General features: G+C 68.1%; 392 protein-coding genes, 4 tRNA genes, 1 other RNA gene and 6 pseudogenes (1 of these 403 only partly in view). 213 read left to right on the forward strand and 190 right to left on the reverse strand.

From position 1 onward, the window contains the following. The 6 genes from ACM6LU_RS06800 to ACM6LU_RS06825 all read left to right on the forward strand — a co-directional run. Nucleotides 1–468 carry the 3' portion of a DUF6802 family protein gene (locus tag ACM6LU_RS06800; protein WP_414936677.1) on the forward strand. 252 nt of this gene lie to the left of the window's left edge, so 468 of the gene's 720 nt are visible here — the last part of the coding sequence; its start codon lies beyond the left edge, outside the window; the stop codon is at nucleotides 466–468. 395 nt (nucleotides 469–863) lie between these two features. After that, nucleotides 864–2,687 (forward strand): phosphoenolpyruvate carboxykinase (GTP), encoded by a 1,824-nt coding sequence (locus ACM6LU_RS06805; protein ID WP_414936678.1) that lies wholly within the window; start codon nucleotides 864–866, stop codon nucleotides 2,685–2,687. A gap of 85 nt (nucleotides 2,688–2,772) precedes the next feature. Continuing rightward, on the forward strand, nucleotides 2,773–3,645 hold the full coding sequence (locus tag ACM6LU_RS06810; protein ID WP_414936679.1) for a TIGR03621 family F420-dependent LLM class oxidoreductase: 873 nt from the start codon (nucleotides 2,773–2,775) through the stop codon (nucleotides 3,643–3,645). Beyond that, on the forward strand, nucleotides 3,642–4,247 hold the full coding sequence (locus ACM6LU_RS06815; protein WP_414936680.1) for an ABC transporter ATP-binding protein: 606 nt from the start codon (nucleotides 3,642–3,644) through the stop codon (nucleotides 4,245–4,247). Before ACM6LU_RS06810 ends, ACM6LU_RS06815 begins: the two co-directional genes overlap by 4 nt. Continuing rightward, on the forward strand, nucleotides 4,241–5,488 hold the full coding sequence (locus ACM6LU_RS06820) for a DUF6297 family protein (RefSeq protein WP_414936681.1): 1,248 nt from the start codon (nucleotides 4,241–4,243) through the stop codon (nucleotides 5,486–5,488). The genes ACM6LU_RS06815 and ACM6LU_RS06820 overlap by 7 nt, the downstream gene beginning before the upstream one ends. Before the next feature lie 76 nt (nucleotides 5,489–5,564). After that, nucleotides 5,565–6,140 carry an EndoU domain-containing protein gene (locus ACM6LU_RS06825; RefSeq protein WP_414936682.1) on the forward strand — a complete coding sequence of 192 codons (576 nt, stop codon included), beginning with the start codon at nucleotides 5,565–5,567 and terminating at the stop codon, nucleotides 6,138–6,140. Here ACM6LU_RS06825 and ACM6LU_RS06830 read toward each other — a convergent pair. Together ACM6LU_RS06830 and ACM6LU_RS06835 are read right to left on the reverse strand one after the other, a co-directional pair. Then, nucleotides 6,137–6,412: a helix-turn-helix domain-containing protein gene (locus ACM6LU_RS06830; protein ID WP_414936683.1), complete on the reverse strand. Its 276-nt coding sequence runs from the start codon at nucleotides 6,410–6,412 to the stop codon at nucleotides 6,137–6,139. The two genes, ACM6LU_RS06825 and ACM6LU_RS06830, sit on opposite strands and share 4 nt — an antisense overlap. A 154-nt stretch (nucleotides 6,413–6,566) precedes the next feature. Then, entirely contained in the window at nucleotides 6,567–8,183 is a 1,617-nt protein-coding gene (locus ACM6LU_RS06835) for an alpha/beta hydrolase (protein ID WP_414936684.1), read from the reverse strand. A 195-nt stretch (nucleotides 8,184–8,378) separates the two neighbouring features. Between ACM6LU_RS06835 and ACM6LU_RS06840 the strand changes: the two genes are divergently transcribed. After that, entirely contained in the window at nucleotides 8,379–8,657 is a 279-nt protein-coding gene (locus ACM6LU_RS06840) for a DUF3311 domain-containing protein (protein ID WP_414936685.1), read from the forward strand. After that, nucleotides 8,654–10,297: a monocarboxylate uptake permease MctP gene (mctP, locus tag ACM6LU_RS06845; RefSeq protein ID WP_414936686.1), complete on the forward strand. Its 1,644-nt coding sequence runs from the start codon at nucleotides 8,654–8,656 to the stop codon at nucleotides 10,295–10,297. Before ACM6LU_RS06840 ends, mctP begins: the two co-directional genes overlap by 4 nt. 3 nt (nucleotides 10,298–10,300) lie before the next feature. Here the strand turns inward: mctP and ACM6LU_RS06850 are convergent, their stop codons facing one another. The 5 genes from ACM6LU_RS06850 to ACM6LU_RS06870 form a co-directional block, all read right to left on the reverse strand. Then, nucleotides 10,301–10,426 carry a hypothetical protein gene (locus ACM6LU_RS06850; protein ID WP_414936687.1) on the reverse strand — a complete coding sequence of 42 codons (126 nt, stop codon included), beginning with the start codon at nucleotides 10,424–10,426 and terminating at the stop codon, nucleotides 10,301–10,303. Nucleotide 10,427: 1 nt separating this feature from the next. After that, nucleotides 10,428–11,351, reverse strand: coding sequence for a bifunctional helix-turn-helix transcriptional regulator/GNAT family N-acetyltransferase (locus tag ACM6LU_RS06855; RefSeq protein WP_414936688.1), 924 nt, complete (start codon nucleotides 11,349–11,351; stop codon nucleotides 10,428–10,430). A gap of 234 nt (nucleotides 11,352–11,585) precedes the next feature. Continuing rightward, nucleotides 11,586–11,735: a hypothetical protein gene (locus tag ACM6LU_RS06860; protein WP_005155873.1), complete on the reverse strand. Its 150-nt coding sequence runs from the start codon at nucleotides 11,733–11,735 to the stop codon at nucleotides 11,586–11,588. Nucleotides 11,736–12,020: 285 nt separating this feature from the next. After that, nucleotides 12,021–13,211 (reverse strand): AAA family ATPase, encoded by a 1,191-nt coding sequence (locus ACM6LU_RS06865; protein WP_414936689.1) that lies wholly within the window; start codon nucleotides 13,209–13,211, stop codon nucleotides 12,021–12,023. Between the two features lie 112 nt (nucleotides 13,212–13,323). Continuing rightward, on the reverse strand, nucleotides 13,324–14,085 hold the full coding sequence (locus ACM6LU_RS06870; RefSeq protein ID WP_414936690.1) for a MerR family transcriptional regulator: 762 nt from the start codon (nucleotides 14,083–14,085) through the stop codon (nucleotides 13,324–13,326). Between the two features lie 71 nt (nucleotides 14,086–14,156). Between ACM6LU_RS06870 and ACM6LU_RS06875 the strand changes: the two genes are divergently transcribed. Continuing rightward, nucleotides 14,157–15,188, forward strand: a complete 1,032-nt coding sequence (locus ACM6LU_RS06875) for a glycerophosphodiester phosphodiesterase family protein (RefSeq protein WP_414936691.1) — start codon at nucleotides 14,157–14,159, stop codon at nucleotides 15,186–15,188. A gap of 131 nt (nucleotides 15,189–15,319) precedes the next feature. Beyond that, entirely contained in the window at nucleotides 15,320–15,826 is a 507-nt protein-coding gene (locus ACM6LU_RS06880) for a DoxX family membrane protein (RefSeq protein ID WP_414936692.1), read from the forward strand. A gap of 78 nt (nucleotides 15,827–15,904) precedes the next feature. Here ACM6LU_RS06880 and ACM6LU_RS06885 read toward each other — a convergent pair whose 3' ends face one another. From ACM6LU_RS06885 to ACM6LU_RS06900, 4 genes are all read right to left on the reverse strand, one after another. After that, complete coding sequence (locus ACM6LU_RS06885; protein ID WP_414936693.1) at nucleotides 15,905–16,276, reverse strand: YciI family protein; 372 nt, start codon at nucleotides 16,274–16,276, stop codon at nucleotides 15,905–15,907. Nucleotides 16,277–16,374: 98 nt separating this feature from the next. Continuing rightward, nucleotides 16,375–17,178: an ABC transporter permease gene (locus tag ACM6LU_RS06890; RefSeq protein ID WP_414936694.1), complete on the reverse strand. Its 804-nt coding sequence runs from the start codon at nucleotides 17,176–17,178 to the stop codon at nucleotides 16,375–16,377. Further along, on the reverse strand, nucleotides 17,175–18,128 hold the full coding sequence (locus ACM6LU_RS06895; protein ID WP_414936695.1) for an ATP-binding cassette domain-containing protein: 954 nt from the start codon (nucleotides 18,126–18,128) through the stop codon (nucleotides 17,175–17,177). The genes ACM6LU_RS06890 and ACM6LU_RS06895 overlap by 4 nt, the downstream gene beginning before the upstream one ends. 70 nt (nucleotides 18,129–18,198) lie before the next feature. After that, nucleotides 18,199–19,488, reverse strand: coding sequence for an acetyl-CoA C-acetyltransferase (locus ACM6LU_RS06900; RefSeq protein ID WP_414936696.1), 1,290 nt, complete (start codon nucleotides 19,486–19,488; stop codon nucleotides 18,199–18,201). A 92-nt stretch (nucleotides 19,489–19,580) separates the two neighbouring features. On the opposite strand from ACM6LU_RS06900, the gene ACM6LU_RS06905 reads away from it, so the two are divergent. Together ACM6LU_RS06905 and ACM6LU_RS06910 are read left to right on the forward strand one after the other, a co-directional pair. Then, nucleotides 19,581–20,915 (forward strand): 3-oxoacyl-ACP reductase, encoded by a 1,335-nt coding sequence (locus tag ACM6LU_RS06905; protein ID WP_414936697.1) that lies wholly within the window; start codon nucleotides 19,581–19,583, stop codon nucleotides 20,913–20,915. A gap of 2 nt (nucleotides 20,916–20,917) precedes the next feature. Next, nucleotides 20,918–21,763 carry a MaoC/PaaZ C-terminal domain-containing protein gene (locus tag ACM6LU_RS06910; protein WP_414936698.1) on the forward strand — a complete coding sequence of 282 codons (846 nt, stop codon included), beginning with the start codon at nucleotides 20,918–20,920 and terminating at the stop codon, nucleotides 21,761–21,763. Here ACM6LU_RS06910 and ACM6LU_RS06915 read toward each other — a convergent pair. Further along, nucleotides 21,746–22,411 carry a TetR/AcrR family transcriptional regulator gene (locus ACM6LU_RS06915; protein ID WP_414936699.1) on the reverse strand — a complete coding sequence of 222 codons (666 nt, stop codon included), beginning with the start codon at nucleotides 22,409–22,411 and terminating at the stop codon, nucleotides 21,746–21,748. The two genes, ACM6LU_RS06910 and ACM6LU_RS06915, sit on opposite strands and share 18 nt — an antisense overlap. A gap of 128 nt (nucleotides 22,412–22,539) precedes the next feature. Here ACM6LU_RS06915 and ACM6LU_RS06920 point away from each other — a divergent pair, with 128 nt between their 5' ends. Together ACM6LU_RS06920 and ACM6LU_RS06925 are read left to right on the forward strand one after the other, a co-directional pair. Beyond that, nucleotides 22,540–23,175 (forward strand): SCP2 sterol-binding domain-containing protein, encoded by a 636-nt coding sequence (locus ACM6LU_RS06920; RefSeq protein ID WP_414936700.1) that lies wholly within the window; start codon nucleotides 22,540–22,542, stop codon nucleotides 23,173–23,175. 68 nt (nucleotides 23,176–23,243) lie between these two features. Next, nucleotides 23,244–23,852 (forward strand): SCP2 sterol-binding domain-containing protein, encoded by a 609-nt coding sequence (locus ACM6LU_RS06925; RefSeq protein WP_414937110.1) that lies wholly within the window; start codon nucleotides 23,244–23,246, stop codon nucleotides 23,850–23,852. A 116-nt stretch (nucleotides 23,853–23,968) separates the two neighbouring features. On the opposite strand, the gene ACM6LU_RS06930 is transcribed toward ACM6LU_RS06925, so the two are convergent. From ACM6LU_RS06930 to pdhA, 6 genes are all read right to left on the reverse strand, one after another. Continuing rightward, nucleotides 23,969–24,451, reverse strand: a complete 483-nt coding sequence (locus ACM6LU_RS06930; RefSeq protein ID WP_414936701.1) for an FxsA family protein — start codon at nucleotides 24,449–24,451, stop codon at nucleotides 23,969–23,971. Nucleotides 24,452–24,877: 426 nt separating this feature from the next. Next, nucleotides 24,878–26,827: an ABC transporter ATP-binding protein gene (locus ACM6LU_RS06935; protein ID WP_414937111.1), complete on the reverse strand. Its 1,950-nt coding sequence runs from the start codon at nucleotides 26,825–26,827 to the stop codon at nucleotides 24,878–24,880. Between the two features lie 23 nt (nucleotides 26,828–26,850). Next, nucleotides 26,851–27,426 carry a TetR/AcrR family transcriptional regulator gene (locus ACM6LU_RS06940; protein WP_414937112.1) on the reverse strand — a complete coding sequence of 192 codons (576 nt, stop codon included), beginning with the start codon at nucleotides 27,424–27,426 and terminating at the stop codon, nucleotides 26,851–26,853. A gap of 157 nt (nucleotides 27,427–27,583) precedes the next feature. After that, nucleotides 27,584–28,915: a dihydrolipoamide acetyltransferase family protein gene (locus ACM6LU_RS06945; protein ID WP_414936702.1), complete on the reverse strand. Its 1,332-nt coding sequence runs from the start codon at nucleotides 28,913–28,915 to the stop codon at nucleotides 27,584–27,586. Nucleotides 28,916–28,931: 16 nt separating this feature from the next. Next, on the reverse strand, nucleotides 28,932–29,924 hold the full coding sequence (locus tag ACM6LU_RS06950; RefSeq protein ID WP_414936703.1) for an alpha-ketoacid dehydrogenase subunit beta: 993 nt from the start codon (nucleotides 29,922–29,924) through the stop codon (nucleotides 28,932–28,934). A gap of 1 nt (nucleotide 29,925) precedes the next feature. Continuing rightward, a complete protein-coding gene (pdhA, locus tag ACM6LU_RS06955; RefSeq protein ID WP_414936704.1) occupies nucleotides 29,926–31,131 on the reverse strand; it encodes a pyruvate dehydrogenase (acetyl-transferring) E1 component subunit alpha in 1,206 nt (401 codons plus the stop codon). Nucleotides 31,132–31,504: 373 nt separating this feature from the next. Between pdhA and ACM6LU_RS06960 the strand changes: the two genes are divergently transcribed. Together ACM6LU_RS06960 and ACM6LU_RS06965 are read left to right on the forward strand one after the other, a co-directional pair. Then, on the forward strand, nucleotides 31,505–32,917 hold the full coding sequence (locus ACM6LU_RS06960; protein ID WP_414937113.1) for a M20/M25/M40 family metallo-hydrolase: 1,413 nt from the start codon (nucleotides 31,505–31,507) through the stop codon (nucleotides 32,915–32,917). A gap of 83 nt (nucleotides 32,918–33,000) precedes the next feature. Continuing rightward, nucleotides 33,001–33,858 (forward strand): alpha/beta fold hydrolase, encoded by an 858-nt coding sequence (locus ACM6LU_RS06965; RefSeq protein WP_414936705.1) that lies wholly within the window; start codon nucleotides 33,001–33,003, stop codon nucleotides 33,856–33,858. A gap of 20 nt (nucleotides 33,859–33,878) precedes the next feature. Here ACM6LU_RS06965 and ACM6LU_RS06970 read toward each other — a convergent pair. The 4 genes and pseudogenes from ACM6LU_RS06970 to ACM6LU_RS06985 form a co-directional block, all read right to left on the reverse strand. Next, nucleotides 33,879–34,130, reverse strand: a pseudogene (locus ACM6LU_RS06970) (ABC transporter substrate-binding protein); the annotation flags it as partial. Nucleotides 34,131–34,185: 55 nt separating this feature from the next. Then, nucleotides 34,186–35,028 (reverse strand): transglutaminase family protein, encoded by an 843-nt coding sequence (locus ACM6LU_RS06975; protein ID WP_414936706.1) that lies wholly within the window; start codon nucleotides 35,026–35,028, stop codon nucleotides 34,186–34,188. Then, nucleotides 35,025–35,972 carry an alpha-E domain-containing protein gene (locus ACM6LU_RS06980; RefSeq protein WP_414936707.1) on the reverse strand — a complete coding sequence of 316 codons (948 nt, stop codon included), beginning with the start codon at nucleotides 35,970–35,972 and terminating at the stop codon, nucleotides 35,025–35,027. The genes ACM6LU_RS06975 and ACM6LU_RS06980 overlap by 4 nt, the downstream gene beginning before the upstream one ends. A 1-nt stretch (nucleotide 35,973) precedes the next feature. Further along, nucleotides 35,974–37,659 (reverse strand): circularly permuted type 2 ATP-grasp protein, encoded by a 1,686-nt coding sequence (locus tag ACM6LU_RS06985; RefSeq protein ID WP_414936708.1) that lies wholly within the window; start codon nucleotides 37,657–37,659, stop codon nucleotides 35,974–35,976. 148 nt (nucleotides 37,660–37,807) lie between these two features. On the opposite strand from ACM6LU_RS06985, the gene ACM6LU_RS06990 reads away from it, so the two are divergent. From ACM6LU_RS06990 to ACM6LU_RS07000, 3 genes are all read left to right on the forward strand, one after another. Continuing rightward, nucleotides 37,808–38,623, forward strand: coding sequence for a basic amino acid ABC transporter substrate-binding protein (locus ACM6LU_RS06990; RefSeq protein ID WP_414936709.1), 816 nt, complete (start codon nucleotides 37,808–37,810; stop codon nucleotides 38,621–38,623). A gap of 70 nt (nucleotides 38,624–38,693) precedes the next feature. Continuing rightward, nucleotides 38,694–39,497 carry an amino acid ABC transporter permease gene (locus tag ACM6LU_RS06995; RefSeq protein ID WP_414936710.1) on the forward strand — a complete coding sequence of 268 codons (804 nt, stop codon included), beginning with the start codon at nucleotides 38,694–38,696 and terminating at the stop codon, nucleotides 39,495–39,497. After that, nucleotides 39,494–40,261, forward strand: coding sequence for an amino acid ABC transporter ATP-binding protein (locus ACM6LU_RS07000; RefSeq protein WP_414936711.1), 768 nt, complete (start codon nucleotides 39,494–39,496; stop codon nucleotides 40,259–40,261). Before ACM6LU_RS06995 ends, ACM6LU_RS07000 begins: the two co-directional genes overlap by 4 nt. Here ACM6LU_RS07000 and ACM6LU_RS07005 read toward each other — a convergent pair. The 4 genes from ACM6LU_RS07005 to ACM6LU_RS07020 are packed head-to-tail and all read right to left on the reverse strand — an operon-like array spanning nucleotide 40,258 to nucleotide 43,324. After that, complete coding sequence (locus tag ACM6LU_RS07005) at nucleotides 40,258–41,001, reverse strand: ESX secretion-associated protein EspG (protein WP_414936712.1); 744 nt, start codon at nucleotides 40,999–41,001, stop codon at nucleotides 40,258–40,260. The genes ACM6LU_RS07000 and ACM6LU_RS07005 overlap by 4 nt on opposite strands. A 2-nt stretch (nucleotides 41,002–41,003) precedes the next feature. Continuing rightward, nucleotides 41,004–42,206, reverse strand: a complete 1,203-nt coding sequence (locus tag ACM6LU_RS07010) for a hypothetical protein (RefSeq protein WP_414936713.1) — start codon at nucleotides 42,204–42,206, stop codon at nucleotides 41,004–41,006. Then, on the reverse strand, nucleotides 42,203–42,820 hold the full coding sequence (locus tag ACM6LU_RS07015) for a DUF3558 domain-containing protein (protein WP_414936714.1): 618 nt from the start codon (nucleotides 42,818–42,820) through the stop codon (nucleotides 42,203–42,205). The genes ACM6LU_RS07010 and ACM6LU_RS07015 overlap by 4 nt, the downstream gene beginning before the upstream one ends. Next, nucleotides 42,821–43,324: a hypothetical protein gene (locus ACM6LU_RS07020; protein ID WP_414936715.1), complete on the reverse strand. Its 504-nt coding sequence runs from the start codon at nucleotides 43,322–43,324 to the stop codon at nucleotides 42,821–42,823. A 308-nt stretch (nucleotides 43,325–43,632) separates the two neighbouring features. Here ACM6LU_RS07020 and ACM6LU_RS07025 point away from each other — a divergent pair, with 308 nt between their 5' ends. Both ACM6LU_RS07025 and ACM6LU_RS07030 read left to right on the forward strand, forming a co-directional pair. Further along, a complete protein-coding gene (locus ACM6LU_RS07025; RefSeq protein ID WP_414936716.1) occupies nucleotides 43,633–45,978 on the forward strand; it encodes an oxidoreductase in 2,346 nt (781 codons plus the stop codon). 35 nt (nucleotides 45,979–46,013) lie between these two features. Then, nucleotides 46,014–46,478 (forward strand): SRPBCC family protein, encoded by a 465-nt coding sequence (locus tag ACM6LU_RS07030; RefSeq protein ID WP_414936717.1) that lies wholly within the window; start codon nucleotides 46,014–46,016, stop codon nucleotides 46,476–46,478. Between the two features lie 98 nt (nucleotides 46,479–46,576). Here the strand turns inward: ACM6LU_RS07030 and ACM6LU_RS07035 are convergent, their stop codons facing one another. Continuing rightward, on the reverse strand, nucleotides 46,577–47,146 hold the full coding sequence (locus ACM6LU_RS07035) for a hypothetical protein (RefSeq protein WP_414936718.1): 570 nt from the start codon (nucleotides 47,144–47,146) through the stop codon (nucleotides 46,577–46,579). Between the two features lie 189 nt (nucleotides 47,147–47,335). On the opposite strand from ACM6LU_RS07035, the gene ACM6LU_RS07040 reads away from it, so the two are divergent. Genes ACM6LU_RS07040 through ACM6LU_RS07050 form a run of 3 tightly spaced genes read left to right on the forward strand, consistent with a single transcriptional unit; the run spans nucleotide 47,336 to nucleotide 51,356 of the window. Next, on the forward strand, nucleotides 47,336–49,144 hold the full coding sequence (locus ACM6LU_RS07040; protein ID WP_414937114.1) for an NHL domain-containing thioredoxin family protein: 1,809 nt from the start codon (nucleotides 47,336–47,338) through the stop codon (nucleotides 49,142–49,144). A gap of 40 nt (nucleotides 49,145–49,184) precedes the next feature. After that, a complete protein-coding gene (locus ACM6LU_RS07045) occupies nucleotides 49,185–49,478 on the forward strand; it encodes a GroES family chaperonin (RefSeq protein WP_101611429.1) in 294 nt (97 codons plus the stop codon). A gap of 30 nt (nucleotides 49,479–49,508) precedes the next feature. Beyond that, entirely contained in the window at nucleotides 49,509–51,356 is a 1,848-nt protein-coding gene (locus ACM6LU_RS07050) for a VanW family protein (protein WP_414936719.1), read from the forward strand. Nucleotides 51,357–51,359: 3 nt separating this feature from the next. On the opposite strand, the gene ACM6LU_RS07055 is transcribed toward ACM6LU_RS07050, so the two are convergent. Next, nucleotides 51,360–51,827, reverse strand: coding sequence for a MarR family winged helix-turn-helix transcriptional regulator (locus tag ACM6LU_RS07055; RefSeq protein WP_414936720.1), 468 nt, complete (start codon nucleotides 51,825–51,827; stop codon nucleotides 51,360–51,362). A gap of 80 nt (nucleotides 51,828–51,907) precedes the next feature. Here ACM6LU_RS07055 and ACM6LU_RS07060 point away from each other — a divergent pair, with 80 nt between their 5' ends. After that, nucleotides 51,908–52,372: an ester cyclase gene (locus ACM6LU_RS07060; protein ID WP_414936721.1), complete on the forward strand. Its 465-nt coding sequence runs from the start codon at nucleotides 51,908–51,910 to the stop codon at nucleotides 52,370–52,372. 3 nt (nucleotides 52,373–52,375) lie between these two features. Here ACM6LU_RS07060 and ACM6LU_RS07065 read toward each other — a convergent pair whose 3' ends face one another. From ACM6LU_RS07065 to mug, 6 genes are all read right to left on the reverse strand, one after another. Beyond that, nucleotides 52,376–53,092 carry a leucine-rich repeat domain-containing protein gene (locus ACM6LU_RS07065; protein ID WP_414936722.1) on the reverse strand — a complete coding sequence of 239 codons (717 nt, stop codon included), beginning with the start codon at nucleotides 53,090–53,092 and terminating at the stop codon, nucleotides 52,376–52,378. 21 nt (nucleotides 53,093–53,113) lie between these two features. Then, nucleotides 53,114–53,410 carry a GlsB/YeaQ/YmgE family stress response membrane protein gene (locus ACM6LU_RS07070; protein ID WP_414936723.1) on the reverse strand — a complete coding sequence of 99 codons (297 nt, stop codon included), beginning with the start codon at nucleotides 53,408–53,410 and terminating at the stop codon, nucleotides 53,114–53,116. 74 nt (nucleotides 53,411–53,484) lie between these two features. Continuing rightward, nucleotides 53,485–53,760, reverse strand: a complete 276-nt coding sequence (locus ACM6LU_RS07075) for a GlsB/YeaQ/YmgE family stress response membrane protein (RefSeq protein ID WP_414936724.1) — start codon at nucleotides 53,758–53,760, stop codon at nucleotides 53,485–53,487. A gap of 126 nt (nucleotides 53,761–53,886) precedes the next feature. Further along, nucleotides 53,887–55,731 (reverse strand): acyl-CoA dehydrogenase, encoded by a 1,845-nt coding sequence (locus ACM6LU_RS07080; protein WP_414936725.1) that lies wholly within the window; start codon nucleotides 55,729–55,731, stop codon nucleotides 53,887–53,889. A gap of 139 nt (nucleotides 55,732–55,870) precedes the next feature. Then, nucleotides 55,871–56,671 carry a response regulator transcription factor gene (locus ACM6LU_RS07085; protein ID WP_414936726.1) on the reverse strand — a complete coding sequence of 267 codons (801 nt, stop codon included), beginning with the start codon at nucleotides 56,669–56,671 and terminating at the stop codon, nucleotides 55,871–55,873. Nucleotides 56,672–56,952: 281 nt separating this feature from the next. After that, nucleotides 56,953–57,504: a G/U mismatch-specific DNA glycosylase gene (mug, locus tag ACM6LU_RS07090; RefSeq protein ID WP_414936727.1), complete on the reverse strand. Its 552-nt coding sequence runs from the start codon at nucleotides 57,502–57,504 to the stop codon at nucleotides 56,953–56,955. Between the two features lie 40 nt (nucleotides 57,505–57,544). On the opposite strand from mug, the gene ACM6LU_RS07095 reads away from it, so the two are divergent. After that, complete coding sequence (locus tag ACM6LU_RS07095) at nucleotides 57,545–58,186, forward strand: class I SAM-dependent methyltransferase (protein WP_414936728.1); 642 nt, start codon at nucleotides 57,545–57,547, stop codon at nucleotides 58,184–58,186. A gap of 98 nt (nucleotides 58,187–58,284) precedes the next feature. Then, nucleotides 58,285–58,455: a hypothetical protein gene (locus ACM6LU_RS07100; RefSeq protein WP_414936729.1), complete on the forward strand. Its 171-nt coding sequence runs from the start codon at nucleotides 58,285–58,287 to the stop codon at nucleotides 58,453–58,455. Here the strand turns inward: ACM6LU_RS07100 and ACM6LU_RS07105 are convergent. Further along, complete coding sequence (locus ACM6LU_RS07105; RefSeq protein ID WP_414936730.1) at nucleotides 58,402–59,088, reverse strand: VanZ family protein; 687 nt, start codon at nucleotides 59,086–59,088, stop codon at nucleotides 58,402–58,404. The two genes, ACM6LU_RS07100 and ACM6LU_RS07105, sit on opposite strands and share 54 nt — an antisense overlap. Before the next feature lie 150 nt (nucleotides 59,089–59,238). On the opposite strand from ACM6LU_RS07105, the gene ACM6LU_RS07110 reads away from it, so the two are divergent. Then, on the forward strand, nucleotides 59,239–59,727 hold the full coding sequence (locus tag ACM6LU_RS07110) for a GNAT family N-acetyltransferase (RefSeq protein ID WP_414936731.1): 489 nt from the start codon (nucleotides 59,239–59,241) through the stop codon (nucleotides 59,725–59,727). Here ACM6LU_RS07110 and ACM6LU_RS07115 read toward each other — a convergent pair. Further along, nucleotides 59,705–59,902 carry a hypothetical protein gene (locus tag ACM6LU_RS07115; protein WP_414936732.1) on the reverse strand — a complete coding sequence of 66 codons (198 nt, stop codon included), beginning with the start codon at nucleotides 59,900–59,902 and terminating at the stop codon, nucleotides 59,705–59,707. The genes ACM6LU_RS07110 and ACM6LU_RS07115 overlap by 23 nt on opposite strands. A 201-nt stretch (nucleotides 59,903–60,103) precedes the next feature. Here ACM6LU_RS07115 and ACM6LU_RS07120 point away from each other — a divergent pair, with 201 nt between their 5' ends. After that, nucleotides 60,104–61,777 carry a bifunctional metallophosphatase/5'-nucleotidase gene (locus ACM6LU_RS07120; protein ID WP_414937115.1) on the forward strand — a complete coding sequence of 558 codons (1,674 nt, stop codon included), beginning with the start codon at nucleotides 60,104–60,106 and terminating at the stop codon, nucleotides 61,775–61,777. 42 nt (nucleotides 61,778–61,819) lie between these two features. After that, nucleotides 61,820–62,158, forward strand: a complete 339-nt coding sequence (locus ACM6LU_RS07125) for an MmcQ/YjbR family DNA-binding protein (RefSeq protein ID WP_414936733.1) — start codon at nucleotides 61,820–61,822, stop codon at nucleotides 62,156–62,158. Here the strand turns inward: ACM6LU_RS07125 and ACM6LU_RS07130 are convergent. Continuing rightward, nucleotides 62,155–62,682, reverse strand: coding sequence for a GNAT family N-acetyltransferase (locus ACM6LU_RS07130; protein WP_414936734.1), 528 nt, complete (start codon nucleotides 62,680–62,682; stop codon nucleotides 62,155–62,157). The genes ACM6LU_RS07125 and ACM6LU_RS07130 overlap by 4 nt on opposite strands. A gap of 204 nt (nucleotides 62,683–62,886) precedes the next feature. On the opposite strand from ACM6LU_RS07130, the gene ACM6LU_RS07135 reads away from it, so the two are divergent. Together ACM6LU_RS07135 and ACM6LU_RS07140 are read left to right on the forward strand one after the other, a co-directional pair. Beyond that, nucleotides 62,887–63,288 (forward strand): DUF4279 domain-containing protein, encoded by a 402-nt coding sequence (locus ACM6LU_RS07135; RefSeq protein WP_414936735.1) that lies wholly within the window; start codon nucleotides 62,887–62,889, stop codon nucleotides 63,286–63,288. Between the two features lie 85 nt (nucleotides 63,289–63,373). Beyond that, nucleotides 63,374–64,027, forward strand: coding sequence for a hypothetical protein (locus ACM6LU_RS07140; protein ID WP_414936736.1), 654 nt, complete (start codon nucleotides 63,374–63,376; stop codon nucleotides 64,025–64,027). Between the two features lie 3 nt (nucleotides 64,028–64,030). Here the strand turns inward: ACM6LU_RS07140 and ACM6LU_RS07145 are convergent, their stop codons facing one another. After that, nucleotides 64,031–64,519 carry a GNAT family N-acetyltransferase gene (locus ACM6LU_RS07145; protein ID WP_414936737.1) on the reverse strand — a complete coding sequence of 163 codons (489 nt, stop codon included), beginning with the start codon at nucleotides 64,517–64,519 and terminating at the stop codon, nucleotides 64,031–64,033. Nucleotides 64,520–64,594: 75 nt separating this feature from the next. Here ACM6LU_RS07145 and ACM6LU_RS07150 point away from each other — a divergent pair, with 75 nt between their 5' ends. Continuing rightward, nucleotides 64,595–64,738 carry a hypothetical protein gene (locus ACM6LU_RS07150; protein WP_414936738.1) on the forward strand — a complete coding sequence of 48 codons (144 nt, stop codon included), beginning with the start codon at nucleotides 64,595–64,597 and terminating at the stop codon, nucleotides 64,736–64,738. Between the two features lie 244 nt (nucleotides 64,739–64,982). Here ACM6LU_RS07150 and ACM6LU_RS07155 read toward each other — a convergent pair whose 3' ends face one another. Next, nucleotides 64,983–65,501, reverse strand: coding sequence for a hypothetical protein (locus ACM6LU_RS07155; RefSeq protein WP_414937116.1), 519 nt, complete (start codon nucleotides 65,499–65,501; stop codon nucleotides 64,983–64,985). 579 nt (nucleotides 65,502–66,080) lie between these two features. Here ACM6LU_RS07155 and ACM6LU_RS07160 point away from each other — a divergent pair. Further along, nucleotides 66,081–66,275 carry a hypothetical protein gene (locus tag ACM6LU_RS07160; RefSeq protein ID WP_414936739.1) on the forward strand — a complete coding sequence of 65 codons (195 nt, stop codon included), beginning with the start codon at nucleotides 66,081–66,083 and terminating at the stop codon, nucleotides 66,273–66,275. Between the two features lie 19 nt (nucleotides 66,276–66,294). Here the strand turns inward: ACM6LU_RS07160 and ACM6LU_RS07165 are convergent. After that, nucleotides 66,295–66,365: transfer RNA gene (locus ACM6LU_RS07165), tRNA-Gly, on the reverse strand. A gap of 110 nt (nucleotides 66,366–66,475) precedes the next feature. Here ACM6LU_RS07165 and ACM6LU_RS07170 point away from each other — a divergent pair. The 4 genes from ACM6LU_RS07170 to ACM6LU_RS07185 all read left to right on the forward strand — a co-directional run bounded on the left by ACM6LU_RS07170 (nucleotide 66,476) and on the right by ACM6LU_RS07185 (nucleotide 69,454). Next, on the forward strand, nucleotides 66,476–67,681 hold the full coding sequence (locus tag ACM6LU_RS07170) for an oxygenase MpaB family protein (protein WP_414936740.1): 1,206 nt from the start codon (nucleotides 66,476–66,478) through the stop codon (nucleotides 67,679–67,681). Nucleotides 67,682–67,694: 13 nt separating this feature from the next. Continuing rightward, nucleotides 67,695–68,276, forward strand: coding sequence for a dCTP deaminase (gene dcd, locus ACM6LU_RS07175; protein ID WP_016338162.1), 582 nt, complete (start codon nucleotides 67,695–67,697; stop codon nucleotides 68,274–68,276). Between the two features lie 59 nt (nucleotides 68,277–68,335). Beyond that, on the forward strand, nucleotides 68,336–68,476 hold the full coding sequence (locus ACM6LU_RS07180; protein ID WP_414936741.1) for a hypothetical protein: 141 nt from the start codon (nucleotides 68,336–68,338) through the stop codon (nucleotides 68,474–68,476). A gap of 285 nt (nucleotides 68,477–68,761) precedes the next feature. Next, a complete protein-coding gene (locus ACM6LU_RS07185) occupies nucleotides 68,762–69,454 on the forward strand; it encodes a CAP domain-containing protein (RefSeq protein WP_414937117.1) in 693 nt (230 codons plus the stop codon). Here ACM6LU_RS07185 and ACM6LU_RS07190 read toward each other — a convergent pair. From ACM6LU_RS07190 to ACM6LU_RS07200, 3 genes are all read right to left on the reverse strand, one after another. Further along, the gene (locus ACM6LU_RS07190) at nucleotides 69,448–70,443 is read right to left on the reverse strand and encodes a cation diffusion facilitator family transporter (protein ID WP_414936742.1); all 996 of its coding nucleotides are present in this window, start codon (nucleotides 70,441–70,443) and stop codon (nucleotides 69,448–69,450) included. The genes ACM6LU_RS07185 and ACM6LU_RS07190 overlap by 7 nt on opposite strands. 30 nt (nucleotides 70,444–70,473) lie before the next feature. Then, the gene (locus ACM6LU_RS07195) at nucleotides 70,474–70,986 is read right to left on the reverse strand and encodes a DUF742 domain-containing protein (RefSeq protein ID WP_414937118.1); all 513 of its coding nucleotides are present in this window, start codon (nucleotides 70,984–70,986) and stop codon (nucleotides 70,474–70,476) included. 208 nt (nucleotides 70,987–71,194) lie between these two features. Then, the gene (locus tag ACM6LU_RS07200; RefSeq protein ID WP_414936743.1) at nucleotides 71,195–73,477 is read right to left on the reverse strand and encodes a (Fe-S)-binding protein; all 2,283 of its coding nucleotides are present in this window, start codon (nucleotides 73,475–73,477) and stop codon (nucleotides 71,195–71,197) included. A gap of 152 nt (nucleotides 73,478–73,629) precedes the next feature. Here ACM6LU_RS07200 and ACM6LU_RS07205 point away from each other — a divergent pair, with 152 nt between their 5' ends. From ACM6LU_RS07205 to ACM6LU_RS07215, 3 genes are read left to right on the forward strand one after another with little or no spacing between them, the layout of a single operon-like run. Further along, on the forward strand, nucleotides 73,630–73,956 hold the full coding sequence (locus ACM6LU_RS07205; protein WP_414936744.1) for a DMT family transporter: 327 nt from the start codon (nucleotides 73,630–73,632) through the stop codon (nucleotides 73,954–73,956). Next, entirely contained in the window at nucleotides 73,957–74,517 is a 561-nt protein-coding gene (locus ACM6LU_RS07210) for a TetR/AcrR family transcriptional regulator (protein ID WP_020632424.1), read from the forward strand. Nucleotides 74,518–74,539: 22 nt separating this feature from the next. Continuing rightward, nucleotides 74,540–74,974 (forward strand): GNAT family N-acetyltransferase, encoded by a 435-nt coding sequence (locus tag ACM6LU_RS07215; protein ID WP_414936745.1) that lies wholly within the window; start codon nucleotides 74,540–74,542, stop codon nucleotides 74,972–74,974. Nucleotides 74,975–75,060: 86 nt separating this feature from the next. Here the strand turns inward: ACM6LU_RS07215 and ACM6LU_RS07220 are convergent, their stop codons facing one another. After that, the gene (locus tag ACM6LU_RS07220) at nucleotides 75,061–75,600 is read right to left on the reverse strand and encodes a YbhB/YbcL family Raf kinase inhibitor-like protein (RefSeq protein WP_414936746.1); all 540 of its coding nucleotides are present in this window, start codon (nucleotides 75,598–75,600) and stop codon (nucleotides 75,061–75,063) included. Nucleotides 75,601–75,761: 161 nt separating this feature from the next. On the opposite strand from ACM6LU_RS07220, the gene ACM6LU_RS07225 reads away from it, so the two are divergent. The 7 genes from ACM6LU_RS07225 to ACM6LU_RS07255 all read left to right on the forward strand — a co-directional run bounded on the left by ACM6LU_RS07225 (nucleotide 75,762) and on the right by ACM6LU_RS07255 (nucleotide 83,116). Beyond that, a complete protein-coding gene (locus ACM6LU_RS07225) occupies nucleotides 75,762–76,529 on the forward strand; it encodes a DUF4097 family beta strand repeat-containing protein (protein ID WP_414936747.1) in 768 nt (255 codons plus the stop codon). A 28-nt stretch (nucleotides 76,530–76,557) separates the two neighbouring features. Beyond that, complete coding sequence (locus ACM6LU_RS07230; protein WP_414936748.1) at nucleotides 76,558–77,229, forward strand: hypothetical protein; 672 nt, start codon at nucleotides 76,558–76,560, stop codon at nucleotides 77,227–77,229. After that, complete coding sequence (locus ACM6LU_RS07235) at nucleotides 77,226–78,650, forward strand: alpha/beta hydrolase (protein ID WP_414936749.1); 1,425 nt, start codon at nucleotides 77,226–77,228, stop codon at nucleotides 78,648–78,650. The genes ACM6LU_RS07230 and ACM6LU_RS07235 overlap by 4 nt, the downstream gene beginning before the upstream one ends. A gap of 166 nt (nucleotides 78,651–78,816) precedes the next feature. Beyond that, complete coding sequence (gene dnaK, locus ACM6LU_RS07240) at nucleotides 78,817–80,700, forward strand: molecular chaperone DnaK (protein ID WP_414936750.1); 1,884 nt, start codon at nucleotides 78,817–78,819, stop codon at nucleotides 80,698–80,700. Next, nucleotides 80,697–81,467, forward strand: coding sequence for a nucleotide exchange factor GrpE (gene grpE / locus ACM6LU_RS07245; RefSeq protein ID WP_414936751.1), 771 nt, complete (start codon nucleotides 80,697–80,699; stop codon nucleotides 81,465–81,467). Before dnaK ends, grpE begins: the two co-directional genes overlap by 4 nt. A gap of 33 nt (nucleotides 81,468–81,500) precedes the next feature. After that, nucleotides 81,501–82,679, forward strand: a complete 1,179-nt coding sequence (dnaJ, locus tag ACM6LU_RS07250) for a molecular chaperone DnaJ (protein WP_414936752.1) — start codon at nucleotides 81,501–81,503, stop codon at nucleotides 82,677–82,679. 5 nt (nucleotides 82,680–82,684) lie between these two features. Beyond that, nucleotides 82,685–83,116: a heat shock protein transcriptional repressor HspR gene (locus ACM6LU_RS07255; RefSeq protein WP_414937119.1), complete on the forward strand. Its 432-nt coding sequence runs from the start codon at nucleotides 82,685–82,687 to the stop codon at nucleotides 83,114–83,116. Between the two features lie 45 nt (nucleotides 83,117–83,161). Here ACM6LU_RS07255 and ACM6LU_RS07260 read toward each other — a convergent pair whose 3' ends face one another. The 4 genes from ACM6LU_RS07260 to ACM6LU_RS07275 form a co-directional block, all read right to left on the reverse strand. Then, nucleotides 83,162–83,776: a DUF305 domain-containing protein gene (locus tag ACM6LU_RS07260; RefSeq protein ID WP_414936753.1), complete on the reverse strand. Its 615-nt coding sequence runs from the start codon at nucleotides 83,774–83,776 to the stop codon at nucleotides 83,162–83,164. Next, complete coding sequence (locus ACM6LU_RS07265) at nucleotides 83,761–84,516, reverse strand: lytic polysaccharide monooxygenase (RefSeq protein WP_414936754.1); 756 nt, start codon at nucleotides 84,514–84,516, stop codon at nucleotides 83,761–83,763. The genes ACM6LU_RS07260 and ACM6LU_RS07265 overlap by 16 nt, the downstream gene beginning before the upstream one ends. A 158-nt stretch (nucleotides 84,517–84,674) precedes the next feature. Further along, the gene (locus ACM6LU_RS07270) at nucleotides 84,675–85,775 is read right to left on the reverse strand and encodes a globin domain-containing protein (protein ID WP_414937120.1); all 1,101 of its coding nucleotides are present in this window, start codon (nucleotides 85,773–85,775) and stop codon (nucleotides 84,675–84,677) included. A gap of 456 nt (nucleotides 85,776–86,231) precedes the next feature. Further along, nucleotides 86,232–87,437: a globin domain-containing protein gene (locus ACM6LU_RS07275; RefSeq protein WP_414936755.1), complete on the reverse strand. Its 1,206-nt coding sequence runs from the start codon at nucleotides 87,435–87,437 to the stop codon at nucleotides 86,232–86,234. Between the two features lie 269 nt (nucleotides 87,438–87,706). On the opposite strand from ACM6LU_RS07275, the gene ACM6LU_RS07280 reads away from it, so the two are divergent. The 4 genes from ACM6LU_RS07280 to ACM6LU_RS07295 all read left to right on the forward strand — a co-directional run bounded on the left by ACM6LU_RS07280 (nucleotide 87,707) and on the right by ACM6LU_RS07295 (nucleotide 93,024). Further along, on the forward strand, nucleotides 87,707–88,171 hold the full coding sequence (locus ACM6LU_RS07280) for a MarR family winged helix-turn-helix transcriptional regulator (protein ID WP_414936756.1): 465 nt from the start codon (nucleotides 87,707–87,709) through the stop codon (nucleotides 88,169–88,171). A 75-nt stretch (nucleotides 88,172–88,246) separates the two neighbouring features. Next, nucleotides 88,247–89,446 (forward strand): MFS transporter, encoded by a 1,200-nt coding sequence (locus ACM6LU_RS07285; protein ID WP_414936757.1) that lies wholly within the window; start codon nucleotides 88,247–88,249, stop codon nucleotides 89,444–89,446. A gap of 73 nt (nucleotides 89,447–89,519) precedes the next feature. Then, complete coding sequence (clpB, locus tag ACM6LU_RS07290) at nucleotides 89,520–92,117, forward strand: ATP-dependent chaperone ClpB (RefSeq protein ID WP_414936758.1); 2,598 nt, start codon at nucleotides 89,520–89,522, stop codon at nucleotides 92,115–92,117. A gap of 196 nt (nucleotides 92,118–92,313) precedes the next feature. Then, the gene (locus ACM6LU_RS07295; RefSeq protein WP_414936759.1) at nucleotides 92,314–93,024 is read left to right on the forward strand and encodes a hypothetical protein; all 711 of its coding nucleotides are present in this window, start codon (nucleotides 92,314–92,316) and stop codon (nucleotides 93,022–93,024) included. Between the two features lie 21 nt (nucleotides 93,025–93,045). Here ACM6LU_RS07295 and ACM6LU_RS07300 read toward each other — a convergent pair whose 3' ends face one another. Continuing rightward, entirely contained in the window at nucleotides 93,046–94,179 is a 1,134-nt protein-coding gene (locus ACM6LU_RS07300; protein ID WP_414936760.1) for a hypothetical protein, read from the reverse strand. Nucleotides 94,180–94,271: 92 nt separating this feature from the next. On the opposite strand from ACM6LU_RS07300, the gene ACM6LU_RS07305 reads away from it, so the two are divergent. The 7 genes from ACM6LU_RS07305 (at nucleotide 94,272) to ACM6LU_RS07335 (ending at nucleotide 100,806) form a co-directional block, all read left to right on the forward strand. Beyond that, the gene (locus tag ACM6LU_RS07305) at nucleotides 94,272–95,039 is read left to right on the forward strand and encodes an SDR family NAD(P)-dependent oxidoreductase (protein WP_414936761.1); all 768 of its coding nucleotides are present in this window, start codon (nucleotides 94,272–94,274) and stop codon (nucleotides 95,037–95,039) included. A gap of 89 nt (nucleotides 95,040–95,128) precedes the next feature. Beyond that, nucleotides 95,129–95,623, forward strand: a complete 495-nt coding sequence (locus tag ACM6LU_RS07310) for a PepSY domain-containing protein (RefSeq protein WP_414936762.1) — start codon at nucleotides 95,129–95,131, stop codon at nucleotides 95,621–95,623. 84 nt (nucleotides 95,624–95,707) lie between these two features. Then, complete coding sequence (locus ACM6LU_RS07315) at nucleotides 95,708–96,466, forward strand: ABC transporter ATP-binding protein (protein ID WP_414936763.1); 759 nt, start codon at nucleotides 95,708–95,710, stop codon at nucleotides 96,464–96,466. Continuing rightward, a complete protein-coding gene (locus tag ACM6LU_RS07320; protein WP_414936764.1) occupies nucleotides 96,466–99,003 on the forward strand; it encodes an ABC transporter permease in 2,538 nt (845 codons plus the stop codon). Before ACM6LU_RS07315 ends, ACM6LU_RS07320 begins: the two co-directional genes overlap by 1 nt. A 58-nt stretch (nucleotides 99,004–99,061) precedes the next feature. Continuing rightward, complete coding sequence (pyrE, locus tag ACM6LU_RS07325) at nucleotides 99,062–99,625, forward strand: orotate phosphoribosyltransferase (RefSeq protein WP_414936765.1); 564 nt, start codon at nucleotides 99,062–99,064, stop codon at nucleotides 99,623–99,625. 120 nt (nucleotides 99,626–99,745) lie between these two features. Next, nucleotides 99,746–100,138 (forward strand): DUF2784 domain-containing protein, encoded by a 393-nt coding sequence (locus ACM6LU_RS07330; protein WP_414936766.1) that lies wholly within the window; start codon nucleotides 99,746–99,748, stop codon nucleotides 100,136–100,138. 14 nt (nucleotides 100,139–100,152) lie between these two features. Continuing rightward, nucleotides 100,153–100,806 carry a TrmH family RNA methyltransferase gene (locus ACM6LU_RS07335; protein WP_414936767.1) on the forward strand — a complete coding sequence of 218 codons (654 nt, stop codon included), beginning with the start codon at nucleotides 100,153–100,155 and terminating at the stop codon, nucleotides 100,804–100,806. Between the two features lie 70 nt (nucleotides 100,807–100,876). Here the strand turns inward: ACM6LU_RS07335 and ACM6LU_RS07340 are convergent, their stop codons facing one another. Continuing rightward, complete coding sequence (locus ACM6LU_RS07340; protein WP_414936768.1) at nucleotides 100,877–103,012, reverse strand: molybdopterin oxidoreductase family protein; 2,136 nt, start codon at nucleotides 103,010–103,012, stop codon at nucleotides 100,877–100,879. Between the two features lie 72 nt (nucleotides 103,013–103,084). On the opposite strand from ACM6LU_RS07340, the gene ACM6LU_RS07345 reads away from it, so the two are divergent. Further along, nucleotides 103,085–104,104: a glycoside hydrolase family 76 protein gene (locus tag ACM6LU_RS07345; protein ID WP_414936769.1), complete on the forward strand. Its 1,020-nt coding sequence runs from the start codon at nucleotides 103,085–103,087 to the stop codon at nucleotides 104,102–104,104. A gap of 21 nt (nucleotides 104,105–104,125) precedes the next feature. On the opposite strand, the gene ACM6LU_RS07350 is transcribed toward ACM6LU_RS07345, so the two are convergent. The 3 genes from ACM6LU_RS07350 to ACM6LU_RS07360 form a co-directional block, all read right to left on the reverse strand. Beyond that, a complete protein-coding gene (locus ACM6LU_RS07350) occupies nucleotides 104,126–104,659 on the reverse strand; it encodes a GNAT family N-acetyltransferase (protein ID WP_414936770.1) in 534 nt (177 codons plus the stop codon). Between the two features lie 86 nt (nucleotides 104,660–104,745). Then, a complete protein-coding gene (locus ACM6LU_RS07355) occupies nucleotides 104,746–105,615 on the reverse strand; it encodes a LacI family DNA-binding transcriptional regulator (protein ID WP_414936771.1) in 870 nt (289 codons plus the stop codon). An 88-nt stretch (nucleotides 105,616–105,703) separates the two neighbouring features. After that, nucleotides 105,704–106,738, reverse strand: a complete 1,035-nt coding sequence (locus ACM6LU_RS07360) for a LacI family DNA-binding transcriptional regulator (protein ID WP_414936772.1) — start codon at nucleotides 106,736–106,738, stop codon at nucleotides 105,704–105,706. Nucleotides 106,739–106,864: 126 nt separating this feature from the next. Between ACM6LU_RS07360 and ACM6LU_RS07365 the strand changes: the two genes are divergently transcribed. The 7 genes from ACM6LU_RS07365 (at nucleotide 106,865) to ACM6LU_RS07395 (ending at nucleotide 112,546) form a co-directional block, all read left to right on the forward strand. Continuing rightward, nucleotides 106,865–107,881 carry a substrate-binding domain-containing protein gene (locus ACM6LU_RS07365; RefSeq protein WP_414936773.1) on the forward strand — a complete coding sequence of 339 codons (1,017 nt, stop codon included), beginning with the start codon at nucleotides 106,865–106,867 and terminating at the stop codon, nucleotides 107,879–107,881. Next, the gene (locus ACM6LU_RS07370) at nucleotides 107,878–108,867 is read left to right on the forward strand and encodes an ABC transporter permease (RefSeq protein WP_414936774.1); all 990 of its coding nucleotides are present in this window, start codon (nucleotides 107,878–107,880) and stop codon (nucleotides 108,865–108,867) included. Before ACM6LU_RS07365 ends, ACM6LU_RS07370 begins: the two co-directional genes overlap by 4 nt. After that, nucleotides 108,864–109,685, forward strand: coding sequence for an ATP-binding cassette domain-containing protein (locus tag ACM6LU_RS07375; RefSeq protein ID WP_414936775.1), 822 nt, complete (start codon nucleotides 108,864–108,866; stop codon nucleotides 109,683–109,685). The genes ACM6LU_RS07370 and ACM6LU_RS07375 overlap by 4 nt, the downstream gene beginning before the upstream one ends. Next, on the forward strand, nucleotides 109,685–110,560 hold the full coding sequence (locus tag ACM6LU_RS07380; RefSeq protein WP_414936776.1) for a PfkB family carbohydrate kinase: 876 nt from the start codon (nucleotides 109,685–109,687) through the stop codon (nucleotides 110,558–110,560). Before ACM6LU_RS07375 ends, ACM6LU_RS07380 begins: the two co-directional genes overlap by 1 nt. Next, nucleotides 110,557–111,204 carry a nucleoside/nucleotide kinase family protein gene (locus ACM6LU_RS07385; RefSeq protein WP_414936777.1) on the forward strand — a complete coding sequence of 216 codons (648 nt, stop codon included), beginning with the start codon at nucleotides 110,557–110,559 and terminating at the stop codon, nucleotides 111,202–111,204. Before ACM6LU_RS07380 ends, ACM6LU_RS07385 begins: the two co-directional genes overlap by 4 nt. Continuing rightward, nucleotides 111,201–111,947: an SDR family oxidoreductase gene (locus ACM6LU_RS07390; RefSeq protein ID WP_414936778.1), complete on the forward strand. Its 747-nt coding sequence runs from the start codon at nucleotides 111,201–111,203 to the stop codon at nucleotides 111,945–111,947. The genes ACM6LU_RS07385 and ACM6LU_RS07390 overlap by 4 nt, the downstream gene beginning before the upstream one ends. A gap of 185 nt (nucleotides 111,948–112,132) precedes the next feature. Continuing rightward, on the forward strand, nucleotides 112,133–112,546 hold the full coding sequence (locus ACM6LU_RS07395; protein WP_414936779.1) for a VOC family protein: 414 nt from the start codon (nucleotides 112,133–112,135) through the stop codon (nucleotides 112,544–112,546). An 8-nt stretch (nucleotides 112,547–112,554) separates the two neighbouring features. Here the strand turns inward: ACM6LU_RS07395 and ACM6LU_RS07400 are convergent, their stop codons facing one another. The 4 genes from ACM6LU_RS07400 to ACM6LU_RS07415 all read right to left on the reverse strand — a co-directional run bounded on the left by ACM6LU_RS07400 (nucleotide 112,555) and on the right by ACM6LU_RS07415 (nucleotide 117,224). Then, on the reverse strand, nucleotides 112,555–113,226 hold the full coding sequence (locus ACM6LU_RS07400) for a DedA family protein (RefSeq protein WP_414936780.1): 672 nt from the start codon (nucleotides 113,224–113,226) through the stop codon (nucleotides 112,555–112,557). 150 nt (nucleotides 113,227–113,376) lie between these two features. Further along, nucleotides 113,377–115,665 (reverse strand): MFS transporter, encoded by a 2,289-nt coding sequence (locus tag ACM6LU_RS07405; RefSeq protein ID WP_414936781.1) that lies wholly within the window; start codon nucleotides 115,663–115,665, stop codon nucleotides 113,377–113,379. Nucleotide 115,666: 1 nt separating this feature from the next. Further along, entirely contained in the window at nucleotides 115,667–116,185 is a 519-nt protein-coding gene (locus ACM6LU_RS07410; protein WP_414936782.1) for a MarR family winged helix-turn-helix transcriptional regulator, read from the reverse strand. A 511-nt stretch (nucleotides 116,186–116,696) separates the two neighbouring features. Continuing rightward, nucleotides 116,697–117,224 (reverse strand): TetR/AcrR family transcriptional regulator, encoded by a 528-nt coding sequence (locus ACM6LU_RS07415; protein ID WP_414936783.1) that lies wholly within the window; start codon nucleotides 117,222–117,224, stop codon nucleotides 116,697–116,699. A 91-nt stretch (nucleotides 117,225–117,315) separates the two neighbouring features. Here ACM6LU_RS07415 and ACM6LU_RS07420 point away from each other — a divergent pair, with 91 nt between their 5' ends. Beyond that, nucleotides 117,316–118,800, forward strand: a complete 1,485-nt coding sequence (locus ACM6LU_RS07420) for an MFS transporter (protein ID WP_414936784.1) — start codon at nucleotides 117,316–117,318, stop codon at nucleotides 118,798–118,800. A 19-nt stretch (nucleotides 118,801–118,819) separates the two neighbouring features. Then, complete coding sequence (locus ACM6LU_RS07425; protein ID WP_414936785.1) at nucleotides 118,820–120,208, forward strand: FAD-binding oxidoreductase; 1,389 nt, start codon at nucleotides 118,820–118,822, stop codon at nucleotides 120,206–120,208. Between the two features lie 8 nt (nucleotides 120,209–120,216). On the opposite strand, the gene ACM6LU_RS07430 is transcribed toward ACM6LU_RS07425, so the two are convergent. The 4 genes from ACM6LU_RS07430 to ACM6LU_RS07445 all read right to left on the reverse strand — a co-directional run bounded on the left by ACM6LU_RS07430 (nucleotide 120,217) and on the right by ACM6LU_RS07445 (nucleotide 123,273). Next, entirely contained in the window at nucleotides 120,217–120,930 is a 714-nt protein-coding gene (locus tag ACM6LU_RS07430) for a DedA family protein (RefSeq protein ID WP_414936786.1), read from the reverse strand. Nucleotides 120,931–120,984: 54 nt separating this feature from the next. Then, a complete protein-coding gene (locus ACM6LU_RS07435) occupies nucleotides 120,985–121,386 on the reverse strand; it encodes a hypothetical protein (protein WP_414936787.1) in 402 nt (133 codons plus the stop codon). A gap of 17 nt (nucleotides 121,387–121,403) precedes the next feature. After that, entirely contained in the window at nucleotides 121,404–122,606 is a 1,203-nt protein-coding gene (gene nagA / locus ACM6LU_RS07440; RefSeq protein ID WP_414937121.1) for an N-acetylglucosamine-6-phosphate deacetylase, read from the reverse strand. Between the two features lie 91 nt (nucleotides 122,607–122,697). Then, nucleotides 122,698–123,273 (reverse strand): SigE family RNA polymerase sigma factor, encoded by a 576-nt coding sequence (locus tag ACM6LU_RS07445; RefSeq protein ID WP_101611345.1) that lies wholly within the window; start codon nucleotides 123,271–123,273, stop codon nucleotides 122,698–122,700. 164 nt (nucleotides 123,274–123,437) lie between these two features. Here ACM6LU_RS07445 and ACM6LU_RS07450 point away from each other — a divergent pair, with 164 nt between their 5' ends. Further along, a complete protein-coding gene (locus tag ACM6LU_RS07450) occupies nucleotides 123,438–123,722 on the forward strand; it encodes a YciI family protein (RefSeq protein ID WP_414936788.1) in 285 nt (94 codons plus the stop codon). Between the two features lie 4 nt (nucleotides 123,723–123,726). Here the strand turns inward: ACM6LU_RS07450 and ACM6LU_RS07455 are convergent, their stop codons facing one another. The 6 genes from ACM6LU_RS07455 to ACM6LU_RS07480 all read right to left on the reverse strand — a co-directional run bounded on the left by ACM6LU_RS07455 (nucleotide 123,727) and on the right by ACM6LU_RS07480 (nucleotide 129,578). Further along, complete coding sequence (locus ACM6LU_RS07455; protein ID WP_414936789.1) at nucleotides 123,727–124,722, reverse strand: PDR/VanB family oxidoreductase; 996 nt, start codon at nucleotides 124,720–124,722, stop codon at nucleotides 123,727–123,729. Beyond that, nucleotides 124,719–125,597, reverse strand: coding sequence for a metal-dependent hydrolase (locus ACM6LU_RS07460; RefSeq protein ID WP_414936790.1), 879 nt, complete (start codon nucleotides 125,595–125,597; stop codon nucleotides 124,719–124,721). Before ACM6LU_RS07460 ends, ACM6LU_RS07455 begins: the two co-directional genes overlap by 4 nt. Further along, on the reverse strand, nucleotides 125,594–127,066 hold the full coding sequence (locus tag ACM6LU_RS07465; protein ID WP_414936791.1) for a flavin-containing monooxygenase: 1,473 nt from the start codon (nucleotides 127,064–127,066) through the stop codon (nucleotides 125,594–125,596). Before ACM6LU_RS07465 ends, ACM6LU_RS07460 begins: the two co-directional genes overlap by 4 nt. 80 nt (nucleotides 127,067–127,146) lie before the next feature. Then, nucleotides 127,147–127,620 carry a pyridoxamine 5'-phosphate oxidase family protein gene (locus ACM6LU_RS07470; protein WP_414936792.1) on the reverse strand — a complete coding sequence of 158 codons (474 nt, stop codon included), beginning with the start codon at nucleotides 127,618–127,620 and terminating at the stop codon, nucleotides 127,147–127,149. A 6-nt stretch (nucleotides 127,621–127,626) separates the two neighbouring features. Further along, complete coding sequence (locus tag ACM6LU_RS07475; RefSeq protein ID WP_414936793.1) at nucleotides 127,627–128,517, reverse strand: SDR family oxidoreductase; 891 nt, start codon at nucleotides 128,515–128,517, stop codon at nucleotides 127,627–127,629. A 149-nt stretch (nucleotides 128,518–128,666) separates the two neighbouring features. After that, nucleotides 128,667–129,578 carry an aldo/keto reductase gene (locus ACM6LU_RS07480; protein WP_414936794.1) on the reverse strand — a complete coding sequence of 304 codons (912 nt, stop codon included), beginning with the start codon at nucleotides 129,576–129,578 and terminating at the stop codon, nucleotides 128,667–128,669. Nucleotides 129,579–129,628: 50 nt separating this feature from the next. Here ACM6LU_RS07480 and ACM6LU_RS07485 point away from each other — a divergent pair, with 50 nt between their 5' ends. Both ACM6LU_RS07485 and fbaA read left to right on the forward strand, forming a co-directional pair. Further along, on the forward strand, nucleotides 129,629–130,450 hold the full coding sequence (locus tag ACM6LU_RS07485) for an LLM class F420-dependent oxidoreductase (protein WP_414936795.1): 822 nt from the start codon (nucleotides 129,629–129,631) through the stop codon (nucleotides 130,448–130,450). 83 nt (nucleotides 130,451–130,533) lie between these two features. Further along, nucleotides 130,534–131,565 carry a class II fructose-bisphosphate aldolase gene (gene fbaA / locus ACM6LU_RS07490; protein WP_414936796.1) on the forward strand — a complete coding sequence of 344 codons (1,032 nt, stop codon included), beginning with the start codon at nucleotides 130,534–130,536 and terminating at the stop codon, nucleotides 131,563–131,565. Nucleotides 131,566–131,833: 268 nt separating this feature from the next. On the opposite strand, the gene ACM6LU_RS07495 is transcribed toward fbaA, so the two are convergent. Beyond that, the gene (locus ACM6LU_RS07495; RefSeq protein ID WP_414936797.1) at nucleotides 131,834–133,051 is read right to left on the reverse strand and encodes a hypothetical protein; all 1,218 of its coding nucleotides are present in this window, start codon (nucleotides 133,049–133,051) and stop codon (nucleotides 131,834–131,836) included. A 276-nt stretch (nucleotides 133,052–133,327) separates the two neighbouring features. On the opposite strand from ACM6LU_RS07495, the gene ACM6LU_RS07500 reads away from it, so the two are divergent. Beyond that, a complete protein-coding gene (locus tag ACM6LU_RS07500) occupies nucleotides 133,328–133,735 on the forward strand; it encodes a DUF3151 domain-containing protein (protein ID WP_414936798.1) in 408 nt (135 codons plus the stop codon). Between the two features lie 66 nt (nucleotides 133,736–133,801). On the opposite strand, the gene ACM6LU_RS07505 is transcribed toward ACM6LU_RS07500, so the two are convergent. Further along, a complete protein-coding gene (locus ACM6LU_RS07505; protein WP_414936799.1) occupies nucleotides 133,802–135,028 on the reverse strand; it encodes a lipase family protein in 1,227 nt (408 codons plus the stop codon). Nucleotides 135,029–135,162: 134 nt separating this feature from the next. On the opposite strand from ACM6LU_RS07505, the gene ACM6LU_RS07510 reads away from it, so the two are divergent. Continuing rightward, nucleotides 135,163–135,744: a TetR/AcrR family transcriptional regulator gene (locus tag ACM6LU_RS07510; protein WP_414937122.1), complete on the forward strand. Its 582-nt coding sequence runs from the start codon at nucleotides 135,163–135,165 to the stop codon at nucleotides 135,742–135,744. On the opposite strand, the gene ACM6LU_RS07515 is transcribed toward ACM6LU_RS07510, so the two are convergent. Then, nucleotides 135,741–137,060: a GGDEF domain-containing protein gene (locus tag ACM6LU_RS07515; protein WP_414936800.1), complete on the reverse strand. Its 1,320-nt coding sequence runs from the start codon at nucleotides 137,058–137,060 to the stop codon at nucleotides 135,741–135,743. The two genes, ACM6LU_RS07510 and ACM6LU_RS07515, sit on opposite strands and share 4 nt — an antisense overlap. Before the next feature lie 202 nt (nucleotides 137,061–137,262). Continuing rightward, nucleotides 137,263–138,516 carry an MFS transporter gene (locus ACM6LU_RS07520; protein WP_414936801.1) on the reverse strand — a complete coding sequence of 418 codons (1,254 nt, stop codon included), beginning with the start codon at nucleotides 138,514–138,516 and terminating at the stop codon, nucleotides 137,263–137,265. A 494-nt stretch (nucleotides 138,517–139,010) separates the two neighbouring features. Here ACM6LU_RS07520 and ACM6LU_RS07525 point away from each other — a divergent pair. Further along, nucleotides 139,011–139,337: pseudogene (locus ACM6LU_RS07525) on the forward strand (adenylate cyclase); the annotation flags it as partial. 461 nt (nucleotides 139,338–139,798) lie between these two features. Here the strand turns inward: ACM6LU_RS07525 and ACM6LU_RS07530 are convergent. Then, nucleotides 139,799–140,437 (reverse strand): HNH endonuclease family protein, encoded by a 639-nt coding sequence (locus ACM6LU_RS07530; RefSeq protein ID WP_414936802.1) that lies wholly within the window; start codon nucleotides 140,435–140,437, stop codon nucleotides 139,799–139,801. A gap of 187 nt (nucleotides 140,438–140,624) precedes the next feature. Next, nucleotides 140,625–141,305, reverse strand: coding sequence for a hypothetical protein (locus ACM6LU_RS07535; protein WP_414936803.1), 681 nt, complete (start codon nucleotides 141,303–141,305; stop codon nucleotides 140,625–140,627). A gap of 54 nt (nucleotides 141,306–141,359) precedes the next feature. Between ACM6LU_RS07535 and ACM6LU_RS07540 the strand changes: the two genes are divergently transcribed. Continuing rightward, a complete protein-coding gene (locus tag ACM6LU_RS07540) occupies nucleotides 141,360–142,646 on the forward strand; it encodes an adenylosuccinate synthase (RefSeq protein WP_414936804.1) in 1,287 nt (428 codons plus the stop codon). A gap of 138 nt (nucleotides 142,647–142,784) precedes the next feature. Here the strand turns inward: ACM6LU_RS07540 and ACM6LU_RS07545 are convergent, their stop codons facing one another. Beyond that, nucleotides 142,785–143,135, reverse strand: a complete 351-nt coding sequence (locus ACM6LU_RS07545) for a hypothetical protein (protein WP_414936805.1) — start codon at nucleotides 143,133–143,135, stop codon at nucleotides 142,785–142,787. Nucleotides 143,136–143,452: 317 nt separating this feature from the next. On the opposite strand from ACM6LU_RS07545, the gene ACM6LU_RS07550 reads away from it, so the two are divergent. Then, the gene (locus ACM6LU_RS07550) at nucleotides 143,453–144,673 is read left to right on the forward strand and encodes an MFS transporter (RefSeq protein ID WP_414936806.1); all 1,221 of its coding nucleotides are present in this window, start codon (nucleotides 143,453–143,455) and stop codon (nucleotides 144,671–144,673) included. Here the strand turns inward: ACM6LU_RS07550 and ACM6LU_RS07555 are convergent. Next, entirely contained in the window at nucleotides 144,657–146,195 is a 1,539-nt protein-coding gene (locus ACM6LU_RS07555; protein WP_414936807.1) for an amino acid permease, read from the reverse strand. The two genes, ACM6LU_RS07550 and ACM6LU_RS07555, sit on opposite strands and share 17 nt — an antisense overlap. Nucleotides 146,196–146,365: 170 nt before the next feature. After that, on the reverse strand, nucleotides 146,366–147,484 hold the full coding sequence (locus tag ACM6LU_RS07560) for a glycerophosphodiester phosphodiesterase (protein WP_414936808.1): 1,119 nt from the start codon (nucleotides 147,482–147,484) through the stop codon (nucleotides 146,366–146,368). Between the two features lie 318 nt (nucleotides 147,485–147,802). On the opposite strand from ACM6LU_RS07560, the gene purD reads away from it, so the two are divergent. The 7 genes from purD (at nucleotide 147,803) to ACM6LU_RS07595 (ending at nucleotide 154,550) form a co-directional block, all read left to right on the forward strand. Then, complete coding sequence (gene purD, locus ACM6LU_RS07565; protein ID WP_414936809.1) at nucleotides 147,803–149,065, forward strand: phosphoribosylamine--glycine ligase; 1,263 nt, start codon at nucleotides 147,803–147,805, stop codon at nucleotides 149,063–149,065. Nucleotides 149,066–149,215: 150 nt separating this feature from the next. Next, the gene (locus ACM6LU_RS07570; protein ID WP_409496450.1) at nucleotides 149,216–149,602 is read left to right on the forward strand and encodes a hypothetical protein; all 387 of its coding nucleotides are present in this window, start codon (nucleotides 149,216–149,218) and stop codon (nucleotides 149,600–149,602) included. After that, nucleotides 149,553–150,194: a DUF3558 domain-containing protein gene (locus tag ACM6LU_RS07575; RefSeq protein WP_414936810.1), complete on the forward strand. Its 642-nt coding sequence runs from the start codon at nucleotides 149,553–149,555 to the stop codon at nucleotides 150,192–150,194. Before ACM6LU_RS07570 ends, ACM6LU_RS07575 begins: the two co-directional genes overlap by 50 nt. A 10-nt stretch (nucleotides 150,195–150,204) precedes the next feature. Continuing rightward, nucleotides 150,205–151,884: a hypothetical protein gene (locus ACM6LU_RS07580; protein WP_414936811.1), complete on the forward strand. Its 1,680-nt coding sequence runs from the start codon at nucleotides 150,205–150,207 to the stop codon at nucleotides 151,882–151,884. A gap of 4 nt (nucleotides 151,885–151,888) precedes the next feature. Continuing rightward, nucleotides 151,889–152,659 carry an ESX secretion-associated protein EspG gene (locus tag ACM6LU_RS07585; protein WP_414936812.1) on the forward strand — a complete coding sequence of 257 codons (771 nt, stop codon included), beginning with the start codon at nucleotides 151,889–151,891 and terminating at the stop codon, nucleotides 152,657–152,659. Between the two features lie 409 nt (nucleotides 152,660–153,068). Then, nucleotides 153,069–153,386: a hypothetical protein gene (locus tag ACM6LU_RS07590; protein WP_414936813.1), complete on the forward strand. Its 318-nt coding sequence runs from the start codon at nucleotides 153,069–153,071 to the stop codon at nucleotides 153,384–153,386. Between the two features lie 45 nt (nucleotides 153,387–153,431). After that, on the forward strand, nucleotides 153,432–154,550 hold the full coding sequence (locus ACM6LU_RS07595; protein ID WP_414936814.1) for a transglycosylase SLT domain-containing protein: 1,119 nt from the start codon (nucleotides 153,432–153,434) through the stop codon (nucleotides 154,548–154,550). Nucleotides 154,551–154,805: 255 nt separating this feature from the next. Here ACM6LU_RS07595 and ACM6LU_RS07600 read toward each other — a convergent pair whose 3' ends face one another. Then, nucleotides 154,806–155,990, reverse strand: coding sequence for an FAD-dependent monooxygenase (locus ACM6LU_RS07600; protein ID WP_414936815.1), 1,185 nt, complete (start codon nucleotides 155,988–155,990; stop codon nucleotides 154,806–154,808). A gap of 159 nt (nucleotides 155,991–156,149) precedes the next feature. Between ACM6LU_RS07600 and ACM6LU_RS07605 the strand changes: the two genes are divergently transcribed. The 3 genes from ACM6LU_RS07605 to ACM6LU_RS07615 all read left to right on the forward strand — a co-directional run bounded on the left by ACM6LU_RS07605 (nucleotide 156,150) and on the right by ACM6LU_RS07615 (nucleotide 158,517). Then, entirely contained in the window at nucleotides 156,150–157,052 is a 903-nt protein-coding gene (locus ACM6LU_RS07605) for a TetR/AcrR family transcriptional regulator C-terminal domain-containing protein (protein ID WP_414936816.1), read from the forward strand. 9 nt (nucleotides 157,053–157,061) lie between these two features. Continuing rightward, nucleotides 157,062–158,249 (forward strand): pyridoxal phosphate-dependent aminotransferase, encoded by a 1,188-nt coding sequence (locus tag ACM6LU_RS07610; RefSeq protein WP_414936817.1) that lies wholly within the window; start codon nucleotides 157,062–157,064, stop codon nucleotides 158,247–158,249. Nucleotides 158,250–158,334: 85 nt separating this feature from the next. Further along, nucleotides 158,335–158,517 carry a hypothetical protein gene (locus ACM6LU_RS07615; RefSeq protein WP_414936818.1) on the forward strand — a complete coding sequence of 61 codons (183 nt, stop codon included), beginning with the start codon at nucleotides 158,335–158,337 and terminating at the stop codon, nucleotides 158,515–158,517. A 4-nt stretch (nucleotides 158,518–158,521) separates the two neighbouring features. Here ACM6LU_RS07615 and ACM6LU_RS07620 read toward each other — a convergent pair whose 3' ends face one another. The 3 genes from ACM6LU_RS07620 to ACM6LU_RS07630 form a co-directional block, all read right to left on the reverse strand. Then, the gene (locus ACM6LU_RS07620) at nucleotides 158,522–159,349 is read right to left on the reverse strand and encodes an SAM-dependent methyltransferase (RefSeq protein WP_414936819.1); all 828 of its coding nucleotides are present in this window, start codon (nucleotides 159,347–159,349) and stop codon (nucleotides 158,522–158,524) included. 103 nt (nucleotides 159,350–159,452) lie between these two features. Next, nucleotides 159,453–160,031: an HAD family hydrolase gene (locus ACM6LU_RS07625; protein WP_414936820.1), complete on the reverse strand. Its 579-nt coding sequence runs from the start codon at nucleotides 160,029–160,031 to the stop codon at nucleotides 159,453–159,455. A gap of 3 nt (nucleotides 160,032–160,034) precedes the next feature. Continuing rightward, nucleotides 160,035–161,051 carry a threonine aldolase family protein gene (locus ACM6LU_RS07630; RefSeq protein WP_414936821.1) on the reverse strand — a complete coding sequence of 339 codons (1,017 nt, stop codon included), beginning with the start codon at nucleotides 161,049–161,051 and terminating at the stop codon, nucleotides 160,035–160,037. A 134-nt stretch (nucleotides 161,052–161,185) separates the two neighbouring features. Between ACM6LU_RS07630 and ACM6LU_RS07635 the strand changes: the two genes are divergently transcribed. From ACM6LU_RS07635 to ACM6LU_RS07680, 10 genes are all read left to right on the forward strand, one after another. After that, nucleotides 161,186–161,704 (forward strand): SigE family RNA polymerase sigma factor, encoded by a 519-nt coding sequence (locus ACM6LU_RS07635; RefSeq protein ID WP_414936822.1) that lies wholly within the window; start codon nucleotides 161,186–161,188, stop codon nucleotides 161,702–161,704. Beyond that, the gene (locus ACM6LU_RS07640) at nucleotides 161,691–162,395 is read left to right on the forward strand and encodes a hypothetical protein (protein ID WP_414936823.1); all 705 of its coding nucleotides are present in this window, start codon (nucleotides 161,691–161,693) and stop codon (nucleotides 162,393–162,395) included. Before ACM6LU_RS07635 ends, ACM6LU_RS07640 begins: the two co-directional genes overlap by 14 nt. A gap of 24 nt (nucleotides 162,396–162,419) precedes the next feature. Continuing rightward, nucleotides 162,420–163,013, forward strand: a complete 594-nt coding sequence (locus ACM6LU_RS07645) for a TetR/AcrR family transcriptional regulator (protein ID WP_414936824.1) — start codon at nucleotides 162,420–162,422, stop codon at nucleotides 163,011–163,013. A 127-nt stretch (nucleotides 163,014–163,140) separates the two neighbouring features. Beyond that, nucleotides 163,141–164,571, forward strand: a complete 1,431-nt coding sequence (gene purB, locus ACM6LU_RS07650; RefSeq protein WP_414936825.1) for an adenylosuccinate lyase — start codon at nucleotides 163,141–163,143, stop codon at nucleotides 164,569–164,571. A 240-nt stretch (nucleotides 164,572–164,811) separates the two neighbouring features. Continuing rightward, nucleotides 164,812–165,636 (forward strand): substrate-binding periplasmic protein, encoded by an 825-nt coding sequence (locus tag ACM6LU_RS07655; protein WP_414936826.1) that lies wholly within the window; start codon nucleotides 164,812–164,814, stop codon nucleotides 165,634–165,636. Nucleotides 165,637–165,641: 5 nt separating this feature from the next. Further along, entirely contained in the window at nucleotides 165,642–166,415 is a 774-nt protein-coding gene (locus tag ACM6LU_RS07660) for an ABC transporter substrate-binding protein (RefSeq protein ID WP_414936827.1), read from the forward strand. An 8-nt stretch (nucleotides 166,416–166,423) separates the two neighbouring features. After that, nucleotides 166,424–167,206, forward strand: coding sequence for an ABC transporter substrate-binding protein (locus tag ACM6LU_RS07665; RefSeq protein ID WP_414936828.1), 783 nt, complete (start codon nucleotides 166,424–166,426; stop codon nucleotides 167,204–167,206). Continuing rightward, the gene (locus ACM6LU_RS07670; RefSeq protein ID WP_414936829.1) at nucleotides 167,207–167,965 is read left to right on the forward strand and encodes an amino acid ABC transporter permease; all 759 of its coding nucleotides are present in this window, start codon (nucleotides 167,207–167,209) and stop codon (nucleotides 167,963–167,965) included. Continuing rightward, nucleotides 167,962–168,702: an amino acid ABC transporter ATP-binding protein gene (locus ACM6LU_RS07675; protein WP_414936830.1), complete on the forward strand. Its 741-nt coding sequence runs from the start codon at nucleotides 167,962–167,964 to the stop codon at nucleotides 168,700–168,702. Before ACM6LU_RS07670 ends, ACM6LU_RS07675 begins: the two co-directional genes overlap by 4 nt. A 26-nt stretch (nucleotides 168,703–168,728) precedes the next feature. Continuing rightward, nucleotides 168,729–169,616 carry an MOSC domain-containing protein gene (locus ACM6LU_RS07680; RefSeq protein ID WP_414936831.1) on the forward strand — a complete coding sequence of 296 codons (888 nt, stop codon included), beginning with the start codon at nucleotides 168,729–168,731 and terminating at the stop codon, nucleotides 169,614–169,616. Here ACM6LU_RS07680 and ACM6LU_RS07685 read toward each other — a convergent pair. After that, nucleotides 169,499–170,305 (reverse strand): SAM hydrolase/SAM-dependent halogenase family protein, encoded by an 807-nt coding sequence (locus ACM6LU_RS07685; protein WP_414936832.1) that lies wholly within the window; start codon nucleotides 170,303–170,305, stop codon nucleotides 169,499–169,501. The two genes, ACM6LU_RS07680 and ACM6LU_RS07685, sit on opposite strands and share 118 nt — an antisense overlap. Before the next feature lie 35 nt (nucleotides 170,306–170,340). On the opposite strand from ACM6LU_RS07685, the gene ACM6LU_RS07690 reads away from it, so the two are divergent. Both ACM6LU_RS07690 and ACM6LU_RS07695 read left to right on the forward strand, forming a co-directional pair. Further along, nucleotides 170,341–171,222: a phosphoribosylaminoimidazolesuccinocarboxamide synthase gene (locus ACM6LU_RS07690; protein ID WP_414936833.1), complete on the forward strand. Its 882-nt coding sequence runs from the start codon at nucleotides 170,341–170,343 to the stop codon at nucleotides 171,220–171,222. Between the two features lie 59 nt (nucleotides 171,223–171,281). Continuing rightward, nucleotides 171,282–172,025, forward strand: coding sequence for a DUF2334 domain-containing protein (locus ACM6LU_RS07695; RefSeq protein WP_414936834.1), 744 nt, complete (start codon nucleotides 171,282–171,284; stop codon nucleotides 172,023–172,025). On the opposite strand, the gene ACM6LU_RS07700 is transcribed toward ACM6LU_RS07695, so the two are convergent. Continuing rightward, nucleotides 172,026–172,661 (reverse strand): MBL fold metallo-hydrolase, encoded by a 636-nt coding sequence (locus tag ACM6LU_RS07700; RefSeq protein ID WP_414936835.1) that lies wholly within the window; start codon nucleotides 172,659–172,661, stop codon nucleotides 172,026–172,028. It lies immediately after the preceding gene. A gap of 33 nt (nucleotides 172,662–172,694) precedes the next feature. After that, complete coding sequence (locus tag ACM6LU_RS07705) at nucleotides 172,695–173,639, reverse strand: DUF5937 family protein (RefSeq protein ID WP_414936836.1); 945 nt, start codon at nucleotides 173,637–173,639, stop codon at nucleotides 172,695–172,697. A gap of 60 nt (nucleotides 173,640–173,699) precedes the next feature. On the opposite strand from ACM6LU_RS07705, the gene ACM6LU_RS07710 reads away from it, so the two are divergent. After that, nucleotides 173,700–174,842 carry an MFS transporter gene (locus tag ACM6LU_RS07710; RefSeq protein ID WP_414936837.1) on the forward strand — a complete coding sequence of 381 codons (1,143 nt, stop codon included), beginning with the start codon at nucleotides 173,700–173,702 and terminating at the stop codon, nucleotides 174,840–174,842. Between the two features lie 33 nt (nucleotides 174,843–174,875). Beyond that, nucleotides 174,876–176,378: an aldehyde dehydrogenase family protein gene (locus ACM6LU_RS07715; protein WP_414936838.1), complete on the forward strand. Its 1,503-nt coding sequence runs from the start codon at nucleotides 174,876–174,878 to the stop codon at nucleotides 176,376–176,378. A gap of 86 nt (nucleotides 176,379–176,464) precedes the next feature. Here the strand turns inward: ACM6LU_RS07715 and ACM6LU_RS07720 are convergent, their stop codons facing one another. Together ACM6LU_RS07720 and ACM6LU_RS07725 are read right to left on the reverse strand one after the other, a co-directional pair. Further along, nucleotides 176,465–178,045: a GMC family oxidoreductase gene (locus ACM6LU_RS07720; protein WP_414936839.1), complete on the reverse strand. Its 1,581-nt coding sequence runs from the start codon at nucleotides 178,043–178,045 to the stop codon at nucleotides 176,465–176,467. A gap of 106 nt (nucleotides 178,046–178,151) precedes the next feature. After that, a complete protein-coding gene (locus ACM6LU_RS07725; RefSeq protein ID WP_414936840.1) occupies nucleotides 178,152–178,925 on the reverse strand; it encodes a hypothetical protein in 774 nt (257 codons plus the stop codon). Nucleotides 178,926–178,991: 66 nt separating this feature from the next. On the opposite strand from ACM6LU_RS07725, the gene purS reads away from it, so the two are divergent. Both purS and purQ read left to right on the forward strand, forming a co-directional pair. After that, nucleotides 178,992–179,231 carry a phosphoribosylformylglycinamidine synthase subunit PurS gene (purS, locus tag ACM6LU_RS07730; protein WP_414936841.1) on the forward strand — a complete coding sequence of 80 codons (240 nt, stop codon included), beginning with the start codon at nucleotides 178,992–178,994 and terminating at the stop codon, nucleotides 179,229–179,231. Beyond that, nucleotides 179,228–179,905, forward strand: coding sequence for a phosphoribosylformylglycinamidine synthase subunit PurQ (purQ, locus tag ACM6LU_RS07735; protein WP_414936842.1), 678 nt, complete (start codon nucleotides 179,228–179,230; stop codon nucleotides 179,903–179,905). Before purS ends, purQ begins: the two co-directional genes overlap by 4 nt. Nucleotides 179,906–179,967: 62 nt before the next feature. Here the strand turns inward: purQ and ACM6LU_RS07740 are convergent, their stop codons facing one another. Continuing rightward, complete coding sequence (locus ACM6LU_RS07740) at nucleotides 179,968–181,695, reverse strand: ABC transporter ATP-binding protein (RefSeq protein ID WP_414936843.1); 1,728 nt, start codon at nucleotides 181,693–181,695, stop codon at nucleotides 179,968–179,970. A 47-nt stretch (nucleotides 181,696–181,742) separates the two neighbouring features. Beyond that, nucleotides 181,743–183,368, reverse strand: coding sequence for an ABC transporter ATP-binding protein (locus ACM6LU_RS07745; protein ID WP_414936844.1), 1,626 nt, complete (start codon nucleotides 183,366–183,368; stop codon nucleotides 181,743–181,745). Between the two features lie 145 nt (nucleotides 183,369–183,513). On the opposite strand from ACM6LU_RS07745, the gene purL reads away from it, so the two are divergent. After that, nucleotides 183,514–185,838: a phosphoribosylformylglycinamidine synthase subunit PurL gene (purL, locus tag ACM6LU_RS07750; protein WP_414936845.1), complete on the forward strand. Its 2,325-nt coding sequence runs from the start codon at nucleotides 183,514–183,516 to the stop codon at nucleotides 185,836–185,838. A gap of 77 nt (nucleotides 185,839–185,915) precedes the next feature. Here purL and ACM6LU_RS07755 read toward each other — a convergent pair whose 3' ends face one another. The 6 genes from ACM6LU_RS07755 to ACM6LU_RS07780 all read right to left on the reverse strand — a co-directional run bounded on the left by ACM6LU_RS07755 (nucleotide 185,916) and on the right by ACM6LU_RS07780 (nucleotide 191,460). Next, nucleotides 185,916–186,761, reverse strand: a complete 846-nt coding sequence (locus tag ACM6LU_RS07755) for a hypothetical protein (RefSeq protein WP_414936846.1) — start codon at nucleotides 186,759–186,761, stop codon at nucleotides 185,916–185,918. Next, nucleotides 186,758–187,867, reverse strand: a complete 1,110-nt coding sequence (locus tag ACM6LU_RS07760) for a pentapeptide repeat-containing protein (protein WP_414936847.1) — start codon at nucleotides 187,865–187,867, stop codon at nucleotides 186,758–186,760. The genes ACM6LU_RS07755 and ACM6LU_RS07760 overlap by 4 nt, the downstream gene beginning before the upstream one ends. Before the next feature lie 4 nt (nucleotides 187,868–187,871). Then, nucleotides 187,872–188,717 carry a Twin-arginine translocation protein TatA gene (locus ACM6LU_RS07765; RefSeq protein ID WP_414936848.1) on the reverse strand — a complete coding sequence of 282 codons (846 nt, stop codon included), beginning with the start codon at nucleotides 188,715–188,717 and terminating at the stop codon, nucleotides 187,872–187,874. Nucleotides 188,718–188,881: 164 nt separating this feature from the next. Continuing rightward, the gene (locus ACM6LU_RS07770) at nucleotides 188,882–189,727 is read right to left on the reverse strand and encodes a lysozyme (protein WP_414936849.1); all 846 of its coding nucleotides are present in this window, start codon (nucleotides 189,725–189,727) and stop codon (nucleotides 188,882–188,884) included. Nucleotides 189,728–189,898: 171 nt separating this feature from the next. Beyond that, nucleotides 189,899–190,729 carry a lysozyme gene (locus tag ACM6LU_RS07775; RefSeq protein WP_414936850.1) on the reverse strand — a complete coding sequence of 277 codons (831 nt, stop codon included), beginning with the start codon at nucleotides 190,727–190,729 and terminating at the stop codon, nucleotides 189,899–189,901. 104 nt (nucleotides 190,730–190,833) lie between these two features. Next, nucleotides 190,834–191,460, reverse strand: a complete 627-nt coding sequence (locus ACM6LU_RS07780; RefSeq protein ID WP_414937123.1) for a type VII secretion system-associated protein — start codon at nucleotides 191,458–191,460, stop codon at nucleotides 190,834–190,836. Between the two features lie 53 nt (nucleotides 191,461–191,513). On the opposite strand from ACM6LU_RS07780, the gene ACM6LU_RS07785 reads away from it, so the two are divergent. Next, nucleotides 191,514–191,894: a sterol carrier family protein gene (locus ACM6LU_RS07785; RefSeq protein ID WP_414936851.1), complete on the forward strand. Its 381-nt coding sequence runs from the start codon at nucleotides 191,514–191,516 to the stop codon at nucleotides 191,892–191,894. Nucleotides 191,895–191,981: 87 nt separating this feature from the next. On the opposite strand, the gene ACM6LU_RS07790 is transcribed toward ACM6LU_RS07785, so the two are convergent. Then, nucleotides 191,982–192,779 carry an SAM-dependent methyltransferase gene (locus ACM6LU_RS07790; RefSeq protein ID WP_414936852.1) on the reverse strand — a complete coding sequence of 266 codons (798 nt, stop codon included), beginning with the start codon at nucleotides 192,777–192,779 and terminating at the stop codon, nucleotides 191,982–191,984. Nucleotides 192,780–192,982: 203 nt separating this feature from the next. Here ACM6LU_RS07790 and ACM6LU_RS07795 point away from each other — a divergent pair, with 203 nt between their 5' ends. The 6 genes from ACM6LU_RS07795 (at nucleotide 192,983) to arfB (ending at nucleotide 198,167) form a co-directional block, all read left to right on the forward strand. Further along, a complete protein-coding gene (locus tag ACM6LU_RS07795; protein ID WP_414936853.1) occupies nucleotides 192,983–193,861 on the forward strand; it encodes a helix-turn-helix domain-containing protein in 879 nt (292 codons plus the stop codon). Between the two features lie 282 nt (nucleotides 193,862–194,143). Then, nucleotides 194,144–194,383: a DUF397 domain-containing protein gene (locus ACM6LU_RS07800; protein WP_414936854.1), complete on the forward strand. Its 240-nt coding sequence runs from the start codon at nucleotides 194,144–194,146 to the stop codon at nucleotides 194,381–194,383. Further along, on the forward strand, nucleotides 194,367–194,768 hold the full coding sequence (locus ACM6LU_RS07805; protein ID WP_414936855.1) for a hypothetical protein: 402 nt from the start codon (nucleotides 194,367–194,369) through the stop codon (nucleotides 194,766–194,768). Before ACM6LU_RS07800 ends, ACM6LU_RS07805 begins: the two co-directional genes overlap by 17 nt. A gap of 280 nt (nucleotides 194,769–195,048) precedes the next feature. Beyond that, nucleotides 195,049–196,587 carry an amidophosphoribosyltransferase gene (purF, locus tag ACM6LU_RS07810; RefSeq protein WP_414936856.1) on the forward strand — a complete coding sequence of 513 codons (1,539 nt, stop codon included), beginning with the start codon at nucleotides 195,049–195,051 and terminating at the stop codon, nucleotides 196,585–196,587. 30 nt (nucleotides 196,588–196,617) lie between these two features. Further along, nucleotides 196,618–197,688 (forward strand): phosphoribosylformylglycinamidine cyclo-ligase, encoded by a 1,071-nt coding sequence (gene purM / locus ACM6LU_RS07815; protein WP_414936857.1) that lies wholly within the window; start codon nucleotides 196,618–196,620, stop codon nucleotides 197,686–197,688. A 47-nt stretch (nucleotides 197,689–197,735) separates the two neighbouring features. Further along, nucleotides 197,736–198,167 (forward strand): alternative ribosome rescue aminoacyl-tRNA hydrolase ArfB, encoded by a 432-nt coding sequence (gene arfB, locus ACM6LU_RS07820; protein WP_414936858.1) that lies wholly within the window; start codon nucleotides 197,736–197,738, stop codon nucleotides 198,165–198,167. A 22-nt stretch (nucleotides 198,168–198,189) separates the two neighbouring features. Here arfB and ACM6LU_RS07825 read toward each other — a convergent pair whose 3' ends face one another. The 5 genes from ACM6LU_RS07825 to ACM6LU_RS07845 all read right to left on the reverse strand — a co-directional run bounded on the left by ACM6LU_RS07825 (nucleotide 198,190) and on the right by ACM6LU_RS07845 (nucleotide 202,792). After that, nucleotides 198,190–198,978, reverse strand: coding sequence for a GNAT family N-acetyltransferase (locus tag ACM6LU_RS07825; protein ID WP_414936859.1), 789 nt, complete (start codon nucleotides 198,976–198,978; stop codon nucleotides 198,190–198,192). A 652-nt stretch (nucleotides 198,979–199,630) separates the two neighbouring features. Further along, nucleotides 199,631–200,530, reverse strand: a complete 900-nt coding sequence (locus ACM6LU_RS07830; protein WP_414936860.1) for a Gfo/Idh/MocA family protein — start codon at nucleotides 200,528–200,530, stop codon at nucleotides 199,631–199,633. A gap of 97 nt (nucleotides 200,531–200,627) precedes the next feature. Next, the gene (locus ACM6LU_RS07835) at nucleotides 200,628–201,581 is read right to left on the reverse strand and encodes an alpha/beta fold hydrolase (RefSeq protein ID WP_414936861.1); all 954 of its coding nucleotides are present in this window, start codon (nucleotides 201,579–201,581) and stop codon (nucleotides 200,628–200,630) included. 76 nt (nucleotides 201,582–201,657) lie between these two features. Further along, entirely contained in the window at nucleotides 201,658–202,518 is an 861-nt protein-coding gene (locus ACM6LU_RS07840) for a 3-hydroxybutyryl-CoA dehydrogenase (RefSeq protein ID WP_414936862.1), read from the reverse strand. A gap of 88 nt (nucleotides 202,519–202,606) precedes the next feature. Beyond that, nucleotides 202,607–202,792 carry a DUF3073 domain-containing protein gene (locus ACM6LU_RS07845; RefSeq protein ID WP_076156206.1) on the reverse strand — a complete coding sequence of 62 codons (186 nt, stop codon included), beginning with the start codon at nucleotides 202,790–202,792 and terminating at the stop codon, nucleotides 202,607–202,609. Nucleotides 202,793–202,999: 207 nt separating this feature from the next. On the opposite strand from ACM6LU_RS07845, the gene ACM6LU_RS07850 reads away from it, so the two are divergent. Next, nucleotides 203,000–203,899 (forward strand): hypothetical protein, encoded by a 900-nt coding sequence (locus ACM6LU_RS07850; protein WP_414936863.1) that lies wholly within the window; start codon nucleotides 203,000–203,002, stop codon nucleotides 203,897–203,899. Here ACM6LU_RS07850 and ACM6LU_RS07855 read toward each other — a convergent pair. The 3 genes and pseudogenes from ACM6LU_RS07855 to ACM6LU_RS07865 form a co-directional block, all read right to left on the reverse strand. Continuing rightward, a pseudogene (locus ACM6LU_RS07855) lies at nucleotides 203,896–204,844 on the reverse strand (asparaginase). The gene ACM6LU_RS07850 and the pseudogene ACM6LU_RS07855 overlap by 4 nt on opposite strands. After that, entirely contained in the window at nucleotides 204,841–205,404 is a 564-nt protein-coding gene (locus ACM6LU_RS07860; RefSeq protein WP_414936864.1) for an aerial mycelium formation protein, read from the reverse strand. Before ACM6LU_RS07860 ends, ACM6LU_RS07855 begins: the two are co-directional and overlap by 4 nt. A gap of 499 nt (nucleotides 205,405–205,903) precedes the next feature. Further along, the gene (locus tag ACM6LU_RS07865) at nucleotides 205,904–207,034 is read right to left on the reverse strand and encodes a YgfZ/GcvT domain-containing protein (protein ID WP_414936865.1); all 1,131 of its coding nucleotides are present in this window, start codon (nucleotides 207,032–207,034) and stop codon (nucleotides 205,904–205,906) included. Between the two features lie 30 nt (nucleotides 207,035–207,064). Here ACM6LU_RS07865 and ACM6LU_RS07870 point away from each other — a divergent pair, with 30 nt between their 5' ends. Then, the gene (locus ACM6LU_RS07870; RefSeq protein WP_414936866.1) at nucleotides 207,065–207,919 is read left to right on the forward strand and encodes an aminodeoxychorismate lyase; all 855 of its coding nucleotides are present in this window, start codon (nucleotides 207,065–207,067) and stop codon (nucleotides 207,917–207,919) included. Between the two features lie 60 nt (nucleotides 207,920–207,979). On the opposite strand, the gene ACM6LU_RS07875 is transcribed toward ACM6LU_RS07870, so the two are convergent. The 9 genes from ACM6LU_RS07875 to ACM6LU_RS07915 form a co-directional block, all read right to left on the reverse strand. After that, on the reverse strand, nucleotides 207,980–208,393 hold the full coding sequence (locus ACM6LU_RS07875; protein ID WP_414936867.1) for a hypothetical protein: 414 nt from the start codon (nucleotides 208,391–208,393) through the stop codon (nucleotides 207,980–207,982). Beyond that, complete coding sequence (locus ACM6LU_RS07880) at nucleotides 208,381–209,256, reverse strand: biotin-dependent carboxyltransferase family protein (RefSeq protein ID WP_414936868.1); 876 nt, start codon at nucleotides 209,254–209,256, stop codon at nucleotides 208,381–208,383. Before ACM6LU_RS07880 ends, ACM6LU_RS07875 begins: the two co-directional genes overlap by 13 nt. Beyond that, nucleotides 209,253–209,864, reverse strand: a complete 612-nt coding sequence (gene pxpB, locus ACM6LU_RS07885) for a 5-oxoprolinase subunit PxpB (RefSeq protein WP_414936869.1) — start codon at nucleotides 209,862–209,864, stop codon at nucleotides 209,253–209,255. The genes ACM6LU_RS07880 and pxpB overlap by 4 nt, the downstream gene beginning before the upstream one ends. Before the next feature lie 9 nt (nucleotides 209,865–209,873). After that, a complete protein-coding gene (locus ACM6LU_RS07890; protein ID WP_414936870.1) occupies nucleotides 209,874–210,497 on the reverse strand; it encodes an FABP family protein in 624 nt (207 codons plus the stop codon). A 304-nt stretch (nucleotides 210,498–210,801) separates the two neighbouring features. Continuing rightward, nucleotides 210,802–211,113, reverse strand: a complete 312-nt coding sequence (locus ACM6LU_RS07895; RefSeq protein WP_414936871.1) for a DUF1416 domain-containing protein — start codon at nucleotides 211,111–211,113, stop codon at nucleotides 210,802–210,804. Then, nucleotides 211,113–211,949, reverse strand: a complete 837-nt coding sequence (locus ACM6LU_RS07900; RefSeq protein ID WP_414936872.1) for a sulfurtransferase — start codon at nucleotides 211,947–211,949, stop codon at nucleotides 211,113–211,115. Before ACM6LU_RS07900 ends, ACM6LU_RS07895 begins: the two co-directional genes overlap by 1 nt. 23 nt (nucleotides 211,950–211,972) lie before the next feature. Beyond that, nucleotides 211,973–212,407, reverse strand: coding sequence for a DUF4395 domain-containing protein (locus tag ACM6LU_RS07905; RefSeq protein ID WP_414936873.1), 435 nt, complete (start codon nucleotides 212,405–212,407; stop codon nucleotides 211,973–211,975). A 233-nt stretch (nucleotides 212,408–212,640) separates the two neighbouring features. Then, nucleotides 212,641–213,060 (reverse strand): TlpA family protein disulfide reductase, encoded by a 420-nt coding sequence (locus ACM6LU_RS07910; RefSeq protein ID WP_414936874.1) that lies wholly within the window; start codon nucleotides 213,058–213,060, stop codon nucleotides 212,641–212,643. Nucleotides 213,061–213,099: 39 nt separating this feature from the next. Further along, nucleotides 213,100–213,996: a DUF2993 domain-containing protein gene (locus ACM6LU_RS07915; protein WP_414936875.1), complete on the reverse strand. Its 897-nt coding sequence runs from the start codon at nucleotides 213,994–213,996 to the stop codon at nucleotides 213,100–213,102. A gap of 143 nt (nucleotides 213,997–214,139) precedes the next feature. On the opposite strand from ACM6LU_RS07915, the gene ACM6LU_RS07920 reads away from it, so the two are divergent. The 6 genes from ACM6LU_RS07920 (at nucleotide 214,140) to pstB (ending at nucleotide 220,029) form a co-directional block, all read left to right on the forward strand. Then, nucleotides 214,140–214,895 (forward strand): winged helix-turn-helix transcriptional regulator, encoded by a 756-nt coding sequence (locus ACM6LU_RS07920; protein ID WP_414936876.1) that lies wholly within the window; start codon nucleotides 214,140–214,142, stop codon nucleotides 214,893–214,895. 66 nt (nucleotides 214,896–214,961) lie between these two features. Further along, the gene (gene mshD, locus ACM6LU_RS07925) at nucleotides 214,962–215,837 is read left to right on the forward strand and encodes a mycothiol synthase (RefSeq protein ID WP_414936877.1); all 876 of its coding nucleotides are present in this window, start codon (nucleotides 214,962–214,964) and stop codon (nucleotides 215,835–215,837) included. 229 nt (nucleotides 215,838–216,066) lie between these two features. Next, the gene (gene pstS / locus ACM6LU_RS07930) at nucleotides 216,067–217,194 is read left to right on the forward strand and encodes a phosphate ABC transporter substrate-binding protein PstS (RefSeq protein WP_414936878.1); all 1,128 of its coding nucleotides are present in this window, start codon (nucleotides 216,067–216,069) and stop codon (nucleotides 217,192–217,194) included. A gap of 210 nt (nucleotides 217,195–217,404) precedes the next feature. After that, the gene (gene pstC, locus ACM6LU_RS07935; RefSeq protein ID WP_409496639.1) at nucleotides 217,405–218,322 is read left to right on the forward strand and encodes a phosphate ABC transporter permease subunit PstC; all 918 of its coding nucleotides are present in this window, start codon (nucleotides 217,405–217,407) and stop codon (nucleotides 218,320–218,322) included. A gap of 2 nt (nucleotides 218,323–218,324) precedes the next feature. Beyond that, a complete protein-coding gene (gene pstA / locus ACM6LU_RS07940) occupies nucleotides 218,325–219,242 on the forward strand; it encodes a phosphate ABC transporter permease PstA (protein WP_414936879.1) in 918 nt (305 codons plus the stop codon). A 10-nt stretch (nucleotides 219,243–219,252) separates the two neighbouring features. Next, entirely contained in the window at nucleotides 219,253–220,029 is a 777-nt protein-coding gene (gene pstB, locus ACM6LU_RS07945; protein ID WP_414936880.1) for a phosphate ABC transporter ATP-binding protein PstB, read from the forward strand. Between the two features lie 538 nt (nucleotides 220,030–220,567). Here pstB and phoU read toward each other — a convergent pair. From phoU to dusB, 6 genes are all read right to left on the reverse strand, one after another. Beyond that, entirely contained in the window at nucleotides 220,568–221,230 is a 663-nt protein-coding gene (gene phoU / locus ACM6LU_RS07950) for a phosphate signaling complex protein PhoU (protein WP_414936881.1), read from the reverse strand. A gap of 92 nt (nucleotides 221,231–221,322) precedes the next feature. Beyond that, nucleotides 221,323–222,732 carry an LCP family protein gene (locus tag ACM6LU_RS07955; protein ID WP_414937124.1) on the reverse strand — a complete coding sequence of 470 codons (1,410 nt, stop codon included), beginning with the start codon at nucleotides 222,730–222,732 and terminating at the stop codon, nucleotides 221,323–221,325. 853 nt (nucleotides 222,733–223,585) lie between these two features. Continuing rightward, the gene (locus ACM6LU_RS07960) at nucleotides 223,586–224,287 is read right to left on the reverse strand and encodes a GGDEF domain-containing protein (RefSeq protein WP_414937125.1); all 702 of its coding nucleotides are present in this window, start codon (nucleotides 224,285–224,287) and stop codon (nucleotides 223,586–223,588) included. An 80-nt stretch (nucleotides 224,288–224,367) separates the two neighbouring features. After that, a complete protein-coding gene (gene idi, locus ACM6LU_RS07965) occupies nucleotides 224,368–224,964 on the reverse strand; it encodes an isopentenyl-diphosphate Delta-isomerase (protein ID WP_414936882.1) in 597 nt (198 codons plus the stop codon). Between the two features lie 58 nt (nucleotides 224,965–225,022). After that, nucleotides 225,023–225,856, reverse strand: coding sequence for an alpha/beta fold hydrolase (locus tag ACM6LU_RS07970; protein ID WP_414936883.1), 834 nt, complete (start codon nucleotides 225,854–225,856; stop codon nucleotides 225,023–225,025). Between the two features lie 27 nt (nucleotides 225,857–225,883). Further along, on the reverse strand, nucleotides 225,884–227,029 hold the full coding sequence (gene dusB, locus ACM6LU_RS07975) for a tRNA dihydrouridine synthase DusB (protein ID WP_414936884.1): 1,146 nt from the start codon (nucleotides 227,027–227,029) through the stop codon (nucleotides 225,884–225,886). Nucleotides 227,030–227,346: 317 nt separating this feature from the next. Between dusB and ACM6LU_RS07980 the strand changes: the two genes are divergently transcribed. The 4 genes from ACM6LU_RS07980 (at nucleotide 227,347) to ACM6LU_RS07995 (ending at nucleotide 231,368) form a co-directional block, all read left to right on the forward strand. Next, nucleotides 227,347–227,922 carry a hypothetical protein gene (locus ACM6LU_RS07980; RefSeq protein ID WP_414936885.1) on the forward strand — a complete coding sequence of 192 codons (576 nt, stop codon included), beginning with the start codon at nucleotides 227,347–227,349 and terminating at the stop codon, nucleotides 227,920–227,922. A 193-nt stretch (nucleotides 227,923–228,115) separates the two neighbouring features. Continuing rightward, nucleotides 228,116–228,883 (forward strand): polyprenyl diphosphate synthase, encoded by a 768-nt coding sequence (gene uppS / locus ACM6LU_RS07985; protein ID WP_414936886.1) that lies wholly within the window; start codon nucleotides 228,116–228,118, stop codon nucleotides 228,881–228,883. 75 nt (nucleotides 228,884–228,958) lie between these two features. Further along, nucleotides 228,959–230,923 (forward strand): DUF2339 domain-containing protein, encoded by a 1,965-nt coding sequence (locus ACM6LU_RS07990; protein ID WP_414936887.1) that lies wholly within the window; start codon nucleotides 228,959–228,961, stop codon nucleotides 230,921–230,923. Between the two features lie 43 nt (nucleotides 230,924–230,966). Further along, on the forward strand, nucleotides 230,967–231,368 hold the full coding sequence (locus ACM6LU_RS07995) for a TIGR03667 family PPOX class F420-dependent oxidoreductase (RefSeq protein WP_414936888.1): 402 nt from the start codon (nucleotides 230,967–230,969) through the stop codon (nucleotides 231,366–231,368). 88 nt (nucleotides 231,369–231,456) lie between these two features. Here the strand turns inward: ACM6LU_RS07995 and ACM6LU_RS08000 are convergent, their stop codons facing one another. Further along, nucleotides 231,457–232,008, reverse strand: coding sequence for a superoxide dismutase (locus ACM6LU_RS08000; protein ID WP_414936889.1), 552 nt, complete (start codon nucleotides 232,006–232,008; stop codon nucleotides 231,457–231,459). A 138-nt stretch (nucleotides 232,009–232,146) separates the two neighbouring features. Between ACM6LU_RS08000 and ACM6LU_RS08005 the strand changes: the two genes are divergently transcribed. Together ACM6LU_RS08005 and ACM6LU_RS08010 are read left to right on the forward strand one after the other, a co-directional pair. Continuing rightward, the gene (locus ACM6LU_RS08005; RefSeq protein ID WP_414936890.1) at nucleotides 232,147–233,109 is read left to right on the forward strand and encodes a DMT family transporter; all 963 of its coding nucleotides are present in this window, start codon (nucleotides 232,147–232,149) and stop codon (nucleotides 233,107–233,109) included. Continuing rightward, nucleotides 233,054–233,521 (forward strand): DUF6328 family protein, encoded by a 468-nt coding sequence (locus ACM6LU_RS08010; protein ID WP_414936891.1) that lies wholly within the window; start codon nucleotides 233,054–233,056, stop codon nucleotides 233,519–233,521. The genes ACM6LU_RS08005 and ACM6LU_RS08010 overlap by 56 nt, the downstream gene beginning before the upstream one ends. Before the next feature lie 66 nt (nucleotides 233,522–233,587). On the opposite strand, the gene ACM6LU_RS08015 is transcribed toward ACM6LU_RS08010, so the two are convergent. Further along, the gene (locus ACM6LU_RS08015; protein WP_414936892.1) at nucleotides 233,588–234,133 is read right to left on the reverse strand and encodes a hypothetical protein; all 546 of its coding nucleotides are present in this window, start codon (nucleotides 234,131–234,133) and stop codon (nucleotides 233,588–233,590) included. Nucleotides 234,134–234,210: 77 nt separating this feature from the next. Here ACM6LU_RS08015 and ACM6LU_RS08020 point away from each other — a divergent pair, with 77 nt between their 5' ends. Together ACM6LU_RS08020 and helR are read left to right on the forward strand one after the other, a co-directional pair. Then, nucleotides 234,211–236,025, forward strand: a complete 1,815-nt coding sequence (locus ACM6LU_RS08020; RefSeq protein ID WP_414936893.1) for a LamG-like jellyroll fold domain-containing protein — start codon at nucleotides 234,211–234,213, stop codon at nucleotides 236,023–236,025. A 177-nt stretch (nucleotides 236,026–236,202) separates the two neighbouring features. After that, nucleotides 236,203–238,404 (forward strand): RNA polymerase recycling motor ATPase HelR, encoded by a 2,202-nt coding sequence (gene helR / locus ACM6LU_RS08025; RefSeq protein ID WP_414936894.1) that lies wholly within the window; start codon nucleotides 236,203–236,205, stop codon nucleotides 238,402–238,404. An 85-nt stretch (nucleotides 238,405–238,489) separates the two neighbouring features. Here helR and ACM6LU_RS08030 read toward each other — a convergent pair whose 3' ends face one another. The 7 genes and pseudogenes from ACM6LU_RS08030 to ACM6LU_RS08060 form a co-directional block, all read right to left on the reverse strand. After that, entirely contained in the window at nucleotides 238,490–238,984 is a 495-nt protein-coding gene (locus tag ACM6LU_RS08030) for an Lrp/AsnC family transcriptional regulator (protein WP_414936895.1), read from the reverse strand. Nucleotides 238,985–239,153: 169 nt separating this feature from the next. Then, entirely contained in the window at nucleotides 239,154–240,497 is a 1,344-nt protein-coding gene (gene lysA, locus ACM6LU_RS08035) for a diaminopimelate decarboxylase (RefSeq protein ID WP_414936896.1), read from the reverse strand. Between the two features lie 231 nt (nucleotides 240,498–240,728). Beyond that, on the reverse strand, nucleotides 240,729–240,908 hold the full coding sequence (locus ACM6LU_RS08040) for an RGCVC family protein (protein WP_414936897.1): 180 nt from the start codon (nucleotides 240,906–240,908) through the stop codon (nucleotides 240,729–240,731). Next, on the reverse strand, nucleotides 240,905–241,933 hold the full coding sequence (locus ACM6LU_RS08045; protein WP_414936898.1) for a fatty acid desaturase family protein: 1,029 nt from the start codon (nucleotides 241,931–241,933) through the stop codon (nucleotides 240,905–240,907). Before ACM6LU_RS08045 ends, ACM6LU_RS08040 begins: the two co-directional genes overlap by 4 nt. Before the next feature lie 463 nt (nucleotides 241,934–242,396). Then, a pseudogene (locus ACM6LU_RS08050) lies at nucleotides 242,397–243,139 on the reverse strand (dihydrodipicolinate synthase family protein); the annotation flags it as partial. 292 nt (nucleotides 243,140–243,431) lie between these two features. After that, complete coding sequence (locus tag ACM6LU_RS08055) at nucleotides 243,432–243,902, reverse strand: heme-degrading domain-containing protein (protein WP_414936899.1); 471 nt, start codon at nucleotides 243,900–243,902, stop codon at nucleotides 243,432–243,434. Nucleotides 243,903–243,935: 33 nt separating this feature from the next. Next, the gene (locus tag ACM6LU_RS08060) at nucleotides 243,936–245,165 is read right to left on the reverse strand and encodes a M20 metallopeptidase family protein (RefSeq protein WP_414936900.1); all 1,230 of its coding nucleotides are present in this window, start codon (nucleotides 245,163–245,165) and stop codon (nucleotides 243,936–243,938) included. A 76-nt stretch (nucleotides 245,166–245,241) separates the two neighbouring features. Here ACM6LU_RS08060 and ACM6LU_RS08065 point away from each other — a divergent pair, with 76 nt between their 5' ends. The 3 genes from ACM6LU_RS08065 (at nucleotide 245,242) to ACM6LU_RS08075 (ending at nucleotide 246,492) form a co-directional block, all read left to right on the forward strand. Continuing rightward, entirely contained in the window at nucleotides 245,242–245,724 is a 483-nt protein-coding gene (locus tag ACM6LU_RS08065; RefSeq protein WP_414936901.1) for a tRNA adenosine deaminase-associated protein, read from the forward strand. A 35-nt stretch (nucleotides 245,725–245,759) separates the two neighbouring features. After that, the gene (locus tag ACM6LU_RS08070) at nucleotides 245,760–246,200 is read left to right on the forward strand and encodes a nucleoside deaminase (RefSeq protein WP_414937126.1); all 441 of its coding nucleotides are present in this window, start codon (nucleotides 245,760–245,762) and stop codon (nucleotides 246,198–246,200) included. 85 nt (nucleotides 246,201–246,285) lie between these two features. Then, complete coding sequence (locus ACM6LU_RS08075) at nucleotides 246,286–246,492, forward strand: CsbD family protein (protein ID WP_414936902.1); 207 nt, start codon at nucleotides 246,286–246,288, stop codon at nucleotides 246,490–246,492. 47 nt (nucleotides 246,493–246,539) lie between these two features. Here the strand turns inward: ACM6LU_RS08075 and ACM6LU_RS08080 are convergent. After that, a tRNA-Ser gene (locus ACM6LU_RS08080) sits at nucleotides 246,540–246,627 on the reverse strand. Between the two features lie 42 nt (nucleotides 246,628–246,669). Then, nucleotides 246,670–247,224 (reverse strand): DUF305 domain-containing protein, encoded by a 555-nt coding sequence (locus tag ACM6LU_RS08085; RefSeq protein ID WP_414936903.1) that lies wholly within the window; start codon nucleotides 247,222–247,224, stop codon nucleotides 246,670–246,672. A 93-nt stretch (nucleotides 247,225–247,317) separates the two neighbouring features. On the opposite strand from ACM6LU_RS08085, the gene ACM6LU_RS08090 reads away from it, so the two are divergent. Next, complete coding sequence (locus ACM6LU_RS08090) at nucleotides 247,318–247,764, forward strand: limonene-1,2-epoxide hydrolase family protein (protein WP_414936904.1); 447 nt, start codon at nucleotides 247,318–247,320, stop codon at nucleotides 247,762–247,764. 274 nt (nucleotides 247,765–248,038) lie between these two features. Here the strand turns inward: ACM6LU_RS08090 and ACM6LU_RS08095 are convergent, their stop codons facing one another. From ACM6LU_RS08095 to ACM6LU_RS08110, 4 genes and pseudogenes are all read right to left on the reverse strand, one after another. Beyond that, nucleotides 248,039–248,209 (reverse strand): hypothetical protein, encoded by a 171-nt coding sequence (locus ACM6LU_RS08095; protein ID WP_414936905.1) that lies wholly within the window; start codon nucleotides 248,207–248,209, stop codon nucleotides 248,039–248,041. A gap of 125 nt (nucleotides 248,210–248,334) precedes the next feature. Further along, nucleotides 248,335–248,484, reverse strand: coding sequence for a hypothetical protein (locus ACM6LU_RS08100; protein WP_414936906.1), 150 nt, complete (start codon nucleotides 248,482–248,484; stop codon nucleotides 248,335–248,337). 109 nt (nucleotides 248,485–248,593) lie between these two features. Next, a complete protein-coding gene (locus ACM6LU_RS08105; RefSeq protein WP_414936907.1) occupies nucleotides 248,594–249,214 on the reverse strand; it encodes a BNR-4 repeat-containing protein in 621 nt (206 codons plus the stop codon). A gap of 61 nt (nucleotides 249,215–249,275) precedes the next feature. Beyond that, nucleotides 249,276–249,569: pseudogene (locus ACM6LU_RS08110) on the reverse strand (hypothetical protein); the annotation flags it as partial. 238 nt (nucleotides 249,570–249,807) lie between these two features. Here ACM6LU_RS08110 and ACM6LU_RS08115 point away from each other — a divergent pair. Next, complete coding sequence (locus ACM6LU_RS08115) at nucleotides 249,808–252,249, forward strand: endonuclease/exonuclease/phosphatase family protein (RefSeq protein WP_414936908.1); 2,442 nt, start codon at nucleotides 249,808–249,810, stop codon at nucleotides 252,247–252,249. A gap of 85 nt (nucleotides 252,250–252,334) precedes the next feature. Here ACM6LU_RS08115 and ACM6LU_RS08120 read toward each other — a convergent pair whose 3' ends face one another. From ACM6LU_RS08120 to ACM6LU_RS08145, 6 genes are all read right to left on the reverse strand, one after another. Next, nucleotides 252,335–252,706 (reverse strand): hypothetical protein, encoded by a 372-nt coding sequence (locus ACM6LU_RS08120; protein WP_414936909.1) that lies wholly within the window; start codon nucleotides 252,704–252,706, stop codon nucleotides 252,335–252,337. Next, nucleotides 252,699–255,440 carry an FtsK/SpoIIIE domain-containing protein gene (locus tag ACM6LU_RS08125; protein WP_414936911.1) on the reverse strand — a complete coding sequence of 914 codons (2,742 nt, stop codon included), beginning with the start codon at nucleotides 255,438–255,440 and terminating at the stop codon, nucleotides 252,699–252,701. Before ACM6LU_RS08125 ends, ACM6LU_RS08120 begins: the two co-directional genes overlap by 8 nt. A 15-nt stretch (nucleotides 255,441–255,455) precedes the next feature. Beyond that, nucleotides 255,456–255,701, reverse strand: coding sequence for a hypothetical protein (locus tag ACM6LU_RS08130; protein WP_414936912.1), 246 nt, complete (start codon nucleotides 255,699–255,701; stop codon nucleotides 255,456–255,458). Between the two features lie 3 nt (nucleotides 255,702–255,704). Further along, complete coding sequence (locus tag ACM6LU_RS08135) at nucleotides 255,705–255,965, reverse strand: hypothetical protein (RefSeq protein WP_076156138.1); 261 nt, start codon at nucleotides 255,963–255,965, stop codon at nucleotides 255,705–255,707. A 137-nt stretch (nucleotides 255,966–256,102) separates the two neighbouring features. Continuing rightward, nucleotides 256,103–256,190: transfer RNA gene (locus ACM6LU_RS08140), tRNA-Ser, on the reverse strand. A 71-nt stretch (nucleotides 256,191–256,261) separates the two neighbouring features. Then, nucleotides 256,262–257,008 carry a PP2C family protein-serine/threonine phosphatase gene (locus ACM6LU_RS08145; protein WP_414936913.1) on the reverse strand — a complete coding sequence of 249 codons (747 nt, stop codon included), beginning with the start codon at nucleotides 257,006–257,008 and terminating at the stop codon, nucleotides 256,262–256,264. Nucleotides 257,009–257,084: 76 nt separating this feature from the next. On the opposite strand from ACM6LU_RS08145, the gene ACM6LU_RS08150 reads away from it, so the two are divergent. The 5 genes from ACM6LU_RS08150 to ACM6LU_RS08170 all read left to right on the forward strand — a co-directional run bounded on the left by ACM6LU_RS08150 (nucleotide 257,085) and on the right by ACM6LU_RS08170 (nucleotide 264,360). Beyond that, on the forward strand, nucleotides 257,085–258,746 hold the full coding sequence (locus ACM6LU_RS08150) for an N-6 DNA methylase (protein WP_414936914.1): 1,662 nt from the start codon (nucleotides 257,085–257,087) through the stop codon (nucleotides 258,744–258,746). Continuing rightward, on the forward strand, nucleotides 258,747–259,631 hold the full coding sequence (locus tag ACM6LU_RS08155) for a serine/threonine-protein kinase (RefSeq protein WP_414936915.1): 885 nt from the start codon (nucleotides 258,747–258,749) through the stop codon (nucleotides 259,629–259,631). Between the two features lie 118 nt (nucleotides 259,632–259,749). Continuing rightward, a complete protein-coding gene (locus ACM6LU_RS08160; protein WP_414936916.1) occupies nucleotides 259,750–260,403 on the forward strand; it encodes a L,D-transpeptidase in 654 nt (217 codons plus the stop codon). Nucleotides 260,404–260,625: 222 nt separating this feature from the next. Continuing rightward, nucleotides 260,626–261,450: a hypothetical protein gene (locus tag ACM6LU_RS08165; protein ID WP_414936917.1), complete on the forward strand. Its 825-nt coding sequence runs from the start codon at nucleotides 260,626–260,628 to the stop codon at nucleotides 261,448–261,450. A gap of 87 nt (nucleotides 261,451–261,537) precedes the next feature. After that, nucleotides 261,538–264,360, forward strand: coding sequence for a PQQ-dependent sugar dehydrogenase (locus ACM6LU_RS08170; RefSeq protein ID WP_414936918.1), 2,823 nt, complete (start codon nucleotides 261,538–261,540; stop codon nucleotides 264,358–264,360). A 63-nt stretch (nucleotides 264,361–264,423) separates the two neighbouring features. Here the strand turns inward: ACM6LU_RS08170 and ACM6LU_RS08175 are convergent, their stop codons facing one another. After that, nucleotides 264,424–265,947 (reverse strand): 3-hydroxyacyl-CoA dehydrogenase, encoded by a 1,524-nt coding sequence (locus ACM6LU_RS08175; RefSeq protein ID WP_414936919.1) that lies wholly within the window; start codon nucleotides 265,945–265,947, stop codon nucleotides 264,424–264,426. 169 nt (nucleotides 265,948–266,116) lie between these two features. Here ACM6LU_RS08175 and ACM6LU_RS08180 point away from each other — a divergent pair, with 169 nt between their 5' ends. After that, a complete protein-coding gene (locus ACM6LU_RS08180) occupies nucleotides 266,117–266,311 on the forward strand; it encodes a hypothetical protein (RefSeq protein WP_414936920.1) in 195 nt (64 codons plus the stop codon). Between the two features lie 9 nt (nucleotides 266,312–266,320). After that, nucleotides 266,321–266,944, forward strand: coding sequence for a TetR/AcrR family transcriptional regulator (locus tag ACM6LU_RS08185; RefSeq protein WP_414936921.1), 624 nt, complete (start codon nucleotides 266,321–266,323; stop codon nucleotides 266,942–266,944). Here the strand turns inward: ACM6LU_RS08185 and ACM6LU_RS08190 are convergent. Then, nucleotides 266,928–267,617 (reverse strand): TetR/AcrR family transcriptional regulator, encoded by a 690-nt coding sequence (locus tag ACM6LU_RS08190; protein ID WP_414936922.1) that lies wholly within the window; start codon nucleotides 267,615–267,617, stop codon nucleotides 266,928–266,930. The genes ACM6LU_RS08185 and ACM6LU_RS08190 overlap by 17 nt on opposite strands. 117 nt (nucleotides 267,618–267,734) lie before the next feature. Between ACM6LU_RS08190 and ACM6LU_RS08195 the strand changes: the two genes are divergently transcribed. Next, nucleotides 267,735–267,896, forward strand: coding sequence for a hypothetical protein (locus ACM6LU_RS08195; RefSeq protein WP_414936923.1), 162 nt, complete (start codon nucleotides 267,735–267,737; stop codon nucleotides 267,894–267,896). A 46-nt stretch (nucleotides 267,897–267,942) separates the two neighbouring features. On the opposite strand, the gene ACM6LU_RS08200 is transcribed toward ACM6LU_RS08195, so the two are convergent. From ACM6LU_RS08200 to ACM6LU_RS08215, 4 genes are read right to left on the reverse strand one after another with little or no spacing between them, the layout of a single operon-like run. Further along, a complete protein-coding gene (locus ACM6LU_RS08200) occupies nucleotides 267,943–268,149 on the reverse strand; it encodes a hypothetical protein (protein ID WP_414936924.1) in 207 nt (68 codons plus the stop codon). Continuing rightward, entirely contained in the window at nucleotides 268,146–268,292 is a 147-nt protein-coding gene (locus tag ACM6LU_RS08205; protein ID WP_414936925.1) for a hypothetical protein, read from the reverse strand. The genes ACM6LU_RS08200 and ACM6LU_RS08205 overlap by 4 nt, the downstream gene beginning before the upstream one ends. Beyond that, nucleotides 268,282–268,938 (reverse strand): response regulator, encoded by a 657-nt coding sequence (locus ACM6LU_RS08210; protein WP_414936926.1) that lies wholly within the window; start codon nucleotides 268,936–268,938, stop codon nucleotides 268,282–268,284. The genes ACM6LU_RS08205 and ACM6LU_RS08210 overlap by 11 nt, the downstream gene beginning before the upstream one ends. Next, nucleotides 268,935–270,101: a sensor histidine kinase gene (locus tag ACM6LU_RS08215; protein ID WP_414936927.1), complete on the reverse strand. Its 1,167-nt coding sequence runs from the start codon at nucleotides 270,099–270,101 to the stop codon at nucleotides 268,935–268,937. Before ACM6LU_RS08215 ends, ACM6LU_RS08210 begins: the two co-directional genes overlap by 4 nt. A gap of 141 nt (nucleotides 270,102–270,242) precedes the next feature. Here ACM6LU_RS08215 and ACM6LU_RS08220 point away from each other — a divergent pair, with 141 nt between their 5' ends. Further along, nucleotides 270,243–270,497, forward strand: coding sequence for a hypothetical protein (locus ACM6LU_RS08220; RefSeq protein ID WP_414936928.1), 255 nt, complete (start codon nucleotides 270,243–270,245; stop codon nucleotides 270,495–270,497). Here ACM6LU_RS08220 and ACM6LU_RS08225 read toward each other — a convergent pair. Then, nucleotides 270,491–271,030: a hypothetical protein gene (locus ACM6LU_RS08225; RefSeq protein WP_414936929.1), complete on the reverse strand. Its 540-nt coding sequence runs from the start codon at nucleotides 271,028–271,030 to the stop codon at nucleotides 270,491–270,493. The two genes, ACM6LU_RS08220 and ACM6LU_RS08225, sit on opposite strands and share 7 nt — an antisense overlap. 433 nt (nucleotides 271,031–271,463) lie before the next feature. Between ACM6LU_RS08225 and ACM6LU_RS08230 the strand changes: the two genes are divergently transcribed. Both ACM6LU_RS08230 and ACM6LU_RS08235 read left to right on the forward strand, forming a co-directional pair. Continuing rightward, nucleotides 271,464–272,213, forward strand: coding sequence for a response regulator transcription factor (locus tag ACM6LU_RS08230; RefSeq protein WP_414936930.1), 750 nt, complete (start codon nucleotides 271,464–271,466; stop codon nucleotides 272,211–272,213). Beyond that, nucleotides 272,191–273,663: a sensor histidine kinase gene (locus tag ACM6LU_RS08235; protein ID WP_414936931.1), complete on the forward strand. Its 1,473-nt coding sequence runs from the start codon at nucleotides 272,191–272,193 to the stop codon at nucleotides 273,661–273,663. Before ACM6LU_RS08230 ends, ACM6LU_RS08235 begins: the two co-directional genes overlap by 23 nt. Before the next feature lies 1 nt (nucleotide 273,664). On the opposite strand, the gene ACM6LU_RS08240 is transcribed toward ACM6LU_RS08235, so the two are convergent. Next, nucleotides 273,665–274,555 (reverse strand): serine/threonine dehydratase, encoded by an 891-nt coding sequence (locus ACM6LU_RS08240; protein WP_414936932.1) that lies wholly within the window; start codon nucleotides 274,553–274,555, stop codon nucleotides 273,665–273,667. Between the two features lie 46 nt (nucleotides 274,556–274,601). On the opposite strand from ACM6LU_RS08240, the gene ffs reads away from it, so the two are divergent. Next, nucleotides 274,602–274,696: signal recognition particle sRNA small type (ffs, locus tag ACM6LU_RS08245), an RNA gene on the forward strand. Between the two features lie 130 nt (nucleotides 274,697–274,826). On the opposite strand, the gene ACM6LU_RS08250 is transcribed toward ffs, so the two are convergent. Next, a complete protein-coding gene (locus ACM6LU_RS08250; protein ID WP_414936933.1) occupies nucleotides 274,827–275,660 on the reverse strand; it encodes a spermidine synthase in 834 nt (277 codons plus the stop codon). Between the two features lie 82 nt (nucleotides 275,661–275,742). Between ACM6LU_RS08250 and ACM6LU_RS08255 the strand changes: the two genes are divergently transcribed. Further along, a complete protein-coding gene (locus ACM6LU_RS08255) occupies nucleotides 275,743–277,800 on the forward strand; it encodes a DNA polymerase III subunit gamma and tau (RefSeq protein WP_414936934.1) in 2,058 nt (685 codons plus the stop codon). Between the two features lie 60 nt (nucleotides 277,801–277,860). Here the strand turns inward: ACM6LU_RS08255 and ACM6LU_RS08260 are convergent, their stop codons facing one another. Beyond that, nucleotides 277,861–278,712: an N-acetylmuramoyl-L-alanine amidase gene (locus ACM6LU_RS08260; protein ID WP_414936935.1), complete on the reverse strand. Its 852-nt coding sequence runs from the start codon at nucleotides 278,710–278,712 to the stop codon at nucleotides 277,861–277,863. Nucleotides 278,713–278,780: 68 nt separating this feature from the next. On the opposite strand from ACM6LU_RS08260, the gene ACM6LU_RS08265 reads away from it, so the two are divergent. Both ACM6LU_RS08265 and recR read left to right on the forward strand, forming a co-directional pair. After that, nucleotides 278,781–279,137: a YbaB/EbfC family nucleoid-associated protein gene (locus ACM6LU_RS08265; RefSeq protein WP_414936936.1), complete on the forward strand. Its 357-nt coding sequence runs from the start codon at nucleotides 278,781–278,783 to the stop codon at nucleotides 279,135–279,137. A gap of 1 nt (nucleotide 279,138) precedes the next feature. Beyond that, nucleotides 279,139–279,735, forward strand: coding sequence for a recombination mediator RecR (recR, locus tag ACM6LU_RS08270; RefSeq protein ID WP_409495296.1), 597 nt, complete (start codon nucleotides 279,139–279,141; stop codon nucleotides 279,733–279,735). A gap of 83 nt (nucleotides 279,736–279,818) precedes the next feature. On the opposite strand, the gene ACM6LU_RS08275 is transcribed toward recR, so the two are convergent. Then, nucleotides 279,819–280,931, reverse strand: a complete 1,113-nt coding sequence (locus tag ACM6LU_RS08275; RefSeq protein ID WP_414936937.1) for a UDP-N-acetylglucosamine 2-epimerase — start codon at nucleotides 280,929–280,931, stop codon at nucleotides 279,819–279,821. Nucleotides 280,932–280,992: 61 nt separating this feature from the next. On the opposite strand from ACM6LU_RS08275, the gene ACM6LU_RS08280 reads away from it, so the two are divergent. The 12 genes from ACM6LU_RS08280 (at nucleotide 280,993) to ACM6LU_RS08335 (ending at nucleotide 294,062) form a co-directional block, all read left to right on the forward strand. Then, entirely contained in the window at nucleotides 280,993–282,009 is a 1,017-nt protein-coding gene (locus ACM6LU_RS08280; RefSeq protein ID WP_414936938.1) for a glycosyltransferase family 2 protein, read from the forward strand. Beyond that, a complete protein-coding gene (locus ACM6LU_RS08285) occupies nucleotides 282,006–283,301 on the forward strand; it encodes a hypothetical protein (RefSeq protein WP_414936939.1) in 1,296 nt (431 codons plus the stop codon). Before ACM6LU_RS08280 ends, ACM6LU_RS08285 begins: the two co-directional genes overlap by 4 nt. A gap of 72 nt (nucleotides 283,302–283,373) precedes the next feature. Further along, nucleotides 283,374–285,347 (forward strand): DUF6541 family protein, encoded by a 1,974-nt coding sequence (locus tag ACM6LU_RS08290; protein WP_414936940.1) that lies wholly within the window; start codon nucleotides 283,374–283,376, stop codon nucleotides 285,345–285,347. Nucleotides 285,348–285,406: 59 nt separating this feature from the next. Beyond that, the gene (locus tag ACM6LU_RS08295) at nucleotides 285,407–286,108 is read left to right on the forward strand and encodes a glycosyltransferase family 2 protein (protein ID WP_414937127.1); all 702 of its coding nucleotides are present in this window, start codon (nucleotides 285,407–285,409) and stop codon (nucleotides 286,106–286,108) included. Between the two features lie 12 nt (nucleotides 286,109–286,120). Further along, nucleotides 286,121–286,558, forward strand: a complete 438-nt coding sequence (locus ACM6LU_RS08300; protein ID WP_414936941.1) for a DUF2304 domain-containing protein — start codon at nucleotides 286,121–286,123, stop codon at nucleotides 286,556–286,558. A 44-nt stretch (nucleotides 286,559–286,602) separates the two neighbouring features. Continuing rightward, nucleotides 286,603–287,103, forward strand: a complete 501-nt coding sequence (locus tag ACM6LU_RS08305) for a uridine kinase family protein (RefSeq protein WP_414937128.1) — start codon at nucleotides 286,603–286,605, stop codon at nucleotides 287,101–287,103. Between the two features lie 496 nt (nucleotides 287,104–287,599). Then, the gene (locus ACM6LU_RS08310) at nucleotides 287,600–289,141 is read left to right on the forward strand and encodes an ABC transporter substrate-binding protein (RefSeq protein ID WP_414937129.1); all 1,542 of its coding nucleotides are present in this window, start codon (nucleotides 287,600–287,602) and stop codon (nucleotides 289,139–289,141) included. A gap of 87 nt (nucleotides 289,142–289,228) precedes the next feature. After that, nucleotides 289,229–290,230 (forward strand): ABC transporter permease, encoded by a 1,002-nt coding sequence (locus ACM6LU_RS08315; RefSeq protein ID WP_414936942.1) that lies wholly within the window; start codon nucleotides 289,229–289,231, stop codon nucleotides 290,228–290,230. Beyond that, entirely contained in the window at nucleotides 290,227–291,162 is a 936-nt protein-coding gene (locus ACM6LU_RS08320) for an ABC transporter permease (RefSeq protein WP_414936943.1), read from the forward strand. Before ACM6LU_RS08315 ends, ACM6LU_RS08320 begins: the two co-directional genes overlap by 4 nt. A gap of 6 nt (nucleotides 291,163–291,168) precedes the next feature. Continuing rightward, the gene (locus ACM6LU_RS08325; protein ID WP_414936944.1) at nucleotides 291,169–292,164 is read left to right on the forward strand and encodes an ABC transporter ATP-binding protein; all 996 of its coding nucleotides are present in this window, start codon (nucleotides 291,169–291,171) and stop codon (nucleotides 292,162–292,164) included. After that, the gene (locus ACM6LU_RS08330; RefSeq protein ID WP_414936945.1) at nucleotides 292,161–293,279 is read left to right on the forward strand and encodes an ABC transporter ATP-binding protein; all 1,119 of its coding nucleotides are present in this window, start codon (nucleotides 292,161–292,163) and stop codon (nucleotides 293,277–293,279) included. The genes ACM6LU_RS08325 and ACM6LU_RS08330 overlap by 4 nt, the downstream gene beginning before the upstream one ends. Before the next feature lie 141 nt (nucleotides 293,280–293,420). Then, the gene (locus ACM6LU_RS08335) at nucleotides 293,421–294,062 is read left to right on the forward strand and encodes an SDR family oxidoreductase (protein ID WP_414936946.1); all 642 of its coding nucleotides are present in this window, start codon (nucleotides 293,421–293,423) and stop codon (nucleotides 294,060–294,062) included. Here the strand turns inward: ACM6LU_RS08335 and ACM6LU_RS08340 are convergent. Further along, the gene (locus ACM6LU_RS08340; protein WP_414936947.1) at nucleotides 294,055–294,618 is read right to left on the reverse strand and encodes a CGNR zinc finger domain-containing protein; all 564 of its coding nucleotides are present in this window, start codon (nucleotides 294,616–294,618) and stop codon (nucleotides 294,055–294,057) included. The two genes, ACM6LU_RS08335 and ACM6LU_RS08340, sit on opposite strands and share 8 nt — an antisense overlap. 314 nt (nucleotides 294,619–294,932) lie before the next feature. On the opposite strand from ACM6LU_RS08340, the gene erm reads away from it, so the two are divergent. Beyond that, nucleotides 294,933–295,736 (forward strand): 23S ribosomal RNA methyltransferase Erm, encoded by an 804-nt coding sequence (gene erm / locus ACM6LU_RS08345; RefSeq protein ID WP_414936948.1) that lies wholly within the window; start codon nucleotides 294,933–294,935, stop codon nucleotides 295,734–295,736. On the opposite strand, the gene ACM6LU_RS08350 is transcribed toward erm, so the two are convergent. Continuing rightward, a complete protein-coding gene (locus ACM6LU_RS08350) occupies nucleotides 295,639–296,562 on the reverse strand; it encodes an EamA family transporter (protein WP_414936949.1) in 924 nt (307 codons plus the stop codon). The genes erm and ACM6LU_RS08350 overlap by 98 nt on opposite strands. Before the next feature lie 87 nt (nucleotides 296,563–296,649). Here ACM6LU_RS08350 and ACM6LU_RS08355 point away from each other — a divergent pair, with 87 nt between their 5' ends. Further along, nucleotides 296,650–297,588 carry a LysR family transcriptional regulator gene (locus ACM6LU_RS08355; protein WP_414936950.1) on the forward strand — a complete coding sequence of 313 codons (939 nt, stop codon included), beginning with the start codon at nucleotides 296,650–296,652 and terminating at the stop codon, nucleotides 297,586–297,588. Here ACM6LU_RS08355 and ACM6LU_RS08360 read toward each other — a convergent pair. Continuing rightward, nucleotides 297,545–298,150 (reverse strand): TetR/AcrR family transcriptional regulator, encoded by a 606-nt coding sequence (locus ACM6LU_RS08360; protein WP_414936951.1) that lies wholly within the window; start codon nucleotides 298,148–298,150, stop codon nucleotides 297,545–297,547. The two genes, ACM6LU_RS08355 and ACM6LU_RS08360, sit on opposite strands and share 44 nt — an antisense overlap. 58 nt (nucleotides 298,151–298,208) lie before the next feature. Here ACM6LU_RS08360 and ACM6LU_RS08365 point away from each other — a divergent pair, with 58 nt between their 5' ends. Next, nucleotides 298,209–298,865 carry a peroxiredoxin-like family protein gene (locus ACM6LU_RS08365; RefSeq protein WP_414936952.1) on the forward strand — a complete coding sequence of 219 codons (657 nt, stop codon included), beginning with the start codon at nucleotides 298,209–298,211 and terminating at the stop codon, nucleotides 298,863–298,865. 310 nt (nucleotides 298,866–299,175) lie between these two features. Here the strand turns inward: ACM6LU_RS08365 and leuA are convergent, their stop codons facing one another. Further along, the gene (gene leuA, locus ACM6LU_RS08370) at nucleotides 299,176–300,933 is read right to left on the reverse strand and encodes a 2-isopropylmalate synthase (RefSeq protein ID WP_414936953.1); all 1,758 of its coding nucleotides are present in this window, start codon (nucleotides 300,931–300,933) and stop codon (nucleotides 299,176–299,178) included. A gap of 244 nt (nucleotides 300,934–301,177) precedes the next feature. On the opposite strand from leuA, the gene ACM6LU_RS08375 reads away from it, so the two are divergent. Further along, a complete protein-coding gene (locus ACM6LU_RS08375; protein ID WP_414936954.1) occupies nucleotides 301,178–301,543 on the forward strand; it encodes a hypothetical protein in 366 nt (121 codons plus the stop codon). Nucleotides 301,544–301,559: 16 nt separating this feature from the next. On the opposite strand, the gene ACM6LU_RS08380 is transcribed toward ACM6LU_RS08375, so the two are convergent. Then, complete coding sequence (locus ACM6LU_RS08380; RefSeq protein WP_414936955.1) at nucleotides 301,560–301,805, reverse strand: hypothetical protein; 246 nt, start codon at nucleotides 301,803–301,805, stop codon at nucleotides 301,560–301,562. 146 nt (nucleotides 301,806–301,951) lie between these two features. Next, complete coding sequence (locus ACM6LU_RS08385; protein ID WP_414936956.1) at nucleotides 301,952–302,791, reverse strand: helix-turn-helix transcriptional regulator; 840 nt, start codon at nucleotides 302,789–302,791, stop codon at nucleotides 301,952–301,954. 103 nt (nucleotides 302,792–302,894) lie between these two features. Between ACM6LU_RS08385 and ACM6LU_RS08390 the strand changes: the two genes are divergently transcribed. Then, entirely contained in the window at nucleotides 302,895–304,364 is a 1,470-nt protein-coding gene (locus ACM6LU_RS08390) for an MFS transporter (protein WP_414936957.1), read from the forward strand. Here ACM6LU_RS08390 and ACM6LU_RS08395 read toward each other — a convergent pair. Beyond that, the gene (locus tag ACM6LU_RS08395; RefSeq protein WP_414936958.1) at nucleotides 304,325–304,921 is read right to left on the reverse strand and encodes a nitroreductase family protein; all 597 of its coding nucleotides are present in this window, start codon (nucleotides 304,919–304,921) and stop codon (nucleotides 304,325–304,327) included. The genes ACM6LU_RS08390 and ACM6LU_RS08395 overlap by 40 nt on opposite strands. Before the next feature lie 280 nt (nucleotides 304,922–305,201). Between ACM6LU_RS08395 and ACM6LU_RS08400 the strand changes: the two genes are divergently transcribed. After that, nucleotides 305,202–306,467, forward strand: a complete 1,266-nt coding sequence (locus ACM6LU_RS08400; protein WP_093932313.1) for an aspartate kinase — start codon at nucleotides 305,202–305,204, stop codon at nucleotides 306,465–306,467. After that, on the forward strand, nucleotides 306,467–307,507 hold the full coding sequence (locus ACM6LU_RS08405) for an aspartate-semialdehyde dehydrogenase (protein ID WP_414936959.1): 1,041 nt from the start codon (nucleotides 306,467–306,469) through the stop codon (nucleotides 307,505–307,507). The genes ACM6LU_RS08400 and ACM6LU_RS08405 overlap by 1 nt, the downstream gene beginning before the upstream one ends. Before the next feature lie 86 nt (nucleotides 307,508–307,593). Here the strand turns inward: ACM6LU_RS08405 and ACM6LU_RS08410 are convergent, their stop codons facing one another. After that, nucleotides 307,594–307,749, reverse strand: a complete 156-nt coding sequence (locus tag ACM6LU_RS08410) for a hypothetical protein (protein WP_414936960.1) — start codon at nucleotides 307,747–307,749, stop codon at nucleotides 307,594–307,596. Between the two features lie 115 nt (nucleotides 307,750–307,864). Here ACM6LU_RS08410 and ACM6LU_RS08415 point away from each other — a divergent pair, with 115 nt between their 5' ends. Both ACM6LU_RS08415 and ACM6LU_RS08420 read left to right on the forward strand, forming a co-directional pair. Continuing rightward, nucleotides 307,865–309,055 (forward strand): RtcB family protein, encoded by a 1,191-nt coding sequence (locus tag ACM6LU_RS08415; RefSeq protein ID WP_414936961.1) that lies wholly within the window; start codon nucleotides 307,865–307,867, stop codon nucleotides 309,053–309,055. A 60-nt stretch (nucleotides 309,056–309,115) separates the two neighbouring features. Then, nucleotides 309,116–309,487, forward strand: a complete 372-nt coding sequence (locus ACM6LU_RS08420; RefSeq protein ID WP_414936962.1) for a hypothetical protein — start codon at nucleotides 309,116–309,118, stop codon at nucleotides 309,485–309,487. Nucleotides 309,488–309,555: 68 nt separating this feature from the next. Here ACM6LU_RS08420 and ACM6LU_RS08425 read toward each other — a convergent pair whose 3' ends face one another. Continuing rightward, nucleotides 309,556–310,701: an MFS transporter gene (locus tag ACM6LU_RS08425; protein WP_414937130.1), complete on the reverse strand. Its 1,146-nt coding sequence runs from the start codon at nucleotides 310,699–310,701 to the stop codon at nucleotides 309,556–309,558. Nucleotides 310,702–310,896: 195 nt separating this feature from the next. Between ACM6LU_RS08425 and ACM6LU_RS08430 the strand changes: the two genes are divergently transcribed. Then, the gene (locus ACM6LU_RS08430) at nucleotides 310,897–312,339 is read left to right on the forward strand and encodes a catalase (RefSeq protein ID WP_414936963.1); all 1,443 of its coding nucleotides are present in this window, start codon (nucleotides 310,897–310,899) and stop codon (nucleotides 312,337–312,339) included. A gap of 188 nt (nucleotides 312,340–312,527) precedes the next feature. Continuing rightward, nucleotides 312,528–312,770 (forward strand): hypothetical protein, encoded by a 243-nt coding sequence (locus tag ACM6LU_RS08435; protein WP_414937137.1) that lies wholly within the window; start codon nucleotides 312,528–312,530, stop codon nucleotides 312,768–312,770. Nucleotides 312,771–313,104: 334 nt separating this feature from the next. Here the strand turns inward: ACM6LU_RS08435 and ACM6LU_RS08440 are convergent, their stop codons facing one another. Continuing rightward, the gene (locus ACM6LU_RS08440; protein ID WP_414936964.1) at nucleotides 313,105–314,151 is read right to left on the reverse strand and encodes an alpha/beta hydrolase; all 1,047 of its coding nucleotides are present in this window, start codon (nucleotides 314,149–314,151) and stop codon (nucleotides 313,105–313,107) included. A gap of 148 nt (nucleotides 314,152–314,299) precedes the next feature. Between ACM6LU_RS08440 and ACM6LU_RS08445 the strand changes: the two genes are divergently transcribed. The 6 genes from ACM6LU_RS08445 to ACM6LU_RS08470 all read left to right on the forward strand — a co-directional run bounded on the left by ACM6LU_RS08445 (nucleotide 314,300) and on the right by ACM6LU_RS08470 (nucleotide 318,312). Beyond that, a complete protein-coding gene (locus ACM6LU_RS08445; RefSeq protein WP_414936965.1) occupies nucleotides 314,300–314,875 on the forward strand; it encodes an NADPH-dependent FMN reductase in 576 nt (191 codons plus the stop codon). A gap of 137 nt (nucleotides 314,876–315,012) precedes the next feature. After that, nucleotides 315,013–315,435 (forward strand): organic hydroperoxide resistance protein, encoded by a 423-nt coding sequence (locus tag ACM6LU_RS08450; RefSeq protein WP_414936966.1) that lies wholly within the window; start codon nucleotides 315,013–315,015, stop codon nucleotides 315,433–315,435. 58 nt (nucleotides 315,436–315,493) lie between these two features. After that, entirely contained in the window at nucleotides 315,494–315,970 is a 477-nt protein-coding gene (locus ACM6LU_RS08455) for a Dps family protein (RefSeq protein ID WP_414936967.1), read from the forward strand. Nucleotides 315,971–316,042: 72 nt separating this feature from the next. Next, nucleotides 316,043–317,428 carry a glutamate decarboxylase gene (locus ACM6LU_RS08460; protein ID WP_414936968.1) on the forward strand — a complete coding sequence of 462 codons (1,386 nt, stop codon included), beginning with the start codon at nucleotides 316,043–316,045 and terminating at the stop codon, nucleotides 317,426–317,428. Between the two features lie 62 nt (nucleotides 317,429–317,490). Further along, nucleotides 317,491–318,117, forward strand: coding sequence for a TIGR03085 family metal-binding protein (locus ACM6LU_RS08465; protein WP_414936969.1), 627 nt, complete (start codon nucleotides 317,491–317,493; stop codon nucleotides 318,115–318,117). 9 nt (nucleotides 318,118–318,126) lie between these two features. Further along, complete coding sequence (locus ACM6LU_RS08470; RefSeq protein WP_414936970.1) at nucleotides 318,127–318,312, forward strand: 2-hydroxymuconate tautomerase; 186 nt, start codon at nucleotides 318,127–318,129, stop codon at nucleotides 318,310–318,312. A gap of 215 nt (nucleotides 318,313–318,527) precedes the next feature. Here the strand turns inward: ACM6LU_RS08470 and ACM6LU_RS08475 are convergent, their stop codons facing one another. Next, nucleotides 318,528–320,372, reverse strand: a complete 1,845-nt coding sequence (locus tag ACM6LU_RS08475) for a prolyl oligopeptidase family serine peptidase (RefSeq protein WP_414936971.1) — start codon at nucleotides 320,370–320,372, stop codon at nucleotides 318,528–318,530. 39 nt (nucleotides 320,373–320,411) lie between these two features. On the opposite strand from ACM6LU_RS08475, the gene ACM6LU_RS08480 reads away from it, so the two are divergent. After that, nucleotides 320,412–321,104, forward strand: coding sequence for a methyltransferase domain-containing protein (locus ACM6LU_RS08480; protein ID WP_414936972.1), 693 nt, complete (start codon nucleotides 320,412–320,414; stop codon nucleotides 321,102–321,104). 503 nt (nucleotides 321,105–321,607) lie between these two features. On the opposite strand, the gene ACM6LU_RS08485 is transcribed toward ACM6LU_RS08480, so the two are convergent. The 3 genes from ACM6LU_RS08485 to ACM6LU_RS08495 all read right to left on the reverse strand — a co-directional run bounded on the left by ACM6LU_RS08485 (nucleotide 321,608) and on the right by ACM6LU_RS08495 (nucleotide 325,090). Beyond that, a tRNA-Pro gene (locus ACM6LU_RS08485) sits at nucleotides 321,608–321,681 on the reverse strand. Between the two features lie 28 nt (nucleotides 321,682–321,709). After that, on the reverse strand, nucleotides 321,710–322,690 hold the full coding sequence (locus ACM6LU_RS08490; protein ID WP_414936973.1) for a metallophosphoesterase: 981 nt from the start codon (nucleotides 322,688–322,690) through the stop codon (nucleotides 321,710–321,712). Nucleotides 322,691–322,921: 231 nt separating this feature from the next. Beyond that, complete coding sequence (locus tag ACM6LU_RS08495) at nucleotides 322,922–325,090, reverse strand: transglycosylase domain-containing protein (RefSeq protein WP_414936974.1); 2,169 nt, start codon at nucleotides 325,088–325,090, stop codon at nucleotides 322,922–322,924. 349 nt (nucleotides 325,091–325,439) lie between these two features. Between ACM6LU_RS08495 and ACM6LU_RS08500 the strand changes: the two genes are divergently transcribed. Continuing rightward, nucleotides 325,440–325,757 (forward strand): WhiB family transcriptional regulator, encoded by a 318-nt coding sequence (locus tag ACM6LU_RS08500; protein ID WP_414936975.1) that lies wholly within the window; start codon nucleotides 325,440–325,442, stop codon nucleotides 325,755–325,757. Nucleotides 325,758–325,820: 63 nt separating this feature from the next. On the opposite strand, the gene ACM6LU_RS08505 is transcribed toward ACM6LU_RS08500, so the two are convergent. From ACM6LU_RS08505 to ACM6LU_RS08520, 4 genes are all read right to left on the reverse strand, one after another. Further along, nucleotides 325,821–326,951 (reverse strand): ArsA family ATPase, encoded by a 1,131-nt coding sequence (locus ACM6LU_RS08505; RefSeq protein ID WP_414936976.1) that lies wholly within the window; start codon nucleotides 326,949–326,951, stop codon nucleotides 325,821–325,823. Beyond that, nucleotides 326,951–327,955, reverse strand: coding sequence for an ArsA-related P-loop ATPase (locus ACM6LU_RS08510; protein ID WP_414936977.1), 1,005 nt, complete (start codon nucleotides 327,953–327,955; stop codon nucleotides 326,951–326,953). The genes ACM6LU_RS08505 and ACM6LU_RS08510 overlap by 1 nt, the downstream gene beginning before the upstream one ends. Nucleotides 327,956–327,977: 22 nt before the next feature. Then, nucleotides 327,978–328,226, reverse strand: coding sequence for a hypothetical protein (locus ACM6LU_RS08515; RefSeq protein WP_414936978.1), 249 nt, complete (start codon nucleotides 328,224–328,226; stop codon nucleotides 327,978–327,980). A gap of 93 nt (nucleotides 328,227–328,319) precedes the next feature. Further along, nucleotides 328,320–329,264 (reverse strand): esterase/lipase family protein, encoded by a 945-nt coding sequence (locus ACM6LU_RS08520; protein WP_414936979.1) that lies wholly within the window; start codon nucleotides 329,262–329,264, stop codon nucleotides 328,320–328,322. Nucleotides 329,265–329,393: 129 nt separating this feature from the next. Between ACM6LU_RS08520 and ACM6LU_RS08525 the strand changes: the two genes are divergently transcribed. The 7 genes from ACM6LU_RS08525 to ACM6LU_RS08555 all read left to right on the forward strand — a co-directional run bounded on the left by ACM6LU_RS08525 (nucleotide 329,394) and on the right by ACM6LU_RS08555 (nucleotide 333,753). Next, nucleotides 329,394–329,555 carry a hypothetical protein gene (locus ACM6LU_RS08525; protein WP_414936981.1) on the forward strand — a complete coding sequence of 54 codons (162 nt, stop codon included), beginning with the start codon at nucleotides 329,394–329,396 and terminating at the stop codon, nucleotides 329,553–329,555. 12 nt (nucleotides 329,556–329,567) lie between these two features. After that, entirely contained in the window at nucleotides 329,568–330,023 is a 456-nt protein-coding gene (locus ACM6LU_RS08530) for a RidA family protein (protein ID WP_414936982.1), read from the forward strand. Then, a complete protein-coding gene (locus tag ACM6LU_RS08535) occupies nucleotides 330,023–330,652 on the forward strand; it encodes a hypothetical protein (RefSeq protein ID WP_414936983.1) in 630 nt (209 codons plus the stop codon). Before ACM6LU_RS08530 ends, ACM6LU_RS08535 begins: the two co-directional genes overlap by 1 nt. Before the next feature lie 38 nt (nucleotides 330,653–330,690). Next, nucleotides 330,691–331,839 carry a hypothetical protein gene (locus ACM6LU_RS08540; protein ID WP_414936984.1) on the forward strand — a complete coding sequence of 383 codons (1,149 nt, stop codon included), beginning with the start codon at nucleotides 330,691–330,693 and terminating at the stop codon, nucleotides 331,837–331,839. Between the two features lie 86 nt (nucleotides 331,840–331,925). Continuing rightward, entirely contained in the window at nucleotides 331,926–332,738 is an 813-nt protein-coding gene (locus ACM6LU_RS08545) for an NUDIX hydrolase (RefSeq protein WP_414936985.1), read from the forward strand. Then, a complete protein-coding gene (locus ACM6LU_RS08550) occupies nucleotides 332,735–333,505 on the forward strand; it encodes an MBL fold metallo-hydrolase (protein ID WP_414936986.1) in 771 nt (256 codons plus the stop codon). The genes ACM6LU_RS08545 and ACM6LU_RS08550 overlap by 4 nt, the downstream gene beginning before the upstream one ends. Continuing rightward, nucleotides 333,502–333,753 carry a glutaredoxin domain-containing protein gene (locus ACM6LU_RS08555; RefSeq protein ID WP_414936987.1) on the forward strand — a complete coding sequence of 84 codons (252 nt, stop codon included), beginning with the start codon at nucleotides 333,502–333,504 and terminating at the stop codon, nucleotides 333,751–333,753. Before ACM6LU_RS08550 ends, ACM6LU_RS08555 begins: the two co-directional genes overlap by 4 nt. Before the next feature lie 194 nt (nucleotides 333,754–333,947). On the opposite strand, the gene dnaN is transcribed toward ACM6LU_RS08555, so the two are convergent. The 4 genes from dnaN to ACM6LU_RS08575 form a co-directional block, all read right to left on the reverse strand. After that, nucleotides 333,948–335,012, reverse strand: coding sequence for a DNA polymerase III subunit beta (gene dnaN, locus ACM6LU_RS08560; RefSeq protein WP_414936988.1), 1,065 nt, complete (start codon nucleotides 335,010–335,012; stop codon nucleotides 333,948–333,950). A 9-nt stretch (nucleotides 335,013–335,021) separates the two neighbouring features. Next, nucleotides 335,022–336,284 carry an MFS transporter gene (locus tag ACM6LU_RS08565; protein WP_414937131.1) on the reverse strand — a complete coding sequence of 421 codons (1,263 nt, stop codon included), beginning with the start codon at nucleotides 336,282–336,284 and terminating at the stop codon, nucleotides 335,022–335,024. A gap of 475 nt (nucleotides 336,285–336,759) precedes the next feature. Further along, entirely contained in the window at nucleotides 336,760–337,434 is a 675-nt protein-coding gene (locus ACM6LU_RS08570; protein ID WP_003081747.1) for a Crp/Fnr family transcriptional regulator, read from the reverse strand. Nucleotides 337,435–337,592: 158 nt separating this feature from the next. Next, a complete protein-coding gene (locus ACM6LU_RS08575) occupies nucleotides 337,593–337,844 on the reverse strand; it encodes a hypothetical protein (RefSeq protein ID WP_005166943.1) in 252 nt (83 codons plus the stop codon). Nucleotides 337,845–338,082: 238 nt separating this feature from the next. Here ACM6LU_RS08575 and nth point away from each other — a divergent pair, with 238 nt between their 5' ends. From nth to ACM6LU_RS08595, 4 genes are read left to right on the forward strand one after another with little or no spacing between them, the layout of a single operon-like run. Then, a complete protein-coding gene (nth, locus tag ACM6LU_RS08580; protein ID WP_414937132.1) occupies nucleotides 338,083–338,766 on the forward strand; it encodes an endonuclease III in 684 nt (227 codons plus the stop codon). After that, the gene (locus ACM6LU_RS08585) at nucleotides 338,763–339,359 is read left to right on the forward strand and encodes a TlpA family protein disulfide reductase (RefSeq protein WP_414936989.1); all 597 of its coding nucleotides are present in this window, start codon (nucleotides 338,763–338,765) and stop codon (nucleotides 339,357–339,359) included. Before nth ends, ACM6LU_RS08585 begins: the two co-directional genes overlap by 4 nt. Continuing rightward, the gene (locus ACM6LU_RS08590; RefSeq protein ID WP_414936990.1) at nucleotides 339,356–340,063 is read left to right on the forward strand and encodes an NUDIX hydrolase; all 708 of its coding nucleotides are present in this window, start codon (nucleotides 339,356–339,358) and stop codon (nucleotides 340,061–340,063) included. The genes ACM6LU_RS08585 and ACM6LU_RS08590 overlap by 4 nt, the downstream gene beginning before the upstream one ends. Nucleotides 340,064–340,069: 6 nt before the next feature. Further along, nucleotides 340,070–341,254, forward strand: coding sequence for a MarP family serine protease (locus ACM6LU_RS08595; protein WP_414936991.1), 1,185 nt, complete (start codon nucleotides 340,070–340,072; stop codon nucleotides 341,252–341,254). 148 nt (nucleotides 341,255–341,402) lie between these two features. Here the strand turns inward: ACM6LU_RS08595 and ACM6LU_RS08600 are convergent, their stop codons facing one another. The 4 genes from ACM6LU_RS08600 to nhaA form a co-directional block, all read right to left on the reverse strand. Continuing rightward, entirely contained in the window at nucleotides 341,403–341,819 is a 417-nt protein-coding gene (locus ACM6LU_RS08600) for a DUF1992 domain-containing protein (protein WP_414936992.1), read from the reverse strand. After that, nucleotides 341,816–342,739 (reverse strand): alpha/beta fold hydrolase, encoded by a 924-nt coding sequence (locus ACM6LU_RS08605; protein ID WP_414936993.1) that lies wholly within the window; start codon nucleotides 342,737–342,739, stop codon nucleotides 341,816–341,818. The genes ACM6LU_RS08600 and ACM6LU_RS08605 overlap by 4 nt, the downstream gene beginning before the upstream one ends. Before the next feature lie 11 nt (nucleotides 342,740–342,750). Then, a complete protein-coding gene (locus ACM6LU_RS08610) occupies nucleotides 342,751–343,239 on the reverse strand; it encodes a phage holin family protein (protein ID WP_414936994.1) in 489 nt (162 codons plus the stop codon). Nucleotides 343,240–343,412: 173 nt separating this feature from the next. Further along, entirely contained in the window at nucleotides 343,413–344,615 is a 1,203-nt protein-coding gene (nhaA, locus tag ACM6LU_RS08615; protein WP_414936995.1) for a Na+/H+ antiporter NhaA, read from the reverse strand. Between the two features lie 207 nt (nucleotides 344,616–344,822). On the opposite strand from nhaA, the gene ACM6LU_RS08620 reads away from it, so the two are divergent. After that, on the forward strand, nucleotides 344,823–346,283 hold the full coding sequence (locus ACM6LU_RS08620) for a peptide MFS transporter (RefSeq protein WP_414936996.1): 1,461 nt from the start codon (nucleotides 344,823–344,825) through the stop codon (nucleotides 346,281–346,283). A gap of 97 nt (nucleotides 346,284–346,380) precedes the next feature. On the opposite strand, the gene ACM6LU_RS08625 is transcribed toward ACM6LU_RS08620, so the two are convergent. After that, on the reverse strand, nucleotides 346,381–347,100 hold the full coding sequence (locus ACM6LU_RS08625; RefSeq protein ID WP_414936997.1) for a VIT family protein: 720 nt from the start codon (nucleotides 347,098–347,100) through the stop codon (nucleotides 346,381–346,383). Nucleotides 347,101–347,185: 85 nt separating this feature from the next. Between ACM6LU_RS08625 and ACM6LU_RS08630 the strand changes: the two genes are divergently transcribed. Next, complete coding sequence (locus tag ACM6LU_RS08630; RefSeq protein WP_414936998.1) at nucleotides 347,186–347,524, forward strand: hypothetical protein; 339 nt, start codon at nucleotides 347,186–347,188, stop codon at nucleotides 347,522–347,524. A 38-nt stretch (nucleotides 347,525–347,562) separates the two neighbouring features. On the opposite strand, the gene ACM6LU_RS08635 is transcribed toward ACM6LU_RS08630, so the two are convergent. Continuing rightward, a complete protein-coding gene (locus ACM6LU_RS08635; RefSeq protein WP_414936999.1) occupies nucleotides 347,563–348,243 on the reverse strand; it encodes a DUF2848 domain-containing protein in 681 nt (226 codons plus the stop codon). A gap of 108 nt (nucleotides 348,244–348,351) precedes the next feature. Here ACM6LU_RS08635 and ACM6LU_RS08640 point away from each other — a divergent pair, with 108 nt between their 5' ends. Together ACM6LU_RS08640 and ACM6LU_RS08645 are read left to right on the forward strand one after the other, a co-directional pair. Beyond that, nucleotides 348,352–349,656 carry an MFS transporter gene (locus ACM6LU_RS08640; protein ID WP_414937000.1) on the forward strand — a complete coding sequence of 435 codons (1,305 nt, stop codon included), beginning with the start codon at nucleotides 348,352–348,354 and terminating at the stop codon, nucleotides 349,654–349,656. Beyond that, complete coding sequence (locus ACM6LU_RS08645; RefSeq protein ID WP_414937001.1) at nucleotides 349,653–349,988, forward strand: cupin domain-containing protein; 336 nt, start codon at nucleotides 349,653–349,655, stop codon at nucleotides 349,986–349,988. Before ACM6LU_RS08640 ends, ACM6LU_RS08645 begins: the two co-directional genes overlap by 4 nt. 56 nt (nucleotides 349,989–350,044) lie before the next feature. On the opposite strand, the gene ACM6LU_RS08650 is transcribed toward ACM6LU_RS08645, so the two are convergent. The 3 genes from ACM6LU_RS08650 to ACM6LU_RS08660 all read right to left on the reverse strand — a co-directional run bounded on the left by ACM6LU_RS08650 (nucleotide 350,045) and on the right by ACM6LU_RS08660 (nucleotide 353,478). Continuing rightward, nucleotides 350,045–350,545, reverse strand: coding sequence for a DUF6319 family protein (locus tag ACM6LU_RS08650; RefSeq protein ID WP_414937002.1), 501 nt, complete (start codon nucleotides 350,543–350,545; stop codon nucleotides 350,045–350,047). Between the two features lie 282 nt (nucleotides 350,546–350,827). Beyond that, nucleotides 350,828–352,798, reverse strand: a complete 1,971-nt coding sequence (gene acs, locus ACM6LU_RS08655) for an acetate--CoA ligase (protein ID WP_414937003.1) — start codon at nucleotides 352,796–352,798, stop codon at nucleotides 350,828–350,830. 101 nt (nucleotides 352,799–352,899) lie between these two features. Further along, a complete protein-coding gene (locus tag ACM6LU_RS08660; protein WP_414937004.1) occupies nucleotides 352,900–353,478 on the reverse strand; it encodes a GNAT family N-acetyltransferase in 579 nt (192 codons plus the stop codon). Between the two features lie 114 nt (nucleotides 353,479–353,592). On the opposite strand from ACM6LU_RS08660, the gene ACM6LU_RS08665 reads away from it, so the two are divergent. The 5 genes from ACM6LU_RS08665 (at nucleotide 353,593) to ACM6LU_RS08685 (ending at nucleotide 358,906) form a co-directional block, all read left to right on the forward strand. Then, on the forward strand, nucleotides 353,593–354,090 hold the full coding sequence (locus ACM6LU_RS08665; RefSeq protein ID WP_414937005.1) for a phosphoribosyltransferase: 498 nt from the start codon (nucleotides 353,593–353,595) through the stop codon (nucleotides 354,088–354,090). After that, a complete protein-coding gene (locus ACM6LU_RS08670; RefSeq protein ID WP_414937006.1) occupies nucleotides 354,087–354,818 on the forward strand; it encodes an oxidoreductase in 732 nt (243 codons plus the stop codon). The genes ACM6LU_RS08665 and ACM6LU_RS08670 overlap by 4 nt, the downstream gene beginning before the upstream one ends. A gap of 157 nt (nucleotides 354,819–354,975) precedes the next feature. Further along, nucleotides 354,976–355,734: a 3-hydroxybutyrate dehydrogenase gene (locus ACM6LU_RS08675; RefSeq protein ID WP_414937007.1), complete on the forward strand. Its 759-nt coding sequence runs from the start codon at nucleotides 354,976–354,978 to the stop codon at nucleotides 355,732–355,734. A 23-nt stretch (nucleotides 355,735–355,757) separates the two neighbouring features. Further along, nucleotides 355,758–357,074 (forward strand): MFS transporter, encoded by a 1,317-nt coding sequence (locus tag ACM6LU_RS08680; protein WP_414937008.1) that lies wholly within the window; start codon nucleotides 355,758–355,760, stop codon nucleotides 357,072–357,074. Continuing rightward, a complete protein-coding gene (locus ACM6LU_RS08685) occupies nucleotides 357,071–358,906 on the forward strand; it encodes a helix-turn-helix domain-containing protein (protein ID WP_414937009.1) in 1,836 nt (611 codons plus the stop codon). Before ACM6LU_RS08680 ends, ACM6LU_RS08685 begins: the two co-directional genes overlap by 4 nt. Here ACM6LU_RS08685 and ACM6LU_RS08690 read toward each other — a convergent pair. Beyond that, nucleotides 358,884–359,469: pseudogene (locus tag ACM6LU_RS08690) on the reverse strand (nitroreductase family protein). The gene ACM6LU_RS08685 and the pseudogene ACM6LU_RS08690 sit on opposite strands and share 23 nt — an antisense overlap. Nucleotides 359,470–359,935: 466 nt before the next feature. Here ACM6LU_RS08690 and ACM6LU_RS08695 point away from each other — a divergent pair. Continuing rightward, nucleotides 359,936–360,178 (forward strand): hypothetical protein, encoded by a 243-nt coding sequence (locus tag ACM6LU_RS08695; RefSeq protein ID WP_414937010.1) that lies wholly within the window; start codon nucleotides 359,936–359,938, stop codon nucleotides 360,176–360,178. On the opposite strand, the gene ACM6LU_RS08700 is transcribed toward ACM6LU_RS08695, so the two are convergent. Next, the gene (locus ACM6LU_RS08700; protein ID WP_414937011.1) at nucleotides 360,155–360,460 is read right to left on the reverse strand and encodes an ArsR/SmtB family transcription factor; all 306 of its coding nucleotides are present in this window, start codon (nucleotides 360,458–360,460) and stop codon (nucleotides 360,155–360,157) included. The genes ACM6LU_RS08695 and ACM6LU_RS08700 overlap by 24 nt on opposite strands. 51 nt (nucleotides 360,461–360,511) lie before the next feature. On the opposite strand from ACM6LU_RS08700, the gene ACM6LU_RS08705 reads away from it, so the two are divergent. After that, entirely contained in the window at nucleotides 360,512–361,681 is a 1,170-nt protein-coding gene (locus ACM6LU_RS08705; protein WP_414937012.1) for an MFS transporter, read from the forward strand. A 543-nt stretch (nucleotides 361,682–362,224) separates the two neighbouring features. Here the strand turns inward: ACM6LU_RS08705 and ACM6LU_RS08710 are convergent. From ACM6LU_RS08710 to ACM6LU_RS08735, 6 genes are all read right to left on the reverse strand, one after another. Further along, nucleotides 362,225–363,154 (reverse strand): N-acetylmuramic acid 6-phosphate etherase, encoded by a 930-nt coding sequence (locus tag ACM6LU_RS08710; RefSeq protein ID WP_414937133.1) that lies wholly within the window; start codon nucleotides 363,152–363,154, stop codon nucleotides 362,225–362,227. Between the two features lie 17 nt (nucleotides 363,155–363,171). Then, nucleotides 363,172–364,170, reverse strand: a complete 999-nt coding sequence (locus ACM6LU_RS08715; RefSeq protein WP_414937013.1) for a MurR/RpiR family transcriptional regulator — start codon at nucleotides 364,168–364,170, stop codon at nucleotides 363,172–363,174. Between the two features lie 209 nt (nucleotides 364,171–364,379). Further along, nucleotides 364,380–366,155 carry a serine hydrolase gene (locus ACM6LU_RS08720; protein ID WP_414937014.1) on the reverse strand — a complete coding sequence of 592 codons (1,776 nt, stop codon included), beginning with the start codon at nucleotides 366,153–366,155 and terminating at the stop codon, nucleotides 364,380–364,382. A gap of 11 nt (nucleotides 366,156–366,166) precedes the next feature. Then, entirely contained in the window at nucleotides 366,167–367,447 is a 1,281-nt protein-coding gene (locus tag ACM6LU_RS08725) for an exo-beta-N-acetylmuramidase NamZ domain-containing protein (protein ID WP_414937015.1), read from the reverse strand. Continuing rightward, the gene (locus ACM6LU_RS08730) at nucleotides 367,444–369,249 is read right to left on the reverse strand and encodes a glycoside hydrolase family 3 protein (RefSeq protein ID WP_414937016.1); all 1,806 of its coding nucleotides are present in this window, start codon (nucleotides 369,247–369,249) and stop codon (nucleotides 367,444–367,446) included. Before ACM6LU_RS08730 ends, ACM6LU_RS08725 begins: the two co-directional genes overlap by 4 nt. A 576-nt stretch (nucleotides 369,250–369,825) precedes the next feature. Continuing rightward, nucleotides 369,826–370,623, reverse strand: a complete 798-nt coding sequence (locus ACM6LU_RS08735) for an HAD family hydrolase (protein ID WP_414937017.1) — start codon at nucleotides 370,621–370,623, stop codon at nucleotides 369,826–369,828. Between the two features lie 591 nt (nucleotides 370,624–371,214). Between ACM6LU_RS08735 and ssd the strand changes: the two genes are divergently transcribed. From ssd to ACM6LU_RS08775, 8 genes are all read left to right on the forward strand, one after another. Next, nucleotides 371,215–372,288: a septum site-determining protein Ssd gene (gene ssd / locus ACM6LU_RS08740; RefSeq protein WP_414937018.1), complete on the forward strand. Its 1,074-nt coding sequence runs from the start codon at nucleotides 371,215–371,217 to the stop codon at nucleotides 372,286–372,288. Continuing rightward, entirely contained in the window at nucleotides 372,285–373,427 is a 1,143-nt protein-coding gene (locus ACM6LU_RS08745) for a TadA family conjugal transfer-associated ATPase (protein ID WP_414937019.1), read from the forward strand. The genes ssd and ACM6LU_RS08745 overlap by 4 nt, the downstream gene beginning before the upstream one ends. Next, nucleotides 373,424–374,164: a type II secretion system F family protein gene (locus ACM6LU_RS08750; RefSeq protein WP_414937020.1), complete on the forward strand. Its 741-nt coding sequence runs from the start codon at nucleotides 373,424–373,426 to the stop codon at nucleotides 374,162–374,164. Before ACM6LU_RS08745 ends, ACM6LU_RS08750 begins: the two co-directional genes overlap by 4 nt. Next, entirely contained in the window at nucleotides 374,158–374,736 is a 579-nt protein-coding gene (locus ACM6LU_RS08755; protein ID WP_414937021.1) for a type II secretion system F family protein, read from the forward strand. Before ACM6LU_RS08750 ends, ACM6LU_RS08755 begins: the two co-directional genes overlap by 7 nt. A 15-nt stretch (nucleotides 374,737–374,751) precedes the next feature. After that, nucleotides 374,752–374,925 (forward strand): DUF4244 domain-containing protein, encoded by a 174-nt coding sequence (locus tag ACM6LU_RS08760; RefSeq protein ID WP_414937022.1) that lies wholly within the window; start codon nucleotides 374,752–374,754, stop codon nucleotides 374,923–374,925. After that, entirely contained in the window at nucleotides 374,925–375,269 is a 345-nt protein-coding gene (locus tag ACM6LU_RS08765; protein ID WP_414937023.1) for a TadE family type IV pilus minor pilin, read from the forward strand. The genes ACM6LU_RS08760 and ACM6LU_RS08765 overlap by 1 nt, the downstream gene beginning before the upstream one ends. Next, nucleotides 375,266–375,622, forward strand: coding sequence for an Rv3654c family TadE-like protein (locus ACM6LU_RS08770; protein ID WP_414937024.1), 357 nt, complete (start codon nucleotides 375,266–375,268; stop codon nucleotides 375,620–375,622). Before ACM6LU_RS08765 ends, ACM6LU_RS08770 begins: the two co-directional genes overlap by 4 nt. Before the next feature lie 406 nt (nucleotides 375,623–376,028). Next, entirely contained in the window at nucleotides 376,029–376,655 is a 627-nt protein-coding gene (locus tag ACM6LU_RS08775; RefSeq protein ID WP_414937025.1) for a bifunctional DNA primase/polymerase, read from the forward strand. Between the two features lie 28 nt (nucleotides 376,656–376,683). On the opposite strand, the gene ACM6LU_RS08780 is transcribed toward ACM6LU_RS08775, so the two are convergent. Then, entirely contained in the window at nucleotides 376,684–379,167 is a 2,484-nt protein-coding gene (locus ACM6LU_RS08780) for a DEAD/DEAH box helicase (protein WP_414937026.1), read from the reverse strand. Nucleotides 379,168–379,485: 318 nt separating this feature from the next. Between ACM6LU_RS08780 and ACM6LU_RS08785 the strand changes: the two genes are divergently transcribed. The 4 genes from ACM6LU_RS08785 (at nucleotide 379,486) to ACM6LU_RS08800 (ending at nucleotide 383,731) form a co-directional block, all read left to right on the forward strand. Further along, complete coding sequence (locus ACM6LU_RS08785) at nucleotides 379,486–381,747, forward strand: sodium-translocating pyrophosphatase (RefSeq protein WP_414937027.1); 2,262 nt, start codon at nucleotides 379,486–379,488, stop codon at nucleotides 381,745–381,747. A 120-nt stretch (nucleotides 381,748–381,867) separates the two neighbouring features. Further along, nucleotides 381,868–382,410, forward strand: coding sequence for a hypothetical protein (locus ACM6LU_RS08790; protein WP_414937028.1), 543 nt, complete (start codon nucleotides 381,868–381,870; stop codon nucleotides 382,408–382,410). 90 nt (nucleotides 382,411–382,500) lie between these two features. After that, nucleotides 382,501–383,085, forward strand: coding sequence for a hypothetical protein (locus tag ACM6LU_RS08795; protein WP_414937029.1), 585 nt, complete (start codon nucleotides 382,501–382,503; stop codon nucleotides 383,083–383,085). Between the two features lie 52 nt (nucleotides 383,086–383,137). Continuing rightward, the gene (locus ACM6LU_RS08800) at nucleotides 383,138–383,731 is read left to right on the forward strand and encodes a hypothetical protein (protein WP_414937030.1); all 594 of its coding nucleotides are present in this window, start codon (nucleotides 383,138–383,140) and stop codon (nucleotides 383,729–383,731) included. Between the two features lie 80 nt (nucleotides 383,732–383,811). Here ACM6LU_RS08800 and ACM6LU_RS08805 read toward each other — a convergent pair whose 3' ends face one another. Beyond that, the gene (locus ACM6LU_RS08805; protein ID WP_414937031.1) at nucleotides 383,812–384,624 is read right to left on the reverse strand and encodes a S1 family peptidase; all 813 of its coding nucleotides are present in this window, start codon (nucleotides 384,622–384,624) and stop codon (nucleotides 383,812–383,814) included. 268 nt (nucleotides 384,625–384,892) lie between these two features. Between ACM6LU_RS08805 and topA the strand changes: the two genes are divergently transcribed. Beyond that, nucleotides 384,893–387,775 carry a type I DNA topoisomerase gene (gene topA, locus ACM6LU_RS08810; protein WP_414937032.1) on the forward strand — a complete coding sequence of 961 codons (2,883 nt, stop codon included), beginning with the start codon at nucleotides 384,893–384,895 and terminating at the stop codon, nucleotides 387,773–387,775. Nucleotides 387,776–387,968 lie beyond the last annotated feature (193 nt).

Raw genomic sequence — 387,968 nt, forward strand, 5'->3', positions numbered from 1 at the left:
GACGAAGCTTCCGGAGCCTGGGTCGAAGCGGGCGACAACGACGACAGCGGCAGCGACGCGGGCACCAGCGGCAGCATGCGCGCCGACATGCCCAGCGGCGACGTCGAGGTCGGCCCGCCGACGATCGACACCAATGGTGACGGGACCCCGGACACCGTCGTCGTCCAGACCGAGGATGGCCGCACGATCGCCTTCACCGACAAGGACGGCGACGGCAACGCGGACATCGCGGTCGAGACGGACGCTTCGGGAAACTCGAAGACCTACGAGCACACCGGCCCCGGGCAGTGGACCGAATCCGGCAGCGGCGTGGTCAACGAGGACATCGGCTCGGCCTTCGTGAGCACTCCGGTGGCCACTGAAGGCGACCCCGCGGGCGACGCGGCCTGGGGCGGCGCGGGCACCGAGAAACTCGAAGGAGTGGCGAAGATCGATTCCGCCACCGGCCAGTGGATCAGTCCCAACTAAAGCCCAGAATGGACTAAACCAAGAGAAGAGTGGTCCAGTCCATTCTTTCAGGCGAATCGATGTAATTCTGGTCACAAAACGGCCCGGTACGAGACCTCGTACCGGGTTTCTCCTGTCCGGTTCGCCTGTTCGTTGTGCCGTCGATCACCGGAAGAATTTCTGCGTATGGCCCATTCCGGTGATACTGAATCGATTCCCTTATCGTTCTTGTGAGAGAACCGACAGGTCAGCTCTCGGTTACCCGCCGGTCATCCGGCTACTCTCGGGGAATCCCAAAACCCGCACACCGGTCTTCCCGCCGGTGTGCGAAGCCATTCGGTCGCCGGCACTGGAGCCCGCATCGGAACAGCGTCGTTCCCGATGTGGGCTTCTGCCGTCGGAAGTCAGGAGTAGAGATGACCGCAGTCGCCATCCCCGGACTGGAAAATGCGCCGACGACGCACAGCGGCGTGCTGTCCTGGGTCCGGGAGGTCGCCGAACTGACCACTCCGGACCGCGTGGTGTGGGTCGACGGGTCCGACGAAGAGGCCGCTCGGATCAACGCCGAGCTGGTCTCCGCCGGCACGTTCGTGCAGCTCGACGCGAAACCCGATTCGTACTGGGCCGCCTCCGACCCGAATGACGTCGCCCGCGTCGAAGAGCGCACCTTCATCTGTTCGGCCGACGAAGCCGACGCCGGTCCCACCAACAACTGGATGGACCCGGCCGAGATGAAGGCCACGATGACCGAGCTGTACCGCGGGTGCATGCGCGGTCGCACGATGTACGTGATCCCCTTCTGCATGGGTCCCCTCGGAGCCGAGGACCCCAAGCTCGGCGTCGAGATCACCGACTTCGCCTACGTCGTCGCCTCCATGCGCGTGATGACCCGCGCCGGCAAGGCCGCGCTGGACAAGTTCGTCACCGAGGACGGCACCGAGCGCGAGTTCGTCCCGGCACTGCACTCCGTGGGCGCCCCGCTGGAGCCGGGCCAGAAGGACGTTTCCTGGCCGTGCAACACCACCAAGTACATCTCGCACTTCCCCGAGAGCCGGGAGATCTGGAGCTACGGCTCCGGCTACGGCGGCAACTCGCTGCTCGGCAAGAAGTGCTACTCGCTGCGCATCGGCTCGGTCATCGCCCGTGACGAGGGCTGGCTGGCCGAGCACATGCTGATCCTCAAGCTGATCTCGCCGGAGAACAAGGTCCACTACGTCGCGGCGGCGTTCCCGAGCGCCTGCGGCAAGACCAACCTCGCCATGCTGCAGCCGACCATCCCCGGCTGGCGTGCCGAGACCCTCGGCGACGACATCGCGTGGATGCGGTTCGGCGAGGACGGCCGCCTGTACGCGGTGAACCCCGAGTTCGGCTTCTTCGGCGTCGCGCCGGGCACCGACTGGCACACCAACCCCAACGCGATGCGCACCATCGAAAAGGGCAACACGGTCTACACGAACGTCGCGCTCACCGACGACGGCGACATCTGGTGGGAGGGCATGGGCGAGAAGCCCGAGCACGCCACCTCCTGGAAGAAGCAGGACTGGACGCCGGAGTCGGAAGAGAAGGCCGCGCACCCGAACTCGCGCTACTGCACGCCGATGTCGCAGTGCCCGATCCTCGCGCCAGAGTGGGACGACCCGAAGGGCGTGCCGATCTCGGCGATCCTGTTCGGCGGCCGTCGCAAGACCACGGTCCCGCTGGTGAACGAGGCCCGCGACTGGCAGCACGGCGTATTCATGGGCGCCACCATGTCTTCGGAGACCACCGCGGCCGCCGCCGGCGCGGTCGGCAACGTGCGCCGCGACCCGATGGCCATGCTGCCGTTCCTCGGCTACCACGCCGGTGACTACTTCAAGCACTGGCTGGACCTCGGCAAGAACGCCGACGCCGACAAGCTGCCGAAGATCTTCTACGTCAACTGGTTCCGCCGTGGCGACGACGGCCGCTTCCTGTGGCCGGGATTCGGCGAGAACTCGCGGATCCTGAAGTGGGTCATCGACCGCGTCGAGGGCAAGGGCAACGCGAACGAGACCCCGGTCGGCTTCGTGCCGAACGCCGAGGACCTCGACACCGACGGCCTCAAGGAGCCGCTGGCCGACATCCAGGCCGCGCTGGACGTCTCGGCCGACGAGTGGCGCCAGGAACTGCCCCTGATCCAGGAGTGGTTCGACAAGATCGGCGACAAGGTCCCGTCTTCGCTGCGTGACGAACTGGACGCGCTGAAGCAGCGTCTCGGCTGATCACCTGAACGGGTCGAAGGCCTCATCCTCATGGTCATTCCTGAGGATGAGGCCTTCTTCTGTCGCTCTTGGGTACCGTGGCCGCATGGTCAAATTCGGCGTCAACATGGTCGTCCCGGAGACGCGTGGGGCGTGGGTCGACAAGTGCCGCAAGGCCGAGGACCTCGGTTTCGACGTCATCGGCGCGGCCGACCACCTCGGGATGGCACCGCCCTTCCCGGCGCTCGTGCTCGCCGCCGAGGTGACGAACCGCGTGCGGCTCAACACCTTCGTCATCAACACCGCTTTCTACAACCCGGTGCTGCTCGCCCGTGACGTGACCGGCACGGACCGGTTCACCGAGGGCAGGCTGGAACTCGGCCTGGGGGCCGGTTATGTGAAAGCCGAATTCGGAGCGGCGGGTATGGAGTTCCCCCGCGCCGGAAAGCGCGTCGACCACCTCGAGCACACCATCAAAGAGCTCAAACGGCTCTACGCGGACGAAAACCACAAACCGCGGGCCGTGCAGAAACCGGGCCCGCCGCTGATGATCGCCGGCCGCGGCGACAGGCTGCTGACCCTCGCCGCCGAACACGCCGACATCATCGGGTTCCCCGGCACGGCAGCCGTTCCCGACGGCGGCGCTCTCGTTCCCGACGACGCCGCCGGAATCGAAGAACGGGTGACCTTCGTCCGCGGAAAACTGAACGGCCGCGAAGCCGAATTCAATATCCTCCCGCATTTCGTCTCCGTGGTCGAAGACCGGCGGACGGGTCTGGAAGATCTCGGCGAACTGCTGGAGGGCGCGCTCTCCGTCGACCAGCTCGCCGAACTGCCGACAGCTCTGGTCGGTACCCACGAACAGATCGCCGAACAGATCCTGGCGCATCGCGAGCGGTTCGGCTTCACCTATTTCACCGTGCTGGAGCACAACATGGCCGCGCTCGCACCGGTGATCGAGTTGTTGCGCGGCCGATGATCGACGTACGCGGGCTCGGCGTCCAGGCCGGGGAAAACAGTTTGTTCGACGGCCTCGATTTCGAGGTCGAAGCGGGTGAATGCGCGGTGATCTTCGGCCCGAACGGGGTCGGGAAATCGACCCTGCTGAGGTGCCTCTACGGAACGCAGACGCCGCAGCGGGGCCGGGTCGTCGTCGCTGGTGTGAAACCCGACGAGCGGAACCTCTCCTTCCGCCGCAAGGTCTCCGTCCTGTTCGACGATTCCGATTTCTTCGCCGAACTGACTCCCCTCCAGCATCTCGAACTGCTGGAGGGCTCGTTCGGAGCCGATCTCGGCGATTTCGACGCGCTGCTGGCGGACGCGGGTCTTTCCGAGCGGGCCAAGGTCACCGCGGGCAAGTTCTCCGCCGGGCAGCGCCGCCGCCTGCTGCTCCTCGGCGCGACGGCGCGGCCGCACGACGTCCTGCTGCTCGACGAACCCGAACGGGCGCTCGACGTCGCCGGGAAGGAATGGCTGACGTCGTTGATCGCGCGTTCGACCAAGGCCGGGGCCGCGGTCGTCGTGGCCACGCACCATCCTCCGCTGCTCGAAGCGGCCGACTCGACCCTCGAGTTGTGGTGAGCACGAAAGCCCCCACGCACGTCCCGGGGCGTCAGCGATTCGGCGGGCTGCTCAACGGGGACTACCAGACTTTTCTGGCACTGTTCGGTTTCGGCGTGCTGTTCACGGCTTTCGAAAACCTTCCGAAGCTGCGATCGCTCCTTTTCGGACAGTCCGTTGTGGACTTCTCGGCGGTGTTCGGTCTGTTGATCGTGCTGTGCGCGATCTTCTGGCGCGCCCTGTTGCGCCGCGGCTTCGTCTGGGCCGAACCGGCGACGCTGACGTGGGTGGACTTCGCCGGCATCGACAGGCGCCGCGTCGTGGTGAAGCGGATGTGGACGCTTTGGCTCGGGCTGGTCGTGGTGGTCGGCTACACCGGCGCGCTCGTCACCGCGATCGGCGGCGGGTCGAGGGACGTGTGGATCGCGATGTCGGCGCTGACCGCCTTCGGGGCGATCCTGGCCGCCGTCACCGCTCGCCGGACGGCGATCCGCGGGGAGACGGCGGCGCCGGTCGTGCTCGCGATGGCCGGTCTGGCGGTCGCGACCGCCGGGCTCGGCCCGATGGCGGTCGAGGTGCTGGCCGGTGCGCTGTTCGTCGTGGCGGTGGCGGTGGCCTTCGGCGGCGAGCCGGTGGCCGGTGTGGGGCGCCAGGAACTCGTCGACGGCTGGAACGCGCGGCTCCTGCGGGCGATGGCCGCGGTCTTCATGGATCCGATGCTGCTGATCCCGGAATCGCGGCCGGTGCCGTGGCTGTCGCTGCGGCGGCCGACGACGCTGCGGCTCGCGTGGGCCGGGGTGCTCGGCCGGTCGCGCTACGCGGCGGCGAGTGCGGTGATCGCGTGCCTGGTCGGGGTCGGGCACCTGGCGTTCCCGGCCGTCCCGGTGGCACCGCTGTTCGCTCTCGGCGCGTACGCGGCGCTCGTGCCGTTCGTCGGCGGGCTCGGCGAACTGTGGCGCAACCCCGGCCGCAGGCGGTGGCTCGGCGCGTCCGACTGGGAGTTGCGGCTGGTCAACGGCCTGGTGACCGCCGTGCTCGGTCTCGGGTGGGGGGTATTGCTCGGCCTGGTGACGCTGACCCTCGGGGTGACCCCGGGCTGGCCGGTGTGGCTCGCGGTCCCGCTCGCCGTCGCCGCCGCGCTGCGGACGGCGACCCGGCCGCCGATGGACTACGACGTCAGCGGTGGGGCCGCCGGGGTACAGGCCTTGCGAGGCGTCGACGTGCTGGTCGTCGGATCCGTGCTGCTGTCCACGCTCGCCTGAAGTCACCCGATCCCGCTTTCGGATCATTCGAATACTCCGAACGCGGGTTACCCTCGATGCGACGAAAGGAGCACGAGTGGGCGGCGGGCACGCACCGGGTAAGGGGCGGCGGGCAACCAGCGAGTTCCCCGCGGGCTGGACCGACGAGCAGATCATCGCGGTCGTCAAGGACATCGCGAACGATCCGAGCGAACCCCGCCGCAGACAGTTCAACGGTCGGTGGCGCTGCGCGGGTGAGCGGTACGGCGTCCACGTGATCGTGCTGGTCGAGGACAACGGCAACGTCAGAACCGGCTATCCGGTGGCGGGCCCCGGCGTGGTCCGCAATCCCGATACCGCGGCCGACCCGGCGAACCCGACCGTCGCCGACCTCGCCGCGGGCCGCATCAGCTTCTTCGGCGAGAGCCTGCTCGACCAGATCGCCGACCGCATCGCGCCGGACATCCTGGCCTTTTATCGCACCCTGCACTGGTCGGGTGAGTGGGAGGAACTGGCCGACGTCCTCATCGCGCACGCGGTGAACGAGAACCTGCGGCTCACTGTGGACGAGTTCGCCACCCTGGAAAGCCTGCTGAACAGCTTCGACCTGCCGATCGACGGCTTCCTCTACCTGAACGACCGGGCCCACACCCTGGCCACCCTGCGTCCTTAACTCGCTTCGGCGACCTCTACGGAGCTGTCCTCAGTGGCGGCCCGAAGCGCGTCCAGCGGCAGCCCGACGGCGTCCGCGATCGCCGCCACCGTGAAGAAGGCGGGTGTCGGGATCCGGCCGGTCTCGATCTTGCGGAGCGTCTCCACCGAGATCCCGGCCTCCGCGGCGACCTCGACCATGCTCCGCGACGCCGACGCGCGGGCGTCTCGGAGCGCCAGCCCCAGCCGCTCGCCACGTTCGCGTTCCTCGTTCGTCAACGGCACTCGCACCATGGACCCGATACTAATACCGGTCGTGCGCGGCCAGGCAAGTACACGAAGGCCCCCTTCCGGTAACCAGGCGCAAGGAAGGGGGCCTTCATGTACTAGCGGTCCGAGTTACCCACAGCCTGTGGGCAACTCTGTGCACAGGTAATCCCTAGTGGCTTCAGCCGCCCGCGGGCACCGGAAGTGGGAGGCCGGGGAGGCTCTGGTCGTTCGGCACCTTGCCGTCGACGAGGAAGTCCTCCACGACCTTGTCCACACCCGCGTTGCCGCCGGCGTAGATGCCGTGGTCACCCTCGCCGGTCACGGTGATCATCCGCGAGTTGGCGAACGCGCGGTGCGCACGGGTCGCACCTTCGATCGGGGTCGCCGGGTCGTGCACCGACTGGACGATCAGCACCGGCGGGACGCCGCGGCCGTCGAGCTTCGGCAGGTCGACCGGCTTGTTCTTCCAGAAGATGCACGGCTGGATCAGCCAGCCGGCGCCGAGCAGCGGCAGATCGCGGTCGATCAGCTTCTGCGACTGACGGATGACGCTCTGCCGATTGCCGGTCCACGGGCCCTCGTTGCAGGGGATCGTCCAGAAGCTGGCGTTGTAGGAGTCGCCGTCGGTGGGGACGAACAGCGGCTGCGGGCCGATGACGCCGTCGCCGTCCACGGTCTCCGCCTTGACCTTCTGCGCGGCCGAGGCCTTCTGCTGCTGGGTGCCGGTGCCCTCGGTCAGCGTCTTCAGGTTGACCAGGTAGTCGGCCAGCGCCGGGAAGTTACGCTTCGAGTAGAGGTACGACGCGATGGTCGAGTCGAGGGCGTTGGCCGAAACCGGGACGCCGTCCACCTCGACGGGGTTCTGCGTCAGCGCGAAACGGACCTTCTCGTAGCTCTGGCGAGCGGCCTCACCGTTCTTGCCGAAGTTGTAGACCTTGTTGTACTTGCCGATCCACGGCAAAAAGTCCTGACGCCAGCGGCGCTCGAAGCCGAGCGGCTGTCCGTCGAACGAGTTCTGCCAGGTGGTGGTGAACTCGGTCGACGAGTCGAGCAGGAACTTGCCGGTGCGGGTGGGGAACTGCTGCGCGTAGTGCGCGCCCATCCAGGTGCCCGCCGAGTAACCGACCCAGTTGATCTTGTCGCGGCCAAGGAGGACGCGCAGCAGGTCGATGTCGCGGATGGTCTGGGCGGTGTTGATGAGCGGGCCCAGCTCGCCGGACTTCACCTGGCAGGAGTTCGCCGCGTACTTGGTGGCGTCCAGGATCAGGTTGAGGTTCGCCCGGCTGCGGTCGTGCGGGTCGAGGTCGGAGCCGGTGCCGATCGCGTTTCCGCAGGTGATGTTGGTGCTCTTGCCGGTGCCGCGCGGGTCGAGACCGATGATCTCCTGGTTCGCGCGCAGCTTCGTCTGGTTGCGCAGACGGGCCGGGAAGTTGCGGCCCGGAGCGCCGGGGCCACCCGGGTTCGTGATGACGCTGGCCGTCGCTTTGCCGCTGGTGGCGGCGAGGCGGCTGACGGCGATCGTCAGGTCGATGTTCTCGTTCGACTTGTACCAGTTACGCGGTGCGCGGTAGGTCGCGCACTCGATGTTCTCGGCCCCCGGAGGCGGTGCGGACGGCAGTTCGTTCGCCGTGCACTTGTGCCAGTCCAGCTTCTGGCTCGCGTACTGCGCCGGAATGTTGGTGGAGTTCAGAGGCGGCTGCTTGGCCGCCTCCGGTCCTGCGAACGCAGGAGTGAACCCGGCCAGCATGGTGCCGGCGACTGCCGGGATCACCACCGCATAGCGGAGTTTCTTCATCCGATGCCCCTTTGATCTTGCGTGCGAAAATCTTGTTCGCGACTTGCGGCTATTGATATCCGGCGGGGCGCGGGACGGCAACCGTCCTTCGTCGTATGAGGCGTCGCGGATCAAATCGATATCGGGGGCCGGGGCATGGATCGACTAGGGTCATCGGGTCAATCCGCCGGTTTCGGGAGTGTTAGGTGAGGTCCGATGGCGTCAGGTAAGGCAGACGGGAAGGTGCGGGGTTTCCAGTTCAGCCCCTGGAACCTCCTGCTGATCATCCCGTTGCTGGTGCTGATCACGTCCTTGTTCAACACGGACGGCCCTCGGTTGTTCGGGATGCCGTTCTTCTACTGGTTCCAATTCGTGTTCGTCGCCGTCGGCGTTCTGTGCACCGGGATCGTCTACGCGATGACCAGGGACAGGCCGACCAGTGACCGTCCCGACCGGCTGTCCGTGGACGAACTCGACGAGGGGGACGTCAAGTGAGCAACATCCAGTGGCCGGAGCTGATCATCTTCACGGTCCTCTTCGCGGTGGTCACGGTCCTCGGCTTCGTCGCGTCCCGCTGGAAGGCGGGCAACACCCTCGACCATCTGGACGAATGGGGCCTCGGCGGCCGCAAGTTCGGGTCGTGGATCACCTGGTTCCTGCTCGGCGGTGACCTCTACACGGCCTATACCTTCGTGGCCGTGCCCGCGCTGATGTTCAGTGCCGGCGCGATGGGCATGTTCGCGCTGCCGTACACGATCGTCGTCTATCCGATCGTGCTGATGCCCGCGCTGCGCATGTGGTCGGTCTCCCGCGTTCGCGGCTACGTGACGCCCGCCGACTTCGTCCGCGGCCGGTTCGGTTCGCCGACACTCGCGCTGCTGATCGCGATCACCGGGATCATCGCGACGATGCCGTACATCGCGCTGCAACTCGTCGGCCTCGAAGCGGTGCTGCGGACCATGGGCATCAACGGCTCCGGCATCGTCGGGCACCTGCCGCTGCTGGTCGCCTTCATCATCCTGGCGGTCTACACCTACCAGTCCGGCCTGCGCGCGCCCGCGCTGATCGCTTTCGTCAAGGACATCTTGATCTACCTCGTGATCATCGTGGCGATCATCTACCTGCCCTCGAAGCTCGGCGGCTGGTCGGCGATCTTCGACGCGGCCGACGCGAAGTTCGACAAGACGCCTTCGCCGTCGGACGGCATCCTGCTCAACGCCAACAACCAGCTGCAGTACGCCACGCTGGCGCTCGGTTCGGCGCTCGCGCTGTTCCTTTACCCGCACTCGCTCACCAGCGTGCTCGCCTCGCGCGGCCGCAGCGTGATCAAGCGGAACATGGTCGCGCTTCCGGCGTACTCGCTGGTCCTCGGCCTGCTGGCGCTGCTCGGTTACGTGGCGATCAGTGCCTCCGTCTCCCCGATCACCAACAACGCCACCGGTAAACCCGACACGAACACCGTCGTCCCGGTGCTGTTCGACTCGCAGTTCTCGTCGTGGTTCGCGGGTATCGCGTTCGCGGCGATCGGTATCGGCGCGCTGGTGCCCGCGGCGATCATGTCGATCGCGGCGGCCAACCTGTGGACCCGCAACATCTACAAGGAGTACATCAAGAAGAACGCGACGCCGGGCCAGGAGGCGAAGCAGGCCAAGCTCGCTTCGCTGATCGTGAAGTTCGGCGCGGTGGCGTTCATCCTGTTCATCGATCCGCAGTTCTCGATCGACCTGCAGCTCATCGGCGGGGTGCTGATCCTGCAGACGCTGCCGGCGGTGGCGATCTCGCTGTACACGCGCTGGTTCCATCGCTGGGGCCTGATCGCGGGCTGGATCGTCGGCATCGGGTGGGGCCTGATCATGCTCTACGACATCCCGAACGCGGCGAGCGGCAAAGCCCATTTCGGTGGTTCGGCGCTGGCGCTGGACAAGCTGTCGATCTTCGGCTGGCACCCGTTCGGTGGCTCGCAGCTGCAGATCTACGTCGGGTTCGTGGCACTGGCGGCGAATCTGCTGGTCGCGGTGATCTTCACGGTGGTCGCGCGGCAGATGAAGGTCTTCAACGGCACGGACGACACCGCGGCCGAGGACTACCACGCCGACGAACACGACAAGGATCTCCGCGAAATCGGCGTCCACTAGATCTCAGGTGAGCGAAGGGGCCGCGTCCTGCCGGGACGCGGCCCTTTTCGTCGTCGCGGTCGCCACCAGATAGAGGACGAGACCGTTCAGCAGGTGCCAGACGAAGTGTGTCCCGGCAGCGGCGAACACTTCACAGCTCCAACCGCCAGGTCTGCCCGGTCAGTTCGTAGCCGAAGCCGGGGATCGTCTCTTCGCTCACCAGCTCGAAGCCGGCCTTCCGGTAGATCGCCCTCGCCGCGACCAGCAGCGAGACCGTCCAGAGCTCCATCGCCCGGTAGCCGGACGCCCTGGCGAACTCGACGCACTCGGCGACCAGGCGTTTCCCGACACCGCGTCCTCGTGCGGCCGGTTCGAGGAACAGCATCCGCAGTTTTGCGGTGGTGCCGTCTTCGGCGGGCATACAGAAGACGCTGCCGACGCGCTCCCCGTCGAGTTCGGCGATCCAACCGGCTTGGCGGGGCTCGCCGCGTTTGTCGACGTAGTCCGCGACGACGCGGGCGACGAGGGCTTCGAACCGTTCGTCCCAGCCGTACTCGCGGGAGTGGAGGGCGCCGTGCCGTTGGACCACCCAGCCGAAGTCACCCGGTCGTGGTGGGCGAAGGACCAGCGTGGGGTCCGGAGCACGCTCGCCGACCAGCGACGTGATCGTGTCCATCGCCCCGAGCAGGCGCTGCTGCTCGTCGTCGGCGAACCGGCCGAGCAGTGAGCCGATCCGGTCCACCGATCGCGCGTCGAGGACGTCGAACGCGTTCCGGCCGGTCTCGGTGAGCCGGATGACCTGGCGCCGGGCGTCTTCGTCGCTGCGCTCGCGCGTGAGGAGGCCGCGGTCTTCGAGCCTGCCGAGCAGCCTGCTCGCGTAGCCAGCGTCGAGGTCGAGACGTTTGCGCAGGTCGGTGACCTGGGTCGGGTCCTGTTGCGCGAGTTCGAAGATGACCCTGGCTTCGCTCAGGGAGTACTCGGAGTCGGCCGGTCCTTCGTCGAGGATGCCGATCACGCCGGTGTACAGGCGGTTGAAGGCCCGGACGGTCGCCACCCGGTCCGGTGGAACATTCATTTGACCACCCCAACTGATTCGTTGACGAAGTCAAAGATTACTCCACGAACTGGTGAAGGCAAGAACTTTTCCGGATCCGGACAGATGGAAACCCCGTGATGCTGCCAGGTCGGGGGTCCGCCAGCATCACGGGGTCGTAATGGGTATCGACGCGGCGTTCCGCGTCGTTACACCTCGCACATCATGTGTCGTAGGTCACTCGAATGGACGACATCTACAACGGTTGTTGTCAGGTCAGCGCATGTGCGTGTGGTGCGCCTGGGAGATAGCGATGAGTTCCTGACGAACGGTCGCGGTGGCCGCGGTGTCGATCGCCCGGTTCAGGGCCCGGCGAGTGCGAGCCTCGGCGCGACGGGCACGGAGCTTGGCGGCGATGTTGTTCATCGGTTTGAGTCATCCCCTTGAGGGTCTTGAGTCTTGGTGGCTGTGTCTCTAGTATGCACTCTTTTTCACAAGGAATCCAACGATTATCCGGTGACTTGGCACACCTGCCGATGAATCGTCGGTAACCAGAGGGAAAATCCGGAGAGATTTGGTGGCACCGGTCACATCTTGATAACGCAAAGTGCCTCTGGCGTTCGCGGGATTTAGCGGAAGAAGACACGACGAAACCGGTGGTAGGGGTCTCTACCGCTTTCTAGCGGCCACGCTATAAAGCCCCAGAGAGCACTAGTCCCGGCCGAGCAGGTAGTGGCCGAAGTGCGGAACGGTGAACGCGATGTGCCCGCGCTCGGCCGAGTACACGAGGCCCTTCTTCATCAGGCTGTCCCGCGCCGGAGACAGAGACGAAGGCTTCCGCCCCAGGTAAACGGCAACATCGGCGGTGCCTGCAGCCTCGTCGCGGCCCTGCGTCAGCTCGGCCATCGCGAGCAGGTACTCGCGTTCGGCAGGCGTCGCGCGCTCGTAGCGGGAGCCGAAGAAGCCGACCGCCAGTTCCGATTCGGCCTCCGGGGCCGCGACCTGGACGTCCTTCACCGTGATCGGATCGGCCGGGGCGGCGTCCCAGGCGGCCTTGCCGTACGCCTGGATGAAGTACGGGTAACCGCCGGACGCGTCGAACAACGCGTCCAACGCTTCAGGTTCGATCCCCGCGTCCTCGCGTTCGATGGGCGCCATCACCGCGAGATCGGCGTCTTCGCGCTCCAGCCTGTCGATGCGCGCGTAGCGGAAGAGGCGCTCCGAGTACGACTTCGACGCCGAAAGCACGGCAGGCACGTGCGGGAGACCAGCGCCGACCACGACCAACGGCGCTCCGGACTGCGAGAGTTCGTGGCAGGCGGCGCAGAGCGCGGAGACATCCTCGGGCAGCAGGTCCTGGATCTCGTCGATCAGCAGCGCGACGCCGGTGCCGACGTCCGCGGCCAGTTCGGCGACCTCGGTGAACAGCTCGACCAGGTCGATCTCGATGTCTCCGGAATCGGCCCGGCCCTGTGCGGCGGGCACGTCGATACCGGGCTGCCAGCGATCGCGGAGCTTGGCGTCCGGTTTGTTTGCGCGTAGCGCGAACGCCTTGAGCACGCCGAGCACCTGCTCGACCCGGTCCGGCGCCCGGTGGCGCACGGCGAGGTCGCGGATCGCACGGTGCAACGCGGCCGAAAGCGGTCGCCGGAGTTCGATGTCGGGGCGGGCTTCGATCTTGCCCGCGCCCCAGCCGTGCTTGATCGCCTTGGAACGCAGCTCGCCCAGCAGCACGGTCTTCCCCACGCCACGCAGGCCGGTCAGCATCAGGCTGCGCTCCGGTCTCCCGCGCGCGACCCGTTCGAGGACGACCTCGAAGGCTTGGAGCTCACGCATGCGACCGGCCAGCTCGGGCGGTCGTTGACCGGCGCCCGGCGCGAAGGGGTTGCGGATGGGATCCACTCTCGCACGCTATCGGCGTTTCTAGCGTGGGTCCGATATTCCGCCATAGAGGGGTAGGCGTGTCGCGGCGGGTTACTCCGAGTGGACGGGTCTGCAGCCCCGTCGCTCGTTCTCAGTCACTCAGGTTGCGCTCGGCGTAGAACTTCATCGCGTCACGGATGTACTCCGCGGTACCCGAGCCGTGCTTCTCGTCGTATTGCCCATAGCGCGGGTCGTCGACGTAAAGCTGTCCGAGACCGGCGAAGTAGCTCTTCGAGACGGTACGCACGGCCGGCCGAAGCCACTCGTGCAGCCGCCGCGTGATCGCCTGAGCCTCGTCACCGTCGGCGGGCAGGCCCTTGGTGTGAGCCTCCCCGAAGGCTACCGCGATGTCCTTCTGTTCCTGCTGGTGCGCCTTCTTGTCCTCGGCGCTCAGCGACTTCCACCACCGATCACCCTGCTTGTAGGCGTCGGCACCCCAGCGTTCGGTGACCTCCTTCTCGTATTTCGTGTGGTCGAAGCCGTCGAACACTTCCGCTGCCATCAGCTGTTCACCTCTCTCTGTCTTCTTCAAGGTCGTCCTGACCGATTCGATCTGCCGTCCGAGCCGCTGTCGCTCCTGCTCCAGCCACTTCAGGTGCGTGCGTAGCGCCGCCGTCGTGTCCTGCTCCCCTTCGAGCACCTCGCTGATTGCGGGCAGGCTCAGCCCGAGTTCGCGAAGCAGCAGGATCCGTTGCAGCCGCACCAGCGCGTCCTGGTCGTAGTAGCGGTATCCGTTGTTCCCCACCCGGCTCGGTTCGAGCAGCCCGATGTCGCCGTAGTGGCGCAGCGTGCGGCTCGTGGTCCCGGCCGAGCGGGCGATGTCCTGGATCGACCACTCCTTCTCGATCGGCATGTCCACGAAGGTAGAGGTTGACGTTGCGTCAAAGTCAATCGAAGTTCATCCGACGGTGGCATGGTTCATTCATGAAGACATTCGCGCTGGTCATCGCCGCTGCGCTGACCCTGACCACGGCCGGGGTCGCCGACGCGCATCCGCGTCGCACCTTCGACGTCCAGGCCCATCGCGGCGGGCTCGGCCTCACTGTCGAGAGCACACTCGCGTCGTTCGGCAAGGCGATGGAGCTGGGGGTGACCACACTCGAACTCGACATCCAGATCACCAGGGACGGTCGCGAGGTGATCACCCACGACCGCAAGACGACATCCGCGAAGTGCCGCGACACCGCGCCCGCGACGCCCGGCGACCCGGCGTACCCGTACGTCGGGAAGTACGTGAAGGATCTGACGTTCGCGCAGGTCCGCACGCTGGACTGCGGGTCGATCCGGCAGCCCGCGCACCCCGGTCAGACCTTGTCCCCCGGCGCCAAGATGCCGACGCTCGCCGAGTTGTTCCAGCTCGCCCGTGACCACCGCGCGTGGGGGATCAAGTTCAACATCGAGACCAAGGTCGAGGCCGCCGCTCCGCAGGAGACGGCGCCGCGCGAGCGGTTCGTCCACCGGGCGGTGCGCGAGATCCTGTTCTCCGGGTTCGCGCACAACGTCACGATCCAGAGCTTCGACTGGGGCTCGCTGATGCTGCTGCGCAAGGTAGCGCCGTGGATCCCGGCGGTCGCGCTGACCCAGCCGGAGTTCCTCCAGGTCGGGCAGCCGGGCAAGTCGCCGTGGCTCGGCGGGCTCGACATCGACGATTTCGGTGGCAGCCCCGTCCGCGCGGTGAAGTCGTTCGGCGCGAGCGCGCTCTCGCCGGTGCACGGCAACCCGCAGGGCGGCAAGATCGGCGACCCCGACTACCGGCCGTTCACGACGAAGGCACTGGTCCGCGAGGCGCACCGCGCCGGGATCAAGGTCGTGCCCTGGACGATCAACGACCCCGCCACCATGCACAAACTCATCGACGACGGTGTCGACGGCATCATCACCGACTATCCGGACCGACTGCGGGAGGTCGCGGCCGACCGCGGCTTCAAGTTGCCGCGGGCGTATCCGGCCCGCTAGCGGAATCTATGGCTTTCTAGCTTGAGAGAAATATTCGAAGATACTCCGTTAGCGCGGTTCGGCTCCCCTTCGGACGGGAAGTCTGGGGATAGGTTTGCTTTCCCCGGGTTCGATCAAGAAAGGCAACGACCGTGATTCTCCGCCGCGTCGCACGTCCGCTCCTCGCCGCGATCTTCATCTCCGGCGGGATCGGTGCGCTGAGGGACACCCAGGGCCACGCGAAGGCCGCGGAGCCGTTCCTCACCGGGTCTTTCGACAAGCTGGAGGGCTTGGTGCCGGAAGCGGTGCCGCGCGACCCCGCCACTCTGGTCCGCATCGACGCGGCGGTGAAGGTCGGTGCCGGTGTCGCGCTCGCCGCAGGCAAGGCGCCCCGGCTGGCCTCGCTGCTGCTGCTCGGCAGTCTGGTCCCGACCACGCTGGCCACGCACCGGTTCTGGGAGATCAAGGAGCCGGCCGAGCGCCAGCAGCAGCAGATCCAGTTCATCAAGAACGCCGGCCTCGCCGGTGGTCTTCTGCTGGCCGCCGCCGACACCGCCGGCAAGCCGTCGCTCGGCTGGCGTGCCCGCCGGGCCGCGTCCAAGACGGAGAAGCACGCCGAAAAGCTCGCGAAGCGCGCCGAGAAGGCCATCACCAAGTAGCCCCGGACGTTAGGAAAGGTCCGTTCATAACAGGATTTGTTGTGAACGGACCTTCCTGACACTCTCGGGCCCGTGGGCTCACTCGGTGAAGGCGGCGATGTCCTCTGCCTCGACCACCGTCCGGACCTCGACCTCGATCTCGTCGAACAGGGCCGCGTAGGTCTCCGCGAAAGCGACGGCCTCGGCCAGGTCTTCGGCGTTGATCAGCGCGAAGCCGCCGATGACCTCCTTGGCCTCGGTGAACGGGCCGTCGGTCGCGGTGATCTTGCCGCCGCGCCCCTTGCGGACCCGCGCGCCCCGCTCGGAAGGGTGCACGCCCTCCGCCGTGATCAGGATGCCCTTCTTGAACGAGTCCTCGATGAAGGCGCCCATCTGCTCGACGAACTCTTTGCTGGGGTTCCAGGCTTCCGGGGCGTTCTCGTCCAGCCGGTGCATCATCAGAAACCGCATCGCTGCTCCTCAGTGTCTTGACGGGGCCTTGTCTACCCCGCCTTCACCAGCGCGTCGAGCGGCTCGACGGCGGTTCGACATTTCCGCCTTGAAGTTTTCTAGCGGCTCGCGACCTTCTTGTACTGGGCCGTCGCCAGCGGCGCGAAGATCGCGATGATGGCGATGCAGCACAGAATCGCGTACAGCGACGCGTTCTCGGCGGGCCAGCCCGTCGGTGCCGCGCCGAAGCGGTTGCCGAACAGGTCACGCGCCGAGTTGATCACCGCGGTGAACGGGTTCCAGTCGGCGATCGCCTTCAGCACGCCCGGCAGCTTGTCCGCCGGGACGAACGCCGTCGAGATGAAGCTCAGCGGGAACATCCACATCAGCCCGGCGCTCTGCGCCACCTCGACACTGCGCGCGACGAGCCCGATCCACGCGCCGACCCAGGACAGCGCCCAGGCGAACATCAGCATCACCAGGTAGCCGAGCACCGCGTCGAGGAAGCTGCCGCGGATCCGCCAGCCGACCAGCAGCCCGCACAGCGACATGACGATCAGCGCGACCACGCTGATCACCAGGTCGGACGTCGTCCGGCCGAAGATCACCGCGAGGCGGGAGATCGGCAGTGAACGGAACCTGTCGATGATGCCCTTCTGCAGGTCGTTCGCGAACCCGATCACGGTGAACGCCGAGTTGAACGCGACCGTCTGCGCGAAGATGCCGGCGATCAGGAACTCGCGGTAGGCGAGCCCACCCGCTTCCCCGCCGATCGCGTCGCCGAAGACGTACGCGAACAGCAGCACGAACATGATCGGCTGCAGCGTCGCCGCCATCAGCCAGTCCGGGTTGCGCTGGACGTTCTTCAGGTTCCGCCAGGTGATCACGCCACCGTCGGAAAAGGCCTTGGCGACCGTGCTCACTTCTTTTCCCCCTCGTCCGTGGCGTGTCCTGTCAGCGAAAGGAAGACGTCGTCGAGCGTCGGCCGGTGCAGCGCGACGTCCAAGACGGCGACACCGTGCGCGTCCAGCCGCCGCAGCGCCTCGATCAGCGCCTTCGGCCCGCCCTCGACCAGGACGTCGACCTTGCGGGTGTGCTCGTCGACCGACGGTGTCCCCGAACCGACTTCGGTCAGCACCTGTGTCGTCATGGCGAGGTCGCCCGTGTTCGCGACGACCAGTTCCAGCCGTTCGCCGCCGATCTCCTGCTTGAGTTCGTCGGCCGTGCCGCGCGCGATGACCTTTCCCTTGTCGATCACCACGATCGAGTCGGCGAGCTGGTCGGCCTCCTCCAGGTACTGCGTGGTCAGCAGGACCGTGGTGCCGTCGGCGACCAGTTCCTTGATGACCTCCCAGGTGTCGATCCGGCCGCGTGGATCGAGCCCGGTGGTCGGTTCGTCGAGGATCACCACGGTCGGCTCGGCGACCAGCGCCCCCGCGAGGTCGAGCCGTCGCCGCATACCGCCGGAGTACGTCTTGGCGGGGCGGTCCGCCGCGTCCTCCAGCCGGAACCGCGCGAGCAGTTCGCGCGCCCTGGACTTCGCCGCGGCTTTCTTGCTCCCGTACAACCTGCCGACCATGTACAGGTTCTCGAACCCGGTGAGGTTCTCGTCCACTGCGGCGTACTGGCCTGACAACCCGATCGACCGCCGGACGGCGTCGGGCTGGGCCAGCACGTCATGCCCGGCCACCTCCGCTTCGCCCGAATCCGGGCGAAGCAGTGTGGTCAGGATTCGGACCGTCGTCGTCTTTCCGGCGCCGTTCGGCCCCAGCAGGCCCAGCACCTTGCCCGTCGGGATCGACAGATCGACCCCGTCGAGCGCCTTGGTGGCCCCGTAGGTTTTGACCAGCGCTTTCGCTTGAACTGCGAACATGCGGACAAACTAGACCCCGGCACCGACAAAGGCACCGGGTTTTTCCGCCGATCCGCTCCAGGCGAACGGATTACTTTTCGAGGATCGCGGTGATGCCCTGGCCGCCCGCCGCGCAGATCGAGATGAGTCCGCGGCCGGACCCCTTCTCGTTCAACAGTTTCGCGAGGGTGGCGACGATACGGCCGCCGGTCGCGGCGAACGGGTGCCCGGCCGCCAGCGACGAGCCGTTGACGTTCAGCTTCGCTCGATCGATGGAGCCGAGCGGCTCGTCGAGGCCGAGCTTCTCCTTGGCGAACGCCGGGTCCTCCCACGCCTTGAGGGTGGCGAGCACCTGCGAGGCGAAGGCCTCGTGGATCTCGTAGAAGTCGAAGTCCTGCAAGGTGAGTCCGGCGCGGTCGAGCATCCGCGGGACGGCGTACGCGGGCGCCATCAAAAGGCCTTCGTCACCATGGACGTAGTCGACGGCCGCGGTCTGCGAGAACGTCAGATACGCCAGCACCGGCAGCTTCCTGGCCCTCGCCCACTGCTCGGTCGCGAGCAGGACGGTCGACGCGCCGTCGGACAGCGGCGTCGAGTTGCCCGCGGTCATCGTGCCGTCGGCGCCGCCGAACGCGGGCTTCAGCTTCGCGAGCTTCTCGACGCTGGAGCCCGGGCGCAGGTTCTGGTCGCGGGCGAGCTTGAGGAACGGGGTCACCAGGTCGTCGAAGAAGCCGTTGTCGTAGGCGGCGCCGAGACGCTGGTGGCTGGTCGCGGCGAGCTCGTCCTGCGCCTCACGCGTGATCTCCCAGACCTTCGCGGTCAGCGCGGCGTGCTCGCCCATGGACAGGCCGGTGCGCGGCTCGGAGTTGCGCGGGATCTCGGGGACGATGTGGCCGGGACGCAGCTTCGCGGCGAGCTTGAGCCGTTCGGGAAGCGTCTTCGCGGCGTTGAGCTGCACGAGGATCTGGCGCAGGTCGTCGTTGACCGCCAGCGGCGCGTCGGACGTGGTGTCGACGCCGCCCGCGATGGCCGAGTCGATCTGGCCGAGGGCGATCTTGTTGGCGACGTTGACGATCGCCTGCAGGCCGGTACCGCAGGCCATCTGCACGTCGGACGCCGGAGTGGCGGGGTTCAGCTTGCTGCCGAGCACGCTTTCGCGGGCCAGGTTGAAGTCACGGGCGTGCTTGAGCACCGCTCCGGCGGCGACCTCGCCGATCACCTCGTCCTGCAGGGAGAAGCGGCTGACCAGGCCGTCGAGGGCGGCCGTGAACATGTCCTGGTTCGACGCTTTCGCGTACGGACCGTTCGAGCGGGCGAAGGGGATCCGGTTGCCGCCGATGATCGCGACCTTGCGCACGGGTGCCGTCCTTTTCGTGGCCATTTTTTCCACTCCTCCGTAGGCTCTCTCACACTGTAACCTACTAGCGAGTAGGTTAGAATACGACGTGATGCAAACTGCACGGGAGGCACGTAATGGCTGACAGGTACCAGCAGTTCACGAAATCCCCGGTGGGGAAGTTCGTGGTGCCGAAGCTCGGCCTGCCGAACCCCGCGACGCTTCGCCGGTACAAGCCCGGTCAGCCTGCCCTTGAAGGTCTCGCACTTCTCGGCGCCGCGCCGGGCGGCCGCCTCGCAAAGGTGATCGAGGCGCAGCTGCACCGCGCCGGCATCGACGTCATCTCGACAGCGGCCGACAAGCACGCCGCGCTCGTCTTCGACGCGACAGGCGTGAAGGACCCGAAGCAGCTTCGTGAGGTCTACTCCTTCTTCCACCCCGTGATCCGCAGCGTCGGTTCGTCGGGCCGCGTCGTCGTCCTCGGAACGCCGCCGGAGCTGGCCGAAGGACACGAGCGGATCGCCCAGCGCGCGCTCGAAGGCTTCGTTCGCTCCGTCGCTAAGGAACTGAAGCGCGGCGCGACCGCTCAGCTCGTGTACGTCGCCGAAGGGGCCGAAGAGGCCACCGAGTCCACGCTCCGATTCCTGCTGTCGTCTAAGTCCGCCTTCGTCGACGCCCAAGTCATCCGCGTCGGCACGGAGACCAAGACCGCGTCGGCCCCGGCCGACTGGGCCAAGCCCTTGGAGGGCAAGGTCGCGCTGGTCACCGGTGCTTCTCGCGGTATCGGTGCCGCCATCGCCGAGGTACTGGGCCGCGACGGCGCCCACGTCGTCGCACTCGACATCCCCGCGCAGGGCGCGGACCTGTCCAAGGTGGCCAACAAGGTCCGCGGCTCGGCGCTGCAGCTGGACATCACCGCCGCCGACGCGCCGGAGAAGCTGGCCGAGTACCTGACCACCCGGCACGGCGGCGTCGACATCGTCGTGCACAACGCCGGCATCACGCGCGACAAGACGCTGGGCAACATGACCGAAGGCGGCTGGGACTCGGTCATCGCGGTCAACCTCGCGTCGCAGCTCGCGGTGAACGAGAAGCTCCTGTCCGGCAAGGTGCTCCACGAGAACGGCCGGATCGTCGGCGTCTCCTCGATCGCCGGGATCGCGGGCAACGTCGGCCAGACCAACTACGCCACCAGCAAGGCGGGCGTCATCGGCATGGTGAACGTCGGCGCGCCGAAGCTCGCGGAGTACGGCGGCACGATCAACGCCGTCGCGCCGGGCTTCATCGAGACCAAGATGACCGCCGCGGTGCCGCTGTTCATCCGCGAGGCGGGGCGCCGGCTGTCCAGCCTCGGCCAGGGCGGGCTCCCGGTCGACGTCGCCGAGGCCATCGCCTGGTACGCGAACCCGGCGTCGGCCGCGGTCAACGGCAACGTGGTCCGCGTCTGCGGCCAGGCACTGCTGGGGGCGTGATCATGGCGGTCAAGGAACTTCGCGATTCGCCGAGCCTGTCTTCGCTGTACCCCAAGGCGTTGCTCGGTTCGCTGCGCAAGAGCGGCGGGAGCACGCTGCCGGGGACCGAGTTCGTCCGCCAGGGCGTCGTCGTCGACCCGGCGCACCTCGCCGCGTACAACCAGGTGTGCGGTTTCCGGCTGGACGACGTCCTGCCCGCGACGTATCCGCACATCCTGGCGTTCCCGCTGCAGATGGCGCTGATGACCGAGCCCGACTTCCCGTTCCCGTTGCTGGGCATGGTGCACGTCGAGAACCGGATCACCCAGCACCGCCCGCTGCGGCTCGAAGAGTCGTTCACCCTGCGTGTGCGCGCCGAAGATCTGCGGCCGCACGAGAAGGGCAAGCAGTTCGACGTGATCAGCGAGTTGCTCGTCGGCGACAGTCCTGTATGGACGGACGTCAGCACCTACCTGCGCCGTGGTGGCGGCAGCGGCGAGAAGACCTCGCGCGGCCAGCTCTCACAGCCGTCGCCCAACGCGATCTGGCAGGTGCCCGGCGACATCGGACGCCGCTACGCCGAGGTCTCCGGCGACCGCAACCCGATCCACCTGCACCCGATCACCGCGAAGGCGTTCGGATTCCCGTCGGCCATCGCGCACGGCATGTGGACCAAGGCGCACGCGCTGGCGGCGTTCGAAGGCAGGCTGCCGGAGGCGTTCACGGTCGACGTCAAGTTCAAGCAGCCGGTGCTGTTGCCTGCGAAGGCGGCGCTCACCACCTGGAGTGAAGGCGGTGGCTGGGCCTTCGAACTCTGGAACGCGCGCAAGCCGAAGCCGCACTTGGAGGGATCAGTCGTCGCTCTCTGACGGCTTCCAGACATCGCCCTCGACGAGGTCGTTGAACCCGAGCCAGACGAGGTTCATCAGCCACGAGGCGAGTACGCCGTCGGAGACATCGGGGTGGTCGAGCGCCCAGTCGGCCAGCGACTCGGCCGCCCCGACCAGCGCGGCGGACAGCCCGGCGCCGGAGAACTCGGCCTGCTCGCCGAGGCCCTTGCGGGTGCCGGCGGAGACGACCAGCGCGGCGACCAGTTCGATCGCGCGGGTGCGCATGGCGGTGATCTCCGCGGCGAAGGCGCCGCCGACGGTCATGGCCTGGCGGTGCAGCACCGTCCAGGACTCGCGGTAGTCGGCGACGAACCGGTAGAACGCGCGAAGCCCGTGCCAAAGCTGCATGTCGGGTGGCAGATCGGGCTTGATGCCGTCCTGCACCGCCTCGAGCAGGCGAGTGGCCTCGCGGCGGATGCACGCGCCGAAAAGGTCTTCCTTGGACCCGAGGTAGGTGTAGATCATCGGCTTGGACACGCCGGCGACCTCGGAGATCTCGTCCATCGACGCGGAGTGATAGCCGTAGCGCGAGAACACCGAGACCGCTGCGTCCAGGATCTGGCGTTCCCGCACCGCTCTCGGCAGCCTTTTGGCGCGTTCGGCGGGACGCGGTACTTCCTCGGACACTCAGGACCTCCCCTTAGTTCGCGTGAGACGCTACCGGGCTACCTCCGGCAAGGGTGATTTCGGCACGCTTGCCCACCTACCTACTGGCGGGTAGCCTTACGTCTTGGTAGGTGGAGCTGGAGGGAAAGATGACCGAGATCGTGGGGCTGACCGGCCGCGCGCTGGTCGACGCGCTGGACCGGATCGAGCCGGATTCGGCCGAGGCGCACGCTCTCGACGTCAACGAGGTCGCGGGTGCCATCGACCCGAAGGATCTCGGCAAGGACGACGTCCGGCGGCTGCTGGCCGCGCTCGGGCGGCTCGCGGAGTCCGCGCCCGCGTTCGACCTCCGCAAGGTCGACCCTGCCCGGTTCGCGAACCTCGTCGCCCGCGCCTCGCGCACGCAACTGGAGAGCGTCGTCGCCGAGCGGCCGCTCCGGGAACGCGTGCTGCGGGAGATCTTCGACCGCATGGGTGCCCACATCCGGCAGGACCGGGCGAAGACCCTGCACGCCGTCGTCCACTGGCGGCTTTCCGGCGGCATCGGCGAAGGCGGGTACGACCGCTACGAGACGGTGATTTCCCACGGTGAGTGCACGGTCGGCCGGGACATGAAGGAGAAGCCGAGGGTGACGATCACGATCGCGCCCGTCGATTTCTTCCGGCTCATCACCCATCAGGCGACACCCGCTGTGCTATTCGTCACCGGAAAGATCAAAGTAAAAGGTGACCTGGCCTTCGCGGCGGGCCTGATCGGTTTCTTCGACCTTCCGAAGCCTTCCTGAGCCCGGCCGAGCAGATACACTTCCGTGCCGTGCCCCGAAATTCTCCGAACCGGCGCAGGCGGGACAAGGTGCGCTTTTCCCGCCCGTTACGGCTGCACAAGACGCGCACCGGCGGTGAGCACGTCGTCAACGCCTTCGCGGAGAAGCTGGAGCTCGCCAAACTGAGCCCCGAGCAGTTCGTGCAGGTGCTGGAAACCCTGCATATGCTGGGCGAAGCCGGCGCGGGTATCGAGTTGAGCTCACTGGAGACCGAGGTGCTGGTCGACATCGTTCAGCGGGCGTCACGGGAGCAGCTCAAGGCGATCTCCGATCACCCGGAACTGCGTTCGGCGTTCCTCGACGAGATTTTCCGCAGAATGTCGGACCATTTCGTTCCCGAACGCGCGCGGCATGTCGTGTTCGTCGTCGCATGGCGTTTTACCGAAGGTGACGGAGAAGACGGTTTCGATCGGTTTCAAACAGTCATCGAAGACGGTGTCTGCGTTTCCAGCATTGATCTCGCGCGCTCGCCGGACACCACCATCACGCTGTCCGTCGACGACTTCATCCGGATGGCCACCGGCAACGCGGCCGTGGCGGCGATGTTCGTGACCGGCAAGGTGAAGGTGAAGGGCGAGTACGCGCCTGCCGTCCGGTTCAGCGGCTATTTCGACATCCCGAAGCCGAACGCGACCTGAAGGGGCCCTTCACCGCATGCGATGCGGTGAAGGACGCTTTCGTGGCTTGGGATGCGGGGAAAGTCCCCTTCAGCCCAGCTTCGCCGCTAGCAGCGTAGTGGCGAAGCTGAGGGGACTCAGCCCTCGACGATGCGGCCTTCGATCACCGGCGGTTGCTTCTTGGCGGCTTCGGCGGGAGGCGTGTCCATGACGACCTCGCTGTCCACCACCATCACCGGTCCACGCGCGTGGTTGGCGTACTTGACCGCCCGGCGCTGCATCCGCTTCTGCCAGACCTTGCGCGCGACACTCCGCGTCGGCGGCAGGATGAGCAGCAGTCCGAAGACGTCGCTCACGAAACCGGGCAGCAGGATCAGCAGACCGCCGAGGGCGATCAGCATCCCGTCGGTGAGTTCCTTCTCCGCGTCGGCCGGTCGGCCGAGGCGCGCGGACTCGGCGAACGCCCGGAAAGCGCGCCCGCCTTCGCGGCGCGCGAGCCACGACCCGATGAACGCACCGGCGAAGAGCAGGGCGATCGTGCCGAGCACGCCAACGGCCGAGCCCACCGCCCACACGGCGGCGATCTCGGCGACGACATAGAGCAGGAACGCGACAGCCATACTTGGACAACGTACGGCTTGCCCGTTTTGCTCCCAACCCCCGATACGGTGGTCGGTCGGGTGGACTTGGCTAAGGCATGGAGACCCTCGTGTACTCGGTGGGATGACCGCGGCGGCGGCAAGCGGACGCTGAACTCACCGTCGTCGCCGGTCTGGGCGGTGTCGTGCTGCTCGTGGTGAGCCTGCGCAAGCAGCGAGTCGCCGTGAGCTATGAAGGGGTTATCTTCCGGGGGCCGGTGACGCGGTTCGCAAAACGGCTCCTGTTCGGCGAGTTCACCGACTGGCGGGCGGGCTTCACCTTCTCGCGATACGAAGTCGCCCATCGTCGCCCCCACTTTCAAAGGAGAGTATGGGCTGGTGCTTTTTACTGCGCCGGAGCAAGGTTGAGGGCGTGAGTTTCGCCCTCGACCCCGATCCGGTCGAAGGTCAGCTGACGGCCTCGTCGAGATAGGCGGCGGCCTGCAAGGTGAACAGGTCGGCATAGCCCGCCTTCGCCGCCATCAGCTCGTCGTGCGTGCCGTATTCGGCGACCTTTCCGTGCTCGAGCAACAGAATCCGCTCCGCCTGCCGGACGGTGGAGAACCGGTGCGAGATGTACAGCGTCGTGCGTCCCTCCGAAAGCTCCCTCAGTCGCGAGAAGAGATCATGCTCCGCCTGGGCGTCCAGGGCGGACGTCGGTTCGTCGAGGATCAGGATCGGCGCTTCCCGCAGGAACGCCCTCGCCAGCGCGATCTTCTGCCACTCGCCGCCGGAAAGGCTGACACCCTGGTCGAACCAGCGGCCGAGCGGACTGTCGTACCCGCTGGGCAGGCGCTCGATCCGCTCGTCGGCCCCGGCTCGTTTGGCGGACTTCTCGATGCGCTCGCGGTCGACGAGGTGCGTCAGATCGCCGAGTCCGATGTTCTCGGACGCGGTGCCCTGGTAGGTCACGTAGTCCTGGAACATCGCGCTGACCCGTTTCCGCAGTTCCACCGGGTCGTATTCGCGGATGTCGACACTGTCGAGCAGGATCCGGCCGCCCGTCGGGTCGTACAGCCGGCACAGCAGTTTGAACAGCGTCGACTTCCCGGCGCCGTTGCGGCCGACGACGGCGACCGTTTCGCCAGGCAGGATCTCGAAGCTCACGCCGTCGAGCGCGGGTTCTGGTGCGCCGGGGTAGGTGAAGGACACTTCCTCGAACTCGATGTGTCCTTCCACAGTGGATGGAAGGGCGCGGGGTTCCGGCGGCGCGACGATCTCCGGTTTCGTGCCGAGGAAGCGATACAGCGTGTCGAGGTAGAGATTGTTCTCGTACATTCCGGAAAACGCGGTGAACAGGCCCTGGACCGACGTCTGCACCGAAGCCGCGGCGGCCGTGTACAGCGCTAGATCGCCGAGGGTGAGCCTGCCGCCGACGGCCTCCAGTGCGATGTACAGCGCGATCGCGGATCCGGCGGCGGTGCTCAGCAGACCCCATGACGTCGAACTGACACTGCGCTTGCGGGTCAGTTTCCGCTGGCGGTCGTAGGAGACCTGGCCGAGCCGCTGGAACCGGTCGACGAAGTACGGGCCGAGACCGAAGAGCTTGGTCTCCTTGGCATAGGTGTCCGTGGTGACCAAAGAGGACAGATAGTCCATGCGCCGTTTCAGCGGGGACATCATCAGCGTCAGCCAGAACGCGCGGGCACCGTACTTCGACTGCGAGATGAACGCGGGGATCGGCGCCACGAGCGCGACGAGCGCCAGCAGCGGGCTGATCGAGACGAGCAGCGCGACCATGCTGCCGAACGTGATCGCCGTCCGGACAAGGCCCAGCGCCGAGTTCATCATCGAAAGCGGCCGGGTCGGTGCCTCCTGCGCGGCCTGACGCAACATGTCGTAGGACGCGGAGCCCTCGAAGTACGACAGATGCAGCTTGCTCGCGTGGTCCATCACCTGGTGGCGGATGGTCAGCGTCATCCGTTCCTGCAGCAGGGTCTGGCCATAGGTGGTCAGCGCCTGCGAGAGCGCGGTGAGCACGAGGACACCGAACTGGAACAGCGCGACGCCGACGATCGCGCTCTTGGTCCCGTGCCCCTGGATCGCCGCGACCACCGAATCGATCAGCAGCTTCGCGATGTACGCGGTCGCCGTGGGCAGCAGCCCGGAAAGCAGCGTCACCAAGGTGATCATGATGGTCAGGAACGGGCTCGCCTGCCAGGTCAGCTTCGTGACCTTGGGCAGGCCGCGGAACGTGCCCGAGACGTTGACCCACATGCGGCCGAGCCGGGACTTCAGGTCTTTCGGGCCGGCTTCGGGTGCGGGCTCCGGGATGTCGACCGGACCGGTCAGCCCGCTGTCGGGCACCGTCGACGGCGGACGGCGTCGCCTGCCACCCCGCGCCAGCAGCATCTCCATCCCGCCCCCGCCGGGCGGGCCGATCACACGGTCCCCAAGGCGCCGTTGAGGAACACGTCGACGAGTTCCATCGTGGTGGGTTCGTCACCGGTCTCGCCGAACCGGATCCGGCCGCTGAACAGCAGTGACAGGAAGAGCGCCGCGGATTGCGCCGCGGGCAGGCGGAGCCGGTCCTTCTCCGGTTCGAACAGTTCGACCATGGCGTCGCGCATCGCGCTCATCGATTCCTTCCGGCGGTCCCCCCGGCCGTCGGGGCCGTGGCGGTGTTCGAGTCGCCCGCCGGTGCCGTGCATGGCGGCCATCAGCGCACCCATCCGCTGGAGGTGCGCGCTGAGTGCGCCTGCCGCTTCGATGAGCCTCTCGTCGAGGGGTTGATCGAGGTCGATGACCGCGATCGCGTCGAGCACCTGGTCGGGTTTCAGTGCTTCGGCGAAGCAGGTGGCGAAGAGTTCGTCCTTGTCCTTGAACACGCGGAAGACCGTGCCCTCGCCGATGCCGGCGGCGCGGGCAATCTGGGCCGACGTGACGCCGGCGCCGTGCTCCACCAGCAGGGGCAGCACGGACTGGACGATCATCCGGCGCCTCTCGTCGGCACTCATCCCCGGCGCTCTTCGCCGTGAGGTGGTTTCTGTCATGCTTCCAGTCTGCGGAGTGAGCGCTCACTCCGTCAAGTGATTAAGCGGCGCAAGGGCCCAGAAGTATGTGAAGGCCCCTTGCTTGCGCTTGGCGCAAGCAAGGGGCCTTCACATACTTGGGTCAGTAAGTGATCGCAACCGCGGGGTCGGCCAGCAGCGCGCCGACGTCGGCCAGGAACTCCGAACCCTGCTGCCCGTCGACCACGCGGTGGTCGAAGCTCAGCGAAAGCTGGAGGACCTTGCGCACCTTGATCTCTCCGTCGACCACCCATGGGGTGTCCTTGATCGCACCGAGCGCGAGGATGGCGGACTCGCCAGGGTTGATGATCGGGGTACCGGTGTCGATGCCGAAGACGCCGATGTTGCTGATCGTGAAGGTGCCGTGGAGCATCGCCGCCGGTGTGGTCTTGCCTTGACGGGCGACATCGGTCAGCTCGGAGATCGCGGCCGCGAGGTCCTTCAGTGAGAGAGAATCCGCGTCACGGACCTTCGGCACGACGAGTCCGCGCGGGGTGGCCGCGGCGATCCCGAGGTGCACGTAGTCCTTGAAGACGATCTCTTGCGCCGCTTCGTCCCACACCGCGTTGATGTCCGGAGTGCGCTTGGCCGCCAGGCACACGGCCTTCGCCGCGAAGGTCAGCGGGGTGACCTTGACCCCGGCGAACTCACGCGACTTCTTGAGCTTCTCCCGGAACTCCATCATCGGCGTGACGTCGATGGTGAGGAACTCCGTGACGTGCGGGGCGGTGTAGGCGCTCCGCACCATCGCGGCCGCGGTGGCCTTGCGGACACCCTTGATCGGCACCCGGCGTTCGCGGGTCGCGGGGTCGTAGCCACTGTCCACAACGGAGGGGGTGGCGGTGGGCGCGGCGGAACCGTTGGCGGCGGCGTGCACGTCGTCACGGGTGATGACACCGCCGTTCGCGGTGCCGGTGAGCGCGTGCAGGTCGACGCCGAGGTCCTTGGCGAGTTTGCGCACCGGCGGCTTCGCCAGCGGCACGTACCCGCCCTTCGGCTTCGAAGGGGCGACGGCCACAGCAGCGGCTGGGGCAGGGTCGGGAGCGGCGGGTGCCGCGCCCTTCCGTGCCCGGCGCTGCGTGACGACGGCCTTGGAGCCGTAGCCGACCAGCGGCTTCATCTCCTCCTCGGCCGGTTCCTCTTCCTTCGCGGCGGCGGGTGCCGGGGCGGAAGGAGCCGCCTTGCCACCGGGGTCGACGTCGATGGTGAGGATCGGCGCGCCGACCTCCACCGTCTGACCCGGTTCGACGAGCAGTTCGGTGACCACACCCGCCCACGGGATGGGCAGTTCGACGGCGGCCTTCGCGGTCTCGACCTCGACCACGATCTGGTTCACCGTCACGGTGTCACCCGGTTTGACCTGCCAGGCGATGATGTCGGCTTCGGTCAGCCCCTCGGCCGTGTCGGCGAGGGGAAAGTGTTTGTACTCGGGCATTTCAGGAAATTCCCCCTTACCAGGCGAGTGAGCGGTCGACGGTGTGCAGCACCCGGTCCAGGTCGGGGAGGTAGTGCTCCTCGAGCTTGGCGGGCGGGTACGGCGTGTCGAATCCGGTCACCCGGAGCACGGGGGCTTCGAGCGAGTAGAAGCATTCCTGCTGCACGCGCGCGGCGATCTCCGAAGTCAGCGACGTCTCCGACGGCGCCTCGCTCAGCGCGATGAGTCGTCCGGTCTTGCGCACCGACTCGAACACCGGGTCCAGGTCCAGCGGGGACAGCGTCCGCAGGTCGATGACCTCGAGGGACTTGCCCTCGTCCTCGGCGGCGGCGGCCGCGTCAAGCGCGACCTTCACCGAAGGGCCGTACGCGACGACGGTGGCCGTGGTGCCTTCGCGGACGACGCGGGATTTGAACAGCGCGTCCGGCGTGCCTTCCGTGTCGACTTCGGCCTTCATCGCGCCGGAGTGGTACAGCTTCTTCGGCTCGAAGAACAGGATCGGGTCGTCGGACTTGATGGCCTGCTGGATCATGAAGTAGGCGTCGACGGCGTTCGAGCACGAGACGACCTTGAGGCCGGGGACGTGCGAGAACAGCGATTCCGGCGACTCCGAGTGGTGCTCGACCGCGCCGATGCCGCCGCCGAACGGCACCCGGATCACGATGGGCATCCTGACCTTGCCCTGCGTCCGGTAGTGCAGCTTCGCCACCTGGCTCACGATCTGGTCGAAGCCGGGGAAGATGAAGCCTTCGAACTGGATCTCGCACACCGGGCGGAAGCCGCGGACGGCCAGGCCGACCGCGGTGCCGATGATGCCCGACTCGGCGAGCGGCGTGTCCAGCACGCGCTGCTCGCCGAAGTCCTTCTGCAGGCCGTCGGTGATGCGGAAGACGCCGCCGAGCTTGCCGACGTCCTCACCCATGATCAGGACCTTGGGGTCGGCTTCCATGGCACGCCGGAGGCCGAGGTTGATCGCCTTGCCGATGGTGAGTTTCTGGAGGTCGCTCATCTCAGTGCTCACCCGCCTCGACGAAACCGTCCATATAGGACAGGAACTCTTCACGCTGCGCGTCCAGCAGTGGCGTGGATTCCGTGTAGACGTTGGAGAAGATCCGCTCGGGAGGCGGTTCGGGCATGTTGAAGCAGTACTCGCGCAGCTCGGCCGCGAAGGCGTCCGAATCGGCCTGCACCTGGTCGAAGAACGCCTGGTCGGCGCCGCCACCGCGGGCGAGGTACGCCCGGACACGCTCGATCGGGTCCTTCAGCTTCCACTCCTCCAGCTCGTCGGAGAGCCGGTAGCGGGTGGGGTCGTCGGTGGTGGTGTGCGCGTCCATCCGGTAGGTGAACGCCTCGATCAGCACCGGGCCGTTGCCGTGGCGGCACTCCTCCAGCGCCCAGCGGGAGACCGCGAGGCAGGCGAGGACGTCGTTGCCGTCCACGCGGATGCCGGGGAAGCCGTAGCCGCGGGCGCGCTGGTACAGCGGCAGGCGTGACTGGCGTTCGGTGGGTTCCGAGATCGCCCACTGGTTGTTCTGGCAGAAGAACACGAGCGGTGCGTCGTAGACGGCGGCCCAGACGAAGCCCTCGTGCACGTCGCCCTGCGAAGTCGCTCCGTCACCGAAGTAACAGATGGTGGCCTCGCCGTCGTCGTCGCCGACCTTGCCCTCGAACTTCTGGCCCATCGCGTAACCGGCGGCGTTGAGCACCTGGTTGCCGATCACGATGGTGTACGGGTGGAAGCCGTGGGCCTGGTAGTCCCAGCCGCCGTGGTCGGTGCAGCGGAAGATGCCGAGCACCTCTTTGAGGTCGACACCGCGGGCGTACGCGACGCCGTGTTCGCGATAGCTGGGAAACGCCATGTCCCCCTTCCGCAACGCGCGACCGGAGCCGATCTGCGCGGCCTCCTGGCCGAGCAGCGGGACCCAGATGCCGAGCTGGCCCTGGCGCTGCATCGCGTTGGCCTCGCGGTCCGCGCGGCGGACCAAAACCATGTCGCGATAGAGGCCGCGAAGGGCTTCGGAGTCGATGTCGTCGACATACCGGTCGAATCGCGGCGAGGGGATCCGTTCGCCTTCGGGGGTGAGCAGCTGAGTCAGCTCAGCGCCACCTTCACTCGTTGCTCGCAAACCGGCGATCACCTGTTCAGGGGACGGTTGCGCCGATACGGCGGCGGGACCATCTCCAGGTTCCGGGTGCGTCCAGTGTTCGGACGGCATGAGCTGCTCTCCTTGATGTCGGCGCCTCTGGCGGCCACTTGTGGCGGCCACAGTGACTGCGCCGGCGGGGACCAGCACGTCGGATCTGAAGCGCTGGGTCACCATCGGCGTTGACGGTTCGTGCGCACATCCTGGCATGCCGGACGCCGTTTTGGTCAGTGGCGGATGCTGATTTGTTGCTGAGAAAGAGTGCCTGATCAGGGAAAATGCTAGGACTCCCGAGTGTGGGGCCGCCGAAAGTAGGGGTTTCACCCGCGCCCCGACCAGCGGGCGGTGAGCCCCGATGGGCGTAGCGCCCCGCTTGCGCGATGACGATCCGTGCCCGCCGCTGTGACCCACAACACCCTCGTGAAACCGTGGCAGGATGGCGGACGTGGAGCAGAAATCCGTACGCGAAACCGTGGTTTCGAACTGGGCGCACGACGTCCTTCCCAGCTTGTCCGGCCTGGTGGCGATCCCGGCGTTGTCACCGGCGTTCGACGCCGAGTGGGCGGCGAACGGCCATCTGGCCGGTGCCGTCGAGCACGTCCGCTCCTGGATCGCCGCCCGGGAGATCCCCGGCGCGACGCTCGAGGTCGTGGAACTCGAAGGCCGCAGCCCGCTCTTGGTCGTCGACATCCCGGCGACGTCCGAAGCGGCCGACAAGGGCACCGTGCTGATGTACGGGCACCTCGACAAGCAGCCGCCGGTCGGAGGCTGGTCCGAGGGGCTCGACCCGTGGACGCCGGTGATCCGCGACGGCCGGTTGTACGGCCGCGGCGCGGTCGACGACGGCTACTCCGGCTACGCGGCGACCACGGCGATCGAGGCCGTACGCGCCGCCGGTGGTAAGCACTCCCGCGCGGTCGTGCTGCTCGAGACCGGTGAGGAGTCCGGCAGTCCGGACCTGCCGGCGTACCTCGAGCACCTGAAGGAGCGGCTCGGCACCGTCTCGCTGGTCGTCTGCCTCGACGCGGGCGGCACGGACTACGAGCGGCTGTGGCTGACCACCAGTCTGCGCGGGATGCTGCACCTCAACGTCACCGTCCGCGTGCTCGAATCGGCGCAGCACTCCGGCATGGCCAGCGGCATCGTGGCGAGTTCGTTCCGCGTGCTGCGTGCCCTGATCGACCGGATCGAGGACGTCGAGACCGGCGAGATCAAGCTCGCCGAACTGAGCGTCGAGATTCCGGAGAACCGCGTCGACGAGGCTCGCGGTGTCGTCGAGATCGCGCCCGGCGCGGCGAAGAAGCTCTTCCCGGTGGTCGGTCGCCCGATGTCCGACGACGACCTCGAACTGCTGCTCAACAACTCGTGGCGGCCGACGCTTTCGGTGATCGGCGCGGAGGGCTTCCCGCTCCCGGCCGACGCGGGCAACGTGCTGCGCGACAGCACCACGCTCACGCTGAGCTTCCGGCTGCCACCGACCGCCGACGCGCCGGCCGCGATGGAGGCGGTCCGCCGCGTGCTCACCACCGACGTCCCTTACGACGCTTCGGTCGAGCTGGGCGGGTTCCAGGCCGAGAACGGCTGGAACGCGCCCGTCAGCGCCCCGTGGCTCGACGACGTCCTGCACCGCGTGAGCGGCGAGGTCTTCGGCGCGCCGCACAAGAGCTACGGCATGGGCGGGTCGATCCCGTTCATGGGGCTGCTCGGCGAGAAGTACCCGGAGGCGCAGTTCGTGGTCACCGGCGCTTGCGGGCCGGACTCGAACATCCACGTGCCGGACGAGTGGCTGAACATCGACTTCGCGCAGCGGGTCACCGAAGCGGTCGCGCACATCCTGGACGCGCACGCCCGGAGCTGATTTCCTCGTTCAGGCTGTGATGAACGGGACTTTCCTTGCACAATTTGCAAGGAAAGTCCCGTTCATCTCATCTCGGGAGGGTCATGTTCGAGGGATTCAAGCTCGAAGAGGCCGACGTCGGCGAAGTGACCCTCAGGGTCCGTCACGGCGGTTCAGGACCGCCTCTGGTCCTCCTCCATGGACATCCCCGCACCCACACCACCTGGTACGACGTCGCGCCCCGGCTCTCGGACGCGTTCACCGTCGTCTGCCCGGATCTCCGTGGCTACGGCCAGTCCTCGAAGCCCGCGAGCACCGAAGACCACTCCGCGCACTCGAAGCGCGCCATGGCGAACGACGTCGTCGCGCTCATGCGGCATCTCGGACACGAGCGGTTCGCCGTCGCAGGCCACGATCGCGGCAGCTACGTCGCGCACCGGCTGGCGGTGGACCACCCCGAGAACGTCACCAAGCTGGTCATCCTCGACGGCGTCCCGATCGGCGAAGCGCTCGCCCGCGCCGATGCGAACTTCGCGCGGAAATGGTGGCACTGGTTCTTCTTCGGCCAGCTCGCGAAACCCGCTGAGCGGGTGATCAACGCGGATCCGGACGCCTGGTACGGCGGCGATCCCGGCGTGATGGGTGCCGAGAACCACGCCGACTTCCTGCGCGCGATCCACGATCCCGAGACCGTCCACGCGATGCTCGAGGACTACCGCGCGGGCCTCGGTCCAGACCGCGACGCCGATGACGCCGACAAGGCGGCCGGGCGGAAACTCGCCTGTCCCCTCCTCATGTTGTGGTCCAGTCGCGACGACATGGCCGATCTGTACGGCGACCCGATCGCGGTCTGGCGCGAATGGGCCGAGGACGTCCGCGGTTTCGCCATCGAGTCCGGCCACCACATGGCCGAGGACAACCCGGCAGACCTCGCGGCGGCGCTACGCGAATTCCTGGCCTAGCGACACATGCTCACGTCTGATCACGCGACTTGGGCGAACTTGTTCAGCGCGGCGGTGGGTTCCGTCAGCTGCGGCGTGAAGCGCTGGTGGGAGAACGGTGTCTCGTTGTTCCAGGGGATCAGCTTCCCGGCCTTCACCGCGGGCAGCTGCGCCCAGGTCGGCACGCCGCCGAGCCCGGCCGGGCCCAGCGAAAGCGAACCGCCGCGGTTGTCGTACATGATCACGTCGGCCGGATACTTGCCGATGTTCTCCCAGCTGATCTGCTGGTAGTACCCGCCCTGGCTGTCGTCCGGAGCCTTTGGCGTGACGAAGTTCGGGCCTGACGGCTCACGTCAGCCGGGTCAGCTGCACCGAGACGTCCAAAGTGGACTGCCCGCCGCCGGTGAAGATGCCCTTGAGCGGCGCGACGTCGGCGTAGTCCCGCCCGTACGCGACCCAGACGTGCCTCGTGCCGACCGGGATCGCGTTCGTCGGGTCGTAGGCCCACCAGCCGCCGGTCCAGACGTCGACCCAGGCATGGCTTTCGCCTTCGACCGTCTCGCCGAGTTTCGCCTCCGGTTTCGTGTGCAGGTACCCGGAGACGTACCGCGCCGGGACGCCGATCGCGCGCAGCATCACCAGCGTCACGTGGGCGAAGTCCTGGCAAACCCCTTCGCGCGCACGCCAGGCGTCGGTCGCCGTGCTGTGCACGCCGGTCGTTCCGGGCTGGTACTTGAGCTGTTCGTTGACCCAGCCGCAGATCGCGAGCACGGCCTCTGCCGGGTCGAGCCCCTTCCGCAGTTCGCGCGCGACCTTCGTCAGCTCCGGATCTTTTGGTGTGTACGGCGTCGGCGTCAAATACTCGGTGCGGTGGTCGACCACGGTGTCGCCGCGCAGGTCCTTCCACGACGCCGAACGGATCGGCTCGCCTTCGTCGGCGGTCTCGACCACCGACGTCGCGAGCACGGTGAACTCGGTGTGCGGCGCGTGAAGGTCGAACGAGGTCACGACGGTGCCCCAGTAATCCGTGTACCGGTAGGCGCGGGTCGCCGGCGTCGTCTCGACCCGGTTCACGACCGTGGTCTGCCGCCGGTCGGATCGCGGGGTCAGCCGCGCCTCGTTGTACGACTGCGTGGCCGGCGTCGCGTACCGGTATCCCGTCCGGTGAGCCACCCGAAGCTGCCAGGTCACAGCGAAACCTCCGCACCGCTCCAGGCCACCCACGGCGACGAATGGAAGTACTGCACCGAAACCGCGTCGCCGATGTCCTTGATCTCAGTCTGCAGGGCGCCGAGCCGTTTCGGCAGGTCGTCCAGCAGATCTGACTGCCGCAGGAACTCCAGCTCACTGCGGGCGCGACCGAGTTGCCGCAGCGCTTCGGACTTCTCGTTGGCACGCGAGCTGACGCCGGGGTCCAGCCGCTCCAGGCATTCCTCGGCCTGGCGCAGCGCGTGGAACACCGACCGCGGGAACAGCGTGTCCCGCATCAGGAACTGCACGACACGGCCGGCGTCGAGTGCGCCGCGGTAGGTCCGCAGGTAGGTGTCCTGCGCGCCGGCCGAGCGGAGCACGGTGATCCAGCCAGGCGAGGACGCGCTGTCCTGGACCCGCGAAAGCAGCAGCCGCACCACCATGTCCGCGCGCTCGACCGAGCGGCCGAGCACCATGAACAGCCAGCCGTCGTCACGGCTCATCGTGGAATCCGCGAGCCCGGCGAACATCGCCGCGCGCTCCTCCACGAAGGAAAGGAAAGCGTGCGGCCCCGCCCGGCGCGCGTACCGCTGCCTGTCCGGCACCGCGTTCCACGTCGCGTTGAGGCATTCCCACAGCTCGGTCGAGACGACCTCGCGGGCACCGCGCGTGTTCTCGCGGGCCGAGTTGATCGAACCGACGATCGACGCCGGGTTGTCCTTGGCGTAGGCGACCAGCTCGGTCAGCTTCCACACGTCGAGCGAGTCCACGCCCTCCGGCGAGATGCCGAGGACAGCGAGCAGTTGGCGGCTCGCGTGGTCCGAGTCGACGCTCGCGTCTTCGAGCAGCTGATGCACCGCGACATTGAGGATCCGGGAGGTGTCATCGGCGCGTTCGACGTACCGGCCGATCCAGTACAGCGATTCCGCGTTGCGGGCGAGCACATCAACCTCCCTGTGCCTGTTGCTGCTGTTGTTGCTGGGTCGTGGTCAGCTCGGGGCCCTGTTCGGCGACCAGACCATCCACATGGGACAGCTCGCCGAGTGCGGGCCGTTCCAGCTCCCGCTCCGCCGTGGAGGACCGCGGCGCCAGTACCCAGGTGTCCTTGGACCCGCCGCCCTGCGACGAGTTGACCATCAGGCTGCCCTCCGGGAGCGCGACCCTGGTCAGGCCGCCCGGCACGACGAAGATGTCCTTGCCGTCGTTGACCGCGAACGGGCGCAGGTCGACGTGCCGCGGCGCCAGTCGGTCGTCCACTTTGGACGGTACGGTGGACAGCTGGACGACGGGCTGGGCGATCCAGCCGCGTTTGTACGCCCGGACCTTCCGCTTCAGCGCGGCCAGTTCGGCCTGCGTCGCGTCCGGTCCGAACACGATGCCGTACCCGCCGGAGCCTTCGACCGGTTTGATGACCAGCTCTTCCGTATGCTGCATGACGTAGTCGAACTCGTCCGGCAGCCAGCAGCGAAAGGTGTCCACATTGGGCAGCAGCGGTTTCTCGTCGAGGTAGTACTTCACCATCTCGGGCACGTAGGTGTAGACGAGCTTGTCGTCACCGACGCCGTTGCCGACCGCGTTCGCGATCACCACGTTGCCCGCGCGGGCCGCGTTGAGGATCCCGGCGACGCCGAGTACGGAATCCGGCCGGTAGTGCACCGGATCCAGGAACTCGTCGTCGATCCGCCGGTAGATGACGTCGACCTGCTGTTCGCCCTCGGTGGTGCGCAGGTAGACGACGTTGTCGCGGCAGAACATGTCGCGACCTTCGACCAGTTCGACGCCCATCAGCCGGGCCAGCAGCGAATGCTCGAAGTAGGCGGAGTTGTGCACACCGGGGGTGAGCACGACGACCATCGGATCGGCGACGTTCGCCGCGGCCGCCGCCCGCAGCGCGCGCAGCAGATGCGAGGTGTAGTCACCGACCGGGCGGACCCGGTGCTGGGCGAACAGATCCGGGAACACGCGCGCCATCGTGCGGCGATTCTCCATCACGTACGACACGCCGGACGGGTTCCGGAGGTTGTCCTCCAGCACCCGGAACGTGCCCTCCTCGTCGCGCACCAGGTCCACACCGGACACGTGGATGCGGACGCCGTTGGGCGGGTTGATCCCGAACGCCTCACGCTGGAAATGCGCACACGAGGTGATCAGCCGTCGCGGCAGAACGCCTTCGCGCAGGATCTGCCGGTCGCCGTAGATGTCGGCGAGAAACGCTTCGAGCGCGCGGACCCGTTGCGCCACACCACGTTCGAGTTTGCTCCATTCGGCCGAAGTGATCACCCGCGGCACCAGGTCGAGCGGGAACGGCCGTTCCTGGCCGGACAGCGAGAACGTGATGCCCTGATCCACCATGGCCCGGTCGATCGCCGCTGAGCGGGACGAAAGGTCCGCCGAGGTCAGTGCGGAGATCGACTCGTACAGCGCCCGGTACGGCTGGCGGACCGTGCCGTCGGCGGTGAACATCTCGTCGTACGCGCCCGCGTGCGGCCGTGACGGCGAGAGATAGCCGTCGAACTGCGCTCCGGGTTTCGACGCCCGGGGTTTCGCCGCCCGCCCCGCCGAAGTGGTGGCGCGGGGGCGGCGTCCGGCCGGTGGAAGGCGCGGCGCCGAGTTGTTGTTCATGGTCGCCATACTCACTCACCTTGCCATGTCGGCGCGATACCCGACGGCTGACCAGTAACGGCCGAAACGGCGCTGTAACGTCGTAGTGCTGTGCTTGCCGCCGGATGAGTGGCAATATGCGTGCTCTCGACACATGGGAACTACAAGGAGTGACGACGTGGCCCGATTCAAAGCGCTCGCCCTGATCCCGGCGCTCGCCCTAGCCGCGGGCGCGCTGTCCGCGTGCGGCGAGGAAGGCGGAACCGCGGCCGGCGGCGTCCAACTCGTCGCGTCCGGCAAGGTCACCACCTGCACGCACCTGCCCTACCAGCCGTTCCAGGTCAAGCAGGGCGACAAGGTCGTCGGCTTCGACGTCGACCTGGTCGACCTGGTCGGCAAGAAGCTGGGTGTCGAGCAGAGCATCGTCGACATCGCCTTCGAGAACATCGAGTCCGGCGAATCGATGAACAGCGGACAGTGCGATCTGGCCGCGGCAGGCATGACGATCACCGACGAGCGCAAGCAGAAGTTCGACTTCTCCGACCCGTACTTCGAGGCGACCCAGGCACTGCTGGTCAAGACCGGTTCGCCGGTCAAGGACCTCACCGGCGTCGCGGGCAAGAAGATCGGTGTCCAGTCGGCCACCACCGGCGCCAAGTACGCGGAGAAGGAGGCCAAGGGCGCCGAGATCGTCACGTTCGACGACCTCGCGCTGCTGGAGCAAGCCGTCAAGAACGGAACGATCGACGCGGGCGTCAACGACAACGGCGTCCTCTACGACTTCGCGAAGACGAACCCGGACACCACGGTCGTCACGGAGTTCAAGACGAACGAGTTCTACGGAATCGGTGTGAAGAAGGGCAACACCGCCCTGCTCGCCCAGATCAACGAGGTGCTGAAGGCGTCCGTGGCGGACGGCTCTTACGCGCAGATCTACCAGAAGTGGTTCGGCAAGGCCCCGGCCTGGCAGCCGGGCGGCCCGACCGCCGGCTGATAATCCGTCTCCGGTGGCCGGTGCCCAGTGCACCGGCCACCGGTTTGTCGCCACTTGGTTGAGGAGAGAAATGGCTTTGAGCCGCCGCCAGCGACGTTCGGCGTTCCGAACCGGGCAATACAGCCTGCTGCTGGTGATCGTCATCGTGCTCGCGCTACTGGCCGACTGGAGCAAGATCGGCAAGGCGTTCTTCGATCTCGAGGTCGCCGCCAACCAGTTCCCGGACGTCATCACCGTCGCACTGAAGAACACCATCGTCTTCACCACACTGGGCTTCGTGCTCGGTCTCGGGCTGGGCCTGCTGCTCGCCCTCATGAGACTTTCCTCGGTCGCCCCGTACCGCTGGGTGGCGCGCGGGTACATCGAGTTCTTCCGCGGCCTGCCCGCGCTGCTGATCTTCATCGCCGTCGGCATCGGGGTGCCGACGGCCTTCAACACGAACCTGCCGCGCAACATCGCGATCATGCTGGCGCTGGGCATCGTGTCCTCGGCCTACATGGCGGAGACCATCCGCGCCGGGATCCAGGCGGTGCCACGCGGACAGGTCGAAGCCGCGCGTTCACTCGGCATGTCGCCCGCGCGCACGATGATCACCGTCGTGATCCCGCAGGCGTTCCGGATCATCCTGCCGCCGCTGGCCAACGAGCTGATCATGCTGACGAAGGACTCTTCACTGGCGTTCCTGCTCGGCACCACGCCCTTGCAGCAGGAACTGGCGCAGTTCAGCCGTCAGGCGCTGATCGAGGCCAGGGGACTGACGCCGGTCGTCGTGGCCGGTCTGTGTTATCTCGTCATCACGATTCCGCTGTCGATCCTGCAGCAGCGGCTCGAAAAGAAATACGGGGCCGGAGTGCCCGGCGGAGGAACGGTATGAGCGCCCAGACGGACACCGGACCGATCGTCAAGGTTTCGGGACTGCACAAGGCTTTCGGCGAGCTCAAGGTGCTCAAGGGCATCGACCTGCACGTCGAACGGGGTCAGGTCGTCTGCATCATCGGCCCCTCGGGTTCGGGTAAGTCGACGCTGTTGCGCTGCGTCAACCTCCTCGAGGAACCGCAGCAGGGCAAGATCGTGGTCAACGGCAGCGAGATCACCGACCCGGACGTCGACATCGACGGCGCCCGCACGAAAATCGGCATGGTCTTCCAGTCGTTCAACCTGTTCTCGCACCTGAGCGTGCTCGAAAACCTCACCGTCGCGCAGCGCAAGGTTCTGAAGCGTGGCAAGGAAGAGGCGGAGCGCATCGCGCGGGACAATCTGGTGAAGGTCGGCTTGGCGGAAAAGGAGACTTCGCTGCCGCTGCAGCTTTCCGGCGGTCAGCAGCAGCGGGTCGCGATCGCCAGGGCGCTGTCGATGGACCCCGACGTGATGCTGTTCGACGAGCCGACGTCGGCCCTCGACCCCGAACTGGTCGGCGATGTCCTCGCGGTCATGCGGCAGCTCGCGCAGGAGGGCATGACGATGCTCGTCGTCACACACGAGATGCAGTTCGCCCGCGAGGTGGCCGACATCGTGCTGTTCATGGACGGCGGCGTCGTCGTCGAACAGGGCACGCCGGACCAGGTCATCGGCGACCCACAGGAGGAACGCACGAAGACGTTCCTCTCGCGGGTCTTGAACCCGAACCACCAGGGCTAGCGGCCGCGTAGCTGCGACTCCAGCTGGACGACTTTGGCGGCGATTTCGTGCGGCCCGGCGCCCATGAGGCTCACCCAGCCTTTGGTGTCCGGGCCGAACACGACGCGGCCCTGTTCGGTGTCCATCCAGCCCGGCGGTCTCTCCACGCGTTTCCGGTTGCCGCCGCCGTCACGGATAGCGACATACAGTCGTCCGAAGAAGGTGTGCGGCGACCGGATCCACCGGAGGATCTTCTTGGCGTCGCGGATGCTCGGGCCGCCTCCGGTCAGCATTTCGCCCTCCATCAGGACCTGCAGGTCGGCTTCCGCGCAGTTCAAGGACGGTGTGCGCGCGGGGAGAGCCTCGGGGAGCAGCCCGGTGAAGTCCTGCGCGAGCGTGTCCGGCCGGGTCGGCTTCAGGTAGACGACCTTGTCGACCAGGACGACGGTGAGCGCTTCCCGACCACTGCCCGCGGCGCGAACGGTCTGTTCGCACCCCTCGGACTTCACCCACGAGTAGTACTCGACTGCCGGCCGCTGCAGGAAACGCAGCGTGTCGAGGAACTCGTCGTCGATCCGGCCTCGCCGCAGCAGGCCCTGTCTGTCCAATTCGGACTGGGCGGTGGCGGCCAGCTCACGGCGTTCCTCGGGCAGGTACCACCGCGCGCCGCGGACGAGCGTCGGGTGGATGTCACCGAGGTTATGCTGGTCCAGCAGGGTTTCGTAGGTCTGGAGCGTCAGTTCGACGGGTTTCTGGAGCACGGTTATGCGCCGATCACCGGCGGAACCGGCTTGTCACCGTCGTAGCCGCCGAAGATGGAGTCGCCGTCCTCTTCCTGCAGCGTGATCTTGCGCTGGTGCTCCTCGTCCTCGCCGCCCTTGCCCCCTTTGCCCGCGCCGGCGCCCATACCGCCCATTCCGGGAGCGCCGGGCCTGCCTGCCGCCGGGCCACCCGCGGGTGTTCCGGCCGGACCGCGCATCGCGCCTTCGCCGGGCATCCCGGCCCCGACACCGCGACCGGGCCCCATACTCCCCGGCCCGCCCGTCGATCCACCCGGTCCGAATCCGCCGCCGGGCCCGAATCCGCCACCCGATCCGAATCCGCCGCCGGGTCCGCCGCTTCCTGGCCCGAAATTCGGCGGGCGGTGCTCCCCTGGACGCAGCTGTGGCCCGTGGTCCGTCCTGGACAGGCCGGTCTGGTCGTTCGGTCGCGGAGACGGCATCGGCGTCGGTCGCGGAGGTTGCGGCATCTGCGGCATTCTCGGCGGCTGCGAGATCTGCGGCGACCTCGGCGCCTGATACCCCTCGGCCCCCGGAGGCGCGCTGTACGAACTCGGCCCGCCCGTGTACCCACCGGGCCCACCATGCCGTCCCGAGTCGCCACCGGGATACCCGCCGCTGAACCCGCTTACCTTGGTCTGTCCGGGATCCACCGGGTCCGCCGTGATCGGTCCGGCGGAGACGTTCGGATCGTGCGCGGCCGGATAGACCGGCGCGAGCGTCAGCTGCCGTGGCTGGGTGCTCTGGTAGTACGGCTCGTAGACCTCGACGTTGTGCTTGGTGTCCGCGTCGAACTTCGCGGCCGCGATCTCGTCGTCACTGGCACCGATGGACAGCACGTCTTCGGGCCCGCTGTCCCCGGCGCGCTCCTTCTCCACCGGGCGGACGTTGCCGCGCGTGTAATGGAAGGAGGCGTTCTGGTCGAACATCGACTGACGGGCGCGGTCCATGTTCTCGCCCGCGATCTTGGAGGTCGCGATGAGCGGGGCGAGACCTGCCGCGCCGCTGTCGGCGGCTTCGCCCTTCCAAAAGGAACTCAACGCGGTCTGGCTGTCTCCCATGGCCTTGCTGATGTCTTCATGGATGACCAACAGCTTGTGGGACGACACCTGAGCCGCGTCGAGTCGCTTGGTCGTGTTGGGGTTGGCGTTGAGCTTGGTGAAGATCTCCCAGCCGCTGTAGGTCATTGGGCCGCCTTCAGGTGCTGGACAGCGAACTCGCCGATTTTCGTGAGCAGCCCGCAGGCGTCGTTGTACTTGGGGCTGCCCTTGAAGAGTTGTGTGGTCAGGACGTACATCATGTCGTCGCGTACGCCGATCGCCAGGTTGCAGACACCTGCGCCCTCGCCGCCATTGGCGTAAACGACCGCCGGGTAGCCGGCGATGTCGGCCACTGGCTGAAATGTCGTCACCCCGCTGCCCTGTGCTTTGAGCGCGTAGAGGTGGCTGAGCCCGTCGGGCTCGTTGACATTGAGGTTCCCGGTCACCGTCCCGGAGGTGTTCGTGAAGATCCACAGGCAACCTTTGCCGCCTGCGATCTCCTGCGGTTCGGCCGTCTTCAAAGTCACGCCGGTGCCGTTGATCTCCGATTCGGACGCTGCCTCACACGCGTTCGTTTCGATGGCTGTCGTCTTCAAAGGAGTTCCCACCTTCGGGGCGCCCGCCCTCGGAAGGCCGGACTCCGCGGCGGAAGACGCTGTCGGGCCAGGAGCAGGCGTACCCGGGGTCTCGCTGCCGCACCCGGCGACTACGGCGGCGGCTGAGACAACGGCGGCAAGGGTGGCCACGGACCGAGAACGCATTCAAAGTGCCTTTCCGATGGAGCGAATCGCGTCGAGTGCGGCCTGGTCTTGATTCTGATAGGCCGTCTTGATGTCTATCAGGGTTTGCATATATGCCTGCGCGTAGGCGGCGGCTCCGTTGAGAAAGGTCTGGTAGGCCGCGCCGGACGCGTTCGCCATGGCGACATAGCCGTCACTCGCGATCTCGGCACCCATGGCGTCGATACCAGTGAGGTTGCTGGCTTCGGCGCGTGCTCGGCTGAAGTCGCGTTCGATGCATTCTTGGAGCCGCTTGATGACGTTGTCCATGGCTTCGGCGTCGAATTCCCAGCCGCCGTTCGCCGAGGCGGCGGCGAAGTCGGTCTTCGCCTGCCCGGTGCCCAACTCGCCATAGTTCGGTGGCGGTTGGGATGGCGGCGCCGCGGCGGCGCCCGGAATCATCCCCGAGCCCGTTGGCGGTGCTTGCGGCCCTGGCCCGTTGATCTGGTCGTAGACCCCCTGAGGGCCGCTTCCCGGTCCTGTCATGACGTGCCTCCCCGCACGGGCCGCGTTGGGGCGCGACCTACCCGTAGTTCGCTTCTGACTCCAACCAGTGACCATAGCAGCCGGTAAACCGCCGATCAGCCCATCGCGGAAGATCGCCGTCGAAAGATGTCGGATCGACCTAACTTTTGTCCTGAACAGCCCTTTCGTATGGCGCCGGAACCCCGGTGGCTGTTCTGCCGTCGCGATCCCATGACAGGTTCCGGTCTACTGACCTGGGCCCCTTGCGAATCCACTGCGTGATCGGCTTCGCTGGTGCCAGGGGAACGACGGGGGAGGGAAGCGAGACGATGCCGGGCTTTCGGCGCAACAACGGGCCGCGCGATCCGGGGGAAGGGGAGCCGAACGGCGATGCGGTCCTTCCGCCGCTCGACCCGTTCGACCCGAACCCCGACAAGCGGTACGAGGTCCCGGCGTCCGAGCTGATGAAGCCGGGTTCGACCGGTCTGCTCCGGTGGCGCCGTCAGGCGACCAACGCGCCGATCGTGCAGGTCGAGGACGCCTACATCACCGGGACGCTCGATCTGCGCGCCGCCGACATCAAGTACCTGTTCCGGTTCGAGCGGTGCCGGTTCGAGCATCCGCCGGACGTTCGCGAGGCACATCTGCTCGGGCTCGTGTTCCGCAAGTGCTGGTTGCCCGGGCTCAAGGCGCGGAACCTCCGCACCCGCAACGACGTCCGTCTGATCCGCAGTGTCGTGCACGTCGACGGCGAGCACGAGATCGAGGAGACCACGGTCCAGCGCGGCGACGATCGCGAGCGCGGGATGCCGAACGCGGCGGTCAACCTCACCGACGCGGTCATCGAGGGCTCGGTCGTGCTGACCCGTACGGTGATCACCCATCCGCGGGGCAAGGCGATCCAGGCCGACCGGGTCAACATCGTCGGCGCGCTGCTCGCGTATCGGCTGGTGGCCAACGGAGAAGTCCGCATCCCGGGTATGCGGGCCGGCGGTAACGTCAACTTCTCCGGTGCGACGCTGAACAACCGGGACGGCTTCGCGCTCAACGGGAACGGGATCCACATCGGCGGCAGCCTGTTGTGCGAGGTGGACAACTACGGGCCCGCCGCGCAGCGGAAACGCTTCTCCGCCAGTGGGATCGTGTTCCTGCCGAGTGCCACTGTGGACAGTGACATCGTCATGCGGGAGGCCAGGCTGTCGGTGAACCAGTCCGGGCCGATCGTGGTGGACGCCTGGAAGTCGAACGACCCGTACATCGACCCGCGTCCGGCGCTGGTCGCGGATCGGTTGACGGTCAACGGAAACCTCGAACTGAGCGACGGTATGCAGGCCACCGGGACACTGCGGATGGTCAACGCGCGGATCGGCGGTTCGCTCCGGCTGGCGGGCGCCGAGATCCAGGTCGTGCGCGGGCAGAGCATTCCTTACTACGACCGCGCGATCCACCTCGACGGGACGACGATCGGCGGTGACATCGAGGCGACGAGCCTGCGGGTGCCGTCGGGACAGTTGCGCATGGCGGACATCACCGTCGGCGGCAACGTGCTCGCCTGGAATTCGATGTTCCTGCATCCCCGTCGCGACGTCTTTTCCGCGCGGCGCGCGAAAATCGCGGGCAACTTCCAGCTCACCGACGCGACCGTCCAGGGAACCCTGCGGCTGCAGGGCGCCGAGGTCGGCGGCAGCGTGAACCTCTTCGGTACCAGCCTGACCGAGCCCGGTGCGCGGACGAACACCAGTTACTCGCTGGACGTCCGCACCGCGCGGATCGGCCGCGACCTCGTCCTCACCGAGAACAAGGAACGCCCGTTCATCGCGCAGGGCGGGGTCAACCTCGACGGCGCCCAGGTCGCGCGGCGCGTCGACTTCCGTGGCGCGCGGCTCGGTTCCCTGCCGCAGCACGGGATCGCGCTCGACGGCAGCGATGTCTCGGCCGACGAGTTCCTGCTCACGCCCGCGACGCCGCCGGACGGCCGGATCGTGCTGCGGCGCGCGCATTGCGGGACCCTGGGCGACAACGAGGCGTTCTGGGCGTCGGCGGCGGGGATCGAGTTGGAGGATTTCCGTTACGACGCGCTGCAAGAGGACATCGCCCTCGACGACGACCGGGCGATCGACCATCGGATCGTGTTGCTGCGCGAGGCGATGGACGGCTATCGGCCAGGGCCCTACGATCAGCTGGCGGCGACGCTGCGCGCGTCCGGTAACGAAGAGCACGCCTCCACGGTGCTGCTGAAGAAACAGCAGTTCCGGTACGTGGCGCTCGCGAAGGGCTTCAAGTTCTTCGGACCCGGCGTGCACTTGTGGAGCTGGTTGCAGCGATCGATGGTCGGCTACGGCTTCCGTCCGGTGCGCGCGCTCGGCTGGCTGTTGACGTTGCTCGTGCTCGGGAGCCTGTGGTTCGGGCTCGGGGTCGACGACTGCATCACCAAAGCCAATCTCACCGTGAGCGGGCCCCGGTGCCTCGTGAACCAGGACGACACCGGGCTGCAGTGGAACCCGGTGCTGTACACGGTCGACCTCCTGGTCCCGATCGTCGACTTCGGCAACAAGTCGCGCTGGTACATGCACGGTACGGACAACTGGGTCGCGGCCGGGTTCACCGCGTCGGGCTGGGTGCTGGCGACGACGGTGGCGGCCGGTATCAGTCGCATGCTCCGGCGGGACAACTGAGGGTATTTCACATACCCTCAGTACGGAGGTATGTCATGACCGAGCCCAGCGCCACCGGCAAGATCGCGATCGCCGCCCCGTCCGAGAAGGTGTACGCCCTGGTCAGCGACCCGGGCGCGCTCGCGGGGATGGCCGAGGAGTACGAAGGGCACCGCTGGGTGGGCGACGTGAAGACCGTCGCCGTCGGCGCGAAGTTCCGCGGCCGCAACCGTCGCGGGGTCCGCCGCTGGAGCACCCTGTCGACGATCACCGACGCCGACGAGGGCAGGCGGTTCGCGTTCGAGGTGACCACTTTCGCCGGGCTTCCCGTGGCGCGCTGGCAGTACGACATCGAGTCCACGGAAGACGGTTGCGTGACCGTCGAGAGTGCGTGGGACCGGCGGCCGGGCTGGCTCCGCGGTCCGACGTCGCTGTTCACCGGGGTCTGGAAGCGGGACGACGCCAACCGGGCGAACATCGCCGCGACCCTGGCCCGGCTGAAGGCCACCGCCGAATCCTGACCCTCAACGCCGAAGCGAGCCGACCAGGCGCCCTCCTCGGGCTGGTCGTCGCGCCACACGCTGGCCACCAGCGAGGTCAGCTTCAGTCCACGCGGCGGCTAATCCACGAACCGCGACCAGAACTCCACCTGCCGCGGCCCGCCCGGTGGCGGCGGGCCCAGCGGCTGGTCGCAGAAGTCGTGTCGCAGGTATCCCCGTAGGTCGTAACCGTAGTAAACGATGTCGGTCTGGTACACCGACAGCACCGGAAATCCCGTGCTCCCGGCTATCCCGGGCAGATACCGATGCCCGCATACGGGGACTAGCTGTGGAACACGCTTCAAATGTGAGCGCGCTCGCGAAAGGGCGTCGGCGAGTTCGATCGGGCGCAGGCCCCAGTCCGACAGCCAGAAGCCGTTGTGCTCGATGTCGTAGAGCACCCCGTCGACCGGCCAATCCAGCCGTTTGCGCAACTGTTCGGGGTTGCCGCAGCGCCAGTCCGGCCAGCGGTCGCCGATCGGCACCCCGGCGGTGAGGAAGGTCCGGTGATCGGCGGCAAACCGGAAGCCGAAGCGTGCTTCGACGTCGTCGAGCTCGGCCTCGCTCAACCCGGGACGCACGGGTTCGGCCAAGCTCGCCTGGAGGTCACGTGCCTCCTTGAGAGTGAAGGCGGGCTCAACTGTGGACATGTGTTCGAGCCTAAGTCGCGCGACGCGGAGACGCCTTCTCTTTTAACGTGGCCTCCACGCGTGCCCTCATCACCCACATGAGGCTCCTCCCCTGGGGTGAGCTAGCCCTCTCAACGCCTGGACCTCGGAACAGAGCGGCTCCGCGTGTAGTTCACTCATGGCGTGACTTCTCCACGAACGCAGTCCCGTGTGCGGGCACCCGAGCTCGCCGGCGACGGGTGGCTCAACACCGGCGGCGAGCGGCTCACCCTCGCCGGGCTGCGCGGCCGCATCGTCCTGCTGGACTTCTGGACCAGCGGCTGCGTCAACTGCCTGCACGTGCTGGACGAGCTTCGCCCGCTGGAGGCCGAGTTCGCCGACGTCCTGGTGACCGTCGGCGTGCATTCGCCCAAGTTCCTGCACGAGGGCGAGGCGGCCGCGATCGAGGCCGCGGTGCGCCGCTACGAGGTGCACCACCCGGTGCTCAACGACCCGCAGATGACCACCTGGTCGCAGTACGCGGTCAAGGCGTGGCCGACGCTTGTCGTCGTGGATCCCGAGGGCTACGTCGTGCACGTCGCCGCCGGTGAAGGGCACGCCGAGGCGCTGCGCCGGGTGATCGCCGACCTCGTCGCGACCCACGAGGCCAAGGGCACGCTGCGCCGCGGCGGCAGCCCGTACGTCCCGGCCGAGGAACAGCGCTCCGAGCTGCGCTTCCCGAGCAAGGCCGTCACCACCGCCGAGGGCCGGATCCTGGTCGCGGACACCGGCAACCACTCCATCGTCGAGTTCGCGTCCGACGGCGAGACGATCATCCGCCGCTTCGGCAGCGGCGCACGCGGTGCGCAGGACGGGCCCTTCGACCTGGCGACCTTCACCGAGCCGTCCGGGATCACGCTGTTGCCGTACGAGGTCGCGGAGCGCGCGGGCTACCACGCCGTCGTCGCCGACACGGCAGGTCACCGGTTGCGCGGGATCGATCTGATCACCGGCGAGGTCAGCACGGTCGCCGGGACCGGCCGCCAGTGGCGCGACGGCGTCGACACCGGCGATGCGCTCGACATCGACCTCACCAGCCCCTGGGACGTCGCCTGGTGGGGCCCCGCGGGCGGGGTCGTGGTCGCCATGGCCGGCAACCACACGCTGAGCGTGTTCGAGCCGGTCTCGGGCACCATCCGCCGCTTCGCCGGTACGACCGTCGAGGGCCTGCGAGACGGCGATGTCCACGAAGCGTTCTTCGCGCAGACGTCCGGTCTCGCACCCGACGGGCAGCGGCTGTGGCTCGCGGACCCCGAGACGTCGGCTCTGCGCTGGATCCAGCCCGAGGGCGAAACGTTCACCGTGCACACCGCGGTCGGCGTCGATCTGTTCTCCTTCGGCCACGTCGACGGACCCGCGGACCAGGCGCTTCTGCAGCATCCGCTCGGCCTCGCCGTGCTGCCCGGCGACACCATCGCGATCGCCGACACCTACAACGGCGCCATCCGCCGCTACGACCCGCTCACCCGCCGGGTGACCACGCTCGCGACCGGTCTCGCGGAGCCGTCCGGCCTGCTGGTGCACGACGGCGAACTGCTGGTCGTCGAGTCGGCGGGGAACGGGATCGGGCCGGTGCCGCTCGGCGAGCAGGCGGTGACCGGGGACGCGCACGCCGTCCGCCGTCCGCCGTCCGTGCTGGCGCCGGGTGAGCTGGAGTTCTCCGTCGTCTTCGCCCCGCCTCCCGGTGAGAAGCTCGACGACCGCTTCGGCCCCTCGACGCGGCTGGAGATCAGCGCGTCGCCGCCGGAATTGCTCGTCGACGGCGCGGGGGTGGGCACGGACCTGTTCCGCACGCTCCGTTTCGCCGAGGGCGTCACCGAAGGCGTCCTGCAGGTCGTCGCACAGGCCGCGAGCTGCGATGACGGCGGCGAGCACCCCGCTTGCCGCATCACCCGGCAGGACTGGGGGGTGCCCGTCCGGTTCGAAGACGGTGGAGAAAGCACGCTGAGCCTGGTCATGGCGGGGGATCCGGGTAAGTAGAGTCGTACTCGTGTCAGACGGGCCGAAACTCGAGATTCAGATGTTGCAGGACAGGGTGCTCGTGAAGCTGTCCCCCGAGGACGGGGAGCGCCGGAGTTCCGGCGGCATCGTCATCCCCGCCACCGCGCAGGTCGCGCGGCGGCTCTCGTGGGGTGATGTACTGGGCGTGGGCAACAGTGTGCGGAACGTCAAGACCGGCGACCGTGTGCTGTTCAACCCGGACGACCAGCACGAGGTCGAGATCCAGGGTGAGGGGCACCTGGTGATGCGGGAGCGGGACATCCACGCCGTGGCGACCGAACGGTCCGAACACGGCACGGGGTTGTACCTGTAGCTCCAGTCGCGGGAGGGGTGGTGAGAGTGGGTGCGTGATGAGCACGACGAACCGGGCACCGACCTGTTCACCGACGAACTCCTTCCCGCTGTCGAGACCGACGAAGACCTGGTAGACGAGCTTTTCGAGGGCGACAGGGTGGTGGTGCAGCCGCTGCCCACGCCCGCGTCGAGGTTCCGCAGAGGCCTCGGTAAGGCCTTCATGCTCGCCGGCGTGCTCATGGGCCTGTTCGTGCTCGCGTACGCGGGGGACCTGATTTTCAGCGCCGGGGACGTCCCGCGCGGCGTCACCGTCGCGGGGATCGACGTCGGAGGCCTCACGCACAAGGAAGCCGAGTCGAAGCTTCGCCGCGAGCTGGAGCCGAGGCTGATCGAGCCGGTGCGGGTCCGCGCCGGCGACATCCGCACGGTGCTGTACCCCACGTCGTCCGGTCTCGGCCTTGACTGGCCGCAGACGCTGGGCCGCGCCGGTCACCAGCCCCTGAGCCCGTACACGCGGGTCATGTCGTTCTTCACCAGCCGTGAGGTCGGTGTCGTCACCTGGACCGACGCGCCGAAGCTCGAAAAGGCCGTCTCCGACCTCGCCGCCGCGAAGCTGAACCGCCCGCCGGTCGAAGGCGACATCACCTTCCAGCCCGTCGCGGGCACTGACGGCGGGGTCCTCCCGGCCGCGGTCGAGCCGCGGGCCGGTCAGACGCTCGCCGACGTCAGGGCGTCGGTCACCGCGGTCACCGATGGCTGGCTGAGCGATGGTGGCGTCGAGCTGAAGGTGAACGTCGCGCCGGTGAAGGCGACTTCGCCGGGGGTACACGCGGCGCTGGACAAGATCGTCGTCCCGGCGGTGGCGAAGCCGCTGCTGATCCGCGGCGAGGGCAAGGACGCGACGCTGAAACCGGTCACGATCGCGGGATCCTTCCAGTTCGCCCCGCGCGACGACGGCAACCTCGAGGTCCGCATCGATCAGGGCAAGCTGCGGGCCGCCGCGCAGCCCCAGCTCGAGCCGACCGAGACCGACGGGGCGGACGCGCAGATCGTCTTCGTCGGCGACCGGCCGGCGGTCCAGCCGTCGAAGGACGCGCGGAAGGTCAACTGGGACCTCACGTTCTCCGCGCTGACCACGGCGCTCGCGAAGAGCGAAGACCGGGAGCTGAAGGCGGTCTACGACGCCAGCAGCCCGGCCGTCAGCACCGACGCGGCGAACGTCCTCGGCATCAAAGAGGTCATCGGCGAGTTCACCACGTCGGGCCTGAACGGGCAGGCGATGACGAACGTCCAGGCGCTGGCCACCCGGGTGTCCGGCACCATCGTGAAGCCGAACGAGACGTTCAGCCTCGGCGCCCGATCGGGAGCGCGGACGGCGGACGCGGGCTACGTCCCCGCCCCGGTGAGCGAGGACGGCACCGGGCCGGTCGTGGTGGGCGGCGGCGTCTCGCAGCTCGCGACGACGCTCTACAACGCCGCGTACCTGGCGGGACTGGCCGACGGCGGGCATCTGGAGCACGACCACCACCTCGACCGCTATCCGGTCGCGCGGGACGCGAAGGCGATCAACAACGATGGTTCGCCGGTCGAGATGCAGGTCGTCAACGACGCCCCGACCGGTATCGCGATCCAGGTCGTCCCCGCCAACGGCTCGGTGACCGTGCGGATCTGGGGCACGAAACGGTTCTCGGTCCAGAGCGTCGGCGGCGAACGGCACTCCTACGTCGCCCAGCCGGTGCAGGTCGGTTCGGGCCCTGGCTGCGTGCCGGATCCCGGTGCCGCCGGTTTCAGCACCTCGGACACCCGCGTGCTCATCGACGTCGTCACCGGCACGGAGGTCCGCCGGGAGACCCGCAACGCGACCTACTCGCCGCGGACCACGATCATCTGCGCTTGAGGGTCACTGTTTCGCCAGCCGCGCGGCCTGCTCGGTACCGGTTTCGGTCGTCCGCCGCAGAAACCGTTCGATCACCGTGAGTTCGTCGGCGCTGAAGTCCGCGAGAACAGCCGCGAACGCGTTGCCGGGCTCCTCCCAGGCCGCCCCCGCCTCGGCTCCGCGCCGGGCCGCCAGTGAGACGAGGGCCTTCCGGCGATCCAGTGGATCCGGCATCCGGGTGATGAACCCCGCCTTCTCCAGCCGGTCCACGAGGCGGGTCGCGGATCCGGAGGTGAGTCCGATCGACTTCGCGATCTCGCCGGTGGAAAGCGGCTCCGTTTCGAGTTCGAGCAGGCCGAGGCATTGCAGATCGGTGGGATGCAGACCGAGCCGGTTGGCGAGAGCCTGGTTGAACAGGGTGTAGGCGACGTAATGCCGCCGGGCGGCCACGGTGACGGCCTTCAGCAGTTCCGCGTGCTTCTCGTTTGACACGGGTAGACATCCATTCCTAAAGTAACTGCGTGACGCAGAGACTGCGTTACGCAGACACCTCTCTCTCCAGGAGTTCACTCATGGACACTTTGCCCGACGTCGACCTTCGCGAGCTGTATGCCCGCTGGTCCGAGCTGTGGCGCGGTGATTTCCGGCACGCCGAGGACGTCCTCGACCCCGGCTTCGTCGTGCATCAGGCGCGTCCCGACGGCACCGATTCGGAGGCGACGACCGGCCCCGCTCGGCTGCTTCCCGAAATCGAGCAGACCAGGGCGGCGTTCGACGACATCGACATCAGCGTGGATCTCGGTCCTCTCGTCGACGGCGACCTGGTCTCGGCGCGGTGGACCATGCGTGCCACGTACGCGGGCGGTCTGTCAGGGGCCACCGCGCCGGTGGGGACCGAGATCGCGTTCAGCGGTCACGACATCCTGCGTGCCTCGGGCGGGAAATTCGTCGAGTACTGGACCTGCACCGACATCTTGGACGGGCTCACCCAGCTCGGCGCGATCGCCGGTCCGAACGGGCCCGCACTGGCCGGATAGGGCTCACCGCAGCACCATGCAGCCGCGGTCCTCGAAATCTTCGAGCCACGACGGCTCGCGGAATTCCTTGTTCCAGCGCAGATCCAGTTTGTCCAATTTCGACAATCGGGCGAGGGAAGCAGGCAGGGTGGTGAGCTGGTTCTCGCGCAGGTCCAGCTGGCGCAACTCGCTCAGCTCACCGAGGGAGTCCGGCAACGACGTCAGCCGGTTGCGCCGCAGATGCAGTTCGCGCAACGGGGAAAGCGTCCCCAGTGACTCCGGCAGGGCGGTCAACCTGTTGCCGTACAAGCGAAGTTCCCGCAGTGAGGCCAGCCCGGACAGGTCGTCCGGCAACGTGGAGACGCGATTGTCCGTGAACCCCAGGTATTTCAGCCTTCCGAGCGAGCACAGCGCGGCGGGGAACTCGGTCAGCCGGTTGTCGCTCAGGTAAAGGTATTCCGTCAGCCCGGAAAGCTCGCCGAGCTCGTCCGGCAGGGCCGAAAGCTCGTTGTGCCCCAGATCGAGGGTGTGCAGCTGCCGCAGGGCGCCGATCGAAGGTGAGATGGAGGTCAGCCGGTTGGTGGCCAGATTCAGTACCCGGAGGCCGGACAGCGACCACAGCTCCTCGGGAACGGAGGTCAGCCGGTTGTCGTACAGGTCCAGGTACTCGAGGGAGGCCGGGAGGGGGACGCCGGTCAGGGAGGTCAGCCCCTGGCCACTGAGTTCGAGTCGAGTGGTCACAGGGGCTGACCGTAGCCCTGATCAGGTCACGGTACGGTGCCCGCCGCCCTTGACCTTCGCGTAGATGGCGGCCGCGGCGATGACGCCGATGACGGCCGCGCCGACCTGGAAGGCGTGCCGGATCCAGTCGATGCCCGCGGTGTCGCGGACGCCGAACACGCCGGCCAGCCAGTTGCCGATGAAAGCGGCGACGATGCCGACCAAGATCGTCAGCCACATCGGGATCTTCTGATCGCCGGAAGCCAGCATCCGGCCGATGACGCCGAGGATCAGACCGACCACGATCGTGGTGATGATGCCCCAAAGGCCACCCAACATGGTTCCTCCTTCGCTGGAGAATCGAGTTGGACCCACCGTGACACCAAAACCGCCTTGTCGCGCCTCAAGACCCCTTACCGGGTGACACCCCGGCGTCCGTAAAGGTTCGCGGCCAGGGCGACACCGACGGCCGCGACCACGATCTGGGTGATGAGTTCGAGCCAGTCGAAGCCCTTGGTGTCCGCGTAGCCGAGCCCGCGGGCGATCCAGGTGCCGATGAAGGCGGCGACGATGCCGACCCCGATCGTCAGCCAGATCGGGATCGATTGCTTGCCGGGGGCGAAGAACCTGCCGAGCACCCCGAGGATCAAACCGACCACGATCGCCGTGATGATGCCGGTGACTGTCATTGAAAAACTCCTTTGCCGAGGTCTCCGCCGAGGGGCGGACTCAGCACGGAAATGCCCCCGGGAAACCCACTCGAAACCAGAAAAGCCCCCTCCGTGCTGGAAGGGGCTTTCCGGTGTCCGAATGGCCTAGAAAGCGGCTTCGGAGAGCTCCATGAGGGCGTTGTCCGCGGCCTCGACGATCGCCCGGCGCGACGTCAGCTCCGGCAGCACGCTCTTCGCGAAGAACGACGCCACGGCGATCTTGCCCTCGTAGAACGGGGTGTCCTTCGCCGACGCGCCGGCGTCGAGCTTGCCGATGGCGACCTCGGCGTGCTTGATGAGCTGCCAGCCGATGATCAGGTCGCCGACCGACATCAGCAGCCGGACCGTGTGCTGGCCGACCTTGTTGATGTTCTGCGGGTCTTCCTGCGACGAGGTCAGGTAGCCGATCAGCGAGCCGAGCATGCCCTGGGTGTCTTCGAGCGCCTGCTTGAGCAGACCGCGCTCGTTCTTGAGCCGCCCGTTGCCGATCTCCGACTCGATGGTCTTCGTGATCTCCCCGGCGACGTAGGCCAGCGAAGCGCCCTTGTCGCGGACGATCTTGCGGAAGAAGAAGTCCAGCGACTGGATGGCCGTGGTGCCTTCGTACAGCGAGTCGATCTTCGCGTCACGGATGTACTGCTCGATCGGGTAGTCCTGCAGGAAGCCCGACCCGCCGAGGGTCTGCAGCGACTGCACGAGCTGCTCGGTCGCGCGCTCCGAACCGACGCCCTTGACGATCGGCAGCAGCAGGTCGTTGACGCCGTGCGCCACCTTCCGCGAAGCCTCGTCGCCCTCGCCGGTCCACACCTGGTCCTGGAACGACGCCGTGTAGAGGTACACCGCGCGCAGGCCCTCGGCGTACGCCTTCTGCAGCATCAGCGAGCGGCGGACGTCCGGGTGGTGGGTGATCGTGACGCGCGGCGCCGCCTTGTTCAGCATGTTCGGCAGGTCGGCGCCCTGGACGCGCTCCTTGGCGTACTCGAGCGCGTTGAGGTAACCGGTCGACAGCGTCGCGATGGCCTTGGTGCCGACCATCATGCGGGCGTACTCGATGACCTGGAACATCTGCGCGATACCGTCGTGCACCTCGCCGAGCAGCCAGCCCTTGGCGGGAGTGCCGTGCTGGCCAAAGGTCAGCTCGCAGGTGGTGGAGGCCTTGATGCCCATCTTGTGCTCGACTCCTGTGACGAAGGCGCCGTTGCGCTCGCCCAGCTCGCCGGTCTCGCCGTCGAAGTGGAACTTCGGCACGAGGAACAGCGACAGGCCCTTGGTGCCGGCCTTGGTCTCGATGCCGGGACCCTCGGGGCGGGCCAGTACCAGGTGCAGGATGTTCTCGACCATGTCGTTCTCGGCCGAGGTGATGAACCGCTTCACGCCGTCGATGTGCCAGGAGCCGTCCTCCTGCTTGACGGCCTTGGCGCGGCCGGCGCCGACGTCGGAACCGGCGTCGGGCTCGGTGAGCACCATCGTCGCGCCCCAGCCGCGGTCGATCATGACCTGCGCCCAGCGCTTCTGCTCTTCGGTGCCGTTCTTGTCGACGATCCCGGCGAAGCTCGGGCCCGCCATGTACATGAACAGCGGCGCGTTGGCGCCGAGGATCAGCTCGGCGGCGGCCCACTGCACGGTCGGGGGCAGGCCGAAGCCGCCCAGCTCGTTCGGCAGGCCCAGCCGCCACCATTCGCCGTCCATCAGCGCCTGGTAGCTCTTCTTGAACGACTCGGGGATCTTCACCGAGAAGGTCTTCGGGTCGTACACCGGCGGGTTGCGGTCCGCGTCGGCGTACGAATCGGCGAGGGGACCGGAAGCGAGCTTGTTCAGCTCGGTCAGCACGCCGCGCGCGGTCTCCTCGTCGGATTCCGCGAGAACGCCCTTGCCGAGGCGGTCCTGCACGCCGAGGACCTCGAAGAGGTTGAACTCCAGGTCTCGGACGTTGCTCTTGTAGTGGCCCATTTCGTCACTCCAATGTGTTCGGCTCCCCGGCCGGGCACACGTCCCCTACTCGCCGGTAACTTCAGGATATTACCTGTGGGTAACCGGCGGCAAGTGAATGGCCACTGTTGTGATGTGTAAATCAGCAATACGGGGGGTCTCAGCGAGGTGACGGCGCGATCGACGTGGCCGTCGAGGCGTCCGGCGGATCGTGCGCGTCGTCAGGGTTCGTGACCAGGATGCCGGATCGGAACGCGATGGTGACCGCGTGTGTCCGGTCCCGGGCCGACAGCTTGCGCAGGATGCTCTTGACGTGGGTCCGGACGGTTTCCACGGACAGGAACAGGATCTTCGCGATCCCGGAGTTCTCCAGCCCTTCGGCGACCAGTTGCAGGACCTGGTACTCGCGCCGGGACAGCGGCATCAGGCCGCGCGCGGTCGCGGGCTTGGGGGGTTCGCCCGCCTTCGGGAGTACGGGCTGGCGCTTCGGCCGCGCCGTCAGCGCCGCCAGCGTCGGGTCGATGTAGCGGCGGTCACTGTGCGCGCGCCGGATCGCCTCGGTCAGATGCCGCCCGTCGGTCGCTCGCGGCACGATCGCGTGCACGCCGGCCGCGATCGCCGCGGCGAGGTACTGCTGGGTGCGGTTGGTGTCCCTGACCAGCGTGATGATGACCAGCGCCGGGTCGCCGCCACTGAGCAGCCGGGACAGGTGGCAGTTCGGGTCGAGCGCCGAATCCAGCACGATGACGTCCGGTTTGAGCTGCTCGCACAGCTGGAGCGCGGCATGGTGGCTGCTCGCGTGCCCGAGCCAGTGCAGCCCCGGCGTGCGGTGGACCAGCGAACTCAGGCCCTCACAGAAGATCGGGATCGGATCGACGGCGGCCACGCCGAGCCCTCGGCCGCCTGGTGGCGGTCCGCCAGGCCTCCCGACCTGCGTTCGGTTCGGTTCGACGCTTCGCATCACGGACCCCTCCGTTTTCCTGCCCGTCATTTCCGGACGAGAGGACATGAAGTCCCTGCGGCGCCCATGGCCCCCCGGCGTGGTCGCCCTCGTCAACCGGTCCCCCCTGCGGGACCGGACGGAAATAACACCTCGTAACTATTACGAGTCAGTAGGTCTGTGGACGTGACGCGGTATCCCCCTCATAGATGTATCGCATCGTCGCAGCAAACTCTGCGTACCTGCTGGTTGTGGATCTCTTGCTCGAATGAGCGCGACAAGGGTAGATCCTGACGCGTTCACTACTCAGAGTGGACTTCGGCCCGGAGGAGGCCGAACTCGTCCCCGAGCGCCGCGGGCGTCCAATGCGCGTTCAACCCACTCGGATTCGGCAGAACCCAGACCCGCGCGCCCCCGATCTCGCCGTCCTGCGGGCCGACCTTCGCCTTCGGCAGCCGGAACGCGGTCCGGAAGGCCGTGATCCCGACCACGGCGAGCCAGCGCGGCCGGTATTCGGTGACCCTCGCCGTGAGAAGACGCCCGCCTTCGAGGAATTCGTCCTTTGTCAGTTCGTCGGCCCGTGCCGTCGTCCGCGCGACGACGTTCGTGATGCCGAGCCCGTACCCGAGCAGTTCGTCCTGTTCGCTCGGATCGAGCAGGCGCGGGGTGAAGCCGCCGCGATGCAGGGCAGGCCAGAACCGGTTTCCCGGCCTGGCGAAGTGCAGGCCGAGGGCGCCGGAGTAGAGGCCGGGGTTGATCCCGCAGAACAGCACGTCCAGGTCCGGCGCGATGACGTCGTCGATGGTCTTGCCGTACGCGGCGGCCTGCTCGTCCTTGGTCGGTCGTGTCCTCACCGGGCCAGTTTCCGGCACGCTGGCGGGTATGGAGCAGGGGGTGTTCACAGCCGACGGCTGTTCGGTCGAGGTGTATCGGCTGCTGCCACCCGCCGGGGAGGCCGGGATCGTGCACGCGGCCGTCCCGGACGGCGCCTCGATCCTGGAGCTCGGCAGCGGCGCCGGGCGGGTCACGCACGCGCTGCTGGATCTGGGCCATCCGGTGGTCGCGGTGGACGACTCACCGGAGATGCTCGCCCACGTCCGTACCGCGACGGTTTGTTCGAAGATCGAGGACCTGCGGCTCGACCGGGACTTCGACGCGGTGGTGCTCGGCAGTCACCTGGTCAACACCGCTCTCGACGCCGACCGCGCGGCCTTCCTGAGTACCGCTCGCGAGCACGTCGCGCCCGGTGGGCGGGTGCTCGTCGAATGGCATCCACCGGACTGGTTCGACACGGTCCGCGATGGTCAGGGCGGACGCCTCGGCGAGGTCGATGTCCGGCTCGGTGACCTCGTCCGCGACGGTGACCTGCTCTCGGCCGTCGTCCGGTACTCGTCGGGCGGCCGGTGGTGGAATCAGGCGTTCACCTGCCGTCGGCTGGAACCGCCGGGTCTGGACGCTGCCCTGGCCGCCGCTGGTCTGGTCATCGAACGCTGGTGTACCGACGACCGGACGTGGTTCTCGGCCGTCCCCGCGTGACCCGGGACACGATCAGTCGTCGCAAGGGGTGGCCAAGTCAGCACGACATGCGTACTGTTTGTGATCTCGCGCACAAGGTCCGTATTCGAGGAGGCGTTTTGCAGCTCTCGCTCATCCTCGGCCTGGTCGCGTTGATCTTCGTGGTGGCCACCGTGCTGGTGGTCGCGGAAGACCGGCGGGCCGCGCGGCGCGTGGCCCAGCGGCGGCAGGCGAGGCTAGCGAGCCTGGGCGAGGTCGACCCGCTCGCGGCGCAACGGCTGCGCCAATGAGCCCTCGGCGGAGACAAGTACCTCGGACCGCATCTCGACCGTCGGAGCAACGGGCTTCCGCACCAGGCTGAGCAGCAGGGCTCCGGCGATCCAGCCGAGCATCGCGCCACCGGTGTTGTTGAGCAGGTCGTCGACGTCGAAGATCCGGTAGACGTAGGGCGCGGTGCCGAAGTTCGCGGTCAGCTGTGTGAACTCGATCAGCAGCGACGCGGCGAGACCGATCAGCGTCGTGCCGATGAGGCCGCGTTTCCAGAGCGTCCTGGCGAAGAAGCCGAGCGGGACGAACAGCAGCACGTTCATGGTGGCCTGCTGGAAGGTCTGGGTGGTGAACCAGTCGGCCATCGGGAGCCCGTGCTTGAGCAACTCGGTGTGGATGTCGGTGATCCACTGGAACGCGTGCGGCTGCACGGTCTGGCTCAGCCGTTCGGCGCCGGGGCCGGGCAGCGGCAGGAAGGTCACCGCCAGGGTCATGGTGCCGTAGAGCAGCACGGCGGCCATGGTCAGGACGGGACGAAGGCGCACCTGGCCGTGCCGCGCGTGCAGGAGGATCAGCTGCGGGATCAGCACCGTCGCCCAAAGCGCGAAGAAACCGATCAGCCCGTACTGCAGGGCGGTGACCTGTGCGTTCGTCATGACACCGACGTTATGGATCATGAGGGGTCTGCCACTTCGGTCGAAGAGCCGCGCCGGGCGGGACCGGATCGGCCGAGTGGCCGACCCTGACCCTGGCCGGTCGGTGAAATCCGCTCCCCGTCAGGACGGTGGCCGTGGGATTCTGCCGGGATGCTGCTCGTTCGACGGCTGGCCGCCGGAGACCTCGACGTCTTCCGCGAGATCCGCCTGCGTGCTCTGACGGACACCCCCGAGAACTACGGCTCGATCGCCGCGGTGGAACGGGCGCAGTCCGATGAAGAGTGGCTCGCGCGGCTGGCCGGGGACGCCTGGTTCGTCGCGTTCGATGACGGCCGCCCGGTCGGCCTGGTCGCCGGCCGGGCCCGCGACGACGGCTGGATCCTTTACTCGATGTGGGTCGAGGCCGAGGCACGCGGCCGAGGCCTCGGCGAGAGGCTGGTGCGCGAGGTGCGGTCGGCGGCCGAGCTGGGTGGCGCACGTGAGGTGTGGCTGCACGTCGCGGAGGACAACGACCGGGCGCGGCGGTTGTATCTGCGACTGGGGTTCATCGCGACGGGTGAACTGGAGCCGATGCCGAACGACGTCACCCGGCGGCGCGAACGTCTTTATTTACCTGTTACCGCTGGTAGCAGGAAATAGCCTGGCCTCGCGGCGTGGACAACGTCGTCTTCGACCGCGCGGACAAGGGCGAGCCGCTGGTGCCGTGATCCCGCCGCTCACACCGCACCGAGACTTCATCACCGTCGACCCGCCCGGCTTCCGGTTCGCGGGCGTCGTCGAAGACATCCCGGTGACCATCGCGTGGGCGCGGCACGACCGCATCCTCGCCCGCCCGAAGGCGGAACCGCTGGTCCTTCCCGGCTGCGGGGCACGTGCCGATGAACGACGAGCCCGAGCTGGTGACGCGAGTGCTGCTGAACGGTTCACGCGACAGGTGACGTTTGCTTATCGTCCTGGTTTTTCCTCTGGTGAAGGTCAGCTTCGCCAGGCAAACTCCTCCGCCGTGCGCCCAAGAATGAAGCTGGCCGTGATCGCCGGTGCCGCGCTGACCACGCTGGCCACCCTCGCCGCGCCCGCGTCCGCCGCGCCGGCCACCACCGACGTCCGGATCGTCACGTTCAACGACCTGCACGGCAACCTCGAACCGCCGTCCGGTTCGAGCGGCCGCGTCACGTTGCCCGGTGGCGCGCCGGTCAACGCGGGCGGTGCCGCCTACCTCGCGACGCACCTGAAGCGGCTTCGCGGTGAAGTGCACAACTCGGTCGTGCTTTCGACCGGTGACAGCATCGGTGCGTCGCCGGTGATCTCGGCGCTGTTCCACGACGAGCCGACCGTCGAACTGCTGAACCTGCTCGGTGTCGAGGCTTCCGTGGTGGGCAACCACGAATTCGACGAAGGACTCAAGGAGCTCCGCCGGATCCAGCACGGCGGCTGCCACCCGACCGACGGCTGCCAGTTCCGGAAGTCCTTCGAAGGCGCGAACTTCCCGCTCCTCGGAGCCAATGTGTACTACGAGAACGGCTTCCCGGCCCTGCTGCCGTTCAGCGTCGAGTTCTCCGGCGGTCTCCCGATCGGCGTCATCGGCGCGACACTGAAGGATCTGCCGCAGGTCGTCACCCCCGAGGCGATCAAGGGCCTGAAGTTCGGTGAAGAGGTCCAGGCGATCGACCGCACCGCGAAGCTGCTCGACCGGTTCGGCGTCAAGGCGCAGGTCGTGCTGCTGCACCAGGGCGACAACTCCGAGACCGCCGGCCCGGACGAGTGCAAGGTCAAACCGGGCGCCGCGACCGCGATCGCGCGGAAGGTGACGTCCAAAGTGGACGCGATCTTCACCGGGCACAGCCACCAGCAGTACAACTGCGTGATCAACGACCCCGATGGCAAGCCCCGCCCGGTGATCCAGGGCGCGTCGTTCGGTCGTCTGCTGTCGGTCGTCGACCTGAAGATCGACCGCCGGACCCGTGACGTCGTGCGTGGCGAGACCAAGGCGCACAACGAGATCGTGACCCGCGACGTCAAGCTGGACGGCGACGTGCAGAAGCTGATCGACGAGGCGAAGACCAAGGCCGCGCCGATCGCGAACAAGGCCATCGGCACCATCACCGCGGACCTGGTCGCCAAGGGTGTGCCCTCCGGCGAGTCCCCGCTCGGCGACGTCATCGCGGACGCTCAGCTCGAGGCCACGCAGTCGAACGGTGCCCAGATCGCGATGACGAACCCGGGCGGCATCCGCACGGACTTCACCTACGCGTCTTCGCCCGCCGGTGAAGGCGCTGGTGTCGTCACCTACGGCGAGGCGTTCGCCGTGCAGCCGTTCGCGAACATCATGCAGACCATCACGCTCACCGGGGCCAACCTGAAGAACGTGCTCGAACAGCAGTGGCAGGCGAACGGGATCGTGCGGACCCTGCAGATCTCGAAGTCGCTGAAGTACTCGTTCTCGGCTTCGGCGCCCGCCGGATCGAAGATCTCGAACCTGACGCTCGACGGCACGCCGATCGACCCGGCGGCGTCGTACCGCGTTTCGGTGAACAACTTCCTCGTCGCCGGCGGGGACGGCTTCACCGAGTTCACCAAGGGGACCGATCTCGCGGGTGGTCCGGTGGACCTGGACGCGCTGATCGCGTACTTCGCGGCGCACCCGGGCATCGCCCCACCGGCCGCGGACCGGATCACCGTCCTGCCATAACCCTCTCCGCGCTTGTCAGTGACCCAGGGCACAATGGCCGCCATGACGACCTGGGAAGAAGTCGTGGACCTGGCGGGCAGGCTGCCGGAGGTCGAGGAGTCCACGTCGTACCGCACACCGTCGCTCAAGGTCGCGGGCAAGAACTTCGCCCGGCTGCGCAGCGAGGCCGAGGGCGGGCTGATGCTGCTGTGTGAGCACGCGGAGAAGGAGGCCCTGCTGGCCTCCGGCGACCCCGCGTACTTCACCACGCCGCATTACGACGGCTACGGCGCGATCCTCGTCGACCTGGAGAAAGTGGAGAAGGCGCAGCTACGTGAGCTCATCGAGGAGGCCTGGCGGATGAAGGCACCCGCCAGGCTCAAGAAAGGTCTGGACGACTAGCGGAGCTCCCCTTCGAGCAGGCTCATCAGGTACTCGTCGTGCCACTCGCCGTTCTGGCCGCGGAACGACTGCCGGTGCCTGCCGTCCACCTGGAACCCGAGCTTCTTGTAGATGTGGATCGCGGCTTCGTTGTCGACCACGACCCACAGCGCGATCATGTGCAGCCGCATCATTTCGAAGCCGTAGCGGCAAAGTGTGCGCATGGCGTCGGTGCCGTAGCCGCCGCCCCAGTGATCCCTCTCGCCGAGGTAGATGTCGAGTTCCGCGCGCCCCTGTTCCGGCGTGGCGTCGCGCAGGGTGCACGTGCCGATCAGCGTGCCGACGGCGAGGCTCTCGATCGCGAAGCTCGCCCGCGCGTAGCTGTTGGGCTCCCGCTTGGTGAAGCGCTCGCGGATCTGGGCGAGCGATTCCGGGTGGTCCGCGGTCAACCAGCGTACGACCTCCGGGTCGTTGTGCCAGCGCCACAGCGTGTCGGCGTCCTCGGGCTCCAGCGGCCGTAAGCGGATCAGTTCACCGGTCAGCATCGTCCATCCCAAGATCGGTATCGGACTTTCCAGACTATTCGGCGACACCCTTGAGCAGCCACCGCTTTACGGGCATTTCCAGCAGCGCTCAGGCCGTCCGCGCGGAGTGTGCACAACAGGCTCGCGGTCCCGCGTGAGACGTTCGATAAGCGATTGATCACGTTTCACCTGGTCAGCTTGCCCGAAAGCTAGGGTCCCGGGCGTATGAAGGTCCACCAGTACTGCTACTTCGCTTTGAAGAGCGAAACCGTGTCCGCCGCGGAGATCACCGCGCGGCTCGGCATGCAGCCCGACGAGGTCCTGGTACTGGGTTCGCGGTCCGCCGAACACCGGTTGCCGCGGATGCACGCCTGGAAGGTGACGCATCGGGGTTCGGAACCGGTCGACGACCAGATCGAGAGCGTGATCGGCAGGCTCGCCCCGGTCCGCCCGGGAATCCGGGCGCTGGCGGACGAGGGGGTGACCGCGGTGCTGCAGGTGGTGCGCTACTTCCATCACCGCGACGGCGGCGAGGAATTCGGCTGGTACCTCTCGCCCGCCGTGATCGCGTTCCTCACCGAAGCCGCCGCCGCGCTGGACGTCGACGAATACGACCTCAGCGAATGACCTTCCGTCGAGCCGGTGCGCGACGGGAACGCCGGAGATGGTGGGATGGTGCCCCACAGCCGGACAACCCCGTTGGGAGCCCAGCATGTCGAGCGAGAACTGGCCGCTGCGTCAGGACCCGGAGTCGCCGGTCATCATCTCCCGGTCGCTCGTGGAGGACCCGTCGAACCTCGCGTTCGTCGTGCTGGACGACGACGGTGACTGGTTCATCAGCGACGGCAACGAGTTCTCCGAGGACATGGAACTCAACCGCGACGCGTTCGGCGCGCTGCCCCTGCGGGACGCGGTGGACCTCATCCCCGAAATCGCCGCGCTCGCCGGCCTCCCCACCGGCATGGCCGCCGACTGGGACCCGGAGCGCCGCACCTGGCTGCTGAGCTCGGTCGCCGACTCGGATGACGACGACGAGGACCTCCTGGTGCGCGCCGCCCGCCTCGCGGCGTGGACGCACCCCGGCTCGCCGCTGGAAGAAGTCCAGGTGAGCACCGAACTCGCCGAGATCCCCACCGACCCCGCCGCACCGGCCCGCGCCGTGCGCCAGGTCGTCCGCGAGGCGGACGGCACCTGGCTGCTCGTCGGCTTCCAGGTGCCGGAGAACGAGGATTTCGAGGTCGAAGCCCTCGAGATGGAGCACGCCGTCACCCTGTACCCGGACGTCGCGCTGGTGCTGAGCGCCGCGCCCGGCCAGGTGTACGACCGCGTCAGCGCCGACGCCTCGTGGGAACTCGTCGAGGGCTGACCCTCAGCCGAAGTCGCAGTACATGACGTGCAGCCCGATGCGCCCCAGCGTCGGGTGCTCGAACGCACCCGGCACCGTCCCGACGATCTCGAACCCGAGCCGCTCGTAGATCCGGATCCCAGCCGCGTTCGACTCGGCGACCGCGTTGAACTGCATCCCCGCGAACCCCTGTTCCCTGGCCCAACCCAGGACATACGCGCACAACGCGCTGCCGATGCCCTTGCCGCGAAGGTCCTTGTCCACCATGAAACTGGCCGTCGACACATGTGCCCCGGGCCCGTCGCGGTTCGGCCCCATCTTGGCCGTGCCGAGCACCCGGCCGTCCTCGACCGCGACCACCGTCAGGCCCGGCGGTTTCGAGATCCATACCGCGCGTGCGTCGTCCTCGCTCAGGCCGGGATCGTAGGTGTACGTGTCCGCCGCCCGCACGACTTCGCGAACGATCGGCCACACCTGCGGCCAGTCGTCTTCGGTGCTCTCCCGGATCTCCATGCCCGGCACCGTAACAACCGCGCCGCCCGACCCGACCTCCGAGCGCGGCGAACTTCCGCGACCCGAGGAGTTCGGATGGCCGAGTACGAGCGGTGGCCACATCCTGGCCGTCGGCCGCGGTGTCACTTGCTGCGGGCCGACGATGTCTATGCGTCGATGGACAACGGCGATCAGTACTTCACCGATGCCAACGGCCGCAAAGCCTCTGTGCGGAAATGAGCTTGTTCCTGCGGCGTCGAAACGCTGAGGTCCACGGCCGACGCCAGCTTGCGGAACAATTTGGACAACTTGCCGCGCTGCGACTATTGAAGGGTAATTCGAAGTGCCGTGGCGACACCCCCGTTGCGCCCAGCTGCCCATCGTCATGGTGGGGCGAGTGGGCGTTAGATGACCCAAAATCCACACAGTCCGCCCCACGAAGGTCGCCGCCCCGCTCACGAACACGACACCTTTGCCTCAACCGTCAATAGAAACCGTTGCGGCGGTTCTGGAACCACCGCCAGGCGAAGCCGGAACCCAGGAGCAGCCCTGCGCCGGTCAAGCCCGCGCCGATCCAGATCTCCGTCGTTCTGGACTCCCGCTCGACGCGCGTCCCTGGCGGCAACTCGGCCGCGATCCCCTCGATTCTTCCCTGGATCGCACGCTGGTCGAAGACGCTCAGGTCACCGTCCTCCAGCAACGTGGTCAACCAGCGACGCACCTCGTTGTTCTGCTCAAGGGAGAAGCCAGGAAATTCGATCGAGGACATCCGGAACAGCCCGGGCCCCATGCATCTCAGTGGCTCTCCGGTGGACGCGTCGAGATACTGTCCGGTCGCGCCGCATTCGTCGCCCGGCTTGGCGAAAATGGCGGTGTACGGCCCCGGGGCACTGCCCGTGTTCAAGCCGATGATGAGGAAGATCGCGCCGACCAGCAACAGCGGGAGGAGCAGCGCCCCCGCCAGAACGGTCAGCAAGGCGGCCGCTGTGCTGTCGCTCGGCATTCTTCGCACGCCGCGGACGGTAACGGCGGTTGCGGGGAGGGGTCCCGAAAACCGATCGGCACAGGACTCCCTCTGGGTGGGCACCTGACACTCGGTGCGGCTGTGATCACAGGGGGCGCGCACAATTGTGGCTAGGATGAAGTTACAGCGACTGGCGAAAGCCCAGATCCGGTTGCGCCTCGCGAGGAGGCCCGCCGCCTCATCGAGGCTGTTCCTGACGAGCGGGTGTCCGCCGCGTTGGCTGCGCTCAGGCAGTTGGCTGACGCGCAGCCGGACACCGAGTCGTCGCTTTCGTACGGTAGGTGTGTTCGACGAAGTGGCTCGTCACGAACTCGGCGGCGGATCAAGTAAGTCGGCGTGATTCGAGCTGTACAAATGGTTGCTGCGTAGGCACATTTCGCCGGACCTGGGCGGGGTCGAGCTGGGCAAGTCGTCCATGGCGATCATTCGACAGTGGCAGGCCGACCGACTGGCGGTTGCGGGTGATCCTGAATACGCCGGTGGAGGAGGACAAGATCTCGCCTCGCAACCCGTGTCGGGTCCCGCGGGGCCGATCGCGCGAATCCGGACGAACGCCCGGTGATCACCGTGGCCCAAGTGTTCGACCTGGCCAGCAGGATGCCGGAGCGGTTCCGCGTCGACCAGCACCGGACGGGCAACGCGGACGACGATGACGACGGCCTGAGCGGTCAGCCGTGCCCGTCGGCTAATGGCCCGTTAATGGCCGGGCAAGCACAAAGCAAAAGCCCCAGGTCTAAAGTGGACATCCACTGACCTGGGGCTTTCGCAGGAGAGCGGATGACGGGAATCGAACCCGCGTATTCAGCTTGGGAAGCTGATGTTCTACCATTGAACTACATCCGCAGTGCTCGGCCAGCATACATGGTCCGGATCTCCCCTTGCCAAGACCCACCCCGCCTTGACGTCGCCGTCAAAAGTGACAACACTTGTTGTCTACATCGGAGGTGAGCCGGATGGACGAGAGGCTGCCCGACCCCGAGCTGTTCCGCCAAGGCGGGTTCCGGGTCGCATCGAGGTTGTTCATCGAGGGCGACATCAGGGGCGACGAGCGCCAGGTTGCCCGGCTGCGGAAGTGTGCGCAGCGGGAGGACCCGGCGGCGGACTCGTTGGTGCCGTACCTCCGAAGCGGCGGTCACAAGAAGTTTGAACAGGCGCTGCGACAAGGCATCGACAGTGTCGAGGAGCCGCCGGAGGAGCTCGAAGCCTTCTTCCGCAACGTCGAGGCGACGCCGTACTGGGTCGACCCGGATCGCCTCGATCGCGGAGCGCGGGCGATCACGCGTGCCGGGTTGCTCGGCCTCTTTCCGCTTGGTGACGTCTCGCTGATGGGCGGTTATCTCGCGTCGCGTGCCACGAAATCGCTCGTCGGCACCGGTGAGATCGAGTACAAGGCGGCACGGCGTCTCGTCGAGACGGCGACGTGGTGGATCCACGTGACTACGCCGGGCGCGTTGGTGCTCGGTGGGCGCGGGTACGAGTCCGCGTTGCGGGTGCGGGTGGTGCACGCGCATGTCCGTGCGGCCATGAACCGCCGCAAGGACTGGGATTACGCCGCTTGGGACCGGCCGGTCAACCAGGTTCAGACGGCGGGCACGCTCCTGCTCTTCTCCCTCGTCTACGTCTTCGGCACGCAACTGCTCGGGCTCCGCTACAGCGCCCGCGAGCGCGCGGACATCCTGCACCTCTGGCGGTACGTCGGTTGGCTGATGGGCGTCGACGAAGAACTCCTGCCCGCCGGCGAGGACGACGCCTGGCGGCTGCTGTGGCTGCTCGCCACCACCGAGTTCATCCCCGACGACGATTCCAAGCGGCTCGCCGCGGCGCTCATGAAATCCCACGCCGCGATCGGCGAGGGCCGGGGCGCGGTCGGCAAGGTCCTGTCGCATGTGTCGGTCGCGGCACACGGGTCGATCAGCAGGCTTCTCCTTGGCAAGACCAACGCCGACTTCCTGGAACTGCCCGACGATCCGATCGCGCAGGCGGCCGTGGTCGCGGTGGCGGGCGTCAACTTCGCCGCCGAGACGGTCCGGCGGCTGGTGCCGGGGGCGACGGCGCTCCAGGAGCGGATCGGGGCCGCCGGGCGACGCCATTATCTCCGGCAGGTCACCAAGGTGTTCGGGCTCGACCCCACCTACGGCAGGCACATGAAGGCCGCTTGACTACGCTGATCGCGTGCTCCTCAGCGACCGTGACCTCCGTAAAGAGCTCGACGCCGGCCGTCTTGGCGTCGACCCGTTCGACCCGACGATGGTCCAGCCGTCGAGCATCGACGTGCGCCTTGACCGCTTCTTCCGCGTGTTCGACAACAGCAAGTACACGCATATCGACCCGCAGCTCCAACAGGACGAGCTGACGTCGTTGGTCGAGAAGGAGGGCGAAGACCCCTTCGTCCTCCACCCCGGCGAGTTCGTGCTCGGCTCCACCTACGAGACCGTCACGCTCGCCGACGACCTCGCCGGCCGCCTGGAGGGCAAGTCGTCCCTCGGCCGCCTCGGTCTGCTCACCCATTCCACCGCGGGCTTCATCGACCCCGGTTTCTCTGGCCACATCACCCTCGAACTGTCGAACGTCGCCAACCTGCCGATCACGCTCTGGCCGGGCATGAAGATCGGCCAGCTCTGCATCTTCCGGCTGTCCAGTGCCGCGGAGTTCCCGTACGGCTCGAATGAGGCAGGCTCGCGCTACCAGGGGCAGCGGGGACCGACCCCGAGCCGCGCGTACAAGAACTTCCACCGCGTCGACACCTGGCGGTGATAGCTGTCGAGCGCTGACGAGAACCCGCCGAATGGGCGTCGTTCCGAAGGTCTCTCACTGTGGCTGAGCAAAGCGGCCTCTCGGCCGTCGAAAGCAGGGTGGCCGACTACCTCGCTCGCTTCGGCCCGCAGACGACGAAGGCGCTTTCGCAGCTGGTGGGGCTCTCGCTTGCGTCGATCACGGCGCTCATGTGGCGATGACGGCCAGTGCCGCCCCGCTGTGGGATCACCTGGTGAAGTCGGTCTGCGAAGCCTGCGAGAAGTACACGGACGGTGAGCTCCCTTCCTGGCCGGCACCAAGGCGATCACGCACGAATCGACAGGGGTTGATCACCCGGTTTTAGATGACAGAGCGCGACCGCTGACCCGTATTACTACTTTCGGGGGTATTGCCGTAACCAGTTCGTGATAGTTTTCGGCCTCGTGTCCCCCAAAAGAGCGAGAAACCGGTTACTTCTTGTTACGCTCAGCTTCCTGCTGGGTGGGGTGCTCGCCAGCGCGAGCTACCTGATGGTGACCGACCGGTTCCAGGGGACGGCGCTGAGCAACCTGTCCTTGAGCGTCCCCGACACCAAGGGCAGGCCCGGTGACGCGCTCGCGAAACCGCCCGCCTACTTCGGCCAGACGTCCGCTCCGGCAGCGGGCGACCCCGGGGCAGGCTCGCCCGCTCCGGCGGCGTCTCCGGAAGCTCCCACGTCTTCCTCCGCCCCGCCCAGCTCGTCCTCCGCCCCGGCCGAGCCGCCAGCCCAGACATCCGAGGCTCCGAAGCCCACTCCCAGCAAGGCCGCGGATCCGCCTCGCTCGCCGGACGGTTCGCTCGCCGGTCAGGTCATCGACCTCGTCAACTCCGAGCGCGCCGGAGCGGGCTGTTCGCCGGTGAGCAACGAGTCGCACCTCGCCGCCGCGGCGCAGGGGCACAGCGACGACATGTCCGCCCGGAACTACTTCTCGCACACCACGCCGGAAGGCACCACGTTCGGCCAGCGCATCCGGGCCGCCGGCTACGACAAGCCCGGCGCCGAGAACATCGCCAAGGGCCAGTCGAACGCCGCCAAGGTGATGGACGCCTGGATGAACTCCGAGGGCCACCGCGCGAACATCCTCAACTGCAAGCTGAAGAAGATCGGCGTCGGCGTCAACACCAAGGGCATGTACTGGACGCAGAACTTCGGCTACTGACCCTTGTCCCAGCGTTCGGCGATGTCGCCGTAGCGGGCCAGTACCGCCGCGCGCAACTCGGGATCCGTGCGCGGGACCGGTTCGATGAACACCTCGGTGACGTCCCCGAACGATCGCGTCAGTTCGACCGCGAGCCGGACGCAGGCGCGTTCGACATCCGGCGCGCCCAGTGAATCGTCGAAGTCGACACGCGCGCACACGAGCACCTGGTCGGTGCCCATCAGCATGGTCTGCAGGTCGACGACGGCCTCGATCTCGGGCGCGCCGACCAGGTGGTCCCGGATCTCGCGCACCAGCTTCGGATCCGCCTGCCTGCCGATCAGCAGGCCGCGGTTGGTGCGTCCGAGCACGTAGGCGACGAGCGCCAGCAGCACGCCGATCGCGATCGACGCCGCACCGTCCCAGACGTGCGAGCCGGTGAGCTGGTGCAGCCCGATCCCGGTGAACGCGAGCAGCAGGCCGATCAGCGCCGCCGAGTCCTCGAACAGGACGGTCTTCGGCGCCGGGTCGTCGATCGTCCGCAGGTAGACCGACACCTTCTTACCCGCTTGGGCGGCGTCGCGCCGCACTTGCCGCACGGCCTGGAACCACGAGACGGATTCGAGGACGAAGGCGATCGCGAGCACGACGTAGCCGACGATCGGATCGGTCTGGTCGGTCGCCTCGCCGAACACCGTCGAGAAGCCTTCGTACAGCGCGAACATCGCGCCGGACGCGAAGATCGACACCGCCGCGAGCAGCGACCAGAAGTACCGCTCCTTGCCGTAGCCGAAGGGGTGGACGCGGTCGGCGGGCCGGTCCGAGCGTTTCAGCGCGGTCAGCAGGAGGCCTTCGGTGATCGTGTCGGCCACCGAGTGCGCGGCTTCCGAGAGCATCGCGCCGGAGCCGGTGATGATCCCGGCGATCAGTTTCAGTACCGCGATGGCGAGGTTGACCCCGCCCGCCAGCACTACGGTCAGGGTGCTTTCGCCACCGGGTTCTTCACTCACCTTGCGTAGCGTAGTACGAGTGCGCCGATCTCACAGGCGACGCAATCCGTGCAGGACGCGTTCCATCAAGGCGAGTGCCGGATGACCGTCGAATTCAGCTTGCGTTTCATGAACGGTAACCAGGCCGAGTTCGGCCATATCACCCAAAAGGACCTTTGCAACGCCGAGTGGAACGCATAATGAAGCGGCTACTTCGGCGACGGAAGTCGGACGGCGGCACAGTGAACGGACCGAATGGAATTCCACGCTGAACCCGGGCGCGGTCCACGGTGCGTCGTTCCGAACGGAAATCATCGCTTCGATCGCGAAGTTCCGCTTGGACTGCGTGCGTCCGCCCGTGCGGACGTACGGGCGGACGCGCGTGCGTTGCCGTTCCTGTCGCGGCGGCCGCCGGGCGGCCGGGATGCTGGGGATGGTCGCTTCCTGGGCCATCCGGGCGAGCGCCGCGGCCGACGGCAGGCGGGCCATCGGACGACCTGTCGACGACCCCGGCATCGCGAGGCGGTGTGCCATGCCCGGACGGAGTTCGTGACGGTTGCCCATTGATTTCCTCGCCCCCTTTTTTTCGAACCTATCGCCTGTGCCGCCTAAAGCAACCTCGTAGACGACAACGGCAACGAGGAAACGCCAGCTTATCGCCACCGTGTACCGCCGAACGGGTAAGGGAACGGAATGGTCTGGACCGGATAAAGCATGAGGGAACATTCTCTCGCATTATGTGCGAGAGAATGTTCCCTCCGGCCTCGACGTGCTACTTGTCTTCCTCCGAAAGTGGACTCTCGGTGGCGGGCTCGTCCGCCTTCTCGTCGAGTTCAGCATCTGAGACGGCGTCCAAGGACGGCGCGCCGGCCGGGACCAGTTGCGGCTCCGGCTTGCGCTTGACGGCGGTCAGCAGGAGCTGCGCGACGTCGACGATCTCGACCTTCTCGCTCGCCTGGCCGTCGCTCTGGCGCGCGGTGAGGCCGTCGTTGAGCATCACCTTGCAGAACGGGCAGCCGGTCGCGATCTTCGACGGCGCGGTGCCGAGCGCCTCGTCCACGCGTTCGACGTTGATCCGCTTGCCGATCTTCTCTTCCATCCACATCCGCGCGCCGCCGGCGCCGCAGCACATCGACCGGTCGCCGTGCCGCGGCATCTCCCGCAGCGTCGCGCCGGTGGCCCCGACGAGCTCGCGGGGAGCGTCGTAGACCTTGTTGTGGCGGCCCAGGTAGCACGGGTCGTGATAGGTGACGTCCTCGGCGACCGGGGCCACCGGGGTCAGGTGCTTCTCCCGCACCAGGCGGTTGAGCAGCTGCGTGTGGTGCACGACGTCGAACTGGCCGCCCAGTTCCGGGTACTCGTTCGCGAGGGTGTTGAAGCAGTGGGCACAGGTGACGACCACCTTGCGCGCCTTGCGTTCGCGGCCCTCGAACACCGAGTTCAGGATCTCGACGTTCTGCTGCGCCAGCATCTGGAACAGGAACTCGTTGCCTGCCCGGCGGGCCGGGTCGCCGGTGCAGGACTCCTCCGAGCCGAGCACGGTGTACTTCACGCCCGCGATGTGCAGCAGTTCCGCGACGGCCCGTGTGGTCTTCTTCGCGCGGTCCTCGAACGCGCCGGCACAGCCGACCCAGAAGAGGTACTCGGTGTCGCCGAGGTCGCCGTCGAACACCGGCACCTCGAACTCCAGGTCCTCGGTCCAGGCGAGCCGGTCCTTGGCGTTCTGGCCCCACGGGTTGCCCTTGTTCTCCAGGTTCTTGAACATCCCGTTGAGCTCGCTGGGGAACGCGGACTCGATCATCACCTGGTAGCGGCGCATGTCGACGATGTGGTCGACGTGCTCGATGTCCACCGGGCACTGCTCGACGCAAGCACCGCAGGAGGTGCAGGACCACAGCACCTCGGGGTCGATCACGCCGCCGTCGTCGCCGATGAGCGCCTTCTGGGACTCCGCGATCGCGAGGACGTCGATACCCGCGTACATGTCGTCACCGGACAGTCCGACTTCGTCACCCGCCATGTCGCGCTTGCCGCCCGCGAGCAGGTACGGCGCCTTCGCGTAGGCGTGGTCGCGAAGCTGCGTGATGAGCAGCTTCGGGGAGAGCGGCTTACCGGTGTTCCACGCGGGGCACTGCGACTGGCAGCGGCCGCATTCGGTGCAGGTGGAGAAGTCCAGCCAGCCCTTCCAGCTGAAGTCCTCGACCTTGCCGACGCCGAACGTGTCCTCGTCCGGGTCCGCCTCTTCGAGATCGAGCACCTTGCCGTTGCTCATCATCGGCTTGAGCGCGCCGAGCGCGACCTCGCCGTCGGCCTCGCGCTTGAAGTAGATGTTGAAGAAGGCGCTGAACCGGTGCCAGGCGATGCCCATGGTCATCGTGCGGGCGATGACGAACAGCCAGATCGTGGCGCTCATCAGCTTGACGAACGCGAACACCGAGACCAGGTTCGGGCTGGCCGGCAGCAGCTCACCGATCGGATGCGAGACGAACGCGGCCCAGACCGGGGCTTCGTGGACGTTCATCGCGGACTTCGCGGCCCGGACGCCGATGATGCCGATGCCCTCGATGAGCACGACGGCCTCGATGAAGTACGCCCACTTGAAGTTGGAGCCCTGGAAACGGGACTGCCGGTCGGCGCGGCGCGGGTGGTTCTTCTGGCGGATCCCGATCAGGACCAGCGCGCCGACGATGGTGCCGACCCCGAGCAGCTCCATGAGCAGCTGGAACAGCGACCAGTCTTCGAGGATGGGCCAGCCCCACGTGGGGACGAAGACTTCGCCGTATGCCTCGAACAGGGCGAGCGACCCGAGCAGGAAGCCCCACATGACCAGCCAGTGCGCGGCCCCGACGCTCCGGATCTTGTTCATCCGGGTGTGCGCCGCGAATTCCTTGATCAAGGTCTTCATCCGCGCCGTGATCGGACCGTTGCGGGTCGAGTCCGGCTGGCCGAGGCGGATCACCCGCACGAAGCGGGCGATGGTCGCGAAGAACATTCCCCAGGCGACGACGCCGAGCAGGACCGAGATCCCGCCGAGCGTCAGCTGTACAGCGCCCATCGTCGGGTGCCTTTCGTCCGAGTGAAGCTGTGGTGGTTCGGGCAGACTAATGCTTCTTACTGATGGGTAACCCACTGGCCGCGCCCAAGTCCCACCGATGTGGTGTACGCCTCTCTTTGTTTTAAGACGATCGTCCAGTTAAATTTTGTAACATGGGTGCGTACCTTCTCCTCGCTTTCGCCATCGCCGCCGAGGTGACCGCCACGGTCTCGTTGAAGCTCTCCGAGGGCTTCAGCAAGCTGGGGCCCTCGATCCTCGTGGTGGCCGGATACGCCTTCGCGTTCGTCGCGCTCGCGTACGTTCTGAAGGCGGGCGTGCCGGTGAGCGTCGCCTACGCGATCTGGGCCGCGGCAGGCGTCGCGCTGGTGGCGGCCGTCGGCATCGTGTTCTTCAAAGAGCCGGTCAACCTCGCCGTGATCGCCGGGCTGGTGCTGGTGGTCGGCGGTGTCGTGTTGATCGAGGCAGGGAGTGCGCGCTAAGTGAAGATCCAGGTCGACGGCCGGAAGGCCAGGGGCGAGAAGCGGCGCGAGGAGATCATCGCGGCCGCGCTGCGGGTGATCGAGCGGGACGGCGTCGCCGGTGTCACCCATCGGACGGTCGCCACCGAGGCGGGCGTGCCGACCGCGTCGACGACTTATCACTTCTCCAGCCTCGACGACCTGCTGATCGCGACCCTCATCTCGTGCGCGAGGGATATGGCGACCGAGGTCTACTGGATGATCGACAGGGCCCGTTCGCGTGGCAGCCGTGGCGCGGAGGAGGTCGCCGGACTGCTCGCCGAGGCGCTGGGACCGCGGCGCGGGCGGACGATGGCGGAGTACGAGCTGTACCTGCTGGCCGCGCGGAAACCCGAACTGCGGCCCGCCGCGCGGCGTTGGCTGGACGTGCTGACCTCGATGGTCCGGCACGACGACGAGGTCGCCTTCCGGGTGTTCCTCGCCGGCATCGACGGCCTGCTGATCCAGGGCCTCATCGACGACGAGCCGCCGTCCGCGGACGAGCTGCGGCCGGTGGTGGACTACCTGCTGAAACCTCGTTGACCTGCCGGGTAGCTTTCGGATCATGAGGACTGTCGGCGCGTACGAACTGGATGACGACCCGGCTCGGGTGGACCTCGACGTGGTGTGGAAGTGCCTGTCCACCAGCGTCTACTGGGGCAAGTGGCGAGACCGGGAAATGATCGAGAAGGTCTTCAGGAACGCGTGGCGCGTCGTGGGTGCGTACGAGGATTCGACAGGCCGCCTGGTCGGCTTCGCGCGGGCGTTCTCGGACACCATCGGCAGCGCCTACCTGGCGGACGTCTTCGTCGTCGAGGACGCGCGCGGCGCGGGACTCGGCAAGGAACTGGTCCGGGAGATGATCGACAACGGACCGGGCGCGGAGTTCCGATGGATGCTGCACACCGCCGACGCGCACGAGCTGTACCGGCCGTTCGGCTTCGGCGACCCGGAGGAGGGCCAGTACATGGAGCGGTCCAGGCCGCACGGCCGGAGCTGAAGGGGACTTTCCCCGCATGCGACGCGGTGAAGGACGCTTTCACCACGTCGCACGCGGTGAAAGCGTCCTTCAGCCCCTGAAGCCGCTCAGTCCTTGTTCTCGTGCAGGGCAGTAAGAGAAGCTCGCGCGATCGCGTGGCTGAAGAGGTTGAAGCCGAGCAGAGCCGGCGTAGCGTCTTCGCCGACATCCAGCTTTTCGACGTCGACAGCGTGCACCGTGAAGATGTACCGGTGCGGCCCGTGCCCGGGCGGCGGTGCGGCCCCGAGGAACTGCTTCACGCCGCCGTCCCCCTTCAGGGTGACAGCGCCTTCGGGCAGGCCGGAGCCCGCCTCGTCGCCGGCGTTCCCCGCCAGCGCGTTCACCGAGGCGGGGATGTCGAACACCGCCCAGTGCCAGAACCCACTCGCGGTGGGGGCGTCCGGGTCGTAGCAAGTCACGGCGAAGCTCTTGGTCTCGGCGGGGAAGCCGTCCCAGGACAGCTGCGGGGAACGATCCTCGCCGCCCGCGCCGAAGATCCCGGACAGCTGGGGCGTCGGCAGGAAACCGCCTTCTTCGATGTCGGTGCTGCTCAAGGTGAAGGCAGGCAGATCGGGCAGGAAGTCGTACGGATCGGGTGCCTGCGGCATGCGTCCTCCTGATCGTGGAACCGGTGACGAAGCCAGGTTAGGACCCCGAGAACCCCGGCGCGGGATCAGGGACGATTCCGGGGGTTACCCCTATGTCCATCCCGGCGCGGTGCCCTTAGCTTCGAGACACACGAAAACCTGCTCTGGAGGGACTCAACACCATGGCCCGCCCACTCCTCGCCATCGGAGGCATCGCCTTGATCGGCGTCGGTGTCCTCACCGGCCTCGGCTGGTGGTGGCCCTCCGACGCGGAGGCGACCTCCGAGCTGACCCAGTCGATCAAGAGCGTCCGCGTCGAAAACGACGAGGGCGCCGTCAAGATCCGCACGGGCAGCGGCCCGGCGAAGGTCCGCCAAGAGTTCTCGTACCGCTGGAACAAGCCCAGCGACGCCTATCGCGTGGACGGTGACACCCTGATCCTCGCCGGCTGCGGGAACAACTGCGAGGTCGACTACGACGTCACCGTCCCGGCGGGGGTCCCGGTCACCGGGCGGGTCGACTCCGGTGCGGTGGAGATCGCCGGTGTGTCCACTGTGGATATTTCGGTCGACTCCGGCCGGGTCGAGGTGCGCGACGTGCCGGGCACCGTGAAGGTCAGGGCCGACTCCGGTCGCATCGAGCTGAAGAACATCGGGCAGGACGTCGACATCCACGCGAGTTCCGGCGCGATCAAGGGCGAGCGGCTCGGCGGGAACGTGCAGGCACAGGCCGACAGCGGCCGCATCGAACTCGAGCTGGTCGAGGCCGCGAACATCACGGCCCGGAGCGACAGCGGTTCGATCGAGGTCACCGTGCCCTCCGGCGACTACAACGTCAGCGGCACCACCGACAGCGGCAGCCGCGACATCGACGTGAACCAGTCCGGTTCGGCCCAGTACAAGCTCGATCTCAACACCGACAGCGGAAGCGTCAAGGTCAACGCGGCCTGACGGACTTTATCGGGGGAAACACTTTCTCATGGGGAACAAAGAGAAGCGCGTCCTCGGCGCGCTCGCGCTCGGCGCGCTGACGGCCTTCGGGATCGTCGGCTGCGCAGGCGAAAGCCGCCAGACGCTGAGCGACGGCACACCCGTCACCGAGCAGATCACCGCCGTCCGGGTCGACGTCCCGGTCGGCGGCGTCACACTCCGGGTCGAGGACGGCGCACCGGTCTCGCTGCGCCGCGAAGTCACTTACACCGGCCGGAATCCCGGCAAGACGCACAGCGTCGAGAACGGCACGCTCGTCCTCGGCGGCTGCAGCCAGTGCGGCGTGGACTACGACGTCGTGGTCCCGCGTGAGCTGGCGATCTCCGGCGGCATCGGCACCGGCAAGATCACGCTCACCCGCGCGGCCGCGGTGGACCTCCGGGGCGACACCGGGGAGCTCGAGGTCCTGAGTTCGACCGGTCCGGTGAAACTGACCATCGGTACCGGGGACATCAAGGTGGGGCTGGCAAAACCGGGCGCGGTCACCGCGAACGCCGACACCGGGAAGGTCACCGTCACCGTTCCCGATGCCGCGTATCGCATCAACGCCAGGTCGGAGTTCGGCAAGGTCGAGACCGCCGGAATCCGGCAGGACCAGGCTTCGGCGAACGTCCTGGACCTCAAGTCCGGCACCGGTTCGGTCACGGTGAAGCCCGCGTGAACAGGAAGACGAAGGCGCTCGCCGCCGTCACCGCGCTGGCCCTGCTCCCGCTTTCCGTGCTGCCTGCTTCCGCCGCGCTGCGGATCGCTTGGAAACCGTGCGCGACCGAGTACGCGCCGACACTGGAATGCGCGAGCCTCCGGGTGAGCGGTCCCTTCACGATCGCGCTGGCGAAACTGCCCGCGACCGATCCCGCACGCCGCGTCGGTTCCCTGCTGACGAACCCTGGCGGGCCGGGCGGCTCCGGCGTCACCGTGCTCAAGTACGGTGGCCGCGGTTTCGCGCTGGACAAGCTGGAAATGGCCGAAGCGCGACAACGGTTCGACGTCATCGGTTTCGACCCGCGGGGCGTCGGGGCCAGTACGCCCGCGGTGACCTGCGGGCCGACGCTGCACGACCCGTCGATCAGCCGCTTCCCCCGGAATCGCGCGGAGTACGACCGGTTCATCGAGCACAATCGCGCTTCGGGTCAGGACTGTCTCGACAGGACCGGTCCAGCGATGTCCCAAGTGGACACCTGGAACGCCGCCGACGACATCGAGTCGATCCGGGTCGCCCTCGGCGAACCCAAGGTCAACTGGCTCGGGGTCTCCTACGGTTCCGAGCTCGGCGCCGTGTACGCGGAGAAGTATCCGAAGCGCATCCGCGCGATGGTCCTCGACGGTGCCATCGACCACTCGGTGCCGACGCGGAAGGCGATCCTCGACGAGACCATCGCGACCGAAAGCGCACTCAAGGACTTCGCCCGGTGGTGCACGACGTCGGCCGAGTGTGCGCTTCGCGGCAAGGACGTCCTCGCCACCTACGACGCGCTCATGGCGCCGCCGGGCGGTGTCCCGTCGAGCGAACTCGGGCGGAACGTGACTGCCGAGGAAATGGCGGCCGGTGTCTACGGCTCGATCATCCTGCCGGCGTTCTGGCCGGACCTGAGCAAGGCGATCTCGATCGCGACGGCGGAGAAGCCGGACGCCTCGGGACTGGTGCCCTACTCGCAGCTGGACCCGTCGTACGGTGCCTACCGTGCGATCGGCTGCCACGACTTCGGCCCGGCCTTCACCTCCTACGCCGACATGAGGGTGATGCAAGGGCTGGTGAAGACCCTCGCCCCGCACAGCTGGCGCTACTCGGAGTTCTGGGACATCGCGAGCGGCTGCGCGGGCTGGCCCGTCACGCCCGCGTACCCACCGCGGCCGCAGAAGGTGCGGGGGGCGGCGCCGATCCTGGTGGTCGGCGGCGAACACGATCCGGCGACGCCGCTGGTGTGGGCGAAGGGGCTCGCGCGGAACATCGAGAACTCGACGTTGCTGGTCGACGCCGGGTACGGGCACACGGGGCTGCTCAACTCCGCCTGCGTGCGCACCGAAGAGGTGAAGTACCTGGTGAGCGGGGTCACACCCACTTCGGGCAAGGTCTGCCGGTAGTCCGGGAACAAGACGACCGGGTCGCTCGTTGAGCCGGATACAAGGTTGAGTGCAGGCGACTCAAGTCCAGCTTGACGGAAGCCGCATCATCCCGATAGAACTTGCGTGACACCCACTCAAGGTGGGAGTGAACCCGCAGGTCAAGAACTAGCAGGAGGAACACACCATGGCGCGAGCGGTCGGCATCGACCTCGGCACGACCAACTCGGTCGTCGCCGTCCTGGAGGGCGGCGAGCCGGCGGTCATCGCCAACTCGGAAGGTTCACGTACCACCCCGTCCATCGTCGCCTTCGCCAAGAACGGCGAAGTGCTGACCGGTCAGCCTGCCAAGAACCAGGCCGTGACGAACGTCGACCGGACCATCCGGTCGGTCAAGCGGCACGTCGGCACCGACTGGAAGACCGAGATCGACGGCAAGGCCTACACCTCGCAGGAGATCAGCGCCCGGGTGCTGATGAAGCTCAAGCGTGACGCCGAGGCGTACCTGGGTGAGACCATCACCGACGCGGTCATCACCGTCCCCGCCTACTTCGAGGACGCACAGCGGCAGGCCACCAAGGAGGCCGGGCAGATCGCCGGCCTGAACGTGCTCCGCATCGTCAACGAGCCCACCGCGGCGGCGCTGGCGTACGGCCTCGACAAGGGCGAGAAGGAACAGACCATTCTGGTCTTCGACCTCGGTGGCGGCACGTTCGACGTCTCGCTGCTGGAGATCGGCGAGGGTGTCGTCGAGGTCCGCGCGACCTCGGGTGACAACCACCTCGGTGGTGACGACTGGGACGAGCGCATCGTCACCTGGCTGGTCGACAAGTTCAAGGCCTCCAACGGCATCGACCTCACCAAGGACAAGATGGCGCTCCAGCGCATCAGGGAAGCCTCTGAGAAGGCGAAGATCGAGCTGTCCAGCTCGAACTCCGCAGGTATCAACCTGCCGTACATCACGGTGGACTCGGACAAGAACCCGCTGTTCCTCGACGAGCAGCTTTCCCGCGCCGAGTTCCAGAAGATCACTTCGGACCTGCTCGAGCGCACCCGCAAGCCGTTCAACAACGTCATCCGTGACGCCGGTGTCGCCGTCGGCGACATCGACCACGTCGTGCTCGTGGGTGGTTCCACCCGCATGCCTGCCGTGTCGGACCTGGTCAAGGAGCTGACCGGCGGCCGCGAACCGAACAAGGGCGTGAACCCGGACGAGGTCGTCGCCGTCGGCGCGGCGCTGCAGGCCGGTGTGCTCAAGGGTGAGGTCAAGGACGTCCTGCTGCTCGACGTGACCCCGCTTTCGCTGGGCATCGAGACCAAGGGCGGCGTGTTCACCAAGCTCATCGAGCGCAACACCACGATCCCGACCAAGCGTTCGGAGATCTTCTCCACCGCGGACGACAACCAGCCGTCGGTGCAGATCCAGGTGTTCCAGGGTGAGCGCGAGATCGCGGCGCACAACAAGAAGCTCGGCATGTTCGAGCTGACCGGTCTTCCGCCCGCGCCCCGTGGCGTGCCGCAGATCGAGGTCACTTTCGACATCGACGCCAACGGCATCGTGCACGTCCTCGCGAAGGACCTCGGTACGAACAAGGAGCAGTCGATGACGATCACCGGTGGCTCCGCGCTGCCGAAGGACGACATCGAGCGCATGGTCAAGGACGCCGAGGCGCACGCCGAAGAGGACAAGCAGCGCCGCGAGGAGGCGGAGACCCGCAACCAGGCGGAGACCCTCGTCTACCAGACGGAGAAGTTCGTCAAGGACAACGAGGACAAGCTGCCCGAGGAGCTCAAGGGCAAGGTGAAGTCCGCGATCGACGAGGCCAACGAGGCGCTCAAGGGCACCGACTCGGCGAAGATCCGCGAGTCCATCGAGAAGCTGAACACCGCTTCGCAGGAGCTTGGCACGGCGCTCTACGCCAACGCGGCAGGCAACGCCGCCGATGACGCCGCCGCCGGCGAAGGCGCGACGGGTGCCGCCGGCGGTACCGGTTCGCAGGCCAAGGCCGACGACGTCGTCGACGCCGAGATCGTCGAAGAGGACGAGAAAGACAAGAAGGACAAGAAGTGACGGGGCGCTACGACGAAACCGAGGGCCGGGGCCCGGAGGAACCGGTGGTCGTGCGGGACCAGCGGCGGATTGATCCGCTGACCGGCGAGGTCCGTCCGGCCGCCCCGGCAGCCGATCCCCAGGACGGTCCGAAGCACGCCGCTCCCTCGGAAGACCCAGTGGAGCCGGTGGCGCCGGAGCCCGCGACACACGCGGGCCCCGGCCTCGGGGACTCCATCATGGACGATTCGGTGATGGTGGCCACCGGTCTGGAGAAGGAGCTGGCGGAACGCACCGCCGACCTCCAGCGTCTCCAGGCGGAGTACGCCAACTACCGCAAGCGCGTGGACCGCGACCGTGAGCAGGTCGTCGCCGCCGCGAAGGCGGCGGTCGTCGGTGACCTGCTCCCGCTGCTCGACGACCTCGAGCGCGCGGAGCAGCACGGCGATCTGACGGGTGCCTTCAAGGCGGTCGGCGAGAAGCTGGTCGGGAGCCTGCAGCGGTCGGGTCTCGAGCCGTTCGGTGCTGAGGGTGAGGCCTTCGACCCGAGCGTGCACGAGGCCGTCCAGCACAGCACCTCGCCGGACGTCGCGGGCCCGACGGTCACCACGGTCATGCGCCGCGGTTACCGCTTCGGCGAGCGCGTGCTTCGCGCGGCGTTGGTCGGGGTCACCGACCACGAGCCCGGCGCGGCCCCCGCACCGGAGGTGCAGGCCGCTCCGGTCGACCCGCCCGTCGGTGGCGAGCTGCCGCTCGACGGCGAGCTCTTCGATGAGAACAATCGCTGATCGGCGATACGGCGTGAAAGGAGGAGACGTTCGATGAGTGCACGGGAATGGATCGGTAAGGACTTCTACCGTGAGCTGGGCGTCTCCTCCGACGCCACCGCGGACGAGATCAAGAAGGCCTATCGCAAGCTGGCCAAGGAGAACCACCCCGACGCCAACGCGGGCAACGCGGAGGCGGAGAAGAAGTTCAAGGCGGTCTCCGAGGCTTACGGCGTTCTTTCCGACACGTCCAAGCGCAAGGAGTACGACGAGGCCCGGCGCCTCTTCGGCTCCGGTGGTCCCGGTGGCTTCGGCTTCCCGGGTGGCGGCGCCGGTGGCGGCGGATTCGACGTCGGCGACATCTTCGGCCAGTCGGGTGGTCAGCAACAGGCCGGTTTCGGCGGGCTCGGCGACATCCTCGGCGGCCTCTTCGGCCGTCGTGGCGGCGCCGCCGGTGCCACCGCGAACCGGCCGCAGCGCGGCGCGGACGTGGAGACCGACGTCCGGATCGACTTCACCGAGGCGGTCAAGGGCGCGACCCTGCCACTGCGGCTGTCGAGCCCGGCGACCTGTTCCACCTGCGGCGGGAACGGCGCGAAGCCGGGGACCACCCCGAGGACGTGTTCGAACTGTCAGGGCAGCGGGCTGGTCAGCCGGAGCCAGGGCGCGTTCGCGTTCTCCGAGCCGTGCCGCGACTGCCGCGGCCGCGGCACGATCATCGACGACCCCTGCCCGGAATGCGCGGGCGAGGGCGTCAGCACCCGCACCCGCACGCTGACCGTGCGGATCCCGCCGGGCGTCGCCGACGACCAGCGGATCCGGCTCGCCGGCCAGGGTGAACCGGGCCGCGGCGGCGCGCAGCCGGGCGATCTGTACGTCCGCGTGCACGTCGCGCCGCATCCGGTGTTCGGGCGGCAGGGCCTCGACCTGACGATCACCGTGCCGGTGTCCTTCGCGGAACTGGCCCTCGGCGGCACGATCACCGTGCCGACGCTCGAGGGCAAGGTCTCGCTGAAGGTGCCGCAAGGTACGGCCAGTGGCCGCGTGCTTCGCGTGCGCGGCAAGGGAATCGCCAAACGGGACGGCGCACAGGGCGATCTGCTGGTCACCCTGCAGGCGGCCATTCCGTCCAAATTGGACGACAAGGCCCGTGAGGCCTTGGAGGCCTACGCGGAGGCCATGTCCGAGCACGACCCGCGACCGGAGATCACCGAACTTCTCGAAGGCAGGTGAGCACGATGTTCGGCGGGCTGCCGCACGACGGTGCGGACGAGGACACCCCGGTGTTCGTCATCTCGGTGGCGGCGCAGCTGTCCGGCCTGCACGCGCAGACCCTGCGGTCCTACGACCGCCAGGGTCTCGTGTCGCCGGGCCGGACCTCCGGTGGTGGACGTCGTTACTCCATGCGGGACATCGCGTTGCTGCGTGAAGTGCAGCGACTGTCCCAGTCCGACGGTGTCAACCTCGCGGGCATCAAGCGGATTATCGAGCTGGAGAACCAGGTCGACGCGCTTCGTGCGCGGATCGGCGAGCTGACGGAAGAACTCACGGCCGCGTACGTCTCCGCCGAACAGACGGCGGCGGCCGTGCATGCCTCCTACCGCAAGGACCTCGTCCCGCTGCGCCAGCAGACGGCACTCGTGGTGTGGAAGCCCAAAAAACGCAATTAGTCCTCTAGTTGCGAAGAATCGCAACTAGAGGACTAAACGCGGTCGTCAGCCGGGGACCAGTGTCCGGATCTGCTGGACCTCGCCGGTGCGCGAGTCCATGATCCGCTGGGCCAACGCCTTCGACTCCGGGTTCTTGCCGTCCTTCAGCTCGGTCCTCGCCAGCGCGACCCCGTTGTGCTGGTGTGCGACGAAGATGTCGGCGAAGTCGAGGGTGAACTCCTTGCCGTCCTTTTTGGACAAGGCGTCGAGCAGGCCTTTGTCCGTGAGCCCGTCGCCGCCGTGATGGTGGTGCGCGTGCGGATCCATCGAGCCCGTCTCGGGTTTGCCCCAGGACTTCAGCCAGTTCCGCATGTCGGTGGTCTCGGTCTGCTGCGTCGCCTCGATGGCCGCCGCGAGATCCTTGAGCTGCGGTTGCTGCGCCTGTTTGGCGTGCACCAGCTTGACGATCTCCACACCCTGTGCGTTGTGGGCGATCATCATCTGCAGGAACATCACGTCGGCGTCGTTGTACTCCGCGGACGCCGGGGCACCCGTCGCCGACTGGGGGAGCGGGGAGATCGGGGCGCCGGCGGTGCTGGGTGAGCCATCACCGGTCCCGCAGCCCGCGAGGGCCACGAGACCGGCGACGAGTATCAGGCCGAGCCTCACTGGCGCGTCCACAGCGCGGGTGTGTTCGGCGGTTCCCAGCCCTGGATCGCCGTATGCGCCAGCTGGCACCGGTAGCTCGCGCCGCCGTAGGTGACCGTGCTGCCGACCGCGTACGCCGTCCCGGCCGCCCAGGTGCCGCCCGCGGGCGGGTTGCTGGTGCTGGTCGGCGGGTTCGACGTCGTGGGCGGGTTGCTGGTGGTGGGCGGGTTGCTGGTGCTGGTCGGCGGGTTGCCGCCGCCGATCTGCAGGTCGATGCAGCTGTAGAAGGCCATCGGCGTATCCGCGATGTTCCAGATGGCGAGCACCTTCTGGCGGCCGCTGAAGCCGTTCAAGCTCACCGTGTGGGACGTCGGGTCCTTCGGCGCGGAGTTGTTCCCGCTGATGTTGGCGATCCTGGTGCCGCCGATGTAGTACTCGTAGTTCGTGGTCCGGTGGTAGGCGGTGAACTTCCAGTTGAAGGTCACGCTGTTGCCGACCGAAGCGGCGGGCCACGGCTTCGAGTCGTCGTTGAGCTGCGCGAACCCGGGGAGGCCGCCGTTGCAGCTGCGGAGCCCCTTGGGGCCCTCGACGCTCTGCGGTTCGTAGGCGATGCTGCCGCAGCCGGAAACTTTGCCCTGGGCGCAGTTCGCCTGGCGGCTGGGCGGGGTCAGCACGTAGCCGTGCGCGCTGGCCACCTGCGGGATGGCCACGATGGCGATCGGGGCGAGGATCGCCCCGGCGGCGGCTGCCACGAGTTTGCGTTTGACGGTCATGCCGGCTCCTGAGGTGGAACGACGGTGTTCCCGCGAGGGGGAGCAATGTGGTCTAGACCATAAATCCGACGGTGACCGCGGTCAATGGTTCATGGACCTACTGCTGCGTAAAGCCCAAGTAGTACGGCCGAACGGCCTAATACGAACGAATCGCCCGCTCAATCCAGGGTGAAGGGGTCGTACTTGATCCTCGCCAGGTCCGTGCCCGCGCCGAGCAGTTTCGCGATCGTCGCGCGGATCATCGCCGGAGACCCGGCGATGTACACGTCGCGGTCCTTCCAGGCGCCGCGCTGCGTGACCGCCATGGCCAGCGTGCCGCGGTCACCGCCGGGGACGGTGCCTTCCTCGGTTACCGGGGTCACCGTCAGCCAAGAGCAGGTGACGGCCAGCCCGCGGAGATCGTCGAGGGCGTAGAGGTCTTCCGGTTCGCGGCCGCCGAAGAACAGGTGCACCGGCGGGTTGTGCTTCCAGCGCGACATTTCGTCGAGCAGGGCGAGCAGCGGCGCGATCCCGGTGCCCCCGCCGATCATCAGCAGCGAACGGTTTTCCGTGTGGTGCACCGAAAGCGCGCCGAGTGAGGGGCCGAGGCGCCAAACGTCGCCGACCCGGGTGTGGTGGACGATCGCGCGCGAGACCCAGCCGCCGCGCACGGCGTGCACGTGGAACTCCAACATCCCGTCGTCGTGTGGCGCGGTCGCCGGCGAGAAGTACCGCCACATCCGGGGCCGCTGCGGGACTTCGACGCTGACGTAGCCGCCGGCCCGGTACGGGAGCGGCTGGTCGGTGCGCACCTTGATGACGGCGACGTCGCGGGACGCGGGACGGTGTTCGACCACGGTCGCCTTCCACCACGCGGGCCCGATCTCCTTGACGGCGGCCTCGCGCATGCTTGTCGAAATGACGCCGTACGCGGTGACCCAGGCGTCTTCCACCTCGGGTGTCCAGTCGTCTTTCGAGAACCGTTTCAGTGCGGCGATCAGCGCGACACCGACTGCGTCGTAATGGCGGCCGAGGACGTCGAACTTCCGGTGATCCCGGCCGAGCTGGCCGAGGAAGGTGGCCAGTTCGTCGGGCCGGTCCACCATCTGCACGACGTAGACGAGCGCGCGCAGTAAACGATTTCGTTGCGTGGCCATGGTGATCGGGAACAATGCCCTGGCGTCCGGTGAAACGGAGAAGAGCACCCCGTAGAAGTACTGGGACAGCTCCTCGGCCTTGGCTTCGACGGCGGCGAAACTCTCCCGGATGAGTTTGGCCAGCTGGACGGTCTTGTCCGCTGAGGGCGCTTCGACCAGTGGCGGGACGGGAACCGGTGAAGATCTCGACGAACTCGGTGGATGTTCGTATTTCACTGTTTCGGCTGCCATGGGTGACGATGTTCTCCAGTTTGATCGGGCATATTCTCCAAACCCGATGTCGTGATCGTGCTCGTGGTCCCCCGAAGGTTCTCGACTGTATGCCCGAAGGTCGGAAAAGGATCCGGGAATGGATGTTTCCCGCTCGAACGGACCAAACGATATACGCGCCGTCAACCCCGTCTGGCACTAAGTAAAAATGATCATGCGAGTCCGTTTTCCGTTGCCTGCCAGTGATTTTCGCAGTTCGCGGCGAAACATGATCCGCCGATCGAGTGGCGTTCTTTCCGCGATCAGCCGGTTACGTAACGGTGCGCGGACTTTCGCTGATCTCCATTGTGGAGTCGCCTTCACCGACGACTAGTCGATGGTGAAGGGGTCGTACGCGATCTGGTCGAGCGCGCTGCCCGCGACCAGCATCCGGGACACCGTCGCCCGGATCATCGTGGGCGAACCGGACACGAGGATTCGGTGCCCCGGCCAGGATCCTTGCTGGGTAACGGCTTCCGCGAGCGTGCCCTGTACACAACCGGGGGCTTCGTCACCGCGTTCGACCACCGGGGTCACGGTGAGCCAGGGGTTCGTGGCCGCGAGGGCACGCAACTCGTCGAGGTCGTACAGGTCCTCACGCGACGGTCCACCGTAGAACAGCTGGACGTCGGGGTTCTCGCCCCATTGCGCGAGGTCGTCCAAAATGGCGCGCAACGGCGCGACGCCGGTACCGCCGGCGATCATCAGGACGGGGCGGGCGTCGGCCCGGTCGACCGCGAGCCTGCCGAGCGGCGGCCCCAGCCGCCAGACGTCGCCCGCCTGCGTGTGGCTCACGATGGCCCTGGACACCCAGCCGCCGTCGACGGCGCGCACGTGGAACTCGATGCCACCGTCCTCGCGCGGCGCGTTCGCCGGGGACAGGTAGCGCCAGAGCCGCGGCCGCTGCGGGACCTCGACGCTCATGTACTGACCGGGCTGGTACGGCACCGGGAATTCGGGCTGGACGCGGACCAGGGCGAGATCCCAGGTGAGCCGCCGGTGTTCGAGCACGGTTGCCGACCACGACGCCGGGTTGACGTCGGCCGCGGCGGCCTCCTGCATCGCGCGGGCGACGATGGTGAACGCCTCCGCCCATGCCCGTTCGACCTCCGGTGTCCAGTCCGGGCCGAGGTGGTTCTTGAGCGAGGCGAGCAGTGCCGTGCCGACGGCCTCGTAGTGCCGGGGGATGACGCCGAACTTGCGGTGGTCGCGGCCGAGCTGGGTCAGGAACGGCACGAGGTCGTCCGGCCGGTCGACCATCTGCACGATGTGGACCAGCGCGCGCACCAGCCTGCCGCGCTGGACCTCCATGTTGATCGGGAAGAAGTCCCGGGTGGCGGGCGCGAGGGTGAACAGCATCCCGTAGAAGAACTGGGAGATCTCCGGAATGAAGGGCTCCGACTTCGCCCAGGTGTCGCGGATGAGCCGCACCATCGCGGTGACCGCGGGCGGGGCTTCCCGTGGCGCGGAGGACCGCGGGACGGGACTGATCGCGTCGGCCGTCACGGGCGCGGATTCACTGATCGGGAAGTGCATACCGGAAGGGGATTCCGACGGTTCACGGACGAGGGGCCACTGGAGAAGAATTCACGGTTCATTCACCTCTCCGGTCAGTGGCTGTCCGCCGGTCGGCTGGTTCCGGCTCGTCCGCGAGACTAGCTGCCGAGAGCCCTTTTGCCCGCATCGTTGCTCCGGACGGGTGTACTCGAAACCAGGCCGCAGTGGGCGATCTCACGAGGTAAATAGTTGCCTTGCGCAAGTGTTGCCGAATAAAGTTGTACTGTACAAGTAGCTGGGAGGCAACGATGAGCTCCGCCGACGACGCCAGGGTCGAACTGATGCGTGAGTTGAAGGCCGCCTCCCACTTGCAGCACGCGTGGATCATGCAGGCCTGGCAGGACGACCCCGGTTTGCATCCCGCCGCCGCGATGCTGCTGTCCGATCTGGCGAAGCACGGCGAAGCGCGCCCTTCGGAACTGGCCAAACGACGTTTTGTGGACCTTTCGGTCGTGAGCCGTCAGATCTCCCAGCTGTCCGCGGCGGGGATGGTCGACCGACGTCCCGCGCCCGAGGACGGCCGTGCGTCGATCATCAGCATCTCCGAACAGGGGCGCGCGGAACTGGGTCGCAGACGGGCGGGCTATCTGGCGTTCATGGAGCGTGCGCTCGGTGACTGGGACGAAGAGAAGGTCCTCGAGTTGACCACGCGCCTCGCCGAGATGAACGCCGACGTTCGCGCCGTCCTGTCGGTGCGGACGTGCGACGTTTGACGTCCGCCGTTCCTACCCGCCGGTCTTGACTGAACGGACCTTTCGTAGCGCTGTGACGCCGGTAGCGTCGAAGTCGTGCGGAGCCGGGTCGCGTTGCTGGTCGCCTTGGGTATCGACAACTTCGGCTCGGGACTCTTCCTCCCGCTCGGGCTGGTCTTCGTCATCCGTGTGGTGGGTCTGCCCCTCGCCCAGGCGGGGCTCGCGGTCACTCTCGGTGCGTTCGCCGGTCTGCTCGTTCCCGCGTTCGCCGGGCGGCTCGTCGACCTGTTCGGCTCGCGCACGGTGATGATCTGCTCCCATCTTCTGCAAGCCGCCGGGGCGGGCGCGTTCCTGCTGGCCGGTGGTTTCGCCGGGGTCGTCGGCGCGTCGGTCATGCTCGCGGCCGGGCAACAGCTGTTCTACAGCTCGCAGTTCTCGCTCATCGCCGACGTCGCGGGCGAAGGCCCGAAGGACCGGCCGTTCGCCGAAGCCGCGATGGTCCGCTCCGCGGGCTTCGGGCTCGGCGGGCTCGCGGCGGCCGTGCTGCTGGTGTGTGCCGGGGCTGAGGGCCTCTATGTCGCCGTCATCGTCGACGTCTTCACCTTCGTCGTCGCCGCGGCCATCCTCGCGACACTGATGCCGCCGCTGCCGCGGCACACGCGACGGCTCTCGGGGCCCGCACGGGTCTGGCGGAACCGCCCCTACCTCTCGCTGATCGTGTTCAGCGGGCTCTTCGCGCTCACGATGGACTTCTTCCTCATCGGGATGCCGGTGTACATCTTCAACGCGCTGCAGGGTCCTGGCTGGCTTCCCGGCGCGATCATCGCCCTGCTCACCGTCGTCACCAGTCTGGGTGGTGTCGTCGGGTTGCGGCTCACCCGGCGGCTGACCCGGATCGCCGCGATGCGCGCGGGCTCGGCGTTGTTCGCGGTGTGGTGCCTGGCGTGCCTCGCGGTGGTTTTCGTCCCGAAGGTCCTCCAGCCGATCTACCTGCTCGGAGCGACCCTCGTGCTGGCCGCGGGCGATCTCGCGTTCGGCCCGCGGTCCGGGGCGCTGGCCGAAGCCGCGGCGCCGCCGGAGGCGCGAGGGCGGTATCTGGCGGCCTTCCAGTACGCGTTCACCCTCGCCGCGATGATCGCTCCGGCCGTCGTCGCGCTGTTCTCCGTGGCAGTCTGGATCCCGTGGGTGCTCGTGGCCGCGTGCGCCTGCGCCGCCGTCGTCGGCCTCGGCAGGGTGGGCCCGCGCCTGCCCGCGGAGGCGGTCTCGCCGGGTGGCGGCGGAGGAATTCAGAGTTGAGCGGAACAGACTCAACTTTCCTGGCGTTGTACCTGTCGACAACAGCATCGCAGGACCTAGCACGAGGTGAGGGATGGACGCTTTCAACCCGACCACGAAGACCCAGCAGGTGATCTCGTCGGCGGCGCAGGCGGCCACGATGGCGGGTAACCCGCACGTGGCGGCCGCGCACCTGCTCGGCGCCCTGCTGGCGCAGGGTGAGGGGCTCACCGCACCGCTGCTGACCGCGGTCGGGGCCGACCCCGCGCAGGTGCACAAGGAGCTGGAGCCGCTGATCGCGGCGCTGCCCTCGGCGACCGGTGCCACCGTGTCGAGCCCGCAGTTCGACGCGCACGCCGTCAAGGCGCTGACCCACGCGCAGAAGCTCGCGACCGAACTCGGCGACGAGTACGTTTCGACAGAGCACCTTCTCGTCGGCCTCGCCACCGAAGGCGGCCCGGTGGCCGACCTGCTCAAGCGGCACGGCGCCACCCCGGACGCGCTGCGCGAGGCGTTCGCCAAGGTGCGCGGCTCCGCGCGGATCACCAGCGCGGATCCGGAGAGCACGTTCAAGGCGCTGGAGAAGTACGGCGTCGACCTGACCGAGCGCGCCCGTGCCGGTGAGCTGGACCCGGTGATCGGCCGTGACACCGAGATCCGCCGCGTGGTGCAGGTGCTCTCGCGCCGCACCAAGAACAACCCCGTGCTGATCGGCGAGCCCGGCGTCGGCAAGACCGCCATCGTCGAGGGGCTCGCCCAGCGCATCATCGCCGGTGACGTGCCGGAGTCGCTTCGGGGCAAGCGGGTCGTGGCGCTGGACCTCGGCTCGATGGTCGCGGGCGCCAAGTTCCGCGGCGAGTTCGAAGAGCGGCTCAAGGCCGTGCTCAAGGAGATCACCGACTCCGCGGGCGAGGTCGTCACCTTCATCGACGAGCTGCACACCATCGTCGGTGCGGGCGCGACCGGCGAGGGCGCGATGGACGCGGGCAACATGATCAAGCCGATGCTCGCCCGCGGCGAGCTGCGGATGGTCGGCGCGACCACGCTCGACGAGTACCGCCAGCACATCGAGAAGGACGCCGCGCTGGAGCGGCGCTTCCAGCAGGTGCTGGTCGGCGAACCGTCCACAGAGGACACGATCGGCATCCTGCGCGGGCTCAAGGAGCGGTACGAGGTGCACCACGGTGTGCGCATCACCGATGCCGCGCTGGTCGCCGCCGCGACGCTGTCCGACCGCTACATCACCGCCCGGTTCCTGCCGGACAAGGCGATCGACCTGGTCGACGAAGCCGCGTCGAAGCTCCGCATGGAGATCGATTCGCGGCCGGTCGAGATCGACGAGGTCGAGCGCGCCGTGCGGCGGATGGAGATCGAGGAGATGGCACTGTCCAAAGAGGACGATGCCGCCTCGAAGGACCGGCTCGCCGTGCTGCGTTCGGAGCTGGCCGAGAAGCGGGAGACGCTGACGGCACTGACCGCGCGCTGGCAGAACGAGAAGGGCTCGATCGAGCGCGTCCGCGACCTCAAAGAGCAGCTGGAGCAGCTGCGCGGCGAATCCGAACGCGCCGAACGCGACGGCGACCTCGGCAAGGCCGCCGAACTTCGCTACGGCCGGATTCCCGCGCTGGAGAAGGAGTTCGAGGCCGCGATCGCGGCCAGCGAGGTCAGCCAGCAGAACGTCATGCTGAAGGAAGAGGTCAGCGCGGACGACGTCGCCGACGTGGTCAGCGCCTGGACCGGCATCCCGGCGGGACGGCTGCTGGAGGGCGAGACGGGCAAGCTGCTCCGGATGGAGGACGAGCTCGGCAGGCGGGTCGTCGGGCAGAAGGAGGCCGTGCAGGTCGTCTCGGACGCGGTGCGCCGCACCCGGGCCGGCGTCGCGGACCCCGACCGGCCGACCGGTTCGTTCCTGTTCCTCGGCCCGACCGGGGTCGGCAAGACCGAGCTGGCGAAGGCGCTGGCGGAGTTCCTGTTCGACGACGAGCGGGCGATGCTGCGGATCGACATGAGCGAGTACGCGGAGAAGCATTCGGTGGCGCGCCTGGTCGGGGCACCGCCGGGGTACGTCGGCTACGACCAGGGCGGGCAGCTGACCGAGTCCGTGCGCAGGCGGCCGTATTCGGTGGTGCTGCTGGACGAGGTCGAGAAGGCGCACCCGGACGTGTTCGACGTGCTCCTGCAGGTGCTCGACGACGGACGGCTCACCGACGGCCAGGGCCGCACGGTGGACTTCCGCAACACGATCCTGGTCCTGACCTCGAACCTCGGTTCGCAGGCCATCGCCGATCCGGCGCTCGACGAGCGCCAGCGCCATGACGCGGTGATGGCGGTGGTGCAGCGGCAGTTCAAACCGGAGTTCCTGAACCGGCTGGACGACATCGTGGTCTTCCACGCGCTCGGCACCGACGAGCTGACGTCCATTGTGGACATCCAGATCGATCGGCTCGCCTCGCGGCTCTCGCGGCGCCGCCTGACGCTGGAGGTCACCGCCGGGGCACGCGAGTGGCTCGCGCTGAACGGCTTCGACCCGATCTACGGCGCGCGGCCGCTGCGGCGGCTGGTGCAGTCGGCGATCGGGGACAAGCTGGCGAAACAGTTGCTGGCCGGTGAGATCCGCGACGGCGACACGGTCCGGGTGGACATCCCCGCCCAGGAGGCGTCGGAGGCCCTGACGGTCAGCCGGGTGGAGTGAGCTAGCGGTCCGTGAAGGCCTCCTTGAGGGACCCAGAGTCCCTCAAAGAGGCCTTCACGGACTTGCGTGAATCGTTGGCGATACAGCGATTTGTCGACGTTTCGGGAAGTCTCCAGGGGTGCGGCACCGAAAGGGGTGGCGCGACACGGCGCCCAGCGATCACGTCCGGTGAGCGCGGGGGGATACCCTGACCGTCGTGGGTATTCCGGCGTGGATCTGGTTCGTCATCGCCGCCGTCGCCTTGGTGGCGGGGCTGGGGCTGCTCGCGGCCGACCGGGCGAAGGAAGGCTCGCGCAATCGCGAGCGAATGCGCTGGGCCGAGCTGCGCGGCTGGCAGTTCGCCGAGGAGGACGAGCGGTTGCCGCGGCAGTGGTCGGGCGGTGCCATCGGGTACTTCGGTGCGCAGGTGGCGGTCAACGTCGTGGCCGGGTCCACCTTCACCTCCGACGGACGGCGTCCCGTCTTCATCTTCGACATCGAGACCGAGGGCCAGATCCCGGCGGTCGTGGTCGCCGTGCGCTGCAACCGCGTGCACGAGACGCCGCTGGAGATGTGGTTGTCCAGCGTGCCGTTCCAGCGCCAGGGCATGCCCGAGATGCTCGGCCCGATCGGCCAGCGTTACGCCTTCGCGGACGACGCCGAGGGCGCCCGCAAGGTGATCACGCAGGAACTCGTCGACGCGGCGGACTCGCTCGGCGGTGACGTCGGCGTGGCGTGGCTGGAGAACGAGTGGGTGCTCGCGAGTGTCGCCCCGAACGCCGGGCCGTCGCGGCTCGAGCGGCTGCTGCGCGACCTCGGCGAGATCGCCGACATCGTGGACCCGTTCGACGAGGAGTACAACAACGCGCCGACCCCTGGCCGCCACTGGCAGGCCGAGAAAGCCGACGATGCGGAGTCCAAGGGCTAGGAGTCAGGCGCGGCCTGCCCGTCAGGACCGCTTGAGTTCCAGCGGAAGCGCGCCGGCGATGACGCCGGTGTGCTTCCGCTGACCGAGCACCGTCAGATCGAGCGTTCCGGATTGCCTGAGATGCCCGGCTTGCGCGGGATCGCCGGTGGGCAGGACCCCGCGCGATGACGTCGCCGTGGTTCCGTGAGCGGATGCCACGTCGCCGACGCCGAGGTCGCCGCTGCTCGTGTTCGCGCCGGACCCGGTGAGCGCGGAGCCGTGCCGTGCCAGGCTCGCGTCCTGCTCGGTGGTCACCAGCCCGGTCGCCGGGCCGACGGTGCCGCCGAGGACGTGTTTCTGGCCGAAGCCGGTGCCGGAACTGACGGCCAAGGGCAGGACGCCCTTGAACCGGCCGCCACCGTGCTGTGCCGACGTCGTCCCGATGGCGGCGAAATTCCCGAGATCGAGGGCGTGCCCGGAAGACCGGCCTGCCTCGAGCAGTCCGCCGAGGTCGCCGGAAAAGCCGCCGTCGAGCCGCAGGGCCCGGTGGAGTTCGCCGACGGCGCGCTGGTCGGTCTCATTGATCACGCCGAACCCGGGTAGCGGGCGGAAAGCCTGGTAAGTCCCCTCGGACGCGCCGATTCCACGCCCGTCCTCGGTGATGAGGGCGGGCGTACCGGTGCGCGGATCGAGGACGGCCTCGGTCAGCCGCGCTCCGCTCCGCTCGAGTTTGGTCTCGTTCCCGGCCACGGCACTGCCGTAGGGAGCGAGCTTCACCGTGTTCCGCTGGCCTTGCGTGACGACCTCGGTGGTCTTCGACGCGGCGAGCGCGCCGACCTTGTCCCCGCGGACCGTGACGCCGTCGCGGGTCTCGACGGTCTCACTCGCCGATCGGCGGACATCCGCGAAGACCTTCGAGCCGCCGAGGTCCTTGCTGTAGACGTTCCGTTCGGCGATGTTCAGGAAGCCGCGAAGGACGGACGTATCGCCTTCGCTGGTGACGCCGATTCCGCGGTCGAGGGTGCCTTCGCGCTTGTGGTCGAGAGGCAGCGGGGTCGGCGGGTCGGTCTGGGCGGCGAGCGAGGTGGCCGGGCCGGCGAGCAACAACGCCAGCGGCGCGGCACCGGCCGCGACCTTGGGCAGATAGCTCGGCTTGCGCCTGCTGTGCTTCCCCATGCTGCGGGACGATACTTCCCGACTTCGCCAGATGCACTTCAGGTCCCCACTGTGGGTGGTTTCCCAGGCCGACCGGCGAGTAGGTTCCCGGTATGACATCCACCGCCCTGATCACCGGCGCCACCGCCGGCATCGGCGCGCAGTTCGCGCGCAGGCTCGCCGCCGAGGCCTACGACCTCGTGCTCGTCGCCCGCGATGTCGACAGGCTGGAGAGCTTCGCCGCGGAACTGGTCGAGGCGCACGGCGTCGAGGTCGTCGTCCTGCCCGCCGATCTGTCCGAAGTGGACGGACGTGCGCTCGTCGAGGCCCTGCTGGCCGAGGAGCCGGTGGACCTGCTGGTGAACAACGCGGGTTTCGGGCTCAACGGCGACTTCTGGACCATCCCGCCGGACGCGTTGCAGCGTCAGCTCGACGTCAACGTCACCGCTGTCCTGCGGCTGACGCGCGCCGCGCTGCCGGGAATGATCGAGCGCGGCGAGGGCGCGATCATCAACGTCAGCTCGGTCGCCGGCTTCTTCAGCGGACGCGGCTCGACGTACACGGCCAGCAAGAACTGGGTCACGTCGTTCACCGAAGGCATCGCGGCCTCGCTGCCGGAGAACGTCCGCATGATGGCGCTCTGCCCCGGGTTCACCACCACGGAGTTCCATGAGCGGGCGGGTCTGGACAAGCCGGGCCCCAAGGCGTTCTGGCTTCGTGTCGAGCAGGTGGTGGACGAGGCGCTCGCGGATCTGCGCCGCGGCAAGGTGATCTCGGTGCCGAGCCTGCGGTACAAGGCGATCGTCGCGGTCGGCGGCCTGCTGCCGAGGGCGGTGCTGCGCAAGCTCGGTGGCGGGTTCGGCGGCAAGGGCCGCACCTGAGGGTCCGGCATCGGGGTGACACCGTTACCCCACGGTGCCCTCCAGCGGGACAACGGTTCGCGCCTGTGCCGGGCGGGTATTCGTGGATCATGAGGTCATCACGTCTTGTCGCGGCCGGAGTGCTGACGCTGGCTTTGGCCGCTTGTTCCACCGAGCCGCCGGCGGGCCCGGCGGCACCGGCGCCAGGCGGGGAGAGCGCACAGCCGGTGAAGGCGATCGAGGCGGCGGCGGGCGCCGTGCCCGACGGGCGGGTCTTCGATGTGGAACTCGCGAAAGACGGGTGGGAGATCAAGGTCGCGTCGAACGGGCAGGAACACAAGGTGCGGGTGAGCCGCGACGGTGGCCAGGTGCTCGGCAAACAGCAGACGGCCAAACCGAGCGACGACTTGGCGAAGGTCGAACAGTCGGGTGTCGACGCGGTCAAGGCACTGCGGACCGCACAGCAGCGCCAGCCCGGTGAGCTGGACGAGTTGGAGATCGATCGCGCCGCCGACGGCACCCTTGTCTGGGAGGTCGCGCTTCGCGACGGCACGGGAACCGAGCATGAGGTCATCGTGGATGCCAAGACCGGCGAAGCTCGCTGATCCGACGGGGTAGGGCGCGCCCTACCCCGGAAACGCACGTTCACCCCAGGGTGCATTCGGCCAGGTGTTCCTAGGGTTTTCCCCATGAACACTGGGTGCAGCGGTGACGCGGTCCGGCTCGACGGCGTCCGCAAGGAATACGGCAAGGGCGTCATCGCCCTGGACGGGGTGACACTGGCGTTCCCGCGCGGCGGCTTCACCGCCGTGATGGGCCCTTCGGGCTCGGGCAAGAGCACCTTCCTGCACTGCGCGGCCGGGCTGGACCGGCCGACGTCGGGGTCCGTCGTGCTCGACGGGCAGGAGCTGGCCGGGATGAGCGAGACGAAGCTGACGAAGCTGCGCCGCGACCGGGTCGGTTTCGTCTTCCAGGCCTTCAACCTGCTTCCGGCACTGACCGTCGAGCAGAACGTCACGCTCCCGCAGCAGCTCGCCGGTGCCAAGCCGGACCGCCGTGTCGTCGAGGAGATGCTCACCCGCGTCGGGCTTTCGGGGCGCCGCAAGCACCTTCCCGGCGAACTTTCCGGCGGGCAGGCGCAGCGCGTCGCGATCGCGCGGGCGCTGGTCACCCGGCCCGCGGTGGTCTTCGCCGACGAGCCGACCGGCGCGCTCGACACCCGCACCGCCGCCGAAGTACTGGGACTGCTGCGCGAGTCGGTCCGTACCACCGGACAGACGGTGATCATGGTGACCCACGACCCGATGGCCGCCTCGTACGCCGACCGCGTCATCTTCCTCGCCGACGGCCGGATCGCGGACGAACTGCACGCGCCGACCGCGGACGTCGTCGCCGAACGCATGATCCACCTGGGTGCCTGGGGCAGCCCCGCGCGGGCGGGTGCGTGATGCTGCGACTCGCTTTCCGGACCCTGCGCCTGCGCAAGGGCGGCTTCATCGGCACCTTCATCGCCGTCTTCTTCGGCGCGCTGATCGTCGCCTCCTGCGGTGGCCTCATGGAGACCGGCATCCGCGGCAACGCGGAACCGCAACGTCTCGCGGCGGCGCCGATCCTCGTCACCGGCGATCAGACCTTCGAACTGTCCAAAAGCGACCCGGCCACCCTCGACCCCGACGACAAGCACAAGACCGAGGGTGTGCGGCTCCCCGAGCGGGTCCGGCTCGACAACGGCCTGATCTCCCGGATCCGCTCCGTGCCAGGTGTCTCGGACGTCGTCGGTGAAGTGAGCTTCCCACTCGCGGCGGCCGGGCGGCCCGCGCTCGGCCACGCTTGGGATTCCGCCGCGCTGACCCCGTACGTGCTGGTCGAGGGTGTCGCGCCCGCCGCGGGTGAGGTCGTCGTCGAGTCGACGTCGGGTCTGAAGCCCGGCGCCCTCGTCGACGTCGCCGCGCGCGGCACGACCGCGGGCTTCCGGGTTTCGGGGGTGGCCGGTGCGCCGCGTTCGATCACGCCGGCCGCCGTGTTCTTCTCCGCCGCCGACGCCGCCAGGCTCTCCGGATACCCGGGCAAGGCCGACGTCATCGGCGTCTTCACCAAACCGGGCGCCGACGTCGAAGCGGTGCGGGCGAGCGTCGCCAAGGCCGCGGCCGGGGCGACCGTCCTGAGTGGCATCGACCGCGGTGTCGCGGAGTTCCCCGAGGCCGATTCGAGCGGGGCCAACCTGATCGTCATCGCCGCGGTGTCCGGCGGCCTTTCGGTGATGGTCGCGATGTTCGTCGTCGCCAGCACGCTGAGCCTGTCCACCCAGCAGCGTTCGCGTGAGCTCGCACTGATGCGGGCGATCGGCACGACCCCTCGCCAGCTTCGGCGCATGGTCCTCGGCGAGGCGCTGGCCGTCGGTCTGCTCGCCACCGCGCTCGCCGCCGTCCTCGGCCCGTTCCTCGGCGAGTGGTTGTTCGGGCAACTGGTCGAAAACGGTGTCGTGCCCGAGGTTCTGCGGTTCTACCAGGGCTGGCTGCCCGCGGTGGTCGGCGCGGGTGCCGCGATGCTCGCGGTGTTCGTCGCCGCCACCGTGGCAGGCCACCGGGCCGGGAAGATCCGGCCGACCGAGGCGCTCGCCGAAGCCGCGGTCACCCGCCGCTGGCTGACTCCGACGCGTGTCGTGGTCGCCGCACTCTGCTTCGGTGGCGGCCTCGCGCTGGCCATCGTGACCGTCGCGGTGATGACCGGCCCGATCGCGGCCAGCACGGCCGGGCCCGCGGTGATCCTCTGGGCGATTGGCGTCGCGATGATCACCCCTGGCGTCGCGAAGGTGATGACGGCGATCCTGCAGTGGCCGATCCGCCTGCTCGGTGGCATCGACGGCCGTCTCGCCGTGCTCAACACCCGTGCCGGGATCGTCCGGGCCGCCGGTGCGGTCACCCCGATCATGCTCGCCGTCGGGATCGCGACCGCGCACATCTACCTGCAGACCACCCAGCAGGAGCTGGCGAATCAGGCGTTCACCGAGGACGTCCGCGCCGACGCCGTGATCGGCACACCGCACCGAACCGGGTTGTCGCCGGACCTGGTCCAGCGGATCCAGAACGTGCCCGGTGTCGCCGGGGTGTCCGAGTACGTCACCAGCACCGTGTTCATCGAGGCACCGTACGACGACTCCGACGACGGGCGCCCGGCGATCGGCCTCACCGCGTCCGGCGCGGGCGCGACGACCGACACCAAGGTGACCCAGGGCGACCTCAAGGCGCTGACCGGCAGGAGCGTCGCGCTCCCCGACGTCTTCGCGAAGGACTTCGATCGCGGCATCGGCGACACGCTGAGCCTGAAACTCGGCGACGGCGCCGCTGTCGACGTCAAGGTCGTCGCGGTGACCAGCCAGCGCCCCGGTTTCGAGAGCCTGCTGCTCCCGGCCGATCTCCTGGCCCCGCACACCACCGCCGGGCTCGCCGGGCAGATGCTGGTCCGCGCCGCTCCGGACGTCGATCCGGCGGCGCTGACCGAACGGCTCCGCGAGGTGACGGCCGGGCAGCCGGTGTCCGTCGGCGACCGGGACGCGCTCGTCGCGGCGCACGCCGCGGACCAGGCCGTCGGCGCGTGGGTGAACTACCTGCTGGTCGGGATGATCACCGCCTACACGGTGATCTCGGTAGCCAACACACTGGTGATGGCGACCGTGCGGCGGCGCCGCGAGTTCGGCCTCCAGCGGCTCACCGGCTCGACCAGGGCACAGGTCCTGCGGATGGCGGGCTTCGAAGGCGGGGTCGTCGCGCTGATCGGGATCGTGCTCGGCACCGTAGTCTCGGCGGGCGCGATCGTCCCGTTCTGCCTGGTGGCGACCGATTCCCTGCTGCCGATGGGCTCCCCGCTGATCTACTTGACCATCATCGGGCTCGCCGCGGCGCTCGCGCTGGCGGCGACCCTGGTCCCGGCCTTCGCGGCGACCCGCGGTCAGGCCGTGGACGCCGCGACGTCCGGCAGTGACTGAGCGCACTGGAGGAAACACCCCGGTGGTGCGCCGCGAGCCGTGTGTAAGACTCTCGGCCGTGGCGTACCCCGGGGTTGATCAAGCGGCAAAACTCGAACTGGCCAGGTTGGTCGGCGAACTGGCCGTCGTGCACGGCAAGGTGACCTTGTCTTCCGGCAAGGAAGCCGACTATTACATCGATCTCCGGCGGGCGACGCTGCATCACGCGACCGCACCGCTCATCGGGAAGCTACTCCGGCAGCTCACACACGACTGGGACTACGTCGCCGCCGGCGGCCTGACCCTCGGCGCGGACCCGGTGGCGCTGGCGATGCTGCACTCCGCGGCCACCGACGGTGTCGTGCTCGACGCGTTCGTCGTCCGCAAGGGCGCCAAGGCGCACGGCATGCAGCGCCAGATCGAAGGCGTCGAGGTGCTGGGGCAACGGGTGCTCGCCGTCGAGGACACCTCGACCACCGGTGGCAGCGTGCTCACCGCCGTGAAGGCGCTGCGCGACGCCGGGGCGAACGTGGTCGGCGTAGCGACCGTCGTCGACAGGGACACCGGAGCCCGCGAGGCCATCGAGAAGGAAGGCCTCGAATACCGTTACATTCTGAACAAGGACGACCTCGGTCTGTCCTGATTCAAAGCATCCCGAAGGGGGCATCCTCCGCGCGAACGGAAGATGCCCTCTTTTTTCGTGCGCGTTTCTCGATACGAGAGGGGTAACGTTCCTGGTAGGGGTGTGAAAGGGGGCGTACTGGTGGCCGGGTTCTTGGCGAACGTGACGGTGGCGGTGCACATTCTCGCGCTGTTCTTCATCGGATTCGGTGGATTCCTCGCGTGGCGATGGCCGAAGGTGATCTTCGCGCATGTGTTCTTCGCCGCATGGGGGATCCTCGTCAACGTCTTCCCCTGGCCATGCCCGCTGACGGCGGCCGAGAACTACTTCCGGCACCAGCAGGGCCTCGGCGACCTGCCCGGCGGCTTCAACGCCTACTACCTCTACGACACGGTGTTCCCGCGTTCGATGCTGCCCGTCGTCATCGTGATAGCGATGGCGACGGTGATCATCTCCTACGTCGGCACGGTCCAGCGCTGGCGTCACCGCCACCACGACGGGGACGCACCGGCGCACCGCGTGAGCATGGGCTGAGTGACAATCACTCAGTGAACTCGGAAGAAGCCGGCCCCACCGAATGGGTGGCGCGGGAAGAGGTCGGCGTCGGTCCGTGGGAGGGCGAGTGGCCCGCGGACGAGCGGTACGACCCCGAACTGCTGGCCAACGGTGATCGCCGGAACGTCGTCGACCCGTACCGCTACTGGCGGCGCGAGGCCATCGTGTCCGATGTGGACGGCCGTCGGCACCCGTTCCACGTCGCGATCGAGAACTTCCAGCACGACCACAACATCGGCACCGTCGTCCGGACGGCGAACGCGTTCGCCGCGGCCGCCGTGCACATCGTCGGGCGGCGGCGCTGGAACCGGCGCGGCGCCATGGTGACCGACCGCTACCAGCACCTTCTCCACCACGAGGACGTCAACGGGTTGCTGACCTTCGCCGCCGCGGAGGGACTCGCCGTGGTCGCCGTCGACAACACCCCCGGCTCGCAGCCCGTCGAGACCGCGGAACTCCCGCGCGAGTGCGTGCTGCTGTTCGGCCAGGAAGGGCCAGGGCTTTCGGCCGAGGCGCAGAAGACCGCGTCACTGGTCGTATCGATCGCCCAGTTCGGCACGACACGCTCGATCAACGCCGGCGTCGCCGCCGGGATCGTCATGCACGCCTGGGTCCGGCAGCACGCCGACCTCACCACCGCCTGGTAACTCCCGCGTTTCGTCCTCTGGTTGCGGTCCTTGCATGCGCAATTACCGCAACCAGAGGACGAAACGCGAGCTAGACCGGGGCGACCTCCACCGGGATCCCGTTCAGGACGGCGTTCCCGGACGGGACGTCGAGCAGGGTCTCGTCGGCGACCAGATTCGAGTTGACCCCGGCGTGCGCCGTCGCGACCTTCGTGCGCATGCCGTCGACGTCGTGCCCCCAGCCGTGCGGCATGCTCACCACGCCGGGCCGGACGTCGGCCGTGACCTCCACCGGCGCTTCGAGCTTCCCCGCCCGCGACGTCACCGAAGCGAGCCCCCCGTCGGTCAGCCCGAGCCGGGAGGCGTCGTCCGGGTGAACCTGGACGGTGCACCGGTTTCCGCCGCGTACCAGCGGCGTCAGGTTGTGCATCCAGGAGTTGTTCGAGCTCAGGTGCCGTCGTCCGATCAGCAGCAGGCCGCCGTCGGGCACCTTGTCCAGTTCCGCGCGCAGCCGCGGGATGTCCTTCGTGATCGCGTCCGGCGCCAGCTCGACCTTCCCGCTCGCGGTGGTGAGCACCTCCGGCAGCCGCGGCTTCAGCGCGCCGAGGTCGATCCCGTGCGGTGCGGCTTCGAGGTCGGCGAGTTTCAGCCCGTACGGTCCGCCGCGCAGCATCAGGTCGATCATCCGCGCCGGTCCCGTACGGCCTTCGGCGAGCGACAGTTCGACACCGGTGCGCCGCGCGGTCTCGCCCGCGACCATCGTGTCGAAGGCGGCGACGTCGACGTCCGGGCCCTGGCCTGCGGCGATCCCGGCCATCCGCAGCAGGGTCACCCACTCCTGCGGCATGTCCGTGTCGAGCGTCGGCGGCGTCCAGTTCGCGACGTTGCGCACGGCGAGGGTGTACAGCGCGACGTCGTAGTGCGGTCGCTCCAGCGGTGACGGTCCGGGCAGGATGACGTCGGCGTGCCGGGTGGTCTCGTTGAGATACACGTCGAGGGAGACCATGAAGTCCAGCTGCCGCAACGCTTCCGTGAACCGCGCGGAGTTGGGCGTGCTCAGTGCCGGGTTGCCGCTGACGGTCACCAGCGCCCGGACCTTGCCCTTGCCGGGTGTCTCGATCTCGTCCGCGAGTGTGGCCACCGGCAGTTCGCCGAGCACCTCGGGATACCCGCGCACCCGGCTCGTCCAGCGGCCACTGGTGAACGGCGAAGACCGTCGCGGCTTCCACGCGGCGGGCAGCGGGAACATCACGCCGCCTTCGCGGTCGAGGTTGCCGGTGAGCGTGTTGACGACGTCGACCAGCCAGCTGGCGATGGTGCCGTACGCCTGGGTCGTGGTCCCCATCCGGCCGTAGACCGCGGCGCGTCCCGCGTTCGCGAGGTCGAGCGCGATGCGGCGGATCTCGGCCGCGTCGATCCCGGTCGCGGGCGCGACCGCCTCCGGGGTGAACGGCTCCGCGAGCGCGCGTACTTCTTCGACGCCGTTCACCTGCTCACTGGGAGTGACCAGGTTCTCCGTGAACAGGACGTTGACCAGCGCGAACAGGAACAACGCGTCGGTGCCGGGCCGGATCGCGTGGTGCTCGTCGGCGAGCTGGGCGGTCCGGGTGCGGCGCGGATCGAGGACGACGATCCTGCCGCCCCGCTTTTGAATCCCGCGCAGCCTGCCGCGGATGTCGGCCGCGGTCAGCAGGCTTCCGTTGGACACCAACGGGTTCGCGCCCAGGATGAGCAGGTGCTCAGTGCGGTCGAGGTCGGCGACGGGGATGGTCTGCGGGTCGCCGAACAGGTAGCCGGACGAGAAGTGTTTCGGCATCTGGTCGACCGTGGTCGCGGTGTAGAAGTTCTTGGTGCCCAGAGCTTTGAAGAACACGCGGCCGTAGAGCACCAGCGCCGCGTTGTGCACCGTCGGGTTGCCCGAGTACACCGCGACGGCGTCCTTGCCGTACTCGTCGATGATCGGCCGCAGTCGCTTGTCGATCTCCGCGAACGCCTCGTCCCAGGTGACCTCGACGAACTCGCCGTCGCGTTTTACCAGCGGCGCGGTGAGCCTGTCCGGGTCGTGGTGCAGTGCGCCGAGCGAGGCGCCCTTCGGGCAGATGTACCCCTGTGAGAAGACGTCCTCGCGGTCACCTCGCACTCGGGTGACCAGGCTCTTCTCGTCGATCGTCACCTCCAGGCCGCAGGTCGCTTCGCAGAGCGGGCAGGTCACATGCGCCGTGGTCATGAGCACCTCGCGGGTTCGGGAACCGTCTCAACATACTGAGCGGTATGTCAGCGGGCAAGGGATGATGGCGCGATGACTGCTCTCGCCGACCGGGCCGCGGCCGCCGAGCGCGCGGTTCGCGACCGGCATCTGCGCCGGGTTTGGGGACTGCCCGGCACCGTGCTCGGCCGCAGCGGCTGGCCGCCCTCGGCGGGCCAGCGCGTCCACTGGCACTGGAACTACTGGTGGCAGGCACATCTGCTGGACACCCTCGTCGACGCGCAACTGCGGGACCCCTCACCTGATCGACTGAAGCTGATCGACCGGTTCGTGGCGTCTCTCCGGCTGCGCAACTTCGGAAAGTGGATCAACGACTACTACGACGACATCGCCTGGCTCGGCCTCGCGCTGCAACGCGTGGGGCATCTCGGGCTGGACGTGCGCGGCGGGCTGGAGGCGATCAGTTCGCGCCTGCGCGAAGGCTGGACCGACGACGCGGGCGGCGGGATCTGGTGGCGCGTCGGCGACAAGTTCAAGAACGCGCCCGCGAACGGTCCGGCCGCGATCTTCCATGCCCGCGAAGGCTCGGTGCAGCACGCGGAGGGCCTGACCGAGTGGATGACCGAACGGCTCGTCGACCCGGAAACCGGACTGGTCTGGGATGGCCTGCGCGTCGACTCCGGTGAGCTGGTCAAGCATATTTTCACGTACTGCCAAGGGGTCTATCTCGGCGCCTGCCTCGAACTGTCCGAAGTAGACAGAGTGGAGCACTCGATCCACGCGGTCGCGGAACATGTCGCGCCGGACGGCGTGATCCGGGGGCAGGGCGACGGCGACGGCGGCTTGTTCGCCGGAATCCTGGCGCGGTACCTGGCGCTCGCGGCGCCGCTGCTGCCGAGCGGGGTGGCGCGTGATCTGGTCATCCGGTCGGCGGAAGCCTGCTGGAGCGGCGCCACCGAGACGCCGCACGGGCCGCTCTTCAGTGCCGACTGGGCGACTCCGGCCCCTTCGCTGCCCCTGGCTCCTGACGCGCCTGAGCGTGACCTGTCCGTCCAGATCAGCGCATGGATGCTGCTGGAAGCCGCCGCCACCCTGACCCACGACCGCAACTAGAGGACTACTTGCGGTCGTGGGTCACCAGACGTCGCCCGAGCGCCAATCCGCGGTGATCTCCCCGTCCAGGTCCATCGTGACCCCCACCGGCAGCACGTGGATCGACCCGTCGTCCTCCTTCGTCGCCTCCACGCCCGAAGGCGTCATGGCCGACGAAGGACCGCGCCACAGCAGCCAGCCACGCGACGCGTAGAACTCCAGGGCCTCTTCAGACGCCGAAAGCGCCCCGAGGTCGTATGCCTTCCGCAGGACCCGCTCCAGCGCGTCCATCATCGCGGCGCCATGACCGCGCCGCCGGTGATCCGACCGGACGGCGACAGCCTCGACGTAGCCCGTCCGGAGTGCCCGCCCGTCGTGCACGAGCCGCCGCTGGACCAGCGACGCGTGCCCGATCAGCTCGCCGCCCTCCCAGATCAGCGTATGCATGCCGCCGAGAGCGTTTTTCCAGTCGTCATCGCTGAAATCGCCATCGAAGGCGTCGTCGAGCAGGGCGCGTGCCGCTTCCAGCACGGCGGCGTCGAGGTCGGCGGTATGCACGGTCCACAGCTCGGTCATTCCGCCATCTTCACCCGGCGGCGGCGTTCTGACCAGCCAGATCCGAAGCACTCTTCACCGCTGAGGATCCATCGGCGCGGTGTGACTCAGCAGCCGCACGACTGACGGTGTATGAAGCGCGGCGCGAGCCGTACGGATTCAGGTCGTCGCTCTGGGTCGGTGATCCGGGCCAGCAGGAGTTCGACGGCTTTGCGCCCGATTTCTTCGATCGGCTGCGCCATCGTGGTCACCGCCGGGGTCACCTGCCCCGCCCATTCCATGTCGCCGTACCCGACGATCGCGAGGTCGCGCCCGATCCGGATGCCGAGCCGGTGTGCCTCGTACTGGACGCCGATCATCATCGCCTCGCTCGCCACCACGAGCGCGGTCGGCGACGGCCAGCTGTCGAGCAGCTTCGCCGTCGCGGCGGCCGCGCCCCCCGCGGTCGACTGTCCGCACGCGACCAGCTGCGACGACCACCGGATGCCGGAGCGGCCGAGACCGAGCCGGTAGCCCAGTGCCCGCTCCTCGAAGGTGGTCATGTCCTCTTCGCCCGAGATGAAGCCGATCTTGCGGTGCCGCAGCCCGGCGAGGTGCCGCACGAGCGCGCATACGGCCTGGATGTTCTCGGAGCCGACCTGGTCGACGTCGTTGCGTCCGGCCATCCGGTCGACGAGCACGGTCGGCACGCCCATCCGGACCAGTCCGTTGATCACCGCGTCGTCGCCCGCCGACGGCACGAGCAGGACGCCGTCGACGCGGTCCGCCCGCAGCGCGCGGATGACCGCGGCCTCTTCGGCGACGCTGTCCCCGGTGTCGGCGAGGGTGATCTCGCAGCCGTGACGGCGCCCGGCGCGGCGGATGGCGCGGATGAGTTCACCCGAATACGGGTTCGCGTGCATCGCCATGGCCACCCCGAACCGGTGGGTGACAGGGGTGTCCTCCCACAGGGGTAACGCCGGGGACAATGCGGTCATCACTCCACGCCTTCATCCGAGCTTGAATGAAGGTAACGGCTGACGGGGCATCGCTTGGCCGCAAGAGCGGAAAGTCTGCCGACAATCATCAATGTGAGTGAACGAGCGCGCATCCGCACGACGCCCGATGGCGCAGCGTAGGCGGAATCCGAATCGTCTGGGCCTTGCGCGCGGGATCGTTGATCCTGGCCAGCAGGAGGCGTACCGCCTGTGTGCCTATCTCCTCGATCGGCTGCGCCATCGTGGTCAGCGGCGGATCGACCAGATCTGCCCACTCGACGTCGTCGTAGACCACCACCGGCAGGTCGATCCCGGCACGCAGGTCCCGGCGCCGCAGCTCGTGCAGCACCCCGACCATCATGCTGTCGTTGCCGACCACCAGCGCGGTCGGTGGTTCCGGGAGCGCGAGCAGGGTGCTCAGCGCCAGTGCCCCGCCCGCCCGCGACGACTGCCCGCACGCGACCAGGTCTTCCGACCAGGTGAGCCCCGAACGGCCGAGTCCCAGCCGGTAGCCGAGGATGCGCTCTTCGCTGGTGCTCAGCCCCGCCGCGCCGCTGATCATCCCGATCCGCTGGTGCCCGAGCGACGCCAGATGCGCGGTCAGCGCCGACGTCGACTGGATGTTCTCCGCGCCGACCTGGTCGACGTCGGTGCGCGTGGACAGCCTGTCGATGAGCACGGTCGGGACGTCCAGCGAGACGAGTTCGCCGATCACCGAACTGTCACCCGGCGAAGGCGTGATCAGCAACCCGTCGACCCGGCGGGAACGCAGGGTCCGGACTGTTTCACGCTCGGTGTCGACGGTGTCGTGCGTGTCCGCCAGCAAGACCGTGTACCCCGCCGACGCGGCTTCGCGCTCGATCGCCTGGATGAGCACGGCGAAGTACGGGTTCGCCAGCAGGGAGATCGCGACGCCGATCGACCGCGTACCACCGGTGACCAGGGATCGGGCGATGGCGTCGCCGGTGTAACCGGTCTGCTCGATCGCGCGGAGAACCGCGGCCTTGGTCTCCTCGGCCACCGCCCTCGTCCCGTTGACCACGTGTGAGACTGTCGTGATCGAGACTCCCGCCAGCTCGGCGATGTCGCGTTGGGTGGGGCGGGAGGAGCGTGACGGCGGCATTACCAATCCTCGATCAGGTACTCGAACAAGAGGTATGGGCAAGCGTTTGCGCAAACGCTTGCGAGCGAGCATAACCCTGTCTACCTTCCGGTCCATCGCCGATAGCCTTGAATCGGAGGGCATCCCATGAGACAGCGCAGTCTCGTCGCGCTCGCCCTGGCCGCCGCGCTGACGGCGACCACGGCCGGGTGCACGGTCGAACGCCACTGGGGTGGCGGATCGAACGCCGGAGGCGGTGGCAAGGCCAAGGTCGGCCTGGTCACCAAGACCGACACCAATCCCTACTTCGTCGAACTGAGAGCGGCCGCCAAGGCCGCCGCCGAAGCGAACGGCGCGGACTTCAGCGCGCTCGCCGGCCAGTTCGACGGTGACAACGACGGCCAGGTCCGGGCCATCGAGAACCTCATGCAGCAGGGTGCGAACACCATCCTGATCACGCCGAGTTCCTCGACCGGCGTCCTCGACGCCATCGACCGCGCCCGCAAGGCCGGGGTGCTGGTCATCGCGCTCGACACCGCGACCGAGCCCGACACCGCCGTCGACGCCACCTTCGCCACGGACAACTTCGAGGCCGGGCGTCAGCAAGGCGCGTATGTCAAAGCCGTGCTCGACGGCAAGCAGCCGAAGCTGTTCATGGTGGACGGCACCGCCGGATCCACAGTGGACACTCAGCGGCACACCGGGTTCCTCAAGGGCATCGGGCTGACCGACGCCTCGCCGGAGATCAAGGGCAAGACGCCGGCCAACGGCGACCAGAGCCTGGCTCAGCAGGGCGTGGAGAACCTGTTGCAGCGCACCACCGACATCAACGCCGTCTACACGATGAACGAGCCGATGGGCCGCGGCACCTACGCCGCGCTCCAGGCCCGCGGCCTGGTGAACCAGATCGTGATGGGCTCGATCGACGGCGGCTGCGAAGGCGTCAAGAACGTGCGCGACGGCCAGTACGCCGCCACGGTCATGCAGTTCCCCAAGAAGATGGCCGAGCAGGGCGTCCTCGCCGCCATCGAGTACGCCAAGACCGGCAAGAAGCCGAGCGGCTTCGTCAACACCGGATCCGCGGTGATCACGGACAAGCCGATCCCCGGCGTGGAAAGCCAGGACACCAAGTGGGGCCTCGAGAACTGCTGGGGGACGAAATGACTACGGCGACCCTCGAACGCAACGAACGACCGACGATCGGTGAGTTCTTCCTCCGCGCACCAGCCGTCGGGCCGACGCTGGCCTTGCTCGTCGCGATCGTGGTGTTCTCCTCCTCGACGGACACCTTCCTCGATCTCGACAACCTTTCCCTTGTGGTGCAACAGTCCCTGGTGGTCGGCACCCTCGCCCTCGGGCAGACGCTGATCATCCTGACCGCGGGCATCGACCTGGCCAATGCGGCCGCGATGGTGCTCGCGACACTGATCATGGCGAAGCTCGTGGTCGGTGGCGTGTCCGGGATCTGGGCGCTGCTGCTGGGAATCGTGGCGACGGTGGTGATCGGGATGGTCACCGGCTCACTGGTCACCCGGATCAAACTGCCGCCGTTCATCGTCACGCTCGGCCTGCTGACGGTGCTCACCGCGGCCGCGAAACTGTTCGCGAGTGGCCAGGCCGTCCCGGTCGCCGACACGCTGCTCAAATGGCTCGGCACCCGCCGCTACCTGTTCGGCGGCATCCCGATCACCTACGGCATGACGCTGGCTTTGCTGATGTACCTGGCACTTTGGTACGCGCTCACGCGGACACCATGGGGCAAGCACGTCTACGCGGTCGGCAACGCGCCGGAATCCGCGCGACTGTCCGGGATCAAGGTCAACCGGACCATTCTTTCGGTGTACATCGTCGCCGGGGTGATCGTCGGGATCGCCGCCTGGCAGGCGCTCGGCCGCGTGCCGAACGCCGACCCGAACGCCTTCCAGCTCGGTAACCTCGACTCCATCACCGCGGTGGTGCTCGGTGGCGCGAGCCTGTTCGGCGGCCGGGGTTCGGTTCTCGGGACGATGATGGGCGCGCTGGTCGTCGCGGTGCTGCGGTCCGGCTTGACCCAGCTCGGGGTGGACGCGCTCTACCAGGACGTCGCCACCGGTGCCCTGCTCATCGGCGCTGTCTGCGTCGACCGTTTCGCGAGGAGGCAGCAGTCATGACGACACCCACGACGCTTGAACCGACTCTAGCCGCGCGGGGACTGGTCAAACGTTACGGCCGGGTCACCGCCATCGACGGTGCCGACTTCGAACTGTTCCCCGGTGAGGTGCTCGCCGTCGTCGGTGACAACGGTGCCGGGAAGTCGAGCCTCATCAAAGCCTTGTCCGGCGCGGTGGTCCCGGATTCCGGCGAGATCGAAGTGGACGGTCAGGTCGTCCACTTCAAGTCCCCTTTGGACGCTCGTCACCACGGGATCGAGACGGTGTACCAGGATCTCGCCGTCGCGCCCGCGCTCGACATCGCGTCGAACATGTTCCTCGGCCGGGAAAAGCGGCGGAAGGACCTCTTCGGACAGCTGTTCAGGAAGCTGGACACCGCGACCATGCGAGCCGACGCGCAGCGGATCCTGGACGAACTCGGCATCAACATCAAGTCCATCACGCAGCCGGTGGAGACCCTGTCCGGCGGGCAGCGCCAGGGTGTCGCGGTCGCGCGGGCGGCCGCGTTCGGTACCAAGGCGGTGATCATGGACGAGCCCACCGCCGCGCTCGGCGTCGCCGAGTCCGGCAAGGTCCTCGACCTGATCAACCGGATCCGCGAACGTGGCCTGCCGGTGGTGCTGATCAGCCACAACATGCCGCATGTGTTCGACATCGCCGACCGCATCCACGTGCACCGGCTCGGCAAACGCGTCGCGGTCGTCTCGCCGAAGACGCACACGATGAACCAGGTCGTCGGCCTGCTCACGGGTGCGCTGGTGCTCGGTGAGAACGGCGAAGTCGAAGAGGTCGCTTCAGCCGTCCACACTGGACTGTGATGCGAGTGCTGCTGGCGGGCCTGTGCACCGTCGACCAGGTTCAGCGCGTCGCCGAGTTCCCGGCGCCGGGCGAGAAGGTGCGTTCACTGTCGATGGACGTCGCCGCCGGAGGGCCGGCGACGAACGCGGCGGTGACCGTGGCCTCGCTCGGCGCCGGAGCGACGCTCCTGACGGTCGCCGGCGCGCACCCGCTGGCGGCACTCGCCCGCGCCGACCTCGAGGCGCACGGCGTCGACCTCGTCGATCTCGACCCCGACCTGCCCGATCCGCCCGCGATCAGCGCCATCGTGGTCCGTGATTCCGACGGTGAGCGCACCGTCGTCTCGCGCAACGCCCACGCCTCTTCGCGATTCGTCCTCTCGTTGCGGTCCTTGCACGCGCAACTACCGCAATTAGAGGACGAATTGCCCGGGTGCGTACTCCTCGACGGGCACCATCCGGAGGTCGCCCTGGAAGTGGCGCGCTGGGCGCGGGAACGGAAGGTGCCGGTGGTGCTCGACGCCGGGAGCTGGAAGCCGGTCTTCGAACAACTCTTGCCGCTGGTCGACATCGCCGCGTGCTCGTCGCTGTACCGCGGCGACGACCCACGCGAGCACGGCGTCCCGGTCGTGATTACAACGGCGGGCCCCGAGCCGGTCCGCTGGTCGACGGCGGACGGCTCCGGTGAGATCCCCGTTCCCGTCACCCGGGCGCGTGACACGCTAGGGGCGGGCGACGTCTGGCACGGGGCTTTCGCGTACGCGGTCGCCAGGGACACAGGGGACGTCCCCGGCTGGATCGAATTCGCCAACGAGGTGGCCGCCGAACGGGTGCGGCATGAAGGACCGAGGTCATGGACGGCCGCGGTCGCGAAGAGGGGAGAAGGACTGCCATGACTGCCATGCCTCCGGTGTTCGAGGACCTGTTGAGCAGGGCTCAGACGCTGGCGAAGCCGGGACAGCGCAGCGTGCTCGGCATCGTCGGCGCCCCCGCGTCCGGCAAGACGACGCTGGCCTGGGGCCTGGCGAAGGCGCTGGGCACGCGGGCGGCCGTGGTCGGGATGGACGGTTTCCACCTGGCGCAGGTGGAACTGCAGCGCCTCGGCCGCGCGGAGCGCAAGGGCGCGCCGGACACCTTCGACGCCGCCGGTTACGTGCACCTCCTGCGAAGGCTCGCCGAAGGCCGCGAGACGGTCTACGCGCCTGAGTTCCGCCGTGAGATCGAGGAGCCGATCGCCGGTGCCGTCGCGGTGACGCCGGACGTCCCGCTGGTCATCACCGAGGGGAACTACCTGCTCATGCAGGACGACCCGTGGAGCGGCGTCAAGCCGATCCTCGCCGAGTCGTGGTTCCTCGCGCCGGACGAACCCGAGCGCATCGAGCGGCTCGTGTCGAGGCACCGCCGCTACGGCCGTTCGCTGGTCGACGCCCGCCGTCGCGCGCTCGGTTCCGACCAGCGCAACGCCGATTTGATCGCGTCCACCAGCGGCCGGGCCGACCTGGTCCTGGAGAACCTCCCGCTGGTCAACTTCGTCATATGACCGGCGTCATCGTCGTCACCGGCGGCGGCAAAGGCATCGGCGCGGCGGTCTGTGAACTGGCCGCCGCGCGTGGTCACGACGTCGTCGTCAACTACGCGGGCGACGCCGAAGCGGCTGAAGGCGTCGCTTCACGCGTCCGGGAACACGGCGCCCGGGCGATCACCTATCGCGGGGACGTCGCGTCCGAAGACGATGTCGTGGCGCTGTTCGACGCGGCTGTCGAACTCGGCCCGCTCGCCGGGGTGGTCGCGAACGCCGCCATCACCGGCAACACCCCAGGCCGCTTGGACGAGTACGAGGTGGACGTCGTCCGCCGCGTGGTGGACGTCAACATCACGGGCGTCTTCCTGTGCGTCCGCGAGGGCATCCGCCGGATGTCCACCCGGTACGGCGGCGCGGGCGGCGCGATCGTGACGGTGTCCTCCACCGCCGTGCGCACCGGATCGCCAGGGGAATGGGTCCACTACGCGGGAACAAAGGCCGCGGTCGAAACGATGACTTACGGTGTCGCGCAAGAAGTCGCGAGAGAATCCATCCGGGTCAACGCCGTCGCGCCGGGCATGATCCACACCGGACTGCACGCGGCGGCGGGGATGCCCGATCGCCTGGACCGGCTCGCCCCGACCATCCCGATGGGACGGGCGGGAGAACCCGGCGAAGTCGCGGAAGCCGTGCTGTGGCTGCTTTCCCCGGCCGCTTCGTACACCACCGGGACGGTGCTGACCGTCGGCGGCGGACGTTGACATCCGGGGCCACGGACCGGTTACGAGCGGATATCGGGTCCGCGTGCGGTTCAGCCAATTTTTAACACTGTTTCCCGGCGGATATCACGATTCATGTGGGAAGTCGGCGGATCACCTCGCCGCCGGAGACCCCTGTGTCACTCTGGGGGCGCCCCCAAGCTTCTTGATCAGGACGGTCATCCCCGATGTCCAAGCTCATGTCTGTGCACCACCTGGCACTCACCGTGACCGACGTGGACCGGAGCGTGCCCTGGTACGCCCGAGTGCTCGAACTCGAGGAATTCACGCGTCGTGAAGACCCCGAAACGGGGCTGCGGAAGGTCGTGTTGCGCTCGCCGAGCGAGGGTTTCGCGGTGGTGCTAGTCGAACATCAGGACACCGAGCGGCCGCGGTTCGACGAACGGCGGACCGGTCTGGACCATGTGGCGTTCAAGGTCTCTTCGCGGTCGGAACTCGCCGAATGGGAAGCGCGGCTCTCGGAGTACGGCGTCGTTTACACGCCGTCGAAGGAATCGCGGACCCTGGAAGGCTCGTCGGTCATCGTGTTCCGCGACCCGGACGGGATCCAGCTGGAGATCTGGGCGGACCCGGAGGCTTAGGACACGGCCTAAGTGGTCGTGCGGTCTTCGACCTCGTCGGCGGGGCGCCGCATCTCCTGGCGGTAGCGGATCACGCCGTAGGCCGTGCCCACCACGAAGAACGCGATGCTCACCCAGAGCGCGGCCGTCTTCACCCACGGAAGCTGGTCCAGCAGACCGGCGCCGTAGTAGCCGAGCAGCACCAGCGTCGGCACCCAGAGCAACCCGCCGAGCGCGGTCGCGATGGCGAACCGGCGCGGATCCATCCGCGCGGTCCCCGCGATGAGCGGCGCCAGCGTGCGGATCCACGGGATCCAGCGAGCGGCGACGATGGCGAAGAAACCCCGTCGGTCCAAAAACGCCCTGGCCCGTTCGAGGTTGTGCCGGTTCAGCACCTTGCCGCCGCGCCGTGCGATCAGTTTCGTGCCCGTCGACCGGCCGATGTAGTAACCCACCTGGTTGCCGAGGATCGCGACGAGCAGTGCGGCGGCCGAGAGCAGCCACGCGTTCAGGTCGGAGCCGTGCTGCGCGAGAACGACCCCGGCCGCGAACAGCAGGGAGTCGCCGGGCAGGAACAGCCCGATGATCAGCGCGCATTCCACGAAGATGAAGCTCAGCACGATCACCCAGACGAGCACCGGCCCGGCGGTGTCGAGCCAGCTCACGCCGATGCCCGCGGCCTCGGTGTACACCTCACTCACGTCGTGAGCCTACGTGTAACCGGCGAACCCCACGCGGCCGAACCATGGAATCGGGGTGTCCGAAAGTCCCGGTCACGCACCCGGCCGATGCTATGAACGGTCCGTTACTTGCAAAATTTGCAAGTAACGGACCGTTCATAGCATTCGCCCCTAGCGTTGGATGAGCTCGTCGAGCGCCTGGTCGTAGCTCAGCCGGACGTCGTGTTCGGCCTGGTCACCGCCCAGCAGCTCCACCCGGCTGGTGGCGGGCGGGTAGCCGCTGGCGATCACCGTGTACGTCCCGGCGGGCAGGTCGCTGACCGTGTAGTTGCCCTCCGCGTCGGTCCTCGCCACGGCGGCGACACCGCCCGAGGAGTCGAGCACGGTGATCCGCGCGTCCGGCACCACTTGCTCCCCGTCGGTGCGGGCGACCCCGCTGAGCAGGATCGTGCTGACCAGTTCGACGTCGTGGCGCAGCACCCCGGCGCCGGTGGCGGTCAGCGTCGCCGCGACCGGCCGGAACCAGCGACCGCTGGCGACGATCGTGTACCGGCCGCCCACGATGCCGGCGAACGAGTAGACGCCGTTCTCGCTCGTGTGCGTCCTGGCCACCTGATTGCCGTTGTGGTCGATCAGGGTCAGCGCCGCCCCCGCGACGTTCGTCGCGTCGTCCCGGCGGACGTGCCCGCTGATCTGCGCGGATCCCGCCCGGTAGACGCCGTTCCCGTTGGCCACGTGGCCGTTGCCGCTGGGCAGCGCGTGCTTGCCGGGCTCGACGGGCGCGGTCACGACCGTCTTCTCGGAGGCCGTTTCGGCAGGCGCGGGCTCCTCTTCTTCGTCGAGGAGGGCTTCGCCGCCTTCGAGAGCCGACGCCGCCGAAGGGGTCGACCCGCCGAGCAGCGGGATCTCCTTCATGAACATCAGCACCAGCGTCGCCAGCAGCGCGACAGCGCCCGCCACGTAGAACACCGTGGTGATCGACTCGGTGAAGCCGATCAGCACCGGGGTCTTGATGGCCTCGGGCAGGTTCGCGATACCGCTCGTGTTCGACTGGATGTCGCCCAGCGCCGCCGCACCTTCTCCGGTGGGCGCGTTGCCGCCGAATGCCTTGGTGATGTTGCCCGGCAGGACGTTGAACAGGATCGTCAGGAACACCGCGACACCCGCGGTACCACCGATCTGCCGGAAGAACGTCGCCGAAGCGGTCGAGACGCCCATGTCGCTGCGCGGGCCCGCGTTCTGTACCGCGATGATCAGCGTCTGCATGCAGGCGCCGAGGCCGAGACCGATGATCGCGGCCGCGACCAGCGGGTGCCACAGCGCGCTGTTGTACTCGACCTGCGCGAAGAAGAACGCGCCCGCCGCGATCAGCAGCGTGCCGACCACCGGGAACACCTTGTAGCGACCGGTCTTGCTGGTGATCTGGCCCGAGATGATCGAACCGCTCATGATGCCCGCCATCAGCGGGATCATCAGCAGACCCGACTCGGTCGGCGAGAACTCCTGAACCACCTGCATGTACTGCGGGATCATCATGATCGCGCCGAACATCGCCACACCGACGATGACGCCGCCGATGATCGCGACCGTGAAGGTCGAATTCTTGAACAGCCGCAGCGGGATCAGAGCCGCGTCCTTCATCAGCTTCTCGATGAAGATGAAGGCCACGACGCCGATGGCGCCGACGACGTAGCAGATGATCGCGTTCTGCGAGCCCCAGCCCCATTTGTTGCCCTGCTCGGCGACGATCAGGAACGGCACCACGGCGACGACGAGCGCGAGCCCGCCCCACCAGTCGATCTTGTGGTCGTGGCGCTGGTGCGGCACGTTGAGCACGCGGGCGACGACGAACAGCGCGACGATCGCGATCGGCACGTTGATCAGGAACACCCAGCGCCAGCCGGCGATGTCGTAGCCGAAGACGCTGCCGAGCTTGTCGAAGTCGGCGAAGAACCCGCCGAGTACCGGGCCGAGCACGGTGGAGATACCGAACACGGCGAGGAAGTAGCCCTGATAGCGGGCGCGTTCCCGAGGCGGCACGATGTCGCCCATGATCGTCATCGCCAGCGACATCAGACCACCGGCCCCGAGGCCTTGGACCGCGCGGAACGCGGCCAGCTCGTACATCGACGTCGCGAACGCCGAGGCGATCGAACCGATGAGGAAGATCGTGATCGCCGCGATGTAGAACGGCTTGCGTCCGTAGATGTCGGACAGCTTGCCGTAGATCGGCGTGACGATCGTCGAGGTGATCAGGTAGGCGGTGGTGATCCAGGCCTGCAGGTCGAACCCGTTGAGGTCATTCGCGATGCGGACGATCGAGGTACCCACGATCGTCTGGTCGAGTGCCGCCAGGAACATGCCCGACATCAGGCCGATCAGGATCGTGACGATCTGACGGTGACTGAGCCGGGGACCGTCTTCATGGACGGCTGGCGGACTTTCTACGGTGGTGCTCACTTCAGGCCCCCTTGGCCTTCGACGCCGACGCGGGGTCGGCGAACTGTGGAGATGTTTTTTCGATGTCGTCGTTCAGCCGGTGGAACAGCGAGTTGAGGGTTTCCCAGTCCGCGTCGGACCAGCCGCCGAGTACTTCGGCGAGCCACTGATTCCGTTGCTTGCGGTTCTCCTCGAACACCCGGAGTCCTTCGGCGGTCGGTGCGAGCAGGCAGGCGCGGCCGTCTTCGGGGTCGGCCAGGCGCTCGACCAGCCCGTGCTGGACGAGGGAGCTCGACTGCCTGCTGATGGTCGAGATCTCGGAGTGCAGGAACTCGGCGAGCTTGCTGGTCCGCTGGGGCCCGACGTGGATGAGGCAGAAGAGGATCGCGTACGCGGCCCGCTCGATGCCGTCCGGCCCCTGCTTGGACACCTGGGACTTCGCCCGGTTGACCAGGCGGACGAGCCGCACGAGCTCGTGCCCGAGGGTGTCGGCCAGATCGAGGTCGGACTTCGACCTGGTGCCGGGTGTCGTGGGTGTCATGATCGTCTCTCTCGCCGGTTGCTTGGTCACTGCAACTAGTTGCCTAGAGCAAGGATGTTCCTCTCGCCGGAGCTTCGCAAGGAGAAATGACCTTGTGTGTCGGACAACACTTTAGTTGTCGCATGCAAGCACATTTATTCGTGCATGTTTGTCCGGTTCGCCCGTCTTGGGGTGCTGGGCAGGCCTTTTGCTCGCCCTGGAACAAGCCGGGCCGGTCGCGCTCTCCCTCTACGACGCCGAAGCCGGCGCGATCCTGATCTCGATCACCGCGCCGCGCGCCAAGGCGCTGGTGGACCGCATTTAGTCCTCTAGTTGCGGTACTTGCACGCGCAACTACCGCAACTAGAGGACTAAACGCGGGCGGTGGTGACGATGCCGAAACGCACCGGGCCGGCGGGGTGAAGGGAACCTTCCTCGCGTGGAATGCGGCGAAAGCGCCCTTCGCCGCGTGAGACGCGGTGGCGCCTGGCGCGGCGCGCCAGACCGCAATTAGAGGACTGAACGCGAGGGGTCAGCGCTGGATGCGGGCCGTGATCTCGTCCATCCGGTCGAGCAGGTGAGTCGGGTCCTCGCCGCCGAGCGCGGCCCGCAGGTAGAGCCCGTCGCCCACCAGGATGACCAGTTCCGCGGTCAACGGATCATCGACGTTCTCGCTGATCATGGCGTGGATCTTCTTGTTGTAGGCCTTCACGAGGTCGGCGACCCGCGGCTCGTTCAGCAGGATTCGGATCGTAGCCATGGTCGTGCGGTGCAGTGGCTTCTGCATCGTGACGTCGGTGATCGCGGTGCGCAGGTAATACAGGACCACCCCTTCGGGTGCCTTCCGTGCGCGCTCCATGTCCTCGTCCGACAGTCTCGCCAGCCGCTCCATCATGCCGTCGACCAGGGCGTCCTTCGAGCCGAAGTGGTAGAGCAGGCCGCCCTTCGACACCCCGGCTTGCGCGGCGACGGCTTCCAGGGTGATGCCACCGGGGCCCTGTTCGATGAGTATCTCCTCGTACGAATCGAGGATGCGTTCCTTCGCCGAGGGCTTCGCCATATCAATTGACTATACCGTCCGGACGGTTTATCTTCGAGTGAGACGGTAACTGTACCGTCCAGACGGTTTACCTACTTGAGGAGAGTGCGCCATGGCGGGGCGCAAGCAGTGGTCGGCGTTGGCGGTACTGGTGCTTCCGGTGCTGCTGATCAGCGTGGACATGACGGTGCTCGGGTTCGCGCTGCCGTTCCTTTCCGAGGATCTGGCGCCGACCGGTGCGGAGCAGCTGTGGATCGTCGACATCTACTCGTTCATGCTGGCGGGCCTGCTGGTCCTGATGGGCACGCTCGGCGACCGCATCGGACGCCGCAAGCTGCTGCTCATGGGTGCCGCGGCGTTCGGTGCCGCGTCGGTGCTCGCGGCGTTCTCGACCAGCGCGTTCATGCTGATCATCGCCCGGGCCCTGCTCGGGGTCGGCGGTGCGACGCTCATGCCGTCGACACTGTCGCTGATCCGTAGCATCTTCCTCGATCCCAAGCAGCGCCGGACCGCGATCGCGGTGTGGAGCGCCGGGTTCTCCGGCGGCATGGCACTCGGGCCGGTGCTCGGCGGCTGGCTGCTGGAGCACTTCTGGTGGGGTTCGGTGTTCCTCATCAACGTCCCGGTGATGCTGGTGCTGCTGGTCGTCGGACCGTTCGTGCTGCCGGAGGCGCGTGACCCGAAGCCGGGCCGCTTCGACCCGTTGTCGGCCCTGCTGTCGCTGGCCGCGATGCTGCCGGTGGTCTACGGCATCAAGCTGATCGCCGAACACGGTTTCACGTGGAAGGCCGCGGTCAGCATCCTGATCGGTCTCGCGCTCGGTGTCCTGTTCGTCCGCAGGCAGAACCGCCTCGACGAGCCGATGCTCGACCTGAAACTGTTTTCGAACCGGGCCTTCAGCGGTTCCGTCGTGACGAACATGCTCGGCGTGTTCGCCATGGTCGGCCTGCTGTTCCTGGTGCCGCAATACCTGCAGCTGGTGCTCGGGCTGACCCCGGTCGTCGCCGCGCTGTGGATGCTCCCGGCGACGGTCGCCGGTATCGCCGGCGCGCTGCTCGCGGCATGGCTCGCGAAGCGGATCCGGGTTTCCGTGCTGGTCAGCGTCGGTCTGCTGGTCGCCGCGGTCGGGTTCCTTGCGCTGACGCAGGTCTCGTCCGGCGGTGGGCTCGCGTACGTCGTGGTGTCGTTCACGCTGCTCGGGGGCGGTGTCGCCCTGTCGGAGACGCTCACGAACGACCTGGTCATTTCGGCCGCTCCGGCCGAGCGGGCCGGGGCCGCGTCGGCGATCTCCGAGACCGGATTCGAGCTGGGCGGCGCGCTCGGCACCGCCATCCTGGGCAGTGTCGCGACCGCGGTCTACCGGTCCGGCCTGCCGGAGGGCACGGCCGAGGCCGCGCGAGACACACTCGGCGGTGCCGTCGCCACCGCGCAGCAGCTCGCCCCCGCTGAGGGTCAGGCGCTGCTGGAGTCGGCTCGTGAGGCCTTCACCCAGGGTGTGCAGGTCACCGCATGGGCGGGCGTGGCCGTGCTCGTCTATACAGGTGTTCAGGCTTTCATTTTGCTAGATCGGAAGAAAAGTTCCGCAGTGCGGATCTAATCGAGCCTACGATGAGGGCATGAGCAACGACGCCTTGGTCACCCGTCTCCGCGAGCATCTCGGCAAGGCCGCGGTGCTCACCGACTCCGATGTCACGGACGCCTACTCGCGCGACATGATGCCGCTCGCCCCTGGCGGCAAGCCGCTCGCGGTGGTGCTGCCGTCCGACGTGGAAGGGGTGCAGGCCGTGGTCAGGGCCTGCGCGGAGTTCGAGGTGCCGATCGTGCCCCGCGGCGCCGGCAGTGGCCTGTCCGGTGCCGCGAACGCGATCGACGGCTGTGTCGTGCTGGTGCTGACCAAACTCGATCAGATCGTCGAGATCGACGAGGGCAACCGGCTCGCCGTCGTGCAGCCCGGCGTGGTGAACCTCGATTTCCGCAACGCGGTGGAGAAGCACGGCCTGTTCTATCCGCCGGACCCGTCCAGCTACGACTGGTGCACTCTCGGCGGCAACCTGTCCACCAACGCCGGTGGACTGTGCTGCGTGAAGTACGGCGTCACCACGGATTCCGTGCTGGGCTTGGAAGTCGTGCTCGCCGACGGGTCGCTGCTGAAGACCGGGCGCCGCACGGTGAAGGGTGTCGCGGGCTACGACCTCGCGCGGCTCTTCGTCGGCAGTGAGGGCACGCTCGGCGTGATCACGCAGGCGACCGTCGCGCTGAAACCGTTGCCGCAGCCGCCTTCCACCCTCGTCGCGGCCTTCAACAGCACGGAGGCCGCCGGTGCGGCCGTCGCGCGAGTCGTGCGCGAGGGACTGGTGCCGTCGCTGCTGGAGATCATGGACGCGACCTCCATCAAGGCCGCCGAGGCCTACCTCAAGACCGACCTCGGCACGAGCGCGGACTGCAAGGCCTTGCTGCTGGGGCAATCCGACGCAGGCGGCGAGGTCGCGCGGCGGGAACTCGCGGCGCTGGAACAGATCTGCATCGACTGTGGCGCGGACCTGGCCTACGCCACCGAGGATCTCGAAGAGGGCAAGATGCTGCTGCAGGCGCGGCGGGTCGTGCTCACCGCGCTGGAACTGTACGGCGTCTGGCTGACAGACGACGTCTGCGTGCCGCGCACCCGCATCGCCGAACTGATCGCAGGCTGCGAGCGGATCAGCGAAGAAGTGGGGTTGCGGATCGCCGTCGTCGGCCACGCCGGTGACGGCAACATGCACCCGACGATCGTCTACTCGCCCGACTCCGAAGAGGAATTCGCCCGCGCACGGAAGGCTTTCGACGCGATTCTGGAGGTCAGCCTGTCGCTGGGCGGGACGGTCACCGGCGAGCACGGCATCGGCCGGATCAAGCGCGAGTGGCTTGCCAGGGAGATCGGCGAGGTGGGCCTTCGTGTCCACCGTCAGATCAAGCAGGCCCTCGACCCGGGAAACCTCTTCAACCCGGGCTCGATGTTCTCCCTCTGAACGGCGGGTCAGTCGCGTACGCGCGGGATCTGCTGCGTCGCGTCCATGTCCACGGCCGGAGCGGCGGCGGGCGCGTGCTTCTTCTCGCGGCGCGCCTTCAGGTACTCGATCACGATCGGCACCACGGAGATCAGCACGATCAGGATGAAGATCGCGTCGATGTTGTCGCGGACGAACGGAATGTCGCCGAGCAGGTGGCCGAGCGCGGTGATCCCGGCGGCCCACAGGATGCCGCCGATGACGGTGTAGGTGAAGTACTTCTTCGGGTCCATCTTGCCGATGCCCGCGATCCAGGTGATGAACGTCCGCACGAACGGCACGAACCGCGCCAGCACGACCGCCTTCGGCCCGTGCTTCTCCAGGAAGGCGTGCGTCTGGTCGACGTACTTCTTGTTGAAGAACTTCGAGTCGGGCTTGCGGAACAGCCAGGGCCCGATCTTCCAGCCGAGGCCGTAGCCGAGCAGGTTGCCGAGCAACGCCGCGACGGTGACCAGGACGCAGACCAGCCACAACGGCGCTTCGATCGAGCCGCTCGCGATGAGCAGGCCCGCGGTGAACAGCAGGGAGTCACCGGGCAGCACCGGGAAGATGCTGCTCTCGATGAAGATGATCAGGCAGAGCACCGTGATGACCGGGACGGTCAGCCCGCTCAGCAGGTGCATCGGGTCCAGCCACTCCGGCAGGAGGCCCATCGTCGTCACGTTGTTCTGCGCCAGGATCACACCAAAACGGTACAGGGTGACGCTGAGTGCCTTGACCCGACGGCTGAGGGCGGTTCAGATCAGCGTGAGCAGCCCGACCACTGAACCGGCGGCCAGCCCCAGCAGTACAGCCAGCAGCAATACCCAGTACGCGGGCAACGGCGCGCTTCCGGGCGAAGGCGCCGGAGGTGGCGTCGGACGCTCCGCCAGCCTGGCCGTTTCCGCGTCCTCCAGCGCGACGCGCTCCCGTTCGAGCGAGCCGGCACCGGCACCGGAGAGCAGTCCGTACTGCAGCGGCAGCTCGTGTTGCCCGGTGGACGGCTCAGGGGCCTCCGCGTCGTTCGGATCACTCTTGGTGTCCGATTTGACCGGGTTCTCGACGGAAGCCTCAGTGATCCGTTCCGCCGAAGGGGCGAAAACGGCCTGAGCGCGCAGAGCGTCGGCTAGGAGTTTCTCCGGGTCCTTGGGCTCGCTCATCCGGACTCCTCTCGCCGCTACCCGTCGCTGACCGACACACCGCCTTCGACCGCACCGCTCAGTGGGGCCGTGGCGCTCAATGTAGCCGCAGCCTCGTCCTTGACCCACTCGCCCTGGCGCAGCACCTTGGCCGGTCGAAGGTCGCGGTCGAGCACGACGACGTCGGCCGCGAGCCCGGCGCGCAGCGACCCGGTGCGGTCGGCGATGCCGAGCAGTTCGGCGGGCCGTCCGGAGGTCGCGCGGACGGCGTCGAGCAGGTCGATACCCGCGCCGCGGACCAGGTTGCGGAAGGCCGCGTCCATGGTCAGCGTGCTGCCCGCGAGCGAGCCGTTCCCGGCCAGCGTGGCGACACCGTCGCGGACGTCGACCTCGAGGCGGCCGAGGATGTAGCTGCCGTCGGCGGCGTCGGTGGCCGACATGGCGTCGGTGATGAGCACCGTCCGGCCCTTGCCGGCGTGGTGCGCGGCCAGCCGCAGCACCGTCGGGTGCACGTGGACGAGGTCGCAGATCAGTTCGACGGTGACGCGTTCGTCGTCGAGGAGGGCACCGATCGGGCCCGGCTCGCGGTGGTGGAGGGGCCGCATGGCGTTGAAGAGGTGCGTGGCGACGGAAGCGCCCGCGTCGATCGCGGGGATGATCTGGTCCTCGACGCCGTCGGTGTGCCCGATGGCGGCGATGACGCCCGATTCGGCCAGTTGCCGTACCGCCTTGATCCCGCCGTGGAGTTCGGGGGCGAGGGTGACCATCCGGATTTCGCCGCGGCCCGCGCCGAGCAGCGCGTTGACCGTCGCCGTGTCCGGCTCGATCAGGGTCGCCGGGTCGTGTGCCCCGCAGCGCGCCTTCGAGATGAAGGGTCCTTCGAGGTGAATTCCGGCAAGTTCACCCTCTTGGACCAGCTCTCGCAGGGCCGCGATCTGGTCCCTGAGCACCGGAATGGGGTCCGAGACGAGGCTGCCGAGCATGGTCGTGGTCCCGTGTCGCCGATGCGCGCGCACCGCGCGGAACAGCTCCTCGGGATTCCCGCTGGAGAACGACCCGCCCCCACCGCCATGGCAGTGGGTGTCGATGAAGCCGGGCACCACCAGGCACCCGTCTACAGGGACGCGGTCGATGTCCGGGGGTGTCCCGGTACCGACTTGGACGATCTTGCCGCCGGCGATAGCCAGCCAGCCGTCGTCGAGTACACGGTCCGGGGCGACGACCCGGCCGCCCACGATCACGAAATCTCCGGCGCCTCTCACGCCCCCCAGCATATATTGGTCTGGACCAGGCATGGCGGCACAACCCAGCGCTCGAGATCGAAGCCGGGTGTCAGTTCGGCGACTGCATCGCTTTCTGCAGTGCCTCCAGCGCCCGGCTGGCGGTTGACTTCACGGTACCTTTCGAAATACCGGCGGCCTCGGAAATCTCGGCCTCACTCAGCCCACCGTAGTAACGGAGCACCAGAACTTCGCGCTGACGGGGCGGCAGTTTGGACAAAGCGCTCACCACGGCCTGATGTTCACTCGACAGCATGGCGAGGCTTTCGGCCGAACGCGCGTTGACGGCGTGCGGCGCGACGTACTCGCGAGCTGTCTTGCGGCGGCGCAGCACACTGCGTGATCCGTTGACCACCGCGGTGCGCAGATAGCCGACGGCCGCGGCGGCGTCCCGCAGCTTTCCCCAGTTGCGGTGCAGCCCGGTGAACGCCTCCTGGACGACGTCCTCGGCCGTGGCCGGTTCGTCCACGAGCAGGATGGCCAGCCGGACGAGCCGCATCCGATGCTGGCGATAGAGATCCTCAAGGGTCAGCGGTGCCGCAGGCGGCGGTGGCGTGACCGGTCCGTCCATGGTGCGCAGATGGCCGAGGGTCACCTCGACACTGCGTTCCGCGTTGCCCTCGAGCATGTACCCCTACCTGTTCATTTACCCCTTTGAAGCACAACCTGTGCGTGGCGCGCGATCAGCGTATCGGGTCGGGCGGGACCTCTGCCTGATCGGATCCTGAGAACGCCTTCCGGAGTCGGATAGCGTCTGGGACGGCACTGTTGAAGCGATCTTGGGAGACGTCGATGGCCTGGTTCCTGGTGGAGATCCGGTACGTACGGGAGAAGTTGGAGGATGTGCGTCCCCGGCACCGGGAATTCCTCTCCGGCCTCGCCGACCAGGGCGTTGTCGCGCTCGGTGGGCCGCTGGGAGACGACTCCGGTGGCATCTCGCTCTACCAGGCGGCCGACGAGACCGCGCTGAACGAGATCATCGACCAGGATCCATACCACCTGGAAGGCGTTGTCGCGGAGCGCACCGTCCGCGAGTTCAAGCCGGTGATCGGGGCCTGGCTGCCGCGGGAATCCTGACCTGTCAGAGATCGAGGGTGACCGGCTCGCGTTCGACGCAGATCCGGACGCGGTCGCCGGTCACCGTCGGCAGCTCGCAGGTCCCGCAGAACCCCTGGCGGCACGAATACGCGATACCGGGCACGGTTTCGCGAAGGACGTCGAGTGTCGTCCGGTCGGCGGGCACGTCCAGTGTCACGCCGCTGCGGGCCAGTTCGACGCGGAACGGCCGGCCGCCGACGATCGGCGGCGTCGAGAACCGTTCGAAGAACACCGGTCCGGACGTCCGCAGCGCCGCGTCCGTCCGGACGCCGACGATCATCGGAATCGGGCCGCAGCAGTAGATCGGGGCACTCTTTTCTGCCCCTTCGAGCAGTTCCGCGCCCGAGGCGGGGATCCCGTACTCGGTGTCCGGACGGATCCGGACACGACCTTCGAATTCGGACAATTCCTCCAGGAACGGCATCGAAGCCCGGTCGCGGCCGGTGTAGACCAGCCGCCAGTCCGCGCCGGAGGCCGCCGCCTGTCGCACCATCGGCAGGATCGGCGTGATCCCGATACCGCCCGCGACGAACAGGTAGGCGGGGCTCGCGACGAACGGGAACGCGTTGCGCGGGCCGCGCACCGTGATCCGCGTGCCCTTTTTCAAAGCGTGCACCGCCGTCGATCCCTCACCGAGCAGCCGGACGCCGACGCGGTAGGCCGAGCGGTCGTCCGGGTCGCCGCACAGGGAGTACTGCCGGACCAGCCCCGGCCGCGGTGAGAGGTCGACGTGCGCGCCGGGCCGCCACCGGGGCAGCGGTTCGCCGTTTTCGTGCACCATGCGCACGCTGACCACGCCTTCGGCCTCGACGCGGACGTCATCGACGATCAGCGGGAGATCGCGATCGACGGCGGACACCGGAGGACGACGGCGTCCGCTTACCCCACTGAGCCTGCGGTACAGCGCGACGACACCGGTCAGCGACGCCATCACGTGGTCGGTCCGCCCGCTGCCGTCGAGCCGCAGCGGTCGCGTCATCGTGGATGGTCGGCCGCCAGCGCGGCCGGTGAGCCCGCGAGGTACGCGACAGCCTGATCGGTGTCGCCGGTTTCGCCTGGATGATAGGACTTCCGGAAGTACGGCCGGATCTCACGCCGCAACTGCTTGCCTGAGGGCAGAAGCCCGAGTTTCGCCACTCGCAGATATGTCTTGAAACTTGTCTTGCCCGGCCTGGTCGGGTCGTTCTTCATGAGGAACCTGGTGCCGCGCAAGAAGACCCACGCGAGCACCGGGGTCACCACGAGCATGCTGCGCACGCGACGCCCGTAGCGGCCGTCGAGGTGCATGAACAGGTCGAACGCCACAGAGCGGTGCTCGACCTCTTCGGCGCCGTGCCAGCGCAAGAGATCCAGCATCGTCGGGTGCGCGTTCGCGTCGTCCAGTTCCTTGGCGTCGAGGATCCATTGGCCGAGGAACGCGGTGTAGTGCTCGATCGCGGCGACGATCGCGAGCCGTTCGATCAGCCACTCTTCCCGCCGTTCGGCGGAAAGCGCACGATCGCCGAGCAGGCGGCGGAACATCCACTCCATCTGCGCGATGTACGGCCGCACGGTGACGCCCGACGCTTCGAGGTGTTCGGCGGCACCGTCGTGCGCCTCGGCGTGCATGGCCTCCTGGCCGATGAAACCGAGGACGTCCTCCTTGAGCCGTTCGTCGCGGATCAGCGGCACGGCCTGCTTGAACACCTCGACGAACCAGCGTTCGCCCTCCGGCAGCGCCAGGTGCAGCACGTTGATCGTATGCGTCGCCTGCGGCTCGCCGGGGATCCAGTGCATCGGCAGCGACGCCCAGTCGAACTCGACGTCACGCGCGTGCAGGACGATTTGCTCGTGGTCTTCTTGCCGAGCGGTCATGACGCCCGCCCGCTGAGTTCGTAGTCGGTCGCGTCGACCTTGCGGGTCTGGAGCCAGTAGCGCCAGGTGAAGCCGGGCCAGATCGTCCGGTTGACGCCCTTCGCGTCGAGATACCAGCTCTTGCAACCGCCCTGGGTCCACACCCCCTTGACGAGCTTTTCCTGGATCTCGCGCTGGAACTTCTCCTGCACGCCGGGCCGCACGTCGAGCGCCGCGGCGCCGCGCGAGTCCGCGAGCCTGATCGCGTCGACGACGTACCGCGACTGCGATTCGATCATGAACACTACGGAGTTGTGGCCCAGCGCGGTGTTCGGGCCGAGGAGGAAGAAGAGGTTGGGGAAGCCGGAGACGCTGATCCCCTTGTGCGTGCGCATCCCCTCGGTGGCCCACTCCTTGGCGAGGTCGCGGCCGTCGATCCCGGTGATGTCCAGGTATTCCAGGGCATCCGTGACCTTGAAACCGGTGCCGTAGATGATCGCGTCGACCTCGTGCTCGACGCCGTTCCCGTCGACGACGCTGTGCGCCTTGACCTCGCGGACACCATCGGTGTTGACGTCCACATTGGACCGGCCGATCGCCGGGTAGTAGTCGTTGGAGATCAGCACCCGCTTACAGCCCATGGTGTAGTCGGGGGTGATCTTCTTGCGCAGCGCGGGATCCTTGACGCCCTTGCCGATGTGGCGCTTCGCGATCACCTGGCCGGCCTTCATCATCGCGGGGTGGCCGTTGAAGCCGATCGCCCGCGCTTCGAGGAACCAGTAGAGCGCGTTGCGGTAGAGCCGCTGTACGCCGGGGACGCGGCGGAACGCGGTCTTGGCCCAGCCGGGCATGGCGTGGTCCGGCTTCGGCATGATCCACGGCGGCGTGCGCTGGAACAACGTCAGCTCGCTGACCTCGGGGGCGATCTCCGGCACGAACTGGATCGCGCTGGCGCCGGTGCCGACCACGGCGACCTTCTTGCCGCGCAAATCGTATTCGTGGTTCCACTGCGCGGAGTGCCAGGTCTGGCCCTTGAACTTCTCGATCCCTGGCAGCTTGGGGACCTGCGGGATGTGGAGGCCGCCGACGCCGGAGACGACGAACCGGGCCTCGATCGTCTTGCCCGCCTTGGTGTGGACATGCCAGCGGCGCGAGGTCTCGTCCCAGTCGGCGCCGGTGAGTTCGACGCCGAACCGGATCCTGTCCCGCAGCCGGTACTTGTCGGTGACGTCCTTGAGGTACTGGAAGATCTCCGGTGCCGGCGAGAACGACCTCGACCAGTCAGGATTCTGCTCGTACGAGAACGAGTACATGTGGGACTGCACGTCGCAGGCGCAGCCGGGGTACGAGTTGTCGCGCCACGTACCGCCGACTTCGTCCGCCTTCTCCAGGATCACGTAGTCGGAGATCCCGGCCTTTTCGAGCTGGATGGCCTGGCCGAGCCCGGAGAATCCGGTGCCCACGATCACGACCTTGAATCGCTCGGTCATTCTGCGCCCTCCGTGTCGCGGCTCTCTTGCGCAGATGACGTTACCGGAAGTAACAGTTACTTTCTAGTACGACTTACCGGTCAGTATGTTCCGCCGAGCTTCGAGTGGTCCCAGCTCACGATCTTGGTCGGGGTGAAGATCAGCCCGATTCGCTTCGCGGCCTGCTTGGCGATGAAGCCGGCGAGCTCGTCTGGCACCGGCTCACCGGGCTTCGCGCCCGCGTACCGCTGGGTCAACGTGATACCCATCTGGGTGACCATGAGCGTGTCGGTGACGACCTCGACGTCGGCCTCGATGGAGATCCCGCGGAGCTTGTCGTAGGTGTCGCCGTCCTCGATGAGCACGGTGGCACGCGGGTCGCGTTCCAGGTTCTTCGCCTTCTGGGACGAGCCGTATGTCCAGGTCGCGATGCCCGACCCGTGGGGGTAGTACCAGAGCGGGGCGAGATGGGGGCGGCCGTTGGGGCCGATCGTCGCGACGTTGATGACTTTCTGCTCGTCGAGATACACGGTGAGCTCATCGGGTGTCATGCGGATCTGGTCGCGACGCGACATAGGTGGTCAGCCCTTCTTCGTAGCCGCCCGGCCTGCCTGACCGGTTATCGAAGATTCGTACGCGCCACGCTGCTCGATGTCCACGAGCGCGGCCGCGTCCGCCTTCTTGATCCGGCTCTTCGCGCCGAGCTCGATGATCGGCGGCAGGAACGCGCGGATCAGCTTGAGCCCGCCGACCCAGCGCGGGACGTGGATGGTGCGGGCGCGCTTGTTGACCCCGGTCTGGAGGAGGTCGAGCGCGACGGACAGCGGGTAGGTCTTGCCGAGCAGGCCGGGCATCCCGGTGCGGAGCTTGCCGAAGACCGGGTGTTTGTCGGCGCTTTCGACGAGGTCGGTGCGGATCCAGGTGGGGTGCGCGACGCCGACCTGCACACCGAGGTGGGCGACTTCGGCGCGGAGGCTGTTGGAGAACGCCTCGACGCCCGCCTTCGCGGCGGCGTAGTTGGCCATGCCGGGAGCGTGGGTGATCGCGGCCAGCGAGGAGATCGCGAGCAGGTAGCCCTTGCGCTCGATGACGTGCGGGATCGTGACGCGGAAGGTGCGCCAGACACCGAGGAGGTCGACCTCGATGACCTTCTCGAAGGCGGCCGGATCCACCGACCGGACGAAACCGGAGGTCGCGATGCCGGCGTTCGCGATGACGATGTCGATCCCGCCGAAGTGCTCGACGACACCGGCGGTGGCCCGCTCGAGGTCGTCCCAGCTGGTGACGTCGGCTTCCCAGGCGTGGGCGGCGGGGCCGATCCTGTCGGCGACCACCTGCTGTTCCTTGGCTTCGATGCCGACCAAGGCGACCTTCGCGCCCTGCGCGGCCAGGCGTTCGGCGAGTCCCGCGCCGATGCCCCTCGCGGCGCCGGTGATCAGGACGACCTTGCCGTTCACGCTGTTCTTGGCCACGTTGCCTCCTCGTCCGAGCCCTACGGCTTTTCGGACGGTACCTCAACCTACCCGGAGTAAGCTACCCGCAAGTAAGTCCGCGTTTCGTCCTCTGGTTGCGGTAGTTGGTAGTGCGAACTACCGCAACCAGAGGACGAAACGCGGGGGTTTCAGCGCGAGGCGGCGGTGAGGGCGTCGACCTCGTCGGCGGTGAGGGCGAGGTCGGCCGCGGGCAGGAGGTCGTTCAGCTGCTCGACCGAGCGCGCGCTCGCGATGGGCGCGGTGACGGTCGGCCGCGCGAACAGCCACGCCAGCGAGACCGCCGCGACCGAGACGCCACGGTCGGCCGCGATCGCGTCCAGCGCGGCGAGGACACGCTCTCCGCGTTCGTCCAAATAGGACGAAGCTCGGGCAGCGCGCGGGCTGTCGCCGATGGCGTCCTTCGAGCGGTACTTCCCGGCGAGGAAACCCTTGGCCAGCGCGAAATACGGCAGGATGGTCAGGCCTTCGCGCTCGACCGTCGGCGCCAGTTCGGTCTCGTAGTCCCGCTCGACGAGGTTGTAGTGCGGCTGCAGGACGGTGTACTTCGCCAAGCCTTCACGGTCCGAAATGGACAGTGCATCGGACAGTCGTTCGGCGGAGTAGTTCGACGCCGCGATGTAGCGAACCTTGCCCGCGCGCACGAGTGCGTCGAAGGCCCGCAGCGTCTCTTCGATCGGGGTCTCCGGATCGTCGATGTGCGCGTAGTAGAGGTCGATGTGGTCGGTCTGAAGCCGTCGAAGCGAGTCTTCGGCCGCCGCCGCGATGTTGGCCGCGGACAGGCCTTTCCGCTCGTCCCACATGCCGGTCTTGGTCGCGATGACGACGTCGTCGCGACGGCCCCGGTTGGTCAGCCAATTGCCGATGATCGTCTCGGAGCCACCCTTGGAGTACAGGTCGGCGCTGTCGACGAAGTTGCCGCCCGCCGCCGTGTAGGCGTCGAGGACGGCGAAAGACTGCTGCTCGTCCGCGGTCCAGCCGAAGACGTTCCCGCCGAGGTTGATCCCCCGGACGTCGAGGTCGGTGTTGCCGAGTTTCGCCATGTCCCGAACTTAAGGGAAGACATCGGCAGGGGTTGGTGTTAGCTCGGATCATGGGACTCGAACTCGGCAGAATCGGTATCTGGCAGCTCGAAGGCGTGCTCACCCCCGAGCTCGCACGCGAGGTGGAAGAACTCGGCTACGGCGCCATCTGGATCGGCGGCTCGCCGTCCGGCGACCTCGCGAAGGCGGAGGAACTCCTCGACGCGACGAAGTCGATCAAGGTGGCCACCGGCATCGTCAACATCTGGAAGGACGACGCGGCCACGGTCGCGGAGGCGTACAAGCGCGTCGCCGCGAAGCACCCGGAGCGCTTCCTGCTCGGTGTCGGCGCCGGGCACCCGGAGCACACCGCGGAGTTCAAGAAGCCGTACGTCGCGCTCGTCGAGTACCTCGACGCTCTCGACGCCGCCGGAGTGCCCGTCGAAGGCCGCGCGCTGGCGGCTCTCGGCCCGAAGGTGATCAAACTCGCAGGAGACCGCACGGCGGGGGCCCACCCGTACCTGATGACGCCGGAGCACACGCGTCAGGCGCGCGAGATCCTCGGCGAGGGACCGCTGCTGGCGCCTGAGCAGAAGGTCGTCCTCGAGACCGATCCGGCGAAGGCCCGCGCCGTCGGCCGGAAGTCCGTGGCGTTCTACCTCGGCCTGGTCAACTACACGAACTCCCTGCGCAAACTCGGTTTCACCGACGGGGACCTGGCAGGCGAAGGCAGCGACAAGCTGGTCGACGCGCTGGCCGTCCACGGCGACGCGGAGGCCGTCGCCCGTGGTGTCACCGCGCATCTCGAGGCCGGGGCGGACCACGTGAACATCCAGGTACTGAACTCCGACCCCCTGCCGGTCTACCGGGCGCTCGCCGGCGTCCTGCTCTGACGCGACGGCTGTAGGCACCTCCCGGCCGACCTCGTACGATGCGGCCGAGAGGTGCACCAGCCTGCTTCGAGGAGGAGTAAACGATGCCCATCGCCACCCCCGAGGTCTACGCGGAGATGCTCGACCGGGCGAAGGCGAACGAATTCGCCTACCCGGCCATCAACGTGACCTCGTCGGAGACCCTGAACGCCGCGATCCGCGGGTTCGCCGAGGCGGAGAGCGACGGGATCATCCAGTTCTCCACCGGCGGCGCGGAGTTCGCGTCCGGCCAGAAGGTCAAGGACATGGTGACCGGTTCGGTCGCGCTCGCCGAGTTCGCCCAGGTCGTGGCCGCCAAGTACGACGTGAACGTCGCGCTGCACACCGACCACTGCCCGAAGGACAAGCTCGACGGCTTCGTCCGCCCGCTGATCGACATCTCGGCCGAGCGGGTCAAGAACGGCCGGAACCCGCTGTTCCAGAGCCACATGTGGGACGGCTCCGCGATCGACCTCGACGAGAACCTCGAGATCGCGCAGGAACTGCTGGCCAAGGCCGCGGCCGCGAACATCATCCTCGAGGTCGAGATCGGCGTCGTCGGCGGCGAGGAAGACGGCGTCGAGGCCGAGATCAACGAGAAGCTGTACACCGCCGAGGGCGACTTCCTGAAGACGATCGACGCGCTCGGTTCCGGCGAGAACGGCCGCTACCTGCTGGCCGCGACCTTCGGCAACGTGCACGGCGTCTACAAGCCCGGCAACGTGAAGTTGCGCCCGGACGTGCTCAAGGGCGGACAGGAGGCGGCGTCGAAGAAGCTCGGCCTCCCCGCCGGCTCGAAGCCGTTCGAGCTGGTCTTCCACGGCGGTTCCGGTTCGCAGCCGGAGGAGATCCGCGAGGCGGTGTCCTACGGCGTCGTGAAGATGAACGTCGACACCGACACGCAGTACGCCTTCACGCGTCCGATCGCGGAGCACTTCTTCAAGAACTACGACGGCGTCCTGAAGATCGACGGCGAGGTCGGCAACAAGAAGGTCTACGACCCGCGTAGCTACTTGAAGGCCGCCGAGACGGGCATGGCCGCTCGCATCGTCGAGGCCGCTCAGTCGCTGGGTTCGGCGGGCAACAAGCTCTCCTGACCCTCGCGGAAACCCGTGGAGGCCTCCTTGCCACCCTGAAGGTCAGGGGCTCGGCAAGTCGCTGATCCGGGCTTTTCATCGCTAGTGCCCGCAAGGGCCGAGCGGGGAGGATTTGGGACGTTCACCGTCCGAAATCCTCCCCGCTCGGGGGCATGTCCGTGAACATCGGTCGATGCGGCTCCGCAACCGGCATGACCCCGCGACGATGAGCCGCCCGACCTGCAAGACCTCGACTCTGCCGAGACCCTGAGCCTCACGGACCCAGACCTCAGCCTGCCGGAAGCTCTGTGCGGCTCCGGCGTTTCTCCAGCCGCGAGTTCACCGCCCGCGTCCCCGGCCCGGCGGCGGCCCACAACGCGCCGACCCCGACCAGGCAGACCGCGGCCGTCCAGTAGGCCACCGGCGGCGCCGACTCCGTATGCGCGTCGCCGAGGATCCATGGCCGGAACTGCGACTGCACCCACAGCATCCCGTAGCCGAACGCCGTCACCAGCAGCGCGCCGACCCCCGCCGTCAGCAGCGGATGCCCTCGGCCGATGCGGAACGCCAGGTCGACCGCGAGCCCGACGGCGAGCAGGTAGAACGGCACGACCGAGATCGGGAAGCCCATCCCGAGTAGCAGCGGCCACATCACCAGCCGGTAACCGAGATAGGCCGCCGCGACCGTGGTGCCCGCCCAGCGGAAACCGGTCGTGTACCGCGCGAGCGCGAAGATCAACGCCATCACGCCGATGCCCCACAGCGGGTAGACCCAGTCGTCGATCGGCATCGTGAAGTACTCGACGGCCACCCGGTCGACCGGGTGCCCGATCTGGCTCGCGGCGAAGTTCAGCAGTTCGGGCTCCGCCTCGGGCGTGCCGCGCTCCCAGGCGCGCAGGCCGAGGATGCCGTACTCCTGCTGACCGTTCGGGAAGAAGGTGTTCTCGAGGAAGAACGCCCACAGTCCGATGAGGACACCGGTGCGCGTCCGGCCGGGCTTGGCGTACTTCAGCCAGCCCATGATCACGCCCGCCTGCATGATGCCCGTGCCGATGTAAAGCATCATGTGCGACGGGCTCCACGCGGTCAGGTCGAGGCCGTTGACGCGGTGGTTGATGACGTCCAGCGGCGCCGCGATGAGGAACACCACGAGCCCGATCTGCATCAGCCGCAGCGAGCGTCGATCGGCGCCCATCCCGGTGTAGCTGTGGATCGCGACCAGCACCATGATGATCACGGTGCCGACGGTGTTGATCAGGTGCGGCGGGGCGAGGTCGTCCCGGAGCCACATGAAATGCCACGACATGTCCCAGGACGAGCCCACCAGTTTGAAGGCGAACGCGGCGAGCCACATGCCGTAGCAGAAGTTCAGCACCCAGTCCGGTGTCGCCTGTCCTGGCGCGCCACGGTGCCAGTGCAGCTTGAAGAACAGCCTCGTCTTCGCGATCGGACTGCGGGGGATGACACCCGGCGAGAGGTCCCCGGTCACTTCTGTCGCCTTTGTCATGCCCGACATCTTCCCTGCTCCAGGTCACGGGATGGGCAATTGGGGTCGAAAATCGGGGTTCACCCGTAGGGGTGGCGGATTTGCGGCCGGCGCGCGAAGCGGGGCAAGGTGTGCCGCCATGATGCCGAAACGACTTGTCGCGGCGGTCCTCGTCGCCGCTCTGGTGCTGGCCGGTGGGGGCATTCTCGTCAGCCTGTTCTTCTGATCACAGCACGATGTGAAGTCTCCGTCGGGCGCAGGGCGCCCTTCGGAGACCGTGTCGGCACAATGGCCTGCATGACGAACCTCCTCGGCCCCCAGCCGACGCACCTTCCCGAGCACACCGCCGCGCAGGCGGCGCTGGACGCCGGGAGCGACCCGGCCGCCGTCGCCGCCGAACACCCCGACTACAGCGAGGCCTGGGCTTCGCTCGCCGAGAAGGCGTTCGACGCAGGCGAGACCGTCGCCGCCTACGCGTACGCCCGCACCGGTTACCACCGCGGCCTCGACCAGCTTCGCCGCGCGGGCTGGAAGGGACACGGACCGGTGCCGTGGGCGCACCGCCCGAACCAGGGCTTCCTGCGTTCCCTCGCCGTCCTCGGCAAGGCCGCCGGCAAGATCGGCGAGTCCGAGGAGTACGACCGCTGCAGGACCTTCCTCAGCGACTCGGACCCCGCCGCCGCGGAGGCGACCGGCCTCAAGTGACGTGAGATGACCGGAACTTTCCTTGCAAAATTTGCAAGGAAAGTTCCGGTCATCACATCGGTGGCCCTAGAACAACCCGCAGTTCCCGAAGGCGGGCAGCCCCGCGAAGCGACCCTCAAGCCAAGCGAAAGCCTCTGGGAACGCCCGGATCGCCCCGCCGACGTGCGTCGGAACCAGCGAAGTCGAGAACTGCACCTTCGCACCCTTCGCGCACCACGAGCGCGCCATGGTCCGCCCCTGCGCGTAGGGCACGATGTCGTCGAGTGCACTGTGGACGACCAGCGTCGGCGCGCCCGGTTTCCGCGCTCCGATGAGCTGCTCGTCGACCCGCGCCTTGAACGGCTCTTCGCCGAGGTACGCGGTCAGCGGCCTGCCGTCCTTGGTCAGGGTCTTCGACTGCGTGAACGCGTGCCCGAAGATCGCGCCAACGGTGCACTCCTGCTTGACCTTCTCGAACGCTTCGACGCCCTTCGCGTTGAGCAGGGTCGGGATCTTCAGCTCCGGATACGCCGCGTCCATGCTGACCAGCGTGAACCCGAGGAACCCGAAGGCGTAGTGCCCGTCGATGTTCTTGCCGACCTCGGCCAGGTTCGCCGGGACGGCGCCCGCGTACGAGCCCTTCAGCTTGAGTTCGGGCGCGTACGACGGCTGCAGTTCGGCCGCCGACGCCGACGCCCCGCCGCCCTGCGAGTAACCCGCGGTCGCGACCGGGCCGCTGTCCGGCAGGTTCGCTTCGGGCAGGCGCTGTGCCGCGCGGATCGAGTCGAGGACGGCGTTGCCCTCTGCGACGCGGTTGACGTACGTGTGAACGCCAGGAGTGCCGAGGCCCTCGTAGTCGGTGACGACGATGCCGTAGCCGCGAAGCAGCAGCCCGGCGATGAAGGGCCCTTCGTACTCCATGCCCGCGGAGAGGGCCTTCGACGGCGCGCACTGGTCGCCGACGCCCTGCGTCCCGGCCGCGTAGCCGATGAGCGGCCGCTCGCCGGGCCCGTTCCACGCCTTCTTCGGCGTGAGGACGGTGCCGGTCACGGCGTTGGGCCTGCCGTGGGTGTCGGTGCTGCGGTACATGATCCGTTGAACGTTCGCGTCGGCCTTGATGAGTTTCACGGGATCGACGTAGAACGTGGACGGTTCGTGCCGGATGATGTCGCCGGGAACACCCGCGGGCAACGGCGACGGGGGATCGTAGAAGGACGGGGCGGCGACGGCCTGCTGTGCCCCGAAGGTCAGCAGGGCCGCGATGGTGGCCGCTGAGACGGCTGCGGACACACCGCGCCGGGATCCTGGACGCATGCTTGCTCCTCGTTGAGCACAAACATTTTCGACAGAGATGTCGAAAAAGAGAGTCAGTGAGGTGGCGCATAATGTCAAGTCCGGCGCCGAGAGGAAGACCGCGCAAGCTCCCGCTCGGTGAGCAACGCGCCAGGGTGCTGACTTCGGCGGCCGGTGTCTTCGCCGCGCACGGCGCGCAGGCCGCGACGATCGAGCAGATCGCCCGGCGCGCGGGGGTGTCCCGTCAAGCCGTCTACGAGCAGTTCAGCGACCGTACGACACTGTTCGCGCAGGTCGTGGCGGATATCGAGGAGCGGGCCTTCGAGGCGATCGGCGCGCCCGCCCTCGACCTTTCGCAGCCTGAACTCCGATCTTGGGCGCGCGGCAACTACGCCAACATGTTCGCCTTCGTCGCGGCGAACCCCGACGCGTTCCCGGTGCTGCGCGAGGCGGAACGCATGGGCGATCCGGCCCTCACCCGGCTGCGGGAGCGGCTCGCGGGTGTCTACACCGAGGCGAGCCGTCAGCGCTGGGCGCGCCACGGCGTCGACTCTGGCCGTGCGGACAAGGCCCTGGTCACCTTGTTCTTCGCGATGACCGAAGCACTCGTCCAGGCGAGCTGGGACGGCGAGCCGCCCGACGCGGACGCGCTCATCGACCTGCTCACCGAATTCACCGTCGGCGGCGTGGTCCGCCTCAGGACCGAGGCCGCCGACGTGATGGAACGGTTGCGTTAAGCCGCGACGGCCTCCAGAGACTTTTCAGCCTCTTCGGCGACCGCCGCCAGGTCCGGTGAGGACACGACGCGGTTGCGTCCGTTGCGTTTCGCCGCGTAGACGGACGCGTCGGCCGAGGCCATGACCTCGTCGATCGTCCGGCCGTCGAGCGGGAATGCCGCGACGCCGACCGACGCCGTCCGCTGCTCGATGACCACGTGGTTGCCCTCGTTGTCCTGAGTCCTGATGACCATTTCGCTGATCCGCTGCCGGATGCGCTCGGCGACCGCGACGGACTCCTGCTTCGAAGACGAGGTCAGGAGTACGACGAACTCCTCACCGCCGAAGCGGCCGGCGAGGTCCTGCGCCCGGGTTTCGCCCTTGACCAGCGCCGCGACGCCCTTGAGCACGTCGTCGCCCGCCAGGTGGCCGTAGGTGTCGTTGATGCTCTTGAAGTGGTCGAGGTCGATCATCAGCGCGCCGAACTGGCCGTTCTCGCGCTCGGCGCGCGCGACCTCGCGGACGGCGCCCTGCTGCCAGGTGGTGGCGTTGAGCAGCTGGGTCTTCTGGTCGGTGGTGGCGAGTTCTTCGAGCTGCTTGATCAGCACCGAACGCTGCAGCAGGTACAGCGGCAGGAAGACGAGCAGCACGAGCACCGGCTGCTGAGGTAGCACGGCGAGCACCAGCGCGCCGATGCAGACCGTCGACGCTTCGAGGATGTTGTCGTCCCACGAACCGAGGAGCGTCTGGATCGTCGCCTTCTTCGGCGCCGCGAAGTACAGCCCGGTACCGGTGAAGACGGCGTTCATCAGGAAGAAGGCGAGGCTCGCGGCGCAGATCGACGTCACCGACGCCACGTCGGCGCCGACGACCTGCACGGCCGCCCAAGCGGCGAAAGCGGTCAACGTCATGGAGGTGGCGTTCGCCACAGTTCGGTGGGGGTTGACCGTGCGAAGGCCTGCCCAACTGCGATATCCGAGGTGAAGATAGATCACGGTCACGAGAAGTGCGGTCAACTGGGGCGGCAGCAGAATCGCGCCGGGCAGCACCCAGACCGAGGTCATGTTGATGTGCGGGGTGACGCTCATGCTGCGCCTCTGCCGCTCGATCCGGCGGGTCGCCTCGGTGTGGGCGATGGCGAGCCCCGCGAGCAGGAAACACAGCAAGACCTGCGAAGACGTGATGGCGATGGATGTGGCGAAGACCCCCGTCAGTGCCAGCATCGTCGCCACGGACAGCCCGGTGTAGGCGATCCAGTGCTCAGGCCTCTTCCACAGCTCCCACGTCGCTACCGTGAGAGCCGAACGATGTCCAGCGCGTTCCTCCGATGTGATCATCTTTCCCCCTGACTCTTGCGTCATTCTCCGAAACCCCCTACTTACGGACAGCTTCTACCGACTTGCGGGCTGTCGACAAGGGCCCTAGGTGTGTACTTTTCTCTGAGTGGTCGAGGGAAAGGTGCCAGCGATGGCCGGTAGGGATCAGTGAACTGGGGCGTGCGCCAGATGGCCGCGCGATCGGGCCGGCGCGTGGAACACCTCAATGTTCCGCGCGTGCGGCGTCTTTTTCCTGCCACCGTTCCGGATCACCGTTGAGGTTCCGCCCCCAGCTCAGCGCGAGCGGGATCGTCAGCACCAACCCCGCAAGCCCGAAGAGGCCGACCGTCGACTGCGGGCCGACCTGATCCGCCAGGACGCCGCCGATCAGCGGGCTGACGCCCATCGTCGTGGTCAGACCGGTGTTCGACAGTCCCATCACCTGTGCCCGGCTCTCGTCCGGCACGGCCAGCGTCAGTGACGCCGTCGCCTGCATCAGCGCCACCGTGCCGAAGCCGCCGCAGACCACGAACAACACGATCGACGACAGCGGACCCGGTTGCAGGAAGCAGAACAACAGCGGGACCGCGGTCAAGGCCGAAAGCGGCCCGATCAGTTTCGGTCTGACGTGCGCCGGCACCCAGCGCGAGTAGATGAACGCGCCGATCACGCTGCCGATGGGGTCGGCGGCCAGCAACAGGCCGATGACTTCGGGGCCGCCGCCCGACGAGGCGACATAGGGCGCCGCGATGCCCTCGTACACCGGCAGCAGGCCCATCAGCCAGGTGAACAGCAGCAACGAGCGTAGTCCCGAGCTGGCGAAGACGATCTTCCCGCCCGAGCCGATCGACGCGAAGAACGACTTGCGCTTCTCGCCCGTCGCCGCGGCGGGGCGGGCGGCCAGTCCCAGCCGGACGAACAGCGCCGAGATCAGGAACGTGATCGCGTCCAGCGCGAGGGCGATCTGGGGTTCGAGTGTGGTCAGCAGGAGCCCGCCGCCGGCGAATCCGGCCAACTGGGCCGATTGGACGGTCATGCTGCGGATCGCCATGCCGACGACGAACCGGTCGCCTTCGAGGATCTGCGGGAGCAGGGCCAGCTGGGCGGCCTTGAACGGCGGGTTCAGCAGCGAGACGGCGCCGACGAGGACACACAGGACCCAGAACGGCAGTACCGGGACGGCGACCAGCGCGATCAGCGCGGCCCGCAGCAGGTCCACGGTCACCATCACGGCTCGCCGGGGGAAGCGATCGGCGAAGCCGGTGAGGAAGATGCCGCCGAGCAGCGAGGGGGCGTAGGTCAGCGCGTAGGTGAGACCGGTCAGGGTCGCGGAGCGGGTTTCGGAGAAGACGAGGACCGAGAGAGCGACTCTGGCGAGCTGGTCGCCGAAGATCGAGAACAGCTCGGCGAACCAGAGTGAACGGAACTCGGCTACGCCGAACACCTCGCGGTAGGTGACCCGTCCGGCCGAAGCCATGTTGCCCCCAATAGGGTCCTTATTACGCGACAAACTCGTGACCGAGAGTAACGCGGTCACGAGCTCGTCACGAAGCGTCATTCGTTCACGTAAGTGTCTCCTGACTGTTGGTGATTGGCTAGGTTCTTTCGCCGGGTTTCTGGGGCAGAGATCTTTTTCGAAGGGAGCGGCCAGGAGCCGCCGATGTCCCGAGGGCCCGTATCAAGGTCTAGACCAGCGGTTTTCGGCTTTTCACTCCTGTCGTCAGCAAAATTCGGGTGTAGCCGCGCCGCTCGACTTCGGATTCCGACGGCGTGACGACGACTCACGCGAGCCCTCGCGGCCTGTGCGCGGAGGTGTGTCCAAACGCGCTTCAACTCCGCTGTGCGACCGTCATGGCGCGCTGACCCCATAGGCCAAATGGACGAACAGCCATCGGTCGTGAACACTTCCCGGGCCAAAGCCGCCTTCGAGTTCTTCGCTGCGTCGCTCGACGTCCTCTTCGGATGGTTCTTCGGCGGCTCGAAGAACTGCTCGAACTTCAGGAAGCCGGACTCGTTTCCTTCCTCGGCGCCGAAACGCGCGTTTCGGCCGATGAGGAACGCCGGGTCTTTGTCGCGTCCGGCGCGAGCTTCCCAGGTGAGACCGAGGCGCACACCCTCGTCGAGGCCAGGTTGACCGAGCCGAACGTCGCCCGCGCGTCCGATGTCCTTTTGCGACAGTGCCGGTTCGCGCTCGGCCCGCACACGTCCGCGCGATCAGCCGGGGCCTTCACCCGGCCGCGGACCAACGCGCTTCCGCTCCGGCGGAACGACATCGTCGCGCGTGAGGTCTTGAGGCTGACTCGGCGTCCGCGGTCACTTGATCCCCGAGCAGCGCTCGTCCGGCGTCGGCCGCCTCCACCGTTCCGGTGTCGACGAACTGGTCCGCGCCCTGCGGCGGTATCAGTTGCGGCAGGCCCGCCGACAGCGAGCCGAGCATGGTCCCGGTGCCGCCGGGTCGACGACCGTCGTTCCCTTGTGGACGGTCAGATAGCCGGAGCCGAGCTGGGATTCCGCGCCGAGGGCGGACAAGGCCCAGAAGGGATGTGGCGGGGTGGGACACCGGGTGGCCGCCAGCGGGGAACGGGCGCGTTTTCCCTGCGCCGAACCGATTCACGCTAATCACGCGACTTGAGGGCGGCCCACATGCCGAGCGCCACTCCCAGCCCGCGAAACATCTCATGATCCCGCTCGGCAGTCAGGGGAGTACATGAAGGTCCCCATCCTCGCGCCTGGATGGGGGCCTTCATGTACGTGGGAGGTCAGCAGCGGTTGAGCATGTCCGTCAGTGCGGTCTTCTCGGCCGTCTTGATGGTGAGCTTGTACTTGTGCTTCACCGTGGTCCACATCTTCGCGTAGGTGCACCAGTAACCGGTGGCCGGCGGCTTCCAGGCGTCCGGCGACTTGTCGCCCTTCTCCTGGTTGACGTTGTCGGTGACGGCGATCAGCTGCGGCGCGCTGAGGTCGTTCGCGAAGGCCTGTCGCTGCGCGGTGGTCCACGAAGAAGCCCCGGTGCGCCAGGCGGCCGACAGCGGGACGACGTGGTCGATGTCCACATCGGACGCCGCGCGCCACGTGGCATCGTCGTACGGGCTGAACCAGCTGCCGGAAACGGCGGCGCAACCGCTGTCCTGCTGCACGTTCGTGCCGTCCCGCTTCAGCACGACCTCGCGAGTGTTGCAGCTGTTGCCCTGGTCGGCCCAATGCGGGAACTTGTCGCGGCTGTACCCGCTCGACGAGCCGTCCGGCCGGACGGTCAACGCGGCGAGCTGCGTCTTGGCGGTCGCGGTCGACGGAATGCCCGGGGGTGTCGCTTCGGCGACGCCGACGACGCCTGCCGAGACGATCACCGAGACGGCGAGAACGGTGAGTGAGCGACGAACAGCAAGCCCGGTTGGCATGTTGCTGCCTCCGTGTCAGGTGTGGGGACCAAGTCACCTTGCGATACGGATATGACCTGCGCAACACCATCGGGTGACACCGTGGGCGGCCATTCGTGAACAGAGGGTGTCGCGAACAGGCAGGATTCGGTGTACGCCCATCGAAAGAAATTCGGAAAGTCCAGCGGATGGTTCTGGGCCGGACGGGCTACACCAGCCCGCGGACCAGCCGGAGGTCCTCGGTGTGCCGGTACCAGGTCCACCGGCTCATCGCGCGCGGGTGGACGACGCCGTCGCTGCTCGGCCGGGTCGGGATGCAGCCGAGCTGGAACGCCCGCGCGTACTGCGTCGAAGGCCGTTTGAACAACGTCCCCTTGGTCACCCGGACCATCAGTCCCGGCCCGCTCGCGTCCGGTTCGACCTCGATCGAGCGCGCGGGCCCGCGCAGGACGGCGTGCTCGTCGCAGTAGGCCACCCCGCGCACCATCCCGACCACGCCGCGGCCGACGAGCACGCCGCCGGTGTCGTCGCGGATCAACGGCACCGGGTCCACCTCGCCACGCAGCGCGAGCGCGAGAGCACGCAGTGGCTGGGTCGGCAGGCTCCAGACGCGGGCGACGTCGGAGTCCGGCGAGGACGGCACGAATCCGAGCGACACGCCGGTGAGCTGTTCTTTTCGCAACAGTCGAAGCGCGACCGCCGCGAGGTCGGCGTCGGTGCCCGCGACCACCAGGTGATCGTGTTCCCCCAGCAAGGGATCGATATCCGCCTTGCCGGGACGGCTCGGGACGCGCACCATTTCGACGTCGTCGATCTCCGGGAGGGTGGGCTCGCCCTCCGGACAGACCACCACTATTCCGCGCACCCGAAGGCCCTCCGTTACGCTCATGCACCGGCATTTACCAGCGCCAAACCACAAGTCGCCGAACACCTGGAGTGTCACATGCCGGCCATCGTGCTGATCGGGGCCCAATGGGGGGACGAGGGCAAGGGCAAGGCCACCGACCTGCTCGGCGACCGCGTCCAGTGGATCGTGCGTTACCAAGGCGGTAACAACGCGGGCCACACCGTAGTCCTTCCCGACGGGCAGAACTTCGCCCTCCACCTGATCCCGTCCGGGATCCTCACGCCGGGCGTCACCAACGTCATCGGCAACGGCGTCGTGATCGACCCGGGTGTGCTGCTCGACGAGCTCGCCGGGCTGGAAGAACGCGACGTCGACACCAGCAAGCTGCTGATCTCCGCCGACGCGCACTTGATCATGCCGTACCACGTGGAGATCGATAAGGTCACCGAGCGTTACCTCGGTAGCCGCAAGATCGGCACCACCGGCCGCGGCATCGGCCCCTGCTACCAGGACAAGATCGCCCGCGTCGGCGTCCGCGTGCAGGACCTGCTCGACGAGAAGATCTTCCGGCAGAAGGTCGAGTCGGCACTGGAGTTCAAGAACCAGGTGCTGGTCAAGGTCTACAACCGCAAGGCCCTCGACGCCGACCAGGTCGCCGACGAGGTGCTGGCCGCGGGCGAGAAGTTCGCGCACCGCATCGCCGACACGCGCCTGCAGCTCAACCTGGCCCTCGAACGCGGCGAGACCGTGCTGCTCGAAGGCTCGCAGGGCACCCTGCTCGACGTCGACCACGGCACCTATCCGTTCGTGACGTCGTCGAACCCGACGTCCGGCGGCGCGAGCGCGGGTTCGGGCATCGGCCCCGGCAAGATCACCACCGTGCTGGGCATCCTGAAGGCCTACACGACCCGCGTCGGCTCCGGCCCGTTCCCGACCGAGCTGGACGACGAGTCCGGCGAGTACCTGCGCAAGCAGGGCGGCGAGTTCGGCGTCACCACCGGCCGCTCGCGGCGCACCGGCTGGTTCGACGCGGTCATCGCGCGCTACGCGGTGCGGGTCAACGGCATCACCGACTACTTCCTCACCAAGCTGGACGTGCTGTCCGGGCTGGAGAAGGTGCCGGTGTGCGTCGGTTACGAGGTCGACGGCTTCCGCACCTACGACATGCCGATGACGCAGACCGACGTGCACCACGCGCTGCCGATCTACGAAGAGCTGCCGGGCTGGTTCGAGGACATCTCGGGCTGCCGCACCTTCGAGGAGCTGCCTGCGAACGCGCGGGCGTACGTCGAGCGGCTCGAGGAGCTTTCGGGCGCGCGGGTCTCGGCGATCGGCGTCGGTCCTGGGCGGGAACAGACGATCGTGCGACACGAGTTCGTCTGACCGCCTTCCGCGAGACGGGGCAGCGGTCCGTGAAGGACTCCTTGAGGGACCCAGAGTCCCTCAAGGAGTCCTTCACGGACTCAAAACCGGCGCGTGAGGGCCCCTTCCCTCGGCTGAGCCGAGGGAACGCCTGATACCTCAGGCGAGGTGCTCGACGGCGACGGAATCGACTTCCACGGCGAGACGGTCAGCGCGCGGGCCAAGGGTTTCGCGGCCTCGGTGCAGGTCGCCGGAGCCGCGGACATCCCGCTGATCGTCGCCGCGATGGGGCGGCAGGCGCTGCGCGTCACCGGCGAACTCGCCGACGGCACGATCCCGTTCCTCGCCGGGGCCGGCGGCGCTCTCGAACCTGATCGTCCCGGAGATCGCCAAGGCCGCGGCCGGTCGTCCGGCGCCGCGGATCATCGCGATGGTCCCAGTGGTCGTGACCGACGATCCCGACGCCAACCGCGCCACGGTCGACCGGCCGTACGCGTTCTTCCGCGACATCCCCTCCTGCCGCGCGGTCTTCGACGCTCAGGGCGTGGATTCCGCCGGGGAGCTGGTGATCGCCGGGGACGAGGAGACCGTCGCCGCCGAGATCCGCCGGTACTTCGACGCCGGGGCGACCGAGGTCATCGCGACCCAGAGCGGCATCCGGAGTTCCGAAGAGCGGCTCCGCACCTGGGCGTGTGCTGGGAGACCTCGTAGAGGCCTGAGACGTGTCCCGAAAGCCCCTTTCGCGACATCCAGGGGTCCAGTGGCCTTGCTCACAGAGTTCGTATTGTGCATACTCGTGCGCATAGCGAACACAGCTGGAGGTCTCCATGTCCCCTGTCGCGGCCCGTTCGTGGGTGGTACCGCTCGCCTGGACGGCGGTACTGCTCGACGGATTCGATCTGGTCGTCCTTGGCACGGTGCTGCCCGCACTGCTCCGTGACCACGTCTGGGGGCTGACACCCGGCACGGCATCGGTGATCTCGACGTTCGGCCTGGTCGGCATGATGATCGGCGCGCTGGCGATCGGCACGATCACCGATCTCATCGGCCGCCGGAAGGCGCTGATCATCGCGGTCGTCGCCTTCTCCTTGTGCACCGCGCTCTGCGCGATCGCGCCATCGGCGTTCTTCTTCGGGTTGTTCCGCTTCCTCGCCGGCCTCGGCCTCGGCGGCTGTCTCCCGACGGCGATCGCGCTGGTCACCGAGTACGCCCGCCAGGGAAAGGGCGGCAGTGCGACCACCACGGTGATGACCGGTTACCACGTCGGCGCGGTGCTCACCGCCCTGCTCGGCATCTGGCTGATCCAGCCGCTCGGCTGGCGCGCGATGTTCGTCGCGGGCGCGCTGCCCGCGCTCGTCCTGGTGCCGCTGATGATCAAGTACCTGCCCGAATCCGAGTCCTTCGAGCGGGCGCGGGAGACGCGGGACAAGTCGGCGGCGGACGTCGTCGGCGGCCTGTTCCGTGGCGGGCTCCTGCGCGCCACTCTCGCGTTCTGGGTGACGTCGTTCATGGGACTGCTGCTGGTCTACGGGCTCAACACCTGGCTGCCGGAGATCATGCGCCAGGCCGGGTACCCGCTCGGCGCGGCGCTCGGACTACTGCTCACGCTGAACCTCGGCGGTGTCGTCGGCCTGCTCATCGCGGGCCGGGTGGCGGACAAGGTCGGCGTGCGACCGGCGGTGATCTGCTGGTTCCTCGGCGCGGCGGTGTTCCTGGCCTTGCTGAGTGTGAAACTGCCCGCGGCCGGCCTGTACGTGGCCGTGTTCCTCACCGGCGGATTCGTGTTCAGCGCGCAGGTGCTCGTGTACGCCTACATCGGCAAGACGTACCCGGATTGGCAGCGTGCCACCGGTATCGGCTGGGCGGCGGGTGTCGGCCGGATCGGCGCGATCTGCGGCCCGATCCTCGGCGGCGCGCTGCTGACCGCCGGGATCGCTTACCCGTGGGGCTTCTACGCCTTCGCCGGGGTCGGCGCGCTCGGCGCGGCCGCGGTGACCGGAGTCCGCGGCGGCCGCGCCCGGGAGGCCGCCGCTACCCCAATTCCTTGAGTTCCCGTTCCACGGCGGCGAGTTCCTCCTCGGAGCCCTGCACCTTCGGGCCCGTGAACCACTTACGTGCCGAGGCGAACCACCACACGGCCGCACCACCGAGTACGACCAGGAAGGCGATCGGCGTGTAGTTGAAACTGTCGATGGTGATCGGTGCTGCCTGCGGGAGCATGAACAGTACGAAGATGAAGCACACCCAGACCGTCGCGACGGTCCCGATGAGCTTGCCCCAACGGCCGAGGCTCCACGGTCCGGGCTCGAAGTCGTCGCCCTTGCGCACCCGCAGGAACACCGGGATCACGTAGGCCACGTACAAACCGACAACCGCGATCGAGGTCACGGCGGTGTAGGCGGTCTGGCTCCACAGGTACGGCAGAGCGAGCAGGAGTGCGCCGCCCGCGGCCAGCCACACCGCGTTGGTCGGCGTCTGGGTGCGTTTGTTGATGCGGTGCCAGAACTTCGAACCCGGGATCGCGCCGTCGCGGGCGAACGCGTAGATCATCCGCGAGTTCGCCGTCACCGACGCCATGCCGCAGAACAGCTGCGCGCCGATGCAGATCAGCAACAGGAACTTGCCGGTCGTCGCGCCGGTCGCGTCGATGAAGATCTGCGCGGGCGGCACCCCGGTCTCGGAGCCGGCGGCGCCTTCGTAGTCCTGGATGGCGAAAGTGAGGCCGATGAGCAGGACCCAACCGGCGACCAAGGAGACGAGGATGGAGTTGATGATCCCGCGCGGCCCGGCCTTCGCCGCGTTCTTGGTCTCCTCGGTCATGTGGGCCGAGGCGTCGTATCCGGTGAGTGTGTACTGCGCGAGCAGCAAGCCCAGTAAGAAGACGTAGACCGGTGACGCCCAGCCGGTGTTGTTCACGAACTCGCCGAAGACGAAGGACTCGTCCTGGTGCTTCTCGGGCACGATGATCAGCACCCCGACGATGACCAGCACACCCGCGAGGTGCCACCACACGCTGACGGTGTTCAGCAGCGCGACGATCTTCACACCGAAGGTGTTCAGCAAGCCGTGGATCACCAGGATGATCGCCAGCAGCAGGATCGTGTGACCCGGCGTCGCCTCGAAGCCGAACTGCAGGTCCAGGAAGGCGTTGAGGAACAGGGCCGCGCCGAAGTCGATGCCCGCGGTGACCGCGATCTGCCCGATGAGGTTGAACCAGCCGGTGAACCATGCCCAGGCCGCGCCGTTGCGCGGGGCCAGCTTCGCTGCCCAGTAGTAGAGCCCGCCCGCGGTCGGGTAGCTGGAGCAGACCTCGGCCATGCCCAGCCCGACGAGGATGACGAACAGGCCCACCAGCGGCCAGCCCCAGATCATCGCGGCGGGACCGCCGGTCTTCATGCCGAACCCGTAGAGGGTCAGGCAGCCGGAGAGGATCGAGATGATCGTGAAGGAGACGGCGAAGTTGGAGAAGGTCGACATCGTGCGCCGGAGTTCCTGCGCGTAGCCGAGTTGGTGGAGCCGGGCACTGTCTTCGTCGGCGGGTTCGGCGGCACGGGCGTCTGAGACATCCATCGGGCACCCACTTAAAAGGTATGCGGACAGACCATTGAGATCCGCCGAAATTAGGCCCGCCGATCTGCGCATGTCAAGGTCCCGTCAGGAACTACCCCAGGGTTACGAACGGACCTTTCCGGACAAGATCTGTCAGGAAAGGTCCGTTCATAACACGCGCGAAGCTGCGATCAGCGCCCCCGGAACGCCTTCACGGCCTCCAGTGCGGTGTCCGGGTGGTCGGCGAAGTACCCGTCGACACCCGCCTTGAGAAACGCCTCCTGCTCGGCGAACGCGTCGCCCCACTCGGCGAGGTTCGCCGACGAGCGCAGGTTCTGCGGGAGGAAGTTGTTCTCGTTGCGGAACGTGTACGGCCCGACCTTCAGGCCGGCCTGGTGCGCGTCGCCGACGAGCCTCGTCGGCTGCCCCAGCGCACCGTTCACCACGGGGATGACCTGTCCCTTCTCCGGGCCCAGGTAGTCCGCGTACTTCGAGATCTCCTTCAGGCCCACCGGCGTGACGAGGTCGGCGTACGTCCGCGGGTCGCCCTTCGCGACGAAGTCGGCCGGAGCGCCGGTCGCCGAGGTCAGCTGCAGTAGCGGCACCCGCACCTGGCGCGAAAGCGCGATCAGGTTCGACACCTCGAACGACTGGATGATCACCGGCGCCTTCGGGTGGTTGAGCCCGTTGCGCTTGACCAGCTCGACCAGCTTCGGCTCGGTCGGGTTCTTGATCGAGGAGAAGTAGGTCGAGTGCTTGATCTCCGGGTAGGTCCCCAGCTCACGGCGCAGTTCGCGGCCCAGCCGGCGCGTCAGGTCGAGCACCTCTTGGTAGGTGGCGATCTGGTAGCGACCGTCGTAGAGCCGGTTGTTCGGCCGCAGCTGCGGGATCCGCTCGGTCGCGCGCAAGGTCTTCAGCTCGGCGAGGGTGAAGTCCTCGGTGAACCAGCCGGTGAACGACGCGCCGTCGATGACCTTCGTCGTCTTCCGGTTCGCGAACTCGGGGTGCTTCGCGACGTCGGTGGTCCCGCCGATCTCGTTCTCGTGCCGGGCGACCAGCTGGCCGTCCTTGGTGGGCACCAGGTCGACGTCGACCCAGTCGACGCCCTGACGGTAGGCGAGCTCGTACGAGGCGAGCGTGTGTTCCGGGCGGTAGCCGGGGGCGCCGCGGTGTCCGACGATCACCGGACCATCGTGACCCCTGGCCTGTGCCGACACCTCTTGGGCACCCGTCTCGGCGGCGCCGGCCAGCCCTGTGACGCTGAGTACGGCGAGACCGGACAGGGCGAGCACGCCCAGGCGTTTTCGCATGGTGGGTAACCTCTTTCGACTTGAACGCGGGTACCGCGCCACCCTTGACGCAGGAGGCGTCCGGACGGCGAAGTCGGACCGGCGGGGTGCTGACCGCCGGGTGAACGCCGGATGGAACCACCCGCACGAGGACGGCGACGTGTTCGGGCTGTGTCGATCGGTGAACCCGCGACCGCGATCGCGTCGCCGGGGCAGGTTCGTGTTTTCGCAGGTCAGACGGCGGCTGCCCCGCCGCCACGATAGCGGGGCCGCCGGCCGGGGGCGGGTTTCACGTGGCTCCGCCAACAGGTCCTCACCGGCCCGGTTACCCTGTGCGTCGTGCGCGTACTGGTAATCGGGTCCGGCGCCCGTGAGCATGCACTTGTCCTCGCGGTCGCGGAAGACCCTTCCGTCACCGCACTGGCCTGTGCCCCGGGCAACGCCGGCACCTCTTCGGTGGCCGAGCAGCTCGGCGTCGACGCGGCCGATCCCGAATCGGTCTCCGCCCTGGCCAAGCAGTGGCAGGCGGACCTGGTGGTGGTCGGTCCCGAGGTCCCGCTGGTGGCGGGAGTCGCCGACGCGGTCCGCAAGGCGGGCATCGCCTGCTTCGGCCCGTCCGCGTCCGCGGCCCGGATCGAGGGCTCGAAGGCGTTCGCGAAGGACGTCATGGCGGCCGCGAAGGTGTCGACAGCGCACTGCGAGGTGGTCGACAACCCGGCCCGCCTCGACGCCGCGCTCGGCCGCTTCGGCCCCATCTGGGTGGTCAAGGACGACGGCCTCGCCGCCGGCAAGGGCGTCGTGGTCACCACGGACTTCGACGTCGCGCGCAAGCACGCCCTGATGCTGCTCGACGGCGGCCACCCGGTGCTCCTGGAGTCCTTTTTGGACGGTCCGGAGGCCTCTCTCTTCTGCTTCGTCGACGGCCGCACGGTCGTCCCCCTGCTGCCCGCGCAGGACTTCAAGCGCGTCGGCGACGGCGACGCGGGCCCGAACACCGGCGGCATGGGTGCGTACGCGCCGCTGCCGTGGGCGCCGAAAAACCTGGTCGACGACGTCGTCGAGCGGATCGTCCAGCCCGTGGTCGACGAACTCGACAACCGCGGCGCCACCTTCTCCGGCCTGCTCTACGCCGGTCTCGCGCTGACCACCGAAGGCCCGCAGGTCATCGAGTTCAACTGCCGCTTCGGCGACCCGGAGACCCAGGTCGTCCTGGCGCTGCTGCGCAGCCCGCTCGGCCAGGTCCTGCACGCGACGGCGACCGGCAAGCTCGCCGACCTGCCGCCGCTGGACTGGGACTCGGGTGCGGCGGTCACCGTCGTGCTCGCCGCCGACGGCTACCCCGGCAAGCCGAGGACCGGTGACGTCATCACCGGTGGCGAGATCGAAGGCGTGCTCCACGCCGGCACCCGTCGCCGTGACGATGGCGCCGTGGTCTCCTCCGGTGGCCGCGTGCTGTCGGTCGTCGGCACCGGCAAGAACCTGAAGTCCGCTCGCAAGGACGCCTACGCGACGGTCGAGAAGGTCCACCTGGCCGGCTCGCACCACCGCACCGACATCGCCCTGCTCGCCGCCAAGGGAGAGATCGCCGCCCCGGTCTCGTGAAATCTGGGGTCTCGTGAATTTCGGACGGAACCGTCCCGGCGCCCGGTGCGTCAAACCGGTATTTCCTGCAAAGCTTAGGCAACCGATACATCGGCGTTGGTAGCCTCGGCAGGGCGAACGGTCACCGTGCGTACTTCTAAGGGGTGGGGAATGTCAGGATCGAGCAAGGTCCAGGACCTCGCGTCGGCGGTCCCGGTTCCGCCGTCGGTGGCCGATATCCGGGTTGATCCGTCGAAGCTGCTCGAAGTGGCGAAGATCGTCGAGCAGCAGGTCGACGCGCTGCAGGACAAGCTTTTGACGCGGCTCGACCAGCTGCGGATCGACACCCCGGCCAACGACACCGTCAGCGTGCACGCGACCAGCGTCTGGAACGAGCTGGTGGCCGATGGCGACACGTCGTATGCCGCGCAGGTCAAGGCGTACATCGCCGGTCTTCGCGGGCTGGTCAAGCAACTCCGCACGGCCGCTAAGGAGTACAAAACCAGCGATGCGGACAAGGCCGCCGCGTTCGGGGACCGTGGTGTACACCGGGCGTAGGCCCCGTGTGCTGGTATCCGGCGGGGTGCTCACCCTCGCGCTGGCCGGATGTGCCACGGACACGGGCGGACAGGCGTTTCCCGACGAACCGGCGCTGGCTTCGGCCACGCAGGGCGCCAAGGCGTCCGCGCTGCCCGCCAGGCCTGCCGAACTGAGTCTTCAGGGCGTCGATCCGTGCGCCCTGGTCACCGCTGCGCAGCTCGACCAGCTGAAGGTCAACAGCAAGCCGCGCGTGGCCGCGGAACCGATCGACGGCCCGACCTGTGTCTTCGACGCGGACGCCGTGGAGCCCTTCCACACCTTCTACGTCCGCACGATCACCGCGGACGTAGAAGAGTGGATCACCGGTAAGCGCCGCAAGAACAGCATGACGACCGAGCCGAAGGCGGTCGGCGGGTTTCCCGCCGTCACGAACTACCGCGACGCCGGGAAACCGAGTGATTGCGAGACGCTCGTCGGCGTCGCTCGAGGACAGACGCTGGCGGTGCGCGCCATCACCGTCACCGCCGGCGCGTTCACCATGCCGCAGCTGTGCGAGATGTCCGCGCAGGCGGCCGATTTGGCTTTGCAGACCTTGAAAGCACGCAATTAGGGAGAGCGCCGTGAACGTTTCCGACCTCGCGGGCAGGCTCCGCGATCTTCGGTTCGAGGGCTACACCGACACCGGGATCGCGACCGAGATCGAACGCTTCCGCAGCGGTGACGGCACCGGCAGCATCGGCATCGCCGTCGACGCGCTGAAGTCCGTCGCGACCGCACTCGCCGACACCGACAAGACGCTGCGCGACGAGCTGGGCAAACTCGGCGTGGAATGGCAGAGCGAGGCGGGTGGCGCCGCCGGCCAGGTGTTCACCGAGCAGGCGGGCTTCTCCCAGGACGCGAACTCGAAGGTCTCGCACTCCGCGGAAATGATCTTCGCACAGGGTGAGGCCTTCAACCGGACGCTGCACAAGCTCCCTGACCCGGAAGTGGTCCGGAAGGGCGCGGGCGGCTTGACCCTCGGCGACGTCGTGCTGAGCCTCATCGGGTTCGAGACCGACCACGCCAAGAGCGTCGGTGCCGCGAACAACGCGCGGGCGCAGGCGGAGGAGGCGTTGAACGACTACGCCAAGACCAGCGGCGAGAACCTGCTGACGACCGACACACTGGCCGACCCGCAGGCGATGAACCTGACCCAGAACACGACCGCCGCCGGAGCGGGCGGCGGTTCCGGCACGCTCGACCTCGCGGGCACGGCCACCGACCTGACCCCGGACGGCAGCGTGCGGCCCGCGTCGGCCGCCGTCGAGTCGAAGTACGTGCCGCCGGTCGTGCAGCCCGTCAGCAACCCGAAGTCGCCGTCCTACGACGCGCCGACCCCGGCATACGGTGTCGCACTCGGCGGTGGCGCTCCGGCCCGGAAGACCAGCTCCTCGGTGCCTCATGGCGGTGCCACGGCTCCCGCGGCCGCCGCGCCGACCACGCCGTCCGGCACCTCGAGGCCGGCGCCCACTCCAGGCGGCGCCTGGGTGACACCGAATCGGCCCGCACCGCAGCCCGAAGCGGGCAGGCCGTCGTACCCGATCACGGGATCGCCCGGCTCTCCGCCGTTCATCCCGCCGGGTGCGCCGAACCTGCCGCCGGGTTCCACGAACGTCCCGCCGGGCCAGTCCACCGGGAGCTTGCCGCCGAGCAACAGCACCACGTCGGCACAGCCGGCGGGCAAGTCGTTCGGCACCGGCCCCGGTATCGACGGCGCTCTCGGCAAGGGCCCCGGTTCCAGCTCGGGCCCCGGCGTCTTCGGTGGCGTCGGCGGGAGCACCGGCGGCGGCGACCAGGCCATGGGCAAGGGCCGCACGGTGGGCACCGGACCGCAGGCGCCGCTGGCCGCCGGAAACGAGTCCGGCCGCGGCTTCCCGGCCGTCCCGAAGATCACCGGCCCGGCCGCGGGCGACCTGGGCGCCGGTGCCGCCGCGCTCGGCGCCGGTGCCGCGGGCGGCGCGCTGAGCGGTGACAAGGAACGCGACCGCCGTCCCCGTCCGGAAGGCGGCGGTGTGAAGCCGACCCGTCAGCTGCCGATCGGCGAGCTTCCCGAAGAGGAGGCCATGCGGCGCTCGGAGAAGATCGGCGCGAAGCAGCCGAAGGCCGAGTCGAAGTTCATGGAGCGCGCGGCCACCCAGGACGTCGAAGAGGACGCGGAGCACATCCGCCGCTACGGCGTCGACGACAAGGACCTGTTCACCGACGAGCGCATGGTGTCGCCCGACGTCATCGGTGACCACGGCAACTCCGAAGCGCGCTGAACCTGTGTCGAACGAAAACGGCAGCCTGGTGCTGTCCGCACTCGAGTTCGAGATGCTTTGGGAAGCCGAACGGCTGCCCCGTCGCCATGTCGCGCTCGACGTGCCGAGCCCCGGAACGACCCGCACGGAGCGGGCGGCACTGATCGAAGAGGCCTGGGAATCCCTGCGCGAACGAGGCCTCGCGCGGGGGTACCAGGCCTCGGGCGAGCTGGTCGACATGCTGAACCTGTTCGCGCACCCCCGGGTCGCGATCGACGTCTGGGTGTGGACCGACCGCGAGATCAAGGGCCAGGCCGTCAGTGTCGGCAACCAGGCGCTGCTCGGCGTCATCGACTCCGGCCAGGTGTGGCTGATCCCCGCCCGCGAAAGCTCCCTCGCCGAGGCCGCCGTCTCGGTCGCGGGTGACCTCGGCCCCGGCGTCGGCCAGTCGATCAGCATCCCGCACGACCTGCTCCGCGACGCCGACGCCGCCGCCCGCGGCGACGCGAAAGCGATGGTCACCGCATTGGAGGATCTGGACGTCCCGTTGTGGCAGGCCCAGGAAGTGGCGGGAATGCTCCTCGGCCAGGAGGCCCGCGGCCAGTTCGGCGTCGAACGCGCGGGCCGCGACGGCCGCCCTCGCCGCGCGGACAGCGTGGTCGCCTTCTACGACACGGACGCGGGGCGGTACCTGTTCCAGGTCGCGCGGAACCGGGACGGGCGGGAGTGGGCGACCATCACACCGGCAGACAACCAGCTGCTGGTGACGCGGATCCGGGAAGTCTCCGACTTCTGAGGCAGGGCTTGGGAAGCCCGGACATGACGGCTTCGGCGAATGCTTCAGCCAGGGGACAGACGGATTTCAAGTCCGTCTCCCGCGCGGCGCTGAACGACACGGTCACCCCGCCGGAATCGCGAACGGAAGCCCTCATCGTGGGCGAATCCCGGATGGGCCTGCTTCAAAGCGACAAGGCGCCCGACCTGCCGGGGTTCACCCGGATTCAACGGTTTCACGAAGTCTTCCCTCCCCGGATGCAAGCTACAAAGCGTGTCCGGGAGGTCGCAGGCTTATCGGCGGGGTGGAAGTCGGCGTGGAAGCGCACACCGCCCGCTGCCGAGGTCTTACAGTATGCGCGGGAACCGTCCTGATCGCCGGAGCGTCTGATCGGGCGGACACAAGTTTTCCGTGAAGGGGATGACGAACCGTGCCTGTGTACGACCCGGATTCCATGGGGATCGCCGCCGGTCAGGTGGAGAAGCTCAAGGACGAGTTCGAGAAGTCCAAGAAGCAGGTCACCGGCATCGATGACGAGAAGGAAAGCCCGTTCGGCACGATGGGTGGTTCGGGTGACGTGCACGGTGCCGTGGGCTCCTTCAAGGACGGCGTGCACAACGAATTCGACTCCGCGGGGAAGCTGATGGAGGCGACCGCCTTCGTGCTGCGCAAGGCCGCCGGGCTGATCCAGGAGACCGAAGCCGTGCACGTCGACAATCTCAAGCTGCACGAGCACGGCAAGCAGTGAGTACGCGTGAGACGGCCCTGGGGGGCCTGATTCCTAGGGGGCGTTGTGGGCGATATTGATTTCCCGCCGAACTGGCCGCAGGTCATTGAGAAGGCGAAGCAGGTCGCGGGCATCAAGCCGGAGGCCATTCAGAAGGCCGCGGACCAATTCCATGCTGCCGCGTCGCAGGCCGGTGACCACAGCGCCTCCCTGAAATCGTCGACCGACGCGTTGAACGGCGGCGTCTGGAAAGGGCCTGCGGCTGACGCCTTTTTCGACTACGTGAAGCAGATCACCTCTGCCGGGGATCGCGTCAAAGGACACCTGGACGAGATCAGCAAAGACCTGGGCGAGCTTCAAGTCCAGCTGAGCGATATCAAGCGCAAGATCGAAGACGCCAACAAGACGGCGCACGACACGATCCAGAAGTGCATCGACACGGAGAACCCGAAGGTCGCGGCGGCTCGCCAGCAGGCCGCTGACGCCGCGAATCCGGACAAAAAGGTGCCGCCGCCGAACCCGAGCGCCGACCAGATCATCACGGCGGCCAACGCCGCCAACCTGAAGACGGCGAGCGGAGCCGTCGAATCCATCGGTGGACTGCTGACCCAGGCGGACGGACTGATCAAAAAGTCCCAAGAGCTGATGAAGAAGGACGTGGAGGGCGGCGGTTACTCCAAGGTCCCGATGCCCGGCAAGGACGGCACCGTCCCCAAGCGCACCGGAGGTCTCCACACCGGAGGCGGTGGAGGAGGCGGCGGTGGCGGCGGTGGCGGTGGGGGCGGCGGCCTCGGGTCGAGTGGCGGTCCACCGTCGACGACGCCGCCGGGCAACGTCCAGCAGTGGATCCAGGAAGCCATCAAGATCCTGCAGGCGGCCGGTATCCCGGTGACCGAAGCCGACATCAACAAGATCTGGACGATCATCGAGAAGGAGTCCGGCGGTAACCCCAACGCCATCAACAACTGGGACTCCAACGCGGCGAAGGGCACTCCGTCCAAGGGACTGATGCAGTGCATCGACCCGACCTTCAACGCGCACAAGCTTCCCGGGCACGACGACATCTACAACCCGATCGACAACATCATCGCGGGCGTGCGGTACACGTTCTCGCGGTACGGCGGGTTCGAGGGGCACCCGGGTCTGAAGTCCATGGCCGGTGGTGGCGGGTACCAGGGTTACTAGCGCTTGCCCGTCGCTCGTGAGTGGTAAGGACGGTCAGGGCCAAGGGTGTTAGGTAACTACTGCGGTGCGCCCGGTGGCGGTCTCACGTGACTGGCGGGTCAACTCGCGGGATGGGATGGACGACACGCGTGTCCAGAGGGACGTCTCGCTGGAGAGCCCGGCCGCGTGGCGTGTCGTCCATCCCGTCACGCGTGTCGTCCGGCTGATCACATATGCCGTCCAACCAGTCACGCGAAACGACCACTCCCGAGCCGCTCAGTAATCCTTCAGTACCAACGCGTTCGACGCCTCCGTCAACGGCCGCATCGCCGCTTTCATCACCCGCGAGCGGAACGGCAGATAGGGCAGCGTCCGCATCGACTGGATCTGCTTCCACTGTGCGAACCGGGTCTGCTTCCGTTGGTTCAGCGAAGCCAGTGCCTGGTTCTGAAGCACAAAAGGCCTAATTTCCCTTTCGTAAGAGGAAAAAGCCGCGCGGTGATCTTGATGGACAGCTAGCGAACCGGCCAGCACGTATGCCCCGACGAGCGCCAAACTGGTGCCCTGTCCCGAAAGTGGCGAAGGGCCGTAGCCCGCGTCTCCGACCAGCGTGACCCGTCCTTCGCTGAACCGGTCCATCCGGATCTGGGTCATCGAATCGAAGTACAGTTCGCTCGACTCCATTTCCCGGACCAGCCGCGATACTTCCCAGCCCTGGCCGAGGAACCGGTCGGTGATGAGCTTTCGTTGCTGCTCAGGGTCATGACGGTCGAAATCGAGTTCCGGCGATTGGAAGCCGAGTATCGCCCGAGCCTCCGTGTTCTTCCGCGCGCTGTACAGGCCTGCCATTTTCCCCGGCGTCATGTGGAAGGTCTGCCAGCGGTCCAGATCGAGGAAGTTCGGCACGGTGAACACCGCCAGATAGGTGTCCAGGTGATGTGAAAACTGTTTCTCAGCCCCGAAAACCAGCGAACGCACGGCCGAGTGCTGCCCGTCCGCGCCGATCACGAGAGCGAAGTTCCGCGCCTCGCCGTGGGCGAAGGTGACCCGGACACCGTCGGCCTGCTGCGTGATCCCGCTGACCCAGTCGCCGTAGACGTACTCGACACCCTCCTGCGCGACCGACGCCAGCGTGTCCGTGAGGTCGTCTCGCAGGATCTCGATGTCGTCGCTGTCGGTGAGTCCGCCGGTCAGCGTGTGGTCGGTGACCTTCACCAGGGTCTTCCCGGCCCCGTTCACGAACGACATCCCGCGCATGTCCGTGCTCAGCTCCCGAAGACGCCCGAGTACCCCCATCCGGTCGATGACGCCGAGTGCCGTACCGCGGATGTCGACGGCGTGCCCGCCGGCGCGTGGTGCAGGCGCCCGCTCGACGACGGTCGGCGCGAAACCGTGTCGCCGCAGCCAGTAGGCCAGTGTCCTCCCGGCGATCCCCGCGCCCGAAATCAGCACCTTCTGCATGTGAACTCCCCTGTGTACGCTGTTTTGAAGCACTGCGTACAACGTATGACCGCTTCGGTGGAGCCCCAGGAAAAGCGGCAGAAAATCTGAGGCGTACTAGTGCGGCTAGCCGCAGGAAGCGAAAAAGGCAGCGAAGAGCACTAGGGCAAGGAGTCGACCATGACCGATCCGCCCTACCTGCGGATCGCCGCCGAGATCCGCCGCCGGATCGTCGCCGGTGAGCTGCGCGAAGGGGACAAGGTCCCGTCGACGCGCCGGATCATCGCCGAGTGGGGTGTCGCGATGGCGACCGCGACGAAGGTGCTCGCCACCCTCAAGCGAGAGGGCCTGGTCAGCGCCAAACCCGGCGCCGGAACGGTCGTCGCGGGCCGCACCCGGAAAGCCGCGCCGAGGACCGAGGCGGAGCTGTCACGCGAGCGAGTGGTGAAGGCGGCGATCCGGATCGCCGACGCCGAGGGCATCCGCGCGTTGTCCATGCGCCGCATCGCGTCCGGGCTCGGTGTCGCGACGATGGCGCTTTATCGCCATATCACCGCGAAAGAAGAGCTGATCCTCGAGATGGCGGACGTCGCGCTCGGCGAGATCCGCTTCCCGCCCGAACCGCCACCCGGCTGGCGGGCGCAACTGGAGCTGATGGCCAGGGCTCAATGGGCCTTGTTCCGGCGGCACCCTTGGCTCGCGCAGGCACTCTCGATCACTCGCCCGCAACCGCTGCCGAACCTGCTGCGCCACGCGGACTGGGCCACCCGCGCCCTCGACGGCCACGGCCTCCCGTCGTCGACGATCATGTACGCGCACATCACGATCTTCAACCACGTCCGCGGTATCGCCCTCAACTTCGAGGCCGAGGCCGAGAACGAATCCGGAACCGCGGTCACGGCCGACGCCTGGCTCGCCGAGAACGAGCCGATCCTCTGGGACCTGGTCTCCGAGGGCCGTTTTCCGAACTTCGCTGCCGTCGCCTCGCGCGCACCGTTCGACTACGACCTCGACACACTCTTCGAGTTCGGCCTCCAGCGTCTCCTCGACGGCTACGCGGTTCTCCTGGCGAAGGCGAGTTAGCCTCACTCCATGTCCTTTCCTGGCCCAGCCGCACGTTCCGACGTCCCGCCGTTCCACGTCATGGACGTCCTTTCGGCCGCGCAGGCACGGCAGCGCAGTCATGGCGATCTGGTCCCGCTGGTCGCGGGGCAGCCGTCAGCTCCGGCGCCGAGGCCGGTGCTCGAAGCCGCCGAGCGGGCGCTGAAGGACCATCACCTCGGCTACACCGAGCAACTCGGCATCCTCGAACTGCGCGAGGCCGTCGCGGCGCACTACCACCGCACGTACTCCGTCGACGTGAGCGCGCGGGACGTCATCATGACGACTGGCTCCTCCGGTGGCTTCCTGCTCTCGTTCCTCAGCGCTTTCGAGGCGGGTGACCGCGTCGCGATGGCACGACCGGGTTACCCGGCCTACCGCAACCTGCTGAAAGTGCTCGGTTGCGAGGTCGTCGAGTTCGCCACCGGACCCGAGACGAACTTTCAGCCGACCGTCGCACTGCTCGACGCACTGGGGCCGATCAAGGGACTCATCGTGGCCAGCCCCAGCAATCCCACCGGCACCGTCCTGCCACCGGGTGAACTCGCCGCGATCAGCGGCTGGTGTGCGTCATGCGGCGTGCAGTTGATCAGCGACGAGATCTACCACGGGATCTCCTACGGCGCCGGACTCGACTGTGCCTGGCGGTACGGGAACGAGGCGCTCGTCCTCGGTTCGTTCTCCAAGTACTTCGCCATGACCGGCTGGCGGCTCGGCTGGATGCTCGCGCCCCCGCGGCTGCACCGCGCGATCGACGTCCTGACCGGCAACTTCACCATCTGCCCGCCCGCGGTCTCCCAGCACGCCGCGATCGCCGCGTTCACCCAGGAGTCGTACGCGGAGGCTGACGGCCACGTCGAGCGCTACCGCGCCAACCGCGACGCGCTCTTCGCCGGTCTCCAACGCATCGGCATCGACAAGCTCGCGCCGGCCGACGGTGCCTTCTATGCCTACGCCGACGTCTCCGCGTACACGAACGACAGCCTCAGCTGGTGCCAGCGCCTCCTCGCCGACACCGGTGTCGCGATCGCGCCCGGTATCGACTTCGACCCGGTCGACGGCGGCAGGTTCGTGCGGTTCTCCTTCGCGGGTTCGCGCGAGGACATCGACGAGGGGATCCGGCGGCTCGGCGGCTGGCTCACCGGTCAGGGGGAACCCGGAATTCACCCTGAACGTTAGGCAGAACGAAAGCAATTACGAACTCAGCCTGACAACCTGAACTCACCAGGCCCGCTCGGGCACGGTGAGGCAATCGGAGGATGCCATGTTCTGGAAGATCGTCGGCGGGCTGATTGTGGCTTGGGTGGCCTTCATGGTGCTCGGGTCCGTGCTCGGCTTCCTCGTGAAGGCCGTCTTTTGGATCGCCATCATCGGCGGTGCGGTCTTCCTCGGCACGGCCGCGTATGGCGCCATCAAGGGCAAGCGCACCCCGAAGCAGCTTCGCTAAGGGGCTAAGGCTTACGCGCCACCCCGCCGAGCGACGTGTAGTTCACGGGCGAAAGCGGGGTGAAGCGCGGGCCGTCCGGCCACCACAGGTGCGGGTAGGTCAGCCCGGGTTCGAGGAGATCGAGTCCCTCGAAGAGCGACTCGATCTCCTCGCGTGTGCGGTACAGCGTGTCGAGCCTGGTGCCGCTGAAGCGCTTCTCGAGTGACGTCGCGACGTCGGCCGCTTCGGAGCCGTCGGCAGGGTTGTGCTGGTGCAGCAACGCGACGAACGAGCCCGGGGCCAGCGCGTCGACGTAGGCACGGACGATTTCCCGCGCCTCGTCGAGGTCCTGGATGTGGTGGATGATCGAGCACAGGATCAGTCCGACGGGCCGGTCGAAGTCAAGCCGGTGGGTGCTCGCGAGTTCCTCGACGACCTTGGCCGGTTCGGCCAGGTCGGCACCGGCCATATGCGCGAAGTCGTTCGCCGCGAGCAGCGCGCGGCCGTGTGCCTGTACCACCGGATCGTGGTCGACGTAGACGACCCGCGCCTCGGGGTTGTACCGCTGCGCGATCTGGTGCGTGTTGTCCACGGTCGGGAAGCCGGAGCCGAGGTCGAGGAACTGATCGATGTCCGCCCGATCGGTCAGATAGCGCACGGTCCGGATCAGCCAGTGCCGGACCTCCTTGGCCATGACCTGCGCTTCCGGCGCGAGTTCCAGGATTTGGCGCAGCACCACCCTGTCGGCCTCGTAGTTGTCCTGGCCGCCCATGAGCGCGTCGAAGACCCGCGCGATACTCGGCCGGTCGAAATCGACGGGCACGAACGGACGCCGGTCGGCTTGACCTGGCATGGGCACCTACCGTGGACAATTCGGTTCGGGACGAAGCCAGCTTAGGACATCCGATTCACCGCGGGTGAGCGGATGAGCGGTCAGGGTGACCATCTCCGCCCGGTCAGCCGAGTGCCGCTTCCACGGTTTCCACGCCGAGCCAGCGCTCCGCCTTCATTCCCACCGCCCGCGCACCGTCTACATTGGACTGACGGTCGTCGAAGAACAGGCAGTCCGCCGGTTCGGCGCCGAGTTCGTCGAGCAGGATCCGGTAGATCTTCGCGTCGGGTTTCATGCAGCCGAGATCGCCGGAAAAGAGCTTTACGCGGAACAGGCGCGCCCATTCCTGCTCGCGGACCCAGCGCCCGAAGGTCGACGACGCGTTGGAGAGCAGCGCGAGCGCGGCGCCCGCCTCGTGCAGCCCCTCCAGCAGCTCGATCACCGCCGGTTCCAGGTGCGTCCAGCCGGTGACGTCGATGCGGGTCAGTTCGTCGGCGAAGGCTTTGTCGACGGGAACGTTCAGCGCGCGGCCGACGCTCTGCCAGTACTCGAGATCCGAGCCACCCGAGTCGTACCGGACCCGTTCGGCCCAGTAGTGCGGTTCGAAGTCGGTGAGTTCGAGGTCGAAGGCCTTGGCCAGGGTCGGCAGCGCGTCGGTGTGCTCGCTGATGACGTCGCCGTAGTCGAAGACGATCCAGTTCATGTGTCAGCCCCCGGTCTTGACGCGGTGAAGGGTTTCTTCGATGTCGGCCGCCGACAGGTCGCGGTGCACCACGAACCGGATCCGGCCCGAGCTGGGCAGCGTCCGGATCCCGTGCCCCGCCAGCCACGCCGACCGGCCTACCAGGTCGGGTGCGGTGACCTGCACGATGTTGGTCTCGGGTGTGTTGACCTCCCAGCCGTGCTCGGCGAACCCGGCCGCGAGCCGTGTCGCGTTCTCGTGGGTCTCGGCCAGATCGCCGATGCGGTCCAGCGCGACCAGGCAGGCCGCGGCCAGCACGCCGGCCTGGCGGACGCCGCCGCCGAGCATCTGGCGCATCCGCCGCGCCTCTTCGACGAACTCCGGGCTGCCTGCCACAACCGAGCCGACGGGCGCGCCGAGGCCCTTGGAGAAGCAAGCCGAAACGGTGTCGACGCCGACGGTGAGGGCCGCGGGCGGGATTCCCAGCGCGACCGCCGCGTGCCAGATCCGGGCACCGTCGAGGTGCACGGTCAGCCCCGCCTCTTTCGCCACCGCGACCAGCTGGGCGTGTTCGTCGGGCGGAGTGATCGCCCCGCCCGCCGTGTTGTGCGTGTTCTCCAGGCACAGCAGCGGGGTGCGCATCGCGTAGTACGGCCCGCGCGGGAGGCCGATCGCGGCCGAAAGCGTTTCCGGCGTCGGCCGCCCTGGTCCGGCGTCGTGCTCCAGCGGATCCGGCATGCCGCCGGCGAGCCAGGCGGCGGAGCCGAGTTCGTCGGTGATCACGTGCGAGCCGCGCGGAGCGAGGAACCGGTCGCCGCGCCGGAGATGGCTGCTCAGCGCGATCAGGTTCGCCATGGTCCCGGTCGGCGTCCAGAGCGCGGCGGGCATGCCCAGGAGTTTCGCGGCGCGCTGTTCCAGGGCGCCGACGGTGGGATCGCCGTCGAGGACGTTGTCGCCGACCTCGGCTTTCGCCATGGCCTGGCGCATGACGTCGTCCGGCCGGGTCACGGTGTCGGAGCGGAAATCGATCGTCGAGGTCACGGTACGATCACATCACATCGTCCGGCCCGCCACGAACCTCCTCCCGGCTGGTCCGCCACGCCCGCTCATGCAACCGTGGACGCCCCCGGTTCCGTCCTACCCACCGACGAGGCAAGAGCGGAGACAACAACCGCGTGAACCAGCGCGACGAACAAGAGTTCGCGGAGTACTTCGCCGCGAAGCGGGACTCCGTGCGCAGGACCGCGTACATGCTCTGCGGTGACTGGCATCGCGCGGACGACCTCGCGCAGACGGCGTTCGTCGCGCTGCACCGGAGGTGGAAGAAGATCAGGGAACGGGCGGCGACCGACGCCTATCTGCGGAAGACGCTGGTCAGGGCGGCCATCGACGAGTCGAGGCGGCCGTGGCGGCGGGAGTGGCAGACCGAAGAGCTGCCCGAACCGCCGCAGGACGGCTTCGACCTCGGCGAACAGGTCGTCACCAGGGAAGACCTGCTGGCCGCGTTGCGCGAAGTGCCCCCGAAACAGCGGGCCGTGCTGGTGCTCCGGTTCTTCGAAGGGCTGGACGTCGGTGCGGCGGCGAATGCACTCGGCTGCAGCGAAGGGAACGTGAAGAGCCAGACCGCGCGCGGACTGGCGAACCTCAGGCAGGTCATGGAGAAGGAGGAGGTGGCACGGGATGGACGAGAATGACCTGAAGGCGTTGTTCCGTGACGCCCCCGGTGATGCGCCGTCGTCGAGCTTCGACACCGGCGACGTCGTCCGCGCCTCTCGACGCGCCACCGCGCGACGCCGCAACGGTATCGCCGTGGCCTGTAGCGCGCTGGTTTTGGTCCTGGCCGGAGCGGGCATGTTCGGCGTGCTCGGCGGAAGCGAACTCCAGCTGGGCAGTGCTGCCAAATCCGACAGCGAGGCCGCTTCCCCGGGGCAACCCGGGGCGGCCTCCGCACGTCCCCTAGACAGCGGGGAGTCCTCGAACTTCTCGAACCCGCCGCCTCAGCAGGGGGGCGGCGGTCCAGAGAAGACCGGCCAGATGACGGCCGAAGGCACCTACGGGTGCGACCAGGTGGACCGGGAGCTCGCCACCGCCCTCGCTGGCGAGCTCCCGGTCCCCGTGGATGTCGCCAAGTCGACGCCCGGCGACATCTGTACGACGGGAGCCAGGTCCGCGGGGTTCCAGGTGCCGGGCGGCACGGTTTCCGCCGCGGTCTTCCCGGAGGGCGCGTCCGTTCCGGCGACCCCCACCGGCGCGTCCAGTGCGCGGCGGACCACGGCCAAGGGATCGCTGGTGGTCGTGGTGAGCCTCGGCGACGGTTCGGGCAGGCCCGCCTTCCCCAAGTCCGACGTCGACAGGTTCGTCGCCGTCCTCGCGGCCCGGTACTGACCGCGCCTGGCAAAATAGCCCGTCATGACTGTCGCAGCGACAACGCCGAAGGGTGAGCGAAGGCGCGCCGAGCTCATCGATGCCGCCGCGTCGCTGCTGGCCGAAGGCGGGTTCGACGCCGTGCGTCATCGTGCGGTCGCCGAACGCGCGGGATTGCCGCTGGCCTCGACGACGTACTACTTCGACTCGCTCGAAGAGCTCGTCACCGCCGCCGTGGAACACCACTCGAATCAGGAACTCGAAATCGGACGGCGGCGGCTCGACGAGCTGGCGACCCGCAACCGCGGTGTCGAGGCCACCGTCGACCTGGTGCTGGACATGCTCCTCGGCCCGCTTCGCCCCGATCGCGAGGCTGACGCCGAAGCGGTTCTCCTTCGCTACGAACGTCTCGTCGGGACAGGTCGCCGTCCGTACCTTCGGCCCCTGATGCGGACGTTGTCCGCGCAGCTGTACGAACTGCTCCACGAGATCTTCGCGCGCTCCGGCACCCCGGTGGACGCCACCGAACTGGAGCGGCTGGTCGCCCTGGTCGACGGCGCCGTGGTCAACGCGCTGATCGAGGTCGACCCGGAGCCACGGGCCGCCGCCGCACGCATGCTCCAGGCCGCCCTCGCCTGACATCCCCCGCAATTCGTCCTCTAGTTGCGGTAGTTGGCGACACGAACTACCGCAACTAGAGGACGAATTGCGGGGAGGGCGTTCAGCCGCGAGCAGCGGGCCGATCCCGGCCGGTTAGTCTGGCCGCGTGACGGACAAGCCCCGCATCCCCAACGTGCTCGCCGGCCGCTACGCCTCGCCTGAGCTGGTCGAACTGTGGTCCCCGGAACGCAAGGTCGTGCTGGAGCGAGAGCTCTGGCTCGCCGTGCTCCGGGCACAGGCCGACTTGGGCGTCGAGGTGCCGGACGGAGTCGTTGCGGACTACGAGCGCGTGCTGGAGCAGGTCGACCTCGACTCGATCGCCGCGCGCGAGCGGGTCACCCGCCACGACGTGAAGGCCCGGATCGAGGAGTTCAACGCGCTCGCCGGGCACGAGCACGTGCACAAGGGCATGACGTCACGCGACCTCACCGAGAACGTCGAGCAGCTGCAGGTGCGGCGCTCGCTGGAACTGGTCCGGGGCCGGGTCGGCGCGGTGCTCGCCCGGCTCGCCTCGATCGCGGTCGAACACTCCGACACGGTGATGGCTGGCCGCTCGCACAACGTCGCCGCGCAGGCGACGACGCTGGGCAAGCGGTTCGCCACCGCCGCCGACGAACTGCTCGTCGCGTTCGAGCGGCTCGACGAGCTGATCGGCCGTTACCCGCTGCGTGGCATCAAGGGCCCGGTCGGCACCGCACAGGACATGCTCGACCTGCTCGGCGACGAGTCCACTTTGGACGAACTGGAGTCACGGGTCGCGACCCACCTCGGCTTCGAGCGGGTCTTCACCAGCGTCGGCCAGGTGTACCCGCGGTCGCTCGACTTCGACGTGCTGTCCGCGGTGGTCCAGCTGGCCGCGGCGCCGTCGAGCCTCGCGAAGACGATCCGCCTGATGGCAGGCCACGAGCTGGTCACCGAGGGCTTCAAGCCCGGCCAGGTCGGCTCGTCGGCCATGCCGCACAAGATGAACACGCGTTCGTGCGAGCGGGTCAACGGGCTCGCCGTGGTGCTGCGCGGTTACCTGTCGATGATCGGCGAGCTTTCCGGCGACCAGTGGAACGAAGGCGACGTCTCCGACTCGGTCGTCCGCCGCGTCGCGCTGCCCGACGCGTTCTTCGCGCTGGACGGGCTGCTGGAGACCTTCCTCACGGTGTTGGCCGAGTTCGGCGCCTTCCCGGCGGTCATCGGACGTGAGCTCGATCGCTATCTGCCGTTCCTCGCGACCACCAAGGTGCTCATGGCCTCGGTCAGGGCGGGGGTCGGGCGCGAAACCGCTCACGAGGCGATCAAGGAGAACGCCGTCGGCGTCGCGCTCGCGATGCGGGAGCAGGGGCTCGCGGAGAACGACCTCCTCGACCGTCTCGCCGCCGACGAGCGCATCCCGCTCGACCGCGGTGAGCTGGACAAACTCCTCGCCGACCGGATCTCGTTCACCGGTGTCGCACCGCGTCAGGTGGCCGCGATCGTGTCGCGTGTCGAGGCGATTCTCGAGCGTTTCCCGGAGGCCGCCGTCTACTCACCGGCCCCGATTCTCTGAAGGACGCTTTACCCGCATGCGATGTGAGGAAAGCGTCCTTGGCCGCGTGAGATGAGGGCAAAGTCCCCTTCAGCCGCGTGTGAGCAGCCCCACCGCAGAGCGTTCACAGAGTGAGACGAAGTTACTCGATCGGGCGAAATGCCTAATCTCGATCGCTGAACCCGGAGCGCCAGGCCGCCCATGAGGCGGCCTGGCGTGTTTGTATCGCGCCTTGGCGCCAAAGAACCCACGGAAGAAGCGATGAGATCCACCTGGGAGAAAATCGTCGCCGTCGTCACGGCGGGAGCGGCCACCCTCGCCCTCGCGGCCTGCGGCTCCGGTGACACCGCGAGCGGCCAGAAGCTGCGTGTCGGCACCCTGACCGACGCGCCGCCGTCCATCTACCTGGAGAACGGCACCTTCACCGGCTACGACAACGAATTGCTCCGCGACATCGCGAAGCGTGAGGGCTTCGAGGTCGAGTTCGTCGGCACCGAGTTCGCCGGCCTGCTCGCCGCCGTCGCCACCAGCAAGTTCGACATCGGCAGCTCCACGATCTCCACCACCGAGGCCCGCAAGAAGACCGTCGCGTTCAGCAACGGCTACTCCACCGGGTTCACCACGATCGTCACCAAGAAGGGCGCGAACCTCAAGGACGTCGCCTCCTTCGGCGGCAAGCGGCTCGGCGTCGTGCAGGCGTCGGTGCAGGACGATTTCGCCACCGGCAAGGTCCCCGGCGCCAACGTCGTCCGCTTCCCCGACTACAACGCCGGGTTCGCGCAGCTGAAGGCCGGCGGTCTCGACGGCTGGGTCGTGCCGAAGGACATCGGGCACAAGTACCTCGACCAGAACCCGGACGTGCCGCTGGAGTTCGGCTACACCGTCGAGACCAAGGACACGCCGTCCGCGTTCGCCGTCCGCAAGGACAACAAGGACCTGCTGAAGAAGCTCAACGACGGTCTCGCGAAGGCCGTGGCGGACGGCACCGTCGCCCGCCTGCACGATCGGTTCTTCAAGAACGAGCCGCTGCCGAAGGAACTCGAGCAGGGCGGCCCCGGCCTGCCCGTCCAGAACCCGGGGGTCTGAACACCATGAAGAAAAGCCTGATCGCGACATTCGCGGCCGGTCTCGTGGCCGTGCTCGCCGCCTGCGGTGGCGGGGACGCCGCCGCCGACAAGACCTTCCGCGTCGGCACCCTGAGCGACGCGCCGCCGAACATCTACGTCGAGAACGGCAACTACACCGGCTTCGACAACGAACTGCTGAAGGCCATCGCCGCCAAGCAGAACCTGAAGCTCGAGTTCGCCTCGACCGACTTCTCGTCGCTGCTGGGCCAGGTCGCGAACAACCAGTTCGACATCGGTTCGTCGGCCATCGCGCAGACCGACGAGCGCAAGAAGAACGTCGACTTCTCCAGCCCGTACAACTTCGAAGTGATGAGCATCCAGACCAAGGACGGCTCGCCGATCACCGAGGAGAAGGCGTTGTCCGGCAAGCGGGTCGCGGTCATCCAGGCGACCGTCGGCGACAAGTGGCTTTCCGCGACCGTGCCCGACGCGCAAGCCGTGCGTTTCCCGGGTTACGCCCCGGCGCTGGCCGCGCTCAAGAGCGGCGCCGTCGACGCCTACGTCCTCGACCAGGCGATCGCCGAGACGAACGTCAAGGACAGCACCGACCAGAAACTCAAGGTCGTGAAGTCCTTCACCACCGACGTGCCCCACGGCTTCGCGGTGAAGAAGGGCAACGCCGAGCTGCTCACCAAGATCGACGACGGCCTGAAGCAGGTCATCGCCGACGGCACCTGGGTCAAGCTGCACGAGAAGTTCCTGCCGACGGCACCCGTGCCTGCCCAGTTCAAGGCGTGAGGATCACGATGAAGAAGTCATTCGCCGCTGTCGTCGGTGCCGCTCTCCTGGCGGTGCTGGCGGCGTGCGGCGGCGGTGAGGAAGCCGGAGCGCGCACCTTGCGCGTCGGTACCCTCAGTGACTCGAAACCCAACGCCTATCAGGAAAACGGCGTGTTCACCGGGTTCGACAACGAGTTGCTGAAGGCCATCGCCGCGAACCAGAACCTGAAACTCGAGTTCGTCTCCACGGAGTTCTCGGCGCTGCTGGGCCAGGTCGCCACCGGCAAGTTCGACATCGGCAGCTCGGGGATCTCCCAGACCGACGAACGCCGCAAGACCGTCGACTTCTCGGCGCCGTACAACTACCAGTCGCTCGGCATCGAGACCCGCGAAGGCGTCGGCATCACCGACGAGAACTCTTTGGCGGGCAAGCGGATCGGCGTGGTCCAGGGGACCGTGTCGGACAGCTGGCTGGCCTCGAACGCGCCCACCGCGCAGGCCGTGAAGTTCCCGCAGGACGCCGCCACGCTGGCCGCGCTGAAGTCCGGCGCCGTCGACGGCGCGATCTTCGACCAGGCGACCGCCGAGGACTACGCGGCGAAGAATCCGGACGCGAAGCTCAAGGTGGTCAAGACGATCACCACGACCATCCCGCACGGGTTCGCGGTGAAGAAGGGCGACACCGAACTCGTTGGCAAGATCAACGCGGGTCTCAAGGCGGTCATCGCCGACGGGACCTGGGAAAAAGTGCACCAGCGGTTCGAACCGAACGCGCCGGTGCCCGCCGACTTCAAGGCCGGGCAGCGATAAGTGAACGACTTCTTCACCACCTTCCTGAACTGGGACTACATCTGGGAAGTCTTCCCGGACCTGCTCAAGACCGGGCTGCTGAACACACTGATCATGTCGGTGTTCTCGGCGCTGATCGGCACCGTGCTCGGCATGCTGCTGGCGACGATGGGCTTGTCCAGCAAGGCATGGCTGCGCTGGCCCGCCCGCGTGTACACCGACATCTTCCGCGGTCTGCCCGCGATCCTGACCATCCTGGTGATCGGGCAGGGCGGCGGGATCCTCATCCCGTCGCTGGCCAGGAACACCTACCCGCTGGGCATTCTGGCGCTCAGCCTGATCGCGGCCGCGTACATCGGCGAGATCTTCCGCGCCGGTATCCAGAGTGTCGAAAAAGGACAGCTGGAGGCCAGTCGCGCGCTGGGCATGAGCTACCCCAAGGCGATGGCGCTCGTCGTCATCCCGCAGGGCGTGCGGCGGGTACTGCCCGCGCTGGTGAACCAGTTCATCGCGCTGATCAAGGACTCCAGCCTGGTGTACTTCCTCGGTTTCCTCGCCGAGCAGCGCGACCTGTTCCGGATCGGGCAGGATCTCGCCGCCAACACCGGGAACCTGTCACCGCTGGTGGCGGCCGGGTTCCTTTACCTCGTGATCACCGTTCCGCTGACCCATTTGGTCAACTACATCGACAAGAAGCTGCGCACCGGCAGAAAGGTCCGCGCTGATGAGGACGGTGGCGACCTCGAACTCCTGAACGCCGGAAAGGTGCCGATGTCATGACCACAGCCGTGCGTTCGTCGAGCGTCGAACTCCGCGACATCCACGTCTCCTTCGGCACCCTCGAGGTGCTGAAGGGAGTGAACCTCAAAGTCGAGAAGGGCCGCACGACCTGCATCATCGGGCCGTCCGGCTCCGGCAAGTCGACGCTGCTCCGCTGCGTGAACCGCCTGCAGGAGCCCGACTCGGGTGATCTGCTGCTGGGTGGCGAGAGCGTCATCTCCTCCGACCCGGACGCGCTGCGCCAGCGGGTCGGGATGGTGTTCCAGCATTTCAACCTGTTCGGTCACCGCAGTGTGCTGGACAACATCACGCTGCCGCTGCGCAGCGTGCGCAAGCTCGGCAAGGCGGAAGCGGCCGAGATCGCGCACGCCCGCCTCGCCGAGGTCGGCCTCGCCGTCAAGGCCCCGTACCGGCCGAGCGCACTCTCGGGCGGGCAGCAGCAGCGGGTGGCGATCGCGCGGGCGCTCGCGATGGAACCCGAGGTCATGTTGTTCGACGAGGCCACCAGCGCCCTCGACCCTGAGCTGGTCAAGGGCGTCCTCAACCTGATGGCCGGCCTCGCGGAGCGCGGACTGACACTGCTCGTGGTCACCCACGAGATGGGTTTCGCGCGTGGCGTCGCGGACGAGGTCGCGTTCATGGACGACGGGAAGATCGTCGAACATGACGCTCCGGAGGCGATCTTCGACGCTCCGCAGAGCGAGCGGTTGCAGCGCTTCCTGTCCCAGGTGCTCTGACGCGGGCGACTCGCTAATCTGCGGCCATGGCGAGAGTGGCGAAGCTGGTCTATTACCCGGTCAAAGGTTGCGCGGGGACGTCGGTCGAAACGGCCGACGTCACCCCCGCGGGCCTGAAGTTCGACCGTTCCTGGATGGTCGTGTCGCCGGAGGGTGAGTTCCGCAGCCAGCGGAAGCATCCGGTGATGGCTTCGATCCGGGCCGAGGTGCTGGACGGGGGCGCCTGCCTGCGGCTGGCCGCTCCCGGCGTCGAGGACCTGCTGGTCGAGACGGTCTCGGACGGGCCGCGGCGGCCGGCGTCGACGTTCACCTGGCAGGGCAGGGGCGTCCACCAGGGTGACGAGGCCGCCGAGTGGTTTTCCGACGTCCTCGGCCTGCCGTCGGTGTTCGTCGGGCTCGCGCCGGAGCACGAGCGCGTCACCGACGGCGAGATCCCCGGCACCGCCGCGTTCGCCGACGCGCACGCGATCCTGCTCACTTCCGAGTCCTCTTTGGACGTTCTGAACGAGCGGATCGCGTCCAGGGGCGCCGAGGCCGTGCCGATGGACCGCTTCCGGCCCAATATCGTCGTCTCGGGCTGGCTCCAGGCGCACCGGGAGGACGACGTCCGTTCGCTCACCGTCGGCGGCCTGGAGCTGGGTTACGCCAAGGTCTGCATCCGCTGCACGGTGCCGATGGTCGATCAGGAGACCGGCAAGAAGGCCGGTCCGGAGCCGATCCGGTCGCTCGCGGACTACCGCCGCGAGCCCGAGGGCGGGGTCTCGTTCGGGATCAAGATGGCGGTGACCGGGCCGGGTCAGCCGGCCGTCGGCGACGAGGTGATCGTGCACTCCTGGGCGGGTCCGAGCCGCAGCACCGACGCGGCCGAGCCGCCGTTCACCGCGACCGCGAGCCGTCCCGACGAATCGGTGTAGAGCACGTTCTCTCCCGGCGGCACCGTGCCGAAGGTGTCGCCGACCCGAGCCTTCACCAACACGTGCTCGCTGCTGACCGAGACCGTGCCGGACAGCCCGGCCAGTTCGAGGTCCGCCGGGCTCGCGGACAGCTGCACGTTGCCGAAGTGGTCGACCGTGAGCACTTCGGCCACGAGCTTGCCGGGGAACACCGCGACGAACGGATCCGGCAGCCGCACGAGGTCGTCGGCGGGCGCTCCGAGCCGTTCAGGCGGGACTCCGAGCGCGAGATGCGCCGCCGCCGGAGCGAAGACGTCGCGTCCGTGGAACGTCGACGACGTCACCGGAAGGCGGTATTCCGGGGCCGTGAGTTCGTACGCGGCTATCACCCCGCTGAGTGTTTCGGCGGCGGGAATGAGGAGTCCGTTGTCCGGGCCGACGAGGATTCCGCGTTCGGTGACCACCACGACCCCGCGCCGCGACGTGCCGACGCCCGGGTCGACGACGGCGAGATGGACGGCCTCCGGCAGATACGGCACGGTCTGCGCCAGCACCTCGGCGCCGGTCCTGACCTGCTGTGGAGGGATCTGGTGGCTCACGTCGATCAGCCGGACGGACGGCGCGATCCGCGCGATCACACCATGGCAAGCGGCCACGAAACCGTCGCACAGTCCGTAGTCGGTCGTGAACGAGACGCAGTGGATCGGCATGATCAGCCATCATCCTTGATCGCTAGGGTGCAGCCGTGACGACGCTCGAATACCCGAAGATCGCCGCCGGCAAGGTCCGTGAGCTTTACGCCGTCGATGACGAGCATCTGCTGCTCGTCACTTCGGACCGGATCTCCGCCTACGACGTCATCTTCACCACGCCCATCCCCGACAAGGGGCGGGTGCTCACCGCGATGAGCGTGTTCTGGTTCTCCCGACTCTCCGATGTCCTCCCGAACCATTTGGTCTCCTACGACGACGAACGCATCCCCGCCGAGGTCCGCGGCCGGGCGCTGCTGGTGCGGCGGCTGTCGATGCTGCCGCTCGAAGCCGTCGCCCGCGGCTATCTCACCGGGACCGGCCTCGCCGATTATCGCGCGCGTGGCACGGTCTGCGGCGTCGAACTTCCCCCCGGCCTGACCGAGTCCTCCAGGCTCCCCGAACCCATCTTCACTCCAGCCACCAAGGCCGATCGCGGTTCGCACGACGAGAACATCGACTTCTCCGACGTCGTCGGGCAGCTCGGTCGCAAGCGGGCCGAGGAAGTCCGAGAGGCGACGCTGGCGGTGTATCGCCGAGGTGCGGAACTCGCCGCGGAACGCGGCCTCCTGCTCGCGGACACCAAGCTCGAATTCGGCGTCGACTCCGGCGGGAACCTCGTCCTCGCCGACGAGGTCCTCACCCCGGATTCGTCCCGCTACTGGCCGGCGAGCGGTTACCCGGCCGGCAGCCCGCGGCCGTCGTTCGACAAGCAGCCGCTGCGGGACTGGCTCACCAGCCCGTTGTCCGGCTGGCACCGGCTCGAGAGACCGGAGCCACCGCCGCTGCCCGATGAGATCGTCGCCGCCACCAGGGCGAGGTACATCGACGCGTACGAACGCATCACCGGCTGCTCGCTGGAGGATTGGCCCGCCTGACCAGCGGCGTTCACTCCGTCGTCAGTCCGTCGCAAGGCCGGTCTGGCCCACTGGTCATCGTGGACGCACGTTTGCTGGTTTCCCTGTCCGGCGTGACCACCCGGACGTTGCACCGCTGTGCCGACCTCGCGGCCGAACTCGACCGGCGCGAGGTCCCGTTGTCCGTGCTCTACGCCGCCCGCACCGGCGAGGGCCCGGTGACCGAGTGGGTACGGGCGCGCCGCATTCGCGGCGACTCCGTCCTCCTCCATGGTTACGACCATCGGATCACCCCCACTCACCGCGCCGTCTACCTGGGCAAACGCGCCGAATTCGCCGCTCTTCCCGCGCACGAGGCGCGGCTGCGGCTGATCGCGGCGAAGGCGGCGCTCGACGCCAACGGCATGGCCGTCGACGGGTTCGCGCCGCCGCGCTGGATCGCGTCGGAGGGCACCGTGCAGGCCCTGCGCGAGCACGGGTTCGCGCTGTGCGCGGACCTGGTCTCGGTGCGGGACCTGGTGACCGGCCAGGTCCGGCGCTCGCGGGTCCAGGAGTTCAGCGGGCCTTCGCAGCGGACGGAGACCGTCCGGTGCTTCGCGCTGGTGCTGGCCGCCGCCAGGGCCGCACGCCGTGGCGGGCTCGTGCGGCTCGGCATCGACGCCGCGGACCTCGCCAGGCCTGGGTTGCGGCAGGCGTTCCTCGACGCCGTCGACGTCTCGCTGGAGAACCGCGCCTTCGGGACCACCTACGGCTCGCTGCGGGCAGCGGCTATACCCGGACCCCGCCCCACCTCCGCCCTCAACGGACAGGCTTCGCCTGGTTGATCAAAATTCAACGGGCTCCCCGACGTCGAGGACCTTGACCTCGGTGCCTTCCGGGGCGAGGTTCGCGAACAGGCCGTAGTGCATCTGCGGCCGCGCGAGGACGGCTTCGTGGATCGGGACGGCGAGGCGCGGCGACACCGCTCGCAGGTAGTCGACGGCTTCGCCCGCCTTGAGCCACGGGGCGCCGGTGGGCAGGCCGAGGACGTCGATCTGCTGCTCCGGCACGAAGAACGAGTCGCCAGGGTGGTAGAACGCGCCGTGGTCGACGACGTAGCCGACGTTGGGGATCGCGGGGATGTCCTCGTGGATCACCGCGTGCTCGCCGCCGACGACGTTGACGCCGCTGGAGCCGATACCGAAGGCGTCGCCGGGGTTCGCGATCTGGAACTCGGCGCCGATCTTCCGCACGGCCTCGGCGGAACCCGGGTCGACGATCAGTTGGGCGCCGGGGTTCGCCTCCAGCAGCGCGGGCAGCCTGTCCGCGTCGAGGTGGTCGAAATGCTGATGGGTGATCAGGATGGCGTGCAGCTCCCGCTCACCTTCGAAACCCACCGAGAAGGCGCCGGGGTCGATCAGGATTCGCGCGCCCTCCGTCTCCAGAAGGGTGCAAGCGTGTCCAAAATGGACAATACGCATCAGGGTTCTCCTTCGCGGTAGGTCATTTCCAGCCTATGCCCGGAGCAGGGAGTCGCCAAGTTCGGTGCGCAGATAGCGCACTTCGCGGCCGCGCCGCCGCGTTTCGAGCAGGCCCGCCGCGCGCATCGCGGTCACATGCGCGGAGATCGTCGGCGCCGAGAAGCCCAGCCTGCGCGCCAGCTCGGTGGTGCTCGCGGGTTCGTTGAGTGTCGTGAGCAGGGTGGCCTTGGTGCGTCCGAGCACCCCGGCGAGCGCGCCGGACGGGCGTTCGGGGTCGGACCAGAGTTCGGCGACACCGCGGGCCGGGTAGAGCAGCGACGGCTGCCACGGTTCCATCGTGATCACCCCGACCGAGGGCCACGCGAAGACGCCGGGAATCAGCAGCAGGCCGCGACGGTCGAGGTGGACCCGGCTGCGTTCCTTCATCTCGATGACCAGGACGTCGTCGACGAGCCGCACCCGCGGGTGGATGTCCTCCAGTACCAGCGCGATGCCGCCGGCGGCCAGGCGTCGTGAGCGCTCTTCGATATCGGCGACGAGGAAGCGGCGCATACGCGGCCAGTGCGGCTCGACCAGTTCGGTCCAGGCGATCTCCATCTGGTCGGCCAGTAGTTCCCTCGCCTCGGCGGGGTCTTCGGGCAGCCCACTCAGGTCGGCGTCCACTTTGGACAGTTCATGGGCGACTTGGCCCGGTGGGGTCCGGCGGATCTCGGCGAACTGGGCGGACGCGGTGGTCTCCGGTCCACTCGGCGGAGGACTGAGGAAGTCGGTGATGTAGTGCCGCGCGCCCATCACCTCGGCGAAGTCCGCGATGGGCAGATCCGGCACCTTCGCGGCGGCCTCGCGCAGCCACGGCAGATGACTCGGGTGCCCCCGGCGGCCGAGGAGGGTCTGCATCGCGCCCATGGTCTCGTCGAGCGGGGAGATGCCGAAGCGGACGCGGTTGGCGCTCTCGGCGGTCAGGACCAGCTCGATCATCTGATTAGGCTATATACTAATCAGTGTTCCTGCCCCGATGCGTTCGGCAGGCTTTCCGACATGACCTTGCTTCGCAATTCCGGGTATTGGCGCTGGTCGGCGGGGGTACAGTTGAACCGGCTGCCCGCGATGATGGCGCCGCTGGCCTTCACCGTGCTGACCACCGCGACGACCGGTTCGTACCGGCTCGGTGGCGTCATGATGGCCGTGTTCGTCGGCGCCGAGATGGTCGGCGCCGTGCCGATCGGACGGCTGCTCGACCGCGTCGGACCCGCGCGAGGACTCGTCGTGATGCTCCCGCTGGTCGCTCTTGGCCTGTTCGTGCTGGCCGCCGTCGCTTCCACCGGTGCTCCGGACCTGGTGCTGCTCGCGCTGGCGATCCCGCCCGGCCTGGCCGCGGGCGGGCTGAACGGCGGCTTCCGGACGCTGCTCGCCGGAACGGTGACCGAAGAGGAACTGCCACGGGCCGTCTCCGTCGACGCGATGATCCTCGAAGGCGTCATCGTCGGCGGACCGCTGCTCGTGGCGCTCCTGGCGACGTCCGGCCCGGCCGTCCCGGTGCTCGCGATGGCCGTCGTCGCCCTGCTCGCGGCCCTGCTGGTGCCGAGGCGTGCCGTCGTTTTTGGTCCACAAAGGACTGCTGAGCATCAGCCGATCCCGGTCGCCGCCTGTGTTCCCTGGCTGATGGGGTTGTTCACCGTCGGCTTGCTGCTGTCGACCATCGAGGTCGGCTTGTTGCCGCTCGTCCAGCGCCTCGGCGCCCCCGATTCGACGACGGCGATCGTCATCGTCGTGCTGTGTGCCGCCAGCCTCACCGGGAGCGCGCTGTACGCGGCACGCGGGAAGGTCGGCGATCCCCGGCTGTTCCTGGCCGGATTCGTGCTCGGCGGGATCGTGGTGTCGATGGGCCTCGGCTGGGCCGGGCTGCTCGGTGGGGTCGCGCTGATCGGGCTCTGCACCGGCCCGCTGATGGCCGTCTCGTCGGTCAACCTGCAGAAACTACTGCCCGAACGCCGTCGCGCGGAGGGGTTCTCACTGGCTTTCACCGTGCAGTCTTCGGGGTTCGGGCTGGGCTCGCTGGCGATCGGGGTGCTGCCGGTATGGCTGTGCCCGCTTTTCGGTGTCCTCGCCGCTCTTGTCTCCTGTGCAATGCTGGTACGACGCCCCAGGCGAGCTATTGGCACGCCGTCAGTGACGTCGTAGCCTGGGCTTTGAGCCGAGACACGGGAGAAGTCGATGACCGCAGTCCAGCCGAAGCCGACCGCGCACAGCGTGGGGGAGACCTTCGATTCCCTCAGCCCGGCGACCGACGAGGTCGTCGGCACCTACCCGGTGCACACCAGGGAGGACGTCCTCGCCGTTGTCGCCCGCGCGAAGGACGCCGCCGCATGGTGGGCCGCGCTCGGCTACGACGGCCGCGCGGAGCGTCTGCGCCGCTGGAAGGGCGTCATCACCCGGCGGCTGCCGCAGCTGTGCCAGGTGGTGCGCGACGAGACCGGCAAGCCGATCGCCGACGCGCAGCTGGAGAGCGTCCTAGCCATCGAGCACATCGCGTGGGCGGGCAAGAACGCGCGCAAGATCCTCGGCAAGCAGCGTCGCGCGGCCGGGCTGATGATGTCGAACCAGGCAGCAACGGTCGAGTACCAGCCGCTCGGCGTCGTCGGCGTGATCGGCCCATGGAACTACCCCGTGTTCACCCCGCTCGGCTCCATCGCCTACGCCCTCGCCGCGGGCAACACCGTCGTCTTCAAACCGAGCGAGTACACGCCGGGTGTCGGGAAATGGCTGGTCGACGCCTTCAACGAGGTCGTCCCGGAATGGCCGGTGCTGCAGCTGGTCACCGGCTTCGGCGAGACCGGCGCGTCGCTCGTCGGCGGAGGCGTCGACAAGATCGCCTTCACCGGGTCGACCGGCACGGGCAAGAAGATCATGGCCGCGGCCGCCGAAAGACTGACGCCGGTGATCATCGAGGCGGGCGGCAAGGATGCGGTCCTGGTCGACGCGGACGCGGACCTCGAGGCCGCCGCCGACGCGACCGTGTGGGGAGCGTTCTCCAACTCGGGTCAGACCTGCATCGGCGTCGAGCGCGTGTACGTCCACGAGCGGGTGCACGACGAGTTCGTCGCGAAGGTCGTCGAAAAGGCGAAGGACGTGCGGGCCGGCTCGGACGCTGAGGCCCAGTACGGCCCGGTGACGATGCCTTCGCAGCTCGCGGTGATCAAGCGGCACATCACGGACGCCATCGAACGCGGCGGCAAGGCACTGGTCGGTGGTGTCGACGCGGTCGGCGACCGCTATGTGCAGCCGACGGTGCTCGTCGACGTGCCGGAGGACTCCTCGGCGGTCAAGGAGGAGACGTTCGGCCCGACCGTCACCATCGCCAAGGTCCGCGACATGGACGAGGCCGTCGAGAAGGCCAACGACACCAAGTACGGCCTCGGCTCGACGGTGTTCTCGAAGTCGCGCGGCATGGAACTCGCCGCCCGCCTGCGCACCGGCATGACGTCGATCAACGCGCCGCTCTCCTTCGCCGGTATCGCTTCGCTGCCCTTCGGCGGCGTCGGCGATTCGGGCTTCGGCCGGATCCACGGCCCGGAAGGACTGCGCGAGTTCGCCCGGCCGAAAGCCGTCGCGCGGCAGCGATTCACCGCGCCGATCGTGCTGACCTCGTTCTCCCGCAAGGAAAAGACCGACGCCCTGGTGGCGAAGCTGATCACCGTCCTGCACGGAAAACGCTGACCCCGCAACTCGCGTGATTGGACGGACAACACGCTGTTGTCCGTCCAATCACACGTGATCGCCGTCTGATCACGAGAGTTCGCCGGTCACGCACCCCGGATGAGGTCCGCGGCCTTCTCCGCCACCATGATCGTCGGCGCGTTCGTGTTCCCGCGCGGCACCACCGGCATCACCGACGCGTCCACCACCCGCAGTCCCTCCACCCCGCGCACCTTCAGCGACGGGTCGACGACGGCGTTCTCGCCCGTCCCCATCGAACAGGTCCCCACCGGGTGGTACAGCGTCTGCGTCTTCTCGCGCACGTAGTCGGCCAGTTCGGTGTCGGTCAGGTCCTGCCGCTCCGGCAGGAACGGCTTGTCCAGGTAGCGCGCCAGCGGACCGGACTTCCCGATCTCGACCAGGGCCCGCAGGCCTGCCAGCATCTTCTCCATGTCCACGGACTCGGCGTAGTAGGCCGGGTCGATTTCGGGCTTCCACAGAGGATTTCCCGACTTCAGCCGCAGACGGCCCCGGCTCGCGACATCCACGAGCGTCGCCGCCGACGTGAAGCCCGGCACTGTCGGTTCGCGCATCCCGTTGTCGTAGAACAACGTCGGCGCGACGTGGATCTGCATGTCCGGCGGCGAAACACCGTCCGCGGCGGGGAAGAACGCGCCCGCTTCACCGATGTTCGAGGCCAGCGGGCCGCGTTTGGTGAGCTGGTAGCGCACCAGGCCGCCCGGCGTCGCCGCGTCCACCAGATCGGTGGTGCCGCGGGTCGACCAGATGATCCCGCAGGCCGGGTGGTCGTGCAGGTTGTCGCCGACGCCGGGAAGAGCGGCCACGACGTCGATCCCGTGTTCCCGCAGGTGTTCCGCCGGGCCGACACCGGAAAGCATCAGCAGCTGTGGCGAGTTCACCGCGCCACCGCTGAGCAGGACCTCGGTGGACGCGCGCACCGTCGTCTCGGTACCTTTGTCCAAATAGGACACGCCGACCGCGCGCGTGCCTTCGAAGACGACGCGTGTCGCCTGCGCGTTGGTCCGTACGGTGAGGTTCGGCCGTGTCGACGCGGGCCGCAGGTACGCGTCGGCGGCCGACCAGCGGCGGCCCTTCTTGCATGTCACCTGGTAGACGCCGGCGCCTTCCTGCGACTCACCGTTGAAGTCGTCGGTGCGCTTGAGTCCCCATGCGACCGCGGAATCCACCCAGGCCTGGGAAAGCTCGTGGGTGAAGCGACGGTCCTCGACGTTCAGCGGCCCGTCGGTGCCGTGCAACGGCCCACCGAGCCGCTGGTTCCCCTCCGCCCGTTTGAAGTACGGCAGGACGTCGTCGAAGCCCCAGCCCTCGGCGCCGTGCCCGTCGCGCCAGCCGTCGTAGTCCGCGCGGTTGCCGCGGATGTAGATCATCGCGTTGATCGAGGAGCAGCCGCCGAGTGTCTTCCCGCGCGGCCAGTACAGGGTTTTGCCGGTGTGCTTCTGCTCGACCGTCTCGTAGTTCCAGTCGAACTTCGTCTTGAACAGCCCGGGGAACGCGGCCGGGATGTGGATCTCGTCGGCGTCGTCCTCGCCGCCCGCTTCGAGCAGGAGGATCCGCGCTGACGGATCCTCGCTCAGCCGGTTCGCCAGCACGCATCCCGCGCTGCCCGCGCCGACGATGACGTAGTCGAAGGAGTCCTGATCGGCCACGGTGCCTCCTGCTGCTGCTCACCCGGGTATTGGCGCCCCGCCAATGGGCTCATCTTGGCCCAGCGCCGCGCTCCGAGCATCCCCCAGTCGAAGGATTGGGGCGCGCTCAGTCGGAGTCGGGTGAAAAAGAGGTCACGCAGGGGCCGCCGTCTGCGCCGTCCTCGGTCTCGACCCGCCCTGGCTTCTGCACACCGTCCACGAGACCGGAGAGGTGCAGGATCGTCTGTTCGGCGGTGGTCAGCACGTCGGCCTTCTCGACGGTGTACCTCGCCTCGCCGTGGATGATCTGCTGCACGCCGTCGCGGGTCGTGTCGGGCACCTCCCCGCACAGCACGGACAACGCGGCCGGGATGTCGCGCGCGTTGATCGCGTCGACGAACTTGGTCCCCGCCTCCTCACCGGTCTTCACGGCCGGCCGGGGCGCGGGCTTCGTCTCGATGCCCGGCAGTGGCTCCGGCTCGCCACCGACCTTGGCGTCGCGCACGCACCAGCCGCCCTCGCCGGGGATCATCGCGATTCCGACGGTCAGTCCCGCGGCGGTGAACGCGGCCGAGTACTCCTGGTCCGCGCGCTGACGCGCGGGCGTGCTGAGCTGCGCGTCCTCGGAGACGGCCATGGTCTGCTCGAAGCTGTAAGACCGCTTCGACCGGATGTCGCACCAGAGCTGACTCACGCGGTCTTCGGCGACGCCGTTCACGAACGACTGGCTCAGCTGCTCCGGCGTCGCACGTGAGGTGGTATCGGCCTTCGTCTCGAAGAAGCCCGGCGTCACGAAACCGGTGAACGTGACACTGCCCGCGATCAGGACCAAGACCAGCGTCAGCATGATCCAGAGCCAGGTTTTCGGCTTCTTCGGCGGCGCGTACTGCCCGTAGGTCATGCGGCAACCGTAGTGAAGTAGGCTCGGGCGGTACCCACGACCTGCGTGAATAAGGAGCGGCCTGCCGTGGCCCGAGTCGTCGTCGACGTCATGCCCAAGCCCGAAATCCTCGACCCGCAGGGGCAGGCCGCGCTCGGCGCGGCCGGTCGTCTCGGCTTCACCGGGATCGCTGAGATCCGTCAGGGCAAGCACTTCGAGATCGAGGTCGACGACTCCGTCGACGATGCGACGCTCGAAAAGATCGCCGAGGGCTTCCTCGCGAACCCGGTGATCGAGCAGTGGACCATCAAGCGGGTCGAGGCGTGAGCGCCCGGATCGGGGTCATCACCTTCCCCGGCACGCTCGACGACGGTGACGCGGCCCGCGCGGCCCGCTACGCCGACGCCGAAGCAGTGCCGCTGTGGCACGCCGACGAGGACCTCAAGGGTGTCGACGCGGTCGTCGTCCCCGGTGGCTTCTCCTACGGCGACTACCTGCGCGCCGGCGTCATCGCGCGGTTCGCGCCGGTGATGTCGTCGGTGATCGAAGCCGCCCACAAGGGCATGCCGGTGCTGGGCATCTGCAACGGCTTCCAGATCCTGTGCGAGGCCGGGCTGCTGCCGGGCGCGATGATCCGCAACGCGGGTCTGCACTTCATCTGCCGCGACCAGTGGCTGCGCGTCGAGAACAACGACACCGCGTGGACCACCCGGTACGAAAAAGACGCCGAGATCCTCATCCCGATGAAGAACATCGACGGCTGCTTCGTCGCCGAGCAGGCCACCCTCGACGAGCTGGAGGGTGAGGGCCGCGTGGTGTTCCGCTACGTGGGCGGCAACCCGAACGGCTCGCGCAACGACATCGCCGGCATCCGCAGCGAGAACGGCCGCGTGGTCGGGCTCATGCCGCATCCGGAGCACGCCATCGACCCCCTCACCGGGCCTTCCGATGACGGCCTCGGCATGTTCTACAGCGCCGTGGACGCCCTCGTTTCCGCTTAGCGGCGTGCTATGAACGGTCCGTTACTTGCAAATTTTGCAAGTAACGGACCGTTCATAGCATTTCAGGACGCCGCGGCCACCAGAGCCGCGTAGGGCCCACCCGCCGCAAGAAGATCCGAGTGCGAGCCCAGCTCGGTGACCCGGCCGCCCTCGATGACCGCGACCCGGTCCGCCGCGGCCGCGGTGTGCAGCCGGTGCGCGATCGCGATCACCGTGCGCCCCTCGAGCACCGCGCTCAACGACCGCTCCAGCTCCCGCGCCGAACCGGTGTCCAGCAGTGACGTCGCTTCGTCCAGCACCAGCGTGTGCGGGTCGGCCAGCACCACTCGCGCCAGCGCCAGCTGCTGCGCCATCGCCGCCGGAACCGCCGTCGCCCCGGCCCCGACCTTCGTGTCCAGCCCGTCCGGCAGCCCGGCCACCCACTCCGAAGCGCCGACCGAGGCCAGCGCGGCCAGCAGTCGAGCGTCGGACCAGTCCCCGGCGGGCAGCGTCAGGTTGTCCCGCAGCGTTCCCGCGAACACGTGGTGCTCCTGGGTCAGCAGCAGGATTTCGCCGCGCAGGACGTCGTCCGGCAGTGTTGACACCTCGGCCCCGCCGATCCGCACCGAACCCGACGTCGGCGCCGACATCCCGGCCAGCAGCCTGCCGAGGGTCGACTTACCCGCACCCGACGGCCCGACGATCGCCAGCCGCTCGCCGCGCGGCACTCGCAGGTCGATGCCGTGCAGCACTTCGCGGTCCGCGTTGTAGCCGAAGCGCACGTCGCGGACCTCGATGTCCTGGCCGCGTGGAGGCTCGCCGGAAGTATCCGCGACAGTGGTGGGCCGCACGCCCAGCAACCGGCGCAGCGAGGCCCCGGCGACCTGCATGTCCGCGAGCCAGAACAGCGCCTCGTTCAGCGGACCGGTCATGACCTGCGAATACAGCAGCATCGCGGTGATCGTGCCGAGCCCTTCCCAGCCGTTCGAGTAGGCGAGCAGGCCCAGTCCGAGCATCACCGGCACCGGCAGCACGTAGCTGATTTCCAGCGCCGGGATCCACCACATCTGCAGTGCCCGGATCTTGCGCTCGCCCAGCATCGCCTCGTCGAGGCCGTCGTGCCCGGCGCGCACGCGGCGGCCGGTCAGGTTCAGCGCTTCGGCGGTCCGCGCGCCCTCCGCGGTCTCGTGCGTGGCCGACTGCAGTTCGGACCACCGGTCCAGCATCCGCCGCATCACGGCCGGCACCCGCTGCTGGTACCAGATGTTCACCGGCACCAGCAGCGGCAGCGCGACCAGCAGCCCGAGCGCCAGGAACGGTGACGTGAGCACCATCGCCACCACGGTGAACACCACGGTGACCGCGGCGATCAAGATCTCGGGCGCGCCGTGGCGCACCGCGTGGTCGATGCGGCTGACGTCGGTGGTCGCCCGGCTGAGCAGGTCACCGGTACCCGCCGCCTCGACCGTGCCGAGTGGCAGGTCCAGCGCGTTGCCGACGAACTCCTCGCGGTTGTGCGCCAGGATCCGTTCGCCGAACACCCGAGCGCGCAGCCGCGCCAGTCCCTTGAACCACGCCTGCGCGCCCAGCACGGCCACGAACGCGATCGCGAGCCAGGTGATCGTGGTGGTCGTCGTGCCTCCGGCGACCTCGTCCACCAGCGCGCCCAGCAGTTGCGGCCCGGCCAGCCCGATCGCGGTCGCGACGCAGAACAGGCCAAGCATCACGGAGAACTCACGCTTGTTGTCCCGCGCGGTCTCCTTGATCCATCTTCGGACGTCTTGCTTGTCTGCCAGCGGCAGCTTTTTCATGCTGTGATTTCCTTACCCCCGAGGTGGCGGACGCGGCGACTCCGTCTTCAGGCCACCACTTGCGTACTCACGACCTCGTCGGCGACATGTGTCCACAGTGGACTCTGGCTGAACACGACGGTGGTCTTGCCGCGCCGCAGCTTCGCGACGCGTTCGGTTATGCGAGCTTCGGTGTGCGCGTCGACGGCCGAAGTCGGCTCGTCGAGCAGCAGGACGTCGGCGTCGGTCGCCAGTGCGCGGGCCAGGTTCAGCCGCTGCCGCTGACCGCCGGAAACCTCACGTCCGCGTTCGCCGATCACCTCGTCGACGCCGTTGGGCAGCGCGTCCACGATGTCTTCGGCGTCCGCCGCGTACAGCGCTTCGGTGATCTCGACGTCGCCAGGCTCCGCGGGGGTGACCTGCTCGCGCAGCACCCCGGAGAACCAGATGTCCTGGTTGTGCGCGAAGACCACCCGCCGCCGCAGTTCGCCGAGGGCGACTTGGTCCACCGGGACCCCGCCGCAGAGAGCAGGTTCACTCGGATCGGTGAACCGCGCCATCCGCGAAGCCACCGCCTCGGCATCGGCACCGACGTCGATCACGGTCAGCTTTCCGGCCTCGGCCCTGATCCCGGACGTCTCGTCGTACAGCTCCAGCAGGCCTTCCGGCAGCGGCCGCGGGGACTCCGGTTCGGCGAGCGTGCGTTCGGTGGACAGCAGTTTGCACACCTTCCGCGCCGAGACCAGCGCGGCGCTCAGCACGCCCGCGAACTCGGTCGCCGTCGTCACCGGCACCACCAGGAACACCGAGACGCCGTAGAACGTGATCAGCTCGCCGACGCCGATGGTGCCGTTGATCGCCAGCTGCGCGCCCAGCCAGGTGATGACCACCGTGACCAGGCCCGGCAGCGCGACCTCCGCCGCCGAAAGCCACGCCTCGCTGCGCCCGACCTGGACACCGGCCACGCGGACTCGCTGGCTGGAGCGGCGGAAGCGGTCGAGGAACTGCTTCTCGCCGCCGACACCGCGAAGGATCCGCAGGCCGGAGACGATGTCCGCGGCCAGCGCGTTGACCTCGGTCTTCTCCTCGCGCTGCTTCGTCTGGCGCTTCTCCAGCGGCTTCAGCATCGGGCCGATGCCCACCACCGCCAGCGGGACGCCGACCAGCGCGACCACACCCAGCAGTGGAGATGTCGTCAGCAGCGCCGTCGCGCAAACGATGAATGCGATCAGCGAACCGAAGGCCCGGCCGAGTACCTCGAAGGAGTCACCGATCGGATTGATGTCGCTGGTGGTGATCGCGACCACGTCACCGGTGGTGGTCGTGTCCCGCAGGTTCGCGCCCAGCTTCGCGGCGTGCTCGGTGGCCAGGCGCTGAGTGACCCCGGCGCCGTGGATCCAGCAGCCGTAGGACGCGAAATGCTGCACCGTGCCCGCGAGCGTCTGCGCGATCCCGAGCCCGGCCGCCGCCAGACCCCACAGCCAGACCGAGTCACTGTCGCCGCGTCCGATCGCGTCGATGCCCCTGCCGATCGCGACCGGCAGCAAGGCGATCGGCAACGACCAGAGCGCACCACTGATCGCCGACACGGCGAGCAGTCCCGGGCGCGCGAGCATCATCGCGACCAGGTAGCGCCAGGCGGTCGGCTTGGCGGGCAGCCTCAGTCGCGGAAGGGGATAAGTGGCGGAAAGCACGATTGTCGACGGTAAGCGGATCACCGTCGTCGGCGCGACCGATTTATCCGTGGGCGACGGCAGGGTGAACAGACCCCTCACCTACTCCATCCATGCCCCCGCCACCACCCTCAACGGAGAAGCTCCGCTCCACTGGCCTAATCTGATGGCCGTGGCGAACCCTGATGTGGACACCGTGACCAGCACCGTTGACATCCCCGTCGACACCACCGCACTTGCCGGAGCGACCCCCGAACAGACCCAGCCGTACGTCGAGCTCGGCCTCGCCGACGACGAGTACGCCCGCATCCGGGAGATCCTCGGCCGCCGTCCGACCGACGCCGAACTGGCGATGTACTCGGTGATGTGGAGCGAGCACTGCTCGTACAAGTCCTCGAAGAAGCACCTGCGCTACTTCGGTGAGACAGCCACTCCCGAGATGAAGGAGAAGATGCTCGCCGGTATCGGCGAGAACGCGGGCGTCGTCGACATCGGCGAGGGCTGGGCGGTCACCTTCAAGGTCGAGAGCCACAACCACCCGTCCTATGTGGAGCCGTACCAGGGCGCCGCGACCGGCGTCGGCGGCATCGTGCGCGACATCATGGCGATGGGCGCGCGCCCGCTGGCCGTGGCCGACGCGCTGCGGTTCGGCCCGGCCGACGCCCCCGACACCCGCCGTGTGCTGCCCGGTGTGGTCGCCGGCGTCGGCGGCTACGGCAACTGCCTCGGCCTGCCGAACATCGGCGGCGAGCTGGTGTTCGACCCGAGTTACTCCGGCAACCCGCTGGTCAACGCGTTGTGCGTCGGCGCGATGCGCGTCGAGGACCTGCACCTCGCCTTCGCCTCCGGCAAGGGCAACAAGATCATCCTGTTCGGCGCGCGTACCGGCCTTGACGGCATCGGCGGCGTGTCCGTGCTGGCGAGTGACACCTTCTCCGGCGACGAATCCTCGGGCGGCCGCAAGAAGCTGCCGAGCGTCCAGGTCGGCGACCCCTTCACCGAGAAGGTGCTCATCGAGTGCTGTCTCGAACTGTTCGCCCAGAAGCTCGTCGTCGGCATCCAGGACCTCGGCGGCGCCGGGCTTTCCTGCGCGACGTCGGAGCTGGCGGCGGCCGGTGACGGCGGTATGCACATCTACCTCGACCGGGTTCCGTTGCGGGCCACCGGGATGACCCCGGCGGAGGTGCTCTCCAGCGAGTCGCAGGAGCGCATGTGCGCGGTCGTCTCGCCGGAGAACGTCGAGGCGTTCATGAAGGTCTGCGAGAAGTGGGACGTCATCGCCACCGACATCGGCGAGGTCACCGACGGCGAGCACCTGGTCATCACCTGGAACGACGAGATCGTCGTCGACGTCCCGGCGCATACCGTGGCACACCAGGGCCCGGTGTACGACCGCCCCATCCAGCGTCCGTCCACACAGGACGCCTTGCAGGCCGACACCTCGGCGAAGCTGCCGCGTCCGTCCACTTCGGACGAACTGCGCGCCGACATCCTCGAACTGATCTCGTCGCCGAACCAGGCGTCGAAGGAATGGGTGACCTCCCAGTACGACCGCTACGTGCGCGGCAACACCGTGCTTGCGCAGCCGTCTGACTCCGGCGTCATCCGGATCGACGAGTCGACCGGCCGCGGCGTCGCCGTTTCGACCGACTGCAACAGCAAGTTCGTCTTCCTCGACCCGTACGAGGGCGCGAAGCTCGCACTGGCCGAGGCGTACCGCAACGTCGCCACCAGCGGCGCGAAACCGGTCGCGGTGTCGGACTGCCTGAACTTCGGCGCGCCGACCGACCCGGGTGTGATGTGGCAGTTCGAGCAGGCCGTGCACGGTCTCGCCGACGGCTGCGTCGAACTCGGCATCCCGGTCACCGGCGGCAACGTCAGCTTCTTCAACCAGACCGGTGACACGGCCATCCTGCCGACCCCGGTGGTCGGCGTGCTCGGCGTGATCGACGACGTCACCCGCCGCATCCCGACCGGTATCGGTGCGGAGGCCGGGGAAACCCTGCTGCTGCTGGGCGAGACCCACGACGAGCTCGACGGCTCCGCCTGGGCGCGCGAGCTGCACGGCCACCTCGGCGGCCGCCCGCCTCGCGTGGATCTGGCGCGCGAGAAGCTGCTCGCCGACATCCTCATCGCCGGTTCACGCGACGGCATGATCTCCGCCGCGCACGACATCTCCGACGGCGGCCTGATCCAGACCCTCGTCGAGACCGTCCTCATCGGACAGTGCGGTGCCCGTGTCTTCCTCGACGCGGAGCAGGATCCGTTCGTGCAGCTGTTCTCCGAATCCGCGGGCCGGGTACTGGTCGCCGTGCCGCGCACCGAGGAACTGCGGTTCACCGAGATGCTCACCGCGCGCGGCCTGCCGTGGCGCAAGACCGGTGTGGTGGACCCGGAATCGGGTTCGCTCGAACTCCAGGACCTCACCGAGTTCACCCTGGACGAGCTTCGGGAGCCCTGGGAGCGCACGCTTCCCGCGCTCTTCGACTGAGGAGCTGAAGGGGACTTTCCCCGCATAGGACGCGGTGAAGGGCGCTTTCCCCCCATCACATGCGGGGAAAGCGTCCTTCAGCTCTCTTTGGCCAGGACCGAACCGGGCGCGAACTTCGCGCCCTCCAGCAACGGTGCCTCCGCGAAAGCGGTTGTACTGAAGTCGACCGGGGTTTCGACGGTCAGGCCGTCCATCTGCACCCGTCGTTTGAAGGTTGCCCCGGTGAGCCTGAGCTGGCCGCGGATTGTCGCGTGGTTGAGCGAGAACTTCCCGGCGAGTTCGGCGTTCTCGAGGACGAGATGATGCAGCACCTCACTGCGATCCGCGCCGAACCAGCCGACCCGCCTCGCCGTCAGTTCCAGCTTGTCGATCCGCGCGTCGCTGAGGTTGAGCCCGAAGGTCGGACCGGTGGTCCCGGCGTGCGGCAGGACGTCGCGGATCAGCCGTTCGGCCGCGCGCCGGACCAGCCGTTCGCGTTCGGCCTCGGCCCGGTTTTCCGTGACCCACTTGGTGTCACTCTTGAACTTCGGATGGTCGAACGGCCGCCGCAGGTAGGCACACAGCACGTCGAGCACCGTCTGCCGGTACTCCGGCCGCGCCCTGGCCAGCCCCGCGAGCGAATGCATCGCCCCCACCCTGACCTGGTCTGCCTCGTTGCCCAGCAGTTCGATCGACTTGGCGAAGCGCTCGTCCGAGACCCGGCTCCGCTCGATCTCGTGCCGGTCCTCCTCGGTCCGTCTCCGCCGGTCGTTGAGCCAGAGACCGTAGAGCGCGGCGATCGCCCCGCCGGCGAGGGCGCCGGTCTTGAGCGCGTCACCGCGGCTCGTCGCGCGATCCGTCAGCAGCCAGGCGGTCACTCCGACCAGCACCGCGACCGAGGACAGCAACGTCCACAGCAGCGGTGACCGCAGCAGGCGCTTCATCCGTCCTTCACCATGAGCCGGGCGCGGCCGTCGGGCAGGTTCTCGATGACCCAGCCTGGCGGGAGTTCGTGATCCTTGGCCGGTTCCACCGTCGTGTTGTACAGCGACACCGATTCCGGCGCCTTGCGGAACTTCAGGTCGCCGAAGCCCTCGAACCGGGCGCGCCGCAGATCCAGCGTGTTCCTGAACTCGGACTCGCCGAAGTCCGCGTTCTTCGCGAAAACGCTGTCCTTGAACGACGTCTCTCCCGCGAACACCGTGCCGCGGAACTCGGCGTCTTCGGCGAACCGCACTCCGCTGAACCACGCCCGCTGCGAGAACTTCGTTCCGTTGCACCGGAAATACCCGATCCGCTTGTCGACGGCGGTACCCGCGCCGGTCAGGTACACCGGTCCGAGGAAGACACAGCCGGAAAGGTTGGTGCTGCTGTACAGCCCGCCGTAGCGGAGCAGCAGTTTGCCGATCTTCCGGTCCGAAAGGTCGAAGTACTCCAGCACCGCCCCGGTCAGATCGAGGTCGTACCCCGGCGTGCCCTCGGAATCCGCGGCCGGGAGCAGTTCCCCGATGAGCCGCTGGGCGGCCTGCCGCACCTGGAGTTCCTGCTCCTGCTCCGGGTCACCGGGTTTGGGCGGCTTGTTCCCCGGAGGCTTCGCCTCGTCCTTGTATCGCGGATGCGTGAACGGCCGCCGCAGGTACGAGCACAGGATGTCCAGCACGGTCTGTGTGTAGATCGCCCGGCCGCGGGCCAGCCCGGCCAGCGCGTGCAGGGCTCCCACCCGCACCTGGTCGGCGTCGTGTCCCAACAGTTCGACGGCCTTCGCGAACCGCTCGTCCGAGATCCGGTCCCGGTCCTGGTCGGCCCGCCGCAGTTCGAGTTCCTGCCGCTGCCGCTCGATTTCCTGCCGCCGCTCCTCGACCCGGCGCCGCCGGTCGTTGAGCCACAACGCGTAGAGCGCGACGATGGCGCCGCCGGCGATGCCGCCGGTCTTGAGTGCCTCGCTGCGGCTGGTCGCCGGATCGGTCAGCAACCAGCCGCCGACGGCGAGCAGCAGCACGAGCGAGACGACGAACGTCCAGAGCAGTGGAGAGCGGAGCAACCGCTTCATCTGCTCAGAATACGAAGAAGTTGCGGACGCAGAAGGACTTGTCCGGGTTGTCGTCCGAGGAGATCCCCGATCCGCTCACCTTCTTGCCCTTGACCGTGCCCTCGATGTCACCGGTGATGAACCCGTCGCCGATGCCCGCGGTCGAGGTGACCTCCAGCTGCGACGGCGCCGGGGCCATGATGTCGATCGAGTCGCCCATGGTCGCCTTCATGTCCGCGCAGACCAGCGACAGCGCCCCGGCCTTGTCGCCGGCGCTCACCTTGGCCAGGAAGTCCTTGAGGTTCTGGACGCCCTTCGGGTTGCCTTCGGAGCCCGCACCCCCGCTTTCGGTGCTCTTCGGGCTGCTCTTGGGCGCGCTCGACTTCGGGCTGCTCTTCGGCGCGGAAGTCGGGGCCTTGCTGGACGACGCCGGCGGCGGCGCGGCCGTGTTGTTGCCTTCGTCCTTGCTGAGCAGGAAGCCCGGCGCGACGAAACCGGTGACACCGAACGCGATCAGCACGACCACGCCGATCACGATCCCGATGATCAGCCCGGTCTTGCTCTTCGGCGGCGGCGCGGGCGGGCCGCCGTAACCCTGCGGGTAGCCCGGGTTGTTCGGGTCCCAGCCCTGCTGCTGCGCGTTCGGATCCCAGCCTGCCTGCTGCTGCGGGTACTGCTGCGTCTGGTCCCAGCCCTGCTGGGGCTGCTGCTGGTACTGCTGGGTCTGGTCCCAGCCCTGCTGCTGTCCGTACTGCTGAGGCTGACCGTACTGCTGGGTCTGGTCCCAGCCACCCTGCTGCGGATGACCGCCGGGCTGCTGCCCCTGGGGATCTTGGCCGTAGGGCTGGCCTGGCTGGGGTGGGTAGGTCATCGGTCTCGCCTTCCGTACTGGGGCCTGAGGCTGGAGATCAGACGGCAGGCGGTCGGCGCTGGTTCCGGATCCGCCCGTGCCAGGGGTTTCAGGGGGAAGGTACCTCGCGCGCGAAAGCGGCTCCCGGCCGAGGCCGGGAGCCGCTTCTTCACGAAATGCGCAGCTCAGCCGTTGGCCAGTGCCTGCAAGCGGTCGTATGCGCCGTTGAAGGTGTTCTGGTCGAGCGGACTGGAGGTGTACTGCCACACGGTGTAGAAGCCCCAGCCGTACGGCAGCGCACCCACGGTGGAGGCGTAGCGCGCGATCCACAGCGGGACCGTGCCACCGAAGTTCTGCGCCGATCCGACACACGTGTTCCACCAGCTCGTCGAGGTGTAGATGACGGGCCAGCGGCCGGTGCGCGCCTGGTAACGATCGTGGAACGCCCGGATCCATGCCCCCATGGACGCCTGGCTCAAGCCGTAACAGGTGGCCCCGTACGGGTTGTACTCCATGTCCAGCGCGCCCGGCAGGGTCTTGCCGTCCTTGGACCAGCCTCCGCCGTTGTTGATGAAGAAGTCCGCCTGCGCAGCGCCACCGGAGACGTTGGGCAGGGCGAAGTGGTACGCGCCGCGGATGAAGCCCTGGCTGTAGGAACCGTTGTACTGCTGGGCGAAGTACGGGTTCTTGTAACTGGTGCCTTCGGTGGCCTTCGTCCACACGAAACGCTTGCCCTGGCCCCACCAGTAGCCCCAGTCGACGTTCTTCTGGTAGCTGGCGACGTCCATCCCCGCGACGGTCGCGAGCACCCCGGCTTCAGGCTGCGGCCGCGCCGCCCTCTCCTTGGACTCCGGGGTGGAGGTGTCGCCTTCCACCCGCCGGATCTGCGATCCGATCGTGTGGTCGTTCCGCTGGAGATCCTGGTCGATCGACATGATCTCCGGAGACGGGGCGGCCGACGCCTGGACCGTGCTGCCCAGCAGGAGCAGCGCGGAGCCGACGGCGATGGCGATTCTTCGGGAAGTGCGCATACGACAATCCCTTCACGGATAACCCTCGCTGAGGACGACTATTTGCAGGTAGCCGTCCGGGCACGATTGTTGACGACGAGTGCCGGGTTTGTCACTAACTTCCGTGAAATTGGTGCTACGCGTGGGTGATTTTCATTTCCATCTTGGCGGTGCTTTGTGATCTTGTAACACTCAACGGGTGAGTGTTGAGCCGATCGACAACGCGCGTACTCGATCTTCCGCGCCGTTGAACCAGTTCTGGTCGCCTGGCAGGCTGCCCCTGTCCGCGAACTGCCAGATGGTCTGGGTCTTCCAGCTGGCGGGCAGCTCGCCGATCTCCGTGTGGTAGCGCGCGACCCACAACGGGTTCTGCCAGAACAAGTTGCTGTTGCCGGTGCAGCGCTTCCACCAGCTCGTCGACGTGTAGATCGTCGGATGCCGCCCGGTCCGCCACAGATAGGTCTCGGCGAACGACGCCATCCACGCGACCATCTGCGCGGCCGTCTTGCCGTAACAGGTTTCGCCGTACGGGTTGTACTCGACGTCGAGCGCGCCCGGCAGGGTCTTGCCGTCACCGGACCAGCCGCCGCCGTGGTCGACGAAGTAGTGCGCCTGCGAGGCGCCGTCCGAGATGTCGGGGCGTGCGAAGTGGTACGCGCCGCGGACCAGGCCGACGCCGTAGGAACCGTTGTACTGCTGGGGAAACCGGGGATTGACGAATCCGGTGCCCTCGGTCGCCTTGACGTAGACGAACTTCGCGCCGGTCCTGGCCGCGCCGGGCCAGTCGACGTCGCCCTGATGTCCGCTGACATCGTGGCCGAGGGTCTGTCCCTCGCCGCCGTACAGCGGCCCGAGGGCCGAGTTGACGCCTTCGTGCAACGCGATCTGCGAGCCCGCGTAGTGCTCCTCGGCCCCGTCGTATCTGGGCCCGGTTTCCTGTGCCACGGCAGGGGTCTGTGCGAGCAGCAAGACCCCCGCCGCGAGGACGGCCCCCCAGCCTTTTGAACACACTCTGCGACTCATCACGTCGCCACGATCCCCCGTGAAAAGGGAATCAGCGACTCGAACATCACCCGAAAGAGTTGCGCTCGACCTGAATAAATTGGGCCGAGTGGGTTAATCGAGCCCTAACGACGCTCGTCCGAAAGGGCCTTGTCGAGGTGCTCCGATCCGACGATGGCGGTGAGCCGATCGTGCGGATTGACGGCCACCGGATGCCCGGCCAGCAACGGGACCATGTCCCGGCCCAGCACCGCGCGGGCGTGCGGCCATTCGCGCGGGACCAGCGCCTTGGCCGTGTACGCGGGCACGAGCACCCGGCCGTCGGTGTCGTGGAAGCCGATGACCGTGCGCTGCACCGGCGAAAGGGCGTAGACGAACAGCGTCGAGTCGAGGAAGACCCGCGGCAGGTCGGCGGCCGGGCGATGGTTCGTCCGCACCAGCTGCAGCAACTGCTCGAGTTCGTTGCGTGGTTCCGGGAAGCCGAGCGCCTTTGGCGAGGGGCGGTACCGGTCGTTGGAATGGAAGTCCTCGACGATCTCGCCCGCGCCGTTCACCGGATACGCGCCGACGACCGCCCAGGACGGCACCGGGCCGTCGGGGTCGAAGGCCTCGTCGATGACATACAGCCAGCTGTTCGGGTTGGCCCTGGCGTTGGCGCGCATCTCTTCGGTGATCTTCGGCTTCCCCGGTTTCAGCTTGCCCGCCGGGCTCGACGCCAACCGATCCGCCTCGTCCCGCTGCGCCATCGCCATCCCCACGTTCCGGGTGCCTGAAGGTTTGTTCGCGCTCACTCTACTGTTCTTCCATGGCCTCTTCGCGTTCGGTCGACCCCGCTGAGTTACGTGCCGCGATCATGGCGATTTTCCCCTGGTTGAGCGGATCCAGTCCGGATCCGGCCCGTCCAGACCTGGCCGCGGCGGTGCGGCTGAGCCTGCGGACGCTGGCCGCGGACGCGCCAGGGAAGAGTGTCGAAGTGCGGGTGCCACCGTTCGCGGCTGTGCAGTGCGTCGAAGGATTGCGGCATACGCGCGGGACGCCGCCGAACGTCGTCGAAACGGATCCGCGCACGTGGCTGGAACTGGCGACCGGGCAGCTCGGCTGGGCCGACGCCGTCGAGTCGGGGCGGGTCATCGCCTCCGGGAGCAGGGCCGATCTGGCCCGCTGGCTACCCTTGGTCCGCCTCTGAACCTTGGCCCCTTGAGGAGATGAACGGGGCTTTCCTCTCAAACTTCGAGAGGAAAGCCCCGTTCATCTCACTCGTGAGGCGGGGGTCCTACTTCTTCCGGCCGATCCCGCCCGAGATCGTCCGCTGAGCCGTGTTCAGCTCCTTGATCCGCGGGCCGTCCGGCCACCAGTCGGCGCACAGCTTGACGCCGGGCTCGACCATCTCGAGGTCGTGGAACAGCTCCTCGATCTCGGCCTTGGTACGGAAGGTGCCCGAGCCCATCGGGCTGTGGATGAAGAAGTCCTCCATCTTGCGGGCGACCTCGGACAGCTCGTCCTGCGGGTCGGAGAAGTGCGAGATCGCCACGTACGAACCCGAGGGCAGCGCGTCGATGTACCTCTTCATGATCTTGGCCGGATCTTCCTTCGGCCCGTTGTAGTGGTGCAGGGTCCCGAGCTGCAGCAACGCGATCGGCCGCGAGAAGTCGAGGTGTCGGAGGATGTCCGGGTTCTCCAGGATCCGCTCCGGCTCGAAGATGTCGTCCGAGACGAAGTGCGTGTTCTCGTTCTCTTCCAGGAGAGCGCGCCCGTGTGCGAGCACCACCGGGTCGTTGTCGACGTAGACGACCTTGATCTCCGGGTTGATCCGCTGCACGACCTGGTGCGTGTTCTCGGCGGTCGGGAGGCCGGATCCGAGGTCGAGGAACTGGGTGATGCCCGTCTGGCTGGCGACGAACCGGCACGCGCGGATCAGGAAGCCGCGGTTCTCGGTCGCCAGGTCCTGCGCCTCGGGGGCGGCCTGCTGGACCTTCCGCAGCACTTCCCGGTCGATCTCGTAGTTGTCCTTGCCGAGAAGGAAGGCGTCGTATACCCGGGCGATGCTGGCCCGGGTCGGGTCGACACCCACAGGTACTCGTTCCGTCCGGGGCGGGGCGTCGGGCATCTTGAACCTCACAAAACTGTGTCGGAAGTCTCGGACTCTACGTAGAGTAGAACCACGTACGCGGCGGGTAAACCGAGCCATCCCTGTCGTGTCGAGGCCCAAACGTGTACTTTGAGTAGTCGGCTTGATCCCCTGGTGAATAGAGACATACGAAAGGTCCCCGGTCGATGAACGCGGTCAACCCGCCCGGCGGTGAGCAGTCACTGGGTCCCACCGCGCGGCGGATGATCCTCGGCTCACAGCTCCGGCGGATGCGCGAGGACGCGGGGATCACGCGCCAGGAGGCCGGCTACAGCATCCGCGGTTCCGAGTCGAAGATCAGCCGTCTCGAACTCGGCCGCGTCGGCTTCAAGGAACGCGACGTCGCCGACCTGCTGACCATGTACGGGATGACCGATCCCGACGATCGGCAGCAGTTCCTCGACATGGTCAAGGAGTCGAACGAGCCGGGTTGGTGGCGCCGCTACGGCGACCTGATGCCGAGCTGGTTCAACGACCTCGTCGGACTCGAAGAGGCCGCGGCCCGGATCCAGGTCTGGGAGCCACTGTACGTCACGGGTCTGCTGCAGACCGAGGCCTACGCGCGGGCCATCATGAGCCACGGCCGCAAGGACATGGTCGACGAGCAGGTCGATCGCCGGGTCGCGCTGCGGATGCGGCGGCAGAAGATGTTGTCCCGGCCGGACGCGCCGCGGCTGTGGCTGGTGCTCGACGAGTCGGTGCTCCATCGCCCGATCGGCGACCGCGAGGTGCTGAAGGGCCAGATCGATTACCTGCTGGAGATGATCCTGCAGCCGAACATCTCGGTCCAGATCCTCCCGTTCGACCGGAGCGGCTACTCCGCCGACAGCGCGTTCTCGCTGCTCAGGTTCGCGGAAGAGGAACTGCCGAACATCGCCTACACCGAATATCTGACCGGCGCGCACTACATCGACAAGCGCGACGAGATCGAGCGGTACAGCCGGGCGCTCGACATGCTCGCGGTCGACGCGGAGACGCCGGACCGCAGCCGTCAGATGCTCCTGAAGCGCCGCGCGGAAATCTGAGTCACTCACCGTTGTGGGCTCTTCGCCGTACTGGTGACGGCCGGGATTTTCTTGCCTGCGCGCAAAAAGCCCGTGATGACTGGTAGTCGTTCACCTCTTGGGGAGGCGCGGCCTCACCCGTTTGGGGGACGGGCGGGGATCGAGTTCTCACTGCACGCGAATTCTGCAAAAAATTCTGCACGTGCATTTACCGTTGCAGTCACACGTGCTAACTTTGGGATCACAGGCAAATGCACATGCAGATGCATCGCCCGAAGTCTTGAGTCGGGGAAGGTGGGGACCATGGCTGAACAATTCGACAACGGCATCCCGGCCGATCGTCTTACCGGGGCGCCTTGGCGCAAAGCGAGCTACAGCAACGCGATCGGCAACTGCGTCGAGGTGGCTCCGCTCCCGTCCGGCGAGATCGCGATGCGCAACTCGCGCTTCCCGACCGGCCCCGCCTTGATCTACACCCAGGCCGAGATGGCCGCGTTCCTCGCGGGTGCCAAGGACGGCGAATTCGATGACGTTCTCAGGTGACACCATCACCGCGGAAATCACCGATATCGAAAGCGGTTTGCAGGAGCTGATCCACCGCGGATACCAGTTCGTGCACCCGTGCGACGCGAACGGCGAGGTCACAGCCGTGGTCGGCGTGCGAGTCCACGACAACGTGGTCGACGTGGTCCGGCTCAACGCCGAGGACGACGTCGTGGCGACCCGCATGCCCGGTACCGAGGAGGACATCCTCCAGCCCGAGGTGTGGCTGTGGCGGTTTGCCGGCGACGCGGCGACGGTGCTGACGGCACTGCTCGCGCTCCCGGACGAACGGACGCCCGGCTCACTGTTCCCTTCGGAGACCGCGTCCAAGGGCTGCTGGGTCCCTGGTCGCGGCGGCACGTCCAAGTGGCTAGCCGCCGGGTGAAAAGCGGCCGGCTGATCTCCGACACCCCACTGCACAGTCGACCGCCTCTGTCGAGGGGGAGCGGTCGGCTGGTCGGGGGTCGTGAGTGACGGGTCTTGACACCCGCCCGTCACCCACGGTCACTGAACGCGATGGGATGACCCCGGCGTCGATCGCAGAGGCGGGGTCACTTACTGTCATCGACTGAAGCGTGTCCAGTGCCACGTCGCACGACGCGTTGATCTCCGGCTCACCGTTTACACTGGTGGCGGCCTACCCTCTTCTCCCTGGGAGCACCTCGGTGGTTTCCGACCCGTCCCTCGCCGGACAGCCCGTGACCGACCAGCCCGATCCGGAACCCCGTGAGGAATGCGGTGTGTTCGGTGTCTGGGCGCCCGGAGAAGAGGTCGCGAAGCTGACCTACTACGGGCTCTACGCACTTCAGCACCGCGGCCAGGAAGCGGCCGGCATCTCGGTCTCCGACGGTTCGCAGATCGTCGTCTTCAAGGATCTCGGCCTGGTCAGTCAGGTCTTCGACGAGCAGGTCCTGCAGTCGCTGCAGGGACATATCGCCGTCGGGCACTGCCGCTATTCGACCACCGGCGCGACCATCTGGGAAAACGCGCAGCCGATCTTCCGTACCACCGCCACCGGCAGCGGATTGTCGTTCGCGCACAACGGAAACCTGGTCAACACCGCCGAACTGCGCGATCGCACGGTCGCCGCCGGCATCAAACCGCACCTCGGCCTGACCGGTTCGTCCAGCGACTCCGACCTGGTGTGCGGACTGCTCGCGGCCAACGCCGCGGACAGGGGCATCGAGGCCGCCGCGCTGGAACTGCTGCCCACCCTCAAGGGCGCGTTCTGCCTGGTCTTCGCCGACGAGTCCACCTTGTACGCGGCCCGCGACCCGCACGGTGTGCACCCACTGGTGCTCGGCAGGCTCGAACGCGGCTGGGTGGTCGCCAGTGAGACGGCCGCGCTGGACATCTGCGGTGCGTCGTTCGTCCGCGAGGTCGAGCCCGGTGAGCTCATCGCGATCAACGCCGAGGGCCTGCGCTCCTCGCGGTTCGCGAACCCCGAGCCCAAGGGCTGCGTCTTCGAGTACGTCTACCTCGCGCGGCCCGACACCTCGATCGCCGGCCGCAGCGTGCACGCCACCCGCGTCGAGATCGGCCGCAAGCTGGCCGCCGAGCACCCGGCCGACGCCGACCTGGTCATGCCGGTGCCCGAATCCGGCACCCCGGCCGCCATCGGGTACGCGCAGGGCTCCGGCATTCCCTACGGCACCGGCCTGGTGAAGAACGCCTACGTCGGCCGCACCTTCATCCAGCCGTCGCAGACCATCCGCCAGCTGGGCATCCGGCTGAAGCTGAACCCGCTGCGTGACGTCATCCGCGGCAAGCGGCTCGTCGTGGTCGACGACTCCATCGTCCGCGGCAACACCCAGCGCGCGCTGGTCCGCATGCTGCGGGAGGCCGGCGCGCTCGAGGTGCACGTCCGGATCGCCTCACCGCCCGTCCGCTGGCCGTGTTTCTACGGCATCGACTTCGCTTCCCGCGCCGAATTGGTGGCCAACGGCGTCGACCTCGACGGCATCCGCCGGTCCATCGGCGCGGACACCTTGGGCTACATCTCCCTGGACGGGCTGGTCGCGGCTTCGGAGCAGCCGAAGTCGCGTCTGTGCACCGCGTGCTTCTCCGGCGAGTACCCGATCGCGCTCCCCGAGGACGCCCTGATCGGGAAGCACCTGCTGGAGAGCCTGGACTCGGTCAATGGCGCGGCGAAGCCTGTCAGCCCTGCCGGGTACGGTGCTGAGGACGCCATCCGGCGTCCCTAGTCCTTTCTTCCAGAGTTGGAGTCCGCTTCCGTGAGCGAGTCCACGAGCGCCACGTACGCCGCCGCCGGGGTCAGTATCGACGCCGGTGACAAAGCCGTTGAGCTGCTCAAACCGCACGCCGAAAGGGCCACCAGGCCCGAGGTGATGGGCGGGGTCGGCGGTTTCGCCGGGCTGTTCTCCCTGAAGCTGGACAAGTGGAAAGAGCCGGTGCTGGCCTCGTCGACCGACGGGGTCGGCACCAAGATCGCTGTCGCGCAGGCGCTCGACAAGCACGACACCGTCGGCATCGACCTGGTCGCGATGGTCGTCGACGACCTGGTCGTCACCGGCGCCGAGCCGCTGTTCATGCAGGACTACATCGCCGTCGGCAAGGTCGTGCCGGAGAAGATCGCGGCGCTGGTCGGCGGCATCGCCGAGGGTTGTGTTCAGGCGGGTTGCGCGCTGCTCGGCGGCGAAACCGCGGAGCACCCGGGCCTGATGGGCGAGCACGACTACGACCTCTCAGGCACCGGCATCGGCGTCGTCGAGGCGTCGAAGGTGCTTGGTCCGGAGCGGGTCCGCCCCGGCGACGTCGTCCTCGCGCTCGGCTCGTCCGGCCTGCACTCCAACGGTTACTCGCTCGCCAGGCGCGTGCTGCTGGACATCGCGCGCATGCCGCTCGACGGGCATGTCGAGGAGTTCGGCCGCTCGCTGGGCGAGGAGATGCTGGAGCCGACCAGGATCTACGCGAAGGACTGTCTCGCGCTGGTGGCCGAGGCCGATGTCCGCGCGTTCGCGCACGTCACCGGCGGTGGGCTGGAGCAGAACCTCGCCCGCGTCATGCCGCGCGGCCTGGTCGCGAAGCTCGAACGCGGCACCTGGACCCCCGCGCCGGTGTTCGCCCTGATCGGACACCGCGGCAAGGTCGAGCGCGCCGAACTGGAGAAGACCTTCAACATGGGTGTCGGCATGGTCGCGATCGTCGGAGCCGACGATGTCGATCGCGCGCTGGCGATGCTGACCGCGCGGCACGTGCCGGCGTGGATCCTTGGCGACGTGCAGCCCGCGGAAGACCCGGATGGCCCGCGCGCCGTGCTCTCCGGCGACCACCCGCGCTTCTGACCGCGCAGAGACAAAAATGGTCTTCCCCCTGATGTCACACTGGGCCCGTGGCTGATGACGTGGTGGTCGGCACCCGGTTCGTGATCCCGGGCACCGAATTGAGCGAACGGTTCTCCCGGTCGTCGGGTCCGGGTGGGCAGGGCGTGAACACCACGGACTCGCGGGTCGAACTCTCCTTCGACGTGGCCGGTTCGGCTTCGATCCCGGAACACCTCCGGGCCCGGATGCTGGACCGGCTTTCGTCGCGCCTGGTCGACGGCGTCGTCACGATCACCGCGTCGGAACACCGCTCCCAGCTGATGAACCGGGAAGCCGCGCGGGCGCGGCTGGTCATGCTCCTGGTGGACGCGTCGGCGCCACCGGCCGCCAAGCGGCGTCCCACCAAACCCTCACGGGGTTCGAAGGAACGCCGCCTGGCCTCGAAGAAGCGCCGCGGTGAGGTCAAACGGACCCGCCGCGGCGGCTACTCGGACGACTGAGTTTCCAGTGGTCCGCGGGTGGTCACTCGTCGAGGTGGACCCCTGCTCCGCCGACAGGGACCGACAGGTGCACGCACTCGGCCGCGGTCTCGAAACCGACCCGGCCGTAGACGCGTTCCGCCTGCCCGGCGCCCGGTGTCAGGAACACCGAACGCCCGCCCCGTGAATGGGCCTCACGGGTCAGGTACTCCGTCATCGCCGCCGCGATCCCGCGGCTCCGGTACCCCTCGATCACCCCGATGCCGGCGATTTCACTGGCGCCGTCCTGGATCGCCGTCGCGACTCCGCCGCCGGCACATTCACCGGCTTCGGTGAGCGCCATGACCGAGATCGTCTCGCCGCTCAGCTGATCCGGTGACGGGTCGAGGTGCTGATCGGGATCGGTCTCCCCGAAGGCGAGGTTCTGCGCCCGGATCATCTTCCGGAACTCTTCGGGCGTCTTCGGGGTGAACAAGCTGATCCCAGCCGGTTTCGGCTGCTCGACGAGCTGCTCCGGAGCGCAGATCATCAGCGGGACCCGCCGCTCCAGGGTGTACCCGCCCTCGACGAGCACCGCCTCGGCTGCCGGAACCGCTTCGGTCAGGAACTTCAGGCGCGGCACGAGGCCGCGCTCGCGGAACGCCTCGGTGAGCCGGGCGACGTCGCCCGAAGTGGGGACGGCGCCGTCATCGGGGATCGCGTAGTTGAGAAAGGGGCTGTCGGCCTCGAGGTAGTACGTGGCCAGGAAGGGCCCGATCCGCTCGGTTTCGCGGTACTTCGCCGCGGTGACGCGGATATAGGACTGCAGAGCACTGATGGTCTCGGAAAGCACTGGTCGCCATGCCTTTCGGGCAAGAAAAAGGGACGCACGGGAAGACCCGCGTGCGTGGTGGAGCTGGCGTGGGCGCCGGCTAGCTCGTGCCGACGCCGCTGAAGGCGTCAGGCATGAGGCATCCCTCTTTCTTGACTGGACAAAGCCCGTAGGCAGGGCTTTCGCGATCACCTTCGCACGGCGGTCAAGTGGTTTACCGGCCTCGCGGGCGGCGCCGACCACGGCGCTGTCGCTCGGCGCGAGGCGCAGGTCGGTGCCGGGTTCGAGGTCCAGCCTGCTGCCCTGCGCGTCGGTCACCGGCATCGTGACCAGGCACAACGCCCAGGAAGCAGACCAGCACAAGCGCCATGTCCACAGCGGTGGTCGCCGAGGCGGAGGAGCGGTCGGCTTGTCTCCGCCGTCGATACCCGCGAGCACCGGCCAACCGGGTAACGCGAACGGAATCGCGGTGATCGTCAACGAAAGATCGACTCGGTATGCGAGGCGACCGCGCTAAGAGGTGATCTTTTCCGGTAGCGGAAAGGGCTTTCCCGTGCTTGGGTCAGGGCGGTGAACGTCCACAATGGAGCCTGTGGACAACCTGTGGACAACTGTGAAGCGGCAGAGAGAGGGCGTTGCCGTATAAGGGAAAGCTTCGTAAGGGACCTGTGTACTACTTGCCGTGCCCGGCGAGTTCGCGTGCGCGTTCGATCAGTTTCTGCAGGTGCAGTCCGCGACGCACGTCACACGGGTGCGAGGTCGTTCCGCTCGCGGCCATCGCGGCGAAATCGTCCAGGAGCGCGGTGTACGACTCATCGGCGGAACCCGGTTTCCGCCCTAACGTGCGGTAGCCGTGCTCCCCGTAAACGGTCACTTCGACGACCGTCGGCTGGATCGGCATCCGCAGCGACAGGGTCGCCGTACTGGTCGCGCCACCCGCGTGGGCGAACAGCACCTGCCACAGATCGTCGTCGGTCCGGTTGGCGGCGAGCACGTCGGTGATTTCACCGAGCGCCGCGTCCAGTAGATCGAACGCGTGCGGGCCGATGTCGGCGAGCGCGCCGGAGTCGTGTCGCCACGCCGAATCCCGGTACTGCCCGCCGAGCAGCGCGCCCGAAAGCCAGCGCGCGCCGCCGCCTCGCCACCCGCCCGCTTCCTTGATCCCGTCGAGCCAGTCCCGGGTCATCGGCGAGTAACGCAAGATCAGGACCACGAGACCGACCACGCCGGCGGCCTCGACCGCGTCCGCGAGCCGCCGCGCGCCGTCGAGATCCGCGGCGATCGGCTTCTCCAGGATGAGGTGCTTGCCCGCCTCGGCCGCTTTGACCGCCAGCTCCGCCTGAACGGCGGGTGGCACGGCGAACGCGACCGCGTCCACCTGGTCGAGCAGCTCTTCGAAGCTGCCGACGGCCTCGGCGCCGTGCGCCTCCGCCAGCTCCGCGGCCGCTTCAGGGCGCCTGGCCCAGACCGCGCTCAACGTCGTACCCGGGTGATCGGCGAGGCCCGGCGCGTGCACCGTCTTCGCCCACGGACCGGCACCGACCAGACCCGCGCGCAGCTGTCCCTGTCCCACGACCCCGAGTCTAGGTGTGCCGATGCTTGCTCCCGGCGCTGCCCCACCCCCGCGATTAGTCCTCTAAATGCGATCCTTGCACGGCGCAACTACAGCACTAATTGCGCAGGAGAGGCCGGGCAACCCGGTCGTAGAGGTCCAGGAGTTCGCCCAGCTTGGCCGAGGTCGGAACGTGCGCGGTATCGAGGTCGAAGACCCGGAACCGGTTGCGGGGGGTGCGCTCGTCGGCCTCCCGGATCATCCGGTCCTGCAACGCGAGCGGGATGATGTTGTCCCGCAGGTGCCGGACGTACACGCGCGGGATGTGCCCCCAAGTGCGCAGGTCACCGCGGGAATCGACGTCGCCCTTGCCGGGGAGTTCGTCCGGCATCATCGAGTTCAGGAACGTGTGAAACTCGGCGTCGGTGCTGTCGCTCATGAAGGCCTCTTTCGCCTTCGCCAGGCGCACCGGGTCGGCGATACGCCAGTTCGAACGGAACGCCCCGACCACCGCTGGGTCGGCTGCCATGAACTCCAGCAACGCCATGACCTGCGTCGTCTTACCCTCGTCGGTCTGCAGGTAGTGACCCGGAGTGGGCAGCGTGCCGCAGCAGAACGCGGTGTCGTAGACCAGCAGGTCGATCAGCCGCGGCACCTGGTTCGCGACCAGGCTGATCGCCGCGCCGCCGATGCTGGCGCCGACGAGCACGACCGGCCCGAGCGCGGCCGCCCGGCGGACGGTTTCCACGGTCGCGGCGATGTGGTCGGCCACGGTCACCCCGGCCAGCGGCGACGGTTCGGTCGCGAACGCCGCCAGGTCCTGTGGAGCCTGGTAGGACAGCCGGAACTGGGCGTCTGTCGGCCGCTGGCCCGGCAGGTCGACGCCGACGCAGCGGTAACCGCGCAGCACGAGTTCGTTCGGGACGCCGGAGACGCCGTTCGCACCCGCGGCGAACACGAAAGTCGGTACTCCACGGCGTTGACCCGCGGACGCCGAACCCGCGGTGGCGAGTCCGGTGAGGCCGGTCAGCCCGGCGACAGTGATTGCCTTACGACGCGTGTGCTCGTTCATGCCGTCCATGCAACAGGGGACACCGGTTGCACGGACAGCCGAACAAGTGGTCGCCCGCCGGTACGAAAGTTGCGGATCAGGAGTAGCTGTAGAACCCGCGGCCGGTCTTCTTGCCGAGCAAGCCGGCGTCGACCATGCGCAACAGCAGCGGCGGTGAGGAGTACAGCGGCTCCTTGAACTCGGCGTACATCGAGTCCGCGATCGCCTTGATGGTGTCCAAGCCGATCAGGTCCGACAGCCGCAGCGGGCCCATCGGGTGCGCGGTGCCCAGCTCCATGCCGCGGTCGATGTCCTCCGCCGACGCGAAGCCCGACTCGATCATCCGGATCGCCGAAAGCAGATACGGCACGAGCAGCGAGTTCACGATGAATCCGGCGCGGTCCTGCGACCGGATCACCGTCTTGTGCAACGCCGTCGTCGCGTGCTCCTCCGCGCGGCGGGCGGTGTCGTCGCTGGTCAGCAGCGAAGGCACCAGCTCGACTAGCGGCAGCACCGGGACCGGGTTGAAGAAGTGGATGCCGACCACCTGCTGCGGGCGGTTGGTCGCCATCCCGAGTTTCATGATCGGGATCGACGAGGTGTTGGACGCGAACACGGCATCCTCACGCTCGACGATCTTGTCCAGCGACCGGAACACTTCGACCTTGGCCTGCTCCTGTTCCAGGATGGCCTCGATCACGAGGTCGCGGTCGGCGAACTCGCCGATCTCGGTGGTGAAGCGAACCCGTCCGAGCGCCGCGTCGGCGTCTTCCTGCGACAGCTTCCCGCTCTTGACGCCGCGTTGCAGCGACTTCTCGATCCGCGCCCGCCCGGAGTCCAGCGCCGGCTGGCTCACCTCGGTGACGATCACGTCGAGACCGGCACGCGCGTGCACTTCGGCGATGCCGGAGCCCATGAGCCCGGCTCCGATCACACCTACTCGCGATACGTCGGACATGGCACCTCTTCCGTATTTTGGGCAGCACGCGACACGCGAGGGTGGACCACGGGGTTCAACCCGTGCCACCCTCGCGTGTCACGCCTGCTCAGCGGCGGTATTCGTCGTACCCGTCGTACGGGTCGTCGTCTTCCCGCTTGTCGTCCTCATGCCCGTAATCCGAAGAACTACTGGACAGCTCGCGCTGCAAAGCATCGAAGTCGGTTTCGTGCGAGCTGTACTTGAGCTCACGCGCCACCTTCGTCTGCTTGGCCTTAGCCCGGCCGCGCCCCATGGCTCGACCCCCTCGCACAGGGGCGGGGCGGCCGGGGGAATCGGCGGCCCCGCATCGTCTCGACAATTATTTCCTGCTGACACCGTACCGTGCCCGGGGGGTTGGATGCGACGTGGCACGGTGTGCCGGTGGCGACAGTGTTCACCGGACGCCGGTTACCGGCCGGTCGGTGGCGATAGTCGCAGGTCGGCGTGTCACGATGCTCGTGTGCCCCGTCCGTTCGCGGCCTATCTCCGCGTCTATGAGCCCCTGCTCGCGCTGGGCGATCCACCGGACGAACGCCTGCTGGAGGCCATCGAAGCGGCCCGGCTCGATCGTTCGGCCGCGGGCGAACGCGAGCAGTCACTGTGGCTCAAGTCACAGCATGTCGGACGGTTGCTGCCCGCCGAGCTCGCGGACGGCCGGGCCGCGCCCAGCCTCGTCACCGACGTCCTCGTCCTCGACCCCGAAGACGTTCCGGAAGGTGAGCACGGCGACGCCGGACCGGGACCGCTGCTGTGCCCGATGGAGATCCGCGCCCGCTCGGCCGCGGCGCTGGTGACCTTCCTCGGTGACGCGCATCCGGCGCTGAAGAACGCGGTGCTCGACGCGGGCGGCGCTTCGCTCGACATGATCCGCTCGCGGGCGAAGTCCGCCATCGGCGACCTGTCCGCCTCGGCGTCGCACACGCTCTCGACGACGTGGACCGTCCCGCTCCCGTGGTTCGTGCTGTTCGATCCAGGGATGCGCCGGGTCAAGCTGGGCAAGGGCCGCGACGACCCCGAGCGCGAGGTGTCCTGGCGGGTCTCCATCACCGACGCCCGGCATCGGGCCCGCGAGGTCGGTGACCTGCTCGAAGCGACCTTCGGTGATTCAGCGCCCGGCCGGGTGCTGCTCGAGACGCGACGCTGGCTCGACAGCTTCCACCCCGGCTCCGCGGTCGAACTCGACTACGGCGGTCTCGTGCAGCTCTTCGCCGACTCGATCCTTCAAGCCGACACGACCGCCGAAGAGGTGCACGACATCCTCGACGCGCTCCGCACCGGCAACGTCGACGAGCTGGCCGAACTGTTCGCCGACTTGCGGGACTTCTGGGGCGACCTGGCCGCGCGGGAACGCGCGAACTAGTCGAAGAGACCCGCGGTGACACGCAGTTCGCCGACCGGCTTCCCGCCGCCCAGCACCGCGTCGCGCGCGAGGTCCGCGGCTTCGTCGCCGGGGTCGATGCCGAGGTGGCGCAGGGTCGCGAGCAGCAGCGGGAGCCGTGCCCGCGCGGCACCGTCATCGATCTTCAGTGCCAGCGCGGTGCCGTCGGGGAGGGCGAACGCGTGCACTCCCTCGGCGCCACCCTTCGAGAGCAGACCCTCGACGCCGGTCATCAGCGCGGTGTCCTCGCGGCCGGTGCCCGCGACCTGCCACGGATGCGCGCGGACGGCGTCCGCGACCCGACGGTCCGGCCCGCCCATCGCGGTGACCAGCCTGCCGAACGAGCGGGCGAGCCCGGTGAGGGGAGAACGCGAACAGCGGGGCGCCGCACCCGTCGACACCGACCGTTTCGATCGGCTCGCTCGTGAGATCGGCGACGGTGGCCTGGATGACTTTCTGCAGCGGATGGGTCGCGGCCGCGTAGTCCTCGGTGGACCAGCCGAGCTGGGCGCAGGTCGTGAGCATCGCGGCGTGCTTGCCGGAGCAGTTCATCGAGGCGCGGCGTTTCCCCGTCGCGGCCACGGCGAGCATGCTCGGCTCGTGCAACGGGAAGGCGGGCGGGCAGGCCAGCGCGTCCTCGGTCAGGCCCGCTCGGGAAAGCATCGACAAAGCGCCCTCGACATGGCCGGGCTCGCCGTTGTGCGATCCGCAGCCCAACGCGAGATCCTGGTCGCTGATGGTGAGGCCGGCGCGCAGCATCCCGACGGCCTGCAGCGGTTTGTTGGACGAGCGCGGGTAAACCGGTCGCTCGATGTCGCCCGCGGAGAACCGCACCGACCCGTCCGGGGCGGTGATCACCAACGCGCCCCGGTGCGTGCTCTCCACGAAACCGGACCGGACGACCTCGACCAAGACGGGATTCGTCACTCGGAGCCGCCACGTTCGGTGTCGAGCAAGTCGTCGACCGACGCCGTGCCCTGGCGGTAGCGGGTCGCGATCTCGGCGTTGATCGTGTCCATCACGCCCTGCACCTCGCGGCGGTACGACGACACGGAGACCTCTTCGTCGGCGTACCTGTTGAGGGCGTTGACCAGCTTCCCGTCCGAGAGCGTGCTGACGTCGGAAAGATCCGTGTCACCGATGAGCGCTTCGGCGAACCGCCGGTGCTCGCCCGCCCGGGACGGCTCCAGCCGCTGATGCCTGCCCGAACCCGTGGCCGGGCCGATCGCGTTGTCCGCCAGGATCGCGGCCAGCCGCTCGACCACACTGCTCTCGCCACCCGAACTGCGACGCTCCTGCTCGGCCCGGACGATGTCGATCCGCGCGTGCAGCAAACGCCGCAGGTACGACAGGTCGGTCTCCTCCTGCGCGGCCTCGTCACGGCGCTCGCGCAGCACGGAAAGGGTCAGCTCGCCGAGGTCGCTGAGATACCCAGGGCCGAGCACGCGGTCGATACGACGGCGACCACCGGGCCGGACTTCGATCACCCGCGTAGCTTATCGCGCTCCAGCGGAAATGTTCCGCAGGGCGTGATACCACAAGGATCTTCGCCCCTCCCGCCTACCTCCCCTGCTCTTTCGGTCACCTCCAGAGCGCCCCCCACCCGTCCCGGGGGCGGCCCCTGGTCCAGTTTACCGGGGGTGGGGGTGGAAAAGTGCTGGTCGGCGAGTTTGTCCACAGGTGGGCAGAGTTGTGGATAACTGGGTGAGGTCAGGGCCAAGGGGGCTTTCGCCGCGTGAGATGCGGGGAAAGCGTCCTTCATGTACTTGGAACGTGGGCGAACGCGACTTTCCTCCGCTGAGCCGAGGGAAGGGGGCCTTCATGCGCCTTCGATGGTGCAAGCGGCGGTCCCGGAGCAGGTGAAGGGAACTTTAAGGGACCCAGAGTCCCTCAAGGTGGCCCTCACGAACCACCGGTCAGCCGCCCTAGCGAAGCCAGCCCAGCGAAGCCCCCCAAAGCCCCAAAGCCCCCCAAGCCCCCGAAACGTCAGCCTCGCAGCCGCTGAGCGGCCTCCCGGCCAGGAGCGGGGGCCTCAGCCGGAACGGAGTCCGGGTCGATGGCCGCCTGCACGACGCGGTCCTCGGCACCGACCAGCAGTTCCGCACCTGGTCGCGTCGAGCGCTTGACCAGCGCCAGCGCGATCGGTCCCAGTTCGTGGTGTTGCACGACACTGCCGACACGCCCGACGGTCCGCTCCCCGAGGACCACCGGGTCACCGGTTTCCGGCGTGATCTCCGGCGAACCGTCCAGGTGCAGCAGCGCCATGTACCGCGGCGGCCGCCCGACGTTGTGGACCTTCGCGACGGTCTCTTGCCCGCGGTAGCAGCCCTTCGCCACATGCGCCGCGGAGTCGACCCAGTTCACCTCGTGCGGGATCGTGCGCTCATCGGTGTCGATTCCCAGTCGCGGCCGCAGTGACTCGACCCGCAGCGCGTCGAACGCCCAGCTGCCCGCCGGTCGCGCGCCCGCGTCGGTGAGGCGGCGCCACCAGTCGGCCAGTTCGGCGCGGGGCACGACGAGGTCGGCGCTGTTCCGTCCCGGCCACGGCATCCGCCGCGCGAAGCCGCCACCGGGGAGTGACACGACCGAGTAAGGGTCCGGGCTCAAGGAAACATCGACGGTGGCCAGCACTCGGTCCGCGTCGGGGCCGAGGACGGTCACCAGTGCCAGTTCGCCGGAGACATCGCGGATGTCCACTTTGGACCAGAACTTCATCGCTTCGAGGTACTCGCGCAGAGTCTGCTTGCCACCGGACGGCAACGCGCTGGACGCGACCGCGCCCCGGTCGCTGTCCAGCCACACCGTTCCGTCCGCGTGCGCGACCACCATGTGGGTGTCCACCCGGCCATGGCTGTCCAGGACGAGCGCCTCCGTGCCGGTGCCTTCGGCGAGCCCGGTGACGTGTTGCGAGATCACCAAATGCAGCCAGGACAACCGTTCTTCCCCGGTCACGGCCAGGATCTCGCGGTGCGAACGGTCGATCACGACCGCGCCGCGCGTCGCCGTCCGTTGCTCGGCGAAGGGGTCTCCCCAATGCCACGGGACACCCTCTTCAGGATGCCCGTCGGGTGCCGCGATCGGTCCGGGAAGCTCGAGCAGGGGGGAGCGGTAGGGCATGAAACCCATGCTAGTGAGTACCGTGTCCGTATGCGCGTGCTTGCCTTCCTCGACGGGACCCTGGCCGACCCCGAGGCCGCCCACCTGCGAGTAGACGACCTGGGACTGCTTCGCGGCGACGGCGTGTTCGAGACGATCCTCGTCGTCGACGGGCGACCTCGCGAGCTTCGCCCGCATCTCGAGCGACTGGCCCGTTCCGCGGCCATGCTCGACCTGCCTGAGCCGGACCTCGCGGCTTGGGAGCGTGCCGCGCAGACCGTCATCGACAACTGGTCCGCCAGCTCGGAGATCGCCCTGAAACTGGTGTATACCAGGGGAATCGACGGTGACCCGGAAGCGAAGCCGTTCGGGTTCGCGCTCGGTGTGGAGATCGACGAGAAGGTCCTCCGCGCCCGTGTCGAAGGCGTCGCGGCGATCACCCTCGAACGAGGGATCGAGCCCGAACTCGCCGACCGCGCGCCGTGGCTCCTGCTGGGCGCGAAGTCGATTTCGTACGGCGTCAACATGGCCGCGCTGCGGGAGGCCGCCCGCCGTGGCGCGAGCGATGTGATTTTCACCGCCGCCAACGGCTCGGTCTTCGAAGGGCCGACTTCGACCGTCGTCCTCGCGAAGGACAAGACGCTCCACACGCCGCCGGCGAGCATCGGCATCCTGCCGGGGACGACGCAGGCGGCGCTGTTCCGCGGCGCCGAGCGGGCGGGCTGGTCGATCAAGGTCGAGCCGCTCCAGGTCAAGGACCTCAGCGAGGGCGAGGGGCTGTTCCTCGCCTCGTCGGTCCGCAAGCTGACCAAGGTGCACACACTCGACGGCGTCGCGCTGAGCGACTCCAGCGCGATCCACGCCGAACTGGCCGCCGCCTACGAGAGCGAATACGCGTTCAGCTGAGCGTCGCGCGCAGCTTGGCGATGGTGCGAAAGACCTCGTCGCGGAACCGCGGGTCGCCCATCAGCCGAGCGGGCTGATGATCAGCAGGTGCGGCAGGATCGCTTCTTCGCGATAGGCCGCGATCTTGTGGTGCCCGTCGAGGATCACCGCCGCGTCTGCGGTTTCCAGCACGACCGCGACCGGCCGGTGCCCGCTCTTGATCGCCGTCCGGTAGTAGCCGACCCGGGAGGCGTCGGCGGGCGGCCAGTCGGCGCTCGGGGTCAGATAGCGGTCTTCCGCCAGCCGTTCCGGTCCGGCGACCTGGTACTTGCCGTCGGCGAAGAGATCGAGGAGCGGGCGCAGCGTGTCGCCGAGAGGTCGTCGCATCTGCCCCGTGGCGAGCGCGATCCGCAGTGACTGGGGCAGTTCTGGTTGGGTGGGGACCGAATTCGTGTCGATGACACCTGTGCCACCGTCGACCGTTACCTTTTCCACACCCTCGTGGACGAGTGAAAGCGGAGAAGGGTTCCGGGACGGGCCTGCGCGAGCGCCGGGAGTGACGCCCGTCTCACCACGGCCGCCACCGGATAACCGCCGGTAGTTGGATGATCCGCCAAGAACACGACCGGCAGCCCGTTCGGCGGGACCTGGATGGCGCCGGTCAGCAGGCCTTCGCTCGGGAGTTCCTTTTCGGCGTATTCGTCCTCGCGCGCCAAAGGAGTCCCGTCGAGCCGGAGACCGACGCGGTTGGATTCCGCCGTCACCGTCCACGTCTTCGCGAGCCCGGCTTCCAGGCCCTCGAACCAATGCGCCCGCGGACCTGGCTCGACCGGCACGACCAACTCCGCCGCGGCCGCCGTTGGCAGCACGACGTCGGCGCCTTGAGCCACACCGGACGGTGTGCCGAGCGGGAGGACATCGCCCGCCCGGAGCGGCGCGGGACCGATCTCCGAGAGGACGTCCCGCGACCGGCTGCCGAGTTCGGTGCCGACCGCGATTCCACCGGAAACCGCCAGATAGCACCGCAATCCGGTGGCGAGCGCGCCGATCTCCACAACCTGACCCGGCGCCAGCCACACCGGCGCGTGCGATCCGACGGCGTGTCCGTCGACTTCGACGACGACCACGGGGCCGGTCACCGCGACCGTGCAGGACGTCTTCGCGCGCAGCCGTAGCCCGCCGAACAGGCACTCGATGCCCGCGGCGGCTTCGTCGTTGCCGACGAGCCGGTTGGCCAGTTTCAGCGCCGGGACGTCCAGCGCTCCGGACGGCGGGACACCGAGATGCGCGTAACCGGGCCTGCCGAGGTCTTGGACCAGTGCGAGCGGGCCGGTCTCGACCACTTCGAGGGTCCTCATCGGGCGCTCCGGAACCGGACCCGGTCGCCAGGCGCCAGCAACGCGGGCGGGTCGGCGCGCGGGTCGAACAGGACGGTCCGGGTGTGGCCGATCAGCCGCCAGCCACCGGGCGAGACGCGCGGGTACACCCCGGTGAACTCGCCCGCGATGCCGACCGAACCCGGCGGCACGCGAGTGCGCGGAGTGGACAACCGCGGCTGCCGTAGTGACTCGGGAAGTCCTGTCAGATAGCCGAAACCGGGCGCGAACCCGGTGAACGCCACGGTGTAGACGGCATCGGTGTGCAACCGAACGACGTCCTCAGTGGACACTCCGGCGTCCTGGGCGACGAGTTCGAGATCTTCGCCGTCGTAGGTGACGTCCAGGGTGATTTCGCGGGGTTCGCCGTCGGGCGGATGTTCGAGATCGGCGCCGGACAGGAGTTCACGGACGGCCGCGAGGGCACCCGAGCCCGGGGTTTCCACCACGAGCAGGCTCCGGGCGCCGGGGACGAGTTCGGCGATACCGGGTGGCCGCGAGGACGAGACCGTGGCGTGTGCCGCGATCGTCTGGCTCAGGGAAGCACAGTCGAGCAGGGCGGCGTGCTCGCCGTAGGCACGCCACCGCACGGGAGAAGGTCAGCCCACCACGCGACGCAGCAGCGCCGACGTGTGCGGCTGGAGTTCCTGGCCCATCATGGCGCGTTCCTCGACGTAGCCGAGTTCGCCGTTGATGATGCCGTAAAGCCGCTGGGACGCCGTGACGTCCTTGGCCGTCGAAGAGCGGACGACGGCGTCGGTGCCCAGTTCCCAGGCTGGGACCGAGGCCTTGCCACGCGGCTTGCCGTAGAAGAGCTCGATGATGCCGGTGTTGTGGGTCAGCAGCAGTTCGATCGTGTCGTCGGCCTGCGGACGCCAGAACCCGGATTCGCGCGCTGCCGGGCGGATGACGTTGCCGTCCTCGTCGAGCAGCCAGGCGCGAGCCTCGTGCGTGAGGAAGGGGCGCCCGTCGTGCGCGATGGTCAGCTGCATGCCGAACCGGCGCGGGCCCTCGATGGTCGGGTAGTCGACCTCGCCTTCGCCGCGCCAGACACCGACCAGCGGCAACAGCGCCAGACAGGCGTCATTGAGGTTTGGGCCCTCGCGCAGGTTCGCCGTGTCGCCCGGGACGGGCATGTCGTCGAACTGCGGGAGGTTACGTTCGCGCGTGTTTTCCGCGCGCTTCTCCGCGGCCTGGATGGCCTCGTCGCCACTCGCCGTCATGGGTCAGCGCTGGTCCGCGTAAAGCCGGTAGACGACGTACACGGCGAACCAGGTGATCGCGACGCCGGCGAGCACCAGCAGGGTCGTAAACAGGATCTCCACGACACGCACTTTAGTCGCTACCTGCTCAGACGGCCTTGCGCAGGGTGCGTGGCAGTGCACACAGGAGCTGAAGGGGACTTTCCCCGCATCAGACGCAGCGAAGAGGCCCTTCACCGCTGGAATCCAGGCCGGGCGCGCAGCGCCTCAGTTGAGGGCGGCGCCGGGGCATGGATGGAGCGGTGAAGGGCCCCTTCGGCCCGTCTTAGGCGACGGAGACCTGGAGCTGGTGCACGCCGGGTCCGTGAGCGGTGACGGAGGCTTCGCCGTTGCCGGAGCGATGCAGCACGCGCACCGTCCAGTCGCCGGGAGCCGCGTAGAAGCGGAAGTCGCCGTCGGCCGACGAGACGACCTCGCCGGTGAAGTCGCCGCCGCCGTCCAGCAACCGCACGAAGGCGCCGCCGACGGGTCCTTCCGCCCCGGTCACCGTGCCTGCCAGCACGACCTGGCCGCGGGTGTCGTAATCAGCGGGCGTGGCCTCCTGGACCGGCGCGCCGCAGCTGTCGTCTGCCACCATCACTTGGCTCCCAACTCGACCGGCACGCCGACGAGCGAGCCGTATTCCGTCCATGAACCGTCGTAGTTCTTCACGGCGTCGTAGCCGAGGAGCTCGTGCAGCGCGAACCACGCGATGGACGAGCGCTCACCGATCCGGCAGTACGCGATCGTGGACTTCGACTCGTCGAGGCCCTCGTCGGAGTACAGCTCCTTGATCTCTTCCTCGGTCTTGAAGGTGCCGTCCTCGTTGGCGACCTTCGCCCACGGGACGTTCAGCGCACCGGGGATGTGGCCAGGGACCTGGGACTGCTCCTGCGGAAGGTGCGCCGGGGCGAGCAGCTTGCCGGAGAACTCGTCGGGCGAACGCACGTCGACGAAGTTGCTGCCGCCGATGGCCTGGACGACCTCGTCGCGGAACGCGCGGATCGACAGGTCCTGCTCCTTGGCCTCGTACGTGGTGACCTCGCGCTTGACCTCTTCCGAGTTCAGCTCACGGCCGTCGAGCTCCCACTTCTTGCGGCCGCCGTCGAGCAGCTGCACGTTTTCGTGGCCGTAGAGCTTGAAGTACCAGTACGCGTATGCGGCGAACCAGTTGTTGTTGCCGCCGTAGAGGACGACGCGGTCGTCGTTCGAGACGCCCTTCTCCGACAGGAGCTTCTCGAAGCCCTCCTTGTCGACGAAGTCGCGGCGGACCCCGTCCTGCAGGTCCTTGCGCCAGTCGAACTTCACCGCACCGCGGAGGTGTCCGTTGTCGTACGCGGTCGTGTCCTCGTCGACCTCGATGAACACGACACCAGGGGTGTCCAGGTTCTCCTCGGCCCACTGGGTGGTGACCAGGACGTCTTCACGGCTCATGGAGCTGACTCTCTTTCTGGGGTTCAGAACGCGCGCGGGCTGGGGCTGAAACGCTTGATGAGCAGGTACATCTCGCAACCGAGACAGAAGTTGAACGCCGCGTTGAGGAAGGCGGCGAACAACGCGAACGCCGTCGCGACGAACCCGAGCGCGGTCAGACCGGCGGCGAAGCCGACGGTGCCGACGACGGCGAACACGAAGCCGACGGCCTGCGCGAACCGCAGCGGCGCGGCGTCTTCCCGTTCGGTCGTCGAGCCGAGGCGCGGCGCGACCAGGTAGCGGTAGACCAGGGAGTACGGCGCCGGCTTCAGGCCGATGAAGGCGCCGATCGCGAACACCACCGCCTGCGCCGCGAGCAGTGGCCACCACTGGGTGATGAGCACGACCGCGAGCACGATCGTCGTCAGGATGGCGGCGAAACGCGGACCACGGGGGTCGACGGCCGGTCCTGCGGACATGGATCCTCCTGCGAACGAGAGGGAAAAAAGCGCGTGCCCGATGGGTACGCGGGCGTGGTTCAGCGAACGCCGGGCCGAGCCGGACACAGGCTGCTGCGAACACGGCACAGATCCACTGCGCGGCGCTGGGTCAGCAAGGTTCGGGGCAGCCTGTTCACGGGCACGAGGGTACGCAGAGCTCCCTCAGGTTGGGAACCGTGTTCACACCTTGGGACGCTTCCCGAAATTCGGGATCAGACGTTCGCCAGGTGCGGCTTCAGGGCTTCGAGAAGCTCCTGACCTCGGGGAACGCCGCCGACGCGGAAGACCTCCCGGCCGTCCGGTGTCAAGGCCAGCGTCGTCGGAGTCCGCAACACGGAAAGTGCTTGCGCGACTTCCGGGGTCTCGGTGACGTCCAGATCGACGTGGGTGAGGCCGTCGGTTTTCTCCGCGAGAACCGACAGGATGGCGCGCGTGTGGCGGCACGGCGCGCAGAACGTGGTGGAGATCTGGATCAGGGTGACACCTTCGGACGCGAGGGCGTCCGAGACCCGACCGGGCAGTGTGGACGCGCTGGACTTCGCCGCGCGCACGCGGCCGTTGCGTGCCCGCAACAACGCGCCCACCACCGCGCCGAGCACCAGAACGCCCAGCAGCACCCACACCCCGGTCATGCGAGATCACCTCTGCGTCGAATCAACCCTGTCTTGAAATCAACCCTGCGGCTTCGCTCCGCTGAAGGCGGCGTTCTTGCCCTCACCCTTGATGGTCACCGAGCCGCTGTTCACCCGCACCGACGTCGGGGTCACCGAAAACGGCATGGCGCCGGTGTCGATGGTCGCGTTGAAGTTCGGCAGCAGCAGTTCCTGCACCGCCTGGGGAACGACGGTGGTCTCCTTGTCATTCCCGAACTGCAGCCGCTTCGGCTCGAGACGGATCTTCTGCCCGTCCAGTTCGATCATCGCGAAGCAGAAGATCTCGATCTTCTGGCTGTTGATCTGCACGTTGCCGGACAGCCGGATCCCGGCGCTGGCGGAATCCACCGGCTCACCGTTCTCGTTCGTGGTCGTCGTGGGCTTCGTTTCGCCCTGCCCGCTGTCGCCGTCGCGGACGTAGTCCTCGGTGACCGGCTCGATCTTCAGGTTCTGGATCTTGTCCAGCGGCGACTGCCGCGCGATGTCCGCGGCCTTGATCGTCACCTCGCCCTTGAGCGTGCCGATGACGATCGACTTGGTGTTGCCGTTCATCAGGTCGGAAAGCGGCGCCGTGACGTCGCTCATGTCGGCGTTGAAGTCCACATCGTTCAACCTCGGCGGAACGGCGACGCCCTGGGCGTTGATGGTGATGTGACTGTAGTCACCGGAGAGGGCCTGTGTCAGGAACGGGAAACCGTGCACCGTGACCGCCGGATCGTTCTTCAGCCCCAGCTGTTCGCGGGTCTTCTGGGAGATCGTGTGCTCGGCGTACGCAGCCGCCCCGAAATCGGCTCCGACCAGCAGTACCAGCAGCACCGCGAGGGCGATGAGCCAGCCTCGGCCACGCCGCTTCGGTCGCCTGGCGGACCGGCCGGGAGACGGTCGTCCGTCGTACGCCACGGGCCTGCTCACCATCGCGTCAAATCTCCTTCGTATCCCTCTTTGGCCAGGTGTGATCGATCCAGCACGGGGTAGGTGTCCGGCTGTTCACCCGCTATTCTCGCTAAGCACCGGCTGTAGCCACGTTCGAGGCGACTACGAGTGAAGGCGGTGCGGCGATGAGCCTGGACCTTCTGGTACTGACCGCGGAAGCAGATGCCACCACGGTGCTGCCCGCCCTGGATCTGTTGCCGCACACCGTACGCGTCCGTGCTCCGGAAGTGACCGCGCTGCTCGACGCCGGCCACCGCGACGTCATCGTCCTCGACGCCCGCAGCGATCTCGCCTCCGCGAAGAGCCTCTGCCGTCTGCTCAAGGGCGCCGGTGAGGACGAGGCCTCCACGCCGATCATCGCCGTTGTCGGTGAAGGCGGTCTGGTCGCGGTCAGCGCGGAATGGCGCACCGACGACATCCTGCTCCCGACGGCCGGTCCCGCCGAGGTAGACGCCCGGCTGCGGCTGGTCACCACCCGCGACGGCGGCTCCGCGCAGGTGGACGCCGAACTCCGCGTCGGCGAGCTGGTGATCGACGAAGCGACATACACCGCGAAGCTCCGCAAGCGCACTCTCGAACTCACCTACAAGGAGTTCGAACTCCTCAAGTACCTCGCTCAGCACGCCGGCCGGGTGTTCACCCGTGCCCAGCTCCTGCAGGAGGTCTGGGGTTACGACTTCTTCGGTGGCACGCGCACGGTCGACGTCCACGTGCGGCGCCTGCGCGCGAAGCTGGGGCCGGAGCACGAGCAGATGATCGGAACCGTGCGCAACGTCGGCTACAAGTTCGAGCGGCCGGCCAAGGGTGCCGCGGCGAAGCAGCAGCAGGCCATCGCCCCGGACGCGAGCGTCTACGAGCCGAGCGAGCTTTCCGCGCACTGAATCCCTTCCTCTCCTGTCTGACAAGACGTCCGGGCGTGAACAGGGTTCCCTAGTACTGTCGGTTTCATGCTCGATCTGCTGTGGACCGGTGAACCGGAAACGGAAGAGATCCGCCGCTTCCTCCTCGCCGTGCGCGAGGCCGACGGCGATCCCCTGGACACCGGTTTCCCCGGTGGGCAACACCTCCTGGGGCACCTCGACGGCGAATTGGTCGCGTACGCGCACCTGGACACCGGAGGTGACTCGCACGGCAACCAGGTCGCCGAACTGTTCGTCCACCCCGCGCACCGCCGCTCCGGTCATGGCAGAGCGCTCACCAAGGCGCTCGTCGACCACGTCGAAGGGAATCCGCTGCGTGTCTGGGCGCACGGTGATCACCCCGCCGCCGTCCACATCGCCGGGACCGAAGGCTTCGAGCGCGCTCGCGAACTGCTGATCCTGCACGCCGACACGGAAGCCGCCGACTGGCCGGAACCCGTGACGCGCGAAGGGATCGAGCTGCGCACCTTCGTTCCCGGTCAGGACGAGGAAGCGATGGTCCGCGTCAACGCGCGTGCCTTCGACTGGCATCCCGAGCAGGGCGCTCTGACCGCCGACGAGGTCCGCGCGACCGAGAAGGAAGACTGGTTCGACCCCGAGGGCTTCTTCCTCGCGGAGCAGGACGGCGAGGTCGTCGGCTTCCACTGGACGAAGGTCCACGAGGCGGTTCCCGGCCGGTTCGGCGGTGAACCCGCTGGCGAGGTCTACGTCGTCGGCATCGATCCGGACGCGCAGGGCGGCGGCCTCGGGAAGGCACTCACGCTCGCCGGACTGCGGTATCTCCGCGATCGCGGGCTGGGTCAGGTGATCCTGTACGTCGAGGGCGACAACGCCCCGGCGCTCGCCGTTTATTCGAAGCTCGGCTTCACCCGATACGAGGTCGACGTTCAGTACGCTCGGTAATCGGGTTCACACTTCTGGCTCTTGACCGGTCACGGAGAGCAAACGCGCAGGTCACGGGCCGGACACGGTCCACGTTCGGAGTAGTCGCGCTGCTCACATCGGGCGCCTTGTTCACCTTTCGTTCACCCTGTGACGGCCACCTGTCCACTGTCAGTGCCTAGTGTCCGGATCCGGCAGGAACGTTCCCGTTCCACCGATCCGGCGAAAGTCTCCCAGTGGAGGAAATGCAGTGAAGATCATGCGGCCCGCGGGCGCGATCGGCATCGTGGCTAGCGCCGCCCTCGTGCTCGGCGCCTGTGGATCCGACCCGGCGGCGACCAAGCCCGAGAGCTCGGGTGCCGCTTCCGCGCCCAGCGGCACGGCCGACGTCGAATGCGGCGGCAAGAACCCGCTTTCGGCAGAGGGGTCGTCCGCGCAGAAGACCGCGATCGACATCTTCGTGCAGGCCTACGCCGCCAAGTGCTCCGGCCAGAAGGTGAACTACAACCCCAGCGGTTCGGGCGCCGGCGTCAAGCAGTTCAACGGCAACCAGGTCGACTTCGCCGGATCCGACTCGCCGCTCAAGTCCGGCGAGGAGGCCGACAAGGCCAAGGCCCGTTGCGCCTCCGACGCGTGGAACCTCCCGCTCGTCATCGGCCCGGTCGCGGTCGCGTACAAGGTTTCCGGCGTCGACAAGCTGACCCTGACCCCCGAGGTCACCGCCAAGATCTTCAACGGCGGCATCACCAAGTGGAACGACCCGGCCATCAAGGCGCTCAAGGGCAACGAGAGCGTCAACCTGCCGGACAAGGCGATCCAGGTCATCTCCCGCACCGACGAGTCGGGCACCACGGACAACTTCCAGAAGTATCTGAAGGTCGCTTCGAAGGGCGCTTGGACCCAGGGCGACGGCAAGAAGTTCAACGGTGGCGTCGGTAACGGTGCCGAGAAGTCCAACGGTGTGGCCAGCGCGGTCAAGGCCACCGATGGCGCCATCACCTACGTCGAGTCCGCCTTCGCGAAGGAAGGCCTCAGCGCCGCCCTGATCGACAGCGGCTCCGGCGGTGTCGAGCTCACCGCCGAGAACGTCGCCAAGTCCCTCGACGCGGCGAAGTTCAAGAAGGAGGGCAGCAACGACCTCGCGCTGGACCTGGACTCGATCTACTCCAGCAACGTCGCCGGCGCCTACCCGGTCATTCTCGCCACCTACGAGATCGTCTGCTCCAAGTACGCCGACGCCGAGGTCGCCAAGGCCGTCAAGGCCTTCCTGACGGTCGCCGCCACCGACGGCCAGAAGCCGCTGTCGGACAAGGGCTACGTGCCGATCCCGCAGAGCCTGCAGGACAAGGTCCTGACCGCTGTCAAGGCCATCGCCTGACCCTGTTGCCAACCTCAGGCTGATCAGTAAAGACAGGCTGGACAGAAGTAGTCGATGAGCGATTCGTCTTCGCCCAGAACGCCCACCGGCGACCCCGGTGGGCGTTCTGGCGTCCGCGAGACCTTCACGGAGGACCCGATTTCGGAGCAACCTGCCGCGTCACCGCCCGAGAAGTCCTCGGTGCAACTCGCGAGCCCCAATTCCAGGACGGTGCGACCCGGTGACCGCATCTTCCAGTTCCTGACCACCGGAGCCGGCGTCTTCGTCGTCTCGCTGATCGGCCTGATCGGGCTGTTCCTGCTGGTGCAGGCCATCCCGGCGCTCCAGGCCGACAACGTGAACTTCCTGACCAGCCAGACCTGGCAGACCGAACCGAACGACATGAAGTTCGGCATCATGGGCCTGCTGCTGGTCACCGTCTACAGCGCGTTGCTGGCGCTGATCATCGCGATGCCGATTTCGCTCGGAATCGCCCTCTTCCTGACGCAGTACGCGCCGAAGCGGCTCGCGCGGTCTTTCGCCTACGTGATCGACCTGCTCGCCGCGGTCCCCTCGATCATCTACGGCCTGTGGGGCCTGATGGTCTTCGCGCCGACGATCGAGCCCTTCTCCCAATGGGTCAACGACACCTTCTCGTGGATCCCGATCTTCGCGGCGGGCAACGTCTCGCCGGACATGCGCGGCACGATCTTCACCGCGGGCATCGTGCTCGCCGTGATGATCCTGCCGATCATCACCTCGCTGTCGCGTGAGGTGTTCGAGCGGACCCCGACCCCGCACATCGAAGGCGCGCTGGCGCTGGGCGCCACCCGCTGGGAGGTCATCCGCACCACGGTCCTGCCGTTCGGCAAGGCCGGCTACATCGGCGCTTCGATGCTCGGCCTCGGCCGCGCGCTCGGCGAGACGATCGCGCTCGCGATCATCCTGACCGGCGCCGTGGGCCGCGAGTTCACCTTCAGCCTCTTCGACGGCGGCGCCACGTTCGCCTCGAAGATCGCGGCGGACTACGCGGAGCTCAACAACGAGATCTCGGCTGGCGCGTACATCGCGGCGGGCCTGGTGCTGTTCCTGCTGACGTTCATCGTCAACTTCGCCGCGCGGTCCATCATCGCCAAGAAGGGGGACTGAGCATGTCCACCACGCTCGAGAAGACCCCCGCCATCACCCCCGCCTTCCAGCAGGTCAGCCTCGCGAGGAAGACCAAGAACGGCCTCGCGACGGTCCTGATCTGGCTGTCCTTCCTGATCGCCGTCGTGCCGCTGGTGTGGCTGCTCGCCACGGTGGTCATCAACGGCGTCAAGCGGCTCCCCTTCAGCAACTGGTGGACCGAGGACTTCGGCTCGGTACTGTCGGACGAGGTCGGCGGCGGCGTGCTGCACGCGGTCATCGGTTCGGTGCTGCAGGGCCTGGTCTGCGCGATCATCGCGGTCCCGATCGGCATGCTGGTCGCGATCTACCTGGTCGAGTACGGCCGCGGCAAGCTCGCGAAGATCACGACGTTCATGGTGGACATCCTTTCCGGTGTCCCGTCGATCGTCGCGGCACTGTTCATCTACGCGCTGTGGATCACGACCCTCGGCCTGCCGCGCAGTGGTTTCGCGGTGTCGCTCGCCCTGGTGCTGCTGATGATCCCGGTGGTCGTGCGCTCCTCGGAGGAGATGCTGCGGATCGTCCCGGACGACCTGCGCGAGGCCTCCTACGCGCTCGGCGTGCCGAAGTGGAAGACGATCATGAAGATCGTCCTGCCGACCGCGCTGTCCGGCATCATCGGCGGCATCATGATGGCGCTCGCCAGGGTCATGGGTGAGACCGCGCCGCTGTTGGTCCTCGTGGGCTACTCCGCCTACGTGAACTGGGACATCTTCGGCGGCGAGCAGGCCGCTCTGCCGCTTCTGATGAACAACGAACGGGTCAGCAACCCGTTCGACGAAGGTACCGTCGCGTTCGACCGGATCTGGGGTGCCGCGCTCACCCTGGTGCTGATCATCGCGGTCGTGAACCTTCTCGCCATGCTCTTTGCCCGTCTTGTCGCCCCGAAGAAGAAGTGAGCTGTTTGAGATGGCCAAACGAATCGACGTCAAAGACGTGGACATCTACTACGGCAAATTCCACGCCGTGGACGGCGTCACCCTCTCGGTGCCGCCGCGGAACGTCACCGCGTTCATCGGCCCCTCGGGCTGCGGCAAGTCGACGGTGCTGCGCACGCTGAACCGTATGCACGAGGTCATCCCCGGCGCCCGCGTCGAGGGTGAGGTGCTGCTCGACGGCGAGGACATCTACGGCGCCGGGGTCGACCCGGTGCAGGTCCGCCGCACGATCGGCATGGTCTTCCAGCGGCCCAACCCGTTTCCGACGATGTCCATCCGCGACAACGTCGTGGCGGGCCTGCGGCTGGGCGGCACCAAGGGCAGGAAGGAACTCGACGAGGTCGCCGAGCGCGCGCTGCGCGGCGCGAACCTGTGGAACGAGGTCAAGGACCGGCTGAACAAGCCGGGCGGCAGCCTCTCCGGTGGTCAGCAGCAGCGGCTCTGCATCGCGCGGGCGATCGCCGTGCGGCCGGACGTGCTGCTGATGGACGAACCGTGCTCCGCGCTCGACCCGATCTCGACCCTCGCCATCGAGGACCTGATCGGTGAGCTCAAGAAGGAGTACACGATCGTCATCGTGACGCACAACATGCAGCAGGCGGCGCGGGTCTCGGACCAGACCGCGTTCTTCAACCTGGCGGGCGTCGGCCAGCCGGGTCGCCTGGTGGAGCTGAACGACACCGAAAAGATCTTCTCGAACCCGGACGAGAAGGCGACCGAGGACTACATCTCGGGCCGGTTCGGCTGAGTCGGCCACCTGGACCCACTCGGTACCGGCGCCCTGGTCATCTGGAGTACACGAGCCCCTGGGAAGGGCGTGGCGACCAGAGAGCCAGTGAAGGCCTCCTTCCCTACCTTGAGCGTAGGAGGGAGGCCTTCACTACCCCTTGGCCGCCTGACCAGTGGTCCGTGAAGGCCACCTTGAGGGACTCTGGGTCCCTTGAAGTTCCCCTCACCTGCTCCGGGACTTCCCGACAGCACCACTAGCACCATCAAGGGCACGTGAAGGCCCCTTCCCCCAGCTCAGCGAAGAGAACTCGGCGTTCGCTCACGTTTCAAGTACCTGAAGGCCCGCTTGCGCTAGGCAGTGAAGGGGCCTTCACGGACCGGATCTGCGACCAGCCGAAGCCAGAATCCACCCTCGGCCCTGATCCGAATCGCCACTCACGACCACCGGCGCCTCACGCGCCCCGGGCTGCCGACGTGACGAAGGGGCCCTTCACCGCGTCACATGCGGTGAAGGGCCCCTTCGTCACGTCTTATGCGGGGAAAGTCCCCTTCAGCTCCTACAGCTCGTCGGGGCCGTAGCCGGGCATCTTGCCGGTCACCACGAAGATCATCCGGCGCGCGACCGAGACGGCGTGGTCGGCGAAGCGCTCGTAGAAGCGGCCCAGCAGGGTGACGTCCACCGCCGCGGCGACGCCGTGGTCCCAGTTCCGGTCCATGATGACCGTGAACAGGTGCTTGTGGATCTCGTCGACCTCGTCGTCGTCCGACTCGATCGTGCGGGCGGCCTCGACGTCCTTGGACTTGATGACCTGCTCGGCCTGCCTGGCCAGCTTGACGGCCACCTCGCCCATCTTGGCGAAGTCGCCCCGCACGGCGTCGGGGAGGACCGGTTCGGGGTGACGTCGCCGCGCGGCCTTCGCCACGTGCAGGGCCAGATCGCCCATCCGTTCCAGGCTCTCCGCCGCGTGGATCGCGGCGAGGACGGTCCGCAGGTCGGTCGCGACGGGTGCCTGCAGGGCCAGCAGCGCGTACGCCTGCTCCTCGCATTCGGCGCGCGCGTCGTCGACCTTCGCGTCGTCGCTGATCACCTGCTCGGCGAGTCCGAGATCGACCTCGAGCAACGCCCGGGTCGCCCGCTCCATCGCGTCGGCGACCTGGAGCGACATGCTCGCTAGGTTCTCGGCGAGCTGTTCGAGTTCGACATGGTAAGCCTCACGCATGGCCCAACCCTACGGGGAACAGGGGCCAAAAGCCGCATCCCAGAGTGAACCTGACATGAACCCGGACTAACGAATGATCCTTCCACGGATCATCAGCCTGAGCTGCTGCTCCTCCTGGAGGTGCTGGACTTGGCGGAGCTCGTCGGAGCGGACGCGGTGCTGTTCGGCGGTGGTTTCGAGGCCTTCTCTTCCAGCGGCGTGTTGTTGATCAGCGCGTCGAAGAGGACCTTCGACTTGCTCTGCAACAGCACCTCGTTGCCGCGGTTGTTCGCCTCTTCGGTGGTGGGCACAGTGAGGAACTTGACCTTGCCCGAGTCCATCCCGCGCATCGACTTCGCCAGCGTCATCATCTGCTTGATGCCGAGGTTCTCGCCGAAGGTGGCCTTCGCGAACGCGTCGATGAAGCCGCTCAGCTTGCCGGTGTCCAGGATGACGTCCTTGGACATCACCGTCTTCAATAGCGCGCCGAGGAAGGCCTGCTGCCGCTTGATCCGGCCGTAGTCCGACGTCGGGTCGCCCTTGACGTGCCGCGCCCGGACGTAGTTCAGCGCCTGGTCGCCGGAGATCCGGACCTCGCCGGCCTGCGGGATGACCATGCCGAGAGTGGTGTCGTCGACGGGCTTCTCGTTGTACACGGTGACACCCTGCACGGCGTCGACCATGGATTTGAAGCCGTTGAAGTCGATGCCGACGAAGTGGTTCATCTTCATGCCGGTGATCTGCTGGATGACCTTCGTGACGCACTGCGGGCCACCGACCGCGTAGGCGGTGTTCAGCTTCGCGATCTTCTTCGCCGGCGACGTCTCTTCGGAGTACGAAGACGTCGCCGGGTCCCAGCGCTTGCACTCGGGACGGTTGATCTCGAGGTCGCGCGGGAAGGACACCATCACGACGCGCTGTCGGTCGGCAGGGACGTGCGCGATCATGACCGTGTCCGAGCGGGCACCCGGAGTGCCCTCTGTGTCGCCGACGCCGTCTTCGACGGCAGCGCCGTCACGGGAGTCGGAACCGACCATCAGGAAGTTCTCGTCGCCGGTCTGGCCCGCGGCGTCCTGGATGTCGGCCGAGTCCTCGTCGAGTGAGGCGACGGTGTTGAACTTCGCGTCGAACCAGGTCTGCGCGCCCCACGCGGAGCCGAGAGAGAGGAACACGAGCGCGGCGACCACGGCGGCGGCGATCCGGCCGGCCTTGGCCGACTGCCTGGTCTTGCGTTCCTTCTTCTCCTGCAGGCGGGTCTGCGGCGACGACTGCTCGGCGGCCGTGGCTTCGGCGGGATCGGCGTCGTTGGTCGTGACCACCCGCTGCAGTGCCGTGCGGGTCTGCTCCAGCAGTGCGGCGGGACGGGCGGCGAGCCGTTCACGGCGCTCGCGCTTCTTGGCCTCTTCGGCTTCGAGTTCGTCGTGCGCGGCGGAGAACCGGGCGAGCGTGTGGTCGATCTTGCGCTTGGTGATCGTCGCGTCGTCGATCGCCTCGAGTTCGTCGGTCATGGTGAGCCGGTCCAGCTCGGACCGCGGCGGAACGCCTGGTGACAGCTGCGGGGAAGCCGACGGCGCCGGCGCCGTCGCCGGCGGCTGCTGGGCCGGTCGCTGCACCGGACGGCGAGGACGTCGCGGCGGTGCCGGCACCGCGGGCTGCTGCTGCGCGCCCGGATTCACCACCGGCGGACGGCGCTGCGTCGGCGCTTCAGGGCTGGGCGCGGCCTGCGCGGCGCGGCGCGGCTGGCGCGCCCGAGGCGGACGCGGGGGCTCGGTGGGCCGCGGGTCCCGGGGCGGCGCCGGTGATGTGGCGGGCTTGGCCGCACGGGACGCGGGCGGCGGGTTTTCGGCCGGGCGGAGACGACGGGGTGCGGGCGCTTCCGCCCGCGCCGCGTGTGAGGGTCTCGAAGGCTCGGGCCTCGAAGGCTCCGGCGTCGGCTCGTCCTGCCGGAGGCGGCGCGGAGCGGGTGTCTCGGCGGCGGGGTCGAAAATCGGACGTTCACCGGTGTGACGTGCGACGACGTCGGAAACGCTGATCCCGCCGTGGGTGTCCATCGACCGGCGACGGCTCCCGCGACCGCGCTCGCCGACGCTCTTGTCCGCGTGGCTGTGGCGACCGGTCCCCGGGTTGTGGTGCTCGTCGGGCACTCGGTCTCCTTTCACGACTCGGTCGAGGCTCTTTCGTTATCGTACGGACACCTCGGGTTCGTGACGACCACCATCCCGGAATTTTCTTCACCCAAGGTACCGACAAGCGCCGAACGGTCCATGCGATCGGGTGAGCGGTCCGGGTTAAAGGTGTGTTAAAACGTATGAAACTGTTACGCAGAGTGCGACGATAACCGAGTGAGTGGCTAAGCGTCCGTGGCGTCCACGGAGTTCATCGACGAGGAATTGTCCGCGACGTTTCCTTGTCCCGATAGGCCACTTTGTTCCGACCGGCCCGTTTCGCTATATACAACAAAGCGTCGGCGCGGCGCAACTGCCGTTCCGGTTCCGCCGCGCGATCCGGCTCCGCGCGGCTCTCGTGCGCGAGTCCCACGCTGATCGTCACCGAGAGTCCCGGCCGGATCCGCCGCCACGGGTGGCGGGCCACCCGGATGCGCGCGGTGTCGGCGATGCGCACCGCCCGGGCGGCGTCGACGGCCGGGATGACGAGCGCGAACTCCTCGCCGCCGTAGCGGGCACAGAACGCTTCGGGCGGAAGTCCTTGTTGCAGCAGGTCGGCCACCTCGCGCAGCACCCGATCGCCGACCAGATGGCCGAAAGTGTCGTTGACCGCTTTGAACAGGTCGAGGTCGACCAGCGCGATCGCGATCCCGGGCGGGCCGCGGTGTTCGACGGCCGGGCCGTGCAGCCATTGGTCGAGGTAGCGGCGGTTGTAGCTGGACGTCAGCGTGTCCCGCAGGCTGCCGGCGCGGGCGAGGTCGAAGGCGGATTTGAGATGGTGGTAGGCGCGACGCCAGTCACCCTGGGTGGCGAGTACCCCGGCGATCGATTCGTGGAGGCTGAGCAGGTCGGTACCCGGCACGCCCGGTGGGAGCGCGGCCTCGTCGTCGGCTGCCACGCTCACCTCCGCCACGACTTGGTTTTCGTCGTACAGGAGGCAGGTCTTGAGGTATCGGTACGGTTCGAAGCGAATATCGCTCAAGTGGACGACGGCTAGACGCCATTGTCACGCATCGAAGTACCGTTCTGTAAGGCCGAAAACGGCTCTAAGTCTTTGAGCTGCGAGAATTGATCTTTCGCCCAGTAACTCACGTTGGTCACATCGTCGTTCAGCAACAGTGCGTAATCATTCCAGCTCACCCAGCGCCAGTCACCGACTTCGTCCGGATGCGGTTCCGGATCGTCGTCGACCCAGGCGACGAAGACCGGGCAGAACTCGTTCTCGACCACGCCTTCGAACGACGGCGTCCGGTAGCGGTACGCCGGAAGGACACAACGGAGCCCGGCCAGCCGGGGCAGCCCGAGCTCGAAGGCGGCGCGGCGCCGGACGGCCTCCTCGATCGGTTCACCCGGTGCGGGGTGCCCGCAGACACTGTTGGTCCAGACCCGGGGCCAAACCTTCTTCGTCGCGGCGCGGCTACTGATCAGCAGGGCTTGATCGCTGCTGCGCAACAGATAGCAGGAGAACGCCAGGTGCAGCCGGGTGTTCTCGTGGTGGGCGGCCAGTTTGGGCGCGGTTTCGCCGGTCGGCTCGCCGTCCTCGGTCACGTAGACGATGCGTTCGGTGTCCAGCTCGGTCGTGTTGTTCACCGGACCCACTGAACCAGCAGGCTCGCTGTAACCGGTACCGCGACCAGAGTTACCCCTGTTAGTGGGACGAAAGGTGCTCCACTAGCAAAGAAGTGACGGCCTCGGGCGCCTCTTCCACCACCCAGTGGGAGGCGTCCTCGATCATCTCGAAGCGGTACGGGCCGGTGACGCGGTTCGCGGTGTCGAGCGCGGCCGTCGACCCGAAGGCGGCGTCCTCCGTGCTCCAGATGTAGAGCGTCGGAACCTCGATCGGCCCGATCTTCCCGCCTGGACGGCCGGCGCGGTACCAGTTGAGCGCCGCTGTCAGCGCGCCCGGTTCGGACAGACGCTGGACGTACTCGTCGACCTTGCTCGGCGGCACCTTCCAGTCGAAGATGCGGCGCAGCGCGTCGGCGTTGTTCTCGAGCATCCGCCGTTCGGTGACGCGGGTCTGCCGCCATTCGGTCAGGTATCCCGAACGGAGATGCTGGTCCTCGTCGGTCTTCATGGCCTCCGCGAGCGCCGCCGGATGCGGGGTCGAAATGACGGCGAGACTGCGGAGCCTGGCGGGATGCGCGTCGGCGGCCCACCACGCGACCGCGCCGCCCCAGTCATGTCCGACGAGGTCGAATTCGTTCCACCCCAAGCGATCCGCGATCGCGATGACGTCGCCGACGAGGTAGTCGATGCTGTACTCGGAAGCCTGTTCCGGCCGGACGCCCGGGGAGTAACCGCGCTGATCCGGTGCCACCGCGCGATAGCCGAGCACGCCGAGCGTCGCGACCTGGTGCTCCCATTCCACCGCGGCCTCGGGAAACCCGTGCAGCAGCAGGACGGGGCGGCCGTCTTCGGGGCCCGCGGCGATGGCGTCGAAGGTTCCGGCGTCGGTGGGGATGGTCAGCTGGTCGATCACGACGCCGACTTTACGGGGACCGGGCTGTCAGCCGCCCGAGTGCATGTCCTCGGCCTCGGGGACACAGTCGTCGTCCGGATCGTCGAGCCAGCCGTGCGGCAACGTGACCTTGCCCGGCGAACCCTGCCGCCCACGCGGGCCGGTGGCGGCGCTGGGGAACGGGGCTTCGTGGTCGAGCTGGGCGATGAGGTCGTCGAGCTGGTCCATGCTGGAGAGCATCGCGAAGCCGCGACGCAGCTCGGAACCGACCGGGAAACCCATGAAGTACCAAGCCATGTGCTTGCGAATGTCTCGCATGGCCTTGTCATGACCGTCGTGTTCGACGAGCAGTTCCGTGTGGCGGCGCAACACCTTCGCGACTTCGCCGAGATTCGGCGGGGTGGGCTGCGCGCGCCCGGCGAAGGCGGCTTCCAGCTCGCCGAACAGCCACGGCCTGCCCAGGCAGCCACGCCCGACCACGACGCCGTCGCAGCCGGTCTCGTCGACCATGCGGAGCGCGTCCTCGGCGGAGAAGATGTCGCCGTTGCCGAGGACCGGGATGCCGGTGACGGCCTCTTTGAGCGACGCGATCTTCGTCCAGTCGGCCTGGCCGGAGTAGCGCTGCGCGGCGGTGCGCGCGTGCAGGCTGACCGCCGCCGCGCCCTCGGCCTCGGCGATGCGTCCGGCGTCGAGGTAGGTCAGGTGGTCGTCGTCGATGCCCACGCGGAACTTGACCGTGAACGGCACGTCCGCCTCGGCCGCCGCCTTCGCCGACTCGCGCACGATGTCGGCGAACAACTTGCGCTTGAACGGCAACGCCGCGCCGCCACCCTTGCGCGTCACCTTCGCCACCGGGCAGCCGAAGTTGCTGTCGATGTGGTCGGCGAGACCCTCGCCGGTGATGATGCGGACGGCTTCGGCCATCGTCTTGGGGTCGACGCCGTAAAGCTGCATGGACCTGGGCTTTTCGTTCTCGCCGAAGGTCATCATGTGCATGGTGCCGGGGTGGCGTTCGACCACCGCGCGGGCGGTGATCATTTCGCAGACGTAGATGCCCGCGCCGTACTCCTGGCACAACTGCCGGAACGCGACGTTGGTGATGCCTGCCATGGGAGCGAGCACGACCGGGGGATCGACCTCGTAGGGGCCGATCTTCAGGCTGGGCTTGCTCAGGGTGGCTGTCACGCCCCCCATTGTCGCCTGTGGTGTCTGTCACTCGCAGGTGGGATCGAAGTCGAGGTTCAGTTCGACGGCCAGATCCCGCGCTTCGGAGTTTTGACGAACCAGAACCCGCCCGTCTTGTAGCGCCGTTCCTTGATAGGTCTTCATTGAGTCCAACCGAGGGGTTTTGGTTGTGACTGTGTGGATTTTGGGACATCTGACGTCCCGAAATCCACACAGTCATCGAGCGCGCTCGCCCATATCACCCGACGGGGTTCGGGAAGGAACTTGTTGCGCAGCGGGTACGAACCGTACCTATGGCGGTAGGACGTGCTGCCTAGGCTTGTCGGATGTCCGTGTCGCAGGCCTTTGCCGACGAGTCGTTCAAAGAGGACGACGGTGGGGGCTTTTATGTGCTCGCCGCAGCGGTATTGCCTGTCGACCGCCACGCCGAGTTGCGCGAGGTCATGCTCGGTCTGAGGTCGGAACGTACTGGGAAACTGCACTGGAATGTGCTGACCGGCGATCAGAAGCACGCGGTCGTCAAGCGTGTCGCCGACTTCGAGGAGCTGCACCTGGTAACGGTCGGCGCCCCGGTACCCGCCCGTGGGCAGGAACGTGGCCGTTCCTTGTGCATGCAGCGTCTGGTGTTGGAACTGCATGCGCTCGGCGTCAGCCATTTGGTCGCCGAAGGTCGCACCGTCCAGCTCGATGCCCGAGACGTGCGCACCATTCAGCAGAGCCGCTTTTCGTTGCCCCAAGGCGCCGAGTTCCGCATTCGGCATGCTCGCGGCGTCGATGAGCCGCTGCTATGGATTTCGGACATCGTCGCCGGTGCCATCCGCGCCCGACGGCAAGGAATGCCTGAGTTCGCCGATCGACTCGCCCGATGCGCGATCGAGCTTCAGGTCGACACCCATCCTTGACCTCGGCATGCGTAAGGCCAGGGTCCCGGTATTCCCCGGGTGCACCTGGCCTCGCGACTCGTGCGACGCCCGCGGCGCCACACTCTGCATCACCCGGAAACTGCTCGGGCAACACGTCAAGGGTAGCTCATGAGCGCATATGTTCACACTTGGCCGCTCACGTGCGAACAGCGATTTCGGTAGCTTAGCTTCCATGAGCGTCCGCACCAGGATTGACGACCTCTACGCGCGACGACTTCGCGCCCGCCTTCTCCGCGGCCCCCTACCGCGGCATGTCGGCGTGATCATCGACGGCAACCGCCGCTGGGCCCGCCAGATGGGCTTCGAAGACGTCCGCGAAGGCCATCGTCACGGTGCCCAGCACATCGCCCGGCTGATGGCGTGGTGCGAAGGCCTCGGCATCGGGCACGTGACGGTGTACCTGGCCTCGGTCGACAACCTGACGAAGCGCGCGTCGCCGGAGATGACCTTCCTGATGCAGGTGATCGAGGACGTCGTCCGCGAGCGGCTGACCGCGCCGGGTGCGAACTGGCGGATCGCAACGATGGGACGCCTGGACATGCTGCCGTCGTCCACGGCCGAAGTGTTGAAGCAGGCCGAAGAGGACACTCGTGGCGCGACGGGGCCTGAGCTGACCCTCGCCATCGGTTACGGAAGTCGCGAGGAGATCGTCGACGCCGTACGTGACCTCGTGCTCGTAGGGGCGGTGGACGGCAAGTCTCTCTTGGAGATCGCGGAAGCCGTATCCGTGGACTCGCTTTCCGCCCATCTCTACACGGCGGGCAGCCCGGAGCCGGACTTGATCATCCGGACCAGCGGTGAGGTCCGCCTTTCCGGATTCCTCCTCTGGCAGGCGAAGGGGGCGCAGCTGTACTTCTGCGACGTCAACTGGCCGGGTTTCCGCTATCTGGACCTTCTGCGGGCGCTCCGCGTCTGGGCGCGAAAGGCCATCCCATCGTGATGATCTTGCAGGTCGCGACCACATCGTCATCACGATTGAGTAGTGCTACGGATCCATGGGCGGCCTCCAGGATCCATGCTGTTCGCCATGACCACCGATGGGGATGTGCTCCTCAGGCTCGCCGGGGAGATCGACGACCTTGGGGCCCGCCTCGCGCGGGTCGGTACGGAGCTGCGGACCGTCCAGGCCGAAGCGGAGCCGACGCGCCAAGAGGTGCCTGAGCAGGCAACTCAAGAGCAGCCTGCCGCCCCGCAACAGCCGCAGGCCGAGCAGCCTCACCCGCAGCAGCCCCAGGCCCAGCAGCCTCACCCGCAACAGCCACAGCCGCAGGTCCCGCAGCAGCCGTACCCCCACCACTTCCCCCACCCGCAGCACGCCCAGTACCAGCAGCAGTACCAGCAGGCTCAGTACGCGCAGTGGCAACAGCAGCAGTACCGCCACCAGGCAGCCCAGCACCCCCGCCCGCCGCAGCAGCCGTACCAGCCCTACCGCCCGTACCAGCCTGTCCCGAAGGTGTCGCTGGCCGAGAAGCTGGGCAAGGAGGGCGCCGGCAGCAGGCTGCTGGCCTGGGTCGGCGGGGCGGTCACGCTCCTCGGCATCGTGCTGTTCCTCGTGCTCGCCGTCCAGCGCGGCTGGTTCGGCCCGTTGCCGCGGGTGATCGGCGGCGCCGTCCTCGGCCTGACGCTGGCCGGGATCGGCCTGCGCCTGCACCGCACCCCGGCGGGCCGTACGGGTGCGTTCGCGCTCGCCGCGACGGGCATCGGCACGCTGTACCTCGACGCCATCGCCGCGACGACGATGTACGAGTACCTCCCGGCCTACGCCGGTCTCGCGATCGGGCTCGTGATCGCGGTCGGCGGGTTGCTGCTGGCCGTACGGTGGAAGTCTTCGCTGCTCGCGACGGCCGTCGTGCTCGGCTGTGTGGTCTGCGCACCGCTGATCACCCAGGGGTTCACGCCCGAACTGGTCGCGTTCCTGCTGGTGGTCCAGGTCGCGTCGACGCCGGTGCAGTTGCGCCAGTCGTGGCCGTCGGTCGCGGTCGCCGCGGGGATTCCGCCGCTGATCGCGTCGGTCTTCAGCACGGCGTTCACCGGTCTCGGCGGCAGCACCGCCAACACCGCCGCCGCGCTGGCCGCGGGTGCCGTCGGAGTCACGCTCGCCCTGATCGTCACCGTCAAGCGTCCCGGTGACGCCGCCGCCCTCGCGCTGCTCGCCGTCGCACCGGCGCCGTCGTTGCTCGCCGCGCTGTTCCTGCCGAAGACGCAGGCCGTGCTCGTCACCGCGGCGGTCGCGCTGGTACTGCTCGGCGTGTGGACGGCCGGTCACTGGCTCAACGGCTGGACGGGTGACCTCGCGGGTGCCGCCGGTCTCCTCGCGGCCCTTCAGACGACGATGACCCTCTTCGACGGCAGCGCCCGCTCGGCGATCCTGATCGGCGAAGGAGTCCTGCTGGCCTTGGTCGCGTTGTGGACGAAGAAGCACGTGGCGTTCTTCGGCGGGCTGGGCTTCACCGTCATCGGTGGCATCATCGCGCTGGCCTTCGACGTCCCGCCGACGCTCTTCTTCCTGATCAGGAACCGCCCGGACGCCGACCTCGCCGCCGCCTTGCTGGTGGCCGTCGCGATCCTGGCCGTCTCGATCACGCTTCCGTGGGTCGCGCACCGGCTCGGGCTGTTCAAGGCGGCGTCGGAGAACGTGGTGCCGTGGCTCTTCGCCGGCGTCTGCGCGCTCTACGGCGCTGGTGCGCTGGTGCTGTGCGCGTCGCTGCTGGCCGTCCCGGGCCGCTCGGGCTTCCTGGTCGGGCACGTGGTGATCACGGTGTCCTGGACGGTCGCCGCCCTCGTGCTGCTCATCCGCGGCATCTCGGTGGTCGGCCTGCGGGTGATCGGTCTGGTGCTGGTCGGCGCGGCGGTGCTGAAGCTGGTCCTGTTCGACCTCGCCGCGCTCGACGGCCTTGCCAGGGTCGCCGCCTTCCTCCTCGCCGGGCTGGTCCTGCTCGGCGCGGGGACGCGCTACGCCAAGCTCGTCGCGTCTCGCTGAGCAAGACCGGAAGAAAAGCCCGCGGGTCGTGGTTGGTCGGTTCATGAGCTATCAACCCGACCCGCGCCTGGCCGAACGCGCGAAGGAGAAGGTCGCCTGGCTGACCACGATCAGCCCGAAGGGCAGGCCTTCTCCTCGCCCGGTGTGGTTCGTGCTCGACGGTGAGGACTTCATCCTCTTCAGCCAGCCGGACACCGCCAAAACCCGGCACATCGAAGCGAACCCCGAAGTCAGCGTTCACTTCAACACTGACGAGTACGGCGGCTCGGTCCTGGTGATCGGCGGCAAGGCCGAGATCCTGCCGGACGGTCTCGCCTCGGAGCAGCCGGGCTTTCTCGCCAAGTACGAAGAGCACTACCCGGCGATCGACTACGACGTCCCGAAGTTCGACAAGGAGTACAACGTCCGGATCAGGATCCGGCCGGAACGTACTTGGGGCTTCTAGGCTGTGTCCGGTAAGTCATGTTCGCGGTCTTCGGGCCCAGGTGGTCACTGGACCTCGAAGCCCATCGAACAGACTCACCGGACACGGCCTAGAAACCGACGGTCACACAGGCCAGCCGCGCACCCGCGGTCCCGGCGTGGCCGGGGTCGGTGTGGGTGTGGTGTTCGTGGATCACGATCGAATTCGCCCGCCGCGTGGTGAACGTCCAGTCCACTTTGGACACCGCGGCGCCGCGGCCGGTGGCGTCGGTGGTGAGGTCCAGCCAGATCTCGTTGCGGGGGTTGGCGTAGGCCGGATCCACCGACGGCTTCACCGGGTCTTCGATGTTCTGGTAGTGCGGTCCGGCGAGATCCCCGGTGGCACCACACGGCTTCGTGTGCGCGTGGGCGCCGTATTCACGGTTGGGCAGCAGGCCGGTCACGAGGACCGCGGTCGAGGTGCCGATGGCCTTCGAGGTCAGCCCGAAGACGTGCGCGCGGGCACCGGGCGGGACCAGTTCCGGTTTGTAGCTCGTGAGACCGCTCTTGGCGGTGATGACGTGGACTCGGGACTCGGGGGAGGCGGTGGCCGGCCCGGCGCCGGAGGTGAGGGCCAGGGCGGCGGTGGACAGGACGAGGGCGAGTACGGGGACGGGGCGCATGTCCTCTGCCTAGCCTGATCGAAGTCGAACCCGCCAGGACCATCACTCGAACGGATGTAGCAATTTCAAACCAATGGAACTATAAGTGCCGGCCATAACGCCCGCGAGGGCGGCGGCGGGGCATGGATGGCAGGTCAAGTGAACACCACCCCTCCGGATCGCACCTGGCTGGTCGCGGTCGCCGCGGCGCTCTGGGGCACCGACGGCCTTCTGCGGCTCCCGCTCGCCGAGGCGCTCCCGGCGGCCACGGTCGTCTTCTGGGAGCACCTGCTCGTGGTGCTCGTGCTGAGCCCGCTCATCCCCGGCGCCTTCCGTGCGCTGCGGCGGTGCGGTCCGCGGGAATGGCTGGCGGTGCTCGCCATCGGCGGCGGCTCGTCCGCGCTGGCGACGGCGATGTTCACCGCCGCCTTCAAACTGGGTGATCCGGTGACGCCGTTGGTGCTGCAGAAGCTTCAGCCGGTGTTCGCCGTCCTCGCCGCGTACTTCGTCCTCAAGGAGAGAGTCCGCCCTGGATACGCCTTCTTCGCGATCCCCGCCTTGCTCGGTGCCTGGCTGCTGGCTTTCAAGGATCCGCTGAACATCCAGCTCGCCGCGGCGAAGGCGGCGCTGCTGGCGATCGGTGCGGCCGCGTTGTGGGCGGCTGGCACGGTGCTCGGCCGGTTGCTCTCCACCGAACTGGCGCCGAAAGAGGTCACCACACTGCGCTTCACGGTCGGGCTTCCGGTCGCGGCCGGCATCGTGGCGGTCCAGGGCGGCGGATTCGCGGTCGGCTGGGACAACGCGCTCGGGCTCGGACTTCTCGCGCTGGTACCGGGTTTGCTGGCGCTCAGCCTGTACTACCTCGGCCTGCGGTCGACCCCGGCAGCCAGGGCGACGTTGGCGGAACTGGCTTTTCCCGTCACGGCCGCCGTTATTGGCGTATCGTTCCTGAACGCGCATTTGTCCGTTACGCAGTGGCTGGGTCTCGCCGTCGTGGTCGTCGCGGTGACCTCGCTCGGCTGGCACGAAAAGGTCAGGCGTCAACCGATGGTCTTGGAGTCGCCGCATGGTCGAGCACACCGGAGAGACGAAGAACGAACGCCTGACCCGCAACGTCAATGAGCTCCTGCAGGAACTCCGGGTCGCACAGGCCGGTGTCCAGATCCTCTTCGGGTTCCTGCTGACGGTGGTGTTCACCGACGAGTTCCACGAGGCGAGCGGGTTCGAGAAATCCGTGCACCTGGTGGCGGTTCTGCTCACGGTCTGCTCGACGGTGTTGCTGACGGCGCCCGCCGCGTGGCACAGGTTGTTGTTCCGCACCGGAAACCGTGAGCGGATCCTCACCGTCGGCAACCGGTCCGTCCTCATCGGACTCGGCTGCCTCGCGGCCGCGATCATCACGACCGTCACGCTCATCGCCAAGGTCGTCTTCGGCCCGATCGCGATGGCGATACTCGGCGTGGTGACAGCGGTGCTGTTCGTGGTCATGTGGTTCGTCGTGCCGCGGCGGATCAGCCGCGAAGACAGCGACTAGGGCGGTCTCCCAAACTGGGCTGGCAGGTTGGGCGAAAGCATGCTTCGAGAGAGACAGCCCAGGACATCAACGCCAGGCGCGGACGGGTGTGCCTGGCGGCAGACCGAACGCGGCGGGTGACACCGTCTCCGGGCCGTCCGGGCTCGCGCCGCCGATCACCCGGCGGGCGCCGACCCACGAGAACATCGCCTTGACCGAAGGCGAGTAGCCCGAGCCGTCCTTCGCGAGTTCCCGGTCGAGCACGCGGTAGTCGTCCCGCGTGCGTTCGACGCGGTAGACCATCGGCTGCCGCCGGAATCCGCTGCCCGTGACGAGCCCGCCGTGTCCTTTCGCGACCTCGTCGCAGCTCGCGACCAGGCCGATCTTGACCCGGTCGCCGTCCGGCCGGGTCTCGATCACCTTCTGTGTACACACCCACCGGACCTCCGTGAGCCCGGAGTCGGTGAGCGTGCCCGCCCACCCGTTCGCCCGCAGATGCTCGTCGATCGGCGGCAGTGCCTCCCGCGCGACGGCGTCGTCCACCGTCGGCATCTCGTCCACGATCCACCAGGTGGCCGCGGCCACCACCACGCCGACCCCGGCGAGCACGGGCCAGCGTTTGACGTTCCCCATGGGACGAAGCTACCGAGCGGAGCAAGTGTTCATCCGCGGTTCGGGACACGTTGCCTCCGCGAACGTAGGTTGCGGCCGTGAACGACTCCTCCAGACGGACCTTCCTGCGCGGTGCCGGGCTGCTCGGCGCCGGTGCGGCGGTCTCCGCGGTGCCCACCCTCGGCGCCCCGGCGGCTTCGGCGACCTTCGGCCACCACGGCCCGGACGCCGAAGACGGCCGCTTCACCCTCGCGGTCCTGCCCGACACCCAGTACCTTTTCGACGCCGACCGCGGCGATCCCGCGCCACTGGACGCCACGCTGCGGTACGTCACCGGTGGCGGCGAGAACATCGTCTTCCTGGCGCACCTCGGCGACCTCACCGAGAACGGGCAACCGGGCGAGTTCGACCAGATCAGCCGGTCGTTCCAGCACCTGGACCGGCGCCGGTTCCCCTACAGCACGCTGGCGGGCAACCACGACATCGAGTCCTCGACCGACGACCAACGCGGCCGCACGCCGTACCTCGACGCGTTCGGCCCGCGGCGGCAACGGGGTTCGCGGACCTTCCGCGGCGCGAGCGCGGACGGCTACAACAGCCACCACGTGTTCCGCGCGGGCGGGCGCGAATGGCTGCTGCTGGCACTCGACTGGCGGCCGTCGGCGGGCGGGCTGGAGTGGGCGCGGTCGGTGCTCGCGCGGAATCCGCGGCTCCCGGCGATCGTGACCATCCACGAACTGGTCTGGTCCGACGAACACGGGCAGGCGCGACTGTCCGAGTTCGGGCAGAAGGTGTGGGACGAACTGATCGCCGGGAACGACCAGATCTTCCTGACGCTCAACGGACACTATTGGCCGCCGGGCCGCGCGGTGAAGCAGAACAAGGCGGGCAACGACGTCCACCTGCACATCACCAACTACCAGGACCGCTACTACGGCGGCAGCGCGATGATCCGGCTGTACCGGTTCGACCTCGCGCGGAACGTGATCGACGTCCGCACGGTCTCGCCGTGGCTCGCCGACCAGGCGCCGCGGCTGAACGAGTTGCAGCGGCGGGAGATCGAACGGACCGGCCCGGTGGACTATTTCAGCCTGGAGATCGACTTCGAGCGCCGGTTCGCCGGTTTCGCGCCGGTCCCGGTACCGCCCGCGCGGCCAGCCGAACGGCAGTTGATCCGCGGAACCGTGGCGTATTGGCGGTTCGAAGGACGGGACGGCACACCGGTTTCCCGCGTCCGTGACCTGTCCGGCCGGGGCAACGACCTGGTCCGGGTGACGCTGCCCGGCAGCCCCGGCGAAGCGCTGCGCTACTCCGGGGAGTTCTCCGGGCGGCAGCCGTCGAGGTCGAGCCTCCGGTTCGACGGCGGTAAGAAACCGGCCCGCGGGGCGTATCTGCGCACGACGGATGCCGCGCCGATGAACGCGGAGACGTTCTCGCGCGGCTACACCGTCGAGGCTTTCGTGAAGCTGCCCGAGGATTTCAAGGACGGCGGCCATTCCTGGGCCGCGATCTTCGGCAGGCAGGGCTCCGGCGGCAAGGCGGGCAAGACCGGTGACGACCCCGGCGAGCCCGCCGCGACACTGTCCCTTTCGGACGGTGCGGCGTTCCAGTGGGCGGTGTTCCCGGTGAACCAGAACGGGATCTCCACCTGCTGGGGGCACGAACTGGCGTCGCGAGAGTGGATCCACGTCGCCGCGGTCAACGACGGCAGGCGGACGACGCTCTATGTCGACGGTTGCCCGGTGCTGCGCAATCCGAAGACGGCGGCGGCGGGGATCGCGAATCCCGGTGGCTCTTGGCTGATCGGCGCCTACGCCTACGACTCGATCGTCGAACAGGCCTTCCACGGCTGGCTCGGCGATGTCCGGGTGGTCGGAAGGGCGCTGGACCCCCGCGAGTTCATGCTCGACTGAGGTTTCGCGGATCGTGCGCGGTAATGGTGGATCTTCACCCCATTATCGCGCACGGTCGTTCCCGGAGAAGGACCGGGTTCCTCTTGACAAGGGGTGGACAATAAAAAATCGGCGCTCAAATCAGATAGCTGATTTGTACGCCGGACTTGTCAGTAGTCTAAACGCTGTGAGGGACACTTGTCAAATCAGGGGTACGACGAGGAATTGCGGACCGAACGGGACTACATCGCGTCGCTCTACGGGCGGCTGGACGGCGAACGTACGCGGGTGAGCGAGGCATACGCCGGTGCGCTGCGGGGAGAAGGGTTCGTGCTTTCGGACCGCGAAGTCTCCGTCAGCACGAAAGCCCGGCAGCTCGCGCGGCTGAAGATCGCCGACGAGGGCCTTTGTTTCGGCCGTTTGGACGCCCTTTCGGGAGAGCGTACGTACGTCGGCAGGGTCGGCCTTTTCGACGACGAGAACGACTACGAACCTTTGCTGCTCGATTGGCGGGCGCCGGCGGCGCGCGCGTTTTACTGCGCGACGGGCGCGTCTCCAGAGGGAATGTCGCGGCGCCGTCAGTTCCGCACTCTCGGCCGCCGGGTCCTCGACTTCACCGACGAGGTCTTCGGCCGTCCGGAATCGGGGGAACGGGGTGACGTCGCGCTGCTGGCCGCGGTCAACGCGCCACGCGGCGAGGGGATGCGGGACATCGTCGCGACGATCCAGGCCGAGCAGGACGAGATCATCCGGCTGGATCACGCGGGTGTCGTGGTCGTGGAGGGCGGCCCCGGCACCGGCAAGACGGCGGTGGCGCTGCACCGGGTGGCGTACCTGCTGTACACGAAACGGGAACGCATGGAACGCCGCGGCGTGCTCGTGGTCGGGCCGAGCAGCGGCTTCCTCGACCACATCGGCCGCGTCCTGCCGTCGCTCGGCGAGACCAGTGCCGTCTTCGCGACGCCGGGGAGCCTCGTCGCGGGCCTGCGTGCCGAACGCGAGGATCCGCCGCCGGTCCAGCGGCTCAAGGGCTCGCTGGCGATCCTGGACGTGCTCGCGGCGGCGGTGACGGACCGGCAGGAGCTGCCGGCCGAGCCGGAGCCGATCGAACTCGACGACGTCACCGTGCCGTTCGACGCCGAGGTCGCGGCGGCCGCGCGCGAGGTGGCCCGTGACAGCGGCCTGCTCCACAACGAGGCTAAGGCCGTCTTCGAACGTGAGGTGATCACCGCGCTCACCGAGCGCGCGGTCGACCGGATCGGCGACGGCTGGCTGCCGAGGGACGACAAGCACGCCCGCCCGGAGATGCTGAAGAACGTCCGGCGCGACCTGGAGGGCAGCTTGGGGCTCGGGGCGGTGCTGGATCGCCTGTGGCCGGTCTTGACGCCGCGACGGTTGCTCGCCGACCTCTACGCCTCGCCGGAGCGGCTGCGGGCGGCCGGAGCCGATCCGGCGCTGTTGCGCGAGGACGCGGCCGCGTGGACGGTGTCCGACGTGCCGTTGCTGGACGAAGCCGTCGAACTGCTCGGCTGGGACCGCACCGCCGAACGTCGGGCGGAGGAGCGGCGGCAGCTGGCACAGAAGGACTACGCCGAGCGCGTGCTGGAGCTCATCGAGGTCGAAGAGGACCACGACGACTACGAGTTCGCGCTCCGGCCGACGGACGTACTGAAAGCGGAGGACCTGGCGGAGCGGTTCGCCAAGCGCGACGAGCGGGACCTCGCCGATCGCGCGGCCGCCGACCGGGAATGGACCTATGGCCACGTCGTGGTCGACGAGGCGCAAGAACTGTCCGAAATGGACTGGCGGGTATTGATGCGGCGGTGCCCCAGCCGGTCTTTCACCGTGGTCGGGGATCTCGCGCAGCGCCGATCGCCGTCCGGCGCGCGGTCGTGGGACGCGATGCTCTCCCGGTACGTCGCCGACCGGTGGGTGTACCGGAAACTGACCGTCAACTACCGGACGCCGTCGGAGATCATGGCGGTGGCGGCTTCGCTGCTGGCGAGTTTCGCGCCGGACGTCGTGCCGCCGGACTCGGTGCGTTCCTGTGGTGTTCGGCCGTGGGCCCGCCGACTGTCCGAAGTGGACATCGAGGACGCTGTCGCGGAGTTCGTCCGGGAGGAATCGGGGCGTGCGGGGACTTCGGTCGTCATCGGGCCGCCGGGTGTGCCGGGCGCGATCGCGCCGTCCGCGGCCAAAGGGCTGGAATACGACGCCGTCCTGGTGGTCGAGCCGGAGCGAATCCTCGCGGAAGGCCCTGGCGGTGAGGCGGAACTGTACGTCGCGCTGACACGGGCGACGCAACGGCTCGGGGTTTTGTACAGCGAGACACTGCCGAAGGTCCTTCGCGGGCTCGACACCCGGCGGCGGACTCCGGACGCGTATCTGCGCTGCGTCTAACGTCGCTCGATCCCGCTCGCGATGAAGGGGCCTTTCAGCGCGAATTTCGCGATGAGAGGCCCCTTCATCGCACTGGGCCGCGGGTTCACCGCGTCAGGTTGCCCCAGGCGTATGTCTGTTTTGCGAGTTTCAAGTAGATCAACGTTTCAGTGCTGACAACACCCGGGATAGGCCGGATGTCATCGTTCAGCACACTCAAGAGGTGTTCGTCGTCCCGGCAGGCGACCTCGGCCAGCAGGTCGTAGGTGCCCGCGGTGAGGACGACGTAATGGACGTCCGGTAGCCCCGAGAGCTGATCCGAGACCGAACGCGGATCGCCCTGGACCTTGATTCCGACCATCGCCTGACGGCCGAGGCCGACGTTGGTCGGATCCGTGACCGCGACGATCTGCATCGTTTCGTCCCTCAGCAGCCGCTGGACGCGTTGCCGCACGGCCCCTTCCGACAAGCCGACGGCCTTGGCCAGCGCCGTGAACGAAGCCCGCCCGTCGACTTGTAGCAGGGCGATCAGAGTGCGATCGGTATTGTCCAAACCTCTAGGTGTGCGCTGCTCCATCTGCGCGCGTGGTTCGTCACCCATGCCGTCCCTCCCTTTGTTTCGGCATGCGATTTCTTGTCGCGCAGCGTATCGACCAATGTCCAGAATGCTACCGCCGTTAAGTTGTTTGTCGCGATTCTCTTTCCCGGCGCCGTCGCGCGAAGGATTCTGTCGCTCGACAGGGAGGGTGCCGAGGTTTTCGGAAGGTGTGTCAGCCGAGATCGCGTTTCAGCAGGTCTTCCTCGGTTTCTCGGCGGACGAGCAAGGTCGCCGTACCGCCCGAGACGCCGACGATCGGCGGCCTGCCGACGAGGTTGTAATTCGACGCGAGTGAGTGGTGGTAGGCGCCGGTGCAGGGCACGGCGAGCAGATCGCCGGGGTGGACGTCGTCGGGGAGGGCGAGTCCGTCGGCGAGGACGTCACCCGATTCGCAGTGCCGTCCGACCACCGTCATCGGCCGCCGGACCGCGCGGCTGCGCCTGCCGATCAGGCGCGCGGTGTAGGCCGCCCCGTAGAGCGCGGGCCGCGCGTTATCGCTCATCCCGCCGTCGACGGCGACGAAGGTGCGCGAGCCGCGTTTCACCGCGCAGACCCGGTACACGGTGATACCCGCCGGTCCGACGATCGCCCGGCCCGGTTCGATCGTCAATTTCGGCTGGGGAAAACCGTGCGACGTGCATTCGTAGGCGAGTGCGACACGCAGACGCCGGACATAGCCGTCGATGTCGAAACCGGTGTCGCCCGGCAGATAGCGGACCGCGTGCCCGCCGCCGAGGTCCAGTTCCCGCAGAGTGACGCCGTGGGTCTCGCGGAGCCGGACGAGCACCCCGACCATCTTGCGGGCGGCCAGTTCGTAGAAGTCCACACGGGACACCTGCGAGCCGATGTGGCAGTGCAGTCCGGCGAGGCGGAGCCCTGGTTGCGCGAGGACCGCGGAGACCGCCCGGTCGAGGTTGTCCCGGACCTCCTCACGCAGCGAGAACCCGAATTTCTGGCCTTCGGTGCCGGTGGTGACGGCCGCGTGCGTGCCGGCGGCGACGTCCGGCGTCACCCGGATCAGCACCTGCTGCGCGCCGGTGGCGAGCGCGCCGAGCTGCTCGATCTCGTCGAGCGAGTCCACCACGATCCGGCGGACGCCGTAGGACAGCGCGGCCTTGAGGTCTTCGGGGGTCTTCGCGTTGCCGTGCAGCAGGATCCGCTCGGCGGGGAAGCCGACCGACCGCGCCACGGCGATCTCGCCCGCGGAGCAGGTGTCTAGCGAAAGCCCTTCCTCGGCGACCCAGCGCAGAACCGCGCGGGTGCACAGCGCCTTGCTCGCGTACGCCACCTCGGCGTCGGGCAGGGCCCGGCGATACGCGCGGGCGTTCTGCCGGACTTCGTCCTCGTCGAGCAAGTACGCCGGTGTCCCGAACCTCGCGGCGAGGTGGGACACCGGCGCACCGGCGAACAGCAGTTCCCCGCCGGGACCGAGCCGGGTGCTCCGCGGCCAGACCCCCGGCTCGAGGTGGTCGGCGGCCTCGCAGCCGAGGCTGGGCAGGAGCTCGCTGAGCGTCACGGTTACCTCCGCGTCGATCGGTCAGTGCTCCGCCAGCACAACTCCGATCGGCCCGGCCCGGCCGCTCCGCCAACACCTCCCTGACGCCTTCGGCGATCTCGCTGACGTGTTGTTAACGCGCGAGTAACCCCGGCCACAGTGGTTCAGGGGGCCAAGGTCAGCGGACCGGCCCCGGAACGGTGTCGAGCGCCCGCACCATGTGCACGGCGAGGGAGAACGCCGCTTCGTTCTCTACTCGGTTGTTTCGGGTTTCGTGGCGCACGTGCAACCGCGGCTGAACCCACCGGCAGCGGTCGCGGTGCAGAACCGCCGGGCGATCGCGTCGTGCGCCGACAGCGGATGCGGGCAGTTCGGGCAACGATCGTCGGCGGCGGTTTCGCCGACGTCGCCGAGGGAGCGGGAGGCGTTCATCGCGCACTCGCCGTCGCTCGGGCGCGCAACGGGGCGCCGACCTCGTGAAGATGCCTGAGGACGTACCCGTAGGACGCCGCCCAGCCGCACTGCGCGTAGTCGATGCCGTGCTTCGCACAGAACTCCCGCACGATCACCTGCGCGTGTTTGAGGTTCGGCCGCGCCATGCCCGGGAACAGGTGGTGCTCGATCTGGTAGTTGAGCCCGCCGAGGGCGAAGTCCACGACCTGCCCGCCGCGCACGTTGCGCGAGGTGAGGACCTGCTTGCGCAGGAAGTCGAGCTTGTGCCCGGCCGACAGTGTCGGCATGCCTTTGTGGTTCGGGGCGAACGAGCAGCCCATGTACACGCCCCAAAGGCCTTGGTGCACGGCGATGAAGACGAAGCCGACACCGGGCGAGAGCACCACGAACACCGCGGTCAGGTACGCGGCGATGTGGGCGAGCATCAGCACCGATTCGAGCTTCCGCCGCTTGAAGCCGCGCTGGAAGATCGCGGTCACGCTCGACGCGTGCAGGTTCAGGCCTTCCAGCAACAGCAGCGGGAAGAACAGGAACGCCTGGTACTTCGCCATCCAGCGCAGGAAACCACGCCGTTCGGTGCCCTGCGCCTTGGTGAAGATCAGGGCGGCGAGGTTGACGTCCGGGTCTTCGTCCTCGTGGTTGGGGTTGGCGTGGTGGCGGTTGTGCGTCCCGATCCACCAGCCGTAGCTGAGCCCGGTCAGTCCACCGTGGACGAACCCGGTGACGTCGTTCGCCTTGCGGCCGCGAAAGATCTGCTTGTGCCCGGCGTCATGGCCGATGAAGGAGAGCTGAGTGAACATCATCGCGAAGAAGGCGGCGAGGAACAGCTGCCACCAGGAGTCCCCGAGGTGCGCGAACGCGACCCAGCCACCGGCGAAAGCCAGCAGGTTCAAGGAGATCTTCGCGGCGTAGTACACGCGCCTCCGGTTGAGCAGGCCGGCGCCTTTGACCAATTCGGACAGTTCGGCGAAGTCGCTGCCCTGCCTCGTCTGGGTGGAGGTCATGGGAGATCACACCGTTCTGGTCTAGTGAAAGTGGGCAATCCAGCAACGGGTTCAGAACACCGAAGGGTCTGGTTCGGCCGAGAAAGGCACTGGTACCACAACACGCCACGGGCGCTCCGTGGTCTTCTTCCAGGGTCCCACGTGAGCGGGGCGGAAGCAATTCACCGAACCAGCACGATCTGGCGTACAGTCAAGGACATCGAGGGAAACTTCCCCCGTTTCCGTCCGGTCGCGAGGTTCGACCGGGGACAGGAGCACCGGCCAAGACATCGTTTCCTTCGCGTTCATGGTCCCGCCGGCTTTGACCGGTGAGCAGCCGCCCGCCGCGCCTCACGGCGCGCCCCGAGGCGCCCATAAGGGCCAAGCCGCGATCGTCGATGGCCACGACCTCTGACCTGTCACCGTGTGCACGCCCACCCTTGGCGGGCGTGCACACGGTCAGAAATTCTTGTGGCACCGCCCCATTTTCGAGCGTCCCGGTGACTTTTCCGCGTGCCTCGCCGGTCAGCGGGCGACTCGGCGGCCGGACATCCGGCGACACAAACCCAGCTTTGCCAACGCTTCTTTCACCACACTCACGTTGTTGGCGTTCCCGTCGGCGGCCCGTGACTCTTCGAAGGGGCGGACGCGTCCCCAGATCGCCATCGCGTCGCGGAAGTTCCCGTCCCGCAACGAGCATCTTCAGCGAGATCGACGGGTCGACGTTCACCAGTCCCGACGTGAACCCGGTCGCGCCGACGGCGAAGTGGCCCGGCGATCCACCTGAACCCAGCGTCCCGCGCCACCGAGGCGAACCGCACCGGATCCGGCACCGCGTACTTCACGCCGACGACGTTCGGGGCGGCGTCGGCGAGCCGGGCCAGCCGCCCGCCTTCGATCAGCGGGTCGCGCACGTACAGCACGACACCCAGCTCCGAGACCGCGGCCACGATGGCGCGGTGGTACTCGACCCAGCCCGCCGCCGAGACGTACGGGTGCACCGGCTGGTGGATCATGATCAGGTCCGCGCCCGTCTCCCGCGCGTGCCGCGCCGCGCGGATCGCCGTGGCGACGTCGTGCCCACGCTCGCCGCCTGGCCGCGGTCTCGACCGTCAGTTCACCGGCGCGGACGGCCTCGTCCAGCGCGTAGAACTCGCCGGTGTTCCCGTCCGATGTCACGACGTCGATGCCGCCGGCGAGCAACCGGTCCGGGATGGCGGCGAGTGTTCCGAGTCCGTGAAGGACTCCTTAAGGGACTCTGGGTCCCTCAAGGAGTCCTTCACGGACCGCGGTGTAGGCGCTGAGCGTCCTCGATGCCACATTGGGGGCATCGGCTCGCGGGTCTCGTGTCCCGCGGGCTGCCGCGCCTTCACGTCACCACTGGCCCTGACCACGTTCGCCATGCCTTCGATAGTCCGACTCGCCACTGACGACTACGCCCAACCGCCGGTCGTCCAACGACGCCTTTCCTGCGCCTCAGTCGAAGCGCGACGCGAGGATCACTCCGTGGAAAGTCCATTCAGGACAGTGTGGCGAGGAACGCTTCCAGTTGCTCGACGACGAACGCGTGGTCGTCGGCCTGGGGTAGTCCCGAGACGCCCACCGTGCCCACCGGGCCCACGCCGTCGACGATCACGGGGAACACGCCGCCGTGCGCGGCGTAGAGATCCGGATCGAGGCGAGAGCCGGCCTCGAACGTCGTGCCCTTGGCGCGGAATCGCTCACCGACGAGGAACGAGCTGTGCCCGTAGCGGTCGACTACGCGGCTCTTGCGGTCGATCCACGCGTCGTTGTCGGCCGAGGTGCCTGGCAACGCCGCGTGGAACAGCCGCTGTCCGCCGCGGCGCACGGAGACCGTCACCGGAAGGGCGCGGTCCCGTGCCGCCGCGAGCAGGTGGGCGCCCAGCTCCAGCGCGGTCTCGTTGTCGAACCGGCGGAAGACCAGGCGCTCCTCCTGTGCGGTCAGGACGGCCAGGGTGTCATCGCTCATGACACCCATTAAATCAACACTGTTGTGCAATGGCTACCGCAGTGCGTCCAGTGCGAACGCGGCGTACATCGCGACGCCGCTGGCCATCGCGTCCTCGTCGAAGATCACCCGGTTCGAGTGGTTCGCCTCCACCGTGGCCAGGTCGGCGTCGGGCGGGCAGGCGCCGAGGAACGCGAAAGCGCCCGGAACGCGTTGCAGGACATAGGAGAAGTCCTCCGCGCCCATCACCGGGTTCTCCATGGGCTCGGCGTTGCGGGCACCGAGGACCTCGGCGGCCAGCTCCAGCACCCGGGCCGCGATCCGCGGGTCGTTGACCGTGACCGGGTAGCCGGAGACGACTTCGGCGCTCACCCGGACGCCGTGCGCGGCGCCGACCGCTTCGCACACCTTCGGCAGCTCCTCGCGCACGAACGCCAGTGTCCGCTCGGACAGCGTGCGGATCGTGCCCTCCAGGAACGCCGTCTCCGGGATGATGTTCGTCGTCGTCCCGGCCTCGATGTGGGTGACCGAGACCACCGCGGGCTCGAACACGCTCACCTTGCGGGTCACCATCGTCTGCAGCGCGCCGACCATCGCCGCCGCCGCGGGCACCGGGTCGAGGGCCTGGTGCGGCGCCGAACCGTGGCCGCCCCGGCCGGTGACCTTCACGTGGAAGCTGTTCGCCGAAGCCATGATCGGCCCCGGCCGCGTCTGCACGACGCCGGAGTTGACCTGGGTGAAGATGTGCAGGCCGAACGCCTTTTCGACGCGTTCGCCCGCCGCGTCGAGCACACCCTCGTGGATCATGTGGCGCGCGCCGTGCTCGCCTTCTTCGCCGGGCTGGAACATGAACACGATCGACCCGGCCAGCTCGTCGACGTGCTCGCTGAGCAGCCGCGCGGCCGACGCCAGCATCGCGACGTGGGTGTCGTGTCCGCAGGCGTGCATCGCGCCGTCGTCCTCGGAGGAGAAGTCGAGGCCGGTGTCCTCATGCAACGGCAGCGCGTCCATGTCGCCGCGGAGCAGGATCGCCGGGCCCGGCTTCCCGCCCCTGAGGACGGCGGTCAGCGACGTGGTCGTTTTGCCCTCGGTGATCTCGAGTGGGAGGCCTTCGAGGGCCGCTTTGATCGAGGACTGGGTTTTCGGCAGGTGGAGGCCGATCTCCGGATTCCGGTGGATCTCCCGGCGGAGTTCTACGGTTTTCGTTTGGAGCGCGCGGGCTTCGGCCAGCAAACCGGCGAAGCGCGCATCGGGGAGCGTGGGCAGGTCGGTGGGTCCGGTCATGTCTCGATAGTGGCGCATGCGGCGCTTCAGGCGCACCGTGCGTGCGTTCCGAATGCGGGCGGAATACGGTGTGCGCATGGCGGTGCAAGAGCCGATCACGGGGTTCGCGGTGGCCGTGGTGCGGGAGGACGGTCGATGGCGGTGCAGCTCTCTTGATCCAGGGGCACTCGCCGAACTCGACGCTGCGATCACCGAGCTCGGCAAACTGCGTTCGACGGGTGCCTCCTTCGGGCTGCTGGCGATCGACGACGAGTTCTTCGTGATCGTCCGGCCGAGTCCCAGAGGTCCCTCGCTGCTGTTGTCCGACGCCGCCGCGGCGCTCGACTACGACATCGCCGCGGACGTCCTCGACGTGCTGAGAGTCGACCCGCCGGACGAGGACGACGACGCCGTCTGGCCGGAAGGCGATCTGGGGATCCTGTCCGATCTCGGACTGCCAGGGGCGGAACTCGAAGTGATCGTCGGCGAGGTCGACCTCTACCCGGACGAGCAACTCCAGATGGTCGCGCAGCGGTGCGGATTCGCCGCCGAGTTCACCAAGATCCTGGACGAGATCTGAGCCCCTCCGCCTCCGCCGCCGACATCGCCGCCGTCCTGGCGGCGATCGAAGCGGCGCGGGGCGCGGGCGACGACGTGCCGATCGGCGCCGTCGTCCTGGCACCGGACGGGACCCCGCTCGCCTCCGCGCGCAACGCCCGCGAAGAACTGGGGGACCCGACGGCGCACGCGGAGATTCTCGCGCTGCGTGCCGCGTCCGAGATCTACGGCGACGGCTGGCGGCTCGAAGGCTGCACGCTCGCGGTGACGCTGGAGCCGTGCACGATGTGCGCCGGTGCGTTGGTGATGGCGCGGGTCGCGAAGCTCGTCTTCGGTGCCTGGGAGCCCAAGACCGGAGCCGTGGGGTCGCTGTGGGACGTCGTCCGCGATCGGCGGCTCAGTCATCGCGCGGAAGTCGTCGGCGGCGTGCTGGAGACCGAGTGCGCGGCCCTGCTCGAAGACTTCTTCCACGGGCAACGAGGTAACCGCACCGGGTGACAAATGTGTCACGCCGTGTTCTCCGGGTACTCCCCACACAGGCGGCCGCAGACGGTGGTCGCCAGTCTAAGGAGGAACGTCCGCCATGAGCGTTTTCGACAAGGCGAAGGACAAGGCCGAGCAGGCCATCGGCGCCGCCAAGGAGAAGCTCGGCGAGAAGACCGACAACCAGGACCTCGCGAACTCCGGCCGGGCCGACCAGACCGAGGGCGAGGTCAAGGAGACTGGCCACGACATGCGCGACCGCGCCGAAGGGGCCGTGCAGGGCCTCAAGGACAAGTTCAACAAGTAGGTCTCGACGCAGAAGAGCCGGTCTCCGTGGAGACCGGCTCTTCGCTGCGGTGGCGGTGGGATTTGAACCCACGGACGGGGATTAGCCGTCACACGATTTCGAGTCGTGCTCCTTCGGCCGCTCGGACACGCCACCGCCGAGAACAATACCGGAGGGCGTAGGAGGGTCTTCAGGGGGTCAAGAAATCTGCGCGGTGATCTCGTCGATCGCCGCCGTCTGGTTCTCGACGATCTCCTGCGCCAGCGCTTTCGTCTCGGCGTGCTCGCCCGACGACAGCACGGTCTTGGCCATCGCGACGCCGTTGCGCAGGTGCTCGGCCATCAGCGGGAGCCACGTCTTGTCGAACTCGGCGCCGGTCAGGTTCTGCAGCGAGGCGACCTGCCCCGAGGTGATCATCCCTGGCATCGAGTGCCCGGCGTGGCCCGCCGCGGGGAGCACGGCCGCGTTCCACGACCGCAGCCAGCCGGTCATCGTCTGGACCTCGGCCGACTCGGCCTTGATGATCTTGGCCGCGGTGGCCTTCACGAACTCGGACGCCGACCGCTCCGAGGCCAGGTTCGCGACCTGGATCGACTGCTGGTGATGCGGGACCATCTGCTGGGAGAACGTGATGTCGGCCTGGCTGGCGCCTGGGGCGCCCTGAGCCGCCGGCGCGGCGCTCGTGGCCGTCGAGCAGCCCGCGAGCACCCAGGCGAGCAGCCCCAGCAAAACCATCGGCGGTCGCCGTCGCATCGATACCTCCGTAGTCACGGGAAACCGGCCCCTTCGTCTTGTGATACGGCTGTGACCTTCCGCCGGTTCAAAAACCGATTAGCCTCGGTGGGCATGACGGATCCGAAGACCGTGGTGACCGGTTTCCTTCAGGCCCTCGAAGAGCTCGACATCGACCGCGCGCTGAGCTTCGTGGCGATCGACATCGTCTACCAGAACGTCCCGCTTCCCCCGGCTCGCGGCCTCTCGGCGGTGGAGAAGCAGTTGCGCGCCTTGGCTCGCTACGGCAGCGGGTTCGAGGCGCGCACCCACCACATCGCCGCCGACGGGCCGATCGTGCTCACCGAGCGCACCGACGTGCTGCGGCGCGGTTCGTGGGAGGCGGAGTTCTGGGTGTGCGGCACGTTCGAAGTACGCGACGGCCGGATCGTGCTGTGGCGCGACTACTTCGACTGGACGACGTTCCTGGCCGCGAGCGCGAAGGGCGCGGGCAAGGCCGCCGTCGCCGGGGCGAAGTCGCTCATCGGCAAGTACCGGGCGCGGCAGGAACTGGAGCGCTGACCGCACGGGAGCGGTACTTACCGCGACTGCCCAGTGGCCGTGTCGCGAAAGCCACTTTCGGGACATCAGACGTCGCGAAAGTGGCTTTCGGGACACCCGGGATGGCGGCCGAAGCGGTACTGACGCGAGCCCTGCCTGCCGCAAGTAGAGGACTACTTGCGGCACGGACCAGGACATGACACACCGCCGGCGTACGGGCTCCGTCCTCCCCCGACGGGTCCCGTGCACCGGCGGTGCGCCCCCAGTTCCCCCCGCTCACCCTCCCCGGTGAGCGTCAGAAGGTCAGGTGCCGATCGCCGAGGTCGGCCTCCCGCAGCACGGTGTCGAGCCGTGCTCCGCTGAAGTGGGCCATCGGACGGCCGCCCCGTTTCCGGTCGCGCAGATCGACGGCCAGTGCGATCCCCAGCAGCAGGATCAGTGCGGTACCTGCGATGAGCCAGCCCATCGGACACCTCCTCCGGCGACGTGAGGGAGGATTTGTGTCCTCGCTCACGTCGCCAAAGGTAACTCCGGAAATGCCGGGTCGTACCCGGACTTGAGGTTCATTTAAGGCAGGGAAACTCGAATGGACTATTTGCGCGGCGTTCCCGCGACACAAATGTCACCGTCGGCCACGGAGACGTCACGCGCACTGGACGCGCCGGTCACCAGAATGCGGGCGGGGTCCCGGAAACCGGCGATCACTTCGACGCGCTGGACCGGTTTCGGTGTGGTGATCAAGGTTTCCGGTCTCCGATGACGCCCGTTCTCGAGCAAGAACGTTTCGATGTGCGGTTGTCCGTCCCGGGTTCCGTAAACGCGCCAAGTGCCGCCATTGAGCGGTTCGATCTCACGCAATCGGAGTCCATTCGCGACTTCGCGCACTTCCCAGTTCCGGCCGTTCCACGCACCCGCGAATCACGTGGCGAGCCCGCGGCGTCGAACTGGAACCAGGTGACGAACGGCTTTCCGTCGCGTTGCGTGCCGACCTGCAGGACGTCGTCCGGCGACTTGAGGCCGCCGCGGAGAAGAAGCGCAAAGTGCGGACGTCGAACGAGAGGTAGTAGACGTTCCGGTGGTAGACGTCGTGTTTGTGCTGCGACGGCCCGCCGCCCGCGAGCGTGTAGACGAACTGGATCCGCCCGGACGACGGCAGGTACCGCAGCTGGCCGACGTAGATCTCGTCCATGTGGTCGGCCCGGCCCAGCGAGCCGAACGCCCACTGCTTCCCGGTCAATTGTACGGAGTTCTTCCAGGTCTTCCCGTTGTCGCGGCACGCGATGTACTTCATCGGGCGGGAGTCAGGGTTGGCGTTCGGATCGAGTTCGTTGGTCGTCTCGCGGTAGAACACGAACAACGTGCCGTCGGCGGTTTTGACCGGCATCGGGTAGCTCGCCGAGGCACCCGCGGGAACCTCCGTGCCGGTCCAGGTGCCGTCCAGCGAATGAGCGAGCGGCGCGCGGCTGATCACGGTGCGTGTTGTGCATGCCAAGGAAGATCAGCAGGTGGCCGTCGCCGGCGAGCAGCATCGTCGGGTCGTTGTGCGGATCGGACTCGCCGTCGGCGATCTTCTTCGGCGCGGTCCAGACGCCGGTCCGGTGGTCGTAGGCCTGGACGTGGGTGTCCGCGGCCTTGCCGGACCATGAGATGAAGGTCTTGCGTGCGACGGGGTCGTAGGTGGTACCCGCGTTCGGCCGCCGGTCGGTGCGGGACGCGACCGTGCTCGCCGGGGTCATCACCTCGAACTCGGCCTCCGCCGCCTCGGAAACCGGGGTCACGAGACCGGCCGCGAGAAGAGGGATGAGCGCGCAAAGAAGTCTGCGCATGAAGACGCCTCCTGGGTACGTGGCAGGCGGCGGATCTTGAACCTCTCATCGGAGAACAAGGCAAAACCAGCCCTGAGAACGACGAAAGTGTGACTCCGAACGGCCCAGCTGTCACGAATCGTTGTCTCGTCGTCTTCCTCATTACACTTGTCCGGGGGAGTATTCCTCGACCGATCTTGCGAAGAGGGGACTCAGCGTGACCACATCCCGCCGTGCTGCCAGGAGACGGGCCCTGAGCGTGACCGTCGCCTCCGGCCTGGTCTTGAGCGGTGCTGCCATCACAGCCGCTCCGGCCGCGCTCGCCGCGCCCAGCGCCGACGCCGTGATCGCCGAGGTCTACGGCGGTGGCGGCAATTCGGGCGCCACGCTGACCAACGACTTCGTCGAACTCGCCAACCGCGGCGCGGCGGCCGTGAGCCTCGACGGTTTCAGCGTCCAGTACGCGCCCGCGTCGGGGAACAGCTGGCAGGTCACACCGCTGACCGGCGGTGTCGCGCCGGGCGCGCGGTACCTCGTCGCGCAGGCGAAGGGCGCGGGCGGCACCGTCGCCCTGCCGACGCCGGACGCCACGGGCGCGATCCCGCTGTCCGCCACCGCCGGCACCATCGCGCTCGTCCAGGGCACCTCGGCGCTGACCTGCAAGACCGCCGCCGACTGCGCGGCAGACCCGCGGATCAAAGACCTGGTCGGCTTCGGTGGTGCCACCATCCGCGAGGGTGCCGCGGCCGCCGCGCCGTCCAACACCGCTTCCGTCGCCAGGGCGACGACGCTGGCGGACACCGACGACAACGCCGCCGACTTCACCTCCGGCGCGCCCACCCCGACCAACGGCAAGGGCGAGACGCCGGGTGAGACCGGCCCGCCGCCGGTGAACGCGAAGATCCACGACATCCAGGGCAGCACCCGGATCTCGCCGTTCAAGGACCAGAAGGTCGCCGGGGTCACCGGTGTCGTGACCGCGATCCGGAGCTTCGGTTCGGCGCGCGGGTTCTGGATCACCGACACCGCTCCCGACGCCGACCCGCGTACGAGCGAGGGCCTGTTCGTCTTCACCGGCTCGACCACGCCCGCCGTGGCCGTTGGTGACGCGGTGACCGCCTCCGGCACCGTCCGCGAGTTCTACCCGGACGCGCCCGCCACATCGCCGTACCAGTCGCTCACCGAGCTGACGAGCGCGCGGTGGACGGTCGATTCGAGCGGAAACGCGCTGCCCGCGGCGACCGTCGTCACGCCGGAGTCGGTCCCGGACACCGTCGCCCCCGCCCCGGGCGGCAGCATCGAACCGCTGCCGTTGGAGCCCGCGAAGTACTCGCTGGACTTCTGGGAGACGCACGAAAGCGAGATCGTCAGCGTCTCCGACGCTCGCGTCGTCGGCCCGACGTCGTCGTTCAACGAGCTTTACGTGACCATTAAGCCGAAGCAGAACCCGAGTGTGCGTGGCGGCGCCGTGTACCTGGGCTACGACCGGCTCAACACCGGCGTGCTCAAGGTCGCGTCGCTGATCCCGTTCGCCGAGGTGCCGTTCCCGAAGGTCAACACCGGCGACGTGCTCACCGGCGAGACCTCCGGCCCGGTCGAGTACAGCAACTTCGGCGGCTACACACTGTTCGCGACGAAGCTGGGCGCGACCAAGGACAACGGGCTGAAGCGCGAGAGCACCCGTGCCCAGCGCGGTGGTGAGCTTTCGGTGGCGACCTACAACGTCGAGAATCTGTCCGCTTTGGACGGTGCGGAGAAGTTCGGCGAGCTGGCCAAGGCCGTCGCCACCAACCTGGCGAAGCCGGACATCCTGAACCTGGAAGAGATTCAGGACAACAACGGCCCGACGAACGACGGCACCGTCGCCGCGGAGCAGACGCTGCGAAAGTTCGTCGACGCCATCGCCGCCGCCGGTGGCCCGCGCTACGAGTGGCGTCAGATCGACCCGGAGAACGGCAAGGACGGCGGCCAGCCGGGTGGCAACATCCGCGTGGGCTTCCTGTTCAACCCGGCTCGGGTGTCCTTTGTGGATCGACCGGGCGGCACCTCGACCACTCCCGTCGGCGTGGTCAAGGAACGCGGCAAGACCCACCTGACCGTCTCCCCCGGCCGGGTCGACCCGGCGAACGAGGCGTGGGAGGCCAGCCGCAAACCGCTGGTCGGCGAGTTCGTCTTCCAGGGGCGCACCGTGTTCGTCATCGCGAACCACTTCAACTCCAAGGGCGGCGACCAGCCGACCCACGGCCGCAACCAGCCGCCGGTCCGGAGTTCCGAGGTGCAGCGGGCGAAGCAGGCGACGGTGCTTCGCGGTTTCGTCGACGAGTTGCTCGCGTCGGACAAGAACGCGAACATCGTCGTCGCCGGTGACCTGAACGACTACCCGTTCTCGCCCGCGGTGAAGACCCTGACCGCCGGAGGCGCGCTGAAGGACTTCATCGCGTCGCTGCCGGAAAACGAGCGGTACAGCTACGTTTTCGAGGGCCAGTCGCAGGTGCTGGACCACATCCTGGCGTCGAAGGCGCCGCGCGGGACCGACTACGACGTCGTGCACCTGAACGCCGAGTTCGCGCAGCAGGCGAGCGACCACGACCCGCAGGTGCTGCGGTTCCGGCCGAGCGCGGGCAACCCGGTCCAGGACGCGTTCTACGACCTGGCGGACTACCTGGAGAAGATCCTCGGCCCGTACCTCCCGAAGCCGTAACCCGCCGCAAGTAGTCCTCTAGTTGCGGTAGTTGCACGCGCAAGGACCGCAACTAGAGGACGAAACGCGGGCGAGGGGGGCGCGTCTAGGAGCGTTTCGCGCGCCATCCCAGGGAGAGGACGGCCTGCACGAGTTCCTGGTAGCTCGGCTTGACCTCTTCCAGGTACCGCTCCAGGTACCCGGCCCGCGCGGTCGGGACCGGTTGCGGGTCTTCGTCGTCCGGCAGCCAGTTGAGACCTGCGACGTTGTGCTGAGCCATCTTCCACCAGCGGGAGGCCCGGTCGACCGCCCGCTGCTCGCGTTCGGCGGCGTCCGCGACGGCCTGGTACGCCTCGGCGAGCCGGGCCTCCAGTTCGTCCGCGTGGCCGATCTCCCAGTTGCGGAGGTTCTCCGCCGAAGCGCGCGCGAGGGCGACGATCTCCTTGTACCGCATGGCCGCGGTCATGCCGTCATCCATCGAGAGGCCCTTCCGGACGCTGGAACGGGATGATCACCTCGGGGGCGCCGTGGGTGGTGCGGTCGAAGAACAGCGCGCGACCCGGCCGCGGTGACCAGTGCACGACCTGCCCGGCGGCGAACGGCGACAGTTCGTTGCCCTGGACGTCCAGTGCCGCCCAGGTACCGATGTCGTCGGTGCCCGCGAAACCGAGCGTGTCCTTCAAGCGTGCGATGCTGCGCCACCAGCCGATGGTGTGGACGCCGTGCGACGGACCCTGTTTCAGCAGCACCCTCAGCTGGTCCAAGCCGCTCTTCAGCTGCCCGGGCGCCTTGGCCTCCAGTGCGGGAATCGAAGCGTCGACGCCATACAACAGCAACACTTTCGGAGTGTCCAAAGAGGACAAGTTCGCCGCGATATCGATTACCCGGGCGGGCAAATCGTCCTCCAGCGAGACACGGTGTCCCTCCGCTTCCAATCGTTCGGCCAACTCGGACACCGCCTGGAAGGACGCTTCGATGGGACACGAAAGGACGAACTCCACCGAATCGTCGTGATGCTGGCGAGCCAAGGATCGCGCGGCGGAGTCCATGATGGACAGTGCCTCCGCCGTGGCGGCACCCAAGACCGCGATATTCCGTCCCGGCGCCTTCGGCAGGTCGACCCCGCAGGCCGCCTCGTCGACGTCGATCGACTGACCCAGCAGCGCCCGCGGTTTCTTCGTCGGCTTCAGCTCGTTGAACGCCGGGAACTGTTCGAGCACCGGGGAATGCGCCCCATCGAACAGCCGGGGCCGCTTGAACGACTCCGAATACCGCTCCCACAGCCGGTGCTGCAGCTTGACGAACACGTCCTTGCTGCTCGCGTCCGGGACGTGGGCGAGCTGGTTCCCGTGCGCGACACCGGAATCGTGGTTGATCACCGCGTGCCACTTCGGCGCGGACACCGCCGCGTTGTTGGTCTCGGACAGCACACGCCGCGCCTTCGGCATCGCGATCCGCAGTGTGCACTGCTCGAACACCGCCGGTTTGCCCCAGAAGGCCTCGATCCCGGCGACGTCCTGGCTCGCCAGCACCAGGTGGATGCCCTGCGACCGGCCTCGCCGCGCGATGTCCTCCAGCAGCTGGGTCGCGGTCGCGGTCACGCCGTCGCGGCCGGCGAACAGGTACTGGAACTCGTCGATCACCGCGACGATCCGCGGCCAGTGCCCGCCGGGGTCCTGCTCGCGCAGATCCGCGAGGTTGATGACCTCGTGCTGTTTCGCCGCGGCGGACCGGCGGCGCAGCTCGTCGGCGAGGTACCGCAGCAGCGCCAGGCCGAACTCGCGGTCGGTGTTGACGTTGACCCCGATGAGCTTGGCGTGCGGCAGCCAGCTGGCGTCCCGCCGCCCCGGCGCGAGCCCGGCGAACGAAACGCCTTCCTTGAAGTCCAGCAGGTACAGCGCGAGTTCGTCCGGCGAGTACCGGGCCGCGAGGCTGCCGAGCAGCGAGTACAGGAAGTTCGTCTTCCCCGAACCGCTCGGCCCGCCGATGAGCACGTGCGGGCTGGCGTCGCCGATGACGACCTCCACCGCTTCGCCCTCGAAGAAGCCGACCGGCGCCCGCAGTTCCCGCGCCGAACTCTCCTTGCCCAGCTCGGTCGGCAGGAGGTCGGCGAACGAGCGGGGCCCGCCCTGTCTGGCGATCAGCGCCTCGGCGATCCGCCCGGCGGCCCGGATGACCTGTCCGGACGGCATCGGCGGATCGAGGTCGACGACCAGGTCCGTACCGGTCATGCTGCTGATCGCGCGGCGGTCGTCGAGCAGGCTCAAGGTTTCGACCGACGTCGACAGCGCGGTCGGCACGTCGATCATGATCAGGCAGATCCCGGCGGCCAGGGCCCCGGTGGCGACGCGTTTCAGTTCGCGGGCGCGTTCCGGTTCGAGGGTTTCCCCGTTGCCGTAGAGCACCGCGACGCGGAACGGTTCGACGCGCTGGCCGCTCGCCTGCCGGATCTCCCGCAGCGACGTATGTCCCGCCTGCATCCCGGTCGCGTGGATGCGGCGGATGTGCCCGGCCAGCTCGTCGAGGAGGTCCTCAAGCCGCCCTGGGTCGTACAGCGTGAGCGCGCTGGTGCGGCTCAGCGGGTACAGGTCGGGCAGGATCGCGGTCAGCTGCCCGACGTCCCACAGGTGGACGCGCACCGCGCCGGGTTCGAACGTGCTCAGCACCCGCATCAGCAGGTTCTGCACGATGCCGTCCACCGCGGGCCGGGTCTTCGGCGCCGAGGTGATGGACAGATGCGACTCGTCGAGCAGGGGCATCGCGACGTCGAAGGTGCGCGGAACGTCCTTGCCCGGCACGGTCGCCGAGCCGACGCGCCACAGCCCCGGTGCGGTGATGCCGGGATTCCCGCCGACGCGGCCGAGCCAGTTGCCCGGCTGCTGACCCGCCGGTCCCGGCGCGTTGCCGGTGACCAGATCGCGCAGCGCGTTCGGCCCGGCTTCCCAGTCGGCGTAGAACTGGCCTCGCACGTTGCCGAGCAGGTTGAACACCTCGGCGGCGGCCGGATGCCGCGACCATTCGGCGTGCTGCTCCGAGGTGGAGTTGTTCATCCCCACCCGGACGATGTGCTGTTCCAGTTCCAGCTTGGCCAGTTCCGCCTCGGCGGCTTGGCGGGCACCGGCGGCGGATCCGAGGACGAGCCCGATCTGATGCCGGACCCGTTCCAGCGCCGTGATGACGCGATTGCGCTGTTCACTCGCTTTGCTGCCCATGCCGGCTCGCCGATCTCATAGGCGGGATTGGTAACCGCTGACCAGGTCGTCAGCGGCGGAAAGGCGCGTCAGGAGGTTCTCGATTCCCTCGTCGGCCTGCGCCAGCTGCGACGGCACCCATGGCACGGCCTGGGCCTGTGGTTCCACAAGGGCACGCCTGGACTCCTCGAGCAGGCTTCTCGCCCGCTCGGCATGAGCACGTCCGTCGGCGAGGCCGGTTTGGACGACCGTCAGCAGCTGGTGCAGTTCTTCGAGGTACATGCTCTAGAGGCGGGTCGAGTACGACTCGGCCGACGAAATGCCCGCCTGGATGGTGCTCACCAAACCGTTGATGCCCTGCAGTGCCTCGGCGAGAAGCCCGTGTGCCTGGCTCACCTCGTGCTGGCTGCTGCCCTGGGTGGCCTGCGAAAGGGAAAGCTGGGCTTCTTCGAGAGACTGCGCTGCCTGCTGAAGTGCGGCGATGCTCGCGGACGACTTCTCGTTCGCGAGCGCGATACCAGCGCGGATCTCTTCGACTCCGGCCATTTTGGCGGACTCCTTGGGACGTCGGGGGCTGGAACGACCACTGTTAAACTTAGCGTGATCAACTGACTCTGTTAAGTGAAGGTCCTGCTAACTAATCAACAAGGCCCCGGACGTCGGAACGTCCGGGGCCTTGCCGATGGCGGAGGATACAGGATTCGAACCTGCGAGGGCGTGAACCCAACACGCTTTCCAAGCGTGCGCCTTAGGCCGCTCGGCCAATCCTCCGTGGAGAACTTTACCGGATGCCCATTCGGTCCTTGGAAGGCGGGTCTGACCTGCGTTCGCGGCTTCGGGACTCAGGCGGCCGCGGGTGACAGGACGTCGGCGACGACGCAGGTGATGTTGTCCGGTCCGCCGCCTTCGTTGGCGAGGTCGATCAGCCTCGGGACGGTCTCGGCGGGGTCTTGGAAGGCGCCGAGGACATCCTTGATAACGGTTTCGACAACCGTTGCCGTCAATCCATCTGAGCACAGGAGGAGACGGTCTCCGGGAGCCGCGTCGAAGGCCCAGATGTCCGCTTCGCCGCTGCCAGTGCTCAGAAGTGCCTTCATGAGCAGTGAGCCGCGAGGGTGCCCTTCGACCTCTGACGGGTCGATGCGCCCGTCGTCCGCGAGCGCCTGCGCGAGGGTGTGGTCGCGTGTGAAGCGCCGAAGCGTGCCGTCGCGGAGGAGGTACCCCTTTGAGTCGCCGATGTGGGCGGCCGTGAAGTGCGCGCCGTCGAACAGGAGGGCGGTCAGGGTGGTGCCCATGCCGCGCGTCTCCGGTTCGCGCTCGGCGGTCGCGGCCAGCCGGTCGGCGATGGTGCGAAGGCCTCCGGTGAGCACCTCGACCAGGTCGACCTCCCCGAGGTCGAAGTCGCGAAGATCCGTGTCGAGCCTGGAGAGGACGCCGACCGCTTCGGCGCTCGCCACCTCGCCGTGTGGCTGGCCGCCGATGCCGTCGGCGACCGCGAGCAGCCTGGCGCTGGTGTAGACCGAGTCCTGGTTGACCTGACGGCGCCGACCGACGTCCGAGCCGGCCGCGTACCGAAGGGTGTACGTCATAGACCTAGTAAAGCAGTTGTGTACTGAGTTCACAAATAAAGACCTGGAATGGTCAGCTGTCGGTTACGATGCGCCGATGGAGGAGCAAGCCACCGTCAGCGCGGCGGACATCGCGCACATCGCCGGCGTCGGCCGCGCCGCGGTGAGCAACTGGCGTCGACGTTACGGAGATTTTCCGCCGCCTGTCGGCGGGACGGCGTCCAGCCCCCTCTTTTCGCTGCTCGACGTCGAAAACTGGCTGCGTAAGCGTGGGAAGCCGTTCGAGGTGTCGCTCGGGGATCGGATCTGGCAACGGCTGCGGAACCTCGGCGACGACCTGTGGCTGAGCTCGCGGGTCGGCAGGGTGGGCACGTTCCTGTCGCGCCGGGGCTCCGGGGAGGAGTGGGATTTTTCGCCCCGCTACGACGATCCCGAGCTACTCGAACTCCTGGACCGCTTCGCCGACGAAGTGGGTGCGCGCGAGGCCTTCGAGTTCCTGTGCGAACGCTACGTCGAGGCGCACTCCCGTCAGTTGTCCGTCACGGCGGAACCGGTGGCCGCGTTGATGTCCCGGCTCATCGGTCCCGAACCCGGCGTCGTGCTCGATCCCGCGTGCGGGCTCGGGACGCTGTTGCTCGCCTCCGGCGGCTCCCGGCTGCTCGGTCAGACCGACGACCCGGCGATCTCGTGCATCGCGGCGCACCGGCTGCTGCTCGCGGGCGCGGACATGGAGATGTACGGCTCGGACGCCCTGCCGATGGACTCCTACGAAGGACTTCTCGCGGACGCCGTCGTCTGCGATCCGCCGTTCAACGATCGGGAATGGGGTTACGACGAACTCGTCGGCGACCCGCGCTGGGAGTACGGCCAGCCGCCGCGCGGCGAACCGGAACTGGCGTGGGTGCAGCACTGTCTCGCGCATGTGAAGCCCGGCGGGCTGGTCGCGATCCGCATGCCGCCCGCCGCCGCCGCGCGCCGCACCGGGCGCCGGATCCGCGGGAACCTGTTGCGGGCCGGGGCCTTGCGCGCGATCGTGACGGTCGGCGGCGCGGATCTCTGGCTGCTGCGCCGCCCGGAATCCGGCGAGCGGCCGCCGTCCCGGTTGCTCCTGCTGGCCGATCCGTCCACTGTGGAGGAACAGTGGCGGGAGCATCTGCGTGGCGCCGAGGTGCCGGGCGCGGTCCGGATCATCGAGCTGCTCGACGAGGAAATCGACCTTTCCCCTGCCCGGCATCAGGCGCGGGACGAACACGCGGGAGAGGCCTTCCTTGAAGTCCGGCGGCATTTCGAGGGGATCCGGCCGGAGCCGCCGTCGCTGGCGGTGTCCGACGAGAAGCCCGTTTTCACCACGATCGGCGAGTTGCTGAAATCCGGGGTGCTCACGGTGCCGGAATCGGTGGAAGAGGGCGACGTCGTCGCGTCGCCCGCCGTGCCCGCGTATGTCCACAGTGGAGACTCGATCGTGGTGGAGCCGCCGATGTCGAAGTACCGCACCGATCCCGATCGGCTGGACGCCGCGTTCCTCGCCGGCTGCCTGCGCGCGGCCGGGCAGATCGCGCCGACCTCGTCGACCAGGATCGACCTCAAACGCACCCGGATCCCGCGCCTTCCGATCGAGGCACAGCGGGCCTGCGGGGAAGCGTTCACCCGGCTCGCCGCCTTCGAGGACGCCCTGCGTGAGGCGGCGGAATCGGGCCTGGAGCTGGTGCGACTAGGCTTGGCCGGGCTCACTGAAGGACAGCTCAAGCCGGAGAATTAGGTGCTGATCGCCGATCGCTACGAACTCGACGAGCTGCCGCTCGGCCGGGGTGGGATGGGCGCGGTCTACGCGGGCCACGACCGGCATCTCGGCCGCCGGGTGGCGGTGAAGTTCCTCGGGCTCCCCGGCGGTCCGGACGCCGAACTCGAACAGCGCTTCATCCGCGAGGCGCGGATCCTCGCCACGCTGGAACACGCGGGCGCGCCGACGTTGTACGACTTCGGGACCTATGACGAGCGGTTGTTCCAGGTCATGCAGTTCATCGAGGGCGTGACCGTCGCCGATCTCGCCGCCGAGCACGGGCCACTGCCGGTGCCGTGGGCGGCCGCGATCGCGGCGCAGGCCTGCGCCGTGCTGTCCGCCGCGCACGCACTGTCCATCTGCCACCGCGATCTCAAGCCCACCAACCTGATGCTGTGTCCCGACGCCCACGTGAAGGTGCTCGACTTCGGGCTCGCGATGCTGCGTGAGACCGACGTCGCCCAGTTCACCCGCGCCGGGCAGATCCTGGGCACGCCCGCGTACATGGCGCCCGAGCAGATCCAGCGCGGGATCGCCGGGCCCCGCAGTGATCTGTACGCGCTGGGTTGTGTCCTGCACGAAATGCTGACCGGTAAACAGTTGTTCACCGGTCCGACGGCGTACGCGGTGTTCGAGAAGCAGGTCAAGGAGAGTCCGGCCGAAGTGGACGGTGTCCCGGATGGACTGAACGCCCTGCTCGCGGAGCTGCTGGAGAAGGATCCGGAGCGGCGTCCGTCCGATGCGAATGAACTGTTCGGACGGCTGGCCGTGTTCGCGCGGGACCTGCCGCCGCTGCCCGGCTATCTGGACGAAGGCGCCAATCCGGGCAGGATGTACGCGCGGGTCGTCGGCCGCGTGCCGTGAATTCCCGCAGGTCGACGGCTCCGAGATGGGATCGTGACCTTGTGGCCCACAACCCCTGACGGGTGAGCTCCGTCTATACCCATGGCAGCCGCACTACGGACAATGGGGGGTAAGGGTCGTGAAGAAGTTCCTGGTGGGGGTGACCGCACTGGCCACGGCACTGGTGCTGACCGCGTGCTCCGGCGACGCCGGCGGCGGCACGCCCGGTGGCGGCGCCGTCGCGCAAGGCGATCCGGCGGGCGGGACGACGACCACGTCGGTGCCGTCTTCCACGTCCGCCGCGCCGACCACGTCGTCCCAGACACCGAGCAGCAGCAGTTCCAAGCCGAAACCGTCGTCGTCTTCGAAGCCCAAGCCGACGCCGAAGCCCACGCCGAAACCGGCGGCCAAGCCCGCCGCGAACGCCGCCGACGTTCCGTGCAAGGCCGCGCTGGCCTCGCCGGGCGTGAGCGCCTGCGTGGATCTCTCCGCGCTGAAGACGTGGCTGCTGCAGGACGGCAAGGTCATCTACGGCCCGGTCAAGCAACTGCCCGGCAAGAAGGGCCACGCGACGCCGACCGGTGTCTTCCACGTTTCGGCCAAGGTCAAGAACTACCACTCGAAGCAGTTCGACGCGCCGATGCCGAACTCGGTGTTCTTCCTGCCGGGTATCGCGTTCCACACCGGCAGTCTCTCGGTGTACTCGCACGGCTGCCTCCACCTGTCCGCGGCGGCCTCGCAGAAGTACTTCACGACTCTGCAGAGCGGTGACGTGGTGCAGGTCGTGGCCTGAAGAATGACCGTCCCTTACTGTGCGAAGGACGCCATCCCCGCATGCCATGCGACGAAAGCTTCCTTCACCGCAGCCATGAGTAGGCGCGTTGCGCTCGCTCGAAGGTTTCTTTAGTGATTACCGAAGCCCGTTCCGGTTCTGCTTCGATCCACGCCTCGGCCCGCCGGCCGTCGGCTGGAACACCTGGCCCTGCTGGGAAGGAAACTCGCCCACGGTTCCGGGGTGGACGAGGGCAACAGCGTAACCGCCGGAATCATCTACAATGGACTATCCTATCCGGATGAAAACCAGGGCGCGTTCTTCTTCGGCGACTACGTCACGCAGAAGATCTGGACGATGACCTACGACGGCCAGGGCAGGCTCGCCCAGGCGCCGGAGTTCATCGGTATCGGCGGTCCGGTCGAGTTCGCGGCGAACGGCGACCTCGTGCACGCCGACATCCACGCCTACGCCTCCGAGGTCGTAGGGGCGACCGCGCGCCTCACCGTGCGCGGGCGGCAGGCTCTGTTGGAGCGCCGAGACCGTCGTGAAGCAGATCGAGGGCCGGATCCTGGCGAAGTACCTCGCGCGGGGCGGGCACCGGACGTTCGATCCGCCCGCGACCGACGAGACCTCCACTCCGGCGGCATCGGCCGCTACAACCACTTCCCGAACCGGCCCGGCACACTGCGGTCTTCGATCTACCGGACACCGCCGACCGGCGCGCGTCCGGTGGACGGGCGGAGCCGGGTCAAGTGGGCGGCACTGGGCTGGGAGACGGGCCCGCTCGGCTACCGCACGACGGACGAGTCGGCTACGCCGGACGGCATTGGCCGCTACATCCACTCGACCAAGGCGGACTCGATCTACCGGACGATGCCGACCGACTCGCACGCGATCTACGAGGCGATCCGGCAGCGCTGGGCCGCGCCCGGCTGGGAGCGGCCGCACCCGCGCTACCCGGCGACGGACGGGTTCACCATCCCCATCGGACGTCGGAGCAGCTTTCAGGCCGGCCAGATCACCTGGAACCGGAGCGCAGGGCAGGTGATCGACCGACGCTGGTGATCACAGTTCGATAAAGGCACCCGAAAGTGTGAAATGTCCACCTCGACCCCGTCGATGAGACGTTCGACTGGGGAAAGGGGCTTCTGCATGCCTTCGAGATTCCGTGCGCTCTGTCACGCCCTCGTGACACTGCTGATAGTGACCTTGCTGGTGCCGTTGACGTCGACAGTGGCGTCCGCGGCGCCCACGCTGCCACCCGGCTTCGTCCTTCGTGACCAGCCGAGCGGGCAGGCCGCATACGACCTGACCGACTTCGCCTACCTGCCTGACGGGTCGATCCTGAGCACCGGAAAGGGCGGCAACGTCGCCTGGGTGTCGACCACCGGACAGGTCCAGAACATCGCCAACCTGCCCGTCCACAACACCGGGGACCTCGGGCTGGTCGGGATCGCGATCGCGCCCGACTACGCCACCTCCCGCACGGTCTACACCGCCCGCGCGGTCGACGTCGCCGGCGGCGGTATCGCCCTGCGCGCGTCGCGCTGGAAGGTGTCCGGCAACGCCGAGCCGACCGGGCTGACCGCGGAGAAGGTGCTCATCGAGGGCGCCGCCAACACCGACATCCACGGCATCACCGGTGTCGTGGCCGCCCCCGACGGCACGGTGTGGGTCTCGACCGGCGACAGCTCCCGGTTCCAGGGACAGGCCGACCCGTTCGCGCTGAACGTGCGCGACCTCGACAAGATCTTCGGCAAGATCTTCCATATCACTTCCGACGGGGCCGGCGTGCCGGACAACCCGTACTACACCGCCGCGACCCCGAACTCGCTGCGCTCCAAGGTCTTCGCGAGCGGCTTCCGCAGCCCGTTCCGGTTCAGCCTCGACGCCAGCACCGGTCTCCCGGTGGTCGGCGACGTCGGCTGGGGAACCTGGGAAGAGGTCAACTTCGTCCAGAAGGGCGCGAACCACGGCTGGCCGTGCTTCGAAGGCAACCAGCCCGCTGACGGTTTCTCCGCGATGCCGCAGTGTGCTTCGGCCGTGAACACGCCGCCGATGCTGGCGATCCGCCACGGTCAGGGCATCGACAACGGCAACAGCGTCACCGGCGGCATTGTCTACAGTGGAGAGTCGTACCCGGAGGAATACCGGGGCGCGTACTTCTTCGGCGATTACGCCACGGAGAAGCTGTGGACGGCCAAGTACGACACGCAGGGCCGGGTCGTCCGGCAGCAGGAGACGCCGCCGAAGTTCACCGGCATCGGCGGTCCGGTCAAGTTCCTGGCCGCGGCCAACGGTGACATCGTCTACGCCGACATCTACAGCGGCAAGCTGCGACGGCTGAGCTACACCACCGGGAACAAGGCGCCGGTCGCGGTGGCCACTTCCGAGACGAACCCCGAAACCCGCACGGTTTCGTTCGACGGCAGTGGTTCCTACGACTTCGACAACGAACCGCTGACCTACGAGTGGAACTTCGGCGACGGCACCACCGGCACCGGGGCGAAGGTGAGCCACACCTACGCGGCGGGCACCGAGAAGTTCACCGCCAAGCTGACGGTGAAGGACGGCCTGCAGGCGTCCGGCAGCACGGATATCGCCGTGGCGCCCGGAAACCACTCGCCGAAGCTCACCATGACCGACCCCGGTGACCGCCTGTTCGCGGTCGGCGAGGAGGTCAAGGTCGGCGCGACCATCACCGACACCGAGGACGGTGCCCTCCCGGTCACGTGGACCACACTGGTCCGGCACTGCCCGGAGAACGCGGTCTGCCACGCGCATCCGGACCAGGGCGGCACCGGTCCCGAGTTCACCATGCCGTTCACCGACCACACGGACTCCAACCTGGAGTTCACCGCGTCGGCGACCGACAGCGCCGGTGTCAAGGTTTCGAAGACCTACGCCGCGAAGCCGAAGGAACACCGGCTCACCCTGACCAGCAACGTCGCCGCCGCGCTCGGCATCACGCCGGAAGGCGGGGCGGCTTCGGCGATGGTGGTCGAAGGCGCGACCGTGGAGATCCAGGCGGCCGAGGTCGCTTCGGACGGTTCGTCGACCTTCACCGGCTGGTCCAACGGGGCCACCGGGCGGCTGGACAACATCACCATGGGCACCACCGACCTGACGATCACGGCGAACTACATCACGCCGATCGACAAGCGCTACCGCGACGAACCCGCGCTGGCGCAACGACTCGGTGCGCCGACGGCACCCGAGGCCGTCGACGGCACGGTCCGTTTCCGCACCTACGAGCGCGGACGGCTCTACTGGTCGAAGGACACCGGAGTCAAGCGGATCGAGGGCGAGATCCTCAAGAAGTACCTCGCCATGGGCGGTCACGCGGAGTTCGGCCCGCCCGCGACCGACGAGATGACCACGCCGGACACCATCGGGCGTTACAACGACTTCCCGGTGTGGCCCGGCAAGATGCAGTCGTCGATCTACTACACGGTGAACACGGGCGCGCATCCGGTGTTCGGCCGGATCCGGGCGAAGTGGAAGGCACTGGGCGCGGAGGCCGGTGAACTCGGCTACCCGACCACGGACGAGAACGTCACGCCCGACCGGATCGGCCGCTACAACCACTTCAGCAAGAACGCCTCGATCTACTACACGGTGCAGACCGACGCCAGGGCGATCTGGGGCCGGATCCGCGCGAAGTGGGCGGAGCTCGGCTGGGAAGCGGGTCCCCTCGGGTACCCGTCGACCGACGAGTCGATGACGCCGGATCGGGTCGGCCGGTACAACCACTTCACCAAGGCCGGGTCGGTCTACTGGACGATGCAGACCGACGCGCACGCGATCTACGGCGCCATCCGGCAGCGGTGGGAGGCGCTCGGCTGGGAGGCCTCGTACCTGAGGTACCCGACGACCGACGAGATCGCCGTCTCCGGTGGACGGCAGAACAACTTCCAGGGTGGATACGTGTTCTGGAACGCCTCCAACGGCGCGGTGACCGACCGTCGCTGGTAACCACTGAAGTGCAGGAAGGCCCCCATCCTTGCGCCTGGCGCAAGGATGGGGGCCTTCCTGCACTCACGGGAGCAGGTCCGCCGGTGAGGTGCCCGCCGAGGTGAGCGGCAGGCCGAGCGCGACCCGTTCGGTGAGCCAGCCGCTCGGCCGGTAGCGCTGGTCGCCGGTGCTCGCGACGAGTCCGCGCAGGACCCGCAGCACGAGCTCCGGGCCGGCCTCCTGGCCCCAGGTCAGTGGTCCCCTCGGGTAGCCGAGGCCGAGCCGGACGGCGGTGTCGATGTCCTCCGGCGTCGCGAGCCGCTGCCCGGCGAGGAAACAGGCCGTGTTGACGATCGAGGCCAGCAGCCGCTGCGCGATCGGGGCTGGACCGTCGCGGACCACGGTGACCGGCAGCCCGGTCGCGGCGAGCGCGCCCCATGCGGTGCGGCCGGCGGCCGGGTCGAGCGCGGGGTGGATCGAAAGTGTCAGGCGTTTCCCGTAGCCGCCGAGGGAATCGACCCCGACGACCCGGTCCGCCGGGAGACCGGCGGCCAGCGCGGCGTCCACGGTGGACGAACCGACCGGGCTGACGATCAGGACCGCGTCCGGATAGGCCGTGTGCACGACCTGGATCCCCGCCGACGACAGCAGCGTGCCGAGACGTTCGTCTTCGACCCACACCGGCGTCGTCGGCGCTTCCGGGGCGAACGGTTCCTGGTCGGCCTGCTGGACGCCGTCGACGTAACGATAGAAGCCCTCGCCGTTCTTGCGCCCGAACAGCCCGGCGGCGACGCGCGGGCGAGTCAGCCAAGACGGCCGCAGCCGCGGTTCACCGTGGAAGCCGCTCCAAATGCTTTCGAGCACGGCGTGCGAGACGTCGAGACCGGTGAGGTCCAGCAGTTCGAACGGGCCGAGTTTCAACCCCAGCACGTCACGTGCGACGCGGTCCACCTCGGCCGGTGTCGCGATCCCTTCGGCGAGGATCTGCAGTGCCTCGGTGCCCAGCCCTCGGCCGGCGTGGTTGACCAGGAAGCCCGGTGCGTCGCGCGCGAGCACCGGTTCGTGTCCCCAGCCGCGGACGAGTTCGATCATCGCGGGTGGCAGCCAGCCCGCGGTCCGCGCACCGGGCACGATCTCGACCAGCCGCATCAGCGGGACCGGGTTGAAGAAGTGGAGGCCGAGCAACCTGCCGGGATCGGCGAGCGCGGCGGCGATCTCGGTGACCGAAAGCGAACTGGTGTTGGTGGCGAAGACGGTGTCCGGGCCGCAGACGCGTTCCAGTTCGGTGAACAGCGCGCGTTTGATCTCCAGGTCCTCACGTACCGCTTCGACGACGAGGTCGACGCCGTGGGCGGGGGCCAGCGGACCGTCGACCGCGATCAGCCGTTCTTTAGCGGAGGCGGCGGCGTCCTCGGTGATCTTGCCCTTCGAGGCGAGCTTGTCGAGCATCGCGCCGACGTGGTCGATGGCCTCTCCGACGGCGTCGGGCCGGGCGTCGGCGAGCTCGACTTCGAGCCCCGCCGTCACGGCGAGCTGGACGATGCCCCGGCCCATCACCCCGGTTCCGATGACCCGGATCCTGCCGACCTGCTCCGCCCACTTCTCCACCGCGAGCCGCCTTTCCCTCGATGTCGTCCCTGGCGTGACGTTAGCCGCCACGTGGGTTTCTCGCCCGGAAGGGTGATCCGTGCCCTAACCGGCGTAAGGCCACCGCGCCGGCGAGGTCTCCTCCGTGAATACCGAGTGTTCCGCGTACCACCCCGAAGGGAAACCTCCCATGGCCACCGTCCCCGCCGCCGCAGCCGTCCGGACCACGCCGTTGCTCCTCGTCGCCGTCTTCTTCGGCGCGGTTTCCGCCTTCTTCGCGAGCCAGGCGCTGTGGCCGCTCACCGCGCTGGCCGTCCTGGTCGCCGTCGCCGTCTTAGCCGGTGGGGTGTGGCTGGCCGGTCGTAAGGACAGTCGCGAACTCTAGGATCGTCGTGTGACGGCGAAACGCTTGACGCGGGAGGAAAGCCGCGAGCGGACCAGACAGCGTCTGCTCACGGCGGCCGCCGAGCTGTTCGCCGAACGCGGGGTCAATGGCACCTCTGTCGAGCAGATCGCCGAACGGGCCGGGTTTACGCGCGGCGCCTTCTACGGCAACTTCGACGGCAAGCACGAGCTGGTCGTCGAACTGCTGCGCCGCCGGACCCAGCGCGAGGCCGAGGAAGTCATCGCGTTGCGCGACGGTGTCGGCTCCTTCGCCGAGATGATGGACCGGCTGCGCGCGTGGAACGTCGAGCGTGCCGAACACCTGGACGGCTGGCTGACCCTGCGCACCGAGCTGGCCCTTTACGCGCTGCGGAATCCCGAGGCGCGTCCGCTCATCGGCGAAGGAGAGAAGTCGACAAGGGCGCTGCTGGAGACCTCGGTCAAGACCGAACTCGCCGTACGGGGCGTGGAACCGCCCGCTGACCCGGCCTTCCTCGCACTGATCCTGCACGCGCTCGAGGACGGGCTCCTGCTGCAGCGCTTCCTCAGTCCCGAGGGGACCGGCGACGAGGACGTGGTGGACGCCGTCCAGCTGCTGATGCGGTCGTGGACCGCGCTCAGCCGGTCATCCTGATCCCGGTGAACTCGGCCATCTGACGGATCCCGTGCGCGAAGAAGGCGTCCGGCGGGTCGACGGTGCCGGCGTACTGGCCGAACAGCTCGAAGTTGATCATCCCGAACAGCTGGGTCCAGGCCATGATCAGCCGGGAAGCGGTCTCGGGGGCCAGGTTGATCTTGAGGGTCTCGGTGACGGTGTCGAGCTGATGCAGCAGTTCGACGGGCATCTCGCCGGCTTCGGTTTCGACATGCAGATTCGCGTCGCGCAGGACCGCGACCAGTGTGAACGCCACCCGGCCCGCGGGAGTGACGGTGTCCTGCGGGGCCTGGTAGCCGGGGATCGGCGAGCCGTAGATCAGCGCGTATTCGTGCGGGTGCGTCTTCGCCCAGGCACGGACCGCGTGCCAGATCGACTCCCACCGTGCCAAGGGGGTCTTCCCGGTGTCGTCGGCGTCTTCCGCGGCCTCGCCGACGGCGTTGTAGGCGTCGACGATCAGGGCGGTCAGCAGCTCTTCGCGGCTGGAGAAGTACCGATAGAGCGCCGACGAGACCATGCCCAGCTCCCGTGCGACGGCACGGAGCGAAAGGCCGAGCGCGCCGACTTCGGCGAGCTGGCGGCGGGCTTCGTCCTTGATCTCGCGGGTGAGTTCGGCGCGGGCGCGTTCGCGCGCGGTCTGGGTGGCGGCCATGCTCTCACTGTAGAGCATCGCACCTGAAAAAGAGCAGTGCTCTCGACGCGATGCACTGTTCTGGTGTTCACGGCTCTCAATAGAGAGCATCGCTCTCGAAGAGCTCGGGGAGACGGGATGACCACCACCCGCTACCTCAAACCGGCCAAGGCGACCAACACGTTCAACGAGGGCGTGCTGCCGCTGAAACTGCGTGGTGTGAAGGGGACTTTCCCCGCATGGCATGCGGCGAAAGTCCCCTTCACACCACGGAAGTCAGTAACACCTGGCGTCGTTTGACCCTGTCGGCCGGCGTTTCGCTGTCCGCCTCGGCACACGGATGGTCCTAGTCGTCAGTGGGTGCCCGCTTCGACCGGCGGGCGGTGACCGCCACCAGCACCACCCCGATCAGGAACGCGACGAGCCCGATCAGGAACCACAGTTTCTGCCCGGTCATGAAACTGCCGGTCAGCATCCCGGCGCCCTGGAGCACCCAGACGCCGCCCACCAGCAGGAAGACCAGCCCGATCGTGAGCGTGACCCAGCGCTTCATCCGCAGCTCCCTGCCTCGACGTGCTCTCCTGGGATCCTGGCACCGGCGGGCCCGCCGGGCGAGCTGATCCAGCCAAGGAACCACGGTCCGCCCTCCGTCCCGAAGACGGCTTCGGTCTTGTCCGGCGTTTCCTCACCGGTCACCCACCAATCCGTTCCGGTAGGCGTAGACGACGGCGTGAACCCGGTCCCGCAGCCCCAACTTGGCGAGAATACGGGAAACGTGGGTCTTCACCGTTTCCTCGCCCACGTGCAGATGCGCGGCGATCTCCGCGTTGCTGGAGGCGTCGGCGACCAGCAGGAGGACTTCGCGTTCGCGTGAGGTGAGCCGTTCCAGCTCCGCCGGTTCGGCGGCCACGGGTTCGATGCTGGTGGCGAAGGTCGACACCAGCCGCCGGGTCACCGTCGGGTCGATCAGCGCGTCGCCGCGCGCGGCCACGCGCATCGCCGAGACGAGTTCTTCGGGCGTGAGGCTCTTCAACAGGAATCCGCTCGCACCGGCCCGCAGCGCGCGGTAGACGTACTCGTCGGAGTCGTAGGTCGTCAGCACCAGGACCCGGGTGTCGTTACCGGGTGCGGACATGATGGCCTCGGTCGCGGCGAGACCGTCCAGTCTGGGCATCCGGACGTCGAGCACCGCGACGTCCGGGCGCAGTGCGGCCGCCTGCGCGACGGCCTCGCGTCCGTCCGCCGCCTCGCCGACGCATTCGAAGTCCGCCTGGGTGTCCAGCACCGCGCGCATCCCGGACCGGAACATCGCGTGGTCGTCCGCCAGCAGAACCCGGATCACTCCGCCTCCAAAGGAAAACCGACTCGAACCCGCCAATGCCGCCCGTCGTCGAGCGGCCCGCATTCCGCCTGCCCGCCGAACAGGGCGACCCGTTGCCTGATCCCGGCGAGACCGCGTTTCGTCGACTCGGCCGACGTGCTCGGGCCGATTTCGTTCGTGATCGTGAGGACGACTTCGGTCCGCCGGTAGGCGAGGTCGATCTCCACGGTGCTTTCGGAACCGTGCCGGAGCGCGTTCGTCAGCGCCTCCTGTGCGATGCGGTACAGCGCGACGTCCACCGAGCCCGGCAGTTCCAGCGGCCCGCCGTGACTGGTCATCCGCGCGGGCAGCCCGGCGGCGCGGAGGTTGTCGAGCAGCTCGTCGAGATTGTCCAGCCCCGGCTGCCGCTGCGCGTCCCCGTTCTCCTTGCCGTGCAAAAGATCCAGCAGGCGCCGGAGGTCGGCCATCGCGGCCCGGCTCGACGATTCGACGGCGGAGAGCGAACGCCGGACCGCGGGTTCGCCCGACGGCAGCCCGAGCCGCGCGGCGCCGGCGTGCACACCGATCGCGCTGACGTGATGGGAGATCACGTCGTGCAGGTCACGAGCGATCGTCGTGCGCTCCTCGGTGACGGCACGGCGCACCGCCTCGGCTTCGTGCTGTCGCCGTTGTTCCTCCGCACGCTGGAGATCGGCGATGTACGCGCGCCGCGCGGTCGTGTAGCGGCCGACCAGCCACGGCAGCAGCCCGCTCACCCCGACGTCGATGAGCAGCAGCCGCCAGTCCCGGTCGCCGCGGTCGACCGGGATGACGTTGCAGGCGAGGAGGCCGGCGAGCATCGCGCCCAGCGCGGCCAGCGCGGGTTTGGCCGACAGCCAGGCCCCCGCGCGGTATCCCGCGATCAGCACTCCCGCGTTGGTGGCCTGCAGATAGTGGTCGTACGGGAACAGCAGGAGCGGCGCGGCGACGAGCAGTGCGCCGTGCGTGGCCGAAACCCAGCCGGAATACCGTGAAGGCCCGGCCAGCGCGCTGTTCGCGAGGATTCCGCCGAGCAGCACCACCCACGCCTGCCAGCCGAACGACAGCGGCGGTCCGGTGATGAGGAACAGTCCGGCGTCGGAGACCAGGCAGACGGCCGCGACCGCGCAGGCCTGTCTCGCCAGCGAACCACTGATGTCCCGCACGCGCCCAACTCTGCCCTATTTCGGTGGACTGGGGTTCTTAAGATCGGGCAGCCGAGACTCCCGTGCTCTGGGCGACCGGGGCGCCGGGATCGGGGAAATTCACCACCGCCTGGGGTTTGTACACCCGCGTCCGGGAGTCGGGTGGCAGCGTCGCGTACGTCGACATCGATCAGCTCGGGCTCATCGGCCCTCCGCCGGGCCGAAGGCGAATCCGCGCTGCTGGCGGGTGACGAGTTACGCGGCGCGCCACCCGGTGTGCGGGACCGGGTGGCCGCCCGCGCGGTCGCGGAGGCGGCCCGGATACGGCGATCCCGCGACGACCGCGTCGTCCTCGACACCTCCGGTCCGGAACCCGCCGAGACCGTCGCCGCGCTGCTCGCCGCCATGGGTCAGTAGCCGGGACGAGGTCCGCCGTTCTGGCCACGCTGGTTCTGCCCGGCCTGCCCGATGGTCGTCGCCGTCGCGGTGTTCCCGGCGACCTTGGCGGTCACCGTCACCGTCTCCCCGGTTTTGGGATCGCCGGTCTTCCGTGTCGACGAATCGATCGTGTAGACCTGCTGGTAGCCGTCCTTGCTGGTCAGGCTGATCGACGTCGCGCTGATCTCGGTGATCTCCCCGGTCTGCAGCCGCTCGGTGCGGTAGCCGCCCTTGCCGTCGGAGACGACGAAGTCGCCGTGCAGCGCGTCGCGCGGCATACCCCCGTCGGGGCCGAAGATCATCCGGCCACCGCCGGGGCCGCCCATCATCCCGCCCTGGCCCTGTTCGGCCCCGTTCGCGGCGGTCCCGGCCCAGATCGCGGCTCCGCCACCGGCGGCGATCAGCACCGCCACCATGGCCGCGATCGCGGTCTTGCGGCCCGACCAGGCCTTCTTCGGTTCGCCTGCCGGAACGGGCGCGCCCCAGGCAGCGGGTTTGGTCGGTTCGGTCATCAGGTCGCCTCCGTGTACTCGGTTGCGGCCATGCTCGCCGCCGTCGCTGTGCGGAAGCTGTGCCGCCGGTGGGCACGCGCTGTGTTTCCGAGACCTCTCCCCGTCCGGTTCCGGCAGACTGTCCGCGGTGGGTCCGCGAGTCGGTGCCGTGGCGGTCGTGCTCGTGCCGTTGTGCCTGAGCGGGGTCGCGATCGCCTGGCGGCAGAGGCGACGGTCTCCGGCGGGACGGCGACATGGCGGACGTGACCGGCGAGGGTGACGAGATCGGCAGATGCCGCAACGCCCCCTCATCACCGCGCCGGTGCTCGCCGTGACCGGATCCGGCGCTTCTCGTCGAACGACTTCGTCCGTTCGCCACGGCCGGGTGATCGTGCACAGGAAACGCACAGCCGGGACACAGGGAAGCCTCAACGGCACCGCCAAGGATGGCACCATGACCAGTGTGAACGTCCCTTCGTCCGATTCCGCGAAGGCCGGCCTGCGCCGGGCCGACGGCAGCCCCGTGCGGGTGCTGGTCGTCGACGACGAGGCGACTTTGTCCGAACTCGTGTCGATGGCCCTGCGCATGGAGGGCTGGGATATCCGCACCGCCGCCGACGGCACCGAAGCGGTCCGCGTCGCCAGGGAATTCCGGCCGGACGCGGTGGTACTGGACGTCATGCTGCCGGATATGAGCGGCCTGGAAGTGCTGCGCCGCCTGCGCTCCGAGTCGCCGAACCTGCCGGTGCTGTTCCTGACCGCGAAGGACGCCGTGGAGGACCGGATCGCCGGGCTCACCGCGGGCGGCGACGACTACGTCACCAAACCGTTCAGCCTGGAGGAGGTCGCGCTGCGCCTGCGCGCGCTGCTTCGGCGCGCCGGCGGGGTCGCCGGGCCGAGCGGGTCGACGCTGGTCGTCGGCGACCTGACCCTGGACGAGGACAGTCGCGAGGTGCGGCGCGGCGGTGATCCGGTGCCGCTGACCGCGACCGAGTTCGAACTGCTGCGCTACCTCATGCGCAACCCGAAGCGCGTGCTTTCGAAGGCGCAGATCCTGGACCGGGTGTGGAGCTACGACTTCGGCGGCCAGGCCAACATCGTCGAGCTGTACATCTCCTACCTTCGCAAGAAGATCGACGCCGACCGGGAACCGATGATCCACACGATGCGCGGCGCCGGGTATGTCCTCAAGCCCGCGGGGTAGGCGGCCTTGGTCCCTGCGGCGGCGGCTGATCGCGCAGGTCGCGGGGCTGCTCGCGCTCGTCTGCCTGGTGGTGGGCGTGGTGACCGAACTGGCGTTACGGGACTTCCTGATCGACCAGCTCGACGACCGGCTCAACGAGACCAGTCAACGCGCCAGCCGTCCGCCGCCACCGGGTCGTCCCGGCGGGGAACGGGTGCCCGAAGGTTTGCGGGCCTATGGGCAGAGCACCGGTTCGCTGTTCGTGAACGTGTTCCCGGACGGGCGTGTGCTCGCCGCGGTGCTGCGGTCCAGTTACGACGCGAAAGTCATCGACCCGTTCCCGCACGACGAGATCACCCGGGCCCAGGTCGACACGCTGGTGCGGTCAGGGCTGGGAAACGAGCCCAGCGACGTGGACCTCGGGTCGCTCGGGGAGTACCGCGTGGTGGCGAAGCCGACGGCCGGCGGCGGCATCGCGATCACCGGCCTGCCCACCAAGGACGTCACGGACACCTTGTGGAACCTGGGTTTCATCTTCGGCGGGGTCGCCATCGGCGGCATCCTGCTGGCGGGCGCGCTCGGCGCGGTGACCGTGCGGCGCACCATGAAACCACTCGACCGGCTGGCCGCCACCGCGTCCAGGGTCGCCGAACTTCCCTTGGACCGTGGCGAAGTAGCGTTGTCCGAACGAGTGTCCGAAGTGGACACCGATCCGCGGACCGAGGTCGGCAAGGTCGGTTTCGCGCTCAACCGCATGCTCGGCCACATCTCCCACGCGCTGTCCGCCCGCCAGGCCAGTGAGAGCAGGGTGCGCCGGTTCGTCGCCGACGCCAGCCACGAACTGCGAACCCCGCTCGCGGCCATCCGAGGCTACGCGGAACTCACCCGGCGCTCCGGCTCCGAAGTGCCGCCGGACATCGCGTTCGCGATGGGCCGGGTGGAGTCGGAATCGACCAGGATGACCGGCCTTGTCGAGGATCTCCTGCTGCTCGCGCGGCTGGACTCCGGCCGCCCGGTGGTGTGCGAGCCGGTCGATCTCTCGCGGCTGGTCGCGGACGCGGTCGCCGACGCGCACGTCGCCGGACCGGAGCACAAGTGGCTGCTGGAGGTTCCGCCGGAACCGATCACCGTCCTCGGCGACGCGGATCAGCTGCACCAGGTGGTGATCAACCTGCTGGGCAACGCCCGTACGCACACCCCGGCCGGTACCGAGGTCACCACGTCTCTGTCCATTGTGGATTCAGTGGTGACGTTGTCCATTGTCGACGGTGGGCCGGGCATCCCGCCGCCGATCCTCCCGGACGTCTTCGAACGGTTCGCCCGCGGCGACGATTCGCGGTCGCGGGCGGCGGGCAGTACCGGACTCGGGCTGGCCATCGTCGCGGCCGTGGTCGCCGCGCACGGCGGTCAGGTCGGGGTCACCAGCCGTCCGGGGCGGACGGAGTTCCAGGTCCGGTTCCTGGCCGCCTGACTCACGGCGTCCACTCGCTGTTCGCGCCGCACAGGATGACGCAGGGCAGTTCGCCGTCGGTTCGCCCGGCCAGCCAGGCGGCGAACGGGACCGCGGCGGCCGGTTCGACGGCGAGCCGGAACTCCTCCCAGAGCCGGTCCCGCGCGGCGAGCAGTTCCGCGTCGCTGACCAGCACGGACGTCACCCGGTTCTGGAGCACCCCGAACGGGACGCCGCCGATCCTGGTCGCGCCCAGCGCGGACGACGCCACCGAGTCGATCTCCACGTCCACCGGCTCACCCGCCTCCAGCGCCGCGCCGAGCGTGCGGCACCGCTCCGGCTCGACGGCGAACGTCGGCACCCCGGCCAGTGAAGTCCCGGCGACCAGGCCGCCGCCGCCGACCGCGACCAGGAACGCGTCGACGTCCGGAGCGTCCTGGACCACTTCGGCCGCCACGGTGCCCTGACCGGCGACGACGGCGGGGTCGTCGTACGCGTGCAGGTATCGCGTACCCGGTTCGAAAGCGGCTTCGAGCGCCTTCGCGGCCGCCTCGGCGTACGTCGCGCCGTGACGGATGAGCTTCGCGCCCGCGGCCTCGATCCGTACCGTCTTCGCCTTCGGAGCCGACTCCGGCACGTACACCGTCGCGGGCACACCCAGTAGCGAAGCCGCTGTCGCCACGCCCAGCCCGTGATTGCCGCCGGACGCCGTCAGCACCCGCTCCGGCAACGGCCCGCTCACCAGCGCGTTCACCGCGCCCCGCAGTTTGAACGATCCGCTCCGCTGCAGCTGCTCCAGCTTGAGGACCAGCGGCCGCCCGTCGACCTCGGCGCGCAGCATCGGCGTGCGTCGCACGAACGGGTGGACGGCTTCAGCGGCTTTGACGACATGTTCCCAGGTCGGAGTGCTCATACCCCCCACTGTCCTCCATGTCTGGACCGGAGTGACTACACTGGTCCTCGGACCCCGCGCGGCGTCCATCTTGTGAACCTCCCCAGGGCCGGAAGGCAGCAAGGATAAGCAAGCTCTGACGGGTGCGCGGGGTCCCCTTTCGTTTCGGCCCCCACGGTTGGTCGCTTGCGGGTTTGAAGTCCGTGAAGGACTCCTTGAGGGACTCTGGGTCCCTTAAAGTTCCCCTCACACGGCTGGGCCGCCACCTTTGCCCCAGCAGTACCCGCCGCCTTCAGAAGATCCCGAAGACGTCCTTAGGCGGTACCGGTGACGGCAGGGCGTCCGCGTCGGTGATCGGCCGCGCCTTGCCTTGAAGCTCGCGAAGGTCTTCGCCCGCGACGCAGCGGGCCGGGTACGCGGACGACGCTGCCCGGCGGGTCAGGTCCGTGACCGGGAGTTCGACGCGAGACGCGGCGACCACGATGTTGCCGAACCGGCGGCCTCGGAGGACACCTGGTTCCGCGAGCAGGGCGAGGTGCGGGAACGACGTCGCCAGTGTCGCCAGGAATCGGCGGAGGAACGGCAGGTTCGGGCCGTCACTGACGTTGGCGACGTAGGTTCCGGCCGGGCGAAGGACTCGCGCGACCTCGTTCGTGAACTCCACGGTCGCGAGGCCGCCGGCGAACACTCCGCGTTCGAAGGCGTCCACGATGACCAGGTCAGCCGAAGTGTCGTACCTGCCGGAGACGCCTTCGCGGCCGTCGCCCACACGCACTTTCAGTCCCTTCAGACCGAGTTGCTCGCGGATCAGCGCGACGAGTTCGCCGTCGGCGTCGAAGACCAGCTGCCGTGAGCGGGGTCGCGTCGCGGCGACGTAGCGGGGGAGCGTGCAGGCGGCCCCGCCGACGTGCAGCGCGTCGAGCGGGCCTTCGCCGAGGCAGTCGACGACGTCGGCGATCCGGCGGATGTAGTCGAACTCGAGATCCGTGGGGTCGTCGAGGTTGACGTGCGACTGGGCGACGCCGTCGACGGAGATCATCCAGGCGTTGGCGCGGTCGGCGTCGCGGAGCAGTTCGGCGGTGCCGAAGCGGACCGGATAGGTGCCTGGGGTCGGTGCCGGTCTCACCTGTCGGCCCTCCCGGTATCCATCCATGCCCCCGCCGCCGCCCTCGATCGAGACGCCGCGCGCCACTGTTAGATTCAACGCCGTGGCTCTAGCCCTATACCGAAAGTACCGTCCGGCTACCTTCGCCGAGGTCGTCGGGCAGGAGCATGTGACCGATCCGCTGCGCATCGCGCTGGCGGCGGGCCGGATCAACCACGCCTACCTCTTCTCCGGCCCGCGCGGCTGCGGCAAGACGTCGAGCGCACGCATCATGGCGCGTTCGCTGAACTGCGCGAAGGGGCCGACGCCGGATCCGTGCGGCGAGTGCAACTCGTGCCGCAACCTCGCGCCCGAAGGGCCCGGCAGCGTCGATGTCACCGAACTCGACGCCGCCAGCCACGGTGGTGTCGACGACGCCCGTGAGCTGCGGGACAGGGCCTTCTACGCCCCGGCGGACTCGCGCTACCGCGTCTTCATCATCGACGAGGCGCATATGGTCACGACGCAGGGTTTCAACGCCCTGCTGAAGATCGTGGAAGAGCCGCCGGAGCACTTGATCTTCATCTTCGCGACCACCGAACCGGACAAGGTGCTGCCCACCATCCGGTCGCGGACGCACCACTACCCCTTCCGCCTGATCCCGCCCAAGTCGATGCGGGAACTGCTTGAACGCAACGTCGCCGCCGAGGGCGCGCAGGTCGAGCCCGCGGTGTACCCGCTGGTCATCCGCGCGGGCGGCGGTTCGGCGCGGGACACGCAGTCGGTGCTCGACCAGCTGCTGGCCGGCGCCGGGCCGGACGGCGTCGACTATCCGCGGGCGGTGTCCCTGCTGGGTGTCACCGACGTCGCGCTCATCGACGGCATGGTCGACGCGCTGGCCGCCGATGACGCGTCCGCGGTGTTCGGCACCGTCGAGAGCCTCGCCGAGGCCGGGCACGACCCGCGCCGGTTCGCCACCGACCTGCTCGACCGCCTGCGTGACCTGGTGATGCTGCGTTCGGTGCCGGACGCGGGTGAGCGCGGGCTGGTCGCCGCGCCGGACGACGAACTCAAGAAGATGAAGGAGCAGGCGGGCGAACTGGAGCCCGCCACGCTCTCGCGCTACGCCGACATCGTCCACAATGGACTCTTGGAGATGCGGGGCGCGACCTCACCGCGGCTGGTGCTGGAACTGCTGACGGCGCGGATGCTGCTGCCGTCGGTCGCCGAGGGCACCAACGCGCTGCTCGCCCGTCTCGAACGACTTGAGCGCCGCGCCGCTTCGGCGCCTGTCGCCCAAGCCGCGCCTGTCGCTCAGCCCGCACCAGCGGCTCAGACCGCTCCGGCGGGCGCGGCACCGGCTCCCGTCGCCCCCGCCGGTGAGTCCGCGCGCGAGTTCCAGCGGCCGTCGCAACGGTCCGCCGCCCCCGCACAGCAACCCGCATCGGCACCGGCACCGGCACCGGCACCGCAGCCTGTCGCGCGGCCCGAGCCGGTCGCCGAACGGCCCGCCGCACCCGCGCCCGCTCCCACCCCCGCTCCGGCCGCACCCGCTCCGGCGGCGGCGTCCTCGGGCGGCGGGACGGACGCGGACGGGATCCGCGGCCGCTGGCCGCACGTGCTGGCCGCGATCCGCAAGGTCCCGGGCGGCCGGAGCACCGAGGCGATGCTCACGCAGGCGAGCGTGGCGAGCGTCGAGGGCACCGCCGTCACGCTCACGCACAACGCGGAACCACTGGCGCGACGCATTTCCGAGCCGCACAACGCGGAGCGTGTCGCGGCCGCGTTCAAGGAGGTCTTCGGCGGCGACTGGCAGGTGCGGTGCGTCCATGGCGCCGCGCAGGCCCGGCAGGCCGCCGCCCCCAAGGGCGCGTCGGCACCGCCCGCGCCCGAGCGGTCCTTCACCCGCCGATCCGCCGAGGCACCCGCCGCCGCTCCCGCCCCGCCGCCTCCGCCTCCGCAGCAGCCGAAGCCGGAACCTCAGCGGCCGAAGGTGGCGACCACCGAGCCGGACATCCCGCTCCCGCCCGAGCCGGTCGAGGAAGACGAGGACCTCTACAACGAGGACGCGAGCCCCGCGCCGCCGCCTCCGCCTCTCCCGCCCGAGAAGGATCCGGACGAGATCGCCCGGAAACTCCTCGCCGACCACCTCAACGCGCGCCCGCTCGACGAACGCACTTAGTCCTCTGGTCGCGGTCCTTGCACGCGCAAGGACCGCAACCAGAGGACTAAGTGCGGGGGTTCAGCCCCCCAGGTAGTCGGCGATGGCCTTCGCGATGACGGCGGCGTACTGCTGACGTCCCTCTTCGCTCGACATCGCCGCGGCTTCGGCGGCGTTGCGCATGTTCCCGCATTCGATGAGCGCGGCCGGCCGGGTCGAGAGGTTGAGACCCCCGAGGTCGGCGCGGGGCGCGAGCCCGTTCGAACCGAGATAGGTCGACGTCGGGAAGCCACCAGCGCGGATGCCGTCCCGTAGCGCCGTCGCGAGTTTCGTCGACGGCTCGCCCTGCTGGGCGTTCAGGGGCGGGGCCGAATAGGCGACGTGAAAGCCGTGCGCGCCCTCGGAATGGGAGCCGTCGGCGTGGATCGACACGACCGCGTCCGCCTGCGCGTCGTTCCCGATCGCGGCGCGTTCGTCGACGCACGGTCCGACACCGGTGTCGTTCCGCCGGGTGAGGACGACCCGGATTCCTTTGGCAGTCAAGGCCTGCGAGATCCGCTGCGAGACGTCCCAGGTGAACGCGTGCTCGGGATAACCGGAATTCGTCGCGGTTCCGGTGGTGTTGCACGGTTTCCTCTTCCCGCGCCCCGCCGGGACCTGTTTGTTGATCTCGCCGGGCTTGCTCGCGTTGCCGCCGTTGTGCCCGGGGTCGAGCACCACGACCTTGCCCGTCTTCGGCTGCGACGTGGGGGGAGGCGGCTGAGGAGCGCTCGAAGACGGCACGCTCGGCTGCGGAAGGGTGGTGAGGACGGTGGTCGTCCCCGGTGGAGCAGAAGTCGACGGCGGCGCGGCGGGGGTTTCCACACCGCACGCCGTGAACAGCGTCAATCCGATCGCCACCACAAGGCTCAGCCGTCGTCGCACGGCGCCCACGGTGCCATACGAGTGACGGCTAGGCTGGTAGGCGGCACAGGATATTCCAGGAGAGGACCGATCGGATCATGGTGCAACCCGGTGGCGGCTTCGACCTGTCGCAGATCATGCAGCAGGCACAGCAGATGCAGCAGAAGCTGGTCGAAGCCCAGGAAGAGCTGGCCAACACGGAGGTGACCGGCACTTCCGGTGGCGGTCTCGTCACCGCGACCGTGTCCGGTGACAGCCAGCTCAAGTCGCTGTCCATCGACCCCAGGGTGGTCGACCCCGACGACGTCGAGACCCTGTCCGACCTGGTCGTCGCGGCCGTGCGGGACGCCTCGGCCAACGCGCAGAAGCTCACCGAACAGAAGCTCGGCCCGCTCGCGGGCGGCCTCGGCGGCGGGATGCCGGACCTCGGCGGCTTCCCCGGGCTCGGCGGCTAGCTTGTACGAGGGTGTCGTCCAGGATCTGATCGACGAGCTCGGGCGGTTGCCCGGCGTCGGTCCCAAGAGCGCGCAGCGGATCGCCTTCCACCTGCTGGCGGCCGATCCCGCGGATATCGCGCGTTTGCAGGAAGTGCTCGGCAAGGTCAAGGAAGGCGTGCAGTTCTGCGAGGTCTGCGGCAACGTCTCGGAGCAGGAGACCTGCCGGATCTGCCGCGACACCCGCCGCGACCTCACGGTCATCTGCGTGGTCGAGGAGCCGAAGGACGTGCTCGCCGTCGAGCGGACGCGTGAGTTCAAGGGCCGCTACCACGTGCTCGGCGGTGCGCTGGACCCGTTGTCCGGCATCGGGCCGGAGCAGCTGCGGATGCGCGAGCTGCTGGCGCGGATCGGCGGCGCGGAGATCAGCGAGATCATCATCGCGACCGACCCGAACACCGAAGGCGAGGCGACCGCGACGTACCTCGTGCGGATGCTTCGCGACTTCCCCGGCCTGTCGGTGACCCGGCTCGCTTCGGGGCTGCCGATGGGCGGGGACCTGGAGTTCGCGGACGAGCTGACGCTGGGCCGGGCGCTCTCGGGACGCCGGGTTCTCTAGCCTCCGGATGCCATGAACGGTCCGTTACTTGCAAAATTTGCAAGTAACGGACCGTTCATGGCACGCGAGAGAGGCGAAGCGCGTCAGCAGTAGCCGAGGCGCGCCAGCGTGTCGACGATGATCTCCGACGGGTGGAACTTCTCGACCCAGGACTCACCGCGGCGGTTCTGGTAGGTGTCGAGGAAGTTCCGCAGCTTGTCCCCGCGCATCTCGGTCAGCACGACGGTCTCGCCGAGGTGCTGCGGCGTCTCGGTGCGCTCGCGGTGCACGGCGCACGGCAGGCCGAGGTAGTAGCACTCGGCCGAAAGGCCGCCGGAGTCGGTGACGACGTACTCGGCGCGCGCGACCAGCGGCAGGAACTTCAGGTACCGCATCTTCGGCTGGATGATGAAGTTCTTCTCGTCGAAGAGGTTCGCCAGGCCCAGCGCGCGGATCTTCTCGCGCTCGGGCGCGCCCGCCATGTAGAGGATCGGCATCTGCTTGCTCTGCTCGCGCAGGATCTCCAGCGCCTCGCGGTACTTGTCCGCGCGCGAGACCAGTTCGAAGCGGTGCAGGGTGGCGAGGCCGAACTTCTCCGGCAGGCCCTCGATGTCGAGCGGCCCGTTGATCGCGAGCCGCATCGCGTCGATCGCGGTGTTGGCCTCGGTGTCGACGACGACGCCGCGGGCGTTACGGAGGTTGTTCACCTCACGCGCGCTCGGCGCGAAGTGCATGTCGACGATCTTCGCGGCGATCTTCCGGTTCAGTTCTTCCGGCAGCGGCGACATGATGCTGCCCGACCGCGCACCCGCCTCGACGTGCCCGACCCGCGACTTCAGGATCCGCTTCCCGATGAGCGAGCCGTACGGCGTGGTGAAGGTGTCCCCGTGCACCAGCACCAGCGGCGGGCGGCCGTCCTCGACCAGCGCGGCCTTCAGCTCGGCGCGGCGGCTCCACGCGGTGCGCAGCACCTGCGCCGCCCAGCCGGGGACCTGCGCGGGCGACTCCAGGTTGTGTGCCTTCTCCTTCGGCACCAGCCAGACGTCGGGCTCCGGGAGGTTCAGGTCGGCGAGAACGTCCGAGACCTCGTCGACGTGCTGGGCGGTGAACCAGATCTTCGGCCGGACCCCGCGTTCGAGGATGCCGTGGTAGACGGGCGCGATTTTGATCAGTTCCGCCGTGGTGCCGAGAATGAAAGAAATCACCGGAAGAGCCATTCTGTCGGAGTCTGCGGTGCCCGAAGGATACTGGTGGGCCGCGCAAGGTAGCCTCGCCGGGGTGAGTGCGAATTCGCTCCTCCCTGCCCTGTCCGTCGTGATCCCGGTCTACAACGAGCAGGACTGGATCGACCGCAGTGTGGGCGCGCTGATCGCGTCGGCACAGGCGGCGAACTGGCCGGTCGAGGTCGTCGTCGTGGACGACGGCAGCACCGACGGCACCCCGGAGAAGCTGGTCAGGCTGCGGGAGCTGTACGGGATCACCGTCCTCTCCCAGCCGAACGGTGGCCGGTTCGAGGCACGCCGGGCGGGGATCGCGAAGGCGTCCGGGACGCAGATCCTGCTGCTCGACAGCCGGGTGATCGTGGACTCCGGCTCGCTCACCTTCCTCCGTGACCAGCTCGTCGACCAGCCCGAGCGCACGGTGTGGAACGGTCACATCAACGTCGCGTCCGAACACAATCCGTACGCGGGATTCATGGCGGGACTGGTCAAGATCCCGTGGCGCCGTTATTGCGCGAACCCGAGGTTGATGTCCTTCGGTATCGAAGAGTTCGATGTCTTCCCGAAAGGAACCGGATTCTTTTCCGCGCCGAGAGACGTTCTCGAGAATTCGTCCAACGCGTTCGAGTCGCTCTTCGAAGACGTCCGTTTCGCCAGTGACGACACCGGTGTGCTGCGCTGGATCGCCGAACGCCACCGCATCTTCCTCGCCCCGGAGTTCTCCGCGACCTACCACGGTCGCGATTCGTTCAAGAAGTTCGTCGGGCAGTCGTATTTCCGCGGCACCACGTTCGTCGATTCGTATCTCGCGTCGCCAGGTCCCGCACGTAACGGCCTGTTCGCCGCGATGGCCGTCGGAGTGCTCGGACTCGGTGTCGCCGCGAAGCGTCCGAAGACCGCCGTCGCGCTGGCCGCCGCGGGTTCGACGGCCGCCGGGTTCGCGGTGACGAAGTTCGGCGCGACCAAGGCCGAGGCCAAGGCGGTCGCCCAGCTCACGCCGGTCTTCGCGGCCGGGTTCGGCGCCGGAGCGCTCCGAGGTCTCTTCCTGGCGCTGCGAGCCCGGCTGCGTCGATGAGTGCTGTGAGCAGCGAGGAACTGGCAAAGGACACCGGGAAATCCGCCGGTCGGATCGGCGTCTGCCTGCTGATCGCGATCGCCCTCGGCTACGCGCTCACCGTCGTCTGGGGCCGGACACTGTCCACAGCGGACAACGCCGTCCTGCTCTCCTTCTGGGGCATGTTGATGGGGCTGGGCGCCGCCCTGTCCCCGCTGGAACAGGAGATCTCGCGCCAGTCCGCGCACGCCGCGCTCGAAGGCCGCAAGGCCGGACGCCCCGCGGTGATCGCCTTCGTCACCAGCCTGGTCGCGGTCGCCGTCGCGGCACTGTTCACGCTCATCCCGGCGGTGACCGACAAGGTCTACGGCGGTCAGTTCGCGCTCGCCGTGATCGTGCTGGCAGGCGGGCTTTCGTTCGCCTTCCAGTTCGCCGCGCGCGGACTGCTCATCGGCCAGGACCACGTCCGGTCCTACTCCTGGCTGATCCTGGTCGAAGCGGCCGTGCGGATCCTCGTGGTCGCCGCGCTGGTGGTCGCCGGGCTCACCCAGCTGTACTGGTTCGCCATCGCCGCCGCGACCGGCTCGTTCGCCTGGCTGCTCTTCGCCCGCGGCGCCGCCCGCCTGGTCGATCCCAAGCTCGACGCCGACGAGCCCGTGAAGCCGGTCGTCACGAACATGCTGATGCTCCTCGCGGGCGCGGGGCTCACCGCGAGTGTCATCACCGGCTACCCGGCGCTGGTCAGCCTGCTCGCGCCAGGCGGCGACAAGGACAAGCTCGGTGTGCTCTTCCTCGCCCTGTTCGTGGCCAGGACGCCGCTGACGCTGATGGCGCCGGTCCAGGCGCTCGCGGTCCCGACCGTGGTGCGCCTGTCCAGCACCGAAGAGGGCAAGCACCGGCTGCGTAGGCTGCTCGCGCTGGGTTCGGCGGGCGCGCTGGCGCTGGCGGCCCTCGGCGCGCTGATCGGCTGGCTGATCGGCCCGTGGGTGGTCCGTCTCGTCTACGGCGCCAAGAACGACCCCGAGGCCTGGTGGATGGCAGGGCTGGTCTGGTCGTCGGTGCTGCTGGCCGCGATGCAGCTCCTCGCCGCCGTCCTTGTCGCGCAGGCCAAGGCCACGAAGGTGCTGATCACCTGGGCCGTCGTCGTCGTCGCGACCGCGCTGGTGCTGCTGTTCTTCCCCGGTGACACCGTCGTGCGCGCCGTCGTCGGCCTCGCCGCCGGCCCGACGGCAGGGCTCCTAATCGTCATGGCGTTCGTGGTGAGAGGCGCTCCCGGGACGGGCAACGCACAGCCGTCCGAAACGTCTCGATAGTGTGGCCGCGCCATCACGGGCCGGAAAGTCCGATGGCGTTTTGACGCCGAATAGGGTTGGACAGCGAATTCGATGAACGTTCTTTTGGTAGTGCTGGCGTTCTGGCTGCCGGGGCTCGTCTTCGGTGCCGCGATCAGGCTGCGCGGCTGGACCCTCGCCGCCGCGGCCCCGCTGCTGACCTTCGGCCTCGTCGCCATCGGCATCCCGATCCTCGGCGGTTTCGGCATCCGCTGGACCATGCTGAACGTCAGCCTGTGGGTCCTGCTGCTGTCCGTCGCCGGTTTCGGCCTTTCGTTCCTCGTGCTCCGCTTCACCGCGAAGCGCCACCCCGAGTGGGACGAAGACGGAGAGGACGCGCCGAAGCGCTCCCCGCGTGATCACCTGCTGATCGGCGCCGGTGTCGTGGTCGGCCTCGGCGTCGGCGCGGTGACCTTCCTGCGCGGTTCGCACACCCTGGAGAACGTCCAGCAGGGCTGGGACGCGCCGTTCCACGGCAACCTGGTGCGCTGGATCGCCGAGCACGGCGACGCGCGCGCGTCGACGGTCGGCACCATCGCCAACCTGCCGAACCAGACCGACTACTTCTACCCGGACACCTATCACGCGCTGCTCGCCCTGATCTTCGGCAAGGGCGGCCTGACGATGATGCCGACGCTGAACCTGGCGGCGCTCATGGTCGTGCTGACCATCCCGGTCGGCGTCGCCGCGATGTGCCGCGCCTGGCGGATGCCGGTCCTCGCGACCGCCGCCGCCGCGGCGGTGTCCACCTGGTTCACCGCCTTCCCGTACGACTCGCTGTGGCGCGGCCCGCTGTGGCCGTACGTCGCCGGTGTGGCACTCGTGCCCGCGATGCTCGCGCTGGCCCGCCTGCTGCTCAAGCCGCGCGGTGTCGCCGGACCGGTCGCGATCGGCGTCGGCGTCGCCGGGCTGGCCGGCCTGCACACCAGCCTGATCTTCGTGATCATGGTCTATTTCCTGCTGATCCTGCTCGCGGTCCTGTTCCGCTTCGAGAAGATCAGCTGGCGCCGCAGCGCGGCCTCACTGGTGGCCACGATCGTGCTGGCGGTCGTGCTGGGGCTGCCGACGGTGCTGCCCGCGCTCTACAACGCGGGTGGCGTGACCAGCGCGTTCTGGGCGTCGGAGACCAGCGTGTCCGGCGCGCTCGGGCAGACCATCACGTTCTCGCCGATGGCGTCGTTCCCGCAGTGGTGGATCGGCATCCCGGCGATCATCGGTGTCTTCTTCCTGGTGCGGCACCGGCGGATGCTCTGGATGGTCGGCGCGTACGTCGTGCTCGGTGGCCTGTTCGCCGCGACGATCTCGCTGGAGACCCCGCTCATCCACACCTTGACCGGGGTGTTCTACAACGACCACTGGCGCGTCGGCGCGCTCGTCCCGTTGGCGGGCGCCGTCGCGTTCGGCGAGTTCGTGCACACCGCGTCGGGCAAGTTCGCCGAGAAGCTCGGCGAGCGCAAACCGAACCTGAACCCGTACACCGCGACCATCGCCGGCGCGCTGGTGGTCGGACTGGTGGTCGCGGTGCTGAGCAGGGGTGGCTACATCGGCCGCAACTCCGCGCGGCTGGCGATGAACTACGGCGACGGCCCCTCGGTCAGCAAGGGCGAGGAAGAGGCCTACGCCTGGCTGGGGAAGCACGTCGTACCCGGCGAGCGCGTCATGAACGACCGGGCCGACGGTTCGGTGTGGATGTACGCCCTCGCAGGGGTTCAGCCGGTCGAGTGGACCAATTACGGCGCCGAGTTCACCACCAAACCGGGCTGGCTCAGCGTGTTCCTCAACGACATCAACCGCGAGCCGCGCGTGCGTGCGGCGCTCACCGACCTCAAGGTGCGCTACGTGCTCGTCGGCAAGGGCAAGGTGGCCCCCAACGCGCAGTCCGCGGTGGGCCTCCAGCGCCTCGAAATCACTCCGGGTTTCAAGCGCGTCTTCCACAACCCCGACGCGTCGGTCTACGAAATCGAAGGTCAGCAAGGTGTGGTCGCCGCCGGCGCCACCACCGGGTCCGACACCGCTCACGGCCAGTAAGAAGATAGAGTGATCCAGTGTCCAGTACGTCCGTGACCACCCGTCGCGTACTCATCGTGATGCCTGCCCTGAACGAGCAGGCCACTGTCGGTGCGGTCATTTCCCAGGTCAAGCAGTCCTTGCCGGGTATGGACGTGCTGGTGGTGGACGACGGTTCGTCCGACGACACGTCCAAGCTCGCCCGCGCCGCGGGCGCGCAGGTGGCCCGCCTGTCGGTCAACCTCGGCGTCGGCGGGGCGATGCGCACCGGTTTCCGGTACGCGGCCGCCCGTGGCTACGACGTCGTCGTCCAGGTGGACGCCGACGGCCAGCACGATCCCGACGAGGTCGCCGCCCTGCTCGACGCGCTCGACGAGGCGGATATCGCGATCGGCTCGAGGTTCGCGGGCAAGGGTTCGTACAAGGCGAGTGGCCCGCGGAAATACGCGATGGTCGTCCTCTCGTTTGTTTTCTCCCGGCTCGGGAAGACCAAACTCACCGACGTGACCTCCGGGTTCAAGGCGATGGGCCCGAAAGCGATCAAACTTTTCGCGGGGTACTACCCGGCCGAATACCTCGGCGACACGGTCGAGTCGCTGGTGATGGCGATTCGCGCCGAACTGAAGATCAAGGAAATCCCGGTGATCATGCGGGAACGGATCGGTGGGACACCGAGCCATTCACCGGTGAAATCGGCCGTCTACCTCGGCCGCGCCGGACTCGCCCTGCTGCTGGCGCTGGTGCGCCGCCGCCCCGCCGTCGACTCGTCGGATTCGGCGTAAAAGGAGCTGATCATGGACGGCTGGCGCATTCTCAGCATCGTCGTCGCCTGTCTGGTGCTGTTCGCCGTTCTCGAGATGATGCGACGGCGGAAACTGCGCGAGAAGTACGCGGGTGTTTGGCTCGTCCTCGCTCTCGGCGTCGTGGTGCTCGCACTCGTTCCGCAGGCCGCTGATTTCCTGGCTCGCGTGACCGGCGTCCAAACACCGTCGAACTTCGTATTCCTCTTGGCCGGTGTGGTGCTGGCGCTGGTCGCGTTGCATCTGTCGACCGAGGTCGGGCATCTCGAAGAAGAGGTCCGGACCTCCGTCGAAGAGATCGCGCTGCTCCGCTGCGAACTCGCCGATGCCCAGCGTGAACTGGAAGAACGCGTCGCCGCTCTCGAAGCGAGGACAGCCACTCCCGACAACGTCAAAGGGCTCCCCGAAGTGAGCCCCGCACGCGCACGCTGATCGACGCGGTTCTGGCGGCCCCGGCCCGGCTCGGTGCCGTTCGCCTGCTCGCCATCGACGGGCCTTCCGGATCGGGGAAGTCCACACTTGCCGGGAAGGTCGTCGCGGACCTCGACAGCCGCGGTATCCGGGTCGCCCTGGTCAGCACCGACGAATTCGCCACCTGGGACGAACCCGTTTCGTGGTGGCCGAGGCTGGAAACCGGTGTCCTGGAACCGCTGCGCGCGGGCAGGCCGGGCGGCTACCGGCGCGTGGACTGGACCAGCGGCGTTCCGCGGCCGGGCGAAGAAGTCAAGATCGACGTTCCCGAAGTCTTTGTGCTGGAAGGTGTTTCCAGTGGCAGGGCGCGGATCCGGCCGTCGTTGTCCCTGCTGACCTGGCTGGACGGCGGGAGCGAGACCGAACGCCTCGACCGCGCCTCGGGCCGGGACGGCGAGGAATCACGGGCGGAGCTGCGGCGCTGGCAGCTGTTCGAGCGAGGGTGGTTCGGGGTCGACGGGACCAGGGCCGCGGCGGATCGGGTAGTCACCTCTCGTGAGTGGTAAGGACACCTCTCGGCTCAGCAACATCACCTTCCTGTACTTCCAGAGCGCGAGGCGCGATCCATGCCGCACCGCCGGTGTTTGTCCACTTTGTCAGTGACCCATTGGGTGTAGTGGTGGACACCCATTTGCGTCAGTGGTTCGGCACTCTACGCGTTAGTGGGCCCGAATTGATTACGCTCCGTCCGGAATTGTGGACACTTTGCGGTCGTATTGGCCTTCGTGTAGCGCGATCGTAACCTCGCGTGCTTAAGTGCGGGCCGAGTTCCCGCTAGTGTCGGCGAACACACCGATCGTCCGCGGAGTTCGAGTTCCGACCGACGCCGGCGGTGCCTAAAACACCGAAATTCTCCTCAAGGGGTGCCAGATGCAGCAACTGCGGGCGACCCGAGCACGCCGTGTGGCCCTGATCGGGCTTGCCGGCGCACTCGCGGTCTCCATTTCCGCCTGTGCCGATTCGAAGCGTGAAGAAGGCGCAGGGGGTGGCTCGGGAGGCACCATGGTCTTCGGCGCCGCCGGTAACCCGAAGACGTTCGACCCGCTTTTCAACGACGACGGTGAGACCTTCCGCATCATCCGCCAGATGATGGACACCCTGATCATGAACAAACCGGGTACCGCGGACCTCGAGCCCGGCCTGGCGGAGAAGTGGGAAGGCAGCAACGAAGGCAAGACGTGGACCTTCTCCCTGAAGAAGGGCGTGAAGTTCCACGACGGCACCCCGTTCAACGCCGAAGCGGTCTGCTTCAACTTCAACCGCATGTTCAACATGAAGGGCGCCGCCGCCCAGAGCCAGATGATCTACTACGGCGACGTCTTCGAGGGCTTCGCCAAGAACGAGGGTGACGCTTCCGGCGCCCCGGTGTTCAAGGACTGCCAGGCCAAGGACGAGTCGACCGCGATCCTGAACCTGAACAAGGCCAAGGGCGCGTTCCCGGCGGCCTTCACGCTGCCGTCGTTCTCGATGCAGAGCCCGGACGCGCTGAAGAAGTACAACGCGGACAACGTCACCCAAAGTGGTGACTCGTTCTCCTACCCGGAGTACGCGCTGCAGCACCCGACCGGCACCGGCCCGTTCAAGTTCGACAGCTGGGACCAGGCCAAGGGCGAGATCACGCTGTCGAAGGCGACCGACTCCCCGACCCAGACGGCCAAGCTCGACAAGCTGGTCTTCAAGGTCATCCCGGACGAGAACGCCCGCAAGCAGGCGCTGAAGGCCGGCGACATCCAGGGCTTCGACTACCCGTCGCCCGCGGACTACGGCCTGCTGCGCAACGACGGTGAGCAGGTGCTCATCCGCCCGTCGTTCAACGTCCTTTACATGGGCATCAACCAGAAGAACAACCCGAAGCTGAAGGACCTCAAGGTTCGCCAGGCGCTGGCCTACGGCCTCAACCGGGAACAGTTCGTGAAGTCGAAGCTCCCCGAGGGCGCCGAGACCGCGACCCAGTTCGTGCCGAAGGCGATCGACGGTTACAACGACAACGTCACGAAGTACCCGTACGACGCGGAGAAGGCCAAGGCCCTGCTGAAGGAAGCCGGCGCCGAGGGTATGACGCTGAAGTTCTACTACCCGACCGAGGTCACCCGGCCGTACATGCCGAACCCGGCGGACATCTTCACCTCGCTGTCCGAGGACATGAAGAAGATCGGCATCAAGGTCGAGCCGATCGCCCAGCCGTGGAACGGTGGCTACAAGGACGCCGTGCAGAAGCGTGGCGAGCACGACGTCCACCTGCTCGGCTGGACCGGTGACTACAACGACGCCGGTAACTTCGTCGGTACCTTCTTCGGCCGCGAGAAGGCGGAGTTCGGCTTCACCAACCCCGAACTCTTCAGCGCCCTCGCCGCCGCCGACGCCGCGCCCGCCGGTGAGGCGCACACCAAGGCGTACCAGGAAGTGAACAAGCAGATCATGGATTACCTGCCCGCCATCCCCATCTCCTACGGCCCCCCGGCGATCGTCGTCGGCCCGAAGGTGAAGGGCCTGGTGGCCAGCCCGCTGACCGACGAGCGTTTCTACACCGTCACGGTCAACTGATCCACCACCACTGACGGCTTCAGGGGGTGGGCGCTACCGCGCCCACCCCCTGCGGCCCATTCCCGGGCTGGCAACAAAGGAACGCACGTGCTCCGTTTTCTCGTGCGTCGGCTGCTACAAGCGATACCGACGCTCCTGATCCTGTCCATTTTGATCTTCGCCTGGCTCCGGTCACTGCCCGGTGGCCCCGCCGGCGCCCTGCTGGGTGACAAAGCGACGCCGGAGAAGATCGCCGACCTCAACCGGATTCTCGGCCTCGACGATCCGATCTTCGTCCAGTACTTCAAATTCCTCGGCCGGGCCATCACCGGCGACTTCGGCAACTCGCTGGTCTCCGCCCAGCCGGTCATGTCGGAGATCGGGAACTTCCTTCCCGCCACTCTCGAACTGGGCTTCTGCGCGATGCTCATCGCGGTGGGCCTCGGTATCCCGTTCGGCTACCTGGCCGCCCAATTCCGCGGCGGGGCCGTCGACAACGTCATCATCGTGCTCACCCTGGTCGGCGTCGCCGTACCGGTGTTCTTCCTCGGTTACATGATGCAGGACGTGCTCGCCGCCCCGCTGGGACTTCCTTCACAGGGGCGTCAGATGGCAGGGCTCGACGCCACCACCATCACCGGTTTCGCGGTCTTCGACGGCATCATCACCCAGGAATGGGACGCCGCCTGGGACGCCATCCTCCATCTGGTCCTCCCCGCGTTCGCGCTGGCCACCATCCCGCTCGCGGTGATCGTCCGGATCACCCGCGCGTCGGTGCTGGACGTGCTGAACGAGGACTTCATCCGCACGGCCAACTCGAAGGGCCTCACCCAGCCGGTCGTCCGGCGTCGTCACGTGCTCCGCAACGGCCTGCTGCCGGTGGTCACCACCATCGGCCTGCAGACCGGCGCGCTGCTCGGTGGTGCGGTGCTGACCGAGCGGGTGTTCAACTTCCGCGGCCTCGGCTTCCTGCTCGCCGAAGGCATCGAACGGCGTGACTACCCGCGACTGCAGGCGCTGCTGCTGTTCGGCGCGCTCGTGTATGTCCTGGTGAACATGCTGGTCGACGTCTCGTACGGGCTCATCGACCCGAGGGTGCGTGTCCGATGAACACTTTGCTGAACAAGAAGAAGGAGCCGATCGACAAGCTCGCCGCGTCGTCGGCGAAGGGGCACAGCCTCGGTGGCGAGGCGATGCGCCGGATGGTGCGGAGCCCGGTGGCCATCACCGGCGCCGTGATCACCGGACTGTTCCTCCTGGTGGCGATCCTGGCGCCGTTCATCGCGCCGAAGGACCCCTACGAGCGATACCTGCAGAGCGAGGTCATCCTCGGCCAGGGCATCATCCCCGGCGCGCAGGCCGGTTTCCCGCTCGGTGTCGACGACTTCGGCCGCGACTACCTCTCGCGGCTGCTCGTCGGCGCGCAGAACACGCTGCTGGTCGGTGTGCTCGCGACGATCATCGGCGTCGTGGTCGGCATGATCATCGGCGGTCTCGCCGGTGCCTTCGGCGGCTGGGTCGACACGGTGCTGATGCGCCTGGTCGATGTCATGCTGTCGGTGCCGTCGCTGCTGCTGGCGATCTCGGTCGCCGCGCTGTTCCAGAAGCCGAGCCAGTGGACCGTGATCGTGGCCGTGTCGATGGTCGGCGTGCCGATCTTCGCGCGGTTGCTGCGCGGTTCGATGCTCGTGCAACGAAGTAGCGACCATGTGCTCGCGGCGACGTCGCTCGGCGTCAAACGCGGAACGATCGTGTTGCGGCATATGCTGCCGAACTCGCTCGGCCCGGTCATCGTGCAGGCCACGCTGACACTGGCGACCGCGATCCTCGAAGCGGCGGCGCTGTCGTTCCTCGGTCTCGGCGACCCGGACCCGAACCGGGCGGAGTGGGGCATCATGCTGAGCCGCAGTGCTCGGCAGTTCCTCGACATCCGCCCCGAGCTGGCGTACTACCCGGCCATCGCGATCATCGTGGTCGCGCTCGGGTTCACGCTGCTCGGCGAGTCCTTGCGGGAAGCCCTCGATCCGAAGAACAGGCGGTGATTTCTCATGGCTCTCCTTGAAGTACGCGACCTCAAGGTCGTTTTCCAGCGACGTGGCGAGAAGCCGTTCGCCGCGGTGGACGAGGTCAGTTTCGACGTCGAGCCCGGCCAGACGGTCGGCCTGGTCGGTGAGTCCGGCTGCGGTAAATCCGTGACGTCGCTGGCGATCATGCGGTTGCTCGCGAAGCGCGGCAACCACGTCAGCGGTTCGGTGTCGTTCGAAGGCACGGATCTGCTTCGCCTGTCGGACCGGGAAATGCGGGACCGCCGGGGACGCGACCTCGGCATGGTCTTCCAGGATCCGCTGTCCTCGCTGAACCCGGTCATCCCGATCGGCCTGCAGATCACCGAGGTGCTGGAGCGGCACCGCGGGATGTCGCGCAAGGCGGCGTCGGTGGAAGCGACGGAACTGCTGGACAAGGTCGGCATCCCCGACCCGGCGCGGCGGCTTTCCGAGTACCCGCACCAGCTTTCCGGCGGGATGCGGCAGCGCGCGCTGATCGCGATCGCGCTGGCGTGCCGTCCGCGGCTGCTCATCGCCGACGAGCCGACCACCGCGCTCGACGTGACGATCCAGGCGCAGATCCTCGCGCTGCTGCGGGAACTGGTGCAGGACACCGGGACCGCGCTGATCATGATCACGCACGACCTCGGTGTCGTCGCCGGTCTCTGCGACGAGGTCAACGTGCTCTACGGCGGCAAGATCGTCGAGCGCGCCGAACGGCACGCGCTGTTCGCCGAGCCGCGGCACCCGTACACGCACGGCCTGCTCGCCTCGATCCCGCGTCTCGACGCGGGCCGCGGCGAGAAACTGATCCCCATCAAGGGATCCGTCGCCGACAACATCCCATGGGACGGCGGTTGCGCCTTCGCCCCCCGCTGCCCGAACGCTCTCGGCGTGTGCCGGGAGGTTTCACCGCAGCTGACCCCCGATCGAGGTGGGCTGCTGCGCTGCCACAACCCGGTGATCCCGGCCGTGGCCGCACGAGGAGGGGCACGATGACCTCAGTGGTACCGACGCGGGAAGTGCTGCTCGAGGTCAACGACCTCAAGGTGCACTTCCCGATCAAACGCGGCGTCGTGGTCGACCGCACGGTCGGGCACGTGTACGCCGTCGACGGCGTCGACCTGGCCATCCGCAAGGGCGAGACCTACGGCCTCGTCGGGGAATCCGGCTGCGGGAAGTCCACTTTGGGCAGGGCGATCCTCCGGCTGACCGAACTGACGGGCGGCAACGTCGTCTTCGACGGCACGGACGTCGCCGGGCTCAAGGGCGAGGAACTGCGCAAGGCGCGCCGCCGGATGCAGATGGTCTTCCAGGACCCGATGTCCTCTTTGGACCCCCGGCAGTCGGTGGAATCCATTCTGCTGGAAGGAATGAAGGCGCACGGCCTCGACAAGGACAAGGAAGCGACCGCCAAGCGGCTGCGCGAACTCCTGTCCGACGTCGGTCTTCCGGAGTCCTCGCTGCGGAAGTACCCGCACGAGTTCTCCGGCGGTCAGCGTCAGCGCATCGGCATCGCGCGGGCACTGGCCGTCGAGCCGGACCTGATCGTCGCCGACGAACCGGTGTCCGCGCTGGACGTCTCGGTGCAGGCGCAGGTGGTCAACCTGCTGGAAGACCTGCAGGAGAAGCTCGGCCTCACGTACCTGGTGATCGCGCACGACCTCGCGGTGGTGCGGCACATCTCCGACCGCATCGGCGTGATGTACCTCGGCTCGCTGGTCGAGGAAGCCGACGCGGACGCGCTGTACGAGAACCCGCTGCACCCGTACACGCGGGCGCTGCTTTCGGCGATCCCGGTGCCGGACCCGACGGTGGAGGACACCCGGGAGCAGATCCTGCTCGCCGGCGACCTGCCCTCGCCGGCCCGGCCGCCGTCCGGCTGCCGGTTCCACACGCGGTGCCCGTGGAAGCAGCAGAGCCTGTGCGACACCGACCGCCCGCAGTTGCGGGAGATCGGCGCGGGGCACCGGGTCGCCTGCCACTACGCGGAGGACATCCGTGACGGGCGGATCAAACCGCACGAGGTCAAGGCGGAACTCGTCGACTCCGGGGACCTGAACCCCGACCTCGGCGGGCTGCCGGACGTCGGCTCGGCGGCCGAGATCCTGTAGTTCGTTTCGTAGGAGTACGTGAGGCAGGTGAAGGGGACTTTCCCCGCATGCCATGCGGGGAAAGTCCCCTTCACCCCTCGCCCATGAGTAGTTGAGCGGCGTGACCGGCATTCACCGCCGCTTTCGGGCAGACTCGGTGTCATGCGGGTCACAGTGCTGGGTGCTTCGGGGCGGACGGGGATTCACGTGGTCCGGCTTCTGCGGGGGCGGGGACATCAGGTGCGGGCGGGGTTGCGCAGCCGTCGCCGCGCCGAGGAGGTCGCCGGTCTCGGCGCCGAAACCGTGGTCGCGGACGTCACCGCCGACGCGGACGACCTCGTCGAGGCCCTCGCCGGCTCCGAGGTGGTGATCAGCGCGATCGGCGCACCCGACCCGGATCAGGCGTCGGTGGACCTCGTCGATCGTGACGGCGTGATCACCGCGATCCGCGCCGCGGAGAAGGCGGGTGTCGCACGGTTCGTGCAGTTGTCCGCGCAGTTCGCCGATTCGCCGGATCAGGGCGACCGCCTGGTGCGCTCGATCCTGATGGCGAAGCAGATCTCCGACAGCGTCCTCCGTCGCTCCAGCCTGAACTGGACGATCGTCCGTCCCGGCACGCTCACCGACGACCAGCCGAGTGGTCACGTCAAGATCGCCGGTCACCTCGAACCGGGTCGCGTCTCCCGTGCGGACGTCGCCGCCGTCATGGTCGCGACCCTCGAAGAACCGTTGGCCGAGAACCAGGGTTTCGACGTCATCGGTGGCGACATCCCGATCCCGTCGGCACTGGCCTCGTTCAGCTGAGCGCCTTCTTCCGCTCCCGCGACGCCCGCAGGTTCGCGACGTTCCCGCAGGTCTTCACGTCGTGCCAGACCCCGCTGTTGTTGCGCGAGACGTCGTAGAACGCCGAACGGCAGCCGTCGAGACGGCACAGTTTCAGTCGCGGCCAGATCCCGGACTGCTGCGCGAGCAGCGTCTCCGTCCACAGCGCCGAGGTGAGCCAGTGCCGCCCGGTGCCGGACGGGAACAGCCGGACGACGCCGTCCCGCAGGACCAGATCCGCCTTCGACGGCTTCACGGCCGAAGCGTCGCCGTCGTCGACGAGCGCTACGAACGACTCTCGAAGGTCGCGAAGCGCGCGAAGGTCGCCCTCGGTCAGCGTGATCTCGGGCACGTCGGCGTCTCGGGTCCGTGACCATTCAGCCAGCGCCTCGGCCGTCCATGGCCGCGCGAGGTCGGCCTCGCTCAGCAGGTCGAGGCCGTGCGTCTTGATCGCCTTCGTGTTGAGGAAGTCCTGAACGAGCGCCAGCCCCGAGGGGGCGGTGCGTAACCGGTACCGGTCCGTCGCGGTCCATGACATAGATCAAGCGTACTTGACTCTGTCGAAGTACGTCTGCACTCCGTCCGGTCGTCGGCGTCCACCTCGGCTCTCCCAGCCGAAGACGGTGCGGTTCAGTCGAGATCTCCGGCACCAGCCGGATCGGTGCGGAGAAAACCGTTGGCGGAAGCTCGCCGGGCCGGGGTATTTTCGCCGCCATGTGTGCTTCCGCCTTCACTCGGACCCGCCGCGCCTAGCGGCGGATTCCGCGTCTCCAGCAAGGAACCGCCGCCCGAGCGAGTCATCGCCGGGCCTGCTTCAGGCTGCCCGGCTCACCTCGAAGCCGCGGAGATCCCTTGCGCACACAGCGTCCTGGCCGTCATGAACTCGGCCAGAACTTCCTCATCGACCGGAAAACCATCGAAACCGTCGTGGAGCTCGTCGCCGCCACTGGCGGGCCCATCATCGAGATCGGCGCGGGCGACGGCGCGCTGACCCTTCCGTTGCGGCGGCTGGGCAGGCGCCTGACCGCCATCGAACTCGACGACAGGCGCGCCGCCAAGCTCGCGAGCCGGGTCCAGCCGCCGACGGAGATCGTCGCCGCGGACTTCCTGCGGCACACCCTCCCGTCGACGCCGCACGTGCTGGTCGGCAATCTGCCGTTCCATCTGACCACCGCGATGCTGCGCCGCGTCCTGCGCGCTCCCGGCTGGACCGAAGCCGTGCTGCTCGTGCAATGGGAGGTGGCGCGCCGCCGCGCGGGTGTCGGCGGCGCGACCATGATGACCGCGCAGTGGTGGCCGTGGTTCGACTTCCGGCTGGTCACGAGGGTCCCGGCGACGGCGTTCCGCCCCAGGCCCGGTGTCGACGGCGGGCTGCTGACCATGACCCGCCGGACACGTCCGCTCGTCGCGGACGCCGACCGTGAGCACTACCAGGACTTCGTCCAGCGGGTGTTCACCGGACGGGGCAGAGGGATCACCGAGATCCTGGCCGCGTCTCGCGAGACGCGGCAGTGGCTCAAAGCGGAAGGGATCGCGCCCACCGCCTTGCCCAAGAGCCTCACCGCATGCCAGTGGGCTGAGGTGTTTCTGCTTCAGCGAGGAAGTCCGGCTCGCGCACGCGGCGTTTCGCCGACCCGAACAGCACCCCGCCGATGACGACGGCCGCCGCGACGACTTCGAGCAGCGAAGGCCGCTCGTCGAGCACGAGGAACGCCATCGACAGCCCGACCACCGGCACCAGCAAGGAGAACGGCGCGACCACGCCCGCCGGATTGCGGCGCATCAGCGACGTCCAGATCCCGGAGCCGACGATCGTGCCGAACAACACGACGTAGGCCAGACCGCCGAGGCCGATCAGCCCGGTCGGGGTACCGAGAGTGGAAATTGAGTGCCACTGCGCTTCTGGTCCCTCCATGACCAGTGACAGCGCGAACATCGGCAGCGGCGGCACCACGGACATCCAGAGGACGAAGTTCAGCGGGTTGTCCGGTGCCGCCTGCCGCGTGCTCAGGTTGCCGAACGCCCAGCTCAGCGCGCCGAGCAGGGTCAGGATCACCGGCAGCAGGACGGCGTTCCCGGCCTGCTGCCAGGCGATCGTCGCCATCCCGGCGACGGCGAGCAGGATCCCGGCCAGCTGCCGTCCGGACACGCGTTCCCGCAGGAAGACGGCGCCCAGCAGGACGGTGAACGGGGCCGAAGCCTGCAGCACCAGCGAGGCGAGGCCGGTCGGCATACCGGTTTCCATCGCGATGAAGAGGAACGCGAACTGCCCGGTGCCGAAGCCCAGCCCGTAGCCGAGCAGGTGGCGGATCTTCACCTTCGGCCACGGCACGAACAGGATGGTCGGGATCGCGATGACCGCGAAACGCAGGCCGCCGGCGAAGACGGGAGGGAACTGCCCGAGGGTGGCGTGGATGGCGAGGAAGTTGCAGCCCCAGAGGACGGCGACGAGCAGGGCGAGCAAACGGTCGCGGGCGGGCATACCTTCACTCTTACGGGCGTATATCGTGAAGGACAAGTGACAATATTTTCAGTGACCGTTCAGTTTCACTTCACATATGCTGGCGGTATGGACATCGGCCGGTTGCGGACCTTGCGGGAGTTCGCCGATCGCGGCAGCGTGACGGCGGCCGCCAAGGCGCTGCACTGCACCCCGTCCGCGGTTTCCCAGCAACTTCGCGCGTTGCAGGGTGACGTCGGGCTCGCGCTGACGGAACCGGCTGGCCGGGGTCTCCGGCTGACCGACGCGGGCCGCGCGCTGGTCGCCCGCGCGGACGACGTGCTCGCCGCGCTCGACCGCGCGGAGTCCGAATTGGACACTTACCGCAGCGCTCCGCGCGGGCGGGTCCGGGTGGCGATCTTCCAGTCGGCCGGGCTGATGCTGCTGCCCGGATTGCTGAGCCGCACGGCGGAATTCGAGGGACTGGACGTCATCGTGCGCGACCTCGACATCACCCCGCAGGAGGTCCCCGGGCTCGTCGCGGATTACGACATCGTGGTGGCGCACCGGGACGAGCACGCGCCGTCGCTCGGTTCGGAGCGGCTGGAGACACGGCACCTCCTGCGGGAACCACTCGACGTCGCGCTCCCCGCGGGGCATCGGCTCGCGAAGCGGCGCCGGATCGAACTCGCCGAACTGGCCGACGAACGCTGGATCAGCGTCAACGCCGGGTTCCCGGTCGACGACATCCTCCAGTCGCTGATCATCCGCACCGGCGTGCGTCCGCAGGTCGTCCAGCGGATCAACGATTTCCGCATCACCGAACGGCTCGTCGCCGCCGGGCACGGGATCGCACTGCTGCCCCGGTACACAATGGACACTCGACGGGGCAGTGGCCTGGTCTGCCGCCCGCTCGCCGGGATCAAGGCGGCGCGGCATGTGGAAGCGGTCTGCCGGCTCGGCGCGTCCTCACGGCCCGCGGTGTCGAAGGTGCTCGACGCGCTCGCCGACGAGGTCGCCGCGCTCACGGGCGAGCGTGACCCCGCAGGTGGTCCAGCGCGATCTTGAGCGCGTCGGCGATCGGCGTGAGGTCGTGCCGCAGATGCGCCATCAGCAGGCCACCCTGCACGCAGGTCATCGCGGCCTGCGCGAGCCTTGCCGGGTCGACGTCTTCGGCGAGCTTTCCCTGTTCCTGCAACGATTTCAGTCCGCGTTCGAGGTGTGACTCCCACTCGCGATAGGCGTTGTCGAGCAGTGGCGCGATCTTCGGGTCGTCCCCGAGTTCGCCGGCGAGGTTGCCGAGGGGGCAGGCGATCGGGCCCTTCGGCGTCGTCTGGATGGCCAGGATCTCCTGTGCCCACTGGTCGAAGTCGGCCCAGTCGTGCAGTTCGAAGATGGTCGGCTGGTTGCCGAGGATGTTTTCCAGGAAGCGCGCGATGACCGCCTCGACGAGCTGATCCTTGTTCTTGAAGTAGTGGTACATCTGCGATTTCCCGGCCCCGCTCGCCGCGAGGACCTTGTCGACGCTCGTCCCGGCGACGCCGTTGACGTACATCAGTTCCGCCGCCGCGTCGACGATCGCGTCCCGCGTCAGCCGCCCGCGAGGTGTCTTCGCCGGTTGACCGTTCATGTACCGAATAGTACAGTCAGCCGTACTGTACCGATTAGTACAACCCAGGGAGCTGATGATGGGGGATCTCGACACCGACCTCGCCGAGCTGCGAGGATCCGTCGCGAGCCATGTTCCGGCGGAGATCGCCGAGGTGCTCAAGGCCGACCGCGAGAAGTTCGTCGGACTGGTAGCCGAGGTGGCCGCGAAACCGGGGACGGCGATGCCGGACCTCGCCCTGCCGGACGCGAACGGCGCCAAGGTCCCGGTCGCGGAAGGACCCGCCGTCGTGGTGTTCTACCGCGGCGCGTGGTGCCCGTACTGCAACCTCGCGCTGCACGCGTATCAGCGGGACCTTTTGCCGGAACTGGAGAAGCTGGGGGTGAAGCTGGTCGCGGTCAGCCCGCAACTGCCGGACGACTCACTGTCCACAAAGGACCTTGAATTCACCGTGCTGTCCGACGTGGGTAACGAACTCGGGCGTGCGCTCGGCATCACGTTCCGGCTGGCCCCGGAGACGAAGCCGGCGTTCGACACGCTCATCGGCGACGTCGGGAAGATCAACGGTGAGCCGGAGTGGGAACTGCCGTATCCGACCGTCCTGGTCGTGGACCGCGAAGGCGTCATCCGCTACATCGACGTGCACCCGGACTACACCACCCGCACCGACCCGGCCGATGTCCTGGCCGCGGCGAAAGCCCTTCGCACCGTGTCTTCCGGCTCCAAGCACGCATGATCCGGCTGTAAGCACGCGTCTTCCGTCGAGCCACACCCGTCTGTGAAAGTACATGAAGGCCCCCATCCAGCATCGCCAGTGACTGCAAGAGCTGGGGTTCCTGAGGGAAACATGTTTCCGAACCCTTGTCGACCAGGCTCCGCAACCGGTTGGGACCCCGCGACGATGAAGGAATTGGGACACCCAACGTCCCAATTCCTTCATCGTCAGCCTCACCTGGCGACGAAGAGCCGCCGGACCTGCAAGACCTCGACTTTGCCGGGACCCTGACCTGGGCACAAGGATGGGGCCTTCATGTACTTGAGTGGACTTACCGGTTCGCCCGGTTCACCGCCGAGACGACGGCCCGCAGCGAAGCGGTCACGATCGAGGCGTCGATCCCGATGCCCCAGTAGACCCGGTCGGAGATCGCGCACTCGATGTACGAAGCCGCGCGAGCGTCGTCACCCGGCGAGAGTGTGTGCTCGCTGTAGTCCAGCAGCCGCAGGTCGAACCCGACGGTCGACAGCGCGTCGAAGAACGCCGCGATCGGGCCGTTCCCGCGGCCGGTGACCTCGTGCTCGTCGCCCTCGACCCGCACGGTGGCGGTGATGTCGTACTCGCCGTCCCCGTTGTCCCTGACGTGCTGGCGGACCAGCTCCAGCGGCGTCTTCAGCTCCAGGTACTCGGCCGAGAACGCGTTCCACATCGTGGCCGGGTCGACTTCGCCGCCCTCGGTGTCGGTGTGGCGCTGGACGACCTTCGAGAACTCGATCTGCAGCCGCCGCGGCAGGTCGAGCTGGTGCTCGGCCTTCATGATGTAGGCGACGCCGCCCTTGCCGGACTGCGAGTTCACCCGGATCACGGCCTCGTAGTTGCGGCCGATGTCCTTCGGGTCGATCGGCAGGTACGGGACCTCCCACGCGTGCTCGTCCACCGGGCTTCCCGCCTTGTCGGCGGCGGCCTTCAGCGCGTCGAGGCCCTTGTTGATCGCGTCCTGGTGACTGCCGGAGAACGCGGTGAACACCAGGTCACCGGCCCACGGGCTGCGTTCGTGCACCGACAGCTGGTTGCAGTATTCGACGGTCCGCTTGATCTCGTCCATGTCGGAGAAGTCGATCTGCGGGTCGACGCCCTGGCTGTAGAGGTTCATGCCCAGCGCGACCAGGTCGACGTTGCCGGTGCGCTCGCCGTTGCCGAACAGGCAGCCTTCGATCCGGTCCGCGCCCGCCTGGTAGCCGAGTTCGGCGGCGGCGATGCCGGTGCCGCGGTCGTTGTGCGGGTGCAGCGACAGGATCACCGAGTCGCGGCGCTCCAGGTTGCGGTGCATCCACTCGATCGAGTCGGCGTAGATGTTCGGTGACGCCATCTCGACGGTGGCGGGCAGGTTCAGGATGACCGGCTTCTCGTGCGTCGGCTGCCAGATCTCGGTGACCGTGTTGCAGACCTCGAGCGCGTAGGACAGCTCGGTGCCGGTGTAGGACTCGGGCGAGTACTGGAAGCGGAAGTCGGTGTCCGGCTGCTTCGCCGCGTACTCGACGACCAGTTCGGCCGCCTGCGAAGCGATCTTCGTGATGCCGATGCGCTCCTCGCGGAACACCACGCGACGCTGCAGGATCGACGTCGAGTTGTAGATGTGGACGATCGCGCGCGGCGCCCCTTCGAGTGCTTTGAAGGTGCGCTCGATCAGCTCGGGACGGCACTGGGTCAGCACCTGGATGCTGACGTCCTCCGGGATGGCGCCTTCGTCGATGATCTCGCGGACGAAGTCGAAATCGGTCTGCGAGGCCGCCGGGAAACCGACCTCGATCTCTTTGTAGCCCATGCGGACCAGCAGGTCGAAGAACTTGCGCTTGCGCGCGGGCGACATCGGGTCGATCAGGGCCTGGTTGCCGTCGCGCAGGTCGACCGCGCACCAGAGCGGGGCGGTGTCGATGCGCTTGTCCGGCCAGGTGCGGTCGGGCAGGTCGATGTTCTCGACCAGGTCGTACCAGGGGCGATAGCGATGTACGGGCATCGAAGTGCCGCGCTGGGTGTTCCACGCCTGTTGCTCGGAAGGGGCAGGACGCGTGGGCTTACGAATACTCATGAGGGGTCGGTTCTCCTGAAGAATCGGGTGCGACGACCGGCACCACGAAGCCCCGCGACGGGGAGCCGGTCAGATCAGGCCCCGTCGCGGCAGCGAAGCAGGAGAGCTCGAGCCACGACGCCACCTTAACCGCGAGATCTCTCGAAAGGAAACCCGGACCGCGATCGAACCGTGATCGGAGTGGCGCCCATTCGGGTTACTCGCGGGTAGCAATCGGACCAGGGAGCGTGCCACACTGCCCGGCATGGGCGAGCACGCTGAAGAGAAGGAAACCGCTGATCAGAAGACCAAGCGCAAGGTCGACTGGCGTGCGGGCGGCGGCCGCGCGGCCGGGGTGCTGGCGAGCGTGATCCGCTGGGCAGGCCTGATCTTCGCCGCGATCCTGGTGTTGCACGTCGTCTTCGTGATCGGCGAGGCCAATCCGGACAACGGCATCGTGTCGTTCGTGCGCGGTTGGGCCGACGGGTTGCTCCTCGGCTTCAAGGACCTCTTCATGCCCGAGGACGCCAAGCTCCGGGTGCTGATCAACTACGGCGTCGCCGCGATCTTCTGGATGGTGGTCACGGGGATCCTCGCCAAGATCATCCGTCGCGTCGGCGGTTCCAGCTAGCGGCGGGGCACTCAGCTCAGCTGATCTTGAGCCGCTCGTACGCTTCGACGGCGGCCTTCGGGTCGTCGGCGGTGAACTTCACGACGAGGACGGACTCGGTCTTCCTGAGCGGCCGGGTCACCGTGACGGGTTCACGCAGCTCCGCGACCAGATTGGTTTCGTAGTAGTTGTCGTGGCTTTCCTTCGAGTGCCGCAGGCTGACGACGTTCTCTCTCGGGATCCGCACGTCGTAGAACAAGCCTGCCTCGACCAGGCTCACCACGGAGACGCCTTGCCGTTCGAGCCGTAGGGCACCGCCACGGCGTCATCGGCGACGCCGTCCGTGCGGCGCCGCAGATAGAGCCACAAGCTGCCATGGTGCGGGCCTCGTTCCGGAAATGCCTAAGCAGAACCCCCATCTCCCCCAGGTCAGCGATCGAACTGGGTCAGGATCTTCAGCGCGTCGGCGGAACCCGGGTCCTTCGGTGTGTAGATCTCCAGCCGGTGATCGGGGCTGTCGGGCTGGACCCATACCTGGTAGTCGACGTCGACCGCGCCGACCGTGGGGTGCTGGAGACGCATGGCACCGACGGTGCAGTCGGCGACGTCACCGGTCGCCCAGAGCGCCGCGAAGTCGTCGCTGCGCATGGTCAGTTCACCGATGAGCCTGGCGAGACGGGCGTCGGTGGGATAGCGGCCCGCCGTCAACCGCAGGTAGGCGACATGGACGCGGGCGAGTTCGGCCCGGTTCCGGTACAGGTCGCGGGTGAGCGGGTCGAGGAAGAACATCCGCGGGAGGGACGGGCGCCGCTCCGGATCCCGCGGCGCGTCGAACGAGACGTGTTCGGCCATGAGCGCGTTCCCGGCGTGGTTCCACGCGAGTACGTCGCCGCGACGGCCGAAGACGAGGGCGGGCACGGCCTCGCCGAGGTTCTCCAGCAGCGCGAGGACCCGGGGGTGCGGGTCCTCCTGGCCGGGATCGGAAAGCCGGGGAAGCGCGGACCGCTGGGCGAGATTGTGCAGGTGGCCGGTTTCGACGTCGTCGAGCCGGAGCGCGCGGGCGAGCGCGTCGAGCACCTGCCGTGAAGCGGTCTCGGCCAGTCCCTGTTCGAGTCGCGTGTAGTACCCGGCGCTCACCCCGGCGAGCTGGGCGAGTTCTTCGCGGCGCAGGCCGGGCACACGGCGGGAAGTGCCGTAGGTGCGCAGGCCGATCTCGGCGGGGGTCACCCGGTCACGACGGCTCTTGAGGTACAGACCGAGGCTTTCCATGGCTCCGAGCCTAGGTTCCCGCGCCGCCGCGTGGGTGTACCTGCGGGGTGTACCCACCGCACGGGGATGGCTGCCGGGCGGGCGCCGGCCCATTGTCGGACCCATGACACGACAGAGCACGCGAGCCTGGTTCGGCCTTCTCGTGATCCTTTGCCCGGTACTGCTGGTCTCGATGGACGGTTCGATCCTGTTCCTCGCGATGCCCCGCGTCAGCCAGGCGCTGTCCCCGAGCGCCGACCAGGCCCTGTGGATCCTCGACGTCTACGGCTTCGCGGTCGGATCGCTGCTGATCGCCTTCGGCAACATCGGCGACCGGTACGGCCGGCTGAAGCTGCTGATGATCGGCGCCACGGTGTTCGGCCTGGGTTCGGCGGGCGCGGCGTTCGCCCCGACACCGGAACTGCTCATCGCGTTCCGGGCGCTCATGGGGCTGGCGGGCGCGACCCTGCTGCCGTCCGCGCTGGCGGTGCTGAGCGAACTTTTCACCGATCCGCGCCGGCGCGCGCAGGCCATCGGTGTTTTCGCTGCCGCGTTCGCCGCCGGTTTCGCGCTCGGCCCGGTCGTCGGCGGTGTCCTGCTGCAGCGGTTCTGGTGGGGCTCGGTCTTCCTGGTCAACCTGCCGGTGATCGTGGTGTTCCTGCTGCTCGCGCCCGTTCTGCTGCGCGAGGTACGGACCACGAGGCCGGGTCGCGTCGACGTGGTGAGCGTGGCGCTCTCCGCTGTCGGGCTGCTGCTGGCGATCTATGGGATCAAGCACGCGGCCGCCGACGGCCTGTCCGTCGTCGCGGTCTCCGCGGGGATCGCCGGGGCCGCCCTGCTGGTGTGGTTCGCCGGCCGCCAGCGGACGCTCGACCATCCGCTGATCGACTTCACCCTGTTCCGCGACCGCGTCTTCACGATCGCGATCGTCACCGGGTTGCTGCCCCTTTCCGCGTGGTCGGCGGCCGCCTACCTGGCGGGGATCCACCTGCAGTCCGTGCTGGGGCTGCCGGTTCTGCACGCGGCGCTGCTGGCCCTGCCCGGGGCGGCGGTGCTGACGATCATGTGTGTCGTCACACCGGCGCTGGTCGAGCGGGTCGGCAAGCGGACGGCGCTGATCGGCTGCCACTTCTCCATCGCCATCGGGTTGCTGCTGTTGCTCATGACCGGCGTCTCGGGCGGCGTCGGCTGGTATGTCGCCTCGACAGTGGTCGCGGGCGTCGGCTACGGCATCTCGTTCAGCGTGGTGGCCGACACCGCCGTCGCCGCGGTGCCGTCCGAGCGCGCGGGAGCGGCGGGGGCCATCGCCGAGACCAGCAACGAGATCGGGAACGCACTGGGGATCGCGCTCATGGGCTCGCTCGCCGCCCTGGTGTTCCGCCTGACCGGACCGGATCTCGCGCCGACGCTCGACGAAACCCTCCAGGTGCCCGGAATCGCGCCCGTCGCCGCCGCTGACGCGAAGTCGGCCTTCGTCGCGGGTCTGCACACGGCCGTCGTGGTGCTGAGCCTGCTGCACGTCGCCCTAGGGTTGCTGGCCCTGCGCTGGCTCCCTCAACCGGAGAAGGCGCTCGTGCCCCAGGCGTCCGAGTAGGCGAAATCCGCCAGCGGGAGGCGTTCCCGTGGCGCCTTCTCGCGCTCGATCCGCCAGTCCTCCTCGAGCACCGAAGGGTCGGCGGGCGAGCCGACGGCGATGGCGATCTTCGGGACGACGTCGTCCGGAAGACCGAAGAAGTCCTTCGCCGCTTCGGCGGAGAAGCCCGCCATCTGATGCGCGATCAACCCGAGTTCGACGGCCTGGAGCACGAGATTCTCGCTCGCCAGCCCCAGCCCGTACTCGGCGTACGGGACCTCGCCCTTCTCGTTCGTGGTCACCATCACGCCGATCAGCAGCAGACCGGCGCGACGGGCCCAGTCGCGGTTGCCGGAGTTGAGCGTCGACAGGATCCGGTCGAACGACGGCGTGCCCCGCAGGCCGACCAGGTAACGCGCGGGCTGGGTGTTGCCGAAGGACGGTGCCCAGCGGGCCGCCTCGAGCAGCGTGCGGAGCTGGTCTTCGGTGACGATCGCGGCCTCGTCGTAGGCGCGGGGGCTCCAGCGGTGGGCCAGGATCGACGCGATCGGGGCACTTGTGTCGGCGGGTTTGTGCATGGCTCGGGAAGATACAGCGGAGCGAAGCTCCTCGGATGAGGCGGCGGCGGGGGCATGGATGGACTACAAGGGGTGCTCTCCGTCACTAAAGTGAAAGCCCTCCGACTATTTCGTCGGTGTTAAGGAAAATTTACTTCCAGAAGTCCTCGAAGTAGTGGTCAGGACCACTTACGAGGGTGGCGGGCGTGCGTGACCCCGGTAGGCTTTCGCCCACATAAGGGACGCGGGGGCTCCTCGGTGCCCACCAGGAGCACGCCCGGCCCGTCGAGGAGGTTCGGGCGTGGCCCTCGTGGTCCAGAAGTACGGCGGTTCGTCGCTGGAAAGTGCCGACCGGATCAAACGCGTCGCGGAACGCATCGTCGCCACCAAGAAGGCGGGCAACGACGTGGTCGTCGTTTGCTCCGCCATGGGAGACACGACGGACGAGCTGCTCGACCTGGCTCAGCAGGTCAACCCTGCCCCGCCGGAACGTGAGATGGACATGTTGCTCACCGCGGGTGAGCGGATCTCGAATTCGCTCGTCGCCATGGCGATTTCGGCGCAGGGTGCGGAGGCCTGGTCGTTCACCGGTTCGCAGGCCGGTGTGGTGACGACGTCGGTGCACGGCAACGCGCGGATCATCGACGTCAGCCCCAGCCGGGTGACGGAAGCCCTCGACCAGGGCTACATCGCGCTGGTGGCGGGGTTCCAGGGCGTGTCACAGGACACCAAGGACATCACCACCCTCGGCCGCGGTGGTTCGGACACCACCGCCGTCGCGCTCGCCGCGGCGCTGAACGCCGACGTCTGCGAGATCTATTCCGATGTGGACGGTGTGTACACCGCCGATCCGCGGGTCGTGCCCGACGCCCGCAAGCTCGACACCATCGCCTACGAGGAGATGCTCGAACTCGCCGCCAGCGGTTCGAAGATCCTGCACCTGCGCTCGGTGGAGTACGCGCGCCGTTACGGCGTCCCGATCCGAGTCCGTTCTTCCTACAGTGACAAGCCGGGCACCACGGTGACCGGTTCTATCGAGGAGATCCCCGTGGAACAAGCGTTGATCACCGGTGTGGCGCACGACCGCTCCGAAGCCAAGATCACGGTGACCGGCGTGCCCGACACCGCCGGCGCCGCGGCCAGGATCTTCCGGGTGATCGCCGACAACGAGATCGACATCGACATGGTGCTGCAGAACGTGTCCAGCACGTCGTCCGGTCGGACCGACATCACCTTCACGCTGTCGAAGGCCAACGGTGCCAAGGCCGTGCAGTCGCTGGAGAAGATCAAGGGCGAGATCGGCTTCGAGTCGGTCCTCTACGACGACCATGTCGGCAAGGTGTCGCTCGTCGGTGCGGGGATGCGTTCGCACCCCGGTGTCACGGCGACGTTCTGCGAGGCGCTCGCGCAGTCGGGCGTCAACATCGAAATCATCAACACCTCGGAAATCCGGATTTCGGTGCTGATCCGGGACGCGCAACTCGACGACGCGGTGCGCGCGATCCACGAGGCGTTCGAACTCGGCGGCGACGAAGAAGCCGTCGTCTACGCGGGGAGTGGTCGCTGATGCCGAAAGGTTTGCGGGTAGGAGTCGTCGGGGCGACCGGGCAGGTCGGCGGCGTGATGCGCCGTCTGCTGGCCGAACGGGGTTTCCCGGTCGCCGAAATGCGGTACTTCGCCTCGGCGCGGTCCGCCGGTTCGAAACTTTCCTGGCAGGACGAGGAAATCGTCATCGAGGACGCGACGACCGCCGATCCGTCCGGTTTGGACATCGCGCTGTTCTCCGCCGGTGGCTCGACCTCGAAGGCGCAGGCCGAGCGGTTCGCCGCGGCCGGCGCCACGGTGATCGACAACTCGTCCGCCTGGCGGATGGACCCCGACGTCCCGCTGGTCGTCAGCGAGGTCAACCCGGAGGCGATCAAGGAGGCGCGCAAGGGGATCATCGCGAACCCCAACTGCACCACCATGGCCGCGATGCCGGTGCTCAAGCCACTGCACGCCGAAGCGGGCCTGGTGCGGCTCGTGGCCAGCACCTATCAGGCGGTGTCCGGCAGTGGACTCGCCGGTGTCGAGGAGCTGGAAGGCCAGCTCGCCGCGGCGGCCTCTAACGCGGGGGCGCTGACCCACGACGGTGCCGCGGTGACCTTCCCCGAGCCGAAGAAGTACGCGCGGACCATCGCGCACAACGTCCTCCCGCTGGCCGGGTCCATTGTGGACGATGGCCTGTTCGAGACGGACGAGGAAAAGAAGTTCCGCAACGAGAGCCGCAAGATCCTGAGCATCCCGGAGCTGCGGGTGTCCTGCACCTGCGTGCGGGTGCCGGTGTTCGCGGGGCACTCGATCTCGATCAACGCGGAGTTCTCGCAGGCGCTTTCGGTGGCCCGCGCGACCGAGTTGCTGACCGGTGCTCCCGGCGTCGAGCTGTCGGAGATCCCGACCCCGCTGCAGGCCGCGGGCCAGGACCCGTCGTACGTCGGGCGGCTGCGGACGGACCCGGGCGTCGACGGCGGTCGCGGCCTGGCGTTGTTCCTGTCGAACGACAACCTGCGGAAGGGCGCGGCACTCAACGCGGTCCAGATCGCCGAGCTGGTCGCCACGAACGCCTGACGCTCCGCGGCACAGGCGCCCGCAACTAGAGGACTACTTGCGGGCGCCTGAGGGCGATGGGGAGCCTGTGACGACGGCAAGGTCCGTCACGCTGACTCTTGAGCTTGGGCTTCTTCGGCGCCGGCCGCGTCGCTTCGCTCCTTCCTCAGGGCGAAGACGGCCTTGCGTTCATGGGATTGAGCAGCCAAGAACGAACGAGCCGAGCGCTTTTCGAATACGATCGACGACTTCGCGGCGAACATCAGCCCACCCGGACGTTCGTGAATGTCCCTTGTGGAGCCCGGTAATTGCCTTGTCCGGTTCGTCCGGCCCGTGCATCCTCATGGGCGACAAAACGTTTTCCACGAAGGGAAAGTCATGTACACGGCGGTCGAAGGCTCGCGGGTTCCGATCCGGATGTGGGCAGACCCCACTTCGGTCGAGGACCAAGCCATGCGACAGCTGCACAACGTCGCCAATCTGCCGTGGGTGCACGGCCTCGCGGTCATGCCCGACGTCCACTACGGCAAGGGCGCGACCGTCGGCAGTGTGATCGCGATGCGCGACGCCGTGTCCCCGGCCGCCGTCGGGGTGGACATCGGCTGCGGGATGAGCGCGGTGCGGACCTCGCTCACCGCCGTTGATCTGCCCGATGACCTGCTGAAGCTGCGGCGCCGGATCGAATCGGCCGTTCCGGTCGGCTTCGGCCTGCACAAGACCCCGGTGAACCCGGCGAAGGTGCACGGTGTCGGTGGCTGGGACGCGTTCTGGAAGTCGTTCGGTGACCTGCACACCGGCGTCCAGGACCTGCACGACCGCGCCGCCCGCCAGATCGGGAGCCTCGGCGGCGGTAACCACTTCATCGAGGTCTGCCTCGAGCAGGGCGGCGACGACGAAGGCCGCGTGTGGCTGATGCTGCATTCGGGTTCGCGCAACATCGGCAAGGAACTCGCGGAACGCCACATGGCCGTCGCGCGCAAGCTGCCGCACAACGCGGACCTGCCGGATCCGGACCTCGCGGTGTTCGTCGCGGGCACGCCGGAGATGCGGGCGTACCGGCGAGACCTGTTCTGGGCGCAGGACTACGCGGCACGCAACCGCGCCACCATGGTCGCGCTCGTCAAGCAGGCGCTGAAGGACGTCGTCCCGCAGACGACGTTCGACAACGCGATCTCGTGCCACCACAACTACGTCGCCGAAGAGACCTACGACGGCGTCGATCTGCTGGTGACCCGTAAGGGCGCGATCCGCGCGGGTTCGGGCGACCTCGGGATCATCCCGGGCAGCATGGGTACCGGTTCGTACATCGTGCGTGGCCTCGGGAACGCGTCGTCCTTCCAGTCCGCGTCGCACGGCGCGGGCCGCCGGATGTCGCGGAACAAGGCCAAGAAGCTGTACACCGCAGAAGACCTCGTCGCGCAGACCGCCGGGGTGGAATGCCGCAAGGACTCCGGGGTGGTGGACGAGATCCCGGCCGCGTACAAGGACATCGAAACGGTGATCAAGGCGCAGACCGACCTCGTCGAGGTGGTCGCGCACCTGAAGCAGGTCGTCTGCGTGAAGGGCTGAACCGTGGGTGGTATGCCGGGAACCCGACATACCACCCACGTTCTCGCTACTCTGGTCATCATGAAGAGGTTGGGAATCGCGGCGCTCCTGGCGGCCGCCGGACTCGCGCTGGCGGGCTGCAGCGAGGTCACGAACGCGGTCGATCAGACGAACAAGGCCGCGACGAAGGTCGGCGCCTGCGCCGAGGCGCTCAGCCTCGTCGACCTCAATCCGGACCCGGCGACGATCAAGGAGCGGGCCGCGGACAAGGAGAAGCGCCTGCGCGAGCTGGCGACCAGCGTCGGCGAGCAGAACGTGGCGAGCGCGCTCACCGGCATGGCCGACTCGTACCTGCAGGTCCAGAAGGAGAACATCCAGGACGCGGGCAAGGTCGCGGACTGGACCAAGCGCAACCTCGATCGGGTCGACGCCCTCCGCAAGGTCTGCGCCTAAACCCCGCATTTCGTCCTCTAGTTGCGGTAGTTCGAGAGCGAACCACCGCAACTAGAGGACGAATTGCGTCAGGGGGAGGTGAGCGCGGGTACCGGGGCGGCAGGGGTGCGGGAGCGTCGCCAGAAGAGGCCGAGTGACGCGATCGCCAGCGCGCCCACCGCCGACGCCGCGAACCCCCAGCCCGGGCTGGAGTGGTCGATCACGAACCCGATGATCGGGCTCCCGATCGCCAGCCCGATCCGGCCGGCCGCGTCCAGCAGTCCCATCGCCTCGCCGCGCACCCGGGGTGGCGCCGCGGCGCTGACCGTTTCCGTGCTCGCCGCCAGCGTCGGGGCGCACAGCACGTTGCTCGGGAAGAGCACGATCGCCAGCAGCCACCACGGGTGGTCGACCAGCCCGACCGGCAGCGTGAGCACCGCGAGCAGCACCATCAGCGTGCCCTGGGAAAGCGACCGCCGGACCGCCCCGTGTATCGCCCCGCCGAGGACGGAGGCGATGCACATCACCGTGATCAGCAGCCCGGACCAGGCGATGTCGCCACTCGCGCGCACCGTCGCCAGTGCGGCCAGTTCCATGCCGACCAGGCAGAACAGCGCGCCGGCGGCGATGAACATCGCCATCACGAGCCGTCCGGTGAGCCAGCTCCGGACGGTCGGCCGCTCGCCGGTGAACACCTCGGCGTCGGCCTCGGCGCGGATCGGCGGGTTCATCCGGTAGATCAGCGTCGCCGAAAGCGCGAAGCAGATTCCGATGCCGGTGAGCGCGTAGACCGCGGGCAGTTGGGTGATCGCCATGATCCCGGCCGACGGCCCGATCATGAACGACGCCTCCACCAGGATCGTGTCCAGCGAGTAGGCCGCCCGTCGCTGCTCCAGCGGCACGAGCGCGGTGAGCACCAGCCGTGCGAGCGTCCCGGCGGGCACCGACAGCACCCCCGCGGGAAGCGCGACCACCAGCAGCACCTGATACGGCAGATGCGGTGCGCTGATCCAGAAAGTCGTCGAGACCAGCCCGCAGATCGCGACCACCGGCCGCAGCCCATAGCGGTCGACGTACCGGCCGACGAGCGGCGCACCGAACGCGCTGCCGAGCGTGGTGGCCGCGCCGATCAGTCCGGCCGCGCCGTAGCCGCGGCCGAGGTCGGTGACCACGTACAGCGTCATCGTCACGCCCATGGCCGTCATCGGGAGCCGGGCCAGGAACATCAGCAGCATCGAGCTGGGAACTCCGGGCACGGCCAACACGCGACGGTACGGAGCGAGGGCCATAAGTCCGATGAGAACTCAACTTGGTACGCGTGTGCAACTTTATTTCGCCGTGGCGGCAGCACCCGATTCACAGTGTTTTCTTGACTGATTCCAGAATAAGCGAGAGAGTGGACGTACCACCACCAAACAGGAGGCACCTGCGTGACCTTGCCGACCACGAACAACGTGGGCATCCCCGTCGCGAGCGACAACGACTCGCTGACACTGGGCGCCAACGGCCCGATCCTGCTCCAGGACCACTACCTGATCGAGAAGAACGCGCAGTTCAACCGCGAACGCGTGCCCGAGCGCGTCGTACACGCCAAGGGTGGAGGCGCGCACGGCTTCCTCGAGGTCACCGAGGACGTCAGCCAGTTCACGAAGGCCGCGCTGTTCCAGCCGGGTGTGCGCACCGAGAGCCTGGCCCGTTTCTCGTCGGTCGCCGGGGAGAACGGCTCACCCGACACCTGGCGTGACCCGCGCGGTTTCGCGCTGAAGTTCTACACCTCCGAGGGCAACTACGACCTCGTCGGCAACAACACCCCGGTGTTCTTCATCCGCGACCCGATCAAGTTCCCGGACTTCATCCACTCGCAGAAGCGCCGGGCCGACAACCACCTGCGTGACCACGACATCCAGTGGGACTTCTGGACGCTTCGGACCGAGTCGGCGCACCAGGTCACCTGGCTGATGGGCGACCGCGGTATCCCGTCGAACTGGCGCGAGATGGACGGCTTCGGCTCGCACACCTACCTGTGGGAGAACGCCGGCGGCGAGAAGTTCTGGGTCAAGTACCACTTCAAGACCGACCAGGGCATCGGCTACCTGCCGCAGGCCGACGCGGACCGCATCGCGGGCGAGGACTCGGACTACTACATCCGTGACCTGTTCAAGAACATCGAGAAGGGCAACCACCCGAGCTGGACGCTGTACGTCCAGGTCATGCCCTACGCCGAAGCGGCGGACTACCGCTTCAACCCGTTCGACCTGACCAAGGTGTGGCCGAAGGGCGACTACCCGCTGATCAAGGTCGGCCGCTGGGTGCTCGACCGCAATCCCGCGAACTACTTCGCGGAGATCGAGCAGGCCGCGTTCGAGCCGTCCAACCTGGTGCCGGGCATCGGCCCGTCGCCGGACAAGATGCTCCAGGGCCGCCTGTTCGCGTACCCGGACGCGCACCGCTACCGGATCGGCGCGAACTACACCCAGCTGCCGGTCAACGCGCCGAAGTCCCCGGTGAACAGCTACTCGCGCGACGGCGCGATGCGCTACAACAACCCGGGCGACCCGGTGTACGCGCCGAACTCCTATGGCGGCCCGCACGCCAGCGCGGAGATCGGCTCCGAGACCGCGTCGAGCTACGGCGTGGAGGACGAGGTCATCCGGTCGGCGTACAAGCTCCACGCCGAGGACGACGACTTCGGCCAGCCGGGCACACTCGTGCGCGAGGTGATGGACGACGAGCAGCGTGAGCGGCTCGCGAACAACATCATCGGCCACGCTTCGAACGACGTCTCGCAGCCGGTGCTCAAGCGCGTCTTCGAGTACTGGCGGAACGTCGACAAGGACCTCGGCGACAAGGTCGCGGACGCCTTCCGCAAGTAGAACGACCTCTCTTTCGAGAGGCTGCTCCCACCACCGGAACGCACCCGGCGCGCGTCATTCCCCGCGCCCCGGGTGCGTTTCCATGTCCCTGCTCGCAGGTGAAGCCGGGGACAGCCCAAGCGGCGCAATGCGACACGCTTGTCCGACGGAGTGATGAAGCCAAACGATCATCGGTTACACCACTGTGGGTGAACGAACCGCACTGCCGTGTCGATCGGTCACGGGTGGTCATGAAAGAGTGCGAGAAAGATGATCTTCAGGGGGAGGAACAAGATTTCGACGTTAATCAATTATGGGAGTCTTCACTCGGAATGAATCCGGCAGGTAAGGGTTGGGAAACGGTTCAAACCGGTGATCGGGTGGTGTTCCTTCGATACGGCGGGTATCGATTTACCTCGGTAGGTCTCAGAGGCCAGGGAGGTGAGGAATGAAAGGCAGCATGGCCGGACGACTGCCGCGGTCGCCGCAGGCAAGCGCTACCGGATCCAGACCGATACCCCGGACCTGCCCGGACCGCTGAAGACCGTCAGTGACCTGGTGAAAGCCCTGCTCGGCGGACTACCTGTCCCGCCGCTGCCGGTTCCACTCCCCGCGCCCTGGACCGCGGGAGTCGTCTGGTTCGCCGTGCAGGGCGGCGGGCCACGATATGGGGGGCCGGGACCCGGGTGTGGACATTCCTCCGCACCCGGGTCCCGGCCGTGTTCGGCTGTCGCGCGGTGAAGTCCCGATCGGGCGCGGAGTGCCCTGAGGAAGCCTCGCCGTTCGCTATTTCGGAGCGAGCCCGAGCCGCAGAGCGCCCGCCGCTTCGGCCGTCGCCTCGCGGAACCGCTGCCCGACGCCGAGGAAATTGATGTACCCGTGGATCAGGTCCGGCTGGCGACTGAGGGCCACCGGGACCCCGGCTTTCCGCAATTTCTCCGCGTAAGCCTCACCTTCGTCGCGAAGCGGGTCGAAACCGGCCGTCGCGATATACGCCGGTGGCAGTCCGGAAACGTCGCCGTGCAGCGGGGAGAGTTTCGGGTTGTACAGATCGGTGCCCTTCGGCACGTAATGTCCTTCGAACCAGGTCATGTCGGAATCGGTGAGGAACAGGTCCTCCGCGAACAATTCCCGGGAACGGCGGCGCACGGTGAAATCGGTCGCCGGGTAGAACAGCAGCTGGAACGCCGGGACCCCGCTGCCGCGTTTCACCGCCTGTTGTGCGGTCACCGCCGCGAGGTTCCCGCCCGCGCTGTCGCCGCCGACGGCGATGCGGGCCGGGTCGGCGCCCAGTCCCTGTGCCTTCGCGAAGGCGTACTCGAAGGCCGCGATCGCGTCTTCGGTGGCGCCGGGGAACCGCGTCTCCGGCGCGAGCCGGTACTCCACCGAAAGAACCCGCACGCCGGCCTGCTTCGCCAGATAGCGGACCGTGTTGTCGTGGGAGACGCGGCTGCCGACCACCCAGCCGCCGCCGTGAAAGAACACCAGCAGCCCGGACGGATCCGGCAGCCCGGCCGGGGTGTAGAGCGTGGCGGGCACGTCACCGTCGCCTGTCGGGATGAGCAGTTCCCTGGTGGCGACCGGCTCGATCGTCGGCCCGCTGACCAGGTGCCTGCTCGCCAGGAGCAGGCTGCGTGACTCTTCGACGCTTCCTCGAACCAGGGAAGCCTTCGCCAGCTTCTGCAGGCGAAGCAGGAGTTGGGCGTCGAGGGCCAGTTCCTGGCCGTCCAGGCGGAGCGGCGGTCCGGCGATGGCCCTTCTGGCAGGCCTCGGAAGCCAGAACGCCAGCTGCGAAAACGCGGCCTCGGCACGGATCTGGAGTGGTATCGCCATGCTTCCTCCTGAGGACTTCCCGTCAGGTTACTTTCGAGTAGGTATGCCGTCCAGCGGGAAATGGGGCCGTTGCGGCGAACGAGTGTGACTCAGGCCTCCATTCCTGATCCTGGTTCTCCACTCAAGTAGAGGGGTTAGCCTCGAAATCGTGACTTCGACGAACGCGGTTCATGTCCTCGGTATCGGCGGCTCCCTGCGGGACGGTTCCCAATCCGAGCGCGCGCTGCGCATCGCGCTGGGTGGCGCGGCGGAGGTCGGAGTCACCACCGAGCTGATCACGGGGCCTGGGCTGGTGCTGCCGTTTTACGACACCTCGTCGGAAGAGCGGCACGAACGGGCGGTGCGGCTGGTCGAGGCGATCCGCCGCGCCGACGGGATCATCGTGGTCTCGCCCGGCTACCACGGCGCGTTGTCCGGCCTGGTCAAGAACGCCCTGGACTACGTCGAGGACCTGCGCGACGACGCTCGCCCGTACCTCGACGGCCGCGCGGTCGGCCTCGCCGCCGTCGCGTACGGCTGGCAGGCCGCGGTCACCACGCTGGAGCAGCTGCGCACGATCACGCACGCGTTGCGTGGCTGGGCCACCCCATTGGGTGGTTCGATCAACTCCGCGGAGACGAAGTTCGACGAAGCCGACGGTGCCTCCGACGACAAGTCGGTCCGCACCCTTCGCCTGATCGGAAGCCAGGTCGCCGAGTTCGCGCTCGGTCGCGTCGCTCACTGATCGTTTGCTTCGGTCCTCGTCCGGGTAATTTCCGGGCGTGATGCCTGCCATGGGTGGCAAGGTTTCGCGGTGGCGGGACGTTGGCACCAGAGAGACGCTCAACGGGGCGTGTTTTGAGACCAGGAGGTAGGCGAAGAATGGCTGAGGCTCTGTACACCGCTGTGGCCACCGCTCGCGGCGACGGCCGCAACGGTGAGGTCACTTCCGCCGACGGCGTCATCGACGAGTCGCTGGCGATCCCGAAGGAGATGGGCGGGCCGGGCGGGGACAAGACCAACCCCGAGCAGCTTTTCGCCGCGGGCTATTCGGCCTGCTTCCACTCCGCGCTGCAGCTCGTCGCGCGCCAGGCCAAGGTGAAGCTGGACGGCTCGACCGTCACCGCCGAGGTCAGCGTGCTCAAGCAGGGCGCCGGCTTCGGCCTCGGCGTCGCGCTCAAGGTCTCACTGCCCGGCCTGGAGCAGGCGCAGGCCGACCAACTCGTCGAGCAGGCGCACCAGGTATGCCCCTACTCGAACGCGACCCGGGGCAACATCGAGGTCGCGCTGTCCGCGTCGGTCTGATCCCGCACGCGGCGGGTCCATTTCCCGAACCGGCTGATTTCTGAAAGGAAGACCGAAAATGGGCAAGTCCCCGATCCAGAGTCCGCTGAGCGAAGCCGACAGGGAGATCACCGGTAACGCCTTGCAGGCCACGCTGGTCGACCTCGTGGACCTGTCGCTGATCGCGAAGCAGGCTCACTGGAACGTCGTCGGCGCGAACTTCCGCAGCGCGCACCTGCAGCTCGACGAACTGGTCGCCACCGCGCGCCAGTACGTCGACGAGGTCGCCGAGCGCGCCAACGCCATCGGTATCTCCCCGAACGGCCAGGCCAAAGCCGTCGTGGAGAGTTCCGGCCTGCCGTCGTATCCCGACAACTGGCAGTCCGTCGAGTCCACCGTCGGCGCGATCGTCGACATCCTCGCGGCGCTGATCGAGCGGCTGCGCAAGCGTATCGACGAGACCGACAAGAGCGACCTGGTCACCCAGGACCTGCTCATCGCGATCACCCAGGAACTCGAGAAGGCGCACTGGATGTGGCAGGCCCAGCAGGCCTGACCCCTTCCACCTCGCGAGTGGTAAGGACGGTTCTGAGCGTCCTTACCACTCACGAGACGCTACTTTCGACCCATGGTGCTGCACAAGGGAACCGCGGCCGATCAGGCCACCGATTCGGACCGCAAGGGCGGGGCCAACCCGCTGCACGCCGGCGCGTACCCCGCGCTCGCCGCGAGCATCCGCCTGCCGCACGACTCCCTCGCCGAAGAGCCGCTCCCGCCCGACACCGCGCTCCAGCTGGTGCGCGACGAGCTGATGCTCGACGGTAACGCCCGGCTCAACCTCGCCACGTTCGTCACGACGTGGATGGAGCCGCAGGCCCGCGAGCTGATGGCCGAATGCGTCGACAAGAACATGATCGACAAGGACGAGTACCCGCAGACCGCGGAGCTCGAGCGTCGCTGTGTGAACATCCTCGCCGATCTGTGGCACGCGCCCGATCCCACCGCGATCATGGGTTGTTCCACCACCGGGTCGTCCGAGGCCTGCATGCTCGCCGGGATGGCGCTGAAGCGCCGCTGGTCGAAGCTGGGACGCACCGGGAAGCCGAATCTGGTGATGGGCGCGAACGTCCAGGTCTGCTGGGAGAAGTTCTGCGAGTACTGGGAGGTCGAGCCACGGCTGGTGCCGATGGAAGGCGACCGTTTCCACCTCACCGCGGACGAGGCGATCGCCCGGTGCGACGAGAACACCATCGGCGTCGTCGCGATCCTCGGGTCCACTTTCGACGGCAGTTACGAGCCGGTCGCCGAGATCGCCTCGGCACTCGACGGGCTCCAGGAACGGTCCGGCTGGGATATCCCGGTCCACGTCGACGGCGCTTCGGGCGCGATGATCGCGCCTTTCCTGGATCCGGAGCTGGTCTGGGACTTCCGCCTGCCGAGGGTAGCGTCGATCAACACTTCCGGGCACAAGTACGGGCTGGTCTACCCCGGCGTCGGCTGGGTGGTGTGGCGCGACAAGGCGGCGTTGCCGGAAGAGCTGGTCTTCAACGTCAACTACCTCGGTGGCGACATGCCGACATTCGCGTTGAACTTCTCGCGTCCCGGTGCCGAGGTGGCCGCGCAGTACTACACGTTCGTCCGGCTCGGGCGCGAAGGTTTCCGTGCTGTGCAACAGGCTTCGCGTGACGTGGCGACTCAGCTGGCCGACGGGATCGCGGAGCTGGGCCCGTTCGAACTGCTGACGCGCGGCGATCAGCTGCCCGTGTTCGCCTTCACGACGAGGGCAGACGTCGAGGGCATCGACGTCTTCGACGTGTCACGGTGGCTTCGCGAGCGTGGCTGGCTGGTCCCGGCGTACACGTTCCCGGCGCACCGGACCGATCTCGCGGTGCTGAGGATCGTGGTGCGCAACGGTTTCACGCACGACCTCGCGGATCTGCTGCTCGCCGACCTCCGGCGGCTACTGCCCGATCTCGATCACCGCCCGCGACCGCGGACCGCGTTCCATCACTGAGCCGGGTGCCTTGCGTCACGCCGGTTTTCCCGTGGCCCTACCGGCGCGTAACGTCGGGGGGTATGGGAGTCGCCGGAGACGAACGTCGTGCGTTGAGCCAGCTTTTCGAAGAGGTCGGCCCGAACGCGCCGACCCTGTGCACGGGCTGGAAGACGCGGGATCTCGCGGCACACTTGCTGGTGCGTGAGCGGCGGCCGGACGCGATGCCCGGGATCCTGGTGCCCGCGCTGGCGTCGTACACGCGGCGGGTGCAGGACTCCTTCGCCGCGCGGCCGTGGGCCGACGTCGTCGGCAAGGTGCGGTCCGGCCCCGCCTGGTTCTGGCCGACGTCGATCGGCGCGCTCGACGAGCTGACCAACAGCGCGGAGTTCCTGGTGCACCACGAGGACGTCCGCCGCGGGCAGCCCGGCTGGGAGCCGCGTCCTGCCGAGTCCTCGCGGGATGCCGCGGCGTGGAAATCGGCGAAGCAGGCGTCGAAGCTGAACCTGCGGAAATCGCCGGTCGGCGTGATCCTGAAGACCCCCGAAGGCCGCGAGGCGCGGGTGAAGGAAGGTCCCGACACGGTGACCGTGATCGGTGCGCCGATCGAGCTGCTGCTGTTCGTCTTCGGCCGCGACGCCGCCCGGCTCACCTTCGAAGGCGACGCCTACGCGGTGGACAGGCTCAGGAAGCACGACCGAGGGCTTTAGAGTTCGGCCATGCCGATGATCAGTGTTTCGATGTTCCCCGGTCGCACGGCCGAGCAGAAGCAGGCCCTCGTGCGCGAGGTGACCGACGCCTTCGCCCGCACCTGCGGCGGCGATCCCGAAGGTGTCTGGGTGACCATCAACGAGATCCCCGCCGAACACTGGGCGTCCGGCGGGACCCTCTTCTCCGAGCGCTGACCCAGCCGCCGATGCTATGAACGGACTTTTCGAGTTCTTGCGGGTCAGGCGGCTCTTCGCCGCTGTATGAGGCTGACGATGCAGGACTTGGGACGTTGAGTGTCCCAAGTCCTGCGTCGTCGCGGGTCACACCGTTGCGGAGCTTGGTCAACAGGAGTTCAGGGACTTTGCCGGGACCCTGACAGAGCTGTTATGAAAGGTCCGTTCACAACACGTCAGCGAAGCCCGACGGCCCGCAGCGCGAAGAACACCTCGATCGCCGTCTGCTTGACCGTCTCGGCGATCACCAGCGACCCGTGGCCCGCGTCGAAACGGTAGAACTCGAACGGCGTCTCCCGCTTCGCGAGCCTGTCGAGGTAGTTCTCGACCTGCCGGATCGGGCAGCGCGGGTCGTTGTCCCCGGCGAGTACCAGCACCGGCGCCGTCACGGCCTCGACGTAGGTGATCGGCGAGCATTCCCGGTATACCGCCGGCACCGTCTCCGGCGAACCGCCGAACAGCGCCCTGTCGAACGAGCGAAGCTGCTCCATCTCGTCCTCATACGCGGCGACGTAGTCCGCGACAGGCACTCCGGCGATCCCGGCCGCCCAGCGAGCGGGCTGGGTTCCCAGCGCCAGCAGGCTCAGGTAACCGCCCCACGAAGCACCGTTCACCACGCACTTCGCCGGATCCGCGAGTCCACTTTGGACGGCCCAGTCGTGTACGGCGGCGACGTCTTCGAGTTCGGTCAGGCCGGGACGGCCCTCGATGGCGTCACGCCAGGCCGAACCGTAGCCGGTCGAGCCGCGGTAGTTGACCTCGACGACGGCGAAACCGGCGTCGAGCCAGACGGCACGGTAAGCGGAGAACCGGTCCTCGTCGGCGGAATGCGGCCCGCCGTGCAAGGAGAAGACCGTCGGGAGCGGGCCTTCCGGCGCGTCGGCCGGACGGGACACCAGCGCGTGGATCTGCCCGCCGATCCCGTCGACGAACGCGTCGGTGACCGGCGCGGATTCCGGCGCCCGCTCGCCCGGCGGTTCGAGGAGCACCGAGTCGGCGCCGTCGACGGTCCGCGCGCGCACCGCCGTCGGCTGCGCTGCACTGGACCACGAGTACTCGACCGTGCCGTCGGGTCGCACCCCGGCGCCGCCGATGCGGCCCGGCGGCGTGTCCAAAGAGGACAATTCGCCGTTCGAGAGGTCGTACCGGTGAAGGGAACTGCGGCCCTGGTGGAAGTGGACGACCAGCAGCGCGTGCGCGCCGGGATACCAGCCGGCGACCACCTCGCCGGGCAGGTCGAGTTCGATTTCCCGCTCGGTGTCGGCGGCGACGTCCCAGATCAGGAGTTCCTCGCGCCCGCGCCGCTCGTGCAGCACCAGCAACCGCTGGTCGCCCGCGACCGGCGAGAACTCCAGCGCGCCGAGGCCCTTGCCCTCGCCGTCCCATTTGTCGGCGACCGCGGCGAAGCCGTCGGTGGACAGGACGCGCAGCGCGGGGTGTCGCGAATCACCGTGCTCGGAATGGGAGATCGCGAGCCGGGACTCGTCACGGGACAGCGACGCGATCCCGGCGTCGTCGTCATGCCGGTAGAAGCTCGTGGTCTCCCCGTCGATGTGCGCGAAGAGTTCGCTGCCGTCGTCGGTCGAGACACCGACGGCGACCACGCGGGTGCCGATCTCGAGTCCGGCGGGGTAGCCGTCGTGGACGTCCGGCACCGCGCGCTCGGCGGCGGCCCCCGGGGTGAACGGTTCGCGGACCCAGGAACCGAATTCGTCGCCGTCCGTGTCGTCGAACCACCAGATCCAGTGGCCGTCGGGGGACGGGGTCGCGTGCATGGTCCCGGCGGGCCGGTCGGTGACGCGGCGATGCTCACCGGTCGCACGGTCCCAGGAGTACACCTCCCAGACGCCGCTGGCGTTGGAGACGTAGACGTTCGCGTCCGGGGCGTCGATGGCCCACTCGGGGACCGAGATACGCGGCGCGCGGAAGCGGGCCCGCCACCTTGCCTCGGCTTCGGCGTCGTCGAACAGGCGGTCCGGGACCGCCGCGGACGGATATTTGTTGCCTGGCTGCGTGCTCACCCCTCGATCCTGCCACTCCGGAGCCGTACTGTGTGCGGGGTGCTGGAGGGAAACGCGCCGCGCGCCGCGGTGTCCGCGCGGTCAGCGCGCCAGGCGGTCGAACGGGCCGTGTTCGCGCAACCGCTGTTCGGGCCGGGGATGGGGGTTGTCGACGTCGGCTGCGGGCCGGGTTCGATCACCCTCGGTATCGGTGCCGGGCACAGAAAGTCCACAGTGGACTTTCTGGCCGCGGACGCGTGCGCGCTGCCGTTCGCCGAGGCTTCGGTGGATGTGATCTTCGCGCACGCCGTCTTCGAGCATCTGAAGGAACCTGGCGCCGCTCTGGCGGAGATCTGGCGGGTACTCAAACCGGGCGGCTCCCTCGCACTGTCCACATCGGACTGGAGTCGGGCACGGCTCCGGCCGAAGACGGCGAACGTCGACGCCGCCCTCCGCGGGCACTATCTGCTGTGCCGCCGCGCAGGTGGCGACCCGTTCGCCGGACGAGCGATCCCCGCCGCGGTCACCGCCGCCGGTTTCACCGACGTGCGAACGAAAACCCGCTACCGCACGGACTCGACGTACCGGGCGTTGGCGACCTACGTGGAGGCACGGCTGGTGACGGCACTGGAAACCGCGACGACCCCGGACCGCGACCAACTCGCTTCGGCCGCCCGCTCGGCCTGGTCCTGGGCGCGATCCGGCGATGGTGACTTCGCCCAGTGCTGGACGGAGCTTCTGGCCACCCGGTGATGTCGGGCCACGCCTCACTGGCGCTCGCTGGCGCTCTTTCGCGCTCGCCGGTGTCCCCAATGCCTCATTGGGGGCACTCAGCGTCTCGAATGAGGGATTGGGAACCCTACGGCGAGTGGCGGGCCCCGGTTGTCCACACCCACCCGCCGTTGTGGACAACCAGCCCCGCCGCCCCCTCTTTCGCCCAGTCCCGACGCCCCTCACCGATACGCTGGGTCCGGGGTCGCCCCCCTGGGAGCGGCGGGGGCTGCCCGCGTGCTTTCGGTGAGGCGGGGTGCAATGTCGCCCGCTGGCTGGGCTCAGGGCCGCTGATGTCCCCAATCGCACATTGGAGACGTTGAGCGTCCCCAATGCCGCATTGGGGACATCGAGCTATGTTCGGCGAAAGCCTTGGCGGCACGAAGCGCCCTGGGGGACACCAAGGCCCATCTCAAGCAAAGTTGCCCCGCGACGCGAAAGAGCCTTGCTCGCAAACGTGCGAGCAAGGCTCTTTCGATCCAACGTCGGGGTGGCGGGATTCGAACCCACGACCTCCTCGACCCGAACGAGGCACGCTACCAAGCTGCGCCACACCCCGGATACTTCTTAGCGGGTCGAGGAGAAGTTTAGCGGACGGTGTTTCGGGCTTTGCGGGGGGATGCTTTCCGGTGATCGGCGCTGGTCGTACCCCGTGGGACCAGCGTCAGCAGGCTGGCCTCGGGAGGGCAAGCGAAGCGGGCGGGGGCGTACGGCGAGGTGCCCAGTCCGGCGGAGACGTGGAGCCACATCTGGGCTCCCCAGCGGGACGCGCCCCGCGCACGGGCGCGGTCGAGTTCGCAGTTGGTGACGACGGCGCCGTAGCCGGGCACGCGGAGTTGCCCGCCGTGGGTGTGGCCCGCGAGGACGAGGTCGTAGCCGTCTCCGGCGAACTCGTCGAGGACGCGAGGTTCCGGGGAGTGGGTGACGCCGATGCGGACCGCGGCGCCCGTGTCGGCGGGGCCTGCGATGTCGGCGTAGCGGTCGCGGCGGAGGTGGGCGTCGTCGACGCCGGCGGTGAAGACGTACTGGTCGGCGACCTCGATGGTGCGCCGGACGTGGGTCAGGTCGTCCCAGCCGTGTTCGACGAAGGCCGCGCGGAGGTCGCGCCACGGCAGGTGTTCGCCGTGGATCCGCTTCTTCTTGCCTTTTGGCATGAGGTAGCGCGCGGGGTTCTTCGGTTTCGGTGCGTAGTAGTCATTGCTGCCGAAGATGAACACTCCGGGCCGGTTGAGCAGAGGGCCGAGTGCGCGCAGCACGGACGGGACGGCCTGCTGATGTGACAGGTTGTCACCGGTGTTGACGACGAGGTCCGGTTCGAGTTCGTCGAGCGCGGCTACCCAGCGTTGCTTGCTCACATGACCGGGGAGCATGTGCAGGTCCGAGATGTGGAGGATCGTGAAGGGCTTCGCCCCTGCCGCGAGGACCGGGAGCTCCGCGGTGCGAAGCGTCCACCGGCGCCTTTCGATCCCGACCGCGTAACCGAGGGTCGCGGCTCCCAGGGCGACGGTTCCCACGGCCAAGTGCCGTACCGTCTTTCCCGAACTGCTGCTGTTACTGAGCGTGCTCACACTGTCCAGTTTACGTGCTCGTCCGGGGTGATCGTTCGCCCCCATTCCGGCGATGGCGAAAAATCGCTGGAATGGCCTCTTTTCTTCACTTTCCGTGGTCGGAGCGGGGTGTGGGGATCAGGTGACATGATTCCGTCGATCGCCGTTCCCCGTTAGGCCGCCGGTTACTCACTCAAAGTTATATTAATATTACTCATCGTGATTTGCGCTGGTGAAAGTGACATCGAGGAGTCAGCGTCCGCCGCCCATGTACTTCGGGTCCGGCTGCGGCAGCGGCAGCGCTTCCTGGCCTTCGAGGATCTTCGACATCGCCCCGAACCAGGTCTGCGCCGGCGTCTTCCCGCCGAACATGTTCTCGCAGCCGCGGGTAGTCACGTTACCCGGGCCGAGGTAGCAGAGACCGCCACTTCCACCCTTCGGGCGGAACACCATCGCCGCGCCCGCGAGCTGTGGAGTGGCCCCGAGGTAGGATCCCGAGCCGTTACTCTGTGTGGTCCCGGTCTTACCCATCACCGGCCGGTTCCACCTGACGCCATTCGCGGCACCGAACGATGTGCCGCCGGGTGCGCTGTCCCTGCTCATGCCGACCGCGAGGGTATTGGCGAGACCTTCGGGGACCACCTGCTCGCAGGCGGCTTCCTTGACCGGCACCGGCTTTCCGTCCCGGTCGGTGACACCGGCCAGCGGGGTCGGCGGGCACCAGACGCCACCGCTCATGATCGTGGCACCGACGTTCGCCAGTTCCAAGCCGGACAGCGGGCTCACCCCGAGGGTGAAAGCACCGGTACCCGCCGAGTTCGGGCCCGGCCCCAAAGCCTGTTGCTGACTGATGTTGACCCCCCGGTTGGTGGAATTCGGGTCGACGTTGCCGCCACCGAGGTTGCTGGCCATGGTGTCGCGCATGCCGAGCTTGCGTGCCATCTCCACGATCGGCCCGGTGTTCCCAACCTTTTCCTCGAGGATCACGAACGCGGTGTTCGGCGAGGTCGCCAGCGCCTGCTGCAGCGACATGGACCCACCGGCGGGGTTGTAGTCAGCCGCGTTGCCGAGGCAGTACCAGCGAGAGCGCAGCGGCGGCCCGGTCGGGGCGCATTTGTTGCCACCACCGGTGAATACGTTGGAGGTATAGAAGTCGGGCACCGGGAGTGAGCTGTTGATCCCAGCCACACCGGCCTCCAGAGCCGCGGCGGCGGTGAAGACCTTGTACGCCGAGCCGGCGCCAGCGGTGTTGTAGACGCCGGAAGGCAACGCGAAGGTCGTCTGGCCCTGGTCTTCGTGAAGCCCGTAGTCACGGTTCGCCGCCAGCGCCACGACTTCGTGTCGTTGCTTGCCCGGTTTCACCAGTGAGAGCGTGTTCGCGACGTTGTCCTGCGTCTTCTTGACCTGGGCTTCGGCCGACATCTTGGCTTCGTGGTTCGCCCGTTCGTCCAAGGTGGTCTTGATCTGGTAACCGCCGGTGTAGAGGTCGTCCTTCGTCATTCCGGCCTCGAGGAGATAGTCCTCGACGTACTGGCAGAAGAAACCGTTCTCCGGACCGGCGCCGGTGCAGTTCGGCGCCGGTTTCTGCGGGCCGCCTTCGACGACGCCGAGTGGCTCGGCCTTGAACCGTTCCGCGTCCGCCTTCGCGAGCTTCTGGTTGTCGACCATGCGGTCCAGCACCAGGTTGCGGCGTTCGGTCGCCCTCGCCGGGTTCTTCCACGGGTCATTGAAGCTCGGGTTGTTCACCAGACCGGCCAGCAACGCCGCTTGCGGCACCGTGAGCTTCTCGACGGGCGTGTTGAAGTACGCGTTCGCGGCCGCGCCGACGCCGTAGATCTCGCGCGAGAACTCGACGACGTTCAGGTATCCGGTCAGGATCTGCATCTTGTTCAGCTTGGTTTCCAGCTGGATCGCGATCCTGGCTTCCTTCAGCTTCCGGGCGATCGACTGTTCCTGTGCGCGCTTCTGTCCCGGCTTGTCGTCCCGGTAGACGACGTTGATCAGGTAGTTCTTGACGTACTGCTGCGTCAGCGTCGACGCGCCTTGGGTGTCCCCGCCGGTGGTGTTGCTGACCGCGGCGCGCAGCGTTCCCTTCCAGTCCACCCCGTTGTGCTCGTAGAAGCGCTTGTCCTCGACCGAGATCAGCGCCCACTTCATGGCGTCGTTGATCTGGGTCTCGGTGGTGGGGATGCGGAACTGCTTGTACAGCGTCGCGATCTGCTTGCCGGTGTTGTCGGTGACGGTCGTCACCAAGGGCGGCGGGATGTCCGCAAGATCCGAAGATGTCTTGTCGACGGTCTCGCTCGCCTGGTTGGAGATCACGCCCGCGGCGCCCGCCACCGGGAACAGCATTCCCGCGACCAGCACCCCCGCGAGCACACACAGGCCAAGGAGCTTCAGTAGACCGTCCGTTTTGCGCACGCGGACCAGGGTACGCGGATCCCGTTAGCCCACCGTGACGTCACCTCGCTGTCGGTGCGGATCCGGTCACAAAATCGACCCCATTTGGTGACGGCTGGTAATGGGAGGCATCCTAGGGCTTGGCGGGGGGAACCGAGGGCCCCTACAGTCCGTCAACGTCTCACGTATGAAAAAGCCGACAGACGGGTGAGTGCGAGCGGCAGTCGCATTCGACCGAACGGAGGCACCGGCACCGGGGAGGTGTCGGCTGAACCGACGTGAGCACAAGGGAGACACGCTCATGGGGGCAGGAGCGCAGGCTTTTCGTCCCCCCGTGGTGTGTCGAACACCAGGGTAGGGAGCTGGGGGTATGGAGACCAAGCAGTCGAGCTGGCGGGTCAACGCGTCGTGCCGCGACACCGATCCGGACGGTTTGTTCGTCCGGGGTGCCGAGCAGAACCGGGCCAAGGCGGTCTGTCTTGGCTGCCCGGTCAGGACGGAATGTCTCGCCGAAGCGCTCGATGGCCGGATCAACTTCGGCATCTGGGGAGGTATGACCGAACGGGAACGGCGGGCGCTGCTGAGGCGGCGGCCGGACGTGACCAGCTGGGCGGACCTGCTTGAAGCGGCGAAGCGCAGTTTCACCGGGATCGACGAAGAGGAAGACGTACGCGTCCGAGTCTCGTGATCGAGAATCCGTGGAGGACCCCTTCCCTGAGTCCAAGGTTGGGAAGGAGTCCTTCACGGACCTTCAGGACTGCGTAGCGAGTCTTGTGCCGATGTCGCGCAGGCCTCCGAGATCGTGCACGTCACTGGGGAGCGCGGGCACCCGCACCAGCGGGACCTCGGGATGCGCCCGCGTGAACCTGGCGAGCAGCCGTGTCTCTCGTTCGGCCAGCGCGACCCGGTCCGCGTGCAGGCGGAGGACGGCTTCGGCCAGCGGTGCGCCGGTCTCGCCCTTCGCCAGCTGTTCCGCGGCCGCGAGGGCCTCGGGGCCGGTGAGCGGGGCGAGCACCGGATGTGTCCGGTTCGCGACCAGCCCGGCCAGCGGCATGCTCTCTTCCGAAAGCCGCTCCACGAAGTAGGACGCCTCGCGCAGCGCGTCCGGCTCCGGTGCGGCTATTACGAGAAAAGAAGTGCCGCCGGACCGCAGCAGCTCGGAGGTCTTGCGCGCGCGTTCGCGGAAACCGCCGAACATGCTGTCGAAGGCCTGCATGAACGCCGAAGCGTCGGTCAGCAGTTGGCCGCCGATGATCGTCGAGACGGCCTTCGCGAACATCGAGAACCCGGCGTTGACGACCTTGCGCAGACCCCAGCCACCCGCCTTCGCGGGGCCGGTGAGCAGCCGGATCATACGGCCGTCGAGCGCGCTGGAAAGCCGTGTCGGCGCGTCGAGGAAGTCCAGCGCGGACCGGCTCGGCGGCGTGTCGACGATGATCAGGTCCCACTCGTCGGTGGCCGCGAGCTGCCCCAGCTTCTCCATCGCCATGTACTCCTGCGTGCCGGAGAACGACGTGGAAATGGTCTGGTAGAAGGGGTTCTGCAGCAGCTGTTCGGCGCGTTCCGGGCCGGCGTGCACCCGCACCATGTCGTCGAACGTGCGGCGCATGTCGAGCATCATCGCCCAGAGTTCGCCCTTGGGCTCGAACCCTTCGACATGCACCTGTTTCGGGTGATTGCCCAGTTCACGCAGGCCGAGCGCCTGTGCCAGCCGCCGCGCCGGGTCGATGGTGAGCACCACCGTCTGCCGTCCGCGTTCGGCCGCGCGCAACGCCAGCGCCGCCGCGGTGGTCGTCTTGCCGACCCCGCCGGACCCGCAGCAGACGATGACCCGGCTTTCCGGATCGTCGATCAGCTTGTCGATCTCCAGGACGCCCGACATCAGCGCACTCCCTGCTCGGTCAGTGCTTCGGCGAGGTCGTAGAGCGCCGCGACGTCGACGCCGTCGGTCAGGTCCGGCAGCTCCAGGCCCGGCAGGTCCGCTTCGGCCAGCTGCTCGCGGGCGCGTTGCTCGGCCGCGACCCGGACGGCGTGCTCGACGGTCTCTTCGACCAGTGCGTCGAGGGTGCTCTCTGGCAGGTTCAGCCCGGCCGACGCGAGCCCGGCGCGGACGCGGGAGGCATCGACGCGGCCGTCGGCGGCGGCGGTCACCGAGCGCGCGGGCAGCCGCGGTGGGCGGACCCGGTTGACCAGGACCGCGCCGGGACGCAGATCCGCGCCGTCGAGTTCGGCGACCGCTTCGACGGTTTCCCGCACCGGCATCTCTTCGAGCAGCGTCACCAGGTGGATGGCGGTCTCGCCGGAGTGCAGCAGGCGGACGACGCCGTCGGCCTGGCCGCGGATCGGACCGGTCTTGGCGAGGTCGGTGAGTGCCTTGGTGACGTCGAGGAACTTCACGACCCGGCCGGTGGGGGGCGAGTCGACGACGACGGCGTCATAGGTGTGGCGGCCGTCGGATTCGGTCCGGCCGACGCATTCCTTGATCTTCCCGGTGAGCAGGACGTCACGCAGACCCGGCGCGAGGGTGGTCGCGAACTCGATCGCGCCCATCCGCCGCAGCGTCCGCCCGGCGAAACCGAGGTTGTAGAACATCTCGAAGTATTCGAGGAGCGCCGCCTCGACGTCGATGTGCAGCGCGCGCAGTTCGCCGCCGCCTGGAACGGCCGCGATGCGCTGCTCGGCGTACGGCAGCGGCTCGGTGTCGAAGAGCTGGGCGATGCCCTGACGGCCTTCGACCTCGATCAGCAGCACGCGGCGCCCGCCCTTGGCGAGCGCGAGGCCCAGCGAGGCGGCGAGCGTGGTCTTGCCCGTCCCGCCCTTGCCGGTGACGAAATGCAGGCGGGCTCTCGCGAGTTCGTCGGTCCAGCCGGCAAGGGGAGTGCTCACCGGTCCCACCCTAATTGAGTGGTCAGCTCGCCAGCATCATGACGCCGAGCGCAGCCGCGACCACCGCGACGATGGCCCAGGTCAGGGCTCCGGGCAGCACCGTGAGCATCACCACACCGAACAGCAGGAGAGCCACGAAGGCCACCGCGCCGGTGATCGCGACCGTCGCCGAGCTGTCCGTGCGGTCCCGTGCCTTCGCCATCAGGACCAGCACCAGCGGCAACCCGGCCGCGGCGAGCAGGACGGTCGCGACGATGCGCCAGGTCTCCACCCCGGTCAGCCTAGTGGGGGCTGAAGGGGACTTTCCCCGCATGCGACGCGGCGAAGGGAGCTTTCACCGCGTCCCATGCGGGGAAAGTCCCCTTCAGCTTCCGATCGGGGTCGCGGGCACGCACGGGACGGGTTTCGCGTGCGCCGGGTCGAGCGCGTTGAGGACATGCCCGGCGGCGTTGCGGTCGGCGGCGACCCCGGCGTGCTCGGCCAGATCCAGCAGGCAGCCGTCCTGCAGGACGATGTTCTTCACGTTCGATCCCTTCCCGAGCCCGCTCGTGTACGGGACGACGGCTTCGTCGTAGCGGGTCAGGATGTTCGTGTACGTCACGCCAGGCTGGAAGATGCCGTTGCCGGCGCGCAGGTTCGTGAGGAACTCCGAACCGCGCAGGAACTGGCGGCACGATCCGCACACCGGGTCGAGGATGCCGTTGAAGCCGGGGCTGAGGCCCAGCGCGCCCGCGAGTGCGTACAGATGTGAGGCGCCGAACAGTGTCGTGCCGTCCCACAGCGGGGTCAGGCTGACGTACTTGTCCACTTTGGACGCACCGCCGAGGAACTTCACGTAATAAGAAGGCATCAGCGTGCCCTCGGAATGCCCGAGGATGTCCACCTTGGACGCGCCGGTCGCGCCGAGCACCTTGTCGACGAACGCCGACAGCTCTTTCGCGCTCTGTTCCATCGGCAGGAGCCCGCCCGGCTGGTAGAGCGGCAGCGGTTTCCCCGGGACGCCATAGGTCAGGGAGAAGACGCAGTACCCGTTGTTCTTGAGCAGCGGGCCGAACGTCTGCCAGTTCACCGTCTGGTTGGCGCCGAGACCGTGCGCCAGCACCACGGGGTTCGGGTGGGCGGTACTCGGACGGCAGTCGAAATCGTTCGATCCGGGCGGCGGGCCGCCGGGAGTCGCCGCCTGCGCGGGCAGGGCGGCGGCGAGTGTCCACGGAACGGGAAGTTTCTGGGCGGCGTTCGCCGGTGCAGCGCAGCTCAGGGCAAGTACCGCGGCCAGGAAGGCGGCGGAAAGGGACCTCGTTGTCCGCATGTCAGCGTCCTATCTACTCACGAGTAGGTGTGAAGTGAACCACATCGGCGGGAAATCGGCGAACGGCTCGCGACAGGGTTTTCCGCATGTGTGTCGGGCAGGGTTGCCGGTTTGACTACGCTCCCGGACATGAGCGCCACCAAGTGGGAGTACGCGACCGTCCCCCTGTTGATCCACGCCACCAAGCAGATCCTCGACCAGTGGGGCGAGGACGGCTGGGAGCTCGTCACCGTGCTCCCGAACCCGACCGGCGAGCAGCACGTCGCCTACCTCAAACGAGTCAAGAACTAGGGGATTGAAGCCATGACCTGGAGCGATCGACTCGCCGAGCTCGGTATCGAACTGCCCGGCGTCGCCGCCCCGCTGGCGGCTTACGTGCCCGCCGTCCGCACCGGCTCGTACGTCTACACGTCCGGGCAGCTGCCCTTCGTCAAGGGTGAGCTCGAAGCGACCGGCAAGGTCGGCGCCGAGGTCAGCCCCGAAGAAGCGAAGCAGTACGCGCGGACTTCGATCCTCAACGCGCTCGCAGCGGTCGACTCGGTTGTCGGGATCGACAGCGTCGTGCGGGTGGTCAAGGTCGTCGGGTTCGTGGCGTCCGCGGAGGGCTTCACCGGTCAGCCCGCGGTGATCAACGGGGCGTCCGAGCTGCTCGGCGAGATCTTCGGCGAGGCGGGGATCCACGCCCGCTCGGCCGTCGGGGTCGCCGAGCTGCCGATCGGGGCGCCGGTCGAGATCGAATTGATCGTGGAGGTGAAGTGATGGACCCGGACATCGAGAAGTCCTCGCACGAGCTGCTGCTCCGGCTGGCCGGGCGGCTGCCGGACCAGCTTTTGTGGCGGTTCCGCGACTGGCTGGGCGAGGGCGCGATGGGCACGCTCGCGCGAACCCTGCCCAGGTCTTTGCTTAAGCACAGGATCGATCTGGACCAAACCGAGTATCGCCTGCTAGTCGCCGGGCTTATTCCTCACGGGGCCGACTGGCATCAGGTGAGTTCCACCCTGGGGGTAGACGACGTCACCGAGACCAGGTACACATTCACGCAGAGTGCGCCCGAATGGGTGAACTCCGTCGACTCTGTGTCCGTATTGATCCACGCGACGTTGCGGGGCCGGCCGGATGTGGGTGAAGTGCGGCAAAGCTGGCGACACCTCGGTGTGGTCGGTGAGGGTGGGGCGAAACGAGTCCTCCTGGTCACGGCGCTCAACGGGCTGCCGAGGCTGACCGGCGAACTGCAGCGCGTCCTGCGCGTGCTGGGTGACGAGGAGCCCGGCGTCGAGGTTCTCCCGCCGAGCATCGACCTCACCGGCTATCACCGTGTCGCGCTCGCCAACTCCGAGCTGGTCTGTGTGGGCGCGGTGGACACCGGAAGTCGGCTGGTCGCCGCTTAACGCTCGCACCACCAGGCGAGCCGGGAGGGAGCAGAGCAATGGTGGAGGTCCACGACGGCCCGCCCATGGACGGGTTCTCGGTGCCCCTGCGCCTGCATAACCTGTTACTGGCCCTGGCGGGTCGAATCGACGACAGTGCTTTGACCGAAGCGCGTGAGCTGATCGCGCGCGCGCACATCGACGAAGCGGTGGAGCTCACCACCGGCACCCTGATCGCGGGGAAGATCCCGGTGAGCTCGTCCGAACAGCGTGAACTCGCGCTCGTCCTCGAGATGAGCCGGTCCGACGCCACCCTGGCGAACGACCTGCTCGTGGAAGAGGACGAGTCGGTGCTCACCCACCGGTTCACCGGGGAGAACCAGCCCGAATTCGGCCTCGCCGAGGCGCTCGACCGCACCCTCCAGGTGCTGCCGGACGTCCGTTCGGTGCACGCGGTGTGGCGGAACACGCCCGCCGGCAGCGTGCCAGGCTCGTTGCCGCAGCGGGTCGTCCTGGTCGAGATCGGCCCGGAGGGCAACCCGCCCGCGGTCGCGTTCCGCGTGGACACCGCGCTTCGCCGGGCGGGCATCCGCTCGGTCGTCGAGGTCGCGGGACCCGGTGTCGCACGGTCCGCGTACCACCAGGCCGCGTCGTCGGCCGCGAGTCCTGTCTGGGTAACCGGGAGTACCCATTCCAGTGACTTTCGGTCCGAGCCGGTGACCCCGCCGCCCGCTCTCGCTCCGGCTCCCGAGCCGGTCAAGGAGCAGCCGAGCAGGCACGGCCTGCGGCCGGTGGGCAGCGGCGGCCACGAACCGATCGAGTCGATCGCACCGGTGGTGCCGATCGTGCAGCAGGTATCCGCACCGGCGCCATCGGCGCCGTCTCCGGAGCAGTCGCCGCCACGCAAGTCACGGGCGGAGACCCGCGCCGAGCGCACGGCGGACCTGACCCCGGCCGAAGTGGCGCAGCTACGTCAGGCGCTCAAGGAGGACCCCGAAAAGGGTCGCGAGATCGCCTCGGGCAAGCCGAGCATGCACGAGGTCGTCGAGCTGCCCGCTCTCGACCTCGACGACCCCAGCCTGAGCGAGCGTGACCGTGCGCTCCTGCGCGAGCTGCACGCCGAGCTCGCCGAACGGGAGCGCGCCGAAGCGGCGAAGATCCGGCTGAACGGTGCTTCGCGCAGCAGTGGCTCTAGCTGGTCTTCGTAAGCCCTACGCGTTTCGTCCTCTAGTTGCGGTGGTTGCACGCGCAACTATCGCAACTAGAGGACGAAACGCGATGTTAGGTTGCGGGTGTGGCTGAAGAACTGACATTCGACATCCCGGTGGGGGCCGGGGTGGGCACCCGCGCCAACGCCGACGGCGAGCCGGTGACGCCCAAGGACGCGGCGACCGTGATCCTCCTCCGCGACGGCTCCGACGGCGTCGAGGTCTTCCTGCAGCACCGGGTCAAGGGCATGCCGTTCGCGGGCGGGATGACCGTGTTCCCCGGCGGCGGGGTGGACTCGCGTGACGTCGACACCTCGGTGAGTTGGGCCGGCCCGAAACCGGCTTGGTGGGCGGAGCGCTTCGGGTGCGGGGAATCGCTGGCCCGCGCCCTGGTGTGCGCGGCCGTGCGGGAGACGTTCGAGGAGTCGGGCGTGCTGCTCGCGAGCCTCGGGGACACCGTCGTCACCGACACGACGCCGTACCACGACGCTCGCGAAAAGCTGGTCTCCCGCGAACTCTCGCTCGCCGCGTTCCTCGAAGCGAACGGCCTGACACTGCGCGCGGATCTCTTGCGGCCGTGGGCGAACTGGGTCACCCCGCCCCAGGAACCGCGCCGCTACGACACCTGCTTCTTCGTCGCCGTTCTGCCCAAGGGGCAGCAGGCGGACAGCGCCACCTCCGAAGCCGTCAGCTCCGGTTGGCAGCGGCCGGAGGAAGCCATCGCCGACGCCAAGGAAGGGCGCCGCATGCTCATGCCACCGACCTGGATCACGCTCGCGGAGCTGGGCGCTTTCGACATGGCGGCCGCGGCTCAGGCCGTCGAGCGCGAGATCGTGAAGATCATGCCGACGCTGGTGCGTGACGGCGACAAGGTCCGCGTCGTGCTGGACCCGGCGTGAACGCCCCCGCGTACGGCGTGCTGCGCCGCGTCACGCCGACGGCTTCCGTGCTACTGGAACACAATCCGTCGTCGATGACGTTGGAAGGCACCAATTCCTGGGTGCTGCGCGGATCCGATGCGACCGGTTCCGTTGTCGTCGACCCCGGTCACGAGGACATCGAACATTTGACACTGCTGGCGGAAACCGGCGCCGTCGAGCTGATCGTCCTGACCCACCATCACCCCGACCACGCGGAGGGCGCGCCCTGGTTCGCCGAGCGCGTCGGCGCTCCGGTGCGGGCCTTCGACGAGTCGCTGTGCATCGGCGGTAAGTCCCTTGTGGACGGTGAAGTGATCGAGGCGGGCGGCGTGGAGATCTCCGTGCTGCACACGCCAGGGCACACCGGCGACTCGATCTGCCTGGTGTCCGACGGGCAGATCCTGACCGGCGACACCATTCTCGGCCGCGGGACGACCGTGCTGCACGACCTCGGCGATTACCTGCGCTCCCTGCGGAAGCTCATCGAGCTGCCCGCCGGGACCGTCGGCCTGCCGGGACACGGCCCCGAACTGCCCGACCTGGCCGCGACCGCGCGCGAATACCTGGCGCACCGGGAAGAACGGCTCGATCAGGTGCGTTCGGCACTGAAGACCCTCGGCGCGGACGCCACCCCGCGCCAGGTGGTCGAGGTCGTCTACGCCGACGTCGACAAGGCTTTGTGGACGCCCGCCGAGTGGAGTGTGCGGGCGCAGTTGGACTACCTGAGGTCGGAGGACGGCGAATGAGTGACGTCGAGGTCGAGTTCTACTGGCGCCCTGGATGCGGGTTCTGCGCGGCGCTGGAACGGCCGTTGTCGAAGAGCGGGTTCAAGGTGAAGGCGGTCAACATCTGGGAGGACCCGGACGCGGCCGCGCGCGTGCGCTCGGTGGCGAACGGAAACGAGGTCGTGCCGACAGTCTTCGTGGGCTCGAAGGCAATGGTGAACCCTTCGTTCGCGGAGGTCGAGGCCGCGGTGAAGGACGCTTCGGCCTGAGTTGCGGCCGGTGTTGGCGCGCGTGCGGGCTCCGCGCCGGGCGGGAGTCGCGAAAGCCACTTTCGCGACGTCTGATGTCCCCAAAGTGGCTTTCGGGACACCTTCCTCGGTAAGACATTTATGGGACGGTCGAGAGGGTGTCAGGTCTCGTAGACGGGTCCGCTCCGGCCGCCCTGACCACCCACGAGGCCGGTTCAGCGCGGCAGCATCGGCATCACGTAGTAGGTCAGGTCCACATCGCCCGGCTCCACCGCGCGGATGACGCAGGCCCGCATCCCGGGTTGGATGCCGAGCCGCACCCGCTCTCCGGCGAACCCCTGCAGCGCGTCCAAGAGGTACCGCGCCTGGAACGAGGGCGACGTCCGGCCGCCGGAAACCTCGGCCTTCAGAGTCTCTTCGGCCTCGCCGGTGTCCTGCTTGGAACTGGCCAGCCGCAGGTGCGAGTCGCCGACCTCCAGTGTCAGCACCCGGCGCTCGTCCGCGTAGACACCGACCCGGCGCACAGCGGCGGCCAGCGCGTCGGCGGCGACCTCGACCGTGGTGTCCACAGTGGACGACTCGATCAGCTTCTCCGACAGGAATCCCGCGTCGAGCACGGCGGTGGTGACGGTGACCCCGGCCCAGCTCAACCCGAACCGGGTGCCGTCGCCGTGCAGGCCGACGGTGCCACGCGCCTGCTTCGCCGTCTCGGCCAGGAGACCCGCCGGGACCAGCGCGTCGATCGGTTCGCCCTCGCAGCGCAGCGGCAGGGTGGCCACGGCCATCCGGTACCGGTCGGACGCGGTCAGCCGCAGCTCACGGCTGAAGCTCTGCACTCGGACGCCGGTGAACATCGGCAGCGCGTCGTCCTTGGCCGCCGTGCCCGCGACGGTGCGCAACGCCGTCACCAGCGCGGCACCGTCCACTTCGGACACCTTGGGTGGCATTTCCGAGAGCTGTAGTTCACGGCTCAGCAACGGCAGCGCGAACCGGCCGCCTTCGACTCGCACGGCCAGCCTCGAACCCTCGACGACCAGGCGCACCAGATCGTCGTCGAGCATGCGCAGCGTCTCCGCGAGCGGCCCCGCCGGGACCATGACCTCGCCGTCGGTGTGGACGACGGCGTCGCTGGTCAGGCGGACCGCTCGTTCGCTGTCGTTGCCGCCGACGGTCAGGCCGTCCCGCCCGGCGCGCAGAAGCAGACCGGAGCGGGCCGAGAGCAACCGTGCGGCGGCGGAAACGGCGGACGAGAGGGAGCGGGTGGCGGCAGTCAGGTCCATGCCCGCAAGTTAGCGGGCGGCACCGACAAGTTCGGAGGCTTCGGCGACGGTTCCGGACGGCTGGGGGCGGAAGGTGCCGCGTAGCAGCCAGACCACCGCGGCGAGCGCGAAACCGACGGCGCCGGCGGCGAGGAACGCCGCTTCGTGCCCCGCGTGCTCGACGAGGTAGCCGCTGATCGACTGTCCGAACGCCAGGCCGAGGGTCACCGCGGTGAGCACCCAGCCGAACGCCTCGGCCGCCGTGCCCTCCGGCGCGGCGATCTCGATGGCCGCCGAGTGTGTCGTCGACTGCGGCGTGATGAGCGCACCCGCGGCGAGCATGGCGAGCGCGAGGCCCCAGAGCGACCCCGGCAGCGCGAGCAGCGCCACCAGTGCGCCGAATCCGGCGAGCAGCACCGGCAGCCGCAGGCCCATCTGCCGCGGCCACGGGCGCAGGCTGTACGCGACGCCGAACGCGACCGAACTGACCGACCAAGCCGAAAGCAGCAGCCCGCCGATCGAGGTGTTCCCGGCCTCGGCGGCGGCGGCCGGGACGGCGACCTCGACGAATCCGATCACGGCGCCGAAGCCCAGCGCGGCGAGCGCGAGTGTGCGCATCCCGGGACTGGCCAGCGCGCCGAGCAGTTTGCCGCCCGACGACGGAGCCGGTCCCCAGGACCGCACGGTCGGGCTCAGTGCGAACAGCACCGCACCCGCGATCATGGTCACCGCGCCGATCACGATGCCGGTGCCCGCCCACGGTGCGGCGATCAGCAGCCCGGCGAACCCCGGACCGAGGATGAAGAAGACCTCCATGCTGATGGCTTCGTACGAGAACGCGGCGTTCCGTGTCGGCCCGGCGGGCAGGAGCCGTGTCCACAGCGCTCGCGAGGCCGAGCCGACCATCGGCTCGGTGATCCCGGTGCCGAAGGCGAGGAGGACCAGCACGAGCGTCGGCGCGTGCGCCTCGATCGCGAACACCAGCGTGGTCATCGCCAGCGCGAAGAGCACCGTGGTCGTCAGCAGCGGCCGAGTCGGCCCGAAGCGGTCGATGAGCCGTCCCTGCACGACCGCGCCGACGGAGACGCCGACCAGCGACCCGGCCGACACCAGTCCGGCCGAGGCGAAGGAGCCCGTCTCACGCTGGACGTAGAGCAGCGCGGAAATCCCGATCATGGCGATCGGCAGGCGGGCGAGCAAGGACGCGATGACCGCCCCGCGGGATCCGGGCGCGGTCAGCGCGGCCCGGTAGTCGGCGAGGGAGGTGCGGTGGCTCTCGGCGGAAGCGGACACAGACTGGGACACGCGTACCAGTATGAACTACTTTGGTACGGAAGTACCAGATCTGCGGCGGTAAGTTTGGTCACCGCCGAATTCGGGTACCACGCCGATTGAAGCGCCCTGGTTCATCACGATCGAGTAACAGTCGGCCCATTCTGGGTCATTCGGGGCAACAAATCGACGCAGATGGCGTCCTTGAGAGTGAAAGAACTTGAGTTCACGGCCGGCGGCCGTGGATGGTTGTACGACAACACAGGAACTCCCAGCTCCCTCCGGTGTACGGGTCGGGGCCTTGTTTCCGGAGGGCGGGGAGCGCGGATCGTCGGGGGATGGCCCGCGCACAGCGAAGAGCCGGTGCGCCACGTCGGGGGTGGCGCCCGGCTCTTCGTTGTCTCTCCCGCGAGTAGTCCTCTACTTGCGGTACTTGAACGCACAACTGCCGCAAGTAGAGGACTACTCGCGGCAGTTGCGGGGTACCGTCAGTTACCTACCGGGCGCGGCGGGCCAGGCGCTCCGGGTCCAGGATCAGGACGCTCTTGCCCTCGAGCCGCAGCCAGCCACGGTGCGCGAAGTCGGCGAGAGCCTTGTTGACGGTCTCGCGCGAAGCGCCGACGTACTGGGCGATCTCTTCCTGCGTCAGGTCGTGCGTGACCCGCAGCAGACCGGCTTCCTGGCTGCCGAACCGCTGCGCGAGCTGGAGCAGCGCCCTGGCGACACGGCCGGGGACGTCGGTGAAGATCAGCTCGGCGACCATGTTGTTCGTCCGGCGCAGCCTACGGGCGACCACGCGCAGTAACTGCTCGGCGATCTCCGGGCGGGTGGAGATCCACTGCCGCAGCGCCGGGCGGTCCATCGTCACCGCGCGGACCTCGGTGACGGTCGTCGCGCTGGACGTCCGCGGGCCGGGGTCGAAAATGGACAGCTCGCCGAACATGTCGGACGGGCCGAAGATGCCCAGCAGGTTCTCGCGGCCGTCCGGTGACTTGCGGCCGATCTTCACCTTGCCGGACTGGATGATGTAAAGCTTGTCGCCGGGTTCACCCTCGTTGAAGATGACATGCCCGCGAGGGAACTCCACGGATTCCAAGGTCTGTGCCAGCGCCTCGGCGGCTGCCGGCTCAACACCCTGGAAAATGCCCGCTCGGGCCAGGGTTTCGTCCACCTCGGGTGCCTCCTCATCGAGATACGACGTCGATCCCCCACTGCCGGGGACCGTGTCGCCGCTCACTTGTGCGTCAGTCTAGGTCGTGCGCGCGAGATCGCTCGTCGGCACGCCGCAGGCGCGTCCGTGCCGGGAATGATCTCGCTCGAACGTGGAGCCTAACTCCGCACGCGTCGCGCGCGTAGCCTGGCCGCCTTCCCGCCCAGCCTGCGCAGCCGGAACAGCTCGAGCGCGCGCCCGATTCCGTGCCCGTAAAGTGCCCGGACCTCGTTGGGCTGCGCCTGCTCGAGGAACTCCTCGACTTCGTTCTCCTGCACCGCGACGTGCTTGAGCCTGGTCTCCACGCGTTCCATGAACAGCGCGAAGAACATGATCACCAAGGGAACGAGGATGACGAACCAGACGGTCATGCGCCCTGCCCCGGGAATTCCGAAAAATTGTGCATTACTCCAGATCCTCGCTCATGGCGTCCTCGATCGAAGCGCCGAGGTGGTGCTCTGGCGTGTCGGCCGTCGACCGGCGGGTGCTCCCCACTGGCTCGTCCGATGGCGCCCGTAGGCTATCGGGGTGCCCCCTGCCCTCACCAATGCCCCCCGTGCGGGGGGTAAAGGTGAAAGCCGGCTCGCGTTGGTGAGACGCGCCAGGCGGATGAAGCGTTGCCTCGACGACGAGTTCCCGGACGCGCACTGCGAGCTTGACTTCACCACTCCGCTCGAACTGCTGGTCGCGGTCGTGCTGTCGGCACAGACCACCGACGTCCGCGTGAACCAGGTCACGCCCGCGCTGTTCGCGCGCTATCGAAGTGCCGCCGACTACGCCGGTGCCGATCGCGCCGAACTCGAGGAGTACCTCCGGTCGACGGGGTTCTTCCGCGCCAAGGCGAACTCGGTGCTGGGGCTGGGCGCCGCGCTGGTGGAGCGCTTTGACGGTGAAGTCCCCGGTAAGCTGAAGGACCTCGTCACGCTGCCCGGTGTCGGCCGCAAGACGGCCAACGTCGTGCTCGGTGACGCCTTCGGGGTGCCAGGGATCACCGTCGACACCCATTTCGGCCGCCTGGTCCGCCGCTGGGGCTGGACCGAGGAGGAAGACCCGGTCAAGGTCGAGCACGCCGTCGGCGAGCTGATCCCGCGCAAGGAGTGGACGCTCCTCTCGCACCGGACGATCTTCCACGGCCGCCGCGTCTGTCACGCCCGCAAACCCGCCTGTGGCGCCTGTCCGCTGGCCAAGATGTGCCCCTCGTACGGAGCCGGCCCGACAGGGTTCGAAGAAGCCGCGAAGCTGGTCAAGGGCGAGGAACGTGAGCACATCCTGGATCTGGCGGCGCGCCGGTGACCAGGGTCACCAAATTGGCGCTCGGCGCCGCCGTGCTGGTGGTGGCTTTGCTCGTCGCGTTGCTCACGGCCCGTGACGACCGGGCGCAGGTCAAGACGTCGGGGGATCTCACGGCCGCCCGCGCGAAGGCCGCGCTCACCGCGTGTCCGCCGCCCGGGCCGGGTGAGGTGGCGAAGCTGCGCGGGGTCGATGTCGAATGCCTCGGTGATGGCTCCCGGGTCGACCTCGCCAGGGTGCTTTCCGGCGGTCCCGTGCTGGTCAACCTGTGGGCTTCGTGGTGCCAGCCGTGCCGTGCCGAACTGCCGCTGCTCCAGGAGTACGCCGCGCAGGCCGGTGCCGCTCGGGTACTCCTCGCCCAGGTCGCGAGTTCCGGGGCCGACGGGCTGGCGATGCTGGCCGAACTGGGCGTCCGGCTGCCGTCCGTGTTCGACGGTGACGGACAGTCGGGGCCCGTGCGGATGGCACTGAAGGTCCCTCCATCCCTTCCCGCGACGTACCTGGTCACGGGGGGCGGAGACGTCCGGCTCATCGAGAACCCACGCGTTTTCCTGAACACTGAGCAGGTGCGCGCCGCTGTGGAAGGGACACCATGACCGGCCCCCTCGTGGACACCGATGCCGTGCCCGCCTGGTTGCAACCGCTGGTCAAGATCAGCGGAGACGTCGGCGCGGACACCTTCAGCCGGTTCAGCGTCCCGCCGGACGCCAGCTACCGGCCGGCGTCCGTCCTGATGCTCTTCGGCGAGGGCCCGCGGGGGCCGGACGTCCTGCTCCAGCGCCGCGCCGACACCCTCGGCTCGCACGCCGGTCAGGTCTCCTTCCCCGGCGGGGGCGCCGAGCCCGGGGACGACGGGCCGGTCGGCACCGCGCTGCGCGAGGCGGAGGAGGAGACCGGCGTCGTGCCTTCCGGCGTGCTGCCGCTGGCGGTCTTCCCCGAACTGTTCGTGCCGGTGTCCGGGTTCGCCGTGACGCCCGTGCTCGCCTACTGGCGGACGCCGTCCCCGGTGCACGCGGTCGATCCCGGCGAGACGGCGGCGGTGGCCAGGGTGCCAATCGCCGAACTCACCGACCCGGCCAACCGGTTCCAAGTCGAGCGCGAGGGCTTCGGCTGGAAGGGGCCGGCGTTCGACGTCGGCGGTCTGTTCGTCTGGGGCTTCACGGGCGGCCTGCTGGCGATGACGCTGTCGCTCGGCGGCTGGGAACGCGACTGGGACCACGGCGACGTCCGAGAGCTTGACGTAGCGTTGGCCGAACATCAGGCGCGGGTCGACGGGCGGCAAGTGCCGGAGAAGGAGTAGGCGCCGGTGAACTGGGTTGACGTACTGGTGATCCTGCTCGCGCTCCTGGCGGGCGTGTCCGGCGCGTTCCAGGGGGTGATCATCGCCCTGCCTTCGCTGGTCGGGGTGGTGCTGGGCGCGCTAGCGGGGATCAAGATCGCGCCGCTGGTCGTCGAACTCTTCGAGCATCCGGCGGCGAAGGTCGCCTTCGCGGTGGCGACCGTGGTGTTCCTGGTCGCGCTCGGCGAGACCCTCGGTGTCTGGACCGGGCGGAAGCTGCGGCAGAAAATCAATCCGGACAAGCTTTCCGGTGTCGACAAGACACTCGGCGCGGTGGTGCAGGCCGCCGTCGTGTTCGTGGTCGCGTGGCTGATCGCGACGCCGCTCACGGCGGTATCGGGAGTGCCGGGGCTGGCGAAGTCGATCAACAGCTCGGTCGTGCTCGGCGGCGTCAACGACGTCATGCCGGAGGCGGCCCAGGGCTTCCCGAGCGAACTGCGGAAACTGCTCGACGCGTCCGGCTTCCCGTCCATTGTGGACCCCTTCCAGAAGCCGAACGTCCAGGACACCAGCCCGCCGGACACCGCGCTGCAGGCGAAGCAGATCGTCAAGCAGGTGCACGGCAGCGTGGTGAAGATCCGCGGCAACGCGACCTCGTGCTCACGGGCGCTGGAAGGCAGCGGTTTCGTCATCGCACCGCAGCGGGTGATGACGAACGCGCACGTCGTCGCGGGCACCGACGAGGTCGCCATCGAGTCGACTTTGGGCAAGTTCGCGGCCCGCGTCGTCTATTTCGACCCGGAGGCCGACGTCGCCGTGCTCGCGGTGCCACGGCTGCAGGCGCCGGTGCTCCCCTTCAAACAGCAGGTCGCGCGGGCCGGCGACGACGCGATCGTGCTCGGCTACCCGCTCGACGGCCCGTACACCGCGACGTCCGCCAGGGTGCGCGGCCGGATCAACCTGCGGGGGCCGGACATCTACGAGTCCAACACCGTGCAGCGGGACGTGTTCACCGTGCGCGGGCAGGTCCGCAGCGGCAATTCGGGCGGGCCGATGATCAACCCCGACGGCGAGGTCATCGGGGTCGTCTTCGGCGCGGCCGTCGAGGATCCCGAGACCGGCTTCACGCTGACGTCGGAGCAGGTGCGGCCGGTGGTGGACACGGCTTCGTCGCTGAGCGCGAACACGTCGACCGGGCCCTGCGCGAGCTAGCCCTTTCGCAGCCTTCCCGCGTGAGATGAACGGAGCTTGAGTTTCCCCTTCAGCTCTCCGCGCCCCGAGGGTGCGAAACGTGCCATGAACGGTCCGTTACTTGCAAAATTTGCAAGTAACGGACCGTTCATGGCACGCGCGAGGGGGATCAGCGGTCCGGTGAGAGGCCCTGCCGCCAAGAAGCCACGGTCTCCTCGACGTCCAAAGGCCGCGCCCGCAGCACCGGCCCGCCCGCCGGGCGCCGGTGCTCGGTACGGATCCGTTCGTTCAGGTCCTCGACGATCTCTCGCACCCGTGCCTCCCGGCGTACGCGGGCGAGCGTGTCCGGCAGGTCGTCGAGTTCCTTGGCGATCGTCAAGGACGGCGGCAGCAGCGCGGAAACGTCGTGTCCTTCGTCGCGGACCTTGTTCACCACCCAGGCCAGCGCGGTGTCCTTGCCGTCGGTCTTCGGCAGCGGTTTCCCCGCGCCGGGCAGGTCATCGAAGTCGCCCTTCGCCTGTGCGGCACGGATCTGCCGGTCCACCCAGGACTCGAACGACACGCCCGTCGGTTTGCGCTCGGTCATGTTTCCAAGATACGGAGGAAGTCCACCAACGCGCCCGAAGTGCGCTCCGGGGCCTCCAGATGCGGGAAGTGCCCGATGCCGGGCCAGCGTTCGAGTCGCGCGTCCGGGGCCCAACGGCGCGACGCGGCGGCGGTGTCCGGCAGGACGCACCGGTCGTCCTCACCGTGCAGTTGCAGCACTCGGGCGGCGTAGCGGCCTCGCAATGCTTCGCTGAACCGGCGACCTTCGCCGCGGAACTGCGCGCGGAACGCCCATCGGTAGTACTCGAGCGCGCTGTGCGGAACTCCCGGCACGAGCATCGCCTGCCGGAACGTCCGCACGGTTTCGGCGAAATCCGGCGTACCCGTCCATTGTGGACCGGACCAGGTGCGGAACAGCTCCTCGACGGCGAGCGCGTCGTCCTTGACCAGCCATTTCTCCGGCGTCATCGGCAGCTGGAAGCGGAACAGATGTCCTGAAGCACGCAGCTGCCCCGGTCGCCGGACGGCCCGGCGCAACGCCAGCGGATGCGCGCCGCCCAGCACGCTGACCGAGGAGACCAGCCGGGGGTGCAGTGCGCCCACCGTCCACGCGAGCATGCCGCCCCAGGCATGTCCGACGAGGTGGGCCTTGCGGACGCCGAGCGACTTGATCAGCCCGCCGACGTCGCCCGCGAGCGTCCAGGCGTCGTAGCCGCGCGGGGGCTTGTCCGAATCCCCGTACCCGCGCAGATCCACCGCGACCGCGCGGAAACCGGCGGCGGCGAGCGCGGTCAGCTGGTGATGCCAGGTCCACCAGAACTCGGCGAACCCGTGCAGAAGCAGGACCACCGGTCCTTCGCCGAGTTCGGCGACGTGCAGCCGGATGCCGTTCGCCGAGACGTCACGATGGGTCCACGGACCGTCGATCCGGACGATCGACGGATCCGGTGTCGCCCGCACCGCTCGAAGACTCAGTCTTGGTCTTCGTCGCCGTGCCGCGACTTGAACGCGGCGGCGGTGTCCTTGAAGCTGTTGATCGTGCGTTCCGGCGCCCTGATCTTCTTCACCTTGCGGTAGCCGAGGAAGCCCGCGACCGCGGTCGAGACGAGCATCAGCCCGAACACGATCAGGAACGCCGCCCAGCGCTGCAGGAACTCCGACAACAGTTCGCCGAGGAAGAAAAAGAAGAAGAACGAGCTGTACAGCCCGATGACCAGCGCGACCAGGAAGAAGATGGCGCCCTTTACGCCCTTCTTCGCCTCCGCGACGACCTCGGACTTCGCCAGTTCGACCTCGGCGCGGATCAGCGTCGAAACGTGCTGTGTGGCATCGCCGACGAGCTTCCCGAGGGACTGCTCGCTCGCTACCACGTCGTCATCGCTCGACAGGGGGAGGTAGGGCACGGCCCCCACGCCGTCGGGGCCGGTGCGTTCGTGCTTGGGGCTGCTCACACCGGTCATCGTGCCACGTGCCCTCATCCAGGGCGCGACGGACCGCCGAGTGTCGCGTGCTCAGTGTCCTTCGGCGAGCCCGCGACCGCGATCGCGTCGCCAGGCGCGGCCGGGTATCGCCACTCTGAGTAGCGATTATGGGCGCCTTGCCGCCGGGATAGCGGGGCCTTCGGCCGACCGGGTTAATCCTCCCGCGCGTGCACGCGGCTGCGGTGCACGAGCATCGCGGCGGCCGAAAGCGAGGCGATGGCCGACGCGATCAGCACCGCCGCCTTCGCCGATTCGACGGAATCCCCGTCGAGCGCGAGATCCGCGATCAGCAGGCTCACGGTGAACCCGACGCCGCCGAGCATCGACAGCGCGCCGATGTCCCGCCAGCCCATGCCCCTGGGTTTCTCCGCGAGCTTGAACTTCACCGCGAGCAGGCTGGCGCCGAAAATCCCGATCAGCTTCCCGCCGACCAGCCCGACCAGCACGGCCAGCGGCAACGCCGTGGTGAACACCGCGCCGAGCGATTCGCCGTCGACCTTGATCCCGGCCGCGAACAGCGCGAACAACGGCACCGCGACCGCGGCCGACCACGGCTGCACCCGGTGTTCGAGCCGGATCGCCGGTGCGTGCTCCTCGCCTTCGTCGGCGCGGACGCGGGTGAGCAGGCCGAGCGCGACGCCGGCGATGGTGGCGTGGACGCCCGCCGAGTGCACCGCGACCCAGGTGATCAAGGCCAGCGGCACGTAGATCCAGGCGCTGCGGACGCGGCGGTGCTGCAGGTAGGCGTAGAGCGCGAGGGCGACGACGGCGACACCCGCGGCGACGAGGTCGAACTTCGCGGTGAACAGGATCGCGATGATGAGGATCGCGCCGAGGTCGTCGACCACCGCCAGTGACAGCAGGAAGACCCGGGCGCTGCTGGGCAGGTTCGACGCGGTCAGGGCGAGGACACCGAGCGCGAACGCGATGTCCGTGGCGACCGGGACGGCCCACGCGCGTTCGATGCCCGGCGCCCCCCAGCCGACGGCGAGCGCGACCAGTGCGGGGACGACCATGCCGCCGATCGCGGCCACCACGGGCAGGATCGCCTGTTTGAACCGCGAGAGTTCACCGACCACGAGTTCGCGTTTGAGTTCGAGTCCCGCGACGAAGAAGAACAACGCGAGCAGGCCGTCCTTGGCCCAGTCGCCGAGCGTCAGGTCGAGGTGGAGGAATTCGGGCCCGAGCCGGAAATCGCGGATCGCGCGGTAAATGTCGTCGATGGGTGAATTCGCCCAAAGCAAGGCGATGGCGGTGGCCCCGAGCAGGATCAACCCGCCGGTGGTCTCGGTGCGGAGATAGCGGGCGAAGTCAGCGACGACGGCCTTCGCGGGACGGTTGGGGCCGGTGGTCACGGCGTCCTCCGGAGTTAGGCAACACGAATACTGTTGCCGACCAGACTTCCCGGCGCACCTTGACACGATTTTAATGCTTCGAGCTGCGGAAATCTCACGTTCATGATGGTTGCCACAAGCTCATCGCCGACGTCGGGTTCCAGTCCACATGCTGGACTTCTAGCATGTGGACTGGAAACCGACAACGATGTCTTCGATAAGGACGGCATGGTGAGTACCTCTACCGAGGTCCAGCAAGACACGAGGTTCTTCGGGCACCCACGAGGGTTGGCGAACCTCTTCGGCGTCGAGATGTGGGAGCGATTCTCGTACTACGGGATGCTCGGCATCCTCCCCATCTATCTCTACTACGAAGTCAGTCAGGGCGGCCTGGCGCTGCCGAAGGCCTCCGCGCTCGGCATCGTCGGCGCGTACGGCGGCATGGTCTACCTGTCGGCCGTGATCGGCGCCTGGGTCGCGGACCGCGTACTGGGCTCCGAACGGACGCTGTTCTACAGCGCGATTTTGATCATGATCGGTCACGTCAGCCTCGCCGTGCTGCCGGGCCTGGCGGGTATCGGCGTCGGCCTCGTATGCGTGGCCGTCGGCAGTGGCGGGCTGAAGTCCAACGCCACGGCCATCGTCGGGACGCTGTACGCGGAAGGCGACGAGCGTCGCGACGGCGGTTTCACGATCTTCTACATGGGCGTGAACATCGGTGGCTTCGTCGGCCCGCTGCTGACCGGGCTCGCGCAGAGCGAGATCGGCTTCCACGTCGGTTTCGGGCTCGCCGCGGTCGGCATGGCGCTCGGCCTGATCCAGTACACGATCGGCCGCAAGAACCTCGGCGACAAGGCGAGCGAGATCCCGAACCCGCTGCCCGCGTCGAAGCGTCCGCTGGTGTTCGGCGGCACGGCCGTCGGTATCGCCGCGATCGTGCTGCTGGTGGTCTTCGGGGTCATCAACCCGGAGAACCTGGTCGACGTCGTCGTCTGGGCCGTCGCGGTCATCTCGGTGATCTACTTCGTGGTGATCATCAGCAGCAAGAAGATCACCTCCGACGAACGCAGCCGGGTGTACTCGTTCATCCCCATGTTCATCGCGAGCGCGGCGTTCTTCTCGCTGTACCAGCAGCAGTTCACCGTCGTCGCGGCCTACACCGACGAGCGACTGAACCGCACCGTCTTCGGCTGGGAGATGCCGGTGGCGTGGGTCAACTCGATCAACCCGGTGTTCATCATCCTGTTCGCGCCGGTGATCGCGGCGATCTGGACGAAACTCGGCTCGAAGCAGCCGTCCTCGCCGATCAAGTTCGTGCTCGGCACGGTCACCATGGGCGCGGCGTTCCTGCTGTTCCTCCCGATGGTCGGCAGCGGCGAGAACGCGAGCCCGCTGCTGGCGCTGGCAGGCATCCTGTTCGTGTTCACCATGGCGGAACTGATGCTTTCGCCGGTCGGCCTCTCGCTGTCGACCAAACTCGCGCCGAAGGCGTTCCGGACACAGATGGTGGCGCTGAACTTCCTGTCCATTTCGCTCGGTACCGCGATGTCCGGGAAGCTCGCCGAGTACTACTCGGTGGAGGACGAAGCGCCGTACTTCAGCATCGTCGGCGGAGTGGCCATCGTGGTCGGTGTGGCGCTCCTGCTGGCGACGCCGATGATCCGCAAGCTGATGAAGGGCGTTCACTGACGCTCTTTCCCGTGCCGACGAGTGATCCTCGAAGGTGCGATGAAAGACCCCTTCTCCGCGAATTCGCGGAGAAGGGGTCTTTCCTTACGTTCGGGGTTTACGCCACGGTCGTCCCGAAGAGCACGCCGACGTAGTACGTCACCAGCATCGTCAGCGCCCCGACGCCGACATTCCGCGCGATCGCGCGACCGACCCGGGCGTCGCCGAGTTTCGCGCTCAGGACCCCGGTCAGCACCAGCCCGACCACGACCGCCGAAGCGCACGCCCAGACCCGCGCCGAGGTCGACGTCCACACGATCGCCAGCAGCGGCAGCAGGGCGCCGACGGTGAACGCCACCAGCGAGGCCCACGCCGCCTGCCAGGGGCTGGTCAAATTGTTCGGATCGATGCCGAGTTCGGCCTCGGCGTGCGCCTGCAGCGCGTCCTTTTCGGTCAGTTCGCGGGCGACCTCGGCGGCGAGTTCCGGGGAAAGTCCCTTCGCCTCGTAAATTTCCGCCAGTTCCCGTTCTTCGGCTTCGGGCATCTCTTTCAGTTCGCGCTTTTCCAGCCTCAACTGCGCGCGTTCGGTATCGCGCTGGGTGCTCACCGAGACGTATTCACCGCCCGCCATCGAAAGCGCTCCGGCGACCAGGCCCGCGATTCCCGCGGTCGCGATCGCGGTGGAGTCGGTGGTCGCGCCCGCGACGCCGACCACGATGCCCGCCACCGACACGATCCCGTCGTTCGCGCCGAGTACCCCGGCGCGCAGCCAGTTCAGCTTCCCTCCGAGGTCCTCGTGGGGCTCGTGAGGATGTGCTGTCGACACAGTTTTGGTCACTGTTTCAGTGAAACACGAAGAACGGGAGACGGCGAGAGGAAAACTTTTCGTTCAATTGAGGCAAGCCTTATTCCGCCAGCTCCGGATGCTCGTACACCGTCGGTTTTCGACGGCATGGGCTTTTCCAAGTTACGTCTACACGGAAAGCGACGAGATCTCGATCCTGCTCGATCCCGCCGCGGACCTCTTCGGTCGTGGTGTCGAGAAGCTCGTGTCGATCTCCGCCCGGGGTGCCCGCGCCCTTCGACGGCCGGGTCTGGCTCGGCACGACGTCCGAGGATGTCGTCGACCACTTCTCGTGGGGAGGAACGAACTGCTGTTCGCCCACGGCGTCGACTTCGCCGAAGTCCCCACCTGGCAGCGACACGGCGTCGGGTTGTGCTGGGAGATCGAGGTCGCCGCGACCCGCCGCCGCCGCGTCTAGCGCGAGTTGCCGATGAAGGCCTTCCTCGCCGAACTGCTTCAGCCGATCGGTTCGGGCAGCCGCCGCACGTTGTAGGCGAGTTCGATCGTTTCGCCGGTCGCCGGGTCGCCCAGTTCCACGCGCCAGGAATCGGCGAACTGGTCGACACCGTGCACCATCGGGATCGTTCCCGAGATCAGCACGGTGCCCGGAGCGTGCAGGCCGCGTTCGCGCAGCACGTCCAGCCAGTACGACGGCGGCAGCAGTTCCGCGAGTCTTCCTTGCTGGATCAGGGCTTCCCCGGCCCAGGCGGACAGCGTGAGATCGTCGAGCCGGTCTTGGACGTCGACGAGACGCCAGGCTTTGGCGGCGAGGACGTCGGGGCCGGCGTTCTTGCTCCACGCGACGCCGTGCGCTTCGAGGGCGCGGTCGGTGTGGTCGCAAGCGGCGGTCAGGAGGACGTCCTCGGGTGCGGGGCCGGTGATGACGATGGCCCACTCGGCCTCGCCGGAGGTCCGCTCGTGCTGCACGGGGACCTCACCGGTCTGGCTCGCCAAATACGGCGCGACCGGGTAGAGCGCCGGGATCACCGAGGGCGCGGGGACGCCGAGTTCGGCCAGCTCGGCCACGTGGGCGGCGACGTCTTCCTGGCTGCGACCGGCGTATCCGGCGTTCAGCAGCGTGTGGACCTCGGTCCGCCGCTCCTGGCCGTCGGGAAGGGTGAAACGCAGCTCAGGCATCTGTCCTCCGAGATTGGGGGTTGCGCATACAGCTTGTATACAAGGAGTATATCCGCAATTCAACCCCTCCCGGCGGGGTTGAGGACCTCGAACTGACGGGATGTGGACATGACCTCACCAGCCGGTGACCGGCGCTCGCTGCACAAGGCCTTCGCGGCCAGCCTCTCGGGAACAGCGCTCGAGTGGTACGACTTCGCGGCCTATTCGGTGGCGGCCGCGACGATCTTCGGGCACCTCTTCTTCCCCTCGGAAGACCAGCTCGCGAGCACGATGGCGGCGTTCTCCACCTACGCCGTCGGCTACCTCGCCCGGCCGCTCGGCGGGTTCATCTTCGGCCGCCTCGGCGACGTGCTCGGCCGTAAGCGGATCCTGGTCATGACACTCGTGCTCACCGGTGTCGCGACGTTCCTCATCGGTGTCCTGCCGACGTACGAGAACATCGGCGGCTTCGCGGCCATCCTGCTCGTGGCGCTGCGATTCGCGCAGGGTGTCGGCATCGGCGGCGAATGGGGTGGCGCCGTCCTGCTGTCGAGTGAGTTCGGGGATCCGAACAAACGCGGGTTCTGGGCGTCGGCCGCGCAGATCGGCCCGCCCGCGGGCAACCTGCTCGCCAACGGTGTCCTCGCCATCCTCGCCGCGCTGCTCACCGAGGACCAGTTCACCAGCTGGGGCTGGCGGATCGCGTTCCTGCTGTCGGGCGCGCTGGTCGGTTTCGGCCTGTGGATCCGGCTCAAACTGGAGGAAACGCCGGTCTTCAAACAGATCCAGGAGCGCGGCGAGCGCTCGTCGGCGCCGATCTCGGAGGTCTTCCGCACGGAACGCCGCGCGCTGGTCGCGGCCGTCCTGATCCGTGTCTGCCCGGACGTGCTGTACGCGCTGTTCACCGTCTTCGTCCTCACCTATGTCACCACGCACACCGACCTCTCGCGCGGCGCGGGCTTGGCCGCGGTGATGATCGGTTCGGCGTTCCAGCTGTTCTTGATGCCGCTGTTCGGCGCGCTTTCGGACCGGGTCTCGCGGCGCAAGATGTACCTGGTCGCGACCGTCGCCGCCGGGATCTGGCCGTTCGTTTTCTTCCCGATGGTCAGCGGTGGTTCGTTCTTCATGCTGGTGACCGGCATCGTGCTCGCGCTGGTCATCCACGCCGCGTTGTACGGGCCGCAAGCCGCGCTCGTCACCGAGCAGTTCTCGCCGCGCCTGCGCTATACCGGCAGTTCGCTCGCCTACACCCTCGCCGGGGTCATCGGCGGGGCGCCGGCGCCACTGCTGCTGACCGCGCTGCTCGCAGGCTACGGCACCTGGGTCGCGATCGGCGTGTACCTGCTCGCGACGGCGGTCGTCAGCATCATCGGCGTCGTCCTCGCCCGTGATCCGGATCGCGAAGAGGAAGCGGCGCTGGAGCCCGCGCGATGAACTGGCGGCCGATGTCCACGGTGGAGGGTCTGCCGCTGCTCGGCGGGCAGGGCCGGTTCCGGACGCTCGCCACGGCGGAAGGCGGTCTGGCGTACGAGATCTTCTATCCGGCCGGTGTCGCTTCTCCCGTGCACAACCACGATCACGACAGCATCGTGTACCTGGTTTCGGGTTCGCTGCGCGGCACCCTCGACGGGTGCGAGGTCACGCTCGAAGCAGGCGGGACGATCGTCCATCCACGAGGTGTCCCGCACAGTGTCGAGGCCATTGTGGACAGTCGGTGGGTCGAGTTCAAGACGCCGCTGCCGGGGCGACCGCCGATCGGCGGGTAAAAGAAACCGGGGCGGACACTGAAGTTCCAGCGTCCGCCCCGGTCGGGAGGAAAGTCTTACGCGTCCAGCTCGGCCAGAGCCAGCTTCGCCTTCTCCAGCTCGGCTTCGAGCTGGGCCACCTTCGCGGCCTGCAGCTCGCGGGCCGCGTTGATGACCTCGTCGATCGGACCGGACAAGTCCGAGTGCAGCTCCTTGGCGGCACGGGACACGGCGGCGGCCGGGATCTCCAGACCCTTCGCCACCCACTTGCTGCCGTTCTTGAGCTCGGCCTGCCACTCGCCGTCGGCGGTGCCGGTGACCGTGAGGATCAGCTCGACGGTGCGGGTCTTCTTCGCCGTCGTGGCGACCTTCGGGCGGCCACGCTTGGGCTTGGGGGAGTCCGCCGTGGCTTCGGCGGGGGTCTCCGTCTCGTCTTCGGCCGGGGAGTCCCCGGTCTCGGTGGCCGTCGCGTTCTCGGCCGTCTCGGTGGACTCTGCCTGCGGCTTCGAGTCGACGGGCGCTTCAGTAGCCGCTTCATCGGACACGGCGTCAGTGCGTGTCATGGCATCCACGGTCATCGTCGGTGTCGTCTCCTTGCCCGGGTGTGGGGTGGTACCCGGCACATCCTAGAACAGGCGTTCGACTCTCGTGCGGCAGGGTGTGCTAAGCGTGTCGCATGATCGGGATCGGTCCGCGACGATCGGTCGCGGTCCGGTCGCGCTCCGTCAGAGTCGACGGCGAAAGCCACCGGTGGGCTTTGGCTGGCCGTCGAACTCGCCTGACCGGCCCAGCCGGTGTGATGAACGGGGCTTTCATCGCGAAATTCGCGATGAAAGCCCCGTTCATCACACGCGCTGGAGCTACTCCTCGGACTTGCCGGACTTCAGACCCGAAGAGATCAGGTCCATCACCGACGAGTCGGCCAGCGTGGTGACATCGCCGACCTGGCGGTTCTCGGCCACGTCGCGCAGCAGGCGGCGCATGATCTTGCCGGAACGCGTCTTCGGCAGTTCCTGCACGACCAGGATCTGCCGCGGCTTCGCGATCGGCCCGATCTCCTTGGCGACGTGGTCGCGCAGTTCCTGCACAGCCTTGTCGCCGCCGTCGACCGCGTTTCCGCGCAGGATGACGAACGCGACGATGCCCTGTCCGGTGGTCGGGTCGGTCGCGCCGACGACGGCGGCCTCGGCGACCGTCGGGTGCGAGACCAGCGCGGACTCGACTTCGGTGGTCGAGATGCGGTGGCCCGACACGTTCATCACGTCGTCGACCCGGCCCAGCAGCCAGATGTCGCCGTCGGCGTCGTACTTCGCGCCGTCACCGGCGAAGTAGTAGCCCTGGTCGGCGAAGCGCGACCAGTACGTCTCACGGAAACGCTGCTCGTCGCCCCAGATGCCACGCAGCATCCCCGGCCACGGCTTGTCGAGCACCAGGTAACCGCCGCCACCCTTGCCGACCTCGTTGCCCTGGTCGTCGACGACCTTCGCCGAGATGCCCGGCAGCGCCTTCTGCGCGGAGCCGGGTTTCGTGGCGGTGACACCCGGCAGCGGCGAAATCATGATCCCGCCGGTCTCGGTCTGCCACCAGGTGTCGACGATCGGCGCGGAGTCGGCGCCGACGTTCTCGCGGTACCAGATCCACGCCTCGGGGTTGATCGGTTCGCCGACGCTGCCGAGCACGCGCAGCGAGGAGAGGTCGTACTTCTCCGGGATCTCGTTGCCCCACTTCATGAACGTGCGGATCAACGTGGGCGCGGTGTAGTAGATGGAGACCTTGTGCCGCTGGACGATCTCCCAGTGGCGGCCCTCGTGCGGCGTGTTCGGCGTGCCTTCGTAGACGACCTGCGTCGTCCGGTTCGCCAGCGGCCCGTACACGATGTAGGTGTGCCCGGTGATCCAGCCGATGTCGGCGGTGCACCAGTAGACGTCTTCGCCCGCCTTGTGGTCGAAGACGTTGTGATGCGTGTACGCCGCCTGGGTCAGGTAGCCGCCGGAGGTGTGCAGGATGCCTTTCGGCTTACCGGTTGTGCCGGAGGTGTAGAGGATGAAAAGCGGGTGCTCGGAGTCGAACGCCTGCGGGGCGTGCTCCACGGACTGACTGTCGACCAGTTCGTGCCACCAGAGGTCGCGGCCTTCGGTGATGGGCACCTCGTCGCCGGTGCGGCGGACGACGATGACCTTCTCGACCGATTCGGCGCCTTCGAGAGCTTCGTCGACATTCGCCTTCATCGGGGCGGCCTTGCCGCGGCGGTACTGGCCGTCGGTGGTGATGACGATCTTCGCCGCTTGGTCGTCCACCCGGGATCGCAGTGCTGTCGGGGAAAAACCACCGAAGACGACACTGTGCAGAACGCCGATGCGGGCGCACGCGAGCATCGCGACGATCGCTTCGGGGACCATCGGCATCTGGATGGCGACCCGGTCGCCAGCGGCGAGGCCGAGGGACTCGAAGGCGTTCGCGGCCTTGGAGACCTCGTCCTTCAACTGCGCGTACGTGATGTCGCGGCTGTCACCGGGCTCGCCGACCCAGTGGATCGCGACCTGCTCGCCGTGGCCGTCGGCGACATGGCGGTCGACACAGTTGTAGGCGACGTTCAGCTTCCCGCCCACGAACCACTTCGCGACCGGCGCATTGGTCCAGTCCAGTACCTGCGACCACTTGGTGTCCCAGTGGAGGCGCTCGGCCTGCTTGGCCCAGAACGCTTCGGAGTCCGCGTCGGCTTCGGCGTAGAAGTCGGCGGTGGCATTCGCTTGCGCGCTGAAAGCCTCGCTCGGGGGGAAGGTCCTGCTCTCCGTGAGCAAATTGTCCAGCGCCGGCGACTGCTCGGTCATGGTGCGATGCCTCCTGTGATTCGCGTGTCTTTACGCCCGTTGGCACGCTATCGACGTTAGGACGCGAAGTAAAAGGTTGCATCGCGGTTTGTGCGCGGCATTCATCCGCTTGAGGACAAAGCGGTACGGACCGCCGGCCATTCTGGTCCGGTGAGGGAGTAGACGACGGTGTCACGGACGGTTCCGTCGGGCCGGACGCGATGTGCGCGCAGCACGCCCTCGCGTTGCGCACCGAGGCGTTCGATCGCCTTCTGTGACTTCAGGTTGCGGATGTCGGTCTCCCACGCGACACGGTTCGCGCCGAGGTCGTCGAAAGCGTGGCGCAGCAACAAGATTTTCGACTCGCGGTTGAGGCCGGTCCGCTGCCACGCGGAACCGATCCAGGTGTAGCCGAGCGAAAGGATCTTGTGGCGCGCGTTCATCGCGTAGAACGACGTCGTGCCCGCGACCTCGCCGGTGTGCGCGTCGATCTGCGCCCAGGCGCGGCGGTCGGTGTCGGCGAGGATGCCGTCGACCATCGCTTCGGCCGCGGCGAGGTCCCGCGGCCGCCGAAGGCTGAGCCAGGTCCAGATCGCCGGGTCGGATCCGGCTTCGAACAGGCCCTTCGCGTGGTCGCGGGTGAGCGGTTCGAGGCGGACACGTTCTCCCGCCAGGGTCGCGTGGTCGTTCCAGACGTTCACGATCTTGACGCTACGTCCGGCATTGGCCTTGCTGGATAGCCAGTTTCGAAGCATTCGAGAAGGCCACTGAGTCGTTGCCTATGCTCGCGGGAACGATCGAGAAGGCGAGGCAGCATGGCCGAGGAGCGGGAAGAGCTCACCTGGGAGTTGTTCGGGACGGCCAGCAGGGAACTGGCACAGGCCGTGGCCGACGACGGCTTCGAGCCGGACCTGATCCTGTCGATCGCGCGCGGCGGGCTGTTCGTCGCCGGCGGGCTCGGCTACGCGCTGGACGTGAAGAACCTGCACGTGATGAACGTCGAGTTCTACACCGGCGTCGACCAGCGTCTCGACCTGCCGGCGATGTTGCCGCCGGTGCCGAACGTCGTCGACCTGACGAAGAAGAAGGTGCTCGTCGCCGACGACGTCGCGGACACCGGCGCGACCTTGAAGCTGGTTCGCGACTTCTGCGCCGACCACGTCGCCGAGGTGCGTTGCGCGGTCGTCTACGAGAAGCCGCGCTCCGAGGTCAAATGCGAGTACGTCTGGAAGCCTACGGATCTGTGGATCAACTTCCCGTGGTCGGTGCAGGCGCCCGTGGTGCGGCGCGCGGGCCAGGTGCTGGACGCATGACCGACCCGCTGAAGCCGCTGCTGGACCTCGAAGGCGTCGCGGCGGCCGCGAAATCGGCGCAGGACGCGGTGTTCGCCGTCCACCGGCTGCCCGCGAACCTGCGCGGCGGCGCGGCCACGGCCGCCGAAGCGTCCGTGCGGTCCGCGCGGGCGTCGGCCGGGATCGAAGGTGCCGCGCCCGAACTACCGGAATCCGGCGAGGTGTCCGATCCGGTGCTGGCAGGCGCGCTGCGCGTCGCGGAAGCGTTGGAGGGCCTGCTCCCGACGTGGCGTCGTGCGCCGCTGCAGGCGTTGGCGCGACTGCACCTTCTCGCCGCGTCGGACCTGGTGGCGGATCCCGACGCACTGGGGCGGCCGCGGTCGTCGGGCGATGTCGGCCCGCGCCTGGAGATGCTGGCGCAACTGGTCACCGGCGCGACGTCGGTCCCGGGGCCGGTGCTGACCGCTGTCGTGCACGGGGAACTGTTGGCACTGCGGCCTTTCGGCTCCGCGGACGGTGTCGTCGCGCGGGCGGCGGCCCGGCTTTCGGCGGTGGCGACGGGGCTGGACCCGAAGGCACTGACGGTGCCTGAGGTCGCGTACTTCCGGCGTGTGCCGAAGTACCTCGAAGCCGCTGCGGCCTTCAGTGCTGGGACTCCCGAAGGCGTCCGGGCTTGGCTGCTCTTCTCTTGCGAAGCCTTCGAGGCCGGTGCTCGCGAGGCGAGGTCGATCTCGGACGCCGCCGGCTAACCCCGCGTTTCGTCCTCTGGTTGCGGTCGTTCGTACTACCAACTACCGCAACTAGAGGACGAATTGCGGGGGTGTGGGCAGCGCATATCGAACCTTGAGCAGGTGTAGCGCGTAGCCACATGGCTTAAGTGTGCGGGGCGACCTAACGTCGTCCGGCATGAGTGCTGCGTATCACAGCGATCTGGCAGGTAAGTCCGCCCTGGTCACGGGTGCGGCGAGCGGCATCGGCCTGGCCTGCGCCGGAGCGCTCGCCGAGGCCGGGGCCAAGGTCCACCTCGTCGACATCGACGACGCCGTCGAGAAGGTGGCCGCCGAGGTCGACGGCATCGCCCACGTCGTCGACCTCACCGACGGCCAGGCCATCGAGACCCTCCCGTCCGAGATCGACATCCTCGTCAACAACGCCGGATTCCAGCACATCGCACCGATCCACGAGTTCCCGCCGGAGACGTTCACCCGGCTCCAATCGCTCATGGTGACCGCGCCGTTCCTGCTCATCCGCCACGTGCTGCCGCGGATGTACGACCGCGGCTGGGGGCGCGTCGTCAACATGTCCAGCGTCCACGGCCTGCGCGCGAGTCCGTTCAAATCCGCGTACGTCACCGCGAAGCACGCGCTCGAGGGACTCTCCAAGGTCACCGCGCTCGAAGGCGCGGAACACGGCGTGACCAGCAACTGCGTCAGCCCCGGCTACGTCCGGACCCCGCTGGTCACGGGCCAGCTCCAGGCGCAGGCCGAAGAATACGGACTCGAACGCGACGCCGTCATCAAGCAGGTCCTGCTGCGCCGCTCGGCGATCAAGCGGCTCATCGAACCCGCCGACGTCGCCGCTTGCGTGCTCTGGCTCTCCGGCGACCACGCCGCCCATGTCACGGGTACCTCGATCCCCCTCGACGGCGGCTGGACCGCCGCGTGAAACCCCAAGGAAAGGAACGCCCGGTGACCACGCAGAACCGCGGCTCGATCGCGAAGGTCGTCAGCGCCAGCCTGATCGGTACGACGATCGAGTGGTACGACTTCTTCCTCTACACCTCCGCCGCGGCGCTGGTGTTCGGCAAACTGTTCTTCCCCACCAACGATCCGCTGACCGGCACGCTGCTCGCCTTCCTCACCTACGCCGTGGGTTTCCTCGCGCGGCCGATCGGCGGGCTGGTGTTCGGGCACTTCGGGGACCGGCTCGGCCGCAAGAAGCTGCTGGTGCTGAGCCTGCTGCTGATGGGTGGTTCGACCTGCGCGATGGGCATCCTCCCGACGTACGCGACCGTCGGCGTCCTGGCGCCGATCCTGCTCACGTCGCTGCGGCTGGTGCAGGGTTTCGCGCTCGGCGGCGAATGGGGCGGCGCGGTGCTGATCGTCTCCGAACACGGTGACGACAAGCGCCGTGGGTTCTGGGCGTCGTGGCCGCAGTGCGGTGCGCCTGGCGGGAACCTGCTCGCGACGGCCGTCCTCGCGATCCTCGCGGCGACGCAGTCCGACGAGGCGTTCCTCAGCTGGGGCTGGCGGATCCCGTTCCTGCTTTCCGGTGTTCTCGTGGTGATCGGGTTGTGGATCAGGCTCGCGGTCAGCGAATCGCCAGTTTTCTTGGCGGCAAAAGAGAAGAGCGAGCCCGAGCACGCGCCAGTCGTAGAGGTGTTCCGGAACAACTGGCGCGCGGTGCTGATCACGATCGGTTCGCGAATGGCGGAGAACGTTTCGTACTACGTGATCACCGCGTTCATTCTCGTTTACGTCACCACCGGTCTGGGTCTGCCGAAATCGGCGGGACTCAACGCGGTGCTCATCGGTTCGGCCGTGCATTTCGTGACCATTCCCTTGTGGGGCACTCTTTCCGACCGGATCGGACGTCGTCCGGTGTATCTGTTCGGTGCGATCGGCATGGCGGTATGGAGTTTCGCGTTCTTCGCGATGCTCGACACCAAGAATTCCGGTTTCATCATTCTCGCCACGACAGTCGGACTGGTGCTGCACGGCGCGATGTACGGCCCGCAGGCCGCGTTCTTCTCCGAGCAGTTCCCGACGCGGGTCCGCTACACCGGCCTGTCGGTCGGCGGGCAGCTGTCGTCGATCGCCGCGGGCGCGGTGGCGCCGCTCATCGCGGTCGCGTTGTTCAAGGAGTTCGGCAGCACGGTCCCGGTCTCGCTCTACGTCGTCGCGATGTGCGTGCTGACCGTGATCGCGCTGCTCGTCGCCCGTGAGACGAAGGGGGAATCCCTGCACTCCGAAGTTCTCACGAAGCGCGGTCACGTGCCAGCATGACCGTTGTGGACAGTTCCTCGCAGTTGCGCCGGCTGCTCGAACTGCTCGCCTCCGGGGCGGGCAGCGAGCAGCTGGCGCACGTCCCTGTCGACCCGAAGGCCACCGAGCTGGCGCTGCGGATCCGGGACACCGTCGCCGAGCACCGGCGGCGGGAGGCGGAGCTGGCCGCGCTGTTCGACACGGCAAGCGACCTCGCGCGGCTGGACGATCCGGACGCCGTCCTGCGGTCGATCGTGCGGCGGGCGCGGGCGCTGCTCGGAGTGGACGTCTCCTACCTCAGCCTCAACGACGAAACCGAGGGCAACACCTACGTCCGCGTGACCGACGGGTCGGTTTCCGCACTGTTCCAGGGCATCGTGCTGGGGATGGGCGAGGGGCTCGGCGGGCTGGTCGCGCAGACCGCGCGGCCGTACGCCACAGCGGATTACTTCAACGACAAACGGTTCCACCACACCTCGTCGATCGACACCGGTGTGCTCGACGAGGGGCTGACCGCGATCCTCGGGGTACCGCTGGCGATCGGCAGCAAGGTGATCGGGGTGCTGTTCGCCTCGGACCGGGCCACGCGGGAGTTCAGCCCGGAAGAGGTCGCGCTGCTTTCCTCGCTGGCCGACCACGCGGCGATCGCGCTGGACAACGCGCATCTGCTCGATGAGACCCGCCGCGCGGTCGCCGAGCTGAACGCCGCCAACGCGACGATCAGCGCGCACAACGACGCGATGCGCCGCGCCGAAGAAGCGCACGACCGGCTGATGGATCTCGTGCTGCGAGGCGGTGATCTGGCCGAGGTCGCCGCCGCGGTGGCCGGCGTGCTTGGTGGTGGGATCGCCGTTTTCGACGCCGATGGCGCCGTACTGGCCTCGACAGCCGGTGAGCCGCGCCTGTCACGGACCGCGGTCTCGGCGTCGCGGGCCAGTGGGCGCGCGGTGTCCACTGAGGATGGCTGGGTGTGCGCCGTCCAGGCGGGGCAAGAATTCCTCGGCAGCCTGGTGCTGGGCGGCGGGAGGTCGCTCGGCGAGGCCGACCGGCGGCTGTTCGAGCGGGCGGGTGTGGTCACCGCGGTGCTGCTGATGCAACGGCGTTCGGTCGCGCGGGCCGAGGACGAGGTGCGTGGGGAATTGTTGTCGGACCTGCTCACCGCGCCCGGCCGCAATCCCGCCGCGTTGCTGGCACGAGGCCGTCGCCTTGGAGTCGATTTGTCGATATCGCACGCGGTGTTGATCGTGCATTCCGACGACGTCTCCCGGCGGCGGCTGGCCATGGCCGCCGCTCGGCACGCGGCTCTGGTCGGCGTCCACGCCGACGAGGTCGTCCTGCTGGTCCGAGGAGTGGATGCCGGGGCGCTGGCCAGGTCGGTCGCTGCCGAACTGACGTCCACAGTGGACTGTCCGGTGACGGTGGGCGCGGCGGGCCCGGCGACTTCCCCGCGGGCGCTGGCCGAAGCGCACGCCGAAGCGGCGCGATGTGTCGCGTCGTTGCTGGCCCTCGGCCGGGCGGGCGAAGGCGCGAGCATGGCCGACCTCGGGTTCGTCGGGCTGCTTCTCGGCGAACACGCCGATCTCGACGCGTACGTGACGGCCACGATCGGTCCGGTGCTCGACTACGACGAACGGCGCGGCACGGATCTGATCGGCACCCTTCGGGCGTATTTCGCCTGTGGCGGTAACTTGACGCGGGCAAAGGACCTGCTTCACGTGCACGTCAACACCGTCGTGCAGCGACTGGACCGCATCGCGTCGCTGCTGGGCGAGGCGTGGCAGTCGCCCGAGCGCGCGCTGGAACTCCAGCTCGCGCTCAGGCTGCACCGTCTCACCAATGACCGAAGCGGATGACCTCGGAGAAGTCGCGGCGCCGTACCGTTGTCGCCGACGAGCCGGGCGACGGACCGGGTTCGTCACCGTGGCCGAGCGCGATGACGCCGATCGGGTCGTGATCCTCGGGCACCCCGAACTCGCTGTGGACACGCTCGACGCTTTCCGGTGCGAGCCCGAAGAACACCGCGCCAAGTCCCTCGTCCACCGCGGTCTGGAGGATCAGCATCGCCGCCATCCCGGTGTCGACGTCCCAGTAGGGTACGCGCCACCACGAGTCGTCTCCCGCGGTGAAACCCTTGTCCGGCTTGGCATAGCGGTCGAGGTAGGCGTTTTTGACCGACAGGGGCACGATCGCGACCGGGTGCCGTCGTCACCGACGAGGGCGCCCAGCTGGCCGCGAACTCCCAAAATCGCTTGAGTTCTTCCCCGGTGAGGACAAGAAATCCTTGCCCCTGCGAGAAACCGGCTGACGGTCCGCGAAGCGCGTTGCGCAGGATGCGCCGCAGGCTCTCGTCCGCGACGGGTTCGTCGGTGAACTTCCGGACCATGCGACGGCGTCGTACGACGTCCTGGAATTCCATACGATCAGCTTAGTGCGCAAGTGGTCACGAGGTCACCGTTCGTCGAACCAGCTTTCGAGTGCGGTGAAAGCAGTGCGGAACAAGGCCCGACGGGGCGTAGCTTGTCCGAATGGAGGTCGTACAGGCCGTCGACGTGGTTGCCGTCCAGGATCCGGTAGTAGCGCCGCGTTCAGGCCTGGCCCCGCTCGGCGATCCGCGAATTCCACTCGGTGAGCGCTTCACGAAGCTGCGGTTCAAACTCGTTCTGCCGCAATAGGTTTCGGTGAACAACTTCAGCAATGTTTCAACTGGTTCCAGGCGGGCGACAGGGAGCGCGGGGCCGGGGAGGCGGAATCGATCGCGCAGATGGTGCGGTACGCGACCGGAAGCCGGACCTGCGTGACCGGTCTGTCGGCAGGCGGCGTAACCGGAACTGTTCGCGGGCGGCGGGGTCGTCGCCGGCCTGCCGTATGGGTGCGCGGCTTCGATGGTCGACGCGTACTCGTGCATGAATCCCGGCAAGGATCTGACGCCGAAGCAGTGGGGTGACAAGGTCCGGGCCGTGAGCACGGGTTCGCGTTCGCCGGTCAGCGTCTGGCACGGGACCGCGGACTACACGGTCGCTCCCATGAACATGCGCGAGCTTTCCGAGCAGCGGACCGACGTCGGCGTGTGCGCCGCGGGAGAACTCGCGGCGAAGTGGCGGCTAGGCGAGGACGGCGTCCAGTAGTCCAGGGAACCGCTCGTGGATGTCCTCGGTCCGTAGCTCGACCCAGCGGGTCCGGCCTTCGACGAACGTCGTCGTCAGGCCGGCCTCGCGCAGGACCTTCCAGTGGTGGGAGAGCGTCGGCGCGCTGATCTCGACGTCGTACTCGGTGATGGCGCAGCTTCGCGGCGAAGGGTTGCTTCGCAGGGCGCGGATCAGCTCCAGGCGCACGGGATCCGCGAGCGCCTGGAGCACCGGCACGATCTCGATCTCGCCGGTCGCCGGTTGTGGCAGCGTGCTGCTCACTTCGCTCCAACTGTTTGACAGTCATCGAATAGACCGGCCACTATACCTCCCGTGACGATTCGACGATCATCAAATGATCGGCTCGCTCTGGGGGCTCTGCTGGTACTCGCCGTCGGGACGTTCACCGTCGGCACCGACGGATTCGTCCTGAACGGGCTGCTGTCCACCATCGCCGCCGACCTGCGCGTTTCCGAGGCCGTCGCAGGCCAGCTGACCACCGTTTTCGCAGTGACCTACGCGGTCTCGTCGCCACTCATCGCCGCTTTCACCGGACGGCTCGACCGGCGCTGGGTGCTCGGTGCCGGGATGGTGCTGTTCACGATCGGCATGGCCGGTCAGGCGATCGGCGAGTCCTTCGCCGTGGTCGCCGTCGCTCGCGTGCTGGCCGCGCTGGGCGCCGCCGCGTTCCAGTCCAACGCCTATGTCCTCGCCGGTGCCCTGGCGTCGGACGAGCGGCGCGGCCGCGCTCTGGCCACCGTTTCCGCCGGGATGAGTGTGTCGATGGTGCTCGGTGTGCCGATCGGGGTGCTAGCCGGGAACTGGTTCGGCTGGCGCGCGGTGATGTGGGGGATCGGTGCGGTGGCGGTGATCGTGACGTTGCTCGTGCCGCTGCTGCCCGCGATCCGGATGCCGACGGCGACCTTGCGCGACAGGCTCGCCATCGTCGTGCGACCGCCGATCGCGCGCGTGCTGGGCGTGAGCGTTCTCGGTACCGCAGCGGGCTTCGCGGCCTTCGTGTACCTACCGGTTTTAGTCGCTCCGGTTGCCGCGGGCGCGATGATTTCATGGCTGCTCGTCGGTTTCGGGATCGGGCAGATCGTGGGCAACGCCTTCGCGGGCAGGGCGACCGACACCCTCGGCTCCGCACGGGTCCGGTCGATCTCGCTCGCCGGGTCGACGGTGACGCTCGCGCTGGTGGACGTCGCCGTGCTGAGCTTGCCCGGCGCGCTGGTCCTCGCGCTGGCTTCGGGGGTGTTCGGCGGGATGCTGATGGTGCCGCAGCAGCACCGGTTGTTCTCGCTGGCACCCGACGCGCCGACGGTCGCTTTGGGGCTCAACGGTTCCGCGATCTACGGCGGTGGTGCCCTCGGGGCCGCGCTGGGTGGCGTCGTCCTGTCCTCGGCGGGTATCTGGTGGGTCGGTCCCGTTGCCGCCTTCGTCGCTCTGCTCGCCTTCGCGCTTTCGCTGCCTTCGCGCGCCCAGGCGCCCCGGCCCGCCTGATCCAAAGCGGTAGCAAGGGACCTTTGCTATCGTTCGCTTAGGTATGCTAAGTAAGTGATAGTAAAGGTCCCTTGCTCTCTTTTCACAGGTCAGAGGACTACTTGACGGGGATTCGGGCCGACCAGCGCTCCTTGATACGCGCGAAGCACCATACGAGGAGCGCGAGGGCCCACGTAAGCACGAAGAGCGCTACGACCGCGTAGCCGACGTAGTCCAGGCTCAGCACGGTGGATCCCGATCAGGTACAGGAACACCGTCAAACGGACGTCCCGATCAACCCGGCCGCCTCGTGCTACGACGGTGAGTCGTCCTTGACGGCGCCGGCAAGCGCACGGACCCGAGCGACAACAGCAGGCACAGGACGAGGACGAGAGAGAACCAGAAACCTACCGAGAGCACGAAAGCGGTGACGCCGAGGCCGATGCCGAAAACGCCCGTGGCGCCGAACGGGGCTGTCCGCCGGTGCTCGTGACAACCCGACCTCTCAGTCGCGAATACCCGAGAGCCTCAGCAGATGAGCAGGTGACGGGCAATCGGTGATTTTCAGCTCGCGCGCACCCGCAGGGAGTCGAGAGCCTTGCGGACGTGGCCGTCACTGGCCGCCAGCGCCTTCGCCGCGTTCGCGACGTCTTCGCCGGACAGCAGATGGACCAGCGCGACCTTGAGGTCGCCTTCGGCCTCGGTGAGCGCGTCGGAGCAGTCCGCCATGCTCATCCCGGTGGCCTCGCGCAGGATTCTGATGGTCCGTCCGCGCAGCTTCGCGTTGGTCGCGCGCATGCTGACCATCAGGTTCGAGTACGTCCGGCCCAACTTGATCATCGTCGCGGTGGAGAACGCGGTGAGGATGATCTTCTGCGCCGTGCCCGCCTTCATCCGCGTCGAGCCGGCGATCGCCTCGGGGCCGGTGTCCACCGCGATGAGGACATCGACACCGGGTGGCAGCACCGCGGCCGGATTGCCCGAGACCAAAGCGGTCCTGGCGCCGCGACGGCTCGCCGCGGCCAGCGCGCCGAGAACGTAGGGCGTCCGGCCGGAGGCCGTCAGCCCGAGCACGAAGTCGCCGGGTGCGACGGCCTCGGCAACTTCGGCGGCTCCGGCCTTCGCGTCGTCCTCGGCGTCTTCGACGGCTTGGCGCAGAGCGCGCGTGCCGCCCGCGTGATGCGCGATGAACCAGTCGGAGGGCACGTTGAACGTCGGCACGAGTTCCGCCGCGTCCAACGTCGCCAGCCTGCCGGAGGTGCCTGCCCCGAAGTAATGCACGCGATGCCCCGACCGCAGCGCCTCCACGGCGAAGTCGACCGCTCGCGCCACCTGCGGCAGGACCGCGGCGACGGCTTCGGGGACCCGGCGGTCCTCGGCGTTGATGGCGCCGAGGATGCCCATGGTCGACATCAGGTCGATGTCGGTCGTCCGTGGATTGCGCTGTTCGGTTGGCGAATCGACGTGCACCACCTGGCGTGGGACGGTCATCATGCGCCTCACTTTTTCGCTCATTTGCCGGTTTCCCGCGGCCGTCGCCTGCCATCGGGCCGTACGCCCAGCCGGTGCGAACCAACCGCGTCCCTGGTCGCGTCGAGTGCGTTGACCGACGCGTCCATGTGCCGCTGCGCGACACCGATGAACAGGCAGTCGATGACGGTCAGCTGCGCGATGCGGCTCGCCGTCGCACCGGAGCGGAACGTCGTTTCCCGTGCCGCCGTGGTCAGCACGTGGTCGGAGACCTCGGTGATCGGCGAACGCGGGAAGTTCGTCACGGCGACGGTGATCGCGCCGTGCTCACGGGCCACCCGTAACGCCTCCACGGTGTCCGTGGTCGCGCCCGTGTGGGAGATGCCGATGGCGACGTCGCCAGGGCTCAGCACGGCGGCCGACGTCAGCATGATGTGCGTGTCGGACCAGGCGAAGCTGACCCGCCCGATGCGGTGCAACTTCTGCTGCAGGTCAGCGGCCACGAACGCGCTGGCGCCCACGCCGTAGACGTCCACCCGGCCCGCGTCGGCCAAGACGTCGATTACGCGCTGTAGCGATGGGACGTCGAGCTGGTCGGCGGTCTCCTCGACGGCACGGGCGTCGGCGAAGCTGACCTTGCCGATGACCGCGGCCAGGTCGTCCTCCGGCCCGATCTCGCCGCCGAGATTACGGCTCGACCGTGCCTCGGAGCGGGCGGTGTCGGCCGCCAAAGCGATCCTGAGCTGCGGATATCCGCCGACGCCGACCGCCTTGCAGAACCGCGTGACGGTGGTTTCGCTGGTGTTCGCCGCGAGCGCGACCTCGGTGATGCTGCGCCGTGCGACCGTCGCGGGGTCTTCGAGAACGACTTTCGCGACACGCTGTTCGGCCCGGGCGAGCCCAGGCAGCAGTGAGCGGATCCGGACCAGCGGGCTCGCGTCAGCGTCCCTTGTCGGCTGCGCCGACAAGGCCTCGGACGGTGCGCCCGCGATCACGGATTCGGTATCGCTCACCGTGGGAAAGTTACTAACCGTTGGCATTTGCGACAAGGCTACCCACACCCTTCGGGAAGATCGCAACCTATCCGTGTCTGCGGATTCGATTTGCGATTAATCGTTGACCAGAAAGTCGCTAACCAGGTCGAGGCCGTTAACGAGGTCGAGCTAACGACTTGGCAACTTAGTGTCGCGACGCAAGCGGCTGCGTCCCGGTCAACGGGGCAGACAGGCAGCGCAACGGAACGAGCCGGTTACCTAGCGCTCAAAACCCACCCGGACGCACTAAAAGCGGCGGGCTCTTGCTCACCGTCCAGCAGTGAACGGCCGCGTTCAGTGACTTTCACACTGTCCAAAGAAATTCCGCGTCCGGTGTAGCGGGCATCAGTCGTGTAACGCCATCGAAGGGCGATTTGTGAGCTTTGTAACACCTTGGCGGCGACTCGCCACCAAGCCCGATGACCATGCCCGCCGAGGCCGGTCTGGTCACCCGCGGGGGCGCCTGGTCCGCTTGCACGCAGAGTAATCGTTTTCCACGTGGCGCCGCCGTCGGTACTTATTTCCAGGAAAAGCGAATCAGTGGGTCCCTCGGTGTCCACGAAGGTGTCGAAGGAGACCTTCAGCGGGCCACCGCGGGTCCGTAGCGGCGGTGTCGTGAGCGTGGCCGTGGAGACGTCTCTGGCGCCGCTGAACCAGGCGTCCTGGCCGCGTACGGAACGGACCGCCATCGCCTTCGCGAGTGAGGTCGCCCAAGTCTCCCTGGCGAGGTTGATCGAGCCCCAGTTCCGCGTCGGATGCACGCGGTTGGTGAGCAGGATCGCGAACGACCTCGACAGCGGGTCGATCACCAGCGAGGTCCCGGTGAAGCCGGTGTGACCGGCGGTCGAGGGCGCCGACAGTGCGCCCATGTACCAGGGCTGGTCGAGTTCGTAGCCGAGCCCGTGGGAGTTGTCGGGGAACTTGTGGTTGTAGTTCGTCAGCATCGACCGCACGGTCTCCGGCCGCAGGATCCGCTGACCGCGGTACGCGCCGCCGTTGAGGATCGTCTGCGCCAGCACGGCCATGTCGGAGGCGGTGGAGAACACGCCAGCGTGCCCGGCGACGCCGCCCAGCGACCACGCGTTCTCGTCGTGGACCACTCCGCGTACGAGCCCTCGCGGCGGCTTCGCGGCGTACTCGGTCGCCGCGACCCTGGCGAGCTTCGACGCCGGCGGGTTGTACCCGGTGTCGATCAGGCCCAGCGGAGCCGCGATGCGGTCCTGGACCACCTTGTCCAGCGGAGCCCCGGCCAGCTTCTCGACCAGGAGGCCGAGCGTCAGCAGGTTGATGTCGGAGTAGAGGTACGTACTGCCCGGTGGGTTCTTCAGCGGGCTGTCCAGGACGGCCTTCCGGCGCGATGCGATGTCCGGATAGCCCTCCCACAGCGACGGGAGCGGCGACGCGGCGAAGCCCGACACGTGCGTGAGCAGCTGCTGGACGGTGACGGCCTCCTTGTCCTTCACCCCGAACTCCGGCAGATACCGCGCCACCGGCGCCGAGATGTCCAGTTTCCCGGCCTCGGCCAGCTGCATCACCGTGATGGAGGTGAACAGCTTCGAGATCGAGGCCAGGTCGAAGATCGTGTCCGCGCGCATCGGGACCCGCTGCTCCGGCGGCAGTTCGGTGCCGTTCGCGTCGGCGTAACGGACGGCGCCGCCGACGGCATGGCGCTCGACGACCACGCCGTCGTGCGCCAGCAGGCCGACCGCTCCGGAGAAGTGCGGATGCCCGGTGGCGTCCGGCTTCGTCCAGCTCTCGATGAACCGCTCGGCCGCCTTGATCGGCTCCGGGTCGAGACCGACGTCTGCCGGCGCTCCGTTCCGCAGGACGGTGGAGGCGGGTGCGAAGCCTTCGCGCGGCTTGTCGAACCGGCCGACCGCGTGGTCCCGCTGTTGTTCGGTACCCGGAATCGCCTGTGCTCCCGCCGTCGACAGCGTGCCCGCCGCGACCAGGACGGAAACAGCGGCGATCAGGATCTTCCTAGCATGCAAGGCCGTTCCCTTCAGCGGTAAAGGAGATGGCGACGGCGTTTCCGGTCGAACTCGGCCAGTTCCGCCTGCCAGGACCCGACGATCTCGTCGACTCCGGCACCCTTGTCGATCATCAGGCGCAGCCTGTCGGAACCCGAGAGCTTGTCGAGGAAGTTGTCGGGCCGCCACTTGAACTTGTCCGGATGCACCTGCTTCGCGGTGACGAACATGGTGACCGCGGTGCGGATGGCGTCGAACCCCCGCGGGTCCGTGATCGTCACCTGCACGCCGCCGCAAGGTTCGTTGACGAACTTGCCGAACGTCGGCACGAAGTACGCCTCACGGAACTTCACCCCGGGAAGCCGTAGTTCGCCGAGCTTCTCGCGCCAGCGCCAATCGAGGCCCGGCGCGCCGATGATCTCGAACGGCCTCGTCGTGCCGCGGCCTTCGGAGAACACGGTGCCCTCGAACATCCCGGTGCCGGGATAGACGAGCGCGGTGTCCGGCGTCGGCATGTTCGGGCTCGGCGGCACCCAGGTCAGCCCGGTGCGGTCGAAGAGCTGATCACGCCGCCAGGCACGGACTTCGACGATCTCGAGCTTGCCCGGCGTGACCCCTTCGACGGGCAGGAACTCGGCCGCGAAGAACCGCGCCAGCTCCCCCACGGTCATGCCGTGCTGCTGCACGATCGGCTTCCGGCCGATACCCGAGGCGTACGCCGGATTCAGCATCGGCCCGGCCGCCTCGCCGCCCAGCGGGTTCGGCCGGTCCAGCACGACCACCGCCGCGCCGGCCTTCGCCGCCGCGACCATCGCCGTGTACAGCGACCAGATGTAGGTGTAGAAGCGCGCGCCGACGTCCGCGATGTCGAAGACGATCGTGTCGACGCCCGCCTTCGTGAACATTCCCGCGAGCTTCGCCGCGTCGGCGCCGTACGCGTCGTACACCGGTACGCCGGTGCGGGGATCGGTGTAGTCGCCTTCGGAGCCTCCGGCCTGCGCACTACCGCGGAAGCCGTGTTCCGGGCCGAACGCGGCGAGCGGGCGGACTCCGGCGGCGACCATCGAATCGACGATGTGGTCGCCGTTCGCCAGGACGCCGGTCGGATTCGACAGCACGCCGAGCTTGCGGCCGGACAGCGGCGCCCAGCCACGGGCGGCGAGCACGTCCGCTCCGGTGCGGGTGAGCGGGGGACCTTTGCTCTCGCCGGGTGCCTCGGCCTGGGGCTGGGCCCGCGCGACCGAGGACCCCGCCGTCAGGGTGGGGACCGCGAGCGCGCCGGCGGCGAGGAAGTGGCGGCGGTTGAGACTCACCAGGTCAGCCCGTGGCCGAAGTGGTACTTCACCGTGCCCACGTCCTTGCCCGCCGGGACGTCCACCGGCAGCTTGCCTCGCGGCTGCACCTTGCCGAGGATCACCTTGGCCAGCGCCTCGACCGACGGCGTGATGTAGCCGTAGGTCGCGAGCCAGGTCTTGACCGGGTTTTCATAGCCGGCGTCGTAAGGGATCTGCGCGGCGACCGCGACGACAGGCTTCCCGGTGTCCGTCAGCGCCTTCAAAAGCTTGCCCTGCAACGGATACGTGCCGATGTTGTTGGTCAGCACCACGACGAGGTCGACGTTCTCCGCCGCCGCGACGGCCTGCGCGATCCGCGCGTCGGTCGGGGTCTGGCCGGTCTGCAGCGCGGTCGCCTGCGTGCCGTGCGCGGTGAGCTTCGAGGCCAGCATCGTCGTCGTGCTCACGCCCCAGCCGGTCACGAGCGTCTTCGCGGGCTGCTGCTTGAGCGGCAGAAGGCCGTCGTCGTTGCGGATCGCGGTGACCGACCGGTCGGCGATGCCCTGCGCGGTCGCGAGGTTGGCCGGGGTGCCGACCTTCGAAGCGACCTTGGCCGGGTCGACGAACGGCGAGGTCAGGATGCCCCGGTTCAACTTGAGCTTGAGCACCCGCAGGACGCTCTCGTCGATGCGCCGCTCGGTCAGTTCACCCTTGCGCACCGCGTCGAGCACCGAGTTGATCGCGAGGTCGAGGTTCACCGGCATGAGCAGCTGGTCGATGCCCGCCTTGAGCGCCAGTACCGGGATCTCCGCGTCGGTGTGCATCTCGCGCACGGCGTCCATCGAGAGCGAGTCGGTGACGACGACACCCCGGTAACCCAGTTCGCCGCGCAGCTTGCCGGTGAGGATCGGCTTCGACAGCGTGGCGGGCTCGCCCGACGGGTCGAGGCTGGGGAACTGGATGTGCGCGCTCATGATCGAGTCGACACCCGCCTTGATGGCGGCCTTGAACGGCGGCACGTCGGTCTCGCGCCAGCTGGCCTCGGTCCGGTCGATCCTGGGCAGTTCGAGGTGACTGTCGGTGGCCGCGTCGCCGTGCCCGGGGAAGTGCTTCGCGGCGGCGGACACCGTCTCACTGCGACGCCCGGAGTCCTGGAAGCCCTTGACCTGTGCCCCGACGAACTGACTCGCCAGCTCCGGGCGGCCCGAGAAGGAACGGACGCCGATCACCGGGTTCGCCGGGTTGGAGTTCACGTCGGCGTCGGGGGCGAAGTCCTGGTTGATGCCGACGGCGCGCAGTTCGTGGCCCAGGATCCGGGCGGCCTCCTGCGCGGCCTTGGCGTCACGGCCCGCCGAGATCGCCATCGCGTTCGGCAGTTCGGTGGCGGGAGCACCCATGCGGGTGACCGTGCCGCCCTCCTGGTCGGTCGCGATCTGCAACGGGATGTGGGCACCGCTGCGGACGGCCGCCCGCTGGAGCCCGTTCGACAGCTTGGCGACCTGCACCGGGTCGTCGAAGTTGTCGCGGCTGTCGTTGTTGAAGTAGATGACGCCGCCCAAGTGGTACTTCTCGATCACCTGCGCGGGAGTGTCCACTCCGAAATCGGCCTTGTTCTTGGTGTTGACCTCGTCGGCGGACTTCCCGTTCACCCACGTGACGAACAGCTGGCCGACCTTCTCCTCCAGGCTCAGCCCGCGCAGTGCCTTCTGTGCCTCGGCGTCCGCGGTCACCGGCTGCGCGGCGGCCGGAACGCCTGCGACGGCGAGGGTGAGCAGGCCCGCGAGGGGCAGGGCGAGCGCATGGATCCTCCGATGACGGGCGTGCGCGGTTCGGGTCGTCACCTCAAGCCTCCCAGATTCGTGCCTGACTCTCAGGTGGAAAGAAGTCCACCTGGAAGCACTGATATTCGGAAGCTACCCACGAGCACTTTGCTTGTCCATCGGCCACCCCCGCGATCGGTCCGTTCATACACAAAGGGACGCGAACGGGCCGGTCACGCCGGAGAGCGGGGGCAAAACACTGGTGGCGCCCGTCGGCCTGAAGCAGGCGGGCGCCACCAGTCGGTGCGGACCACTCGGGCGACCAAGCGTGCAACTCTGGTCGTACCTTCATGGACTCGGCGTCCGGCGTCCCGGTACGCAGTCCCTAGACGACGAGCCTCCCGCGGCGCGCTGCGCGTGGGTACCCGGTGTCCGCACACGGAGATTCGCCGGGGTGGAACAGGCTTCTCTTCTACCTGTTCCCTGGCCGACCGAACGTCCGCACCTACTTTCTACGCCGTGAGCCGGGTCACTTCAAGTACGCAGACGGGTGCACCGGTACAGAGGCTCGATCTGGTGACACGGGCACCCTCCGCGACGGACAATTCGCCGCCCTGGCTGCGAAAACCGGTTCGGCACCGCCGTGTGGGTGCGTGCTCAGCGGGTGCGCTTGCGCCGGTTGTAGCCGTACCAGGTGGCCCCCGCGGCGACGGCGCCGAGCGCGACCAGCCCGGCCGACTTCGCCGGGATCCGGGTCCGCAGGGACATCGGGTGCTCGAACGTGAGGATCTCCCAGCCCTGTTCGGTCGCGTGCTTGCGCAGGAAGCGGTCGGGGTTGACCGCGTGCGGCCTTCCGACGACCTCGAGGAGCGGGATGTCGGTGCTCGAGTCGGTGTACGCGTGGCACTGAGTGAGGTCGTAGCCGTAGGTGGCTGCGAGTTGCTTCGCGGCGACGGCCTTGTTCTCGCCGTAGCAATAGAAACCGACTTCGCCGGAGTATCGGCCGTCCACAATCTTCATCCGCGTGGCCACGCTGCGCGTCGCGCCGAGCATTTCGGCTACCGGGGCGACGACCTCCTCACCGGTCGCCGAAAGCACCACGACGTCATGACCGTCCGCTCGGTGCGCGGTGATCAGTTCCGCGGCCTCCGCGTAGACGAGCGGGTCGACCACGTCGTGCAGTGTTTCGCGGACGATCGCGGACACCTGTGCGACGTCCCATCCGGTGCACAGCGCGGAAACCTCGGCTCGCATCCGCTCCGTTTTCGCCGCGTCCGCACCCGCGAGCGAGAAGACGAGCTGGGCATACGCGCTGCGAAGCGCGGCTCGGCGATTGATAAGGCCTTCGCGCAAAAGAGGCTTGCTGAAGGCCAGCGCGCTCGAGGACGCGATGATCGTCTTGTCGAGATCGAAGAACGCCGCGACCGGGCTCGGTGTCGTGCTGGATTGGGCCACCCGCCAAGGATAGGAGAGCCGGACGGCGGCTCGCCCGTCGGTCGACCACGATCGGGATACGGCGATGGAAAATTCATGACCGCGCACCGGATTCGGCGCGTCGTGCCGTTATCGAATTGTGGGTACCGGCGCCGACCGCAGCGGGCCGGTATCGGAGTTACAGTGAGATTGTCCGGTGTCGCACCGGGCCAGGTTCAGTCCGACCCCCCGGGGCTGAACCCCAGGCGGCCCCCGTCCCTCCCCCCTGGCGGGGGCCGCCCTTTAACTTCCCGCCCCGCCAATGGTTCAGACCTTGTCGGCTGCGGAAACCTCGCCAGGACAAGGCCGATCCGGCAGGTATTGGGAAATTTCTTTACCCTCAACCCTTTTCGTTACCGGTCGGACCGAAACGGAGAGGGCGTGTTCGTTGTGGAAAAGCTGGGGAGTGTGCCAGAGGGGGCCGACAGAAACGGCGGGGAACAGGTTTCCCGAGGCTGAGTTGTCCACAACACCCCGGTTGTCCACAGGTGGGGCGGAATGGCGTTGTGCGCGGACGGAACCGGGGCGACCGTGGAGGCACAGATCCGAGCCCGACCGAAACCAGGGGGAGACATGACCGAGGAACATCCTCTCGTCGTCGCGGGAGACGACATCCTGCTCGACGAGATCCTTCGCGTGGCCGCGGCCGCGGGCTGCGAGGTCGAACGCGCACCCGATCTGGACGCCGCTCGCGGGCGGTGGGCCCGCGCGCCGCTCGTTGTGCTTGACGAAGAGGCCGCGAGCACGCCGAACCGCCTGCTGCGGCGGAACAAGGTCCTGCTCGTCTGCAAGGGCGCGCCGACGCCGGTGACATGGGAGCGCGCCTTCAACACCGGTTCGGAGAAGGTCCTTTCGCTGCCGGACGAGGAAGGCGACCTCATCGGCGCGTTCGCCGACGTCGTGGACGGGCCGGCGCGTGACGACGGTGTCGTCATCGGGGTCATCGGCGGGCGGGGCGGCGCCGGGGCCTCCGTGCTGGCGGCCGCCGTCGCGTACCAGGCCGAGAAGTCCGGGAGCGGCGGGCTGCTCGTCGACTGCGATCCGCTCGGCGGCGGCATCGACGTCCTCCTCGCCGCCGAACGCGATCGAGGACCGCGCTGGCCGGAACTCGACCTCGGCGGCAGGGTGTCGATGACGGCGTTGAGCGAAGCCCTGCCGCGAAAACGGTGCGCGACCGGCTCACTGTCCTTTGTGTCCTATGGCAGGGAAGGCCGTGGTCCCGGGCCGGACGCGATCGAGGGCGTCTTGGGCGCCGGGAGGCGGGCGGGGCGGACGGTCGTCTGCGATCTGCCGAGATATTTCGGCGCCGAAACGTCCGCCGTCGTCGGGCTTGCCGATCTGGTCGTGGTCGTCGTCCCCGCGGAACTCCGTGCCTGCTCGGCGGCGAAACAGGTCCTCGCCAGGCTCGAACCCCACGCGGCCCGGATCGGCGTCGCCGTCCGGGGGCCGTCGCCCGCCGGGCTGGTCCCGCAGGAGATCGCCGACGCCGTCGGCGCCCCGCTCATCACGTCGATGGGCCGCGAGCGGTACCTGTCGGCTGCCCTCGACCGCGGCGAGTTCGTCCTGAAGCATCGCGGGCACCTGGCGACGGCCGCCGCCGAGGTCCTCGCGGCAGCGCGCGGGAATCTGGCCGGTGCCGCGCGATGACCGACGATCTGGTCGAGCGGGTCCGGCGGCGGCTGGCCGGATCGGCGGTTCCGGCGGATCCGGTGAGCGTGGCGCGGGCCGTCCGCGCCGAAGCCGGCGGCGCGCTCGGTCAGGACGCCGTCCTCGGCGCGGTCCGGCTGGCGCGCGACGAGTTCGTCGGTGCCGGTCCGCTCGCGCGGCTGCTCGAGAAGCCCGGCGTCACCGACGTTCTCGTCACCGCTCCGGACGAGGTCTGGACCGACAAGGGCGAGGGCCTCGAAAAGGCGGACGTCCGTTTCGCGGACGAGGAAGCCGTCCGCAGGCTGGCCCAGCGGCTCGCCCTCGCCGGCGGGCGGCGGCTGGACGACTCCCAACCGTTCGCCGACTGCTGGCTTCCCGGCGTCGGACCGCACGGCCGGATCCGGATGCACGCGGTTCTCCCGCCGATCGCGCCGGCCGGGACCTCCCTCTCGCTCCGCGTTCTGAGGCCGGCCACCCATGACCTCGCCGCGTTGCGTTTGCGTGGGGTGTTCGGCGCCGGCGGCGCGGACCTGCTCGATTCGGTCATCCGTCGACGGCTCGCGTTCCTGGTGTCCGGCGGAACCGGAGCAGGCAAGACGACCCTGCTCTCCGCGCTGCTCGGTGCGGTGCCCCCGGCCGAACGCATCATCTGCGTCGAGGACGCCGGCGAACTGCAACCGGACCATCCACAGTTCGTCAGCCTGATCGCCCGCCCGGCCAACGTCGAAGGCGCGGGCGAGATCGGGCTCGGTGACTTGGTGCGGCAGGCGTTGCGCATGCGCCCGGACCGCCTGGTCGTCGGCGAAGTGCGTGGCGCCGAGGTGTGCGCGTTGCTCAACGCGATGAACACCGGGCACGAGGGCGGAGCCTGCACCGTGCACGCGAATTCGCCGTCGGAGGTCCCGGCGCGGATGGAGGCGCTGGCCGCGCTCGGCGGGCTGAAACGGGACGCGTTGCACAGCCAGCTGACGGCGGCGGTGCGGGTGGTCCTGCACATGCGCCGCCTGCCGAGCGGGATCCGGCGGCTGGACGAGGTCGGCGTGCTGCGGTCACTGCGTGGCGAGGCCAAAGTCGTCCCGGTCTGGAGCAAGGGTCACTGGATCGGCGACGAGACACCGTTCGAGGAGATGGCGGCATGAGCCCTTGGTTCCTCTTCTCCGTCGGCGCCGGGCTGGCTTGCTGGCCGAGATCGGTAGCGGGCACTCCGAACGTCTGGCGCCTTCCTCAGGCCGCTCGTGCGGGGTGGTGGCCGCTGCCAGCGTTGCTCGTCGTGCCGGTTTTCGGGATCGGTTGGGGACTGGCGACGCTGGTGCTCACCTTGACGGTCCGCCAGGAGCACCGGTGGCGGACACGGGCGAAGGCGGCGTTGGCCGAAGCCGAACTCGCCGCGTCCGTGCTGCGGACGATGATCGGCGAACTCCGGGCGGGCGCCCATCCGGTGACGGCGGCCGAAGCCGCCGCGGAAGCGTTGCCCGCGGCGTCCGGACGGCTGCGCGGGCTGATCGCGGCGGCCAGGCTCGGTGGTGAGACGGCCGATCCGGACGCGCCACCGGCATTGGTGAACGCGTGGGCGCTCGCGAGCAGGTTCGGGCTTCCGATGGCCGACGTGCTCGACGCCGCGCGACGGGACGCCGAGGCGGAGATCGGCTTCCGCCGTCGTCTCAAAGCCAAGATGGCCGGTCCCCGGGCGAGCGCCGCCGTGCTCGCCGTTCTCCCGCTGGTGTGCCTGCTGCTCGGCGAGGCGATGGGGGCGAGCCCGCTTCGTGTCCTCACGGGGACGGGCGCCGGTCAGTTGCTGCTCGTCGTGGGCAGCGGGCTGATCTGGGCGGGAACGGCCTGGTGCCGGGCCCTCACCGGGCGGGTGGCGCCGTGCTGACCGGAGCGGCGCTGATCCTCCTGGGTGGTGCCGTCTTCTGTTGGCCACGCGTCGGTCCTGGGGCTGCCGCCCGGCCGGGACGTCTTCTCACGTGGCTTCGGGAACGGGCGGCCCAGGACAAAGGCGTCTCTGAGCTCCTCCGGTCCGCGGCCACTCTCGATCAACTTGCCGCGTGCCTGGCAGGCGGGTTGCCGGTGCCCGTCGCGCTCGAGGCCGTCGTGCCGTCCGCGTCACCGAAGACCGCGGAGGCTCTGCGTTCGGTGGCGTCACACCTCGCCCTGGGCGTCGAACCCGCCGAAGCCTGGACGCCGGTCCGAGATCGGCCCGGTCTGACAGAACTTTCCGTCGCCGCCGTCCGCACGGCGAGGGCGGGCACCGCGCTCGCGACTCACGCGAAGGACCTCTCGCGCCGGTTGCGTGAATCGCTCTCCACCGAGGCCGAGGAACGTGCCGAACGGGCCGGAGTGCTGCTGGCCGCGCCGATCGGCCTCTGCTTCCTCCCCGCGTTCCTGTGCCTCGGCGTCCTGCCCGTCGTGCTCGGCCTGGCCGGTCGTCTCGACGGCATCCTCTGATCGAAAGGCGATCCCATGAACAAGTTCCCCCCTTTCCGCGGCGACGACGGCATGGCGACGGTCGAATACGCCATCGCCACCTTGGCCGCCGCCGCGCTGGCAGGCGTCCTTTACCTGATCGTCAACAGTGAGGCCGTCGTCGCCGGGCTCACCGCGCTCATCGAGCGGGCCTTGTCGGTGAAGTTCTGATGCCCGGCGGTGACCGCGGGTCCGTCACGGTGGAAGCCGCGCTCGGCATCGTCGCGCTGACCTTCGTCTCGGCACTGCTGCTGGCCGGGATCGGGGTCGCCGCCGATCAGCTCCGCTGCACCGACGCGGCCCGCGAGGCCGCCCGGCTCCTCGCCCGCGGCCAGCCCGCCCGCGCCGAACAGGCGGTGCGGGAGATCGCGCCGTCCGGCGCACGGCTGGACGTCGTCCGCGAAGGCGACTCCATCACCGCCGGCGTCGAGGTCGAACCGGTGGCCGGACTGCTGCCGGGCATCCGGCTGCGTTCTCACGCCTTCGCGATAGCCGAGCCAGGAGCAGGGCTGTGAGTGGGGACGATCGCGGCGTCGCGACCGTGTGGACCGCCTCGATCGTCGCCCTCCTGGTCTGCGCGGCGGCGTTCACCTTCTGGATCGGCGCCGCCGTCACGACCCGGCACCACACCGAAGCCGCGGCCGATCTGGCGGCGCTCGCCGCGGCCTCGTACGCGACGGACGGTCCCGGTGCGGCCTGCGAGCGGGCCCGCCAGGTCGCCGTCCGGATGTCGGTCACGCTGCTGACCTGCCGGTGGGAGCGAGGCGACGCCCTGGTCGAGGTCCGGTCAGAGAAGTCCGGACACCTGGCGGCCGCCGGGCGGGCGGAGGCACGGGCCAGAGCGGGGCCGGCCGACAGGCCACCGTGACGGACGTCGCACGGTGAACGGTCGTCCCGTCGGTGACCGGCCGGTACTACGCGCGGGTACCGCCGGGCGCGAGCAGCGGTCGTTGACGTGCGGCGAGCGGTCGAAGGCATGATCAGCGCTCCGCCGAACGGTCCCGCGCCGCTGGTTGTGAGCGTGGTCACCAGGGCGGGATGCCCTGTTCGGCTGCGCCGAACGGCGCCGTACCGGTCGTCGAGGCCCGTTAACCGGGCATACGCGTTCGGTCCGTCGAGTCGGACTACCGCACGTTCATCGCTGAGTAACCGCCGGTTGTCGCGTGAGGTCTTCTCCCGATGTGCAACTTGCCGTTTATTGAGATGTGCGCCACTTCGAGAAGGTCGCCGGGTGGCCACACACAGGACAGAGTTGACCTGAGGCAGGGACAGTAATGTTGGACGCGAATTGGCCGGACAGCTGGCGGGGTGCCTTCCGCATCGAGATGCGGGCGGAGGCGATCGGCCTCGCATGGCGTGGGTGGCCGGTGCTCCCGGGTGCCGAGCCCGCCGCGATCACCGCGGACGGCGACGACCTTGCCTGGCGGCGTCCCGTCCCGGCGCAGGACAACTGGCGTGAACTGACCGAAACCCACCCACACCAGGTCGCCACCTGGTTCGGCGACGACACGCACAGCCTCCTCGTGGCCACTGGCACCGTGCTGGACGCCATCGAGGTCGACGACGAGCTCGGCAAGGCGGCCGCCCGCTTGCTGCGCGCCACCGGTCACCCGGCCCCGATCGTCGCGATGCCGAACGGTCGCTGGCTGTTCCTCACCACCGTCGCCGCGAGCATCCCGCGGGAGCTGGCCGACCACGCCTCGATCCAGTGGCACGGCGCGAACGACTACATCCCGCTGCCCCCGTCGCCGTTCCAGCACGGTGTCGTGCACTGGCGGGTCAAGCCCGAGGTCTGGGGCTGGCAGCTGCCCGAGGCCGCCGACGTGCACGACGTGCTCGTTCGCGCGCTGACCGGTGACAAGGCCGCCACCCCCGTGGCGACCCTGACCACCGCCGCCTGATCAACCACAATTTCAAGCCACATCGATGTCAAACCACCAAGTGGCCTGACTGCGACCCGTGCTGACGCATCGCTCCGAGCACGGTGTCCAGAACGGCCACAGCCCCCGCCTTGTCCAGCGGATCGTTGCCGTTCCCGCACTTCGGCGACTGGACGCAGGACGGGCAGCCGGCCGGGCACTCGCAGGAAACGATCGCCTCCCGCGTTGCGGCCAGCCAAGGGACAATTGCGGCAAACCCGCGATCGGCGAATCCCGCACCCCCGGGATGGCCATCGTGCACGAACACCGTCGCCTCCCCGGTGTCCTCGTGCCACGCGGTAGAAACCCCGCCAATGTCCCAGCGGTCGCAAGTAGCGAACAGCGGTAGCAGGCCGATCGCCGCGTGCTCGGCGGCATGCAGGGCACCGGGGACGCGCGCCGGATCCAACTCGGCGCCCGTCCCCGGTGCCCCGCCAAATTCGCCGGTCCCCACCCAGGAGCCTCCGGTCCCCACCGGCTCCAGAACCCCGGCCCCCGGCCGATGGCCCCCGATCCCCGCCACACCATCAGCAACCCCGGGGCCCCCGGAACCGCCGAGCAGCTCCGCCGAGATCGTGTACCAGACGGCACGGGTGTGCAGGCTCTGCTCCGGCAGGTCCAGCGGAGTCTGGTCCAGCACCTCGCCCGAAAGGCGTCTTCGCAGGTAGCCGACCACTTGCGAACTCACCGACACTTCGCCGAGGTTCACCGTGACCCCGCCGTGCACCCGGATCTCTTCGGTGCGCAGCACGCTGATGTCGACGATCTCGCGCGGTGACGTCGTCCAGTCCGGATCCTCCGCGTGCACCATGGCGAGCCCGGTCTCCAGATCCAGTTCGTCGACCACGTAGGACGAACCCTGGTGCAGGTACACCGCGCCGGGATGCACCGCGTAGCAGGCCGAGCCCGGATCGACCGTACCGAGCATCCGCCCGGAATCGGCCTCCACCACGGCGATCTGCTCACCGCCGGAACCGCGGATGCCGACGTCGGCGTGCGGCCGGTCGCGTGAAGTCCAGTACCAGCCGCTCGTGCGGCGCCGGACGATCTTCTCCTTGACCAGATCGGCGAGCACGGCACGCGCCGCGTCGCCGCCGAAGGCCGCGACCTCCGGTTCGGTCAGCGGGAGTTCGGCGATGGCGCAGGCCAGTTGCGGCGCCAGTACATACGGGTTCGACGGGTCGAGGACGGCGGCCTCCACCGGCCGGTCCAGGATCGCGGCCGGATGGTGCACGAGATAGGTGTCCAGCGGATCGTCGCGGGCCACGAAGACGACCAGTGCCGCGTCGCCCGCGCGCCCCGCCCTGCCCGCTTGCTGCCAGAACGACGCGAGCGTTCCCGGATAACCGGCCAGCACCACCGCGTCCAGCCCGGCGATGTCGACGCCGAGTTCCAGCGCGTTCGTCGTCGCCACACCGAGCAGCCGTCCGGACAGCAACGCCGCTTCGAGCGCGCGGCGCTCCTCTGGCAGGTATCCGGATCGATACGCGGCAACGGATTCCGCCAGTGCGCCGTCCACTTCGGACAGAATGCGCCGAGCGCTGAGCGCCGTCAGTTCGGCGCCGCGCCGCGACCGGACGAACGCCAGCGAGCGGGCGCCCTCGATGACCAGTTCGGCGAGGATCCGCGAAGCCTCCGCGCCGGCCGAGCGCCGCACCGGTGCCCCGTTCTCGCCGGAGATTTCCGACAGCAGCGGGGGTTCCCACAACGCGACCGTGCGGGCGCCACGCGGCGAGCCGTCCTCGGTGACCGGGACACAGTCCTGCCCGGACAGCTTCGAAGCGAACGCCGCCGGGTCGGCCGTCGTCGCGGACGCCAGAACGAAGACCGGCGAAGCGCCGTAGTACGCCGCGACCCGCCGCAGCCTGCGCAGCAGCAGCGCCACATGGGAACCGAAGACGCCGCGATAGCTGTGGCATTCGTCGACGACGACGAACGAGAGCCGGCGGAAGAACCGGGACCAGCGCGCGTGCGACGAGAGGATCCCGCGGTGCAGCATGTCCGGGTTCGTGAACACCCAGTTCGCGTGCGCGCGGACCCAGTCCCGCTCCTCCATCGGAGTGTCACCGTCGAACGACGCGGCCCGCGCCTTCTTGATGTCCAAAGAGGACACGGCACGCAACTGGTCGGCGCCGAGCGCCTTGGTCGGGGACAGGTACAGCGCGGAGACCCGCTCGTCCTCGACCAAGGTCGAGAGCACCGGCAACTGGTACGCGAGCGACTTGCCCGACGCGGTGCCGGTGGAGATCACGACGTGTTTGCCTTCGCGGACCAGCGACGCGGCTTCGGCCTGATGTCGCCACGGCGCCTTGACACCGCTCGCCGTCAGCGCCTCGACGACCGGAGCGGCCGCCCACTCCGGCCAGTCCACCGAATCCGCCGAACGAGCGGGCAGTTCGGCCACATGGGTGACCGGGTACAGCGAAGCCGGGATCCCCGCCGTCGCGCGGTCGAGAAGCCGCCGCCCCTTACCGAATTCCGCCGTGCCGTCCACCTTCCGAGCTTCGCACAGCACCCCGACAGAAACCGGCCGCCGTCGCACGGGCCTGCCGCCGGAAGGGGGAGCGGATGATCGATACAGTGATCAGGCTCACAAGGTAACGGAACGTGCGGTGGCGGGGACGCCTTGCCGTCCTCCATCCCCCTACCAATACACTCCCGCAATCCACACCGTCTGTGGCGAGCGTCATGTGAGACGTGCCTTGCAGTGCGACTAGCGTGACGTTCGGTTCAGATCCCCATGCCAGCGCGCGAGCCGCCGGTTCCTTCGGCGGATCGTCGTTGGTCAACGGCGACGTCTCCAGGAGGACGAATGTCCCGGCAGTTCCTCGCGGAGGGCGAACTCACGCTCTCCGGAGGTGGTTACACCATCGTCGGTGTAATCGCCGTGGTCGCCCTTGCCGCACTGGTCATCGGCTACGTTCTGCTCAAGGAGGTGCTGGCCGCGGGCCAGGGCACCACCAAGATGCAGGACATCGCGAAGGCAGTGCAGGAAGGTGCGGCTGCCTATCTGAAACGGCAGCGCAACACCCTCGTGATTTTCGGGGGAATCGTGTTCGTGCTGCTCTTCGCTTTGCCTGCCGATGACTGGAACGAGAAGATCGGCAGGTCGATCTTCTTCCTGGTCGGCGCGGGATTCTCCTTCGCGATCGGCTATCTCGGCATGTGGCTGGCGACGCAGGCGAACCTGCGGGTCGCGGCCGCTTCGCGTGAGCCCGGCGGTCGTGAGAAGGCGATGCGCCTGGCGTTCCGCACCGGTGGCGTCGTCGGCATGATCACCGTCGGCCTCGGCCTCTTCGGTGCCGCGGTGGTCGTCCTGGTCTACACCGGACAGGCCCCGAAGGTGTTGGAGGGCTTCGGTTTCGGTGCCGCGCTGATCGCGATGTTCATGCGTGTCGGCGGCGGTATCTTCACCAAGGCCGCCGACGTCGGCGCGGACCTGGTCGGCAAGGTCGAGCAGGGCATCCCCGAGGACGACCCGCGCAACGCGGCCACCATCGCCGACAACGTCGGTGACAACGTGGGTGACTGCGCCGGTATGGCGGCCGACCTCTTCGAGTCGTACGCGGTCATGCTCGTGGCGGCGCTGATCCTGGGTAGCACCGCCTTCGGCGTGCACGGCCTGATCTTCCCGCTCATCGTCCCCGCCATCGGCGTGATCACCGCGGTCATCGGCGTCTACATCACCAAGGCCAAGGTGGGCGAAGGCGGCCTGGTCACGATCAACCGCTCGTTCTACATCTCCGCGGGCATTTCCGCGGTGCTCTCGACGATCGCGGCGTTCGTCTACCTTCCCGGTTCGTTCTCCGAGTTCGGCGAGGCCTTCGCTGGCAAGTCGGGTAACCCCGCGGTCATCGCGACCCTCTCGGTGATCATCGGCATCGTGCTCGCCGCGATCATCCTCAAGCTCACCGGCTACTACACCGGCACCGAGTACAAGCCGGTCAAGGAGGTCGGCAAGTCGTCGGAAACCGGTGCCGCGACGGTGATCTTGGCCGGTATCTCAGTCGGTTTCGAATCCGCTGTGTACACCGCGCTGGTCATCGGCGCGGCCGTGTTCGGAGCCTTCCTCGTCGGTGGCGGTGTCGCGCTGTTCGCCGTGGCGCTGGCCGGTACCGGTCTGCTCACCACCGTCGGTGTCATCGTCGCCATGGACACCTTCGGCCCGATTTCGGACAACGCGCAGGGCATCGCCGAAATGTCGGGCGACGTCGACGAGGACGCGGCGCGGATCCTCACCGAGCTCGACGCGGTCGGCAACACCACCAAGGCCATCACCAAGGGCATCGCGATCGCCACGGCGGTCCTCGCGGCGACGGCGTTGTTCGGGTCCTATCAGGACGCGATCACCAAGGCGGTCGGCGACGGCAAGGAGTTCGTCGCGAACATCGTCGGCCCGGAGACGCTCGTCGGTGTGATCATCGGCGCGGCGGTCGTGTTCCTGTTCTCCGGTCTCGCGGTCAACGCGGTGTCCCGTGCCGCCGGCGCGGTCGTCTACGAAGTGCGCCGCCAGTTCCGCGACATCCCGGGGATCATGGAGGGCACCACGCGGCCCGAGTACGGTCGTGTCGTCGACATCGTCACGCGCGACTCGCTGCGTGAGCTGACCACTCCCGGTCTGCTCGCGGTCTTCGCCCCGATCGCGGTCGGTTTCGGTCTCGGCACCGGCGCGCTCGCCGGTTACCTGGGCGGTGCGATCGCGACCGGCACCCTGATGGCGATCTTCCTCGCCAACTCCGGTGGCGCCTGGGACAACGCGAAGAAGCTCGTGGAGGACGGAAGCCACGGCGGCAAGGGTTCGGACGCGCACGAGGCCACCATCATCGGTGACACCGTGGGTGACCCGTTCAAGGACACCGCCGGTCCGGCGATCAACCCGCTGATCAAGGTGATGAACCTGGTGTCGGTGCTGATCGCCCCGGCGGTCGTGCAGTTCTCGATCGGCCCGGACGCCAACGTCGGCGTCCGGATCGGGATCTCGCTGGTCGCCGTCGCGATCATCGTGGCAGCGATCGTCGTTTCCAAGCGCCGCGAGTCGGTTCTCTCCGACACGCCCGCGGAAGCGAAGGCGTAACGCCGAAAAGTATCGCGCGCCGGGCCCGTCACGGATTCTCCGTGGCGGGCCCGGCGGCTGTCCGGGGCAGGCTAATCTCTGCGCGTCACACTGAAATCCCGATCCGGGGGAGTCCCTGCCATGAGGCGTTCGATCGCCCTGCTCGCCGTCGCTTTCCTGCTGGCGGGCTGCGCCGGGACGCCGGCCGCCGCGCCTCCTTCTCCTGTGCCCGCCGCCGGAGGCTCGTGGATGGACGGCTTCTGCGGTTCGCTGATCGACTTCGCCAAGATCGGCGAATTCCGGATGCCCGACTTCGAGCAGGGTGACGTCGCGAACGCCCGGAACGCGATGGACGAAGCCTTCCGTGTGTTCGCCCCGGGTTTCGACAACGCCGTGACCGGACTGAACGGACTCGGCCCGGCGCCGAGTGCGGAAGCCGAGGCCGCGCGCGAGAGCATCGTCGACGCGCTGACGCCGATCCGGGACCAGGTCGTCGCGGCGAAGACCGAATTGGACGCCGCGCCGAAGGACGACAAAGCGGCCACGGCGCAGGCTGGGCTAGCGTTCCGGCGGATCGGGTCGGACATCAACGACATGCCCGACCCGTTCCAGCAGCTGGAAACGAACGCTTCACTGAAGGCGATGGCCGGGCAGGCACCGAACTGCAAGAAGCTGCCTTCCTGACCTTCTTGTCGTCACATTGATTTGCAATGCCCCCCGGTATCGGTACCGTCGGGGGCCAGCTGGGAAGTCGTCAGGTCGGGAGGTGTTTTCGTGCGGCCGCGGTTCACCGTTCTTGCCGCGCTGGCAACAGGTTTCGGGCTCGGCCTCGCCGGGTGCGGGCAGCAGCTCGCGGTGACTTCCCATGCCGGGCAAGAAGGCCTCGCGACGGTCAGCGCGTCGCAGGCCGACCCCGTCTCTGCCTGGGCGGAGGGATACTGCGGCGCGGCCGGAGGATTCGTGCGGACGCTGGCGACGTTGCCCAGCGTCGATCCGAGCACGCCCCAGCAGGCATCCCGGACCTCCAGTGAGCTGATGGCCTCGGTGGTCGAAGGACTGAACCGCACCTTGGCCGCGCTCGAGAACCTCGGTCCGTCTCCGGTCGCCGGTGGCGACGCCTCGCGAACGGCCGCCGTCGCCCAGCTCGACAGCATCCGCGTCCGCGCCGACGACGTCCGCCACCGTCTTGACTCCTCAACCGACGCCGAAGCGACGAAGACGGCGCTTCGCGACGCGAGGACCTCGCTCGACGAACTCGACCGTCTCGACCTCCTGAGGGGCCTTAACGACGTGCCTCAGCTCGCTTCGGCGAGCAGTCGGATCCAAGGTTGTCAGGAATTGGTCAAGCAACCTCGCTGAGTCACCGCGCTGTCACTGGCCATGACTCGAACCTGTGTTCTATTGTGTCGGGGTGGACGGGACGATCTCGCTCTTCTCGGCGGAGGCGAGCGGGCCTGGGCTCGCCGACCTCGCCGGTGTGCTGTGCGGGCCCGGGCGGATGACGGGCTTCGGGCGGACGGCCGCGCGGCTGTCCGCCGTGGTCGACGAGCCGTGGCGGGCGCGTGCCCTCGCCCGTGAATGCCGTCGGCGTGGTGCCGAGGCGCAGGTTTCGGCCGCCGAATGCGGGCGGCCACTCGTGAGAACGCCGTTCCGGGTCGATCTGCTGCCGCTGGAGCGGCGGTGGAGCCGGGGCGAGGTGAAGGTCCTGCCGGACGGGTTCCGGCTCGATGGAGCGATGCTGAGGATGTGGGCGCTGGCCGGCGGGAGCCCCCAGGGCAACGGTTACCTGCTCGCGCTTGATCCGGAGGCGCCGGAGACGCACGAGCGGCTGATCGCGGCGCTGGCCCAGCTGGGCGTGCCGGCGAAAGCGTCGAAGGGTGAAGAGGCGTTGCTGCGGGTCACCGGACGGCGGCGACTGGCGCACGTGCTGGAGCTGATCGGGGACGCGCCCGCCGGGGCGGAACCCGCTTGGCCGAGCCTGGTGCCCGTCGTGCGCGCCGGTTGAAGCTTCAAGAGGGGATGAACGGGACTTTCATTGCACTCTTGAGATAAAAGTCCCGTTCATCTCATCCGGGAGGCCACCGGTCAGGGCCTCGGCGCCTTGCAGTCCGGGTTCGTCAGGTTCAGCTCACTACGCGAAAGGCAGGAGGTCAGCTGATAGGTCTGCTCCCCGTAATTGATGCCCTTCCGTACGGTCACCTTCCCGGCCGCGTCGACCTCGCACGGGTTGTTCATCGTGCATCGCTGACCGCTTTCGTTGCCGGTGTTGTTGACGCCGACGACCTTGCCGGTCGAGGTCTCGATGATCGGCGACCCCGAGGTCCCGCCGATCGTCTTGCACGCCGGGGTGTACCTGATCGAGTCCTTCCAGACCCAGTCCGCCTCGTGCAGCTCGTGGACGAAGCCGTCGATGTCGCAGGAGTAGATTTTCTTCCAGTAGCCGGAGACCACGTCCATCGCGACACCGGCCGACGGACGAGTCGAGGAGAGCGTCAGCGGGGCGATACCGTAGGTCGCCTGGATCTTGGCGTAGCTGGTGTTGAGCTGGTAGAGCGAGACGTCCGTGTCGGTCATCGTCGCGTAGAGCAGCTTCTTCGCCTTGAGCGTGCCGAGCGACGAACGGCCGTCCTTGGACAGAAGGCTGAAGGTCCGTGACGAAGGTTGATTGACGATTACTTCTCCAGGGTCAGGAAAACCTTCTTGGAGGCAATGCCCGTTCGAAAGGACGAGGGCGGGGTCGTCGAGGCTGGCTTCGGGCGGCTTGACCACCGACCCGGAGCAGTTCGACAGCGCCACGGTTCCGGCGAACGTCGTCGCGGCCGCTTCCGCCGGGGCGGCTCCGACCAGGGCGGAGGCGGTCAGCATGGCGAACAGTGTGCCGAGGAGTCGTCGGGTCACGTGGAGTCCTTTCGGGTCGGCGTGGATATCAAGTGAAGCGTTGGCGGAAGGGGGCCACCACCGTCGAACGGAGGGTGTTCACGTCGTCACGCGGTACCCCGGGCGGACGTGTCGGACATCACGTGCTAGGTCTTGAAAGGAAACATCGGCGAGGTCAGCGGCGATGCGCTGGACACACGATCGGCGGCGTGTTGCACCACCTAGACGTGGTCCGGGTGGTGCGAGCGTGCACACTGACGGGTCGAGAGGCGGCGCGAAAGCGCCGAAGATGAGCGGAGAGCAGGACAGCGTGGCAGGAGCACGGACGAAGAAGACCGCGGCGTCGGACGACGGCGCGGGCCGTCGTCGGCTGGTGATCGTCGAGTCGCCGACCAAGGCCCGCAAGATCGCCCCGTACCTCGGCGTCAACTACGTCGTGGAGTCCTCCGTCGGACACATCCGCGACCTTCCCCGTGGCGCGGCCGACGTGCCCGCCCAGTACAAGGGCGAGTCGTGGGCGCGGCTGGGTGTCGACGTCGACAACGACTTCAAGGCGCTGTATGTCGTCACGCCGGACAAGAAGTCCAAGGTCACCGAGCTGAAGAGCCTCCTGAAGGACGTCGACGAGCTCTACCTCGCCACGGACCCCGACCGCGAGGGTGAGGCCATCGCGTGGCATCTGCTGGAGACCCTCAAGCCGAAGGTCCCGGTCCGCCGGATGGTCTTCCACGAGGTCACCGAGCAGGCGATCCGCGCCGCGGCCGACAGCACCCGTGAGCTCGACGGCGACCTGGTCGACGCGCAGGAAACCCGCCGCATCCTCGACCGGCTCTACGGCTACGAGGTCTCGCCCGTGCTGTGGAAGAAGGTCATGCCGAAGCTTTCGGCGGGCCGAGTGCAGTCCGTGGCGACCCGGATCGTGGTCGAGCGGGAGCGTGAGCGCATGCGCTTCACCTCGGCGTCGTACTGGGACATCTCGGCGACGATGGACGCCGGCGCCGAGGCATCGCCGCGGAACTTCCCGGCGCGGATGATCGCCGTCGACGGCGCGCGCCTGGCCACCGGCCGTGACTTCGGCTCGGACGGGCGGCTCAAGGCCTCGAACAACGAGATCCGCGTGCTGGCCGAGGCCGACGCGGTCCGGCTCGCCGAGGCGTTGAAGAACCGCGACTTCAAGGTCGCGAGTGTCGAAGAGAAGCCGTACACGCGGAAGCCGTACGCACCCTTCATGACCTCGACCCTGCAGCAGGAGGCGGGCCGCAAGCTGCGGTTCACCTCCGAGCGCACCATGCGGATCGCGCAGAAGCTGTACGAGAACGGTTACATCACTTATATGCGTACCGACTCCACGACGCTGTCGGAGTCGGCGATCTCGGCGGCGCGCAGCCAGGCGACGCAGCTGTACGGCAAGGAATACGTCTCGCCGTCGCCGCGCCAGTACACCCGCAAGGTGAAGAACGCGCAGGAAGCTCACGAGGCGATCCGTCCCTCCGGTGAGGTCTTCCGCACGCCGGGCCAGGTCGCGAAGGATCTGGACACCGACGAGTACCGCCTCTACGAGATGATCTGGCAGCGCACGATCGCGTCGCAGATGGCGGACGCGAAGGGCACCACGATGTCGGTGCGCATCGTCGGCACCGCCACCAGCGGTGAGGAGTGCACCTTCGCCTCTTCGGGCCGCACGATCACCTTCGCCGGGTTCCTCAAGGCGTACGTCGAGGCCGTCGACACCGAAAGCGGCGGCGAAGCGGACGACAAGCAAAGCCGACTGCCACAGCTGGTCAAGGACCAGGCGCTGACCGCGGGCGACCTGAGCCCGGACGGGCACACCACGTCGCCGCCGGCCCGCTACTCGGAGCCGAGCCTGGTCAGCAAGCTCGAAGAGCTGGGCATCGGCCGCCCGTCGACGTACGCGTCGATCATCAAGACCATCCAGGACCGCGGCTACGTGTGGAAGAAGGGTTCCGCGCTGGTGCCCTCCTGGGTCGCGTTCGCCGTGATCGGGTTGATGGAGCGGCACTTCGAGCGGCTGGTCGACTACGACTTCACCGCCGGCATGGAGGACGAACTCGACCGCATCGCCGCCGGTGACGAGCACCGCACGCAGTGGCTGTCGAAGTTCTACTTCGGCGGTGACATGGGCGTCGACGGTTCCGTCGGTCGCCTCGGCGGGCTGAAGAAGCTGGTCGGCTCGGGTGTCGAGGACATCGACGCCCGCGAGATCAACTCGATCCCGCTGTTCAGCGACCCCGACGGCCACACCGTCGTCGTGCGCGTCGGCCGCTACGGCCCGTACCTCGAGCGTGAGGTCGACGGCACGTCGCAACGGGCGAACCTGCCCGAGGACCTGCCGCCGGACGAGCTGACCCTGGAACTCGCCGAGAAGCTGTTCGCGACGCCGCAGGAAGGCCGCGTGCTCGGCACCGACCCGGTCAGCGGACATGAGATCGTGGCGAAGGAAGGCCGCTTCGGGCCGTACGTCACCGAGCTCCTGCCCGAGCCGGAGCCGCTTCCCGAGACCGCGACGGCCGCGCAGAAGAAGGCCGCGAAGGCGAAGCAGCCGAAGCCGCGTACGGGTTCGCTGTTCAAGTCCATGTCGATCGAGACGATGAACCTCGAAGACGCGCTGAAGCTGCTCTCGCTTCCGCGTGTGGTCGGCAAGGACCCGGAATCCGGCGACGAGATCACCGCCCAGAACGGGCGCTACGGGCCGTACCTGAAGAAGGGCACGGACTCACGTTCGCTCACGACCGAGGACCAGCTCTTCGAGATCACGCTCGAAGAGGCACTGAAGATCTACTCGGAGCCGAAGCAACGTGGCCGGTCCGCGACCGCGAAGCCGCCGCTCAAGGAATTGGGCGACGACCCGGTGTCGGGTAAGCCGATGGTGGTCAAGGACGGCCGCTTCGGTCCGTACGTGACCGATGGCGAGTACAACGCGACGCTGCGGAAGTCGGACAGCATCGAGGAACTGACCGCCGAGCGCGGTGCCGAACTGCTGGCGGAGAAGCGCGCGAAGGGCCCCGCGCCCAAGCGTAAGGCTCCGGCGCGGAAGCCCGCGGCCGCCAAGACGACCGCGGCCAAGAAGACCACCGCGACCAAGTCGACGGCGGCAAAGACGACAGCGGCCAAGAAGCCCGCTTCGCGTTCGACGGCCACGAAGACGAAGTAGTCCCTTAGAGCGCTATGAACGGTCCGTTACTTGCAGAATTTGCAAGTAACGGACCGTTCATGGCATCCGGGGGGGTGTCCCTATGGAAGTTGTCAAGCGGCTGATGCCGTGGGGTGTTGGTAGTAGGTCTGGTTGCGGAGCATGGCGTAGAGGACGTCGCAGCGTCGTCGGGCGAGGCAGATGAGGGCGGCGT

It is taken from the genome of Amycolatopsis sp. cmx-11-51, assembly GCF_047608665.1.
GTDB lineage: Bacteria > Actinomycetota > Actinomycetes > Mycobacteriales > Pseudonocardiaceae > Amycolatopsis.

Coding starts and splice junctions, on each gene's coding strand:
- ssd (WP_414937018.1), top strand. CDS start 371,215: ATGACCGAGGAACATCCTCTCGTCGTCGCGGGAGACGACATCCTGCTC.
- ACM6LU_RS07045 (WP_101611429.1), top strand. CDS start 49,185: ATGTTGCAGGACAGGGTGCTCGTGAAGCTGTCCCCCGAGGACGGGGAG.
- ACM6LU_RS08085 (WP_414936903.1), bottom strand. CDS start 247,224: ATGCGACGGCGACCGCCGATGGTTTTGCTGGGGCTGCTCGCCTGGGTG.
- ACM6LU_RS08145 (WP_414936913.1), bottom strand. CDS start 257,008: ATGACGTACACCCTTCGGTACGCGGCCGGCTCGGACGTCGGTCGGCGC.
- dnaJ (WP_414936752.1), top strand. CDS start 81,501: ATGAGTGCACGGGAATGGATCGGTAAGGACTTCTACCGTGAGCTGGGC.
- ACM6LU_RS07465 (WP_414936791.1), bottom strand. CDS start 127,066: ATGACCGAGCGATTCAAGGTCGTGATCGTGGGCACCGGATTCTCCGGG.
- ACM6LU_RS08790 (WP_414937028.1), top strand. CDS start 381,868: ATGAGGCGTTCGATCGCCCTGCTCGCCGTCGCTTTCCTGCTGGCGGGC.
- dusB (WP_414936884.1), bottom strand. CDS start 227,029: ATGGGGGGCGTGACAGCCACCCTGAGCAAGCCCAGCCTGAAGATCGGC.
- ACM6LU_RS06885 (WP_414936693.1), bottom strand. CDS start 16,276: ATGCGGTTTCTGATGATGCACCGGCTGGACGAGAACGCCCCGGAAGCC.
- ACM6LU_RS07520 (WP_414936801.1), bottom strand. CDS start 138,516: ATGGCTTCGGCCGGACGGGTCACCTACCGCGAGGTGTTCGGCGTAGCC.
- ACM6LU_RS08200 (WP_414936924.1), bottom strand. CDS start 268,149: ATGAAGCGCTGGGTCACGCTCACGATCGGGCTGGTCTTCCTGCTGGTG.
- ACM6LU_RS08320 (WP_414936943.1), top strand. CDS start 290,227: ATGAACACTTTGCTGAACAAGAAGAAGGAGCCGATCGACAAGCTCGCC.
- ACM6LU_RS07725 (WP_414936840.1), bottom strand. CDS start 178,925: ATGACCTACGGGCAGTACGCGCCGCCGAAGAAGCCGAAAACCTGGCTC.
- ACM6LU_RS08340 (WP_414936947.1), bottom strand. CDS start 294,618: ATGTCATGGACCGCGACGGACCGGTACCGGTTACGCACCGCCCCCTCG.
- ACM6LU_RS08710 (WP_414937133.1), bottom strand. CDS start 363,154: ATGATGACCGTCCCACGCCAGGTGGTGCACGTCGATTCGCCAACCGAA.
- ACM6LU_RS07550 (WP_414936806.1), top strand. CDS start 143,453: ATGTCCCCTGTCGCGGCCCGTTCGTGGGTGGTACCGCTCGCCTGGACG.
- ACM6LU_RS07645 (WP_414936824.1), top strand. CDS start 162,420: ATGACTGTCGCAGCGACAACGCCGAAGGGTGAGCGAAGGCGCGCCGAG.
- ACM6LU_RS07350 (WP_414936770.1), bottom strand. CDS start 104,659: ATGACCGAGCTGTGGACCGTGCATACCGCCGACCTCGACGCCGCCGTG.
- ACM6LU_RS07995 (WP_414936888.1), top strand. CDS start 230,967: ATGAGCTATCAACCCGACCCGCGCCTGGCCGAACGCGCGAAGGAGAAG.
- ACM6LU_RS07605 (WP_414936816.1), top strand. CDS start 156,150: ATGACCGATCCGCCCTACCTGCGGATCGCCGCCGAGATCCGCCGCCGG.
- ACM6LU_RS08265 (WP_414936936.1), top strand. CDS start 278,781: ATGGTGCAACCCGGTGGCGGCTTCGACCTGTCGCAGATCATGCAGCAG.
- ACM6LU_RS07020 (WP_414936715.1), bottom strand. CDS start 43,324: ATGACAGGACCGGGAAGCGGCCCTCAGGGGGTCTACGACCAGATCAAC.
- ACM6LU_RS07625 (WP_414936820.1), bottom strand. CDS start 160,031: ATGAACTGGATCGTCTTCGACTACGGCGACGTCATCAGCGAGCACACC.
- ACM6LU_RS07845 (WP_076156206.1), bottom strand. CDS start 202,792: ATGGGGCGCGGCCGGGCTAAGGCCAAGCAGACGAAGGTGGCGCGTGAG.
- ACM6LU_RS07515 (WP_414936800.1), bottom strand. CDS start 137,060: ATGATCACATCGGAGGAACGCGCTGGACATCGTTCGGCTCTCACGGTA.
- ACM6LU_RS08390 (WP_414936957.1), top strand. CDS start 302,895: ATGACACGACAGAGCACGCGAGCCTGGTTCGGCCTTCTCGTGATCCTT.
- ACM6LU_RS08180 (WP_414936920.1), top strand. CDS start 266,117: ATGGCCACCGTCCCCGCCGCCGCAGCCGTCCGGACCACGCCGTTGCTC.
- ACM6LU_RS07225 (WP_414936747.1), top strand. CDS start 75,762: ATGGCCCGCCCACTCCTCGCCATCGGAGGCATCGCCTTGATCGGCGTC.
- ACM6LU_RS06810 (WP_414936679.1), top strand. CDS start 2,773: ATGGTCAAATTCGGCGTCAACATGGTCGTCCCGGAGACGCGTGGGGCG.
- ACM6LU_RS07660 (WP_414936827.1), top strand. CDS start 165,642: ATGAAGAAAAGCCTGATCGCGACATTCGCGGCCGGTCTCGTGGCCGTG.
- ACM6LU_RS08055 (WP_414936899.1), bottom strand. CDS start 243,902: ATGAGCGATGACACCCTGGCCGTCCTGACCGCACAGGAGGAGCGCCTG.
- ACM6LU_RS07455 (WP_414936789.1), bottom strand. CDS start 124,722: ATGACGCGACCGCTGCGGCTCGACGGCAGCGGGCGGACCGACCACGTG.
- ACM6LU_RS07990 (WP_414936887.1), top strand. CDS start 228,959: ATGCTGTTCGCCATGACCACCGATGGGGATGTGCTCCTCAGGCTCGCC.
- ACM6LU_RS08365 (WP_414936952.1), top strand. CDS start 298,209: ATGGGGGATCTCGACACCGACCTCGCCGAGCTGCGAGGATCCGTCGCG.
- ACM6LU_RS07600 (WP_414936815.1), bottom strand. CDS start 155,990: ATGCAGAAGGTGCTGATTTCGGGCGCGGGGATCGCCGGGAGGACACTG.
- ACM6LU_RS08170 (WP_414936918.1), top strand. CDS start 261,538: ATGCCTTCGAGATTCCGTGCGCTCTGTCACGCCCTCGTGACACTGCTG.
- ACM6LU_RS07470 (WP_414936792.1), bottom strand. CDS start 127,620: ATGTCGCGTCGCGACCAGATCCGCATGACACCCGATGAGCTCACCGTG.
- ACM6LU_RS08785 (WP_414937027.1), top strand. CDS start 379,486: ATGTCCCGGCAGTTCCTCGCGGAGGGCGAACTCACGCTCTCCGGAGGT.
- ACM6LU_RS08295 (WP_414937127.1), top strand. CDS start 285,407: ATGCCTGCCCTGAACGAGCAGGCCACTGTCGGTGCGGTCATTTCCCAG.
- ACM6LU_RS06895 (WP_414936695.1), bottom strand. CDS start 18,128: ATGTTCGCAGTTCAAGCGAAAGCGCTGGTCAAAACCTACGGGGCCACC.
- ACM6LU_RS07300 (WP_414936760.1), bottom strand. CDS start 94,179: ATGGGGAAGCACAGCAGGCGCAAGCCGAGCTATCTGCCCAAGGTCGCG.
- ACM6LU_RS08355 (WP_414936950.1), top strand. CDS start 296,650: ATGGACATCGGCCGGTTGCGGACCTTGCGGGAGTTCGCCGATCGCGGC.
- ACM6LU_RS08620 (WP_414936996.1), top strand. CDS start 344,823: ATGGTGAGTACCTCTACCGAGGTCCAGCAAGACACGAGGTTCTTCGGG.
- ACM6LU_RS07765 (WP_414936848.1), bottom strand. CDS start 188,717: ATGACCTACCCACCCCAGCCAGGCCAGCCCTACGGCCAAGATCCCCAG.
- ACM6LU_RS08300 (WP_414936941.1), top strand. CDS start 286,121: ATGGACGGCTGGCGCATTCTCAGCATCGTCGTCGCCTGTCTGGTGCTG.
- ACM6LU_RS08405 (WP_414936959.1), top strand. CDS start 306,467: ATGCCGAAAGGTTTGCGGGTAGGAGTCGTCGGGGCGACCGGGCAGGTC.
- ACM6LU_RS08450 (WP_414936966.1), top strand. CDS start 315,013: ATGGCTGAGGCTCTGTACACCGCTGTGGCCACCGCTCGCGGCGACGGC.
- ACM6LU_RS08555 (WP_414936987.1), top strand. CDS start 333,502: ATGAGTGACGTCGAGGTCGAGTTCTACTGGCGCCCTGGATGCGGGTTC.
- fbaA (WP_414936796.1), top strand. CDS start 130,534: ATGCCCATCGCCACCCCCGAGGTCTACGCGGAGATGCTCGACCGGGCG.
- ACM6LU_RS07355 (WP_414936771.1), bottom strand. CDS start 105,615: ATGACCGCATTGTCCCCGGCGTTACCCCTGTGGGAGGACACCCCTGTC.
- ACM6LU_RS07395 (WP_414936779.1), top strand. CDS start 112,133: ATGTCCAAGCTCATGTCTGTGCACCACCTGGCACTCACCGTGACCGAC.
- ACM6LU_RS07610 (WP_414936817.1), top strand. CDS start 157,062: ATGTCCTTTCCTGGCCCAGCCGCACGTTCCGACGTCCCGCCGTTCCAC.
- topA (WP_414937032.1), top strand. CDS start 384,893: ATGAGCGGAGAGCAGGACAGCGTGGCAGGAGCACGGACGAAGAAGACC.
- ACM6LU_RS07675 (WP_414936830.1), top strand. CDS start 167,962: ATGACCACAGCCGTGCGTTCGTCGAGCGTCGAACTCCGCGACATCCAC.
- ACM6LU_RS07835 (WP_414936861.1), bottom strand. CDS start 201,581: ATGAACGAGCACACGCGTCGTAAGGCAATCACTGTCGCCGGGCTGACC.
- ACM6LU_RS07085 (WP_414936726.1), bottom strand. CDS start 56,671: ATGCGAAGCGTCGAACCGAACCGAACGCAGGTCGGGAGGCCTGGCGGA.
- ACM6LU_RS08775 (WP_414937025.1), top strand. CDS start 376,029: ATGTTGGACGCGAATTGGCCGGACAGCTGGCGGGGTGCCTTCCGCATC.
- ACM6LU_RS08350 (WP_414936949.1), bottom strand. CDS start 296,562: ATGCCCGCCCGCGACCGTTTGCTCGCCCTGCTCGTCGCCGTCCTCTGG.
- ACM6LU_RS08195 (WP_414936923.1), top strand. CDS start 267,735: ATGACCACCACCCGCTACCTCAAACCGGCCAAGGCGACCAACACGTTC.
- mshD (WP_414936877.1), top strand. CDS start 214,962: ATGCTCGATCTGCTGTGGACCGGTGAACCGGAAACGGAAGAGATCCGC.
- ACM6LU_RS07380 (WP_414936776.1), top strand. CDS start 109,685: ATGCGAGTGCTGCTGGCGGGCCTGTGCACCGTCGACCAGGTTCAGCGC.
- ACM6LU_RS07685 (WP_414936832.1), bottom strand. CDS start 170,305: ATGCCGATCCACTGCGTCTCGTTCACGACCGACTACGGACTGTGCGAC.
- ACM6LU_RS07920 (WP_414936876.1), top strand. CDS start 214,140: ATGAGCCTGGACCTTCTGGTACTGACCGCGGAAGCAGATGCCACCACG.
- ACM6LU_RS07445 (WP_101611345.1), bottom strand. CDS start 123,273: ATGCTCGAGGGCAACGCGGAACGCAGTGTCGAGGTGACCCTCGGCCAT.
- ACM6LU_RS07105 (WP_414936730.1), bottom strand. CDS start 59,088: ATGACGAACGCACAGGTCACCGCCCTGCAGTACGGGCTGATCGGTTTC.
- ACM6LU_RS06905 (WP_414936697.1), top strand. CDS start 19,581: ATGGCTGACAGGTACCAGCAGTTCACGAAATCCCCGGTGGGGAAGTTC.
- ACM6LU_RS07385 (WP_414936777.1), top strand. CDS start 110,557: ATGACTGCCATGCCTCCGGTGTTCGAGGACCTGTTGAGCAGGGCTCAG.
- ACM6LU_RS08360 (WP_414936951.1), bottom strand. CDS start 298,150: ATGAACGGTCAACCGGCGAAGACACCTCGCGGGCGGCTGACGCGGGAC.
- uppS (WP_414936886.1), top strand. CDS start 228,116: ATGAGCGTCCGCACCAGGATTGACGACCTCTACGCGCGACGACTTCGC.
- ACM6LU_RS07620 (WP_414936819.1), bottom strand. CDS start 159,349: ATGCCAGGTCAAGCCGACCGGCGTCCGTTCGTGCCCGTCGATTTCGAC.
- ACM6LU_RS08410 (WP_414936960.1), bottom strand. CDS start 307,749: ATGTTCGCCGCGAAGTCGTCGATCGTATTCGAAAAGCGCTCGGCTCGT.
- ACM6LU_RS07200 (WP_414936743.1), bottom strand. CDS start 73,477: ATGGGCGCTGTACAGCTGACGCTCGGCGGGATCTCGGTCCTGCTCGGC.
- ACM6LU_RS07025 (WP_414936716.1), top strand. CDS start 43,633: ATGCCGGGCTTTCGGCGCAACAACGGGCCGCGCGATCCGGGGGAAGGG.
- ACM6LU_RS06995 (WP_414936710.1), top strand. CDS start 38,694: ATGGCTTTGAGCCGCCGCCAGCGACGTTCGGCGTTCCGAACCGGGCAA.
- ACM6LU_RS07320 (WP_414936764.1), top strand. CDS start 96,466: ATGCTGCGACTCGCTTTCCGGACCCTGCGCCTGCGCAAGGGCGGCTTC.
- ACM6LU_RS08675 (WP_414937007.1), top strand. CDS start 354,976: ATGAGTGCTGCGTATCACAGCGATCTGGCAGGTAAGTCCGCCCTGGTC.
- ACM6LU_RS07530 (WP_414936802.1), bottom strand. CDS start 140,437: ATGCCAACCGGGCTTGCTGTTCGTCGCTCACTCACCGTTCTCGCCGTC.
- ACM6LU_RS08225 (WP_414936929.1), bottom strand. CDS start 271,030: ATGACCGAACCGACCAAACCCGCTGCCTGGGGCGCGCCCGTTCCGGCA.
- ACM6LU_RS07080 (WP_414936725.1), bottom strand. CDS start 55,731: ATGGGCCACTACAAGAGCAACGTCCGAGACCTGGAGTTCAACCTCTTC.
- ACM6LU_RS07460 (WP_414936790.1), bottom strand. CDS start 125,597: ATGACCGCTCGGCAAGAAGACCACGAGCAAATCGTCCTGCACGCGCGT.
- ACM6LU_RS08330 (WP_414936945.1), top strand. CDS start 292,161: ATGACCTCAGTGGTACCGACGCGGGAAGTGCTGCTCGAGGTCAACGAC.
- ACM6LU_RS07110 (WP_414936731.1), top strand. CDS start 59,239: ATGCTGCTCGTTCGACGGCTGGCCGCCGGAGACCTCGACGTCTTCCGC.
- ACM6LU_RS08685 (WP_414937009.1), top strand. CDS start 357,071: ATGACCGTTGTGGACAGTTCCTCGCAGTTGCGCCGGCTGCTCGAACTG.
- ACM6LU_RS06950 (WP_414936703.1), bottom strand. CDS start 29,924: ATGAGCGACCTCCAGAAACTCACCATCGGCAAGGCGATCAACCTCGGC.
- ACM6LU_RS07555 (WP_414936807.1), bottom strand. CDS start 146,195: ATGGATGTCTCAGACGCCCGTGCCGCCGAACCCGCCGACGAAGACAGT.
- ACM6LU_RS07370 (WP_414936774.1), top strand. CDS start 107,878: ATGACTACGGCGACCCTCGAACGCAACGAACGACCGACGATCGGTGAG.
- ACM6LU_RS07215 (WP_414936745.1), top strand. CDS start 74,540: ATGAGGACTGTCGGCGCGTACGAACTGGATGACGACCCGGCTCGGGTG.
- ACM6LU_RS08125 (WP_414936911.1), bottom strand. CDS start 255,440: ATGGGCAGCAAAGCGAGTGAACAGCGCAATCGCGTCATCACGGCGCTG.
- ACM6LU_RS08575 (WP_005166943.1), bottom strand. CDS start 337,844: ATGACCGTCTGGTTCGTCATCCTCGTTCCCTTGGTGATCATGTTCTTC.
- ACM6LU_RS06805 (WP_414936678.1), top strand. CDS start 864: ATGACCGCAGTCGCCATCCCCGGACTGGAAAATGCGCCGACGACGCAC.
- pdhA (WP_414936704.1), bottom strand. CDS start 31,131: ATGCCGTCCGAACACTGGACGCACCCGGAACCTGGAGATGGTCCCGCC.
- ACM6LU_RS07665 (WP_414936828.1), top strand. CDS start 166,424: ATGAAGAAGTCATTCGCCGCTGTCGTCGGTGCCGCTCTCCTGGCGGTG.
- ACM6LU_RS07575 (WP_414936810.1), top strand. CDS start 149,553: ATGCGGACAAGGCCGCCGCGTTCGGGGACCGTGGTGTACACCGGGCGT.
- ACM6LU_RS07425 (WP_414936785.1), top strand. CDS start 118,820: ATGAGCAACGACGCCTTGGTCACCCGTCTCCGCGAGCATCTCGGCAAG.
- leuA (WP_414936953.1), bottom strand. CDS start 300,933: ATGAGTATTCGTAAGCCCACGCGTCCTGCCCCTTCCGAGCAACAGGCG.
- ACM6LU_RS07345 (WP_414936769.1), top strand. CDS start 103,085: ATGACTGCTCTCGCCGACCGGGCCGCGGCCGCCGAGCGCGCGGTTCGC.
- ACM6LU_RS08670 (WP_414937006.1), top strand. CDS start 354,087: ATGACCGACCCGCTGAAGCCGCTGCTGGACCTCGAAGGCGTCGCGGCG.
- ACM6LU_RS08230 (WP_414936930.1), top strand. CDS start 271,464: ATGACCAGTGTGAACGTCCCTTCGTCCGATTCCGCGAAGGCCGGCCTG.
- ACM6LU_RS08120 (WP_414936909.1), bottom strand. CDS start 252,706: ATGGATGACGGCATGACCGCGGCCATGCGGTACAAGGAGATCGTCGCC.
- ACM6LU_RS07030 (WP_414936717.1), top strand. CDS start 46,014: ATGACCGAGCCCAGCGCCACCGGCAAGATCGCGATCGCCGCCCCGTCC.
- clpB (WP_414936758.1), top strand. CDS start 89,520: ATGGACGCTTTCAACCCGACCACGAAGACCCAGCAGGTGATCTCGTCG.
- ACM6LU_RS08520 (WP_414936979.1), bottom strand. CDS start 329,264: ATGCGGACAACGAGGTCCCTTTCCGCCGCCTTCCTGGCCGCGGTACTT.
- ACM6LU_RS07485 (WP_414936795.1), top strand. CDS start 129,629: ATGGGACTCGAACTCGGCAGAATCGGTATCTGGCAGCTCGAAGGCGTG.
- ACM6LU_RS06830 (WP_414936683.1), bottom strand. CDS start 6,412: ATGGTGCGAGTGCCGTTGACGAACGAGGAACGCGAACGTGGCGAGCGG.
- ACM6LU_RS08130 (WP_414936912.1), bottom strand. CDS start 255,701: ATGTACCTCGAAGAACTGCACCAGCTGCTGACGGTCGTCCAAACCGGC.
- ACM6LU_RS07915 (WP_414936875.1), bottom strand. CDS start 213,996: ATGGTGAGCAGGCCCGTGGCGTACGACGGACGACCGTCTCCCGGCCGG.
- ACM6LU_RS07170 (WP_414936740.1), top strand. CDS start 66,476: ATGGACGAGAGGCTGCCCGACCCCGAGCTGTTCCGCCAAGGCGGGTTC.
- ACM6LU_RS08060 (WP_414936900.1), bottom strand. CDS start 245,165: ATGACCGGACCCACCGACCTGCCCACGCTCCCCGATGCGCGCTTCGCC.
- ACM6LU_RS07015 (WP_414936714.1), bottom strand. CDS start 42,820: ATGCGTTCTCGGTCCGTGGCCACCCTTGCCGCCGTTGTCTCAGCCGCC.
- ACM6LU_RS07135 (WP_414936735.1), top strand. CDS start 62,887: ATGAAGGTCCACCAGTACTGCTACTTCGCTTTGAAGAGCGAAACCGTG.
- ACM6LU_RS08190 (WP_414936922.1), bottom strand. CDS start 267,617: ATGGCCGCCACCCAGACCGCGCGCGAACGCGCCCGCGCCGAACTCACC.
- ACM6LU_RS07450 (WP_414936788.1), top strand. CDS start 123,438: ATGGCCTGGTTCCTGGTGGAGATCCGGTACGTACGGGAGAAGTTGGAG.
- ACM6LU_RS07315 (WP_414936763.1), top strand. CDS start 95,708: ATGAACACTGGGTGCAGCGGTGACGCGGTCCGGCTCGACGGCGTCCGC.
- ACM6LU_RS06900 (WP_414936696.1), bottom strand. CDS start 19,488: ATGGCCACGAAAAGGACGGCACCCGTGCGCAAGGTCGCGATCATCGGC.
- ACM6LU_RS07500 (WP_414936798.1), top strand. CDS start 133,328: ATGACGAACCTCCTCGGCCCCCAGCCGACGCACCTTCCCGAGCACACC.
- ACM6LU_RS08075 (WP_414936902.1), top strand. CDS start 246,286: ATGAGCGTTTTCGACAAGGCGAAGGACAAGGCCGAGCAGGCCATCGGC.
- ACM6LU_RS08645 (WP_414937001.1), top strand. CDS start 349,653: ATGAACTGGCGGCCGATGTCCACGGTGGAGGGTCTGCCGCTGCTCGGC.
- pstA (WP_414936879.1), top strand. CDS start 218,325: ATGTCCACCACGCTCGAGAAGACCCCCGCCATCACCCCCGCCTTCCAG.
- ACM6LU_RS06920 (WP_414936700.1), top strand. CDS start 22,540: ATGACCGAGATCGTGGGGCTGACCGGCCGCGCGCTGGTCGACGCGCTG.
- ACM6LU_RS07655 (WP_414936826.1), top strand. CDS start 164,812: ATGAGATCCACCTGGGAGAAAATCGTCGCCGTCGTCACGGCGGGAGCG.
- ACM6LU_RS08535 (WP_414936983.1), top strand. CDS start 330,023: ATGGACCCGGACATCGAGAAGTCCTCGCACGAGCTGCTGCTCCGGCTG.
- nth (WP_414937132.1), top strand. CDS start 338,083: ATGAAGCGTTGCCTCGACGACGAGTTCCCGGACGCGCACTGCGAGCTT.
- ACM6LU_RS06985 (WP_414936708.1), bottom strand. CDS start 37,659: ATGGCGACCATGAACAACAACTCGGCGCCGCGCCTTCCACCGGCCGGA.
- ACM6LU_RS07570 (WP_409496450.1), top strand. CDS start 149,216: ATGTCAGGATCGAGCAAGGTCCAGGACCTCGCGTCGGCGGTCCCGGTT.
- ACM6LU_RS07310 (WP_414936762.1), top strand. CDS start 95,129: ATGAGGTCATCACGTCTTGTCGCGGCCGGAGTGCTGACGCTGGCTTTG.
- ACM6LU_RS08290 (WP_414936940.1), top strand. CDS start 283,374: ATGAACGTTCTTTTGGTAGTGCTGGCGTTCTGGCTGCCGGGGCTCGTC.
- ACM6LU_RS08135 (WP_076156138.1), bottom strand. CDS start 255,965: ATGGCCGGAGTCGAAGAGATCCGCGCTGGTATCGCGCTCGCGAACGAG.
- ACM6LU_RS07410 (WP_414936782.1), bottom strand. CDS start 116,185: ATGACACCCACGACACCCGGCACCAGGTCGAAGTCCGACCTCGATCTG.
- acs (WP_414937003.1), bottom strand. CDS start 352,798: ATGACCGAGCAGTCGCCGGCGCTGGACAATTTGCTCACGGAGAGCAGG.
- ACM6LU_RS08095 (WP_414936905.1), bottom strand. CDS start 248,209: ATGGGCTGGCTCATCGCAGGTACCGCACTGATCCTGCTGCTGGGGATC.
- ACM6LU_RS06935 (WP_414937111.1), bottom strand. CDS start 26,827: ATGGAGATGCTGCTGGCGCGGGGTGGCAGGCGACGCCGTCCGCCGTCG.
- ACM6LU_RS07120 (WP_414937115.1), top strand. CDS start 60,104: ATGAAGCTGGCCGTGATCGCCGGTGCCGCGCTGACCACGCTGGCCACC.
- ACM6LU_RS08040 (WP_414936897.1), bottom strand. CDS start 240,908: ATGAACGCCTCCCGCTCCCTCGGCGACGTCGGCGAAACCGCCGCCGAC.
- ACM6LU_RS08610 (WP_414936994.1), bottom strand. CDS start 343,239: ATGACCGGTGTGAGCAGCCCCAAGCACGAACGCACCGGCCCCGACGGC.
- ACM6LU_RS08630 (WP_414936998.1), top strand. CDS start 347,186: ATGCTCGTACACCGTCGGTTTTCGACGGCATGGGCTTTTCCAAGTTAC.
- ACM6LU_RS07805 (WP_414936855.1), top strand. CDS start 194,367: ATGACGTTCTCAGGTGACACCATCACCGCGGAAATCACCGATATCGAA.
- ACM6LU_RS07130 (WP_414936734.1), bottom strand. CDS start 62,682: ATGCTGACCGGTGAACTGATCCGCTTACGGCCGCTGGAGCCCGAGGAC.
- ACM6LU_RS07980 (WP_414936885.1), top strand. CDS start 227,347: ATGTCCGTGTCGCAGGCCTTTGCCGACGAGTCGTTCAAAGAGGACGAC.
- ACM6LU_RS07755 (WP_414936846.1), bottom strand. CDS start 186,761: ATGAAGCGCCTGCTGCGGTCACCGCTGCTGTGGACGTTGCTGTCCTCG.
- ACM6LU_RS08760 (WP_414937022.1), top strand. CDS start 374,752: ATGAACAAGTTCCCCCCTTTCCGCGGCGACGACGGCATGGCGACGGTC.
- ACM6LU_RS07145 (WP_414936737.1), bottom strand. CDS start 64,519: ATGGAGATCCGGGAGAGCACCGAAGACGACTGGCCGCAGGTGTGGCCG.
- ACM6LU_RS08045 (WP_414936898.1), bottom strand. CDS start 241,933: ATGACCTCCACCCAGACGAGGCAGGGCAGCGACTTCGCCGAACTGTCC.
- ACM6LU_RS07390 (WP_414936778.1), top strand. CDS start 111,201: ATGACCGGCGTCATCGTCGTCACCGGCGGCGGCAAAGGCATCGGCGCG.
- ACM6LU_RS07740 (WP_414936843.1), bottom strand. CDS start 181,695: ATGAAAAAGCTGCCGCTGGCAGACAAGCAAGACGTCCGAAGATGGATC.
- ACM6LU_RS08750 (WP_414937020.1), top strand. CDS start 373,424: ATGAGCCCTTGGTTCCTCTTCTCCGTCGGCGCCGGGCTGGCTTGCTGG.
- ACM6LU_RS08650 (WP_414937002.1), bottom strand. CDS start 350,545: ATGACCGTGGATGCCATGACACGCACTGACGCCGTGTCCGATGAAGCG.
- ACM6LU_RS07505 (WP_414936799.1), bottom strand. CDS start 135,028: ATGCGTCCAGGATCCCGGCGCGGTGTGTCCGCAGCCGTCTCAGCGGCC.
- ACM6LU_RS07800 (WP_414936854.1), top strand. CDS start 194,144: ATGGCTGAACAATTCGACAACGGCATCCCGGCCGATCGTCTTACCGGG.
- ACM6LU_RS07265 (WP_414936754.1), bottom strand. CDS start 84,516: ATGACCGTCAAACGCAAACTCGTGGCAGCCGCCGCCGGGGCGATCCTC.
- ACM6LU_RS08030 (WP_414936895.1), bottom strand. CDS start 238,984: ATGGGTGACGAACCACGCGCGCAGATGGAGCAGCGCACACCTAGAGGT.
- ACM6LU_RS07545 (WP_414936805.1), bottom strand. CDS start 143,135: ATGTCGCGGAAGAACGCGTACGGCCGGTCGACCGTGGCGCGGTTGGCG.
- ACM6LU_RS08505 (WP_414936976.1), bottom strand. CDS start 326,951: ATGTCGGGCGTCCTGGAGATCGACAAGCTGATCGACGATCCGGAAAGC.
- ACM6LU_RS08440 (WP_414936964.1), bottom strand. CDS start 314,151: ATGGCGATACCACTCCAGATCCGTGCCGAGGCCGCGTTTTCGCAGCTG.
- ACM6LU_RS07535 (WP_414936803.1), bottom strand. CDS start 141,305: ATGAGCGTAACGGAGGGCCTTCGGGTGCGCGGAATAGTGGTGGTCTGT.
- ACM6LU_RS08640 (WP_414937000.1), top strand. CDS start 348,352: ATGACCTCACCAGCCGGTGACCGGCGCTCGCTGCACAAGGCCTTCGCG.
- ACM6LU_RS08635 (WP_414936999.1), bottom strand. CDS start 348,243: ATGCCTGAGCTGCGTTTCACCCTTCCCGACGGCCAGGAGCGGCGGACC.
- ACM6LU_RS07205 (WP_414936744.1), top strand. CDS start 73,630: ATGGGTGCGTACCTTCTCCTCGCTTTCGCCATCGCCGCCGAGGTGACC.
- ACM6LU_RS07000 (WP_414936711.1), top strand. CDS start 39,494: ATGAGCGCCCAGACGGACACCGGACCGATCGTCAAGGTTTCGGGACTG.
- ACM6LU_RS08015 (WP_414936892.1), bottom strand. CDS start 234,133: ATGGGGAACGTCAAACGCTGGCCCGTGCTCGCCGGGGTCGGCGTGGTG.
- ACM6LU_RS07420 (WP_414936784.1), top strand. CDS start 117,316: ATGGCGGGGCGCAAGCAGTGGTCGGCGTTGGCGGTACTGGTGCTTCCG.
- ACM6LU_RS08460 (WP_414936968.1), top strand. CDS start 316,043: ATGGTGCTGCACAAGGGAACCGCGGCCGATCAGGCCACCGATTCGGAC.
- ACM6LU_RS06940 (WP_414937112.1), bottom strand. CDS start 27,426: ATGAGTGCCGACGAGAGGCGCCGGATGATCGTCCAGTCCGTGCTGCCC.
- ACM6LU_RS08285 (WP_414936939.1), top strand. CDS start 282,006: ATGAGTGCTGTGAGCAGCGAGGAACTGGCAAAGGACACCGGGAAATCC.
- ACM6LU_RS08455 (WP_414936967.1), top strand. CDS start 315,494: ATGGGCAAGTCCCCGATCCAGAGTCCGCTGAGCGAAGCCGACAGGGAG.
- ACM6LU_RS08500 (WP_414936975.1), top strand. CDS start 325,440: ATGGAGACCAAGCAGTCGAGCTGGCGGGTCAACGCGTCGTGCCGCGAC.
- purL (WP_414936845.1), top strand. CDS start 183,514: ATGGCCGTGGCGAACCCTGATGTGGACACCGTGACCAGCACCGTTGAC.
- ACM6LU_RS07795 (WP_414936853.1), top strand. CDS start 192,983: ATGAACGCGGTCAACCCGCCCGGCGGTGAGCAGTCACTGGGTCCCACC.
- ACM6LU_RS08275 (WP_414936937.1), bottom strand. CDS start 280,931: ATGGCTCTTCCGGTGATTTCTTTCATTCTCGGCACCACGGCGGAACTG.
- ACM6LU_RS07905 (WP_414936873.1), bottom strand. CDS start 212,407: ATGTCCGCAGGACCGGCCGTCGACCCCCGTGGTCCGCGTTTCGCCGCC.
- ACM6LU_RS08000 (WP_414936889.1), bottom strand. CDS start 232,008: ATGCGCCCCGTCCCCGTACTCGCCCTCGTCCTGTCCACCGCCGCCCTG.
- ACM6LU_RS08715 (WP_414937013.1), bottom strand. CDS start 364,170: ATGCCAACGGTTAGTAACTTTCCCACGGTGAGCGATACCGAATCCGTG.
- ACM6LU_RS07480 (WP_414936794.1), bottom strand. CDS start 129,578: ATGGCGAAACTCGGCAACACCGACCTCGACGTCCGGGGGATCAACCTC.
- ACM6LU_RS08530 (WP_414936982.1), top strand. CDS start 329,568: ATGACCTGGAGCGATCGACTCGCCGAGCTCGGTATCGAACTGCCCGGC.
- ACM6LU_RS08385 (WP_414936956.1), bottom strand. CDS start 302,791: ATGGAAAGCCTCGGTCTGTACCTCAAGAGCCGTCGTGACCGGGTGACC.
- ACM6LU_RS07560 (WP_414936808.1), bottom strand. CDS start 147,484: ATGCGAAAACGCCTGGGCGTGCTCGCCCTGTCCGGTCTCGCCGTACTC.
- ACM6LU_RS07075 (WP_414936724.1), bottom strand. CDS start 53,760: ATGACAGTCACCGGCATCATCACGGCGATCGTGGTCGGTTTGATCCTC.
- ACM6LU_RS06835 (WP_414936684.1), bottom strand. CDS start 8,183: ATGAAGAAACTCCGCTATGCGGTGGTGATCCCGGCAGTCGCCGGCACC.
- ACM6LU_RS08010 (WP_414936891.1), top strand. CDS start 233,054: ATGGTCGAGCACACCGGAGAGACGAAGAACGAACGCCTGACCCGCAAC.
- dnaN (WP_414936988.1), bottom strand. CDS start 335,012: ATGGACCTGACTGCCGCCACCCGCTCCCTCTCGTCCGCCGTTTCCGCC.
- ACM6LU_RS07780 (WP_414937123.1), bottom strand. CDS start 191,460: ATGGCGATGGCGCAGCGGGACGAGGCGGATCGGTTGGCGTCGAGCCCG.
- ACM6LU_RS06945 (WP_414936702.1), bottom strand. CDS start 28,915: ATGCCCGAGTACAAACACTTTCCCCTCGCCGACACGGCCGAGGGGCTG.
- ACM6LU_RS08590 (WP_414936990.1), top strand. CDS start 339,356: ATGACCGGCCCCCTCGTGGACACCGATGCCGTGCCCGCCTGGTTGCAA.
- ACM6LU_RS07140 (WP_414936736.1), top strand. CDS start 63,374: ATGTCGAGCGAGAACTGGCCGCTGCGTCAGGACCCGGAGTCGCCGGTC.
- ACM6LU_RS08420 (WP_414936962.1), top strand. CDS start 309,116: ATGAAGAGGTTGGGAATCGCGGCGCTCCTGGCGGCCGCCGGACTCGCG.
- ACM6LU_RS08240 (WP_414936932.1), bottom strand. CDS start 274,555: ATGAGCACTCCGACCTGGGAACATGTCGTCAAAGCCGCTGAAGCCGTC.
- ACM6LU_RS07255 (WP_414937119.1), top strand. CDS start 82,685: ATGTTCGGCGGGCTGCCGCACGACGGTGCGGACGAGGACACCCCGGTG.
- ACM6LU_RS08325 (WP_414936944.1), top strand. CDS start 291,169: ATGGCTCTCCTTGAAGTACGCGACCTCAAGGTCGTTTTCCAGCGACGT.
- ACM6LU_RS07230 (WP_414936748.1), top strand. CDS start 76,558: ATGGGGAACAAAGAGAAGCGCGTCCTCGGCGCGCTCGCGCTCGGCGCG.
- ACM6LU_RS08310 (WP_414937129.1), top strand. CDS start 287,600: ATGGTCTTCGGCGCCGCCGGTAACCCGAAGACGTTCGACCCGCTTTTC.
- ACM6LU_RS07305 (WP_414936761.1), top strand. CDS start 94,272: ATGACATCCACCGCCCTGATCACCGGCGCCACCGCCGGCATCGGCGCG.
- ACM6LU_RS07365 (WP_414936773.1), top strand. CDS start 106,865: ATGAGACAGCGCAGTCTCGTCGCGCTCGCCCTGGCCGCCGCGCTGACG.
- ACM6LU_RS07280 (WP_414936756.1), top strand. CDS start 87,707: ATGAGCTCCGCCGACGACGCCAGGGTCGAACTGATGCGTGAGTTGAAG.
- ACM6LU_RS07155 (WP_414937116.1), bottom strand. CDS start 65,501: ATGCCGAGCGACAGCACAGCGGCCGCCTTGCTGACCGTTCTGGCGGGG.
- ACM6LU_RS06875 (WP_414936691.1), top strand. CDS start 14,157: ATGAAGACATTCGCGCTGGTCATCGCCGCTGCGCTGACCCTGACCACG.
- ACM6LU_RS07220 (WP_414936746.1), bottom strand. CDS start 75,600: ATGCCGCAGGCACCCGATCCGTACGACTTCCTGCCCGATCTGCCTGCC.
- ACM6LU_RS07900 (WP_414936872.1), bottom strand. CDS start 211,949: ATGAGCCGTGAAGACGTCCTGGTCACCACCCAGTGGGCCGAGGAGAAC.
- ACM6LU_RS06965 (WP_414936705.1), top strand. CDS start 33,001: ATGTTCGAGGGATTCAAGCTCGAAGAGGCCGACGTCGGCGAAGTGACC.
- ACM6LU_RS07760 (WP_414936847.1), bottom strand. CDS start 187,867: ATGAAGCGGTTGCTCCGCTCTCCACTGCTCTGGACGTTCGTCGTCTCG.
- ACM6LU_RS07770 (WP_414936849.1), bottom strand. CDS start 189,727: ATGCGCACTTCCCGAAGAATCGCCATCGCCGTCGGCTCCGCGCTGCTC.
- ACM6LU_RS07150 (WP_414936738.1), top strand. CDS start 64,595: ATGGCCGAGTACGAGCGGTGGCCACATCCTGGCCGTCGGCCGCGGTGT.
- ACM6LU_RS06840 (WP_414936685.1), top strand. CDS start 8,379: ATGGCGTCAGGTAAGGCAGACGGGAAGGTGCGGGGTTTCCAGTTCAGC.
- ACM6LU_RS07060 (WP_414936721.1), top strand. CDS start 51,908: ATGGACACTTTGCCCGACGTCGACCTTCGCGAGCTGTATGCCCGCTGG.
- ACM6LU_RS08525 (WP_414936981.1), top strand. CDS start 329,394: ATGAGCGCCACCAAGTGGGAGTACGCGACCGTCCCCCTGTTGATCCAC.
- dnaK (WP_414936750.1), top strand. CDS start 78,817: ATGGCGCGAGCGGTCGGCATCGACCTCGGCACGACCAACTCGGTCGTC.
- ACM6LU_RS07195 (WP_414937118.1), bottom strand. CDS start 70,986: ATGGGCAACCGTCACGAACTCCGTCCGGGCATGGCACACCGCCTCGCG.
- ACM6LU_RS07495 (WP_414936797.1), bottom strand. CDS start 133,051: ATGACAAAGGCGACAGAAGTGACCGGGGACCTCTCGCCGGGTGTCATC.
- ACM6LU_RS08090 (WP_414936904.1), top strand. CDS start 247,318: ATGACGGATCCGAAGACCGTGGTGACCGGTTTCCTTCAGGCCCTCGAA.
- ACM6LU_RS07360 (WP_414936772.1), bottom strand. CDS start 106,738: ATGCCGCCGTCACGCTCCTCCCGCCCCACCCAACGCGACATCGCCGAG.
- ACM6LU_RS08235 (WP_414936931.1), top strand. CDS start 272,191: ATGTCCTCAAGCCCGCGGGGTAGGCGGCCTTGGTCCCTGCGGCGGCGG.
- ACM6LU_RS08425 (WP_414937130.1), bottom strand. CDS start 310,701: ATGCTGCTGATGTTCCTGGCCCGGCTCCCGATGACGGCCATGGGCGTG.
- ACM6LU_RS07700 (WP_414936835.1), bottom strand. CDS start 172,661: ATGCGTATTGTCCATTTTGGACACGCTTGCACCCTTCTGGAGACGGAG.
- ACM6LU_RS08415 (WP_414936961.1), top strand. CDS start 307,865: ATGTACACGGCGGTCGAAGGCTCGCGGGTTCCGATCCGGATGTGGGCA.
- ACM6LU_RS07705 (WP_414936836.1), bottom strand. CDS start 173,639: ATGATCGAGCTGGTCCTGACCGCCGAGAGCGCCAACCGCGTCCGCTTC.
- phoU (WP_414936881.1), bottom strand. CDS start 221,230: ATGCGTGAGGCTTACCATGTCGAACTCGAACAGCTCGCCGAGAACCTA.
- pstB (WP_414936880.1), top strand. CDS start 219,253: ATGGCCAAACGAATCGACGTCAAAGACGTGGACATCTACTACGGCAAA.
- ACM6LU_RS08765 (WP_414937023.1), top strand. CDS start 374,925: ATGCCCGGCGGTGACCGCGGGTCCGTCACGGTGGAAGCCGCGCTCGGC.
- ACM6LU_RS07415 (WP_414936783.1), bottom strand. CDS start 117,224: ATGGCGAAGCCCTCGGCGAAGGAACGCATCCTCGATTCGTACGAGGAG.
- ACM6LU_RS08065 (WP_414936901.1), top strand. CDS start 245,242: ATGGCGGTGCAAGAGCCGATCACGGGGTTCGCGGTGGCCGTGGTGCGG.
- ACM6LU_RS08150 (WP_414936914.1), top strand. CDS start 257,085: ATGGAGGAGCAAGCCACCGTCAGCGCGGCGGACATCGCGCACATCGCC.
- ACM6LU_RS08465 (WP_414936969.1), top strand. CDS start 317,491: ATGGGAGTCGCCGGAGACGAACGTCGTGCGTTGAGCCAGCTTTTCGAA.
- ACM6LU_RS07540 (WP_414936804.1), top strand. CDS start 141,360: ATGCCGGCCATCGTGCTGATCGGGGCCCAATGGGGGGACGAGGGCAAG.
- ACM6LU_RS06860 (WP_005155873.1), bottom strand. CDS start 11,735: ATGAACAACATCGCCGCCAAGCTCCGTGCCCGTCGCGCCGAGGCTCGC.
- ACM6LU_RS07035 (WP_414936718.1), bottom strand. CDS start 47,146: ATGTCCACAGTTGAGCCCGCCTTCACTCTCAAGGAGGCACGTGACCTC.
- ACM6LU_RS07880 (WP_414936868.1), bottom strand. CDS start 209,256: ATGAGGACCCTCGAAGTGGTCGAGACCGGCCCGCTCGCACTGGTCCAA.
- ACM6LU_RS06855 (WP_414936688.1), bottom strand. CDS start 11,351: ATGAATGTTCCACCGGACCGGGTGGCGACCGTCCGGGCCTTCAACCGC.
- ACM6LU_RS07340 (WP_414936768.1), bottom strand. CDS start 103,012: ATGACCACGGCGCATGTGACCTGCCCGCTCTGCGAAGCGACCTGCGGC.
- ACM6LU_RS08335 (WP_414936946.1), top strand. CDS start 293,421: ATGCGGGTCACAGTGCTGGGTGCTTCGGGGCGGACGGGGATTCACGTG.
- ACM6LU_RS08375 (WP_414936954.1), top strand. CDS start 301,178: ATGGGCGAGCACGCTGAAGAGAAGGAAACCGCTGATCAGAAGACCAAG.
- ACM6LU_RS07715 (WP_414936838.1), top strand. CDS start 174,876: ATGACCGCAGTCCAGCCGAAGCCGACCGCGCACAGCGTGGGGGAGACC.
- ACM6LU_RS08395 (WP_414936958.1), bottom strand. CDS start 304,921: ATGCACAAACCCGCCGACACAAGTGCCCCGATCGCGTCGATCCTGGCC.
- ACM6LU_RS07125 (WP_414936733.1), top strand. CDS start 61,820: ATGACGACCTGGGAAGAAGTCGTGGACCTGGCGGGCAGGCTGCCGGAG.
- ACM6LU_RS07375 (WP_414936775.1), top strand. CDS start 108,864: ATGACGACACCCACGACGCTTGAACCGACTCTAGCCGCGCGGGGACTG.
- ACM6LU_RS07010 (WP_414936713.1), bottom strand. CDS start 42,206: ATGACCTACAGCGGCTGGGAGATCTTCACCAAGCTCAACGCCAACCCC.
- ACM6LU_RS06870 (WP_414936690.1), bottom strand. CDS start 14,085: ATGCCGATCGAGAAGGAGTGGTCGATCCAGGACATCGCCCGCTCGGCC.
- ACM6LU_RS07640 (WP_414936823.1), top strand. CDS start 161,691: ATGGACGAGAATGACCTGAAGGCGTTGTTCCGTGACGCCCCCGGTGAT.
- ACM6LU_RS08470 (WP_414936970.1), top strand. CDS start 318,127: ATGCCGATGATCAGTGTTTCGATGTTCCCCGGTCGCACGGCCGAGCAG.
- ACM6LU_RS06910 (WP_414936698.1), top strand. CDS start 20,918: ATGGCGGTCAAGGAACTTCGCGATTCGCCGAGCCTGTCTTCGCTGTAC.
- ACM6LU_RS08600 (WP_414936992.1), bottom strand. CDS start 341,819: ATGACCGAGCGCAAACCGACGGGCGTGTCGTTCGAGTCCTGGGTGGAC.
- ACM6LU_RS08540 (WP_414936984.1), top strand. CDS start 330,691: ATGGTGGAGGTCCACGACGGCCCGCCCATGGACGGGTTCTCGGTGCCC.
- ACM6LU_RS07890 (WP_414936870.1), bottom strand. CDS start 210,497: ATGACGGCGAGTGGCGACGAGGCCATCCAGGCCGCGGAGAAGCGCGCG.
- ACM6LU_RS07775 (WP_414936850.1), bottom strand. CDS start 190,729: ATGAGTCGCAGAGTGTGTTCAAAAGGCTGGGGGGCCGTCCTCGCGGCG.
- ACM6LU_RS07870 (WP_414936866.1), top strand. CDS start 207,065: ATGCGCGTGCTTGCCTTCCTCGACGGGACCCTGGCCGACCCCGAGGCC.
- ACM6LU_RS08745 (WP_414937019.1), top strand. CDS start 372,285: ATGACCGACGATCTGGTCGAGCGGGTCCGGCGGCGGCTGGCCGGATCG.
- ACM6LU_RS07680 (WP_414936831.1), top strand. CDS start 168,729: ATGGCGAGAGTGGCGAAGCTGGTCTATTACCCGGTCAAAGGTTGCGCG.
- ACM6LU_RS06930 (WP_414936701.1), bottom strand. CDS start 24,451: ATGGCTGTCGCGTTCCTGCTCTATGTCGTCGCCGAGATCGCCGCCGTG.
- ACM6LU_RS08695 (WP_414937010.1), top strand. CDS start 359,936: ATGGTCGACGCGTACTCGTGCATGAATCCCGGCAAGGATCTGACGCCG.
- ACM6LU_RS07840 (WP_414936862.1), bottom strand. CDS start 202,518: ATGTCCGACGTATCGCGAGTAGGTGTGATCGGAGCCGGGCTCATGGGC.
- ACM6LU_RS07910 (WP_414936874.1), bottom strand. CDS start 213,060: ATGACCGGGGTGTGGGTGCTGCTGGGCGTTCTGGTGCTCGGCGCGGTG.
- ACM6LU_RS06815 (WP_414936680.1), top strand. CDS start 3,642: ATGATCGACGTACGCGGGCTCGGCGTCCAGGCCGGGGAAAACAGTTTG.
- ACM6LU_RS07785 (WP_414936851.1), top strand. CDS start 191,514: ATGGCCTCTTCGCGTTCGGTCGACCCCGCTGAGTTACGTGCCGCGATC.
- ACM6LU_RS08665 (WP_414937005.1), top strand. CDS start 353,593: ATGGCCGAGGAGCGGGAAGAGCTCACCTGGGAGTTGTTCGGGACGGCC.
- ACM6LU_RS07865 (WP_414936865.1), bottom strand. CDS start 207,034: ATGCCCTACCGCTCCCCCCTGCTCGAGCTTCCCGGACCGATCGCGGCA.
- ACM6LU_RS07615 (WP_414936818.1), top strand. CDS start 158,335: ATGTTCTGGAAGATCGTCGGCGGGCTGATTGTGGCTTGGGTGGCCTTC.
- ACM6LU_RS07435 (WP_414936787.1), bottom strand. CDS start 121,386: ATGAGCGAGCCCAAGGACCCGGAGAAACTCCTAGCCGACGCTCTGCGC.
- ACM6LU_RS07710 (WP_414936837.1), top strand. CDS start 173,700: ATGACCTTGCTTCGCAATTCCGGGTATTGGCGCTGGTCGGCGGGGGTA.
- ACM6LU_RS07895 (WP_414936871.1), bottom strand. CDS start 211,113: ATGGTGGCAGACGACAGCTGCGGCGCGCCGGTCCAGGAGGCCACGCCC.
- ACM6LU_RS07070 (WP_414936723.1), bottom strand. CDS start 53,410: ATGTTGGGTGGCCTTTGGGGCATCATCACCACGATCGTGGTCGGTCTG.
- ACM6LU_RS07275 (WP_414936755.1), bottom strand. CDS start 87,437: ATGCACTTCCCGATCAGTGAATCCGCGCCCGTGACGGCCGACGCGATC.